We start from the raw sequence: 458,574 nt of genomic DNA, 5'->3' as shown, positions 1-458,574 counted from the left end.
ATCGCCACCAGGGTGCCGACCGCCGCGATGACGCCGATGCAAAAGATCGACACAAACGAATAGGTCGCCGCACCGAGTCCGCCGCCAGCCAGTGCTTCGGGGCTCAGACGCGCCATCATCAAGGTGTCGGTGAGAACCATCAACATGTGCGCCAACTGCGAGGCAATCAACGGCCCCGCCAGCCGCAGGATGGCCCAGAGTTCAATACGCGCTGGATGCTGCATGGTCATCACGCTCGAGGGTCAAAGAGAACAGGAAAGCGTCGATTCTCGGCGCTCTGCAGGGTTTGCACAAAGGGATAAAAAGGATGGATGGCATGATTAAAACTCATCTTGGGGAGTTTCTGATAAGTTGACGAAATTGCGCTATAGGAGCTTTCCGAATGTCCCGTCGTCTTCCTCCCTTGTATGCCCTTCGCGCATTTGAAGCGGCGGCGCGACATAGCTCGTTTACCCGTGCGGCTGAAGAGCTGTCGATTACACAGAGTGCGGTCAGTCGACACATTCGTACGCTCGAAGAGCATTTCGCCTGTCGGCTGTTTCACCGCAGCGGGCGCAACCTGCAACTGACCGAGTCGGCTCGGCTGATCCTGCCCGGCATCCGCGAAGGCTTCACGGCACTCGAACGCGCCTGCAATACCTTGCGCGCCGAAGATGACATCCTGCGCATGAAAGCGCCGTCCACCCTGACCATGCGCTGGTTACTGGCGCGGCTCAGCCGATTCCGCCATCTGCAGCCGGGCAACGAGGTGCAACTGACCAGCGCCTGGATGGACGTTGATTCGGTGGACTTCAACCATGAGCCGTTCGACTGCGCCGTGATCCTCAGCAACGGGCATTTTCCGCCAGACTGGGAGGCGAGTTTCCTGTTCCCCGAAGAGCTGATTCCAGTAGGCGCACCGAATCTTCTGAAGGACCAACCGTGGGATGTCGAACGCTTGGCCAATGCCGAACTGCTGCACCCGACACCGGACCGGCGTGACTGGCGCAACTGGCTGGAGCGCATGGGGCTGACGGATCAGGTGTCGCTCAAGGGCGGACAGGTGTTCGATACGCTTGAACTGGGGATGATTGCTGCCGCCCGGGGTTATGGTGTGTCGATGGGTGATCTTTTGATGGTGGCCGAGGATGTGGCGCAGGGACGTCTGAGCTTGCCGTGGCCGACTGCCGTCGCCAGTGGTGAGAATTATTACCTCGTCTGGCCGAAAACACGCCCCGGAGGTGAACGTTTGCGCCGTCTCAGCGATTTCCTCCAAGGCGAAGCCCTGGCGATGAAATTGCCGGATGTCGTGCACTTGAGCTGAATCGATAGAGCGGTCCAGATAGAGGCTTTGAGCCATATCCCGGCTAATCACTCAAGTATTCAGGTTTGCCGCCGAAAATCTGCAGATGGAACCTTCGTGCAGGTTCGACGCAATTCCCATTATTAGAAAATTTGCTGAGCAGCCGATCAATGAAGATCCGGTCACTTGGCCAGGAGCTGTCATGTCTCAACCTCGTGCCCGGATTGCCTCACAGCTTGGTCTTGCGCTCGCCGTTATTCTGGCGATTGTCATCAGCGGCAGCACCGTCTTCGCCCTGCGTTCGCTGGACACGGCCAACCTCGCCACCCGCGAAGAGCACCTGGCCAGCGAAGCCCGCTTGCTGGCCGACCAGCTGACTACGTTTCACGGCACGTTGCGTGAAAGTACCCAACGCCTGGCCGGCCTGTTCGAGAAGCGCTTCAGCGCAGGTCTGAGCGTGCATCCGGACGAACCGGTGACCGTGGCGGGCGCGCAGACCCCGGGCCTGCACCTGGGCAGTGAAGTGCTGAACAACAACTTCAAGGAAGTGGACGAGTTCAAGCAAATGACCGCGGGCGTTGCGACGGTGTTCGTGCGCAGCGGTGATGAGTTCATTCGAGTCAGTACGAACGTCACTAAACAGGACGGCAGCCGCGCCATCGGCACCTTGCTCGATCATGCGAACCCGGCTTATGCACGTTTGCTGGCGGGGCAGAATTATGTAGGTCGGGCTTTGCTGTTCGAGCGCTTCTACATGTCGCAGTACACCCCCGTGCGCGATGGCAGCGGTAAGGTCATTGCCGTGTTGTATGTAGGATTCGATTACACCGACGCGCAGAACGCACAGTTCGCCAACCTCACACGCTTCCGTATCGGGCAGACCGGTTCTTTGGCATTGCTCGATGAGCAGAACAAATGGCTGGTGCCAATCGCGGGTGTGCAAGCACCGGAGCAAGCGGTCAAGACGATCAACAGCCTGGTCAAGACGCCGGGTAAAGGTGAGTTCTGGAGCGACAAGTCCGAAGACTTCTACAGCATTGCCGTGCCATTTGAAGGCGGGCCGTGGTCGGTCGTGGCGAGCATGCCGAAAAGTGAAATCCGTGCGGTCACCTGGGCGGTTGGCATCCAATTGGCGATTGGCAGCCTGCTGGCGATGTTGATCGCCGTGGGCTCCGCGGTCTGGTTGCTGCGCAGCAAGCTCGCACCGCTGGGAGACCTCGTTCGGCAGGCCGAAGCCTTGGGCGCCGGTGATCTGAGCGTGCGCCTGAGCGTGTCGAGCAACGACGAAATCGGTCAGTTGGCCCGCGCCTTCAACCAGATGAGCCAAGCGCTGTCGACGATGGTCGAGCACATCCGCAAGGCCTCGCAAGAGGTCAACAGCCGCGCTCAGGCGCTGTCTGGCCTGTCGGGTGGTGCCTATGAAGGCATGGAGCAGCAATCGGGTGAAATCACCAGCATGGCCGGTGCCGTGGAAGAATTCAGCGCCACCTCGCTGAACATTGCCGACAACATGGGTAGCACTCAACGTCTGGCGCAGGAAAACGCACAACAAACCCAGATCGGTCGTACATCGATGGACGAAGCATCCTCGTCCCTGGAGCAAATTGCCGGCGCACTGAACAGCACCGCCACGGTGATCAACACCTTGGGTCAGCGCTCTCAGGAAATCGGCGGGATTGTCGGGGTGATCACTTCGATTGCCGAACAGACCAACTTGCTGGCGCTCAACGCGGCCATCGAAGCGGCGCGTGCCGGTGAGCAGGGTCGTGGATTTGCGGTGGTGGCTGACGAGGTGCGCAACCTGGCATCGCGTACTCGCCAGGCCACCGACGAGATTTCCGGAATGATTCAAAGCATTCAGCAGGAAACCGGCAACGCCATCAGCACCATGGAGCAAGGCAATGTGCTGATGCAGGAAGGCCTGTCGCGTAACGCCAACGTCGCTTCGGCCCTGGCGCGGATCGATGAGCAAAGTCGCTCGGCTGGCCAACAGTTCGCGGCGATCACCACGGCGACCCAGGAGCAGAGCAGCACGGCGACCTTGCTGAGCAGCAATCTGCAAAGCATTGCCTTGGCCAACAGCGAGCAGCGGGAAGTGGTGTCGAACCTGGCCATCACCGCTAAAGAGCTGGAAAGCCTGGCGGCGGATTTGCGCCAAGAGGTTGACCGCTTCCGTTGAGGTGTCTTTGAAATAGCCTTCGCGAGCAAGCCCGCTTCCACATCAGCACTGCGGTGTTCACAAATATTGTGTTCGCCTCAGATCTAATGTGGGAGCTGGCTTGCTCGCGAAGGGATCGACCCTATATTCGATTTGCCACACATTCGCGGATCAATCATCCCCAGGTTGTCTTCTTGGCTTTGCCTCATTTTTTAACTTGATGAAACGTTTCAGCAAGTCTATAAAAATGCCACAACTCCAATAAAGGCTCCCGCCATGACTCCGCTCAAACTCATCGTCGCCCTCAGCGCGTTCTCCGCCGCGTCCCATGCGATGGCCTGGGATTACGTCCTTCTCGACACCGACAAGGCTGCCCAGAACTGGCAAATCACCAGCCAGCAACTCGGGGTGAAAACCGACAAACCCTTTTCCGTAACCCTGCGAACCCTGCACGGTGGGCGGCAGGAGGGCGTCAGCATTGTCGACATCGATAACGGCACGATGAAACTCTCAGTGGTGCCGACTCGCGGGATGAACGTCCTGCAGGCCTCGGTCGGTAATGTGCGCATGGGCTGGGATTCGCCGGTCAAGGAAGTGGTCAACCCATCCTTCATCGAACTCAACGGTCGTGGTGGATTGGGCTGGCTGGAAGGCTTCAACGAGCTGGTCACCCGCTGCGGCTACGAGTGGGTCGGCCACCCCGGCATGGACAACGGCGAATTACTGACCCTGCATGGTCGCGCTGCCAACATCCCTGCAAGCAAAGTCACCCTGCATATCGACGAAAAACCGCCGTATGCCATCAGCCTGCGCGGCGAGTTGAAAGAGCAGGCGTTCAAGAAAGTCGACTTCTCTGTCGCGACCGAACTGGTCACCGAACCTGGCAGTGCGAGCTTCAGCCTCAATGACACCCTGACCAACAACGGCGACTACCCGAAGGAATACCAGGCGTTGTACCACAGTAACTTCAGCACCCCGTTTCTCGAGCAGGGCGCCCGCTTCGCCGCGCCGGTGAAACAGGTGTCACCGTTCAACGACAAAGCGAAATCGGAACTGCCGGACTGGCAAACCTACCGCGCGCCAACCAAGGATTACGACGAGACGGTGTACAACGTCGTGCCGTATGCCGACGCCAAGGGCGATACGCTGACGGTACTGCACAACAAGGCGGGCAGCCTGGGCGTTTCGGTCGGCTTCAACACTCAAACGCTGCCCGTGTTTTCCTTGTGGAAAAACACCGATACACAAGGCCAGGGCTATGTCACCGGGCTGGAACCAGGGACAAGTTTTTCCTACAACCGTCGATATCAGCGCCCACTCGGTTTAGTGCCGACGATTGCGCCGAAAGAACACAGGCAATTCCAGATCAACTACAGCTTGCTGGCGGACAAGAGCGCTGTGGATAACGCATTGAAGCGTGTTACCGAGATTCAGGGTGGTCGGGAGACTGAGGTGAGGCAGGCGCCGTTAGTGGATCTCAGCAAAGAGTAAAGCCATCAGTTGGTGGCTGGCCGGTACTGCAGCGCTTCAGCCAGATGTTCACGGGTGATGCGATCGACGTTTTCAAGATCCGCCAGGGTGCGCGCAACCTTGAGCAATCGATGGGCTGACCTCAGCGACAAGGTCAGCCGTTCACACGCGGTCTCCAGCCAGGTTTCGTCGGTTGTGGATAACTTGCAATGCATGCGCAGCCCAGGCAGGTCGAGAAATGCATTGGCACAGCCCTGGCGTTTGTGTTGCCGCTCTCTTGCATCTGCAACCAGAGCGGCGGCTGTTGCGGTGTCGTCGCCGGGTTTGGCGACTGGATTCAAAGCCGTGGCTTCGCGGGCAACGGTCAGGTGCAGATCGATGCGATCCAGCAACGGACCTGAGAGTTTGTTGCGGTAGCGCTGGACCATGTCCGGTGTACAACTACATTTGCCGCTGGGCTCGCCAAGATATCCACAAGGGCAGGGGTTCATCGCTGCGACCAGTTGAAAGCGGGCCGGAAAACGCACGCGATCTTTCGCCCGGGAAATCACGATGTGCCCGGATTCCAGCGGCTCTCTCAAGACCTCCAGCACCTTGCGATCAAACTCCGGAAGTTCATCAAGAAAGAGCACGCCATGGTGGGCGAGGGTGATCTCGCCAGGTTGCGGTTTCGAGCCGCCACCGACCAATGCAGGCCCGGAAGCGGAGTGGTGAGGCTGGCGAAAAGGGCGTTGCGGCCAATGACTCAGCGGCGCGCCACTGGTGACGGACTGAATCGCCGCGACTTCCAATGCCTCACTTTCCACCAGTGGCGGCAACAGCCCCGGCAATCGACTCGCCAGTAGCGTTTTCCCAGTCCCCGGCGGGCCGCTGAACAGCAAGTTATGAGCCCCGGCCGCTGCAATCAGCAAAGCGCGCTTGGCTGAGAGTTGGCCTTGCACTTCATTCAAGTCGGGGTAGGGTTTGCTGGCGTAGAGCAGACCATTGGAAGCGTAGGGCTCAACCGGCGTGTGGCCATTGAAGTGCGCCACTGCTTCCAGCAAGTGATCCACGGCGATGACTTTCAGCCCCGACGCCAGGCAGGCTTCCTCCGCATTCGCTCGCGGCACCATCAGCGAGCGCCCGGCCTTGCGGGCGGCCAGCGCTGCCGGCAACACGCCCCTCACGGCACGCACCGCGCCCGACAGCGCCAACTCTCCCAAACATTCCACGTCGTCCAGCGTCAATGTCGGCACCTGCACGCTGGCTGAAAGAATCCCCAAGGCAATCGCCAGATCGAACCGCCCGCCGTCCTTGGGCAAATCCGCAGGCGCCAGATTCAACGTGATGCGCCGTGCCGGAAACTGCAGGCCTGAATTGATGATCGCGCTACGTACTCGATCCTTGCTTTCCTTCACTGCGGCTTCGGGCAGACCGACCATGGTCAGTGATGGCAAACCGTTAGCCAGATGAACTTCGACGGTGACGGCGGGCGCATCCACGCCAATCTGGGCGCGGCTGTGGACGATGGAGAGGGACATGGTCGTTCCTTGAGCTTTACGGGGTCCGCTTCCTGCGGGTTTTTGAAGGGTAGTCGGGGGCGCGTGATGGCGCAGGTGCCAAATATTCGCAGGATGTTGCGAGTGTCTTTCTGATGGGTGAAGCGTAAGGGAGTGGGGATCTGCGACGTAATCAGTCGCGGGATGAGGTTGTTGTAGCACGTTGCCTGGATCTATGAAGGACTGCGGCGAAAGCTGAATCGAAGGCGATAAAAAACCGCCTTGAGGAAGCGGTTTTTTGTGTGGTTTCGGGGAGGCTAGGGCCTGCGTCCTTAGTGAATACACTCACGGTGCTGAGGTTGTTCACCTTTTGTTGTCGAATTAGCCGTAGCGGGTGCTCTGTAACCGGCGAGCCAGCCGCTTGGTTCCAACTCTTTACCGCGAGCCGCAGCAACCTCAAAAAAGCGGCGTTGAGTGGCAGATACGTTCCCAGCCAGCCGGAGTGCCTCCGCATGATATCCAGCGATGAGTCGCAGTTTGTCTTTTCGTTTTCCGGGTTTCATAGCGATCTCTTTTGGATTTGCAGATGGTTTTACAGGTCGATCAGCTTAAGAGGAGAACGCGGTAGTGATGCAATGAGAATTGGTGCTCCTTTTTGTAGGAAGCGTCTTGGTTTGGAAGGAGTTCTGAAGGCCCTTGGTAGTCCTTTTCCTAAAGCTTTGAAGGGATGGCCAAGAGTCGCATTGGCGCATTTGCATAAGTGAATTCAGGTTATACACTTAAGATTAATGCATAACGTTAAGCTTTAAATTATGATCGTTAGCTTTAAGTGTTCTGAGACCGAGTACCTGTTTCGCAACGGTAAGACCCGTATGTGGTCAGCCATTCTGAGTGTCGTGGAACGAAAGCTGACGATGCTTGATGCTGCTGCCGTACTGATTGACCTTCGATCCCCGCCGGGAAATCGCTTGGAGGCATTGGGGGGAAACCGAAAAGGTCAGCACAGCATCCGTATCAACGCTCAATGGCGAATTTGCTTTGTTTGGGGTCTTAACGGGCCAGAGAATGTCGAAATCGTCGATTATCACTGAGGTGAGTAATGACTAAGAATGGTATGCGCCCGGTTCACCCCGGCGAGATCCTCAAAGAGGAATACCTGGAGCCTCTGAGCCTTACGGCGGCAGCCTTGGCTAGAGCATTGAGCGTTTCGACACCTACGGTGAACGACATCGTGCTCCAGCGTCGGGGTGTCAGCGCTGATATGGCTCTAAGGCTATCTATCTGTCTGGACACGACCCCGGAATTTTGGCTGAGCCTGCAATCGACTTACGATTTGCGCAAAGCCGAGATTGAGCGAGGGGCAGCGATCCGGGATCAGGTTGAGCGGCTTCCGCACTGCGCCTGATCCTCAATTCCTGAACGAACCCCACGCTATAACGTGGGGTTTTTTTGTCGTTCAGAATGCCTGGAGTATTCGGGAAGCACGCTTCCACCATGGTGTATTGCTCGAGCGCTGCGTCCGTTCACCATCCGCCAGCATCTGCGGAACATCCTGCAACCGAATCCACGGCTGGTTATTCCAGTGCAGCAAACTCAGTGACATCTCCGGCCAGTTCAACAGGCTCAGGACCGGCATCTCTGAGGGCTGGCACTACGTCGTGGGTCAGCCATTCGCGCAGTCCTCGGTATTCGGGGCAGTAGTGGTAGACGAGCAGGGCGTAGACGCCGGATTCGCTGATCAGCAGGGTGTTTTCGATGCTGCCGTGTATGAGCATTCGCGCGGTTTGGTGTTGGTCGGGGTCGAGTTTGCGGACGGTGCGTTCTTCGATGTAGAGGCGCAGGAGGCGGCCGAGGTCGCGGGCGCAGAACCAGGGTTGGTTTTCGAGGAGGAGGGCGTGGAGGTGGAGTTTGTGGCGGGTGAAGATGTGAGGGATTAGATAATTTTCGTCCATCGAGCAGTACCCAAATTTCGCTTGGTAGATGACTGCCACTTATCGTCGCCAAACAATAAGGGTGGCAGCTGCGTGCGGGTTGGCGAACCGGCCAAGCGAATTCCGGCAGACCCTAAGGTCTCCCACACACAGCCGCCATAATTCGAAATCGGGTAAGAAATACCTGATATCGAACGATGTGCGCTGCATTGCTTGGTTCCGGGTCGCCAAACCCAGTGCTGAACATTCAGCATTGGATGAGCTTAGGAACCGGGGCATTGCGGCGCAATCGGACGGCGGTGGTTTTGTTGTAGGAAGGTGCCGCGATTTTTGCGGGGCTGAAGATCAAAAGATCACAGCCTGCGGCAGCTCCTACAGGGGTGGCCTGTCCAGTGGGGGATGGCTGGTAGACCGAGGCGACCCATTCGCGGGCAAGCCCGCTCCCACAGGGATCGCGTTTTACAGAAGTGTTATTCGGCCGGCGGATTCAGCTTTGCTTCCAGCTCCGCGACCTTCGTTTCAAGCGCTTCCAGCCGTGCCCGGGTGCGTGCCAGCACGACCATCTGGCTATCAAACTCTTCCCGACTCACCAGATCCAGCTTGCTGAAGCCGCTCTGCAGCAACGCCTTGAACTGGCTTTCGATTTCGCTTTTCGGCAGCGGGGTGTCGCCACTGAAGAGGCGGGAGGCGGTGCCGGTCAGGGCGTCGAGGAAGTCTTTGGGCGCGAGCATGGGAAATGTCCTGAAAACAATGGCGGGCAGTGTATCACGCAGTGTCTATAGTCAATCCCGACCGCAGGGATGCACGCTTTTCGCGCATGCGGACGGACGGCTCCGCACTGTTGTTGTGCGTTACGCATCGGGCATTCAGGCGCAGCCGCTCGCCGTTGCAGGCAAGCGCTTGATATCAGGGGCTTTTGGCGAGATGGCAAGCTTTCTGCTTAGTCAGTCGTAACCCATGCACTGATGCAGTCGCTGTGACGAATGCAGTGCGCCAAGCGGAACGGGGAAGTGTTTCGTGCGGAGCGGTTAGCTGGCGTCGGACGGGCAGGTAAGGCCGACGATGCGTTACAAAGCCAGGCACTGCGCTTAGACTTGAGTCGGGTTTGTTTTCCTGGGGCAAGTCCACCAATTCGGGAGAGAGTTTTCATGAAGCTAGTCACTGCCATCATCAAGCCGTTCAAATTGGACGACGTGCGCGAGTCGTTGTCCGAGATCGGCGTGCAGGGCATTACCGTTACTGAAGTCAAAGGCTTCGGTCGGCAGAAGGGTCACACCGAGCTGTATCGCGGCGCGGAATACGTGGTCGATTTCCTGCCTAAGGTGAAGATCGATGTCGCCATTGACGACAAGGATCTGGACCGGGTTATCGAGGCGATAACCAAGGCGGCCAACACCGGCAAGATCGGTGACGGCAAGATCTTCGTGGTCAATCTGGAACAGGCGATTCGCATCCGTACCGGCGAAACCGATACCGACGCAATCTAAGCCGCCACAAACCCAACGCCCCAGGAGAAAACAATATGACTCTGCGTAAATTCGCAGGGCTAGGAGCCCTGTTGTCCATCGTAATGCCCAGCCTTGCTTTGGCGGCAGACGAAGTGGCGGCCCCAGTCCTCAATTCCGGCGATACCGCCTGGATGCTGACCTCTACAGCCCTCGTGCTGTTCATGACCATTCCCGGCCTCGCGCTGTTCTACGGCGGCATGGTTCGCTCCAAAAACATTCTTTCCGTGATGATGCAGTGCTTCGCCATTACCGGTCTGATCAGCATCCTGTGGGTCATTTATGGCTACAGCATCGCGTTCGACACCACGGGCATGGAGCAGGGCGTCGTCAACTTCAACTCGTTCTTCGGCGGCATGGGCAAGGCGTTCCTCGCCGGTGTCACGCCATCGAGCCTGACCGGTCCTGCGGCGCTGTTCCCTGAGGCGGTGTTCATCACCTTCCAGATGACCTTCGCCATCATCACCCCTGCGCTGATCGTCGGTGCTTTCGCCGAGCGGATGAAATTCTCCGCGATGCTGATCTTCATGGGCATCTGGTTCACCCTGGTGTATGCACCGATCGCGCACATGGTCTGGTCCGGCAACGGCGGCCTGATGTGGGATTGGGGCGTTCTCGACTTCGCCGGCGGCACCGTGGTGCACATCAACGCCGGTGTGGCCGGTCTGGTGGCGTGCATCGTGCTCGGCAAGCGTAAAGGCTTCCCGACCACCCCGATGGCGCCGCACAACCTCGGTTACACCCTGATGGGCGCTGCGATGCTGTGGGTGGGCTGGTTCGGTTTCAACGCCGGTTCCGCTGCAGCGGCCAACGGCACCGCCGGTATGGCGATGCTGGTGACTCAGATCGCAACGGCTGCCGCCGCACTGGGCTGGATGTTCGCCGAGTGGGTCACCCACGGTAAACCAAGTGCACTGGGTATCGCGTCGGGTGTGGTGGCCGGTCTGGTCGCCATCACGCCAGCCGCTGGCACCGTGGGCCCGATGGGCGCGCTGGTGATCGGTCTGGCAGCGGGCGTAGTGTGTTTCTTCTGCGCCACCACCCTGAAACGCAAACTCGGTTATGACGACTCCCTGGACGCCTTCGGTGTGCACGGCATCGGCGGTATCCTCGGCGCGATCCTGACCGGTGTGTTCGCTGCACCGTCGCTGGGTGGCTTCGGCACCGTCACCGACATCGCCGCACAAGTCTGGATTCAGTGCAAAGGTGTGGGCTTCACGGTGATCTACACCGCGATCGTCACCTACATCATTCTCAAGGTACTGGACGCCGTCATGGGCTTGCGTATCACTGAAGAAGAAGAGGCCGTCGGTATCGATCTGGCACTCCACAACGAACGCGGCTACAACTTGTAAGCACGCGCATAAAAATTTGCCCGGCTTGCCGGGCATTTTTTTGTCTGGAATTTGTCAGTGAAGGAACTGCTGAAAGGTTTTTTCGTACACGTTCAGGGGCGTTTACGACGGGCGTTTTTCTGCGGCCAATGGCTTACATGATTGAAGGAATATTAGGGCCTTTGTTTTTTCCCAGAGCGCGCTAGAATGCGCCCCGAACGTGCGGAGAACTGTATGTGGCAACAGACTCTGATTACCCTGCGGGCGAGGCCCCGGGGCTTTCATCTGGTAACGGACGAGTTACTCGCCGGCCTGCCTGAAATCAAGGCGTGTCGGGTCGGTCTGTTGCATTTGTGGCTGCAGCATACCTCGGCGTCGTTGACCATCAACGAGAACGCCGATCCGGCGGTACGTCGCGACTTCGAACGATTTTTCAATCGTCTGATCCCACAAGGAACAGACGGCTATGAGCATAACGACGAAGGCCTGGACGACCTCCCGGCGCATTTCAAGGCCAGCGTGCTTGGCTGTCAGCTCAGTTTGCCGGTTTCGGCAGGCCGACTGGCGTTGGGGACCTGGCAAGGCGTTTATCTGGGCGAGCACCGTGATCATGGCGGTGCCCGTAAAGTCCTTGCCACCTTGCACGGTGAAGAGGCATGAACCGCTGGTCACCAGTGGTTATTGAATTTTTCCGGCGGCTGTCGACAGACGGTGAAGCTGGGCTATAACTAATCTGCTTTTCGCAAGTCATGAGGTAGAACATGAGCGACGATGATCTGGAAAACGACGACCTCGAAGTAGGCGACGACGACGAAACCGAAGAAGGCCTGGAAGCAGCGACGGACGACGTCGTTGAAGACGACGGCGGCGAAGCGCCCGTTCCGACGGCTAAAGGCAAGGCCAAGGCTGCGGTATCGGTCGATGAGCTGCCGAGCGTCGAAGCAAAAAACAAGGAACGCGATGCCTTGGCCAAGGCCATGGAAGAGTTCCTGGCCAAGGGCGGCAAGGTGCAGGAAGTGGAGGCCAATGTGGTCGCCGATCCTCCCAAGAAGCCTGACAACAAGTACGGCAGCCGGCCTATCTAAGCGCTTGCTTCCTGCTTGCTGAAAAAGCCCGCCGTCGCTGCGGGCTTTTTCATGGGTGATGAAGCAGGAAGACCGCGTTATCGTTCTTCGCGGGCAAGCCTCGCTCCTACAGGGTTTGTGTCGTACACCAACGATGTGAGCGACACAAACCCTGTAGGCGCGAGGCTTGCCCGCGAAGGCAATTCCGAAGGCGCTACGAAGCCGAATTCCACCGCGCCAGCAACGCCGGCAATTCGGTCAGGCTGCGAATCTCGGCATCCGGCGATCGCTGCGCCTCCCACAATTTACCCTGCGGGTTAAACCAGATTGCCCGCAAACCGGCCTGCTGCGCGCCGGCAATGTCATCACCCGGATGATCGCCGATATGCACCGCCGTCTCGGCGATCGCGCCGCCACGCTGCAGGGCTTCATGAAACAGTCGCGCATCCGGTTTGGCGATGCCGATGTCTTCGGCGCACAACGCAAACTTGAAGTAATCCGCCAGCCCTAACCGGCGCACATCGGCGTTGCCGTTGGTGACCACGCCCAGCGCGTAGTGCTTGGCCAGAACCTCCAGAGTCGGCTCGACGTCGGGAAATACTTCGAGCTGATGCCGCGCATGCAGGAATACTTCAAAACTCTGGTCAGCCAGGTCGGACGCCTGACCATGGTCGTAACCGGCCTCTTCCAGCGCATGAAAAAGTACCCGCCGACGCAACGCACTGATCCGGTGTTTGAGCCCCGGTTCGCTGCTCAGAATACGCTCGCGAATCGCCCACAAATGCTCCACCGGCACTGCGCCTAGATTCGGTGCATGTTCGGTCAGCCATTCGCGCAGTACGGCTTCGGCGCTGACGATGACCGGGGCGGTGTCCCACAGGGTGTCGTCGAGGTCGAAGGTGATCAATTGGATGGTCATGAATCATCGCCCTTAATGCGTTTGGCCCGTGGATGGGCGCTGTCGTAGACCGTCGCCAGGTGCTGGAAGTCCAGATGGGTGTAGATCTGGGTGGTCTTGATGTCCGAGTGGCCGAGCAGTTCTTGCACGGCGCGCAGGTCTTGCGAAGACTCCAGCAGATGGCTGGCGAAGGAGTGACGCAACATGTGCGGATGGAGGTTTTGCCCCAGTTCGCGTTCGCCAGCCGCCTTGACCCGCACCTGAATCGCCCGGGGACCGAGGCGCCGGCCTTGCTGGCTGACGAACACCGCGTCGTCCGTCGGGTTGGTCATGGCCCGCAATGGCAACCACAACTCCAGTGCTTCGCGGGCCTTTTTGCCCACTGGCAATAACCGGGTCTTGCTGCCTTTGCCGAGCACCTGGACCATGCCGTCGGCCAGGTCCAGTTGATCGAGATTGAGCCCTGTCAGCTCCGACAGGCGCAAGCCTGAGGAGTAGAACAGCTCAAGAATCGCCTGATCCCGGCGCGCCAGAAAATCATCCTCGACCGCACCCTCAAGCAGTTGCAGCGCGCGGTCGGTGTCGAGGGTTTTCGGCAGCCGTCGTTCGCCTTTCGGCGGCGCCAGACCGTTGGCCGGGTCGTGGTCGCAAAGGCCTTCGCGGTTCAGATAATGGTAGAGCCCGCGCACAGCCGAGAGCAGCCGCGCCAGACTGCGGGACGATTGACCCTGGGAATGCAGGCGAGCGATCAGGCTGCGCAGACGCTGGATGTCCAGCGCGGCCCAGCTGTCGATGTTCTGTTTGACGCACCAGCCCAGTACTTTGTCGAGGTCGCGGCGGTAGGCGTACAGCGTGTGGGGCGACACCTGTCGCTCACTGCGCAGGTGTTCGCAGTAAGCGTCCAGTTGCCGTTCCACGATCAGCGTACCGAGCGCAGCGAGCTGTTGACCCGTGGCAGCACGCGGCCCATGACTTCGGCGATGTAGCTCAGGAACAATGTGCCCACCGAGCTTTTGTAGTGCTGCGGGTCACGGCTGGCAATCGCCAGGATGCCGTGGATGCCTTGATGGCTGATGGCAACGACGGCGGTGGAACCGATCTGCTTGCGCTGCTCTTCGCCGAACAGAAAGTCCAGCTCATGCTCGCGCAGGCTGCCGCTGACGCTTTTGTCTTCCGAGAGCAAACCGCCAATGGCCGTTTGCGCGTCGGCGTGGGTCACCCAGCGTCCGACTGGCATCGGGTTGTCGCCCAGCAGGATCAGGCTGACAAAAGGCACCTGAAAGTCCTGGCGCAGACTGTCTTCAACGCTGATCACCACGTCTTCCAGGCTGGTGGCATCCATCAAGGCGAGAATCAGGCGGCGGGTCTTGTCGAAGAGGCGGTCGTTGTCGCGGGCCACGTCCATCAAGTGCGAGAGACGATGCCGCAATTCGATGTTACGGTCGCGCAGGATGGTCATCTGGCGCTCGACCAGCGAGATGGTGTCGCCACGCTGGTGCGGAATGCGCATCGCCGGGAGTAATTCTTCGTGCTCGACGAAGAAGTCCGGATGAGCCTCCAGGTACGCGGCAATCGCCGCCGCCTCAAGGCTTTCGGAAGGAGATTCGTCGGGCTGTCGGGCGGGAACCTGGGGCTTGTCGGTCATGGGTTTGACTCACTCAAAGACGTACTTGTCCTTCGTAAACACGGACTGCCGGGCCGGTCATCAAGACCGGTTGGCCTGGGCCTGCCCATTCAATGGACAGACGCCCGCCGGGCAGGTCGATCAATAGCGGCGAATCCATCCACCCCTGGCTGATCGCGGCCACTGCAGCTGCGCAAGCGCCGGTGCCGCAGGCCTGGGTTTCCCCGGCACCACGTTCCCAGACGCGCAGTTGCGCGCGGTTCCGGTCGATGACCTGGAGAAAACCGACATTGACCCGCGCAGGGAAGCGCGGGTGATGTTCGATTTTCGGCCCCAGTTCATGCACCGGTGCGTTGTTGATATCCGTGACGCGCAACACCGCATGCGGGTTGCCCATCGACACGGCGGCCAGTTCAACTGCTGCGCCGTCGACGTCGAGCGAGTAGCTCAGCGCCTGACTGTCAGCAACGAACGGGATGTCGGCCGGCACCAGGCGCGGTGCGCCCATGTCGACGCTGATCTGGCCGTCGCTGCGGATATCCAGCTCGATAATGCCACTTTTGGTTTCGACGCGAATCTGCCGTTTTGCGGTCAGGCGCTTGTCGAGCACAAAACGGGCGAAACAGCGCGCGCCGTTGCCGCACTGTTCCACTTCGGAGCCGTCGGAGTTGAAGATCCGATAACGGAAATCCACGTCCGGGTTGCTCGGCGCTTCGACGATCAGCAACTGGTCGAAACCGATGCCGGTGTGCCGGTCGCCCCATTGCTTGGCGTGCTTGGGTAGTATGTGCGCGTGCTGGCTGACCAGGTCGAGGACCATGAAGTCATTGCCCAGGCCGTGCATCTTGGTAAAACGCAGCAGCATGGTTTTACTCCGGCAGCAGGCTTTCGCCAGCAAACAACTCGGCTACCGTCTCACGGCGACGCACTTCAACTGCCTGATCACCGTCCACCAACACTTCAGCGGCACGGCCGCGGGTGTTGTAGTTGGAACTCATGACAAACCCATAGGCGCCGGCCGAATGCACGGCCAGCAGGTCGCCTTCTTCCAGGGCCAGTTCACGGTCCTTGGCCAGGAAATCGCCGGTCTCGCAGATCGGCCCGACGATGTCGTAGGCGCGAGCAGCGGTAGTGCGCGGGCGCACGGCGGTGACGTCCATCCAGGCTTGATACAGTGCCGGACGGATCAGGTCGTTCATGGCCGCATCGACGATGGCGAAGTCTTTGTGTTCGGTGTGCTTGAGGTATTCGACCTGAGTCAGCAGCACGCCGGCGTTGGCGACGATGAAGCGGCCCGGCTCGAACACCAGCGCCAGGTCACGACCGTCGAGACGCTCGCGCACGGCCTTGATGTAGTCGGCAGCCAGTGGCGGCTCTTCATCGCGATAACGCACGCCCAAACCACCACCGAGATCGATGTGACGCAGGTAGATGCCGCAATCGCCGAGGCGGTCGACCAGGCCCAGCAGGCGGTCGAGGGCGTCAATGAACGGAGGCAGAGTGGTCAATTGCGAGCCGATGTGGCAATCGACGCCGACCACTTCCAGGTTCGGTAGCTGCGCGGCGCGGATGTACACGTCTTCGGCGTCGGCGATGGCGATGCCGAACTTGTTCTCTTTGAGACCGGTGGAAATGTACGGGTGCGTGCCGGCATCGACGTCCGGGTTCACGCGCAGCGAGATCGGCGCGCGAACGCCCAGCTCGGCGGCGACCACTTGCAGGCGCTCCAGCTCGTCGGTGGATTCGACGTTGAAGCAGTGCACGCCGACTTCCAGGGCACGGCGCATGTCGTCACGGGTCTTGCCGACACCGGAGAACACGATCTTGTCGGGGCTGCCGCCGGCGGCCAGAACGCGTTCCAGCTCGCCACGGGAGACGATGTCGAAACCGGCACCCAGACGCGCCAGGACATTCAGTACACCCAGGTTGGAGTTGGCCTTGACCGCGAAGCAGACCAGGTGCGGCATGCCGGCCAGCGCATCGGCGTAAGCCAGGTACTGGGCTTCGATGTGGGCGCGGGAATAGACGTAGGTCGGTGTGCCAAAGCGTTCGGCGATGGCGGACAGGGCAACCCCTTCCGCGAACAGCTCACCGTCACGGTAGTTAAAAGCGTCCATGGCAGTTCCCTTATTGGTAGACGTCGTGCTTGTGTGCCTTCGACGGCTGCTTTTGCGAGGACTTCGCCTGCTCGGCCGGGTCCTGGTTTTCGTCGGGCAGGTACAGCGGGCCCTTTTGACCACAGGCCGACACAAGACAGGCAACCGCGACGAGCGCAGCAAGGGAAGAGATCAGGCGCTTCATGGCGAAATCCTTGAAAATGCGTTAATTGCGCCGGAGTATACCGGCCACCCGGCAGCTTGCCTATGCGACCGGGCTCCCGTCCGGCGGGGCTTGGCCAGTTAGGTGCAATCCCTGGGGGAGCTAGCCTTTGTGGTGAGGGGATTTTTCCCCGTTGGGTTGCGCAGCAGCCCCAGCAGTTCGCTAATCGGGAGTGCTTGCGACTGCTGCGCAGTCGAACGGGGATAAATCCCCTCACCACAGGCCCGCTCCCACAGGGGCTGTGTTTGATGTACCTAAATCGGTGCTGGGTCGTTATCCTTTGCAATCACCGGGGCTCGCCCGTATCTTGCGGCGCTTGAGCGTGAACTGACACTTTTTGAGGTTGCCGTAATGAGTTTGACCGAAGCCCGTTTCCACGATCTGGTCGATGCCACCCAGCAATCGCTGGAGGATATTTTCGATGAGAGCGACCTGGATATCGACCTGGAGAGCTCGGCCGGTGTGCTCACCGTCAAGTTCGAAAACGGCAGCCAGTTGATCTTCAGCCGCCAGGAACCCCTGCGTCAGCTGTGGCTGGCGGCGGTGTCGGGTGGCTTCCACTTCGACTACGACGAAGAGAGCGAGCGCTGGATGTGCGACAAGAGCGAAGAGCAGCTCGGCGAGATGCTAGAGCGCATCGTCAAGCAACAGGCCGGCGCTGAATTCGATTTCGAAGGTCTGTGAGATCGTGACCCAGCCTGCCCCTGTTCGTCCGCCCAAGCCGCTTTACAGCAATGTCAGCCCGGCGGTGCCTTCGCCGTGCAGCGGCGTGTGTCGGCTGGATGAGCAGAAAGTCTGCCTGGGGTGTTTTCGCCATGTCGAAGACATCCGCGAATGGCGCTCGGCGGATGATGATCGCCGGCGTGTCATCTGTGCCCAGGCTATCCAGCGCAAAACCTTGGCCTGATACACAAACCTGTAGGAGCAGAGCTTGCTCGCGAAGGCGGCGTGTCAGTCGATACCCATATGGACTTACACACCGCCTTCGCGAGCAAGCTCTGCTCCTGCAGGTTTCATCGGCGTTACTGAAAATCGGGTCCGTCGCCCCCGGCTTGTATATTTTTTGAGCTGTGATAGTGTCCAGAAACGCCTCAACCCATCGAGGCTCGTGAAAACCCCGCCTTTTTCTGGCGGGGTTTTGCTTTTTCTGTGCAGAAGAAAGGAGTCTGCCTCTATCATGACCGCACCTTCCATCACCCTTACTCGTCTGGACGTTCAGCGTCTGGAACGCCTGATCGACAGCCTGGACGACACGCTGCCGGGCGTTATCGCGCTGCAAACCGAACTGGATCGCGCCGATACGCTGGTCGGTCACGATGAAGTGCCCGCCGATGTCGTGACCATGAATTCCCGTGTGCATTGCCGTGAAGAAAGCAGTGGCAAGGATTATCACCTGACCCTGGTCTATCCCAAGGATGCCAACGCCGACGAAGGCAAGATTTCCATTCTGGCGCCTGTCGGCAGTGCGCTGCTGGGCTTGAAGGTTGGCCAGCACATCGACTGGCCGGCACCCGGTGGCAAGACCCTGAAACTGACCCTGCTGGCAGTTGAATCGCAGCCTGCCCATGGCGGCGACTTCCCGGAATAACCCTCCTCAGACCAGCTCGAGCGCGTCGTTCAATGCGCGCTCCAGGTCAGCCTTGTAGCGCAAATACAGATTGCTTGAACTCTGACCATCACCGAGCAGGCCCGAGAGATCCAGGTCGGTGATGTAGCAGCGATAGCGTTCGGTCTCGCGGCGTTGCTCGACGATTTCCCGGGCAACCACGCTGAACAGTTGCTCGCCATGCTCCAGCTCTGAAAACTCCCGCTGATTGCAATACAACGTGACTTGCACTTCGCCCGGTGCGGCTTTACCGACGATCGCCTGCACGTCGTAGAACGGTTTGTTGACCGGGGTTCGCGGCGCGCTACGGGCTTCGACCCGACGGGCTCGCCCAGGGCCGGATGGCAACAGTTGGTAATACAACGTTTCCAGACTCTGTGGCTGGGCAGCGTCCATCGGCAGCAAGGCATCGCGCCGGTACTGGATCGATTGCAGGAAGCGTTGCAACGGCACCAGCAGGCTTTGTTCGTCGTGATAGGGCAAACGCTGCTGCCATAGGGCGTTGAATTCATCCATCACGTACAGATCGGCCTGGTCGTCGTGAACCCGGTAGAACACCTGAATGCAGTCTGGCTGGCCCATGGGCAGAATCAGTGCCAGGTCCTGATCTTCCAGCGCCATCGGGTCCAGGTGCAGCGGGCTGTAGCTCGCCAGCTCTTCGCCCAGGTAGTCGAACAGCGCCGGGAGGGTGGCGAGGGCGACGTGATTGACCTGCCCCGGCACCAGTTCCAGCACGTGGTAATGCTGCTGAACCTGAATCAGGTAGCGGTGATTGAGTCTGCTCAGCAGCAGGTTCTGCGCGGTGTCGATCACTTCTTCAACCCGCTGCGCGATAAATTGCGCGCGGTTATGGCAGAAGCAACGCACGCGCAATTTGGGCTGTCGCGGCCCGTTCGGCAGGTTGTTCAGGTAATCGCGCAGACAGTCGAGCAGGGCGTGAGGGCCGTCGAAGCGATTGACCAGCACTTCGTTCCAGCTGTTGAGCGTGACCTGATCGAGGGTCAGTACCAGATTTTCCCGGACTCCGGCGTAACTCAGGGAGTCGGTGCGCTCGGTGGTCATCAAAATGTTCAGGTCGCGGTGATGCTTGAGCGGATCGACACCGACGTTCACCAGAATCAGCACTTCACTCGGCACGCTGGCGCGCAGCAACGGTTCTTCGGCGACGGTGGTCAATGGCAGGGCGATGCTTTGTTGCAGGCTGCCGAGCAGGTTGAACAGTTCGAACTCGCTCAGGTCACTCTCGCCGGGATGCAAGGCCAGACGGGTGCTGCTGTCGATGACGCCGTTGCGATGGCACCAGGTCAGCAGTTCCAGCAATTGCCGGCTGCGCTTGATCGGCGCGAAGTGCTCCCACTCCAGCGCCGTCAGGCTGCCGTTGTACAAGCCCCACTGGGTTTGCCCGGATTCTTTCTTGTTGGGCGCATGCACCAGGGTCAGGGTGTCTTCGGCCAGATCCGGGGCAATGCCCGGGTTGATGAACTCGACCTTGTCCGCCTTACGCTCGAACGCCGCATACAAGCGTCGTCCCAGCACGTTGAGATCGCGCTTGTTGATCAGGCTGACGGTCTGTTCGCTGCGGGCGAACTCGGTCAGGAAGCGGTAGCTGTAATTCAGCTCGTTGACCAACGCCCGGCGCTCAGAGCTGACCTGGCGGACTTTCCACTGACTGCGGCTGTCGAGCAGGGCCAGTTGACGATGGTCCCAGTGCCATTCGTGGGTCAGGCGCTCAAGCAACGAGCGCTGCCAGCTCTGGGTGCGACTGTTGCTGCCGGTGAGTTTGCGATTGACCTTCAGGTACAGCGCGCGCCGTACCAGCTCCAGACGCTCCGGTTCGCCGCGCGCGGTGAGGTATTCCTCAATGCGCCGATAAACCACGACGTAAGGATCCAGTTCGTCGAGGTCGAGCCGATTGGCAAATACGGCTTGTTTGAAACGCAAACTCAGGCACTGAACCCTGGGGTGTTCGCTGGCGTAGACCTCGATCAGCAGCAGTTTGAGTACCGACTTGTAGGGGGACTCGATGCCCTTGAACAGCTGCCAGAGTCCGGCACCGATGAATTCGCCGGGCGGGATGTACGCCATGTGGCCCAGATCAAGGGTTTCGTCAGCGCGAATGAAGCGTTTGGACAGCAACGCGTGGGTGTAGCGGTCGTAGGCGGCCTCTTCGTAAACCGGCACCAGCCACCAGATCGGCGTGCGCCCGGCCAGCCAGATGGCGGTGCGATAGAACTCATCCAGCAGCAGATAATGCTGGGTGGTGCCGCAGTCTTCCGAACTCAGTTGATTGTCCCGTTCGCCGAGCACGAAGCGCGCCGGGTCGATCAGGAAAAAATGTGCCTCGGCGCCTTGGCTCGCGGCCCAGGTTTCCAGCAACTGGCACTTTTTACGCAGCTCGTTGAGTTCGCTTTCGCTCAAGTCCGGTGCGTGACAGACCCAGACATCCATGTCGCTCTGATCGGCCTGAGCGAGGGTGCCGAGGCTGCCCATCAGGAACAGGCCGTGAATCGGTCGCGGCGGATTGCTGCCGTGGCGCGGCTTATAGGAAAACGATCGGGTCAGGCGTTGGGCTTCGGCGAGGGCATTGGCGTCAGGCTCGAAGTTCGATAGCCCGGCGGGCGTGCTGCCCGAGACATAACCCGGCAACAACGGATGATTGACGTGGAAAAACAGCGGCAGCAGGGTCAACACCCCTTGCTGGCGGGTCGACAGCCCTTCCATGGCGCGGGCCATGCGGCCCTCGTTGAGTTTCAAAAAGCGTGCGCGCAGCTGGCTGAGAACCTTGCGGTCGATCCCCTCGTCCAGATCAGGGCGGATTTCATGGGTGCGGGTCATGTCAGCTCAAACCGGCTCGCGGGGCTCGGACGTCGAAGGTCTCAGAATGAAGGGCAGTTTAGCGTCTTGGTCGCGGGACGTTTAAGCGGATTTTGTTTTTTGACGTCAGATTTCTATCGCTGTGCAACGAAGTGTGCCCGCGGAAATCCCGTAGCAGGGGTTTCCGTGGGCGATGCGGTGATGCTCAGGCGGTTTCCTGGACGCTCAGAATGGTCAGGACGGTTTGTATATTTTGCGCGGCGTCACGACCCAGGCTGGTCAGATAGCCGCCATCGGGCTGGTCGATCAGTTCTTTTTCGTACAGGCGTTGAGCGGCAGCAATGGCTTTCGGGGCAGCGGTCTGATGAATTTTCAAACCTTCCTGGGAACTGTCCAGGTTGAAGAGTGCGAGGATTTCCAGTTCGGCAACCAACTCAGGGGTAAGCGACATAAGGACTCCAGACTTTCTAGGAATTGGACGACAGCGCCCCTAAGGTGATCCCACTCGTGCGGCATGTCCAGTGCCCGCGACAGGGTTTTTTCACCATGGGAAGCATTACCCGGCGGGTGGTGCGGCAGCGGGGTGCGTACCAGTGTAGTCAGGGGCTGGGGGAAGGCAGGAATGATGGGTGACAAATTGTGTGGGGCGTTTGCTGAGCGGGTTTTGTGGCGAGGGGATTTATCGGAATGCCGCACCGCCCCGTTGGGGCGCGCAGAGGACCTAAAACCAGTGATCGCGGTATTTCTAATAAACCGCGTTCATAGGTTTTGCGACTGCTGCGCAGCCGAACGGGGCGGTGCGACGTTTCGATAAATCCCCTAGCCACAGGAGCGCTCGCCACAGGTGTCGGGTTACTTCTTTTCGGGCGGCAACTCTGGCAGGGCGCGCAATGCCGTTTCATACCATTCGGTGTTGAACGCGCGGTCTTCTTCGAGGATCGCGTCGATTTCCACCGCTAATACATGAGCCATCAGGTTGAGGATTTCCTCACGCTCGTAACCCACCAGGGTCAGCTTGTTGAAGGTCGCCTTGGCCGCTGGCGGGTTATCGCTTTCGATCTGGTTCTCGATCGCTTCGATCAGCGTCGTTTCGGTGAACTCTTCTTCGTCGTTGTCGATATCGTTTGGCTCGCTCATGGCAGGCTCCTCAAGGAAAGGCGGCCAGTTTACCTGCATTCAGCGCCGTGATGCTGCTGGCAAGAAATGCCCTGAAGTTCTATAACTGGCGCAGCCAACCCCGCACGGCCTCGGAGGCTTTGTAATGCTCAAGCTTTATGGTTTTTCCGTCAGTAACTACTACAACATGGTGAAACTGGCGTTGCTGGAGAAAGGACTGCCGTTCGAAGAAGTGCCGTTTTATGCGGGCACGAGCCCCGAGGCATTGGCAATCAGTCCGCGCGGCAAGGTCCCGGTGCTGGGTGTCGAGCAAGGTTTCGTCAATGAAACCGCGGTGATTCTCGAATACATCGAGCAGAGCCAGAAAGGTACGTCGCTGTTGCCGAGCGACCCTTTCGAGAGGGCGCAGGTCCTGGCGCTGGCCAAGGAAATCGAGCTGTACATCGAGTTGCCGGGGCGCGCCTGTTACGGCGAAGCATTCTTCGGCATGAAGGTGCCGGACGCGATCAAGGACAAGACCAAGGCCGAGCTGCTGCTGGGTTTTGCCTCGCTTGGACGGCACGGCAAGTTTGCCCCTTATGTCGCGGGCGACAGCCTGAGCATTGCGGATCTGTATTTCCTGTACAGCGTGCCGCTGGCCTGTGCGGTAGCGAAGAAGCTGTTCGATCTGGATTTGTTGGCTGAGATGTCAGCGGCCAAGGCACTGCTTGAGCGTTTGGAGCAGAACCCGAACGTGCAGCGGATTGCGGCGGACAAGGAAGCGGCGATGCCAGCGTTCATGGCGATGGTCGCGTCCAAGAAATAGATTTGTAGCGTCCTTCAGGTCGCTTTCGCGAGCAAGCCCGCTCCCACACTGGATTGATGGTGAACACATACTTTGTGAACACCAGCGACCCAGTGTGGGAGCGGGCTTGCTCGCGAAGCTTTTGGCGGCTTAACGGCTGGCGAGCAACGCCTGACCGCGAGCCACAGCCTTCTTGACCTGCGCCGGCGCAGTCCCGCCGATATGGTCACGGGCGTTCACCGAACCTTCCAGGGTCAGCACGGCGAACACGTCCTGATCGATCTGATCGCTGAATTTACGCAGCTCTTCCAGGCTCATCTCTGCCAGGTCCTTGCCGCTTTCCACGCCGTACTTCACGGCATGGCCAACGATTTCGTGGCAGTCACGGAACGGCAGGCCACGACGCACCAGATAGTCAGCCAGGTCGGTGGCGGTGGAGAAACCGCGCAGGGCCGCTTCGCGCATCATCGCGTGCTTGGGCTTGATCGCCGGGATCATGTCGGCGAAGGCTCGCAGTGAATCGCGCAAGGTGTCGGCGGCGTCGAACAGCGGCTCTTTATCTTCCTGGTTGTCCTTGTTGTAGGCCAGCGGCTGGCCTTTCATCAGGGTCAGCAGGCCCATCAGCGCGCCGAAGACACGGCCGGTCTTGCCACGCACCAGCTCTGGCACGTCCGGGTTTTTCTTTTGCGGCATGATCGAGCTGCCAGTGCAGAAACGGTCCGGCAGATCGATGAACTGGAACTGCGCGCTGGTCCACAGCACCAGCTCTTCGGAGAAACGCGACAAGTGCATCATCGCGATGCTCGCGGCCGAGCAGAACTCGATAGCGAAGTCACGATCGGACACGTTGTCCAGCGAGTTGCCGCCCACGGCATCGAAGCCCAGCAGTTGTGCGGTGTACTCGCGGTCGATCGGGTAAGTGGTGCCCGCCAGCGCGGCGCTGCCCAGGGGCATGCGGTTAGTGCGCTTGCGGCAGTCGACCAGACGCTCGTAGTCGCGGCTGAGCATCTCGAACCAGGCCAGCATGTGGTGACCGAACGTCACCGGCTGCGCGGTCTGCAGGTGGGTGAAGCCCGGCATGATGCTGCCGGCTTCGCGCTCGGCCTGTTCCAGCAAGCCTTTTTGCAGGCGGGTGATTTCCGCCAGGATCAGGTCGATCTCGTCACGCAGCCACAGACGGATGTCGGTGGCGACCTGGTCGTTACGGCTACGGCCGGTGTGCAGCTTTTTACCGGTCACGCCGATGCGGTCGGTCAGGCGCGCCTCAATGTTCATGTGCACGTCTTCGAGGTCGATGCGCCAGTCGAACTGGCCGGCCTCGATTTCACCCTGGATGGTCTTCAGGCCATCGGTGATGCTGTCGCGCTCGGCATCGGTCAGCACGCCGACCTTGGCCAGCATGGTGGCGTGGGCGATCGAGCCCATGATGTCGTGGCGATACAGGCGCTGGTCGAAGGTGACGGAGGCGGTGAAGCGGGCGACGAAGGCGTCGACGGGTTCACTGAAGCGGCCGCCCCAGGACTGATTGGTCTTGTCAGTGCTCATGAATTCGCTCGTATCGGCTGAAGAAAGATGGCGTTGAAAGCTGTCGCGGATAATAACAGGGTTGCCAATCCTGTCGCTGACACTGGTCGACACGTTTTTTTCTCATGTCCCGGCCTATGCTCGAAGCCAGCCTGGCCTGAAATGCGCAACGATATTTTTCAATTGAGTAATAACGTCCCGGCAACCGTCTACAGTTGGACAGTAGGATCAGCGCACTTTCTCGGCGCTGCAGCGGACTATAAGAAGAGGGGGTGTTCATATTGTGTATCAGCAAACCCTACGGCGATGCCTCGCCAACCGCCGATTGCCCGGCAAATAAAAATTTAGCGGTCGGACGGGCGGCACTTTTTGGCCCTCGCGCTAGTCTTAGCGTGGATCGCGGTGACGGACGTCACTCCACTTGTCTACGCTATCCTTGTGCGAGACTCACGCAGGAATCCAGCGCAATATGAATGTCCTGATCGTTGATGACGAACCCCTTGCCCGCGAGCGCCTGAGCCGAATGGTCGGCGAACTCGAGGGATACAGTGTCCTGGAGCCCAGCGCCACGAACGGCGAAGAAGCGTTGGCACTGATCGACAGCCACAAGCCGGATATCGTGTTGCTCGATATCCGCATGCCAGGCCTCGACGGCCTGCAAGTGGCTGCACGGTTATGCGAACGCGAAACCCCGCCAGCCGTGGTGTTTTGCACAGGGCCCGATGAATTTGCCGTGGAAGCCTTACAGGCCAGCGCCGTAGGCTATCTGGTGAAACCTGTGCGTACAGAACAATTGCATGAAGCGTTGAAAAAAGCCGAGCGGCCCAATCGTGTCCAGCTTGCGGCTTTGACCCGTCCCGCCGCCGAGACCGGCAGCGGCCCGCGCAGCCATATCAGTGCGCGTACCCGTAAAGGTATTGAACTGATCCCGTTGGGTCAGGTGGTCTACTTTATCGCCGACCATAAATACGTGACCTTGCGCCATGAAGGCGGCGAAGTGCTGCTGGATGAACCGCTCAAGGCTCTTGAAGATGAATTCGGCGACCGATTCGTGCGCATCCACCGCAACGCCCTGGTCGCCCGCGAACGCATCGAGCGCCTGCAACGCACGCCTCTGGGACATTTTCAGCTGTTCCTCAAGGGCCTGAACGGCGATGCCCTGATCGTCAGCCGGCGGCATGTGGCGGGTGTGCGCAAAATGATGCAACAGCTTTAATTCGCTATCCGCAGGCGAATTTCTCACCCGATTGCCGGACATCCGGGGCCAGGGAGGCCAGGCAATACCTGATACAAGTCAAAGTGGAATTGACTGAGCTGTTATTATCCGCCGTATCTATTCAGTACGGATTGATCCATGTCCTCTCGCGAAATCCGCATCGCCACCCGCAAAAGTGCTCTCGCCCTGTGGCAGGCCGAATACGTCAAAGCCCGTCTTGAAGCGGCCCATCCGGGTCTGCTCGTGACGCTGGTACCCATGGTCAGTCGGGGCGACAAGCTGCTGGACTCACCGCTGTCGAAAATCGGCGGCAAGGGTTTGTTCGTCAAGGAGCTGGAAACCGCGCTGCTGGAAAACGAAGCCGACATCGCCGTGCATTCGATGAAAGACGTGCCGATGGACTTCCCCGAAGGTCTCGGCCTGTTCTGCATCTGCGAGCGAGAAGACCCGCGTGATGCATTCGTCTCCAATACCTACGCCAGCTTGGATGAACTGCCGCAAGGCAGCATCGTCGGCACCTCCAGCCTGCGCCGTCAGGCCCAGTTGTTGACCCGCCGTCCAGACCTGGAAATCCGCTTCCTGCGCGGCAACGTCAACACGCGGCTGGCCAAGCTGGATGCCGGCGAATACGACGCTATCATCCTCGCGGCCGCCGGCCTGATTCGTCTTGGCTTTGAAGATCGAATCACTTCAGCCATCAGCGTCGACGACAGTCTGCCGGCCGGTGGCCAGGGTGCGGTCGGTATCGAATGCCGCACCGCCGACACTGAAATCCACGCCTTGCTGGCACCGCTACACCATCAGGACACCGCCACCCGTGTCACTGCCGAACGTGCGCTCAACAAACATTTGAATGGCGGATGCCAAGTGCCGATCGCCTGTTACGCCGTGCTCGAAGGCGAGCAGATCTGGTTACGCGGTCTGGTGGGCGATCCGAGCGGCGGCCTGCTGCTCAGCGCCGAGGCCCGTGCGCCGCGCAGCGATGCCGAAGCCCTGGGTGTGCAAGTGGCCGAAGACCTGCTGAACCAGGGCGCCAATGACATTCTGAAAGCAGTCTACGGCGAGGCAGGTCACGAGTGACGGGCTGGCGCCTGCTGCTGACGCGTCCCGCAGATGAGTCGGCGGCGCTGAGCGAGGTTTTGGCTGAAGCGGGGATTTTCAGCAGCAGCTTGCCGCTTTTGGAAATTGAACCGATCCCGGCCTCTGACACAATGCGCGAGGTGATTCAGCATCTGGATCGGTACTGCGCGGTGATTGTGGTCAGCAAGCCGGCCGCCAGAATCGCGGTGGATCTGGTCAGTCAGTATTGGCCGCAACCTCCGCGCCTGAAGTGGTTCAGCGTGGGCGCCGCGACCGCGCAGATTCTTGATGATCACGGGTTGGACGTGAGTTTTCCGGCCGAGGGTGACGACAGCGAAGCCTTGCTGGAACTTGCGTCGTTGCGTGAGGCTGTCGCACGGCCTGATCCGCGGGTGTTGATCATGCGGGGAGAGGGCGGGCGCGAGTTGCTCGCTGAGCGTTTGCGCGAGCTTGGTGCTAGTGTCGACTATCTGGAGCTGTACCGCCGCGATCTGCCGCAATACCCGCCAGCAGCACTGCCAGAGCGGATCAAGGCGGAACGCTTGAACGGGCTGGTGGTCAGCAGTGGACAGGGTTTTGAGCACCTGCATCAATTGGCCGGCGCTGCCTGGCCGCAATTGGCGCGGTTGCCGTTGTTTGTTCCAAGCCCCAGGGTCGCCGAGCTGGCAAGTGCCGCCGGGGCCCAAACAGTTGTGGATTGTCGTGGCGCCAGTGCCGCGGCTTTGCTGACGGCGTTACGGGAGCATCCCGAACCCGTTCTCTAATGCAAAGGATGGATACGTGAACGAAACAGCCTTGCCTAAAGATGACGTGAAGCCAGTGCTTGATGCGCCGGTTGAAGCTCCGGTTGAAACTGCGCCACCTGCTGCCGAGCAGCGCCGAGGCAATGGGCTGGCGATAGTCGCGTTGCTGTTGGGCGCCGCCGGTGTGGCGGTGGGCGGTTGGGGCGTCTGGCAGGTGCGTCACCTGCAAGCCAATACGCAGCAGCAGTTGAGCCAGGTACAGGCGTTGAACGATCAGGCGCAAAGTCTGAAGCTCAACGAACAGCGCCTGAGTGCGCGCCTTGAGCAAATGCCCGCTGCTGAAGAGCTGGATGCTCGCAGCCGTCTGGTGATTCAACTGCAAGGCGATCAGCAGCGTTTGAATCAACGTCTGGAAACCGTCCTCGGCGCGAGCCGCAAGGACTGGCGTCTGGCCGAAGCCGAACACTTGCTGCGTCTGGCCAGCCTGCGGCTTTCGGCGTTGCAGGACATCAACAGCGCCCAGGCGCTGGTGCAGGGCGCCGACGAAATTCTTCGCGAACAGAACGATCCGGGTTCCTTTGCCGCTCGCGAACAAGTGGCGAAAACCCTGGTCGCCTTGCGCAGCACTGAGCAGCCGGATCGCACCGGTCTTTTCCTGCGACTGGGTGCGCTGCGCGATCAAGTGATCAGCCTCACCGAGCTCGCTCCCGAGTACAAGGACCGTGGCGAATCCCTGCTGGGCCTGACCGCCGATGGCGACGGCGCCAGTCGCTGGGCGCAATGGTGGGATCAGATCTCGCGTTACATCCGCATCGATTTCAACGCCGACAAAAATGTACGTCCGTTGCTGGCAGGGCAGAGCCTGAGCCAGGTGCGTCTGGCCCTGAGCCTGGCGCTGGAACAGGCGCAATGGGCGGCACTCAACGGTCAGGCCGCGGTTTACACCCAGGCGCTGGCCGAGGCGCGGGACGTGCTCAAAGGCAACTTCAATCCGGACAATCCGCAGAGCAAAGTGATGCTTGAGCAGGTCGGCGAGCTGAGCAAGCAGCCGGTCACTGTCGTCACGCCGGACCTGACCGGCACGCTGAGCGCGGTTCAGGGTTATCTCGAGCGTCGTAACGTCAACGCCGAGGACTCGATCAAACCCATGGCCAAGCCTGCCGCAAGCACCCTGCCGGAGGCCACGCCATGAAGCGACTCTATGTGATCGTGTTTTTGGCCATCGCCGCTGCCGCCGCTTTGGGGTTGGCGATTGCCGAGCATTCTGGCTACGTGCTGATCGCTTACAAGAGCTTCCGTTTCGAATCGAGCCTGTGGGCAACCCTGGCCCTGGTGGCGGTGTTGTGGCTGGTGTTCTGGGGTATCAAGGCACTGGTCGAATTGGTCACGACCTCCAGTGGCGTGGTCAATCCCTGGTCGCGGCGCAATCGCAGTCGCCGGGTGCAAGTGGCGATTGAGCACGGTCAGCTGGACCTGGCCGAAGGTCGCTGGGCGAGTGCGCAGCGTCATTTGCATCGCGCCGCCGAAGCCGAGCGCCAGCCGCTGCTTTACTACCTCGGCGCTGCTCGCGCCGCGAACGAGCAAGGCCACTACGAGGAAAGCGACAACTTGCTGGAGCGTGCACTGGAGCGCCAGCCCCAGGCCGAGTTGGCGATCGCCTTGAGCCACGCTCAACTGCAGACCGATCGCGGCGACACCGACGGCGCCCTGGTGACCTTGCAGGCGATGCATGAGCGTCACCCTCATAACGTCCAGACCTTGCGCCAGTTGCAGCGTTTGCATCAACAGCGCGGTGACTGGTCGGCGGTGATTCGCCTGCTGCCGGAGCTGCGCAAGGACAAGGTCCTGCCACCGGCCGAGCTGGCAGAACTGGAGCGCCGGGCCTGGGGGGAAAACCTGTCCCTGGCCGCGCACCAGGAAGAAGACGGAACCGTCGGATTGCAATCGCTCAACCGCGCCTGGCAGCAACTCACCTCGGCTCAGCGCCAGGAACCGCAACTGGTGTTGGCGTATGCCGAGCAGCTTCGGCAAATCGGCGCCCAGGTCGAGGCCGAAGAGGTGCTGCGAACGGCGCTCAAGCGCAACTACGACAGCCATCTGGCGCGCCTTTACGGACTGGTTCGCGGCAGTGATCCGGCCCGACAGCTACAGACCGCCGAGGGCTGGCTGAAGAACCATCCGACCGACCCGAGCCTGTTGCTGACCCTGGGTCGTCTATGTTTGCAAAACAGTCTGTGGGGTAAGGCCCGGGATTATCTGGAGAGCAGCCTGCGCGTGCAGCGCAATCCGGAAGCCTGCGCGGAGCTGGCGCGATTGCTGGCGCAACTGGGCGACACCGAGCGCAGTAACCAGCTGTTCCAGGAAGGCCTTGGTCTCCTGGATGAACGTTTGTTGGCGGCGCCGTTGCCGGTGCCGGCAACCGTCTAAACGTTAACGGCTGGTGAGACCTGTGGCGAGGGAGCTTGCTCCCGCCGGGTTGCAAAGCAACCTCTTGATTTGCGACTGCTGCGCAATCGAACGGGAGCAAGCTCCCTCGCCACAAAGACGTTAATTCTTACAGTCGTGGTCAGTTGGTGACAAATTCCTACAGACGACTACATCTGATCCTCTCGACTCTGTCGGGAATTCCCTACACTTCTGTTGAAGTGTCTCTGCCGACCTGTCTTGTAAGGCTGGCGCGCTTTCCTCTACCGTAACCACTTGTCTCTACTGGTACGGAAAAGCCATGTCGTTGGCCTGCTCACGCTCCTTGTTTTTCATGGTTTTCGTTGCCGGCGCCCTGGCCTTGGGCGTGTCCTATTACCTGGAATATGCGGTAGGCCTCCAGCCGTGCGGCATGTGCGAGCTGCAGCGGATGTGTCTGGCATTGTTCACGGGTGTCTGCCTGATGGCTTCGGTGCATGGTCCCGGCCGATTCGGTTCTTTCCTGTATTGGCTGCTGGGATTGCTGTGCAGCCTGGCGGGAACAGTCACAGCGTGGCGCCAGGTGTTGTTGCAAGGCGACCCGCTGCAACAGGTGTCCACGTGCTCGCCCCATATGGCCGATCTGTTCGCCAGCAACCCTTGGGCGTACGTTGTGCAGCAAATGTTCAACGGCACGGCCGACTGCACAAGGATCTCATGGACGCTGTTCGACCTGAGCCTGCCGGAGTGGAGCCTGTTGTTCTTTGTCGCGATGACAACTCTCGGTGTTCAGCAGCTGCTGCGCGTTGTCTGGATCGCCTGTCGGCGACCGCTCAGCGGCGAGTCGTCGCACCCTGCGCTGGCGGGCGATTAAACACTTGTATGAACTTTATCTCCTGCGTACCTTGAAGCCACCGTCGCGCGGGCATAATCTGGCCCGCACGTGTCATTGGAATTATGTTGCTCGAATGACGCTCTGCCTGGCCGATCCTTGATCTTCAAGTGTGCGACAGGTGTAGGGCAGCATGACCCACAAGGGAAGAGAGATCACCATGCTCGAAAGTTGTCAGAATGCTCAGGAACGCTGGGGTGGAGTGCATCTGCTGATCGATCGCTGGTTGCAGGAGCGTCACGAACTGGTTCGGGCCTATGATGCTCTCGGCGCCAAGCCTGAGGCTCTGGGGGAGAATCGCAAGCCATTGCAGGAATTCTGCGGCGTGCTGGTCGATTACGTATCTGCGGGGCACTTCGAAATCTACGAACAGCTGACGGGCGAAGCCAAGGCATTTGGCGACACTCGCGGTCTCGAATTGGCCGAGACGATCTACCCGCGTATCGACGTCATCACCGAGAAGCTGCTCGCGTTCAACGACCTGTGCGATGCAGGCAAGTGCGTGGCAGAGAAATTCAAGGAGCTGGGTGGCCTGTTGCACGAACGCTTCGAACTGGAAGACTGCCTGATCGAAGTGCTGCACACCGCTCACAAGGAAGAGGATTCGGTTCAAGCCTGAACCCCATCCTGCAACACCCTCAAAAAAAACGGTGCGCTTATGCGCGCCGTTTTTCGTTTGCGCTGTTCAGCCGGTGGCGCCGCGCAATTCGACTTCGAACACCAGTGGCGTGAATGGCTCGATCAAGTCGCCGGCACCGTCGGCGCCATAGGCCTGCGCCGATGGAATCACCAGCCGCCACTTCGCACCGACCGGCATGTTTTGCAGAGCGCTGCGCCACCCACTGATCACACTGTCGAGACTGAACCACTGCGGCTGAGTGTTCTGATCGAACACGGTGCCGTCGGGAAGGCGACCGATGTACAGGACCTGGACCTTGCCATTCGGACCGGCTTTCGCACCGGTGCCAGGCACCAGCTCCGTCAGCAACACACCATCGGCCAGTTCACGAACCCCGGGTCTGGCTTTTTCCCCCGCGAGAAAACGTTTCTCTTTTTCGAGGGCGACTTCGCTCTGCGGTGCGCTCTGTTGCAAGGCAACCTGCGCTTCATGCTCGGCCAGAATCTGTTCGATCTGCTCATCTTTCAGGGCCAGCGGCTTGCCTCGATAGGCTTGCTGCAACCCTTCGACCAATGCCTGAAGTTGCAGATCGGGAACCTCCTGACGCAGACGTTCACCGAGGCTTGCGCCCAGGCTGTACGCGAGATCGTGAGCTTCATTTTCCGTGGTTTTTTCGGCGGCCTGGGCCACGGAAAAAAATACGCACAGCGATAAAAAAAGGTAGCGCGACATCGGCACTCTCCGACCTGAGATGCGGCAGATTATGCCAGTGTGAATGCGTGCGACAGTGAACTTGTTTTACGCAAGCCAGGAAGATTTTCGATTCGTTGCAACGCAGCGCTTTCGATACTGTCAACATGCCCTAGCGGCGGTAGCAGCAGAGGTCTAGTATGAGCCGCACCCACGTCAGCCAGGAGGTAAACCATGTCGGCCACCAAGAAGCCTGTAAATACCCCGTTGCACTTACTCCAACAACTCTCGGGCAGCCTGCTCGAGCATTTGGAAACCGCTTGTTCCCAAGCCTTGGCTGATGCTGAAAAACTGCTCGCCAAACTGGAAAAACAGCGCGGAAAAGCGCAGGAGAAATTGCACAAATCCCGTACCAAATTGCAGGATGCTGCGGCGGCCGGCAAGGCCAAGGCACAAGCCAAGGCGAAGGACGGAGTGAAGCAACTCGAAGACTTGCTCGACTCCCTCAAGGATCGCCAGTCCGAGACCCGTACCTACATTCTGCAACTCAAGCGCGATGCTCAAGAAAGCCTGAAACTGGCCCAGGGCGTCGGTCGTGTACAAGAGGCTGTCGGCAAGGCGTTGTCCCTGCGTTCGGCTAAGCCTGCTGCGGCCCCGGCCAAGAAAGCCGCTGCCAAACCGGCTGCTGCAAAAGCATCGGCCAAGCCTGCTGCCAAGGCTCCGGTGAAAGCCGCAGCTAAACCTGCTGCGAAAAAACCGGTCGCTGCCAGCGCTGCGAAACCGGCTGCGAAAACAGCCGCTGCCAAACCTGCCGCCAAGCCAGCCGCTGCGAAAACAGCCGCCGCTAAACCGGCAGCAAGAACCGCTGCTGCGAAACCTGCTGCGGCGAAAACTGCGGCCGCTAAGCCGGCTGCAAAAACCGCTGCTGCCAAGCCTGCTGCGGCGAAAACTGCGGCCGCTAAGCCAGCAGCAAGAACCGCTGCTGCCAAGCCTGCTGCGGCGAAAGCTGCGGCCGCTAAACCGGCTGCAAGAACCGCTGCTGCCAAACCTGCTGCGGCAAAAACTGCAGCTGCCAAACCAGCCGCTAAAACCGCCGCTGCGAAACCGGCTGCCAAGACTGTCGCAAAACCAGCCGCGGCAAAAATCGCTGCCAAGCCGGCCGCGAAACCAGCTGCTAAACCCGCTGCAAAAACTGCTGCTGCCAAGCCAGTCGCCGCCAAACCAGCGACAGCTGCAAAACCCGCTGCAGCCAAACCAGCCGTGAAAAAACCGGCCGCCGTTGCCAAGCCAACCCCGGCTCCTGCTGCCAAACCAGCGACGCCAGCGCCATCCGCGTCGGCCGCTCCTGCACCGGCGGCTTCCACCTCGACAGCCACCACGGCGCCAACGCCGGTCGCACCGTCGAGCACCAGCACCACCCCAACCAGCGCTTCCTAAGTGCCGGTTGCCGCGACGCGCAGCTGATGCAGCGCGTCGCGGTCCAGGTGGGCGGCACCCGCCGCCACACCTTCCAGCCAGGCCGATAAATCGGTCGCCTCATCCTGCGGCCAACTCTGCGCCGATCGCTCCAGTCGCAACAACAGATGCCGTTCGGCTTCCAGCTCCAGCGCTTTCACTTGTTCGCGTAACGCATTCAGTTCGGCATCTTCAGTCGCGATGATTTTCCATTGCATGCGCACATCACGCAGCGGTCGAACGACATCCGCGTCCCAGGGTTCGGCCACGTTGCGAAGCTGCTGCAATCGTTGCTCGTTGCAGGCGACTCCTCGCTGCCCCAGCCACAGCCCACACAACAACAGGCACACATTCACTCCCGCCGACTGCAAGGTCAGGCACGCGGCTTCAACGCCGGGACGGGCGTAAGTGCCAAGGGAAAAGCTCCACAGGTCAGAGGACATAGTGCTACTCGCGCCAGTTGCGAGCGAAGCTGGTAGACTCCGCCGCCATTATGATTCGACTTCAGAACCTGACTTTACAGCGTGGCCCGCAACGTCTGCTAGAAGACGCCGAGCTGACCCTGCACGCCGGCCACAAAGCCGGCCTCATCGGTGCCAACGGCGCCGGCAAATCGAGCCTGTTCGCCTTGATTCGGGGCGAGCTGCACCCGGACTCGGGTGACTGCTTCCTGCCGGCCGACTGGCGCATCGCCCACATGCGCCAGGAAATCGAGACGCTCGAACGCCTGGCGGTCGACTACGTGCTCGATGGCGACCTGCGCCTGCGCGAGGTGCAACGTGACCTCGCCGCCGCCGAAGCGGCCCATGACGGTGCCGCTCAGGCCCGCCTGCACTCGGAACTCGACAGCGCCGACGGTTACACGGCCGACGCCCGTGCCCGCAAGCTGCTGGCCGGCCTGGGGTTCACCAACGAACAGATGGATCGCCAGGTAGGAGATTTCTCTGGTGGCTGGCGGATGCGTCTGAACCTGGCGCAGGCATTGATGTGCCCCTCTGACCTGTTGCTGCTCGACGAACCGACCAACCACTTGGACCTCGACGCCATCATCTGGCTCGAAGAGTGGCTCAAAAGCTACCCCGGCACCTTGTTGCTGATTTCCCACGACCGGGATTTCCTCGATGCCGTGGTCGATCATGTGGCCCATGTCGATCAGCGCAAGATCACCCTGTATCGCGGTGGCTACAGCGCTTTCGAACGCGCCCGTGCCGAACGTCTGGCCCAGCAGCAACAGGCCTACGAGAAGCAGCAGGCGCAACGCGCGCACATGGAAAGCTACATCGCCCGCTTCAAGGCCCAGGCGACCAAGGCCCGTCAGGCCCAGAGCCGGATCAAGGCGCTGGAGCGGATGGAAGAGTTGTCCGCTGCCCACGTCGATTCACCGTTCGACTTTGTCTTCCGCGAGTCGACGAAGATTTCCAGCCCTTTGATCGACCTGTCCGACGCCCGTTTGGGCTACGGCGACAAAGCCGTGCTGGAGAAGGTCAAGCTGCAACTGACCCCCGGCGCGCGCATCGGTTTGCTGGGGCCCAACGGCGCCGGTAAATCGACCCTGATCAAAAACCTTGCCGGTGAACTCTCGCCGCTGGCCGGTCGACTGACCCGTGGCGAAAACACCGTCGTCGGTTACTTCGCCCAGCATCAGCTTGACTCCCTGGACTCGAAGGCCAGCCCGCTGCTGCACTTGCAACGTCTGGCGCCGACCGAACGCGAGCAGACCCTGCGTGATTTCCTCGGCGGTTTCGACTTCCGCGGTGCGCGTATCGACGAGCCTGTGCTGAATTTCTCCGGTGGTGAGAAAGCTCGCCTGGCCCTGGCGTTGATCGCCTGGGAACGACCGAACCTGCTGCTGCTCGACGAACCCACCAACCACCTGGACCTGGAAATGCGCCTGGCGCTGACCATGGCCCTGCAGGAATTCAGTGGTGCAGTGCTGGTGGTCTCCCACGATCGTCATTTGCTCAAGAGCACCACTGACAATTTCTATCTGGTGGCGGACGGCAAGGTCGAGGAGTTTGACGGTGACCTGGAAGACTACGCCCGTTGGCTGGTCGACTACCGTCAGCGCAATGCCCCGGTCAGCAACACGCCGGTCAATCCGGACAAGACCGACAAAAAGGCTCAGCGTCAGGCCGCCGCCGCATTGCGTCAGCAACTGGCGCCGCACAAGCGCGAGGCTGACAAGCTCGAAGCCGAGTTGGGCAAGCTGCACGAGAAACTGGCGAAGATCGACACCGGCCTTGGCGACAGCGATATCTACGAGCCGGCACGCAAGAACGATTTGCGTGATCTGCTGGCCGAACAAGCCAGGCTGAAGGTGCGTGAAGCCGAGCTGGAAGAAGCCTGGATGGAAGCCCTGGAATTGCTCGAAAGCATGCAGGCGGAGTTGGAGGCGCTGTCCTGATGGAAGCCTTCAAGCTACCGTTGCCGGCAATGTGGGTCGAGCCGATCTGGCTGGTCGTGCAAATTCTGCTGATCCTGCTGGCCGGTTATATCGCTCAGCGCGTCGTCGCTAAATGCCTGACTCGATTGGGCGAGCGCTATCCGTTTCCGCCGCAGTTCCTGATGCCGCTGCGCGGCGGTCTGCGCTGGCTGATCATGGGCAGTGCGCTGATTTTCGTGCTGGAACGCCTCGGTGTATCGGCCACGGTGCTCTGGACCGCGTTGTCCGGTTTCGTTGCGGTGGCCGCGGTGGCGTTTTTCGCCATGTGGAGCGTGCTCTCCAATCTGCTCTGCGCGATCCTGATCTTTACTGTCGGCCCGTTCCGTATCGGTGACGTGGTCGAGTTGGTGGACACCACTGACAAGCCTGGCGTCAAAGGCCGGGTGGTGGCGATCAATCTGCTGTACACCACGTTGATCGAGGCTGAAGAGCTTGGGACCGGCAGCGCGATGGTGCAGGTGCCCAACAGTTTGTTCTTCCAGCGCTCGGTTCGACGCTGGCGGGGTACGGATGTGTTCTCGTCCGGCGGGTTTGAGAAGTAAACCTTCCGTTGCCTGACATACCGCTTTCGCGAGCAAGCCCGCTCCCACATTGGATCTTTAGTGAACACAAAATTTGTGAACAACACTGATCAAATGTGGGAGCGGGCTTGCTCGCGAAGGGGCCCTCGAGTCATAAAACGCTGGTCGGCCGCCGCAATATCCTGCAAAAAATCGGTAGTCATCGGCCCCAAGCCGCATTAGCTTAGACGTCTGTCACGAGTCTGAGTCGAGGTGTGCGATGGAGCTTCAAACATGGCTGGCGTTTTTTGCCGCCTGCTGGGTGATCAGCCTGTCTCCCGGTGCCGGCGCCATTGCGTCGATGTCCAGCGGTCTGCAATACGGTTTCTGGCGCGGTTACTGGAACGCCCTGGGCCTGCAATTGGGCCTGGCGGTGCAGATTGCGATTGTCGGCGCCGGTGTTGGCGCGATTCTCACCGCATCAGCCTCCGCGTTCTATGCGATCAAATGGTTCGGCGTGGCGTACCTGGTTTACCTGGCGGTCAAGCAATGGCGTGCGCTGCCCAGCGACATGAGCGACGACGCCGCCGTGCGCCAGATCGGCAAACCGTTGGCCCTGGTGTTCCGCGGTTTCCTGGTCAACATCAGCAACCCCAAGGCCCTGGTGTTCATGCTCGCGGTGTTGCCGCAGTTCATCGACCCGCATGCGCCGCTATTGGCTCAATACCTGATCATTGGCGTGACCATGGTCTGTGTTGATCTGATTGTCATGGCCGGTTACACCGGGTTGGCGTCCAAGGTACTGCGCATGTTGCGTACGCCCAAGCAGCAAAAACGCATGAACCGGACCTTTGCCGGATTGTTCATTGGCGCGGCGGCGTTTATGGCGACGCTGCGTAAAGCTGCGGTGTAAAACTCGCAGCCACAAAAAAGGCGACCCTGGGGGTCGCCTTTTTCATTTGTGATGCGGATGCTCTCGTGGTGAGGGTTTTTGTGGCGAGGGGATTTATCCCCGTTGGGTCGCGAAGCGGCCCCAAAGATGGGACTGCTGCGCAGTCCAACGGGGATAAATCCCCTCGCCACAAAGGCACTCACCACAGGGTTAGAGCAAGCCCTGGATCAGCGCAAAATGACCGGCGCCGTATCCGGTGGCAGGTTGTTGCGTAATGGGGCTTGCCCTGGCTGCTGGTAACTACCGCCACCGAGCTGTTGGCTCAACTGCGCGGCCACGTCTTCACCCAGCGCCTTGGACACGTCACGAACCACCCGCGGACGGTTCAGCGAAACCTTGATGTCCCGGCCATTCACCAGTTTGGTGTCCTGACCTTCGCCCATCGCTGTGAAAGCCGAGGTGATTTCATACGTCCGGGTGTTGATCAGGCTGAAGTCCGCCACCAGGGTCAGGCCCAACACGGCGGAATGGCTGTCGGTGTTGGCCAGTTCGGTTACGTCGCGGGTGAAATCAATGTCCGACACGGTGCCGAACAGCACATAGTCGGCACCCTTGAAGTTGCCGGCCTTGATCCGCTTGATCACGTCATAGATGTCGCCCTTGGACGCGGCGGTGTACGGCGTGCCTTGCACCAGCTGGAACATGCCGGTGCGCAGTATCTCGCCCTTGATGTCGCCGGTGAATTTGCGCAGCTCAGCTTGCTCGATGTAGCTGGTGGTGGCTTCGAATTCGTTGTAGCTCGAAGAACCACTGGCGCTGTAGTAACCCTCGCGATAATTGTTCTTGGCCGAAACGATGTGGATGTACTGCTCCACTCGCTCCTGATACGCCAGGTCGGTCACCGCGACTTTCGGGGCCGCCTGCGCGCTTAACGCGCAAGCCAGGGCCATCATGCCAATCCATGCACGCATTGATTAACGCTCCGTGGTCTTGCGGATCTCTTTCTCGTCCATCCACTCGGCCAGACCGCTTTCAACGTCGATCAATTGCAGGCTGAATTTGTAGAAGACGTCCTTGTAGTCGCTGCTGCGCTTGACGATCGAGCTGATCGAACCTTCAAGACGGTATTTGGCGGCGATCATGTTGCCGGTCTTGGCCACGGTGGCTTTCTTGTACAGGCCGCTCTGGTTTTGCAGCTTGAGCTGGTCGACCTGGCTTTGCATGGCAGTGTTGTCGCTGGCGAAGCGGGCGGTGCCGGACTTCATCAGCTGGGTCTTGATGCTGGTGGTTATTTCGCGAGTGTCGATGTATTCGCTGGTCTTGTTCTTCACGTCGTAGACCTGAACCACCGGACGGCCTTGCAGAATGCCGGACTGGGCGAGGGAGCGGGTCATGGACTCGGCAATCATCTGCAGGTCGGTGGAGCCGAACTCGTTGGTCACGGTTTCCACGGCCTTGGTGTCGCCGTAGCTGATGTTCTTGCTGCCCAGAACAGGCGAGGTATTGGCGCAACCGCTGGCCAGCAGGGCGATAACGGCGATGAACGAAAAACGTGCAAACATGGGAATGCTCTCTAAAACTGAACGAATAGGGTGTTAAGGCGTTTTGATTTCGAGGCGGAAATCCACGGCTTTGGCGGTGGGCGCGATGGCCTGGATGAAACTGGTCTGCTCGCCGTACATCATCTGGCTTTTCCAGGTTTCTTCTTCGGCAATCGGGAAGCCTTCAGGGCCGAGCCAGGCAAAGCGGTAGTAGAAGGTCTTGTTGTTGAAGCTGGTGTTGCTCAGCTGCACATTGACCGTCATGAAGCCGTTTTCCCGGGCGACGCGCATGGCGCCCACCACAATGTTCTTCAGCTTGCCCATGGCCACGACTTTGCTGGCGGCGCTGCCTGGCTCCGGTGGCGGCGGTGTGGCGCAACCGGCCAGCAAGGCCAGGGCGACGACAGCGATGAGTTTGAAACGCATGTAAAGACTCCGTTCTTAAGGTTGTTTGAGGCTGGCCACGGCCGTTGGGCTGCTGCTTGGGACGACGTGAGCCGCCAGGCCGCTGGCGAACACCTGGCTGCCCACGGCACGCAGGCTGATGACCTGATAGCGTTGATCGACAGTAATCTTGACTACCGAACCACCGACCGCACTTGGCAGCGTGACCTGGTGCTCGCCTTTCTTCAGGCGCAGGCGCACCACCTGGGTGTTGTCCGGCAGGGTGCGCCACGTACGGGTATCGGCACCTTCGAGCACGGCTGAAGTGATACCGACCGCCAGGCCCGCCAGCGGGTTGGTTTCGTTGATCTGCTTCTGCGCCACGCCACGGGTCACGGCGCGAACGGTGGTGCGCACAATGATGCCCGGCATGTCGTCACGCAGCGCGCGGCGGGACATGGCGGTGATGCTGTTGAGTTGCGTCAGGTTGACCTGCTGGCCGTCCACGCCGATCTGGGCGAGCGTGGCGGTGGAGGTATCAGGCTTGATGATCGGGAACGACAGCGGGGTGATCACCACATTGCCGCTGATGGGCAGAGGCAGGGGTACGCGGATCGAATCCCGGGCCGGCGCCAGGCCGCTTTGCACGACGATCAGGATGTCGCTGTCCTCGTCCTTGGCGTTTTTCTTGTCGAGGTCCTTCAGTGCCTGTTCCAGCAGCGGGGTGTTCGGGCGCAGTTCGGCCGCTTTGCGATAACCCGGCGCGGCCAGGTCTTTTTCACCCAGGGCTTCGTAGACGAAGCCGGCCAGGTAATGGCTGAACGCACTCTGGTAGCTGTTTTTCAGGCCGACCACTTCCGGCGCATCGAGGCTGGCGACCGGGTAACCCTGCAGGTCTTTGTATTCGGTCTTGACGCCTTCTTTCTCGGCTTCCTCTTCGCTCTTGAGGTATTCCTTGTCGCGCAGGTCGGCGATCACGGCTTCACGTTCGTGGGTTTTCTTGATCGCGGTGCGCGCGCCGTCGAAGTCGTTCACGGCCAGCAGGTTCAGGGCCATTTGCGTGGTCAGCATGACTTTTTCGTAGTCGTAGCCTTCGTAGCGACGGACCTTGTCGTTCACCAGGAAGCTGCCGAACTGAGCGACGTACTTGGCGGTATCGAGCTTGACCGCGTCTTCCCACTTGCCGACCACCGCATCGGCGCTGGTCCAGGCGTTCTGGCTGCCGGACAAGTCGCCCTTGGCGCGCAGCAGTTCACCTTTCTCGAAGTAATACAGCAGGTCTTTGTCTTCGCCGGTGTTGTTCTTTTCCAGCAGGGTCAGCGCGGCGTCGACGTTGCCGGCAGCCAGTTGCTGGTTGGTCTGTGCGAGTTCCGAATCGTAGTTGCGAAAGGCCGAACAGCCGGAGAGCAAGGTGACAGCGCTGAGCGCGATCAAGGTTAGGGCGCGGGAGGCCATAGTACTTCTTCCCTGAGTGTAAGCAGCCGCGCTTGCTGGTCGGGCTGTTAAGACCTATCGGCGCAGACTGGCGTCCTGCCAATTCCTCCTGGGTGGAGGAGCTTGAATGCCATGTCGCTCTATTGCAGGCGGGGCATTATAAACAGGGATAGTGGCGACGTAATGGCTTTTTGGTTGCATTTTTTTGAAAGTGCCATCACCCGACGAAAGCGCAAACCGGAGCGCCATGCTGCGTTTCACACAACAAAGCTTGAGCGAAACTCATTCGAAGTGAACAATGTGTTACTTCGTATTTCCAATTGAGATTCATTCATGACTGCCCCGTCCCGTTTCCTGGCCTGGCTGGTATTGCCGCTGTTTGCCTTGTGCAGTTCCAACCTGCTGGCCGACACCGTGGAAGGCGCGCCGCAGGCGCTGCATTTGCTCGATTACATCGGCGCCGACTACCCGGAGTCTGTGCAAGCGGGCAAGGTCATCAATGAATCCGAATACCGCGAGCAGCTGGAATTTACCAAGGCGTTGCAAGGCTTGATCGCCGCCATGCCGGAGAAGCCGGAAAAGGCCGGATTGGAGCAGGGCGTCAGCACGCTGCGCAAAGCCATCGCGGCCCGGCAGGACGGTGCGGACGTCGCCCGTCAGGCTCGGCAGCTCGGTGCGAAGCTGGCTGTGACCTATGAAGTCAGTCAGGCGCCGATCATTACGCCGGATCCGACCCGGGGAGCGCCGCTGTACGCCCAGCATTGTTCGGTTTGCCATGGCGATGCGGGAGCCGGCGATGGCCCGGCCGGTGTCGGTCTGACGCCGCCGCCCGCCAATCTGCGCGATGCCGCGCGCCAGGACCGATTGAGCCTCTACGCGATCTACAACACCTTGGGGATGGGCGTGGAAGGCACCGACATGCCGGCCTTCGCCGATCAGCTGGATGACCGTCAGCGTTGGGATCTCGCCACTTACATCGCCAGTTTCAGTGCTGACCCGGCCGCGGCAAAATCCGAAAAAACCTACAACATCGCCGACCTCGCCCGTCAGACCCCGGCCGAAGTGCTGGCCGCTGAAGGCCCGCAAGCGGCAGCGACCTTCCGCGCCCAGCGTTCTCAGCCGCCGCAGGTCAAGCGTGGCCCGGCGCAACTGCTCGACTACACCGCTGCAACCCTGGACAAGAGCGTCGCGGCCTATCGCGCCGGCGATCACGATCAGGCCTATGACCTGTCGGTGGCGGCGTACCTGGAAGGTTTCGAACTGGTCGAAAGCTCCCTGGACAACGTCGACGCCAACGTGCGCAAAGACACTGAAAAATCCCTGATGGCTTACCGTCAGTCGTTGCAGGATGGCTTGCCGGTGGCCGAGGTCCAGCAGCGTCTGGATGCGGCCAAAACCAGGTTGAAGGAATCCGCCGGCCTGCTTGGCAGTGATGGCCTGAGCTGGTCGCTGAGCTACATCTCCGGTCTGTTGATTCTGCTGCGCGAAGGTCTCGAAGCGATCCTGGTGCTGGCGGCGATCCTCGCGTTCCTGCGCAACACCGGCCAGCAATCGGCGGTGCGCAGTGTCAACGTCGGTTGGGGCCTGGCACTGGTGGCCGGTCTGGCGACCTGGGCGCTGGCGGCTTATGTGATCGATGTCAGCGGTTCGCAACGTGAATTGCTCGAGGGCGCGACGGCGTTGTTCGCCGCGGTCATGGTGCTCTGGCTCGGCGTGTGGATGCACGACCGTCGCCACGCGGCGGCCTGGCAGGATTACATCAAGAGCAGCCTGGTGGGCGGCGGCGGGCGTTTCGGCTTTGCGACGCTGGCGTTTTTCTCGGTGTATCGCGAGCTGTTTGAAGTGATTCTGTTCTACGAAACCTTGTGGCTGCAGGCCGGGCCAGCGGGGCACAACGCGGTATTGGCCGGCGGTGCCACGGCGCTGGTGCTGCTGGTGGGTCTGGCGTGGGTGATTCTGCGTGGTTCGGCGAAACTGCCGCTGTCGTTGTTCTTCAGTATCAACGCCGCTCTGTTGTGCGCGTTGTCGGTGGTGTTTGCCGGACACGGCGTGAAAGCCTTGCAGGAAGCCGGGATCTTCGGCACGCGGCCGGTGCCGTTCTTTGAGTTCGACTGGCTGGGCATTCACGCGGATGCGTATTCGCTGAGTGCTCAGGCGGTGGCGATCCTTGCGATTATTGTGTTGTATGGGCGTAGCTGGATGGCGGAGAAACGGCGGGTTTCGGTTTCCTGAAAAGCATTCGCTGCGCTCATATTCGCGGGCAAGCCTCGCTCCCACAGGATTGTGTATAACCTGTAGGAGCGAGGCTTGCCCGCGAAGCTTTTCAAAGGGAGGAAAACCCAATGCGTGTGTGGATCGATGCCGACGCCTGTCCTCGGGCGGCCAAGGATCTGGTGGTGAAGTTCGCCCTCAAGCGCCAGTTCGAAGTGGTGTTGGTGGCCGGGCAGCCGCAGATCAAGCCGGGGTTGGCGTTGGTGAAGCTGATCGTGGTGCCCAGTGGCCCGGATGCGGCGGACGATTATCTGGTCGAGCACGCGGTGCCCGGTGAACTGGTGATCTGCAGCGACGTACCGCTCGCGGATCGACTGGTCAAGAAAGGTGTGGCAGCGCTGGACCCTCGGGGGAAGGAGTTTGATGCACAGAACATGGGCGACCGGCTGGCGGTGCGCAATCTGTTCACCGACCTGCGCGAGCAGGGGCAGATGAGCGGCGGCCCGGCACCGTTTGGTGATCGCGAGAAGCAGGCGTTTGCCAATGCGCTGGACCGGATTCTTACCCGACTAACCCGAAAATCCTGAACCTCACTCGGACCAATGTGGGAGCGGGCTTGCTCGCGAAGGGGCCCTGACATTCAACATTGATGTCGACTGACACAATGCCTTCGCGAGCAAGCCCGCTCCCACATTTTGACCGCGTTAAGCGTCGTTTTCGTGGGTGAGTTCGAGGACGCGGTCGACCAGTTTGTTGATGCCCGACGCTGCTTCGCTGATGCTCTGCGCCAGCATGTACGCCGGAGTGCTCACCAGTTTTCGCGCCTTGTCTTCGACGATGTCTGTCACCGCGCAGTCCGCATGGGTCGCGCCCATCTTGTTCATGGCCGCTGCAGTGTCAGCATCGTTGCCGATGGTGCATTTGACACCCGGCCCATAAATCTTCGCGGCCAGCGCCGGGGAGATGCAGATCAGCCCGACCGGTTTGCCCGCTTCAGCGAACGCTTCAGCCAGCGCCAGGACCTCCGGTTGCACCGTGCAGCCAGCGCCTTCGATCGCGAAGTTCGACAGGTTCTTCGCCGCGCCAAAACCACCCGGCACGATCAGCGCGTCGAAATCCTCGACGTCGGCCTCGCGGATATCCTTGATGTTGCCCCGGGCGATCCGCGCCGATTCGACCAGCACATTGCGTGACTCGGGCATTTCTTCACCGGTCAGGTGGTTGATCACATGCAACTGCGCGATGTTGGGGGCAAAGCACTGCACCTGAGCGCCACGCTGGTCCAGGCGCAGCAGGGTGATCACACTTTCGTGGATCTCGGCGCCGTCGTAGACGCCACAGCCGGAAAGGATCACTGCAATTTTTTTGCTCATGGGTTTTTCTCCAGATTCATGGCGTTAAATGTCCACTAATTTGTCACTCGTTGCCATAGGGTTAATTCGCGGCTAAACATAGGATCTGTCCTCAAGATTCCGATCAGGGCGCGTCATGGACTTCATTCTGTATGCGGTGCCGTTCTTCTTTGTGCTGATTGCCGTCGAACTGCTGGCCGACCGTTGGCGCGGGGTGAGCAATTATCGGCTGGCCGACGCGATCAACAGCATCAGCACCGGCGTGCTCTCCACCACCACGGGCCTGTTGACCAAGGGTGTGGGGCTGGTGACCTACGCATTTGCCCTCAAGCACCTGGCGCTGTTCGAGCTCTCGGCCGACAGCGTCTGGGTCTGGGTATTTGCCTTCGTCCTCTATGACTTCTGCTACTACTGGCTGCATCGCATGGGCCATGAACGCAACATCCTCTGGGCGGCGCATTCGGTGCATCACCAGAGCGAGGACTACAACCTCTCCACGGCGTTGCGCCAGACCAGTACCGGGTTTCTGTTGAGCTGGATTTTCTACCTGCCGATGGCCGTGCTCGGTGTGCCGCTGCTGGTGTTCATCAGCGTCGCGGCGCTTAACCTGCTGTATCAATTCTGGGTGCATACGCGGCACATTCCCAAGCTTGGCTGGTTCGAGTGGTTCTTCGTCACGCCGTCCAATCATCGGGCCCACCATGCACAGAACGCTCTCTACATGGATCGCAACTACGGCGGGGTGTTCATTATTTGGGACCGTCTGTTTGGCTCGTTCCAGGAAGAAGACGACAACGAACCGGTGATTTTCGGCGTGACCACGCCGCTGGCGAGCTGGAATCCGTTGTGGGCAAACGTGCAGTTTTACGCGCAGCTGTGGGATGACGCGCGACGGGCTGAAAGCACGTGGGACAAGCTGCGGATCTGGTTCATGCGCACCGGCTGGCGTCCGGCGGATGTGGCCGCGAAGTACCCGATGAACAAGCCGGACCTGAGCCAGTTCCGCAAATTCGAAGTGCCGCTGGACGGGCGTCAGCAGATTTACGTCCTGCTGCAGTTCTGCGTCTACATCGCGCTTGGCAGTTACTTGATGAACTTCGAGCCGCAGCTGCCGACCGCCGCGTTGGTGCTCGGCTGGAGTGCGGTGGCATTAGGTTTGTTTACGTTGGGCGTGGCCCTGGAGAATCGCCCGTGGGCGTTGAAGCTGGAGCTGCTGCGCCTGGCATCGAATGTGCCGCTGGTGTGGCTCGCGCCGATGGTCGGGCTGTGGCCGGCCAGCGCGGTGGGCTGGGTCGGCCTGCTGAGTTACAGCCTGCTCAGCGGAATCGGTCTCTACTGTTGCAGAAACCGCTTCACTCGGTTGGCGTCTTGACCTCGGCGGCCTTGGCCTGTTCGGCTTTCAAGGCCTGCTCGTCGGCGTAGACCTGCTTCGCCAGGCGGGCATTCTTGAAGCGACGACGCAGCCACAGCACGACGCCCAGCACCAGCAGGGCGCCGAGCACCCACAGCTCGTACTTCTTGACGCTGCCCAGCATGCCTTCGAGTACCGCGCCGAAGTGATAAGCGGCGGCGGCCAGGGCGCTTGCCCAGATCGCTGCACCAATCCCGTTCAGCAGCAAGTAGCGTCCTGGCGGATAGCCTGACAGGCCGATCGCCACCGGCATCACCGTGCGCAAGCCGTAGACAAAGCGGAAGCTCAGCACCCAGATGTCCGGGTGTCTGCGGATATGTTCCAGTGCCCGGTCGCCCATCATCTGCCAGCGTGGCTTGCGCGCCAGCAACTTGCGGCCGTGCTTGCGTCCCAGGAAGTACCACAGCTGATCGCCGGCATAACTGCCGAAAAAAGCCACGACCACCACCATGTTGATGTCCATGTATCCACGGAACGCGAGGAAGCCCGCGAGCACCAGAATGGTTTCGCCTTCGAAGAACGTGCCGAGAAAAAGGGCAAAGTAGCCGAAGTCATGCAGAAATTGTTGGAGCATTGTCTGGGTGCTGGCGAAATGAACGCGCAGCCTAACCCTTCGTGCACATTCATGAAAGTGTCCAAATGTGTCTCGACGTGAACATTTCCTACACGGAGAATGGAATGCGACTACCTGTCACAGGGTGCACATAACTGTCATACAGTCGTCATAATGGCCGCTTATAACTGTCACGCTCGCCCGTTAGCGCGGGCTCAGGAGTCTGCCGTGAGCTTTACCCCCGCCAACCGTTTGTTTCCTGCAACCCGCCTGCGTCGTAACCGACGTGATGATTTCTCGCGTCGACTGGTTCGTGAAAACGTCCTGACCGTCGATGACCTGATCCTGCCGGTGTTCGTGCTGGACGGTGAAAACCGTCGTGAAGCGGTGGCTTCGATGCCTGGCGTTGAACGCCTGACCATCGACCTGTTGCTGGAAGAAGCGGCCAAGTGGGTCGAGCTGGGCATTCCGGCTGTGGCGCTGTTCCCGGTCACGCCGCCCGAACTCAAGTCGCTGGACGCCGCGCAAGCGTGGAACCCTGAAGGCATTGCCCAGCGCGCCACCCGCGCCCTGCGTGCGCAGTTTCCTGAGCTGGGCGTGATCACCGACGTCGCGCTGGACCCGTTCACCACCCACGGTCAGGACGGCATCCTCGACGAAGAAGGCTATGTGCAGAACGACATCACCGTCGATGCGCTGGTCAAGCAGGCCCTGTCCCACGCCGCAGCCGGCGCTCAGGTGGTGGCCCCGTCGGACATGATGGACGGTCGTATTCAGGCGATCCGCGAAGCCCTTGAACTGGCCGATCACGTCAACGTGCGGATCATGGCCTATTCGGCGAAGTACGCCAGCGCCTATTACGGCCCGTTCCGCGATGCGGTGGGTTCGGCGCTGAACCTGGGCAAGGCCAACAAGGCCTCCTATCAGATGGACCCGGCCAACAGCAACGAAGCCCTGCACGAAGTGGCGGCGGACTTGTCAGAAGGCGCGGACATGGTCATGGTCAAGCCAGGCATGCCGTACCTGGATATCCTTTACCGGGTCAAGGAAGAATTCAAAGTGCCGACCTTTGTCTATCAGGTCAGCGGTGAATACGCCATGCACATGGCGGCGATCCAGAATGGCTGGTTGAGCGAAGGGGTTATCCTCGAATCCCTGACCGCTTTTAAACGTGCAGGCGCTGATGGCATCCTGACTTACTTTGCCGTACGTGCTGCTCAACTGTTACGAGAGCAAAAATAGCCCTCCCAGGAACATTCGATGAATACCGAAGGACTCACTGAAGTTGCAGTACAAGAGGCTCAACCTGTGGTGGAGCAAATCGACGAAACCCCACCGGTGCTGGAGCCTGCTCCACCCGCGGTAGTGGTCGAAACCGCGCCGGCGGCGCCAGCGATTGTCGTTCCGGGCCTGGATGACAGCAGCCTGTACATCCATCGCGAGCTCTCGCAACTGCAGTTCAATATCCGCGTGCTGGAACAGGCGCTGGACGAGTCCTACCCGTTGCTGGAGCGGCTGAAGTTCCTGCTGATTTTCTCCAGCAACCTGGATGAGTTCTTCGAAATTCGTGTGGCCGGCCTCAAGAAACAGATCACCTTCGCCCGTGAACAGGCCGGCGCCGATGGTCTGCAGCCGCACCAGGCCCTGGCCCGGATCAGCGAACTGGTGCACGGTTACGTCGACCGCCAGTACGCGATCCTCAACGACATTCTGTTGCCGGAACTGGAGAAACATCAGGTCCGCTTCATCCGTCGCCGTTACTGGACCACCAAGCTCAAGACCTGGGTCCGCCGTTATTTCCGCGACGAGATCGCCCCGATCATCACCCCGATCGGCCTCGATCCGACGCACCCGTTCCCGTTGCTGGTGAACAAGAGCCTGAACTTCATCGTCGAGCTCGAAGGCATCGACGCCTTCGGTCGCGATTCCGGCCTGGCGATCATCCCGGCACCGCGTCTGTTGCCGCGCGTTATCAAGGTGCCGGAAGAAGTCGGCGGCCCTGGCGACAACTATGTATTCCTGTCGTCGATGATCCACGCGCACGCCGATGACCTGTTCCAGGGCATGAAGGTCAAGGGCTGCTACCAGTTCCGTCTGACCCGGAACGCCGACCTTGCCGTCGACACCGAAGACGTCGAAGACCTGGCCCGCGCCCTGCGCGGTGAGTTGTTCTCCCGTCGCTACGGTGACGCGGTGCGTCTGGAAGTGGCCGATACCTGCCCGAAACACCTGTCCGATTACTTGCTCAAGCAATTCAACCTGCACGAGACCGAGTTGTACCAGGTCAACGGTCCGGTCAACCTGACCCGCCTGTTCAGCATCACCGGCCTCGACAGCCAGCGCGAGTTGCAATACCTGCCGTTCACCCCGCAGATCCCGAAATTGCTGCAGAACAGCGAGAACATTTTCAGCGTGATCAGCAAGCAGGACATCCTGCTGCTGCACCCGTTCGAGTCGTTTACGCCGGTCGTCGATTTGCTGCGCCAGGCTGCCAAGGACCCGCATGTACTGGCGGTCCGGCAGACCCTGTACCGCTCCGGCGCCAACTCGGAAATCGTTGATGCGCTGGTCGACGCGGCGCGTAACGGCAAGGAAGTCACCGCGGTGATCGAATTGCGCGCGCGGTTCGACGAAGAGTCCAACCTGCAACTGGCCAGCCGTCTGCAAGCGGCCGGTGCGGTGGTGATCTACGGCGTGGTCGGCTTCAAGACCCACGCCAAGATGATGCTGATCCTGCGTCGTGAAGCCGGCGAGATCGTGCGTTACGCGCATTTGGGTACGGGTAACTACCACGCGGCCAACGCCCGTCTGTACACCGACTACAGCTTGCTGACCTCGGACGACGCCTTGTGCGAAGACGTCGGCAAACTGTTCAGCCAGCTGATCGGCATGGGTAAAACCCTGCGCATGAAGAAGCTGCTGCACGCGCCGTTCACGCTGAAGAAGGGCATGCTCGACATGATTGCCCGCGAGACTCAGTTCGCCCTCGACGGCAAACCGGCGCACATCATCGCCAAGTTCAACTCGCTGACCGATCCGAAGATCATCCGCGCGCTGTACAAGGCCAGTCAGTCCGGGGTGCGCATCGATCTGGTGGTGCGTGGCATGTGCTGCCTGCGTCCGGGCATCGCCGGGGTTTCGCACAACATTCATGTGCGCTCGATCATCGGTCGCTTCCTGGAACACACGCGGGTCTTCTACTTCCTCAATGGCGGTGACGAGCAGATGTTCCTGTCCAGCGCCGACTGGATGGAGCGCAACCTCGACAAACGCGTCGAGACTTGCTTCCCGGTGGAAGGCAAGAAGCTGATCATGCGGGTCAAGAAAGAGCTGGAGCTTTACCTGACCGACAACACCCACAGCTGGAGCCTGCAGGCGGACGGTCGTTACATCCGCAACACGCCGACCGGCAACCAGAACCCGCGCAGCGCGCAGGCCACGTTGCTGGAGCGGTTGGGCAGTCCGATTCTGGCTGTGCGCTAGCCCGTACGCTGCATAAAAAAATGGCGATCCCTGCGGATCGCCATTTTTTTTTAGCTGGATACCTGTGGTGAGGGGGTTCTGTGGCGAGGGGATTTATCCCCGTTGGGCTGCGAAGCGGCCCCCAAAACTGCCACAGTGGTACATCAGGCAGACCGCATTCACCGACTTCACGACTGCTTCGCAGCCGAACGGGGATAAATCCCCTCGCCACAGAACCCCCTCACCACAGAGTGGGCGTTAGCGGACGTTCAGCGTGAAGCCCACCCGCGTCAGCCACTCCGCTTCGAGCGCGAAGTCAGCCTGGGTCAGCTGGTTTTCGTCCAGCCAGTTTTCCGGGAACAGCACATCCAGGCTGTGGCCGTTGGCCCGCAGCACCACCTGAGGCATTTCCTGGGTGCCGCGGATGTGATGGAACAGGATCGCAAAGCGCAGCAGCACGCACAGGCGAATCAGCTTGATGCCGTCGTCGCCGAAATCGGCAAACCGGTCCTTGGGAATATTGCGCCGGTGACCACGCACCAGTAGCGCGAGCATCAGCTGGTCTTCGCGGGAGAATCCGGCAAGGTCCGAATGCTCGATCAGGTACGAACCGTGTTTGTGATACTGATAGTGAGCGATGTCCAGGCCTACCTCATGGACCTTGGCGGCCCAACCCAGCAACTCGCGCCAGACGCCGTCATCCAGCTCCCAGTCCTCGGCCACCTGATCGAACGCATGCAGCGCCTTGCGCTCGACCCGCGCCGCTTGTTCCAGATCGACGTGATAGCGCTCCATCAGCGAGCTGAGCGTGCGCTCACGGACGTCTTCGTGATGATGACGGCCCAGCAGGTCATAGAGCACGCCTTCACGCAGGGCGCCTTCACAGTGGTCCATGCGCTGGAGTTCGAGGGCATCGAAGATCGCTTCGAGGATTGCCAGGCCGGCCGGGAAAATCGCCCGGCGGTCAGGCTTGATGCCTTCGAAGTCGATTTTCTCGACGTCGCCGAGTTTGATCAGCTTGCGCTTGAGCCAGGCCAGGCCTGGGGCGTTGACCTCGCCCGAGCCATGACCGCCGGCCTTCAGGGCCAGGCCAATGGCGCGGATGGTACCCGAGGAGCCGATGGCTTCATCCCAGGTCAGGCGGTGCAGGGCGTGTTCGATGCTCATGATCTCCAGCCGCGCCGCCGTATACGCCTGGGCGTAGCGGGCCGGGGTGATCTTGCCGTCCTTGAAATAGCGCTGGGTGTAGCTGACGCAGCCCATTTGCAGGCTTTCGCGCAGCAGCGGTTCAAAGCGCTGGCCGATGATGAATTCGGTACTGCCGCCGCCGATGTCGGCCACCAGGCGCTTGCCCGGGGTGTCGGCGAGGGTGTGGGACACGCCGAGGTAGATCAGGCGCGCTTCTTCACGACCGGAGATGACTTCCACCGGGTGGCCGAGAATTTCTTCGGCGCGGCGGATGAATTCGTTGCGGTTGCGGGCTTCACGCAGGGCGTTGGTGCCGACGATCCGCACGGCGCCCGGGGGCATACCGTTGATCAGTTGGGCAAAGCGCTTAAGGCAATCGAGCCCGCGCTGCATGGATTCTTCGCTGAGCTTGCGCTCATCGTCGATGCCGGCGGCCAGCTGAACCTTCTCCCCGAGACGCTCGAGAATACGGATTTCGCCGTTCTGGGCCTTGGCCACGACCATGTGAAAGCTGTTGGAGCCCAGGTCGATTGCGGCGATCAGGGACAGATTCTTGGCTTGGGATTGCGGCATGGTCAGGGGGTCTCGGTCGATAACCCTGACATCGTGCCACGATCAAACGCTGACGCCAACGCGCAGTGTTCAAACCCTTGATCCTGCGCAGTAATGCCAGTGACCGCTGCGCGGTCAATCGCGGGCAAGCCCGCTCCCACAGGTTTTGCGTCGAACGCACCATCCTGTTTCAACATAGAACCCTGTGGGAGCGGGCTTGCCCGCGATGAGGCCATCACAGGCCCTCAAGAACCTTCAGGCTGTCGCTTCCACCGTACCGATGAAGTTCGCCAACTCCGCCGTCTGGGGATTTGCGAACAAAACCTTCGGATCCCCCACCTCATGCACCTTGCCCAGATGCATGAACACCAACTTATCCCCTACCTCCCGGGCAAAACGCATCTCATGGGTCACCATGATCAGTGTCATACCCTCTTTGGCCAGTTGCCGAACCACGCTCAGCACTTCATTGACCAACTCCGGGTCCAGCGCCGAGGTGATCTCGTCGCACAGCAACACCTTGGGTGACATCGCCAGCGCCCGGGCAATCGCTACCCGCTGTTGCTGCCCGCCGGACAATCGATCCGGGAAAGCATCAAACTTCTCCCCCAGCCCGACCCGTTCCAGCATCTCCCGCGCCAGCTCCGCCGCTCTGGCCTTGGGCACTTTCTGCACCACCTGCGGCGCGAGCATCACGTTTTCGCCCACGGTCAGGTGCGGGAACAGGTTGAACTGCTGGAACACCATCCCGACCTTCTGCCGCAGGCTGCGCAAATCGGCACGGGCGGCGTCGAGGTATTCGCCATCGACCTCGATCACCCCGTCGTTGATCGACTCCAGACCGTTCAGCGTGCGCAACAACGTCGATTTGCCCGAGCCGCTGCGGCCGATGATCGCCACCACCTGGCCTTCCTCGACGCTCAGGTCGATGCCTTTGAGCACATGGTGGTCGCCGTAATATTTATGCAGGGCGGAAATTCTAAGCAGAGGCATGCAGTCTCCTTTCCAGATAGCGCGCACTGAGGGACAAGGGGTAGCAGAGCAGGAAGTAACCGAGGGCCACGAGGCCGTAGACCATGAACGGTTCGAAGGTCGCGTTGGCGAGCATGCCGCCGGTCTTGGTCAGTTCGGTGAAGCCTATGATCGAGGTGACGGCGGTGCCTTTGACCACTTGCACCGAGAACCCCACGGTCGGTGCCACCGCAATACGCAGCGCTTGCGGCAGGATCACGTAGCGCAGTTGCTCCAGCGGGTTGAGTGCCAGGCTCGACGAGGCCTCCCACTGGCCGTGGGGGATCGACTCGACGCAACCGCGCCAGATCTCCGCCAGGTAAGCGCTGGTGAACAGCGTCAAGGCAATCGCCGCCGCCATCCACGGCGAAATCTCCACGCCGGCCAGCGCCACGCCGAAGAACACCAGAAACAGCTGCATCAGCAGTGGCGTGCCCTGGAACAGCTCGATGTAGGTGCGGGCGAAACTGCGCGGCAGGGATTTTTTCGAAATGCGCATGACCATGATCAGCAAGCCGATCAACCCGCCGCCGATAAACGCCACCAGCGACAGCGCCAGCGTCCATTGCAGGCCTGTGAGCAGGTTGCGCACGACGTCCCAGAAGGTGAAATCGCTCATTGGCTGCTCCTTGCAATGAATCGGCGACCGATCCAGTTCAGCAGCTGCCGGATCAGCAGCGCCATGCACAGATAGAGCAACGTGGTCAGGGCGTAGGTTTCAAAGGCGCGGAAGTTGCGCGACTGAATGAAGTTGGCGGCAAAACTCAGCTCTTCGGTGGCGATCTGCGAACAGACCGCCGAGCCGAGCATGACGATGATGATCTGGCTGCTCAGCGCCGGCCACACTTTGCCCAGCGCCGGCAGCAGGATTACGTGACGGAAGGCTTCGAACCGGGTCATCGCCAACGCAGCCGCGGCTTCCAGTTGGCCGCGAGGAATCGCTTGAATGCCGGCGCGAATGATTTCCGTGGAATAAGCCCCGAGGTTGATCACCATCGCCAGCACCGCGGCCTGCCATTCGGAAATCTGCACACCCAGCGATGGCAAACCGAAGAAGATGAAAAACAGCTGCACCAGAAACGGTGTGTTGCGGATCAACTCGACGTAGACACCGAAAATCGCCGAGAACGGGCGGATGTTCCACGCCCGCACCAGCGCCCCGACGATACCCAGGCCCACGCCGAGTACCGCGCCGATGGCCGTCAGCTCAAGGGTGAACAGCGCACCGCGCAACAGCAGGTCGGTGTTTTGCACCACCGGTATGAAGTCGAACTGATAAGCCATATCAAGTCTCCCGGGCGACGATCAGAGATCGGCCGGCAGCGGCTCTTTGAGCCAGGTCTGTGAATTCTTTTCCAGCGCGCCGTCGGTCTTGGCGGTGGCGAGGATCTGGTTGACCTTGCCCAGCAAGGCCGGCTCGTTCTTGTTTACGCCAACGTAGACCGGTGAGTCCTTGAGCTTCACTTTCAATGCCGGCACGCGTTTCGGGTTTTTCTCGCTGATCGCCACCATCACTACGTTGCCGCTGGCGATCAGGTCGACTTGCCCTGCGAGGTAAGCGGCGATGGTCGAGTTGTTGTCCTCGAAACGCTTGATGGTCACGCCTTCGGGGGCAACCTTGGTCAGCTCGATGTCTTCAATGGCGCCACGGGTGACGCTGATGGTTTTGCCCTTGAGGTCGTCCAGGCCTTTGATATCGGCATCAGGCGGACCGAACACTGCCAGGTAGAACGGCGCGTAGGCGCTGGAGAAGTCGATGACTTTCTCGCGTTCGGGGTTCTTGCCGAGGCTGGAAATCACCAGATCCACTTTGCCGGTGGTGAGGAAAGGGATGCGGTTGGTGCTGTTGACCGGCGTCAGTTCAAGTTTGACCTTGAGCTGGTCGGCCAGCAGTTTCGCGGTGTCGATATCGAGGCCGCGGGGTTTCATGTCCGGGCCGACCGAGCCGAACGGCGGGAAGTCCTGAGGCACGGCCACCTTGAGGGTGCCGCGTTTGACCACGTCTTCCAGGCCGTCGGCGTGGGCGGGAGCCTGACTCAGCAGCAGGCTGGCAAACAGGGAAGCGAGGAGGGCGCTGTAACGCAGGGTCATGGCAAAACTCCGGATCGGCGAGGAATGATTTCTGCGGATCGACAGAGCACGGGGCATGCCAACATCAGGGTTTAACGGTCCGAAGCCACGGTTTTACTGGCGTTGCTCGGTCTTACTGGTCTGAACAGTCGGGCGGCGTTTCGCACTTTGATAGCGCATCTTGGGTCATCGCCGAACCCTGGTGGGGCACGACTTGCCGGGCGCCGCGAATAGCTTTAAAACTAGCCGCTCATTCGCCTGGTTCGTCTGAAAAACCATGAATTCGATCTCCCGAGCGGTACCGGAAGTGGCGCTGCAAGCCATCCGTCAATTGATCAACGAGCAAGGCTTCGGGCCGGGGGATGCCTTGCCTTCGCAACGGGATCTGGCGGTTCAACTGGGGGTCAGTCGCGCGTCGTTGCGGGAGGCGTTGTCGTCATTGAGTGCGTTGGGTGTGATCAGCATTCAGCCGGGCAAGGGCGTATTCGTGCAGGCCCCCGTGGACCTGCCTCGATCCGATGCCGCGCCGGGCTGGCCATTCGCAACCCAGGCGTCGCCGCTGGATATCTTCCAGTTGCGCTACGCCCTTGAAGGTTTTGCCGCCGGGCTGGCTACCGTGACGTTGAGCACCGATGAGCTCGATGCCTTGGAGGACAACGTCGCCGCGATGCGCAATGAATTGAAGGCGGGTGATTTCGAGGCGGCGGCGCGGCTGGACTTCGAATTTCACCGATGCATCCTGCGGGCCAGCGGCAATCAGGCGATGCTGAGCATCTTGAGCGCCAGTGCCGACCTCTTTCTGGAGAGCCAGAAGCTACCGTTCATCCGGGTAGAGCGGGCCATGGAAACCTGGCAGGAGCACCGCAAAATCCTCCGCGCGCTGGCTCGGCGCTCGTCTGCGGCGGCGCAGAAGGCCATGCACGAGCATGTGCGCAACGCCGCCCTGCGCACCGGGATTGCCTTCGTCGCTCCCGCCACGTCCTGACTTGAGCTATACCCAAACTCATGCACCACCATAGCGAGACTCAATCATCTGCACCTTCCTGAACGAGGGAAGGGCGGCTATGATGGGCCACGTTTTTTTGCTTACAACCTGGAGACTTCCATGAGCAGCGATCTTATCAAACACGTTAGCGACGCTAGCTTCGAGGCCGACGTACTCAAGGCCGAAGGCGCTGTACTGGTCGACTACTGGGCTGAATGGTGCGGCCCTTGCAAAATGATCGCTCCTGTTCTGGACGAGATTGCTGAAACCTACAAAGGCAAGCTGACCGTTGCCAAACTGAACATCGACGAAAACCAGGAAACCCCGGCCAAGCATGGCGTGCGTGGTATCCCGACCCTGATGCTGTTCAAGAACGGCAACGTTGAAGCGACCAAGGTCGGCGCACTGTCGAAGTCGCAACTGGCTGCTTTCCTCGACGCCAACATCTAAGCGTCGCTGTAAAGTGTCCGAAAAAAGGCCCCGCATATTGCGGGGCTTTTTCGTTATTGAGGGCTAGACGCTCCGAAACTCAGGTGGTACATTCGGCCCCGCACTGGTTTCTCCATTGCCCCCTGCTAGCCGTCGCCGACGCACTCCTTTTCGAATAAGTACGCGATCCTGTCGCCTTCTCTGCGGCGCGGCCTCATTAAGCCAAAAGCTTAATTTCCCCCCCTCCATAAATGATTACGTCATTCCTATATGAATCTGACTGAACTCAAGCAAAAGCCGATTACCGAACTGCTCGAATTGGCCGAACAGATGGGCATAGAAAATATGGCCCGTTCGCGCAAGCAGGACGTGATTTTCTCCCTGCTCAAGAAGCACGCGAAAAGCGGCGAGGAAATCTCCGGTGATGGCGTGCTGGAGATTCTCCAGGACGGCTTCGGCTTCCTGCGCTCCGCTGACGCTTCCTATCTCGCCGGCCCGGACGATATCTACGTCTCGCCGAGCCAGATCCGCCGTTTCAACTTGCGCACCGGTGACACCATCGTTGGCAAGATCCGCCCTCCGAAGGAAGGCGAGCGTTATTTCGCGCTGCTCAAGGTCGACACGATCAACTACGATCGTCCCGAGAACGCGAAAAACAAGATTCTCTTCGAGAACCTGACCCCGCTGTTCCCGACGGTGCGCATGAAGATGGAAGCCGGCAACGGTTCCACCGAAGACTTGACCGGTCGTGTCATCGACCTGTGCGCCCCGATCGGCAAAGGCCAGCGCGGTCTGATCGTTGCACCGCCGAAAGCCGGTAAAACGATCATGCTGCAGAACATTGCAGCGAACATCGCACGTAACAATCCTGAAGTTCACCTGATCGTATTGCTGATCGACGAGCGCCCGGAAGAAGTGACCGAAATGCAGCGCACCGTGCGCGGCGAAGTGGTTGCCTCGACGTTCGACGAGCCGCCGACCCGCCACGTGCAGGTTGCCGAAATGGTGATCGAGAAGGCCAAGCGCCTGGTCGAACACAAGAAAGACGTGGTGATCCTGCTCGACTCCATCACCCGTCTGGCTCGCGCCTACAACACCGTGATCCCGAGCTCCGGCAAAGTGCTCACCGGTGGTGTCGATGCCCACGCCCTGGAGAAACCGAAACGTTTCTTCGGCGCCGCGCGGAACATCGAAGAAGGCGGTTCGCTGACCATCATCGCCACCGCGCTGGTTGAAACCGGCTCGAAGATGGACGAAGTGATCTACGAAGAATTCAAAGGCACGGGCAACATGGAACTGCCGCTGGATCGTCGTATCGCTGAAAAACGCGTCTTCCCGGCCATCAACATCAACCGTTCCGGCACCCGCCGCGAAGAGTTGCTGACGGCCGACGACGAGTTGCAGCGCATGTGGATCCTGCGCAAGCTGCTGCACCCGATGGACGAAATCGCCGCCATCGAGTTCCTGGTCGACAAGCTGAAAACGACCAAGACCAACGACGAGTTCTTCCTGTCGATGAAACGCAAGTAACACGCAGTCCGCTGCAAAAAAGGCGCCCCTAACCGGGCGCTTTTTTTTGTGCATGAGATTTGTGTCTTGATTGATAACTTTCATGGCGCCACGATGTCCCTTTCGGATCGTTTTTGTATCGGATACGACAAGGGACGTTATGCATACATTTGGCAGTCGCCGTGACATTGACGGATTGCGGGCTCTGGCCGTTATTCCGGTCGTACTCTTTCATTTTGGTTTCAACACGTTCAGCGGTGGTTTCGTCGGTGTCGATGTTTTCTTTGTCATTTCCGGATTCCTGATTACCAGCATCCTGTTTCGCGACATCAGTGCGCAGCGTTTCAGCTTCGTCGATTTCTGGGCGCGCCGTGCACGACGCATCATTCCGGCGCTGAGCGTGGTGCTGTTGGTCACGTTGGCACTGGGCTGGTTGCTGCTGACGGCCAAGGACTTCTCCGAGTTGGGAAGGACGGTTCGTTATCAGTCGCTGTTCATTTCAAACATTCTGTTCATGCATGAAGACGGCTATTTTCAGCCGGCGTCGGACTTGAAACCGTTACTTCATACCTGGTCCCTGGCCGTTGAAGAGCAGTACTACATCTTCTTTCCGCTGTTGATGGTGTTGTTGATGCGCCATGTTCGCCATTGGCGCTGGATGCTGTTTGCCGTGCTGCTGGTGTCTTTCGGGCTGAACATCGCTTACATCGATCGCAAACCCGACTTGGCGTTCTTCTCGCTGCCGACACGGGCCTGGGAGTTGTTGTGCGGCGCCATGCTGGCGGTCTTGCCAGCGCGCAAACACGCGGCTCGGCCTTGGCTCGCTCAGTCTGTTGGTGCGGCCGGATTGGTGGCTGTGCTGGTGGCGGTTTTCACCTTTGACCGAACCACGGTGTTCCCGGGTTGGGCGGCTTTGCTGCCGGTGCTCGGTGCCACTGCGCTGATCTGGTCGGGCGGGCAGGGTTCGACCTGGGCCGGCCAGCTGTTGAGTGCTCGCGGGTTCGTCTGGATCGGCTTGCTCTCCTATTCCTTCTATCTGTGGCATTGGCCGGTCTACGTCTATGCCAATGCCATTTCGATCGACGGCATTCAGCCCTGGGAAGCGGCTGGCTGGATATTGTTGGCGCTGGGCCTGGCGTGGTTGAGCTGGCGCTTCGTCGAGCTGCCGTTCCGTGAAAAACGCCTGCTGGCCGGTCGCAAGCCCGTGCTGGTTGGCGGCTTGATGGCGATGGCGGTCCTCGCGGTGACGGGTACCGTCGTACGTTCGCAGGACGGTTTCCCGCAACGCCTGACCGGCAAAGCGCTGGAATACGCGCAGGCTAGGGAATGGCGCGCCGGGCAGATGAAATGCATGCTGGTGACCAAGAACAAGAAGTTCGACAAGGCCTGTCTGCTCGGTGGCAACCAGGAGGTCCCGGCGACCCGAATGATTTGGGGCGACAGCCACGCCGCGGCCCTGATGCCCGCGATCGAAAATGGTGCCAAGCGTGAGGGGCGCCCGGTGTGGCTTTACAGCATGAGCGCCTGTCCGCCGATCCTCAGTGACGACCCGCGCCAGCGCTGCAAGGACTTCAACGAACAAACCATGGAGCAGGTGCGCCGCCTGCAGATCAAGGATGTGGTGCTGGCATCCAACTGGAGTCTTTACGTTTACGGGCGCGAGGACGGCGACAAAAAGGTCTTGCTCAACCCGCACGACAACACCGCCCAGGCCGAGGCGCGCATGTCAGCAGCGCTCAAGGCACGGGTGGCGGCGATCAGGGAGGCGGGCGCGCAAGTCTGGCTGTTCAAGGAAGTACCGCTGCAGCGCAAGGGCACCATCAGCCGATTGACCAGCCTCGCCCGGGTCGGGCGTTCGGCCGAGGGTCTGGGGCGTCCGCTCGAAGAGCACCTGGCTCGCCAGCATTTTCTCAGCAGCCTGTTTGACTCGATGAGCGCCGCCGACCCCGGCGTGCATGTCATCGATCCTGCGCCGCTGATGTGTGCGGACCGGGTCTGCAGCATCGAGGTCAATGGCCATTCGCAGTACAAGGACGAGGATCATCTATCGGACACCGGCAGTGCCCGGCTGAGTCCGTTGTTTGCTCCGGTGTTGCTGGGCGCAAATCACAATTGATCGCTGCTGCGCACTGACGGACTGCTGTTTGGCCGTCAGAGCAGGTAGGATGTACGCCTATTTTCGGGGTGGCATCTTCAATGAAATTCAAGGACCTTCGGGATTTCGTGCAGCAACTTGAGCAGCGCGGAGAGTTGAAACGCATCCAGATTCCCGTCTCTCCAGTGCTGGAGATGACGGAAGTCTGCGACCGCACGCTACGGGCCAAAGGCCCGGCGTTATTGTTCGAGAACCCCACCGGCTACGACATCCCGGTTCTGGGCAACCTGTTCGGCACCCCGGAGCGGGTGGCCATGGGCATGGGCGCCGAAGCGGTCAGCGAATTGCGCGAGATCGGCAAGCTGCTGGCGTTCCTCAAGGAACCCGAGCCACCGAAAGGGTTGAAGGACGCCTGGTCGAAGCTGCCGATCTTCCGCAAGATCATCGCCATGGCGCCCAAGGTCGTCAAAGACGCGGTCTGCCAGGAAGTGGTCATCGAGGGCGACGACGTCGACCTCGCGATGCTGCCGGTGCAGACCTGCTGGCCGGGCGACGTTGCCCCGCTGATCACCTGGGGCCTGACCGTTACCAAAGGTCCGAACAAGGACCGCCAGAACCTCGGCATCTACCGTCAGCAAGTGATCGGTCGCAACAAGGTCATCATGCGTTGGCTGAGCCACCGTGGCGGCGCGCTGGATTATCGCGAGTGGTGCGAGAAGCATCCGGGCCAGCCGTTCCCGGTGTCCGTGGCGCTCGGTGCCGACCCGGCGACCATTCTTGGCGCCGTGACGCCGGTGCCGGACAGCCTTTCCGAATACGCGTTCGCCGGCCTGCTGCGCGGTAACCGCACCGAACTGGTGAAGTGCCGCGGCAACGACCTGCAGGTGCCGGCCACCGCCGAAATCATCCTCGAAGGCGTGATCCACCCGGGCGAAATGGCGGACGAAGGTCCGTACGGCGACCACACCGGTTACTACAACGAAGTCGACAGCTTCCCGGTGTTTACCGTCGAGCGCATTACCCATCGGATCAAGCCGATCTACCACAGCACCTACACCGGCCGTCCGCCGGATGAGCCGGCGATCCTCGGCGTGGCGCTGAACGAAGTGTTCGTGCCGATCCTGCAGAAGCAGTTCCCGGAGATCACCGACTTCTACCTGCCTCCCGAGGGTTGCTCGTACCGCATGGCCATCGTGACCATGAAGAAGTCGTATCCCGGCCATGCCAAGCGGGTAATGCTCGGTGTCTGGTCGTTTTTGCGACAGTTCATGTACACCAAGTTCGTTATTGTCACGGACGACGATATCAACGCACGTGACTGGAACGACGTGATCTGGGCCATCACCACGCGCATGGACCCCAAGCGCGACACGGTGATGATCGACAACACGCCGATCGACTACCTCGACTTCGCTTCACCGGTCTCCGGCCTGGGTTCGAAAATGGGGCTCGATGCCACGCATAAATGGCCGGGCGAAACCACCCGCGAGTGGGGCCGGGTGATCGTCAAGGATGATGCCGTAACCCAGCGGATCGATGCCATCTGGAACCAGTTAGGAATAGATTGATGCGTGTAACCTTGCAGCCCTCCGGAGCAGTGCTTGAGATTCTGCCCGGCGAGCGGATTCTCGATGGCGCACGGCGTCTGGGTTATGAATGCCCGCAAAGCTGCCGCAACGGCAATTGCCACGTGTGCGCCGCGCTGCTGGTGGAAGGACGGGTCGAGCAGGCCGGCAATGTGCGCGACCACGGCGAGTTCTACACTTGCATAGCAGAGCCGCTGGAAGACTGCATCGTGCTGTGGGATGGCGTGCTCGCGCTGGGAGAATTGCCGGTGCGCAGCTTGTCATGTCAGGTCATTGAGTGCAGGGACGTCGGCGGCGATACCTGGCGCGTGCGTCTGCGAGCACCGGCGGGCAAGCCGCCGCGTTATCACGCCGGTCAGTATTTGCTGATCGAGCGGGAAAACGGCGAGAAATCCGCCTTCTCCCTGGCCTCGGCGCCCCACAGCGGCCGCGATCTGGAAATCCACGTGCTGGCGCGCGAAAGCAGTGCGTTGGGCCTGATTGAGCAACTTCAGCGCAATTCCATGGTGCGGATCGAGATGCCGTTCGGTGATACCCACCTGGCGGAATTGCCGGACGGGCCGTTGGTGTTGATCGCTGCGGGCACCGGTATGGGCCAGATCCACAGCCTGATCGAACATTGCCGGGCCTCGGGCTTCAAACATCCGGTGCATCTGTATTGGGGCGTGCGCCGTCCTGAAGACTTTTATGAGATCGAACATTGGGATGAATGGCTGAAACTGCCCAATCTGTTCCTGCATAAAGTCGTCAGTGATCAATGTAACTGGCAGGGACGCTGCGGGATGCTGCATGAGGCGGTGTGTGAAGATTTCCCGGATCTGAAAGCGCTGCATGTCTACGCCAGCGGTTCTCCGGCGATGGTCTACGGCACGCTGGATGCCTTGGTCGAAGCCGGTATGGATGCTCATCAGATGCGCGCGGATGTGTTTGCGTACGCGCCGCGCTCTTGAGCCTCGATCTGGAATCACGCGCTCAATCGTTATAACTCCATATATAGCCGATCGGTATTTATAAAATAATATAAATACCGGTAGGTTATATGTCATTCAGGCAATTATCTAAAACTGTGCCATGGCACTTAAATTGCCTTAAAACATATGTGCCTTATTGTTACAGCGGTGCGTTCTATTAAGTAATTGATTACCCGCGGGGAGCTGAACGCTATTCGCCATGAGCGCCATTGAATCTGCTTTTTTGAATCTGCCTTACCCTCCGCGGCTCGATCTGGGGCCGCAGCTTACGCACGAGCAATTGCTCAGTTCGATGCAGTCGACCATGGCGCGTCACAAGGGTGGGCCGGTCTGGCTATTCGCTTATGGCTCGCTGATCTGGCGCCCTGAGTGCGCGGCGGTTGAACGCGTTCGCGGCCGGGTGCACGGCTATCATCGCGGTTTGTATCTGTGGTCCCACGAACATCGCGGCACGCCGGAAGTACCGGGGCTGGTGTTTGGCCTGGATCGCGGCGGTTCTTGCAGCGGCTTCGCTTACCGTTTGCCCGAAGAACAACTCGAAGCTTCGCTGTATGCCTTGTGGCAGCGCGAAATGCCATTTCCGTCTTATCGCCCACATTGGCTCAACTGCCGTCTCGAAGACGGAAGCCAGGTTCAGGCGTTGGGATTCGTGTTGGAGCGACACCTGCCCAGCTATGCCGGCAACTTGCCGGATCATGTGCTGAGCCATGTGTTCGAAAACGCTTGCGGGCGTTACGGCACCACTCGCGATTATGTCGAGCAGACCGCCAACGCCCTGCGTAGCCACGCCATGCCAGACCGGAATCTGGAGGCGCGGCTCAAGCGCTGCAAATCAAAAGCCGATCAGGCGATGGCTTCGCGGGTCTGACTGGCGACTTGCTTGTGCCACAAGGTTGGCGCAAGGAACGCCATCGCCAGCAGGCACGCACCGATCAGCAAGATGAAACCGCCGTCCCAGCCGAAATGGTCCACGGTGTAGCCCATGGCTGCACTGGCCGCGACCGAACCACCCAGGTATCCGAACAGGCCGGTGAAGCCCGCAGCCGTACCGGCGGCTTTCTTCGGTGCCAGTTCCAGCGCTTGCAAGCCGATCAGCATCACCGGACCGTAGATCAGGAAGCCAATCGAGATCAGCGCGATCATGTCGACCGTCGGGTTGCCGGCCGGGTTGAGCCAATAGACCAGCGTCGCCACGGTGACCAGCGCCATGAACACCATGCCGGTCAGGCCACGGTTGCCACGGAAAATCTTGTCCGACATCCAGCCGCACAACAGTGTCCCGGGAATACCTGCCCACTCGTAGAGGAAATAGGCCCACGAGGTTTTGTCCACGCTGAAGCCCTTGGCTTCCTTGAGGTAGGTCGGTGCCCAGTCCAGCACGCCGTAGCGCAGCAGGTAGACAAAGACGTTAGCCATGGCGATGTACCAGAGCATTTTGTTGCGCAGCACGTATTTGACGAAGATTTCCTTGGCGCTGAATTCTTCTTCGTGACTGGCGTCGTAGCCTTCCGGGTAGTCGTTCTTGTACTTCTCGATCGGCGGCAGGCCGACCGATTGCGGGGTGTCACGCATGGTGGCGAAAGCAAACACCGCGACGCCCATGGCCACTGCAGCCGGCACATAGAACGCTGCGTGCCAGTCATTGAACAGGCCCATACCCAGCAGGAACAGCGGGCCGATCAGGCCACCGCCCACGTTATGCGCCACGTTCCACAACGACACCACGCCACCGCGTTCCTTCTGCGACCACCAGTGCACCATGGTCCGTCCGCTCGGCGGCCAACCCATGCCCTGAGCCCAGCCATTGATAAACAGCAGGATGAACATGATGGTCACGCTGGACGTGGCCCAGGGCGCGAAGCCGAAAATGAACATCACGCCGGCCGACACCAGCAAGCCGAATGGCAGGAAGAAGCGCGGATTGGAACGGTCGGAGACAATGCCCATCAGGAACTTGGACAAGCCGTAAGCGATAGCAATGGCCGACAACGCCAGGCCCAGCTCACCGCGGGTATAACCCTCTTCGATCAGATAGGGCATGGCCAGCGAGAAGTTTTTGCGCAGCAGGTAGTAACCCGCGTAACCGATGAATATGCCGGCGAAGATTTGCCAGCGATGGCGTCGGTAGGCGCTGTCTATTTTTTCTTCAGGCAATGGAGCCTGATGTGCGGCAGGACGAAAGAAAGCAAACATTCAAGAGCTCCAGATTTCTTGTTTTGACTGCGGATGCGAATGTTACAGTTTCATTACCGAAAATAGCACCGGTTCGCATCGACCAAACAGCGGAAATGTTGGAGATCGCATGTTCTTTTACGAACATGTCGCTCAGGTATAAATGAAGGACGCTGTGGGAATTGTTACCTGACGATCCTTGATGACGCGGTTCTGTCCGAAGTAGGGCGGGGCTTTGGGAAATGTCCTTCGTTTGAATGGGAAGTCGCGGCGTTATGTAAAAAGTGATCGGGCTTTAACCTTTGTGCTGTTGCCAGGTCTGGCTTTTCAGTCGCGAAGGAGTGGGGTGTATGCGGTGGTTTGTGTTGGCGGTTTTGCTGGTTTCGTCCATCGAAGTCAGGGCTGGCGAGGTGTTTCTGATTCCGGAGAACAATCCCAAGCCGGTTTACCCGGTGGCACTTTATCGGGCCGGTATTACGGGTATGGTGCGTGTCAATTTCACCGCCCATGCCGACGGGTCGGTCAGTCATGTGGTGGCTTCAAAAGATGCGGATCCCGACTTTGTCGAAGCCTCCCGAATGGCGGTGAGCCAATGGCGATACAAACCCTGGGAAATTTCCCCTGAGCGGCCTGCAGAAATCCAGGTGGTCGCGCCAATGGTTTTCAGACTGGACGACAATCTGCCGATTCACGCCAACGAGGAGTTGAAGCAGTTGAGTTGTGGTGATGTCGCCAAAGGAGCGCTGCAGCTCGCAGATTTCTCGTGGGTGGACATGCCGGTGTTCAACTGGACCCGCAGCTATCTGACGCACTCCCTTTCGCCTACGCAGTTACCGGAGGCGGAACGTCTGGCGCTCATCGCCAAGCTCAACAAAAGCGTGCCTTCCATTGTGCAGCGTTGTAATACGCATCAGGCAACCCGGTACGTGCGTTTTCTACCGAAGGAAATTCAAGAGTTGCTTTAACTGAAAACCAGGAGCGCTGTCTGTTTTCCAGTCACATATCGAAAAAGGCCAGAACAACCTCATCAGTTGTTCTGGCCTTTTTTGTATCAGCGACGGCTCAGCGAACCTGAACCACGACTTTCCCGACCGCCTTGCGCTGGCCAAGATCATTGATTGCCTGCGCCGCGTTGCTCAGCGGATACACCTGCGACACCAGCGGCTTCAACTTGCCCTCGGCGAACCAGCCAAACAGCTGCTGGAAGTTCGCCGCATTGTCCTGCGGCTGGCGTTGAGCAAACGAACCCCAGAACACTCCGACCACTGCGGCGCCCTTGAGCAGTGCAAGGTTGACCGGAAATTCCGGAATACGTCCGCTGGCGAAGCCGACCACCAGTAACCGGCCGTTCCAGGCAATGGCGCGGATGGCCTGGTCGAACAGGTCGCCACCGACCGGGTCGTAGATCACGTCGGCGCCCTGGCCGTCGGTCAGGCGTTTGATTTCGTCCTTGAGGTTGGTTTCGCTGTAGTTGATCAGTTCATCGGCGCCGGCAGCCTTGGCCACGGCCAGTTTATCGGCGCTGCTGGCGGCGGCGATCACGCGGGCGCCCATGGCTTTGCCGATTTCCACGGCGGCCAGGCCGACACCGCCGGATGCGCCCAGCACCAGCAGGGTTTCACCCGGTTGCAGGTTGCCGCGTTGCTTGAGCGCGTGCATCGAGGTGCCGTAAGTCATGCTGAAAGCAGCGGCGGTGTTGAAGTCCATGGACGGCGGGATCGGCAGCACGTTGTAACCCGGAACGGCGACCTGTTCGGCGAAACTGCCCCAGCCGGTCAGGGCCATGACCCGGTCGCCGACTTTCAGGTGGCTGACTTTCTCGCCCACGGCACTGACCACGCCGGCCGCTTCGCCACCCGGGGAAAACGGGAAGGGTGGCTTGAACTGGTATTTGCCCTCGATGATCAGCGTGTCCGGGAAATTCACCCCGGCGGCGTGCACGTCCAGCAGGATTTCATTCTTCTTCGCGACAGGGCTGGCGACGTCTTCCAGCACCAGCGATTCGGCAGGGCCGAAGGCTTTGCACAGCACGGCTTTCATCAGGGCTATTCCTTTGGGAGTGATGGCCGATAAGTGTAGGTGTGTGAGTCGACGGGTCAACGAGCATGCCCCGCCCTGATAGTCAGCCATAAGCTTGTGCTTGCGCGGCGGGTCGTTATGCTAGGCCGCAAACCGGATAAGGAGCGAATTGTGAAAGCGTGGATCATGTTGTTGCTGGCCCTGTCTCTGCCTGTGGCAGCAGTGGCTGAAGAAGCCAAAGAAGGTGCAGCCCCGAAGGTTAACTACATCACCTTGAGCCCACCGTTCGTGGGTAACTATGGGCTGGACGGCACGCCGAAGCTCAAGGTTTACAAGGCTGATGTGGCGTTGCGGGTGACCGGCGACGAGGCGACCAAACTGGTGAAAGCCAACGAGCCGCTGATTCGCAATCAGTTGGTGGCGCTGTTTGCCCAGCAGACGACCGAGGCGATGAACAACGTCGAGGCCAAGGAAAAGCTGCGTCAGGAAGCGTTGAAGCAGACCCAGCAGATCATGAATGACGAAACGGGCAAGCCGGTGGTTGAGGATTTGTTGTTCAACAACCTGATCATCCAATAAGAAATTTGTTGTTCGGGCCGGCCTCTTCGCGAGCAAGCCCGCTCCCACATTTGATCGCAGTCTAATGTGGGAACGGGCTTGCTCGCGAAGGCATTCTTTCAGGCAATAAATCAATCAAGGTCTTAAAGCAATTACCGCCGCCCATTGCTCCGCCGTTACCGGCATCACCGACAGCCGCGAGCCTTTCTGCACCAGCGGCATCTCTGCCAGCGCTGTCTGCTGCTTCAAATAATCCAGCTTCAACACCCTGGAAAACGTCTCGACATGCGCGACATCAATCGCGCTCCAGGCGTTTTTCTCGGCGGTGGCCTTCGGATCGTAATAATGACTCTCCGGCTCCAGCGCGGTCGGGTCCGGATAGGCCGCTTCGATAATCTTTCCGATCCCGGCAATCCCGGGTTCAGGGCAGCTGGAGTGATAGAAGAAGAACTCGTCGCCGACGGCCATAGCCCTTAGAAAATTCCGCGCCTGGTAGTTGCGAACCCCGTCCCAGCGCGCTTTGCCAAGCTTCTCCAGACCTTTGATCGAGAGTTCGTCGGGCTCGGATTTCATCAGCCAATAGGCCATGGTTTTTGCTCCTTGCGAATCAGGTGGGCAAGTTGTCCGGCAATTTTATGACAAACCGACAGTCGGTTGACGCCAGCGTTTGCGTGTCGGTTCACGTTGTCGCAAAATGCCGGCCTTCTAAGCTTGACGCTGCTGCACGGCCTACACCTACAACGGAAACCGCTGCTGTCATCGTGTTGATGTGCCTTTGGGGGGCAATCGATGAAACGCAAACCGGATTTACTATGGATATTGGTTATTTTGTTCGGCCTTGGCGTCGTGACCACTGGCTATGCCCAAAGCCTGTGGAACAACAAGACCGATGCGCCGGTTGAAATCGCGCAGCAACAACAGCCGTCAGCCTTCAAGCGCTGAACCTGCTTTTCGACGCCGCTGATTCCAGTGGCGTCTAGCCTGCGTAATACCAGGCCTTGTCCGTCACCGTTCCTTGCAGCGGCACATCCCAGCTCGCTTGAGCCAATCGTTCGACCTTCTGACATTCATGGGCCAGCCCCAACAGCGTCGGCTTGCGCCAGTTTTTCCGTCGCGCCAGGTACGCCAGGCTGCGGTCGTAGAAACCACCGCCCATGCCGAGTCGGCCGCCGACGTCGTCGAAGCCCACCAACGGCAACAGCACCAGGTCGAGCGCCCAGACTTTGCGTTGCCGGGCGAGGTTGTGCCGGGGTTCGAGAATACGAAAACGGTTGGGCTTGAGTTTTTCGCCAGGACGAATCCGCTGGAACACCATTTTGGTTCGCGGCCAGGCGCTGAGCACCGGCAAATAAGTCGCCTTGCCTCGACGTTGCGCGGCACGCAGCAACAGACGCGGGTCGATTTCACCGTCGGTGGGCAGGTACAGGGAGATATGTTTGGCACGGCGGAACAACGGCTGCTGGGCCAGTTGCTTGTACAGCCCGCGAGCGGCCTGGCGTTGCTGACTGGGTGTCAGTGCGCGGCGGGCCTTGCGCAGCATGCGTCGAAGTTGCGGGCGGGGCAGCAGCGCAGGTTCGGTCATGGATTCGGGCTTCAGAAGGGTCGGGTACACAAAGCGTACCCGTAAAAAAGCCGATGCCGGTATCTAAACCGGCATCGGACTGGAATCAGGCTCCCCGGATGAACCGCTGCTGACTTAGCCCTTGAACCCGAAAGTTCAAGGTGGAAGATGCAGTAGGCTTTAAGGCTTTCCGTCTAGCGGACATGCACACCAGCCCAACGTGCAGCCTCCAGGGTAGTGCGAATCGGCTCAGGGACGTGGTCAACTGGCAAGCACCCCAGGGAGTGTTGCGAGTATAACCCAAGCGGTTCGGCGAATCAGCCCTTGGTGACGTCCGGATCGGTGGCGAGCACCAGATCGACGCGATCCAGCAGGTCGCGAACCTGCTCGCGGGTCGAACCGCTGGCCTGCACATCCGGGCGTTCTTCTTTATGCAGAAGGTCGTGCGTGATGTTCAGCGCAGCCATCACCGCGATGCGATCGGCGCCAATGACTTTGCCGCTGCTGCGGATTTCACGCATCTTGCCGTCCAGGTAACGGGCAGCGCTCACCAGATTGCTGCGCTCTTCCTGGGGGCAGATGATCGAATATTCTTTGTCGAGGATCTGCACGGTAACGCTATTGCTTGAACTCATGAGTCTTGCTCCAGGGCCTTGAGGCGCGAAATCATCGATTCGACCTTACGCCGCGCGATTTCGTTTTTTTCAATGAGATGAGCGCGTTCCTCGCGCCAGGTCTTTTCCTGAGCTAATAGGAGTCCATTTTGACTCTTAAGTTGCTCGACTCGATTAATCAGCAGTTCGAGTCTGGCCATCAGCGCTTGCAGGTCGGTGTCTTCCATTGTCTTCACTGTCTGATGGGTGTCGGACCGTAGGAGCGAGCTTGCTCGCGATGAACCCGAGAACGCCGCGGGGTATCAGGTACCCAGCGTTATCGTTGGCGACCATCGCGAGCAAGCTCGCTCCTACAGAGGAGTCGATGTAGGATACAAGGCCTTCATTCTAGACATAGCGCCGTCTGGCGCCTAGCTGCCCATGCCCATTCAGAATTCTCCGTACCAAGCCTTCGCCACACTGCTGACTTCCAGCGGTCATAACGTCTCGCCTGCCGAACTGCATGGCTTGCTGCTCGGCCGCAGTTGCGCCGGTGCCGGCTTCGATGCCGAAGGTTGGCTGGTTGATGCCGCCGAGCTGCTCGAAGGCGAGCCGCAAGACAACGTTCGCAATGCCTTGATCGGCCTGCAAGAGATGGTCAAGGGCGAGCTCACCGGCGACGACGTGACCGTCGTTCTGCTGCTGCCGACCGATGACGAGCCGCTGGCTGACCGAGCCGCCGCACTGGGCCAATGGTGCCAGGGCTTCCTCAGCGGTTTCGGCCTGAACTGCCGTGACAGCAGCATGCTGAGCACCGAGGCCACCGAAGTGTTGCAGGATCTGGCGGCCATCGCCCAGGTGCAAGACGCGCTGGAAGAATCCGACGACGGCGAAAGCGACTACATGGAAGTGATGGAATACCTGCGTGTCGCGCCGCTGTTGCTGTTCTCCGAAACCAAAAAGCCGGACGCTCCCGCTGCCGCCAAACCGTCGTTGCATTAATCGCGAGCCAGGAAAAGCCATCTGCCCATGATTCATATCCCGAAATCGGAATACAGCCGTCGCCGCAAGGCCTTGATGGCGCAGATGGAACCCAACAGCATCGCCATTTTGCCCGCCGCCGCGGTTGCCATCCGCAATCGCGATGTCGAGCACGTTTACCGCCAGGACAGCGACTTCCAGTACCTCAGCGGTTTCCCCGAGCCGCAAGCCGTCATCGTGCTGATGCCCGGTCGTGAGCATGGCGAATACCTGCTGTTCTGCCGGGAGCGCAATGCCGAGCGAGAACTCTGGGACGGCCTGCGCGCCGGTCAGGAAGGCGCGATCCGCGACTTCGGTGCCGACGACGCTTTCCCCATTACCGACATCGACGACATCCTGCCGGGCCTGATCGAAGGCCGCGACCGGGTGTATTCGGCCATGGGCAGCAACCCGGAATTCGACCGACACCTGATGGACTGGATCAACGTGATCCGCTCCAAGGCGCACCTCGGCGCCCAGCCGCCGAACGAATTCGTTGCGCTGGATCATCTGCTTCACGACATGCGTCTGTATAAATCGGCGGCAGAAGTGAAGGTGATGCGCGAAGCCGCGCGGATTTCCGCCCAGGCGCATATCCGCGCGATGCAGGCCAGCCGGGCCGGGTTGCATGAGTTCAGTCTGGAAGCCGAGCTCGATTACGAGTTCCGCAAGGGCGGGGCGAAGATGCCGGCTTACGGCTCGATCGTCGCGGCGGGGCGCAACAGCTGCATCCTGCATTACCAGCAGAACGACGCGCTGCTCAAGGACGGTGATCTGGTGCTGATCGACGCCGGCTGTGAAATCGACTGCTACGCCAGCGACATCACCCGCACCTGGCCGGTCAACGGCAAGTATTCCGCGGAACAGAAGGCGATCTACGAGCTGGTGCTGGCTTCGCAAGAAGCGGCATTCGCCGAAATCGCCCCGAACAAACACTGGAACCAGGCGCACGAAGCCACGGTTAAAGTCATCACTGCCGGGCTGGTGAAACTGGGCCTGCTGCAAGGCGACGTCGACGAGCTGATCGCCAGCGAAGCCTATAAAGCGTTTTACATGCACCGCGCCGGCCACTGGCTGGGCATGGATGTGCATGACGTCGGCGAGTACAAGGTCGGCGGTGAATGGCGGGTGCTGGAAGTCGGCATGGCGCTGACCGTGGAACCGGGCATCTACATTGCTCCGGACAACCAGAACGTCGCGAAGAAATGGCGCGGCATTGGTGTGCGTATCGAGGACGACGTAGTGGTGACCAAAAACGGCTGTGAAATCCTGACCAGCGGCGTACCGAAAACGGTCGCCGAGATCGAGGCCTTGATGGCTGAAGCGCGGACAAAAGCGGCATGAGTCGAACCAATCTGGCAATCATCGGTGGCGGCCTGGTCGGCGCCAGCCTGGCATTGGCGCTGCAAGCCGGGGCCAAGGCACGCGGCTGGAAGATCGTGCTGATCGAACCGTTTGCCCCCGGCGACACGTACCAGCCGAGCTATGACGCCCGTTCTTCGGCGCTGTCTTACGGCGCCAAACAGATTTATCAACGGTTGGGCGTATGGCAGGAAATCTCCCGCCGCGCCGAGCCGATCAAGCAGATCCATGTGTCCGACCGCGGGCGCTTCTCCACGGCGCGCCTGTCGGCGATGGAAGAGGGCGTGCCGGCGCTGGGTTATGTGGTGGAAAATGCCTGGCTCGGCCAATGCCTGTGGCAAGGCCTGGACAAGGACGTGGTCACCTGGCGTTGCCCGGCGGAAGTCACGCGCATGGAGCCGCTGACCGACGGCTATCGCCTGACCCTCAATGATGAAACCACCGTGGAATGCGATCTCGCCGTGCTGGCGGATGGCGGCCGTTCCGGCCTGCGCGAGCAACTGGGGATCGGCATCAAGAAACGCCCGTACAACCAGAGTGCGCTGATCGCCAACATCACCCCGAGCGAAGCGCACAACGGCATGGCGTTCGAGCGTTTCACCGACGACGGCCCGATGGCGTTGTTGCCGCTGCCGGAAAACCGCTGCGCCCTGGTCTGGACCCGTCTGGGCATGGATGCGCAACGGTTGGCGGCCCTTGATGAGCGCAGTTTTCTCAGCGAATTGCAGGGTGTGTTCGGTTATCGCCTCGGCACCTTGAAACAGGTCGGCGCGCGGCATCTTTATCCGCTGACGTTGATCGAGGCCGAAGAACAGGTGCGCCCGCATCTGGCGATTCTCGGCAACGCCGCCCACAGCCTGCACCCGATTGCCGGCCAGGGTTTCAATCTTTCCCTGCGTGATGCGCAGGCGTTGGCAGATGCGCTGCTGGCGAGCGAGACAGCGCCCGGCGACTTTGCGACCTTGCAGGCTTACCGCGAGCGCCAGCGTCTGGATCAGAACCTGACCGTGGGGTTCTCCGATCAGGTCACGCGATTGTTCGGCAGCACCCAACCGCTGGTTTCCCTGGGGCGCAACCTTGGCCTGCTCGGCCTCGATCTGCTCCCGCCCGCCAAGCGCTGGTTCGCCCGACAGGCCATGGGCCTGGGTACGCGTCCCGATGCTTGAGGGGCTGACTGAAGCACACTGCCTGGCGCCATTGCAGGTCGATATTCATGACGGCACCGGCACCTTGGTGGTGCGGGTCCGGAAAACCCTTTACGAGCGGCTCAAGCCGCAAGCGAGACAGGCTTAAAGCATGGAAATGCGCGCAGATCTGCTGATTGTCGGGGCCGGAATGGTCGGCAGCGCCCTGGCGCTGGCGTTGCAGGACAGCGGGCTGGAAGTCCTGCTGCTGGACGGCAGCCCGATGACCGTCAAACCCTTTGACGGGCAGGCGCCGTTTGAGCCGCGAGTGAGTGCCCTGTCGGCGGCCAGTCAGCGGATTCTTGAACGCCTCGGTGTCTGGGATGGCATTGCCAGCCGGCGCAGCAGCCCTTACATCGACATGCACGTCTGGGACGGCAGCGGCACCGGGCAGATCCACTTCTCGGCCACCAGTGTTCACGCCGACGTGCTCGGACATATCGTCGAGAACCGTGTGGTTCAGGACGCCTTGCTCGACCGCTTGCACGACTGCGACCTGGGATTGCTGGCCAATGCGCGCCTGGAGCAGATGCGCCGCTCCGGCGACGACTGGCTGCTGACCCTGGCCGATGGCCGCACCTTGCGTGCGCCATTGGTGATCGCGGCGGACGGTGCCAACTCGGCGGTGCGACGCCTGACCGGTGTGGCCACGCGCGAGTGGGACTATCTGCACCACGCCATCGTCACCAGCGTGCGCAGTTCACAACCGCACCAAATGACGGCCTGGCAGCGGTTTACCGATCAGGGTCCATTGGCGTTTCTGCCGCTGGAGCGGGACGGTCAGCAGGATTGGTGCTCGATCGTCTGGTCGACCACGCCGAGTGAAGCCGAACGTTTGATGGCGCTGGATGACGAAAGCTTCTGTCGCGAGCTGGAGCGGGCCTTTGAGGGTCGTTTGGGTTCGGTGCTCAGCGCCGATCCGCGTCTTTGTGTGCCGCTGCGTCAGCGTCATGCGAAGCGCTACGTGGCAGAAGGCCTGGCACTGATCGGGGATGCGGCACACACCATTCACCCGTTGGCTGGGCAGGGCGTGAACCTTGGTTTCCTCGATGCCGCCGTGCTCGCCGAAGTGTTATTGCAGGCAGCTGAGCGTGGCGAGCGGCTGGCGGATGTGAAAGTGCTGAGCCGTTACGAGCGCCGGCGCATGCCGCACAACCTCGCGTTGATGGCGGCGATGGAAGGTTTCGAGCGGTTGTTCCAGGCCGATCCATTGCCGGTGCGCTGGTTGCGCAATGCCGGGTTGAAGATGGTGGATCAGATGCCTGAGGCCAAGGCGTTGTTTGTGCGTGAGGCGTTGGGGTTGATCGGGGATTTGCCGGCGCTGGCCAAGGCCTGACAGCTTTATTGAGGCTGATGGCCTCTTCGCGGGCAAGCCTCGCTCCTACAGGATTTACAGGTGCCTTGACCTGTAGGAGCGTGGCTGCCCGCGAAGGCGTCGGTACATCCACAACACATTCCAACCCGTGCAACATCTGGTAACTCCTCCGCAAACTGATCGATTGAGAACCTAAATGTGAGTCCTTATCATTTGGCCTCAATTTTCAAATCGAGATACCGCTCCCATGTTGGCACCGAAGCGTCTACTGACCGCACTCGCCCTGACCCTGATCGGCAGCACCGCTGCCCAGGCCGCTGACGAGGTGGTGGTTTACTCCTCGCGTATCGACGAGCTGATCAAGCCGGTCTTCGATGCGTACACCGCGAAAACCGGTGTGCAGGTGAAGTTCATCACCGACAAGGAAGCGCCGTTGATGCAGCGCATCAAGGCCGAGGGCGAGAACGCCACCGCCGACCTGCTGCTGACTGTCGATGCCGGCAACCTGTGGCAAGCGGAGCAGATGGGCATCCTGCAACCGTTCACCTCGAAAACCATCGACGCCAACATTCCGCTGCAGTACCGCGCGGCTTCTCATGCCTGGACCGGCCTGAGCCTGCGGGCGCGGACCATCGCTTACTCCACGGACCGGGTGAAGCCGGGCGAGTTGACCACCTACGAAGGTCTGGCCGACAAGAATTGGGAAGGCCGCCTGTGCCTGCGCACGGCGAAGAAGGTCTACAACCAGTCGCTGACGGCGACCATGATCGAAGTACATGGCGCCGACAAGACCGAGAAGATCCTCAAGGGCTGGGTCAACAACCTCTCCACCGACGTGTTCTCCGATGATGTCGCGGTGCTGGAAGCCATCAACGCCGGCCAATGCGACGTCGGCATCGTCAACACTTACTACTATGGCCGTCTGCACAAGCAGAAGCCCGATCTGGCGGTGAAGCTGTTCTGGCCGAATCAGAGCGATCGTGGCGTGCATGTGAACCTGTCGGGCATCGGCCTCACCAAGCACGCGCCGCACCCGGAAGCCGCCAAGGCCCTGGTGGAGTGGATGACCACGCCTGAGGCGCAGAAGATCTTTGCCGACGTGAACCAGGAATTCCCGGCCAACCCCGCGGTGTCGCCGTCCGCGGAAGTCGCCGCCTGGGGCAAGTTCGTTGCCGATACGTTGCCTGTTGAAGTCGCCGGCAAACGTCAGGCTGAAGCGATTCGCTTGATGGATCGGGCTGGCTGGAACTGAGTCCACTGTTACTGTAGTGAGGGGCTTACCTGTGGCGAGGGGGTTTATCGAAACGTCGCACCGCCCCGTTGGGCTGCGAAGCAGCCCTAATATCAGCTACTTCATTTTTTCAGCAAAAATGCGTCAGGCAAATTTACGACCGCTTCGCGCTCGAACGGGGGTAAACCCCCTCGCCACAGAGTAAAATCGCTGGCTTCCCGGCCAGTGGCCCGCATTGACTAGAGAACTTCCTTGGCCCACCCCGCCCAACGCCGCTGGTATCCCCTGGTCTTCGCCATCGCCGCGCTGGTCCTGCTACCCCTCAGCGTTTTGCTGCTCTCCTGGCAAACCATCGATCATCAAATCTGGTCGCACCTCTGGGACACGCAGATGCCGCGGCTACTGGGCAACACGCTGATCTTGGTACTCGGCGTGGGTGTCGGTGTCACGCTGCTGGGCGTCAGTCTCGCCTGGCTCACCAGCCTCTGCGAATTTCCCGGCCGGCGTTGGCTGGATTGGGCACTGATGCTGCCGTTCGCTATTCCCGCCTATGTGTTGGCTTTCGTTTTCGTCGGCCTGCTGGATTTCGCCGGCCCCGTGCAAACCCTGATGCGCGAATGGTTCGGCAGCGGCCTACGGTTACCGCGAGTGCGTTCCACGGGCGGTGTCATCCTCGTTCTGGTGCTGGTCTTTTATCCCTACGTTTACCTGTTGGCACGTACCGCCTTCCTGGCGCAGGGCAAAGGGCTGATGGAAGCGGCGCGAGTCCTGGGGCAGTCGCCGTGGCAGGCGTTCTGGCGAGTCGCCCTGCCGATGGCGCGCCCGGCCATTGGTGCCGGCGTGGCGTTGGCGCTGATGGAAACCCTGGCGGATTTCGGTGCCGTGTCGGTGTTCAATTTCGACACGTTCACAACCGCCATCTACAAAACCTGGTATGGCTTCTTCAGCCTTTCCACCGCCACCCAACTGGCCAGTCTGTTGCTGTTGGTGGTGATGGTCGTGCTGTACGGCGAACGCCGTGCCCGTGGTGCCAATCGGGCGAGCAATGAGCGGCCGCGGGTCAAGGCGTTGTACCACCTGCGCGGCTTCAAGGCGTTGGCGGCGATGAGTTGGTGCGGGCTGGTGTTTGCCTGCGCCTTCGTCATTCCGGTGCTGCAACTGGTGGTGTGGTTCTGGCAGCGCGGGCGTTTCGATCTGGATGAGCGGTACGCCGGGCTCATTGTTCATACGCTGTACCTGGGCGGCATGGCGGCGTTGATCACCGTCAGCGTTGCCCTGGTGCTGGCGTTTGCCCGGCGCCTGGCGCCGACCCGGGCGATTCGTTCCGGTGTCAGCCTGGCCAACCTCGGTTATGCATTGCCGGGTTCGGTACTGGCGGTGTCGATCATGCTGGCCTTCAGTTATCTGGATCGCGAGCTGGTGATTCCGATGTCAGGGTGGTTGGGCGGCGCCGGAAAACCGTTGCTGTTGGGCAGTCTGTCGGCGTTGTTGCTGGCCTATCTGGTGCGTTTCATCGCGGTGGCTTATGGACCGCTGGAAAGTAGTCTGGCGCGAATACGGCCATCTTTGCCCGAAGCGGCACGTAGCCTTGGAGTCAGTGGGCCACGACTGTTTTTCAAAGTGTATCTGCCGTTACTGCTGCCCGGCTCATTGAGTGCAGCGCTGCTGGTGTTCGTCGACGTGCTCAAGGAAATGCCCGCGACCCTGCTGATGCGCCCGTTTGGCTGGGACACGCTGGCCGTGCGCATCTTTGAAATGACCAGCGAAGGTGAGTGGGCGAGGGCGTCATTGCCGGCGTTGACGTTGGTTCTGGTGGGGTTATTACCGGTCATCGGATTGATTCGACGTTCGGCGCATCGAAACACCTAGGTGCCAGTCCTACACCTTGAGGCTACAATGCGCGGCATTCGGTGCGGTCCGTCCTACAGACCCGGTAGCTGAAATCGGCTGAAAGCCTTCTATTTCAAGGCTTTCACCCCGTGCAGCACCGGCCGCACCCTCGCCACGCCCGGAAGGAGAAACCCATGGGACAGCGTACGCCTCTGTATGACCTTCATCTCGCCCTCGGCGCGAAGATGGTCGATTTTGGCGGTTGGGATATGCCTTTGCATTACGGCTCGCAGGTCGAGGAACACCATCAGGTGCGCCGCGATTGCGGGGTTTTCGATGTATCCCACATGACCGTGATCGATGTCAGCGGCGCCCAGGCCAAGGCCTGGCTCCAGCATTTGCTGGCCAATGACGTCGAACGCCTGCACAGCCCCGGCCGTGCCTTGTACAGCACCATGCTCAATGAGCGCGGCGGTATCGTCGACGACATGATCGTCTACCGCCTCGACGATGGTTATCGCCTGGTGGTCAACGCTTCCACCCGCGATCAGGACATGGCGTGGATGCAGGCTCACCTTGCCGGCTTCGATGTGCAGCTCATCGAGCGCTCCGAGCTGGCGATGCTGGCCATACAAGGCCCTCATGCCCGACACAAAATCTCCGAACTGGTCACCCAGTCTCGCGGCAACCTGATCCAGCTACTCAAGCCGTTCGAAGGCCAGCCTGACGGTGACTGGTTCATCGCGCGCACCGGTTACACCGGTGAGGACGGTCTGGAAATCATTCTGCCGGCCGATCAGGCGCCGGGCTTCTTCAATGATCTGGTAGGCGCGGGCATTTCGCCGATCGGGCTCGGGGCGCGGGATACCTTGCGTGTCGAAGCCGGCATGAACCTCTACGGTCAGGACATTCATCAAGACGTCTCGCCGCTGGCCTCGAACATGGCCTGGAGCATTGCGTGGGAACCGGCCGCTCGTCAGTTCATCGGCCGCGCTGCCCTGGAAGCCGAACGCGCCGGCGGCGTACAGCACAAACTGGTAGGTCTGGTCCTTGAGGAACGCGGGGTTTTACGCGCTCATCAAGTGGTCCGCATCGCCAATGTTGGCGAAGGGGAGATCACCAGTGGTAGTTTCTCTCCTACGCTTAGCAAGTCGATTGCACTGGCGCGCGTGCCGATGGCGACTGCCGACCGCGCAGAAGTGGAAATCCGTGGCAAATGGTACCCGGTCCGAGTGGTCAAACCGACCTTCGTACGCCATGGCAAAACCTTGATCTAACCTTTTCTGGCGGGCAACGACCGCTGACAATTTTCTTGAGGACACAGAACATGAGCGATATCCCTGCCGACCTGCGTTTTGCCGAAAGTCATGAATGGGCCCGTCTGGAAGCTGATGGCACCGTTACCGTGGGCATTAGCGATCACGCTCAGGAAGCCTTGGGCGACGTGGTGTTTGTTGAGCTGACCGAAGTCGGAAAAGTCTTCGCCGCCGGTGATCAATCCGGTGTGGTGGAGTCGGTCAAAGCCGCTTCGGACATCTATTCCCCGATTGCCGGTGAAGTGATTGCGATCAACGAAGACCTGGGCGGTTCGCCTGAACTGCTCAACACCGACCCGTACGGTGCCTGGATCTTCAAACTGAAGCCAAGCAACACCGCTGACCTGGACAAGCTGCTCGATGCAGCAGGCTACAAGGCCGCCATCGGCGAGTAAGCCTTCAGCGTCACCCAAAGCCCCGACTAGTCGGGGCTTTTTATTGCCTGACGATAATCCTTGTAGGAGCGAGGCTTGCTCGCGAAGGCGGTGTGTCAGTCGATAGCTGATTGGCTGACGCACCGCCTTCGCGGGCAAGCCTCGCTCCTACAAAGGTTCGCTGTTGACGGTGGCTGCTATGCTGGTTTGACCGTGTTGCATCGACGCTGAGCGCCAGTCAAGAGAGAGCCCGTCATGTCCCAGTTGCCGTCCCTGAGCCAGTTACGCGACCCCAATGCCTTCCTTCGCCGCCACCTCGGGCCCGATGCCGCCGAGCAGCAGGCGATGCTCGACAGCCTCGGCGTCGGCAGCCGTGTCGAGCTGATCGAGCAGACAGTGCCGCCGGGAATTCGCCTGAATCGGGCGCTCGACCTGCCGCCCGCCCTCGACGAAGAAGCCGCACTGGCCAAGCTGCGCGGTTACGCCGAGCAGAACCAAGTCTGGACCAGCCTGATCGGCATGGGTTACCACGGCACGATCACGCCGGCCGTTATCCTGCGCAACGTGCTGGAAAATCCCGGTTGGTACACCGCTTACACGCCGTATCAACCAGAAATTGCCCAAGGCCGACTCGAAGCCTTGCTGAATTTCCAGCAACTGACCATCGACTTGACGGGCCTGGAGCTGGCCAATGCCTCGTTGCTGGATGAAGCCACGGCGGCGGCGGAAGCCATGGCCCTGGCCAAGCGTGTCGCCAAGTCCCGGAGCAATCTGTTTTTTGTGGATGAGCATTGTCATCCGCAGACCATTTCCGTGGTGCAGACCCGTGCCGAAGGTTTCGGTTTCGAGCTGGTCATCGACTCTGTGGATAACCTGAAACAGCACCAGGTGTTCGGCGCGCTGCTGCAATACCCCAATACCCATGGCGAGATTCGTGATCTGCGTCCGTTAATCGATCATCTGCACGCCCAGCAAGCCCTGGCCTGCGTCGCCACCGATCTGCTGAGCCTGTTGTTGCTGACGCCGCCGGGAGAGTTGGGTGCCGACGTGGTGTTCGGCTCGTCCCAGCGGTTTGGTGTGCCCATGGGTTACGGCGGGCCCCATGCGGCATTTTTTGCCAGTCGCGATGAATACAAACGGGCGATTCCCGGGCGGATTATCGGCGTCTCGAAAGACGCGCGCGGTAACACCGCTTTGCGCATGGCCCTGCAAACCCGCGAGCAACACATCCGCCGGGAGAAGGCCAATTCGAACATCTGCACCGCTCAGGTGCTGCTGGCCAACATCGCCAGTTTCTATGCGGTTTATCATGGGCCGGAAGGGCTCAAACGCATTGCCCAGCGGGTTCATCGACTGACGTGCATCCTCGCGGCGGGCCTTGAGCGCCACGGCATATCCCGCCTTAACCAACACTTTTTCGACACCCTGACGCTGGAGGTCGGCGGCACTCAGACGGCGATCCTCGAAAGCGCTCAGGCCGCGCAAATCAATTTGCGCATTCTGGGGCGCGGTCAGTTGGGGCTGAGCCTCGATGAAACGTCTGACGAATCCACCGTTGCCAGGCTATTCGATGTATTCCTCGGCGCCGATCATGGGCTCAACGTAGATGAACTGGACGCGGAAACCCCTCCTTCCGGCGTTCCCGACGGACTGCAACGATCCTCGCCATACCTGCGTCACCCGGTATTCAGTGCACATCACAGCGAAACCGAGATGCTGCGTTACCTCAAGCAACTCGAGAACAAGGACCTGGCCCTCAACCAGTCCATGATCCCGCTGGGCTCCTGCACCATGAAACTCAATGCCACCAGCGAGATGATCCCCATCACCTGGCCGCAGTTCGCCAACCTGCATCCGTTCGTGCCGAAAGAGCAGGCGGTCGGTTATGCCTTGATGATCGAAGAGCTGGAGCGCTGGCTCTGCGCGATCACCGGTTTCGATGCGATCTGCATGCAGCCCAATTCCGGCGCTCAAGGCGAATACGCCGGGTTGCTTGCGATCCGCAAATACCACGAGAGCCGTCATCAAGATGCGCGGGATATCTGTCTGATCCCGTCCTCGGCCCACGGCACCAACCCGGCCTCGGCGCAAATGGCCGGGATGCGCGTGGTCATCGTCGAGTGCGACGAGGCCGGCAACGTCGATCTGGAGGACCTGAAAGGCAAGGCTGCCGAGGCTGGCGACAAACTTGCCTGTTTGATGGCGACATACCCTTCGACCCATGGCGTGTACGAAGAAGGCATCAGCGAGATTTGTGAAGTTATCCACCACCATGGCGGCCAGGTGTACATGGATGGCGCCAACCTCAATGCGCAAGTCGGATTGGCGCGGCCGGCGGACATTGGTGCCGACGTCTCCCACATGAACCTGCACAAGACCTTCTGCATTCCCCACGGCGGTGGCGGGCCGGGCATGGGACCGATTGGCGTGCGGGCGCACCTGGCGCCGTTCGTGGCCAATCACCCGGTGGTGCCGATCGAAGGTCCGCTGCCGCAGAACGGCGCGGTCAGCGCAGCACCTTGGGGCAGCGCGAGCATTCTGCCGATCAGCTGGATGTACATCGCCATGATGGGCCCGCAACTGGCAGACGCCAGCGAGGTGGCGATCCTCGCGGCGAATTATCTGGCGCAGCATTTATCCGGTGCATTCCCGGTGCTCTACACCGGGCGCAACGAGCGGGTGGCTCACGAATGCATTCTCGACCTGCGGCCGCTCAAGGCACTGACCGGCATCAGCGAAGAGGACGTCGCCAAGCGCCTGATGGACTATGGCTTCCATGCGCCGACCATGTCGTTTCCGGTGCCTGGGACCTTGATGGTCGAGCCCACCGAAAGTGAATCAAAAGCCGAGCTCGACCGCTTTATCGGGGCGATGCTGAGCATTCGCGCGGAAATCACCGAAGTGCAGAACGGCAACTGGCCGGCGGAAGACAATCCGCTGAAACGCTCGCCGCACACACTGGCCGATATCACCGGCGTTTGGGAGCGGCCTTACAGTATTGAACAAGCGGTGACGCCGGACGCGCACACCAAGGCGCACAAGTATTGGCCGGTGGTGAACCGGGTGGATAACGTTTACGGGGATCGGAATCTGTTTTGCGCTTGCGTCCCGGTGGATGACTATCGCTGAAACACATGGCCCTGTAGGAGCGAGGCTTGCCCGCGAAAGCGGCTTAACATTCAACACTTTTGTGGACTGACCGACGCCTTCGCGGGCAAGCCTCGCTCCTACAAGGGGATTTGTGTCGGGCAAAAAAATGCCGCTCATGTTGAGCGGCATTTTTGTTCAGCCTTTAAAGCTTATTCCGAAGCGACGGCATTCTTCGCCAGGATCGCATTCGCCAGTTCCATGTCCGTGGCTTGCAGGCCAGGATTATCGGCGCGGACTTTCTGCATTGCCGCTTCCAGATACGGGCCGCGAATGCCGCCGTCACTGGCGACGAAGCTGCCGGCATCGTCCTGGGCGGCAATGATCAGCTTGTGATCCTTGAACGTCAGGTAGGTCGAACCGGTGGTCGCACCGGACGAGATGACGTTACGCCAAAAGCTGTCGGCCATTGCCGAACCGACTGGAAGGGACAACAGGGCGATGGTAGCGACAGCAAGTTTGAGACGCATAGGGGTGACTCCACTGGGTTATCTACGGGGTTGGATTGCCAAGTACCCAATCGAGTTCCATTGCCCGTCATTCAGCCGGTTCCACCAGCAAAATGGCCCCTTGCTGTCCGATCACCCGGACACGGCTACCGGTTACGGCATCCGGGCCACGGGCCATCCACACACCATCGGCCACTTTGATTTTTCCGCGGCCGTCGACAATCGATTCATGCACCACAAAGGTTTTGCCGATCAGTTCCTGACCCCGCAGGTTGAGGTTCGGCTCGTCACTCTGGCGCACTGCGCTGCGCTGGCGTCGCCACCAGTACAGGGCGGTGGCGATCGAGAGCAGGCCGAACAGCAGAAACTGCAGTTCCCAGGACATGTCCGGGGCGACAAACGTCAGCACGCCAACGGCGGCAGCCGCCATGCCGATCCACAGCAGATAGCCGCCAGCGCCAAACACTTCGAGAATCAGCAGCACCGTACCCAATGCCAGCCAGTCCCAGAACGATAAATGTTGCAGGAATGCCCACATAACGCGCCTCAGGCTTTCTTGTTATCGAACGTGGCCTTGACGATCTCGCCGATGCCGCCGACTGCGCCGATCATCGAACTGGCTTCCAGCGGCATCAGGATGACTTTGCTGTTGTTGGCCGAGGCCAATTTGCCCAGCGCATCGATGTACTTCTGCGCGACGAAATAGTTGACCGCCTGCACGTTGCCGCCGGCGATGGCTTCGGACACCACTTTGGTCGCCTGGGCTTCGGCTTCGGCCTGACGCTCACGGGCTTCGGCTTCGAGGAACGCGGCCTGACGTCCACCTTCGGCTTCAAGGATTTGCGCCTGTTTCTTGCCTTCGGCCGTCAGAATTGCGGCGGCACGCAGGCCTTCGGCTTCGAGAATTTGCGCACGCTTGATCCGCTCGGCTTTCATCTGGCCGGACATCGCCGCCATCAGGTCGGCGGGCGGGCTGATGTCCTTGATCTCGATCCGGGTGATCTTGATGCCCCACGGCGCCGTGGCTTCATCGACGGTGCGCAAAAGTTTCTCGTTGATCCCGTCACGCTGGCTGAGCATCGCGTCCAGTTCCATGGAGCCGAGCACGGTACGGATGTTGGTTTGCAGCAGGTTGCGGATGGCGTGTTCGAGGTTGTTCACCTCGTAGGCCGCCTGGGCGGTATTGACCACCTGGAAGAAGCACACGGCGTCGATCTGCACCGTGGCGTTGTCCGCGGTGATGACCTCTTGCGGCGGAATATCCAGCACGCTTTCCATGACGTTGATCTTGCGACCGATACGGTCCATCACTGGAATGATGATGTTCAAACCCGGTTTGAGGGTGTTGGTGTAACGGCCGAACCGTTCGACCGTCCATTGGTAACCCTGCGGCACCACCTTGAAGCCCATGAACAGAATGGCGACCACGAGGCCGACAAAAAGCAAAAGCACGCTACCGATCTGCATAACGATTCCCTGTTGATCATTGGAGTTGCGATCGCAGGAGTGTAACGGTGCGGCTCGGGGATAAGAACCGTTTGTCGGCCTTTGCATCATCAGGAGACATAAAAGGATTCATTTCTGCTCGCTCTGCGGCGTCACCCGCAGCACCTCCTCGATGGTCGTCAAACCCGCGGCGACTTTCTGCGCACCCGACAGCCGCAAACTGCGCATGCCTTCCTTGAACGCCTGGCGCCGGATCGCCGTTAGATCGGTGTCGGGGTTGATCAGCGCTTTGAGGCCGTCAGTCAGTTGCATGATTTCGTAGACCCCGGCGCGGCCGCGATAGCCGGTGTCGCGGCATTCCAGGCAACCGATGGCGCGCTGGGCATTGCCCGGCAGCGGTGCCTGCCAGGGTTTGGTCAGGGTTTGCCAGTCTTCTTCACCCAGTGTCAGCGGCGCCTTGCAGTGCGGGCACAACGTACGGACCAGACGTTGCGCCATGACGCCGAGCACCGTGGCCTTGATCAGGTAATGCGGCACGCCGAGTTCCAGCAGTCGACTGATGGCGCTGGGCGCGTCGTTGGTGTGCAGCGTCGAGAGCACCAGGTGACCGGTGAGCGCGGCCTGGATCGCCATTTCAGCGGTTTCGAGATCGCGGATCTCGCCGATCATGATGATGTCCGGGTCCTGCCGCATCAGTGCGCGCACGCCAGCGGCGAACGTGAGGTCGATGTTGTGCTGGACCTGCATCTGGTTGAAGGCCGGCTCGACCATCTCGATCGGGTCTTCGATGGTGCAGAGGTTGACCTCCGGCGTCGCGAGTTTCTTCAAGGTGGTATAGAGCGTGGTGGTCTTGCCCGAGCCGGTCGGACCGGTCACCAGGATGATGCCGTTGGGCTGGCCCGTCATGTCCTGCCAGCGGCGCAAATCATCGGCGGAGAAGCCCAGCTGATCGAAGTCCTTGAGCAGCACTTCCGGGTCGAAGATCCGCATCACCATTTTTTCGCCGAACGCCGTCGGCAACGTTGACAGCCGCAACTCGACTTCACCGCCGTCCGGCGTCTTGGTTTTCACCCGGCCGTCCTGGGGTTTGCGTTTTTCCGCGACGTTCATCCGGCCCAGGCTCTTCAGGCGACTGACGATGGCCATGGTCACCTGCGGCGGGAATTGATAGACGTTGTGCAGCACGCCGTCGATGCGAAAGCGCACCGTGCCTTGCTCGCGCCGGGGCTCGATGTGGATATCGCTGGCGCGTTGCTGGAAGGCGTACTGGAACAGCCAGTCGACGATGTTAACGATGTGTGCATCGTTGGCGTCCGGTTCCTGGTCGCTGGCGCCGAGGTTGAGCAGTTGCTCGAAGTTACCCAGGGTGCTGGTCTGTTGATCGTTGTTGGTCGCGCCACTGACCGATTTGGCCAGGCGGAAAAACTCCACGCTGAAACGCTGGATGTCCACCGGGTTGGCCACCACCCGTTTGATCGGCAGCTTCAGAACGTGGGTCAGGTCGGCTTCCCAGCCTTTGACGTAAGGCTGGGCACTGGCCACGGTCACGGCGTCGCGATCGATGGACACCGCGAGAATCTTGTGGCGTTGGGCGAAGGCATAGGACATCAGCGGCGTAATGGCCGCGACGTTGATTTTCAGCGGGTCGATGCGCAAGTAGGGCTGGCCGGCCTGCTGCGACAACCACAGGGTCAGGCTTTCCAGGTCAAGGTGTTTGCCGGGGCGACTGAGGTCGTCCAGCTGCTGGCTGGCGATGAACTCCAGCGGGTGCATCTGGCCATGGGCGGCGTGACGGCGGCGGGCGTTGAGCGCGTGCTCGGCCGAGTCCTGGCTGATAAAACCCTGGGCGACCAGTTCGCGCAGCAAATCATTGAGATCCAGCCAGCGGTCCTGAATGGCAAGTTGAACGGACATGCGGGCTCCTCGTGAACAACAGTTCGCAAAGGATAGTCGTGGACCCGCTGACCGTTGGGCCACTACCCGACGAAGCCGTATCGGGCTTTTTCAGCCCGTCGCCTGCGCCGCTTCAACCCAAGCAGAATCAGCCACTTGCAGTTCAACCGAACTGACGCTGATCAGGTTACGTAATTTTTCCGCAATCACTTGCGCCCGGTGCCAGCTCAGCCCGTCGATGACGATGTCGAGCGACAGCCAGTCATCCGTGCGCTGCACGTTGACCTGTTGCGGCGTCAGGCATTGCAGTGCGAACAGGTTGAGTGCACGGCACAGCAGGTCCGGTTCGGCTTCGGCGAGCAATTGATAGTGGACGCGGCAGTGGGCATTGCTGACGTTCCACACATCGGCGCGGGTGGGCGGGGTATTCACGGCTTCGAGGTGCGGCATGTCGGTCTCCAATATCACTGGAGGAATTTTTACATTCGATGCCGGGTATTTCTTATCTATGATGGGGCATATTGGCGATCTATCGAATCGTATGATTCAACAAAGTATCGATTAAAGGTTTTTCTATGCAAAGCGAACTGGATGGCTACGACCGCAAGATTCTCGCGTTGCTGCAAGAGGACGCTTCGCTCTCCAGCGCACAGATCGCCGAACAGGTAGGGCTCTCGCAATCGCCCTGCTGGCGACGGATTCAGCGGATGAAGGAGGAGGGGATCATTCGCGGTCAGGTGACGCTGCTGGACCGGAAGAAGATCGGGCTGAACACGCAGATTTTTGCCGAGGTGAAACTCAACGCCCATGGCCGTTCGAACTTCACCGAATTCACCGAGGCGATTCGCGGCTTTCCCGAGGTGCTGGAGTGTTATGTGCTGATGGGGTCGGTGGATTTCTTGCTGCGGATTGTGACGGCGGACATCGAGGCGTATGAGCGGTTTTTCTTCGAGAAGCTGTCGATGGTGCCGGGGATTCAGGAGGTGAACTCGATTGTGGCGTTGTCGGAGATCAAGTCGACCACCAGTTTGCCGGTCTAGGATATGTGGTGAATGTGCGGGCCTCTTCGCGAGCAAGCCCGCTCCCACATTTGATTTTCAGTGAACACAATATCTGTGTACGACAGAAATCAAATGTGGGAGCGGGCTTGCTCGCGAAGGCGGTATTACATGCGCAGCAACATCTTCCAGGCACGATTCTGATAAACCGCAATCGCCTGCTGCTTACGCGCATCCAGCGATTCATCGGTGATCGGCTCGTTGGCCAGTTGCGCCAGTTGCTTCAGCTCACCGTACAGGCGATCCATTTCCGGGATCTCCAGCACGTGACGGGCGTGGTGCAGCCAGGCCTGGATACGCTCGATGCGCGGCAGTTGCTCGGCCAGGTCTTCCGGCTGTTGCTGGTAACGCTGCAATTGCAACGAAGTGGCTTCTTCACCCAGCAAGCGCGGCAACCAGCTACCCAGCTGTGCTGCGCCCTGGCGATTGCCGCGAACATTGCGATCGGCGGCCCAGGTGCGGGCCAGCAACCAGCGCGAAGTGTTCAGCGAGAACTGACCCCAACGCGGGTCTTCGAGCTCTTCGAGAAATTGCTCCGGTGCGGCTTTACGCACGTCTTCGTCGTCCTGACCGGCCTGCACCAGTGGGCGCCAGTCTTCGAGCAACGCATCCAGCGCAAGGCGCAGATCGTGTGTCGACTGACGCGGGGCGGCCTGGCCCAGGCTGCTCAGTAATGCGCGCAATTCAGCGAGGTTTTCGACCCAGTCCTGCAACAGGCGCCAGTGGCCATTGAAGCGATATTGCTCGGCCAGACGCTGGCTGCTGCTCAGCAAGTGCCAGCTCAGCGCGGCGAACGCGTCGTCCAACGGTGTTTCGGCAGTGATTTGCGGCGCCGCCAGGCTCAGCGAGTAGCTGTTGGCGTCATACAAACGATAACCGCGCTCGGCCTTGCTGATGTCACACGGCATCAGGGCCAGGGTCGCGGCCAGTTCGGCGGCCAGTTCCAGCAGCGCGGCCGGTTCGCCTTCGCGCAGTTCGAGCTCCAGTTCGCAGATTTCTTCTTTCTGCTTGCCGACCACTACATGGCCCAGGTCCAGCGCGGCTTCGATCACCACTTTGGTCTTGCCGCGGCCCCAGGCGATTTCAGCGCGTTCACGCACGAAGTCGGTGGTGAAAATCGGCTTGAGGGTTTTCTTGTCCAGCTCGGCCAACTCTTCCGGCCAGCATTCGCCGTCGAGTTTCTTCACGTCGAGCTTAGCTTTGGGCAGGTTCCAGTCGTATTCGTTACGCTCGGACAAACCGGCAATACTCTGGCCACGGGTCTTGAGGGTCTGGATCACCTCTTCGCCATCGCGGCGCAGGCGCAGGGCAACCTTGGCGCGGGCCAGGTCACGCTCAGGCGTGTCGAAGTACTGGTTCATCAGTTCACGGCGTTCCCAGCCACTTTTGTTGCGTTTTTTCAGTAGCGGGTGCTCGCGCAGGGCGGCGAGGGTTTCGCGGCTGACGCGGAGTTTGATTTCGGTTTCTTTCTGCATGGCCGGAAAATCCAGGATCGGGAGCGCAGCCGGGGGAATGTGTGGCTGCCAAGGTCGTGCAGTGTACAGGACTCATCCGTCCTACGCGCCGCGACGGTTTATTCCTGTCGCCGGATGGTTCTATGATGGACTTCAATTCGCGAGTTGGAGTCAGCGATGCCTTTGCCGTCCATGAAAGATCAGTTCGCTGCGCTGATTGCCACGCCGTCGGTCAGTTGTACCCAGGCCAGCCTCGATCAATCCAACCGTCCAGTGATCGATTTGCTGGCGACGTGGCTCGGCGACCTGGGGTTTGCCTGCGATATCCAGCAGGTCAGCCCCGGCAAATTCAATCTGCTGGCCAGTTTCGGTTCCGGCCCCGGTGGTCTGGTGCTGGCGGGCCACAGTGACACCGTGCCGTTCGATGGCGCGTTGTGGCAGACCGATCCGCTGAAACTGACCGAAGTCGATGGCCGCTGGGTCGGTTTGGGCAGTTGCGACATGAAAGGCTTTTTCGCCCTGGCCATCGAAGCCGTCCTGCCCTTGCTCGATCAGCCGTTCAAGCAGCCGTTGCTGATTCTTGCCACCTGCGATGAAGAAAGCTCGATGTCCGGCGCCCGTGCCTTGGCCGAAGCAGGACGCCCGCTGGGTCGGGCGGCGGTGATCGGCGAGCCGACGGGCTTGAAGCCGATCCGCATGCACAAAGGCATCATGATGGAGCGCATCGACATCCTCGGTCAGAGCGGCCATTCCTCGGACCCACGCCTTGGCCATAGCGCCCTCGAAGCCATGCACGATGCCATCGGCGAGCTGCGCGGACTGCGCCTGTTGTGGCAGCGCGAGTACCGTAATCCGCAGTTCGGCGTGCCGGTGCCAACCATGAACTTCGGCTGCATCCATGGCGGGGATAACCCCAACCGCATCTGTGGTCAGTGCTCGCTGGAATTCGACCTGCGTCCGCTGCCGGGCATGGACCCCAAGGTGTTGCGCGCGGAGATTCTGAATAAACTCAACCCGGTTGCCGAGCGCCATCAGGTAAAGATCGATTACGCACCGCTGTTCCCCGAAGTGCCGCCCTTCGAGCAGTCCGAAGACGCCGAGCTGGTCCGCATCGCGGAAAAGCTCACCGGTCATCGCGCCGAAGCAGTGGCGTTCGGCACCGAAGCGCCTTATCTTCAGCGTCTTGGCTGCGAAACAGTGGTGCTCGGCCCGGGTGACATTGCCTGCGCGCACCAACCGGGGGAATACCTCGAAATGTCACGTTTGCAGCCTACCGTGCATCTATTACGACAACTGATCGAACATTACTGCCTGGCACCGGCTCAAGGTTAGGCGCCAATCATCAGTCGAGCGCCATCCATGTGGGAGCGGGCTTGCTCGCGAAGACGTAGTGTCAGTCGCATCTAACGTGTCTGACACACCGCCTTCGCGAGCAAGCCCGCTCCCACAGGGTCTGTGCTATGACAGACATGTCGGTTAAATTGCCAGTGCACCAACCCGTATTCATGAGGAGAGCGCGCGTGTCGCCAAGCCTGTTCCGACGATAACCATCAGCCCGCTGTGCGTTTTCTGTTTCGCCCATTTTTTGGCTGCTATTTATTACAGGCCCAGGTTCATGCCCGAATACGTTAATTGGCTTCGTCACGCTTCGCCTTACATCAACGCCCACCGCGATTGCACCTTCGTCGTCATGCTGCCCGGCGACGGTGTGGAGCATCCGAACTTCGGCAATATCGTCCACGACCTGGTGCTGTTGCACAGCCTTGGCGTGCGACTGGTGCTGGTGCATGGTTCCCGTCCGCAGATCGAAACCCGCCTGGCCGCGCGCGGCCTGACCCCGCATTACCACCACGGGATGCGCATCACCGATGCGGCGACCCTCGAGTGTGTGATCGATGCGGTCGGCCAGCTGCGCATTGCCATCGAAGCGCGGCTGTCGATGGACATGGCCTCATCACCCATGCAGGGCTCGCGCCTGCGGGTGGCCAGCGGCAATCTGGTGACCGCACGGCCTATCGGCGTGCTCGAAGGCGTCGACTATCACCACACGGGCGAAGTGCGCCGTGTAGACCGCAAGGGCATCAACCGCCTGTTGGACGAGCGCTCCATCGTGCTGTTGTCGCCCTTGGGCTACTCGCCGACCGGTGAGATTTTCAACCTCGCGTGTGAAGACGTGGCGACCCGCGCAGCCATCGATCTGGGGGCCGATAAACTGCTGCTGTTCGGAGCCGACCTGGGTTTGATCGATGAAAACGGTCGCCTGGTTCGTGAACTGCGTCCGCAGCAAGTGCCGGCGCATTTGCTGCGTCTGGGCAATAACTATCAGGGTGAATTGCTGGACGCCGCGGCTGAAGCTTGCCGTGGCGGCGTGGCGCGCAGTCATATCGTCAGTTACGCCGAAGACGGCGCATTGCTGACCGAGCTGTTCACCCGTGACGGTGGCGGCACGCTGGTGGCCCAGGAGCAATTCGAGGTCGTCCGCGAAGCCGCGATTGAAGACGTCGGCGGTCTGCTGGACCTGATCAGCCCGCTGGAAGAGCAGGGGATTCTGGTGCGTCGTTCCCGCGAAGTGCTGGAGCGCGAGATCGAGCAGTTCAGTGTGGTCGAGCGCGAAGGCATGATCATCGCGTGTGCGGCGCTGTATCAGATTGCCGATTCGGATGCGGGAGAGTTGGCGTGTCTGGCGGTGAACCCGGAGTACCGGCACGGTGGTCGTGGGGATGAGCTGTTGGAACGGATCGAAACCCGCGCTCGGGCTCAGGGGTTGAAGACGCTGTTCGTGCTTACCACCCGGACCGCGCACTGGTTCCGTGAGCGTGGTTTCGTGCCGAGCAGCGTCGAGCGCCTGCCGTCGGCGCGGGCGTCGCTGTACAACTATCAGCGTAATTCGAAGATCTTCGAAAAAGCCCTGTAACCGCAGGCTTTTGTGGAGAGGGGATTTATCCCCGTTGGGCTGCGAAGCGGCCCCAAAAGATGGGACTGCTGCGCAGTCCAACGGGGATAAATCCCCTCGCCACAGTGTTTAGCGTTTATTCCTGCACGTATTTCGCGCTGACATACGGCGAATAATCCGGCAGCACCGTCTCAACCTTGCCGTGCTCCTTCAGAAATTTCGCGGTCTCGCCAATGGCCTTCGCCGTGCCGCCGTCCAGCAGCGCGGTGGTCTGTTGTGCCTTGGCGTCCGGGAAAGCTGAACCGGCCAGCAGTCCTGGCACATCGGCGGCATTGGCACCGGTCAGTTTGGCGATTTTCTGCACCGGTACCGAATCAGCAGTCCAGCTGTCTTTATGCGCGGCGTAATCGGCGAAAGAGTCCAGGGTGACCTTGGCGAATTTCGCCACGACGTCCGGATGCTTCTCTGCGTAATCCTTGCGCGCGACCCAGACTTCGAAGGTCGGTGCACCCCACTGGCCGACCTGTGCGGCGTCGGTCAAGGTCTTGCCGGTCTTGCGAATTTCCCCCAGCGCAGGCGACCAGACGAACGCGCCATCAATATCGCCGCGCTTCCAGGCCGCAGCGATTTCCGCCGGTTGCAGGTTCACCACTTTGACTTTCGAGGCGTCCAGGCCCCAGTGCTTCAGCGCGCCAAGCAAACTGTAATGCGAGGTCGAAACGAACGGCGTGGCGATGGTCTTGCCGATCAGATCTTCCGGTTTGTCGATGCCGCTGCCGTTGCGCACCACCAAGGCTTCGGCCGCGTTGATCTGGGCGGAAACGATGAACGCGACAATCGGTAGATTGCGCGAAGCGGCCGCAGCCAGCGGGCTTGAACCGAGGTTGCCGATCTGCACGTCACCCGAAGCAATGGCCGTCACCACCTCGGGGCCGCTGTTGAAACGACGCCAATCGATTTTCTCGCCGATGGTCTTCTCGTAGAGGCCATCCGCTTGCGGGACTTTGCTGGGGTCGATGCCGGTTTGGTAGCCAACGGTAAGGCCGGCCGCGTGAGCACTCAAAGAAAATAATACCGATACACAAACTGTAACAATTGGGCTGGATAGTGCGCGCTTGGTCGTCATGGCGTTGCCTTCGATGAGATTTGACTGCGGATGCTTTAAATCTAATCGATCTAAAAAAATACGAATAAATACCTTTTCGGAATTAGCTTATGAAACGTTTTTTTCAGCGAGCCCATTCCAAAAGGGTATGAAAAAGAAGCACAGACTTCTTTTTAGGTTTAAGGCGCGGTCATAAACCTGCATGGACCAAATTGGCGGGGGTTAGACCATGGTCGTAGACACAGATAGTTACGATTGACTTGTGGGTCACGGTCTGGCGCTAATCGCAAACCCTAGGATCCCGGGCGTTTGACTCGGGGCCAGGACTACAAGAATTAGAAACGAGAGGAGCTTAACAATGAACAAGTCCACCTTGGCCTTGGCCGTGGCCGTAGGGGTTTTGGCGCAGCAGGCAGGCGCCGCCGGTTTCATCGAAGACAGCAAGGCTTCCGTCAGTTCTCGCACGATGTATTACAACGCCGATGCCCGTGAGGGTGCTTCTACTCCTGCGAACAATCAGCGAGAAACCGCTCAGGGCTTCAAGTTCGATTTCCTGTCTGGTTTCACCCAAGGCGTGGTGGGTTTCGGTTTTGACGCTCAAGCGCTGGTGGGCATCCATCTGGACGGTGGTCGTGGTCATCACCCGGATAGCAACACATTCTTCCCAAGCGACAGCGACGGCTCGGCATCCGACCCGTGGAGCCGCGTAGCGGGTAACGTCAAGGCGCGATTCTCGAAAACCGAGGCCCACCTGGGTGGCGCGCTGCAACCCAACATGCCGATCCTGGTAGCGAACGACAGCCGTCTGCTTCCACAGACCTTTGAAGGTGGCACCATCACCTCGAAGGAGATCGACAACTTCACCTTCAACCTCGGTCAACTTGAACATGCCGCGGGTCGTGCCTCGTCCAACTCCACGGGCCTGGCTGTCTCTACCATTGGCAATGCAAAGGAAAGCAACCAGTTCCGCTATGCCGGTGCAGACTGGAAGGTCACCAAAGACCTGACGCTGCAGTACTACCACGCGAATCTGGAAGATTATTACAAGCAAAACTTCTTCGGCCTCGTGCACGTCTTCCCGATCAGCAACAATCAGTCTTTCAAGACTGATCTGCGCTACTTCGACAGCAGTTCCGACGGCAAGAATGGTGATGCGGGTTATCGCTTCAATAACAACGGTGGTTACGCCAAGAACGTGGGCGAGGTTGATAACACGACCTGGAGCGCCATGTTCACTTACACATTGGGTGGCAACGCTTTCCTGGTCGGTCACCAGCGTGTGAGCGACGACGGCGGTTTCGTTTACCTGAACCAGGGCAACGTAGTCGACGGCAATGGTCGCAATGAAGGTGCTGGCGGCTCGAGCTTCTATCTGTTCACCGACGCAATGATCAACGGCTTCGTCCGTGCCGGCGAGAACACCACTTTCGGTCAGTACACTTATGACTTCGCCTCTCTCGGGGTTCCAGGCCTGAAGGCCTCGGCAGCCTATCTGCGCGGCGAGAACATCAAGGCCGCCAATGGCGTGGGTAAAGACCAGACCGAGTGGGAACGCGACCTGCGTCTGGATTACGTGATTCAAACGGGTGCATTGAAAGGATTCGGGACAACCCTGCGTCACGGTACTTACCGTGGTGACACTCCCAACATCAACGCCCAGGACCAGACCCGTGTGATCTTCAACTACACCTACAGCTTCATGTAACACGCTTCGCAAGAGAGCCTCGCCGGTTGGCGAGGCTTTTTTACGCATTTTTTTTCATATTCCAGTTAGGTATTGAATAGTAATTTATTATTCTTTTTAGCTTTTAAAATAAACCCCTAAAGTGCATCCCGCCGGGGCCGATACCTAGTGTCCCGCCGCGATTAAAATGCCGATCTTTATTCCCGGATGGCATGAAAAAGAATGAAATAAATTTTTTTACGTTTACCATGCCGGCCCATTCGCCGCGGTCAGAGCCTTGACCTAGACGTGCGGAGTGCGGTCAGCGGTACGCGCACATTTCAGGATCCAGAGCATTCGACTCAGGACCGAAAAAAATAGAAAACGAGGAGCGAAACAATGAACAAGTCCACTTTGGCCCTGGCTGTGGCCGTAGGGGTTTTGGCGCAGCAGGCAGGCGCCGCCGGTTTCATCGAAGACAGCAAGGCTACCTTGGGGCTGCGTAACTTCTATATCAACACCGATAACCGTGACCACGATGCCAATACCGCTGCCAACAAGCGCAATGGCGTTCAGAGCAAAAACGAAGAATGGGGCCAAGGTTTCGATCTGCGCTTCACCTCCGGCTATACACAAGGCACCGTCGGTTTCGGTATCGACGCGATCGGCCTGCTGGGCGTGCGTCTTGATTCGGGCGGCGGTACTAACGGCGCAACCGCAACTTCGTACGGCGGCACTGTTTTCCCAAGCAAGTCCAACGGCGAAGCGGTTGATAACTTCTCCAGCCTGGGCCTGACTGCCAAAGCCAAGATCTCCCAGACCGAACTGAAGCTGGGTACCCTGCAGCCAAAACTGCCGGTTATCGTGACCAACGACGGTCGTTTGCTGCCGCAAACCTTCCAGGGTGGTCAGATCACTACGAACGACATCAAGGACCTGACACTGGTTGGTGGTCAGATCGAGCACGCCAAGGGCCGTAACTCCAGCAACAACGAAGAGTTGTCGATTGCGGGTGCCAACGCTCACACCGCAGCCGGTCGTGACAGCAACAAGTTCATCTATGGTGGCGGCGACTACAAAATCACCAAAGACCTGACTGCCCAGTACTACTACGGCAACCTGGAAGATTTCTACAAGCAGCACTTCCTGGGTCTGGTTCACAACTGGGCAATCGGTCCGGGCGTGTTGAAGTCTGACTTCCGTTACTTCAACAGCTCCGATGACGGCGCCAACGGTCACGATTCGGCTTACTACACCACTGGTAATGACACGGGTTTCAACAGCGGTAAAGGCAAGGTCGACAACAACCTGTACAGCGGCCTGTTCCTGTACACCGTTGCCGGTCACACCTTCGGCGGCGGCTATCAGGCCAGCAACGGTAACAGCGATTTCCCTTGGTTGAACCAGGGCGACGGCTCGTCGGCTTACATCACTACCGACATGCAGATTGCCAAGTTCGCCCGTGCCGGTGAACGTACATGGCAAGCTCGCTACTCGTATGACTTCGCCAAAGTCGGCGTACCGGGCCTGACGGCCGGTGTGGTTTATCTGCGTGGTGACAACATCGACACAGTGGGTACCAACGGTCGCGAGAACGGTTCCGACAGTTCCGAGTGGGAACGCGACCTGACCATTGGTTACGTCGTACCGGAAGGTCCGCTGAAGAACCTGGGCCTGATGTGGAAAAACGCTTCGTGGCGCAACGACGTTCCAGGTCAACGTGACCAGGACGAAAACCGCCTGATCCTCAGCTACTCGATCCCGCTGTTGTAATAGCGCTCGCGTAACCGCTGAAAAAAAGCCCCGCCCGGCATCACGCCGGGCGGGGCTTTTGCGTTTTCAGGGCGGGGTCACCCCCGTAATCACGCCCTGATTTCCCTCTTTTGCAGCAACTCAAGGCCTTCTCGAACCTTGGAAGCGATAGTCGTCGCGATAGGTTGGCGGGTCCAGTGAACAGTTATTTAATATTCTTTTATGGTCTATTAATCGAGATATTTATTCTTTTTGTATGATCCCCAACACGAGCTACAGTTGAGTTCTACAACACACTCATCAGGAGCCCACCATGAGCATCAGACTCGGCGACATCGCCCCCGATTTCGAGCAGGATTCCAGCGCCGGCACCATCCGTTTCCATGAATGGCTGGGCGACAGTTGGGGCGTGCTGTTTTCCCACCCGGCGGACTTCACCCCGGTGTGCACCACCGAGCTGGGCTTCACCGCCAAGCTCAAGGATGAATTCGCCCAGCGTGGGGTCAAGGCCATCGCGTTGTCCGTGGACCCGGTGGACTCGCACCACAAGTGGATCGAGGACATCAACGAAACCCAGAATACCGTCGTCAATTTCCCGATCCTGGCCGACGCCGACCGCAAGGTCTCGGACCTGTACGACCTGATCCACCCCAACGCCAACGACACCCTGACCGTGCGCTCGCTGTTCGTGATCGACCCGAACAAAAAGGTTCGGCTGACCATTACTTACCCGGCGAGCACTGGCCGTAACTTCCATGAAATCCTGCGGGTGATCGATTCGCTGCAACTCACCGACAACTACAAGGTGGCCACCCCGGCCAACTGGAAAGACGGTGAAGAAGTGGTGATCGTGCCTTCGCTGCAGGACCCGGACGAAATCAAAAAGCGCTTTCCCAAGGGCTATCGCGCAGTGAAGCCGTACCTGCGTTTGACGCCACAGCCGAACAAGTAAGCCTTCAGCAAATGCGCTGCGGCTGATGGCGCTATCGCGGGCAAGCCCGCTCCCACAGGGTCTGTGTTAAACCCCAAAATTGTGATCGACACAAACACCTGTGGGAGCGGGCTTGCCCGCGATAGCAATAGATCTGTCAACGCAGAATTCAAGTTATCCAAAGAACAGGGGATTTCAGGCCGTTTCGACGGCCTTTTTTTATGCCTGGAAAACACGGTGTCTCATATCTCCATATCGCATAACCAAATGAATAAATATGATTTAAAGATATATAAATCACCTGTTAAGGTCTCTCCATCGAAGCGAGATCGCACACGGCGAATCGCCAACACCGTTCAAGGAATCATCTGAATGCTGGTCGTCTCACTCGGTGGCAGTCCCAGCCAACGCTCCCGTTCCGGGGTGCTGCTGGAACGCTCCCAACGCTGGTTGCAAGAGCAAGGTGTGGAGGTGGTGAGTTACCAGGTGCGGGACTTCCCGGCCGAGGATCTGCTGCACGCACGTTTCGACAGCCCGAAGGTGATCGACCTGCTTCAGCAAACTGAAAATGCCGACGGCCTGCTGATCGCGACGCCGGTGTACAAGGCGTCGTTCTCCGGCGCACTGAAGACTGTGCTGGACTTGCTGCCCGAACGCGCCCTGGCCCACAAAGTGGTCTTGCCGATGGCCACCGGCGGCAGCATCGCTCACATGCTGGCGGTGGATTACGCACTCAAACCGGTGCTGTCGGCGTTGAAAGCCCAGGAAATGCTCCACGGGATTTTCGCTGTGGACAGCCAGATCGCTTACGGCGAAGGCAGCGCACAAGCGCAGCTGGCGCCAGAACTTGAAGAACGACTGAACGAATCCCTGGAGCTGTTTTTCAGCGCCATGGCGCGACGGCCGAAGCCGCTCGATCCGAACCTGTTGAATGAACGCCTGTTGAGTGCGCGCTGGAGCATTTAAGCCTGCACTCAAACCACACCTGAATTCTGAAGTACTCACCTTACTCAGCCGTCAACGGCCAAGCAGGTGCAGCCATAACCCAACTGCAAAAAGGAGAGCGCTATGCGCACTGTCATTTTGCGTCGTGGTCTGGTCGCTCTGTTTGCTGCGGCTGTGTCCTTCGGCGCCATTACTCAAGCTCAAGCCGAAACTCTGCGAATCGGTTATCAGAAGTACGGCACGCTGGTGCTGCTCAAAGCCAAAGGCACCCTGGAAAAACGCCTCGCCGCCCAAGGCGTGGACGTGCAATGGACTGAATTCCCCGGCGGCCCGCAGCTGCTTGAAGGTTTGAACGTTGGCTCCATCGACTTCGGGGTCACCGGCGAAACGCCTCCGGTGTTCGCTCAGGCGGCGGGTGCCGATCTGCTCTACGTCGCCTACGAACCGCCAGCGCCGCACAGTGAAGCGATCCTGGTGCCGAAGGATTCGCCGATCAAATCGGTGAAGGACCTCAAGGGCAAGAAAGTCGTCCTGAACAAAGGCTCCAACGTGCACTACCTGCTGGTTCGCGCGCTTGAAGACGCCGGCCTCAAATACACCGACATCCAGACCGTTTTCCTGCCGCCAGCCGATGCCCGCGCTGCGTTCGAGCGTGGCAGCGTCGATGCCTGGGTCATCTGGGATCCGTACCAGGCCGCCGCCGAACAACAGCTGCAAGCGCACACCCTGCGCGATGGCCAAGGCATCGTCGACAACCATCAGTTCTACCTGGCGACCAAACCTTACGCACAGAAAAATCCTGAGGTGATCAAGACCCTCGTGGAAGAAGTGCGCGCCGTCGGTGAGTGGTCCAAGGCCAACCCGGAAGACGTGACCAAACAGGTTTCGCCACTGCTCGGCCTGCCGGCGGACATCACCCTGACTTCGGTGAAACGCCAGGGCTACGGCGCGCTGTTCCTCACCCCTGAAGTGGTCGCCGCCCAGCAGAAAATTGCCGACAGCTTCTTCCAGCTCAAGCTGATTCCGAAACAGCTGAGCATCAAAGACGTGATCTGGACGCCACCGGCAGCCGTTGCCAAAGCGCAGTAATTCGATTCCCCAAGGAGACCACTCCATGAGCCTCAATATCTTCTGGTTCCTGCCTACCCACGGCGACGGCCATTACCTTGGCACCGCCGAAGGCGCTCGCGCCGTCGACCACGGTTATCTGCAACAAGTCGCGCAAGCGGCGGATCGCCTGGGCTTCGGCGGGGTGTTGATTCCCACCGGCCGCTCTTGCGAAGACTCCTGGCTGGTGGCAGCGTCGCTGATCCCGGTGACCCAGCGTCTGAAATTCCTTGTCGCCCTGCGCCCCGGGATCATTTCCCCGACGGTGGCCGCGCGTCAGGCGGCGACACTGGATCGTCTGTCCGGCGGTCGTGCGTTGTTCAATCTGGTGACGGGTGGCGATCCGGAAGAATTGGCTGGCGACGGTTTGTTCCTGACGCACGAAGAACGCTATCAAGCCTCGGTGGAATTCACCCGCATCTGGCGCCGCGTGCTGGAAGGCGAAACCGTTGATTACGACGGTCAGCACATCAGCGTGAAGGGCGCCAAATTGCTTTATCCGCCGATCCAGCAACCGCGTCCGCCGCTGTACTTCGGCGGCTCTTCGGAAGCGGCGCAGGACCTCGCGGCAGAGCAAGTGGAAATGGTCCTGACCTGGGGCGAACCGCCAGCTGCCGTTGCCGAGAAAATCGAGCAGGTTCGCGCCAAAGCCGCGAAGCTCGGCCGCACGGTGCGCTTCGGGATTCGCCTGCATGTGATCGTTCGTGAAACCAATGCCGAAGCCTGGCAAGCGGCAGACCGACTGATCTCGCACCTGGACGACGACACCATTGCCCGTGCCCAGGCTTCACTGGCGCGCTTCGACTCCGTCGGTCAGCAACGCATGGCGGCATTGCATGGCGGTAGTCGCGACAATCTGGAAGTCAGCCCCAACCTGTGGGCCGGCGTCGGTCTGGTGCGTGGCGGTGCCGGCACCGCACTGGTTGGCGACGGTCCGACCGTGGCCGCCCGCGTGAAGGAATACGCGGACCTGGGCATCGACACCTTCATCTTCTCCGGTTATCCGCACCTTGAAGAGTCCTACCGCGTCGCCGAGTTGCTGTTCCCGCACCTCGACGTCGAGCGGCCGGAACTGCCCAAGGGTGCCAATTACGTCAGCCCGTTCGGTGAGATGGTCGCCAACGACATTCTCCCCAAAGCCGCGTCCCAGAGCTGAGGCGCGCCATGAAGAGAATCATCCACAACCTTGCGCCTTGGGCGTTGCCGATTTTGCTGTTGGCGGTGTGGCAGTTGTCAGTGTCGGCGGGTTGGTTATCGACACGGATTCTGCCGGCCCCCATCGCGGTCATCGAGGCTGGCGTGAGCCTGGTGCGCAGCGGTGAAATCTGGACGCACCTGGCGATCAGCGGCTGGCGTGCGGCGCTGGGCTTCACCATCGGCGGCGGCATCGGCCTGGCGTTGGGCTTCATTACCGGCCTGTCGAAATGGGGCGAACGCCTGCTCGACAGTTCGGTGCAAATGATCCGCAACGTGCCGCACCTGGCGCTGATTCCGCTGGTGATCCTGTGGTTCGGCATCGACGAGTCGGCGAAGATTTTTCTGGTGGCGCTGGGCACCTTGTTCCCGATCTACCTCAACACCTATCACGGCATCCGCAACGTCGACCCGGCGCTGGTGGAGATGGCGCGCAGTTATGGCCTGTCCGGTTTCAGCCTGTTCCGTCAGGTGATTTTGCCGGGGGCGTTGCCTTCGATTCTGGTCGGCGTGCGCTTTGCACTGGGCTTTATGTGGCTGACGCTGATCGTCGCTGAAACGATCTCGGCCAGTTCCGGCATCGGCTACCTGGCGATGAATGCCCGGGAGTTCTTGCAGACCGACGTGGTGGTGCTGGCGATTCTGATGTACGCGGTGCTCGGCAAACTGGCCGACCTCGCGGCCCGTGGACTTGAGCGCGTCTGGCTGCGCTGGCATCCGGCGTATCAGGTTGCCAAGGGAGGTGCGGCATGACGGCTCAACAACCTCCACGCCTGCTGCGCGGGATTCCGCTGGTGGTGCGCAAACTGCAAAAAACCTTCGGCTCGCGGCAGGTACTGCGTGAGATCGATCTGCACATTCCGGCCGGCCAGTTCGTCGCCGTGGTCGGTCGTAGCGGTTGCGGCAAAAGCACCTTGCTGCGCTTGCTCGCCGGGCTCGACAAACCCACCGGCGGGGAATTGCTGGCCGGTTCCGCGCCGCTGAGCGATGCGCGGGAAGACACTCGGCTGATGTTCCAGGAAGCGCGTTTGCTGCCTTGGAAAAAGGTGATCGACAACGTCGGCCTCGGGCTCAAGGGCAACTGGCGTCCGCAAGCCTTGGAAGCGTTGGAGTCAGTCGGCCTGGCGGACCGCGCCAATGAGTGGCCGGCGGCGCTGTCCGGTGGACAGAAGCAACGTGTGGCCCTGGCCCGCGCGCTGATCCATCAGCCGCGCCTGCTGTTGCTCGACGAACCGCTGGGGGCGCTGGATGCTCTGACCCGAATTGAAATGCAGCAACTGATCGAGCGGCTCTGGCAGAAGCACGGTTTTACCGTGTTGCTGGTGACCCACGATGTCAGCGAAGCGGTGGCGATTGCCGATCGGGTGATCCTGATCGAAGAAGGCGAAGTCGGCCTCGACCTGCACGTGGAACTGCCGCGCCCTCGGGTTCGGGGCTCCCATCGGCTGGCGGCGCTGGAAACCGAAGTCCTCAATCGCGTCCTCGCTCTGCCCGGCGAACCGCCGGAACCGGAACCTGTTTCACCCTTGCCTACGCAGTTGCGTTGGGCTCAATAACTCAAGCCTCATCCAACGACAGGAATCAACATCATGACTATCAAGGCCATCAACGTTCGCAACCAGTTCAAAGGCTCGATCAAGGAAATCGTCCTGGGTGACGTGCTGTCGGAAATCGACGTGCAGACCGCTTCCGGCATCGTCACTTCAGTGATCACCACTCGCTCGGTGAAAGAGCTGGAACTGGTGGTCGGCAGTGAAGTGATCGCGTTTGTGAAATCCACCGAGGTGTCGATCGCCAAGTTGTGATCGCGTGCATTTCGAGCAACCCCGGAGGGTGTGAGCCCTTCGGGGTTTTTTATGTGTGTGAATCAGTCAGTTCGGCGGTGTGTCCTTCGCGAGCAAGCCCGCTCCCACATTTGATCTTCAGTGAACACACGTTTTGTGTGAGACAGAAATCCAATGTGGGAGCGGGCTTGCTCGCGAAGAGTCCGGTGCAGCTAGCAAAGAATCAGACAGGAATAGCGCGCTTCGGCAGGTAGGGCGGCAAATACAATCCCAGATACGCATCGAACACCCGCATTCCTTCCTCGGCCATCCGCGGCGTGATCTGCCCATGCTGTTGCACCGAGCGCGCATACACCCGATCCCCCAACTCCATGGCCAGCGCAAACACATCAACGTCTGTCGGCAGCGTCGGCAGTTCGAAATGATGATCGAACAGCTTGTGCATCAGGTCGCCGAGCTCAATGTCGTGCTGACGGTCGGCCTGGGTGACTTCGGTCAGGCCGTGCTGGGCGAGGATCAACTGGCGGGCGGCGGCGTCTTCGTCGTAGATCTCGAGCATGCGCTGCTCCACCAGCCGCGACAGGTCGCGCCAGCCATTGAGCGCACCGTGGTCGATGGGCGCTTGCAGGCAGGCACGGAAAGCGGCGTGGACGTCGGCGGTCAAGGCTTCGAGCAGGGCCGGGACGCTGGCGAAGAAGTGATAGACGGAGGAGGGCGGAATCTCCGCGCGTTCGGCGACGCTGTAGATCGACAGGCTGGCCACACCTTCGGCAGCCAGCAGCGTGCGGGCGGCATCGAGTATCGAATCGATCCGGGCCTGGCTGCGGGCGCGGGGTTTGCGAATGGTGGCGGTGCGCGTCATTGGAGTCCTCCTGCGGGGCAGCGGGCATTGTACGAGTCGGGTTGTGTGTTGTCTTCCAGGACGCCATCGCTGGCAAGCCAGCTCCCACAAGGATCTGTTGTGGATGAAATATCCGTGTGCGACACATGACCCTGTGGGAGCTGGCTTGCCAGCGATCCGCCGAAGGCGGCCATAAAAAAACGCCGCAGACTGTGAGGCCGGCGGCGTTGTTTTTACTGCAACCACTTACACCGTATGCAGATACCAGTTGTACTCAAGGTCGGAGATGGAGTGTTCGAACTCCTCCAGCTCGCTTTCCTTACAGGCCACGAAGATATCGATGTATCAAGTTCGTCAGGAAGGCCTGCGATCAACACCGGTTGGTGCCGTCCCAAGGATGTGCTGTTTCATTCAGACCAAGGCTGTCAGTACACCAGCCATAAGTTCAGAAATGAGCTGATACAGCATGGGGCTGCGCCAAAGCATGAGTCGTAAAGGCGAGTGTTGGACAACGCTCCAATGCAGGGTTTATTGGTAGTTTGAAATCAGAGAGAATGCCCGAAGCAGGTTATAAATCGGTCCCGTTTCGCCTGCTTTCAGTTAAAATACGCATAGCTATAAGGTCAGTCGCCTCATTTTCAAAGCTCTTCCACAAAACATCATTGTTCAGGAGCTCTGTCTTGAGTTTACTCACTTTTTCAGGGTAGGTCATCGTTTGGCCCCCTATATGGTTGTCGAAGAACTCCTCCAAAATGAACTGAAATGGCGTCGGAATGTTATCAAGGTGGGTGGCAATACTTGCCCTGAATTCATAATAGGTTTTGTCGTAAATCCTGATCTGATTTTCAAGTGTGGGGTTGTTGGAGTTAAGGATGTTACTGTCTACACCTGTGTAGAGTGGATCATTAAATCCGGCAGAGTGTATTAATTCGTGAACCATGATATGTGTCAATAGAAGCGGGTAGCGGATCAGATTTTCCAAGTGGGTAGTAAATATTAATGGTGCTTGTGGGCTTTCTATCAAAGCAGACAGAGGTGCCGGATTCATTGCGTAAGTTAGTGGGCGATTTGCAGCCTTGTCCTTGTCTAATCCTGCCGCGCTTTGCTCCATTAGTACGTATTGGACGCATTGTCGAGAAAAACTATTTGCATGGCATGGGTTTTCTGCCAGTTCAATCAAGAAATCTATTAATGTTTGATTGCCGATATACGAATCTCTACTTTCAAAGTCTGCCCGACTGACATTCATTTCAGAGAGAAGGTTTGTGTATACGGTGTCGGTTGCGTGACCGCGTTCCGAGGAAGTTAAATTGGTTGTTGTTTCAAGCATCCATCCGATGAAACCTTTCAGGTATTCCCCCGATCCGCCTTCGCTCAATGGCGGCAAGGGGATGTCGCAATTTTCTATGCACTTATCCCGAAAGCTTTTCAAATAGAAAACCGCGTCTTTACGACCTTGCTCAATAGCATTGAATATCTCTGGAAATTTTGTTTGTATCTCGCTGTCACGGGCCACCTCATGCCCATCTATGTCTTCTATTCCAAGTTTGATAAAAAGCTCAGTAATAGACTCTCGAGTGACGTTCGACGCACCAGCTACATTAGTTTCTCGATCAAGCCAATTCATTAAATTGAACACTGGACTCATCCAGTCGTCATGATTGATCAGCGGTTCTGCCCTCGGAAAGTGAGCGAGATTGTTCTCGCGTATAGCTCCAGAGTTGGTTGTCCCTGAGCCATTTATATATCGGCTCCCGGCCACTATACCCAGAGCAGTAACTCCTATCCCCGCCACGACGCATGCCGCCTTGGCGCACGTTATCAACTTGCTCTTAAACGAGTTTTCAGCATTGCATTCGATTATAGACCCACGCACATTTTGAATGCCTTCTTGTCGAGAATTTCCCATCAGCGGCATCTCGATCACAATTGACGTGTTGCTGGCTCGTTTGAGTGAGGACGCAGTCTTTGAATGGGGGCTGCTGCTGTCTTCAATAATCTGGTAGTTACAACTTGACTGTGCTCGTGAGGTGGCTTCAATTGTCATGCTCGCCCCTTTATCCTATTATATAAAGAAATTCATTGAGTTACTTCACGGTAATTAGGTAACCGCCTACTGCGTAGATCAAGTGCCACGATGGCTTGCAACTTCACATGTGGGTGCGCTGTTGTCCAACAAGCGAACCTCTTCTTCGCTCGCGATGGACACCCTGCTTCAGGACTTTTTAGAATTCAGCTCTTGAAATCTAACGTCATGCTTTTGCGCGCAGCCAGCAGCAGGCTGTTCAATGCGACACCGAAGCCCTGAACAGCAGAAATAGCCGGAGAATTGTTCATTTTCACCAACATCAAATAACCATTCGTGCACTCCACAAGAGTACCGGCAGGCGAGTCATTATCTTTGCCCTTGATCAGACTGCCACTCCCAGTGGCACTCGCCGCACCAGCTTTTGAGTGTGACATCAATGCGATAACTATTTTTTCAAATTCCGCTCATCGAGAGGGGTTAACTTGCCGTTCCACTTCTTCAGGAGGGCCTGTCGCAACAACCGCTGGTTGGCAGCGTCAGCCTCGGCCGGCAGAACAATACGCATAAAAAAACGCCGCAGGCTGTGAGGCCGGCGGCGTTTGATTTTTCACTGCAACCGCTTAAACGGTATGCAGGTACCAGTTGTACTCAAGGTCGGAGATGGAGTGTTCGAACTCCTCCAGCTCGCTTTCCTTACAGGCCACGAAGATATCGATGTATTTCGGATCGATGTACTTGGCCATGACTTCGCTGTCGTCCAGCTCGCGCAAGGCATCGCGCAGGTTGTTCGGCAGGCTTTGCTCGTTCTGCTCGTAGGAGTTGCCTTCCACGGGAGCGCCCGGCTCGATCTTGTTGGTCAGGCCGTGGTGCACGCCTGCCAGGACCGAAGCCATCAACAGATACGGGTTGGCGTCGGCGCCGGCTACACGGTGCTCGATGCGCACGGCATCGGCAGAACCGGTCGGCACGCGGATCGCTACAGTACGGTTGTCCAGGCCCCAGCACGGCGAGTTCGGCACGTAGAACTGTGCACCGAAACGACGGTAGGAGTTGACGTTCGGGCAGAGGAAAGCCATCTGCGCCGGTAGGGTCTCGAGCACACCGCCGATCGCGTGACGCAGTGCGGCGTTCTGCTCGGGATCCTCGCTGGCAAAAATGTTTTTGCCTTCTTTATCAAGAATCGAAATGTGTACGTGCAGACCGTTGCCCGCCTGGCCCGGGTAAGGCTTGGCCATGAAGGTGGTGTCCATCTCATGGTCGTAGGCGATGTTCTTGATCAGACGCTTGAGCAGGACCGCGTAGTCGCACGCCTTGATCGGGTCGGCGACGTGGTGCAGGTTCACTTCGAACTGCGCCGGGGCACTTTCCTTGACGATGGCGTCGGCCGGGATGCCTTGCTCTTTCGCACCTTCCAGAATGTCCTGGAGGCAGTCGACGTATTCGTCGAGGTCGTCGATCAGGTAAACCTGAGTCGAATGCGGACGTTTGCCGGACACCGGCGAGCGTGGTGGTTGAGGGCGACCGTTCACGTTCTCCTGGTCGATCAGGTAGAACTCCAGTTCGAACGCGGCGCAGATGGTCAGGCCCATCTCGTCGAACTTGCGCACGACATTGGCCAGCACTTCGCGCGGATCGGCGAAGAATGGATCGCCTTCGAGTTCGTGCATGGTCATCAACAGTTGCGCGGTAGGGCGCTTCTGCCATGGCTCGTTGCACAGGGTGTTGGGGATTGGATAGCAGATTCGGTCAGCATCGCCGATGTCCAGGCCCAGTCCGGTGCTTTCCACCGTCGAACCATTGATATCCAGAGCAAATAGAGAGGCCGGCAGGTTGATGCCTTTCTCGTAAACCTTGTGGAGACTGGTGCGTTCAATGCGCTTGCCGCGCACCACACCATTCATATCCGCAATCAGAAGGTCAACGTACAGAACCTCAGGATGTTCCTTAAGGAACGCGTTCGCTTCGTTAAGCTGAACGGCACGCGGGGGTACCGACATGATGCAACACCTTTGTTGTTAAAAATATCAATCATTGATCTCTTCGGGTTTCAGTCAACCCGAACGGCATGCCGAAGTCAAGCGAGGCCTTTTTTGCCCTAAAAAAGCGCCCGTGAGGCTTTTTTGAGGCACTTTGGGGCGTTTTTATGCCATTGAGCGCTTTGGCGCCCGCGAGCTTGAGCGGGCCGTGTTGTATTTTTTACGGGGGTGTTGTGTAAAAAAATGAACAAGGCTAAGCTCGATTCAAACCCATAACAGCAATAATACCGGGGTGCTTCATGTCTCGCCTGCCGTTAATCGGCGTCACCGTCTGCTTCGGGCAGATCGGTCTGCATGCTTATCACATCAGTGGCGATCGTTACGTCCACGCCAGGGCTCGTGTTGCCAAAGGCGTGCCGTCGACTCTTCTTTCCCCGGCGAACCGGCTGGCTCCGTCCGATATTCTGGACGGTCCGCACGACATTCTCTTTACGGGTTGTCCTTCCAATATAGAACCGTTTTACCTTGGCAGCCCGACCAACGTGTCGGCCGCTGCTCATGATTCTGCACGCCCTGATCTTCCCTTGCTTGCCCCTGCCATTACCCGAGTGGGTAGTTGTGCGCGGCAATTGCAATGGCAATCTGTACCAAGCGACGCCCACGCGTCAAACAACGCCTGACTTATAAGAGTCAGGAAACTCAGCCTAAGAGGCATTTATGAGTCACAACCTCGACCAGCTCACCGATTGGTTGAAAGACCACAAGATCACAGAAGTCGAATGCATGATCGCCGACTTGACCGGGATTACCCGGGGCAAGATTTCGCCGACCAACAAGTTCATTGCTGAAAAAGGCATGCGCCTGCCCGAGAGCGTTCTGCTGCAGACCGTGACCGGCGACTATGTCGAAGACGACATCTATTACGAACTGCTCGACCCGGCGGACATCGACATGATCTGCCGCCCCGACCAGAACGCGGTTTACCTGGTGCCCTGGTCCATCGAGCCGACCGCCCAGGTGATCCACGACACCTACGACAAGCAAGGCAACCCGATCGAGCTGTCGCCGCGCAACGTGCTCAAGAAAGTGCTGAAACTCTATGCCGACAAGGGCTGGCAGCCGATCGTGGCGCCGGAAATGGAGTTCTACCTGACCAAGCGCAGCGACGACCCGGACTATCCGTTGCAACCGCCGATTGGCCGTTCCGGTCGCCCGGAAATCGGTCGTCAGTCGTTCTCGATCGAGGCGGCGAACGAATTCGATCCGCTGTTCGAAGACGTCTACGACTGGTGCGAACTGCAGGAGCTGGACCTCGACACGCTGATCCACGAGGACGGCACGGCGCAGATGGAAATCAACTTCCGTCACGGCGATGCCCTGTCCCTGGCCGACCAGATCCTGATCTTCAAGCGCACCATGCGCGAAGCGGCGCTCAAGCACGACGTGGCGGCCACGTTCATGGCCAAGCCCATGACCGGTGAGCCGGGCAGCGCGATGCACTTGCACCAGAGCATCATCGACATCGAAACCGGCAAGAACGTCTTCTCCAATGAAGACGGGACCATGAGCCAGTTGTTCCTGCACCACATCGGCGGCTTGCAGAAACTGATCCCCGAGTTGTTGCCACTGTTCGCGCCCAACGTGAACTCGTTCCGCCGCTTCCTGCCGGACACTTCGGCACCGGTGAACGTGGAGTGGGGCGAAGAGAACCGCACCGTGGGCCTGCGGGTTCCGGATGCGGGGCCACAAAACCGTCGGGTGGAAAACCGCCTGCCGGGCGCCGATGCCAACCCGTACCTGGCGATTGCCGCGAGCCTGCTCTGCGGTTACATCGGCATGGTCGAAGGCTTGAACCCGAGTGCGCCGGTGGTAGGGCGTGGCTATGAACGCCGCAACCTGCGCCTGCCACTGACCATCGAAGACGCGCTGGAACGCATGGAAAACAGCGCGACCATCGAGAAATACCTGGGCAAGAAATTCATCACTGGCTACGTCGCGGTCAAGCGGGCCGAGCATGAAAACTTCAAGCGCGTGATCAGTTCGTGGGAGCGGGAATTCCTGCTCTTCGCCGTCTGATGCGCCGGGCGCTGCTGCACTTGGCGGCGCCCTTTACTGGAATCTTAGGAGAATTCGCATGACCAGCAACAACCCGCAAACCCGTGAATGGCAAACCCTGAGCAACGATCACCACCTGGCCCCGTTCAGCGATTTCAAGCAGCTGAAAGAGAAAGGCCCGCGGATCATCACCAACGCCAAGGGCGTGTACCTGTGGGACAGCGAAGGCAACAAGATCCTCGACGGCATGGCCGGCCTGTGGTGCGTAGCGATCGGCTACGGTCGCGATGAACTGGCCGATGCCGCCAGCAAACAAATGCGCGAGTTGCCTTACTACAACCTGTTCTTCCAGACCGCTCACCCGCCGGTGCTGGAGCTGGCCAAGGCCATCGCCGACATCGCGCCGGAAGGCATGAACCACGTGTTCTTCACCGGTTCCGGTTCCGAAGGCAACGACACCATGCTGCGTATGGTCCGCCACTATTGGGCGATCAAGGGCCAACCGAAGAAGAAAGTCATCATCAGCCGCAAGAACGGTTATCACGGTTCCACCGTGGCCGGCGCGAGCCTGGGTGGCATGACTTATATGCACGAACAGGGCGACTTGCCGATTCCGGGCATCGTTCACATCGCCCAGCCGTACTGGTTCAGCGAAGGCGGCGACATGACACCGGAAGAGTTCGGTGTGTGGGCAGCCAATCAGCTGGAAGAGAAAGTTCTGGAAATCGGCGTGGACAACGTCGGTGCCTTTATTGCCGAGCCGATCCAGGGCGCCGGCGGCGTGATCATTCCGCCAGAGACCTACTGGCCGCGCATCAAGGAAATCCTCGCCAAGTACGACATCCTGTTCGTGGCGGACGAAGTGATCTGTGGTTTCGGCCGCACCGGTGAGTGGTTCGGTACCGATTTCTACGACCTCAAGCCCGACATGATGACCATCGCCAAAGGCCTGACGTCCGGCTACATCCCTATGGGTGGCCTGATCGTGCGTGACGAAGTGGTGGCGGTGCTCAACGAAGGCGGCGACTTCAACCACGGTTTCACCTACTCCGGTCACCCGGTGGCGGCGGCGGTGGCGCTGGAAAACATCCGCATTCTGCGCGAAGAAAAAATTATCGAGCGCGTTCATGCTGAAACGGCACCCTATTTGCAGAAACGTCTGCGGGAACTGAACGATCACCCGTTGGTGGGGGAAGTGCGCGGTGTCGGTCTGTTGGGGGCCATCGAACTGGTTCAGGACAAGGCCACTCGCAAACGTTACGAAGGCAAGGGCGTCGGCATGATCTGCCGCACGTTCTGCTTCGACAACGGCCTGATCATGCGTGCCGTGGGGGACACCATGATCATTGCTCCGCCGCTGGTGATTACCAAGGCTGAAATCGATGAGCTGGTGACCAAGGCGCGCAAGTGTCTGGACCTGACCCTGAGTGCGTTGCAGGGCTAAGTGCTAGGCTCTGAGCGGGAGTCATGAAACTTTCGCTCGGAGCAGTTCTAAACGGTGGCCTTTCCTTGAAAGACCGCCTCGGATCTTGCCAGACTAGCCGCGGTTCCAGTTGTCCGGGTTCGGCCGCTGAACAAAGTGGTTCAAAAAAGAAAAATTTGGAGCATTACGCATGAAGGCATTAGGAAAAAAGCTTGCTGGCAAGACACTCCTCGCCATGTCCCTGATGGGCATTATGGCGAGTGCGGTTCAGGCGGACGACAAGGTGTTGCACGTCTATAACTGGTCCGATTACATCGCTCCTGACACCATCAAGAAGTTCGAAACCGAGTCCGGCATCAAAGTCGTCTACGATGTTTTCGACAGTAACGAAACCCTGGAAGCCAAGTTGCTGGCAGGCAAGTCCGGCTACGACATCGTCGTACCGTCGAACAACTTCCTGGCCAAGCAGATCAAGGCCGGCGTTTACCAGAAGCTGGACAAGTCCAAGCTGCCTAACTGGAAGAACCTGAATACTGACCTGCTCAAAGCGGTATCGGTGAGCGACCCGGGCAACGAACACGCCTTCCCGTACATGTGGGGTTCGATCGGTATCGGCTTCAACGCCGAGAAGGTCAAGGCTGCACTGGGTGCCGATGCGCCAACCAATTCCTGGGACCTGCTGTTCAAACCTGAAAACGCCGCGAAGTTGAAATCGTGCGGTATCAGTTTCCTCGATTCGCCAACCGAAATGATTCCGGTGGCGTTGCACTACCTGGGCTATCCAACCGACAGCCAGGACAAAAAACAACTGGCCGAAGCCGAAGCACTGTTCCTGAAGATTCGTCCTTCGGTGGGCTACTTCCATTCGTCCAAGTACATCTCTGACCTGGCCAACGGCAACATCTGCGTAGCCGTCGGTTACTCGGGTGACATCTACCAGGCCAAGTCCCGCGCGGCAGAAGCCGGCGACAAGGTGAAAGTCAGCTACAACATTCCGAAAGAAGGTGCCGGCAGCTTCTACGACATGGTCGCCATCCCTAAAGATGCCGAAAACGTCGAAGGCGCCTACAAGTTCATGACCTTCCTGCAGAAGCCGGAAATCATGGCTGAAATCACCAACGCCGTGCGCTTCCCGAACGGTAACGCGGCCGCCACCCCATTGGTCGAAAAAGAAATCACCGATGACCCAGGCATCTACCCGCCAGCGGACGTGCTGGCCAAGCTGTACGCGATCGCCGACTTGCCGGCCGCGACCCAGCGGATCCTGACTCGCAGCTGGACCAAGATCAAATCGGGTAAATAAGCCGGTTTGAGGCAACAACCTGTTGTCGTCGCCTGCGCGGTGACGGCAGCAGGTGTAATTAAATGACAGAAAGTTTTGCTGGAACGGTTTTTCGAGGGTAAGTTGCGCGCCGGTTTTGTTGCTGGGCAGCTACGACTGTCATGTAACACGGGGCAACTTGGGCCCAACTAATTTTAGAGGACCTCCACTTGCCTATTTCTTCTTTGTTGCGCAATGCCCTGCTGGTTGGCGCCGGGCTGACATTCACTGTCAGCGCCCAGGCCGCCGGCACTGTGCATATTTATAACTGGTCGGATTACATCGGCGAGACCACCCTGGCCGACTTCCAGAAAGAGACCGGCATCAAGCCGGTTTATGACGTGTTCGACTCCAACGAAACCCTGGAAGGCAAGTTGCTCGCCGGGCGTACCGGTTATGACGTGGTCGTGCCGTCCAACCACTTCCTTGGCAAGCAGATCAAGGCGGGTGCGTTCCAGAAACTCGACAAGTCGAAGTTGCCGAACTACTCGAACCTCGACCCCGTATTGCTCAAACGCCTGGAGCAGAACGATCCGGGCAACCTGTACGCCGTGCCGTACCTGTGGGGCACCAACGGCATCGGTTACAACGTCGACAAGATCAAGGCTGTGCTGGGCGTCGACAAGATCGATTCCTGGGCGGCGGTATTCGAGCCGGAGAACATCAAGAAACTGCAAAGCTGCGGCGTGGCGTTCCTCGATTCCGCTGACGAAATGATGCCCACCGTCCTCAATTACATGGGCCTCGATGCCAACAGCACCAACCCCGAAGACTACAAGAAGGCTGAAGCCAAGTTGCTGGCAGTGCGGCCTTACGTGACCTACTTCCACTCCTCCAAATACATCGCGGACCTGGCCAACGGCGACATCTGTATCGCCATCGGCTTCTCCGGCGACATGTTCCAGGCCCGCAACCGTGCGGCTGAAGCGAAGAAAGGCGTGAACATCGCCTACTCGATTCCGAAGGAAGGCGGTGCGCTGTGGTTCGACATGCTGGCGATTCCAAAAGACTCGGCCAACGTCAAAGAGGCGCACGCGTTCATCAACTATTTGCTGAAACCTGAGGTGATCGCCCAGGTCAGTGATTACGTCGGCTATGCCAACCCTAATCCGGGGTCGGACAAACTGATGGAACAGTCCATTCGCACCGACGAAGCGGTTTATCCACCGCAAGCAGTCCTCGACAAGACTTACGTGTCGATCGAGCTGCCACCAAACATTCAACGTTTGATGACCCGCAGCTGGACCAAGGTCAAGTCGGGCAAATAGCTTCAAGGCTCAAACTATCCAAGGTTGGCTCACCTTGAGCGAACTGCACTCTTTTTTTCTGGGAGTTTCGTAAATGGCAGTTGCCTCCGGCGCCTATAAGAAAGCCCTCGAGGGCGACCAGTCACCTAAACAGGTGCTGGTCAAAATCGACCGGGTCACGAAGAAGTTCGACGAGACGATTGCCGTGGACGATGTGTCCCTGGAAATCAAGAAAGGCGAGATCTTCGCCCTGCTCGGCGGTTCGGGATCGGGCAAATCCACCTTGCTGCGTATGCTCGCAGGCTTCGAACGGCCCACGGAGGGGCGCATTTTCCTCGATGGCGTAGACATCACCGACATGCCGCCGTATGAGCGGCCGATCAACATGATGTTCCAGTCCTACGCCTTGTTCCCGCACATGACCGTGGCGCAGAACATCGCGTTCGGCCTCAAGCAGGACAAGCTTCCCGCCGCTGAAGTCGATGCACGCGTGGCGGACATGCTCAAGCTGGTTCAGATGAGCCAGTACGCCAAGCGCAAGCCGCATCAGTTATCCGGTGGCCAGCGTCAGCGTGTGGCCCTGGCGCGTTCCCTGGCCAAGCGACCGAAGCTGTTGCTGCTCGACGAACCGATGGGTGCGCTGGACAAGAAGCTGCGTTCGCAAATGCAGCTGGAGCTGGTCGAGATCATCGAGCGCGTCGGTGTAACCTGCGTGATGGTGACCCACGACCAGGAAGAGGCCATGACCATGGCCGAACGCATCGCGATCATGCACCTGGGCTGGATCGCCCAGATCGGCAGCCCGATCGACATCTACGAAACCCCGACCAGTCGCCTGGTCTGCGAGTTCATCGGCAACGTCAACATCTTCGACGGTGAAGTGATCGACGACGCCGAAGGCCACGCCATTATCACCTGCAAGGACCTGGACCGTCAGATCTACGTGGGCCACGGCATCAGCACCTCGGTGCAGGACAAATCCGTGACCTACGCGATCCGTCCGGAAAAACTGCTGGTGACCCCGACCATGCCGACCTGCGACTACAACTGGTCCAGCGGCAAGGTCCATGACATCGCCTACCTCGGCGGCCACTCGGTGTTCTACGTCGAACTGCCAAGCGGCAAGATCGTCCAGTCGTTCGTCGCCAACGCCGAGCGCCGCGGTCAGCGCCCGACCTGGGGTGACCAGGTCTACGTGTATTGGGAAGACGACAGCGGCGTGGTGCTTCGCTCATGAACATGCGCAAATTCAAACGCCGCCTCAACCGAATAATTCCCGGTGGCCGCCAGTTGGTCATCGGGGTTCCGTTCATCTGGCTGTTCCTGTTCTTCATGCTGCCGTTCTTCATCGTCCTGAAGATCAGCTTCGCCGAAGCCGACGTGGCCATTCCGCCGTACACCGAGATCTACAGTTTCATCGACCAGAAGCTCCAGGTGCTGCTTAACCTGGGCAACTACGCGATGCTCGGCGACGACGAGTTGTACATCGCCGCCTACCTCGGCTCGTTGAAGATGGCGCTGATCAGCACCATCCTCTGCCTGGTGATCGGTTACCCGATGGCCTACGCCATTGCCAGCGCCCGCAAAGAGCTGCAAACGGTGCTGGTGCTGCTGATCATGATGCCGACCTGGACCGCGATCCTGATCCGCGTCTACGCGTGGATGGGCATCCTCAGCAACAACGGTCTGCTCAACGGTTTCCTGATGACCATGGGCTGGATCGACGAACCGCTGCAGATCCTCAACACCAACCTCGCTGTGTACATCGGCGTGGTTTATTCGTACCTGCCGTTCATGATCCTGCCGCTCTACGCCAACCTGGTGAAGCACGACAACAGCCTGCTGGAAGCCGCATCCGATTTGGGTTCGAGCACTTTCAACAGCTTCTGGAAGATCACCATTCCGCTGTCCAAGAACGGCATCGTTGCCGGTTGCATGCTGGTGTTTATCCCGGTGGTGGGCGAGTTCGTGATCCCGGAACTGCTTGGCGGTCCGGAAACCCTGATGATCGGTAAAGTGCTGTGGCAAGAGTTCTTCAACAACCGTGACTGGCCGGTGGCCTCTGCCCTGGCGGTGGTGATGCTGCTGATCCTGATTGTGCCGATCATCCTGTTCAACCGTAGCCAGGCCAAAGAAATGGAGGGCAAGGAATGAAGCGCTTCCGTTTCTCGAGTTTCATGCTGATAGCCGGTTTGCTGTTCATCTACGCGCCGATGCTGATCCTGGTGATCTACTCGTTCAACGCCTCGAAACTGGTGACGGTGTGGGGCGGCTGGTCGATCAAGTGGTACGTCGGGTTGATGGACAACACCCAACTGATGGGCTCGGTGGTGCGCTCGCTGGAAATCGCCTGCTACACGGCGGTGGCAGCGGTGGCGCTGGGTACATTGGCGGCGTTCGTCCTGACCCGCATCACCCACTTCAAGGGCCGCACGCTGTTCGGTGGCCTGGTCACCGCGCCGCTGGTGATGCCGGAAGTGATCACCGGTCTGTCGCTGTTGCTGCTGTTCGTGGCCATGGCGCAGATGATCGGCTGGCCGCAGGAACGCGGCATCGTCACCATCTGGATCGCCCACACGACGTTCTGTGCGGCGTATGTGGCGGTGGTGGTGTCGGCGCGCTTGCGTGAGCTGGACCTGTCCATTGAAGAGGCGGCCATGGACCTTGGCGCGCGGCCGTGGAAGGTGTTCTTCCTGATCACCATCCCGATGATCGCGCCGTCGTTGGGCGCGGGCGGCATGATGTCGTTCGCCCTGTCGCTGGATGACCTGGTACTGGCGAGCTTCGTGTCGGGGCCGGGGTCGACGACCTTGCCGATGGAAGTGTTCTCGGCGGTGCGTCTGGGTGTGAAGCCTGAAATCAACGCCGTGGCCAGCCTGATTCTGCTGGCGGTGTCGCTGATGACCTTCCTGGTCTGGTTCTTCAGCCGTCGCGCTGAAGAAGCGCGTAAGCGTGCGATTCAGCAGGCCATCGAAGAAAGCGCTGCCGACTCCTGGAAACAGCCGGACGTGCGTCGCGCGCAACAGGCGCCGGAAGCGGCTTGAGCCTGATGGGTTGATCACACCTTTGTGGTCAACCCAAATCCAATGTGGGAGCGGCGGTGCGACGATTCGACTTGCTTGCGAAAGCGGTGTGTCGGTCGACATCTCTATCGACTGACACGGCCTCTTCGCGAGCAAGTCGAATCGTCGCACCGCCGCTCCCACATTTGCTTTAGGAAACCCAAGGCGACTTGCGGATGATCTCGACGAAGTTCATCGGCTTGAAGCCCGGCTCGCTGTCCACCAGCACGTCCGCATTCACCGTACCGAACGTGGTATCCGGCCTGTGTTTGAAGCCGTTGGCGAATGCACACAGGATGCACTCCTTGAACCCTTCACCCCGTGGATGCGCATGCACCACAGCTTCGCGCTGCACGGTGGGGAACGCCGCGTAGTCGATACCCAGCACGTCCATTTCAACCCCCGCGGTCACCAGTGCCACGTTGGGCCGCAGGTGTTGCGGCACGCCCGGTGTGGTGTGCAGGGCGATCGACAGCCACACTTGCTCGATGTCGTCATCGCTCAACCCGTAAGGCTTGAGGAACGCTTTGGCGGCGTTGGCGCTATCGACTTCGAAGCGTTCATCGTCCGTGCGATGGCCTTCCACCAGGCCCAAGTCATGGAACATCGCGCCGACGTACAACAGCTCGGGGTTGTAGGCCAGTTGCTTGCGTTCACCGCTTAGCGCGCCGAACAGAAACACCCGGCGTGAGTGGTGATAAAGCAGATCGGATTCGACGTCGCGAATGTATTCAGTGGTGGCCCGGGCCAACGCGCTGTCGGGGATTTTGATGCCGGCGATGGTGCTGCTCATGGTGCTGTCCTCGTGGGGAACGCCGTGGCGGCGCTGATGGAACAAGTCTGTTCCCCCCCAAAAAACCGGACAATCGATCCATGGCTGCGATCCTTGCCAATGAGCATGCATATCGCGCCAGCCTCGCTTGTTGGGCGTGGATTGGCTAACTTTGCTGCCGACGAATACGCTTTTGTGGCGAGGGGGCTTGCCCCCGTTGGGCTGCGGAGCAGCCCTAAATGGTCAGCTCAAATACATCGGGTGTTGCTGGATACTGGGAGTGCTGCGCACTCCAACGAGGGGCAAGCCCCCTCGCCACAGAGAGGCGTTCTGAACCATGAGTAAAACCGTTGCCATCGTGGTCTTCGCCGGCGTCCAGTCGCTGGACGTCACCGGTCCCATGGATGTGTTTTCCGAGGCCAATCGTTTCCTGGCACCGCAGGATCACTATCGGCTGGAGGTGATTGGCGTCGAGCGCGGGATGATGCCGTGTTCCAACGGGTTGTCGCTCAACGCCCACCGGCATTTCAGCGAGGCGCTGGAGGCGTACGACTTGTTGCTGGTGGCCGGAGGGCCGCAGTTGCCCTTCATGGATTTCGGCGCAGCCTTCGATGCGTGGTTGCGGGATGCCAGCGCATTAGCGCAACGTTTCGGCTCGATCTGCAACGGCGCGTTCATGTTGGCTCGCGCCGGGTTGCTCGAGGGTCGGACAGTGACGACGCATTGGGGCGATGCAGCGGCGCTCGCTGCCTTGTGTCCTTCGACTCAGGTCGAGGCGGATCGCCTGTACGTGCAGGACGGCGAGTTATACACCTCGGCCGGCGTCACGGCGGGGATCGATCTGTCGTTGTACCTGCTGGCCCGTGATCACGGGCCGGAAGTCGCGCTGAGTGTGGCCAAGCGGCTGGTGGTGTTCACCCAGCGTTCGGGCGGGCAGTCACAGTTCAGCCCGTTCCTCACGCCCCACGCCGAGCCGACGTCGGCGGTGGCGATGGTTCAGCATTACGTGCTGGCCAACCTGACCGGCGACCTGACCATTGCCGACCTGGCCAACTCGGCCAACATGAGCGCGCGCAATTTCTCCCGGGTGTTTGCCAAAGAGGCGAAAGTCACCCCGGCGGAATTTGTCGAGCGGGCGAGGGTGGACGCGGCACGGGTGATGCTGGAGAGCACCGCCGCACCGCTGAAAACCGTGGCGTACCAGTGCGGATTTCGCGATGCCCAGCATATGCGCAGTGTGTTCAATCGCCGGTTGGGCGTGACGCCGCAGCAGTTCAGGTTGAATTTTGCGGCGATGGTTTGAACAGGCATTTTTATAGTTGTTGAGGGCCTCTTCGCGAGCAAGCCCGCTCCCACATTAGACCGTGTCAGTCTGCACAACTCGGTCAACTGTGGGAGCGGGCTTGCTCGCGAAAGCGTCAGCCTGGCCAACAAAAATCTACCGCGCCGGCAACAGCTTCAACGTACTCCGCGTATTGGCCGTAACTTCTTCATCATTGAGATGCGCCTGGAAGTACACCCCTTCGACATACGCCTCAGCCTGATCTTCATAGTGCCGGTCAAACGGCACACCACTCTGGCCCACCGGGTTGACCGTCAGGCTGTGCGCCGGATCTGCAAAATCGATCAGGCGCCGGGTCGATGGCCCGTAAGTGACCGGCCATGGCGCCGGGCCGATTTTGGCCGAGAGGTTGTTCGGCACTTCATGGGTACCGGGCGCGGCGAACGGCCCGACATTGAAAATACGGTCCAGCGGCTTCTGCTGCCCCAGCGGGTGACCATGGGTCAGCGTGTGCGCCTTGCCCCACTGCCATTGCGTGAAATCCGTGCCCAGCGTGGTCTTGAGGTGAGCGATGCTCGCTTGCCACGCCACCTTCACCGTATCGGCGCGGGTTTCCTTGCCGAGGGTGTTGCGGTTGTCCCACCACGGCGAGTCAGCGTTCGCCGCCAGACGTGGCAGCGCGGCGTCGATCACCCGGGTCGAGAGCAAGGTTTCGAAAAAGTCATTGCCCAACTCATCGTGCATCGATGCATCGGCGAGGTTGAACAGGAACTGGTTGAACAGCGTGGCGCTGGTGGAGTCCAGCGGGTAATCACCTTTCCACTGAGCCAGTTGCTCCACCAGTTTGAGTTCGGTCGGGTCGCTCACTACTTCACGCAGGACCGGCAACAACGGCGCCAGCAAGCGCGGGCCGTAAGCGGTGGTGGTGCCCAGTTGCAGCTTCTGGCTGGCCTCCAGATCCCACTTGACGGATTTGTCACCAAGCTGGCGATTGAGCTGTTGACCCCGATCCGCGAGGTTGTAGTAACCGGGAATCTCCATGCCGGTCGGCGACACGGGCTGGAAATTGGCCGAGACGATGTAGCCCCGCGCCGGATTCTCTTCCTGCGGGTTCGCGCTGAACGGGTAGAAACCGTCCTTGTCCGCTTCGGCGCTGCTGCCGTCGAGGATGAACCACGGCCGCACACCCGCCGGGCGTTTCGGCAGCTGCGCCGCGGCCCACCAGCCGATGTCGCCCTTGGCATTGGCCCACACGATGTTCAGGCCCGGTGCCTGGACCTTGGCGGCGGCACTGCGCGCCTTGGCCAGGGTATCGGCGCGGTTGAGCTGGTAGAAACCTTCGAGGATCGGATTCTGGCTTTCGAGAAACCCCCACCACATGGCGATCGGCGTTTTGCCGACACTGTTGCCCAACGCATCGTTGACGATCGGCCCGTGGGGCGACTGACGCAGGACCAATGTCACTGGCGCCTGGCCCTTGACCGCGATCTGCTGCTCGCTGGTGACCAGGTCGACCCACTTGCCGCGGTACCAGACCTGGTTGGGGTTGTCCGGGTTGACCTTCTCGGCGATCAGGTCGAGGTCGTCGTTCTGGAACATGGTGATGCTCCAGCCGAAGTCGCGGTTCATCCCCAGCGAGGCGAACGGCATCAACGCCTGATAGTGACCATAGAGTTCGAAGCCCGGTGCCGAGAGCTGCGCTTCGTACCATACCGACGGCGCTGAGAAGCGGATATGCGGGTCACCCGCCAGCAGCGGCTTGCCACTTTTGGTGCGGTTGCCTGAAACGACCCAGGCATTGCTGCCCTCGAACTGCGGCAAGCCGTTGTCGGCCAGCGCCTGCTCACTCAGGCGGGCGAGGGCGTTGAGGTCTTTCCAGTCGGCACTGGCGAGGGGCGGCATGGCGCTGCCGGGGTTCTTCGCCAGCACGCCTTTGGGTTGCCAGTCGAGATCGAAGACGTTCAGGTAGTCGGCGCCCAACTGGTCACGCACGTACGTCAGTAACGGTTCGGTGCGAAACGCCGCGGCAAAACTGTAGGCCATGTAGCCGGCGATGCTGATGGTGTCCTGAGCGGTGAACGGGCGTTTCGAAATGCCCAGTGCATCGAACTCGACGGGTTTCGGATGGCTGTCCTGATACTGGTTGATGCCATCCAGATAGGCCTGCATGGCGATGAATGACGGGGACTGTTTGTCCAGGTTGGCGAGGTAGGTTTCGGCGCGTTCGCGAATGCGCAGGCTGCGCATCAGTTTGTCGGTGTCGAGCAGTTTCGGGCCCAGCACTTCGGCCAGTTCACCGCGTGCAAGACGACGCAGGACTTCCATCTGGAACAGTCGGTCCTGGGCATGCACATAGCCGAGGGCGCGGTACAGGTCAGTCTCGTTTTCAGCGCGGATGTGCGGGATGCCGCGCTCGTCGTAACGCACGGTGACGGAGCCTTGCAAGTGTTGCAGTTCAACCATGCCCTGGCGTGTCGGCTGCTTGCTGTAGACGTACCAGCCGGCGCCGGCGGCGAGCACGACAATCAGCAGGACCAGCGCAGTCAGGAGACGTTTCATGGCGATTCCTTGTTCTTGTTATGAGTGGCAGCAATTCCCTGGCGTCACTGTTTAACACGACCTGCCGAATCGGCCCATCACCCGTAGGAGGGATTCTTGTTGCCTTGCGTGTCGCTACTTCGTTGTATCGACAGGCCACGGGCAGTAACACCCGACCGCCAGTGTGTGGGTGGCATTCACCGCGCGGCCGGCGTTTAACGCTTGCAGGATCGGCTCGATAAAGCTGTTGCTCGAGTTGCAGGTCAGGCCCTCGCTGTAAGGACCGAAGTAGGCGAGTGTGCCGCTGCGATCCCAGATCGCTACGGCGGGGCTGGCCGGGATCTGTTCCGAGCCAGGGAGGACGGTGATGGTTTTCAGGCTGCTCAAGGTGCTGGGCAACTGGCCGTGGCTGCCGGGCTTTTGTACCGCATAGAATTCGACGCCCTGCGCAGCGTATTGCTCGACCAGCTCGCTCAGGTGCTGCTGATTGCCGACATTGCACGGGCAGGCCGGGTCCCAGAAATGCACGAGGCGGATGGCGCCGGGGCCGGCGAGGTTGTCGGGCAGGCGCAACGGGTCGCCGGAGAACACGGCGGTGTGTGAGCTGAACGCGCGCAGATAGCGTCCCTGAAACCAGTCGTAAGCCGCCCACAAAACTCCGGCACACACGAGGACGAGCAGGCTGGCAAGCAGTGTGGTGCGGTAGGGCGAACGCATGGGTGTCGATCCTCGAAGGTCGCCCAGCTTGCCATGCTTGCCGCGACAGATGAATATCGCAGGCTTATAAAGTCCGCTTCGTGCTCTGGAATCGCCAATGTCCGCCACTTTCGACCCTGATCATTTGCGTGCCGGCCTGCGGCCTTTGGCCGAGTGGCAGCCGCTGACCGTGGAGGCGCTGGCGTACCAGCGGTTCTACGGCCTGGATTTTCCGGGGCGTCAGCTACGCGGTGGCCTGGGGCGATTCGAGGTGGACGGTTATGAACTGGTCAGCCAGCTCTGGTGGCCGGAACGGGCGAAGGCGACGTTGTTTGTGTTTCATGGTTTCTACGATCACACCGGGCTTTACCGGCATGTGATCGAGTGGGCCCTGGACCAGGGCTTTGCGGTGATTGCCTGCGACTTGCCGGGGCACGGTCTGTCCAGTGGCGAACGGGCGAGCATCAAGGATTTCGCCGAGTATCAGGACACGCTGCAAGGGCTGTTCGCCGAGGCGAAGTCGCTTGATCTGCCGCAGCCGTGGCACCTGTGCGGGCAGAGTACCGGTGGCGCCATCGTGATCGACCATGTGCTGAATGAAGGCGCGAGCAGTCCGGCGCAGGGCCAGGTGATCCTGTTGTCACCCCTGGTGAGGCCTCGGGCCTGGGGGTGGTCGCAGCTCAGTTATTACCTGCTCAAGCCGTTCGTCAAAGCCATCGCCCGGCGCTTCAGCGAGAACTCCAACGACCCGGATTTCCTGCCCTTCCTGCAAGCCGATCCGTTGCAACCGCTGCGCCTGCCGACAGCCTGGGTCGGTGCGCTGGCGCGGTGGATCAAACGCATCGAGGCCGCGCCTGGCAGCCTGCGCCAGCCACTGATCGTGCAGGGGCAGGCGGATATGACGGTGGATTGGGAGCACAACCTTGAGGTGCTGAAAGCCAAGTTCGATCGGCCTCAGGTGTTGATGTTGCCTGAGGCTCGGCATCATTTGGCGAATGAGACGGTGGCGTTGCGCGGGGAGTATTTCGGGTTTTTGAGCAAGCGGATCAAGGGCCGGAATCTTTAGCGCCCGTCCCGGCCCCTTCGCGGGCAAGCCCGCTCCCACAGTAGACCGAGTTGTTGGGGAGAGCACAGTCCAATGTGGGAGCGGGCTTGCTCGCGAAGGGGCCCTTGCAGGCGCCGAAATTACTGGCTGAGGCTCGAAGGATTCTGCCCCACCGCCAACCCCGCCCGAATCGCCGCCAACGCCGCCTGGTAATACGCCTTGCCTTCAGCCGACTCGGCAAACGTGGCGAATTCCTCCAGCTCGTTATCCGACAGGTCGCGATAGACATACAGCAGCGTGTTGTTCAAATCGCTGCCGATCTGGTCCATCAAGCGCTGGCGCTGACCGTTCAACAGCCCTTGCGCCTGACCGCCGCCGAGCAGGCCGGGGATCATCGAGCTCAGGCTGTCGGCCGCGACGCCGGCAATCGCCAGGCTGACTTCCGCACCGGCCTCACGCGCGGGCAAGGCCTGGGCGAGGTGACCGATGATCAGCATGCGGCTGTCACTGGCTTGAATCTTCGGCAGGCCCTTGGCGTTCTTCGCCAACTGATCACGACGGGTCGCCAGCAGCTCGGCGGCCACGATTTTCTTGCCCAGCGGTGACTGGAAGAACGTCAGTGCCGGCTTCGGATCAGCGAGGGTCTTGCGCAATTGCGCTTCGGCGCGCTGGTCCACGGCCTGCGGGGCGAAGCGCTGATTGCTGTTATTCACCAGCGCCTGAAACACGGCGGGCGGCAGGCTGTTCTGGTAACGCTGTTGAGCGGCTGAGAGGGCATCGCTGAAATGCGCGCGTTGTTCTGGCCAGCCGGCGACCTTGTACAACTGGTCGTGGCCGTCTGCCCAGGCGGGCAAAACGCAGAACATCAGCAGTGAGAAAAGCAAACGGCGCATAGGGACTCCTGTCAGCAGGCGACTATTCTCCGTGCGGCATACGGACTTGTCGAGAATTCGTATCAAGCCGCTGCGCGGCTCTGTCGGATTTGCGGGCACAGGAATACTATGCGCGCCATGCAAATACCCTCTGATCACCCGCTGCTGTTACGTATCGTCGACGACCTGGCTGAACGCGGCTGGTCGCAGCAGAATATTTTCCTGCCTCTGGATCTGACTCGGGCGCTGGCCGCTGAGTGCCATAAACGTGCCGCCGAGGGTGAACTGGCCCCGGCCGCCGTGGGCCGTGGGCCGACATCGGAGATTCGCGAGGGGATTCGCGGCGACAAGATCCAGTGGATCGAGCCCGGTCAGGCGCTGGCGTGCGACAGCTATCTGCAGTTGATGGACAGCCTGCGCGAGGCCATGAATCGCGGTCTGTATCTGGGCCTGGAAGATTTCGAAAGCCATTTTGCGATGTACCCGCCCGGTGCTTTCTACCTCAAGCATGTCGACCGCTTCCGCGACGACGATCGGCGCATGGTCTCGGCGGTGGTCTACCTCAACGACGCCTGGTTGCCGGAGCACGGCGGTCAGTTGCGCATGTACCTCAAGGATGGCGTCGAATACGATGTGGTGCCTACCGGCGGATGCCTGGTGGTGTTCCTGTCGGGCGAGGTGCCCCACGAAGTCCTGCCCGCGACCCGCGATCGCCTGTCATTGACCGGCTGGTTCCAGCGCCGTGGCAACGAGCCGTTCTGATCATGCAGAAAATTCTGGTAAGTCGCTGTCTGCTCGGCCACCGCGTGCGTTATGACGGCGGGGCCAGCGGGCCGTTCGATCAGCTTCAGCAGTGGCTCGACGAAGGTCGCGTCGTGCCGTTGTGCCCTGAGGTCGCCGGCGGGTTGCCGACGCCACGGGCGGCGGCGGAGATTCCGGGCGGGCAGGGTGGTGATGTGCTGGAGGGTCAGGCGTTGGTCATCACCACTGAAGGTGAAGATGTCAGTGCGCAGTTTCTTTCAGGGGCTTATCAGGCGCTGGAGCTGGTGCAGAAACACGGCATCCGCATTGCCTTGCTCAAGGCCAACAGCCCGTCTTGCGGAAATCTGCTGACTTATGACGGGACGTTCAGTGGCGTGAAGGTCAGCGGTGAAGGCGTCACTGCTGCGTTGCTCAAGCGCCATGGTGTGCAAGTTTTCAGCGAACTGGAGTTGCCGCAAGCTGCGGCGGCGCTGACAACCCTGGACTAACGCCCAACACTAAACAAATGTGGGAGCGGCGGTGCGACGATTCGACTTGCTCGCACCGCCGCTCCCACAAGGTATTCATCAGCCTGAAATCAGGGTTTCAGCTCTACGCTCGCATCCGCCCCAAACCATTTCTTCTCCAGCGCCGCCATCCGCCCATCCGCCTTGATCCGCTGCAATGCGTTTTCCAGGCTGGCGTGGAACGCCGGGTTACCTTTCTGAAACGGAATCGCCAGGTTCACCGCCGGGGCGTCTTTCGGTTTTTCTTCCGTCAGCGATTGCACCAGCAGGATCGAACGCGGCTCTTCTTTCTGCGCGATCAAATGCGCATTGGTGTGAATGTAAGGTTCGCTGAAGTCGAAACGATCGTTGAGTTCCGGGGTCACTGCTATGTGATTGATGGCGACGTCGTACTTGCCGCTTTCGACGCCGGTCAACAGATCGCTGGAATCGGTGACGACAAAGTCGGCCCGCACATCCAGTTCATTGGCGAGCAGTTGACCCAACTCGACTTCGAAGCCACTGAGTTGGCCTTCGTCCTTGAAATTGAAGGGCGGTGTATTAGCCTCAAGGGCAATGCGCAACTCGCCACGGTCGTTTACGTCGTCAATCAATTCGGCATGAGCCAAAGGGCTCAGAAGGGGTAGCAGGCAGATCAGGCCAGGCAAAAAGCGCATGGTCACTCCTTTGAATACATTTATCGCGACGCGCTGGTTCAGGCTCGCTTTGCTATGGTTGTCGAGAGCCTTCGACAACGAATGGCCGTGAAGTTGTCATGGCCGCGCGGATTTTACGAAAAAACTGGAGAAGAGAATGAAAACCTTTATGTCACGAGCTGCTTTGGCTGGCCTGTTGATGGGCGTTTCAGTGCTGGCCAGTGCGGCTACGCCGGCACCCAAGGGGGCTGAAGTGTCCATCGTTTCTCCTAAAGATGGTGGGACTGTACCGCAAACTTTCAAAATCAAATTCGCTGTCGAGAACGTTGCGTTGGCGCCAGCGGGGGATGCCACCAAGAATACTGGTCACCACCATTTGCTGGTCGATGCCAAGGAAGTAGTTCCAGCAGGGGCAGTCATCCCGGCCGATGCCAATCACGTTCATTTCGGCAAGGCGCAGACAGAGACCGAGCTGACGCTGACACCTGGCAAGCACACCTTGCAGCTGGAGTTGGGCGACATGAACCATATGGCCTTCGATCCGCCGATCGTCTCCGAGAAGATCACCGTCAACGTTAAGTAACGTTAGTAGCGCCCATGAAAAAGGAGACCCGAAGGTCTCCTTTTTTTGTCACTCAAGTCGCGATTAGAACAACACGCGGCAACGAATGGTGCCGTTGATGTGCTGCAGCTTCTCTTGCGCCATTTCCGAGTACTCGGCGTCGACGTCGATCACCACGTAGCCGACTTTCTCGTTGGTCTGCAGGAACTGACCGGAGATGTTGATGCCGTTTTCGGCGAAGACCTTGTTGATCTCGCTCATCACACCCGGGATGTTCTCGTGGATGTGCAGCAGGCGGTGCTTGCCAGGGTGAGCCGGCAGGGCCACTTCCGGGAAGTTCACGGACGATACCGAAGTACCGTTGTCGCTGTACTTGACCAGTTTCTCTGCCACTTCCAGACCGATGTTGGCTTGCGCCTCAGCGGTGGAACCACCGATGTGCGGGGTCAGGATCACGTTGTCCAGGCCACGCAGCGGGCTTTCGAACTCTTCGTCGTTGGAGCGTGGCTCCACCGGGAACACGTCGATGGCCGCGCCGATCAGGTGCTTGTCCTTGATTGCGTCCGCCAGGGCTTGCAGCTCGACCACGGTGCCGCGCGCGGCGTTGATCAGGATGCCGCCCTTCTTGATGGCGCGGATTTCCTTCTCGCCGATCATCCACTGGGTCGCAGCGGTTTCCGGAACGTGCAGGGTGACGATGTCGGACATGCCCAGCAGCTCGTGCAGGTTGCCGACCTGGGTGGCGTTACCCAGTGGCAGCTTGGTCACGGTGTCGTAGAAGTACACCTGCATGCCCAGGCCTTCAGCCAGGACCGACAGTTGCGTACCGATCGAGCCGTAACCGACGATGCCCAGCTTCTTGCCGCGGATTTCGAAGGAGTTGGCCGCACTCTTGATCCAGCCGCCACGGTGGCAGGAAGCGTTCTTCTCAGGGATGCCACGCAGCAGCAGGATCGCTTCGGCCAGCACCAGCTCGGCAACGGAGCGAGTGTTGGAGTACGGAGCGTTGAACACCGCGATGCCGCGTTCGCGGGCAGCGTTCAGGTCAACCTGGTTGGTGCCGATGCAGAAACACCCTACAGCCACGAGCTTCTTCGCGTGATCGAAGATCTCTTCGGTCAGTTGAGTGCGGGAGCGAATGCCGATGAAGTGAGCATCGGCGATCTTTTCCTTCAGCTGGGCTTCCGGCAGAGAACCGGTGAGGTACTCGATGCTGGTGTAGCCCGCCGACTTGAGGACGTCGACAGCCGATTGGTGGACGCCTTCGAGAAGAAGGAACTTGATCTTGCTCTTATCGAGAGAAGTCTTGCTCATCTGCGTAAACCTGTATCCCGGAGAAAAATGGCAGGAAATGGTCAACAGATGCTGACCCGGACGGCAAGAAAGCCGTCGCCGCGGGACAGCCGTTGGGCACTATCCTGCGGGGTCGATATGCTAGCATAGGCGCCCCGCTAAACACTCATTCCTGCGACGTGAAGCGTTCTCAGGATGACCATGAATTGTTCGAGAGTTCTGTCGATGACCATTCCTGCGCTGATTGATGAGCTGAAGACCCTGGTTGAGCCTGGCAAGGTCCTGACCGATGCCGACTCCCTGAACGCTTACGGCAAGGATTGGACCAAGCATTTCGCTCCGGCCCCGACGGCCATCGTGTTTCCCAAGACCACCGAACAGGTCCAGGCCATCGTCCTTTGGGCCAATAAACACAAGGTGGCGCTGGTGCCGTCGGGCGGGCGTACCGGGCTGTCCGCCGCTGCGGTGGCCGCCAATGGCGAAGTCGTCGTGTCCTTCGACTACATGAACCAGATCCTCGACGTGAACCTGACCGACCGCACCGCGGTGTGCCAGCCGGGTGTGGTCACCGAACACCTGCAAAACGTCGCTGAAGAGAAAGGCCTCTATTACCCGGTGGATTTCGCTTCCGCAGGCTCCAGCCAGATTGGCGGCAATATCGGTACCAATGCCGGCGGGATCAAGGTCATTCGCTACGGGATGACCCGCAATTGGGTCGCCGGCATGAAAGTGGTCACCGGCAAGGGCGACCTGCTGGAACTGAACCGGGACCTGATCAAGAACGCCACCGGCTACGACCTGCGTCAGCTGTTCATCGGCGCGGAAGGCACTCTCGGTTTTGTGGTCGAAGCGACCATGCGTCTGGACCGTGCCCCGAAAAACCTTACGGCGATGGTGCTCGGCACCGCCGATTTCGATTCGATCATGCCGGTGTTGCACGCGTTCCAGAGCAAGCTCGACCTGACGGCCTTCGAGTTTTTCTCCGATAAAGCCCTGGCCAAAGTCTTGGGCCGGGGCGACGTACCCGCGCCATTCGAAACCGATTGCCCGTTCTACGCGCTGCTGGAATTCGAAGCGACCACTGAAGAAGTGGCCAACCACGCCCTGGAAACCTTCGAGCACTGCGTCGAGCAGGGTTGGGTGCTGGACGGCGTGATGAGCCAGAGCGAAACCCAGCTGCAGAACCTCTGGAAGCTGCGCGAGTACATCTCCGAAACCATTTCCCACTGGACGCCGTACAAGAACGACATTTCGGTCACTGTGTCGAAAGTCCCGGCGTTCCTGAAGGAAATCGATGCGATCGTCGGCGAACACTACCCGGACTTCGAAATCGTCTGGTTCGGCCACATCGGCGACGGCAACCTGCACTTGAACATCCTCAAGCCGGATAACCTGAGCAAGGACGAGTTCTTTGCCAAGTGCGCGACCGTCAACAAGTGGGTGTTCGAAACCGTCGAGAAGTACAACGGTTCGATTTCCGCCGAACACGGCGTGGGCATGACCAAACGTGACTACTTGACCTACAGCCGCTCACCGGTTGAGATCGAGTACATGAAAGCCGTCAAGGCGGTCTTCGACCCGAACGGCATCATGAACCCGGGCAAGATCTTCGCCGTTTGACGTTCAAACTAAAGTGCAACGAATCAGGAGTCGGTCAATGAGCTATCAGCACCAGTATGTCGACGGCACGCGTATTCACTTCCCGCTCGGGAAAGTGGTGTGCATCGGCCGCAACTACGCCGAACATGCCAAGGAACTGGACAACCCGGTGCCTACCGAGCCGCTGCTGTTCATCAAGCCGGGCAGTTGCGTCGTACCGCTGGAAGGCAGTTTCAGCATTCCGACCGAGCGCGGGTCGGTGCATTACGAAGCGGAAATCGCGGTGTTGATCGGCAAGCCGTTGTCGACCAAGCCGAGTCGCGAAGAAGTCCTCGACGCCATCTCGGGCTTCGCGCCGGCGCTGGACCTGACCTTGCGCGACAAGCAGGCCGAGCTGAAATCCAAAGGCCTGCCGTGGGAAATCGCCAAGTCCTTCGACGGTGCGGCAGTGATTGCGCCGTTCGTGGCCGGCAGCACCTTTGCTGACCTGACCGACATTGGCATCCGCCTGACCATCAACGGCGAAGTGCGCCAGGATGGCAACAGCAGCGCGATGCTCAACCCGATCGTGCCGATGATCCAGCACATGGCTGGCTGCTTCTCGTTGCAAGCCGGTGATGTGATCCTCACGGGTACGCCGGTTGGCGTTGGGCCGCTGAATGTTGGCGACGAACTGGTTATCGAACTGCCGGGCGCCAGCAGCTTCACCAGCAGCGTCCGCTAACCGTAACACCGCTAAACCCTGTGGGAGCGGGCTTGCTCGCGAAGGCGGTGTGTCAGTCGACATAAGTGTTGCCTGACACACCGCCTTCGCGAGCAAGCCCGCTCCCACAGTGGTTTTTGTGGTCGGCCGAAGAAGGGCAATCCCGCCATTTGCCGTTTTTTTCACATCTTGTCTGGATAATTCCAGGGTTTCTGGCGTCAGAGCCGGTCCCAATTGTGCTATTACCCTTAGCCTGAATTTCTGGAACGCATCCCCCGATGGCCATCCAATCGCTGCCTACGCTTAAAACTGCCCGTCGCCCGCGTTTTTTCATGCGTTGGTATTACTGGCTGTTGCTGGCCGTGGCGGCCGCCTATGGCCTCGCGTTTGCGATGCATTGGGATGACCGCGGTGTGCTTTGGGTGCTGGAGCGCTTTGAAAGCCCGGCCGAACGCCAGGAAAGTATCTGGCTCCCGGACTACCGGGCCGTGATCGATGCCAAGCCATTGCCGGGGATGGAAAAGGACGAAGCGTCCGACCTGGCCTACAACCCTCAAACCAAAACCCTGTTCTCGGTAATGGGCAAGAACCCGTTCCTGGTCGAGCTGACCTTGCAGGGCGACGTACTGCGCAAAATGCCGCTGGTGGGCTGGAGCAATCCGGAAGCGGTGACGGCCATGGGCAACGGTCTGCTGGCCATTGTCGATGAGCGCGAACACTTGCTGACCATCGTCAAGGTCGATGCGGATACCCGCGAACTGAACATCGCCAACTTCCCGAAGTACGACCTCGGCCCGTCGAAGGACCAGAACAAGGCATTCGAAGCAGTCGTCTGGGATGCGCGCAACCAGCAAATGCTGCTGGGCGAGGAGCGTCCAGCGGCGCTGTTCACCTGGAAAAGCACCGACGGCCTGACGCTCACCGGCGACAAGCAGAAACTGGCCAATGACGAGCTGGACATCCGCAACCTGTCGGCCCTGGCCATTGACCCGCGCACCCAACACAAACTGGCATTGTCCGCCGACTCCCATCTGTTGCTGGAGCTGGACGAGAAGGGCGAGCAGGTCAGTTTCATGACCTTGCTGGGCGGCTTCAATGGTCTGAAAAAGACCATTCCCCGTGCCGAAGGCGTGACCATGGACGATGCTGGCACGCTGTACATGGTGAGCGAACCGAACCTGTTCTATCGTTTCGAAAAGCAGCACTGACCCTCGATTTTGTAGGAAACGCGACGCTCAGTTGTAGGTCACGGCCACTGGCCATTAAGCTTCAATTCAGACTGCCGTGGTATTTCATCCGCCCGTCCTGATTCCGAGCTCGCCTCAATGCGCCGACTTGCCCGCCCCAAACCCCTGATGCTGATTCTCCTGGTGACTGCGCTGATCGTGCTGGTTGCGGTCGGCCAGTACCTGCGGCTGTTCGAGCGCACCTGGTTCAATCTGCACACGCTTTGGCAACCGGAGAGCGAACAGTCCATCGGCCTGGATCACTATCAGGTCACGGTCGAGGGGCGGGTCATTGAAGGCCTGGACGACGATGTGTCGGCGCTGACCTTCGATCCTGTGCGCAAAAGCCTGTTCACCGTGACCAACAAAAACTCCGAACTGATCGAGCTGTCGCTGGAGGGCCAGATCATTCGGCGTGTCGCGCTGGTCGGCTTCGGCGATCCAGAGGCGGTGGAATTCATCAGCGCCGACACCTATGTGATCACGGACGAGCGCCAGCAACGGCTGATCAAGATTCATCTGGAAAAGGACACCACGTTCCTCGATGCGGCGGAAGCCGAGCAGATGACACTGGGCGTGCACATGAGCGGCAACAAGGGCTTCGAAGGCCTGGCCTACGACTCGGTGGGCAAGCGCCTGTTTGTCGCCAAGGAACGCGACCCGATGCTGATCTACGAAGTGCAGGGCTTCCCGCACTACAACCCTGAGAAATCCTACGCGGTGCACGTGGTCAACAACCCCAAGCGCGATGCCGGGATGTTTGTCCGAGACTTGTCGAGTCTGCAATACGACGAGCGCAGCGGCCATTTGCTGGCGCTGTCCGACGAGTCGCGACTGATTCTGGAGCTGGATGTGGACGGGCGACCGCTGAGCACCATGTCACTGAACAAGGGGCGTCAGGGGTTGCAGAAGACCGTGCCGCAAGCGGAAGGGATTGCCATGGACGACGACGGCACGATGTACCTGGTGAGCGAGCCGAACCTGTTCTACGTCTTCAAGAAACCTGCACAACCCTGACAAACACCGCAAAACAACTGTGGGAGCGGGCTTGCTCGCGAAGGGGTGTGTCAGTCGATGAAGTATCTGCTGACACACCGCCTTCGCGAGCAAGCCCGCTCCCACAGATTTTGGTTTGTGTTTGGCCTACTTGGCGCGCAGGGTCTTCACACCTTCACTGGTGCCCAGCAACAGCAAGTCTGCCGGACGCGCCGCGAACAACCCATTGGTCACCACGCCGACGATCGCATTGATCTGCGACTCCAGCTCCACCGGGTTGGTGATCTGCATGTTGAACACATCCAGAATGATATTGCCGTTGTCGGTCAGCACGCCTTCACGGTAAACCGGGTCGCCGCCGAGCTTCACCAGCTCGCGGGCCACGTGGCTGCGGGCCATCGGGATCACTTCCACCGGCAGCGGGAACGCGCCGAGCACCGGCACCAGTTTGCTGGCGTCGGCGATGCAGATGAAGGTCTTGGCCACGGCCGCGACGATCTTCTCGCGGGTCAGCGCTGCGCCGCCACCCTTGATCAGGTTCAGGTGCTCGTCGCTTTCGTCGGCGCCGTCGACGTAGAACTCCAGGTCGCTGACGGTGTTCAGCTCATACACCGGAATGCCGTGGCCCTTGAGGCGCGCGGCGGTGGCTTCGGAGCTGGCGACGGCGCCATCGAACGCGCCTTTGTGCTGGGCCAAAGCGTCGATGAAGCAATTGGCAGTGGAGCCGGTGCCGACCCCGACGATGCTCTTGTCGTCGAGTTTCGGGAGGATGAAGTCGACGGCGGCCTGGGCCACTGCCTGTTTGAGTTGATCCTGGGTCATGCGGGCTCCGAGGTGCCGAAGAGGGAACGAAAGGCCGGCATTATAGGCTTCGGGGCGGGGAAGGTCATTGCCCGATTGGCAGGCTGTGACCGTTACTTTTGTGGCGAGGGGATTTATCCCCGTTGGAGTGCGAAGCACTCCCCAGCATTCTCCCAGATACACCGCGTCCTCAGCTTTTACGACGGCTGCGCCGCCGAACGGGGATAAATCCCCTCGCCACAATGGAACTGCACCGCCTAAAACCACCTGTTTAGTGTGGTCGCCCGGCCGAAAGCCGGGTTAGACTCCTTGACCCTGCCCAACCCGCTCAGTGATGCTTTCCGATGCTCGAACAGTACGTCAAAAAGATCCTCACCTCGCGCGTTTATGACGTTGCCGTAGAAACCCCATTGCAGACTGCCCGCCAGCTCTCCGAGCGGCTGGGCAACAGTATTTTGCTCAAGCGCGAAGACTTGCAGCCGGTGTTCTCGTTCAAGATTCGCGGCGCCTACAACAAGCTCACGCAGCTTTCCGATGAGGAGCGCGCTCGCGGCGTCGTGACCGCTTCGGCGGGCAACCACGCGCAGGGCCTGGCCCTGGCGGCGAAAGTGCTCGGCGTGAAAGCCACCATCGTCATGCCCAAGACCACCCCGGAAATAAAAGTCGAAGGCGTGCGCTCCCGTGGCGGCAAAGTGGTGCTGCACGGGGATTCGTTCCCGGAAGCCCTGGCCTATTCGCTGAAACTGGTCGACGAAAAAGGCTACGTCTACATTCACCCTTACGACGATCCTCACACCATTGCCGGGCAGGGCACGGTGGCCATGGAGATTTTGCGCCAGCACCCCGGGCGCCTGGATGCGATCTTCGTTCCGGTGGGCGGCGGCGGGTTGATCGCCGGCATCGCGGCGTACGTGAAATACCTGCGTCCGGAAATCAAGATCATCGGCGTCGAGCCGGACGATTCCAATTGCCTGCAAGCCGCGATGGCCGCCGGCGAGCGCGTGGTGCTGCCGACCGTGGGCCTCTTCGCCGACGGCGTCGCGGTCGCTCAGATCGGACAGCACACCTTCGACATCTGCAAAGACTATGTCGATGAAGTGATCACGGTCAGCACCGACGAGATCTGCGCGGCCATCAAGGATATCTACGACGATACCCGCTCGATCACTGAACCTGCCGGCGCCCTGGGCGTGGCGGGGATCAAGAAGTACGTCGAGCAGCACGCCGTCACAGGCCACACCTTTGTCGCCATCGATTCCGGCGCCAACGTCAACTTCGACCGCTTGCGTCACGTCGCCGAGCGCGCCGAACTGGGCGAGGGCCGCGAAGCCATCATCGCCGTGACCATCCCCGAGAAGCCGGGCAGCTTCAAGGCATTCTGCGAAGCCATCGGCAAGCGCCAGATCACCGAATTCAACTACCGCTACAACACCGGCAGCGAAGCGCACATCTTCGTTGGCGTGCAGACGCACCCGGAAAACGACCCGCGCAGTGCGCTGCTCGCCAGCCTGACCGGGCAGGGTTTCCCGGTGCTGGACCTCACCGACAACGAACTGGCCAAGCTGCACATCCGGCACATGGTCGGTGGCCGCGCGGCGCAGGTGGTTGATGAAGTGGTGTTGCGCTTTGAATTTCCGGAGCGACCGGGCGCGCTGTTCAACTTCCTCAGCAAGCTGGGCGGGCGCTGGAATATCTCGATGTTCCACTACCGCAACCACGGCGCGGCGGATGGCCGAGTGGTCGCGGGGCTGCAAGTGCCTCACGAGGAACGTCATCTGGTTCCCGCAGCACTTGAGGAAATCGGCTACCCGTATTGGGACGAAAGCGACAATCCGGCCTATCAGTTGTTTCTTGGCTGAGGGGCTACGCTGATGGGCAGGTCATAAGGAAATCGAACAATGGAAACGTTAACCGCCCTCAAAATGGCGCACACCGCGGCGACGGCAATATTGTTGGGCTGTGCACTGGGCCTGGGGATATGGGTTTGGCAAACGCGGCGCAATGGCGATGCGACGGCTGCGGCGCGCACGCTGCAGCGGCCACGAGTGTTCGTCTGGCTACTGATGGGCGTGGCGTTGCTGAGCATGCCATTTACCGGCTGGTGGATGGTGCACCTGGTGGGCTGGCCGTTGGGGCAGACGTGGTTGCTGGGCTCGAGTGTGCTTTACACCGTGGCGGCGTTGGCGTGGTTCTGGTTGTTGGTGCGGTTGAACAAGCTGCGTACTGCGCCGGGGGGCAGCGGCAAGTTTACCTTTGCCCTGGCTCTGTTCAGCTTTGTCTGTTTTATCGCGATAGCGGGATTGATGGGCGCCAAGCCGGTTTAGGGCAAGGGACCGAGTCGACCCCTTCGCGGGCAAGCCTCGCTCCTACAGGTCATGCGTCAATCATGAAAATGACTCAAATTCTGTAGGCGCGAGGCTTGCCCGCGAAGGCGATATCAATCGCGCAACGAAATCACCGGCCAGCCACGCTTCTCGGCCTCGGCGCGCAGATTCGGGTCCGGATCAACCGCCACCGGATTCGCCACCTGCTCCAGCAACGGCAAATCATTCATCGAGTCACTGTAGAAGTAACTGTCTTCCAGCGAATGCCCGGTCTCTTCCAGCCAGCGAGCCAGCCGCGTCACCTTGCCTTCACGGAAGCACGGGATGTCGGTGCTGCGGCCGGTATAACGGCCATCGACCATTTCGCACTCGGTGGCGATCAGGGTTTCGACGCCCAGGCGATGGGCAATCGGCCCGGTGACGAAGCGGTTGGTGGCCGTGATGATCACCAGTTTGTCGCCCGCCTCGCGGTGTTTGGCCAATAGCGCCATGGCCTTGGGCAGCACGATCGGCTCGATGCAGTCGCGCATGTAGTCCAGATGCCATTGATCCAGCGTGGCCATTTCGGTGCGGCCAAGGACTTCCAGGCAAAAGTTCAGGTAGGCGTCGTTATCCAGCTTGCCGGCCAGGTAGTCCTGATAGAACTCATCGTTGCGTGCCTTGTAGGCAACGGCGTCGAGGAAGCCGCGTTCGCACAGGTAATCGCCCCAGGCGTGGTCACTGTCGCCGCCCAGAAGGGTGTTGTCCAAGTCGAATAAAGCCAGCCGCATTGCAGTTACTCGCTGAAAAGTCTGTAGAAAGGCGTCCAGAATACGGACTTTTCACAAGAGTGCACATAAGGTAGGCCGGCTCGTTGCTGCCTTCACAACCTTTGTGGAACAATGCGGCGACATGCGTTTGCGAGGTTGTTGCCGTGATCGACCCCGATGGTTTCCGCCCCAATGTCGGGATCATTCTCACGAATGATGCCGGACAGGTGCTATGGGCTCGCCGTATCAATCAAGATGCCTGGCAGTTTCCGCAGGGTGGTATCAACCCCCAGGAGACGCCGGAAGACGCCTTGTACCGCGAGTTGAACGAAGAAGTGGGTCTGGAGCGCGAAGATGTTGAAATTCTCGCCTGCACCCGGGGCTGGTTGCGCTATCGTTTGCCGCAACGTCTGGTCCGTACCCACAGCCAACCGCTGTGCATCGGCCAGAAACAGAAATGGTTTCTCCTGCGCCTGATCTCCAACGAGCAGCGGGTGCGGATGGATTTGACCGGTAAACCGGAATTCGATGGCTGGCGCTGGGTCAGCTATTGGTATCCGTTGGGCCAGGTGGTGACATTCAAGCGCGAGGTGTATCGACGCGCTCTCAAAGAGCTTGCCCCGCGCCTTTTAGCGCGCGACTGACGACGGAGTTCGACCCCGAGCCATGCTCAATACGCTGCGCAAGATCGTCCAGGAAGTTAACTCCGCCAAGGATCTCAAGGCGGCGTTGGGGATTATTGTGTTGCGCGTCAAAGAGGCCATGGGCAGCCAGGTCTGCTCGGTCTACCTGCTTGACCCCGAGACCAACCGCTTCGTGCTGATGGCGACCGAGGGCTTGAACAAGCGCTCGATCGGCAAAGTCAGCATGGCACCCAACGAAGGTCTGGTCGGCCTGGTCGGCACGCGTGAAGAACCCCTGAACCTCGAAAACGCCGCGGATCACCCGCGCTACCGCTACTTCGCCGAGACCGGTGAAGAGCGCTACGCCTCATTCCTCGGGGCACCGATCATTCACCATCGCCGCGTCGTCGGCGTGTTGGTCATCCAGCAAAAAGAACGTCGTCAGTTCGACGAAGGTGAAGAAGCCTTCCTCGTGACCATGAGCGCGCAGCTCGCCGGCGTTATTGCCCACGCCGAGGCTACCGGTTCGATCCGGGGCCTGGGCCGTCAGGGCAAGGGCATCCAGGAAGCCAAGTTCATCGGCGTGCCGGGCTCGCCGGGTGCGGCGGTCGGTACGGCGGTGGTCATGTTGCCCCCGGCCGATCTGGACGTGGTGCCGGACAAGACCATCACCGACATCGAGGCCGAACTCGGGCTGTTCAAGACCGCCATCGAAGGCGTGCGCGCCGACATGCGTGCGTTGTCGGCCAAACTGGCCACGCAGTTGCGCCCCGAAGAGCGGGCCTTGTTCGACGTGTATCTGATGATGCTCGACGACGCCGCGCTGGGCAACGAAGTGACCACCGTGATCAAGACCGGTCAGTGGGCCCAGGGCGCGCTGCGCCAGGTGGTCACCGATCACGTCAACCGTTTCGAACTGATGGACGACGCCTACCTGCGTGAGCGCGCCTCGGACGTCAAGGACCTCGGCCGCCGCCTGCTTGCCTACTTGCAGGAAGAGCGTCAGCAGACCCTGGTCTACCCCGACAACACCATTCTGATCAGCGAAGAACTGACGCCGGCAATGCTCGGCGAGGTGCCGGAAGGCAAGCTGGCGGGTCTGGTGTCGGTGCTCGGTTCCGGCAACTCCCACGTGGCGATCCTCGCGCGTGCCATGGGCATCCCGACGGTGATGGGCCTGGTCGACCTGCCGTATTCCAAGGTCGACGGCATCCAGATGATCGTCGACGGCTATCACGGCGAGGTCTACACCAACCCGAGTGACGTGCTGCGCAAGCAGTTCGCCGAAGTGGTCGAGGAAGAGAAACAACTGGCACTCGGGCTGGATGCGTTGCGCGACTTGCCGTGCGTGACCGTCGATGGCCACCGCATGCCGCTGTGGGTCAACACCGGCCTGCTGGCGGACGTGGCGCGGGCGCAGAAGCGTGGCGCCGAGGGTGTCGGTCTGTACCGTACCGAAGTGCCGTTCATGATCAACCAGAGGTTCCCGAGCGAAAAGGAGCAGCTGGCGATCTACCGCGAGCAACTCGCCGCGTTCCACCCGCAACCGGTGACCATGCGCAGCCTGGACATCGGCGGTGACAAGTCGCTGTCGTACTTCCCGATCAAGGAAGACAACCCGTTCCTCGGCTGGCGCGGCATTCGCGTCACCCTCGACCACCCGGAAATCTTCCTGGTGCAGACCCGCGCGATGCTCAAGGCCAGCGAAGGCCTGAACAACCTGCGGATTCTGTTGCCGATGATCTCCGGCACCCATGAACTCGAAGAAGCCCTGCACCTGATTCACCGGGCCTGGGGTGAAGTCCGCGATGAAGGCTGCGACGTGCCTATGCCGCCGATCGGCGTGATGATCGAGATTCCGGCGGCGGTGTATCAGACCAAGGAACTGGCTCGGCAAGTGGATTTCCTGTCGGTCGGCTCCAACGACCTGACCCAGTACCTGCTGGCGGTGGACCGGAACAACCCGCGGGTAGCCGACCTCTATGACTACCTGCACCCGGCGGTGCTGCAAGCCCTTCAAAGCGTGGTGCGTGACGCTCATGCCGAAGGCAAACCGGTGAGCATCTGCGGCGAAATGGCCGGTGACCCGGCGGCGGCGGTGCTGTTGATGGCGATGGGCTTCGACAGTCTGTCGATGAACGCCACCAACTTGCCGAAGGTGAAGTGGATGCTGCGGCAGATCAACCTGAGCAAGGCCAAGGAATTGCTCGCGGAGTTGATGACCATCGACAACCCGCAAGTGATCCACAGTTCGCTGCAGTTGGCGCTGAAGAACCTTGGGTTGGCGCGGATGATCAATCCGGCGGCGATCAAACCTCTCTGAATCTGCGGCGCGCCCATCGCGGGCAAGCCCGCTCCTACAGGATCTCCAGTGAACACAGATTTTGTGAACACCACGGACCCTGTGGGAGCGGACTTGCCCGCGATAGCGTCCGCCCAGGCGTCGCCTAAATCAGAATTGCCACTTCCCCCAAATGCCCGCCATACGGCCCGAAACTCCGTTCAACCAGATGCCGAGTCCCGTCAGCCTGAACAATCAACGCCGTACTCGCCCGCGTCCCGTAACTCTGGCTGGCGATAAACACACTCGACAACAATGTCTCGGTCGCCAGACCCACCCCGGTATCCGGCAGTTCTGCAAACGGAGCCGTCTGCGCATCACTCAACAACGCCAGTAACGCCTCAGGCTGCGGATCCTCCAGAGCCGTCTCCAGCGCCGCCCGCGCCTTCAGCAACTTCGGCCACGGCGTGTCCAGTCCCGCATTCGACAATCCATAGACACCCGGCTGCAGCATCACCGCCTCAGTCGCCCGCGCGTTGTAATGCCAAAGCTCATTGGCATTGCCGATCAGCAGGTTAAACCCGGCATATTCCAGCGAACGTCCGACAACGTCGCCCAAGTAGTCATCAATCGGCATTTCGCCATTGAGAAATCGTGCAACCAGTTCGCCACGAGATTTTCGGGCGGGCGGTTGATGAGGATCACGGATATTGGTCAGCGCCGCGAAGCGCCCGTTGGCGCCGACACCGAGCCAGGTGCCGCCGGCCTCCAGGTCGCGACCGGCGTAGACCTGCGGTGCTTCGGGCCACTGCGCCAGGGGCAGGCTGGGCCGGGCATAGAATTCGTCGCGGTTGGCCGCCACGATCAGCGGTTGGGTGTGACCCGGGCGCCAGGCAAAGACAATCAGGCACATAAGGTGGTCCTTGTGTGTTTTTTGCCCACTCTACGCAGTCGTCGCTTGTCAATCCATCGCCTTGCACAGTGGAGCCCGAGCCCCTGCATCCGTTACCATGCCGCACTTATTTGGGGATACGGCCATGGAATTTCTGCTCTATCTGGCGCTGGGCGCCTGTGCAGGCGTGCTGGCCGGGCTGTTCGGCGTGGGCGGCGGGATCATCATCGTTCCGGTGCTGGTGTTCAGTTTCACCCTGCAGGGGTTCGATGCATCGATCCTGACGCACCTGGCGGTCGGCACTTCCCTGGCGACGATCATCTTCACCTCGGTCAATGCGGTGCGCGAGCACCATCGCCGCGGCGCCGTGCGTTGGCCGATTTTTGCCTGGATGACCGTCGGTATTCTGCTGGGTGCCGGTTTCGGCGCGTTGACCGCCGAAGCGATCTCCGGCCCGAACCTGCAGAAAATCATCGGCGTGTTCGCCCTGATCATCGCCGTGCAACTTATGCTGGACGTCAAACCCAAGGCCAGCCGAACGGTGCCGGGGAAAGTCGGTCTGACCCTGGCCGGCACTGTGATTGGCTGGGCCTCGGCGATTTTCGGGATTGGCGGCGGCTCGCTGACCGTGCCGTTCCTGACCTGGCGCAGTGTGCCGATGCAGCAAGCGGTGGCGACTTCGTCGGCCTGCGGTTTGCCGATCGCGCTGGCCAGCGCATTGAGTTTCATGATTCTGGGCTGGCACGATCCGTTGCTGCCGGCCCATAGTCTCGGTTTCATTTATCTACCGGCGCTGCTGGGGATTGCCCTGACCAGCATGGTTTTCGCCCGCCTCGGTGCACGACTGGCCCACAGGCTGTCGCCGAAGTTGCTGAAAAGACTGTTCGCCGCTTTGCTGTTCTGCGTGGGTCTGAGTTTTCTGATCTGACGCACCGCACAATCCTGGCTTAATCCTGAGGTGGCAGCGTCGCCCGGGAATTTTGAAGGTTTCAACTCTAACGAGGAGTCGCAATGCTGCCTTACCCGCAGATCGACCCGGTGGCCCTGGCCATCGGTCCGCTGAAAATCCACTGGTACGGCCTGATGTACCTGATCGGCATCGGCGGTGCGTGGCTGCTGGCGTCGCGCCGGCTCAACCGTTTCGACCCGACCTGGAGCAAAGAGAAACTCTCCGACATGGTCTTCTGGATGTCGATGGGCGTTATTGTCGGCGGCCGCCTGGGCTATGTGCTGTTTTACGATCTGAGTGCTTACCTGGCCAATCCGACGCTGATTTTCGAAGTGTGGAAGGGCGGCATGTCGTTCCACGGCGGCTTCATCGGCGTGATGCTGGCGGCGTTGTGGTTCGGCAAGAAGAACAACAAGTCGTTTTTCCAGCTGATGGACTTCGTTGCACCGATGGTGCCGATCGGCCTGGGCGCCGGGCGTATCGGCAACTTCATCAATGCCGAATTGTGGGGCAAGGCGACCGACGTGCCGTGGGCGATGGTCTTCCCGACCGACCCGGCGCAACTGGCGCGTCACCCCTCGCAGCTGTATCAGTTCGCCCTCGAAGGCGTGGCGCTGTTCCTGATCCTCTGGTTGTACTCGCGCAAGCCGCGGCCGACCATGGCGGTGTCGGGGATGTTCGCGCTGTTCTATGGCATCTTCCGTTTCATCGTCGAATTCGTCCGCGTCCCGGATGCGCAACTGGGCTATCTGGCCTGGAACTGGCTGACCATGGGCCAGGTGCTCTGCGTGCCGATGATCGTCGGCGGGCTGTTCCTGATCTGGCTGGCGTATCACCGCGCCCCGGCGACTCCAGCGGCGGCAGTATAAATTCGGACCCCGGGGCTTTTTGGCCCCGGGTTCAAGGACACAGGTAACTCATGAAGCAATATCTCGAACTGGTCGCCCACGTCATCAAGAACGGCACCAAGCAAGCCAACCGCACTGGTGTGAACACCATCAGTTTTCCCGGCGCGATGCTGCGGTATGACCTGAAAGAAGGTTTCCCGGCGATCACCACGCGCAAGATGGCCTTCAAATCGGCCATCGGCGAGATGTGCGGTTTTCTGCGTGGCGTTAACAACGCCGCCGAATTCCGTGCGTTGGGCTGCAAGGTCTGGGACCAGAACGCCAACGAAAACGCGCAGTGGCTGGCCAACCCGTTCCGTCAGGGCGAGGACGACCTCGGCGAGATCTATGGTGTGCAATGGCGCAAATGGCCGGCGTACAAGCAGATCCCGGTCAGCAATAAAGCGGCCATCGAGCAGACCTTGAGCCAAGGCTACCGTCAGATCGCTGAAGGCGAAGAAGACGGCCAGGCGTACGTGGTGTTGTACAAGGCGATCGACCAGATTCGCCAGTGCGTCGACACCATCATCAAGGACCCGGGCAGCCGTCGCATCCTGTTCCACGGCTGGAACGTTGCGCAGCTCGATGAAATGGCGCTGCCGCCGTGCCACCTGCTGTATCAGTTCCACCCGAATGTCGAGACCAAAGAGATTTCTCTGACGCTCTACATCCGCTCCAACGACCTGGGCCTGGGCACGCCGTTCAACCTCACCGAAGGCGCCGCGCTGCTGAGCCTGATCGGGCGACTGACCGGCTACACGCCGCGCTGGTTCACCTATTTCATCGGTGATGCCCACGTCTACGAAAACCACTTGGACATGCTGAACGAACAGCTCAAGCGCGAGCCGTTCCCGATGCCGAAACTGGTGATCAGCGAGCGTGTGCCGGAGTTTGCCAAGACCGGTGTTTATCAGCCGGAGTGGCTGGAGTTGATCGAACCGAGCGATTTTTCGCTTGAGGGTTATCAGCACCACGCGCCAATGACCGCGCCGATGGCGGTCTAAAACTTAACACCGACCAAATGTGGGAGCGGGCTTGCTCGCGAAGGCGTCGTGTCAGTCAGCGATAATGTCGACTGGGATACCGCTTTCGCGAGCAAGCCCGCTCCCGCATTTGATTTTCGGTGGTTTAGTGACCGTGGCTTCTCCCGACATGGGAGTGTTCCACCTCCGTCGCCACAACCCCGCCACTGACTTCCAGCCGCTGCAAAATCCCGCACTGATCAATATCCGGCCCTTCGCCACAACGTTGGCGCAGGTCGAGCAGTTGCGCCTGTAACGCCAACAGCCCGTCGATCCGTGCCTTGACGTGATGGATGTGTTCATCGATCAGCGCATTCACGCTCTCGCATTGATCCTGCGGACTGTCGCGCAAGGCCAGCAGGCTGCGGATTTCCTCGAGCGTCATGTCGAGGGTGCGGCAGTTGCGGATGAACGTCAGGCGTTCGGCGTGGGCCTGGGTGTAGACGCGGTAGTTGCCGTCGCTGCGGGCCGGCTCCGGCAGGAGGTTTTCGCGCTCGTAATAGCGGATGGTTTCCACCGCGCAGTCGGTGAGTTTCGCCAGTTCTCCGATCTTCATGACGGCAATCTCCAGATAGGTGCTTGACCCTATAGTGGCTACAGGGTCTTTACTTGGCAACAGGCACCTTTATGGATGAACGCAATGAGCGATTCCCTGCACACCCACAAACCCGAGGCTGATCACGATCACGATCACGATCACGATCACGATCACGATCACGATCACAGCCACAAGCTGCAGCCTGTGCAGAAGCATGACCATGGCGGCCACGGGGATTCCTGCTGTTCTTCGAAAACGGCGGCGCCGTCGCTGATCATGCTCAGTGAAGCGCCAACCGCCAACGCGCGGTTGAGCAGTTTTCGCATCGACGCGATGGACTGCCCGACCGAGCAGACGCTGATCCAGAACAAACTCGGCAAGCTCGCGGGTGTGCAGCAACTGGAATTCAACCTGATCAATCGCGTGCTGGGCGTCACTCATGACCTGCCGAGCACCGCGCCGATCATCGACGCGATCAAGTCCCTCGGCATGCTGGCCGAGCCGCTGGAGCAGGGCGTCGAAGCGCCAGCTCCCGCGCCCGAGAAAAAACCGTGGTGGCCATTGGCGCTGTCCGGCGTGACCGCGCTGGCCGCCGAAGTGATTCACTTCACCAACGCGGCGCCCACTTGGGTGGTGGCGATCATCGCGTTGATCTCGATCCTCAGCGGCGGTCTCGGCACTTACAAGAAGGGCTGGATCGCCCTGAAAAACCTCAACCTGAACATCAACGCATTGATGAGCATCGCGGTGACCGGTGCGATCCTGATCGGGCAGTGGCCGGAAGCGGCGATGGTGATGTTCCTGTTCACCGTGGCCGAGTTGATCGAAGCCAAGTCCCTGGACCGCGCACGTAACGCCATCAGCGGTTTGATGCAGATGACCCCCGAACAGGCCACGGTTCAGCAGGCCGACGGCAGCTGGATTTTGCAAGACGTGAAATCCATCGAGCTGGGCGCCCGAGTGCGGGTGCGGCCCGGCGAGCGAATTGGCCTGGACGGTGAAGTCGTGTCGGGCAGTTCGACCATCGATCAGGCACCGATCACCGGCGAAAGCCTGCCGGTTGAGAAAACCATCGGCGACAAGGTGTTCGCCGGCACCATCAACCAGGCCGGATCCCTGGAATATTCAGTGACCGCCGCCGCCAACAATTCGACCCTGGCGCGGATCATCCATGCCGTCGAACAGGCTCAAGGCGCGCGGGCGCCGACCCAGCGCTTTGTTGACCAGTTTTCGAAAATCTACACGCCCGCCGTGTTCATCTTCGCCCTCGCGGTGGCGGTGATTCCGCCGCTGTTCATGGGCGCAGTCTGGTTTGACTGGATCTACCGCGCGCTGGTGCTGCTGGTGGTCGCATGCCCTTGCGCATTGGTGATTTCCACTCCGGTGACCATCGTCAGCGGCCTCGCCGCGGCGGCGCGAAAAGGGATTCTGGTCAAGGGCGGCGTGTATCTGGAAGGGGGTTACAAACTCGACTATCTGGCGCTGGACAAGACCGGCACGATCACTCACGGCAAGCCGGTGCAGACGGATTATCTGTCGCTTGATCCCGCGGCCGATGCCTCGGCACCGGCCATTGCGGCGGCGTTGGCCGGACGCTCGGACCACCCGGTGTCGCTGGCCATCGCCAACGCGGCTGTGGATAAACAATACGCGCCGCTGATTGTGGATAATTTCGAAGCGCTGGCCGGTCGCGGTGTTCGCGGCGATATCAACGGTCAGACCTACCACTTGGGCAACCATCGTCTGGTGGAAGAGCTGAACCTGTGTTCGCCGGCGCTGGAAGAAAAGCTGTTCGCGCTGGAGAAACAGGGCAAGTCCGTGGTGCTGCTGCTCGACAAATCCGGCCCGCTGGCGCTGTTCGCCGTGGCCGATACGGTCAAGGAATCCAGCCGCGAGGCGATCCAGCAGTTGCACGATCTGGGGATCAAAACCCTGATGCTCACTGGCGACAATGTCCACACCGCCCAGGCGATTGCTGCGCAAGTCGGCATCGACGAAGCCAAGGGCGATCTGCTGCCGACCGATAAACTGCAAGCCATCGAAGCCCTTTATGCACAGGGCCATCAGGTCGGCATGGTGGGCGACGGCATCAACGATGCCCCGGCGCTGGCCCGGGCAGAAATCGGTTTTGCGATGGCTGCGGCCGGTACCGATACCGCCATCGAAACCGCCGATGTCGCCCTGATGGACGACGATCTGCGCAAGATCCCCGCGTTCATTCGCCTGTCGCGCCAGACGTCGAGCATCCTCAAACAGAACATCGCCCTCGCTTTGGTCATCAAGGCTATCTTTCTTGGGGTAACCTTCGCCGGGATCGCCACCATGTGGATGGCGGTGTTCGCCGACATGGGCGTGAGCCTGTTGGTGGTGTTCAACGGTTTGCGCCTGTTGCGCAAATAATCGATGAGGAGCGGGTGTGCTGAGTGCCGAGCTGAAGGCGTTTTACATGGTGGCCCGTTTGGGCAGCATTACCCTGGCGGCGAAAAAGCTCGGCCTGAGCCAGCCCACGGTGACGACGCAGATCCGCAATCTGGAAAGCCAGTACTCGGTTGAACTGTTCTACCGTGGCGGCCGCCGCCTCAGCGTCAGCGATGAAGGCGCGCGGTTGCTGCCGATGGTCAAGGCGCTGTTGCAGCAGGAAGCTGACATCGAGTTTTTCCTGCGCAACAGTGGCCAGGTCCAGGGCACGCTGCGCATCGCCGCCACCGCGCCGTATTACATCCTCGATCTGGTGAAGACTTTCCGTGAGCGCTTGCCGCAAGTGGAAGTGTCGGTGGAAATCGGCAACTCGCAGCAGGTGCTGGAAGCCTTGGAGGATTACCGGGTCGATGTCGCCGCTTCCTCGCAACTGCTCGACGACGCGCGGCTGATTCGCCGGGTGCTCGGCAGCGATCCGCTGGTGCTGGCGGTGCATCGTCATCATCCGTTGGCGGTGCACGATCATGTGCCGCTCAGCGCGTTGGCCGGGCATACCTTGTTGATGCGCGAGTCGGGTTCGACCACTCGGCGGTTGACCGAGGAGTTGCTGGCCGGCGCCGGGGTGAGTTTCGGGCCGTTGCTGGAGATTGGTAGCCGTGAATCGATCCGTGAGGCGGTGCTGCGCAACATCGGGATCAGCATCATTGCCCGGCAGGAAGTACCGCATGATCCGCAACTGCGCGTGTTGACCATCGAAAATGCGCCGCAGATTCCGGAGTATCTGTATTGCCTGAAGGAGCGCAAGGGCGCGCGGTTGCCGGCGGCGTTTCTCGGGTTGGCGCAGGAAATGGCCCCGGCCTGAGACTTGTATTGCCTGTGCTGGCCTCTTCGCGGGCAAGCCTCGCTCCTACAAGTTGATCGCATTCCCTTGTAGGAGCGAGGCTTGCCCGCGAAGGCGTCAGTCCAGACACGACCTGCCTGAAGGCTCAACCCAAATCCCCGAATACCACTATCAGCCGTTTTTGCCTCATTGCCACATGACGGACGCATTGCATCCCTAGGATGGCCCTCATCTGCTTGATGAGGCCTGTCCATGAACCACTCGATCGCAACTGCCCTGACCAACCCCGGCGCCCCGATGAGGGTGCGCGGCGTGCAGAAGCGCTTCGGCGCCTTCACCGCACTGGATAACGTTTCCCTCGACGTCGCGGCCGGTGAACTGGTGTGTCTGCTGGGCCCGTCGGGGTGTGGCAAAACCACCTTGCTGCGTTGCATCGCCGGTTTGGAGAAACAGGACAGCGGCGAGTTGTACCTCGGTGATCGCGACGTTTCCCACCTGGCACCGCAGGCTCGGGACTACGGCATTCTGTTTCAGTCCTACGCGCTGTTCCCCAATCTCACCGTCGAAGCGAACATTGCCTACGGCCTCGGCGGCAGCGGTCGCGATGAAGTGCGCAAGCGCGTCGGTCAGATGCTGGAGCTGGTCGGCCTGATCGGCAGTGAGAAAAAGTACCCCGGCCAATTGTCCGGCGGTCAGCAGCAACGTGTCGCACTGGCCCGCGCCCTGGCGCCGGCGCCGTCCTTGTTGTTGCTGGACGAACCGATGTCGGCCCTCGACGCCAGGGTCCGCGAGCACTTGTGCACCGAACTGCGCCAACTTCAACGCAGCCTCGGCATCACCACCCTGATGGTCACGCACAATCAGGACGAAGCCATGCTGATGGCCGACCGCATCGCCGTGATGAACAACGGCAAGGTCGAGCAGTACGCCACGCCGCAGGAAATCTACGATCGTCCGGCCACGCCGTTCGTGGCGGAGTTTGTCGGGCAAGGCAACTGGTTGCCGTTCCACCGCAGCAGCGACAGCCACGCCCAGGTCGGCGGGATGAGCCTGCGCCTGGCGGACGGCAGCGCAAAAACCGCGTCGGGCCGGTTGTTCTGTCGCCCCGAGGCGATCAACGTCAACCCGCTGGTGCACGAAGAAAACCTGTTCCCGGCCAAGGTCCGCGAAATCACCTTCCTCGGCAACCGTTGCCGCATGAGCTTCGAACTCGATCAACTGCCGGGTCACGCGCTGCTGGCGGAACTGGCCCCGGAAGCCATGCCGCGTCTTGGCGCCCAGCAAATCATGGTCGCCTTGCCGCCGCGCAGCCTGCAGGTGTTTGCCTGATGAGCGCGAACATCGCGCTGCCGATACCGCACAAGCAGGTTCGGCAGGCCTCCCGCGCCGAGATCGGCGACCGGGTGTTCGTGGTCGGCGGCAAAGTCCTTTTGCTGGTGTTGCTTGGCATCGCAGTGTTGATGCCGTTGCTGGCGATCTTCTGGCGTGGCTTCAGTTCGGAGGCCGGGCAGGGCGGTGGTTTGGTGGCTGCGCGGGAATTGGTCACCAGTGCGAATTTCCACTGGTTGCTCGGCAACAGCCTGAAAGTTTCTCTCAGCGTGGCGGCGATCGTCGTGCCGCTGGCCTACCTGTTCGCCTACGCGTTGCAACGCACGTTGATACCGGGCAAAGGCCTCTGGCGTGGCCTGTCGCTGTTGCCATTGATGGCGCCTTCGATGTTGCCGGGGATTGCACTGGTTTACCTGTTCGGCAACCAAGGCATGTTGCGTGGTTTGCTCTCGGACAATATCTACGGGTTCTGGGGCATCGTTCTGGGTGAGGTCATCTACACCTTCCCACACGCCTTGATGATTCTGCTGTCAGCCCTGTCCCTGGCGGATGCGCGACTGTTCGACGCCGCTTCCAGCATGGGCGCCAGTCCGGCCAAAGCCTTCCGCAGCATCACCTGGCCGGCGACGTGTCAGGCGGTGTTCGCAGCATTCTGCCTCGTCTTCACCCTGACCATCACCGACTTCGGTGTGCCCGTGGTGGTTGGCGGCGATTATCAGGTGCTGGCGCTGGAAGCCTACAAAGCCGTGGTCGGCCAGCAACAGTTCGGTCGCGGTGCGTTGATCGGCATGGTTCTGTTGCTGCCGGCGCTGTTCAGTTTCGCGGTCGATGCCTGGTTGCGTCGGCGTCACGGCGATTCCATGAGCGGGCGGGCGCAAGTGTTTCAACCGGCGCCGTCGAAGCTGCGCGACGGCTGTTACCTCGCGATCGTGCTGCTGATCTGCGCGGTGTTGTTGCTGGTGTTCGGCATGGCGGTGTTCTCGTCGCTGGTGAAGTTCTGGCCGTACAACCTGTCGCTGTCGCTCAACCATTACCAGTTCAATGACACGGCGGGCGGCGGCTGGCTGGCCTACGGCAACAGCGTGAAGATGGCGTTGTGCACGGCGTTGATCGGTAGCGTGTTGATCTTCACCGGCGCCTACCTGATGGAAAAAACCAAGGGCCAGCGCGGACTGAATCTGACATTGCGCATGCTCAGTTTCGTACCGATGGCGGTGCCGGGTCTGGTGCTCGGCCTGGGTTATGTTTTCTTCTTCAACCTCACCGACAACCCGTTGCACGTGCTCTACGGGACCATGACCCTGCTTGTGGTCTGCACCATTGCTCACTATTTGACCACCGCGCAAATGACCGCGACCACTGCGTTGCGTCAACTCGACGCCGAGTTCGAAGCCGCCGCGCTGTCGCTCAAGGCGCCGCTGTATCGGCATTACCTGCGGGTCACCGTGCCGATCTGCCTGCCGGCGCTGCTGGACATCGTGCGCTACCTGTTCGTCTCGGCGATGACCACCGTCTCGGCAGCGATCTTCCTCTACAGCCCCGACACCATCCTCGCTGCGGTGGCGGTGCTGAACATGGACGACGCCGGCAACGTCGGCGGCGCGGCGGCGATGTCGACCCTGATTCTGTTCACTTCGGCGGGCGTGTCCCTGCTGCTGGCCTGGGCTTCGCGCGGTTTGCTGCGTCGCTCACAAGCCTGGCGGCAGACCGCGCCTGGCAACTGATTCACACCCTCAACTCAAACAGGAAAAGATCATGTTCAAGCCCCTGGCCCTGGCCGCTGCTGTCCTCACCGCTTTCAGCCTGAACGCCTTCGCGGCGAAAACCGAGTTGACGGTGTACACCGCCCTCGAAGCCGAACAACTGAAGACCTACAAAGAAGCCTTCGAAAAAGCCAACCCGGACGTCGAGATCAAATGGGTACGCGACTCCACCGGCATCATCACCGCCAAACTGCTGGCCGAAAAAGCCCGCCCACAGGCTGACGCGGTCTGGGGCCTGGCCGCTTCGAGCCTGGCGATTCTCGATCAGCAAGGCATGCTGCAAAGCTATGCGCCGAAAGACCTGGGCAAGATCGGCGGCAACTACCGCGACGCCGCCAACCCGCCAGCCTGGGTCGGCATGGACGTCTGGGCCGCGACCATTTGCTTCAACACCGTCGAAGCCGAGAAGCAGGGTTTGACCAAGCCCGTGAGCTGGCAGGACCTGACCAAGCCTGAGTACAAAGGCAAGATCGTCATGCCTAACCCGGCGTCGTCCGGCACCGGTTTCCTCGACGTCAGCGCCTGGCTGCAAACCTTCGGCGAGAAGCAGGGCTGGCAGTACATGGACGACCTGCACCAGAACATCGGCCAGTACGTTCACTCCGGTTCCAAGCCTTGCAAACTGGCGGCCGCGGGTGAATTTCCGATTGGTATTTCCTTTGAATACCCGGCCGTTCAGTTGAAGCGCCAGGGCGCGCCGCTGGACATCATCCTGCCGAAAGAAGGCCTGGGCTGGGAGATCGAAGCGACGGCTGTGATCAAGGGCACGCCGCATGAAGACGCGGCGAAGAAACTGGCTGACTTCTCGGCCAGTCCGGCGGCGATGGAGCTTTATAAAGAGAACTTCGCGGTGCTTGCACAGCCGGGGATTGCCAAGCCGCAGACTGAATTGCCAGCGGATTACGAGCAGCGTCTGATCAAGAACGACTTTGCCTGGGCGTCGAAGAATCGCGACGAGATCCTGACCGAGTGGCGCAAGCGTTATGACGGCAAGTCCGAGAAAGTGGCTGCCAAGTAAGATCTTCATTGGCTGACAGGGCCTCTTCGCGAGCAAGCCCGCTCCCACATTTGGAATGCGTTCCCTTGTGGGAGCGGGCTTGCCCGCGAAGGCGGCTTCGAACTTTGGACAAAACTCCATGACACAACACAACGACATGCTGATCGTAGGCGCCGGCATCCTCGGCCTGTCCCACGCCTACGCTGCCGCCAGGCGCGGCCTCAAGGTCACGGTTTTCGAACGCAGCGAAATCCCGCTCGGCGCCTCGGTGCGTAATTTCGGCCAGGCCCTCGTCACCGGCCAGCCACCCGGCCCGATGCTCGAACTGGCCAAGGCCAGCCGCGAGATCTGGGGCCAATGGGCGCAACTGGCCGGCCTGCAGCTTAAACGCAACGGCTCATACCTGTTCGCCCGCACCGAAGCCGAAGAACACCTGCTGGAAGCGTTTTGCGCCGGACGAGCCGTGGAGCACGGTTACCGCGTCGACCTGCTGCGCGGTGCTGCCTTGCGCGATCTGTACGGCGGCCAGTTCCGCCATCACCGCGCCGCGTTGCACGGCATGGACGATCAACAACTGTATTCCCGCGAAGCGATCCCGGCGTTGATCGACTACCTGCGCCGTGAAATGAACGTCGAGTTCCACTTCTCCACCCTCGTGCGCGACATCGAACCGGGCCGCTTGCACAGCACCGCCGGCACCTTCAGCGCGGAGCAGATCATCGTCTGCTCCGGCCACGATTATCAGACTTTGCTGGCCGAGCCGATCGCCGCGCTTGGCCCGCAAATCTGTCGGCTGCAAATGCTTCGCGCCCGACCGCGGATCAACCTCAACCTGCAACACGCGTTGCTCACCGGTTTGAGTTGCGTGCATTACGGCGCCTTTGCCGATCTGCCGGAAGCGGCGGGGGTGCAGGCGCAAATACTGCGTGATGAACCGCACCTGCACGAAAACGGCATTCACTTGCTGATCAGCCCGACGCCTTACGGCGAACTGATCATCGGCGACTCCCATCACTATGGCCGCGACCCCTCGCCATTCAACGCCGAGCAAGTGGATGACTGGATGATCGAACTGGCCGAGCAGACGTTGGGCTGCAAGGTGCAAGTGGTCGAGCGCTGGCAGGGTGTCTATGGTTCCCGTGGGCCAGGACCGTTTTCATTCCTGCGGCCGATGCCGGGCGTGAGCGTGGCACTGATGCACACCGGCGTCGGCATGAGCGTCGGGCCGGCGATGGCCGAACGCAATGTCGCAACGGTATTGGGAGAGCTTTGATGGACCGCACTGCGCAAGTGATCGACGAGGTATTCGCACTGTACGAGCGTTTTGGCGACAGTGATTACATCGGTGAACCGGTGTCGCAGATCGAGCACATGTCCCAGGCCGCGCAACTGGCCATGGCGGAAGGCTTCGATGACGAAGTGGTGCTCGCCGCATTCTTCCACGACATCGGACACATCTGCGCCGAGAGCGCTGAGAACATGGGCGGTTTCGGCGTGGTCAGCCACGAGCGGCTGGGTGCTGATTATCTGCGCCGCGCAGGTTTCAGCGAACGCGTGGCGCGGCTGGTGGAATACCACGTGCAAGCCAAGCGTTATCTGACACTCAAGGAGCCCGGGTACTACGAGCGGTTGAGCGAAGCCAGTCGCCGCACCCTGGAATATCAGGGCGGCGTCATGACCGCTGAAGAGGCCGAGGCCTTCGAGCAGGATCCGTTGTGCGCCGTCAGTCTGCGCATGCGGCAGTGGGATGAGCTGGCCAAGGAGATGTGGGTGCCGGTGATTGATCTCGACGTGTTGAAGCGCAAGGCTGCGAACGTCTTGTCCGGCGAGGCGCGCTGAGTTGTCTCACAGGCAATGGTGAAACGGAGGATGGTTTGCCGTGCAGCGACGGGCCAGTCTGGACGTTTCCCAAGGAGACGCACGGATGCGTTATTTGAAAGTGATTGCGCAGGATCGAAGTGGGCAGGGTGCGGCAGATACCCTTCAGTTTGAGTTTTATGAAGATGACCGGTTGCAGCGCAAGGCAACGGAGGCGGATCGACAGCGGCTCAACGCTTTTGGCAACACCTATTTGAAGTGTGCCTGGTTCAACGGCGGTGACGGTGAGGAGCGGCACTTGCGCATCTTCTCGCAGAATCCATCGGCTGACGGAACGCCGGAAACGGTGCGCCTGCATTTTCATGAAGGGCCGGTGATTGCTTATAAAGCCGCCGCCCGTGATCTGGATAACGACGGGGTTTTCGAGCTGATCTTGAGCACGGATGTGGACAATGACGGGCGGGCGAACCGGACGGATCGAAGTCGTGTTGTGGCATTGGCGAAGCAGTTTTTGAAGGTTGGTTGGTAGCAATCACCTAAGAGACCGAGGCGCTGCCTTCGCGAGCAAGCCCGCTCCCACACTGGATCTGTGCTTGCCGCGCATCCAATGTGGGAGCGGGCTTGCTCGCGAAGGGGCCAGAACTAACACCGCAAATTCAGAGCTGCTGCGCCAACACCTCAACCTGCTCCTGCCGCTCCGCCTGACTCAACTTTGCATGCGGATTCAGCGATGACCACTGCGGATGCGCCCGGGCCTTGTACAGGGCCTCGGGCAGTTTGCCTTCGCGCCAGCTCTTGTCCTGGGGCGTGGCGACCTGGATGCTGTCCATCGCCGCATGCCCGCGGGCATTCAGCGCCTGCAGCAACTGCCGCTGACGCAACGCCAGCAACCGCAATACGCTGTCATCGACCGTCAACTCTCGCTGACCCTTGATCTTGCCCAGCAACCGGCTGCCATAACTGCGTGCGGTTTGCAGCGCGCCGCCGGCAATCGCGCCGGCCAGCGCCGCTGCGCCAAGGGTCAGGCCTCCAACCAGCAGATCGACGCCGGCCCCGGCCGCTGCGCCCGCCGCGATTCCGCCGCCGACCCTTACGCCCAGTTGCTTGAGGGTTTCCGGGTTGAACAGATCATCGCCCCAACGGCCGTCGAGCAGCGGCAGATCACTGGCCGCCGCGTCCTGCGGGCGGAAGGCATAGAGCTTGAGCAGGGCTTCGACGCAGCGCTGTTCACGTTGGCGAACGGCTTTGCGCAGCTCGCTGATCGCCTGCTGTTCCTGTTCAGCATCGCTGACCACGCTACGCCGGCAGGCCGCGCAATCGATCAGCAATTCGGCAATCAAGCGCGCCGCACTTTGCTGCCGGGCCAGGCGCTGGGCCTGCTGATCGGCGATCAGACGCTCCAGTTGCTCGCGGGAATTCTCCAGCAGCAGCGCGAGGCTTTCATAGAGTCGACGTTCGCCATCCTCCGGCGGCGCAACGCTGTCGAACCGCACCAGGGCGTGCAAGCCCAACCGTGCCAGCGCTTCGCGCCAATCCGGTTCGCGGTGGTGGGGGCTGCTGACGAAATTCAGTACCGGCAGCAGCGGTTTACCGCAGCTGGCCAGCACTTCCAGTTCGTCGCGGTACTTGGCCAACACCGGTTCGCGGGCGTCGATCACATAGAGGCCGGCGTCGCAGGTGAGCAGTTGCCGCAGCACTTTGGCTTCTTGCTCGAAACGCTGCCGTGCTTCGCTACCTTCAAGAAAACGTGCGAGTCGCGCCGGGCCGTCGAGGCGTTCGCCGGGACGCTCCAGGCGTTCGAGATAGTCGAGCAGGGCAATGGCGTCTTCGAGGCCGGGGGTGTCGAACAGGTCGAGCAAGGGTTCGCCATCCACCGACAGCCGCGCGCCTTCGACGTGTCGCGTGGTGCTGGGGCGATGGGAGACTTCGCCGAAACCGACATCACGGGTCAGGGTGCGCAGCAGTGAGGTTTTGCCGACGTTGGTGTGGCCGACCACGGCGAGCTTCAACGGCGCTTTCCACGGATTAGTCATGACCGGTCTCCAGCCAGTTCAGCGGCGCGCTGTCGGCGAACGTCAGCTCCAACTGTTGCAGCGCCACGTGCCAGTCGCCAAGGCGCTCGGCGTCCAGTGCTTCGCCGGGCGGCGCTTGCAGCAACCAGACGCGGGTGGCGCTGGCGCTGCGAGCCAGTTCGGCGATCAGCGCCAGGCTGCCGCGATCCGGCGAACGTCGTGGATCGCAGGCGATGGCCAGGCGGGCCGGAGGAAAACGGCTGAGCTGTTCAAGGAGTTTGTGACGCGATTCGCGACTGTCGAGGATGCCCGCATCGCTCACGTCTTTCGGCAGGGGCGGCGGCCATGGGCGTTGTCCGTCCAGTTCGATGGCCACCAACAGTGCGCCATCGCTTTGCAGGTCGCTGGCGCCGCTCTCCACGCGATGAAGCTGCGCAGGCGCTGCATCGCTGATGCCCAGGCGTTCGCTGGTGGGCATCAGGCGTTCGCGCAGCTGGGCGTAGCCGGGAAGATTCAGATCCAGGTGCAGGTTGGCGCGGCCGGTCTTCCAGCGCCACAGGCAGAACAGCGCCAGGAGCAGGCGCGGCACGATGCCGTAAACCACCAGCACACCGACCAGCCAGGTGGCCCAGGCCTGACGGGCGCTTTCGATGTTCAGCGCGGCATCGCCACTGGCGCGGATCATCTCCACCGTCGGAACATTGAAACCCGCCAGGGCTGGCAGCGCGCCCAGGGTCTGGGTCATGGCCACAAAGGTGTCGGCGCTGAGCAGGGTGGTTTCCCAGACGAAGCCATAACGCCGGGTCGCCATCAGCATCAGCAGAACTACCAGCGCGCTGAGCATCGCCAGCAACCACAAGCCATTGACCAGCACACCGAGGGCCCAGCGATTGAGTTTCTGTCGTTGCAGCAACAGCAGCAGGGCGGGCGCCAGTTGCGCGGCTTTGGCGTCGCGGGCGAACTTTTCGCTGAGCCACAACCACAAGCGTCCCAGCGTGGCGCCGTGCTCGCCGGCAAACACCAGGCCCAGCGCCCAGCTCAGCAGCAGAATCAGGTTCAGCCCGAGCAGGCTACCCAAGGCCCAGAACACATTCACCGGCGTCTGACCGTCACCCATCGCGGCAAACGCCAGCCCGGCGCCACTGACCACGGCCAGCCCGGCCATGACGATCAATGCCAGTCGTGCGCCTTGCAGCCAATGCCTGAGGGCTTCTGCCAGCCCATCGCGATCGGCCAGCCACACGGCGCGGCGCGCAATCCGTGTCGGCAGATCGCCGCCGGCGGTGCGGGCCAGTCTGTTGGCTTCCAGATCATCCAGAGGGCCGGCGTGTTCTTCACGCAAGCGGATGGCTTCTGTCAGCCAGAGGTTATTCAGTTCAGTCACGCGGCATCCCGTCGCTCAATTGAGCTGTGAGCATAACCGCTGTGGCGCTTATCGGGGTACGGGAGGCTCTGGTATCCTCGCCGGCATGACTAAATCACTCCCCCTCAGCCTGATCGCAGCCCTCGGTGAAAACCGTGTGATCGGCGTCGACAACAGCATGCCCTGGCACTTGCCGGGGGACTTCAAATACTTCAAGGCCACCACCTTGGGCAAGCCGATCATCATGGGGCGCAAGACCTGGGATTCCCTCGGTCGTCCGTTGCCGGGCCGGTTGAACATCGTGGTCAGCCGTCAGGCGGATCTGGTGCTGGAAGGCGCGGAGGTTTATCCGTCGCTGGAAGCCGCGGTGGTTCGCGCTGAAGAGTGGGCTCGGGAACAGGGCGTCGATGAGCTGATGCTGATTGGCGGGGCGCAGTTGTATGCGCAGGGAATGGCTCAAGCGGATCGGTTGTACCTGACACGCGTGGCGTTGAGCCCGGAAGGGGATGCGTGGTTTCCGGAGTTTGATTTGACGCAGTGGAAGCTGGTGTCGAATGTGCCGAATCCGGCCGAAGGCGACAAACCAGCCTACAACTTCGAGGTGTGGGAAAAAGTCTAAAAGCTTCGCGGGCAAGCCTCGCTCCTACAGGATTTGTGTCAACCGCGAAAATTGCGTACGGCACAAATCCTGTAGGAGCGAGGCTTGCCCGCGAAGAGGCCCGCTCAGACCATGAAAGTCTTAAGCGTGAGCCAACTCCGAATGCTCATCCGCATCCAGCAGCTCTTTATCCGTCTGCTGCATGATCTGGCTGGTAATCGCCCCGGCCGTGATCGAACCGCTCACGTTCAACGCCGTACGCCCCATATCAATCAGCGGCTCAACCGAAATCAGCAACGCCACCAGTGACACCGGCAAGCCCATCGCCGGCAACACGATCAGCGCCGCGAACGTTGCGCCACCGCCAACCCCTGCCACACCGGCCGAGCTCAGCGTCACAATCGCCACCAACGTTGCGATCCACAGCGGGTCCAGCGGGTTGATGCCCACGGTCGGCGCCACCATCACCGCCAGCATCGCCGGGTACAGACCGGCGCAGCCGTTCTGGCCAATGGTCGCGCCGAACGAAGCGGCGAAACTGGCGATGGACTGCGGAATCCCCAGGCGACTGGTCTGCGCTTCGATGCTCAGTGGAATGGTCGCTGCGCTCGAACGGCTGGTGAAAGCAAACGTCAGCACCGGCCAGATCTTGCGGAAGAAGCGCAGCGGGTTGATCCCGGCCGACGACACCAGCACGCCATGGACCACAAACATCAGGCCCAGGCCGATGTAGGACACCACCACAAAACTGCCGAGTTTGATGATGTCTTGCAGGTTGGAGCCGGCGACCACTTTGGTCATCAGCGCCAAAACGCCGTAAGGGGTCAGCTTCATCACCAGGCGTACCAGACGCATTACCCAGGCTTGCAGCGTGTCGATGGCGTTGATCACTTTCTGACCTTTCTCGACATCATCCTTCAGCAATTGCAGGGCGGCGACGCCGAGGAACGCAGCGAAAATCACCACGCTGATGATCGACGTCGGCTTGGCGCGGGCCAGGTCGGCGAACGGGTTTTGCGGGATGAACGACAGCAACAGCTGCGGCACATTCAGGTCGGCGACCTTGCCCGCGTAGTCGGTCTGAATGGTTTGCAGACGGGCCATTTCCTGCGTGCCCGCCACCAGGCCTTCAGCCGTGAGGCCGAACAGGTTGGTCAGGCCGATACCGATCAACGCTGCGATAGCGGTGGTGAACAGCAGCGTGCCGATGGTCAGGAAGCTGATCTTGCCCAGCGACGACGCATTGTGCAGACGCGCCACGGCGCTGAGGATCGAGGCGAACACCAGCGGGATCACGATCATTTGCAGCAATTGCACGTAACCGTTGCCCACCAGATCGAACCAGCCGATCGAGGCTTTCAGCACCGGGTTGCCGGCACCGTAAATCGTGTGCAGTGCGACACCGAACACAACGCCCAACACCAAAGCGAGCAGGACTTTTTTCGCCAGGCTCCACGTCGTGTGACGGGTTTGCGCCAGTGCGACGAGCAGGGCGAGGAACACCAGCAGGTTGAGAATCAGCGGCAGATTCATTGGAACTCCCATTAGACATGTGCCAACTGCCTTCCGGGGCAGCTGCGAACCGGCAAGCCTAACAGCTTGATTTACAATGATTTAATATCAAAAAAGTCTGATAACCGTCGTTTTTGGAATAAGCGCAGGTCGCTCTCGGGAATGCATCTGGCGCGATAGGTGCGTTGGCCGTCGCTGACAGACGAGGACTGTCACAGTTATTTGTTAGCGTCGATATCTTTGAATCAGGGAGAAATGCCGATGAAGCTTGCACCGAAATTTCTGGCTGCTGCGTTGGGATTGGGTTTGAGCCTTGGCCTTGCCGGCCAGGTCTTCGCCACGGATCTGAAACACTGGCCCGCCGACCAGGCCAAGGCGCTGGACGCAATGATCGCGACCAACGCCAACAAGGGTAACTACGCGGTGTTCGACATGGACAACACCAGTTACCGCTACGACCTCGAAGAGTCGTTGCTGCCGTTCATGGAGAACAAGGGCCTGATCACCCGCGAGAAACTCGACCCCTCCCTGAAACTGATGCCGTTCAAGGACACCGCCGACCACAAGGAAAGCCTGTTCAGCTACTACTACCGCCTCTGCGAAGTCGACGACATGGTTTGCTATCCATGGGTCGCCCAGGTGTTCTCCGGTTTCACGCTTAAAGAACTCAAAGGTTATGTCGACGAGTTGATGGCGTCCGGCAAACCGGTGCCTGCCACGTATTACGAAGGCGACGTGGTCAAGAACCTCGACGTCAATCCGCCGAAAATCTTCACCGGCCAGCAAGAGCTCTACAACAAGCTGATGGAGAACGGCATCGAGGTCTACGTGATGACCGCTGCCTCCGAAGAACTGGTGCGCATGGTCGCGGCCGATCCGAAGTACGGTTACAACGTCAAGCCACAGAACGTGATCGGCGTGAGCCTGCTGCTCAAGGATCAAAAGTCCGGCGAGCTGACCACGGCGCGCAAGCAGATCACGGCCGGCAAGTATGACGAGAAGGCCAACCTCGGCCTCGAACTGACCCCGTACCTGTGGACTCCGGCGACCTGGATGGCTGGCAAGCACGCGGCAATCCTGACCTACATCGACGAGTGGAAAAAACCGGTACTGGTGGGCGGCGATACGCCGACCAGCGATGGTTACATGCTGTTCCACGATGTCGACGTGGCCAAGGGTGGCATCCACTTGTGGGTCAACCGCAAGGACAAATACATGACCCAGATTAACGGCATGATGGCCAAACACGCTGCGGCTCAGGCCAAGGAAGGGTTGCCGGTGACGGCGGACAAGAACTGGGTGATCGTGACACCGGCGGAGATTCAGTAAGACCGAGTCGCTGCCATCGCGGGCTTGCCTCGCTCCTACAGGCAGCAAAGATCAAATGTGGGAGCAGGCTTGCTCGCGAAAGCGGAGTGTCATTCAGCTTTGATGTCGACTGACACACCGCTTTCGCGAGCAAGCCCGCTCCCACACTTGACCGAGTCGACTGCAAAAAAAATGCCCCGCACTTGGCGGGGCATTTTTCTGTCCGACGGTTAATTACAGCCCGTCAAGCATCGCCTTGTTACGCACAGCACCCTTGTCGGCGCTGGTCGCCAGCAGGGCGTAGGCCTTCAGTGCGGTGGTCACCTTGCGTGGACGTTTTTCAACAGGTTTCCAGCCTTTCTGATCCTGCTCGGCACGACGGCCAGCCATTTCTTCGTCGCTGATCAACAGGTTGATCGAGCGGTTCGGAATGTCGATCAGCACTTTGTCGCCATCCTGCACCAGGCCAATCGCGCCGCCCGCCGCCGCTTCCGGGGAAGCGTGGCCGATGGACAGGCCCGAGGTGCCGCCGGAGAAGCGACCGTCGGTGAGCAGGGCGCAGGCTTTGCCCAGGCCTTTGGATTTCAGGTACGACGTCGGGTACAGCATTTCCTGCATGCCCGGGCCGCCTTTCGGGCCTTCGTAACGGATGATCACGATGTCGCCGGCCTTCACTTCGTCCGCGAGGATGCCGCGTACGGCGCTGTCCTGGCTTTCGAAGATCTTCGCGTTGCCTTCGAACACGTGGATCGACTCGTCGACGCCCGCTGTCTTCACCACGCAGCCATCGAGCGCGATGTTGCCGTAGAGAACGGCCAGGCCGCCTTCTTTCGAGTAAGCGTGTTCGACACTGCGGATGCAGCCGTTTTCACGGTCGTCGTCCAGGGTTTCCCAACGGGTCGACTGGCTGAACGCGGTTTGCGTCGGGATGCCCGCCGGGCCGGCCTTGAAGAAGTGATGCACCGCTTCGTCGTCGGTCTGGGTGATGTCCCACTTGGCGATGCCTTCAGCCAGGGACTTGCTGTGCACGGTCGGCAGGTCGGTGTGCAGCAGGCCGCCACGGGCCAGCGAGCCGAGGATGCTGAAGATCCCGCCGGCGCGGTGCACGTCTTCCATGTGGTACTTCTGGATGTTCGGCGCGACTTTGCACAGTTGCGGCACGTGGCGGGAGAGACGGTCGATGTCGCGCAGGTCGAAATCGATCTCGGCTTCCTGGGCGGCGGCCAGCAAGTGCAGGATGGTGTTGGTGGACCCGCCCATGGCGATGTCCAGGGTCATGGCGTTTTCGAACGCCTTGAAGTTGGCGATGTTGCGCGGCAATACCGACTCGTCGTTCTCGGTGTAGTAACGCTTGCACAGCTCGACGATGGTGCGGCCAGCCTGCAGGAACAACTGCTCGCGATCACTGTGGGTGGCCAGGGTCGAACCGTTGCCCGGCAATGCCAGGCCCAGGGCTTCGACCAGGCAGTTCATCGAGTTGGCGGTGAACATGCCGGAGCACGAACCGCAGGTCGGGCAGGCGCTACGCTCGTACTCAGCGACTTTCTCGTCAGAAGCGCTGGAGTCGGCGGCGATCACCATGGCGTCGACGAGGTCGAGACCGTGGCTGGCCAGTTTGGTCTTGCCGGCTTCCATCGGGCCGCCGGAAACGAAGATCACCGGGATGTTCAGGCGCAGGGCAGCCATCAGCATGCCAGGGGTGATCTTGTCGCAGTTGGAGATGCAGACGATGGCGTCGGCGCAGTGGGCGTTGACCATGTACTCGACGGAGTCGGCGATGATCTCGCGGCTCGGCAGCGAATACAGCATGCCGTCGTGGCCCATGGCGATGCCGTCGTCGACAGCGATGGTGTTGAATTCTTTCGCTACACCGCCGGCGCGTTCGATTTCGCGGGCGACCAGTTGGCCCAGGTCCTTGAGGTGGACGTGGCCCGGTACGAACTGGGTGAAGGAGTTGGCAATGGCGATGATCGGCTTTTTGAAGTCGTCATCTTTCATCCCCGTGGCGCGCCACAATGCGCGGGCGCCGGCCATATTGCGGCCGTGGGTGGATGTTTTCGAGCGGTAATCAGGCATGAAGCACTCCGGGCGGCTAATCAGGTATCAAAAGGGAAGTGAGCTTCTATTGACGTCTGGAACACTCAGAAATGGCCGCGTGTCCGGAAGTTGCCGATAACTTTGCGGGATCGCCGCGCGCTTCAGCTTGAGCTCATAAACCCGCCGGGGGATGACTGGCGATGAATGTTCGCGATTCTACACGGCTGGCGGCAGGAGGGAATGGCTGCGAGCGTGCAGAGCGCCCTCACGAGACGTGCGGCCTACACCGTCGTGGTTATTTTGCTACTGCTTAGCGCACGCCGACTGATCAACGCGTTCAATCCCAGCCCTACCGCGCTCAGGGTCAAAAAGCACAAGCCCAGCGCGGTGGTCAGGTGTTCGCTGGCCAGATTGATCACGGCGCTGATCAGCCCGCCGCACATGAAAATCATCAGGCTGCCGGCAGAGGTCGAGGTGCCAGCGTGTTGCGGGTAAAGACTCATCGCCCTGGAGTTGGCGATGGGCCGGGAAACGGTGGTGCCCGCGGTACAGATCAGCATGGGGATCAGCACGGTGGCAGCCGACAGGCCGAACTGCCAGGCCAGCCACAGCATCACCAGCCCCGACAGGGCGATCAGACCCAGGCCGATGATTATTTGTGTGCCGCCTTCCAGATAGCGATGCAGGATGCTGGCAACAATCCCGCCGACCACATAGGCCGCACCATAGAGCAACAGCGCCCAGGCGAACTGGTAGGCGGAAAGGTCCAGATGCTCCATGAAAATGATCGGTGAGATGACGAGAAACGAGAAATGGCAGGCGAAGGCGAGGGCGGAAATCAGCCAGTAACCGGTAAAACGGATGTCCGAAAGGAGCAGCCAGTAAGCGCCGAAAAATCGCCGTGGCGCCCGCTCGCTGCTGCGGCTCTCTCTCAGCAGAAACCAGGATCTCAACCAGACGATGATCGCCAGGCTGATGAAGACATAGAAGCTGCCCTGCCAGCCCAGATGCAACTGCAGCCAGGTGCCCATCAGCGGCGAACTGGAGATGAAAATCCCGCCGGCGGTGGTCATCCAGATCCGCAGGCGTTCCAGCTCCCTGCCGGCGAAGAGATCCTGGACCAGCGCCTGAGACAACGCAAACGACCCGCAACCCACTGCCTGAATCACGCGAAATACCAGAAACCAAGTGAAATCACTGGCGAACAGGCAGCCCGTTGCACCCACTGCTGCGAGTGCTACTCCTCCCAGCAAGAGCTTCTTACGCCCGAACATATCCGACAGCGGCCCGATCAACAGCAGCGAAAACGCCAGGCCGATGGCAAAGATGCTGACGGACAAGGCGATATCGGAAGGGGATGTGCGGAAGTGCTCGGAAAGGGCGGGAAACGAGGGCAGAACCACGTCGAGAGGGAAAACGGCGAGGAGCGTCATGGTCATCAACAACAGGATGAACGACGATTTTTCTTTGGCGTGAATGGCAGGAGTCATCAAACAACGCTCTCGATCCGTGAGGGGGGAGGCGAGGATTGATTTGATGAGGGGGACAAGTCAATGCAGCAGGTGTAGGACTGTTCTGAAACTGTTGCGGGAGCGAGCTGACTCGCTCCCGCAATCAGACAGCGGTTTAGCTGTTTGGCAGCAACCGGCAGGTGATGCTTTTGATGTAGCGGGTTTCAGCGATCGCCGGGTGCACCGGATGATCCGGGCCCTGGCCGCCGCGTTCCAGCATCTGGATGTTGCGGTCCAGGTGACGGGCGCTGGTCAGCAGGATGTTCTGCAGGTCGTCTTCCGGCAGGTGCATCGAGCACGAGGCGCTTACGAGGATGCCGTCCTTGCTGAGCAGGCGCATGGCTTGCTCGTTCAAGCGACGGTAGGCGCCTTCGCCGTTTTTCATGTCTTTCTTGCGTTTGATGAATGCTGGCGGGTCGGCCACGATGACGTCGAAGCGCTCTTCGCTGGCTTTCAGCTCTTTCAGGGCTTCGAAGACGTCGCCTTCGATGCAGGTCATCTTCTCGGCAAAACCGTTCAGCGCGGCGTTGCGTTCCACACCGTCGAGGGCGAAGGCCGATGCGTCGACGCAGAACACTTCACTGGCGCCGAATGCGGCTGCTTGCACACCCCAGCCACCGATGTAGCTGTAGAGGTCGAGTACGCGTTTGCCTTTGGCATATGGGGCCAGACGGGCGCGGTTCATACGGTGGTCGTAGAACCAGCCGGTTTTCTGACCCTGGATGACCGGGGCTTCGAATTTAACGCCGTTCTCTTCCAGCGCGACCCACTCCGGCACCAGGCCGAACACGGTTTCGACGTAGCGGTTGAGGCCTTCGGCGTCACGGGCGGCGGAGTCGTTCTTGAACAGAATGCCGCTTGGCTTGAGCACTTGGGTCAGCGCTGCGATCACGTCGTCTTTATGGGCTTCCATGGTCGCCGAAGCGATCTGCACCACCAGGATGTCGCCGAAACGGTCGACCACCAGGCCTGGCAGCAGGTCGGAGTCACCGTAGACCAGGCGGTAGAACGGCTTGTCGAACAGGCGATCACGCAAGGACAGGGCGACGTTCAGGCGATGCACCAGCAGCGACTTGTCCAGCGGCAACTTGATGTCGCGCGACAGCAGGCGGGCGCAGATCAGGTTGTTCGGGCTCATGGCAACGATGCCCAGCGGCTTGCCGCCGGCGGCTTCGAGGATCGCCTGGTCGCCGGCCTTGAAGCCGTGCAACGGGGTGGCGGCTACATCGATTTCGTTGCTGTAGACCCACAAGTGGCCGTTTCGCAGGCGACGGTCGGCGTTGGCTTTGAGGCGCAGGCTAGGCAGGGACATGACGTCGCTCCGGAAAAAAGAGCGGGAGTATAGCGTGTTGAGGCTTGGGGCGGGCTGGGTGGGCGATGAAACGCTGATGGCCTCTTCGCGGGCAAGCCTCGCTCCCACAGGTTCGTATAGACCTGTAGGAGCGAGGCTTGCCCGCGAAAGCGATTTCGAACGCTACGCCGATATGAAACTTCGTCCGAAAGGCCGGCCATGGTGTCGGATCCAACTTTATAAAGGTTAGAATCGCCACCTGTCCCAGAGTGTGTACTTATGTCCCAAGAGCTGACCACCGAACAGATCCAACAGTCCCTGCAAGGCATCAGTGTGCCGGCCCAGCCGCAGATCATGGTGGATTTGCAGATGGAGCAGTACATGCCCGATCCGGACCTGGAAGTGATCGCCAAGCTGATCTCCCAGGACCCGGGCCTCTCTGGCGCCTTGCTGAAGATCGTCAACTCGCCGTATTACGGCTTGAGTAACAAGATCGCCTCGATCCAGCGTGCGGTGAATCTGCTGGGCAGCCGTTCGATCATCAACCTGATCAACGCGCAGTCGATCAAGGGCGAAATGAACGATGACACCATCGTCACCCTGAACCGTTTCTGGGACACCGCTCAGGACGTGGCGATGACCTGCCTGAGCCTGGCCAAGCGCATCGGCGTCCAGGCGGGCGATGAAGCGTACGCCCTGGGCCTGTTCCACGATTGCGGCGTGCCGCTGATGTTGCAGCGCTTCCCCAACTACATGACCGTTCTGGAAGAAGCCTACGCCAGCGCCAGTGCTGAATGCCGCATCGTCGACACCGAAAACCGGGTGTTCAATACCAACCATGCGGTGGTCGGTTACTACACAGCCAAATCCTGGCGCCTGCCGGAGCACGTGAGCACGGCGATCGCCAATCACCACAATGCACTGGCGATTTTCAGCGATGAGTCTTCGCGCAACAGTCAGCTGAAAAACCTGCTGGCCATCCTGAAGATGGCCGAGCACATCTGTGCGTCCTACCGGGTACTGGGCAACCAGACCGAGGACCATGAATGGAACAGCATCGCGCCGCTAGTGCTCGATTACGTGGGCCTCTCGGACTACGACTTCGACACCCTCAAACAAACCATTCGCGACCTCGGCACTCACCGCTGAGTGGGGGTGTGCGCCTGATTCGAGAGCACCATGCCTGAACTGCCGGAAGTCGAAACCACCCGCCGCGGAATTGCGCCGCACCTGGAAGGCCAGCGCGTCAGCCGGGTGATCGTGCGTGATCGTCGCCTGCGCTGGCCGATCCCTGAAGACCTGGATGTGCGGCTCTCCGGCCAGCGCATCGTGCTGGTGGAGCGGCGCGCCAAGTACTTGCTGATCAATGCCGAAGTGGGCACGTTGATCAGTCATTTGGGGATGTCGGGCAATCTGCGTCTGGTGGAAGTCGGCATGCCGGCCGCCAAGCATGAGCATGTGGATATCGAGTTGGAGTCGGGCCTGGCCCTGCGTTACACCGACCCGCGACGGTTCGGCGCGATGCTCTGGAGCCTCGACCCGCTCAACCACGAATTGCTGATTCGCCTGGGGCCGGAGCCGTTGACCGACCTGTTCGACGGCGAGCGCCTGTTCCAGCAGTCCCGCGGGCGTTCGATGGCGGTCAAGCCGTTCATCATGGACAACGCGGTGGTGGTCGGCGTCGGCAATATCTACGCGACTGAAGCGTTGTTCGCGGCCGGTATCGACCCGCGTCGTGAGGCCAAGAGCATTTCCCGGGCGCGCTATTTGAAATTGGCGATCGAGATCAAACGCATTCTGGCCGCCGCCATCGAGCGCGGCGGTACGACGTTGCGCGACTTTATCGGCGGCGACGGCCAGCCAGGTTATTTCCAGCAGGAATTGTTCGTGTACGGCCGTGGCAGTCAGCCGTGCAAGGTCTGCGGGACGGAGCTGCGGGAAGTCAAACTCGGGCAACGCGCCAGCGTCTTTTGCCCGCGCTGCCAGAGCTGATATGTCCTACGGTCTATAGTCAGTGTTCCCACTGTTATAGGACCAAGCCATGAACCTGCTTCGAACCGCTGCCGTCGTCGTGCTGCTGAGCGTCGGCGCGCCCGTGCTGGCGGCCAACACCGGCAGCGGCGATCCGCGCTACACCATCCAGAATCCCCCAGCGTACGCCATGCTCGGCGATTTGCTGATTGCCCGACCCTTGCTGGTCGCGGCAACGGTGATCGGTGCGGGGGCGTTTGTGGTGTCGTTGCCGTTTACCGCGCTGGGCGGCAATGTCGGCGATGCGGGGCAGGCGCTGGTGGTTGATCCGGCGAAGGCGGCGTTTGTGCGGTGTCTGGGGTGTATCGGGGAGGGGTTTGAACAGCGGGAGTGAAACCAGTTAGATCTTCGGTGTAGTGGATGGCCTCATCGCGGGCAAGCCCGCTCCCACAAGGTTTTGAGTTGACCACAATTTTTGTGTACACCCATTACCCTGTGGGAGCGGGCTTGCCCGCGATGGCGTCAGGACAGACACCGCAAATTCAAGCCTTGCCGGTAATGACCCGGTACTTCGCCATCAACTGCTCTTCAGTCTCCGGATGCGCCTCGTCCAGCGGAATGCAATCCACCGGGCAGACCTGCTGGCACTGAGGTTCGTCGTAATGGCCGACACACTGTGTGCACAGGTTCGGGTCGATCACGTAGATCTCTTCGCCTTGGGAAATGGCAGCGTTCGGGCACTCGGGTTCGCAGACGTCGCAGTTGATGCAATCGTCGGTGATGATCAGGGACATGCTAACTCCAGCCGGGGCGCAAGGCCCGGGCGCAATAAACCAATGCGCGCAATTGTGCCGCATTGGCGGGCGCAGTGCACGCGGGCCGCGATAAAGTGAAAAGATCGCAGCCTGCGGCAGCTCCTACTTCTTGAACCGCTGGGTCAGGGCGTCCGCCACCGCAGGGTGAACGAACTTGGTGATATCGCCGCCCAGGGCCGCGATTTCACGGACCAGCGTCGATGAGATGAACGAATAACGCTCGGACGGCGTAAGAAACAGGCTTTCCACGTCCGGCGCCAGTTGACGGTTCATGTTGGCGAGCTGAAATTCGTACTCGAAGTCCGACACTGCGCGCAAACCACGCAGGAACACGTTCGCATTCTTCTCTTTGGCGAAGTGCGCCAACAGCGTCGAGAAGCCGACGACTTCAACGTTCGGCAGATGTTTAGTGACCTCGCGGGCCAGCTCCACACGCTGTTCCAGGGGAAACAACGGGTTTTTCTTCGGGCTGGCAGCAACGGCAATGATCACATGATCGAACAGGCGCGCGGCGCGTTCGACCAAGTCGCCATGGCCCTTGGTAATAGGGTCGAAGGTACCTGGGTACAACACTCGGTTCATCGCGTCGTCCTGGCGGGAGTCCGTTGGGGAGTCGGATGGTATCGCAGCCTTCCCGGTCGGCCAAGTCGCCTTTTGGGTAAGAAAGCACTATAGACGGTGGGAATATTCGCTCTTTTCACGGGTTTTTCAAACGTTCGACGAGCGAAGTCGCCAATTGCGCTGTCAGCCCGTAGACCGACAATTGCGGGTTTGCGCCAATGCTGGTGGGGAACAGCGAGCCGTCGTGGATCGACAGGTTGCTGAGTTGATGATGCCGGCCAAGGCTGTCGGCCACGGCGTTTTTCGGGTCTTCGCCCATGGCGCAACCGCCCATCACATGGGCACTGCCCAGGCGTGTGCGATACAGCTCAAGGCTCAAACCGTCGATCAGCGTGCGCGCTTCGGCCAGGGTTTTCACGTAACGCGCGTCGGCGTGCATCGGCATGACGGCGTTGGCACCGCCGGCGAACTGGATCTCGGCCATGCTGTGGAACGCCCGGCGCAAACCGTCCCAGGCATAGGCTGAAACCTGATAGTCGAGCACTGGCGTGTTGTCACCGCGCAACTCGACGCTGCCGCCGGGGCTGTCCGGGTGAAAACCATCGCGCAGCAGCGCCAGCATGGCGTGGGTATGGGGCAGGTTTTCCATGTGCTGTGCGTTTTCCTTGCCGAAACCGCCGAGCAGAGTGGCCGCCAGCGCCGGGTGCAGCGGTGGCACTTCGAGTTTGTAAGCCATCTTGCCGGTCGTACCGTCCTGCCATTGAAAATGGTCGGAGTAGATCGACTGCGGCGCGCCGTAGAACGGGTTGATCACCTCGTCGAACAGCCCGGCGGACATGTTCACCAAATGCAAAAACGTTCGTTTGCCCAGCCGCTCGTGCGGGTCTGGCGCCTCTGATCTCAACAGCAGCGCGGGGCTGTTGATCCCACCGCCGGCCAGCACGTAATGCCGCGCCTTGACCGTGATCGTCTTGCCCGTGGGGGCGACGCAACGGTCGTCCATGGCCACGCATTGCAGGCCCGTGACTTTGCCGTCCTTGATCGATAATTTTTCAGCGCGGGCGAGGTAAATCAGTTCGCCACCCTTTTCCAGGGTCGCCGGAATCGTCGTGACCATCATCGATTGCTTGGCGTTGGTCGGGCAGCCCATGCCGCAATAACCGAGGTTCCAGCAACCGCGCACGTTGCGCGGGATGACGTGCCAGGTGTAACCGAGCTTCTCGCAGCCCTTGCGGATCACGTCGTTGTTGGCGTTCGGCGGGACCATCCACGGCGCGACACCTAGACGCTGTTCCATTTTCTCGAACCAGGGCGCCATCTCCGCGGGGCTGTGGCCTTTGACGTCGTGCTCCCTGGCCCAGTGTTCGAGGGTCGGGTCCGGGGTACGAAAGCTCGATGTCCAGTTGATCAGCGTGGTGCCGCCCACCGCCCGGCCTTGAAGGATGGTGATCGCGCCGTCCTTGCTCATGCGGCCGATGCCTTCCTGATAGAGGCTGGTGTAGGCCTGGTCTTCGAGCAGCTTGAAATCGCTGCTGGTCTTGAGCGGGCCTTCTTCGATCAGCAACACCTTGTAGCCAGCGGCGCTGAGGATTTCGGCGGTGGTGCCGCCCCCCGCGCCGCTGCCGATGATCGCCACGTCCGCTTCAAGGGTCAGGTCTTCGGTCAGTTGCGAGCTGTTGTGGGTTTTCCAGCCGCGGGCCATGCCTTCGCGGAACGGGTCGGGTACGGGCATGTTTGTGTTCTCTTGTTATTTTTGGATTCTGTGGTGATGCGGCTGGCGCCTTCGCGGGCAAGCCTCGCTCCTACAAGGTCTACGCGCTTCTGTAGGAGCGAGGCTTGCCCGCGAAGGGGACGCCTCGGTCTCAAACGGTCGGAGGCCCGGGATACCCGCAATGCGCCCACGATTCAGCCCGGCTGTACCACGCCATCATCACCATTTGCTGCAACGAGCTGTGCCCCATGCGCAACAGGCTGAACGAGCTGTTTTCCCAACGATCAAGAAAATGCCGGATCTCGTCGGCGCTGGCGTTTTCCCAACTGCCCCAGATCCCGGTCAGCGGTCCGCGAGTCACGGCCATCCCCAGCACATCGAACAATTGTCGGGTCAGCTTGAGCATTTCCGGCGACAGGTGATTCAGGCCGTTATCCAGGCAAAGTAAGGTCTGGTCGACCGCCGCCGGCATTTTCCCGGCGACCACGGCACCCTCGAGCATCACCGGAATCAGCGCTCGCAAAAACAGCAGGTCGCCGCTGCGCAGCATCGCGAAACCGCTGGCCGGGATGCTCGACGAACAACCGCTGAGGCTCGCGCCCAATCCGACCGTGGCCAGAAAAGCACTCGCGCCGAGGCTGAATTGAAGAAAGCCGCGCCGAGACAGCGCGGGTGTATCGGACAGGCCTGGGCTCATTATTGTTATTTCCCGGAAAAGAGTACCGTTAGCGGATAAACAGCTTCTGGATCAGTTTCTGGATGGATTTGCCGTACGGCGGGTAAATCAGCTTCGCCGCGTTGAAACGTTGTTTGATCAGCACGCCTTTGGCCTTGCTGAACGTCAGGAAACCTTCATGGCCGTGGTAATGGCCCATGCCGGAAGCGCCGATGCCGCCGAACGGCATGTCGTCCTGGGCAACATGCAGCAACGTGTCGTTCAGGCACACGCCGCCGGAGTGAGTCTCGTGCAGGACGCGGTTTTGTTCGCGCTTGTCGTAGCCGAAGTAATACAGCGCCAGCGGACGAGGTCGCTGGCTGATGTAGGCAAACGCTTCATCCAGGTCCTTGTACGGAACGATCGGCAGCAGCGGACCGAAGATTTCGTCCTGCATCACCATCATGTCGTCAGTGACGTTGAGCAGCAGGCTATGGCTCATGCGGCGCCCCTGGCCCTGGTCGAACAACGGGATCAGCAGCGCGCCTTTGCTGGTGGCATCGCTGATGTAGCCGTTGAGCCGGGCCAGTTGTCGGTCATTGATGATCGCGGTGTAGTCCGGGTTGTCGGCGAGGGTCGGATAAAATCCGCGAACTGCCTGACGATAGGCTTCGATGAAAGAACCTACGCGGTCTTCCGGCACCAGCACGTAGTCCGGGGCGACGCAGGTTTGTCCGGCGTTGAGCGTCTTGCCGAAGGCGATGCGTTCGGCGGCATCTTTCAATGGCACATCCCGGGAAACGATGGCCGGGGATTTTCCGCCCAGTTCCAGCGTCACCGGCGTCAGGTTCTCGGCGGCCGCGCGCATCACATGTTTGCCGATGCTGGTGGCGCCGGTGAACAACAGGTGGTCGAAACGCAGGCGGGAGAACGCCACGCCGATATCGGCCTCGCCGAGCACCACGCACACCAGGTCTTCGGGAAAGATCCGGCCCAGCAATGCCTTGAGCAGCAGGCCGGTGGCGGGGGTCGACTCGCTCAGTTTGAGCATCACCCGATTGCCCGCCGACAACGCACCCACCAAAGGGCCGATGGCCAGATACAGCGGGTAGTTCCAGGGCACGATCACCCCGACCACGCCCAGCGGCTGATAAACGACTTTGGCCGAGGCGGGCTGAAAGGCCACGCCGACTTTGCGCCGTGACGGCTTCATCCAGCCTTTGAGGTGCTGACTGGCATAGTGAATGCCGTGCAGGCTCGGCATCAGTTCGGCGAGCAGGGTTTCATCGGCGCTGCGGTGGCTGAAGTCCTGGCTGATGGCGTCGATCAGCGCCTGGCGTTCCGTGCTCAACAAATCCCGCAGGGCTTTGAGCCATTGCTGGCGCTGCGCCGCGGGCGGCATCGGGTTGGCGGCATAGGCTGCGCGCTGGGCGTCGAACAGGGTCTGGAGTTCTTCCAATGGCTGCTGCAAGTTCTGAAGGTAGGCAATTTCAGCAGACATGGTCATCTCCGGGCTTATTGTTGTGAAGAGCTTTTTAGAGTCTATGCTCTAGAAAGTCAAATGACATCCTGGCACAGCCTAGTTTTATCCACGGGCGGTTAGGTCGTAAGATGCCCGTCAACGCCCTCTGAATTAAAGCTCAAGCCATGGCCCCACGGATCAAAACCAGCGAGCGCATCGTGCAGAACAGCCTGGAGCTGTTCAATCAGCAGGGCGAGCGCAGCATCAGCACCAACCACATTGCTGCCCACATGGAAATTTCCCCGGGCAACCTGTACTACCACTTCCCCAACAAGCAGGCGATCATCGCCGTGTTGTTCAGTGAGTACGAAAGCCTGGTGGACAGCTTCCTGCGCCCGCCCCAGGGGCGCGCCGCGACGGTGGAGGACAAGCGTTACTACCTCCAGGAGTTGCTGGCGGCCATGTGGCGCTACCGGTTTTTGCACCGCGACCTCGAGCATTTGCTCGACAGCGATCCGGAACTGGCCGCCCGTTACCGACGTTTTTCCCAGCGCTGCGTGATCCAAGGCACGGCGATCTACAAAGGGTTCGTCGAGGCCGGCATCCTGGAGATGGATCGCGTGCAGATCGAATCCCTGACGCTCAACGCCTGGATCATCCTGACGTCATGGGTGCGTTTCCTGTGCACCACGCGGGAAAACTCCAATCACCTGAGCGAACAGGCGATCAAACGTGGGGTGTACCAGGTGCTGGTGCTGGAGGCCGGGTTCGTCACGGACCAATCCCGTGATGCGGTCAACGCCTTGTTCGAGGAGTTTTACGTGCCGTTGGCGCAAGCCCTGGAAGAAGTACAGTAGGATCAGACATCGCCTAATCACTGGAGCCCGTTATGCCCATTGCGCAATTGATCAGCCCGCAAGCACTGGACCTGAAAAAGGAGCAGCCGGGTCTGGTGATTCTGGATTGTCGTTTTGCCCTCGAAGACCCGGATTACGGCCAGCGCAGCTATGCCGAAGGGCATATTGCCGGGTCGAGTTTTGCCGATCTTGAACGCGACTTGAGCGGGACGGTCATCAAGGGTGTGACCGGGCGCCATCCGTTGCCCGAGCCTGAAGACTTGATCGAGCGTTTGCAGGCCTGGGGCATCGATGCCGACAGCGAAGTGGTTTTGTATGACGACGGCCCCGGCGCCTATGCGGCGCGGGCCTGGTGGTTGCTGGCCTGGCTGGGCAAGCGCGACGGTGTGTTCATCCTCGATGGCGGGCTCAAGGCCTGGCATGCGGCGGGTTTGCCCCTGAGTCTCGATGCTCCCGGTGGTGAGCGTGGCACCTTTAACGGTACGCCGGACAATGCGCTGATCCTGAACGCCGATCAGCTCCAGCAACGCCTCGGCCAACCCGAATTGACCCTGCTCGATGCTCGCGCCTTGCCGCGTTTCAAGGGCGAAGTGGAACCGATCGACCCGATCGCCGGACACATTCCCGGCGCGCAGTGCGCGGCGTTCACCGACAACCTGGGCAGCGACGGGCATTTCCTCCCGGCCGATCAGCTCAAGCAGCGGTTTGCCGCCAAACTGGGCAATCGCTCACCGAGTGATCTGGTGGCTTACTGCGGCTCTGGTGTGACGGCTTGCCATAATCTGTTTGCGTTGTGCCTTGCGGGATATCCGTTGGGATCGTTGTATGCCGGGTCGTGGAGCGAGTGGATCAACGAGCCTGCGCGGGGCGTCGCCGTCGGCGAATAAACACAAATCAAATGTGGGAAGGGCCGGGCGACGTTCCCACATTAGGGATGTGTCGTCAGCAACTGCCGCGCATTTCGATACGCCCCCGGCCCAACCCCGTAAACCTGCTTGAACTGCCGATTCAGGTGGCTCTGATCGGCAAATCCCAATTGCGTGGCCACTTCCAGCGGCAAGCATCCACCCTGCAATAACCCCCGTGCCCGGGCGATGCGCTGCTGTATCAGCCAGGTGTGCGGTGGCATGCCAGTGGCGCGGCGGAATACCCGGGCGAAGTGGAACGGCGACAGGTTCACCGCGGCCGCGAGTTCTTCCAGCGACGGCGGTGCCGCCAATTGCGCCTGCAGCAGTTCCTTGGCCAGGGTCACCGCTCGATGTTCCTTGCCGGGCTTGCCCGCGTCCGGGACAGCAGCGTGACGTTGCAGCAGCGACAGCATCAATTCCCGCCATGCCGTCTGCTGCTGCAGAGCGGTTGACGGTGTTTCCAGCAGTCGATGCAGTTGGCAGAAACCCTTCACCAGATCGGGATCGCGATAGAGCGTCGCGCCAAACGCCGGCAAGGTGTGGGTCGGCAGTTCCAGCTCGGTCAGCAGCGACAGAATCTGCTCGCTGTCGGGATAAAACGCCCGGTACAGCCAACCATCTTCCGTGCCCTTGTGGCCGGTGTGCAGTTCATCCGGATTGATCAGTACCAGCGTGCCGCTGCCCGCCAGGTGTTCGGCGCCGCGATAGCGATAACGCTGAGCGCCGGCCATGATCATGCCGATCACGTAACCGTCATGCACATGCGGGGCAAAACGGTGTTCGATGTAGCGCGCGGACAACAACTCGACCCCGGCCAACGGCGCCGTTTGCCAGAAACGGATCGACTCGCCCTGATCGGTAGCCATCGATCTACTCGCGACCCACGGCGGTCAGCCACTGCGGGATGCGCCGTTCCAGGTAGTAACCCGGTTGCCGGAGCGAGCCATCGACGAAGCCGACATGCCCGCCCTTGGCTTGCAGCTCGAGCTGGGTGCTGGCGGACAATTCCTTGGCTTGCGGCAGGCTGTGAGGAAACACAAACGGGTCGTCTGCCGCCTGAATGATCAGCGTTGGCGTGCGAATCTCGCCCAGGAAATAGCGGCTCGAGGCACGGCGATAATAATCCTGTGCATCGCTGAAACCATGCAGCGGCGCGGTGACCCGGCCATCGAAATCCCAGAACGTGCGCATGTTTTCCAGCGAGCCCAGGGCAGCCAGTTTCGCCAGGCCATCCTCGCGTCCGTCATGCTGGAACTGCCGTTGCTTGTTCTTGATGTAGGCGACCATCTCGCGCATGAAGTGCGCCTGATACACCTTCGAGAAACCCTGGCCGATACGGTCGGCGCACTGATCGAGCCGAAAGGGCACCGACACTGCCACGGCGCCGAGCACGCCACTGTCGCTGCCGGTCTCGCCCAAGTGTTTGAGCAAAACGTTGCCGCCGAGGGAATAACCGACCGCGTACAGCGGCGCGAGCGGCCGTTTGGCCCGCAGGTGTCTGATGGCTTCGGCAAGGTCTTCGCTGGCGCCGGAGTGGTAGCTGCGTGGCAACAGATTCGGTTCGCCCGAGCAGCCGCGCCAGTTCAGTGCAACACTGGCCCAGCCCTGGGCACCCAGCGCCTTCTGCACGCCGGCCACGTAAGGCGAATTGGAAGAACCGGTCAGGCCGTGCAAAACCAGCACCAGCGGCGTATCGGCGCTGTGCGGACCGTGCCAGTCCAGGTCAAGAAAGTCGCCATCCTCGAGCCACAAGCGTTCGCGCTCGCGTTCGATGTGCGTGGTTTTGCGCCAGAGCGGTCCCCACAAGGTCTGCAAGTGCGGGTTGCCCAGGCCGAAGGCGGGGATGAAGCGTTCTGACGGAAAGGACACGATTGCTCTCGATGCAGCGGTGCGCAACCTGTGCGCACCTTTTCAGGCCGGTCGGTTAACCGGCGATCTCTGCCATACGTTGCCACAACGAGTAGTAGACGCGCCCGGATTTCTGCTCGCGGTGCAGTCGCCAGTTCGCCGGCAAACCGAGCGTCGACGGTGCCGTTTCACTTTCGGTGTACACCCAGGCATCGTCCGCCAGCCATTGGCGCTCTTCGAGCAGGGTGCACACGGACGGCAACAGGTTCTGGTTGAAGGGCGGGTCGAGGAACACCAGGTCGTAAGCCACTGCTGGCTGGGTTTCCAGGTAGCGCAGGGCATCGGCCGTCTGAATCTGGCCGGTGGTGCAGCGCAGTGTGCCCAGATGTTCCTTGATGCTCGAGACCGCGATGTTGCTGGCGTCCAGCGCCTGGCCCATCGCCGCGCCACGGGACAGTGCCTCGAGGAACAACGCGCCGCTGCCGGCGAACGGGTCAAAGACCTTGGCCCCGGCGACATATGGTGCGAGCCAGTTGAACAATGTTTCACGCACTCGGTCTGGCGTCGGGCGCAGGCCCGGTGCATCGGGGAAGCTCAGCTTTCGGCTGCCCCATTCACCGCCGATGATGCGCAGTTGGTTCACGCCGTTGTGCACGTTGTGAACAGGTTTTTTAGGACGAGTGGCCATTAATGCTCCGGAACCCCGAGCGGCTGCTCGGCAGGTTTATCAGTAGGGGCCGGTAACGGCTTTTGCGGCACGGTCGGGCCAGCGCTGACGATGACCATTTTATCCGTGCTCAGGTGTTTGTTCAGTGCGGTTCTGACTTGCTCGACCGTCAGGCTCTGGGACTGCTGCATGAAGTCTTCCAGATAGCTCAGCGGCAGGTTGTAGAAACCCATCGCGCCGAGCTGGCCGACGATATCCGCGTTGCTGGCGGTGGACAGCGGGAAGCTGCCGGCCAGTTCACGCTTGGCGTCGTCGAGTTCTTTTTCGGTCGGCCCGGTTTTAAGGTAGTCGGCGAGTACGTCCTGCACCAGTTTCAGCGTGCCTTCACTCATCTCGGCGCGGGTTTGCAGGTTGATCATGAACGGGCCGCGCGCCTGCATCGGGGTGAAGCCCGAATACACGCCGTAGGTCAGACCGCGCTTCTCGCGCACTTCGCTCATCAAACGGGTGCCGAAGCCACCGCCGCCAAGGATCTGGTTGCCCATGGACAGGGCGGCGTAGTCCGGGTCGTCACGGTCGATGCCCAGTTGCGCGAGCATCAGGTTGGTCTGCTTGGACGGGAACTCGATGTGGCCGATGCTGGCTTTCGGCTCGACCGGTTGCGGCAGCTTCGCCAGCGCAGGGCCTTTTGGCAGCGCGCCGGAGACTTGCGCAGCAATCGCCTCGGCCTCGGCACGGGAAAGGTCGCCCACCAGCGCGATCACCACGTTGCCGGCGGCGTAGGCTTTCTCATGGAACGCCTTCAATTGGGCCAGGGTAATCGCCGGAACGGTTTTCGCCGTGCCGTCACTGGTATGCGCATACGGGTGATCGCCGTACAAGCGGTTCATCAGCTCGATGCTGGCCAGTTTGCCGGGGTTCTGTTTCTGGTATTCGAAGCCGGCGAGCATCTGGTTCTTGATCCGCGCAAAGGAATCGGCGGGGAAGGTCGGTTTGCCGACGACTTCGGAGAACAGCTTCAGTGCGGGCTCGCGTTTGTCCGCGGCGCTAAGGCTGCGCAACGAGGCCAGTGCCATGTCCTTGAACGCGCCGTTGCCGAAGTCGGCACCCAGGCCTTCGAAGCCCTGGGCAATGGCGCCAACATCTTTGCCGGCCACGCCTTCGTTGAGCATCGCGTTGGTCAGCACGGCCAGACCCGGCGCATCGCCGTCCTGGCTACTGCCCGCGGCGAAGATCAGGCGCATGTCGAACATCGGCAACTCGCGGGCTTCGACGAACAGCACCTTGGCGCCTTCGGCCGTGTTCCAGGTCTGCACGTCCAGCGTGCGGCGACTCGGTGCCTTGCCGTCGAGTTCGGCCAGCGATTGCAGTTTCTGGCTGGACTTGGCCTTGTCGAGGGCTTCGCTCGCGTTGGACTCGTCGGTCTTCAGGAAATAGAAAGCCGCCGATCCGATCAGCGCGACAGCGATCAGACCGATCAAGGCCAGATGTGGTTTTTTATGCTCACTCATGAGTCGTCTCCAGTGGCAGGACATGGGCGACGCTGAGACGTTCGCGGGTGAAATACAGCTTGGCGGCTTTCTGGATGTCTTCTGGCGTGACGCTTTCCAGTTCGGCCAGTTCGGTGTCCATCAGTTTCCACGACAGACCGACGGTTTCCAGTTGGCCGATGGCGGTTGCCTGGCTGGTGATCGAGTCTCGCTCGTAAACCAGGCCGGCAATCACCTGGGCCCGCACGCGCTCCAGCTCTTCAGCCGATGGCGCAGTGGTTTTCAGCTGTTCGAGCAGCTTCCACAAGCCGGCTTCGGCCTGGGCCATGGTTTTGTTCTTCTGGGTGTTCGGCGTTGCCGAAAGCGTGAACAGGCTGTCGCCTCGGGTATAGGCGTCGTAGCTCGACGATCCGCCGGACACCAGCTCTTCGCCGCGCTCCAGTTGTGTCGGGATGCGCCCGCTGTAGCCGCCGTCGAGCAGGGCCGAGATCAGGCGCAAGGCATGCACCGAACGCTTGTCTTCAGCGGTGGCGAGGCTGGGTACGTTGAAAGCCAGCATCAGGCTCGGCAATTGCGTCTGCACGTGCAGCGTGATCTGGCGTTCGCCGGGCTCAGCCAGTTCCATCGGGATCTTCGCCGGCGGCACATCACGCTTGGCAATCGGACCGAAATAGCGCTGGGCCAGGGTTTTGACTTCATCCGGGGTCACGTCGCCGACCACCACCAGCGTGGCGTTGTTCGGCACGTACCAGGATTGGTACCAGTGGCGCAGCTCTTCAACCTTCATGCGGTCGAGGTCAGCCATCCAGCCGATGGTCGGCGTGTGGTAACCGCTGGCCGGGTAAGCCATGGCCTTGAAGCGTTCGTAGGCCTTGGACATCGGCTTGTCGTCGGTGCGCAGACGGCGTTCTTCTTTAATGACTTCGATTTCGCGGGCGAACTCGTCAGCGGGCAGGCGCAGGCTGGCCATGCGGTCCGCTTCAAGTTCGAAGGCCACGCCCAGGCGGTCGCGGGCCAGTACTTGGTAATAAGCGGTGAAGTCGTCGCTGGTGAAGGCGTTCTCTTCGGCGCCGAGGTCGCGCAGGATCAGCGAAGCTTCACCGGGGCCGACTTTCTCGCTGCCCTTGAACATCATGTGTTCCAGGGCGTGGGACAAACCGGTCTGCCCCGGCGTCTCGTAGCTGGAGCCGACCTTGTACCAGACTTGGGAAACCACCACCGGCGCGCGATGGTCTTCACGCACGATGACCTTCAGGCCGTTGTCGAGGGTGAATTCGTGGGTGGGTTGCGGGTCGGCAGCGAGGGCTGAAAGTGGCAGACAAACTGTGCTGAGCAGCAGGCCTGCAGCGCGGCGGGCTAGAGCATTCATTCGTTTTTAAACCTTTGGGGCTGCCCGCTTGTTCTTAGCGTCAGCGGGCGAGAGGGTGCTAGGATACTGGTCCGTTTTACTGGCGGCCACGCCTATCAGGCCTTTGATCGGCCGGAAGGTTGCATGGGTTACCTGCGGAAGCTTTGAGTTTGTCAGCTAAACTCTGCGTTTTCGCCGACGATGCCGTTCCAGTCCTTCGTATTAGTCGACCTTTGAGGGGCTGTTTGCACCTCTACAAAATGTTGCGCGTGAACAAGCTGGGTCAATCGCAGTCTGTTCTGCATCGAATATTTATTTGCCGGGGCGCCCTTTGGCGCGTCGCTACCGTGAGATAGCCGTCCTCCATGTTTGGTTCCAACGACGACAAGAAAGCCCCAGCTGCGGCTGGCGAGAAGAAAAGCCTGTTCGGATGGCTGCGCAAAAAGCCGCAGGAAACCGTCGTCGAACAGCCACAACCCATTTCTGAGCCACAGCCTGCACCGGTAATAGATGAAGCGCCGGCGCCGGTTGTCCTGCCGATCGCCGAGCCGGTGCTGCAACCGGTGGTTGAGGCGCAAACCGAAGTCGTGGCCGAACAGCCGCCGACCCCCGTCGCCGAACCGTGGCTGACATTGCCGGTGGCGGAAGAACCGGTGGCATTGGTCGAAGACGAACTGGCGCCGCATATTACGCCACCGATTCCAGCGCCGACTGCGTTCACGCCTGAGCCGATCCAGGCGACGGTTGTTGAGCTGACTGTTGAACCGGTTGTTGTGGCCGAGCCTGTGCCGGTTGTTCCAGAACCTGTGATTCCAGCCTTCGTTGCTCCGGCCGCTCCGGTTGCTCCGGTTGCTCCAGCTGCTCCGGTTGTTCCAGCGCCAGAGCCTGCACCGGTCGTCACTCCCGTGGCCGCCGCGCCCGTCGTACCCGTCGAAACACCCGCCGAGCCTGCGCGCACTGAGGAAACCAAAGCCGGTTTCTTCGCCCGCCTCAAGCAAGGCCTGTCCAAGACCAGCGCCAGCATCGGCGAAGGCATGGCCAGCCTGTTCCTGGGCAAGAAAATCATCGATGACGAGCTGCTCGAAGACATCGAAACCCGTTTGCTGACGGCCGACGTTGGCGTCGAAGCCACTTCCGTGATCATCCAGCGCCTGACCCAAAAGGTTGCCCGTAAAGAGCTGGCCGATGCCGACGCGCTGTACAAATCCCTGCAGGCTGAACTGGCGGCGATGCTCAAGCCGGTCGAACAGCCGCTGAAAATCTCCTCGCAGAACAAGCCGTTCGTGATTCTGGTCGTCGGCGTCAACGGCGCCGGCAAGACCACCACCATCGGCAAACTGGCGAAAAAACTGCAACTCGAAGGCAAGAAAGTCATGCTCGCGGCGGGTGATACCTTCCGTGCCGCGGCAGTCGAGCAATTGCAGGTGTGGGGCGAGCGCAACAAGATTCCGGTGATCGCCCAGCACACCGGCGCTGACTCGGCTTCGGTTATCTTCGATGCCGTGCAAGCGGCCAAGGCCCGCGGCATTGACGTGTTGATCGCCGATACCGCCGGTCGTCTGCACACCAAAGACAATTTGATGGAAGAGCTGAAGAAGGTTCGCCGGGTGATCAGCAAGCTCGACGCCGATGCACCGCACGAAGTGCTGCTGGTGCTCGATGCCGGCACCGGTCAGAACGCGATCAGCCAGGCCAAGCAATTCAACCAGACCGTCGAACTGACGGGCCTGGCGCTGACCAAGCTCGATGGCACCGCCAAAGGCGGAGTGATTTTCGCCCTGGCCAAGCAGTTTGGCTTGCCGATTCGCTACATCGGCGTCGGTGAAGGCATCGATGACTTGCGTACTTTTGAAGCAGAACCCTTTGTCCAGGCACTCTTTGCCGAGCGGGAGCGTTCATGATTCGTTTCGAACAGGTCGGTAAACGCTACCCGAACGGTCACGTCGGCTTGCATGAGCTGAGCTTTCGAGTCCGTCGGGGCGAATTCTTGTTTGTGACCGGCCACTCCGGCGCCGGTAAAAGCACCCTGCTGCGCCTGCTGCTGGCGATGGAACGTCCGACCACCGGCAAGTTGCTGCTGGCCGGCCAGGACCTCGGCACCATCAGCAATGCGCAAATTCCTTTTCTGCGTCGGCAGATTGGCGTGGTGTTCCAGAACCACCAGTTGCTGTTCGATCGCACGGTGTTCAATAACGTTGCGCTGCCCCTGCAGATCCTCGGTCTTTCCAAGGCCGAGATCGCCAAACGTGTGGATTCGGCCCTGGAGCGCGTGGCGCTGTCGGATAAAACCGATCTGTACCCCGGCGACCTGTCCACCGGCCAGCAACAACGCGTCGGCATTGCCCGCGCCATCGTTCACCGTCCGGCGTTGCTGCTGGCGGATGAGCCGACGGGTAACCTCGATCCACGCCTGGCCGCCGAGATCATGGGGGTGTTCGAAGACATCAACCGCCTGGGCACCAGCGTGCTGATCGCCAGCCACGACCTGGCCCTGATCGCTCGCATGCGTCATCGCATGCTGACCCTGCAACGCGGCCGACTGATCGGTGACGGGGAGGCGGGCGTATGAGTGCGACACGCAGCCCTAAAGTCTCCGAGCGCGTGGCGCCGAAAGCCGCCGATCCGCAGCCGCAGAAGAAAAAACGCGACGATGACGACGGCCCGGACTTCGCCACACTGTTCCGCGCCTGGGTCGAAAGCCATCGCGCCAGTCTGCTGGACAGTTTGCGTCGCCTGGGCAAGCAGCCCATCGGCAGCTTCTTTACCTGCATGGTGATGGCGGTGGCCCTGAGTTTGCCCATGGGCCTGTCACTTTTGCTAAGTAACGTCGAGCGTCTGGGCGGTTCCTGGCAGCGTGCGGCGCAGATCTCCCTGTACCTGCAACTCGAGGCCAGCCCGGCGGAAGGCGAGTCGTTGCGCGAGCAGATCAAAGCCATTCCCGGCGTCGCCGAGGCTGAATATGTCGGCCGCGATCAGGCGCTGGAAGAGTTTCAGCAGCAGTCCGGCCTGGGCGATGCGCTGAAGGAATTGCCGGAAAACCCGCTGCCAGGCGTGGTGCTGGTGACCCCGAACGAAGTCGACAAGCCCGCGCTTGAAGCATTACGACAAAAACTTTCCGAGTTGCCGAAGGTACAACAGGCACAACTTGATCTAGTCTGGGTCGAGCGTCTGGCAGCCATCCTCAAGCTGGGTGACCGTTTTGTCTTCGGTCTAACCGTGCTTCTGGTTTCTGCATTACTTTTGGTGATAGGCAATACCATTCGTCTTCATATTGAAAACCGCCGCACAGAGATAGAAGTGATTAAACTCGTCGGTGGCACTGACAGCTATGTGCGCAGGCCTTTTCTTTATATGGGCGCGTTGTATGGCTTCGGTGCGGGGATTCTTTCCTGGGGCGTATTGGCGTTTGGCCTGAACTGGCTGAACGAGGCTGTGGTCGGACTGGCCGGTTTGTATGGCAGTGATTTCGCACTGGCCGGGGTACCGGTTGCCGACGGTCTGCCGCTCTTGCTTGGCGCGGTGCTGTTGGGGTATATCGGTGCATGGATTGCAGTCGCACGCCACCTGCGGGAGCTTGCGCCAAAGTAATATCATTTTGCTCGTATTGACCTTTCAGCTTTTATGGGTTTAGGGAACTTGTTCTTCGGTTTCCGGTCAATTTTCGCAGTGCTGAACTGCACGAGTTTGAAAGTCGGAGGTTTTTTCGTATGACCAATTCTTTGCAACCTGCATATGCTCTGGTCCCGGGTGCGAACCTGGAGGCCTATGTGCACACCGTCAACAGCATTCCATTGCTGACGCCGGAGCAGGAGCGTGAACTGGCCGAGAGTCTCTATTATGAGCAGGATTTGGGGGCGGCTCGGCAGATGGTGCTCGCCCACCTGCGTTTTGTCGTACATATCGCCCGTAGCTATTCCGGCTACGGCCTGGCTCAGGCTGACCTGATCCAGGAAGGCAACGTCGGCCTGATGAAGGCTGTGAAGCGTTTCAACCCGGAAATGGGCGTGCGCCTGGTTTCGTTCGCTGTGCACTGGATCAAGGCGGAGATTCACGAGTTCATCCTGCGCAACTGGCGCATCGTGAAAGTCGCGACCACCAAGGCCCAGCGCAAGCTGTTCTTCAACCTGCGCAGCCAGAAAAAGCGTCTGGCCTGGCTGAACAACGAGGAAGTCCACCGCGTGGCGGAAAGCCTCGGCGTAGAGCCGCGGGAAGTGCGCGAGATGGAAAGTCGCCTGACCGGCCATGACATGGCTTTCGACCCGGCCGCAGAAGCGGACGACGACAGCGCTTTCCAGTCGCCAGCCAACTATCTGGAAGACCACCGGTACGACCCGGCCCGTCAACTGGAAGACGCTGACTGGAGCGACAACTCCAATCACAACCTGCACGAAGCGCTGGAAGTGCTGGACGACCGCAGCCGTGACATCCTCTATCAGCGCTGGTTGGCTGAAGAGAAAGCCACGCTGCACGACCTGGCGCAGAAGTACAACGTGTCGGCCGAGCGTATTCGTCAGCTTGAGAAGAGCGCGATGAACAAGCTCAAGTTGTCGATCGCCGCTTAACCTGCGCGCCCGGCAATAAAAAACGCCCCGATCATTGATCGGGGCGTTTTTGTTTGTGCGAATTATTCCCGCATCACCTAGACCCCTTGTAGGAGCGAGGCTTGCCCGCGAAGGCGGTGTGTCAGCCGATGAAGATGGTGGCCTGATACATCGCCTTCGCGGGCAATCCTCGCTCCTACAGGATTTGCGTTAGTTCATTGAGCCCAAGGCGCCCGGCGTGAATCGTTGAGGCCAGCCAGATAGCTGTCGCCTCCCAACTGACTCATCTGCTGCCGAATCCAGCCGGCACGCCGTGCGACGTAATTGGTCGGATGGCTCGCACTCCACACCCGTGGGTTGGGCAAAACCGCCGCCAGCAAGCTCGATTGCTGGCGGCTGAGGCTTTTAGCGCCAACACCAAAGTGATGCCTGGCCGCCGCTTCCGCACCAAACACGCCTTCATCCCATTCGACACTGTTGAGGTACACCTCAAGAATCCGCTGCTTGGGCCAAAGCACCTCGATCAGCCCGGTAAACCAGGCTTCCAGGCCTTTGCGCAACCAGCTGCGCCCCGACCACAGGAACAGGTTCTTCGAGACTTGCTGGCTCAGTGTACTGGCGCCGCGCACCGAACCGCCCAGCTCGTTGTGGGCCAGCGCGGCCTTGATTGCACCGAGGTCAAAACCCCAATGCTCCGGAAATTTCTGATCTTCGCCGGCGATCACTGCGACTTTGAGGTCGTCGGAGATTTCATCCCAGGGTTTCCAGGTGCGTTGCAGGTCAATCGGTTCGCCGTCGAACCAGGATTCGATCTTGCGCTCGACCATCAGCGCCGTGCCCGGTGGCGGTACCACGCGAAAAATCAGCACCAGCAATACGCTGCCACCCGCGAACCAGAGCAGGGCTTTCGTGAATCGTCGCAAAAATAAACGCAGCATAGAGATGGCTTGGCCGAACCCGTTGAGCGGGCCATTATACAGACCCTGTTGATCGAGTCTGACTGGAGTTCTTCATGCTGCGTGGCTTTCTGATGCTGGCCGCTTTCTTCGGCTTCACCGGTGTTGCCCTTGGCGCGTTCGCCGCCCATGGTCTGAAAAACCGGCTGACACCCGAATACCTGGCGATCTTCCACACCGGCGTCACCTACCAATTGGTGCACACCTTGGCATTGCTGGGCGTAGCGCTGCTTGCCACACAGCTTCCCGGTCGGCTGATCACCTGGGCTGGCGCCTCGTTTGCGATCGGCATCCTGCTGTTTTCCGGCAGTCTGTACGTGTTGACCCTGACCGGCGTCAGCAAGCTCGGAATCATCACGCCCTTCGGTGGCCTGGCGTTTCTGGTGGGTTGGTTCTGCCTGGGCCTTGCCGCCTGGCGGTTGAGCTGACCGGGCAGTCCATTTCATGACGAATGGCTTGGGTCGCCAAGACTGATCGGGCTAGAATGCCAGCCCCTAAAAATGATGGCGGCATTCGGTATGCGCATTCAGTTGAACGGCGAATCCCTTGAACTGCCCGACGGTGAAACCGTTGCGGCCCTGCTGACCCGTCTGGAACTGACCGGACGCCGGGTGGCGGTCGAACTCAATCTGGATATCGTCCCGCGCAGCCAGCACGCCGAAACCACATTGAACGACGGTGATTCGGTCGAAGTGGTACACGCCATCGGCGGCGGCTAGTCGCCCGGCCCGCAAGGGCACAGAATTCTGCAAGAACCTCACCCCTACAGAGGATTTCCCATGAGCATCGTTCGTAGCGACAAGCCCTTCGTCCTGGCCGGTCGTACTTACCAGTCGCGTTTGCTGGTAGGCACCGGCAAATACCGCGACATGGAAGAAACCCGCTTGGCCATCGAAGCCTCGGGTGCCGAGATCGTCACCTTCGCCGTGCGCCGTACCAACCTCGGCCAGAACCCGGGCGAACCGAACCTGCTCGAAGTCCTGTCGCCGGATCGCTACACCTTCCTGCCCAACACCGCCGGTTGCTTCGACGCGACCGAGGCTGTGCGCACCTGCCGTCTGGCCCGTGAGCTGCTCGGTGGCCACAACCTGGTGAAGCTGGAAGTGCTGGCGGACCAGAAAACCCTGTTCCCCAACGTGATCGAAACCCTCAAGGCCGCCGAAGTGCTGGTCAAGGAAGGCTTCGACGTGATGGTCTACACCAGCGATGACCCGATCATTGCCCGTCAACTGGCGGAAATCGGCGTTATCGCGGTCATGCCGCTGGCCGGTCTGATCGGTACAGGCCTGGGGATCTGCAACCCGTACAACCTGCAGATCATCCTCGAAGAAGCCAAGATTCCGGTGCTGGTGGATGCCGGTGTCGGTACGGCTTCCGACGCCACCATCGCCATGGAGCTGGGTTGTGAAGCGGTGCTGATGAACTCGGCCATCGCCCATGCCCAGCAGCCGATCATGATGGCTGAAGCCATGAAACACGCCATCGTCGCGGGCCGCCTGGCCTACCTCGCCGGCCGTATGCCGAAAAAACTTTATGCCAGCGCTTCCTCGCCGCTGGATGGTCTGATCAAGTAAGAGCCATTGATGACTGAATCAAACGACACGCCAATCCAGACGGAAGAAGGCGACGAGCGCCAACACCGCCGCATCAAGAGTTTCGTGATGCGCGCCGGGCGCATGACCGAAGGCCAGCAAAAAGGCCTGGATCAAGGCACGCCGCTGTTCGTGCTGCCATTGGCCGACGCGCCTGTGGATTACGATCAAGTGTTCGGCCGCTCGGCACCGCGCTCGCTGGAAATCGGCTTTGGCATGGGCCATTCGCTGCTGGAAATGGCCGCGGCTTCGCCGGAACAGGATTTCATTGGCGTTGAAGTGCACCGCCCGGGTGTCGGCGCGCTGCTCAACGGGGTGCTGACTCAAGGCCTGACCAACCTGCGGGTCTACGATTGCGATGCGATCGAAGTGCTCAACCGGTGCATCGCTGACAACAGCCTCGATCGCCTGATGCTGTTTTTCCCGGACCCGTGGCACAAGAGCCGTCACCACAAGCGCCGTATCGTTCAGGCGTCGTTCGCTGAACTGGTGCGCAGCAAGTTGAAGGTCGGCGGGATTCTGCACATGGCCACCGACTGGGAACCGTACGCCGAGTACATGCTGGAAGTGATGAGCGTCGCCCCGGGTTATCGCAACCTGGCTGAAGACGGCAAGTGCGTTCCGCGCCCGGCTGAGCGCCCGATCACCAAGTTCGAACGCCGTGGCGAACGTCTTGGGCATGGCGTTTGGGACCTGAAGTTCGAAAAGCAGTCCTAAGCCCTACGCAATACAAACTGTGGGAGTGGGCTTGCTCGCGAAGGCGTCGTGTCAGTCAACATCAATGTTGAATGATCAACCGCATTCGCGAGCAAGCCCGCTCCCACATTTGTTTTGTGTTGGCTTTGAGGTCAGCGGCGGTCGGCGACGACGCCGATGAGTACCAGCACCACCAGCAACACCGGCGCCAGGCTGTAGTTGTTGAACTGGCTCAGGCCTTTGATGATCCACGGTGTGGCGTAGATCAGCGCGAGGCCGCTGCCGATCATGCATACCAGCGCGAGCAGCGGGACGCGCAAGGCGCCGGCGATGCTGCCCAGACGCTGATCGACCCAGCCTTTGATGTCCGCGCCGAACAGCACCAGCAAACAACCCACCAGCGCCAGCGAGATTTCCGACAGGTTGCTGCGGCTCCAACGGGAGACGGTGGCGAGCAGGTCGAGTATCAAATCCATTCGTTTTCCCTTAAGGCTGAAATCAGCTCAGAAATTTTTGCAGCAAGTCATTGAGGAACAGTTGCCCGCGCTCGGTGGCCGCCAGGCGTGACGGTTCGACCTGCAACAAGCCGCTTTGTTCGGCCTCGAGGCGGCCTTCGGCGAAGCTTTCCAGGCTCAGACCGGTGCGCTCCGGGTACAGCCGCGATTCGACACCCTCGGTCAGGCGCAAGGCGTTCATCAGGAACTCGAACGGCAGTTCATCATTGGTCAGAGCCTTCTCGCCAGCCTTGAAGCTTTTCGCCGGGTTCAGGTAATCCTTTGGCAGTCGCGTCTTCCAGGTACGCACAATGCGGCCGTCCGGGTGGCTGAGCTTGCCATGGGCGCCAGCGCCGATGCCGATGAAGTCGCCAAAACTCCAATAGTTGAGGTTATGCCGCGCGGGGCGACCGGGCAGGGCATAGGCGGAGACTTCGTATTGCGCGTAACCGTGCTCGGCGAGCAGCGCCTGACCCGCTTCCTGAATGTCCCACAGCGTGTCGTCTTCCGGCAGCGTCGGCGGCTGGTTCCAGAACACCGTGTTCGGCTCCAGCGTCAGTTGATACCAGGACAAGTGCGTCGGTTTCAGGGCGATGGCCTGGCGCAAATCGCTCAGGGCATCGTCCAGCGACTGATCGGGCAAACCGTGCATCAAGTCCAGGTTGAAGTTATCGAACCCGGCCTGACGGGCCATGCCGGCGGCGCGTACCGCTTCGTCACCGTTGTGAATCCGCCCCAAGGCCTTGAGTTTCTCTTCCTGAAAGCTCTGGATGCCGATCGACAGGCGATTGATGCCCAATGCGCGGTAAGCGACAAACTTCTCTTGCTCGAACGTCCCCGGATTGGCTTCCAGGGTGATTTCGATGTCGCTGGCAAACGGAATGCGTTGCTCGACGCCTTTGAGCAAGCGGCCCAAGGCTTCGGCGCTGAACAGGCTCGGCGTGCCGCCACCAAAGAAGATCGAGCTCAACTCGCGACCGTAGACGGCGTGCAGGTCCTGATCGAGATCAGCCAGCAGGGCGTCCACATACTCTTCTTCCGGCAGCACCGGGCTGGCAGTGTGGGAGTTGAAGTCGCAATAAGGGCATTTACGCACACACCACGGGATGTGGATGTACAGCGCCAGGGGCGGCAGCGTTGGCAACGCGGCCCGTGGCGATTGTGCGGCACCGCCGAAAATCAGCGGTGACGCGGATGATTCATGGGTCATATCAGGCCTAGACGCTGGCGCAGCAGATCCATTGCACGGGCGCGGTGGCTGATCAGGTTTTTCTCGCTCGGGCTCAGTTCGGCGCTGGAGCAATCGCGCGACGGCACCCAGAACAGCGGGTCGTAGCCAAACCCGTGTTCTCCGCTGGCCTGGGTCAGGATGCGCCCGTGCCACAGGCCTTCGCAGAGGATCGGCAATGGATCGTCGGCGTGACGCACCAGCGCCAGAACGCAGACGAACTGCGCGCCGCGCTCGGTTTCCGGCACGTCTTTCAAGGCGTCGAGCAGTTTGGCGTTGTTCGCCGCATCGCCCTGGCCATCGGCGTAACGAGCCGAGTAGATCCCCGGCGCACCGCCGAGGAAATCAACCGCCAGCCCGGAATCGTCGGCCAGTGCCGGCAGGCCGGAAATGCGCGCGGCATTGCGGGCCTTGAGGATGGCGTTTTCGACGAACGACAGGCCGGTTTCTTCAGGCTCGACGCTGCTGAACTCGCCGATCGAGCGCAGTTGCACCGAGCCGCCGAGCATGGCCTGGAGTTCCTTGAGTTTGCCGGCGTTATGGCTGGCCAGTACGAGTTGCGTGAAGTTCATCATTCGCCGGGGAAAAGCTCTTGGTTGAAATTGATGGTGTTGATTTTGTCACCGTTCTGCACCTTGATCTCGAAAGTGCGAATTTCCTGCTGGTCGACCGGGAACTGGGCGATGTAGTAAATCGCGCCCTGTTCGGTGATCTGTTTGAATTTCAACGGTACGCTCTGGCTGGTCAGGTCTTTGACCGTACCGCTGACTTGAGCCATCAGCGGTTTGCCTTCCTTGATCACCGAAACGTTGATCACGCCTTGATTCTTGCTGCGGGTGAGCTCCGCGGCTTTGGCGATGTCGGGTGTCAGGAAGGTGGAGTTGAAGGTGTTGTAATGCACCGTCACATCGCCGAATTTTTCCTGACGGTCTCCTTTGATGGCATCAGCGGCCATGGCGGTGACGCTCAGGCATGCAGTAATTACAAACAGCGCTAGACGACCCATGATCGTTCTCCTTGGAATGTCGTGGTTCAGACCGCGACCTTGTGATCCTGCAGCCCTGGACTGCTGACGCGGTAAATACCGATCTCACCTAACAGATTAGGCCATAGCTTACTGGCCCACCCGTGCCGATGCTGTTGATCCACGGCAAGCCGATCAATGACCTTGGCTTCACGTTCGCGACATAACGCTTCAAAGTCTTCGAAGGTGCAGAAGTGGATGTTCGGCGTGTTGTACCAGGTGTACGGCAGAAACTCGGACACGGGCATCCGGCCCTTGCTCGCCAGGTACCAGCGGCAGCGCCAGTGACCGAAGTTGGGGAAGGTGATGATGCACTGGCGACCGACGCGCAGCATTTCGTCGAGGATCTTGTCCGGGTAGTGCACCGCCTGCAGCGCCTGGGTCATGACCACGATGTCGAAGCTGTTACTGGCAAAGTTGCCCAGGCCCTTGTCCAGGTCCTGCTCGATGACGTTGATGCCCTTGGCCACGCAATCGGCGATGTTGTCCGGGTCGTTTTCCAGGCCGTAGCCGGTGACTTGCTTGTTGTCCCGCAGCCACGTCAGCAGCTCGCCGTCACCGCAGCCGAGGTCGAGCACGCGGCTGCCGGCGGGGATCCATTCCTGGATGATTTCCAGATCAGCTCTCATGGCTTTCTCACAACGTAATGCGGTTCATGTAATTGCTGAACGCCTGCAGGTAGCGCGGGATCGGAATCAGGAAGGCGTCGTGGCCTTGCGGAGCGTCGATCTCGAGGTAGCAGACGTCTTTCTTGGCCGCCATCAGCGCGTCCACCAGTTCCCGCGAGCGGGCAGGGGAGAAGCGCCAGTCGGTGGTGAAGGACATCACGCAGAACTTGGCCGAGGCGCCGGCGAAGGTTTTCGCCAGGTCATCGTTGAAGTTCGCCGCCGGGTCGAAGTAGTCCAGCGCCTTGGTCATCAGCAGGTAGGTGTTGGCGTCGAAACGCCCGGAAAACTCTTCACCCTGATAACGCAGGTAGCTTTCCACCTGGAACTCGACGCTGTGGAAGTCGTAGTTGAGCTTTTCGCTCTTGAGGCCACGGCCGAATTTCTCGCCCATGGAATCGTCGGACAGGTAAGTGATGTGCCCGACCATCCGCGCCAGCATCAAGCCGCGCTTGGGGATCACGCCTGCTTCCTGGAACGAACCGCCGTGGAATTCGGGGTCGGTGAGGATCGCCTGGCGTGCGACTTCGTTGAACGCGATGTTCTGCGCCGACAGTTTCGGTGCCGAGGCGATGGCCAGGCAGTGACGAATGCGATCGGGGTACGTGATGCTCCACTGCATGGCCTGCATGCCACCGAGGCTGCCGCCAATCACGGCGGCCCATTGGCTGATGCCGATCCGGTCGGCCAGGCGCGCCTGGCTGTGCACCCAGTCTTCCACGGTCAGCACCGGGAAATCGGCGCCGAACGGCTTGCCGGTTTCCGGGTTGATGCTGCTCGGGCCGGTGGAACCGTTGCAACCGCCGAGGTTGTTCAGGCTGACCACGAAGAACTTGTTGGTGTCGATCGGCTTGCCGGGACCGATGCAGCTGTCCCACCAACCGGGTTTGCGGTCGTCGGGGCTGTGGAAACCGGCCGCGTGGTGGTGCCCGGACAAGGCGTGGCAGATCAGCACGGCGTTGCTCGCCGTGGCGTTCAGCGTGCCGTAGGTTTCGTAGATCAGGTCATACGCCGGAAGCGAACGGCCGCAGGCCAGGGCCAGGGGTTCGCTGAAGTGCGCCACTTGCGGCGTCACCAGACCAACAGAATCGGGGGGAAAGGCAGTTGGCATCGACCCTGCTCTCGTTGAAATGAGGCGTAAGTCTAAAGACCGGTGGGGTTAGCGGCAAGCAAAGGCCGGGCCTCAATTCATTCAGTTAGACCGAGGCGCGCCCATCGCGGGCAAGCCCGCTCCCACAGGTATTGTGCGATTCCTGTGGGAGCGGGCTTGCCCGCGATGAACGATGACTCGGTTTAACAGGTCATCGCCGGCTTCAGATCAGGCCAAGCAGCCCCTGCGGCATCAGGGCAAAGTACGCCAGGCGCGGAATCAGCCAGCTTTGCAGCAGCTGGATCACGATAAACGCGAAGATCGGCGAAATATCGAGGCCGCCCAGGTTCGGAATGATCCGGCGGAACGGGGCCAGTACCGGTTCAGTAATCTGAGCGACCAGCTCGGCACCCGGATTGTGGCTCCCCGGCGCGACCCAGGACAGAATCACGCTGATGATCATTGCGTAGAACAGGATGTTCAAAAACAGCGAGAACAGCGCAATCAGTGCCCAAGGCACCAGCAGTAGCCAGTCGACCATGAAGCCTTTGAGCGACACGATGACCGCGATCAGCAGCATCTGCACGATCAGCGCCAGCACCAGCGACGACATGTCCAGCCCGAACATGCTCGGGATGACCCGGCGTAGTGGCTTGAGCAGCGGCTGGGTGGCCTTGACGATGAACTGGCAGAGCGGGTTGTAGAAGTTCGCCCGGACCAGTTGCAGGATGAAGCGCAACAGCACGATCAGCAGGTACAGGCTGCCCAGGGTTTTGATGATGAAAATGGCAGCGTCATTGAGTCCGAGCATTATTGATTCCTTTGTAAGAGCTGATTAGCGGCCAAGTTGTTCGGCCATCTCGGCCGATCGGTGCGCAGCGGCGCCAAGTGCTTTTTCCACCAGGGCTTCGAAGCCGCCAGCCTGGAACGATTTGATTGCAGCTTCTGTAGTGCCCGCAGGCGAGGTCACGCGGCGACGCAGTTCAGCGGCGTCGACATCGCTGGCAACTGCCATGTGCGCGGCGCCCAGCGCGGTTTGCAAAGTCAGCTGGGCAGCAACGTCCGCCGGCAGACCCAGTTTCACACCCGCGGCGGTCATGGCTTCGATCAACAGGAAGAAGTACGCAGGGCCCGAGCCGGACACGGCAGTGACGGCGTCCAGTTGCTGTTCTTCGTTCAACCACAAGGCGATGCCGACGGCCGACAACAGCTCTTGCGCCTGTTGGCGTTGTTCTGCGGTCACCTCGGCGGTAGCGAACAAACCGCTCACGCCCTGACGCAGCAGCGCCGGCGTGTTGGGCATGCAGCGCACGATCGGCTGGGCGCCGAGCCAGTTGTTCATGCTGGCGCAAGTGATGCCTGCCGCGATCGACACCACCAGTTGATTCGGTTTCAAGCTGGGGCGAATCGCTTCGCACACGGCTTTCATCGCCTGGGGTTTGACCGCCAGTACGACCACGTCCGCGCCTTGAATGGCTTCGGCGTTGTCGGCGAATACGTCGATGCCGTGTTCGGCGTTCACTTTGGCGCGGGTTTCAGCGCCCGGATCGCTGGCGCGGATCTGCGCGGCGTCCAGACCTTTGGCCCGCAGGCCGCCGATCAGGCTGGCGGCCATGTTGCCGGCACCGATAAAGGCAATACGAGTCTTGCTCATGTCAGGTCCTTATCAAGAGAGGTGTCAGCCATTGTTCAAGGCTGACCATAGTCGCGGGCGCCAAACAGGGCCGTACCGATGCGGACCCAGGTGGCGCCCATGGCGATGGCCGACTCTAGGTCGTGGCTCATGCCCATGGAAAGTGTGTCGAGCGGCAGGTTCAGGCTGGCTTGCAGGCTTTGTACGGCAGCAAAAGCGGCGTCCTGGGCGGCGCGATCTTCAGTCGGCTCGGGAATTGCCATCAGCCCGCGCAGCTTGAGGCGCGGCAATTCGCTGATGGCGTGGGCCAGGGCCGGCAGGTCGGCCGGGGTGCAGCCGGATTTGCTGGCTTCACCGCTGACGTTGACCTGGATGCAGATGTTCAGTGGCGGCAGATCGGCAGGACGTTGTTCGGACAGGCGTTGTGCGATTTTCAAACGATCCACGGAATGCACCCAGGCGAAGTGCTCGGCGATAGCGCGAGTCTTGTTCGATTGAATGGGGCCGATGAAGTGCCAGATCAAGGGCAGGTCGGTCAATTCGAGCTGTTTGCCCAGGGCTTCCTGCAGGTAGTTCTCGCCAAAGTCGCGCAGGCCGGCGGCGTGGGCTTCACGCACGGCGTCAGCGGGCTTGGTTTTGCTCACGGCCAATAGCTGGACGCTGTGCTCGTCGCGGTGGGCGGCAAGGGCGGCAGCCCGGATGCGTGAACTAACCAGGGCAATGTTGTCTGCTATCGTGGACATTCAAGAGGCGCCAGCGGGTCTGAGGTTGGCGGCATTCTACTGGAATTGAGGAGTGCTATGGATATCACTGAACTGCTGGCGTTCAGCGCCAAACAAGGAGCGTCCGACTTGCACCTGTCGGCGGGCCTGCCGCCGATGATTCGCGTCGACGGCGATGTGCGGCGCATCAACCTGCCGGCTCTGGACCACAAGGAGGTTCACGAGCTGATCTACGACATCATGAACGACATCCAGCGGGTGGAATTCGAGAAGCATCTGGAAACCGACTTTTCCTTTGAAGTGCCCGGTGTGGCGCGTTTTCGGGTCAACGCCTTCAACCAGAATCGTGGTGCGGGCGCCGTATTCCGGACCATTCCATCCAAGGTCCTGAGCATGGAGGACCTGGGCATGGGGGAAGTGTTTCGCAAGATTACCGAGGCACCCCGGGGCCTGGTGCTGGTGACCGGCCCGACCGGCTCCGGCAAGTCCACCACCCTGGCGGCGATGATCGATCACCTGAACGGTAATCGCCATCACCACATCCTGACCATCGAAGACCCGATCGAATTCGTCCACGAATCGCGCAAATGCCTGATCAACCAGCGCGAAGTCCATCGCGATACCCGCAGTTTCGCCACTGCCTTGCGTTCGGCGCTGCGGGAAGACCCGGATGTGATTCTGGTGGGGGAGATGCGGGATCTGGAGACCATTCGTCTGGCGCTGACCGCTGCCGAGACCGGTCACCTGGTGTTCGGCACGCTGCACACCACGTCGGCGGCGAAAACCATCGACCGGGTGGTGGATGTGTTTCCGGGGGACGAGAAGTCGATGGTGCGCTCGATGCTGTCCGAATCATTGCTGGCGGTGGTTTCCCAAACGCTGGTAAAGAAGATCGGCGGTGGGCGCATCGCGGCGCACGAGATCATGCTGGGGACCTCGGCGATCCGTAACCTGATCCGCGAAGACAAGGTCGCGCAGATGTACTCGTCGATTCAGACCGGCGGGAATCTGGGGATGCAGACGCTGGATATGTGCTTGAAGGATCTGGTGACCAAAGGCTTGATCAGTCGCGAGCATGCGCGGGAGAAGGCGCGGTCGCCGGATAATTTCTGAGTGTCCAGAAACGCCTTCGCGGGCAAGCCTCGCTCCTACAGGGATCGCACAAATCCTGTAGGAGCGAGGCTTGCCCGCGAAGGGGACTTCAAATCAGCGCTGAACGACCTGAATGGCATTCTTCTCTTTCGGCAGAACCCGCTTGGCAACCACGTAGTGGCTTTCCCAGTACGGTTTCTTCAAGGTGTCGATGGTCACCGACTTGCCACGACGCGGTGCGTGGATAAAGCGGTCGTTGCCCAGGTAGATGGCAACGTGATTGACCCGGCGGCTCTTGATGTTGAAGAAAATCAGGTCGCCCGGCTTCAGATCCTTGCGATCGACTTTCTCGCCATGACCGCTGGCCATGGCGTTCGAAGTGCGTGGCAGATCGAAGGTGGCGTCGTTGAACGCGTATTTCACCAGGCCGCTGCAATCGAAGCCTTTGCTTGGGCTGCTGCCGCCCCAACGGTAAGGTGTACCGAGGACATTCACGGCGCGGCTCAGCACGTTACTGCTTTCCTTGGTCGCCATCGGCGGAACAAGGCTGCTTTTACTGGCCAGCTGCGGGGCGCGTTTGACGGCTTGTTTGTTTTTGCTCGAAGGAGCAGAAACATGGGATTTGGGGGTGTAACCATTAACGTTAGGAAGACGTTGCTCACGATTGGTGGCGTGGGCGGCCAGTGGCATCAAAAGGCAAATGGTTAGCCATGTCTTGAAAAATGGACGCATTAGGCAAGGCTCATATAGGTTAGCGCGCAACTTTATAACAGCTTTTTTGACCCTTCCGAGGCCGTTTGTCGATTCAAACGGCGGGCAATGGAACCAAATAAGCGTTAAATGGACGCAATTGTCGGACAGAACTCAGTCGCTACAAGGGTTTGACGGCAGACAAGGTAGTGCCTGCCATACGTCGGCTACTCGTAAAAAAGTCACAAAGATTTAAAGAATATTTATCTATCGTGTGAATTGAGGTCATCCATGAACACCTATCAACACCCCGTTCCACATCAGGACACCCACAGCAAAGTGATCGGTTATCTGCTGTGGATTTTCGGTTTTACCGGGGCGCACCGCTTCTATTACGGCAAGCCGGTGACCGGGACGATCTGGTTTTTCACCTTCGGTTTGCTGGGCATTGGCTGGCTGATCGACCTCTTCCTGATCCCGTCGATGGACCGGGAAGCAGACCTGCGTTTCACCGCGGGGCCGATCGAATACAACGTTGCGTGGATTCTGCTGACGTTTCTCGGGGTATTCGGCGTACACCGGATGTATCAGGGGAAGTGGATCAGCGGGTTGCTGTATCTGGTGACGGGCGGGTTGTTCTTTCTGGGGGTTTTGTATGACTTCTGGACGCTGAATGATCAGGTGTCGGTGCGTAACGCGCAGAATCGCGGCACTTTCCAGTAAGTCATCGCGAGCTAGCCCGCTCCCACATGTGATCTCCGGTGAACGCAAATGCTGTGTACACCCCAGAACTAATGTGGGAGCGGGCTTGCTCGCGAATGCAGGCGACGCGGTGTTACGCCTGGTGGCTGATCCGCCCATCCACCAGGGTGTAACGGACGACGCCCGGCAGGGTATGCCCAATGAACGGGCAGTTCTCACCCTTGGACAACCAGGTTTCACCGGCCACGGTCGAAGCCGCAGGGTCGAACAGAACGATATCCGCCGCTCCACCCACTGCCAGTTTCCCCGCCGGCAAGCGCAAGGCTTCGGCCGGTCCGGCACTCAAGCGCGCCAGCAACGTCGGCAGATCCAGCAAACCATCCTCCACCAGCGTCATCGCCAGCGGCAACAGCAGTTCGACACTGCTGATCCCCGGCTCGGTCGCACCGAACGGTGCCAGTTTGGCGTCCCGCTCATGTGGCTGGTGATGGCTGGAAATAGCCGAAACCACCCCCGACTTCACCGCTTCACGCAAGCCATCGCGGTCGGCGCGGGTGCGCAATGGCGGCTGCACGTGATAGAGGCTGCTGAAATCGATCAGCGCTTCATCGGTCAGGATCAGCTGATACAACGCGACATCGGCCGTCACCGGCAATCCACGGGCCTGAGCCTGAGCGATCAGGGCCACGCCGCGAGCACTGGTCAGCTGGCTGAAGTGCGCGCGCACGCCGCTTTGCTCGACCAGCAGCAGGTCCCGGGCCAATGCCACGGTTTCGGCGGTTTCCGGAATGCCCGGCAAACCGAGGAAACTGGCGGTCGGGCCTTCATGCGCCAAGCCACCTTCGGCCAGATCATGGTCCTGGGAGTTGAAAATCACCGTCAGGTCGAAGGTCGCCGCGTACTCCAGCGCACGGCACAGCGTGCGGGTGTTGCGGAAGCTTTCCAGGCCGTTGCCGAAGGCCACGCAACCAGCGTCGCGCAAGGCAACCAGCTCTGCCAGTTGCTCGCCGTCCAGACCTTTGCTCAGTGCGCCGATCGGGAAGACTTTGGTGTTGCCGGCCTCGCGGGCGCGGTCGAGGATCAGTTCGGCCACGGCCGAGGTGTCCAGCACCGGTTTGGTTTTCGGCGGGCAGCACAGGCTGGTCACACCGCCGGCCGCGGCCGCGCGGGTTTCGCTGACGATCGACCCTTTGCGGCTGTAACCCGGCTCGCGCAGGGCGACGTTCAGGTCAACCAGGCCAGGGGCGGCCACCAGGCCTTGGGCGTCGAGGGTGTCGACGGCGACGAAACCGGCCGGAGCGGCGCCAATGGCGACGATCTTGCAGGCTTCGATGTGGATATCAGTCACTTGATCCAGCCCGCTGACTGGATCGATCACGCGGGCGCCGAGAATGCTGAGCTTCACTGGGCGTTCTCCTGCTCGAATTGGCGCTGGGCAGTCTGCCCGCTCATGGCCATGGACAACACGGCCATACGAATGGCGATGCCGTAGGTCACCTGGTTGAGGATCACCGAGTGCGGGCCGTCGGCCACCGCCGACTCGATTTCCACGCCGCGGTTGATCGGGCCCGGGTGCATGACGATGCAGTCCGGCTTGGCGCCAGCCAGGCGCGCGGTGGTCAGGCCGAACAGGCGGTAGAACTCGCCTTCGCTCGGCAGCAGGCCGCCGGTCATGCGTTCACGTTGCAGGCGCAGCATGATCACCACATCGACGTCTTTCAGGCCTGCGGCCATGTCGGTGTAGACCTTCACGCCGTATTGCTCGATGCCGATCGGCAGCAGGGTTTTCGGTGCGATGACGCGGATGTCCGGGCAGCCGAGGGTTTTCAGCGCCAGCATGTTCGAGCGCGCGACCCGCGAGTGCAGGATGTCGCCGACGATGGCCACCGAAAGGTTTTCGAAACCGCCCTTGTGCCGGCGGATGGTCAGCATGTCGAGCATGCCCTGCGTCGGGTGGGCGTGACGGCCGTCGCCGCCGTTGATGATCGCCACTTGCGGGCACACGTGTTCGGCGATGAAGTGCGCGGCGCCGGAATCACCGTGACGCACGACGAACATGTCGGCGGCCATGGCTTCGAGGTTGCGCAGGGTGTCGAGCAGGGTTTCGCCCTTGCTCGCCGACGAGGTGGACACGTTCAGAGTGATCACGTCCGCCGACAGCCGCTGCGCCGCCAGTTCGAAGGTGGTGCGGGTGCGGGTGGAGTTCTCGAAAAACACGTTGCACACGGTCTTGCCGCGCAGCAACGGGACTTTCTTCACGGCCCGGGCGCCGACTTCGAGGAACGAGTCGGCGGTGTCGAGGATTTCCGTCAGCAGCTCGCGGCGCAAACCGTCGAGCGAGAGGAAGTGGCGCAGCTGGCCCTGATCATTGAGCTGCAGCGGGCGCTTGGTTTCTAGAGGCGTCATCGCGAGGGGGACTCTCAATAGGGCGAATTAAAGGGCGAGGTCTTGCAGTTCGAGTTTGAGTTCCGGGCCGGACAGCTTCACGCGTTCGTGAGCGGCGAGGGCCAGCGTCGCACCGACGACGTTCGGGCGGATCGGCAGTTCGCCGGCGTCCAGGTCCAGCAGGCACACCAGCGTCACGCTGGCCGGGCGGCCGTAGTCGAAGAGTTCGTTCATCGCGGCGCGGATGGTGCGGCCGCTCATCAGCACGTCGTCGATCAGCACCAGGTCCTGGCCTTCGATCTCGAACGGCAGCGCCGAGGGACGCACTTGCGGGTGCAGGCCGTTCTGGCTGAAATCGTCGCGGTAGAAGGACACGTCCAGCGTGCCGAGCGGCGCATCGCTGCCCAATTCTTCGAGCAATGCCTGGGCGACCCAGACGCCACCGGTACGAATGCCGATGTAACGCGGTTCGCTGATGCCACGGTGTTCCAGGTGTGCCTTGAGACGGATCGCCATCTGGCTGATCAGTTCGGCGGGATTGGGCAGGCTCATGGTTGCTCCTTCTTGGGCCCGAGCCGGGTGGTGCTGGAGGTGGCTCGGGTTGTCGCTATAGAGAGTCGCTTGTTACGGCTCTTCAGGATTCGAACAGTGCGGTGTTTTCGTCGAGCCAGCCTTGCAGCAGCAGGGCGGCGGCGATGGCGTCGACCGGGTTGTCGCGGTAACTGCCCTTTTGTCCGCCACGATCACGCCGTTCACCCTTGGCTTCGAAGGTGGTCAGGCGTTCATCGTGGGTATAGAAGGGCAGGTTGTAGCGGCCGTTCAGGCGTCGGGCGAACTTCTCGGCGCGCAGGCACATGTCGCTCGGCGTGCCGTCCATGTTCAGCGGCAGGCCGACGACGACTGCGTCGGGTTTCCACTCTTTGATGAGGGCTTCGACCTGGTTCCAGTCGGGAATACCGTTTTGCGCCTTCAAGGTGCACAGCTCGCGTGCCTGGCCGGTAATCACCTGGCCGACCGCTACGCCGATCTGTTTGGTGCCGTAGTCAAACCCCAGGATCAGGCGCAGGGCCATCAGGCGTGCCCCGCCTGGCTGGTGAGCAGGCTGAGGTTGACGCCGAGGTGTTTGGCCGCCGCATCGAGGCGCAGTTCGCTGCTGGTGTTGAACAGGATGTCGGCGTCGAACGGGCAGGTAAGCCAGGCGTTCTGCGCCAGTTCGGCCTCAAGCTGCCCGGCTTCCCAGCCGGCATAACCCAGGGTGATCACACTCTTGGCCGGGCCGACGCCATCGGCGATGGCGAACAGCACATCCTGGGACGTGGACAGGGACAGGTCGCCTTCCAGATCAACGGTTGCCTGAAACTTCTTGCCTGACGGGTGCAGAACAAAACCGCGATCAGTCTGCACCGGGCCACCGATGAAAATCGGCACATGCTGGCAGAGGAGCGGCGGTTCGATATCGGGGCGCAATTGCTCGAGGATATCGGCCAGGTTCAGGTCTTGCGGACGGTTGACCACCAGCCCCATGGCACCATTGGCCGTGTGCTCGACGATGTAGGTCAAGGTGTGCGCAAAGTTCGGGTCGGCCATGTGAGGCATGGCGATCAGGAAGTGATGCTTGAGGTAGCTGGGGCTGACGTTCTTCATGTGCGCTAGTGTGGCGTTGGAGGGGCGAACTGACAAGCTGGGGATGCACAGGAAATACCCTGAAATCCTGCAAACAACCGGATACCTGTGGGAGCGGGCTTGCCCGCGATGACGGCGGTCCATTCAACATTCATGTGTCAGACAGATCGCTATCGCGGGCAAGCCCGCTCCCACAGGGTTCTGTGTTGTGGTTAATTACTGGACAACCGGTCCCCGCGCGCAAACTTCCACGTCCGAATGATTTCCAGCCGGTCGATGTCCGACAAATCCCCGGTAAACGGTGAGAACGGCGCCGCCAGCCTGACGATCCGCTGCGCCGCCTGATCCAGCAGCGGTTGCCCGGACGACTCCAGCACCAGCACTTCATACAACGAACCGTCGCGGTTGATCGAGACCATCAGGCGCAGATTGCCGTAGATCTGTTTGCGCCGCGCTTCGTCGGGGTAATTGAGGTTGCCGATGCGCTCGACCTTCTTGCGCCATTCGTCCTTGTACCAGGCGCCCTTGTCTTTCATGGTCGAGGCGGCGCTCAGGCGGTGGATACGCGGGCGCTTGGCGTACAGCTGTTGTTCGTTGGCCAGTTCCGCTTCAAGGCTGGCGATGTCGCTGGACAGCTGTTCACTGTCGAACGTCGGCGCAGCGACAGCGGGCTTGGTCACGGGCTTGGGTTCTTCGGTCTTGGCCGCGGCTTTTTTCGGTTTCGGTGCGACGGTGGTCACGGCAGCCTTGGGCGGCGCTTCCCGAACTTCAGGCTTGGCGGCCGGTGGTGGCGTGACTTTCTGCACCTTGTTGTCCTGGAACGGCGCGACCTCGGTGGTCTTGGGAATCGCCTTTTTATCCAGGGTGCCGCTGCCTTCCTGATTTTCCTGGGCGAGGAAATCAGCCTTCGTCGGCTTCTTTTCACTCTTGAAGGTGGCGAGGGTGATTTCCAGGGTTTTGCTGATTTGCTTGGGTTCGACCATCGTGAAGCCGACGCCCAACAACAAGGCCAGGTGAATCAGCGCCGCGAGAAACAGGGTAAATCCGAGGCGATCGGCCGGGCGCACGCCGCGGTGGGCGAGTTCTGCGGGCAGATCGGACGGAAGTGTCATGACAAGAAAACCAACATCGCGTTTTTCACAGGCCGCGCATGATAACGCAATGTTGGTTCGATCTTGGCTGTTCTATATCAACGGGCCTTGAGCTTCTGATCGATGGCATCCATCAGCATCCCGCCGATGTCGGTTCCGAACGCATTATCAATCTCGCGAATGCAGGTCGGGCTGGTGACGTTGATTTCTGTCAGATGCTCACCAATCACGTCCAGGCCTACGAACAGCAGGCCTTTCTCACGCAGGGTCGGGCCGACTTGCGCGGCGATCCAGCGGTCTTTCTCGGTCAGCGGACGGGCTTCGCCACGACCACCGGCCGCGAGGTTGCCACGGGTTTCGCCGGCTGCCGGAATCCGCGCCAGGCAGTAATCCACCGGTTCGCCATCGATCATCAGGATGCGCTTGTCACCGTCCTTGATCGCCGGCAGGTAGGCCTGGCCCATGATCTGCTGGGTGCCCAGCGCGGTCAGGGTTTCCAGAATCACCGAGAGGTTCGGATCGCCTGCGCGATGACGGAAGATCGAGGTGCCGCCCATGCCGTCCAGCGGCTTGAGGATCACATCACCGTGCTTGGCGGCGAATTCACGCAGCACGTCGGCGCGGCGGCTGACCACGGTCGGCGGCGTGCACTGCGGGAACAGCGTGGCGAACAGTTTCTCGTTGCAGTCGCGCAAGCTCTGCGGCTTGTTGACCACCAGCACGCCGGCGCGTTCGGCCTGCTCCAGCAGGTAAGTGGAGTAGACGAATTCCATGTCGAACGGCGGATCCTTGCGCATCAGGATCACGTCCAGATCGCTCAGCAGCGCGTCGGTCTCGGCTTCCAGTTCGAACCATTTTTCCGGGTTGGCGAAGACTTTCAACGGCCGCATCCGCGCCCGCGCTTCACCTTCGGCCTGGTACAAGTCGCGCTGTTCCATATAGAACAATTCCCAGCCGCGCTTCTGTGCGGCCAGCAGCATGGCCAGCGAGCTATCCTTTTTATAGGAGATGCTGGCAATAGGATCCATGACAATCCCGACGCGAACGCTCATGGGTTTTTCCTCGAAATGGGGTGGTCCGAAAGGACACGAAAAAGTGGCGTCAGAGTGGCGCCGAGTGTGTTCCCGGTCAAGGAAAAACCACCGCGCCAGTCCCCGGATAGATTGCATTTGGAGACTGTGCTAAAAAGGCTGCCATATCGTTCTGGCCCTTAAACATCAAGGGTTTCGGGCCTCCGGTTATCGGAAACGGACAAATTGATTCGCAAAGGCGACGGTAGAGCATTTATGGACCAGCATTCCAGCGCCTTGAAGGTCATGGTGATCGACGATTCGAAGACGATTCGCCGCACCGCCGAAACGCTGCTGAAGAACGTGGGGTGTGAGGTCATCACGGCCATCGACGGTTTCGATGCGCTGGCCAAGATTGCCGACAATCATCCCGGCATCATCTTCGTCGACATCATGATGCCGCGTCTGGATGGCTATCAGACCTGCGCCTTGATCAAGAACAACAGTGCGTTCAAGTCCACGCCAGTGATCATGCTGTCGTCCAAGGACGGGCTGTTCGACAAGGCCAAGGGGCGCATCGTCGGTTCCGACCAGTTTTTGACCAAGCCCTTCAGCAAGGAAGAACTGCTGAACGCGATCCAGGCTCATGTACCGGGCTTCGCCGCCGTTTTGCCGCAGTAGGACACGCACAGTGACGCTCGGCCAGCGGGCCCGGCGTCGACAAGAAGAATGGGGAAAACCATGGCACGTATTCTGATCGTCGATGATTCGCCGACTGAAATGTACAAACTGACCGGCATGCTGGAAAAGCACGGTCATGAAGTATTGAAAGCCGAAAACGGCGCCGACGGCGTGGCGCTTGCCCGCCAGGAAAAACCCGACGCCGTGCTGATGGACATCGTCATGCCCGGCCTCAACGGTTTCCAGGCGACCCGCCAGTTGACCAAAGACCCGGAAACCGGGCACATCCCGGTGATCATCATCACCACCAAGGATCAGGAAACCGACAAGGTCTGGGGCACGCGCCAGGGCGCCAAGGATTACCTGACCAAGCCGGTCGACGAAGAAACCCTGATCAAGACCCTGAACAACGTGCTGGCCGGTTGATCGTCCGGCCATGACCGAGTCGCTGACGGCTTTCGAACTGCTGCTGCAGATCGACCAGCGCTGTCGTCTGCTGGCGGCGGACCTGCCCTCCCAGCCGACCCGGCAGGACAGTTGGAGCGGTATCGGTTTTCGCCTGGGCGAGCATTGGTATGTCGCGCCCATGGGCGAGGTCAGCGAAGTCCTGCATGAACCCCGGTTCACGCAGCTGCCGGGGGTCAAGCCCTGGGTCAAGGGCGTGGCCAACCTGCGCGGGCGCTTGCTGCCGATGATGGATTTGTGCGCTTTCTTTTCAGATAAAGAACCAGGCCACGAGTTGTCGGCCGTGCGCAAACAGCGGCGGGTGCTGGTGGTGGAGCATAACGATGTGTTTGCCGGGTTGATGGTCGATGAAGTGTTCGGCCTTCAGCACTTTGCCCAGGACAGCCTGGAGCCGGCAGAGGCGTTGAATGGCCCGATTGCGCCGTTCATCAAAGGGCGGTTTCAGCGCGAGCAGAGCTGGCAGGTGTTCAGCCCGTTTGCGTTGGCGCGATCGCAAAGTTTCATGCATGTAGCGCTATAAACACGGTAACGCCGATCCTGTGGGAGCGAGGCTTGCCCGCGAAGAACGATAACGTGGTTTTTCTGCAGGACCGCAGCGCCTGCTTCGCGGGCAAGCCTCGCTCCTACAGGGGTGTGGGTGAATTGGGCTGGATAGGCGAGGACCGATGATAAAAGCAAAAACAGGCAAGCCAGAAGGATCGCGCAGCCGCTCGCAGATCATCGCGTTGTTCATCGCGTTGATTGTTTTCATCATGCTGCTGTTCGCCAACTTCGCTTACCTCAACACCCAAGCCACGTACGATAAACAGTACATCGGCCACGCCGGCGAGCTGCGCGTGCTGTCTCAACGCATCGCCAAGAACGCCACGGAAGCCGCCGCCGGCAAGGCTGCCGCGTTCAAGCTCCTGAGCGATGCGCGCAACGATTTCGCTCAGCGTTGGGGTTATCTGAAAAAAGGCGACCCTTCCACCGGCCTGCCGCCAGCGCCTTCCACCGTGCGCCCGGAAATGCGCGCCGTGCAGATGGATTGGGAACGCCTGCTGAAAAACACCGATGCCATTCTGTCCAGCGAACAGACGGTTTTGTCGCTGCATCAGGTCGCCGCCACGCTCGCCGAAACCGTGCCGCAATTGCAGGTCGAGTACGAAAAAGTCGTCGAAATCCTCCTGCAACGGGGTGCGCCAGCCGCCCAGGTGGCGATGGCCCAGCGTCAGACGCTGCTGGCCGAACGTATTCTCGGCGCGGTGAACACGGTGTTGTCCGGTGACGAAAGTTCGCAACAGGCTGCCGACGCATTCGGTCGCGACGCGACGCGTTTCGGCCAGGTGCTCGCCGGCATGCTCCAGGGCAATCCGGCGCTGAAGGTCAGCCAGGTCGAAGACCGCGATGCCCGCGCCCGTTTGACCGAAATTTCCGAGCTGTTTGAATTCGTCTCCGGTTCGGTGGATGAAATCCTCGAAACCTCGCCGGAACTGTTCAAGGTCCGCGAATCGGCGACCAACATTTTCACCTTGTCACAAACCCTGCTGGACGAAGCGTCGCACCTGGCCGGCGGTTTCGAAAACCTCGCCGGCGGGCGTAACACCGACGAAATCGGCGGCTACGTGCTGGGTCTGCTAGCGTTGATGTCGATCATCCTCATCGGTCTGGTAATGGTTCGCGAAACCAACCGTCAGCTGCGTGAAACCGCCGAGAAGAACGAGCGCAACCAGAACGCGATCATGCGCCTGCTCGATGAAATCGAAGACCTGGCCGACGGCGACCTGACCGTGACGGCGTCGGTGACCGAAGACTTCACCGGGACCATCGCCGACTCGATCAACTATTCCGTGGATCAGCTGCGCGATCTGGTGGCAACGATCAACCTCACCGCCGGCCAGGTCGCCGCCGCCGTGCAGGAAACCCAGGCCACTGCCATGCACTTGGCACAAGCCTCGGAGCATCAGGCGCAACAGATCAGCGAAGCCTCCACCGCGATCAACGACATGGCGCAGTCCATCGACCAGGTCTCGGCCAACGCCGCCGAATCCTCGGCGGTGGCCGAGCGTTCCGTGGAAATCGCCAACAAGGGCAACGAGGTGGTGCACAACACCATCCACGGAATGGACAACATTCGCGAGCAGATTCAGGACACTGCCAAGCGCATCAAGCGTCTCGGCGAGTCTTCGCAGGAAATCGGCGATATTGTCAGCCTGATTGATGACATTGCCGACCAGACCAACATCCTCGCGCTCAACGCCGCAATTCAGGCCTCCATGGCCGGTGATGCCGGGCGCGGTTTTGCGGTGGTGGCGGACGAAGTCCAACGGCTGGCCGAGCGCTCGTCCGCGGCAACCCGACAGATCGAAACCCTGGTGCGGGCGATCCAGGCCGACACCAACGAAGCAGTGATTTCCATGGAGCAGACCACCACCGAAGTGGTGCGTGGCGCGCGTCTGGCGCAGGATGCCGGTGTGGCCCTGGAAGAAATCGAAGGCGTCTCGAAAACCCTCGCGGCGCTGATCCAGAGCATCTCCAACGCGGCCCAGCAACAGACGTCTTCGGCCGGGCAGATTTCCCTGACGATGAACGTGATCCAGCAGATCACCACGCAGACATCGTCCGGTTCTACGGCCACTGCCGAGAGCATCGGCAACCTGGCGAAAATGGCCAGCCAGCTGCGGCGTTCGGTGTCCGGTTTCACCTTGCCGGCCGCCAAGGCGCAAACTGCGGATAAAGTGTGAAGCTTCAACGGGCGTTCGAACGATGAACGGAGCAGTTATGGGTGATCGGCACGACTATGTGGCCCTGGAGTGGGTCAAAGGCGAGATTGCCGAAACGCTGAAAGTGGCTCACCAGGCGATTGAAACGTTGCTTGATGACCCCCAGGCGACGCACGCCCTCAGTGAATGCCTGGCGTGCATCCATCAGGTTCACGGCAGTTTGCAGATGGTCGAATTCTACGGCGCGGCCCTGCTCGCCGAAGAAATGGAACAACTGACCGCTGCCTTGCAGCAGGACCGCGTCAGCCATCGCGACGAAGCCATTCACCTGTTGCTGCAAGCGATCGGTCAGTTGCCGGTCTACCTCGACCGCGTACAAGGCGCACGCCGCGACTTGCCGCTGGTGGTGTTGCCGTTGATCAACGATCTGCGCAGCGCCCGTGGCGAAAGCCTGTTGTCGGAAACCAGCCTGTTCACCCCGCAGTTGCCGGACCTTCCACCGCTGGATGAAGAATCACTGGCGCTGCTCGAACCGGCGGACCTGCCGAACGTGCTGCGCAAATTGCGTCAGATGTTGCAGATGGCCCTGGTCGGGTTGCTGCGCGAGCAGGATGACGACACTCACCTCGGCTACCTGACCAAGGTGTTCTCCCGCCTCGAAGGGCTGTGTGGCAACGCGCCCCTCAGCCCGTTGTGGCAAGTCGCATCGGCGCTGGTCGAAGGCATGCGCGGCGGTTCGATCGCCAACAGCCCGGCCCTGCGCAGCCTGTTCAAAGACGCCGACAAAGAGCTCAAGCGCCTGCTCGAACAGGGCATGTCCGCGATCAATCAGCCGGCGCCGCCGGAGTTGCTCAAGAGTTTGCTGTTCTACATTGCCAAGGCCGAACATCCCACCGGGCAGATGCTGACCATGAAAGATCGCTACGGATTGGACGACGCGCTGCCTGACAGCGCGATGGTCGACGAAGAACGGGCGCGGCTGGCCGGCCCTGACCGCGATGCCATGCGCTCGGTGCTGGCAGCGCTCTGCGAAGAGCTGGTGCGGGTCAAGGAACGCCTGGACCTGTTCGTGCGCAGCGACCGCCAGCACACCTCGGACCTCGAAAGCCTGCTCGCGCCGCTGCGACAGATCGCCGACACCCTGGCGGTGCTCGGTTTCGGCCAGCCGCGCAAGGTCATCATCGATCAACTGGCGGTGGTGCTGAGTCTCGCCCAGGGCCAGCGCGAACCCAACGACGCGATCCTCATGGACGTTGCCGGGGCCTTGCTCTACGTCGAAGCGACGCTGGCCGGCATGGTCGGCACCGTCGAGCCGGAAAGCCAGGAAGACAGCCGCCTGCCGACCACCGACCTGACGCAGATCCACCAGATCGTGATCAAGGAAGCGCGCATCTGCCTGCAACAGGCCAAGGACATGATTGTCGATTACATCGACGCCGACTGGGACCGCCAGCACTTGCAACCCTTGCCGGCCTTGCTGACCCAGGTGCGCGGTGCGCTGGCGATGATTCCGCTGAGCCGGGCCGCGAGCCTGATCGACGCCTGCAACCATTTCATCCGCGAGCATTTGCTGCTGGACCCGGACCAGCCTGGCTGGCAGGAACTGGACAGCCTGGCCGACGTCATCACCAGCATCGAGTATTACCTTGAGCGTCTGAGCGACGATCCCGAAGCGGCCGGCGAACAGTTGCTCGACGTCGCGGAAAAAAGCCTGGCGTCACTCGGCTTTTTCCCCAGCGAACACAATGTGCCGGTGCTTGAGGACGTGCTCAGCCCGAGTGAAGCGCAGGTCATGCAGGATCAGCAGGAACTGGCCGATCCGGAAGTCGTCCAGACCCTGGCCGATGTACTGGCCAATCCGGTCTCGGCCGTTAACCCGCCAGCGCTGAACACACCGGGCAGCCTGTTGCCACCGCCGGCGGACGAAGCGCCGGTGGATGACGAGCTGCGCGAAGTCTTCCTTGAAGAAACCGATGAAGTCCTGGACATCCTGCGGGAATACCAGCCGCGCTGGTTGGCCTATCCCGACAACACGGCGGCCTTGAGCGAATTGCGCCGGGCTTTCCACACGCTCAAGGGCAGCGGCCGAATGGTTCGCGCCTTGGTGCTGGGTGAATTGGCGTGGGCCGTGGAAAACCTGCTCAACCGCGTGCTGGAGCACAGCGTTGAGCCGGGCCCGGCCGTGCAACAACTGCTCGACGACGTGCTCAACCTGCTGCCGGAGCTGGTGGCTGAATTTGCCGACAATGCCCAGCGTCAGCGCAACGATGTCGACCAGTTGGCCGCCCGCGCCCATGCCCTCGCCAAGGGTGACCAGCCGTTGGCCGATGAGGACGTGCAGGATGTCGCGGCCCTCGATCCGCTGTTGCTGGAGATCTTCCGCAACGAAGCCGAAACCCATCTGGCCAGCCTCAACCGCTTCCTCGAACAGGCCGCCGAGCATGTGCCGTTGCAGGCCAGCGACGAATTGCAGCGGGCGCTGCACACCCTCAAGGGCAGCGCCTCGATGGCCGGCGTCTTGCCGATCGCCGAGCTGGCGACACCTCTGGATCACCTGGCCCGTGAGTACAAGGCGCACCTGATCGCGCTGGACCTCGACGAGGTTGAACTGTTGCTGGAAGCCGAAGGCGTGTTCCGCCTCGGGTTGCGTCAGCTCAAGACCGATCCGTTGGCGGAGATTCCTGGCGCCCGTTCATTGATCAAGAGAACCCAGGCGCTGCTGGCCGAGCGTCTGGAAGCGCTGTTGAGCACGCCGAGCACGGCGCTTCGAACCAAGCGCGATCCGCAGTTGATCAACAACTTCCTGGCCCAGGGCATGGACATTCTGCTGGACGCCGAAAGCCTGTTGCAGCGCTGGCAGCAACACCCCGGCGAACGTCAGGAACTCAGTGCGCTGCTGGACGAATTGACCACTCTTGGCGAAGGTGCGCACCTGGCGGATCTGCATCCGGTGGATGAGTTGTGCGAAGCCTTGCTGGACCTCTACGGTGCCGTGGAAGAAAGCAGCCTGGCGGTCAGCGACCGGTTTTTCCACGAGGCGCAAAGTGCTCACGAAGCGCTGATCAACATGCTCGACGAACTGGCTGCCGGTCAGGAAGTCAGCCCGCAACCGGAGCGCATCCGGGCCTTGCGCGGCTTGCTCGACGAGAGCCTCGACCCGGCGGCCATGGGCCTGATTCGCAGTGACGGCAGCCGCACCCTGAGCATTCGCGAACTGGGCGACGCCACCGCCGAACTTGAACGCACGCTACCCCCTGTAGGAGCGAGCTTGCTCGCGAAGAACCCACAGGCGTCACGTTTGTCTGATGAGCACGCGTCATCGTTAACGTCCATCGCGAGCAAGCTCGCTCCTACAGAGGACCGCGCTGTTGAGCTCGACGATGAAATCGTGTCGATCTTCCTCGAAGAGGCGGTGGATATCCTCGAAAGCGCTGGCCAGGCCTTGCAGCGTTGGCTGAATGACCCGGAAAACGGCGCGCCGCTGTTGTCGTTGCAGCGGGATTTGCACACGCTCAAGGGTGGTGCGCGGATGGCCGAGGTCGAGCCGGTCGGTGACCTGGCCCATGAACTGGAAAGCCTTTACGAAGGTCTTGTCGATCGCCGCTATAGCCACAGCGACGGGTTGGCGCACCTGCTGCAACAAAGCCATGACCGACTGGCTCAGTTGCTTGAGCAATTACAGCACCAGAAACCGCTGGGTGATCCGGGTGAGCTGATCGAGGCCATTCGCGAGTTCCGCCAAGGCAATGCCAATGCGCCCGAAGCCGTCGACGCTGCACGGGCCGAGGATTCGCCCGGGCATGATCCGGAGCTGCTGGAAATCTTTCTCGAGGAAGGTTTCGACATCATCGAAAACTCCGGCGCGGCGCTGGTGCGCTGGCAGGCCGAACCTTCCAATCGTCAGGAAATGGAAACCCTGCTGCGCGACCTGCACACCCTCAAGGGTGGCGCGCGGATGGTGGAAATCGGGCCGATCGGCGACCTCGCCCATGAACTGGAATTTCTCTACGAAGGCTTGACCGCCGGGACGCTGAAACCGACGGCAGCGCTGTTCGGACTGTTGCAAAGCAGCCATGACCGACTGGCGCAAATGCTCGACGCCACCCGCGCCGGTCAACCGTTGCCGCCAGCCGATCAACTGATCGATGCGATCCGCAATTTCAGCCACCCGGAGGTGCTGGAAGCCTCGGTGGCCGCACCGGTTGCACCCAAGGTCGAACCGCTTGCACCCCAAGTCGATGCCGGTGCCGACATGGTCAAGGTCTCGGCAGAACTGCTCGACGATCTGGTCAACCTGGCGGGCGAAACCTCGATCTTCCGTGGCCGTATCGAACAGCAGGTCAACGATGCGCGTGTGGCGTTGAACGAGATGGAAACCACCATCGAGCGCATGCGCGATCAGTTGCGCCGGCTCGATACCGAAACCCAGGGGCGGATTCTCAGCCGCCAGCAAGTCGATGCCGAACGCTCGGGCTATGAAGAATTCGACCCGCTGGAGATGGACCGCCACTCGCAGTTGCAGCAACTGTCGCGGGCGTTGTTCGAATCCGCCTCCGACCTGCTCGATCTCAAGGAAACCCTCGACCGGCGCAACCAGGACGCGGAGAACCTGCTGCAACAGCAGGGCCGCATCAACACCGAGTTGCAGGAAGGCTTGATGCGTACGCGCATGGTGCCGTTCGAGCGGATGTTGCCACGCTTGAAACGCATCGTTCGCCAGGTCTCCAGCGAACTGGGCAAGGACGTGGAATTCATCGTCGGCAACGCCGAGGGCGAGATGGATCGCAACGTCCTCGAACGCATGGCCGCGCCGCTGGAGCACATGCTGCGCAACGCCGTCGACCACGGCCTGGAATCCACGGAGGCGCGCATAGCGGCCGGTAAACCGGCGCAAGGGCGAATCACCCTCGACCTGTCCCGCGAGGGCGGCGACATCATTTTCGACATCCGCGACGACGGCGCCGGTGTGCCGCTGGACGCGGTACGGCGCAAAGCGATCAAGCGCGGATTACTCGCCCCGGACAGCGATATCAGTGACCGCGACGTGCTGCAATTCATCCTGCAACCGGGGTTCTCCACGGCCGAAAAAATCACCCAGATTTCCGGGCGCGGCGTCGGCATGGACGTGGTCCATGAAGAGGTGCGACAGCTGGGCGGCAGCATGAGCATCGACTCGGTGCCGGGGCAGGGCGTGCATTTCCGCATTCGGCTGCCGTTCACCGTGTCGGTCAACCGGGCGCTGATGGTGCAGTGCGGTGAGGACCAATATGCAATTCCGTTGAACACCATCGACGGTATCGTGCGTGTGCTGCCCAACGAACTCGAAGGGCATTACCGGCTCGATCCGCCGACCTACAAATACGCCGGGCAGCACTATGAACTGTGCTACCTCGGCGAGCTGCTGAAAACCAGCACCCGCCCGAAACTGCTGGGCCAGAGCCTGCCGTTGCCGGTGTTGCTGGTGCAATGCAACGAACGGCACATCGCGGTGCAGGTCGATGCCATGGCTGGCACCCGGGAGATCGTGGTGAAAAGCCTCGGCCCGCAGTTTGCGGCGGTGCAGGGCTTGTCCGGGGCGACGATCCTCGGCGATGGTCGGGTGGTGCTGATTCTCGATCTGTTGGCGCCGATCCGTGCGATGCAGGCGCGGGTGCCGCAACAACCGCTGATCCAGGACGCAGAATCCGAACCGCACAAGCCGTTGCTGGTATTGGTGGTCGACGACTCGGTCACCGTGCGCAAGGTCACCAGCCGTTTGCTCGAGCGCCACGGCATGAACGTGCTGACCGCCAAGGACGGCGTCGATGCCATGTTGCTGCTCGAAGATCACCTGCCGGACCTGATGCTGCTGGACATTGAAATGCCGCGCATGGACGGTTTCGAAGTGGCGACGCAAGTGCGTGCGGATGAGCGTTTGCAGCATCTGCCGATCATCATGATCACCTCCCGCACCGGCCAGAAACACCGCGACCGCGCCATGGCCATCGGCGTCAACGACTACCTCGGCAAGCCGTACCAGGAATCGGTGCTGCTTGAAAGCATCGCGCTGTGGAGCAAAACCCATGCTTGAACACCGCACCAGCAACCTTACCGGGCTGCTGCTGCCCTTGGCCGACCGTAATCTGATCTTGCCCAACGTCGCAGTTGCGGAGCTTATTGATTACCAACCCAGCGCCTTCGACCTCGACACGCCGCCGTGGTACCTGGGGCGGGTAACGTGGCGAGACCGGCAGATTCCGTTGCTGAGCTTCGAGTCGGCCTGTGGGCAGAAAATCGTCATCGGCGAACGGGCGCGGATTGTGATTCTCAATGCGCTGGGCGGGCGGCCGGAGCTGAAATTCATCGCGCTGCTGGTGCAGGGGATCCCTCGCTCTTACAAGCTTGATAGCCAGCTGAGCTATGTGGATGTGCCGTTGTGTGCGCTGGAAAAGGCCGCGGTGCAGGTGGGGGATCAAGTGGCGAAGGTGCCGGATTTGTTGGCGCTGGAGGAATTGTTGGTGAGTGCCGGGTTAGTCTGACACGCCCCCTTCGCGGGCAAGCCTCGCTCCTGCATTGGATCTGCGGCGTGCACAAAACCGTGTAGGAGCGAGGCTTGCCCGCGAAGGCGGCCTTCAACTTACCAAAGACCTCACTGTTAAACCCCGGGCCGAGCCTTCATCTGCAACACCTCATGGTGATCCAGCGCCCGCTCCACCAACAACTGCACCCCATCGGCCATTCGGCTGAGGGCCAAAGCTATAGAGCGGCATGAGCCTTCCACATCGTCCGCCAGTTCGGCAGCAATGGCGCTGATGGACAGCAGGTCTTCGGAGGCATTGGTCAGAAGGGCTTCGGTATCGATATCGGGGGAGACGGTGAAGAGCTTGGATTTACGGCGCTTGGCCGGTCGTTCGTGGAGTGACGGGAAGTAGTGGGGGAAGGCGCGGTCGGCGGCTTCCTTGAGTTTTTCGGCTTCGAGGGATGCATCGGAACCGGTGTCGGTTTCCGGCGGGTTGGGAGTTGGTTTGAACATAGTGAATCTCCGCTTATGTTTTGGAGCTGGCCCTTTCGGTTTCCGAACGAAGGGGTGGCAGCTGTACGCAGGCTGGAAACCCGGGAAACGGCAACCCGGTTGACCCGAAGGTCTCCCGCGCACAGCCGCCATAACGGAGTGCACACTTTAAGGTGCGCAAGCATACGTCATGAGTGGCGCTTTCACGCCGTTTACTCGTCGGGGTTTCCAATCCCGGTCGCTGAATTGGCAGCGACACACAAACGATAAAGATCAACGCAAAACCGCACCAGTCGGCGGGTTCCGGCATTGCTGTAGGCAGCGACGCCAGACTGCGTAGCCTCACACCGTTCCTGCGGACAAACTTTTAAACACAAAACCTCAGTCTGTCGGACCCTGTGGCGAGGGGGCTTGCCCCCGTTGGGTTGCGAAGCAGCCCCAATACCTGCAACCGAGGTGTATCAGGTACACCGAGCACAATGTTTTACGACTGCTGCGCGGCCGAACGGGGTGATGCGGCATTCCGACAAGCCCCCTCGCCACAAAGGTTTCTGCGCTGGCCTGAAGATTCCCGAGAAGGGACCGATCGGTCCTATTTTGGGACTTATCGATCATTGCACTCCGGCATTGAAATCGGCGGGGATTGTTCTGGCCCCATCGCGAGCAGGCTCGCTCCCACAGGGGTGTGTACGCCGCAAATCCAATGTGCGAGCCTGCTCGCGATGGCGGCGGCCGGTTCAACCATTACCCTGACCGTAACGATCCGTCGCTCTGCTTGATTGATGCCCCCACCCAACACTCCTAAGGTGACCCCCACGACAGCGAACCCGTGGAGTGGTCATGACAACAACAATATCCCCCGACTCGCGATGGACGCGGCGGCGCAGCGAAAAGCAGCGGCGTCTCGAGTTGGTCAAAGGCCTTGCCGACGGTGTGGTCCTGCCCACCGACAACATTGTCGCGGCGCTCGAAGCCTTGATCCTGCCCGGCGACCGTGTGGTGCTGGAGGGCAATAACCAGAAACAGGCGGATTTCCTTTCCCGCTCACTGGCAAAAGCCGATCCGGCAAAGCTGCATGACTTGCACATGATCATGCCCAGCGTCGGACGCTCCGAACACCTGGACCTGTTTGAACGCGGCATCGCCCGCAAGCTCGACTTTTCCTTCGCCGGCACCCAAAGCCTGCGCATCAGCCAATTGCTTGAAGACGGCCTGCTGGAAATCGGCGCGATCCACACCTACATCGAGCTCTATGCGCGACTGGTGGTGGACCTGATTCCCAACGTCGTGCTCTCGGCTGGTTTCATGGCCGACCGCGCCGGCAATATCTACACCGGCGCCAGCACGGAAGACACGCCGGCGCTGATCGAACCGGCGGCTTTCAGCGACGGCATTGTCATCGTTCAGGTCAACCAACTGGTGGACGACGTTACTGACCTGCCACGCGTCGACATCCCCGCCTCCTGGGTCGATTTCGTTGTAGTGGCGGACAAGCCGTTCTACATCGAACCGCTGTTCACCCGCGACCCACGCCACATCAAGCCTGTGCACGTGCTGATGGCGATGATGGCGATCCGCGGGATCTACGAAAAACACAACGTCCAGTCGCTGAACCACGGCATCGGTTTCAACACCGCGGCCATCGAACTGATCCTGCCGACCTACGGCGAATCCCTCGGTCTCAAAGGCAAGATCTGCCGCAACTGGACGCTCAACCCGCACCCGACTTTGATCCCGGCCATCGAAAGCGGCTGGGTCGAAAGCGTGCATTGCTTCGGCACCGAACTGGGCATGGAAAACTACATCGCCGCGCGGCCGGACGTGTTCTTCACCGGGCGCGACGGCTCGCTGCGCTCCAACCGAATGTTCAGCCAACTGGCCGGGCAATACGCGGTCGACCTGTTCATCGGTGCGACCCTGCAAGTCGATGGCGACGGCCATTCCTCCACCGTGACCCGCGGGCGCCTGGCCGGTTTCGGTGGCGCGCCGAACATGGGCCACGACCCGCGCGGTCGTCGCCACGGCACCCCGGCCTGGCTCGACATGCGCCACACCGACGTGCCCGAGCCAATGCTGGAACGCGGCAAAAAACTCGTGGTGCAAATGGTCGAGACTTTCCAGGAGGGCGGCAAACCGACCTTCGTCGAAACCCTCGACGCGATTGAAGTGGCGAAGAAAAGCGGCATGCCGCTGGCGCCGATCATGATCTACGGCGACGACGTCACCCACCTGCTGACTGAAGAAGGCATCGCCTACCTGTACAAGGCGCGTTCGCTGGAAGAACGCCAGGCGATGATCGCCGCCGTCGCCGGCGTGACCGTGATCGGCCTGCGCCACAACCCGAAAGACACCGCGCGCATGCGTCGCGAAGGGTTGATCGCCTTGCCCGAAGACCTCGGCATTCGTCGCACCGACGCCACCCGCGAATTGCTCGCCGCCAAAAGCGTGGCGGATCTGGTCGAGTGGTCCGGTGGCCTCTACAACCCGCCCGCCAAATTCAGGAGCTGGTAATGCACGCCTTCAACCTGCAACCGAAAACGTTAACCCTGGCCGAACGGCTGGCGGACCTGACGGTGGACGCGCTGATCGACGAAGCGGACCTGTCGCCGAAACCGGCGCTGGTCGATCGTCGTGGCAACGGCGCGCACACTGATTTGCACCTTGGGCTGATGCACGCTTCGGCGTTGTCGTTGTGGCCGGCGTTCAAGGAAATGGCAGAAGCGGCCATTGAGTTTGGCGAAGTGGGTTTGCCGCTGCGCGAAGCCGTCGGGCGTATTGGTCGGGAAGGGGAGCAAGCGATGCTCACCACGACTGGCGGCGTGAACACCCATCGTGGGGCGATCTGGGCCTTGGGGCTTTTGGTCACTGCCTGCGCGCTTGAACCTGAATCTACTGCAGCAGGCGCCATCGCTTTGCGAGCTGCAAGCCTCGCGTTACTTGAAGACCGATACGCGCCACGTCCACTCAGCCACGGCGCCCAGGTCGCCCAACGCTACGGCGTGCGGGGTGCCCGCGAAGAAGCTCAACTGGGCTTTCCATCGGTGTTGCAACGGGCGCTGCCACAACTCAAACGCAGCCGTGCCGTTGGCCATGGAGAGCAGAACGCCCGGCTCGATGCCTTGCTGGCGATCATGACCAATCTGGCCGACACCTGCGTGCTGTACCGCGCTGGCGAACAGGGCCTGCACACCATGCAACTCGGTGCCCAGGCCGTACTCGATGCCGGCGGCAGTGCCAGCCTCGCCGGTCGCCGTCGTCTGCACGAATTGGACGAACAATTAATCGCATTGAATGCGTCGCCCGGTGGTGCAGCGGATTTACTCGCCGCCTGCCTGTTTATCGACCGCATCGAGTCCGGAGCTTTCTGATGGAAACCTTATCCTTTGAATTCCCCGCCGGGCAGCCGCCACGCGGTCGCACGCTGGTGGGTTGTGTCGGCTCGGGCGATCTGGAAGTGCTGATCGAACCGGGTCAGGCCGGCAAGCTGACCATCAAGGTGCAGACCTCGGTCAATGGCGCCGAACAACGCTGGCAGCATCTATTTTCGCGGATGTTCGATGGCCAGACTCCGCCAGCGATGGCCATCGATATCCACGACTTCGGTGCGACGCCCGGCGTGGTGCGTTTGCGTCTGGAACAAGGCTTCGAGGAGATCGGCCATGACTGATCTCCTCCAGCCATACCTACAAAGACGCAGCTTCATCGAACTCGGCGCGCGGCAACGGGCGAGAGTCTTGCTCGATGCCGACACTTTCCGTGAACTGCTCGATCCGTTTCAACGGGTCATGTCGCCGTGGCTGTCGCGCCAGGGCGTGGTGCCGCAAGCCGATGACGGCGTGGTGATTGCCAAAGGCAGCATCGGCGGTTTGCCGGTGGTCATCGCGGCCATCGAAGGCGCGTTTCAGGGCGGCAGCCTCGGCGAAGTCGGCGGGGCAAAGATTGCCGGCGCACTGGAGCTGGCCGCTGAGGACAACCGCAACGGCACTCCGACCCGCGCCGTGTTGCTGCTGGAAACCGGCGGCGTGCGGTTGCAGGAAGCCAACCTCGGGCTGGCGGCGATTGCCGATATTCATGCGGCGATTGTCGATTTGCGCCAATACCAACCGGTGGTCGGTGTCGTCGCCGGAAGCGTGGGTTGCTTTGGCGGGATGTCGATTGCCGCCGGGTTATGCAGCTATTTGCTGGTGACCCAGGAAGCGCGCCTTGGCCTGAACGGCCCGCAAGTGATCGAACAGGAAGCCGGGCTTGAGGAATACGACTCCCGCGACCGTCCTTTCATCTGGAGCCTGACCGGTGGCGAGCAGCGTTTTGCCAGTGGCTTGGTGGACTGTTTTGTCGCTGACGACGTGGCACAGATTCAGCAGCAGGTCAGCGGGTTGCTGCAACAGGGCTTGCCGGCGCAACAACGCAGTCGTCAGGCCGATCTGTTCCTGCAACGGCTGGCCCGTCTGGACGCCGCGCCGCAAATTGAACCGTCAGTGGTTCGCGATCTGTATCGAGGAGAGCGCTCATGAGTTCGTATTCCCTGAGAGGTTTGAGCTGGTTCAACGCCTTGAGTGCGGGCGGAAAAACGGTCGAAGGTTTGCCCGCTTCATTGAAGGTGGCCGACGGCGTATTGGGTGATCAGCCTGTCCGGTTTATTGCGGTGGTGGCTGATCCGGACAACCGGTTTGTCCGCGCTCGCAACGGTGAAGTCGGTTTGCTGGAAGGCTGGGGCCTGGCCAAGGCTGTGGATGAGGTCATCACGGCCGACGTTGGTAAACCGCGCAAGCGCGCCTTGATCGCGATCATTGATGTGCCGAGTCAGGCCTATGGTCGGCGCGAAGAAGCACTTGGTATTCATCAGGCTTTGGCGGGTGCGGCGGACAGTTACGCTCGCGCCCGACTGGCCGGCCACGCCGTGATTGGTTTGCTGGTGGGCAAGGCGATGTCCGGGGCATTCCTGGCCCATGGTTATCAGGCCAATCGGCTGATCGCGCTGCGTGATCCCGGTGTCATGGTGCATGCGATGGGCAAGGCTTCGGCGGCGCGGGTGACCTTGCGCAGCGTCGAAGAGCTGGAAGCGCTGGCCGCCAGTGTGCCGCCGATGGCGTATGACATCGACAGTTATGCGAGCCTTGGATTGCTTTGGGAAACCTTGTCGGTTGAGCAGATCGAGCAGCCGACGGCCGCCGATCTGACGCGGGTCACTGAATGCCTGAACCAGGCGATTGGCGATGTTGCCGCAAGCGGGCGTGACCTGAGCAGCCGCTTGGGTGCGAGCAATCGCGCGGCATCCAGCAAGGTTCGCCAACTGCTGAGAGAACAGTGGTGAATACCTTTCTGGCCCACGACCTGCTCTGGGGCATGACCCCGGAGCAGCTGCCGGTGGACGCACCTGCCTGGGTGATCGAGTCGATCCACGCGGGACAGCCAGTGGTGGTTCGGCGTGCGCTGAGTGCGCCGGATCACATCGCGGTCGGGGTGCGTGGGCGATTGCGTGAGCAGCGTTTTGCAACGGTGATGTCGGTCGATGCGGTTTCGCGTCGCGTCAGTCCGGAAGAACTTTCTCACGTCTCGATCGACCGGGATCTTCCGGCAGTGCGCACCCTCAATCAACTGCGGCCGATGCTCGATGGCTGCGGTTGGGTGTGGGGTGTCAGTGGTAGCGCCGGGTTTGAATTGGCCTGCGGTGTCCACGCCTTGCACGAAGGCAGCGATCTCGACTTGATCCTGCGCACACCGCAACCGTTGGATCGCTTGAAGGCGCAGGCACTGCTGAAGATTCTGGACACGTCTGAGTGCCAGGTAGACATGCAATTGCAGACGCCTTTCGGCGCCGTCGCCCTGCGTGAATGGGCTGGTGGTGCACGCCGGGTACTGCTGAAAAATGCCAGTGAAGCCTGTCTGGTGATGGATCCGTGGAACCCGCAGGAGCAAGCAGCTTGAGCAGTCTGCTGGTGTTCCCAGGGCAAGGCGCGCAGCAGCCGGGCATGCTCCATCGTTTGCCTGGCGAAACGGTGAACGAGGCGAGTGACGTGCTCGGTGAAGACGCGTTGTTGCTGGATTCTGCCGAAGCGTTGAAGTCGACACGGGCGGTTCAGCTTTGCCTGTTGATCGCCGGTGTCGCCGCGTCGCGCCAGCTATCCATGGCGCCGGATTACGTAGCGGGATTGTCCATCGGCGCCTATCCGGCGGCAGTGGTAGCGGGTGCGTTGAGTTTCAGCGATGCGCTGCATCTGGTCAGCCTGCGCGGTGAGCTGATGCAGCAGGCTTATCCACAGGGCTACGGCATGACCGCGATCATCGGTCTCGATTTGTCGACAGTGGAAAGCTTGCTGGCACAGGTTCACAGCGTCGATACGCCGGTTTACCTGGCCAACATCAATGCCGATAACCAGGTGGTGATTGCCGGCAGCGACGGCGCGATGAAAGCCGTCGCCGAGTTGGCGAAAGGTCGCGGTGCAGGCCTGGCCAAGCGACTCGCCGTCAGTGTGCCGTCGCACTGTCCGCTGCTGGATGCGCCGGCTAAAACCCTGGCCGATGCATTCGCCAGGGTGCCGCTGAAAACGCCGACCCTGGGTTACCTCAGCGGCAGTCGCGCCCGGCCAGTCATCAATGCCGAAGCCTTGCGCGACGACCTCGCCTTCAACATGTGCCGCGTCGTCGATTGGCGCGGCACCGTGCAAAGCGCCTACGAGCGCGGCGTACGTCTACAGATCGAACTGCCGCCCGGTGCGGTGCTGACCGGGCTGGCGCGCCGGGTGTTCGAGCAGGGCACCGTGATTGCCTTCGACGGGGCGCGGCTCGATACCTTGCAGGCGCTGTTGCGTGAGGAGGGAAGCCGCCAACCCTAGACCACCGACTCAGGCCTTCGAACAACAAAAACAACATTCGACGATGCACTTTGAGGACTACAACAATGATTATTTATGGTGTGGCGCTGTTGGCGATCTGTACGCTGGCAGGGGTGATCATGGGTGACATGCTTGGCGTGATGCTGGGCGTCAAATCCAACGTTGGCGGTGTCGGGATCGCGATGATCCTGTTGATCTGCGCGCGGCTGTGGATGCAAAAGCGCGGCGGCATGACCAAGGATTGCGAGATGGGCGTCGGCTTCTGGGGCGCGATGTACATTCCGGTGGTGGTGGCGATGGCGGCGCAACAAAACGTCGTGACCGCGCTGCATGGCGGCCCGGTGGCGGTGCTCGCGGCGATCGGTTCAGTGGTCCTCTGCGGTTGCACCATTGCGCTGATCAGTCGGACTCACAAAGGCGAACCGTTGCCCGATGAACCCGAGGAAATAAGCCCCGTCGCCACTCCCGTAGGAGGTCGCTGACATGTGGGATCTCATCGAGAAAGGTCTGGAACATAACGGTCTGGTCACGGCGTTCGCGTTTGTCGGCGTGATCATGTGGGTGTCGGTGGTGCTGTCCAAACGCCTGACGTTCGGACGGATTCATGGCTCGGCGATTGCCATCGTCATTGGCCTGGTACTGGCCTGGGTTGGCGGGACCATGACCGGCGGGCAAAAAGGCCTGGCGGACCTGACGCTGTTTTCCGGCATCGGTTTGATGGGCGGTGCGATGTTGCGGGATTTCGCCATCGTCGCCACGGCGTTCGAAGTGCAAGCCACCGAAGCGAAAAAGGCCGGGCTGATCGGCGTGATCGCACTGCTGTTGGGCACGGTGCTGCCGTTCGTTGTCGGGGCGAGCATCGCCTGGGCGTTTGGCTACCGCGATGCGGTGAGCATGACCACCATTGGCGCGGGCGCGGTGACGTACATCGTCGGGCCGGTGACCGGGGCGGCAATTGGCGCCAGTTCCGATGTGGTGGCGTTGTCAATTGCCACCGGGTTGATCAAGGCGATTCTGGTGATGGTCGGCACGCCGATGGCAGCGCGCTGGATGGGGCTGGATAATCCGCGTTCGGCGATGGTGTTTGGTGGGTTGGCCGGGACGGTGAGCGGTGTGACGGCCGGGTTGGCGGCGACGGATCGGCGGTTGGTGCCTTATGGCGCGTTGACCGCGACGTTTCATACCGGGCTTGGGTGCTTGCTGGGGCCTTCGTTGTTGTACTTCATTGTTCGGGGGATTGTCGGCTAAACCGCTGGGTCTTCGCTGACTGTTCCGGCGCTTTCGCGAGCAAGCCCGCTCCACAGGGGAACGCATTCCAATGTGGGAGCGGGCTTGCTCGCGAAGGGGGCGACGCGGTCTGTCAGGTTTGCCGGTTGGCATACATCCGACACTCCGCCAGCAACGCCAGTAAATTCGGGTCGCGCTCCTTGGCCTTCAGGAACACCACACCGATGTGCTGCTGCAGCCGGTACTTTTCCTGCAACGGGATCAGCTTCACCCGGTTCTCATACACCGCCGCGATCCGCCCCGGCAGCAACGCATAACCCACCCCCGAGCTGACCATGCTCAGCAGGGTGAAGATGTCGTTGACCTGCATTGCCACCTTCGGTTCGAACCCTGCCTGCCTGAACACCCGATTGCCATCCTGGTGCGTGGCGAAGCCTTGGGTCAGGGTGATGAACGTCTCGTCGCGGACTTCGGCCAGATCCACTTCCGCGCGTTGGGCGAACTTTGAATCCGCCGGGGTGGCCAGGAAGATGTCATCGGAAAACAGCGGAATCTGCTCGCAGTCGGGGTCGTTCACACTGTCGTCCAAAGACACCAGGATCGCATCGACTTCCATGTTCTTGAGTTTGTACAACAGATCGAAATTCGAACCGAGGATCAGGTCGATGTTGAGTTCGCTGCGGCGGATTTTCAGGCCCATGATCAGTTGCGGCACGGTCTTCACCGTCAGCGAATACAACGAGCCCAGCTTGAAGCGCTCAGCGGAGAAACCGGCGGCTTCGCGGGTCAGGCGCACTGTTTCGACCACATCCTGAATCAGCTTCTGCGCGCGTTCTTCCAGCACATAGGCGCTTTCCAGTGGCGTCAGGTTGCGGCCTTCATGTTTGAACAGCGGACAATGCAGGGCGCTCTCCAGGGAATGAATGGCGCGGTGCACGCTGACGTTGCTGGTTTGCAACTCGGCGGCAGCCCGAGCCAGGTTACCGGTGCGCATGAAGGCGAGGAACACCTCGAGTTTTTTCAGGGTCAACTCTTCGTCGATCAGCATGGGCCGGACTCTTATTCGAATGGCTCGATTGTGCACGTATGTGGGTTCTTGGGGGATTTGTGTTTTGAAACATTGCGCTTTTAACCTTCAGGCGTGAGCCTTACGCGAAGTTGCAACGAATCTTGAGGTGAGCAACACATGTATCACGGGGAAAGATTGAACGCCTGGACGCATCTGGTCGGGGCGGTGGCAGCAGTTGTCGGGGCGGTGTGGATGCTGGTGATTGCCGGCATGGACGGCAGCCCGTGGAAGATTGTCAGCGTGGCGATCTACGGTTTCACGTTGATGGTGCTCTACAGCGCATCGACCGTTTACCACAGCGTGCGCGGGCGCAAGAAAGCGATCATGCAGAAGGTCGATCACTTTTCGATCTATCTGTTGATCGCCGGCAGTTACACGCCGTTCTGTCTGGTAACCCTGCGCGGGCCGTGGGGCTGGACGTTGTTCGGGATTGTCTGGGGGCTGGCGTTGATCGGCATCCTGCAGGAGATCAAGCCGCGTTCGGAAGCGCGGATTCTGTCGATCGTGATCTATGCGGTGATGGGCTGGATCGTACTTGTGGCGGTCAAACCGTTATTGGCGGCATTGGGCAGTACAGGTTTCGCCTGGCTGGCGTCGGGCGGCGTGCTGTACACCGTGGGCATTATCTTTTTTGCGCTGGATAGTCGTTTGCGCCATGCCCACGGGATCTGGCATCTGTTCGTGATCGCCGGGAGCTTGCTGCACTTCGTGGCGATTCTGTTTTATGTCCTTTGAGTCTGCTAAGGGATCAAGCGATCCAGTTGTGCCTGCGCCCGTCGGCTGAACACCTGCAACAAGTCGCTCAAGGTATGGGGCGGTGGTTCGTCGGCGCGAGTCACCGCATACAACGTGATCGGTAACGCGGGTGCCAGAGGTCGAATCGCCGTGGTGGCGGGGGATGCGCCTAGCGCGGTAAACGGATCGATCACCGCCAGCCCGGCACCGGATTCAACCATCGCCCGCGCCAGCGAATAGGTCTGCACGGCGATACGAACCCGTGGCGGCGGATCGACCGCCTCAAGGTAGCTGTCGAGCCTGGCCGCCAGCGGGTCGGCGCTGGACAGGCCAATCAGCGGCGCACCGGCCAGTTCGATCAATGGCAACGGTTGGCCCAAGGCGTCGTCGGTCCAATAGCCCAACGGCGCCAGTGCCACCAAAACCCCGCAGGCCAAGGCCTGCGCTTTCAGGCCCGGATGATCCGGCGGCTGCAAGGTCAGCGCGACATCCACTTCGCGCATCAACAAATTCTGCATCAGCTCACGGCTGTGGGCGCTGGACAGTTCGCAGACAATGTCCGGGTAGCGTTGCGTCCACTCGTTGATGGCTGGCGGCAGCAGCGACAGGGCCAGCGCCGGGATCGCGCCGATCCGTACGCTGTGACCCGGCTCGCGCCGCAGGCTCTGGGCCAGACGTCGCACGCCCTGCAGGCTTTCGGTGACCTTGTCGACCTCGCGCTCAAGCTCCAGCGCTTCCGGCGTAGCCTGCAATTTACCGCGCACCCGCAGGAACAACGGAAAGCCCAGTTGCTGCTCGGCGTGTTGCAGCACTTTGCTCACCGCCGGTTGCGATACGTGCAGCAACTGCGCGGCGCCACTGACCGAACCGGTCTGGCGAATGGCCTGGAAAATCTCGATGTGTCGCAGTCGCATGGCAAGTCCATAACCTTTGTTTATGGGTCAGGCATCTTTAAGCATTGTTCAAGGTCTGTCACCTGGTCCTAACCTGAAGCCTGTTTCAACAACGGCTAAGGACAGACATGGCTCAGCGGGTTTGCATCATCGGTGGTGGCGTCATCGGGCTGACGACAGCGTACGCACTGGTTCGCGAGGGCATCGACGTGACGCTGATCGAGGCCCGGGATTCGCTGGGCAGCGAGACCAGTTTCGCCAACGGCGGCCAGTTGTCCTACCGTTACGTCGCGCCACTGGCCGATGCCGGCGTCCCATTGCAGGCGCTTGGCTGGATGCTGCGCGGTGACTCGCCGTTAAAGCTGCGTCCGCGCCTGGACCCGGCGCAATGGCGCTGGATGGCGTCTTTCCTGGCGGCCTGCCGTCGTTCGGTGAATCAGCGCAACGGCGCGCACCTGCTGCGTCTGGCGCTGCTGAGCCAGTCCACGCTGCAAGGCTGGCGCGAAGAAGACCGCCTCGACGGTTTCGACTGGCGACGCAACGGCAAACTGGTGACGTTTCGTGAAGCCGTGAGTTTCGAGCATGCGAGCCACCGTCTGGTGGCTGATCCGCAACAGCAGCACGTGCTGTCGCGGGCCGAATGCGCGCAACTGGAGCCTGCACTCGCCGAGGCGCCGTTTGTGGGCGCGATTTATACGCCTGACGAAGAAGTCGCCGATTGCCATGCTTTCTGCCAGCAACTGCTGGCTCGACTCCAGGCGTCGGGGCGTTGCGAGTTTTTGCTCGGTCGCAAGGTCACCGGCATTCGTCATGCGGACGGCACGGTGCAGGCCGTCGAAATGGGTTCGCAGGTGCTGCCGGTCGATCAACTGGTGATTGCCGCCGGACATCGCAGTCCGGCGCTGGCGTTGCCGGGTATGAACCTGCCGCTGTATCCGCTCAAGGGCTACAGCCTGACCTTGCCGATCCGCGCCGAACATCGTGCGCCGGAGCTGAGCATCACCGATTACAACCGCAAGATCGTTTTCGCCCGCATCGGTGAACAATTGCGCGTGGCGGCGATGGTCGACATTGTCGGTTTCGACCCGGCGCTCGACCCCAAACGTCTGGCGCTGATCAAGCGCCAGGCGCAGGAAACCTTTCCAAATGCTGGCGATTACGACGCCGCCGTCGAATGGGCCGGCATGCGCCCGGCCACCCCCAGCGGCGTGCCATTGATCGGGGCCACGGCGTACCGCAACCTGTGGCTCAACCTCGGCCATGGCGCCCTGGGTTTTACCCTGGCCTGTGGCAGCGGCCGGTTGCTCAGCGAGTTGATCGCCCGGCGCACACCTTCAATCGAAATGCAGGGCCTCGCCCCCCGCGTCGCCTGACTTGAAAAGGAAAAACCGATGAACATCAACCGTATCAACAGCAACAGCCGACTCTCTGGCGCGGTGACCTTTGGCGATCTGGTGTTTCTCTCGGGTCAGGTTCCGGGTGACAGCACCGACGTCACCAGCCAAACCGCCGAGGTGCTGGCGAAGATCGACGCGTTGCTGGCCGAAGCTGGCAGCGACAAGGATCATCTGCTCAACGCGACCATTTACCTGAACGACATTGGCCGCGATTTCGCCGCCATGAACGAGGTCTGGTCGCAGTGGCTGTCACCGGGCAAAGCGCCGACCCGCACCACCTTGCAGGCGCAACTGGCCCGTCCAGAGGTGCTGGTGGAAATCACCGTGATCGCCGCCCGCCGCTAATCGCTTAATCCACAACGGAGAATAACAATGCAAAAAATCACGTTGATCGGCTGCACCCTCGGCCTGCTGCTAGCCAGTCAGGTCCAGGCCAACGAAGCGCCGCTGACCGGCACGCTGAGCAAAGTCGCCAATGCCAAGAGCATCACGCTGGGCTATCGCGACGCGTCGGTGCCGTTCTCCTACGTAGGTGATCACACGGGGCAGCCGATGGGCTATTCGGTGGACCTGGCGAGCAAGATTGTCGAGCGCATCAAGCAAAAGCTTGAACTGCCGGGTCTGCAGGTGAAGTACAACCTGGTGACCTCGCAGACGCGCATTCCGCTCGTGCAGAACGGCACGGTCGACCTTGAGTGCGGTTCCACCGGCGTGACCGCCGAGCGCATGCAGCAAGTGGCGTTTTCCTACGGGTTTATCTACGTGAAGGGTCAGCTGCTCACGGCGAAAGACAGCGGCATCAAAAGCTTCGCCGACCTGCGCGGCAAGAACGTCGTGACCACCGCGGGCACCACCAATGAGCGGTTTCTGAAGAGCTACAACATCGATCACAAGATCGATATGTTCGTGATCAGCGCCAAGGACCATGGCGAAGCCTTCCAGATGTTGCAGTCAGGTCGGGCGGCGGCGTTCTACATGGATGACGCGCTGCTTTACGGCGAACGCGCCAAGGCTCGCGATCCGCATAACTGGGTTGTGGTGGGTGAGGAGCAGTCGCGGGAAATCTACAGCTGCATGGTCCGCAAGGATGATCCGCAGTTTCTTGCGTTGGTGAATTCGACCCTTGCCGATCTGTACAGCTCGGGCGAGATCAACGGTATCTACAACCGCTGGTTCCAGCAGCCGATTCCGCCCAAAGGCCTGAACCTGGAATTCCCGATGACCAGCGAGCTGAAAGCAATCATCGCCAAACCGGTGAGTGATCCGGTGCAATAGCTGCTGAATGATCGTTCCCACGCGCGTGGGAACGATCAGTACGCGGTCTCCTGTGGGAGCGGGCTTGCCCGCGAAGAGGGGTTAGAAGTCGCCCCACAACTGCTGGGCCACCGCCAACGCCACCACCGGCGCGGTTTCGGTGCGCAGCACGCGAGGGCCGAGGCGGGCGGCGTGAAAACCGCCAGCCTTGGCCTGCTCGACTTCAGCGTCGGACAACCCGCCTTCCGGGCCGATCAAAAACGCCAGCGTCGCCGGTTTCGCATGGCTCACCAGCGGCTCGGCCACCGGATGCAGCACCAACTTCAATTCTGCCTGGGTCTGCTTCAACCAGTCCGCCAACAACAGCGGCGGATGAATCACCGGCACCCGTGACCGCCCGCACTGCTCGCACGCGCTGATTGCCACCTGACGCCAATGCAGCAGGCGTTTGTCGGCGCGTTCGTCCTTCAGCCGGACCTCGCAGCGGTCGCTGAAGATCGGGGTGATTTCAGTCACGCCCAGTTCAGTGGCTTTCTGAATCGCCCAATCCATCCGCTCGCCACGGGACAAGCCCTGGCCGAGATGAATCTGCAGCGGTGATTCGACCTGACCGGCGAAGCTTTCATCGATCTGCACCACGACGCGCTTCTTGCCGACCTCCACCAGCGATGCGCGAAACTCATGGCCCGAGCCGTCGAACAATTGCAACGCATCGCCCTCGGCCATGCGCAGCACGCGGCTGATGTAATGGGCCTGGGCCTCGGGCAACTCGTGCTCGCCGGTGCTCAGGGGGGCGTCGATAAAGAAGCGGGACAGTCTCATGCTGGGTCTCTAAAAATTGGATCGAAGTTGCTTTTGTGGCTGCTGACTCTTTGTGGCGAGGGGATTTATCCCCGTTGGGCTGCGAAGCGGCCCCAAAAATGGCACTGCTGCGCAGTCCAACGGGGATAAATCCCCTCGCCACAGATAAATCTCCCTCACCACAGGATTTGCATCAGGCTTTAGCCTGGATCACGGAAGTCGGGGTGGAAGTCTTTTGGCACCGACACGCTGACGCTATTGCGAGTCGCAATGTCGATCCCCTCACTGGCCACTTCCGCGAGGAAGTCGATCTGCTCCGGCGTGATCACGTACGGCGGCAGGAAATACACCACGCTGCCCAGCGGTCGAAGTAAAGCACCGCGCTCCAACGCATGCTGGAACACCTTCAAGCCACGACGTTCCTGCCACGGATAAGCTTCCTTGGTCGCCTTGTCCTTGACCATCTCGATGGCCAGCACCATGCCGGTCTGACGCACTTCCGAGACGTTCGGGTGATCGGCCAAATGTGCGGTAGACGAGGCCATGCGCTGCGCCAACGCCTTGTTGTTCTCGATGACGTTGTCTTCTTCGAAGATATCCAGCGTCGCCAATGCCGCCGCGCACGCCAGCGGGTTGCCGGTGTAGCTGTGCGAATGCAGGAAGGCGCGCAGGGTCGGGTAGTCGTCGTAGAACGCGCTGTAGACGTCTTCAGTCGTCACACAGGCCGCCAGCGGCAGATAACCGCCGGTGAGGGCCTTGGACAGGCAGAGGAAGTCCGGGCGGATGCCGGCCTGCTCACAGGCAAACATGGTCCCGGTGCGGCCGAAGCCGACGGCGATTTCGTCGTGGATCAGGTGCACGCCATAACGGTCGCAAGCTTCACGCAGCAGCTTCAAATAAACCGGGTGATACATGCGCATGCCACCGGCGCCCTGAATCAGCGGCTCGACGATCACCGCCGCGACGGTGTCGTGGTTCTCTGCGAGCGTCTGTTCCATCGCGGCGAACATGTTGCGTGAATGCTCTTCCCAGCTCATGCCGTCGGGGCGCAGGTAGCAATCCGGGCTCGGCACCTTGATGGTGTCCAGCAGCAACGCCTTGTAGGTCTCGGTAAACAGCGGCACGTCGCCCACCGACATCGCCGCCATGGTCTCGCCGTGGTAGCTGTTGGTCAGGGTGACAAAACGCTTTTTGTTCGGCTGGCCGCGGTTGAGCCAGTAGTGAAAGCTCATTTTCAGCGCGACTTCGATGCAGGACGACCCGTTATCGGCGTAGAAGCATCGGGTCAGGCCTTCCGGCGTCATCTTCACCAGGCGCTCGGACAACTCGATCACGGGCTGGTGGCTGAAACCGGCGAGGATCACGTGTTCCAGCTGATCGACCTGATCCTTGATGCGCTGGTTGATGCGCGGGTTGGCGTGGCCAAACACGTTGACCCACCAGGAGCTGACCGCGTCGAGGTAGCGTTTGCCTTCGAAGTCTTCCAGCCACACGCCTTCACCGCGCTTGATCGGGATCAGCGGCAGTTGTTCGTGGTCTTTCATCTGGGTGCAGGGATGCCACAGCACCGCAAGATCGCGTTGCATCCACTGATTATTCAGGCCCATGTTCAGTCTCCTCGAGGCGTTACGTGACATGCGCGGACATACAATCGCGCAAGCCTATGCAATGCATCGCGCAGGAACAACCCATTGTGTCGATTGAGCTACTTTGTATAGGGCGATAGACGTCGCTGGCGGCCCAATGATGGCTAACGTATTCTTCGCGGTTCTTTGAGTCGTCTGACTCGCAAAACTGTTTTTCCTACGTGTATTTCCGGAGTTCGCTGAATGTCTGCTGGTTGGCTGCGCGCCTGTGCGCTGGTGATGTTGGGGCTGTTCAGCGTGTCTGCGCTGGCCAAGGATAAGACGGCAATCGTGATCGGCGGCGGGCTCTCGGGCCTGACGGCGGCATACGAACTGCAGAACAAAGGCTGGCAGGTCACTTTGCTGGAAGCCAAACCAAGCCTGGGCGGCCGTTCCGGGATGGCCACCAGCGAGTGGATCGGCAACGACAAGACCCAGCCAGTGCTGAACAAATACGTCTCGACGTTCAAGCTGAGCACCACGCCAGCGCCTGAATTCGTTCGTACCCCGAGCTACCTGATCGACGGCGTGTATTACACCGCGGCCGACCTGGCGACCAAGGAGCCGGCCACCGCCGATGCCCTCAAGCGCTACGAAAAGACTCTCGACGATCTGGCTCGCTCCATTGAAGACCCGCAGAACCCCGCGGCGAACAGCACGCTGCATGCCCTGGATCAGATCAACGTCTCCAACTGGCTCGATCGACTGACGTTGCCGGCCACGGCCCGTCAATTGATCAATCAGCAAATTCGTACCCGTTATGACGAACCTTCGCGCCTGTCGCTGCTGTACTACGCACAACAGAGCCGGGTTTATCGCGGTGTCTCCGACCGTGACCTGCGCGCCTCGCGCCTGCTCGGCGGCAGCCCGGTACTGGCACAAGCCTTCGTCAAACAACTGAAAACCATCAAGACCAGCTCCCCGGTGTCGGCCATTACCCAAGACAAGGATGGCGTGACCGTCAAAGTCGGCAGCGTCGGCTATCAGGCTGACTACGTCGTGGTCGCCGTGCCATTGCGCGCCCTGAACAAGATCCAGATGACCCCGGCGCTGGATGCCCAGCACATGGGCGCCATCAAAGGCACCAACTACGGTTGGCGCGACCAGATCATGCTGAAGTTCAAGACGCCGGTATGGGAAAGCAAGGCGCGCATGTCCGGCGAGATCTACAGCAACACCGGCCTGGGCATGTTGTGGGTCGAGCCTGCCTTGAAGGGCGGCGCCAACGTGGTGATCAACCTGTCCGGCGACAACGCGCGCGTGATGCAAGCGTTTGGCGACAAGCAAATGGCCGATCAGGTGCTGATTCGTCTGCACGCGTTTTATCCACAGGCGCGCGGTTCGTTCACCGGTTATGAAATCCGTCGCTACAGCACCGACCCGTCGATGGGCGGCGCTTACCTGGCCTTCGGCCCGGGCCAGATCAGTAAGTACTGGCGCCTGTGGGAGCGCCCGCTGCAGCGCGTAGCGTTCGCTGGCGAACACACCGACACCTTGTACCCAGGCACGCTGGAAGGCGCGTTGCGCACGGGTCAGCGGGCGGCCAGTCAGGTTGAAGACCTGGCGGCGGGCAAGTCGTTTGAACCGGCGAAGGTTGTTCCGGCAGCGACGGCTGTAGCGGCCGGCGCGGTGGCGGCGAAGAAGGGCAACTTCTTCAGCAATCTGTTTGGTGGTTCCTCCGATGAGGACAAGAAGCCGGAACCGGTCAAGGCTCCCGAGCCGGTAGCACCGCCAGCACCGGCGCCAGCTCCAGTGGCCACCCCGGCGCCTGCGCCAGTGGAAGCGCCGAAGCCTGCAGCACCGGTGAAAGCCGAGCCTGCCAAGAAGGCTCCGGCCAAAGCACCGGCGAAAAAGCCTGCTGCCAAAACCGAAGCCAAAAAAGCCCCGGCCAAAGCCCCGGCGAAAAAAGTTGAAGCGGCGAAGAAGCCAGCGGCCAAGCCTGCTGTGGCCGATACCAAAGCGCAGTAAGCTTTGGGATTAAAGAAACGCGGCAGAAATGCCGCGTTTTTTTATGCCTGAAGAAAGAACGAATAAATCTCACAGCGCAGGTGTTCTTGATTTGGACGTCATCTTTTTTCACACATTGGTCTTTAATCTTTCCTTAACTCACCCATTTCAGACTCTTGATCGTATTTCTCGATATTTCAAAGCGAAATTTTCCGCTTTAAATCGATAGATAACTCGATAGTCTTGGTCGCAGTTCTCACAGGATTTGGGCATGCAGCTACGTAACTCTTCTTCCCGCTACGGTTGGGTCAGCGTTTTCATGCACTGGGGCGTGGCGCTGGCGGTCTTCGGTCTGTTCGCACTGGGCTTGTGGATGGTCGGTCTCGACTACTACAGCACCTGGCGCAAAGACGCGCCGGACCTGCACAAGAGCATTGGCCTGGTGCTGTTTGCGGTGATGTTGCTGCGGGTGCTGTGGCGCTATGTCAGTCCGCCCCCGCCGACACTCGACAGCTACAGTCGACTGACGCGCATCGGCGCGAAGTTTGGCCATTCGTTCCTGTACCTTGGCCTGTTTGCTGTGATGATTGCCGGTTACCTGATTTCCACCGCAGACGGTGTCGGGATTCCGGTGTTTGGCCTGTTTGAAGTTCCTGCGCTGGTGTCCGGACTACCGGACCAGGCAGACACCGCCGGTGTGATTCATCTGTATCTGGCGTGGGTGCTGGTAATTTTTTCCGGTCTCCATGCGTTGGCAGCATTGAAGCACCACTTTATCGATCGTGATGCGACCCTCACTCGTATGCTGGGCCGCAAAGCCTGAAGTTCAACCTCGACTCCAAAGGAATAGAAAGCATGTTGAAAAAGACCCTCGCCGCTCTGGCAATCGGTTCTGCCCTGCTGTCCGCCAACGTGATGGCAGCTGACTACGTCGTCGACAAGGAAGGCCAGCACGCCTTCGTTGACTTCAAGATCAGCCACCTGGGCTACAGCTTCATCACCGGTACCTTCAAGGACATCGACGGCAAGTTCAGCTTCGACGCTGCCAAGCCTGAAGCCAGCAAGATCGAGTTCAACGTGAACACCGCCAGCGTGTTCACCAACCATGCCGAGCGCGACAAGCACATCGCCAGCGGTGATTTCCTGAATGCGAGCAAGTTCGCCAAAGCCACGTTCGTGTCCACCAGCGTCAAATCCACCGGCAAAAACGCCGCGGGTAAAGACACTGCGGACGTGACCGGTGACCTGACCCTGCTGGGTGTGACCAAGCCAGTCGTGGTCAAGGCCACTTTCCTGGGTGAAGGCAAGGATCCATGGGGCGGCTACCGTGCCGGCTTCGAGGGCACCACCAGCATCAAGCGTTCCGATTTCGGCAAGCAGAAAGACCTGGGCCCACAGTCCGACGCGGTCGAGCTGTACGTTTCGTTTGAAGGTGTGAAAGCGAAGTAACTTTCGCCGCTAAAACAAAAACGCCCCCGATCTCACGATTGGGGGCGTTTTTTATTGCCTGCCAAAAAACGGCATGACCACCACAAATCCACTGTGGGAGCGGGCTTGCTCGCGAATGCGGTTGAACATTCAATATTGATGTCGACTGATCCGCCGCCTTCGCGGGCAAGCCCGCTTCCACTGGGTTTTCATTTGTCCAAAAAAATGCCCCGGTTCTGGCGAACCGGGGCATTTTTATGGCTGGGAAAACCTCAGCGATTGCGAGTCAGCAATGCTGGCTTCTCACCACGCGGACGGCCTGGCAGTTGATCAAGTTGCTCAGGAGTCGGGAAACGATCGGTTTTCGACTCCTTGTGAATGATCTTCGGTGCCGGACCGCGCGGGTTTTGCACGGCTGGTTCCGAACGCGGCTGGTCGTCACGGGCCGGGCGGCGGTTGCGGCCTTCTTCGCGACGGGCCTGACCGTCACGCGGGGCGCCGTTGCGCGGACCACTGCGCTTGGCCGGCGGGGTGCCGGTGGTGGCGCCGTCGCTGCTGCGCGGGCCACTTTGACGACCCTGCGGTTTGCCACCGGTGCGCGGAGCACCTGCACCAGCGGTCGTGCCTTGGGCCGGAGCACCCGGACGACGACCACGGCCCTGAGCCGGTTTGGCTTGAGGCACGTAGTCGACGCGGTTACCGAAGTTATCGATATCGTCGTCCAGGAACTCGTCCGGAGCACGGTCAGCGGCAGCGCGTGGCGCCGGACGCTGTTGCTCGCGAGCCGGCGTGCCTTCGCGTGGTTTCTGCTCACGGGCCGGACGATCGCCACGGCCAGTGGCTGCAGGTTTTTCCTTGCCGCCCTTGTCCTTGCCTTTGTCTTTACGACCGCCGCCACCGCCGCTGCCGTTCGGACCGTCGCCGCGCGGGCCACGTGGGTTGCGCGGGTTACGCACATCCGGACGCTCGCGGACTTCCGGTTTCTCGGCTTCTACAGCGCTGGAATCGAAGCCCATCAGGTCGCCGTCGGCGATTTTCTGCTTGGTCATGCGTTCGATGCTTTTCAGCAGCTTTTCTTCGTCCGGAGCGACCAGCGAGATGGCCTCGCCCGAACGACCGGCACGGCCGGTACGGCCAATGCGGTGAACGTAATCTTCGTCGACGTTCGGCAGTTCGAAGTTGACCACGTGTGGCAACTGGTCGATGTCGAGACCGCGCGCGGCGATGTCGGTGGCAACCAGGATGCGCACTTCACCGGCCTTGAAGTCGGCCAGGGCTTTGGTGCGCGCGTTCTGGCTCTTGTTACCGTGGATCGCGACGGCGGTGAGGCCGTGTTTGTCCAGGTATTCGGCCAGACGGTTGGCGCCGTGCTTGGTGCGGGTGAACACCAGCACCTGTTCCCAGGCGCCTGCGGTGATCAGGTGCGCCAGCAGCGAACGCTTGTGGTTGGCCGGCAGGCGGAATACGCGCTGTTCGATGCGCTCGACCGTGGTGTTCGGCGGCGTGACTTCGATGCGTTCCGGGTTGTGCAGCAGCTTGCCGGCGAGGTCGGTGATGTCCTTGGAGAACGTCGCCGAGAACAGCAGGTTCTGACGCTTGCTCGGCAGGCGAGCCAGGACCTTCTTCACGTCATGGACGAAGCCCATGTCGAGCATGCGGTCGGCTTCGTCCAGCACGAGGATTTCCACGTGGGACAGATCGACGCTGCCTTGGCCGGCGAGATCGAGCAAGCGGCCAGGGCAGGCCACCAGCACGTCAACACCACGGGACATGGCCTGAACCTGAGGGTTCATGCCGACGCCGCCGAAGATGCAGGCGCTGACGAACTTCAGGTCACGGGCGTAGACCTTGAAGCTCTCGTGGACTTGAGCCGCGAGTTCGCGAGTCGGGGTCAGGACCAGTACGCGCGGTTGGCGCGGGCCGTGACGCTGGGATTTGTCCGGGTGACCGCCTGGAAACAACCGTTCCAGAATCGGAAGGGCGAAGCCGCCGGTTTTACCAGTACCTGTCTGAGCCGCAACCATCAGGTCGCGACCTTGCAACACGGCGGGAATGGCCCGCTGTTGCACCGGAGTAGGCTCGGTATAGCCCGCTGCCTCGATGGCGCGGACTAAAGCCTCGGAGAGACCGAGGGAAGCAAAGGACATGAGTAATCCTGTTTTAGTTAGGGCTTGGCCCAATGGGAGTCTTGCCTGGCGCGAATGGCGTTTAAGAGGAACGCAATCCCGTCCGGTCCTGCTGGGGCTTGAAAGCTCGTCTGGAGCGCTCGCGCGGGCTGAAAAGCTGCGCCGTAGCGGGGTCGAGATGCCTTGAACAAGTCCGAGCGTCCGGGCGTGAGCCTGGCGGGAAGGCCGGAGTATAACAGAGCAATCACTGCGCGCCGCTTTCCTGCTGCTCAACGGTTTTTCCGCGGATGGCGGTGGCCGCGGCGGCTTTCGTGCTGACTGCCGGATCGGCGCCATAGCGGGCACTCAGTTCGGCGTAGGCGGGCTCGCGCTTGAATCGCTTGAGTTCGGCGCCGAAGCGTTGCACCAGCAAGTCCATGCCCGCATTGCGGCGCACGGCCAGGAACTGGCTTTGTTGGCTGATGACCGTGGGGTTTTCGCTGATCTGGTCGCGGATGTTCAATTCGTCGAGCAAATGCTGGCCGACCCGGCGATCGGTGATCAGCAGGTCGATCCGTCCGCGCACCAGTTTGCCGAAATTGGCTTCATGGGTGGGCGCCGGTTCGCGAGTGAACAGGGTCGATTCGCGAAAGTCCGTGCTGTACAGATAGCCCGGCGAGGTGCCGATGGTCAGGCCTTTCAGGTCCTCGAGGGTGCGAAACGGATGAGGTCGTTCGTTGGCGTAAAACATCACGAACTCGACTTCCGAGAGCGGTTCGCTGGGGTAGAGCAGGGTGGCGTCACGCTCTGCGCTGTGAAAAATATCCAGCGCGCCATCGGCCTGGCCGGTTTCGAGCATCGACAGGCAGCGTTTCCACGGCAGGAACTGCCATTCGACTTCGATCCCCAGCCGCTTGAAGACGATGGCCGTGGTTTCGTAATCCAGGCCCAGTGATTTGCCGTTTTCCTCGTAGACGTAAGGCGCCCACGGTTCCGTGACAATGCGAAGCTTCTCGCCCCGAGCGGCGAAGCTCAGGCAAGTGAAAACCAGCACGGCGATTAACTGCGGGATCAGAGGCATGGGCCTGAGATTACGACGAGAAACGGGAAAGAGCCAGAAACCGGCTGCAGATGCTCTATCTCCGTGTGTTGCATCACAATAAAAGCGCGCTGAACGCAAAAGATCGCAGCCTTCGGCAGTTCCTACAGGGATTACACATTCCCATGCAGGAGCTGTCGCAGGCTGCGATCTTTTGATCTTGCTTGTAACGGTGTTTAGCGCGGCAACTTCAGGTTGTTCCACACCGCCAGACTCGCTTCAGCCTGGTTCAGTGTGTAGAAGTGCAGCCCTGGAGCGCCACCTTGCAGCAGGCGTTCACACATCTCGGTGATGACTTGTTCACCAAAGCGTTGAATGCTTTGGATGTCGTCGCCGTAGGCTTCCAGTTGCTTGCGGATCCAGCGCGGGATTTCCGCACCGCAGGCATCGGAGAAGCGCGCGAGCTTGCTGTAGTTGGTGATTGGCATGATCCCCGGCACGATCGGGATGTTCACGCCCAGCGCCCGTACACGCTCGACGAAATAGAAGTAGCTGTCGGCGTTGAAGAAATACTGAGTGATCGCACTGTCGGCGCCAGCGTTAGCCTTGCGCACGAAGTTGGCGATATCGTCCTCGAAATTGCGCGCTTGCGGATGCATTTCCGGGTAAGCGGCAACTTCGATGTGGAAATGATCGCCGGTCTCTTCACGAATGAATTCAACCAGGTCATTGGCGTGGCGCATTTCACCGCTGGCCATGCCCATGCCCGAAGGCAGGTCACCGCGCAGGGCAACGATACGCTTGATGCCGGCTGCCTTGTATTGCGCCAGCAGGCCGCGCAGGTCGTCCTTGCTGTCGCCTACGCAAGACAGATGCGGTGCGGCAGGAACTTTGACTTCGCTTTCAAGCTGCAACACGGTGTTGAGGGTTCGATCACGGGTCGAACCGCCAGCGCCATAGGTGCAGGAGAAGAAATCGGGGTTGTACGTGGCCAGCTGACGAGCAGTGGCGAGCAGCTTTTCATGCCCAGCGTCGGTCTTCGTAGGGAAGAACTCGAAGCTGTAGCGACGGTCTTGGGACATGGGAATACCCTTGAAAACGCGTAAGCCTGTGAGGCGTGCACATCCCATGTGGGAGCGGGCTTGCTCGCGAAAGCGGCGGGTCAGTCAGCAATAATGTTGAATGATCAACCGCCTTCGCGAGCAAGCCCGCTCCCACAAGGGAGAGCAGGCAGCAGTTCCAATCAGTAGCGGTAAGCGTGCGGCTTGAACGGACCTTCAACCGTCACGCCGATGTAGTCGGCCTGGGTCTTGGTCAGTTGAGTCACAACACCGCCGAAACCGCGGACCATTTCCAGGGCCACTTCTTCGTCGAGTTTCTTCGGCAGTACTTCAACGGTCAGGCGCTCGGCTTTCTGGGCTGGCGACAGGTCGGCGTACTTCTGGCCGAACAGGAAGATCTGCGCCAGAACCTGGTTGGCGAACGAACCGTCCATGATGCGGCTTGGGTGACCGGTGGCGTTACCCAGGTTAACCAGACGGCCTTCGGCCAACAGGATCAGGTAGTCGTCGTTCTGGGCATCGAATGCGCCAGGACCGGTACGGTGGATCTTGTGAACCTGTGGCTTCACTTCTTCCCATGCCCAGTTCTTGCGCATGAAAGCGGTGTCGATTTCGTTGTCGAAGTGGCCGATGTTGCAGACAACAGCGCGTTTCTTCAGGGCTTTGAGCATGTTTGCATCGCAAACATTGACGTTGCCGGTGGTGGTCACGATCAGGTCGATCTTGCCCAGCAGGGCTTTGTCGATGCTGGCTTCGGTGCCGTTGTTGATACCGTCGATGAACGGCGAAACCAGTTCGAAACCGTCCATGCACGCTTGCATGGCGCAGATCGGGTCGACTTCGGAAACCTTGACGATCATGCCTTCCTGACGCAGGGACTGAGCGGAGCCCTTGCCCACGTCACCGTAACCGATGACCAGCGCTTGCTTGCCGGACAGCAGGTGGTCGGTACCGCGCTTGATCGCGTCGTTCAGGCTGTGACGGCAGCCGTACTTGTTGTCGTTCTTGCTCTTGGTCACCGAGTCGTTGACGTTGATGGCCGGGATTTTCAGCTCGCCCTTGGCCAGCATGTCCAGCAGGCGGTGAACGCCGGTGGTGGTTTCTTCGGTGACGCCGTGGACGCGGTCCAGGATCGCCGGGTATTTCTTGTGCAGCAGCTCGGTCAGGTCGCCGCCGTCGTCGAGGATCATGTTGGCATCCCAAGGCGCGCCATCTTTCAGGATGGTTTGCTCCAGGCACCACTCGTACTCTTCTTCAGTCTCGCCTTTCCAGGCGAAAACCGGGATACCGGCAGCAGCGATGGCGGCAGCGGCCTGGTCCTGAGTCGAGAAAATGTTGCAGGACGACCAGCGCACTTCGGCACCCAGGGCAACCAGGGTTTCGATCAGCACGGCAGTCTGAATGGTCATGTGGATGCAGCCGAGGATTTTCGCGCCTTTGAGCGGTTGCTCGGCGGAGTACTTGCGGCGCAGACCCATCAGGGCTGGCATTTCGGATTCAGCGATGATGGTTTCGCGACGGCCCCAGGCAGCCAGGGACATGTCGGCGACTTTGTAATCGTTAAAATCTGCAGGCGTGATAACAGCGCTCATGATGAGCCTCCATTCGTAATGTATGCGAATGGGCGCCGTTGTGCGTTTAGTGTCTGGCCGTGGCCAGGCAACGCCCCATCCGAGCCTGACAGGTCGAACCTGCTGCAGCGCCCCTCGGACAGGTGGCGGGAAAACGGTATCAATGGAACGTTACCGTTTTGAAACGGGGGCGATTATAGCGGGCTATGCTGATCTTCCAAAGCCTTTCTGCAGGTCAATGTCCGAACGGTAATCGAGACCATAGTCGATGCTTAATAGAGCTCTAGTCCGGGCTCTGCCATGATGGACGGCATCAATCGGCAAGACGGTCAGGAGTGAATATGAATTTCCACACCCGCAAATGGGTAAAACCCGAAGACCTCAACCCCAACGGCACGCTGTTCGGCGGCAGCCTGTTGCGCTGGATCGACGAAGAAGCGGCGATCTACGCCATCGTCCAGCTGGGCAATCAGCGCGTGGTCACCAAGTACATTTCCGAAATCAATTTTGTCAGCGCCTCGCGCCAGGGCGACATCATCGAACTGGGCATCACCGCCACCGAGTTCGGCCGTACGTCGATCACCCTGACCTGCGAAGTGCGCAACAAGATCACCCGCAAGAGCATCCTGACGGTGGAGAAGATGGTCTTCGTCAACCTCGGTGAAGACGGCCTGCCCGCGCCCCATGGCCGGACCGAGATCAAGTACGTCAAAGATCAGTTTCAGGATGATGGCATCCGCGAGTAATGCTGGCTCCTACAGAACGCTCCCGGCCCCCACGTGTCGTACCTACAAGACACGCCAAGGTTCAGGAGCTTCAATGGACACGCAAAAAGAAGGCAAGACCCCCGACCTCTCGGCGAAAGAGCAGCACGAAGTCGACAAGAATCAGCCTCCGCGCGCGGCGGTCCTGCATGAAATCATCCGCACTCAGGGCGATCAGGAGCTTGAACGCAGCATCGCCGCGCTCTGGTGGTCGGCCCTCGCCGCCGGCCTGACCATGGGACTCTCGCTGATGGCCATGGGATTGCTCAATTCCCGCCTGCCCGACGCCGAAGGTTTCAAGGTCATCGCCAGTTTCGGCTATTGCGCCGGTTTTCTCGCGGTGATCCTCGCCCGCCAGCAACTGTTCACCGAAAACACCCTGACGGCCGTACTGCCGATCATGAGCAAGCCGACTCTGGGTAACTTCGGCCGGTTACTGCGATTGTGGTCGGTGGTGTTGGTGGGCAACCTCTGCGGCACCTTGCTGGTGGCGTATGTGATGCTGCATCTGCCGATTTTCGACAGCAAGACCGACCTGGCCTTCCTCGACATCGGCCGCAAGGTCATGGAAAACGATGCCAGCCAGATGTTCGCCAAGGGCATCGTCTCGGGCTGGATGATCGCGACCATGGTCTGGATGATCCCGTCCATGGAGAGCGCCAAGATGTGGATCATCATCCTTATCACCTACTTCATGGCGCTGGGGGACTTCACCCACATCGTGGTCGGTTCGGCCGAGGTTTCGTATCTGGTGTTTGCCGGGGAACTGCCGTGGAAGGACTTCTGGCTGGTGTTCGCCGGGCCGACGCTGGTGGGGAATATCATCGGCGGCAGTTTTATTTTTGCGCTGATCAGCCATGCGCAGATTCGCAGTGAAAGCGGCGCGCCGAAAGAGAAGGGAAGCGAAGCCAGGCCGACCGCTGACGAGGACGTCAGGCGATAAGGCCGAGGCGAGGTATCAATTCGCTCGGCCTGCCGGTGCCATGCGGTTATTTTTCAGGGATCAACGCAGCGGTACTGCGCCGTTGCAGATAGATGAAAAACAACGCCGCCAGCACCGTCAAACCACTGACCAGCGCGCCGGTCCACGGCAAGTCCGCCAGGTCCGCGCCGCTGGCGACTACAAGCCCGCCAATCCACGCACCCGCCGCGTTGCCGAGGTTGAATGCACTCTGGTTCAACGTCGAACCCAGATTCGGCGCTTCATGGGCCTGATCAATAATCAGCAGCTGCAGGATCGGGCACAGCGCAAAGGCAAAAATCCCCCACAGCACCAACGTAATCGCCGCCGGGATGACCGAGTGACTGGTCTGCGTGAACGCGGCCAGCACCAGCACCACGGCCAGTGCCATGCCCACCAGCGAAGGCAGCAAGCGGCTGTCTGCCAATCGACCACCGAGCATGCTGCCCGCCGTCAAGCCCACGCCAAACAACAGCAACATGAGGGTCACGCCATGGGGGCTGACGCCGGTGATGTCCTGCAGGATCGGCGCGATGTAGGTGAACACGCTGAACAGACTGGTCGATGCCAATACGCTCATGCCCAGGGCCAGCAGCACATTGACCTTGCCCAGCACTTTGAACTCGCTGGCCAGGTTGGCCTTGTCCATGGCGATGTCTTTCGGCAACCAGACCCATTGAGCAATGGCGGCAATCACACCGATCACCGACACCGCCCAGAACGTCGAACGCCAACCGGCGTATTGCCCGAGCGCGGTGCCCAACGGCACGCCCAGCACGTTGGCCAGCGTGAGACCGGTGAACATCATGGCAATCGCCTGGGCTCGTTTGTTCGGGGCCACCAGGCCGGCAGCAACCACTGAACCAATGCCGAAAAATGCGCCGTGACACAGTGCGGTAATCACTCGCGCGGCCATCAACGTGGCGTAGTTCGGCGCGAGGGCGCAGAGGATGTTGCCGAGGATAAACATCAGCGTCATGCCCAACAGCGTGGCTTTGCGCGGCATATTGGCGGTGCCGACCGCGAGGATCGGTGCGCCGAACACCACGCCCAGGGCGTAGCCGGTGATCAGCAGGCCGGCGTCGGGAATGCTCACGGCAAGGTCGCGAGCGACGTCGGGCAGCAGGCCCATGATGACGAATTCAGTGGTGCCGATGCCGAACGCGGCAACAGCGAGGGCAAGCAAAGCGAGTGGCATGCGCAAGGTCTCTGTCGGTAGTCTTGACGCTGTGATCAGGCATACGCATGCCGAAGACCGTTCTCGAGGAGAACGGACAGAGGCAGAAATTATTGGAATTAGTCTGTGCGCAACTGAGTGCGGCGTGGTCGCTTGCAGTATAAACAGCTGCTGACATATGGCGAATCAATTATCCCTCCCGTCCCTGTAGGAGTACGGCTTGCCGGCGAAGGCGTTCTTGAAATCGCCTTCGCCGGCAAGCCGTGCTCCTGCAAGGTGATGATGACGAACAAAAGGAGCGTGCCGTGCTTGCGACGGCTTTGGTGTTGGTGGCGGCGCTGTTGCACGCGGCGTGGAATACGCTGATCAAATTCAGTGCGGAACGGTTGTTGGTCGTGGCCTGCATGGACAGCGTGGCGATGTTGTTTGTCGCCCTGATGCTGCCGTTCGTGGCGTTGCCGCCGATTGAAATCTGGCCGTGGATCCTGGCGTCGGCGGCCTTCGAGTTGCTCTATCGCTATTTGCTGATTCAGGCCTATCGGGTCGGCGATCTGGGGCTGGTCTACCCATTGATGCGCGGACTGTCGCCGCTGGTGGTGCTGGCCCTGACGCTGATCTTTGCCGGAGAAGTGCTGACCCATCAGCAGATCTTCGGCATTCTGCTGATCCCGTTCGGCATGCTGTGCTTGCTGTGGCAGGGCGGTGGCGGCGCACGTTTGCCGTGGTCGATGCTGCCGGTGGTGGCGCTGATCGGGCTGTGCATCGGCTGCTACACCTTTATCGACGGCCAGGCACTGCGGCGCTGGTCGCATCCGCTGGATTATCTGGTCTGGGTGACGTTGCTCAGTGCCTGGCCCTTTCCGTTACTGGCACTGGTGCGCAAGCGGCCGGCGTTCATGCTGTTCTGGCGTGAGCAGTGGCGGCTGGGATTGGCGGTCGGATTTTGTGTTTTGTTCAGCTACGCTCTGGTGCTGTGGGCGATGCAGCTGGGGTCGATCGCCGAGGCGGCGGCATTGCGCGAGATCAGCGTGATTCTGGTGGTGTTGTTTGGCATGCGCTACCTGAAAGAACCTTTCGGCCGACCACGGCTCCTGGCCTGCGGGCTGGTGTTGATCGGCATGTTGGTGATGAAGTTTTGACTGGCTCACCGTCGACGAAAACTCGACGCATGAAACTTGAAGAAGGGATGACTTTATGACGGTTGCTTTGTGGTGCATTTTGATCGCGATTTTCCTGCCTTACCTGTGCACGGCCGTGGCCAAGATCGTTGGCGGTTACAGGCTGGAAGACAACCATGATCCCCGGGACTTTCTCGATTCGCTGGAGGGTTTGGGCAGGCGCGCGCATGCAGCGCAACTGAACAGTTTTGAAATCACCCCGGCGTTCGCTGCGGCGGTGATCGTGGCGCACCTGGCTGGCAATGCCGAGCTGGTGACCATCAATGTGTTGTCGGTTTTGTTTATCACCAGCCGGTTGCTGTACATCATTTGCTACCTGGCGGACTGGCATATCTTGCGGTCGTTGTTGTGGTTTGTGGGGTTGGGGTTGATCGTCAGTTTCTTTGTGGTTTCTGTCTGACGGATCTGCAGTGTTTGTATTGGCACCTTCGCGAGCAAGCCCGCACCCGCATTGGATTTGCGTCGTTCACAAATCAATGTGGGAGCGGGCTTGCTCGCGAAAGCTATCTATCAGCCGCAGCAGAACTCAAGGATTGGCTTTAACCGCATCTGCCACCTGAGGCACTTGCGGCAATGCCGCACCTTTGGGCCATAACATCCAGATCTGCCCCTGCTGTTTCATGTCGCCGGCCAGTTGCCCGGCCGCTTCCCCGGTTCCCCAGAACAGATCCGCCCGAACTTCACCGGCAATCGCGCCACCGGTGTCCTGGGCCGCCACCGGGCGAACCAAAGCCGTGCCGTCGGGCCGCGTCGTGGATAACCACATCAGACTGCCCAGCGGAATCACTTTGCGGTCCACGGCGGCGCTATAGCCTGCGGTCAAAGGAACATTCAGCGAGCCACGAGGACCTTCGTTGCTGTCGGGGTTGCGGGTGAAGAACACATAGCTGGGATTGCTGCCGAGCAGTTCTGGAATGCGCGTCGGATTGGCCTTGGCCCAGTTGCTGATCGCACCCATGGTCACGTCTTCTTTTTTCAGCTCGCCTTGTTCCACCAGCCAACGACCGATCGGTCGATAGGGGTGGCCATTCTGGTCGGCATACGCGATGCGCAACTGGCGGCCGTCATTGAGCTGGATGCGTCCCGAGCCCTGGATTTGCAGGAATTGCAGGTTCATCGGGTCGGTCAACCACGCTACCACCGGCGCCTTTACCCCCTTGGTTTCAATTGTTGCCGCATCGTCGTAAGGCTTGAGCACACGACCTTCGAGTCGTCCGCGCAGGCGTTTGCCTTTGAGCTCCGGGTAAATACTGTCCAGGGAGACGATGATCATGTCTTCGGGCACGCCATACACCGGAATATTCGCGGCTGCAGTCTGGGTCAGGCTGCCGGGGTAGACCGGCTCGTAGTAACCGGTGATCAACCCGTTGGGATTGTCGTTGGCGGCGCGCAGGCCATAGACGTCGAGGTTCTGTTTGAGGAAGCCACGAATGTCGTTGGCGGTTTGCGGCACGTTGGCGGCAGCGGCGCAGGTCGGGCCCCAGACCGGATCGGCCTTGAGTCGGGTGCAGGCGCTACGCCACGATCCGAAACCGGCGACCAGATCGGTATCGGACACTGCTGGCAGTGCTTCCCAGGTGGCGCTGGAATACGTCGCCAGCGCGTGGGTTTTCGGTTTGTTGTTGTCACCGCCAGTGCAGCCTGCGAGCACGGCCACTATCGGGAGGGTCCAGGCGAGGCGATGACGCCATGCCTTGAAAAGGCTGTTCATGGAGTAATTCCTTTGCCGGTTGCGCGAGGGCTCCATGCGCTCGAACAACCCGTATTGATAATAGGGCTATTGGTCTTTGTCGGTGACGCGAGGATACTGGCCGCCGTTTCCAGTGACCTGAAGCCACCATGACTTTCAAAAGACTTTCCGTTGTACTGCTGGCCTGCCTGACGTTGTCTGCGTGTGGCGGTGTCGACCCGAACTCGCCACTGGGTCAGCGCAAGGCGATCTTCAAGCAAATGCTCAAGACCGGCGAAGACCTGGGCGGCATGTTGCGCGGCCGCATTCCGTTCGACGGTCCGAAGTTCGCTGACGGCGCGGTGAAGCTCGATGCGCTGTCCCATGAGCCGTGGAAACATTTCCCGCAAGTGCGCGAAGAAGATCACACCAGTGCCAAGAGCGATGTCTGGCAGAAGCAGGCACGCTTTCAGGAAATGGCTCGTACCCTTGAAGCCAGTACCGGTGAATTGGTGATTGCCAGCAAGGTCCAGCCTTACAAAGCCAGTAACCTCGGGCCGGCGGTGCAGAAAGTCGAAGATGCCTGCAGTGCCTGTCATAAAGAGTTTCGGGATCACTAGCTGGAAACCTGATATCTGTGGTGAGGGGATTAAGCGAAACGTCGCACCGCTCCGTTGGGCTGCGAAGCGGCCCCAAACACGGTTAGTCAGACAGACCGCAATTGCCTGTTCTACGACGGCTACGCCGCCGAGCGGGGGTAAACCCCCTCGCCACAAAAGTTCTTTATCCCCGGATTACTTATCCAGCTCATCCAGCGCGTCCTGCAACTCCTTGCGGGACTCGGCGAGTTTGTCTTTGCGTTTGTTGATCCTCTCGGGATCGCCTTTCTTCATGGCTTTGTCCAGGTCTGCCTGACGCTGGCTGACTTCATGCTTGGCGTCGAGGACCTTGTTTTCCCGTTCCTTCTTCAGTGAAGCATCGGTGCAATGAGCGGTGACTTCACTCAGGGCCGTTTCCAGGCCCGCCTGCTGATCGGCGTTGCCGTGGGACTTGGCCAGTTCGATCTGGTTGATGATGCCCTGTTTCTTGGCGGCGCAACCGGTCAGCCCCGGGGCCTCTTCGGCGGCCATCAGCGGAGCGGCCATCACACCGCAAAGCGTCAGCAGGGCGAGTGGTGAAAGAAATTTCATAGAAGCTCCATGTGCAAATGCAGTCGGGTCGTTGTGACGATGGGCGTTTGAGCTCGTCGGCACCTTTGGGTTCCCAGGTGGGCGAGCATGGGCGGTCGCTAAAAACCGTCGATCCCCGCCGCACGTAATGTGTCGCTCAAGGCCAGGACCTGCGGGTCGCGGAAGAATGCGCTCAATTGCGCCGCGCGTCCTGGGCCGATGCCGGCTTCGGCCTGCCATTGTTCGGTGTCGCGTAGTGCCAGTTCCTGCCATGAATCGGCAAGCTGCGCCTGACCGGTCGGTGGTAGTCCCAGGGCTTTGAGCCAGCGAACAAAAGGGCGTTCGCGGGCGCTGTTGAAGCTGTTTAAAAGACGAGTCGTGCTTCGCTCGCCGAAGCCGTCAATGTTAGCAAGCTCTTGAGCATCGAGGGTCAACCAATCCAGCAGGCCGTTCAAGCGGCCTGTTTCGAGAAGTTTCTCCCACGTGCCGGGACCGACATGAGGCAAGGCCAGTCCTTGCTTGCCACTGAGCCAGGCCAGTCGCGCGAGGAATTGGCTTTCGCAGCCTGGCGTCGGCTGCCAGCAACTCAAAGGATGGAAGTCTGCCGCCAACGGTATGTTTAATTTGGCGCGTTCGGCGGCGCGCAGAACCACGCCGTCGAGCCTGGGAATGGTCAGTCCCGCCAGGCTGATGGACACCTGATCGCCGGGGCGGATATCCAGTTTCTCCCAGCGTTGAAGGGAGCTGACGCTCACGCGTTTGATCTGCCGGTCATCGAGCGTCACCGGTTTCAGCTCCAGCACCGGCGTGATCCGTCCGGTACGACCGACCTTGAAATCGACTGTTCTCACCTCGGCCAGCGCTTGGGCAAAAGGGTATTTCCAGGCGACGGCCCAGTAGGGCGTTTTTGCCTGCCAGTGCTCGGCCGAGGGGCGTCGACTCTGGCGCAGGACGACACCGTCGCTGGCAAAGGGTAACGGCGAGCGGTACCAGTGATCGCGCCAACGTTCGGCATCGGCGAACGTCTGGACCGACTGGCTGTAAGGCGCGGTGCTCGGCAGCCCCAGTTCCTCCAGCGCCGCGACACGGGCGGGCGGGCTGGCCGGGCCTTGCGGCCAATCCCAGATAAACAGCCCGATGCCAGCCGCTTGCTCAGGGGTGAGTTCCTTGCGGGCCATCAAGCCGGCTACCGTAGAACGGGCATTGAGGCTGCCGGCCTTGGCTTGTACATGGTCGATCAGGCGCCAGTAGAGTTCGCCCTGCACAAGCAAATCCACGGGTTGCGCCAGTTGTCGGGGGATAAAGGGGATCAGGCGTGCCGAGGCAGTCCAGTCCTGTCCGTTCATGCCATCTCCGCGACTGATCGCCTGATGCAACACGCCGTTGCGATAGACCAGCGTCACGGCCACGCCGTCGACCTTGGGTTGTATCCAGATGTCCTTGCGATCGCGCAGCCAGTGCTCGACCGCGCGACCATCACGGAGTTTTTCCAGGCCCGTGTGGGCAATGGGGTGGGTAATCTTGCCGCCAGCCGTGCGCAAAGGCTCGGATGCCGGGCCTGCGTTAAAGCACTTGCGCCAATCGGTCAGCTGGGTACGAGACTGATCGTAGAGTTCGTCGGTGACCAATGAGTGGCCACGGCTGTGATAGCTGTCGTCCCAAAGGTCGATTTGTTTTTGCAGGGTTTTGATCTCGTCCGCCGCACGGGCTGGCGACCAGTCTGGACACTCGGCAGCGTTCGAACCCAGGCTGATCAAAGCCAGACAGACAGCGGAAAACAGGCGCAGAAGCATCGTGAGCATCCTTGCTCAATTGGAATGCTTGAAGGCTAGTCAGTATTTTCCGGGGAGAAGTATGGGAGTTTTGCCTGTTGTTTCTGATGGCCCCAAGCGAAAGCCAATAAAAAGCCCCGCACGGCGAACCGTGCGGGGCTTTTGGTACCGCCGGGGAAGTCTTACAGACCGGCAGCCGAACGCAGGTCGTCGGCGCGGTCGGTTTTTTCCCAGGTGAACGTGGTGAAGGTGTCTTCGCCAACAGTCTTGGTCGCCGGGGTGCGACCGAAGTGGCCGTACGCAGCGGTTTCCTGGTACATCGGGTGCAGCAGGTCGAGCATGGTGGTGATTGCGTATGGGCGCAGGTCGAACACTTCGCGAACCAGTTTGACGATTTTGTCGTCGCTGATTTTGCCGGTGCCGAAGGTGTTCAACGAGATCGAAGTCGGCTGGGCAACACCGATCGCGTAGGAAACCTGAATCTCGCAGCGCTCGGCCAGGCCGGCAGCAACGATGTTCTTGGCGACGTAACGACCGGCGTAGGCCGCCGAACGGTCAACCTTCGATGGATCTTTACCGGAGAACGCGCCGCCGCCGTGACGGGCCATGCCGCCGTAGCTGTCGACGATGATCTTGCGACCGGTCAGACCGCAGTCGCCTACCGGGCCACCGATGATGAACTGGCCGGTCGGGTTGATGTGGAACTGGGTGTCTTTGGTCAGCAGTTCGGCAGGCAACACGTGCTTGACGATCAGCTCCATCACGCCTTCGCGCAGGTCTTTGTACGACACTTCAGGGTTGTGCTGGGTCGACAGTACAACGGCGTCGATACCGACAACCTTGCCGCCTTCGTAACGGCAAGTCACTTGCGACTTGGCGTCCGGGCGCAGCCAAGGCAGCAGGCCGGATTTACGGGCTTCGGCCTGGCGCTGAACCAGTTGGTGCGAGAAGGTGATCGGTGCTGGCATCAGCACGTCGGTTTCGTTGCTGGCGTAGCCGAACATCAGGCCCTGGTCGCCGGCGCCCTGATCTTCAGGCTTGGCACGGTCGACGCCCTGGTTGATGTCAGGGGACTGCTTGCCGATGATGTTCATCACGCCGCAAGTGGCGCCGTCGAAGCCGACATCGGAGCTGTTGTAGCCGATGTCCAGAATGACGTTACGCACGATTTCTTCCAGGTCGACCCAGGCCGACGTGGTGACTTCACCTGCGATGATTGCCACGCCGGTTTTTACCAGCGTCTCGCACGCCACACGGGCGAACTTGTCTTCAGCAATGATGGCGTCCAGCACCGCATCGGAAATCTGGTCGGCGATTTTGTCCGGATGCCCTTCGGACACGGACTCGGAGGTGAAGAGGGAGTATTCGCTCATCTCGATTTTTTCCTGAATTTACCGATGGTGAGTGTCGCCAGCTGGCCGCTGAAAGTGGCGGACCTGAATCTGGAAACCATTACGTAAGCCTACATAGAGGCTTTCCCCGGGAACGAGTCCCGCAGCGGTGGCCCAACGGGCCAGATCGTCCTGTTCAAACCCCAACCAGAGATCACCGCAGGCCTCCCTGGCCCAACTCTGGTTGTGGCTACATAACTCTGTCACGAGCAGGCTACCGCCCGGTTGCAGCAAGTCGGCCATGTGCTTGAGCGCATCGGCCGGTGCGGCAAAGTGGTGCAGCACCATGTTCAGTACAACGCAGTCGGCCTTGAGGCTGACACCGTTCAATGCATCGGCCAGTTGCAGGCTGACGTTAGCCAGCGCTTCACGTTCGCAGACCTGGCGCGCCAGTTCGAGCATCGCCGCGCTGTTGTCCAGCGCCGTGACATGCGTGAAACGGCGCGCCAGTTCCGGCAGAAAAGCGCCGTCCCCAGGGCCGACTTCAATGGCCGTGGCCCCTTCACTGAAGCTCAGTTTGTCGAGCAACGCCACCACGCTTTCGCGGTACTGCGGCAGGCCGGCAATCAAGTCCTGCTGAGCGCGAAACTTCTCCGCGACCCGTGAGAAAAAATCCTGGCTGGCCGCCGCCCGTTGCCCGTGGACCTGACCGATCCGCGACTGCACATCGGCAGGCAGGGTCAGGTTGTCCACTTCTTCGAGCAATGCGGCATGCAGCTTGCCGCCCAGCAGGTCGGTGTGGGGCAGGGCGCGACGGTAGAAAATCGCATTGCCTTCACGACGGGTCGCCACCAGGTCGGCCTGGGCCAGCACCTTGAGGTGATGGCTCATGCCCGACTGGCCGATGCCGAAGATCTGCGCCAGTTCCAGTACGCCGAACGAATCGTTGGCCAGCGCGCGCAATACATTCAGCCGCAGAGGATCGCCGCCGGCCTTGCACAGGGCCGCCAGCTCATCGCACTCGTCATGTTGAATGGAAGGCACGCGTAAATTCATAGGGCCAGCAGTCTAGTGATGGTCAGAAATCCCCGCAAGAGCAATATCAAAAAGTTTTGATATTGCTCGATAGATGGCACTTCTCGGGGAAAGGGTCACTCTACAAATCGTCAGCGGAAAGGTTTCACCAGGCGAATGCGACTTTATCCACCGGAAAAACGCCTTCAGATGACTATCTGTCATTGCCCCGAGGCGGGTCGGTGAGGGAAAATGCTCGCCTTTTTTCCGTTTCGTTTTATTCACTCTCGATTCAATATCCGCAGGAGAACAGCGATGCCCAGCCGTCGTGAGCGTGCCAACGCCATTCGTGCCCTCAGCATGGATGCCGTGCAAAAAGCCAACAGCGGCCATCCCGGTGCCCCTATGGGTATGGCGGATATCGCCGAAGTACTTTGGCGTGACTACCTGAAGCACAACCCGAGCAATCCATCGTTCGCCGACCGTGACCGCTTCGTGCTGTCCAACGGTCACGGTTCGATGCTGATCTACTCGCTGCTGCACCTGACCGGTTATGACCTGTCGATCGATGACCTGAAAAACTTCCGCCAGCTGCACAGCCGCACCCCGGGCCACCCGGAATTCGGCTACACCCCTGGCGTCGAAACCACCACCGGTCCACTGGGTCAGGGCCTGGCCAACGCCGTGGGTTTCGCCCTGGCAGAAAAAGTCCTGGCGGCGCAGTTCAACCGTCCGGGCCACAACGTTGTCGATCACCACACCTACGTGTTCCTGGGTGATGGCTGCATGATGGAAGGCATTTCCCATGAAGTCGGCTCCCTGGCCGGTACTTTGGGCCTGGGTAAACTGATCGCCTTCTACGATGACAACGGCATCTCCATCGACGGCGAAGTCGAAGGCTGGTTCACCGATGACACCCCTAAGCGTTTCGAAGCCTACAACTGGCAGGTGATCCGCAACGTCGACGGTCATGATCCGGAAGAGATCAAGATCGCCATCGACACTGCACGCAAAAGCGCGCAGCCAACCCTGATCTGCTGCAAGACCACCATCGGTTTCGGTTCGCCGAACAAGCAAGGTAAAGAAGACTGCCACGGCGCCCCGTTGGGTGACGCGGAAATCGCGCTGACCCGCACTGCGTTGAAGTGGAACCACGGTCCGTTCGAAATCCCGGCCGACATCTACGCCGAGTGGGACGCCAAGGAAGCCGGTCGCGCCGTTGAAGCCGAGTGGGATCAGCGTTTCGCTGCTTACTCCGCAGCATTCCCTGAGCTGGCCAACGAGCTGATCCGTCGTCTGAGCGGCGAGCTGCCGGCCGACTTCGCTGAAAAAGCGTCTGCTTATATTGCTGAAGTCGCGGCCAAGGGCGAAACCATCGCCAGCCGTAAAGCCAGCCAGAACGCCCTGAATGCCTACGGCCCGATGCTGCCGGAATTCCTCGGCGGCTCCGCTGACCTGGCCGGTTCCAACCTGACCCTGTGGAAAGGTTGCAAAGGTGTTACCGCCGAAGACGCCAGCGGCAACTACGTGTACTACGGCGTTCGCGAGTTCGGCATGAGCGCGATCATGAACGGCGTGGCTTTGCACGGCGGTCTGGTGCCTTACGGCGCGACGTTCCTGATGTTTATGGAATACGCCCGCAACGCCGTGCGCATGGCCTCGCTGATGAAGAAGCGCGTGCTGTTCGTCTACACCCACGACTCCATCGGTCTGGGCGAAGACGGCCCGACTCACCAGCCGATCGAGCAACTGACCAGCCTGCGCAGCACGCCGAACCTCGACACCTGGCGTCCAGCCGATGCCGTTGAATCAGCAGTGGCCTGGAAGTTCGCCCTGGAGCGCAACGACGGTCCTTCGGCCCTGATTTTCTCGCGTCAGAACCTGCAGCACCAAACCCGCAATGCGATCCAGATCGAAGAGATCTCCCGTGGCGGTTACGTGCTGAAGGATTGCGCAGGTGAGCCTGAGCTGATCCTGATCGCCACCGGTTCGGAAGTGGGTCTGGCGGTTCAGGCTTACGACAAGCTGACCGAGCAGGGTCGCAAGGTGCGCGTTGTCTCGATGCCTTGCACCAGCGTGTTCGATGCCCAGGACGCTGGCTACAAGCAAGCGGTTCTGCCGTTGCAGGTCAGCGCCCGTATCGCCATCGAAGCCGCTCACGCGGACTACTGGTACAAGTACGTGGGCCTGGAAGGCCGCGTCATCGGCATGACCACCTACGGTGAGTCGGCGCCTGCGCCAGCCTTGTTCGAAGAGTTCGGCTTCACCCTGGAAAACATCCTGGGTCAGGCTGAAGAGCTGCTGGAAGACTGATCCAGAAGTTGCGTCGTCCGGACTGCCGCCTTCGCGAGCAAGCCCGCTCCCACATTGGAATGCATTCCCCTGTGGGAGCGGGCTTGCTCGCGAAGACGGTGGTTCGGTCAACGTTGCAATAACGGATTCACCACGGTAATCGAGAACCCCATGCCTCAACCGCGTCCCTACAAAGTTGCACTCAACGGCTACGGCCGGATTGGTCGTTGCGTCTTGCGTGCGTTGTTCGAGCGAGGCGAGAAGGCCGGGTTTGAGATTGTCGCGATCAACGATCTGGCCGACATGGCCAGCATCGAATACCTGACACGCTTCGACTCCACGCACGGGCGTTTTCCCGGCGAAGTGAGAGTCGAGGGCGATTGTCTGCATATTAATGGCGACTGCGTGAAGGTCCTGCGCAGTGCCACCCCCGAAGGCATCGATTGGGCGTCGCTCGGCGTCGATCTGGTGCTGGAGTGCTCCGGCGCTTACCACACCCGCGAAGATGGCCAGCGTTTCCTCGACGCCGGCGCCCCGCGCGTGCTGTTTTCCCAGCCGATGGCCAGCGAGGCGGATGTCGACGCCACCATCGTTTACGGCGTGAACCAGGATTGCCTGACCGGCGAAGAACTGCTGGTGTCCAACGCCTCCTGCACCACCAATTGCGGTGTGCCGCTGTTGCGCCTGCTGGATCAGGCCATTGGTCTGGAATACGTGTCGATCACCACCATCCACTCGGCGATGAACGATCAGCCCGTCATAGACGCCTATCATCACGAAGACCTGCGCCGCACCCGTTCGGCGTTTCAGTCGGTGATCCCGGTGTCCACTGGTCTGGCGCGCGGCATCGAACGCCTGTTGCCGGAACTTGCCGGGCGAATTCAGGCCAAAGCCGTGCGGGTGCCGACGGTGAACGTGTCTTGCCTCGACATTACGATGCAGACCGTCAGCGACACCGACGCCACCGAGGTCAACCGGATTCTGCGCGAGGCTGCCACCAGCGGCCCGCTCAAAGGCCTGCTGGCCTACACCGAGTTGCCTCACGCCAGTTGTGATTTCAACCATGACCCACATTCGGCCATCGTCGATGCCAGTCAGACCCGAGTTTCCGGCCCACGGCTGGTGAACATCCTGGCCTGGTTCGACAACGAATGGGGTTTTGCCAACCGAATGCTGGATGTTGCAGAACACTATCTGCAAACAGCGACTTCAAAAAAACCGTAGGAAGTGCGACCCATGACCGTGTTGAAGATGTCCGACCTCGATCTGCAAGGTAAGCGCGTATTGATCCGCGAAGACCTCAACGTCCCAGTCAAGGACGGTGTAGTCACCAGCGATGCGCGAATCCTGGCTTCGCTGCCGACCATCAAGCTGGCCCTGGAAAAAGGCGCGGCCGTGATGGTCTGCTCGCACCTTGGCCGTCCGACCGAAGGCGAGTTCTCGGCCGAGAACAGCCTCAAGCCTGTCGCCGACTACCTGAGCAAGGCCTTGGGTCGCGAAGTGCCGCTAGTGGCTGACTACCTGAACGGCGTTGACGTGAAGGCCGGCGATATCGTGCTGTTCGAAAACGTGCGCTTCAACAAGGGCGAGAAAAAGAACGCTGACGAACTGGCCCAGCAATACGCCGCCCTGTGCGACGTGTTCGTGATGGACGCCTTCGGCACCGCTCACCGCGCCGAGGGTTCGACCCACGGCGTGGCCAAGTTCGCCAAAGTCGCTGCCGCTGGCCCGCTGCTGGCCGCTGAACTCGACGCACTGGGCAAAGCCCTCGGCGCTCCGGCACAGCCAATGGCGGCCATCGTCGCTGGCTCCAAGGTGTCGACGAAACTCGACGTGCTCAACAGCCTCAGCCAGATCTGCAACCAGCTGATCGTCGGCGGCGGCATTGCCAACACCTTCCTGGCCGCTGCCGGTCACCCGGTCGGCAAGTCCCTGTACGAACCTGATCTGCTGGACACCGCTCGTGAAATCGCCGCCAAGGTCAGCGTGCCTCTGCCGGTCGATGTGGTCGTGGCCAAGGAATTCGCCGAAAGCGCCACCGCCACCGTCAAGCTGATCGCCGATGTGGCGGCAGACGACATGATCCTGGACATCGGCCCACAGACCGCGGCGAATTTCGCCGAGCTGTTGAAGTCGTCCAAGACCATTCTGTGGAACGGCCCGGTGGGCGTGTTTGAATTCGACCAGTTCGGTAACGGCACCAAGGTGCTGGCCCAGGCCATCGCGGAGAGCTCGGCGTTTTCGATCGCGGGCGGCGGCGACACTCTGGCGGCCATCGACAAATATGGCGTTGCCGATCAGATCTCCTACATTTCTACCGGTGGCGGCGCGTTCCTTGAATTCGTCGAAGGCAAGGTTCTGCCGGCCGTTGAAGTCCTGGAAAGCCGTGCCAAGGCCTGAGGTCACCCATTTGACCAGGCAAAGGAGTGTTCAGATGGTCAAGGCATTAGCGCTGTTGATCGCTGCGGGTATGCTGGTGGCTTGCGGGAGTAACCCGAAAGCCAAGCCGGACCCCGCGCCGCAATCGGTGGAAAAAGGCTGCTACCAGGCGGACTGGCAAGCCGAAACCAACCCGGTGATCAACAAGCGTTCCGGGCCTGATGGCCTGGACAAATACGAGGCACAGACACCCGCCAAGGAACATGGCTGCCCTTGACGGGTCTGACTCTTTACTCAGGGCTGACGGCGTGCGCCGTCAGTCGAGGAACACGGATGAAAGGTTTTATCGCCATTACGGCGCTGGCACTGCTGGCAGGTTGCTCGAATTTCAACCTGTTCAAGCCTGCCGAATCGACGGACAGCTGGACCACCTGGACCTGCGATAGCCAGGCCAAAGTGGTTTGGCGCTACACCGACGACAGCCGCAAGGCCGTCGACGTTCGCCTCGGCGGGGCCGATCAGGTCTATCGCCTGAAGCTTGAGCCGGGCGCCGAAGGTTCGCTGTACAGCAACGACATGTTGGCGTTTCACGTAAAAGGTGAGGAAGGCCTGGTGTACTGGGTCGCCACCAACGATTTGATCGGCCGCGGCTGCAATGCGCAGTAATTGAAGGCTTGTGCGAAACCTGTAGGAGCGAAGCTTGCTCGCGAAGTCATCACATTCAACACATGTGCTGCCAGTTAAACCGCTTTCGCGAGCAAGCTTCGCTCCTACAGGAATTCGATGGCTTGTAGAGATTTAGGCGATACCGAATGAGCGGACCGGACCAACCCCCGATCTGCAAAAACTTGAATAGCCGCCGCCGCTCCGGCAGGCTGGCACGATTAACGACCCAAACCGGGAGAGACACACACAATGGCACTTATCAGCATGCGCCAGATGCTGGACCACGCAGCCGAGTTCGGCTACGGCGTTCCAGCCTTCAACGTCAACAACCTTGAGCAGATGCGCGCCATCATGGAAGCCGCTGACAAGACTGACTCCCCGGTGATCGTCCAGGCTTCGGCCGGTGCTCGCAAATACGCCGGTGCACCGTTCCTGCGTCACTTGATCCTGGCGGCAATCGAAGAATTCCCGCACATCCCGGTGTGCATGCACCAGGACCACGGCACCAGCCCTGACGTCTGCCAGCGTTCGATCCAGCTGGGCTTCAGCTCGGTAATGATGGACGGTTCCCTCGGCGAAGACGGCAAGACCCCGACCGACTACGACTACAACGTCCGCGTTACCCAACAAACCGTAGCCATGGCTCACGCCTGCGGCGTTTCGGTAGAAGGCGAGCTGGGCTGCCTGGGTTCGCTGGAAACCGGCATGGCCGGTGAAGAAGACGGCATCGGCGCCGAAGGCGTTCTGGATCACAGCCAGATGCTGACCGACCCGGAAGAAGCCGCTGACTTCGTCAAGCGCACCCAGGTCGACGCCCTGGCCATTGCCATCGGCACCAGCCACGGCGCGTACAAGTTCACCAAGCCGCCTACCGGCGACGTGCTGGCGATCGACCGCATCAAGGAAATCCACAAACGCATCCCTAACACCCACCTGGTGATGCACGGTTCGTCTTCGGTTCCGCAAGAGTGGCTGGCGATCATCAACCAGTACGGCGGCGACATCAAAGAAACCTACGGCGTACCGGTTGAAGAGATCGTTGAAGGCATCAAGCACGGCGTGCGCAAGGTCAACATCGACACCGACCTGCGTCTGGCGTCCACCGGTGCGATGCGTCGCCTGATGGCTACCAATCCTAGCGAGTTCGATCCGCGTAAGTTCTTCGGCGCGACTGTGACGGCGATGCGTGATGTGTGTATCGCTCGTTATGAAGCGTTCGGCACTGCCGGCAACGCTTCGAAGATCAAGCCGATCTCGTTGGAAGCGATGTATCAGCGTTATCTGAAGGGTGAGTTGAACGCCAAGGTTAACTAAGACTTCAGCGTTTTATTTGCACAAAAAAACCCGCAGAAATGCGGGTTTTTTTATCGCAAAAAAGTATTAAAACCTGTCAATTATTACAGGTGATTTAGCCTTGTCATCTGAATAGAGTTGTCTTGGTAGTCGAAGCAAAGTGGGCACTCGAAGCACACACTGGGGGAAGCTAGTGCAGGCCGTCAGATGCAGGGCGCTGTGGCGAGGGGGCTTGCCCCCGTTCGGCGGCGCAGCCGTCGTAAATCGGGCGGTGAGGTGTGTCAGCGAGAATGCGGTGGCAGGGTTTGGGGCTGCTGCGCAGCCCAACGGGGATAAATCCCCTCGCCACAATTGTCGGTGCAGGCACTTAACTGAACAGTATTAGCTGCATGGGGGCTGCAGGTTGAGGTTGGCTATTTGTCGTGATCAATATCCAGCTTGCTGAACGTCACTTTCCCACCTTCACTGGTGTACCCGGTGTTGTCCTGCACATAAACGCCGGCCTTGAAGTACAACGGTTTGACGCGCCACGTGGCGCTGATGTTGGTGTCCCATTGATAACCCGCGGCACTGATGCCCAGCGCACCGCCGGGGCTCAGATGGATGAGGTAGGAGAACTCGTGATCCAGCTTCACGCCGGTGGCGATGGTGATCACGCGGCCTTCGCCATCATCAGGGTGCATGCGCACTTTGGCGACGATGTTGCCGGTCTTGCTGCTGGTCTTGTACTGGTATTCGACCTTGACCATGGGCTTCTGGCTTTCATAGGCGTGGATCTGGCCGATTACGATTTTGCCCGAGCTCGGTACCTGGTTCACCGCCAGGGTGGCACGCAGGGAGTTGTCGGCGTCCGGGTAGTACCAGTTTTTCAGGGTGCCGTTGCTGTAGGTTTCCCTCAGTTCGGTGCGCGGATATTTCGCGTTTTCGGTTTTCGTGCCGGTCACCGGGGACCAGAAAAACAGGGTGCCGGTGTCGGAATGGAAGTATTGATCCTTGAAACCCTTCACCAGTTTGGCTGTTTCAACGGTGTACGGCGGGTTACCAACGGGAACGCTGAGGTTCCAGGATGCGAGATCGATCATAAGCAAAGCTTCCACGAATTTTGCAGCACGGACGTACCAGAAGCTCTAGCACGCGCCTTGGAGGGCGGTCTTTATAAGCGCAGAAGGCCATTTTGTTAACGCCTGTCTGACAGATGGATGACGTCAAAATCCTGTTAAAAGGCCATCTTTCCCGGTTTCAGGGGCCTGTAGCGATGACCGTTAGTCGGCAAATGAACCCTTTAGTTAAATGATGGCGTACTGATATCTTCTGCTTTAGCGAATCCCGGTCTAGAGTGAAGGCTTGTTATTTGTCCGGTTTTCACGAGAAACCGGCTTGACGCCCCGACAAGAGAAGCAGCATGGAATGCGCGCAACCCCCGCCAGCCGAAGGCAGCTCAACCCTTTTAATCGTCGATGATTACCCTGAAAACCTGATCAGCATGCGCGCGTTGCTGCAGCGCCAGGATTGGCAGGTCATGACGGCCGCGTCCGGTTTTGAAGCCCTCAGTCTTCTACTCGAGCACGATATCGACCTGGTGCTGCTGGATGTGCAGATGCCGGGCATGGACGGTTTTGAAGTGGCGCGCCTGATGCGGGGCAGCCAGCGTACCCGCCTGACGCCGATCATTTTCCTCACCGCCAATGAACAGTCCCAGGACGCCGTGATCAAGGGCTATGCCAGCGGAGCGGTGGATTACCTGTTCAAACCGTTCGACCCGCAGATTCTAAAGCCCAAAGTCCAGGCACTGCTCGAGCATCAGCGCAATCGCCGGGCGTTGCAGCGCCTGAGCCACGATCTGGAGGTCGCGCGCGCCTTTAATGCGTCGGTGCTGGACAACGCCGCCGAAGGCATCCTGGTGGTCGGCGAGGACGGTCTGATCCGCTTTGCCAACCCGGCGATGTCGCGGCTGCTCAATGCCACGCTGCAAGACCTGCAAGGCAAAGAGTTTCTGGATTACCTGCAAAAGCCGCACATTCCGGTCTGGGCCGATTCCGAGCTGTTGGCCGGTTACAAGCGCGGCGAGACCTTGCGTCTGCATGACGCGTTGTTGCGTACGGCGCCCGGCCAGCAAGTGCCTGTGGCGCTGTCTTGCGCGCCGTTGCCCTCCGAGCAACGCGCCATGGTGGTAACGGTGCTGGACATGTCCGTGGTGCGCCACCTGCATCAGCAACTGGAATTCCAGGCGGTGACCGACCCGTTGACCGGGCTGCTCAATCGTCGCGGCTTTTATCAGACGGTGGAAAACCTGCTGCTGCGGGGCGAACGCTCCGACAGCGCGTGGGTGTTGCTTTACCTCGATCTGGACGGGTTCAAGCGGGTCAATGATTCCCTCGGTCACGATGCCGGCGACCGGGTGTTGCGCTGGGTCTCCGAGCAGTTGAAGGCGTGCTTGCGGCCGTTCGACATTCTGGCGCGCATGGGCGGCGATGAGTTCACGGCGCTGCTGGACCTGGAATTCCCCGAGCAAGCGGCGAAGATTGCCGAGAAACTCATCGAGCGGGTGTCAATCTGTCAGCAGATCGATGGCCTGGATATCGCGCTGGGCGCCAGCATCGGCATCGCCACGTACCCGGATTGCGGGGCCAATCTCGATGGCTTGCTGCGCGCGTCGGACATCGCCATGTACGAGGCCAAGCGCGCCGGCCGTCAGCAGTATCGCTTCTATGACCATGACATGAATGGTCGGGCGCGCTCACGGCTGATGCTCGAAGAAAGCGTGCGCGCCGCCATTGAAAACCGTGATTTCAATCTGGTGTATCAGCCGCAGGTGGCCATCGACGGTGGACAGATTCGCGGGTTCGAAGCGCTGCTGCGCTGGCAGCACCCGAGTGTTGGCGATGTGCCGCCCGGTCTGTTTTTGCCGTTGCTGGAAGAAGCGCGGTTGATCAGTCGACTGGGCAGCTGGATCTATCATCGCGGCGCCGAGCAACGCAAAGCCTGGGAAACCCTGTTTGCCGAGGACCTGGTGCTGGGCGTCAGTTTGAGCAGTACGCAGTTCGGAATGCCGAACCTGGTCACCGAGTTGCGCCAGGTGCTGGAACGGTATGGCTTGCAGGCGCGTCATCTGGAAGTCGAGGTCACTGAAGAGGCCTTGATGCACAACCCCGAGGAAACCCGCAAACAGCTGCGCCTGCTGCATAACCTGGGCGTGCGGGTGGCGTTGGATGACTTCGGTTCGGGGCCGTGTTCGCTGTCCCATCTGCGTGATCTGGAGCTGGACACGCTCAAGCTCGACCGGCATCTGATCGCTCGCTTGCCAGCGTCTACACGGGATGCAGCGCTGGTGCGCAATGTGATCGACCTGTGCAAACAATACGGAATGCTGGTGATCGCCGAAGGGGTGGAAACCGTCGCGCAATATGAATGGCTGCAAACCAATGGTTGCGAGTACGTGCAAGGTTTCCTGGTGGCGCGCCCGATGGTGGCCGAAGATGTCGGCGACTTTGCGCAGCCGTTCGACTGGAGCGCGCTGACGGACTGAATTCGCTACACTGGCGACCTTTCCGTAATCGATGTTGCCGCCCCGATGACTGCCTTGAAATTCCTCCAGGCCTATCCTGCTGCATTGCAGGACCAGGTGCGCCGGCTGATCACCGAAGGTCGGCTGGGCGATTACCTGAGCCAGCGTTACCCGCAAATGCACGACGTGCAGAGCGACAAGGCGTTGTACACCTATGCGCTGGACCTGAAACAGGAATACCTGCGCAACGCCCCGGCCATCGACAAGGTGTTGTTCGACAACCGTCTGGACCTGACCCACCGTGCCCTCGGCCTGCACACCACGATCTCACGGGTGCAGGGCGGCAAGCTCAAGGCCAAGAAAGAAATCCGGGTGGCCTCGTTGTTCAAGGAAGCCCCCGCCGAATTTCTGAAGATGATCGTGGTGCATGAGTTGGCGCACTTCAAGGAATCGGATCACAACAAGGCGTTCTACAAGCTGTGCGAGCACATGTTGCCGGGGTATCACCAGGTCGAGTTCGATTTGCGGGTGTACCTGACGTGGCGGGAAATGCAGTAGCCAAGGAGTGTGTGGATGGACGTGAGCAAGACCAAGAGCAGCTTCTATCGCCGCTTGTACGTGGCGTACCTGATCGACAGCGGGCTGGCCAGCAGCGTCCCGGCCCTGACCGAGGTGACCGGCATGCCGCGGCGCACGGCCCAGGACACCATTGCGGCGTTGGCGGATCTGGACATCGTTTGTGAATTCGAGCAGGAAGAGGGCGCGCGCAACCATGCCGGGCGTTATCGGATTCGCGAGTGGGGGGCGATTGATCGGGGGTGGATCGAGCGCAATTTGCGGCAGATCAAGGCGGTGTTGGAGTATCCCTGAATTCTGCGGTGTCAGTTATGCCGCCATCGCGGGCAAGCCCGCTCCCACAATGTTCTTTGTTGTTCACAAATATTGTATTCACAGAAGATCCCTGTGGGAGCGGGCTTGCCCGCGATAGGGCCCTTAAGGGCGACGCATCCCGATATGCGGAATGTCATCCTCCAGATATTCCTCACCCGCCACGACAAACCCGTACCGCCCGTAATACCCCTGCAAATGCGCCTGGGCCGACAGATAGACCGGCACTTCAGGCCAGCGCTTTTCCGCTTGCTTCAACGCTTGTGCGATCAGCTCATGACCCAGGCCCTTGCCGCGATAATCCGGCGCGGTAATCACCCGCCCGATCACCACATCGCCGCCCTGTAGTTCAGGGTCGAGCAACCGCAGGTACGCCACCAGTCGATCCCCGTCCCAGGCCATCAGATGGCAGGTGTCACCTTCCAGATCCTGGCCGTCGACGTCTTGATAAACACATTTCTGCTCCACGACGAACACCTCGGCGCGCAGCTGCAGAACGGCGTACAGCTGCTCCTTGCCCAGATCGCTGTGGTGTTTGCAGATCCAATCGATTGTCATCTTCCAATTCCTTGAGCAACGTCGTTCCGATACTAAGCGCCCGCACGAAAGTTGTCTGTATGGCGGAGAAATCTGTGACAAAGGCCAAAATGCCATCATTCATTTCGCGCGGCGTTGTCTTCTTTGTGTAATCTGGGGTGAAGCGATGTGCAGTGGCTTCGATGAGCTAATGTTAGTACCTGGGTTTCGCCGGTACGGGGCCTTGGAGTTTTGGCTGAAAACGTCGGGCAATCGCCCGCTAAGGATTTTCGAGCATGCCGCGATTGCATCGAGCTTTGGCCTTGATCGGATTGCTGTTGCTGACTCACAGCGTGGCAGCGGAAAAGCTGCGACTGGTTGCCGATTCATGGCCGCCCTTTACCGACTCCACGCTGATCAACGGCGGGTTGGCTACCGATATCGTCAGTACCGCGCTGGCCCGGGCCGGCTATGCCAGCGATTTTGAACAGGTGCCCTGGGCGCGCGCGCTGCTGGGTGTAGGCGAAGGACGTTACGACGTGCTGGTGAACGCCTGGTACACCGATGAGCGCACCAAGCTTGGCCAGTTTTCCGGCGAGTACCTGCTCAACCGCGTGCGCTTTCTCAAGCGCAAGGACGCGCCGATCGAATTCAATAATCTGCAGCAATTGCACACGTATCCGATTGCGGTCGTACGCGGTTATGCCTATTCGCCGGCGTTCGATGAAGACGCCTCGCTGCAGAAAATCCCGGTGCACAGCTTCGCCATGGCCGTGCGCATGGTCGCTGCCGATCGGGTCAAGTTGACCCTGGAGGATGAATACGTCGCGCGTTACTACCTGTCCCGGGAATCAGCCAAGGTGCGCAATTCCGTGGAATTCCTGCCCAAGCCGTTGAGCGAGAACAGCCTGCATATTCTGGTCAGCCTGAAAAACCCGCAGCATGAACAGATCGTGGCGGGTTTTGATCGGGAGATTGCCGAGATGAAGGCGGATGGCAGTTACGAGCGGTTGATGAAGGAGCATGGGATGTGAGTGAGCTGATCCGGATTTTGCGCTGTTGCTGATGGCCTCATCGCGGGCAAGCCCGCTCCCACAGGTTTAGCGGTGTACCTGGATTTTATGTTCTTCACAAATCCCCTGTGGGAGCGGCGGTGCGACGATTCGACTTGCCCGCGATGAGGCCCGCCCAGTCACCATAGATATCAGGCTTCTCTGGTGTCTTTGATGAGATGCGCCGCCAACGTCCGCAACGGCCCCAACTGGCGGCAGATCAACGCCAACTGCGTCTGCACCAACCGCTGTCCTTCATCGATTTCATCCGGCATCTGTTCCAGCTCGTTGGCCAGCGCCTCTTCCTCATCGCTTTGAATCGCAATCGGCAGTTTGCTCGCCAGGCCTTGGGCGATCTCATCGATGCTCATCGCCAGTTTCACGCCGGCCCCTTCGATCAAATGCTCGCGCACGTCCTGCGGCAGCTGGGTTTCACGGTGTGCGCCCAATCCTGACAAATAGCTGAGCAAGGTGTGCGACAACACCAGGAAGCGGAACCCGACATCCGCTTCCTTACGGAAATGCCCGGGCTCCATCAACATGTTAGCCAGCGTCGTCGACAGTGCCGCATCGGCGTTGTGCGCGTTGCGCCGGGCCAGGCGATAAGCCAGGTCGTCGCTCTTGCCGGCGGCGTATTGCTGCATGATCTGGCGCAGGTAAATGCTGTTGCAGGTCAGGGTGTTGGCCAGCACTTTGTTCAGGCGTCGCCCCTGCCAGTCCGGCAGGAACAGGAACACCGCGAGCCCGGCGATCAGGCTGCCGAGCAAGGTATCGAACAGGCGCGGCAGGAACAGACCATAACCGTCGCCGACCTGGTTGAAGCAGAACAGCACCATCAAGGTGATCGCCGCCGTCGCCAGGGTGTAGCGCGTGGTGCGGTTGGTGAAGAACACCACCCCGGCGGCAATCGCGAAGCACGACTGGATCAGCGGGTTCGGGAACAGATCGAACAGTGCCCAGGCCAGGGTCAGGCCGATGGCCGTGCCGATGATCCGCTGACCCAGCTTGCGGCGTGTGGCGCCGTAGTTCGGTTGGCAGACGAAGAGCGTGGTGAGGATGATCCAGTAACCTTGCGACGGGTGAATCAGATGCACCATGCCGTAGCCGATGCACAACGCGAGGGGCAATCGCAGGGCGTGGCGGAACAGCAGCGAGGTCGGTGTCAGCTGGGTGCGCAAGCGCATCCACACATCCTTGAGGCTGCGTGGCGAACGGTCGAGCAGGCTGCTGTCGGTGGCGTCTGCGAGGGCGTCGGGGTTGCTCGCATCGCTGAGCAAGCGGTCGAGGGTGCCGAGGTTGGCGGCCAGTGCACGCAAGGATCGCAGCAGCCCGCGCCAGGCCGGGTTGCTTTGGATGCGCAAGTGTTCGAGGGAAGCGTGCAGGTCGCTCAGGGCTTCGGCGAAGCTGGCGTCGTAGATGAACGGCTGGCGCATCTGGATCGATTCCGCCAGCGCCCGGCAGGCCTTGCCTTGCTGGCGCAGCAGGCGCTGACAGCGGAACAGCACGTCGCTGTGGAAGAAGGCGTCGGCCAGCGCGTTATATGGATAGTGCGAGGAGCTGGCACGCTCGTGGATGTCCTGGGCGAGGAAGTAGAGTTTCAGGTAGCGGCTGACTTTCGAGCCCGGCCGACCGTTGCCGACCCGGTGCAGGATGATTTCCTTGGCGGCGTTCAGTGCCGCGACGACCCGGCCGTTCTGCTGGGCCAGTTCCAGTCGGCGCGCCTCGACGTCCATCTGCCGGATCGGTTCGAACAGCGACGATTTCAGCTTCAGGTAAAAGCCCAGTTCACGGAACAACCGCGCAAGGCTCTGCTGCACCGGTTGGTTGGAAAACATCGCCTGCCACAACACCGAGAGCAAGCCGTACCACGCCGCGCCGGCCACCAGCAACACCGGCTCGTGCCAGAAATCGGTCACGGCGCCGCCGCGCTGGTCCACAGCGATCATGGTGTAGACCGACAGAATCAACGTCGCCGAGGCAATCGCACCATAGCGTTCACCCAGTGCGCCGAGCATGGTCAGGCAGAAGGCGGCCAGTGCGAAGGCGATGATAAAGAGGATGGGGTAGGGGAACAGCAGTTCGACCGACAGGGCGGCGACGATGAAACACACCAGCGTCACGGCCAGCGAATTGAGACGGCCCTGCCAACTGTCGTCGGTCTCGGCGAGGGCGCTGGCGATGATCCCCAGGAACAGCGGGATCAGCAGCCCCATTTCATCCTGATACCAACACAGCGCCATGCTGCCGGTCAGGGCGATGAACACCCGCACGCTGTAACTGAATTTATCCAGCGCCCAGAGGCGACGCAGAGACTGACGAAAAGGGGTCGATGGCATGAAGTGCGAGGGCCTTCCGAGGCAATGACGCTAAATTGAGCCAGTAATGACGCCGACGCAATGGCGCCGATCACATCTGACAGCAAAATCTGTTCCTTGATTGTTCTGTGTTGTCTGTTCGAACGCTTTTGCGGGCAAGCCTCGCTCCTACGGGTTTGTGTCGTTCGCACTATTGCGTATGGCACGAACCCGTAGGAGCGAGTCTTGCCCGCGAAGAACGATAACTCGGTCGATCAGACGAATTGCGCAGCCGCGTAACCGGAGGCCCAGGCCCACTGGAAGTTGAAGCCGCCCAGGTGTCCGGTGACATCCAGCACTTCACCAATGAAATACAACCCAGGGCTTTTCAGCGATTCCATGGTCTTGGACGAGACTTCATGGGTATCGACGCCGCCCAGGGTCACTTCCGCCGTGCGATACCCCTCGGTGCCGGCCGGCACGACTTTCCAGCTCGCCAGTTTTTCGGCGATGTCGGCGATTTCCGCGTGGGTGTACTGCTTCATCGGTTTGGAGACGAACCAGTCGTCCGCCAGCAGGTTGGCCATCTTCTTGGTGAAGATCTCGCCAAGCAGGGTTTTCAGTTCGCTGTTCGGGCGCTCGGCTTGCTGCTGTTGCAGCCAGCTCGGCACGTCGTGGTCCGGCATCAGGTTGATTTCAACCGTGTCGCCCGATTCCCAGAACGAGGAAATCTGCAAGATCGCGGGACCGCTGAGGCCGCGATGGGTGAACAGAATATTCTCGCGGAAACTTTGATCGTTGCAGCTCACCAGGCAATCGACCGACGTGCCGGACAGCTCGGTGCACAGCTCCTTGAGCTGATCGGTGATGGTGAACGGCACCAGGCCGGCGCGGGTCGGCAACAGGTCGTGGCCAAACTGTTTCGCGACCTGATAACCGAAACCGGTAGCGCCCAAGGTCGGAATCGACAGGCCGCCGGTGGCGATCACCAGGGATTCACAGGTGATCTGGCCCAGCGTGGTGTCCAGCAAGTAACCGCTTTCAAGCTTCTCGATGGTCTGGATCGAAGTGTCCAGGTGCAGGCTGACGCCGACCTGATCGCATTCGTTGAGCAGCATCTCGAGGATGTCGCTGGATTTGTTATCGCAGAACAGCTGGCCGAGTTTTTTCTCGTGATAGGGCACGCCATGTTTGGCGACCATCCCGATGAAATCCCATTGGGTGTAGCGCGCCAGGGCGGATTTGCAGAAGTGTTCGTTTTGCGAAAGGAAATTGCCGGGTTCGGTGTACATGTTGGTGAAATTACAGCGGCCACCGCCCGACATCAGGATTTTCTTGCCGGCCTTGTTCGCATGGTCAAGCAACACCACCTTGCGCCCGCGCCCGGCGGCGGTCAGCGCACACATCAACCCTGCGGCGCCAGCGCCAATGATCACGACTTCGGTAGAGCGCAAAACGGTGTCCTCACACAAAACTCAGATTCACCGACAAACCAATGTGGGAGCGGCGGTGCGACGATTCGACTTGCTCGCGAAGGGGCCAGCACATTCAACATAGATGTTGTCTGTCAGTCCGCCTTCGCGAGCAAGTCGAATCGTCGCACCGCCGCTCCCACATTTGATCTCTGTCGGCCAGATGATCTTTTACAAAATACGCACGCGCAGCGAGCGGCCTTTGATCTTGCCGTCATTCAAGCGCTGCAAGGCCTGCTTGGCGATCCCGCGTTCAACAGCCACATACGCCTGGAAGTCGAAAATCGCAATCTTGCCAACCTGCGCGCCCGGAATACCGGCATCGCCAGTCAACGCGCCTAGAATGTCACCCGGACGAACTTTGTCTTTACGGCCCGCGCCGATGACCAGCGTACTCATCACCGGCAGCAACGGTCCGCCGCCCTGGGATTTGAGGTTGTCCAGCTGATCCCAGCTCAACGGCGACTTCTGCAGTTGCTCGATGGCTTGCGCGCGGTGCGCTTCCGACGGGGCGACCAGGCTGATCGCAATACCTTTCTCACCCGCACGACCGGTACGGCCAACACGGTGAATGTGGATTTCCGAATCACGGGCCAGTTCGACGTTGATCACCATGTCCAGCGCATCGATGTCCAGACCGCGCGCGGCGACATCAGTGGCAACCAGTACCGAGGTACTGCGGTTGGCGAACATCGCCAGCACCTGGTCGCGATCACGCTGTTCCAGATCGCCATGCAAACCGACGGCGGAGATGCCTTTGGCGGTCAGGTGATCAACGGTTTCCTGAACCTGCTGCTTGGTGAAGCAGAAGGCCACGCAGGACGCCGGACGGTGATGCGCGAGGACTTTGACCACGGCATCCATGCGCTCTTCCGGGGAAATCTCGTAGAAGCGCTGCTCGATTTGCGTGTCGTCGTGGAACGCTTCGGCTTTCACTTGCTGCGGATTGCGCATGAACTTCGAAGCCAGTTGCTTGATGCCCACTGGATACGTGGCGGAGAACAGCAGGGTCTGGCGACGCTCAGGGCACTGGGCGATGATTTCTTCGATGGAATCGTAGAAACCCATGTCGAGCATGCGGTCGGCTTCGTCGAGGATCAGCGTGTTCAGACCATGAAGGATCAGCGAACCCTTGCGCAGGTGCTGCTGGATGCGACCCGGGGTGCCGACGATGATGTGCGCGCCATGCTCCAGCGAACCGATCTGCGGGCCAAACGCTACGCCGCCGCACAGGGTCAGGATCTTGATGTTGTCTTCGGCGCGGGCCAGACGACGGAGTTCCTTGGCAACCTGGTCCGCCAGCTCGCGAGTCGGGCAGATGACCAGTGCCTGGCAACCGAAGAAGCGCGGATTGATCGGGTTCAGCAGGCCGATACCGAAGGCGGCGGTCTTGCCGCTGCCGGTCTTGGCCTGGGCGATCAGGTCCATCCCTTTCAGGATCACCGGCAAGCTTTGCGCCTGGATCGGCGTCATCTGGGCATAACCGAGGGAGTCGAGGTTAGCCAGCATGGCGGCGGACAGCGGCAAAGTATTAAAAGCGGTGGCGATGGTGGTCACGGGACTGGCCTGCAAAACAAAATGTCGCGCAGTGTATCAGTCTCTGGTCACTTACCTCGAAAGTTCTGGACGAACGCAAAACCTGTGGCGAGGAGATTTATCTGTGGTGAGGGGATAAATCCCCGTTGGGGTGCGGAGCGCCCCTAGATCTACCGCCTCGGTGGTTCAAATTGATTGCATTCAACCTTCTCGGGGGGCGCTGCGCACCCCAACGGGGATAAATCCCCTCGCCACAGATAAATCCTTCAACGCTAGTACCCGGCTCAATGTTCGATGTGTTCTTCCGGACGCTTGACGCGCCGTCCGTCTTCCTTTGAAAGCTGCGAGAAGATCGTCGCGGCCAGCATTGCCATGATTCCGACGGTCACAAACGTCAGTTGGAACGCGCCCAGTACCGTGTTCACACCGTCATTGCCGACCTCCGCCGTAAACCCGCCGAGCAGGGCGCCGGCACACGCAACGCCGAGGCTCAGGGACAATTGTGCGACCACCGACAGCAGGCTGTTGCCGCTGCTGGCGCTGGCGTCGTCGAGGTCGATCAGGGTCACGGTGTTCATCGCGGTGAACTGCAAGGAGTTGATCGCACCGAGGATCGCCAGCATGCCCAGCAGCAGCCAGTACGGCGTCTGCTCGCTGACCAGGCCCATGCTCGCCAGCATCAGCCCCAGTGCCAGCGTGTTGCCGGTGAGCACGATGCGATAGCCCAGACGTTCGATCAGCGGCCGCGCCACCGACTTGGCGACCATCGCCGCTGCGGCCAGCGGCAACATGCTCATCCCGGCCTGGGACGGCGAGTAACCCAGCGCCACTTGCAGCAGCAACGGCACGAGGAACGGCAACGCGCCGCTGCCCAGGCGGGCGAACAGGTTGCCGAGGATCCCCACGGCAAACGTTCGGGTTTTGAACAGCGACGGCGCGAACAGCGGATTCTCGATGTGCCCGGCCCGCAGCCAGTACGCCGCCAGACAGGCCATGCCGCCGAACAACAGCAACATCACGCGCAAGTGTGGCAGGTGCAGTTCGCCGAGGCCCTCCATGGCGACGGTGATCAGCACCATCGCCGCGCCAAACAGCAAGAAACCGAGGCTGTCGAAACGCGTGCGTTCGCTGCCGCGCAGGTCGGGAATGAATTTCCACACCGCATAGCAACCGATGGCGCCGACGGGCAGGTTGATCAGGAAGATCCAGTGCCAGGTCAGGTATTCGACCATCCAGCCGCCCATGGTCGGGCCGATCAACGGGCCGAGCAGGCCGGGAATGGTGATGAAACCCATGATCCGCACCAGTTCCGAGCGGGGGTAGGCGCGCAGCACCACCAGCCGCCCGACCGGGAGCATCAGCGCACCGCCCAGGCCCTGAATCACTCGGGCGCCGATCAGCATGCTCAAGGTGCTCGACAGGGCGCAGAGCAGAGAGCCGAGACTGAACAGCAGGATCGCGCCGAAGAAGATTTTCTTGGTGCCGAAGCGATCGGCGATCCAGCCCGAGGCGGGGATCAGCAGGGCGACGGTGAGCATGTAGGCGATGATCACGCCCTGCATGCGCAGCGGATCTTCCGCCAGGTCGCGGGCCATCGCCGGCAGGGCGGTGTTGAGGATGGTTCCGTCGAGGGACTGCATGAAGAAAGCGATGGCAACGACCCATGGAACCCAGCGGGCGGTGACGGCGTCGAGAGGCGGGCGGTTGGGCATGGGACCTCTTGTGAGTCGAAGTTAATGCAAGGTCATGGCTGGCACTGACTCTGTGGCGAGGGGATTTATCCCCGTTGGGCTGCGCAGCGGCCCCAAATTGGCAAACGCGGTTTGACAGACAGACCGCATTAGCCGGATTTACGACTGCTTCGCAGCCGAACGGGGATAAATCCCCTCGCCACAGGACCCCTGTGTACAGGGGGGTTGTGTTTACAGAGTTAAGGTCAGCCGGCTGACGAGCGCACCCGGCAACAACGCCGAAGCCGTGGCCCGCTGACTGTAAGTGCTCGCCGACAGCAACAACTCGCGCTCTTCGGTCAGCGCTTCCAGCTGTGAACCCAGCAAACTGTAGGCGCTGTCATCGAAACGCATGGTGCTGACCGGCGCCTGTATCTCGCCATTCTCGACCCAGAACGTCGCAAACCGCGTCATGCCGGTCATGCGCGCCCCCGGTTGGTCCGAGTAGTTCAAGTACCACAGATTGCTGATGTACAGCCCCGTGCCCAGTTGCTTGAGAATCTCCGCATCAGGCAACGCCCCGGCTGCCATGTTCAATGCACTGGGCATTTCACCGCCGCTGGCGCCGTTGGCGGTCAGGCCGTATTCGGCGGCACTGCGCGAGCTGACCATTTGCGCGCCGGCCTTGCCCTCGACAATCAGCTTGAGATCGCTGCGCGGATAACCCTCGCCGGAGAACGCCGGGCTCAACGAACCGCTAACCTTTTCATCGACGGACACGAGCGGGCTGAACGAACTGTCGCCCGCGTATAGCTTCTGCAGCGGGCTGTTTTTACTGGCGATCGACTGCGCCGAAAAACCGCCCCAGCCGAGGATGTCCATGATTTCGCCCATGGCGGCCGGTGCCAGATAGGCGCGGTACTGACCGGGCGGCAGAGTGCGTTGCGGCCTGCCGAGAAAAGCCAACTGCTCGCGTGCCTGGGCAAAGCGTTTGGCAAACCCTTCGCTGCTCCAGTCATGCCCGGCGTAGCTGGCTTTCACCGCTTGTCCGTTGTCATGAAACAGGCTGAAGTCAAAGTTGAAGCTGTTGGCCTGATGCCAGCCAAACGCGCCCGAGGAACTGGCGAAACCACGACTGATCGGACCTGCCGCATAGAAACCCACCAGGTCCAGCCCTTCGGCAGCCTGAGTGATTTCGGCAACCACCTGCTCGGTATCCGGCAGCGGATGCACCTGCACGTTCTTGCTCTGCCAGCCATTGTGGTTGAGCAGCAGATACGGATCTTTCGGCAGCAACGGCAAGGTGTCGCGCAACTGTTGCAGACCTTCGGCCAGCCGTTGGAGGTCGACTTCGGCCTCGCCTGACAGCGTAATGTCGAGGTCCGCATGCCGGCCCTCGTTGATCAGTTTGAAGCCGACACTGGCTTGCTGAACCTGACCGGCCTGACGCACCTTCGCATGGTTGAAACGCACGAAGGCCGACGACTCGGCGGCGTAGCTGAGGGTGAATTGCTCCGGCTCGCGAATCGCGTCGCGCAGCCAGTTGACCAGGGTCTTGAACCCATCGGCCTGATTGTTGGACGTACTCATCAGGCGTCTCCCCCAAACACATCCACATTGCTGAACACACAGGCCGGCGACGCATGGCCGACGCGGATCACCTGATTCGGTTCGCCCTTGCCACAGTTCGGCGTGCCGAGGACCTTGAAGGTGCTGGCATCGCCGACGGCGCTGAGGCTTTTCCAGAATTGCGCGGAAATCGCCCGGTAGTTCGGGTTTTTCACCACGCCCTTGAGTTCGCCGTTTTCGATCAGCTGAGCCCATTCGCAACCGAACTGGAATTTGTTGCGCGCATCGTCGATCGACCACGAGCGGTTGGTGCTCATCAAGATACCGTGCTCGATGTTGCCGATCAGTTGCTCGAGCGGCTGATCGCCAGGTTCGATGTTCAGGTTGGCCATGCGGTCGATCGGCGGGCGGTTCCAGCCGCAGGCGCGGCTGTTGGCGACGCCGTCCATGCCGGCACGGAACTGCGACAGCGCACCGCCCAGTGGACGCAGCAGCAAGCCTTCCTTGATCAGAAACTGTTTGCTGGCCGCGGTGCCGTCGTCGTCATGGCCGTAGCTGGCGAGCTGCTCAGGGATGTCCGGGTCGAAGGTCACGTTGAGCAGTTTCGAACCGTATTGCAGATGACCGAAGTCTTCTGCCTTGACGAAACTGGTGCCGGCGTAATTGCGCTCGTCGCCCAGGATGCGGTCCAGTTCCAGCGGGTGACCGATGGATTCGTGGATCTGCAGCATCATCTGGTCGGGCATCAGCAGCAGGTCGCGCGGGCCTTGCGGGGTGTTCGGGGCCAGCAGCAATTGCAGCGCCTGATCGGCGATTTTCGGGCCGGCACCCACCAGGCCGCAGCGACTGATCACATCAAAGCCGCCTTGTTGGCCGAAGTTTTCGCGGCCGAGGGTGCGGGTCTGGCTGTCGCTGCCGTCGTAGGCGGTGACTTCCAGGCTCGGGTAGATGAAACGCTGAGCCTGACGCAGTTCAGCGCCGGCGCTGCTGAGGTAGATCTGTTCGACGTTGGTGATGCCGATGCTCACCTGCCAGTTCACCAGTCGCTCGTCCTTGGGCACGGATGCGGATTCGGCGCCGAGCAGCTGATAGCAGTCGCTCAGGGACGGGAAAGGCTGGTCGAAGTTGGGTGAAAAGTAATCGGCGCGGTCGCTGGAAACAGCATGGTCACGCAGGTCGAGCAGGGCGTGGGGCTTGAGCCGACGGGCTTGCTGCTCGGCTTTTTCCAGCGCGGCTTGCAGGCCGGATTGCGACAGGTCGTTGGTCGCCGCGTAGGCTTCGACGCCGTTGACGCGCACGGTCAGCATCGCGCCTTCGTCACGACTCAGGCTTGGAGGTTCGGCAACGTTCTTGCGCACCGACAGGTATTGGCCGGACTCGCGCACATAACGCAGCGAAAAGAATTCAGCGCCCGTGCGCAACGCAGCGAAGCGCTGCTTGAGCTGGGGGTGGAAATCGAACATTCGTGAACCTCCTTGGTATGGAGTGGCGGTGCAGCGGTGTTGCGAAGGGGGGTGAAACGTTTGCGTGGCGCTAGATTAGGCCTGGGCGGGGAGCGATATCAAGGGCGGGGCGGTGTAGGAAGTGCCGGGGTGTGTCAGGCAGGGATGCGTTGTCTGGTCGAACCCCATCGCGGGCAAGCCCGCTCCCACAGGGGGCTTGGGTGAATCACAAATGTGTAATCCAACCCGGAACCTGGGGGAGCGGGCTTGCCCGCGATGAGCCACGCCGAGGCGTAACAGTCTTACTGAGCAGTCAGGCTCACATCCCGCAACGGCTTGCCACGCACCGGTGCATCACCGGCCACGTAGTAATCGGCCTTGCTGCGCGGTAACGGCTGGCGACCACGGATCTTGTCGGCGATTTTCTCGGCGATCATGATCGTTGGCGCGTTCAGGTTGCCGGTGGTGATGATCGGCATGATCGAGGCATCGACTACACGCAGGGCTTGCATGCCATGCACACGACCTTCGGCATCGACCACGGCCATTTCGTCGGTGCCCATCTTGCACGAGCAGGACGGGTGGAACGCGGTTTCGGCGTGCTCGCGGATGAACTTGTCGAGCTGCTCATCGGTTTGCACTTCAATGCCCGGGCTGATTTCGCGGCCACGGAAGGCGTCCAGTGCAGGCTGTTGCATGATTTCACGGGTCAGGCGGATGCCGTCGCGGAATTCCTGCCAGTCCTGCTCGGTGGCCATGTAGTTGAACAGGATGCTCGGGTACTCGCGCGGATCCTTGGACTTGGCCTGGATGCGACCGCGGCTCGGCGAACGCATGGAACCCATGTGCGCCTGGAAGCCGTGCTCTTTCACGCCGTTGCTGCCGTTGTAGTTAATCGCCACCGGCAAGAAGTGGTACTGGATGTTCGGCCAATCGAATTCTTCACGGGTACGGATGAAACCGCCGGCTTCGAACTGGTTGCTGGCGCCGATGCCGGTGCCGTTGAACAGCCATTCGGCACCGATGGCCGGCTGGTTGTACCAGAGCAGCGATGGGTACAGCGAGACGGGTTGGGTGCAGGCGTATTGCAGGTACAGCTCGAGGTGATCCTGCAGGTTTTCGCCGACGCCTGGCAGGTCGTGGACCACCGGGATGTCGAGCTTGTTCAGCAGTTCGGCCGGGCCGACGCCGGAGCGTTGCAGAATCTGCGGCGAAGCGATGGCGCCGGAGCACAGCAACACTTCTTTGCGGGCGCGGGCTTCAACGCGTTCTTCAGCCGCGCCGATCAGGTAACGCACGCCGACCGCACGCTTGCCTTCGAACAGGATCTTGTCGGTCAGGGCGTGGGTGACGATGGTCAGGGTCGAGCGCTTCTTGGCGACGTCCAGGTAACCGCGCGCGGTGCTGGCGCGACGGCCGTTCGGCGTCACGGTACGGTCCATCGGGCCGAAACCTTCCTGTTGGTAACCGTTCAGGTCTTCGGTGCGCGGGTAACCGGCTTGCACGCCGGCTTCAACCATCGCGTGGAACAGCGGGTTGTTGCCGGCCTTCGGCGTGGTCACGCTGACCGGACCGTCGCCACCGTGGTAGTCGTTCGGGCCGATGTCGCGGGTTTCAGCCTTGCGGAAATACGGCAGGCAGTTCAGGTAGTCCCAGTCTTCAAGACCTGGCAGCTTGGCCCAGTTGTCGTAATCCATCGCGTTGCCGCGGATGTAGCACATGCCGTTGATCAGCGAAGAACCACCCAGGCCCTTGCCGCGCCCGCATTCCATCCGGCGACCGTCCATGTGCGGCTCTGGATCGGTTTCGTAGGCCCAGTTGTAGCGACGACCTTGCAGCGGGAACGCCAGGGCGGCCGGCATTTGCGTGCGGAAGTCCAGACGATAGTCCGGGCCGCCGGCTTCGAGCAGCAGGACGGTGACGCCTTCGTCTTCAGTCAGACGGGTCGCCAGGGTGTTACCGGCGGAGCCGGCACCGATGATGATGTAATCGAATTCTTGGGACATTGAAATGCACCCTCTTTGAAGTTGGTTCAGGTCGCGGGTCGCCTGGACGCCGCGCAACCTTGTGGCGAGGGGATTTATCCCCGTCCGGCTGCGCAGCAGTCGTAAACTCAGCGACTGGTTCTATCTGAAGAGACGCGGTGTCTGGATAGGGCCGCTACGCAGCCCAACGGGGATAAATCCCCTCGCCACAATGGCGTTCGCTCCAGATTTCGCGCAGATCAGAACACCGAGGCGTAATCGCCCAGCTCAACCTGTACCGATTTGATGCGTGTGAAGTTGTTCAGCGAGCTGATGCCGTTCTCACGACCAACACCCGACTGCTTGTAGCCGCCGACCGGCATCTTCGCGTCGGACTCGCCCCAGGCGTTGATCCAGCAGATACCGGCTTCCAGTTGATGAATCACGCGGTGAGCGCGGTTCAGGTCCTTGGTGACGACGCCAGCGGCCAGGCCGAAGTCGGTGTCGTTGGCACGACGGATCACTTCTTCTTCGGTTTCGTAGGTGAGGATCGCCATGACCGGGCCGAAGATTTCTTCGCGCACGATGGTCATCTCGTCGGTGCAGTCGGTGAACACGGTCGGTGCCACGAACGCGCCTTTGGCGAACTCGCCTTCGGTCAGACGGCTGCCGCCGCACAGCACGCGAGCGCCTTCTTCCTTACCTTTGGCGATGTAACCCAGCACACTTTCCATGTGGGCGAAGCTGACCAGCGGGCCGAAGTTGGTGTTTTCGTCTTCCGGATTGCCGATGCGGATGCGCGCAACGCGCTCAGCGATCTTGGCTTCGAAAGCCGCTTTCAGGTGGCTCGGTACGAACACGCGAGTACCGTTGGTGCAGACCTGACCGGAGCTGTAGAAGTTGGCCATCATCGCGGTGTCGGCGGCGCGATCGAGGTCGGCGTCGTCGAAAATGATCAGCGGGGATTTGCCGCCCAGTTCCATGGTCACGTCTTTCAGCGACGAGGCGGAGGCGCTGGCCATAACCTTCTTGCCGGTGTCGGTGCCGCCGGTGAAGGAGATTTTTTCGATGCGCGGGTGCTCGGTCAGCCAGGTGCCGACTTCGCGGCCGCTGCCGGTCAGGACGTTGAACACGCCAGCTGGCAGGCCTGCTTCGGTGTAGATCTCGGCCAGCTTCAGCGTGGTCAGGGAAGTGACTTCGCTTGGCTTGAAGATCATCGCGTTACCGGCCGCCAGGGCTGGTGCGGATTTCCACAGGGCGATCTGGATCGGGTAGTTCCACGCGCCGATACCGGCCACAACGCCCAGCGGCTCGCGACGGGTGTAGACGAACGACGTGGTACGCAGCGGAATCTGCTCGCCTTCGATGGCCGGAACCAGGCCAGCGTAGTACTCCAGCACGTCAGCGCCGGTGACGATGTCGACATACTTGGTTTCGGAGAACGATTTACCGGTGTCCAGGGTTTCCAGGGCAGCCAGTTCATCGTTGCGCTCGCGCAGGATGTCGACGGCGCGACGCAGGATGCGCGAACGCTCCATGGCAGTCATCGCGGCCCAGATTTTCTGGCCCTTTTCGGCGCTGACCACCGCGCGCTCGACGTCTTCCTTGGTCGCGCGTTGTACTTTTGCGAGGACTTCACCGTTAGCCGGGTTGATGGCTTCGAAAGTGGCGTCGCTGCTGGCGTCACTGTAGCCGCCATCGATGTAGAGTTTTTGCAGTTCGAAACGGGCCATAAAGTCCTCGCAAGTGCATAAGTGGTTGGCGTTAACCACCGGGTGTGCCGTGAAGCAGTTGGCATCACATCGGTAGCGTTCAGGGGTTGAGCGTTTTATGTGTGCTCTAACTCACCCGCTTGGCCAGTTGGAAATCCATGTATTCGTAAGCGATCCGGTGCGCCTGCTCGGTGTCGAAAGCATCTCCCGACAGCGCGCCGCGCAACCACAAACCGTCAATGAGGGCTGCCAGGCCCCGGGCTGCACTGCGCGCATCATCGAGCGGCAATACGCGGCGGAACTGGCAGCACAGGTTGGAATACAGACGGTGATCGTTGATCCGCTGCAACCTGTGCAAAGACGGGTGGTGCATGCTGGTGGCCCAGAAGGCCAGCCAGGTTTTCATTGCCGGGCCATTAACCTGGCTGGCGTCGAAGTTGCCTTCGATGATCACCTGCAGATGCGCCCTGGGGCTTGCATCTGTCAGCGCCTGACGGCGCGCGGTGACGTTCTCGCTCAGGACACTCATCAGGTACTGCGCCGTGGCAGCGATCAGGCCGTTCTTGTCCTGAAAATAATGACTGATGATGCCATTAGAGACACCGGCCAAACGGGCGATCAGCGCAATGCTGGCGTCCCCCATCCCGACCTGATCAACGGCCTGCAATGTGGCTTCGATCAACTGCTGGCGGCGGATGGGTTGCATACCGACCTTGGGCATCTTGCACATCTCCTTAGGCCTTCCGGCAGACGCAAAACGTCTATCGGACTGAGGGCCAGTCTATTTTGTTTTGATTGAACGTTCAATCAACAAAGAATAAGATCTGCGACAAATCGTCGCTGCTTACAGATTTTTCCTACGTGTAAATGGCGATAAACCGACATCCAAAACGGCTCGAAACCTATACGCAATGGCGTCTGAAGGCTTCGGGCTTTTTTCGGGGTGTCTTTATATCACCCGCCGGTCGGCTGCCAACTAACCGATTGGTCGGGTATCGCGTTGCCTTGTGTTCTTCTCTCGCACTGCCGGAGCATCTGTGCCATGAGTTTTGCCTCTCTTATAAAGACCCCGCCCGAGAAGGTGACGGTCAACGGTTGGGTGTTCTACACCTCTACCGCGCTGATCCTGCTGTTGACCGCCATTCTGATCATCGCCCCGCAAGAGGCCGGCAGATTGCTCGGTATTGCCCAGGCCTGGTTGTCCCGCAGCTTCGGTTGGTACTACATGGTGGTGATCGCCGCCTACCTGGTTTTCGTGGTCGGCCTGGCGTTTTCGTCCTACGGCAAGCTCAAGCTGGGCAGCAAGGATGACACCCCGGACTTCAGTTATGGCGCCTGGGCGGGGATGCTGTTTTCCTCGGGGATCGGCATCTCGCTGTTGTACTTCGGTGCTTCCGAGCCGCTGGACCACTACTTCAACCCGCCGGAAGGCGTGGCCGGCAGCAACATGGCCGCGCGTCAGGCAGTGCAGCTGACTTTCCTGCACTGGGGCCTGCACGGCTGGGCGATCTACGCATTGGTCGGCCTGGCCGTGGCGTATTTTGCCTACCGCCATAACCAACCGCTGGCGTTGCGTTCGGCGCTGTATCCGCTGGTGGGCGAGCGTTGGGTCAAAGGCGCGGCCGGTCACGCGGTGGACGGCTTCGGCATGTTCGTGACCCTGCTGGGGCTGGTGACGAACCTGGGGATTGGTTCGCTGCAAGTGTCTTCCGGGCTGGAAAACCTGTTCGGCATGGAACACAGCAACACCAACCTGCTGATCGTGATCATCGTGATGAGCACCGTGGCGACCATCGCTGCCGTGTCTGGCGTGGAAAACGGCATTCGTCGTCTGTCCAACCTGAACATCGTGCTGTTCAGCGGCCTGCTGATTTTCGTGCTGCTGTTCGGCCCGACCCTGCACCTGCTCAACGGCTTCGTGCAAAACGTCGGTGACTACCTGAACGGCGTGGTGCTGAAGACCTTCGACCTCTACGTGTACGAAGGCGACAGCGAGAAATCCGATCGTTGGTTGGGCTTGTGGACCCTGTTCTACTGGGCGTGGTGGATTTCCTGGGCGCCATTCGTGGGCATGTTCATCGCGCGTATTTCCCGTGGTCGCACGGTGCGTGAACTGGTCGCTGGCGTACTGCTGATTCCGCTGGGTTTCACCCTGGCGTGGCTGTCGATCTTCGGTAACTCGGCCCTGGACCTGGTGATGAACCATGGGGCGGTGGAGCTCGGGAAGACGGCGCTGGAACAGCCGTCGATGGCGATCTACCAGTTGCTGGAGCATTACCCGGCGTCGAAAGTGGTGATCGGTGTATCGATTTTCGTTGGTTTCGTGCTGTTCCTGACCCCGGCGGATTCCGGCGCGGTGATGATGGCCAACCTTTCGTGCAAGGGCGGCAATGTCGACGAAGACGCGCCGCACTGGCTGCGGATCTTCTGGTCCGTCGTCATCACCCTGGTGACCATCGGCCTGCTGTTCGCCGGTAACTTCGAAGCCATGCAGACCATGGTGGTGCTGGCCGGTCTGCCGTTCTCGGTGGTGCTGGTGTTCTTCATGTTCGGCTTGCACAAGGCCATGCGCCAGGACGTGCAGATCGAACAGGAGCAAGCGGAACTGGCTGCACGCGGTCGTCGTGGTTTCAGCGAGCGTCTGAGTCAGCTGGACCTGCAACCGAACCAGTCGATCGTTCAGCGTTTCATGGACAAGCAAGTCAGCCCGGCCCTGGAAGAGGCCGTGGTGCAATTGCGCGGCAAAGGCCTGGACGTGCAAACGTTGCTGGGCAAGGCCAAGCGTTGCATGGGCCTGCGGATCGAGATGGAAGAGGGCAACCCTTTCGTCTATGAAGTGAGCCTGGATGGCTATCTGGCTGCGGCGAGCGACACGGTGTCGGCTGAAAGTGCTGATGAACCGCGTGCGCGCTATTACCGTGCCGAGGTGTACCTGCACAATGGCAGCCAGGATTATGACCTGATGGGTTTCACTCAGGATCAGATCACCCGTGACGTGCTCGATCAGTTTGAAAGCCATCGGCAACTCCTTGGCCGGGTTTATAGCTGAGTTGTGAGTGACGCGGTGTTTCGGTCTGAAGCACCGCGTCGCATTCTTCGCGAGCAAGCCCGCACCCACACTTGATCTCTAGTGGTCACCAATTCTGTGTTCACTGCAGACCTAATGTGGGAGCGGGCTTGCTCGCGAAGGGGCCGTCAGCCGCAAAGCTGATTGACCCGATATCCCATAAACAAAAACGCCGCGATCCTCTCGCGGCGTTTTTGTGTCTGCTGCCTTACCCCAGGTTCTTGCCGAGCAGCGCGTGATAGAGCTCGCTGTCGCCGAGAATCCCGACCACCTTGTTGTTGTCGTGCAGCACCAGTTTGTTGCCGGTCTGATAACGAATCTGCAACGCGTCGCGCATGCCGATGTTCGAATCCACCAGCGTCGGCCGGCGACCCAGCCCTTCAACCGCTTGCCCTGGAATCCAGTTCTGCAGGTCCAGGCTGGCGCCGTTCTGGCGGGCACCCTTGATGGTGTTGCCTTCGGCCAGGTCCAGCCACGAATCGCCGCCCGGATCGAGGCAGACCGAACCGTTGATGCGTTTGCAGTTGTCGAGGGTGCGCATCAGGCTGCGGCCGCACAACACGTTCAGCGGGTTGGTGTGCGCGACGAAGGTCCGCACGTAGTCGTCCGCCGGGTTCAACACGATTTCTTCAGGCTTGCTGTACTGAATGATCCGGCCGTCTTTCATGATCGCGATGCGGCTGCCCAGCTTCAGGGCTTCATCGAGGTCGTGGCTCACGAAGACGATGGTTTTGCTGAGCTTGCGTTGCAGCTCCAGCAGTTCGTCTTGCAGGCCTTGGCGGATCAGCGGGTCGAGGGCCGAGAACGGTTCGTCCATCAGCAGGATGTCGGCGTCCATCGCCAGCGCACGGGCCAGGCCCACGCGTTGTTGCATGCCACCGGACAGCTCGTTGGGTTTCTTGTTGCGCCATTGGGTCAGGCCCACCAGCTCAAGCTTCTCGTCGACCAGTTTGCGGCGTTCTTTCTCAGGGCGACCCTGCATTTCCAGACCGAAACTGATGTTCTCGCGCACCGTCAACCAAGGCATCAGGGCGAACTTCTGGAACACCATCGCAATGCGCTTGGTGCGCATCATTTTCAGTTCTGCCGGGGTGCAGGAAGCGATGTCGATCTGCTTGCCTTCGTGCTCGACAAACAGCTTGCCGCGGCTGACGGTGTTGAGGCCGTTGATGCAGCGCAGCAGACTGGACTTGCCGGAGCCGGACAGGCCCATCAGTACGCAGATTTCACCTTTTTCGACGTCCAGGCTGGCCTTTTCGACCCCGACGATCTGCCCGGTCTTTTTCAGGATCTCGTTACGGGTCATGCCCTGATCCAGCAGCTTGAGTGCCTCGCGTGGATCCTTGGAGAAGATTACGTCGACGTTTTCGAAGCGAATAATGCTCATGCGTCACCCCCTACTTTGGCGTCGGGTTGTTTGCAGATACGGTCGAGCATGATCGCCAGCAGTACGATCGCCAGGCCCGCTTCGAAGCCCAGGGCGATATCAGCAGTGTTCAGTGCGTTGACCACGGGTTTGCCCAGGCCGTCGGCGCCCACCAGTGCCGCGATCACCACCATCGACAGCGACAGCATGATGCACTGGGTGATACCGGCCGCGATGCTTGGCATGGCGTGGGGCAATTCAATTCGTGAGAGCAGCTGACGTCGCGAGCAGCCAAAGGCTTTGCCAGCGTCCATCAATTCTTCCGGGACATCGCGAATGCCCAGGTAGGTCAGGCGGATGGGCGCGGCAATCGCGAACACCACCGTGGAGATCAGACCCGGGACCACACCCAGACCGAAGAGGGTCAGGGTAGGAATGAGGTAAACGAAGGTCGGTACGGTCTGCATCAGATCGAGTACCGGACGCATCACGGTGTAGAACATCGGTTTGTGCGCGGCGACGATGCCCAGCGGCACGCCGATGACCACGCAGACCAGGGTGGCGAACAACACCTGGGCGAGGGTTTCCATGGTTTCCTGCCAGTACCCCAGATTGAGGATCAGCAGGAAGGAGGCAATGACGAAAACGGTCAGCCCCCACTTTCGTTGAATGAAGTGTGCCAGTAGCGCGATGAGGCCGATCAATGCCAGCGGGTTGAACCAGGTCAGCGCAAAAGTCACGCCGTGGATCATCGTTTCCAGTGACACGGCGATTGCGTCGAAGGTGTTGGCGCCGTGTTGCGTCAACCATTCAACGAAGCCCGCGATGTACTGGCCTAGAGGTATTTTCTGATCAATCAGCATGGTAGTGAACGTCCGCATGCAAGGAAATAAACAGCCCGGGCGAGCGAACCCGCCCGGCGTAAGCGATTACTGCGCGAGCTTGGCTTTCACGGCCTCCAGGCCTGGTTTACCGTCAATGGTGGTCACGCCAGCGAGCCAGGTATCGAGGACCTGTGGATTCTTTTTCAGCCAGGCCTTGGCGGCCGCGTCAGGCTTCATTTTGTCGTCCAGGACGTTGCCCATCAGCGTGCTTTCCATGTCCAGGGTGAACACCAGGTTTTTCAGCAACTGACCCACGTTGCCGCATTCCTGTGCGTAGCCCTTGCGGGTGTTGGTGAAGATGGTTGCCTGACCGAAGTTCGGGCCGAAAAACTCGTCGCCGCCGGTCAGGTACTTCATCTTGAAGCGCGTGTTCATCGGGTGTGGTTCCCAGCCCAGGAACACCACGGCGGTGTTGCGGCGCTGGGCGCGATCGACTTGCGAGAGCATGCCTGCCTCGCTGGACTCGACTACCTTGAAGCCGGCGTCTTTCAGGCCGAAGGCATTCTTGTCGATCATGCTCTGGATCAGGCGGTTGCCGTCGTTGCCTGGTTCGATGCCGTAGATCTTGCCGTCGAGTTCTTTCTTGAACTTGGCGATGTCGGCGAAATCTTTCAGACCCTTGTTATACAACTCTTCGGGCACGGCGAGTGTGTATTTTGCGTTTTCGAGGTTGGCGCGCAGGGTGTCCACGGTGCCGGCATCGCGGTAGGCCTTGATGTCGTTTTCCATGGTCGGCATCCAGTTCCCCAGGAAGACGTCCATGTTCTTGCCGTCGGCCAGGGACTTGTAGGTCACCGGCACGGAAATCATCGTGGTTTTGGTCTTGTAGCCCAAGGCATCGAGAACGACGCTGGTGGTGGCGGTGGTGACGGTAATGTCAGTCCAGCCGACATCGGAGAAGTTTACGGTACTGCACTGAGCGGGTTCTGCGGCTTGAGCCAGTAACGGCAGACTCAGCATGGCGGCCAACAACAACGACGGGGAACCTTTCATGGATGGACTCCTTGGTGTTTTTTTTGGCAGTGTTCCGACTGGACCACCGCACTTATAGGTTGCGGTTGGATGGCGTTTTGGAGACAGCTCTACCACGGCGCCTTGCAATCGAGTCGATACGATCATGTACCAGTGAAAATCTGACGCCTACAGGGTGCGTCGTATCCAGTACAGGGATGGTCGCATCCAGTGTCGGTGACGTCGTTTACAGATTTTTTCAGCCCCTTTTGCCCGCCTGGACCGCAAAAAAACGGCGAAAACGCTGCGTAAAACCTGCGCGGCGTTGTTGGACAAGAGTGCGTCGGTGTGAGACGTCGAACGACACGGCAAAAGCCTGATGATGCAGCCATACCGGCGGATTGCAGCTTGAGCGTAGCAGCTCCGTCACCGGGCGCTTCTGCGCCTGGAGTTGGCACATCCAGGAGTTCGGCAGTAATGGCTATCAGCGTTTTCGACCTGTTCAAAATCGGCATCGGCCCTTCCAGTTCGCACACCGTGGGGCCGATGCGCGCCGCCGCGCTGTTCGTGCAAGGTTTGCGTGAGCAGGGTCTTTTGGAACAAGTGCGGCGCGTCGAAGTTCAGCTTTATGGTTCGTTGTCGGCCACCGGCATCGGTCACGGCAGCGACAACGCGGTGATCATGGGCCTGATGGGCGAGTGGCCGGACGCGATCGATCCGTCGCAAATCGGCATCCGCATTGAAACCCTGCGCGAAACCCACACGCTGCTGCTCGACGGCCGTTTATCGGTGCCGTTCATCTGGGCCCGGGACATGCGCCTGATCGACGAAAACCTGCCGTTCCACCCCAACGCCATGACCCTGATTGCCGAAGGCGATGACGGCGAGCTGCATCGCGACACCTACTATTCCATCGGTGGCGGATTTGTCGTTGATGAAGCGCAAGCCTCCAGCGGCGTGGTGGATCTGGATCGCACCGAGTTGCCGTACGATTTCTCCAGCGCCGTCGAGCTGCTCAGCCTCTGCAAGCAGCACAACCTGCGCGTCGCTGAACTGATGATGGCCAACGAGAAGGTCTGGCGCAGCGAAGACGAAATCCGCGCCGGGCTGATGAAGCTCTGGCGAGCCATGCAGGATTGCGTCGAGCAAGGTCTCAAGCACGAAGGCATCCTGCCCGGTGGCCTGAACGTACGTCGTCGTGCGGCCAAATTGCACCGTAGCCTGCAGGAGCTGAACAAGCCCAACGTGATCGGCTCGACCTTGAGCGCAATGGAATGGGTCAACCTGTTCGCCCTTGCGGTCAACGAAGAAAACGCCGCCGGCGGGCGCATGGTCACGGCACCGACCAACGGCGCGGCGGGGATCATTCCGGCGGTGTTGCACTACTTCATGAAGTTCAGCGAAGCGGTGACTGACGCCAACGTGGTCGACTATTTCCTCAGTGCCGCAGCGGTAGGGATTCTGTGCAAGAAGAATGCGTCGATTTCCGGTGCGGAAGTCGGTTGCCAGGGTGAAGTCGGTTCGGCGTGCGCCATGGCGGCGGCGGGCTTGGCGGAGATCCTTGGCGCCACGCCGGAGCAATTGTGCAATGCGGCGGAAATCGGTCTGGAGCATAACCTCGGCCTGACCTGCGACCCGGTCGGCGGGCTGGTGCAAGTGCCGTGCATCGAGCGCAATGCGATTGCCGCGGTGAAAGCGATCAACGCTGCACAGATGGCGTTGCGTGGGGATGGCCAGCACTTTATTTCGCTGGACCGGGTGATCCGCACCATGCGTGATACCGGTGCGGATATGCATGACAAATATAAAGAGACATCGCGGGGTGGGTTGGCGGTTAGCGCGGTGGAGTGCTGATACCCGGTCGACCTTGTGGCGAGGGGATTTATCCCCGTTGGGTCGCGAAGCGGCCCCAAAATCTTTACGACTGCTGCGCAGCCGAACGGGGATAAATCCCCTCGCCACAACAGACCTCACCACGCACCACCAGACCAGTCAAAACTGCGCGCTAAGTGAACACGGAAATCGAAACGCGCCACCTTTTGGCGCGTCGCTTACAGATAAGCCACTTGTATCAACCCAGGGATCCAAACCGGCCCTGACCTTTCGTCCCCTGTGCTTGCGGTGACACTCTTTCCAAAGTCGCCGCAAGCCTGTTCCCACAAGTGCTACCGATTTGCTCACACGCAACGGAGCAGAGCACTTGCTGCCCTTCCTGATACTTATAACCCCCACTCGCGACGCGGCTTATATAGACACGCCGCGACGTCGTTTTCAGGAGTTATTGAACGCGCATTCAATTTTAGGCATGGCAATTGCTCTGTCATTACAAAGCCCGTCTCCCACGCGAGAACGATGGCAATAACAAGAGCCTCCGCCTGAGGCCATCACCCGCTTTGTGTGAGGAGATACCGCGATGACGACGTTCAACTCCGGGGCTCAACCCCAGAACCGTGCGCCTCAATCCATCGGCTTTCTGCTGCTGGACAATTTCACGCTTATTTCTCTGGCCTCCGCCGTAGAACCCCTGCGCATGGCCAACCAATTGTCCGGTCGCGAGCTGTATCGCTGGACCACGCTCACCGTCGATGGCGGTCAGGTCTGGGCCAGTGATGGTCTGCAGATCACCCCCGACGCCTCCATGCACAAAGCACCTTCCATGGACACCATCATTGTCTGCGGCGGTATCGGCATTCAGCGCACCGTAACCCGCGAACACGTGTCGTGGCTGCAAAGCCAGGCGCGCCAGTCCAAGCGCCTCGGTGCGGTCTGCACCGGCAGCTGGGCCCTGGCTTGCGCGGGTCTGCTGGACGGTTTCGATTGCAGCGTGCACTGGGAATGCCTGGCCTCGATGCAGGAAGCCTTCCCGCGCGTGGCTATGAGTACCCGTTTGTTCACCCTCGACCGTAACCGTTTCACCAGCTCCGGCGGCACCGCGCCGCTGGACATGATGCTGCACCTGATCAGCCGCGATCACGGCCGCGAACTGTCGGCCGCGATCTCGGAAATGTTCGTCTACGAGCGTATCCGCAACGAACAGGATCACCAGCGCGTGCCGCTCAAGCACATGCTCGGCACCAACCAGCCGAAGTTGCAGGAAATCGTCGCGCTGATGGAGGCCAACCTCGAAGAACCGATCGACCTCGACGAACTGGCGGTGTACGTCGCCGTGTCCCGTCGTCAGCTCGAGCGGTTGTTCCAGAAGTACCTGCACTGCTCGCCATCGCGTTACTACCTGAAACTGCGCTTGATCCGCGCCCGGCAGCTGCTCAAGCAAACGCCGATGTCGATCATCGAAGTGGCGTCGGTGTGCGGCTTCGTGTCCACGCCGCACTTCTCCAAGTGCTACCGCGAATACTTCGGTATTCCGCCGCGTGACGAACGCGTCGGTTCCAACACCACGCAACAGGTAGCGATGATGCCGCTGCCGCAAGCATTGGTGCTGTCGCCGTTGTCCGGGCCGTTGTCGGCGTTGAGTCAGGCGCGTAATGAGTCGACGTTTGCCAGCGTAAGGCTTTAAACCTTGTGGCGAGGGGGCTTGCCCCCGTTGGGTCGCGCAGCGGCCCCAAGATTTTACGACTGCTGCGCAGCCGAACGGGGGGCAAGCCCCCTCGCCACAGGTCAGGCGCTACGGCTTTGTTGGTACTCCGCCAACGCCGGCAGCAATTGCCTGTCGATGGCCTGGCGCACGGCCGGCAGGATGGTCGCGCTGCTGGTGTACATCTGCTTGACCATGGTGCGCAGCACTATCGCCCGCTCATCGTTCAAACCCCTCACCGCACACTCGCAAGCCTGCTCGGCCGTGGAGCCGTTCGGTACTTGAAACCCTAATGATTTCAGCTGGCCCAGCAGGTCTTCCTGGTCAATCAAATCGGCGTGCATCATGACGCAATCCTTCTTCAGGGAACGGTGTCGTGGTTCGATTCTCGTAGGGGGGCGGGGTGGCGGCAAGGACGATTTGTCGCAATGGCCGCAATACCTATGAACAGGTCGTTTTCGGCTAACTTGCGAGAGGGGAGAGTGGGCACACTGGATTCAGCTGGCTTCACGAAGGTTTGGTCACCCTCGCGCAACGGCTCCTCAACAGTAACTTCTGCCCCGATCCTGTCACGGCTTGATCGGGGCTTTTTTTGCCTGTGAATCAGGAGGAGTTGTGGTGTCTGGGCTGACGCCTTCGCGGGCAAGCCTCGCTCCTACAGGATCGGGGTCACCACCGGTTAGGCGAACGCCGCGAAACCTGTAGGAGCGAGGCTTGCCCGCGAAGAACGATGACGCGGTTTAACGCTGTAAAACGAGGATCCGCGACAACAACTCATCCCGATCGACATAGCACCCTTGAAAATGCCGGGCGCCACTGGCGGGGTCGAAGGCGTTGCGGGCGTGGAGGGTGCGGCGGTTATCGAAGCACCACAATTCGCCGGGATTGAGCCGTTGCATCAACCTGAACCGCGCTTCGCGGGTCATCGCAATAAACCGCCGATAAGCGCGGTATAGCTTGGGCATGTCTTCGATGGACGCATCGAACGGCCCACGCAAAAAGTTCGCCATACGAATTTCCGACACCTGCCCCAACGCATCCAGAGCAATGATCGGCGCGAGGCAGCGGTAGTCGCTGTGACGGTCCTTGTTGCGAAACTCCACGGGGATTTCACACAAGGCCTTGAAAGACTCGGGATCTTCCTCGCGCAGCGCGTGGGCAATCGCAAAACCGTCGACAAAAATACTCTCGCCGCCGTCCGCGTCGTTGACCAGGCAATGCAGGAATTGCAGGCCCGGTTGCAGCTCCCGGGTTGGCAGGTCGCTGTGCAACGGCAGGTTGAAAGCGGTGTAGGCATTGCTGTCGGCATCGGCCTTGGATTGCACGTTGAACAGCACGCCGAAATTGCTCTCGCGAATGAAGGAAATCCGCTGGGCAATCAACTTCAGTGACCCCGGTTCGGTGGGCACGCCGCGCACTTGAGTCAGGCCGGTATCGCGCACCGCCAGCAGCCACTGCAACAGGGCATCGTTATCGTTGATCAACGCCTGGTAGTCGAACACCGGTAGCTGCACATCACTTTTCCACAGCCTGGATTTCGGCTTGCCGGCCCGGCGTTCGGCGCGGGATTCGTCATCATAGGCGTGAGCCCGCAACCAGCCCGGATCAAAGCGACTCTGGTGGCCGTCCTGCCAATCGACACACAGGCAGCCTTCAGCATCGACCCGGGTATTGGCCGCGGTCAGGTTTTCTGCGACATCGACGATTTCCAGCACCTGCTCGCGGGTCACGGTGTAGACGCATTGCGGGCACGGGCAGTTGTCCCGCAGCCATTGATGATGGAAGGGGCTGACACGGGTATCGGCCCATGTCACAAGAACGCGATCCGCCAAGGCCTGCACGCCACTCAGCGCGCTGATCAACGGATAAGTACGAAAGTCGGCAAACGCAGCAGCGGTGTTCATGGCGATCTCCTTGTTATTTTTTTGCAGGTAGAGCGATCACTCGGCCAATGCAGGCGGGGGCAGGCAGGTCGGTTTGCTCGGCCACGATGGCTTGCAGCTTGCCCAGCGTCTCTTCGCTGAACGGCGCAGAACGCGGCCCGGCGAGGTCGACGTGGAGCAGCATTTGTTCGTTGCCCGCCAGCTCCTTGTCATCGCCGACCAGGTGCAGGCTGTGATAGAGGTGCAGGCGTTTGCTGTCGTGCGCGATGATCTGGGTGTGCACTTCAACCTCGGCGTCGAGCTTCACTTCGTGCAAGTAATTGAGGTGCAGTTCGAGGGTGAACAGCGAATTGCCGCTGGCTTCGCGGTTGTTGCTGTCCATGCCCAGGCGATCCATCAGAGCGTCGGTGGCGTAGCTGAAAATCAGCAGATAGAAGGCGTCGCGCAGGTGGCCGTTGTAGTCGACCCAGTCGGGGATGATTGTGGTTTGGTAGGTGGTGAGGGTGGGCATGTCGTCACATCCGAAAATGGTTGAAACCTGTAGGAGCGAGGCTTGCCCGCGAAGGCGGTATTCCTGCCGCAAGAAATCCGTCGGATGTACCGGCCTCTTCGCGGGCAAGCCTCGCTCCTGCAAGTGGGTGGCGATGGTTAGTCGGCGAAGGCCATCCCATGCTTCTCTTTGGTGGTCTTCACCGCCTCAAGCACCGCCAGCAGGCAATCATCACGATAGCGCTCCAGCGCCGAAATGCTGTGCGTGCCCAGCTGGTCACTGGTGCCATCCACCACATCATCAATCAATTTGTCGGTCAGTTCCGGTGCCGGCAGATAAGTCCACGGCAGCTGCAATGCGGGTCCGAACTGCGCCATGAAGTGGCGCATCCCCGCATCGCCACCGGCCAGGGTGTAAGTCAAGAAGGTGCCCATGAACGACCAGCGCAGACCCGCGCCAAAACGGATCGCGTCGTCGATTTCACCGGTGGTCGCGACACCGTCGTTCACCAGGTGCAGTGCCTCACGCCACAACGCCTCGAGCAAGCGGTCGGCGATAAACCCCGGCACTTCCTTGCGCACATGCAGCGGACGCATGCCCAAGGATTCGTAGACTTTCATGGCCGCTTGAACGGCTTCCGGCGCGGTGTTCTTGCCACCTACCACTTCCACCAATGGCAGCAGATAAACCGGGTTGAACGGGTGGCCGACCACGCAGCGTTCCGGGTGCGTCGAGCTCTCGTAGAACTCGCTCGGCAACAGGCCCGAGGTGCTGGAGCCGATCAGTGCATTCGGCTTGGCCGCCGCGCTGATTTTGCTGTGCAGTTCCAGTTTCAGATCGAGGCGCTCCGGGGCGCTTTCCTGAATGAAATCGGCATCGCGAACACACTCTTCAATGGTCGCGACAAAGCGCAGGCGATCTTGCGAAGCGCCGGGCGCCAGTCCTTGCTTCTCCAGCGCGCCCCAGGCATTGGCGACGCGTTTGCGCAGGGCCGCTTCGGCACCGGGCGCCGGGTCCCAGGCCACCACGTCGAGGCCGTGGGCGAGGGCGCGGGAGACCCAGCCGCTGCCAATGACACCGCTGCCCAGGGCAGCGAAGGTTTTGATATCAGTGATGAAGGTCATGGCAACTTCCTAAAAGAATTCGGTGATCCGCTGTAGGAGCGGGCTTGTGTGGCGAGGGGATTTATCCCCGTTGGGTCGCGAAGCGGCCCCAAATCTGTGAGTGCGGTTTCTCAGAGAGACCGCAGTCACCGGTTTTGCGACTGCTTCGCAGTCGAACGGGGATAAATCCCCTCGCCACACAAGCCCGCTCCCACAGGTGATGTGTGGTTCGGCTCAACCGCGCTTGGTCAGGCCCATTTTTGCCCGGCCTTCCGCCGGGGTCAGAACCCGCGCGCCGAGGCGGCTGAGGATTTCCGAGGCGCGTTCGACCAGCTGGCCGTTGGTCGCCAGTACGCCTTTGTCCAGCCAGATGTTGTCCTCCAGACCGACCCGCACGTTGCCGCCGAGCAGCACCGCTTGCGCGGCCATCGGCATCTGCATGCGACCGATACCGAAACCGGCCCACACCGCGTTGGCTGGCAGGTTGTCGACCATGGCTTTCATGGTGGTGGTATCCGCCGGCGCGCCCCACGGGATGCCCAGGCACAGCTGGAACAGCGGGTCGTCGAGCAAGCCTTCCTTGATCAACTGTTTGGCGAACCACAGGTGACCGGTGTCGAAAATTTCCAGCTCGGCCTTTACGCCCAGCTCTTGAATGCGTTTGGCGCCAGCTCGCAGCTGCGCCGGGGTGGACACGTAAATGGTGTCGCCATCGCCGAAGTTCAGGGTGCCGCAATCGAGGGTGCAGATTTCCGGCAGCAGTTCTTCGACGTGGGCCAGGCGGGTCAGCGGGCCGACCAGATCGGTGTTCGGACCGAACTCCATCGGGTTCTCGCCAGCGCCGATTTCCAGGTCGCCGCCCATGCCGGCGGTGAGGTTGACGATGATGTCGACGTCGGCCTCGCGGATGCGCTCCATGACTTCGCGGTACAACGCCACGTCACGGCTGAACTTGCCGGTTTCGGGGTTGCGCACATGGCAGTGGACGACCGTGGCGCCCGCTTTGGCTGCCTCTACGGCGGCAGCGGCGATTTGTTTCGGGGTGACCGGCACGTGCGGGCTTTTGCTGGTCGTGTCGCCAGCACCGGTGAGTGCGCAGGTGATGATGACGTCGTGGTTCATGAGGCGGGTTCCTTGCAGGCGTGATGATTCCGTTCGCAGCCCCGTAGGGCTGCGAGTCGGTGGTTCAATCGGGGTTTATTTGCTGGTCAGTTTCAAATTGTCAGCCGCCGGTTTGCCATCGAAGGTGGTCACACCTTCCAGCCAGCGTTGCTTGTCTTGCGGGTGATCTTTCAGCCATTGCCTGGCTGATTCGAAGGCGTCCTTGTGATCCAGCAGCGGCTGCATCATCCGGCTCTCGTCTTCGGCGGTGTAGGTCAGGTTGCTCAGCAACTTGCCGATGTTCGGGCACTGTTGCGCGTAGTTCGGCGCGGTGACGGTCCAGACGGTGGCCATGCCTTCGTTCGGGCCCAGCGCGTCGTCGCTGCCGGTGAGGTAAGTCATCTGCACGTTGACGTTCATCGGGTGCGGCGCCCAGCCGAAGAACACCACGGCTTCCTTGCGGCGCACGGCACGATCCACCGCCGCGAGCATGCCGGCCTCGCTGGACTCGACCAACTGGAACTTGCCAAGGCCAAACTGGTTCTTGGCGATCATCGCCTTGATCTGGGTGTTGGCGCCCGAGCCTGGCTCGATGCCGTAGATCTTGCCGCCCAGCTCTTTTTCGAACTTGGCGATGTCGGCAAAGGTTTTCAGGCCCTTGTCGGCGAGATAAGTCGGTACGGCGAGGGTGGCGCGGGCGTCTTTCAGGCTTGGAGCTTCAAGGACCTTGACCTGATTGGCGTCGACGAACGGCGTGATGGTCTGGGTCATCAGCGGGTTCCAGTAGCCCAGGAACAAGTCCAGGCGCTGGTCGCGGATCCCGGCGAAAATGATTTGCTGGGAAGCGCTGGTTTGTTTGGTGTTGTAGCCGAGGCCGTCAAGCAATACCTGGGTCATGGCGCTGGTGGCGATGACGTCGGTCCAGTTCACGACGCCCATGCGCACGTTCTGGCAAGAAGCGGGTTCGGCCGCCATGACGCTGGCGCTCAGGAAAGCGGTACCGCTGAGTGCAAGAACACAGCTGCTGATCAGTCGTTTCATCTCAGGTTTCCTCGGCAGACGTTATTGTGGGTTCCGGCATCTTCGTGCGCCGGTGATGACCAAGTTACGCACCAATGCCCCCGTTAAAACGCACTACGGCGACCAGCTCTTGCACTGCAGCGACCTGACCTCTTGAATGCCACTCGCAAGTGGCGTATCAACGTCCACACGCTACCCGTCAACCGAGTGCGCTCCATGTCCCAGGATTTCTACTTCATGTTGATGCCGGGTTTCTCGGCCATCGGTTTTATCTCGGCGATCGAACCGCTGCGGGTCGCCAATCGCTTTCGCGGCGAGCTGTATCGCTGGCATGTGCTGAGCGCAGACGGCGGGGCGGTACTGGCCAGCAACGGCATGTCGGTCAACGCCGACGCGGCGCTGGAACCGTTGAAGAAAGGCGCGACACTCTTGGTGATAGCCGGCTTCGAACCGCTGAAGTTCGCCACCCCGGCACTGGAGCACTGGCTGCGCCGACTGGACAACGAAGGCGTGAAACTCGGCGCCATCGACACCGGCAGTTTCGTCCTCGCCGAAGCCGGTCTGCTCGACGGCCATCGCCTGACCCTGCACTGGGAAGCCATCGACGCGTTCAAGGAGTCTTATCCACAGCTCAGCGTCACCCAGGAGCTGTTCGAGATCGATCGTCGGCGCATCACCTCCGCTGGCGGCACCGCGTCCATCGACCTGATGCTCGACCTCATCGCCCAGGCCCACGGCCCGGAACTGGCGATCCAGGTCAGCGAACAATTCGTACTCGGCCGCATCCGCCCGCGCAAAGACCACCAGCGCATGGAAGTCGCCACGCGGTATGGCATCAGCAACAAGAAACTCGTTCACGTTATTGGCGAGATGGAACAGCACAGTGAGCCGCCGCTGACCACGCTGGAGCTGGCCGAATCGATCAAAGTGACGCGGCGGCAGCTGGAGCGGTTGTTTCGGTTGCACCTGAACGACACACCGAGCAATTTTTATCTGCGGTTAAGGCTGGAGAAGGCGCGGCAGTTGTTGCGGCAGACGGACATGAGTGTGCTGGAGGTGAGTATCGCGTGCGGGTTTGAATCGCCGTCGTATTTCACCCGGAGCTATCGGGCGCGGTTTGAGCGGTGTCCACGGGAAGACCGGCGCACCGCGAAAGCATGAACAGCAGCGAAACCTGTGGGAGCCGGGCTTGCCCGCGATGAGGCCGGCACTTTCAACATTGATGTTGACTGACACACCGCAATCGCGGGCAAGCCCGGCTCCCACAGGTTCTCTGTGTTGGTAGAAGATTGAGTTACTTTTTCATCAATGCCGAACACGCCGCTTTGAACGCCTCATGCTGATACTTGTTCAGCGTCCCCGGCAGCTCAAAATCAAATTTCTTGTTCTGCGCATTGATCGTCTGCGGTGACAGCAGCGTCACCTCGCAACTCTCCAGCAACTGGAAAACGCCCTCGATCTTGAACGTCGTCGGCCCACCCGCAAATTCGCCTTTTTTGCTGCGCTTCTTGATCGCGATCCGGTCGATGGAATTCTCACGAACAAACGACGCGACTTGCGCGGCAAAGACCTTGACGTTGGCGGCCTCGTCGTCATCCTCAAGGGCGATTTTCTTGGTCGCCAGGGCGGCGTGGCTCAGCGCCTGACCGTCGAGAGAGGCCACGGCGATGATCGCCTCACTGCCTTTGATTTCGATACCGCAGATTTTCATTTCGATCCCTTTACTGGCTGAAGTAAGCAGCTTTACCGCTCTAGTTGGCCGAAGTTTGCATCACTCCTGCCCAATCGACTCCAAAAACTCCGACCGCTCATCGCTCATACGCGCCACGCAATCATTTTGCGCGATGGTGAACGCCTTGCTGCCACTGGTCGCCGGAAATGCTTCAACCGCGCAATCCGCATCCCGGGTCTTCAGCCATTGTTGCTGGGCGGCCTTGATCTTGGCGGTGATGTCGGCCAGTTGCGTCGGGCTCTTGCCGTAGAGGGTTTGCATGCGCTCGGTCAGGCTTTGGTAGTTTTCCTTGAGCAGGTCTTCTGCGGTGGTTCGGCTGTAGACCGAGCATTCCAGGGTCTGGACGTCGTTTTCGACCGCATCGCAGGGGTTGTTTTCGGACTCTTCAGCCGCCTGTACGCCGGTCGCTATCAGTGCCAAAGCCAGGAAGATCGATTTCATTGCTTTACCCCAAATACGTAGTGCCGCGAATTCTGGCCCATGCGCAAGTCCTTGAACAGGTGGCCTGCGACGTTCAACGACGACCCTTTGTCGCGGATTGACGCTTTCGGCAAACCCCCTGTCGTTTTTGCACCCGGCTGCACCGGTCCTCAGGCATATGCTGGCCCCAAAGCGCCGGCACACGATTCGGCGCATGAATCGCTAATAGGGGACAGCCTGATGAGCCCAGCCGAATTGCACGCCGACAGCATCGTTATCGACGGGCTGATTATTGCCAAGTGGAACCGCGAGCTGTTTGAAGACATGCGCAAAGGCGGTCTGACCGCGGCCAACTGCACCGTGTCGGTGTGGGAGGGCTTTCAGGCCACCGTCAACAACATTGCCGCCAGCCAGAAGCTTATCCGCGAGAACAGCGACCTGGTGATTCCGGTGCGCACCACCGCCGACATCCGTAAAGCCAAGGAGCAGGGCAAGACCGGCATCCTCTTCGGTTTCCAGAATGCTCACGCGTTTGAAGACCAGATCGGCTATGTCGAGGTGTTCAAGCAGCTCGGCGTCGGTATCGTGCAGATGTGCTACAACACCCAGAACCTGGTCGGCACCGGTTGCTACGAGCGCGATGGCGGGCTGTCGGGCTTCGGTCGTGAAATCGTTGCCGAGATGAACCGCGTTGGCGTCATGTGCGACCTGTCCCACGTCGGTTCGAAGACTTCCGAAGAAGTCATCCTCGAATCCAAGAAGCCGGTCTGCTACTCCCACTGCCTGCCGTCGGGCCTGAAAATTCACCCGCGCAACAAATCCGATGAAGAACTGAAGTTCATCGCCGATCACGGCGGTTTCGTCGGTGTGACCATGTTCGCGCCGTTCCTGGCCAAGGGCATCGATTCGACTATCGACGACTACGCCGAAGCCATCGAATACACCATGAACATCGTCGGCGAAGACGCCATCGGTATCGGCACCGACTTCACCCAGGGCCATGGCCAGGACTTCTTCGAATACCTGACCCACGACAAGGGCTATGCCCGCCGTCTGACCAGCTTCGGCAAGATCATCAACCCGCTGGGCATCCGCACCGTGGGCGAGTTCCCGAACCTGACCGAAACCCTGCTCAAGCGCGGCCATTCCGAGCGTGTGGTGCGCAAGATCATGGGCGAGAACTGGGTCAACGTCCTCAAGGACGTCTGGGGCGAGTAAGCCGCCGCACCTCTGAATCCTTTCCCCCGGCCGTCCGCGCCGGGGGCAACACCAAAATTTTTCTGGAGTTAAGTTTCCATGGCCAAGATCGCCCCGCAATTGCCAATCGAAGTCGACAGCGAAACCGGTGTCTGGACCTCCGACGCCCTGCCGATGCTGTACGTACCGCGTCATTTCTTCGTCAACAACCACATGGGCATCGAGGAAGTGCTGGGCGCCGAAGCCTACGCCGAGATCCTCTACAAGGCCGGCTACAAGTCCGCCTGGCACTGGTGTGAAAAAGAAGCCGAATGCCACGGCCTGGAAGGCGTCGCGGTGTTCGAGCACTACATGAAGCGTCTGTCGCAACGCGGCTGGGGCCTGTTCAAGATCCAGGACATCGACCTCGACAAAGGCACTGCCAGCGTCAAGCTCGAACACTCGGCGTTCGTCTACGTGTACGGCAAGGTCGGGCGCAAGGTCGACTACATGTTCACTGGCTGGTTTGCCGGTGCCATGGACCAGATTCTGCAAGCCCGCGGCAGCAAGATTCGCACGGTTGCCGAGCAAGTCTACGGTGGCTCCGAAGAAGGCCACGACGACGGTTTGTTCACCGTCAAGCCGTTGTAAGTCGAGGACCCCGCCATGGCTTTCGAAGCAATGTTCCAGCCGATCCAGATCGGCAAACTGACCATCCGCAACCGCGTGCTCAGCACCGCGCACGCCGAGGTCTACGCGACCGACGGCGGCATGACCACCGACCGGTACGTCAAGTATTACGAAGAGAAAGCCAAGGGCGGGATCGGCCTGGCGATTTGCGGCGGTTCCTCCAGCGTGGCCATCGACAGCCCGCAAGGCTGGTGGAAGTCGGTCAACCTGGCCGACGACCGGATCATTCCGCACTTCCAGAACCTGGCCGACGCCATGCACAAGCATGGCGCCAAGATCATGATCCAGATTACCCACATGGGCCGTCGTTCCCGTTGGGACGGCGAGCACTGGCCAACCCTGCTGTCGCCGTCGGGCATCCGTGAACCGGTGCACCGTGCGACCTGCAAAACCATCGAGCCGGAAGAAATCTGGCGGGTGATCGGCAACTACGCCAGCGCCGCCGCGCGAGCCAAGGCCGGTGGCCTGGACGGCGTCGAACTGTCCGCCGTGCACCAGCACATGATCGACCAGTTCTGGAGCCCGCGCGTCAACAAGCGTACTGACGAATGGGGCGGCAGCTTCGAGAACCGCATGCGTTTCGGCCTGGAAGTGATCAAGGCTGTGCGGGCTGAAGTCGGCCCGGACTTCTGCGTCGGCATCCGTCTGTGCGGTGATGAATTCCACCCGGACGGCTTGTCCCACGAGGACATGAAGCAGATCGCCAAGTACTACGACGACACCGGCATGATCGACTTCATCGGCGTGGTGGGTTCGGGTTGCGACACCCACAACACCCTGGCCAACGTGATTCCGAACATGAGTTATCCACCGGAGCCGTTCCTGCATTTGGCGGCCGGTATCAAGGAAGTGGTGAAGGCGCCGGTTCTGCACGCGCAGAACATCAAGGACCCGAACCAGGCGACCCGTATTCTGGAAGGCGGTTACGTCGACATGGTCGGCATGACCCGCGCCCACATCGCCGACCCGCACCTGATCGCCAAGATCAAGATGGGTCAGGTTGACCAGATCAAGCAATGCGTCGGCGCCAACTACTGCATCGACCGTCAGTACCAAGGCCTGGACGTGTTGTGCATCCAGAACGCCGCGACCTCCCGTGAATACATGGGCGTGCCGCACATCATCGAGAAATCGACCGGTGTGAAGCGCAAAGTCGTGGTGGTCGGTGCCGGCCCTGCCGGGATGGAAGCGGCGCGCGTGTCCGCCGAACGTGGCCACGACGTGACCCTGTTCGAGAAGAAAGAATTTATCGGCGGGCAGATCACCACCGCATCGAAAGCCCCACAACGGGACCAGATCGCCGGTATCACCCGCTGGTTCCAACTGGAGCTGGCGCGTCTGAAAGTCGACCTGCGCCTGGGCGTGGCCGCCGATGCAGCGACCATTCTCGACCTGCGTCCGGACGTGGTGGTGCTCGCCGTTGGCGGTCATCCATTCCTCGAGCAGAACGAACACTGGGGCGCGGCTGAAGGCCTGGTGGTCAGCAGCTGGGACATCCTTGACGGCAAAGTGGCGCCGGGCAAGAACGTGCTGGTCTACGACACCATTTGCGAGTTCACCGGGATGTCGGCTGCCGACTTCCTCGCCGACAAGGGCAGCCAGGTCGAGATCGTCACTGACGACATCAAGCCGGGCGTGGCGATTGGCGGCACCTCGTTCCCGACGTACTACCGCAGCATGTACCCGAAAGAAGTGATCATGACCGGGGACATGATGCTGGAGAAGGTCTACCGCGAAGGCGACAAGCTGGTGGCGGTGCTGGAAAACGAATACACCGGCGCCAAGGAGGAGCGGGTGGTGGACCAGGTCGTCGTCGAAAACGGCGTGCGTCCGGACGAAGAAATCTACTACGCCATGAAGGAAGGCTCGCGCAACAAAGGCCAGATGGACATCGAAGCCCTGTTCGCGATCAAGCCACAACCTTCGTTGAGCCAGGCGGGCGACGGCTACTTGCTGTTCCGCATCGGCGATTGCGTGGCGCAGCGCAACACCCACGCGGCGATCTACGACGCGTTGCGGTTGTGCAAGGATTTCTAAGAGCTTGTGGATAACCCTGTGGGAGCGGGCTTGCTCGCGAAGGCGGACTGACATTTAACATTGATGTCGACTGACCCACCGCTTTCGCGAGCAAGCCCGCTCCCACAGGAATCGGGCAAGGCATCCAGGTAGTTTGGCCTGCAAGACCCTGCGGTCTTTGGGAGCTCCACCATGTTGAACACCCTTCTTCCAATCCTGTTGTTCGCAGCCCTGGGCCTCGCTGTCCTCGGCGCGTTGCGGCGGGTGGCCATGTGGCGACGGGGCCGGGCTTCGAAAGTCGACCTGATCGGCGGCCTGTTCGCCATGCCCAAGCGCTACATGGTCGACTTGCACCACGTCGTCGCGCGGGACAAATACATCGCCAACACCCACGTGGCCACGGCCGGTGGCGCGGTGGCGTCGGCGGTGCTGGCGATTCTGGTGCACGGTTTCGGCCTGCATAATCGCTATCTCGGTTATGCGCTGTTGCTGATGACGGCCGTGATGTTCGTCGGTGCGATCTTTATGTACCTGCGTCGGCGCAACCCACCGGCCCGTTTGTCCAAAGGCCCGTGGATGCGTCTGCCGAAAAGCCTGCTGGCGTTTTCGGCGTCGTTCTTCCTGGTGACCCTGCCGGTAGCCGGCATCCTTCCGGAAGACTTCGGTGGCTGGATCCTGGCCGTGATCCTCGGGATCGGCGTGCTGTGGGGCGTCTCGGAATTGTTCTTCGGCATGACCTGGGGCGGCCCGATGAAGCACGCCTTCGCCGGTGCTTTGCACCTGGCCTGGCACCGTCGCGCCGAACGCTTTGGCGGCGGCCGTTCCACCGGTTTGAAACCGCTGGATCTGAACGATCCAACCGCACCATTGGGCGTGGAAAAACCCAAGGATTTCACCTGGAACCAATTGCTCGGCTTCGACGCCTGCGTGCAGTGCGGCAAGTGCGAAGCTGCGTGCCCGGCGTTCGCCGCCGGCCAGCCGTTGAACCCGAAAAAACTGATTCAGGACATGGTGGTCGGCCTGGCTGGCGGCACCGATGCCAAATTCGCTGGCAGTCCGTACCCTGGCAAAGAAGTCGGTCTACACGCCGGCAATCCGCATCAGCCGATCGTCAACGGTCTGGTGGACGCCGAAACCCTGTGGTCCTGCACCACGTGCCGTGCCTGCGTCGAGGAATGCCCGATGATGATCGAGCACGTCGACGCCATCGTCGACATGCGCCGCCATCTGACCCTGGAAAAAGGCGCGACCCCGAACAAGGGCGCCGAAGTCCTGGAAAACCTGATCGCCACCGACAACCCGGGCGGTTTCGCGCCGGGCGGGCGGATGAACTGGGCGGCGGATTTGAACCTCACTCTGATGAGCGAAAAGAAATCCGTCGACGTGCTGTTCTGGGTCGGCGACGGTGCGTTCGACATGCGCAACCAGCGCACCCTGCGCGCCTTCGTCAAAGTGCTGAAAGCGGCCAAGGTCGACTTCGCGGTACTCGGTTTGGAAGAGCGCGACAGCGGTGACGTGGCCCGGCGTCTGGGCGACGAAGCGACGTTCCAACTGTTGGCTAAACGCAACATCCAGACCCTGGCCAAATACAGCTTCAACCGCATCGTCACCTGCGACCCGCACAGCTTCCACGTGCTGAAAAATGAGTACGGCGCCTTCGACGGCAACTACCTGGTGCAGCACCACAGCACCTACATGGCCGAAATCATTGGCGCTGGCGCCCTCAATCTCGGCCAGCACAAAGGCAGCAGCGTGACCTATCACGACCCATGCTACCTCGGTCGCTACAACGGCGAGTACGAGGCGCCGCGTGAAGTGCTGCGCGCCCTCGGGATTGAAGTCAAAGAGATGCAACGCTCCGGTTTCCGCTCGCGCTGCTGCGGCGGCGGTGGCGGTGCGCCGATCACGGACATTCCGGGCAAGCAGCGGATCCCCGACATGCGCATGGAAGACATCCGCGAAACCGGCGCCGAATTGGTAGCCGTGGGTTGCCCACAGTGCACCGCGATGCTCGAAGGCGTGGTTGAACCACGTCCGCTGATCAAGGACATCGCCGAACTGGTGGCGGACGCATTGCTTGAAGACGCAGCCCCAAGCAAACCGTCCACACCGGCCCAACGTGAACCTGCGGAGGCCCACTGATGAGCGACATTATCCGCCGCGACCCCCGCGCCGAATGGATTGCCCGTAACCGCCTGCACCCGCTGCACGCGGCCATGCGACCGGCGCAACACAGCTGGATGGGGCCCAATGGCGTCATCCGCAAGAATCTCCATGGCATAGGTTTCATCGGCCCGAACGGCATCAAGCGGATCGACCGCAGCGGTGCTCAGCAGGGCGGGGCGACCAAACGCTCGGCCGCCATTGAAGTGCAATTGCCGCTGCATCAAGTGCCTGCACCGGCGTTTTACATCAGCGTGGTACCGGACATGGTCGGCGGCCGCTTGAGCAGCCACGACCGCGACTTGCTCGGCCTGGCGCATCAATTGGCCGGCAAGGACGGCGCGGTGTTGGCCGTGGTCTTCGGCGAACACAAGGAAAACGCCTTCGCCACTGCTGGCGTCGATCGTTTGCTCGTACTCGAAGGCGACGAATTCAGCGGTTATGCACCGGAACAACGGGTCCAGGGCCTGCGGGCTGTGGATAACCAGTTCAGCCCGCGTCACTGGTTGCTGCCGGACAGCCGCAGCGGTGGCGGTGAACTCGGTCGACGTTTTGCCGCCGCACTGGGCGAACGCCCGGCCACGCGGGTCTGGCAGGTCAAGGAACAGGAATGCATCGGCCGCGCCGGTGCGGGCTTACAAGACCTTGCGCGTCCCGTCGCACGCCTGATTCTGGCCGCTGCCGAATGTGCCGAACCGGTCAGCGAAACCCGACATGAAGCCTTGCCGGTGGAGTTATCCACAGCCGTTGCGCGAAGCTTGTCGCGCATTGAAGATCTGGGCGCAGTGGCGGTGGACCCGGCGGCGATTCCGATGGCCGAAGCCGAGTTCATCTTCTCCGGCGGCAACGGCGTCAAGGACTGGGAGCTTTTCCACAGGACTGCCGAAGCGCTCGGCGCCACCGAAGGCGCGTCCCGGGTGGCCGTGGACGATGGTTTCATGGCGCGTGATCGGCAGGTCGGCGCGTCCGGTACCTGGGTCACGGCGCGGGTTTACGTGGCGGTGGGCATTTCCGGGGCGATCCAGCACCTGCAAGGCATCGGCGCCTGCGACAAGGTGGTGGCGATCAACCTCGACCCTGGCTGCGACATGATCAAACGGGCCGACTTGTCGGTGATCGGCGAGAGCGCCGAGATTCTTCAAGCCTTGATCGCGGCGGTAGAGGCTTACCGCAACGAAGCCAAGCGCGATGCGGCTTAAGGGAAGGAAAGGGTTATGAGCACGAAAATCATCAGCCTGGTGTCCATCGGCGCCCACCCGACCTCCGGTCGGCCACGTCGCGCGGAGCAGGATGCGCGGGCGGTGGAGCTGGGTCTGCAACTGGCTGGGGATAACCTGCAAGTGCTGCATGCCGGCGACGTCGCGGAACCGGCATTGCGCGCTTATCTGGGCATGGGCCTGGAACAGTTGCATGTGCTGGAACAACCGCAGGGCGCCGATGCATTGCCGGCGTTGACCGCCTATCTGCGCGATGCCGGGGCCCAGGTCGTGCTGACCGGCAGCCAGGCAGAAACCGGTGAAGGCTCGGGCATGCTGCCGTTTCTGCTGGCGGAAAGCCTAGGCTGGCCGCTGGTGGTCGGGCTGGCTCAGGTGGAATCCATCGACGGCAGTACGGCGCTGGTGCTGCAAGCCTTGCCCCGTGGCCAGCGTCGTCGCTTGAAGGTACGGCTGCCGTTTCTCGCAACCGTGGATAACGCCGCGCCGAAGCCTCGGCAGAGCGCCTACGGCCCGGCACGGCGTGGGGTGTTGCAGGCGGATGAAGTCGAAGTGATCGACGATGAGCTGCTGGCGGTTGCCACGTTGCAACCCGCCAAACCGCGACCTAAACGCTTGAAAGTGATCAAGGCGAAAAGCGGCGCAGACCGGATGAAAGCCGCAACGGCCAAGGCCAGTGGCGGCGGTGGACAGGTGCTGAAAGGCGTGACTGCGCAAGCGGGTGCCGAGGCGATTCTCAAGTTGCTGATCGAAGAAGGCGTGGTTCGCTGACTCTCGCTCAAACTGAATCAAAAATGTGGGCTTGCTGTACTTCCAGTCAGTAGAAGTTGAACAAGCGACGAATAAATTGTGGCGAGGAGATTTATCCCCGTTGGACTACGCAGCAGTCCCATTTTTTGGGGCCGCTTCGCAGCCCAACGGGGATAAATCCCCTCGCCACAGGTTTGTTTTTCACAGGGGAAAAACAATGACCGTTGAATTTCGTTCGGCCCAGCGCGCGGATGCGCGGGAGATTGCTCGTCTGTTCCAGATTTCGTCAGAGGGCGCTGCGGATTATATCTGGAGCCAACTGGCCGAGCCCGGCCAGGATCTATTGGACGTGGGCGCCAGTCGTTATGCCCGCGACGATGTGGATTTTTCTTATCAGAACTGCCTGATTGCCGAAGCCGACGGGCAGGTCGTCGGCATGATGCACAGCTACACAATGCGTCACGATCCCCTGGCCGAACCCACCACCGACCCGGTGCTGGCGCCGTATGCCGACATGGAAATCCCCGACACGCTTTACATCTCCAGCCTGGCGCTGCACGAAGGCTGGCGCAATCGGGGCCTGGGCCAACAGTTTCTCGCCCACGCTCACGAACGCGCCCAGCAGTTGGGCCTCAAGGGGTTGAGCCTGATCGACTACGCCGTCAACACCGGTGCCCGTCGATTCTACGAACGCCATGGCTTTCGCATCGTCGATACCTGCCAGATCACGCCTCACCCGATGATTAGAGTGACCGGTGACGCCTACCTCATGCAGTGGCCCTAGTGAGCTATATTTCTCCATGAGCCGTCCGGTTGGGCAGCAGCGCTAATTCAAACAGCGGGTTTTCAGGCACGGGTTGATCATGAACGCGGTCAGTCTGCGTGTGACATGTCTGATCTGTGCCGTGATGGTTTTTCTGGTTGTATCCACGCGTTTGACGGCTGATGACGAAGCGCCGGATTTCTACACATGGGTCGAGTCCAGACAGGGGCGCAGCGCTTCCCTGGCGCAGATGAAGCAGCAGTGCGACAACGTGCGCGATGCCGAGAAAAACCTGCAATGCTCAGTGTCCGTTCTCGCCAGAATGTTCGAGGCCAAAGCCGCCAACCAGCTGCCTGACTACTACCTGGCGATCAAGCGCAGTCACGCCCGGGCCATCGCGAATGACCCTGAGCTCAAACTGATGTTCTCCATGTTCGGCAACGAATCGATCGCGACCTTGCGCAGGGTCGCCGATTTCTCGGTGAGCAGGACGAAGCATCACGAAGTACTGCCGATCCATCCTTACCCCGGTGACGGGCACGCGACCGATGCAGTGCTGCCCTACGTCGATGTCAAAGCGGCCAATGGTGTTTCGGCGCGGTTCATTTTCGACACGGGCGCCCCTCAAACCCGGGTCAACACTGCAACCGCGAAGCTGATGGGCGTCACCTTGTTAACCGACTCCCATTACGGCTACAGCACGTTTTACGGTGAGCGAGACCTGTCAGCCCAGCTGGGAGTCCTGGAATCCCTGAAGATTGGCACAAGCGAATTCAGGAATGTCCTGGTGTTTGTCAGTGACCGGGATAACTTGTTGGGGCTTGATCTGATTGGTAAATCAGGGCGTTTGAAAGTCACGAAAAAGACCTTGGAAATTAACGCTGCAGCGCCCACACGCTGTGACTCGCCCATTACCTATGTGCGCATGGACATCAATCAAAGGCTGACGATTGCCGCGCGGCTGGATCGCCGGGCGACACTGGCGATTATCGACACCGGCAATGTGGATTACCTGACCTCGTCCTCACCTGGTCATGCGCCCGACAACGTCACCGTCACGCCGAGCCACCGGACCTACCGGGGCGAGTTGAGCCTGGCCGGGCGCATCCAGTCGATCACCTATAAATATTACCCGGACTATACGATTCCGCCGTCCCTGCTGCTCGGGCAGTACGTGCCTTCGATCCTGCTCGGGTGGGGTGCTTTCGATGATTATGAGCTGAATCTGGATATCGCCTCGGGCTTGTCTTGTTTCAACAGGCTTTGACGACTGTTACCCACAATCCCTGTTAGCGCTTCTGTGGATAACATGTTCGCCCTTCGCTGCGCGCCGTGAAAATCAAGCCCTGCAAGCCTTCGTACAAAAAATAATCAGCCTAACTTGCGGTTTTTACGGGCTTTTTCTCGTGGATAAGTTTAAGCGAGCGGCAATACTTGCCCCCAATCTCTGTTGGCGCTTCTGTGGATAAGATGTTCGCTGTCCGCTACAGGCTCTATAAACCGGGCCTTTCAGGTGTCTGGTTAAAAAACAACCAGATTGCAGCTTTACAGTGATAAACCTCTCGGAAACACCGATTTATGGCGGCTTTCGGAGGTTTTCCACAGAAGCGCCAAAGTTGCCCCCAAAGTCTGTTGGCGCTTCTGTGGATAAGGTGTTCGCCATCCTCTACAGGCCTTGTAAACCGTGCTGTGCAAGCGCTCGGTCAAAAAACAACCAATCGCTGCGGAAAACCCTGCTTCTGGATAAGTCACGGATTTTCTTCGGTTTCTGTGGAGAAAGTTTAGTGTAAAACCACACTTGTCCCCATTAGCTGTGGGTGGAGGTGTGGATAACTTGTTTGTGGAAGGCTGGAAGCCACGTTCGGTATAGGCCTGAACGTAATAGATCATATTTCGTACAGTTCTAGGTTGCGGGAGTATCTGGGGAGATGTGCGGTGAATGGGAGGGCGCTTTCGCGGGCAAGTCGAATCGTCGCACCGCCGCTCCCACAAGGATCAGTGGTGTACACAACGTTTGTGGACACCCTAAACACTGTGGGAGCGGCGGTGCGACGATTCGACTTGCTCGCGAAGCTTTTGACTTAACCGCTTACAGGAACACCTTTGAGGTACGGCGCAGGCTCGGCCCCCAGGTTGTTCAACAGACGTTCGCTGTACCAGTCCACAAAGTTCACCACACCAAACTCATAAGTCTTCGAGTAAGGCCCAGGCTGGTACGCGGTGGAGTTGATCCCGCGCTGGTTCTCTTCCGCCAGGCGACGGTCCTGGTCGTTGGTGGCGTCCCAGACCTGGCGCATGCGGTCCACGTCGTAGTCCACGCCTTCGACCGCGTCCTTGTGAACGATCCACTTGGTGGTGACCATGGTTTCCTGCGCGCTGATCGGCCACACCGTGAAGACGATGATGTGGTCGCCCATGCAGTGGTTCCACGAGTGCGGCAGGTGCAGGATGCGCATCGAGCCCAGGTCCGGGTTCTTGATGCGGCCCATGAGTTTGGCGCAGCCCTGTTTGCCGTCCAGGGTCATCGACACGGTGCCCTTGAGCAGCGGCATGCGCACGATGCGGTTACGCAGGCCGAAACTGGCGTGGGCGTAAGGAATCTTCTCGGCTTCCCAGGCCGCGGCGGAGGCCGCGACATGGTCCTTGAACGCCTGGTCGGCGCGCGGGTCGGTGACGTCGTCCCATTCCAGCAGGGTTTTCAGCAGTTCCGGGTGCGACGCGTTGCAGTGGTAGCACTCGCGGTTGTTTTCCAGCACCAGTTTCCAGTTGGCTTTTTCGAACAAGGTGGTCTGAATCGCCACCTTGGTGTTCTCCATGTCGTACGGTTCCATGTAATGGTTCAGCGTCGACAGGAAGTCATCAATGGCCGGCGGATTCTCCGACAGGCTGATGAAGATGTAGCCGCCGGCGGTCTTCACGTTCACCGGTTTGAGGCCGTACTGCTTCATGTCGAAGTCGGCGCCCATCTCGGTGCCGGCGAACAGCAGGCGACCGTCGAGTTCGTAGGTCCACTGGTGGTAATGGCAGACCAGCTTGGCGACCTTGCCTTTTTCACTGGTGCACAGCCGCGAACCGCGGTGACGGCAGACGTTGTGGAACGCATGCACCACGCCTTCGGCACCGCGAATCACGATGATCGGGTTCTTGCCGACTTGCAGGGTCAGGTAGTTGCCCTTGGTCGGGATTTCGCAGGCCATGCCGGCGATCAACCACTCTTTCTGGAAGATTTCCTGCATGTCGATATCAAACAGCCGCTCGTCAGAGTAAAACGGCTGCGGCAGCGAGAACGTACGCTCGCGCTCTTGCAGCATCTGCGCGGTGGCCTTGCGTGCGGGTTCCAGTGGATCGCCCAGGCTCAGGGTAGTAGTGACGTCCATCATTTAATCCTCAAGGCCATTCTGTGTGGCCGGCGAAAGTGGCTAATCAGGTTTGCTACGCAAGGTGTAAAGAATGTGTCTTGGTATGGGGCGAGTGTGGGGCCGGCGTTGTCCGGAACCTTATCCATGGGCGACATGGCCCAATCTGTTCCCGACGCGCAACCCCCGGTAGTTGGGGGCTGGTCGCGATAAGTATGTGAATGTCGCAGATAGGTAAATGGGTGGCTCGCGCTATACGCAGAATCGCCAACATAAGGCCGACCATCGGCGGTGGAGAACAGCATGTCCAACAGCTTCCTGAATCCGGTAACCACCCAGACCTGGGCCAATGGTCGACACATCGTCCGTTGCGTCAAAGTCATCCAGGAAACCTGGGATGTGCGCACCTTCTGCTTTATGGCCGACCAGCCGATCCTGTTCTTTTTCAAGCCGGGGCAGTTCGTCACCCTGGAGCTGGAAATCGAAGGCGTGCCGATCATGCGCTCCTACACCATTTCCAGCTCGCCGTCGGTGCCGTACAGCTTCTCGGTGACCATCAAGCGCGTACCGGGCGGCAAGGTGTCGAACTGGTTGCATGACACCTTGCACGAAGGTCAGGAACTGGCGGTACACGGGCCGGTCGGGCTGTTCAACGCCATGGATTTCACCGCGCCGAAAGTGCTCTACCTCAGCGGCGGTGTCGGCATTACGCCGGTGATGTCGATGACGCGCTGGTTCTACGACACCAACGGCAACGTCGACATGGTGTTTATCCACAGCGCCCGTTCGCCAAAAGACATCATTTACCACCGCGAGCTGGAACACATGGCGTCGCGGATCGACAACTTCAGCCTGCACCTGATCTGCGAGAAGCATGGTCTGGGCGAGCCATGGGCCGGTTATCGCGGATACCTGAATCACAAGATGCTGGAGCTGATGGCACCGGACTTCCTTGAGCGCGAAGTGTTCTGCTGCGGCCCGACGCCGTACATGAACGCGGTGAAACGCATGCTCGAAACCGCCGGTTTCGACATGTCGCGTTATCACGAAGAGTCCTTCGGTGCTACGCCACCGGAAGCCCGGGCCGATGCGGTGGAGCAAGCCGAAATTGCAGCCGACGCACCGGACATCGATGTGGCGGATCTGCACCAAGTGGAATTCACCGCGTCCGGCAAGAGCATTCGCGTTGCGCCGGGAGAAACGGTCCACGCCGCGGCTGCCAAGTTGGGTTTGCTGATTCCAAAGGCTTGCGGGATGGGGATCTGCGGGACGTGCAAGGTGATGAAGCTGGGAGGCGAGGTCGAAATGGACCACAACGGCGGGATCACCGAAGAAGACGAAGCCGAAGGGTTCATCCTGTCGTGCTGCAGCGTGCCGAAGGGCGATGTGCGCATCGAGTTTTAACTCAAGAGCGTGACTGGCTTTTTCTTTCGGATCAAATACATCCCTCTCGCTATGCAGAGAGGGATGTAGAGTGAGTGTTTCTAGTGTTCGCGAGTTGTTTGTAAAAAGATGTTCTGGAGCGGAAATTAAAACTTCTCTAGTTTGCCGGTCAAATCTTCAGCAAAAAATCTCTGCACCGTCGTTTTTCCTTGCGCCTTCAGGGCTGGTTCTTCCTTTACAATCCAAGTACTCGTTTCAAATTGCTTGCTTTGAAAAAACGGGTCGCTACTTGGAATTGCGTGAATGACACGAACAATGCCTTCCGCTTGATTGGAGAAATTAGCAGATGCTACATCCCACAAGGTACCAGCGACTGAGCTTTCGTGCTTTCCCAGTTCGGCAATAGGCGCAACATCATCATGGCCTGCTGCCTTTGCACCTTTGGCCATCAATTCGCCTCGTAAGTTGTGAGGTTCGTTCGGCTTCGCAGACTCCAAGTACTGGAAGCGTGTATTAATTTTCTGATAACTTGATTCACCTTGATAGTTGTGTAGTTGTTGACCTCCGTGAGTCATTTCGATGGTACGTCCGCCCGAAGATTTTGCGAGGCTTTGAGCTGTGAGCATTGCGCTATATTCAGGGTTGTTGTTTGCGTCTTTACTGTTTCCGCACCAAAAATAGGTATTGTCTTTCGGCGTGTCGAAGTTTGCTGTATGGATAAAGCCACTGAGATTTTTCAGCTCTTGGTTTCGTGCGACTACTACTGAGGTGGCGAGTTTAAATTTCTCAGGCGAGCCTTTTATTTTCTCTAGCGCGGAATCTGCAGCGGCGCTATTTCTTTTTGCACATGCTAATGAGTCTAAAGCGAGTGGGTTGCTCGTGTTAGTAGTGGATGCCAAGGTTTGTGCTGTGGGTGTTGTCGTATTGTTGATGGAGGGTGAGCTTGAGTTGGAGTTCGTAGTGGCGTGGCTTGGAGACTTAGTAATAAGGGACATAAATCGAGGGGCTCTTGTCTTAAGGGTTGTTTCTGTTGCCCTGTTATGAGGCGTGACTGATATTACGGCTTTGTACGCTGAAATAAATCGATATTGAATGTTTAATAATGATTTGGCTGATTTTTAGGAAAGTCAACGCAGCATAAGTGGCGGTGAGTTGGTGTTTTGTTGGAAGATTGTGTAGGAAGTGTTGCAGGCGTGGTGTAGGAGTTTTTACGCGCGCGATTTCATATTTGAAGAGGGAAGTTGAATATATATTCGTGGGGTCATTGAAAGTTATCGGATGGGTTTTTGGCTGATCGGCGAAGGGTTGAGCACTACTGAAGTAACCTTGTTGAAGCGGCGAACTATATAAGTCCGCCTGTTGATACGACTGTCCGCAAGATTTGTCAGTGAGCTATGAGGTGTTGGCTCTTTCTAAAAGCGTTTCACTTAATCAATAAACAGATCCGGCATCAGCGGGTCGGTTGTGTCCGGCGCGAACCGATACCCTTCAAAATCCGTCACCCCGTTTTCCCGCAGAATCTCCTCATCAATCAGCAACCGCCCAGTAATGCTGCGACCGCTGCTGTCCAGGATCGCATGGGCCGCATCGGCCATGATCGCCGGCGTACGCGCATGCTTGAATGACTCCCGTGACCCCAGCTGAAATTCGATGGCGGCAGTGGCGATCATCGTCTGCGGCCACAATGAATTGACGCTAATACCGTAATTCTTGAATTCCTCACTCATCCCCAATGTGAGCATGCTCATGCCGTACTTGGTCACGGTGTACGGGCTGTATTGGGCGAACCATTGGGTGGCCAGGTTGAGCGGCGGCGACAGGTTGAGGATATGGCCGCTGCTTTTTTTCAAATAGGGCAGGGCCGCCTGGCTGCACAGCAACACGGCACGGGTGTTGATCTGATGCATCAGGTCGAAGCGCTTGAGTTCGATGTGCTGCACGCCTGTCAGCTTGATTGCGCCGGCATTGTTGATCAGCGCATCAATGCCGCCGAAATGTTCGTTGGCTCGGGCCAGTGCTTCACGCACCGCGACTTCATCACGCACATCCACCTGCAAGGCCAGGGCCTTGCCGCCTGCGTCCTCGACCTCCTTCGCCACACTGAAAATCGTGCCCGGCAGTTTGGGGTGCGGCTCGGCGCTTTTGGCCGCAATCACAATGTTGGCCCCATCTCGCGCCGCCCGCAGCGCGATCTCTCGACCGATCCCGCGACTGGCGCCGGTAATGAACAGGGTTTTGCCTTGTAAGGACATGCGTACGCTCCTGATTATTGTTATCTGAGCTGAGGGCTCGACAAACAATGTAGACGATGGAGCTGGCGCAGGCGGGAAGTGGAGGAGCGAACCTTGTGGCGAGGGGATTTATCCCCGTTGGGCCGCGAAGCGGCCCCAAAACCATTCACCGCGATCTGTCAGATGGAATGAGGTCGCAGATTTTACGACGGCTGCGCCGCCGAACGGGGTGGTGCGGCATTCCGATAAATCCCCTCGCCACAGGGGATCCGGTTGCTGCTTAGCGAGACATGACTTCGCGGATATCCGCCGCCAGTTCACGCACGCGCTCTTCCTCGGTGTCCCACGAGCACATGAAGCGTGCGCCGCCGTTGCCGATGAAGGTGTAGAAGCGCCAGCCCTTGGCGGTCAGCGCGGCGATGGCCGGTTCCGAGAGTTGCAGGAACACGCCGTTGGCCTGCACCGGGAACATCAGTTCAACGCCTTGAATGTCGCTGACCAGTTCGGCCAGCAACTGCGCGCAGTGGTTGGCGTGGCGGGCGTATTTGAGCCAGGCGTCGTTTTCCAGAATCCCGACCCACGGTGCCGAGAGGAAGCGCATCTTGGACGCCAGCTGACCGGCCTGTTTGCAGCGATAGTCAAAGTCTTCGGCCAGTTTGTGGTTGAAGAACAGAATCGCTTCACCCACGGCCATGCCGTTTTTCGTGCCGCCGAAGCACAACACATCGACGCCGGCCTTCCAGGTCAGATCGGCCGGAGAGCAGCCAAGAAATGCGCAGGCGTTGGAGAAGCGCGCGCCGTCCATGTGCAGGTTCAGGCCCAGTTCTTTGCAGGTGGCGCTGATGGCGCGGATTTCTTCCGGGGTGTAGATGCTGCCGACTTCGGTGGCCTGGGTCAGGGTCACGACGCGCGGTTTCGGGTAGTGGATGTCCTGGCGCTTGAGGGCCACTTCGCGGATCGATTCCGGCGTCAGCTTGCCGTTTTCGGTGCGAGCGACCAGCAGCTTGGAGCCGTTGGAGAAGAATTCCGGCGCGCCGCATTCGTCGGTTTCGACGTGGGCGGTTTCCGAGCAGATCACGCTGTGGTAACTCTGGCATAGCGACGAAAGGGCCAATGAGTTGGCCGCAGTGCCGTTGAACGCGAAGAACACTTCGCAGTCGGTTTCGAACAATTTGCGGAATTGATCGGACGCGCGGGCGGTCCATTCATCGTCGCCGTAAGCGCGCTGGTGGCCGTGGTTGGCCTGTTCCATGGCAGCCCAGGCTTCAGGGCAGATACCGGAATAGTTGTCGCTGGCGAATTGTTGGCTCTTATCGGTCATGGCCCTGCTTTCCGTGGTCGAGACGCTTATGGTGAAGCGTCTCGTGGTCAATGATGGTGCGCACTTTACCGAAGATCATCCGGGGAGCACACGGGTTGCGTCTGACAGAACATTACGGAGACGACGGGCAATTATGCACATGACGCAACGGGATGGGGCACTGGATCTGCTGAAGTGGCTGGCGCTGCTGAGCATGGTGCTCGATCACCTGCGATATGTCGGCTATTCCGTCGATATTCTGTATGTGCCAGGCCGGTTGGCATTTCCGTGGTTCTGCCTGGCGATGGCGGTGAATGTTTCGCGGGGACGGGAAGTCACACATCCGTGGCGGTATCTGGGATGGTTGTTGCTGTTCAGTGCCATCAGTGAAATCCCCTACAGGATGTTCATTCCTGATCCCAACACCTTGAACGTGTTGCCGACGCTGGCGCTCGGGCTGTTGGTCGCCCGCGGTTGGCAGCAGGAAACGCTGCAATCGCGACTGCTTGCGGTTGGCGCTCTGACGCTGGCGGCGCTGTTCTCGGAACGTCTGATGTTCGGCTTCTTTGGTGTTCTGCTGCCGCTGGCGATGTTGCTGGTGATCAGGCGGCCCTGGTATTTCAGCCTGTTTCCGGGATTGGTTTGCATGGCAGCCAATCAATGGCATGTGCTGTATGCCTCGGCCCGGTTCGGCAGTAGTGCCGCGATCCTTGGCATCGCCGCTTGTCTGATAGCGCCATTGCTCGGGTTGTTCTTGTTGCGACATGCCGGTCGTTTCAAGCCACCGCCGATGCGGCGTTGGGCGTATGCGCTCTATCCCGCGCATTTCCTCGTGCTTCTGGCCTTGCGCCAACTCCTGGCCTGACCCCGCCCTTGTGGCGAGGGGATTTATCCCCGTTGGGCCGCGAAGCGGCCCCCTGCATTCTTTCAGGGATACCCCGCGAGCAAGTATTGCGACGGCTTCGCCGTCGAACGGGGCGGTGCGACGTCTCGCTAAATCCCCTCGCCACCAAAGGCTTCCTTTCCCACCCATTTCCGCCCATGTCGTAAACGCACCTTTGCGTGGCGTCCGTAGGCATTTGACCTGTCTGCGCCGGTCATACCATCGCATTCAAAGGGCACTGCCGAAAGGTACGTGCCTCACCGAGACGAAAGGCGCAGAAGCCGCCGCTGGGAGAGACGCGATGTTCAGCAAGCAAGACCAGATCAAGGGTTACGACGATGCACTGCTGGCGGCGATGAATGCCGAGGAGCAACGCCAGGAAGATCACATCGAGCTGATCGCGTCAGAGAACTACACCAGCAAACGCGTCATGGAAGCGCAAGGCAGTGGCCTGACCAACAAATACGCCGAAGGATATCCGGGCAAGCGCTACTACGGTGGCTGCGAGCACGTGGACAAGGTTGAAGCCCTGGCCATCGAACGCGCCAAGCAACTGTTCGGCGCCGATTACGCGAACGTCCAGCCGCACTCCGGTTCTTCCGCGAACAGCGCCGTTTACCTGGCCCTGATCCAGGCGGGCGACACCATTCTGGGCATGAGCCTGGCCCACGGTGGTCACCTGACCCACGGCGCCAAAGTGTCGTCCTCGGGCAAGCTGTACAACGCCGTGCAGTACGGTATCGACACCAAAACCGGCCTGATCGACTACGACGAAGTCGAGCGCCTGGCCGTCGAATGCAAGCCGAAAATGATCGTTGCCGGCTTCTCGGCTTACTCCAAGACCCTCGACTTCCCACGCTTCCGCCAGATCGCCGACAAGGTCGGTGCGCTGCTGTTCGTCGACATGGCTCACGTCGCCGGTCTGGTCGCTGCCGGCCTGTACCCGAACCCGCTGCCTTACGCCGACGTGGTCACCACCACCACCCACAAGACCCTGCGCGGTCCGCGTGGCGGCCTGATCCTGTGCAAGGCCAACGAAGAAATCGAGAAGAAGCTCAACGCGGCAGTCTTCCCGGGTGCCCAGGGTGGCCCGCTGATGCACGTGATTGCCGGTAAGGCTGTGTGCTTCAAGGAAGCACTGGAACCTGGCTTCAAGGCTTACCAACAACAAGTGATCGATAACGCCCAAGCCATGGCCGGCGTATTTATCAAACGCGGCTACGATGTAGTGTCCGGCGGTACCGATAACCACCTGTTCCTGGTCAGCCTGATCCGTCAGGGCCTCACCGGCAAAGAGGCGGACGCAGCACTCGGTCGCGCCCACATCACCGTGAACAAGAACGCTGTCCCGAATGATCCACAGTCGCCGTTCGTGACCTCCGGCCTGCGCATCGGCACCCCGGCGGTGACCACGCGCGGCTTCAAGGTGACCCAGTGCGTCACGCTGGCCGGCTGGATCTGCGACATCCTCGACAACCTCGGCGACGCCGATGTCGAGGCCAATGTCGCGCAGCAAGTGTCGGCACTGTGCGCGGACTTCCCGGTTTATCGCTGAGCGCGGTTTTGGAGTAAATGACTATGCAACGCTACTCGGGCTTCGGCCTCTTCAAACACTCCCTCAGCCATCACGAAAACTGGCAGAAAATGTGGCGCACGCCGACCCCTAAAAAGGTCTATGACGTGGTCATCGTCGGCGGTGGCGGGCATGGTCTCGCCACGGCTTACTACCTCGCGAAAGAGCACGGCATCACCAACGTGGCCGTGGTCGAGAAAGGCTGGCTGGGCGGCGGTAACACCGCGCGCAACACCACCATCGTTCGCTCCAACTACCTGTGGGACGAGTCGGCGCATCTGTACGAACACGCGATGAAACTGTGGGAAGGCCTGTCCCAGGACCTGAACTACAACGTGATGTTCTCCCAGCGTGGCGTCTACAACCTGTGCCACACCCTGCAGGACATTCGTGATTCCGAGCGTCGGGTCAGCGCCAACCGCCTCAACGGCGTGGACGGTGAACTGCTCGATGCCAAGCAAGTGGCCGACGAGATTCCGTACCTCGACTGCTCGAAGAACACTCGCTACCCGGTGATGGGCGCCACCGTCCAGCGTCGCGGCGGCGTGGCCCGTCACGATGCCGTGGCGTGGGGCTTTGCGCGTGCCGCCGACGCCTTGGGCGTGGACCTGATCCAGCAGACCGAAGTGATCGGTTTCCGCAAGGAAAACGGCGTGTGCATCGGTGTTGAAACCAACAAGGGTTTCATCGGCGCCAAGCGCGTCGGCGTGGTCACGGCCGGTAACTCCGGGCACATGGCCAAACTGGCCGGTTTCCGTCTGCCGATCGAATCCCACCCGCTGCAAGCGCTGGTGTCCGAGCCGATCAAGCCGATTATCGACAGCGTGATCATGTCCAACGCCGTGCACGGCTACATCAGCCAGTCCGACAAGGGCGACCTGGTGATCGGCGCCGGTATCGACGGCTACAACGGCTACGGCCAGCGTGGTTCGTACCCGGTCATCGAACACACCATCCAGGCCATCGTCGAGATGTTCCCGGTGCTGTCCCGCGTACGCATGAACCGTCAGTGGGGCGGCATCGTCGACACCACGCCGGATGCGTGCCCGATCATCTCGAAAACCCCGGTACCGAACATGTTCTTCAACTGCGGTTGGGGCACCGGTGGCTTCAAGGCAACACCTGGCTCGGGCAACGTATTTGCCGCAAGCCTGGCCAAGGGTGAAATGCACCCATTGGCCGCACCTTTCTCCATCGACCGTTTCCACAACGGTGCGTTGATCGACGAACACGGCGCTGCTGCGGTTGCCCACTAACAGGAGAAATCCCCATGTTGCATATCTTCTGTCCTCACTGCGGCGAGCTGCGCTCCGAAGAGGAATTTCACGCATCCGGCCAGGCGCACATCCCGCGTCCACTGGATCCGAACACCTGCACCGACGAGGAGTGGGGCGACTACATGTTCTTCCGCGATAACCCTCGCGGTCTGCACCACGAATTGTGGATTCACGCCGCCGGTTGCCGTCAGTACTTCAACGCCACCCGCGACACCGTGACCTACGAGATTCTGGAAACCTACAAGATCGGCACCAAGCCACAATTCACCGACAAGACCGACAGCCCGAAAGCGGCCGCCACGGCTCTGGGAGAGAAGGTATGAGCCAGATCAATCGCCTGTCCAACGGCGGACGGATCGACCGCAACAAAGTGCTGAGCTTCACCTTCAACGGCCAGGTCTACAAAGGCTTTGAAGGCGACTCCCTGGCCGCTGCCCTGCTGGCCAACGGTGTCGACATCATCGGTCGCAGCTTCAAGTATTCCCGTCCGCGCGGCATCTTCGCTGCCGGTGCCGAAGAGCCGAACGCCGTGCTGCAGATCGGCGCGACCGAAGCCACGCAAATCCCGAACGTACGCGCCACGCAACAAGCGCTGTACCAAGGCCTGGTTGCCACCAGCACCAACGGCTGGCCGAGCGTGAACAACGACATGATGGGGATTCTCGGCAAGGTCGGCGGCAAGCTGATGCCACCGGGTTTCTACTACAAAACCTTCATGTACCCGCAATCGTTCTGGATGACTTACGAGAAGTACATCCGTAAGGCTGCCGGCCTTGGCCGCTCGCCGACCGAGAACGATCCGGACACCTACGACTACATGAACCAGCACTGCGACGTGCTGATCGTCGGCGGTGGCCCGGCTGGCCTGGCCGCCGCACTGGCAGCAGCTCGCAGTGGTGCTCGCGTAATCCTCGCCGATGAACAGGAAGAGTTCGGCGGCAGCCTGCTCGATTCCCGCGAAAGCCTCGACGGCAAACCGGCCACCGAATGGGTCGCCAGCGTCATCGCCGAACTGAAAGACACTCCGGACGTGCTGCTGTTGCCGCGCGCCACGGTCAACGGCTACCACGACCATAACTTCCTGACCATTCACGAGCGCCTGACCGATCACCTCGGCGACCGCGCCCCGATTGGCCAGGTGCGTCAGCGCATTCACCGGGTTCGCGCCAAGCGCGTGGTCCTGGCGACCGGCGCTCACGAGCGTCCACTGGTCTACGGCAACAACGACGTGCCGGGCAACATGCTCGCCGGCGCTGTCTCGACTTACGTGCGCCGTTACGGCGTGGCACCGGGCAAGAAACTGGTGCTGTCGACCAACAACGATCACGCCTACCGCGTTGCGCTGGATTGGCTCGACGCCAGTCTGCAAGTGGTGGCCATCGCTGACGCCCGCAGCAACCCGCGTGGTGCGCTGGTGGAAGAAGCCCGCGCCAAAGGCATTCGCATCCTGACCGGCAGCGCCGTGATCGAGGCCCGTGGCAGCAAGCACGTGACCGCCGCTCGCGTCGCCGCGATCGATGTAAAAGCCCACGCCGTGACCAGTCCTGGCGAGTGGCTCGATTGCGATTTGATCGCCAGTTCCGGCGGCTACAGCCCAGTGGTTCACCTGGCTTCGCACCTGGGTGGCAAGCCGATCTGGCGTGAAGACATCCTCGGTTTCGTACCGGGCGAAGCACCGCAGAAACGGGTGTGTGTCGGTGGCATCAATGGCGTCTACGGCCTCGGCGATTCGCTGGCCGATGGTTTTGAAGGTGGGGCCCGCGCCGCCAGCGAAGCCGGTTTTAGCGTGGTCGAAGGCACCTTGCCGAAAGCCCTGAGCCGTCTGGAAGAGCCTACGTTGGCGCTGTTCCAGGTGCCGCACGAAAAGAACACGGCACGGGCGCCGAAGCAATTCGTCGACCTGCAAAACGACGTCACCGCCGCCGCCATCGAGCTGGCGACCCGCGAGGGTTTCGAGTCGGTCGAGCACGTCAAACGCTACACCGCACTGGGCTTCGGTACTGACCAGGGCAAGCTCGGCAACGTCAACGGCCTGGCCATCGCCGCCCGTTCGCTGAACGTGACCATCCCGCAGATGGGCACCACGATGTTCCGTCCGAACTACACGCCGGTGACCTTCGGCGCCGTGGCCGGCCGTCACTGCGGGCACATCTTCGAACCTGTCCGCTTCACTGCGCTGCATCATTGGCACGTGAAGAATGGCGCCGAGTTCGAAGACGTGGGTCAGTGGAAACGTCCGTGGTACTTCCCGAAAAACGGTGAAGACATTCACGCAGCTGTAAAACGCGAATGCAAAGCCGTGCGCGACAGCGTCGGCCTGCTGGACGCGTCGACCCTGGGCAAGATCGACATTCAAGGCCCGGATGCGCGTGAATTCCTCAACCGCATCTACACCAACGCCTGGACCAAGCTCGACGTGGGCAAGGCCCGTTACGGCCTGATGTGCAAAGAAGACGGCATGGTCTTCGACGACGGCGTTACCGCTTGCCTCGCCGACAACCATTTCGTGATGACCACCACCACTGGCGGCGCCGCACGCGTGCTGCAATGGCTGGAAATCTACCAGCAGACCGAATGGCCAGACCTGAAGGTGTACTTCACTTCCGTGACGGATCACTGGGCAACCATGACCCTGTCCGGGCCGAACAGCCGCAAGCTGCTCAGCGAAGTCACCGACATCGACCTGAGTAACGAAGCCTTCCCGTTCATGACCTGGAAAGAAGGCCTGGTCGGCGGTGTGCCGGCGCGGGTGTTCCGGATTTCGTTTACCGGTGAGCTGTCGTACGAAGTCAACGTGCAAGCCGACTACGCCATGGGCGTGCTCGAGAAAATCGTCGAGGCCGGCAAGCAGTACAACCTGACGCCGTATGGCACCGAAACCATGCACATCCTGCGGGCCGAGAAGGGCTTCATCATCGTCGGTCAGGACACCGACGGCTCGATGACCCCGGATGACCTGAACATGGGCTGGTGTGTCGGTCGCACCAAACCGTTCTCGTGGATCGGCTGGCGTGGCATGAACCGCGAAGACTGCGTGCGTGATCAACGTAAACAGCTGGTGGGCCTGAAGCCGATCGATCCGACCAAATGGCTGCCGGAAGGGGCGCAACTGGTGTTCAACACCAAGCAGACGATCCCGATGACGATGGTCGGTCACGTCACTTCCAGCTACCTGCACAACTCCCTCGGTTATTCGTTTGCCATGGGCGTGGTCAAGGGCGGCTTGAAGCGCATCGGCGAGCGCGTGTTCGCACCGCTGGCCGATGGCAGCGTGATCGAGGCGGAAATCGTTTCTTCGGTGTTCTTCGATCCGAAAGGTGATCGCCAGAACATCTAGTGGCTCTTGAGCTTGCGGGTGGGCAATGACACCGAGTCGGCCCGTTCGCGAGCAAGCCCGCTCCCACAGGGGAACGCGGTCGAATGTGGGAGCGGGCTTGCTCGCGAAGGCGGCAGAACAGCCACCACAAGGACCGCAACCAACAGAATTCAGGAAAGGTGCTTTATGACCGCAGCCAATGTTTACCAACAACGCCCAACCACCGGGGCCAAGGCCGAGTCGTCGCTGCATCACGCCGACCTCGCCAGCCTGGTGGGCAAGGGTCGCAAAAACGCCGGCGTGATCGTGCGTGAGAAAAAACTCCTCGGCCACCTGACCATTCGTGGCGATGGCCACGAAGCTGCGTTTGCCGCGGGCGTGCACAAGGCGCTGGGCATCGAATTGCCGGGCGCACTGAGCGTCATCGTCAAAGGCGAAACCAGCCTGCAATGGGTGGGGCCGGATGAATGGCTGCTGATCGTGCCAACCGGCGAAGAGTTCGCCGCGGAGCAGAAACTGCGTGAAGCGCTGGGCGACCTGCACATTCAGATCGTCAACGTCAGCGGCGGCCAGCAGATCCTCGAACTGAGCGGTCCGAACGTGCGCCAGGTGCTGATGAAATCCACCAGCTACGACGTGCACCCGAACAGCTTTCCGGTGGGCAAGGCCGTGGGCACCGTGTTCGCCAAGTCGCAACTGGTGATCCGCCACACCGCCGAAGACACCTGGGAACTGCTGATCCGCCGCAGCTTCTCGGATTATTGGTGGTTGTGGTTACAGGATGCGGCAGCCGAGTACGGGCTTAGCGTTCAGGCTTAATGATCGTTTGTGGCTAGGGGTTTTTGTGGGGAGGGGCCTTTGTGGCGAGGGGATTTATCCCCGTTGGGCTGCGCAGCAGCCCTGAAACCTCACAACGCGGTATCCCAGCCAAATTGAGTTGACTGGTTTTACGACTGCTTCGCAGCCGAACGGGGATAAATCCCCTCGCCACAGGGGTCTCTGCGACCACCTAATTTGCAGCAGGAGTCACCGCACTATGAGCCGCGCCCCAGACACATGGATTCTGACCGCCGACTGCCCCAGCGTCCTCGGCACCGTGGACGCGGTGACCCGCTTTCTGTTCGAGCAGGGCTGCTACGTCACCGAGCACCACTCCTTCGATGACCGGCTCTCGGGCCGTTTCTTCATTCGCGTGGAATTCCGCCAGCCCGACGGTTTCGATGAACAAGCCTTCCGCGCGGGTTTGGCGGAACGCGGTCAAGCCTTCGGCATGGTCTTCGAGCTGACCGAGCCGAACTACCGGCCAAAAGTGGTGATCATGGTTTCCAAGGCCGATCACTGCCTCAACGATCTGCTCTACCGCCAGCGCATCGGCCAGTTGTCGATGGACGTCGCCGCCGTGGTCTCCAACCACCCGGACCTCAAGCCGCTGGCCGACTGGCACCAGATTCCGTATTACCACTTCCCGCTGGACCCGAACGACAAGCCGTCGCAGGAGCGTCAGGTGTGGCAGGTGATCGAGGAGTCCGGCGCCGAACTGGTGATCCTTGCCCGTTACATGCAGGTTCTGTCGCCGGAGCTATGCCGCAAACTCGACGGCAAGGCAATCAATATCCATCACTCCTTGCTGCCGGGGTTCAAGGGCGCGAAGCCTTACCACCAGGCGTACAACAAGGGCGTGAAACTGGTAGGCGCCACGGCGCACTACATCAACAACGACCTGGACGAAGGACCGATCATCGCCCAGGGCGTGGAGGCTGTGGACCACAGTCATTACCCGGAAGATCTGATCGCCAAGGGGCGGGATATTGAAGGGTTGACCCTGGCTCGTGCCGTTGGATATCACATCGAGCGAAGGGTGTTTCTCAACGCGAACAGAACCGTCGTTCTTTAGATCGCCTTCGCGGGCAAGCCCGCTCCCACAGGGATTTGTGTCTGCCCACAAATCTCAGTCACACCGAAGATCCAATGTGGGAGCGGGCTTGCTCGCGAAGAGGCCCTCATGAACAACGCAAAAAGACACAGGCAACAACCCGAGCAATCAACGCGCCGCCGCTCCATGGCGACGCGACCGCTACATAAAAACAACAGCGAGGTGAAAGCATGTCTGGCAATCGTGGTGTGGTGTATCTCGGCAATGGCAAAGTCGAAATACAGAAAATCGACTATCCGAAAATGCAGGACCCGCGCGGCAGGAAGATCAACCACGCTGTCATCCTGCGTGTGGTTTCCACCAACATCTGTGGTTCCGACCAGCACATGGTGCGCGGCCGTACCACTGCTCAGACCGGTCTGGTGCTGGGCCACGAGATCACTGGTGAAGTGATCGAGAAGGGCAGCGACGTCGAAAACCTGCAAATCGGCGACCTGGTGTCCGTACCGTTCAACGTGGCTTGCGGGCGCTGCCGTTCCTGCAAGGAAATGCACACCGGTGTCTGCCTCAGTGTTAACCCGGCGCGTCCGGGCGGTGCTTACGGTTACGTCGACATGGGCGACTGGACCGGCGGCCAGGCTGAATACGCGATGGTGCCGTACGCCGACTTCAACCTGCTGAAACTGCCTGATCGTGATCGCGCGATGGAAAAAATCCGCGACCTGACCTGCCTCTCCGACATCCTGCCGACCGGTTATCACGGCGCAGTGACGGCCGGCGTTGGCCCAGGCAGCACCGTATACATCGCCGGTGCCGGTCCGGTCGGCCTGGCCGCTGCCGCTTCCGCTCGCCTGCTGGGCGCGGCGGTGGTGATCATCGGTGACGTCAACACTGTCCGCCTGGCGCACGCCAAGGCTCAGGGTTTCGAAATTGCCGACCTGTCCCTGGATACTCCGCTGCACGAACAGATCGCTGCGCTGCTGGGCGAGCCAGAAGTGGACTGCGCCGTCGACGCCGTAGGCTTCGAAGCGCGCGGTCACGGCCATGACGGGGTGAAACACGAGGCTCCGGCCACCGTGCTCAACTCGCTGATGGGCGTGGTTCGGGTCGCCGGCAAAATCGGTATCCCTGGCCTGTACGTGACCGAAGATCCGGGTGCTGTGGACGCCGCCGCGAAAATGGGCAGCCTGAGCATCCGCTTCGGTCTGGGCTGGGCCAAGTCCCACAGCTTCCACACCGGCCAGACCCCGGTGATGAAGTACAACCGCCAGCTGATGCAGGCGATCATGTGGGATCGTATCCATATCGCCGACATCGTTGGCGTGGAAGTCATCAGCCTGGATGACGCGCCACGTGGTTATGGCGAGTTCGATGCGGGCGTGCCGAAGAAGTTTGTGATCGATCCGCACAAGTTGTTCAGCGCGGCGTAAATTGCACGGATGAAAAAGGGCAACCCATGGGTTGCCCTTTTTTCATTTATTTTTCCATTTTTTTGCTCGGAATGCGCATTTGCTGGCGTCACCGTTAGCGGTTACACAATCATCTATATTCCAGTTGCTTCCAGTGCCTTCAACCGCGGTACCGTTCCTGTAGCCGACCGAGGCGCCGAGGTCGCCCTTGCCGTCATACCGGCAGATGACAACCGAATCGGGAGTGTCTTTGTCTTTAAGGCGTGCCGAGGTGAAGGTCAGTTCTTCGCCGCCTTGAGAGTGGCTCATCGAGAGCGTCGGGCAAGTTGCTGCATAGGCGGTGCTCATCATCAGGCTAACCAGGATACCAGTGGCAATTTTCAGCTTCATCATTTGTACTCCGTTACAGGGTGGGAGCAGATGTTCGCTTTGCTAATGAATGCTGCCTACTGTCAGATCTGACAGGTATCTAGTTCAATTTGAAATGCTTATTACCGTCAACTGGTAGAAAGTGATCTAAAAAATCGCCGCCTTCGGCAGCGGGACTCGGGCTGTTGTTCACAGGCTCGTTCAGCGACAGCGGTTGTGCCAGTCATCGCGGGGCATCCGGGTTTCACGTTTGATATACGTGGTGATGGTGAAAATGGATGCGCAGGCGAGGAACATGCCGACAGATACCCGGTCAAACCGGCAGTTTCTCCGCCCCATTGACGGGTGGTTTTCACAGCGCAAGAGGATGTCTGGATGAAGATTTCACGCGGTTTTGCACTGGCATCGCTCATGACCCTGGCGGCCAGCCCGGTCTTTGCTCAGTTCAGCCTGAGCGATGCGGCCAATGCCATTTCCGGCATGAAGGGCGAGAACGCCGCCACAGCCGCAGCGCCGACGTCTGAAACGGCCGGTCTGCTGGGGGCGCTCAGCCAATTGAATGTGACACCGCAACAAGCCGTCGGTGGCACCGGGGCAATGTTGGGGTTGGCGAAGAACCAGTTGAGTTCGACCGACTATTCGGAACTGGCTAAAAACGTACCGGGCATCGACCAGTTGTCGGGCGGTGGTGAACTGGGTGCGCTCGCCGGTTTGCTCGGTTCGAGTGGCAAGGCAGCCGGTCTGGATAACGCGCTGGGCAACGTCAAGGACACCAACGACCTGAACAACGCGTTCAGCGCGCTGGGCATGGACAGCGGCATGATCGGCCAGTTCGCCCCGGTGATTCTGCAATACCTCGGTCAGCAGGGCGTGGGCGGTTCGCTGCTGCAGAGCCTGGGCGGAATCTGGGGCGCCGGCAGCTGATTCAGGGGCGTTCGGCGCGCAAGGCGTCGATGCGCCGGTCCTTCTCGATCCAGAGCTGGTTGACCCAATTCTGGACCGTCTCGCGAAACACCGCATCATTCTCGTAATCACCCTGCCACAGTGCCGGGTCGAGTTCGCGGGTGTTGATGTCGATGATGACCCTCGGCACGTTGCCGCTGATCAAATCCCAGAACCCCGGAATCTTCCGCTGCGGATACACCACCGTCACATCGAGAATGGCGTCCAGCTGTTCACCCATCGCTGCCAGCACAAACGCGACACCGCCCGCCTTGGGTTTGAGCAGATGGGTGAACGGTGACTGTTGCTGAGTGCTTTTCGCCGAGGTGTAGCGGGTGCCTTCGAGGTAATTAACCACCGTCACCGGCTGGCGCTTGAACAGTTCGCACGCCGCTTTGGTGATCTCCAGGTCCTTGCCCGCCAGCGTCGGGTTTTTCGCCAGGAAGGCCTTGGTGTAGCGCTTCATGAACGGGTAATCCAGCGCCCACCACGCCAGGCCCAGGAACGGTACCCAGATCAGTTCTTTCTTGAGGAAGAATTTGAAAAACGGCGTGCGCCGGTTGAGTGTCTGGATCAGCGCCGGGATATCGACCCAGGATTGATGGTTGCTGATCACCAGATAAGAGGTATCGCGACGCAAGTCATCGCCGCCGCGAATGTCCCACTGCGTGGGGATGCACAGGTGGAAGATCAGCTTGTCGATCTCGGCCCAGGTCTCGGCGATCCACATCACCGCTGTTGATGCGTAATCACGCCAGCGGCCGGGCAGGACCAGTTTGAGCAGGGCAAACACCATCAGCGGCCCGAACAGGACCAGGGTGTTGAGTAACAGCAGCAGCGTAACGAAACAGCCGGTGAGCAGGCGGCGCATAAGTAACTCTTGAAAGCGTTTGGGCGCGCCATGATAAGCAGCTTCGGGCGACAGGCCAAATCGGTGGTGACGAATGTTTCACCTTTGTTTCGGTATATTTGATGCCATTCGGATCAAATTGCTCCAGTGACTGTTCTGGTCCCTTCGCGGCAAGCCCGCTCCCACAGGTTTTTGTATCGCTCACGGGGTTACGGTGTGACACAAAACCCTGTGGGAGCGGGCTTGCCCGCGATGCGATCTCAAGAACGAACGAATTGCTCACTGACGGTCTAAAATTCCGCTGCCCATCTCCCAAGGACATCCATCACGTGAAATCCCTCCTCGCACTGCTTTCCCTCGTGGCCCTGCCGGTCCTGGCCGCCGAGCCGACCCTGTATGGGCGCTACGAATACATTGCGCTGCCGGAAATCGGCGGCGAAGTCCTCAAGGCCAAAATGGACACCGGCGCCCTGACCGCGTCGCTGTCGGCCAAGGACATCGAAACCTTCACCCGCGACGGCGATGAGTGGGTGCGCTTCCGCCTCGCTACCAAAGATGCGAGCAACAAGGTCTACGAGCACAAGGTCGCGCGGATCAGCAAGATCAAGACCCGCTCCGAAGAAGACGAGGATGAAGATGCAGCGGCGCCCACCAAGCGTCCGGTGGTCGATCTGGAACTGTGCCTGGGCAACGTCAAGCGCACCGTCGAGGTCAACCTGACCGACCGCAGCAGCTTCAACTACCCGCTGCTGATCGGCGCCAAAGCCCTGCGTGAATTCGGCGCGGCCGTGAACCCGGCGCGGCGTTTCACCGCCGACAAGCCCGACTGCTGATTTCAAGTGGTCTCATTGACGTGAGGTGAGGCTTGGGGCACCGTTCGCCCACTCAACTGCCGGGCTCGGACGCCATGCCTCATATCCTGATTGTCGAAGACGAAGCGGCGATTGCCGACACCCTGATTTTCGCCTTGCAGGGCGAGGGGTTCACCACTACGTGGCTGAGCCTGGGCGCCGCCGCGCTGGATTTTCAACGGCAGACACCCGCCGACCTGATCATTCTCGACATCGGTCTGCCCGACATCAGTGGCTTCGAAACCTGCAAGCAACTGCGGCGTTTCAGCGACGTGCCGGTGATTTTCCTCAGTGCTCGCGATGCGGAAATCGATCGGGTCGTGGGCCTGGAAATCGGCGCCGACGATTACGTGGTCAAGCCGTTCAGCCCACGGGAAGTGGCAGCGCGCGTTCGGGCCATCCTCAAGCGCATGGTGCCGCGTGCGGTGGCCGAGGTCGCATCGACACTGTTTCGCATCGACAGTGAGCGCGTGCAGATCAGCTATCGCGGCCAGTTGCTGACCCTGACGCGCCACGAATTCCGTCTGCTGCAATGCCTGCTCGAACAACCTGAACGCGTCTTCAGCCGCGAGCAATTGCTCGATTCGCTGGGCGTCGCCGCCGATGCCGGGTACGAGCGCAGCATCGACAGCCACATCAAGAGCGTGCGCGCCAAGTTGCGCCTGGTGAAGGCCGACGCCGAGCCGATTCAGACCCATCGCGGCCTCGGCTACAGCTACAGCCCGGGACACAGCTGATGCCATTGGGGATCCGGATTTTTCTGGTCTATGTGCTGTTCATCGGCCTGACGGGTTACTTCGTGCTCAGCACCGTGATGGAAGAAATCCGCCCAGGCGTGCGTCAGTCCACCGAAGAAACCCTGGTCGACACTGCCAACCTGATGGCCGAAATCCTGCGCGACGACTTCAAGGCCGGCACGCTCAACCAGAACCGCTGGCCGGAACTGCTCAGGGCCTACGGCGAGCGTCAGCCAAAGGCCAATATCTGGGGGCTGCCGAAGAATCAGGTCAACCACCGGATCTACGTCACTGACGCGAAGGGCATCGTCGTCCTTGACTCCAGCGGCATGGCGGTGGGCCAGGATTACTCGCGCTGGAACGATGTTTTGCTGACCCTGCGCGGCGAGTACGGCGCCCGCTCCAGTCGCAGCGATCCGAACGATGCCAGCTCCTCGGTGATGCACGTCGGCGCACCGATCCGCGACAACGGCCAGATCATTGGCGTGGTCACGGTCGCCAAACCCAACAGCTCATTACAGCCTTACGTCGATCGCACCGAGCGTCGATTGCTCGCGTATGGCGCCGGACTGATCGGCCTCGGCTTGCTGTTCGGCGCGCTGCTGTCGTGGTGGCTCAGCGCGGCGCTGCGGCGCTTGACCGCTTATGCGAAAGCCGTGAGTGAAGGCCGGCGGGTCGAGGTTCCGCATTATCGCGGCGGCGAGATGGAGCAACTGGCGACCGCGGTGGAACAGATGCGCACACAGCTGGAAGGCAAGGCTTACGTCGAGCGTTATGTGCACACGCTGACCCATGAACTGAAGAGCCCGCTGGCGGCGATTCGCGGCGCGGCGGAGTTGCTGCAGGGTGAGATGCCGCTGGCTCAACAGCAGCGTTTCGTCAGCAACATCGACAGCGAAAGCGTGCGGATGCAGCAGTTGATCGAGCGACTGCTGAATCTGGCTCAGGTCGAGCAGCGCCAGGGCCTGGAAGAGCGGGTGGCCGTGCCGTTGGCGAGTCTGGTCGATGAGTTGCTGAATGCGCAGGCCGCGCGCATCGAAGGCAAGCAGTTGCGGGTGGAGCAGGCGATTCCGGCGGATCTGGCGCTGATCGGTGAACCCTTTCTGTTGCGTCAGGCGCTGGGAAATCTGCTGGAAAATGCCTTGGATTTCACGCCGGCCAAGGGCGTGCTGCGATTCAGCGCCGCGAAGGTCGGGGAGCAGATTGAATTCAAACTGTTCAACCAGGCCGAGGCCATTCCCGACTACGCGTTGCCGCGATTGAGTGAGCGCTTTTATTCCTTGCCGCGTCCGGACAGCGGGCGCAAAAGCACGGGGTTGGGGCTTAACTTTGTGGAAGAAGTGGTGAAGTTGCATGGTGGGACATTGAGTATCGGCAATGTTGAGGGTGGGGTTGAAGTGACGTTGCGGCTGGCTTAGGACCGAGTTGCGGCATTCGCGAGCAAGCCCGCTCCCACATTTGATCTCGGCCGTACACAAAATCCATGTTCGCTGAAGATCGAATGTGGGAGCGGGCTTGCTCGCGAAGAGGCCGGTCCAGTCTCCACACACTCTCCATATTCCCTCCATAAACCCCTCACACTCCGCTCCCAGACTCTCCCCATCCAAACAGGGAGAGTCCCATGAACCGAAATCTGACTATAAAACTCGGGGCGATTGCCCTGCTGATTCTGTTGTTGCTGATCCCGTTGCTGATGATCGACGGCGTGATCCAGGACCGTCAGCAACTGCGCGACGGTGTGCTTGAAGACATCGCGCGCAGCTCCAGCTACAGCCAGCGACTGAGCGGACCGTTGATGGTGGTGCCGTATCGCAAAGTGGTGCGCACCTGGAAACTCAACGAAAAAACCAACGAGCGCTATCAGGAAGTCGGCGAAGAACGCGGTCGTTTGTATTTCCTGCCGGAGCGTTTCGAGCTCGAGGGACAGGTCCAGACTGAACTGCGTTCCCGGGGCATCTACGAGGCGCGGCTGTTCCACGCCGACAACCACATCAGCGGGCACTTCTCGGTCCCGGCACAACTGGGCATCAAGGAAGACTTTGCGGATTACCAGTTCGACCTGCCGTTTCTCGCGGTCGGGATCAGCGACATCCGTGGCATCGAGAATGCCTTGAAACTGGAACTCAATGACCAGCGCCTGGACTTCATTCCCGGCAGTCAGGTGGGCTGGTTGGGCGAGGGTGTGCACGTAACGCTGCCCGCACTGAACACTACGCAAGCCACAGAGCTGGCTTTCGGTTTCGACCTGCGCTTGCAAGGCACCGGCCAATTGCAAATCCTTCCGGTGGGCAAGTCCAGCAAAGTCTCGCTGGCCGCCAACTGGCCGCATCCGAGCTTCATCGGCAACTACCTGCCGGCCCAGCGCGAAGTCTCCGATCAAGGCTTCACGGCCAACTGGCAGACGACGTTTTTCTCCACCAACCTGCAAGAAGCCCTGAGCAGCTGCGTTTCCGGCAACGACTGTGACGCGTTCAACGGGCGCAGCTTTGGCGTGAGCTTCATCGACCCCGTGGACCAGTACCTGAAAAGCGATCGGGCGATCAAATATGCACTGCTGTTCATCGTCCTGACCTTTGCCGGTTTCTTCCTCTTCGAAGTCCTGAAAAGCCTGGCCGTGCACCCGGTGCAATACGCGTTGGTGGGCGTGGCGCTGGCGTTCTTCTACTTGTTGTTGCTGTCGTTGTCCGAACACATCGGTTTTGCCCTGGCCTATCTGTTGTCGGCGAGCGGTTGTGTGTTGTTGATCGGCTTTTATGTTTGCCACGTGCTGCGCAGCGTGCGCCACGGCTTGAGTTTTTCGGCGGGATTGGCGGCGTTGTATGGCTTGCTCTACGGCTTGTTGAGTGCCGAGGATTACGCGCTGCTGATGGGCTCGTTGCTGCTGTTCGGGTTGCTGGGCGTGTTCATGGTGCTGACCCGCAAACTGGACTGGTACGGGATCGGGCAGAAAGCCGCCAAGCCGCTGGAATTCAATATAGGGGTGGTGGAATGAGCCGGTCGTTGGGGTTGCGTGAGGATCAGCGGGAAGGAGCAGACTTGGCCGCGCGAATTGCCGGATTGTTCCCGGAATCCGGCGAACCGCGGCAGGTTGATCTAACCTCGAATGATTGCGCATCGAGAGTCTGGACATGGAATCCGGTCATACCTTGCATCGAAATACACCGAAGCTGGAAGTGGTCGACCCTCGTGGGTTGGCCGTCGCCTCTGTTGCCTACTACCTCAAGACAAGCGCTGATGTGCGGCCCGAGTCGCGTGTGACGCGTGAAACGTTTGATGTGGCGGGACGATCCGTTGCTCATTGGGACCCCCGATTGGGCTCGGGAAGTAACCCGATATCGTCGCTGACAGTCGTACCGGATTTGTCCGGTCAGTCGTTGTTGACAGTCAGTGTCGATGCGGGATGGCGATTGGTCTTGCAGGACGAAGCCGGACAGGTCCACCAGAACTGGGATGGCGCAGGCAATACAACGTGCTTTGGGTACGACTTGATGGGCAGGCCATCAAGTATCGAACAAGCGTCCGCCAATGCTGCTTTGCACTCTGTGGAGCGCGTGTATTACGGAGCATCCGAACCTAACGTCATCGCTCGGAACCAATGCGGTCGATTGATTCGTCACGCCGATACAGCGGGTGTACGGGAGGTGGCTGATTACAGCCTTCAAGGGAAGCCGATTTCCGAGTCGCGGCGCTTTCTGGCGGAGCTTGATCATCCAGGATGGCCGGAAGACGAGCATCAACAGAGTATTTTGTTAGAGCAGGGGGCGGAAAAAACCTACCGCACTTCTTGGCGCTACGATGCATCGGGCGAAATACTGGAACAGGTCGATGCGGCCAGACATGCCCGGCGCTATTCCTATACCCTCCAAGGGCAGTTGCAGAGCACTTGGCTGACTGTTATGGGCAAATCCGAGCAGTGTCTGGTCAGCAACATTGCCTATAACGCGTTCGGTCAGATCGAGCGTGAAACAGCGAGCAATGGCGTCACCAGCTCCCGGGTTTACGATCCTGCCGATGGCAGGTTGCAGCAGTTGCTTACTGTCAAAGGTCAGCGACGCCTGCAGGATTTGCGCTACGACTATGATGCGGTGGGCAACATCCTCGAGATGACGGATGAATCGCAACCCGTCACCTGGTTTGCCAATCAACGTATCGATCCGATCAGTCGCTATGGTTACGACACGTTGTATCGATTGATCAACGCCACGGGGCGTGAAGTGGCATCAGCCGTCAATGGGCCGGGGTTGCCCGATCTGATCTCACCTGTAGATCCCGCTCGGCTGCAAAACTACAGCCAGAGCTGGTGTTATGACGAGGGCGACAATCGGCTCGAACAGCGTCACAGCGATAAGCCGACCCATTTCATGGACATCGATAATCGCAGCAATCGAGGGCTGTCTCACGTTGAAGGGCAAGTCCCCGACTTCGAGGCGAGTTTTGATCGAAACGGCAATCTCAAGGTTTTGGCGCCAGGACAGCCGTTGCGCTGGACGGCTCGCAACCAATTGGAAGAAGTGGTCCTGGTCCAGCGGTCAAGGGCAGAGAACGACAGCGAACGATACGTCTACGACAGCGCAGGCATGCGGGTTCGCAAACTTCGCACTTCGCTGGCGGGAGGTGTGACCCGACAGTCGCAGGTACGGTATTTGCCCGGTCTGGAAATTCGCACGGAAGGCGCCGATAGCAATGACGAAGTGTTGCATGTCATCACAACGCATACCGGACTCTGTTCTGTTCGCCTATTACATTGGAAAGAGGGTCGGCCCTCTGGAATTGCCAAAGATCAACTTCGTTATAGTTTCGATGATCTGTTGGGTAGTAGTACGCTGGAGTTGGATGAAGAGGCTGATTTGATCAGCTATGAAGGATATTATCCATATGGAGGAAGTGCCTGGTGGATGGGGCGCTCTCAAGTAGACGTTGAATATAAGTTTGTGCGTTATTCTGGTAAGGAGCGAGATGCTACCGGGCTTCATTATTATGGTTATCGCTATTATGCGTCGTGGTTAGGGCGGTGGATTAATCCTGATCCTGCATGGGCTATAGATGGGTTGAATTTTTATCGGATGGTGCATAACAACCCTATGAGTCATGGAGATAAAGATGGGCTCTATACCGGTACGGGTGATGTGCATGAGCGCGGTGTGGAAATAAGTCATAAGATTCTCGGTCGTGGTCGCGGCGGACAAACGGTTCAAACCAATGCTCTACTTGATCGCGGGTTTGAGGTGGCTCATGGTGCGCTGAATAAAACTATTGAAGAGTTGGAGAGTGGAACAGGAATGGATTCTAGGCTGAATGAAGTGTACGGCCCAGGAGAAGGTGTACGACTTAAATCGTCTTTATTGACATGGTTTAAAACTCTCAAAAAGGATTTTATCTCGTACAAGGAGGGGCGGAAAAAAGATCAGTTTGTATTTGTTGAGGCAAGAAAAGCAGGGCATGAACGGAGCGCGTTTATATCTCCTAGGGATGAGCATCGGCGTATTTTTATTGATTTGAGGTCTGTCGCGGATGCAGGAGGAGTACTGATGTTCGCTATGACATTGATTCATGAGGTTTCACACCATGCACTAGGAACGCATGATTTTTATTATTATAGGCGTGATCCGTTTCTGAAACAAAATACTAATGATTTTATGAGGGGGTTGAAGTTTGAGGCTGAAGTTGCTAGCGAGGGCCGGCTGAACAGTAGTGATGAAGTGGTAAATAATATTACTGATCTTTTTGAAAAAAATAAACTAAGTGCTGATGAGCTAAAAAGTATGTTTGGTACTAGTGCTTTAAGTGCGGTCAGTCAAGGTATTAGAAATAATGTTCATTATCGATCCCGGGCGTTGTTCTATAATGCAGACTCTTTTGCGCTGACTGCGATGCTCAGCGGAGGCGCATCAATCAGTGCGTCCTCTCAAAACGTCAGAAAATCCGTTTTTGAGCCAGAGCCGGACTATTAGTTCCCTCGGTCACGAGAGTGACCAGGGAATTGGTTTTTGCTAATTAGTATTCAATTCGGCGGCTGGGTCTGCACCATCGAAGGCCGCTGACTCACCTCGAAATACCACGCGGCCAACTGCGGATTCGACTCGCGCCATTCCAGATCCGGATGGCGCAAATCCAGGTAACCCAACGCACACGCCACACTGATCGCCGCCACATCGAAATGGCTGGTCAGCTCGGCAATCGCGTCTTTTTCCAGCAACGCCAAAGCGCGGCGGATCTTGTCGCGCTGACCATCGAGCCATTGGTCCCAATGTTTCTCCGGGGCGCGCAGGGCGACTTCGTAACGCACCAGCACCGCAGCGTCCATGATCCCGTCGGCCAGGGAGGCCAGGGTCAGACGCCGCCATCGTGCCGAGCCTTCACGTGGGATCAGCGGGTTGCCGACGTGCTGGTGGTCGAGGTAATCGAGGATCACCCGACTGTCGTGAATGACGTTGCCGTCCGCCAGGCGCAGGGCCGGGATTTTGCTCAGCGGGTTGTCGTCGATCAGGGGCAGGTCCGGGTCGACCGGCGTCAGTACGCAGTTTTGCAGGGCGACGCGGTCTTGCTGACCGGTTTCGTGCAGCAGCACCATGACTTTGCGAACGAAGGGCGACAACGGGTTGTGGTAGAGGGTCATGCTCGGGGCGGACATGGCAGCATCTCGGTCGGCGGACAGTGTCGGGAGCATAACGCGTGGATCATGCAACTTGTAGGAGCGAAGCTTGCTCGCGAAGGGATCGACTCGGTCATTTAGACACACCGCGGTGATCCCTTCGCGAGCAAGCTTCGCTCCTACAGGTCAGGTGTTGTCAGCGGCGTTGCAGGAGGCCGCGCAGGGCGAGGATTGCGGGAACGCCCAGACCGAGCCAACTCAGGGCGTCCCACACGCCATCGCCCAGCAATGCCGCGAACAACCCGGCGGCACTGAGCAGGGCGATGACGGTGGGCGTGCCGAAGACCTTCCAGAAGTTCGACTGCCGAGGTTTCATACCACGCTCTCCGCTTTCTCCAGTACGGGTTTCGCGGCTTTGCGCCGCACCACCCAGAGGTAAACCCCGCTGCCGAGCACGATGATGGTCAGCACATCGAGGGTCGCCCAGAGGATTTGCATCGGCATGCCGCCGTAATCGCCGAAGTGCAGCGGCTGCGACATGCCCATGGCGTCCATGTACCACGGTCTTTCCGCCACGGCGGTGACTTGCAGGGTGCTGGCGTCGATCAACACCGGCGTCAGCAAATGCGAGGTCAGGTGCGTGCTGCCCTTCATGAACACCGCGTAATGGTGTTCGCTGGAAAACCGCGTGCCGGGAAAGGCGATGAAGTCGGGCTGCATGCCGGGCGCGACTTCCTTGGCGATGTCGAGCAGGCGGGTGGCCGGCGCCAGTTGCGTCAGGGGTGGTGCGTCGCGGTACGGCGCAACCATCGCGCTCAGGCTGTCGTTGCGCCACGCGGCGATCAACAGATCGGCGCAAGCACTGATGACGCCGGTGACGCCGACCACCAGCGCCCAGGTCAGGGTGACCACACCGATCAGGTTGTGCAGGTCGAGCCAGCGCAGGCGAGTGGATTTGTCCTGGCGCACGGTGGCGAATTTCAGCCGGCGCATGAACGGCAGGTACAGCACCGTTCCGGAAATAATGGCCACGACAAACATCAACCCCATGAACGCCAGCAGGAGCTTGCCCGGCAGGCCGGCAAACATGTCCACATGCAGGCGCAGCATGACCATCATGAAACCGCCGTTGGCCGACGGCATTTCCAGCGCCTCGCCGGTGCGGGCGTCGAGCATGAAGGTGTGGGACGAATTCGGTTCGGTGCCGGCGGTGGCCGCCATGATCGCGATCGCGGCATTGGGTTCGTCTTCGTCGAAGCCGAAATACTGCATGACTTCGCCGGGCCTATGTTTCTCCGCGGCCTGCACCAACTGCTGCAGATTCAGCTGTGGGGTGTCGGCCGGCATTGACTTCAACTCGGCGGCATCGCCCAGCAAGTGGTCGATCTCGTGATGGAAGATCAACGGCAAACCGGTGAGCGCCAGCATCAGCAGGAACACTGTGCAGATCAGGCTGGTCCAGGTGTGGACGAAGGACCAGCGGCGAATTGTTTTGCTTTTCATTTCTCAGCCTTCAGAAATACCAAAGCCGTCCTCGAAGGACGGCCTGGTTACAGGGCGTATCAGATCAAGCGTTTACCACTTGTACGTTGCACTGGCGACGACACTGCGCAGGTCACCGTAATAGCAGTAGAAGCCGTCACAGGTGGAAATGTAATCCTTGTTGAGCAGGTTGGTCGCGTTCACCGCCAGCGAGGCACCTTTCAAGCTGTTGTCCAGGCGGCCCAGGTCGTAATGAACCGCGGCGTCGAACACGGTATAGGCGTCAGCCTTGCCCAGCGTGGTGTTGCCCTGGTCGCCGTAAGTATTGCCGGTGTAACGCGCGCCGGCGCCAATGCCGAAGCCATCCAGCACGCCGTTGTGCCAGGTGTAATCGGTCCACAGCGAAGCCTGCTGGTTGGGCATCAGTTGCAGGCGGTTGCCTTTGAAGTCGCCTTTCTGCACTTCGGATTTGGCCAGGGTGTAGGCGGCGATGATTTTCAGGTTGTCGGTGACGTCGGAAACCGCTTCCAGCTCCAGGCCTTTGACTTTCACTTCACCGGTCTGGCTGGTGATCGGCACGTTGCCGACGGTGGTGGTGACGGAGACGTTTTTCTGGGTCAGGTCATACACCGCTGCGCTGAGCAAGGTATTGCTGCCCGGTGGCTGGTACTTGATGCCCAGTTCCCATTGCTGGCCCTCGGTCGGCTTGAACGACTCGGTAGGCGATGCGGTGGCGTTGCTGGTCGGCTGGAACGACTCGGCATAAGACAGATAAGGCACGATGCCGTTGTCGAATACATAGCTGATCGCCGCGTTGCCGCTGAATTTCTTGTCGCGTTCGGTGTTGGTGGCATCTACCTTGAAGAACTTGGTGCCGGTGTGGACCCAGTCCTCGCGACCGCCCAACGTCAGGCGCCATTGGTCCAGGGCCATCTGGTCCTGGACGTACAAACCGGTTTGATAGGTCTTCTGGTCCTGGTCATAGAACGCATCGGCACGTGGCGGACGAGTGATCGGCAAGCCGTATTGCGGAGTGTTGACGTTAATGTTCGGCGCGGTCCCGAAGATCGACAAGTAGTTGGTGTTGTTGCGCTGGTGATCCAGCCCGATCAGCAGGGTGTGGCGGACATCACCCGTGGAAAAGTCGCCCTGGAAGTTGTTGTCCACTGCGAATTGGCTGATGTCTTCTTCCACATTGGTGGTACCGCGCCCTGTGTTGCCCTGGTCGTCGACGACAAAACCGAACGCGGCAAACGCCGGGTTGTAGGCGTTGACGGTAATGGCCTGGAACGACAGGTCGGACTTGGTGTAACGCAGGTTCTGGCGGAACTGCCACACATCGTTCAGGCGATGTTCGAAGGCGTAGCCCAGCGCGTAGTAGGTGCGGTCGTAGTACTCGTAGTTCGGATCTCCCAGGTTCTTGTGGTGAGAGATATCGCCGAACGGCATGTCGATCCTGGTGCCCTGGATCGAGTGGAACTGGCTGGTGATGCCGGTATCGTCACGGGTGAACTGCGTGAGCAGGGTGAATTTGGTGTCGTCGTCAATGTTCCAGGTCAGGCTCGGCGCAATGTTGTAGCGCTTGTTGTCGATGTGGTCGATCTGCGTGCCGCTGTCGCGAACCACGCCGCTCACGCCGTAGAGGAACTGGCCTTCGTCGTCGATCTTGCCGGTGCTGGCGAAGTTGATCTGGCGGTGATTGTCACTGCCGTATTGCACCTGGATTTCGTTGCTCGACTCGGCGCTGGGACGACGGCTGACCATGTCCAGCAAACCGCCCGGCGGGGTCTGGCCATAGACCGACGAAGCCGGGCCGCGCAGCAGGGCGAGGCGGTCGAGGTTCCAGGTTTCCGGTTTCGGGTTGGCGTACACGCCTTTCGGCAGCGGCAAGCCGTCAAGGAACTGCGTCGGTTCAAAGCCACGTACTCGCAGCCAGTCGGTGCGGGTGTCGCTGCCGAAGCTGCTGGCGGTGATGCCGGGCATGTAGCGCACGGCGTCATCGAGGCTGTGCACGCTGCGGTCGTCCATTTGTTCGCGGGTGGCGATCGAAATCGAACGCGGTGCTTCGACCAGTGCGGTGTCGGTCTTGGTCCCTGCGGCGGTACGCTTGGCCAGGTAACCTTCCACCGGACCCCAAGCGCTTTCCGTGTTTTCCACGCCGATGATGGCGGTTTCCGGCAAGGCCATCACGCCTTCAGGCACGGCGACCAGGCTGTAGGTGCCGGTGCTGCTCTGTTCCAGTTGCAGACCGGTGCCGCGCAAGGCTGCCCGCAAGGCACCGGCTGCATCGTACTGGCCATTGACCGGTGCCGACGTCTTGCCCGCCGCCAATGCCGGATTCAGCGACAACGCCAGGCCGGACTGGCTGGCGATCTGGTTCAAGGTGCTGGCCAATGGAGCGGCCGGCAGGTTGTAAGCACGAACGCTGGACGCCTGTTCCGCAGCGATCAGTTGGCTGCTGGCCAGAGGAGTGCAAAGGGCAATGGCGACCGCCAGCAAACTGGGGCGCAACAAGGTGTCTAGCGAACGGGACATACGGCGGCTCCTGAAAGGGAATACTTCTCAATTGCCTAGGTGCCGAACGAAAAACCAAAAGTGATAGGGCTGGATGAAAATAATTTCGATTCAGCAATTGTGTTGAGGCTTGCCCGCGAAGGCGTCGGTTCATACACCGGAAATCTCAAGGCTTGGCTTCAGCCTTCGCCACCGTCACCCACCATTGCGTGTGCTGCTCGATCTGCACCGGCAAGGTCGGCAACAGGGCACTCAACGCCAGGTCGGTGTCGTGCAACGGGAAACTGCCGGTGATCCGCAGGTCGGCAACCTCTGGCGCAACACCAAGATGCCCACGCCGATAGCGCCCGAGTTCGTGGACCAGATCTTCCAGGCGCGCGTTGTCCACCACCAGCATGCCGCGGGTCCAGGCATCGGCGCCGAGGTTGAGCGCGATGATCGGCCCGAGGCCGTTGTTGCGCATCAGCACTTGCTGGCCTTCGCGCAGAATCTGTTCTTCAGCGCTCGACTCGGGATGAGCGGCCACGGCGGACTGCAGCACGCTCAGGCGCGTGCCTTCTTCCTCGCGCTTGACGAGGAATCTCGTGCCCAGTGCGCGCATGCTGCCTTCGCGGGTTTCGACGATAAACGGCCGGGCATCGCCATGGCCGGTTTCGACGAGGATTTCCCCGTCCTGAAGAATCACCCGGCGCTGCTTCTCATCAAAACGCACGTCCACGGCACTGTGGGTATTGAGGCTGATCACGGTGCCATCGCTCAGGCGCAAGGTGCGTTGCTCGCCGGTGGCAGTGCGCTGATCCGCCAGCCAGTAGTCGACCGGCAGATAACGCTCACCGGCGAACAGCGCCAGACCGATCACCGCGACAATGCTCGCCACGCCACTGCCCAGCTTGCGCACACGTCGGCGAATGCTTTCACGCGATTGCAGCAACGCGGTGCGGGCCGGGCCGCTGGCCACGCTGAAACGCTGATCGAGCATGCCCAACTGACGCCAGGCGCGGGCGTGCTCTTCGTGGGCGGCGTGCCACTTGGCGAACTCTTCGCGCTCCACCGGGTTGCCGGAGTCCAGCGACAATTGCCAGGCAATCGCCGCGTCCAGCACCTGCGCCGAAACCGGCTTGGAACTGACCGGGCTCATACCGGCTCACCGTACAGCGCGATGTAGCACTGACGAATGCCCTGGGCCAGATATTGACGCACCCGCGGCACCGACACCCCCAGACGCTGGGCGATTTCCGCGTGGCCGAGGCCGTCGAGCCGGTTGTAGAGAAACGCTGCCCGGGCCTTGCTCGAGAGCTGGCCGAGGAGGCGATCGATGTTTTTCAGGTCTTCGAGGATCAGTTGCTGTTCCTCCACCGACGGTTGTTCGCCTTCGGGGATCAGCATCAGTTCGGTGAGATAAGCCTGTTCCAGCGCGGCGCGGCGGAAGTAGTCGAACAGCAGGCCCTTGGCGATCGCCACCAGAAACGCCCGAGGTTCGCGCGGTTCGTTCAGTTGATCACGGCCCAGCAACCGCACGAAGGTGTCCTGACTCAGGTCTTCGGCCCGTTGCGGGCAAGCGACATTGCGTCGAAGCCAGGCCAATAGCCAACTGCGATGGTCGCGATATAACGCACCGACGAGCTCACTGTGGGGGCTTTGGACTGACGACACGCAGCATCACCGATTGGGAAGTGTTAACTAACGAGAATTGTTCGCGATTGTGGCAGAGGCGGGGGAGGTAAGCAATTGGCCACTGGTCAGGTGGGTAGTGGGCAGTTAGACCGCGTTATCGTTCTTCGCGGGCAAGCCACGCTCCCACAGGGTTTTGTGTCGTTCACCTGTTTTGCGAACGACACAACACCTGTAGGAGCGAGGCTTGCCCGCGAAGGCGTCAGAACAGACACCACAAATTCAGAAAGAAGGCGCGCGCTGCCTGCGTTTCCACTGACTCACCCGCTGCTGCAAATTCAACGGACTGTGAATCTGCTGCTGCCGCGCCCGGCTGAACAGGATCAACGCCAGTTCCGCCGTCGCCAGCGCATCGGCACTGGCGTTGTGACGCTCGAACACTTCGAGCTTGAACCAGTCGATCCACTCATCCAGCCCCGCTTCGCGAATATGCGCCTGAGGGCACAACAGCGGCGCGATATCCGCCACATCCAGAAACGGATGCTGCAGCTTGTAACCCAGATGATCCTTCAATGCGCGCCCGAGCATGTGCTGATCGAACGGCGCATGGAACGCCAGCACCGGGCTGTCACCCACAAACTCCATGAACTCGAGCAGGGCCTGCGCCGGATCACTGCCGGCGGCAATCGCACTCGGCCCCAAGCCATGGATCAACACGCTGGGCGCCAATTTCATGTCCGTGCATTGAAGGGTGCGTTCGAACTGCTGGCTGAAGTCGATCGCTCCGTCTTCAATCACCACCGCGCCGATGGACAGCACGCGATCCTTGTTCATATTCAACCCGGTGGTTTCCAGGTCCAGCACCACCCAGCGCTGTTCGCGCAGGCTGCATTCGCTCAGCTCGGCGCCCGCCGGCAAGGCTCTCAGACGTTGCTGCAATTCGCCGGTCAACATCGGCCCCGCCGGGCGCAACCACGAAAACAGGCTCATAGCTGATACCGCAGCGTCAGGCTGCTTTGCAGGCGCTGGGCCTGGCGCAGGGATTCGCGCAGTATCCTGCGGTCCAGATGATTGAGACTGTCGGGATCGACCCGGTTGGAGTAGGGCAAATTCTCCCGGGTCTGTAGCTGATGTTGCTGCATGCGGGTTTGCTGGATGAAGTGATACGCCTCTTCGTAGGCCGCACCGTCCAGCCGTTCGATGACTTCTTTTTCGACCAGTTGGCGAAAGCGCTCCAGCGTATTGTTGGCCTCGATGCCGTGGGCCAGTGCGAGCAATCGGGCGCCGTCGACAAAGGGCGTCAGGCCCTGGACTTTCAGGTCCAGCGTCGCTTTCTCGCCGTTCTTGCGCGCCAATACGAACTCGCGGAAACGGCCTACGGGCGGACGGTTGCGCAGGGCGTTCTCGGCCATCATCCGCTGGAACAGCCGGTTGTCGGCGACCTGATCGAGAATCCCGCGGCGCAACTGCTCGCAACTTTGCTCATCGCCCCAGACCACGCGCAGGTCGAAATAGATGCTCGAACCGAGCAGGTTCTCCGGCGTCGCTTCACGAATGAACGCCGCAAAACGCCGCGCCCATTCAGCTCGGGACAAACACAGCTCGGGGTTGCCGGCCATGATGTTGCCTTTGCACAGGGTAAAGCCGCAGAGCGCCAGGCTCTGGTTGATGTGTTGAGCGATGGGCAGCAGCTTGCCGCGAATTTCGGCGGCATGCGCGGCGTCCCGCGCTTCGAACAGAATGCCGTTGTCCTGATCGGTGTGCAGCGTTTGCTCGCGGCGGCCTTCGCTGCCGAAACACAGCCAACTGAACGGCACGCCGGGGTCGCCTTTCTCGGCGAGGGTCAGTTCGATCACCCGGCACACGGTGTGGTCGTTGAGCAGGGTGATGATGTGGGTGATCTGGGTCGAAGACGCACCGTGGGCCAGCATGCGCTCCACCAGTTGGCCGATTTCGCCGCGCATCGCCACCAGGTTTTCCACGCGCTGGGCGCTGCGGATGGTGCGCGCCAGATGCACCAGATCGACCCGTTGCAACGAAAACAGGTCACGCTCCGAGACCACGCCGCACAGGCGCTGATCCTTGACCAGGCAAACGTGGGCGATATGCCGCTCGGTCATGGCAATCGCTGCATCGAAGGCGCTGTGGTCCGGCGTCAGGAAAAACGGCGCCCGGGTCATGTGCGATTCGATGGCTTCGTTGAAGTCGTTGGTGCCTTCGGCCACGACGTGGCGCAGGTCACGCAGGGTGAAAATGCCCAGCGGCGCCTTGTGTTCATCGACCACCACAATGCTGCCGACCTGCTGCTCGTGCATCAGCGTCACCGCTTCACGCAAAGGCGTTGCGGGGCTGCACGTCACCGGATGGCGCATGGCCAATTCGCCAAGGCGCGTATTCAGGGAATATTGAGTGCCGAGGGTTTCCACGGCTTTTTGCTGGACTTGCTGGTTGACCTGATCCAGCAAACTGCTGACGCCGCGTAGGGCAAAGTCGCGAAACGCGTTGGAAAGCGCGAACAGTTTGATGAACGCCAGCTTGTTCAGCTGTAGGCAAAAGGTGTCTTCGGCGGCCAGATGTTCGGTGCGCGTTGCACGTTCACCCAGCAGCGCGGCGAGGGGAAAGCACTCGCCGGTGGTGATTTCGAAGGTGGTTTCGGTGCCGCCCTTGGCCGTGTGGGGGCGTTCACCCACCACGCGCCCCTGTTTGACGATGTAGAAATGCTCAACCGGGCCATCGGCGGGCTTGATGATGCTCTCGCCGGGCGCATAAAAACGCAGCTGACATTGTTCCACCAGGTACGCCAGGTGCGCGTGTTCCATTTGATTGAAGGGCGGGAAACGCTGAAGGAATTGCAATGTGCCCTGGATGTTCTGCAACACCGCGGTTTTCCCTGCCTGTGTGAAGGCGTCCGCTTTACTCATAACCATTACCGCAGTCTTTTTTCGAATTGTTGTTGTCGGATGACTTAGCCATGGTCGGCCCCGAAACGCGGAGTGCCCATTGGACGTAAGTCTAGGTCGGGCCTTTCGCTGATGAAATTTCGGAAATTCCTTACGCAATTGTGGGAAGAATCTATCCTTTCTCCTATAGGAAATAAATCCGACGAAGTGCACATTCAAGGTCTGCTTAGCGATGTCTCACCACTGTGCTAGGGAATGAAATTGAATATTTAGAGAAAGCTATGTCCGACCACGATATTTTGAGTGACGCCGAGCGCGAGGCGCTGAGTGCCGTCATGCTGGAACCCGACCTGCCGCCGCAACGGGTGCTGATCGTTGATGACGATAAAGATGCGCGTGAGCTGTTGTCGGAAATCCTGGGTCTGGATGGCATTCGTTGCATGACTGCGGCCAGCGGCGAGACCGCCCTCAAGATGTTGAGCGAGAAACCCTCCATTGGCCTGGTGATTACTGACCTGCGCATGGGGCACATCGATGGTCTGGACCTGATCCGTCAGGTTCGAGAGTCGGTTCGGGCGGCCATGCCGATCATCATCGTTTCCGGGGATGCCGACGTGAAGGACGCGATTGCCGCCATGCATCTGAGCGTGGTGGATTTTCTGCTCAAGCCCATCGATACCGTCAAATTGTTGGGGTTGGTCAAGCATGAGTTGGGGATGGAGCCCTGATCCAGGTTATAGGTTGCCTGTTTGATCGCCTTCGCTGGCAAGCCAGCTCCCACAGGGTTTTGTGTCGTATTCAGAATTTCCATTCGACACAAAACCCTGTGGGAGCGTGGCTTGCCCGCGAAGGCCGCACTGCCGATATCAAGTGAACAAAAAAGGCCCTGATCCGAAGATCAGGGCCTTTTTTTGTCCAGCATCACCGCTCAGTTACAGGCCATTCGCAGCCTTGAACTCGCGACGACGACGGTGCAGCACCGGCTCGGTGTAGCCGTTCGGCTGTTTGGTGCCTTCGACCACCAGTTCGACCGCCGCCTGGAAGGCGATGTTGCTGTCGAAATCCGGTGCCAGCGGGCGGTACAGCGCGTCGTTGGCGTTCTGACGGTCAACCACCGGCGCCATGCGCTTGAGGCTTTCCATCACTTGGTCTTCAGTGACGATACCGTGGCGCAGCCAGTTGGCGATGTGCTGGCTGGAAATCCGCAGCGTGGCACGGTCTTCCATCAGGCCGACGTCGTTGATGTCCGGCACTTTCGAGCAGCCAACACCCTGGTCGATCCAGCGCACTACATAACCGAGAATGCCCTGGGCGTTGTTGTCCAGTTCGTTCTTGATCTGTTCCGCCGTCCACTGCGGGTTCACCGCCAGGGGGATGGTCAGGATGTCGTCCACCGAAGCGCGCGCACGTTTGGCCAGTTCGGCCTGGCGGGCGAACACATCGACCTTGTGGTAATGCAATGCGTGCAACGCCGCGGCGGTTGGTGATGGAACCCAGGCCGTGTTGGCGCCGGCCAGCGGGTGAGCGATTTTCTGCTCCAGCATCGCCGCCATCAGGTCGGGCATCGCCCACATGCCTTTACCGATCTGCGCGCGACCTTGCAGGCCGGTGCTCAAACCGATATCGACGTTCCAGTTCTCGTAGGCGCCGATCCACTTCTCAGCCTTCATGTCGGCCTTGCGCACCATCGGGCCGGCTTCCATGGAGGTGTGGATTTCATCGCCGGTACGGTCGAGGAAGCCGGTGTTGATGAACACCACGCGCTCGCTGGCGGCCTTGATGCACGCCTTGAGGTTGACCGTGGTGCGGCGCTCCTCGTCCATGATCCCGACTTTCAGGGTGTTGCGCGGCAGACCGAGCACTTCTTCGACACGGCCAAACAGCTCGTTGGTGAACGCGGCTTCTTCCGGGCCGTGCATCTTCGGCTTCACGATGTAGACCGAGCCGGTACGGCTGTTCTTGCGCGAGTTGTTGCCGTTGAGGCTGTGGGTCGCTGCGAGGCTGGTCACCAGGCCATCAAGAATGCCTTCCGGCACTTCGTTGCCGTCTTTATCGAGAATCGCATCGATGGTCATCAGGTGACCCACGTTGCGCACGAACAACAGCGAACGACCGTGCAGGCTCAGTTCCTTGCCATCGACACCGGTGTAGGTGCGGTCGGCGTTCATGGTGCGGGTAAAGGTCTGACCGCCCTTGGAGACTTCTTCCGACAGATCGCCCTTCATCAGGCCGAGCCAGTTGCGGTAGATCACCACTTTGTCATCGGCATCGACGGCGGCGACGGAGTCTTCGCAGTCCATGATGGTGGTCAGTGCAGCTTCCATCAGGATGTCTTTGACGCCGGCCGCGTCGGTCTGGCCGACCGGGGTGCTGGCGTCGACCTGGATTTCGAAGTGCAGGCCGTTGTTCTTCAACAGGATCGCGGTCGGTGCCGCTGCATCGCCATGGAAGCCGATCAGTTGGGCATCATTGCGCAGGCCGCTGTTGCTGCCGCCTTTAAGGGCGACCACCAGTTTGCCGTCAACGATCTTGTAGCCGGTGGAGTCGACGTGGGAGCCAGCAGCCAATGGCGCGGCTTCGTCGAGGAAGGCACGGGCGAAGGCGATGACCTTGTCGCCGCGAACCTTGTTGTAGCCTTTGCCTTTTTCCGCGCCGTCAGCTTCGCTGATGGCGTCGGTGCCGTAGAGCGCGTCGTACAGCGAACCCCAGCGGGCATTCGAAGCGTTGAGCGCGAAGCGGGCGTTCATCACCGGCACCACGAGCTGTGGACCGGCCATGCGGGCGATTTCTTCATCGACGTTTTGCGTCGTTGCCTGGAAATCGGCCGCTTCTGGCAGCAGATAACCGATGTCTTGCAGGAAGGCTTTATAGGCCACGGCATCGTGCGCCTGACCGGCACGCGCTTGGTGCCAGCCATCGATACGAGCCTGGAAATCATCGCGTTTGGCGAGTAGGGCTTTGTTCTTCGGCGCCAGGTCGTGAATGACCTTGTCGGCACCGGCCCAGAATTTGTCGGCGGTGAGGCCGGTTCCGGGAATGGCTTCGTTGTTCACGAAGTCGAACAGGACTTTGGCGACCTGCAGGCCACCGACTTGAACGTGTTCAGTCATTGCTTGCCTCACTCTGCTCAGCTATTTCGCTTTTCAGCTCTTCAAATTAACAATGAAGCCTTGGCTATTTAAACCACAAACCCCTTCCACCAGTACATGCCATTTCGGGCGGCTGGGATGGAACCGATCAACGGCGTTGAGGCCTTGCTGATAGGGCTTTCAGGGCTGCGACCGCGCCTGTGGCAGACATCGATCCAACGTTATGTAGTGCGCGCTGCGGCATACTACATGATCAATTGCGGTTGTGAAAATTAGACTAATTACGTCGTTCTGCGACCCCGTGACGCATTGCAGTCACGCCGGGGATAGGGATGTTCTCAAAAAAGTATGAGATTGTTCCAGTTAAATATAAGAAGTTGTACACGATTTGTTTTTTCAGATAGATCGGCGGTGTCCCATTCGCGGGCAAGCCCGCTCCCACAGGGATCGCGCAGGACCTTGTGGGAGCGGGCTTGCCCACGATGAGGCCAGTCCGGACGACATTGAGTCCGGGTCTGCCCAAAGCATCGGTCAACCCTTGCCTATACTTGCCTTTCTATAACAAAAGTCATGACCAGAGGGCTGCGCCATGGACCACCTCGTACTCACTGTTTTCGCACCGGACAAACCTGGGCAGGTCGAGCGCATCGCCCAGTGCATTGCCGAGCACGGCGGCAACTGGCTGGAAAGCCGCATGTCACGCATGGCCGGGCAGTTCGCCGGGATTCTTCGGGTGGGCGTGCCGGCCGAGGCCTACGAGAAATTGGTCGATGCCCTGCAGGCGTTGTCGGCCCATGGCATTCGCGTGCTGATTGCCGAAAGCGGCATCGAACAATCCTGCACCTGGAAACCGATTGCCATGGAACTGGTAGGCAATGATCGCCCCGGGATCGTGCGCGACATCACGCGTCTGTTGAGTGAGCAGGGGGTCAATCTGGAACGGCTGGTCACCGAAGTACGCCCGGCGCCGATGAGCAGCGAGCCGCTGTTCCACGCCGAAGCGATCCTCGCCGTGCCGCTGACCCTGTCTTTGGATGTGTTGCAGTCGCGCCTGGAAACCCTGGCGGATGATTTGATGGTGGAGTTGGTCTTGCGCAGCGAACCCTGACAGGGTTATCCAAGTTATACGTGCACCTGCCTGTGGATAACCTGTAGAGACAGCCCGCCAGCCCACGCCGGCTGGGCTTCTTCAGCAACTGATCAAAAAACCATCAGATTCAACAAGTTGCGCACAAACGCCGGGGATCACGCTGTGGATAACCTTGGGAAGGATCGATGCAGGCCACGAACTACGTGGCCTGTAGAGGTTCGTACGATTTTTGATCAGCTACGACGGCGCAGACTTATCCACGCATCGACGCTGTAGACCGCCAGCCCGGTCCAGATAAAGATAAACGCCACCAGTGTGCTGGACGACAAGTGTTCGCCAAACAGCAGCACGGCTTGCAACAGCACCAATGTCGGCGCCAGGTACTGGAGAAATCCCAACGTGGTGTAGGGCAAATGCCGTGCGGCGGCGTTGAAACACACCAGCGGCACCAGCGTCACCGGTCCGGCGGCAACCAGCCACCAGGCTTCGGTAGTCGTCCAGAACTCGGGCTGAGCGCTCATGGCCGTCTGATTGAATAGCAGCCAGGCCACGGCAATCGGCACCAACATCCAGGTTTCCACCACCAGTCCCGGTAGCGCCTTGACCGGCGCCTGCTTGCGGATCAGACCATAGAAGCCAAACGTCAGCGCCAGCATCAGCGATACCCATGGCAGGCTGCCGACTTGCCACACCTGCTGCGCCACACCGACCGCGGCCAGACCCACGGCGATCCACTGCATGCGCCGCAGCCGTTCGCCGAGGATCAACATGCCCAGCAACACGTTCACCAGCGGGTTGATGTAGTAGCCGAGGCTGGCTTCGAGCATGCGCCCGTTGTTCACCGACCAGACATACGTCAACCAGTTGGCCGCGATCAGCGTGCCGCTCAGCGCGAGGATCGCCAGCCGTTTCGGGTTGTCACGCAACTCGCGCCACCAGCCCGGATGCTTCCACACCATCAGCAGCAAGGCACCGAACAGCGCAGACCAGAGCACGCGGTGGATGATGATCTCCACGGCGGGCACGTTGGCGATGGCTTTGAAGTAGATCGGGAACAGACCCCAGATGATGTAGGCACTCAGGCCCAGGATGTACCCGCGACGCGGGTTGGCGGCTTGCATGCAGAATCCTTGCTTAGGCAGCTAACTAAAAAGGGGATTGTAAGGATATTTCTTGCTATGTGCTGATCCCTTGTAGGCGCGAGGCTTGCCCGCGAAGAACGATAACGCGGTGTATCAGGCTGACCGCGTTATCGTTCTTCGCGGGCAAGCCTCGCTCCTACAGGGGATAGCGGTGGTCAGAAGAGTTTGAGGGGTTCTTCGTTGAGCGCAGCCAGTTGCTCACGCAACGCCAACACCTGATCCCCCCAGTACCGCTCGGTCCCGAACCACGGAAAACTGTGCGGGAACGCCGGGTCGTCCCAGCGGCGGGCGAGCCAGGCGCTGTAGTGCATCAGGCGCAATGCGCGCAGCGGCTCGATCAGCGCCAGTTCCCGCGGGTCGAAGTCGTGAAATTCGTTATAGCCGTCCATCAATTCCGACAGTTGGCCCAGACATTCCTGACGATCGCCGGCGAGCATCATCCAGATGTCCTGCACCGCCGGGCCCATGCGGCAGTCGTCGAGGTCGACGATGTGGAACATTTCGTCGCGGCACATCATGTTGCCGGGATGGCAATCACCGTGCATGCGGATGTTCTGGTGCGGCGTGACGTTGTAGACGTCTTCCACACGCTTGAGCAGGTCGCGGGCCACGGACTCGTAGGCCGGCAGCAGGCTTTTGGGAATGAAATTGCCTTCGAGCAGCGTCGTCAGCGAATCGTGACCGAAGTTCTTCACGCCCAGCGCTTCGCGGTGCTCGAAGGGTTTTGTCGAGCCCACGGCATGCAGGCGGCCGAGCAGTTGGCCAAGGCGATACAGCTGATCGAGATTTCCCGGCTCCGGCGCGCGGCCGCCGCGGCGAGGGAACAGGGTGAAACGGAAACCGTTGTGTTCGTGCAGGCTGGCACCGTTGTGAATCATCGGCGCCACCACCGGTACGTCGCACTCGGCGAGTTCAAAGGTGAACTGATGCTCTTCGAGAATCGCTTCGTTGGTCCAGCGCTGCGGGCGGTAGAACTTGGCGATCAGCGGCTCGGAGTCTTCGATGCCGACCTGATAGACGCGGTTTTCGTAGCTGTTGAGCGCCAGGATGCGCGCGTCGCTGAGAAAGCCGATGCTTTCGACGGCATCGAGCACGAGGTCTGGGGTGAGGGTTGCAAACGGGTGGGCCATGCTGACTCCTGCGCGCAGCAGGCTGCCGCGTCCGGCCAAGCATGGTAGCGCAGACGGGGCTTCTATAGTGGTTGGGCTTGAGATGAGTGTTGTTTGAGCTGACGTCTTCGCGGGCAAGCCTCGCTCCTACAGGATGTATGCAGATTCCTTGTAGGAGCGAGGCTTGCCCGCGAAGAGGCCCTATCAGGCGCCGACGATCCCGCCATCCTCACGGGAAATCGTCATCACCGAAGACCGCGGCTTGCCATTCGGCAAATGCTCTGGGAACGTCGACCCACCGTTTTCCCCCGGATGCTGAATCCCGACAAACAGCGTCTTCTGATCCGGCGAGAAGCTGATTCCCGTCACCTCGCAACCAATCGGCCCGACCATGAAGCGGCGGATCTCTCCGGTCACCGGGTCGGCGCAGAGCATCTGGTTATTGCCCATGCCGGCAAAATCACCGGCGTTGCTCGAGTCGCCATCGGTCAGAATCCACAACCGTCCGGCCTTGTCGAAACCCAGGCCGTCCGGGCTGTTGAACATGTTCTGTGGCGTGATGTTCGACGAGCCACCTTTTGGCGTGCCCGCGTGGACGCCCGGGTTGCCGGCGACCACAAACAAATCCCAGGCAAAGCTTTTCGAACCGTGATCATCACGGTCGGTGCGCCAACGCAGAATCTGCCCGTACACGTTCTTCTCGCGAGGGTTGGGCCCGCCCACCGGTTGACCGTCTTCACCGCGCTTGGCGTTGTTGGTCAGCGTGCAATAGACCTGGCCATCCTTGGGGCTGACGACGATCCATTCCGGACGGTCCATGCGCGTGGCTTTCACCACCGTGGCCGCGAGGCGCGCGTGAATCAGCACTTCAGCCTGACTGGCAAAACCGCTGCTGGCGTCGATGCCGTTTTTACCGTGGGTCAGTTCGATCCACTCGCCCTGGCCTTTCGGGTGATCGCCGTTGCCGTCGCCCGCGTCAAAACGCGCCACGTACAAGGTGCCGTGGTCCAGCAGGTCGCGATTGGCTTTCGGGTTTTTGTGGTTGATCTTGTCGCGGCTGACGAATTTGTAGATGAATTCACCGCGCTCATCGTCGCCCATGTACACCACGGCGTGGCCGTCGTGGGTCTCGGCCAGGGCCGCGTTTTCATGTTTGAAACGGCCTAGCGCGGTGCGCTTGACCGGGGTCGACTGCGGATCGAACGGGTCGATTTCCACCACCCAGCCGTGACGGTTGAGTTCGTTGGGGTTTTTCGCCAGGTCGAAACGCTCGTCGTGCGGGTGCCAGTTGATCTCTTTGCTGGCCGCGACCACACCGTAGCGCTTCTGCGCGGCGTCAAACTTCTGTTCGGCATTGCTGCTGCCGAAGCAGTCGGTGAAGTTCTCTTCGCAGGTCAGGTAGGTGCCCCACGGCGTCTTGCCGTTGGCGCAGTTCTGGAAGGTGCCGAGCACGTTCTTGCCGTGTGGGTCGGCGCTGGTTTTCAACAGGTCATGGCCGGCCGCGGGACCGCTGAGGCTGATCGGCGCGTTACCGTGAATGCGGCGGTTGTAGCGCGAACCCTGGACGAACTGCCAATGGCCGTTCTTGCGCTGCACTTCGATCACCGACACGCCTTCGCAGGCCAATGCCTTGCGCACTTCTTCCTTCGATTGCGGCATGCCGCCGTGCGGGTAGAGGTAGCGGTAGTTGGTGTATTCGTTGTTGATCGCCATCAGCGCGCGATCTTTTTCACCCGGAAACTCGAACAGGCTCATGCCGTCGTTGTTGTCGCCGAATTGCACTTCCTGCTGCTCGGCACTGCCATTACCGCTCGGGTCGAACGCCGGACCGTTCTTTTGCAACGGCTGGCCCCAGCTGATCAGCACCGAAGACTTGTAGCCCGGCGGCAGGGTAATGGCGTCGCTGGTGGCGGCGGGGATGCTGTCAAAACCCAACAGTTTGCTGTTGCCAGCGCTGACGCTGGCCGCGAGCACGCTGCGGCTCAACAGGTTACCGCCGAGGAACATCGCTGCACCGCACAGGGCGCCCGCGCTGATGAAGCCACGACGGCTGAGGCCGACCATGTTCTCGAGGTCGGTGTTTTGGTTGTCTTCTAATAGGCTCACATCAGGCTCCCTGCGGGTTTTTGCAGTCACCTTAATGCGCGTTAATGACGCTTGTGTTTCAGAGCGGTGTACCGAGCAACACGTTGGAGGGCGCAAATTGCACCCGCACCGGTTTATCGGTAGCGAGGCCGAGCGTTTTCAGGTGCAGCGGCTCGGCCAGCGCGCACAGCGTCTGGCCATTGGGCAGGCCGATGCGCACTTCACTGGGACCGTCTTCGGCGTCGAGGACTTCTTCGATGATCCCGGTCAGGTCATTGTGTCCGGGCGTTGCAGTGTCTTCGATGGCCAGCAGGTCGAGCCAGCCAGCCTTGATCAGGGCGACGACTTCGGTGCCGGGCTCCAGCTCCAGGCGCACGGTGCTGTCGTGGGTGATCTGCACATCGAGGGTCAGGTCTTCGGCCAGTTCAAGACGAATCAGGTCGTTGCGCCCCTGAGCTTCAATCGCCAAGACCTTGCCGTGCAATTGATTGCGCGCACTGGTTCTGAGCATCAGGCGGCCGAGCAGGTCCAGGTCGCTGGCGTCTTCGGCGGCCTCCAGCACCTGAGCCTGCAGCGTTTGCAGCTTTTGATACAGGCGCAACACGCGTTCTCCTTCGCTGGACAGCTTCGCGCCACCACCGCCCTTGCCGCCGACACTGCGCTCCACCAGCGGTTTCTGCGCCAGGTTGTTCAACTCGTCGATGGCGTCCCACGCGGCTTTGTAACTCAGCCCCGCACTTTTCGCGGCGCGGGTGATCGAGCCCTGCTCGGCGATGTGCTGCAGCAACGCGATGCGCTGCGGGCGACGGACGATGTGCTGGGATAACAACGTGGGCAGGGACATGACGGGACGCTTTGGCTGGTGACGATGGTGAGGACGTTGGCGGCTAGGGCGGCGGGAGTCAAGTCATGTGCAATCCCTGTGGGAGCGGGCTTGCTCGCGAAGGCGTCAGCTCAGTCGAGATATTTGTTGAATGCCAGTCCGCATTCGCGAGCAAGCCCGCTCCCACAGGTTTGTGCCTGGCTTAAGTCAAGTGTTGTCACCGGGTTTGGGCGTGCGCGCCAGGCAATAGACATCGACCCGCGAGGCGCCGGCACCCATCAACAGGCGCGCCAGGGCCTGGGCGGTGGCGCCGGTGGTCAGCACGTCGTCGACCAGCGCCAGGTGACGCCCCTTGATCGACGCATCGGGTGTCAGGGCGAAGGCGTCACGCAGGTTCTTTTTACGGGCATCGGCCTTCAGGTCCTGTTGCGCGCTGGTGTCCTGAATTCTCTTGAGCAGGTGTTCGTCGCAGGGAATATCCAGGCTGATGCTCAACCAGCGGGCCAGCATCGCAGCCTGGTTGAAACCCCGTTGACGCAAACGCTTGGTCGCGAGTGGAACCGGGACCAGCGCGTCGGGCCGTTCCAGCGCTTCATCGAAGCGATGTTGCAGGGATTGAGTGAGAAGTTCGGCCAGCAGGCGACCAAACGGCCATTTCGCGCTGTGCTTGAAGCGGGTGATCAGACTGTCGAGCGGAAAACTGTAGGTCCACGGAGCGATCACTTGTTCGAAGGACGGCGGCGCCTTCAAACATTGGCCGCAGGTCATGCCCGCCGTGGGCAAGGGCAGGGCGCAGGTCCGGCATTGATCGCCGAGCCAGGGCAGTTCGGTTTCACACGCCGTGCAGATCGGCGTCGCTTCATCCGCCATCTCGCCGCAGAGCAGACAGGATTGTTTGTTTTTTAACCAGATGTAAACCGGTCCTTTGTATCGTGGTTGACAGCGCATCGCTCTTCCTTAAATATGCCGAACATCCGTGTCGCGTCTGTGGGTATTCCATTCCCCAGCCGCTTGCCAAGCATAATCAAGGAAACGCCCATGAGCGCCAGCACCTCTGCAACCCTGCGTCATGACTGGTCTTTGGCCGAAGTCAAAGCACTCTTCGTTCAGCCATTCAACGACCTGCTGTTCCAGGCGCAGACCGTGCACCGTGCGCATTTCGACGCCAACCGGGTACAAGTTTCGACGCTGCTCTCGATCAAAACCGGCGCCTGCCCGGAAGATTGCAAATATTGTCCGCAGTCCGGTCACTACAACACCGGCCTGGAAAAAGAAAAACTGATGGAAGTGCAGAAGGTCCTCGAAGAGGCCGCTCGCGCCAAGGCCATCGGTTCGACCCGTTTCTGCATGGGCGCGGCGTGGAAACACCCGTCGGCCAAAGACATGCCGTACGTCCTTGAGATGGTCAAGGGCGTGAAAGCCATGGGCCTGGAAACCTGCATGACCCTCGGTCGCCTGGATCAGGACCAGACCGAAGCGCTGGCCAAGGCCGGCCTCGACTACTACAACCACAACCTCGATACGTCGCCCGAGTTCTACGGCAGCATCATCACCACCCGCACCTACGGCGAGCGCCTGCAAACCCTGGCCTACGTGCGTGATTCGGGGATGAAAATCTGCTCCGGCGGCATCCTCGGCATGGGCGAGTCCCTCGATGACCGTGCCAACCTGCTGATCCAGCTGGCCAACCTGCCGGAACACCCGGAATCGGTGCCGATCAACATGCTGGTGAAAGTGGCCGGTACGCCGCTGGAAAACGCCGAAGACATCGACCCGTTCGACTTCATCCGCATGCTCGCCGTCGCGCGCATCCTGATGCCGCAATCCCACGTGCGCCTGTCCGCCGGCCGCGAAGCGATGAACGAGCAGATGCAGGCCCTGGCGTTCTTCGCCGGTGCGAACTCGATTTTCTATGGCGACAAACTGCTGACCACGGCCAACCCGCAGGCTGACAAGGACATGCAACTGTTCGGGCGCCTGGGAATTCTGCCGGAAGCGCGGGAAGAGCATGCGGATGAAGTGCATCAGGCGGCTATCGAGCAGGCGCTGGTGGAGCAGAAGAGCAGCGAGATGTTCTATAACGCGGCTGTTTGATCACCGCTGAACCCTGTAGGAGCGAGGCTTGCCCGCGAAGAAGTCACAGCGGTCGTTCAGTTAGACCGCGGCGCTCCCTTCGCGGGCAAGCCTCGCTCCTACAGGTGGTGCATGTTTTTCCTACTCCCGAGGCCTGCATGTCTTTCGATCTCGCCGCACGCCTGGCTGCCCGTCGTGCTGAAAATCTCTACCGCCAACGCCCATTGCTCCAAAGCCCTCAAGGCCCGGAAGTGGTGGTCGATGGCCAGCCGTTGCTGGCGTTCTGCAACAACGATTACCTGGGCCTGGCCAATCACCCGCAAGTGATCGAAGCCTGGCGCGCCGGGGCGTCCCGTTGGGGTGTCGGCGGCGGCGCTTCGCACTTGGTCATTGGCCACAGCACGCCACATCATGAGCTGGAAGAAGCGTTGGCTGAGCTGACTGGCCGCCCGCGTGCGTTGCTGTTCACCACCGGTTACATGGCCAACCTCGGCGCGGTCACCGCGCTGGTCGGGCAGGGCGATACGGTGATCGAAGACCGCCTCAATCACGCCTCGTTACTCGATGCCGGGCTGTTGTCCGGCGCGCGTTTCAATCGTTATCTGCACAACGATGCGGCGAGTCTGGCCAATCGTCTCGAGAAGGCCACCGGCAATACGCTGGTGGTCACCGACGGCGTGTTCAGCATGGACGGCGACATCGCCGACCTGCCAGCGCTGGCCCGGGAAGCGAAGGCCAAAGGCGCGTGGCTGATGGTCGACGACGCGCACGGTTTTGGCCCGCTGGGCGCCAACGGTGGCGGGATCGTCGAACATTTCGGCCTGAGCCAGGAAGACGTGCCGGTGCTGGTGGGCACCCTCGGCAAGGCGTTCGGTACAGCCGGTGCTTTTGTGGCGGGCAGCGAAGAGTTGATTGAGAGCCTGATCCAGTTTGCCCGCCCCTACATTTACACCACCAGCCAACCGCCGGCGCTGGCCTGTGCAACGCTGAAAAGCCTGGCGCTGCTGCGCAGCGAGCACTGGCGTCGTGAGCATCTGAACATCCTGATTCGTCAGTTCCGACAAGGCGCCGAGCAGATCGGCCTGGAGCTGATGGACAGCTTCACGCCGATCCAGCCGATCATGATCGGTGATGCCGGGCGTGCGGTGCAGCTCTCGCGCATGCTGCGCGAACGCGGATTGATGGTCACCGCGATCCGCCCACCGACCGTGCCTGCCGGCAGCGCCCGACTGCGTGTGACCCTGACCGCTGCGCACAGCGAAGCGCAGGTGCAGCTATTGTTAAATGGACTGGCCGATTGTTTTGCACAACTGGGACCGGAGCCAAGCCATGCGTGATCGTCTGATTCTGCTACCTGGCTGGGGCCTCGGGATATCACCGCTGGAGCCCTTGGCGGCCGCGTTGCAAGGGCTGGACGAGCACCTGCGCGTCGAGATCGAGCCGCTGCCGGAGCTGGAATCCAGCGACCTTGAAGAATGGCTGGATGAACTGGATTCGACGATCCCGCAAGACGCCTGGCTCGGCGGCTGGTCCCTCGGCGGCATGCTCGCTTCCGGGTTGGCGGCCCGGCGCGGCGATCGTTGTTGCGGCTTGCTGACGTTGGCGAGCAACCCTTCGTTTGTCGCCCATGAGCAATGGCCGAGCGCGATGCCCGGCGAGACCTTCGACGCCTTTCTGGCTGGATGCAGCGCCGATCCGCGCATGACGCTGAAGCGCTTTTCGCTGCTCTGCGCCCAAGGCGCCGAAGACCCGCGGGGATTGTCGCGGTTATTACTCGGTGGCGCGCCCCACAGCTCTGCTGCGGTATTGATGAACGGCCTGGAGCTGCTTGCACAACTGGATAACCGTCAGGCGTTGCAAGCGTTCCGCGGCCCGCAATTGCATCTGTTCGCCGGCCTCGACGGGCTGGTGCCTGCCGAAGCGGCGGGTGATTTACTGGCGCTGCTGCCGGACGTCGAAATCGGTCTGATTGAACAGGCCAGCCACGCGTTTCTTCTGGAAGACCCGCACGGTTTGGCGGGGGCGATCCAGGCCTTTTTGCATGAGTCCGGTGATGACTGATTTATCCCTTCCGCTTCCCCCTCCAAAGCAGTCCGGCGGCTTGCCGGACAAGCGCCAGGTGGCGGCGTCCTTTTCCCGCGCAGCGGCCAGCTATGACAGCGTCGCCGAATTGCAGCGTGACGTCGGAAGCCAGTTGTTGAGCTGTTTGCCGGGTGATTTCGTGCCGGGTCGATGGCTCGATCTGGGGTGTGGCACGGGGCATTTCAGTCGTGTGCTGAGTGAGCGTTTTCCTGCCGGTCACGGCGTGGCGCTGGACATCGCCGAAGGCATGCTCAACCACGCGCGTCCGTTGGGTGGGGCCACGCATTTCATCGCCGGCGATGCGGAACGACTGCCATTGCAGGATTCGACCTGTGACCTGATCTTCTCCAGCCTGGCGGTGCAGTGGTGCGCGGATTTCGCTTCGGTGCTCAGTGAAGCCCATCGCGTGCTGAAACCCGGTGGAATGTTCGCATTTGCTAGTCTGTGCGTAGGCACGCTATTTGAGCTGCGAGACAGCTGGCGGCAAGTGGATGGCATGGTGCACGTCAACCGCTTCCGCGAGTTCGGGGTTTATCAACAGCTGTGCGCGGCGAGCGGCTTGAAAGTCGCGAGTCTGCAAACCCGTCCTCACGTGCTGCATTACCCGGATGTGCGCAGCCTCACTCACGAACTCAAGGCGCTGGGTGCGCACAACCTGAATCCCGGGCGGCCTGGCGGTTTGACCGGCAGGGCGCGGATTCTCGGCCTGGTCGAGGCTTACGAACAGTTTCGTCAGGCCGAAGGCCTGCCGGCGACTTATCAAGTGGTGTATGCCGTTATGGAGAAACCCTTATGAGCGCAGCGTATTTCATCACCGGTACTGACACCGATGTCGGCAAGACCACGGTGGCTGCGGGCTTGCTGCATGCTGCGCGGTCGGCGGGCCTGAGTACGGCGGCGGGGAAACCGGTTGCTTCGGGTTGCGACGTGACGCCCAAGGGTTTGCGCAACGCCGATGCGTTGGCGTTGCTGGCGGAATGCTCGATACCGCTGACGTATGCACAGGTCAATCCGGTCGCGTTCGAACCGGCCATCGCTCCACATCTGGCGGCGCGGGAGGCTGGTGTGGCGTTGACGGTGCAATCCTTGCTGGCACCGATGCAGAAGATTCTGGAGATGCAGGCGGATTTCACCCTGATCGAAGGCGCGGGCGGTTGGCGCGTGCCGTTGGCGGATCAGGACAACCTGTCGGACTTGGCCATGGCGCTGGATCTGCCGGTGATTCTGGTGGTCGGCGTGCGGTTGGGCTGCATCAACCATGCGTTGCTGACAGCCGAGGCGATTGCCCAGGACGGTTTGCAACTGGCGGGTTGGGTGGCCAACATCATTGATGCAAAAACGGCGCGTCTTGAAGAAAACCTTGCGACGCTAGCCGAGCGAATCCCCGCGCCGTGTCTGGGGCGAGTGCCGAAACTCAAGCTGGTGACAGCGGAGGCGGTGGCAGAACACCTGCAGCTGGATTTGCTCGACTGAAGGCTCGAGCAATGGTTTTAGCTATGACAAGGCACTGTGCCATTAGTGTTTTTGTCGGGTGTTTTGCGCGGGCGTCTGCTTCAATGGCCGCTGTTGATCCTTTGTAGGACGAGTTCTCCCATGGAAATCTCAGGAAGTACCGCTTTTTATGCCGGTCTGAGCACGATTCAGACAGGGCAGAACCGTGTCGATCAGGCTTCCGGGCAGATCGCCAACACTACAATCGAACGCTCGGTGACCAGTCAGTCTTCCGAGGTTCAGGTCGATCGCCTGCGTTCGGTCGATCGCAGTCAGCAGTCTGACCTCGCCAGCAACATGGTCGAGATGGCGCAGGGCAAGTTTCAGGTCGAGGCGGGCGTGGCAGTCGCCAAGGCTTCCGATGAAATGCTCGGTACGTTGATCGATACCTTCGCCTGATCATCCGCTGAATCAGCACGTCCAACGCCGCGACCTTTCGCGGCGTTTTTGTGTGTAAGTCCTTCTCCCCTAACTAAACTTTTTTATACCGCGTGTTGCCTGGGCAACGGCGCAGGGTTGCCGTGCGTCCGGGATTTGCGCAGAGCGAAGACGAACGGCAAAAGATCGACGCTTGACAAGATTTGGGCGTAAACGTATGTTTCAAACAACTGTTTGACCGTTACAACAAATCACCACGGTCGTTCATTCCCGGTTACATCAGCAGAGGTTTATCGCTATGCCTGACTACAAGGCCCCCTTGCGTGATATTCGCTTCGTTCGTGACGAACTGCTCGGCTACGAAGCGCACTATCAGAGCCTTCCGGCTTGTGCAGACGCAACTCCGGACATGGTTGACGCCATTCTCGAAGAAGGCGCCAAGTTTTGTGAGCAGGTGCTGGCTCCGCTGAACCGCGTGGGTGACACCGAAGGCTGCACCTGGAGCGAGTCCGGCGTTAAAACCCCGACCGGCTTCAAAGAAGCCTACAAGCAATTCGTTGAAGGCGGCTGGCCAAGCCTGGCCCACGACGTAGAGCACGGCGGCCAAGGCCTGCCGGAGTCTCTAGGTCTGGCGGTCAGCGAAATGGTCGGCGAAGCCAACTGGTCGTGGGGCATGTACCCAGGCCTGTCCCATGGCGCGATGAACACCATCTCCGAGCACGGCACGCCTGAGCAGCAAGAGGCTTACCTGACCAAGCTGGTATCCGGCGAGTGGACCGGCACCATGTGCCTGACCGAACCGCACTGCGGCACCGACCTGGGCATGTTGCGCACCAAGGCCGAGCCTCAGGCTGATGGTTCCTACAAAGTCTCCGGCACCAAGATCTTCATCTCGGCCGGCGAACACGACATGGCCGACAACATCGTCCACATCGTTCTGGCCCGCCTGCCGGATGCACCGGCCGGCACCAAAGGCATCTCGCTGTTCATCGTTCCAAAGTTCCTGCCGAACGAAGACGGTACGATCGGTGCGCGTAACGCCGTGTCCTGTGGTTCCCTGGAACACAAGATGGGCATCCACGGTAACGCCACTTGCGTGATGAACTTCGACGCGGCCACCGGTTTCCTGATCGGCCCGGCGAACAAAGGCCTGAACTGCATGTTCACCTTCATGAACACCGCACGCCTGGGCACCGCGCTGCAAGGTCTGGCCCACGCCGAGATCGGCTTCCAGGGCGGCCTGAAATACGCTCGCGATCGCCTGCAAATGCGTTCGCTGACTGGCCCGAAAGCGCCGGAAAAAGCCGCTGACCCGATCATCGTTCACCCTGACGTACGCCGCATGCTGTTGACCATGAAGGCATTCGCCGAAGGCAACCGCGCGATGGTTTACTTCACCGCCAAGCAAGTCGACATCGTCAAGTACGGCGTGGATGAAGAAGAGAAGAAGAAAGCTGACGCGCTGCTCGCGTTCATGACGCCAATCGCTAAGGCCTTCATGACCGAAGTCGGTTTCGAATCCGCCAACCACGGCGTGCAAATCTACGGCGGCCACGGCTTCATCGCCGAGTGGGGCATGGAGCAGAACGTTCGCGACAGCCGCATTTCGATGCTGTACGAAGGCACCACCGGCATTCAGGCACTCGACCTGCTGGGCCGTAAAGTGCTGATGACTCAAGGCGAGGCCCTGAAAGGCTTCACCAAGATCGTCCACAAGTTCTGCCAGACCAACGAAGGCAACGAAGCGGTTCAAGAGTTCGTCACACCGCTGGCTGCACTGAACAAGGAATGGGGCGAGCTGACCATGAAGGTCGGTATGGCCGCCATGAAAGATCGCGAAGAAGTCGGCGCGGCGTCCGTGGACTACCTGATGTACTCCGGTTACGCCTGCCTGGCCTACTTCTGGGCTGACATGGCGCGTCTGGCTGCTGAAAAACTGGCATCCGGCACCACCGAAACAGCGTTCTACACCGCCAAGCTGCAGACCGCGCGCTTCTACTTCCAGCGCATTCTGCCGCGTACCCGCACTCACGTCGCAACCATGCTGTCGGGCGCCAACAACCTGATGGACATGAAAGAAGAAGACTTCGCACTGGGCTACTAAGTCCCGGGCTGTCGCTTCACGAAGCCGCTGTTCCCCTCAGGAACAGCGGCTTTTTTATGCGCGATTTCCACGCATAAATATTCCTGACTAAAACGCTAAGAAGAACGACGTTGCTGCCGTTAAAGAGGATGGCGATGTGACATGTCGCTCAGTGAGCGGGCACAATGCCATCTCAGTTTGCCGGGTCGGAGCTTTACCCTTGCCGCGTTCTTCCGTTGTACGTTTCAGTCATTTCCTACCGTCACTTCTGCTGTTGATTGCGGGGCTGGCGGCTGCCTACGTCAAGGATCTGAACGTCTTCTTCACGTCGCTGTTCAACGTGTTGCCGACCCTCGTTTTGTTGCTCGGCGGCGCTTACTGCGCGGTTTACCGACGTCAGCGCGAGCTGTTTCTGATGGTCACGGTGTACATCGCCTACTACCTGCTCGACACGCAGACCGACTACTACCGCGACAACGGCAAGGTGCGCGAAGACGCCGCTGTGGTTTTCCACCTGTGTTGCTTGCTGCTTCCGCTGCTGTTTGGAGTGTTCGCCGCGTGGCAGGAGCGCACCCATCTGTTCCAGGACATGGTCGCGCGTTTTGCGGTGTTGCTGGCGGTTGGCAGTGTGGCGTTGGGGCTGGAGCAAAGTTACCCACAGGCACTGCTGATGTGGCTGTCGGAAATCCGCTGGCCCGCCTTGCATGGCGCGTGGATGAGCCTGATCCAGTTGTCCTATCCGGTGTTCATCGCTTCGTTCCTGCTGCTGAGCTGGCAATACTGGCGTAACCCGAGACCGTTGCACGCCGCACAACTGGTGGGTTTGCTCGGGTTGTTCTGGGCATTGCCCAAGACTTTCATCCTGCCGTTCACCCTCAACATCATGTGCAGCCAGGTGATGTTGATGATTGCCGCAGCGGTCGCCCATGAAGCCTATCAAATGGCCTTTCGTGACGAGCTGACCGGTCTGCCGGGGCGCCGCGCCTTGAACGAGCGCATGCAGCGTCTGGGGCGCAATTACGTATTGGCGATGAGCGACGTCGACCACTTCAAGAAATTCAACGACACCCACGGCCACGATGTCGGCGATCAGGTGCTGCGCCTGGTGGCCAGCAAGCTGTCGAAAATCGGCGGTGGCGGTAGGGCTTATCGCTATGGCGGTGAGGAATTTGCACTGGTGTTTGCAGGCAAGACGCTCGAGGAGTGTATGCCGCACCTGGAAGTCATCCGCGAATCCATTGCGACCTACAACATTCAACTGCGTAACCAGGACAATCGTCCTCAGGATGATCAACAAGGTCGTCAGCGTCGTTCCGGATCAGGGGCTTCGAGTGTGTCGGTTACCGTCAGCATCGGCGTCGCCGAACGTGTGGAGCAACGCAACCCGGAAAAAGTGCTCAAGTCCGCAGACGAGGCGCTCTACGCCGCCAAAGGTGCCGGGCGAAACTGCGTGGTGGCTTACGGTCAGAACCGTCGTGGTGCGGTGCGCGAGGCGGCTGCGGGTTGAGTGATGATGGCGCATTCAGCGTCTGGACTGTGATTGTGAGGCGGGGTCGGCGGCAGTACGTTTAAGGCATCTGCTGCCGGAGAAATGACCATGCCCGAGTACAAAGCTCCCCTGCGCGACATGCGCTTTCTGATCGACCACGTCTTCGATTTTCACAGCAACTACGCGGCGCTGGGTGCTACCGACGCCAGCCCGGACATGGTCAATGCGATCCTCGAAGAAGGTGCGAAATTCTGCGAGAACGTGCTCGCGCCACTCAATCGCAGCGGCGACGAAGAAGGCTGCCATTTCGACAACGGCGTGGTGACTACGCCTACAGGCTTCAAACAAGCCTTCGCACAATACGTTGAAGGCGGCTGGCATGGTCTGGCGGCTGATCCCGCTTACGGCGGCCAGGGCTTGCCGAGTTCTCTGGGTCTGGTCATCAGCGAGATGGTTGCGTCCAGCAACACGTCCTGGGGCATGTACCCCGGTCTGACCCACGGTGCGATGTCGGCCATTCACGCCCACGGCACCGACGAACAGAAAAACACCTACCTGAGCAAACTCACCGCTGGTCAGTGGACCGGCACCATGTGCCTGACCGAGTCCCATTGCGGCACCGACCTGGGCATCATCAAGACCCGCGCCGTGCCTGCGGCAGACGGCAGTTACGCGATCTCCGGCAGCAAGATCTTCATCTCCGCCGGCGAGCACGACATGAGCGACAACATCATTCACCTGGTGTTGGCGAAATTGCCTGATGCGCCAGCAGGAACCAAGGGCATTTCGTTGTTCATCGTTCCCAAATTCCTACCCAATGCAGAAGGCGAAGCGGGTGAGCGCAACGGCGTTACCTGCGGCTCGATCGAGCACAAGATGGGGATCAAGGCGTCGGCCACCTGCGTGCTGAACTTCGACGAGGCCAGGGGCTTCCTGATCGGAGAGCCGAACAAGGGCCTGAACTGCATGTTCACCATGATGAACCATGCGCGCCTCGGCACCGGGATGCAGGGTTTGTGTCTGGGGGAAGCGAGCTTCCAGGGGGCGATCAAGTACGCCAACGACCGTCTGCAGATGCGCTCGCTGACCGGCCCGAAAGCGCCGGAAAAAGTCGCCGACCCGATCATCGTTCACCCTGATGTGCGTCGGATGTTGCTGACCATGAAAGCCTTCAACGAAGGCAATCGCGCGCTGACGTACTTCACCGCGCAATTGCTGGACGTTGCGCACCTGAGCCCGGATGAAACCACACGACAGGACGCCGAAGACCTGTTGGCCTTCCTGACCCCGATCTGCAAAGCCTTCATGACCGACACCGGGCTGGAAGTGACGAACCTCGGCATGCAAGTGTTTGGTGGCCACGGGTTCATTCGTGAGTGGGGCATGGAGCAACTGGTTCGCGATTGCCGGATCGCACCGATCTACGAAGGCACCAACGGCATTCAGGCGCTGGATCTGCTGGGGCGCAAAGTGCTCGGCAGCCAGGGCAAACTGCTGCGTGGCTTTACCAAAATCGTTCACACGTTTTGCGCGGCGAACGCCGGGCATCCGCAACTCGCCAGTTATGTGGCGCAACTCAATGGGTTGAATCAGCAGTGGGGCGAGTTGACCACCCAGGTTGGCATGGCCGCGATGAAAAATCCTGACGAAGTGGGCGCCGCGTCAGTGGATTACCTGATGTACAGCGGTTACATCATCCTTGGCTATTTGTGGTTGCGCATGGCGCTGGTGGCCCAGTCACAGCTGGATGCGGGCAGCGGCGACGGCGATTACTGCCGGGCCAAACTGGCGACCAGCGAGTTTTACTTCAAACGCTTGCTGCCGCGCACCGCCGCTCATCGCTCGGCCATCGAAGCGGGCAGCGATTGCCTGATGAACCTGCCGGCGGAGTTGTTTGCGCTGTAACGGTTACGTTTGAAAAGCTTCGCGGGCAAGCCTCGCTCCTACTGGATTTACGCCATTTCAAATTCGGCGCATGACCTGTAGGAGCGAGGCTTGCCCGCGAACGCGTTTTCGCAGGCATAAAATTCAATGACTAAAAATTACAAAAGGGTCACTAGCTGACCCTATGTGTCGCAAAAGTTGTTGGGTTACACTCGGACCCAACGAAAACTATCTTCCTACGAATCACCTGTAAAGTTCCTGCGAGGTTTGCCATGGCTGACTACAAAGCGCCCCTGCGCGATATGCGCTTCGTCCTCAATGAAGTATTCGAGGTCGCCAAACTCTGGGCCGAGTTGCCTGCGCTGGCCGAGACCGTCGATGCGGAAACCGTTGAAGCCATTCTTGAAGAGGCCGGCAAGGTCACCAGCAAAAGCATCGCGCCCCTGAGCCGTGCGGCTGACGAAGAAGGTTGCCATTGGGCGGACGGTGCTGTCACCACGCCGGCAGGTTTCACACAGTCTTATCAGACTTATGCCGAAGGCGGTTGGGTTGGCGTCGGTGGCGATCCGGCCTACGGCGGCATGGGCATGCCCAAGGCGGTGTCGGCCCAGGTCGAAGAAATGGTCAACTCCGCGAGCCTGTCGTTCGGTCTGTACCCGATGCTGACCGCCGGCGCCTGTCTGTCGATCAACGCCCACGCCAGCGAAGAACTGAAAGCCGCGTACCTGCCGAACATGTACGCCGGTGTCTGGGCCGGTTCGATGTGCCTGACCGAGCCGCACGCCGGCACAGACCTGGGGATCATCCGCACCAAGGCCGAACCTCAGGCCGACGGTTCCTACAAAGTCAGCGGCACCAAGATTTTCATCACCGGCGGCGAACACGACCTGACCGAAAACATCATCCACCTGGTGCTGGCGAAACTGCCGGATGCGCCAGCGGGGCCGAAAGGCATTTCGCTGTTCCTGGTGCCGAAGTTCATGGTCAATGCCGATGGCAGCCTGGGTGCGCGCAACCCGGCGACCTGCGGTTCGATCGAACACAAGATGGGCATTCAGGCGTCCGCGACCTGCGTGATGAACTTTGACGAAGCCGTGGGTTATCTGGTCGGCGAGCCGAACAAAGGCCTGGCGGCGATGTTCACGATGATGAACTACGAACGTCTGGGCGTCGGTATCCAGGGCCTGGCGTCGGGCGAACGCTCTTACCAGAACGCCATCGAATACGCCCGCGACCGTCTGCAAAGCCGTTCACCGACGGGCGCGCAGAACAAGGACAAAGTGGCTGACCCGATCATCGTCCACCCGGACGTGCGTCGCATGCTGCTGACCATGAAAGCCTCGAACGAAGGCGGCCGTGCGTTCTCGACCTACGTGGCCATGCAACTGGACACCGCCAAGTTCAGCGAAGACCCGACCACCCGCAAACGCGCGGAAGACCTGGTGGCGCTGCTGACTCCGGTGGCCAAGGCGTTCCTGACGGACCTCGGTCTGGAAACCACCATTCACGGTCAGCAGGTGTTCGGCGGCCACGGTTACATTCGTGAATGGGGCCAGGAGCAACTGGTACGCGACGTGCGCATCACCCAGATTTACGAAGGCACCAACGGCATTCAGGCGCTGGACCTGGTAGGACGCAAAATCGTTGGCAGCGGCGGGGCGTTCTACAACCTGTTCGCCGACGAAATTCGTCACTTCACCGCCACGGCCAGCGCTGATCTGGCCGAGTTCACCAAGCCGTTGAACGATGCCGTGACCACCCTCGACGAATTGACCGCGTGGTTGCTGGACCGGGCAAAAAACAACCCGAACGAGATCGGTGCGGCCTCGGTCGAGTACTTGCAAACCTTCGGTTACGTGGCCTACGCCTACATGTGGGCACTGATGGCCAAGGCGGCCTTGGGCAAAGAAGCGCAGGACGATTTCTACGCGAGCAAACTGGGTACGGCGCGGTTCTATTTCGCCCGCCTGCTGCCGCGTATTCACTCGTTGAGCGCGTCGGTGAAGGCCGGTAGCGAGTCGCTGTTCCTGCTGGATGCAGCGCAGTTTTGACAATGCAACGTCATGTAAGCATTCGCTTACATGACGTGCTGCTTTTCTCCCATAGATGCAGATTGGATCCACAGCTAATCTACTTCTCATGGACGTCGCGCAGGAAGCGCAAAGCAACAACACGGACACGTAGGATTCTGCCAGGACGGCGGAGTGAAATGGATGTCAGGGAAACAGTCTGCAAAGCCCCGCTTCGGCGGGGTTTTCTTTTGTCCGCAGAAAAGTGGTCAGCTCAGCCCAGCCAGGGTTGCCGAGCGCTCATCCGGTGTGTTCATCACTTCCTCCAGCAAGGTTCGCAACAAGGCCAGCGAGGCTTGCTGCCGCTGGACATCCCGACACACCAACCCGACTTTCAGCGGCACCCGCGGTTCGGTCAGTGGTTTCCAGAGCAGTTCACGGTTGCCGAGTGCTTTCTGCGAGCGGCCCGGAAGCACGGTCACCAGCCGGGTGTGCGGCAGACTGTCGAGAATCCCCGCCATATTGTTCAGTTCCGCCTGCACCTGCGGGCGTCGGCCCAGATTGGCCAGTTGCGTCTGCCAGATCTGCCGTACCTGAAACTCTTCGCCCAGCAGCAACATCGGCAACTCCGCGGCCTGGCTCATGGAGACTTTCTTGAATTCGCGCAGCGGGTGATCCGCCGGGATGACGAGCGTCAGTTCATCTTCGTACAGCATCACGCCGTGCAGCCCCGGCTGTCGGGGCGGCAGGTAACTGATGCCGATGTCCAGAGCGCCATTGAGCAGCCGCCGCTCGATCTCCAATCCGGTCAGTTCATAGATCTGCACCACCAGGTGCGGCTGAGCCTTTCGCACGCGTTCGAGCATTTGCGGCACGAGACTGGTGTGGACGGTTTGCAACACACCAATGGCCAGCGTGCGCAGCGCTTGCCCCTTGAAGTTGCCCAGCGCTTCACGTGCCCGTTGCAAACCATCCAGCAAGGGCAGGGCATGGTTGTACAACGTGTGAGCGGCCAGGGTAGGCAGCAGGCGTTTACTGCTGCGTTCGAACAGACTGACATCAAGGTTTTGTTCGAGGTGGCGGATCTGTTGGGACAGTGCTGGCTGAGAAATCGACAGCCGCTCGGCGGCCCGGCCGACATGGCCCTCCTCGTACACCGCGACGAAATAACGCAGTTGTTTGAAATCCATAAGATTTACTTATCGAAAATGCTGAAAAATCGAAATGGCTCGAGGCCCGCTCTGCGCCTAGTCTAACCGCATTCACAAGGCTTACAGGGCCATAGAGCGCGATGAATACCGTTTACGCCGAGGTTGTTTACATAGGTATGGCAAAAAACCTCAAGCGAGGTTTTTTCGGATGAACCTGTTCAATTTACGGCGTAGCGCTCCCAGCCTTGATGACCTGAACGCGGACAGTTTTCTGCCGGCCAGAAGTGACAACCTTTCCAGCGAGCACCTGATGCCCAGTGTCGAGCGGCCGAAACAGATTTTTGTGCGCGGCCAGGGCTCCTGGTTGTGGGACAGCGACGACCGTGCCTATCTGGATTTTTCCCAAGGTGGCGGAGCCAATAGCCTCGGGCATAGCCCTTCTGTATTGGTCAATGCCATTACGGCGCAGGCTCAATCGCTGATCAACCCCGGTTTCGGCCTGCACAACCGCGGCATGCTCAACCTTACCGAGCGGCTCTGTGTCAGCACCGGCAGTGATCAGGCGTACCTGCTCAACAGTGGCAGCGAAGCCTGTGAGGCGGCGATCAAACTGGCGCGCAAGTGGGGTCAGCGGCATCGCGGCGGTGCTTCGCGGATCATCGTGGCCAGCAAAGGTTGTCATGGCCGTAGTCTCGGGACGATTCCGGCGTCGGACAGTTCCAGTCTGGTCAATCGCTTCGAACCGCAACTGCCCGGCTTCAGCCACGTGCCGTTCAACGATCTCGCTGCATTGCATGCAGCAGTGGATGCCCGGACGGTGGCAATCATGCTCGAACCGATCCAGAGCGAAGCCGGGGTCATTCCCGCCGCCGAGCATTACCTCAAGGGGGTCGAACGCCTGTGTCGTGAACTCGGGATTTTGTTGATCTTCGACGAAGTGCAAACCGGTATCGGTCGGCTAGGCACATTGCTCGCGGAACAATCCTACGGCGTGCGCGCAGATATCGTCGTCCTCGGTAAGGGGCTGGGCGGTGGCGTGCCTCTGGCGGCGTTGCTGGCGCGGGGCAAGGCTTGCTGTTTCGACATCGGCGAACTGACGGGCACCCATCATGGCAACGCGCTGATGACCGCTGCCGGCCTTGCGGTACTCGACAGCGTGCAGGACAAGGGATTTCTCGAGCATGTCCGGGAAAACGGCCAGCACCTGCGCGAAGGCCTGGCCCGTCTGGCTCATCGCTATGGACACGGTGAATTACGCGGGCAGGGGCTGCTCTGGGGTCTTACCCTGTCCGAGGATTCGGCTGACGCCGTCGTTAAATCCGCGATGTACGAAGGGCTGCTGCTCGACGCCCCGCAAGCCGATTGTCTGCGTTTTACCCCGGCACTCACCGTCAGCAAGGCCAATATCGACGAAATGCTCCTGCGCCTGGCCCGAGCCTTTTCCCGCGTACGCACCGCACAGCTGCAATGCCGAAAAGGCATTGCCGTCTGATCAGACCTGCCCTGCACGAATTCCCGAACCGTCTCGCGGTATAACGCATCGCCCCACGTTTGATTCTTTTGACGTGGGGTGTTTTTTTGTCTGCGAATTCATTTGGATACCGGCATCCGGCGAAGATTTGCACTGAACCCTGACGAACAGCGCGGGTCGATTGGTTGTGTGGCTCACACGAGCCCACTTCACATCAGGAGCTGACCCATGGACTTCATTCGTATCATCATCGCCATTCTGTTGCCGCCACTGGGTGTGTTTCTGCAAGTCGGTTTTGCCGGCGCGTTCTGGCTGAATATTCTGCTGACGCTGTGCGGTTATATTCCGGGGATCGTGCACGCGGTGTACATCATCGCCAAGCGCTGATATTCGCGGCGCCAGACAGATCGCTTTCGCGGGCAAGCCTCACTTCTACACGAGCAGCGTTATAACCGTAGGAGCGAGGCTTGCCCGCGAAGGGGACGCCACGGTATCAGTCCGCGAGCGCCATCACCCGCCGATAAAACAACCACTCCTGCTCCAGCGCATGGGCCTGGTTGCCAGCCTTGCGGAAGCCGTGACGTTCATCCGCGTAGTAATGCGCTTCAACCAGAATGCCGTTTTTCTGCAGCGCCTCGACCATGTCGCGGGTTTGCTGCGGTACAACCACGGCGTCCAGTTCGCCCTGAAAGAAAATCACCGGCACGCTGATGTTGCTCGCATGCAGCAGGGGTGTTCGTGCAGCGTAGCGCTCGGCGTCTGTGACAGGGTCGCCGATCAGCCAATCCAGGTAATCGCCTTCGAACTTGTGCGTCGCCCGACCCAGGGCCACGGGATCGCTGACTCCGTAAAGGCTGGCGCCCGCGCGAAAGACTTTCTTGAACGCCAATGCGCACAGCGTTGTGTACCCACCGGCGCTGCCGCCGCGAATAAACGCCTTGTCGCCATCGATCAACCCGCGCTCGGCGAGATGGGTGACCACCGCGCAGGCATCCTCCACATCCACGTCCCCCCAACTCAAATGCAGCGCCTGGCGATAGGCCCGGCCATAACCGCTGCTGCCCCGGTAGTTGAGGTCGGCCACGGCGAAACCGCGTTGCGCCCAGTACTGGATGCGCGGATCGAGCATCGGGTAGCACGCCGATGTCGGGCCACCGTGGATGAACACCACCAGCGGCGGCTTCGTGTCGCCAGTCATCGCCGGGTAGAAGAAACCGTGAGCCTCGCCTGCACCGCTCGGGTAGCGCAGGGTTTGCGGAACGCTGATTTGCTCGGCAGGTAGCGGCGCCACGCCACCGGCCAATACCCTGACCGCTCGGGTTTTTCGGTCGATGGCGATCACGGCGGACGAACTGACCGGCGAGGCGGCGATGCAGTAGATGAATTGTTCATCCAGTGCGAGATGTCGGAAACGGCTGTAGTCCACGGTGAAATCTTCTGGGGTTTCACCGCAAAGTCCCAGTCGGCCGAATCCGTCTTCCGTCCAACTCGCCAGGTAAGTGCTCTCACTGAGGGGCAGCCAGGTGCAACCGCCCAACTGCCAGGGCGCTGGCCCATGGTCTGCGGCGGCGCTGGGTAAAGGGCCCAGCCCTTCTGAAGATTCCACCCACGGCTGCCAGTAGCCGCCACGATCCGTCAGACAATACAGGCGACCACTGTCATCGAATCGCGGCTGCTGCAGCGACTCCTGAACACCATCGCCCACCACGCAACGGGCTTGAGCGAAATGGCGGTCGTCCTGACGGTCTGCAACCATCAGACGCGTCGCGGTCCATGGCTGGTCGGGGCGGCTCCATTCGATCCAGGCCAATCGTTGAGCGTCGGGGCTCAACGTCGGCGCGGCATAAAAGTCCGCACCTTCAGCCAGCAGATGACGCGCGCCGTCCGCCAGATCGATGGCCACCAGACGATGCCGGTCTCGATGCTCTTCAACCGCCAACACCTGCCCGTGAGCAAACTGCAGGTCGCCATAGCGGCATTCGCCGGATGTCAGTACCTCGGGCGTTTGGTCTTTCAGCGATTGGCGATACAGCTGCTGATCCGCCTCATTGACGAAAACCACCCCGTCATCTGTCAGGCAAAACGCCCCTCCGCCATATTCGTACACTCGACTGCGCACACTGAAACCCGCTGGCGTCAGGCAATGTGCCTGGCCGTCCCGCCAATGCCAGATGCGGCAAGCGGCGTCCTCGGGGCGGTATTCGTTCCAGAACAGGCCATGCTGGCCAACCTGCAATTCGGCAAAGTCGATACCGGCAGCGACGGCCTTGGCCGCGCTGAAGGGTTCAGCTTTTGGCGATGAGTCGTGAGTTTCGTTCATTGCGAAAGGCCAGTTGTTCGATGGTCTGGGTCGCGTGCTCGGCTTCTTCGCGGGCCTTGAGAATCACGCCGTGATGTTCCGACTTGCTGCACACCGGGTCGGCGTTGCTCGCGTCACCCGTGAGCATGAACGCCTGGCAGCGACAGCCGCCGAAGTCCTTTTCTTTCTCGTCGCAGGAGCGGCACGGCTCGGGCATCCAGTCGTAGCCGCGAAAGCGGTTGAAACCGAAGGAGTCGTACCAGATGTGTTGCATGCTGTGGTCGCGTACGTTGGGAAATTGCACCGGCATCTGTCGGGCACCGTGACAGGGCAGGGCGGTTCCGTCCGGAGTCACTGTCAGAAAAATACTGCCCCAGCCATTCATGCAGGCTTTCGGGCGTTCTTCGTAGTAGTCCGGCGTGACGAAAATCAGCTTGCACGGATGCCCTTCGGCTTCGAGTTTGGCGCGGTATTCGTTGGTAATGCGTTCGGCGCGGACCAGTTGCTCTTTGGTTGGCAGCAGGCCGACACGATTGAGCTGCGCCCAACCGTAAAACTGGCAGGTGGCGAGCTCGACGAAGTCCGCCTCAAGGGCGATACACAGCTCGATGATCCGGTCGATCTTGTCGATGTTGTGCCGGTGGGTGACGAAATTCAGCACCATCGGATAGCCGTGAGCCTTTACTGCGCGCGCCATTTCCAGCTTCTGCGCGAAGGCCTTTTTCGAGCCGGCCAGCAAGTTGTTCACCTGCTCGTCGCTGGCCTGGAAGCTGATCTGGATATGGTCCAGGCCGGCCTTCTTGAAGTCGCTGATTTTCTGCTCGGTGAGGCCGATGCCGGAGGTGATCAGGTTGGTGTAGAAACCCAGCTTGCGCGCTTCGGCAATCAGTTCGGCGAGGTCCTGGCGCACCAGCGGTTCGCCGCCTGAAAAACCCAATTGCGCCGCGCCCATTTCCCGCGCTTCGCGAAATACCTTGATCCACTGCTCGGTGCTCAACTCTTTGCCCTGTTCGGCAAAGTCCAATGGATTGGAGCAGTACGGGCATTGCAACGGGCAGCGATAGGTCAGTTCGGCCAGCAGCCACAGCGGCAGACCGATTTCGGGTTTGGGCGGTAACTTGCCTGACACGGAATCAGGTAAGTTCGATCCAGTGCTGAGCACGGGCGACCTCCATGAATTGCTCGATGTCATCACCGAGTTCCGGCACGCCGGGGAACTGTGCGTCCAGTTCGGCGATGATCGCCGCTACGTCACGTTCGCCATCGATCAAACCGCCGATCAGCGCAGCGCTTTCATTGAGTTTGATCATGCCTTCCGGGTAGAGCAGCACATGGCCTTTCTGCGCCGGTTCGTACTGAAAGCGGTAGCCGGGGCGCCAGGTCGGGGTCTTGCTGCGATCGAAACTCATAAGGTGATTCCTTTGTGCCAGACCCGTTGCTCGGTCACGCTGTGATACGGCGGGCGTTTCAGTTCATAGGCCATGCTCATGGCATCGAGCATGCTCCAAAGAATGTCCAGTTTGAACTGGAGAATTTCCAGCATGCGCTCTTGGCCTTCCCGCGTCGTGTAGTGCTGCAACGTGATCGCCAGACCGTGTTCCACATCGCGCCGCGCCTGACCCAGTCGGGTGCGGAAATATTCATAACCGGTCGGGTCGATCCACGGGTAATGCTGCGGCCAGCTGTCGAGGCGCGATTGGTGGATCTGCGGCGCGAACAGCTCGGTCAGCGAGCTGCTGGCGGCTTCCTGCCAATTGGCCCGGCGGGCGAAGTTGACGTAGGCGTCCACGGCGAAACGTACGCCGGGCAGCACCAGTTCCTGGGAGCGCAGCTGATCCGGGTCGAGGCCGACGGCCTGGCCCAGACGCAGCCAGGCTTCAATGCCGCCGTCTTCACCGGGGGCGCCGTCATGGTCCAGCAGACGTTGAATCCACTCGCGGCGGATCTCGCGGTCCGGGCAATTGGCCAGGATGGCGGCGTCCTTCAGGGGAATGTTCACCTGATAGTAAAACCGGTTGGCAACCCAGCCCTGGATCTGCTCGCGGGTCGCCCGGCCTTCATACATCGCCACGTGGTACGGGTGATGGATGTGGTAGTAGGCGCCTTTGGCGCGCAGGGCCGCTTCGAATTCGGCGGGGGACAGTGGGGTGTCAGTCATGTCTGTTCTCCGGGAACAACCATTGGATTCTGTGGTGTCTGGTCGACGTCATCGCTGGCAAGCCAGCTCCCACAGTGGTCGCGTAACCCTGTGAGAGCGTGGCTTGCCCGCGATGGGGCCATTCGCTACAACACAATACTCATGCCGTCATACGCCACTTCAACCTCACGCCGAACCAGCTCGGCACGCTCCGGCGAATCCTCATCGAGGATCGGGTTGGTGTTGTTGATGTGGATGAGCACTTTGCGCTGTTTGGGCAGTTGCTCCAGCACTTCCAGCATGCCCCCGGGGCCGTTTTGCGCCAGGTGACCCATTTCCCGGCCGGTGCGGGTGCCGACGCCACGGCGCTGCATTTCGTCGTCGTCCCACATCGTGCCGTCCACCAGCAGGCAGTCGCTGCCGGCCATGATGTCCAGCAGCGGCGCGTCGACCTTGCCCAGGCCAGGCGCGTAGAACAGCTTGCCGCCGGTGTTCAGGTCTTCAATGATCAGTCCGATATTGTCGCCCGGGTGCGGGTCGAAGCGGTGCGGCGAGTACGGCGGCGCAGCGCTGCGCAGCGGCAACGGGGTGAAACGCAGGCTCGGGCATGCGGGGATGGTGAAGCTCTGGTCGAGTTCGATGCGGTTCCAGTTCAGGCCGCCGTTCCAGTGGGTCAGCATGGTGAACAACGGGAAACCGGTGCTCAGGTCTTCATGGACCATGTCGGTGCACCAGACATTGTGCGGGCAACCTTCGCGCAGGCTGAGCAGGCCGGTGGTGTGGTCGATCTGGCTGTCCATCAGGATGATCGCGCTGATGCCGGTATCGCGCAGGGCGCGGCCCGGTTGCATCGGGGGGTAACTCTGGAGTTGGGCACGGATGTCCGGCGAGGCGTTGCAGAGCACCCAGTTCACGCCGTCATCGGAAATCGCGATGGACGACTGGGTCCGCGCCTTGGCGTTCAGGCTCCCGTCGCGAAAACCTGCGCAGTTCACGCAGTTGCAATTCCACTGGGGGAAACCGCCGCCGGCGGCGGAACCTAGAATCTGGACAAACATGGGCGCTCCATCATTTCAACGCTGAAAATAAAAACGCCTCGGCAAAACCGAGGCGCTGAACGGCAGGACAAACTTAGCGGCTTGCGAAGTACATGGTGACTTCAAAGCCGATACGCAGGTCGGTGTAAGCAGGTTTGGACCAGGACATGGGAGCGCTCCTTCAGGTGATGGGACAGTTGAGATCTATACATATAGTCCACCTCCAGTCGGAGATGTTCAGATAGTTAGGTGGCTATGTTACTCAAAATTACAGAGTGAAAGGCCTGCATTCTCGGAAAAAGCTAATTGCACCAGCGGTAATGATCATTTTGTCACTTGCCAAGGCGCCTCTGGTTCCGAACTGCTGGCCAGGCAGCGCCAGCCACCTTCGGCGTTGTTCAGTCGATGGGCTGCGGCTATCAGGGCGGAGCGGTCGATGGCCAGAATCGACAAGGTCAGTTGCGTCAGGTAATCCGACGAGTGGCCGGCCAGCTTGCCTTGCCAGAGCAGTTCGGCCGCCTGCGTGGCGGGCAGCGAAGCGTTGTCGAATTGATTGGCCAACGCTTGGCGCTGGGCAATGAAAGCCGCCTCGTCGATCCCCTCGATCATTCCGGGCAGGTCATTCAGGAAGCACTCAATGTGTTCCAGTAACTGCAAGGGCGCAGTGCCCGGAGACTGCACGCCAAACAGGATTCCGGTCTGCCCATGGATCTGACGCAGCGCGCTGAACACCGCATACCCCAGTTGCAGCTCAACCCGCAGGCGCTGGTAGAACGGCGTCTGACAGACATGGGCCAGCAAGCGCCAGGCGGCTTCGTCGGAGATGTCCCGGGTAGGCGTCGGACAGAACAGCAACAACGCGTGTTCGCTGGACTCGGTGTCGAGTGTTGTCCACAGGCGCTGTGAGTTGATCGAGGGCAGCGGGGACGGTTGGGTGTCCGCTACGCCGGGCACCCGGCTCAGGGCCAGACCCAACGCCGCTTGAGTCTGTGCCGACAGGCCGGTGGCCAGGCCTTCCCAGCGCGCACTCGACCCTAGCTGCTGCAAATCATCTGAGACACCGGCGTGCAAAAGGCAATGATCGGGCAGCGCCTTGAGCAGTTGTTTTATCGGGATCAGCGCAGTGCTTTTCGGTGCTTCCTGTGAGAAACCGTTAGCAGGTTTTGTCAGCTCTTTCAGCGCATGTTCGAGAACGGTCGGCATCGACTCCTGCAGTCCCGTCACCTTCAACAGCCATTCATTTCCCGATGCGCTGAAGGAAAAGTCGACGCCCGCCTGACGCGCATCCTCGCGCAATGGCTGCAAGCTGTTTTCCAGGCGCTGTTGAAGGCGGGGATGAGGTGCAGCCTCGAGCCGCCAGCGCAAATAAATTGCGCCTTCAGCGGTGTTATCCGGCAAGGCCTGGCTGAATTGCATCGGCGAGTTTTCCCGACGGCTGCGCGAACGATCCTGGGCAAATGTGCGCAGGCCGCGGTGCTTGCTGGTTTGCCCGCGAATCAGTCCGGCGTTTTGCGGCGGCGCCTCTGCGCGCAAGAACGGATTCGGTGCCGGCAGTTGCCATTCTCCGCTGAAGTTATCCACAGCACCGATTGCCTTCAGGATGTCTTTGAGCGCTACAACGCCTTGCTCGGATAAGCCGGTTTCAAGCTGTTCGCTGTCGAATCGGGCCATTTGCAAAGCACTGCTGACCTGATGCTGGCGCTGAAGCAGGGCCGCGTACTCTTCTCGCAGAGCGGTCCAATTCTGCTGAGCAGCAAAAAAGCCCAGCCAATCCTGGAGCTGCTCGCGCAGGACGCTCGCCGGTTCCTCCGTTGTGAACTCAATGTGCAGCACGGCTTGTCCGGCAAACTGATACAGCGTGTCTGCTTTCAAATGCTCAGCCAAACCGCGTGCGCGCAATTCACTCAACAACCCACCGGGTTTCGCGGCGTTCATCCAATGGCACAGAAACGCCAATGCTGCGGTCGACGAAGCGGGCAGTGATTCGAAGGCAAACAGCAGATCAAGCCGTCGCTCGCTCACCTGTTGATAACTAGCTTCCGAAGACTCCATCAGCGGCACGGGCGCCTGTTGGGGAGCGTTTTCTCCGACGGGAATCGCCGCGGCGAAACTCAGCGCCATTTGCTTCAGCTCTTCGATACTTTGCGGGCCGGCCAGGCTCAGCGTCATCTGCCCGGTCTGATAAAACCGCTGATGGAACTCCTTCAGCGCCTGCTGAAAGTCCGGTTGTGCCAGCGGCAGGCTGTCGCGGTTGCCGGCATGAAACCCGCGCAATGGATGAGTCGGCGAAAGCCCATCGAACAACGCCAGCTGCTGTTGCGCCGTCGCGTCTTGCGACCAGGCCACAAACTCTGCCTGCAACACTTCCCGTTCCCGCTGCTGATCGTCCGGATTCATACGCGGGTGAGCGAGCATGTCTGACAGACGCTCCAGCCCACCGCTGAATGCCTGCGGCGGCAGTTCGAAAAAGAAGTCTGTGGTGCGTTCGCTGGTCCGTGCATTCACTTGCCCGCCGTGACCTTGCATGTAGGCCATCAGCCCTTGTTGCGCAGGAAAACGCTCGGTGCCGAGAAACAACAGGTGTTCAAGAAAGTGCGCCAGGCCGGGCCATGCCAATGGCACGTCATGACTGCCCGCAGCGACCCGCAACGCCGCCGCACAACGCTTCAAATTCGGGGCATGACGCAGCGTTACCCGCAGGCCGTTGGCCAGGGTTTCAGTGTGGGGGCGAGGTTGATTCAACGCAGGCATGAGCACTTCCAGAACAGAGAAGCGCTAATGCTAGCGGATTACGGGTGATCAGCGCTTGTTCAGCTCGCCGTAAAGCTCCGGGCGGCGATCGAGCAAGTAGCGATTGGCGGCGCGGGAATCGACCATCAATTGACGATCCAGCTCACCAACAATCAGCGCTTCATCGAGACCGGCCTGGGCGATGCGGCTGCCATCCGGTGCGGCGATGCTGCTTTGGCCGCAGTACTGGATTTCGCCTTCGCTGCCGCAGTAATTGGCGTAAGCCACGTAGCACTGGTTTTCGAAGGCGCGGGCGCGGACGGTGACATCGGCGACGAAGTCGTAAGGAATCATGTTCGCTGTCGGCACCAGAATCAGCTCGGCGCCGGCCAGGGCCAGACGCCGCGCGTTTTCCGGAAACTCCATGTCGTAGCAGATCAGGAAACCGAGCTTCCAGCCATTGAGCTCCACCAGCGGGAAATCATCCTGCCCGGCGCTGAACATCGAGTGATCGAGGTCGCCGTACAAGTGAGTCTTGCGGTAGTTGCACAGGCGCTCGCCATTGCCGTCGATCAACTGCACAGCGTTGTAGATCTGCCCATCCTCGGTACGCTCGGGGTAGCCATACAAAATGGCGATCCCCGCGGTTTTGGCAATGCGCGCAATCTGCTGCGCCGATTCACCGTTGTGCACTTCCGCCAGTACGCTGACGGCATCGACGCCGATGTTGTAGCCAGTCAGGAACATCTCCGGCAGCACCAGCAAATCGGCGCCTTTGGCCTCCATCGCCAGTTGATGCAGGCGTTGCAGATTGCCGGCGACATCCAGGGGCAGCGGCGGACATTGGTAAAGGGCTACGCGCATTTAGGATTCCTCTTACTCGGGCAGGGCGATCGGGCCGATTTCGTTGAACACATCTCCTGGACCCGGGTTCTCGGCGTGAGTTTCACCGCCGAAGTGTTTCATGATGCCCCACACCGCATTGAGCGAGGTCTGCACCGCACCTTCAACCCACGCCGGCGTCCACGAAACGTCGTCACCCGCGATGAAAATCCCGCGTTGTTCAGCCGGCATCTCGTCCTGCATGAAATGCGCGTACATGCGCTGGTTGTAGCGATAGTGGCCGGGCAATGCACCTTTGAACGCGCCGAGGAAATGCGGGTCGGCTTCCCACGACACGGTGATCGGGTCGCCGATGATCCGCGCGGCGATGTCGACTTTCGGGTAGATCTTCTTCAACGAATCCAGCGCTAGTTTCACGCGCTTTTCCACCGGGTGCGGGAGCATTTTCAGCGCATCGCTCATCCATGAGTACGACAGGCAAATCACCCCAGGCTTGTCGTCGCCGTTGTCGAACAGGTAAGTGCCACGGGTCAGGCGATCGGTGAGGGTCATGCTCATCAGGTCGCGGCCGGTTTCCGGGTCCTTGTCCTTCCAGAACGGGCGGTCGACCATCACGAAGGTTTTCGACGATTGCATGTAGCGAGTGCGGTCCAGGGCCATCCACATCTTTTGCGAGAACAGGGTTTCGTCGCATTCGATCTGGGTGGTCAGCAGCCAGCTCTGGCAGGTGGTCAGTACCGCCGCGTACTCGCGGGTGTCGCCGTTGTTGTCGGTGACCGCAAAACGGCCGTCCGGGGCGTGAGCGATTTTTTTAACCCCGGAACGTGGCGCGCCCCTGTGCAGCGACTTGAGGCTGGTGCCTTCGGGCCAGTGCACACAACGTTCCGGCACATGACGCCAGATGCCTTGCGGCACTTGTTCAACGCCACCGACGACCAGATGTTGGTGATCGTCGCAGTTGGTCATCACGACGCGGAAGATTTCCAGCATTGAGTTCGGGAAGTCCGAGTCCCAGCCGCCGGTGCCGAAACCGACCTGGCCGAACACTTCGCGGTGATGGAATGAGAGCTTGGCGAAGGCTTCGGAGGTGGCGACGAAGTCGTAGAAAGTGCGGTCGTCCCACAGCGGAACCAGGGTGTTCCACAGTTCTTTGAGGCGCGGCACGTCACGGTCGCGGATCGCTTGCTGGATATCGGAGAACTGCGACCCGGCCTCCAGGGCGTCGGCCCAGGCGTCAGCCACTTCCTGGAACAATGCAGGAAGATCCGCCAGCTTCTGTGCGTAGTGGGTTTTGCCTTCCAGGTCGATCACGGTGCTGCCAGAGGCAGGCGTCAAAGGGTTCGGGAAGGGTTTGGTCTCGAGACCGAGCTTGTCGACATAGTGGTAAAACGCCGTGGACGACACCGGGAAGCGCATGCCGCCCAGTTCGGCGACGATGCCATCGGTCCCGTTGAACGCCTGGGAGCGCAGACGACCGCCCATCTTCGAGGCTTCGTAGACGACAGGCTTGAGGCCCAGTTTCATCAGTTCATAGGCAGCCACCAATCCAGCGATGCCTGCGCCGACAATCGCCACTTCGGCACCGTGGTTGTGCGCAGGAATGCTGCCGAGGCCAGCCGGGTGCTCGATCCAGTCGTCGAAGGCGAACGGAAAGTCCGGGCCGAAAATAGTGACTGGCTTTTTACCGTCTGCAGGATGGCGATTGTTCTTGTTCATGGCTGACCTTGCTGGCGACCGGACGCGGGATGCGCGTCTGAGTATAGGAAAAGATGGCAGCCATTCTAGAGAGCGTAGAACACGTTAATAAGACGCAATGTGTCGTCGTTTTGCTAATTTGTTGATCAAAGTGACGATCAGTGACTACACACTGGTTAATGTGGGAGCGGGCTTGCTCGCGAATGCGGTGGACCAGTCGACAGCAATGCCGGCTGATACACCCCTTCGCGAGCAAGCCCGTTCCCACAGGGAATCGCGTCTAAACCGGCTGCCCGCGATCAATCTTGCTGCTGAGAATGATCGACGTAGTCGTCTTCTCCACCCCATCCACACTCCCGATCTGATCCAGCAACTGATCCAGCTGCTCTGGCGAATCAGTCCTCAACCACGCCACATAATCAAATTCGCCACTGACCGCACACAACTGCTGCACCTGGGCCATCGCACTCAACCGCCGTAACACTTCCTTGCCGGAACGTGGTTGCACCGTGATCCCAACGTATGCCTGCAAGCCGCCGTCCACCACCCGTTGACCCAACCGCACGCCATACCCGGTGATGACCCTGGCCTTTTCCAGCCGCGCCAACCGCGAAGTCACAGTGGTGCGCGCGATACCCAATTGCCGGGCAAGCATGGCCACGCTTTCGCGGGCATTGATCTGCAGGGCGGCGATCAATTGGCGGTCGATTTCGTCAAGAACGGGCGGGCGGATGTCGGGCAAGGGTGGTCTCCAGCGATACAGATCAATGGTTCAGCATGTTACAGGCACAGCTCGAACTCCGGATGCCTGATCTAGGCTCAGTACCGCTCATGCCATTTTTGCGTGCGACAATTTGCCATAAGTAACCAGTTCGTACATTATTCCGCGCTTGTCACAAATGGGGAATATTTCCGACATGAATACTTCTGGGGCTGCTGGCGGCAGCAAATGGTTGCTGCGTGGGCTGGGTGTCCTGATTGCATTGATCGGGCTTGGACTGGCCGGCGGTGGTGGTTATCTCGTGTCGCTCGGCGGCAGTTGGTATTTCCTGCTGATGGGCCTGGCGATGCTGGTGTCCGGGCTGATGATCGCCCGTCGTATGCCGCTAGGCGCGCGGTTGTATGGTGTAGCGCTGATCCTTACTGCGATTTGGGCGGTGTGGGACACCGGCTTCGAATACTGGCCACTGGTTTCGCGCGTACTGACGTTTGCCGTGATCGGTCTGGTTGTCGCGCTGATCTACCCGACGCTCGTGCGCGCTTCAGGCGCGACGGCGGGTCGGGGTGCTTATGGCCTGGCCGGTATTCTGGGCGTCGGCGTCGTTGCAACGATGGCCTACATGTTCGTGCCGACCCACGTGGTCAAGGCCAGCGCTGAACCGGCTGTTACGCCTGTCGCACCGGGCACCGAGCAGAAAGACTGGGCCCACTGGGGCAATACCACTGCCGGCAACCGTTTTGCCGCACTGGACCAGATCAACAAGGGCAACATCGACAAGTTGCAGGTCGCGTGGACCTTCCGCACCGGCGACATCCCGCAAAGCACCGGCGCCGGCGCTGAAGACCAGAACACCCCGCTGCAAATCGGCGACACGGTCTACACCTGCACGGCCTACGGCAAGGTTTTCGCCCTCGACGCCGACACCGGCGCCCAACGCTGGAAATTCGACCCGCAAGGCACGGCGCCGAACTGGCAGCGGTGCCGTGGGCTGGGTTATTCCGAAGCCCCTGCGTCTTCGGGCAATCAGCCTACAGCCTGTACGAAACGTCTGTTTCTACCGACCGGCGATGCCCGTCTGATCGCGATCAATGCCGACACCGGCAAACCGTGTGAAGAGTTCGGCAACAAAGGCACGGTCGACCTGACCACCGACATGGGCGAAGTAAAACCGGGTTACTACCAGCAAACCTCGACGCCACTGGTCGCAGGTGACGTGGTGATCGTCGGTGGCCGCGTGGCCGACAACTATTCCACCGGCGAACCGCCAGGCGTCGTCCGCGCTTATGACGTGCGCAACGGTGAATTGGTGTGGGCGTGGGATCCGGGCAATCCGAACACCACCAAGCGCCCACCGGCCGGTGAGACGTATACCCGAGGCACACCGAACGTGTGGTCGGCGATGTCCTACGACGCCAGGCTCGGTCTGGTTTACCTGCCCACCGGCAACGCCACGCCAGACTTCTTCGGCGGCCAGCGCACGGCATTCGATGACAAATGGAACTCGTCCATCGTCGCCATCGACGTGAAGACCGGCCAGGTGCGCTGGCACTTCCAGACAACTCACCATGACCTGTGGGACTTCGACCTGCCCGCGCAACCGCTGCTGTACGACGTGCCGGACGACAAGGGCGGCCTGCAGCCGGCCTTGGCCCAAGTGACCAAACAGGGCGAGATCTTCCTGCTCAACCGTGAAACCGGCGTGCCGATCGCCCGTGTCGAAGAGCGCCCGGTGCCGCAAGGCAATGTGCCCGGCGAGCGCTACTCGCCGACCCAGCCGTTCTCGGTGGACATGCCGTCTATCGGCAACAAGACCCTGACGGAAGCGGACATGTGGGGCGCCACCCCGTTCGATCAGTTGATGTGCCGCATCCAGTTCAAAGGCATGCGCCACGAAGGCGTCTACACCCCGCCGGGCATGGACCGCGCCCTGCAATTCCCGGGCTCGCTGGGTGGCATGAACTGGGGCAGCGTCTCGGTTGATCCAAACACGAACTACATGTTCGTCAACGACATGCGCCTGGGACTCGCCAACTACATGATCCCACGCAGCAAGATCGCCGCCGGAGCCAGTGGCATCGAGATGGGCGTAGTGCCGCAGGAAGGCACACCGTTCGGTGCCATGCGCGAACGCTTCCTCTCGGCGGCCGGTATTCCGTGCCAGAAACCGCCGTTCGGCACGATGTCCGCCATCGACCTCAAAAACCACAAACTGATGTGGCAGGTCCCCGTCGGCACCGTGCAAGACACCGGTCCGCTGGGCATCCGCATGCACCTGCCAATGCCGATCGGCATGCCGACCCTCGGTGCGTCCCTGGCCACTCAGTCCGGCCTGTTGTTCTTCGCCGGTACTCAGGATTTCTACCTGCGTGCTTTCGATACCGGCAACGGGAATGAGATCTGGAAGGCGCGTTTGCCAGTCGGCAGTCAGTCCGGCCCGATGACTTACGTTTCACCGAAAACCGGCAAGCAGTACATCCTGTTGACGGTGGGTGGTGCGCGTCAGTCGACCGATCGTGGCGACTATGTGATTGCGTATGCGTTGCCTGAGTAAAGGCTGAATCGCAGGGACGAGAAAGCCGCGCAGATGCGCGGCTTTTTTGGCTGAGCGGACAGGATGGACAGCGATCGTCAATCGTAGTCGAATGCGGAATCTGGGGATGCGGGGCGATGAAATGACCAGGAACATGCCTGCAGCTGTGCGGAATCACGCATTACAGATTGCCCATCACGAAATGGGCCACTACGTCGTGGCCCGCGCGTTGGGGTTTGCAACAGGCGGCGTGACCCTGTCGGTGACCATGGACTTGCGACATCAAGGGGGCGCTTCCATCACGTTGGCGCGGCCGATTTCGACGATGGAAGCAATGAAAGCGCATTTGGAGGCCCGGATGATGGTCCTGTTGGCCGGCGCTATGGGGCAGACATTGTCTTCATCCGGGAAACGCGTCGACAAGTCGAAAGCGGTAGCCATCCTGAAAGGCGCGCAGGGGGCGGAGCAGGATTACGCCAAAGTAAAAGAGTTGCAGCATTTGCTGCGCAATATCACCTGTCACGATACGGACCCTGCGTCATCTGAGCGAATTGCGGATGAGCTCCAAGCGATGACTGATCGCGTATGGGTTCGGGTTCAAACAATCGTCGAGGACCTGGCCGATACGATCACTGGATTGGGAAGCGTGCTGGTCGACGGCATGGTCATCGTGGAGCAGTGGGGCAGGGCGGCGGATACGTATGAGGTCGTTTTTACCCGTGAAATGCTTGAGCGGTTGGGGCCAGTGCAGGCCATTCCAGCGTTAGGTGTTTGGGCGTAACGATTGTGTTCAATCGTCCTTATGGGCGCCCATTTGCCTTCGTAGTCACTATTTCGAAACCCCGAGTAACCAGCGTATTTCAAGGGGTAGCGTTTCGCGTGAGACTACTGAGCGTAATTCTGCGCGAAGGCAGCGATTGCCTGGGTCGCCTGGAAGTCGACCAACTGCAAGCCGCTCTCCTGGATGCTCGTCTTGGCGACCTGTACCGCTTTCCGGTGGCGAGGCGATTGACTTTCAGCTGGAGTGGTTACGGGGATCAGGACGTTTTTCAACTGAATGATTCCTTCCTTTTCAGCCCGTACAAATTTCATCAGCCACTGGTCGCAGTGGTCGAGTATCGCGCTTGGCTCAGTCTGATCAAAAGCCAAAGGTTTGATCGCGGCCACCACTTCGTTTCGATGAACCAACGGCAGGTGCAATTTGGTCAGTTCGCCAGTCAGAGTGTCATCCCGGAAATTGCGGATCGATGCTTCTAAGAACATCGTCCGAATATCTCGAACCATTAATTCTTCGGGACGATCACGTCCTACGCCTAGGCGCTCGATATAGCGGCTATACAGCGTTGCAAGTGTTGCGTCGAAGTTTTCCACCAAAATCGAGCGCATGGGACTGAAGCGAACTATTGATTCCTTCGGCTCGGTCAAGAAGCGGAAGTGGTTAACGATCTGCGATTCCTGGGCTTCTGCAGTCATGAGGCGCACGCTATCCAATTCATTCTGGGCTATTTCCATGGCCTTGGCGAATAGGTTGCTGCACTCGAAAAAATGGTTGACCCGTTTCAGATTTCTACGGGCGAGCCTGTACTCCATGCGTCCTATGGCTGGTGCCGAGAGAACGATGCCAACATTGGCAAACTCTTCGGTTTCGGCGAAAGGCGCGAAGCGCACGATGCTGTAAAGGCAGGTGTATTTCATTGCAGGACGCTCCAGAACTCGTCCGATTGGCAGAGCATCAGATTGCTTTCAATTTCTTCGAGCAGAATATCGAACCCAGGTTTGCCGATGGATTCACACCATTCATCGGGGATATCCAAGCATAGGTCACGAAATCGCTTTGCAGTGTCGTGCATCCGTTGGCCGTATTCAACTTTGTCGACCATATCCAGTTGCCATGTACGATTGTTCGGGCCAAACACGTGGCTTTCCGAGAACTTTTGGGCATCCATGGGCCATTGAAATGCCTGGTTGTGGTCTATCAGCTGGAGCTGGTTATCGAATCCAGACATCAGTAGGTTGGGCCGCCCGCCCAGTGGCCCTAACTGGCGATCAGCGTTGCCTACCCAATAGTCGAAGATAAATACGGCTTTTTGCAGATTGCTAGGAACCTGCTGCGCTTGTGAATACAAAAGGTCTGCTGCATCGGCGACATACGCCAAGGCATAACTGTCACCCGGCCCTAGATCGTTACGTGCTTCCAAGTTGTAGCGCAATAGGGCGGGATCAATGTAGATATAGCCATGTTCGGGAATCGGTAGGCCGAATTGAGCTGCGAGACGGGCACAAAGTAGTTCTGCAATGCGCTCGTTTGGCGGCAATTCCAATCCCTTGGCCACATAATGCTTGTCATTACTGGCACGGCACAGAAAGGGACGTGTAATGCCTCCCTCCAGTCGCCGGATAATCTCAACCGCTTCTATGTAATTGCCCACGGCCATTTCCGGCGTCCTTAAAAATCAGCTTGCCAGACGATACTGGTCTACGCGCTGCTGCACCATGCCCTGCAATGATTTTTTAGGTCCATCGTATAAGCAAAATCCCAACTGAAATTCATAGCCCACTCGGGATACTCTGCTGCGCTAAATAATCGGTAGTTGCGCGGTTGCTTCTTTTCGATGCAAAAGTTATTTTCGCCTCGTCAGCACAGACCGGAGCCTTCGACGCAAGGGGTGTTGATTTCGGTGGCGCAAGCCACTCCTAGCCAGTGAGCGGGATAAGCGGGAAACCGTGAAAGGAGAGACCGATATTGAGATTTACAAGAAGCCCTGATGCGGAAGCATCGGGGCTTTTTGCTGTCTATCAAACGGTATCCGTTACTATTCGGACTTCGTATCGGTGCGATCAGGCCCGCGTTCCAGCACCTTCATCACATCATCGACCACAGCCTTGCTCATCGCCGTCAGGTAATGTGCGGCCCAGATATGGCGGTCGGTATCGCGGTTAAAGGCAGCGTCTCTGGTCAGTTCCTTGGAAAGGAACAGAAAATCGGAGGCCATGGCTAACGCATCACTGAGGGGAACGTCTCGCGTGACATGGAACAGCGGTTGGTTCGAGCAGTAGATGAAGGGGGTGAGGCCGATGGTTTTCAGTTCTGAGGATGCTGAAGGGTTCGCTTTTGTCATTGTGTAGCTCCTAATTTGGGAGGCTGTCACATTCGTTTCCAAGCGAATGGGTGACAGCTGTGCGCAGGTTGGAAAACCGGGAAATTAGGAAACCGGCACGTCCGAAGACGTCCCGCGCACAGCCGCCATAACTCAAGAGCTCAAGCCAGGAAAGCCTTTGCAATCGTGAAGAGGCGCTGTTGCGAATAATTTCGACGGGTTTCCAAGCCCGATCGCTGAATGGTCAGCGACGTCCCGAGACTATCCCGTCGAAGAAAAGCGCAACAAGGCATCAAAGTGCCCAAAAAGGACGATTCGGAGTTTGCCTACAACGTCTGCGGACGTCATCCGATATTCCGACACCAGAAGTAAACAAAACCAAACGCCAGACGCGAACACCCAGCTCCAGCGAGCAACCACCGTTAACAATTTCATTGGCAACCCGAGTGGTCGCTCGGCCGCTAACGCCTAGAGTTATTCCCTTGAGATCATATTCCTTGGGTGACATATTGGTATGGGTTGGGAAGTGGAATACACCGATGAATTTGAAGGCTGGTGGGATCGCCTCAACGAAGCAGAGCAGGACTCCGTACAGGCAACAGTGATGTTGCTAGGTGATGAGGGACCGCAGTTGGGTTTTCCTTACACCAGCGATATCAAGGGCTCCCGGCATGGCAACCTCCGAGAGTTGAGGGTGCAACATGCTGGCAGACCCTACCGTGTGCTGTATGCCTTTGATCCTCGGAGATGCGCGATCCTGTTGATCGGCGGTGATAAAACCGGCCACGATCGTTGGTATCTGAAGCACGTGCCGCTAGCCGAACGTCTGTACGACGAGCATTTGGAAACTTTGAAGAACGAGGGCTATGACAATGGCTAAAAAATTCGCTGATTTAGTGGCAGGGCGCTCGCCTGAGGCTCAGGATCGTGTCGACGCGCTGGTTCGAAAGATGCGAGCGGAAATGCCGTTGCACGAGTTGCGACAGGCTCAGGCATTGAGCCAGGAAACGTTGGCCAAAACCCTGCATGTCAATCAGGCGGCGATTTCGAGGATGGAGCGACGCACCGACATGTACATCAGCACGTTGCGCAACTACATACGCGCAATGGGCGGCGAACTGGAAATCATCGCGACCTTTCCTGAGGGGCAGGTAAAGATCGAAAACTTTGCAAGCTGAGCGACTTAAAAACCAGTTCTAAAAAAACCAGTCATTCAGACACGAAAAAGCCGCGCATTCAGCGCGGCTTTTTTGTTTGGTGGGCCCACACGGACTTGAACCGTGGACCAAAGGATTATGAGTCCTCTGCTCTAACCAACTGAGCTATAGGCCCTCAGTAGGCCGCGGATTATAGCGACGGTTTCTCGGCTGTGCTATCCGAAAAATCCGATACGGCTATACGAAGAAACGTCGCGGCGAATTCGTCCGCCGGCAAGGGCAGGCTGACGATGTAGCCCTGAATCTGTTCGCAGCCTTCCTCCGCGAGGAATTGCTGCTGCGCGAACGTCTCGACGCCCTCGGCTATGACGGTGAATTGCATGCTGCGCCCCAGCGCGATGATCGCGCGAACAATGGCTGCGTCATGGGGATCATCCGGCAGGCCGCGGACGAACGACTGGTCGATCTTGAGGATATCCAGCGGCAGGCGCTTGAGGTAACTCAGGGATGAATAGCCGGTGCCGAAGTCATCGATGGCCAGTTGTACGCCCAGGTGTTTGAGTTGATGCAGCACCGCCAGCGCTTCCTCGGCCTGGCTCATGATGAAGTTTTCGGTAATTTCCAGTTGCAATAGTCCTGGCTGAAGACCGTTGTCCTTGAGCAGTTGTTCGATCCGGCCGAGCAGGTTGGGCTGGCGCAGTTGCGCGCCGGCGAGGTTGACTGACAATGGACCGAGGCATTCATAAGTCCGGTTCCATTCGTACATCTGCCGGCACGCGGTCTCGAGTACCCAGTCGCCGATCTGCAGAATCATCCCGTTCTCTTCGGCCAGGGGAATGAAGTGCTCGGGCGGCACGGCGCCGAAGGTCGGGTGATGCCAGCGGATGAGGGCTTCAGCCCCCACCAGGCGATTGTCGTCCAGGCTGATTTTCGGCTGGTAGTGCAGCAACAATTCATTGCGCTCGATGGCGCGGCGCAGTTCGTGTTCCAGTGCGACGCGCTCGCTGGCCTGAGCGGTCAAGTCGCGGGTATAGCTCTCGACTCGGTTGCGGCCCTTGGCCTTGGAGCGGTACATCGCTGCATCGGCGTTCTTGACCAGTGTGGCGACGTCGCAGCCGTCCTTGGGGTAGAGGCTGGTGCCAATGCTGGCACTGATGAAGAACTCATGCTCGCCCGCCTGGAATGGCGCAGAGAAGCAGTTGAGCAACTTGGTCGCGATGTTGTCGGCATCGCTGGATTGCTGCAGGCCCGGCAAGAGGATGATGAACTCGTCACCGCCGAGGCGCGCCACGGTGTCGATGTCGCGCAACTGGTCCTTGAGGCGCACGGCGATGCCCTTGAGCAGCAGGTCGCCGACCGGGTGGCCAAGGCTGTCGTTGATGTGCTTGAAGCGGTCAAGGTCGAGGAATAACACGGCGCCCTGGCCACCGTTTTCCTGCTGGTTATTGAGTGCGGTCAGCAGTCGGCTCTCGAACAGTGTGCGGTTCGGCAAGCCCGTCAGCGGGTCGTGGTGCGCCTGGTAATCGAGTTTGGCCTGCGCGTGCTTGAGGCTGGAAATGTCCGCGAACACCGCGACAAAGTGGGTGATGAACTTGTCGCGGTTGCGCACGGCGCTGATGGTCAGCCAGCTCGGATAGAGTTCTCCGTTCTTGCGCCGGTTGGAAATCTCGCCCTGCCAATGACCTTCAGCTGTCAGTTGATGCCACATGGCCGCGTAGAAAGCGCTGTCATGCAGGCCCGAGGCGAGCAGGCGAGGGGTGTGGCCCAGTGCCTCGCTTTCGCTGTAGCCGGTGATTTCGGTAAACGCGCGGTTGACCGCGCTGATGTGTTGCTGGGTGTCGGTGATCAACACGCCCTCGGCGGTGCTCTCGAACACGGTCGCCGCCTGTTGCAGTTTTTCCTGCATCAGGTGGCGCTCGGTGATGTCCCGGGCGATGGTCAGCATGCAGTCTTCGTCGCCGATCGGCAGCGGACGGCTCGACACTTCACAGAGGCGGATCTGCCCGTCGCTGCGGCGAATATGGCAACTGAAGTCGCGGACGAAACCGTCCCGATGCAGCAGGTCGAGCATCTGTTTACGTTCGTTGAGATTGACCCAGATCCCCAACTCCAGCGCCGAGCGATCCACGGACATCGCGCTGTTGAAACCGGTAATACGGCTGAAACCCTCGTTGACCTCCAGCAGCAAGCCGTCACTCTGCCGGGACAGCAACAAGCCATCGGGCGAAGCATGGAAGGCCTTGGCGAACTTTTCTTCGGAGGTTTGCAGCTGTTGCTGGGTTTCCTTGAGCTGGCTGATATCCCGCACGACCACCACCAGCGCCGGGGTGGTGTCGAGGTCGAAGGGTTCGGCGGAGATCAGGCCGGTAAACACCTGGCCATTGTTGCGGCGAAAGGGCATCTCCAGGTTACGAATGCTGCCGGCCTGCAAGCGCTGCAGCAAACCCGGGCCGACGCCGGGAATGCCCCAGATATTCAGGTCGGTGGCGGTCTGGCCGATGACGTCTTCAGCCTTGAGGCCGATCTGTTCTTCGAACGCTTCGTTGACCTCCAGCAAGCAACCGTCGGAGAGTCGCGCGATGACCAGGATGTCCGGGCATTGCTGGAAGACCGAGGCGAACTTCTGTTCCGACAGGCGCAGTGCTTCTTCGGTGCGCTTGGCCTCGCTGATGTCGATCATCAGGCCGCGCATCACCGGTTCGTGACCGTGCTCGATCAGACTGACGATGTCGCGTACCCATATGCAGCGGCCGTCGGCGGTGATGACCCGGTAATCGAGGCTGTGATCGCGCCCGGCCAGGACTTCGTGATCACAGAAGGTCTGGGCACGGGTCAGGTCGGCGGGATGGATGATGTTGCGCCAGAAGCCTGGAATCAGCCAATGGGCCAAGGGGTAACCGAGCAATTCTTCGGCGTGGGGCGACACGTAGCTGTAGGTGAAATCGGTGATCCGCGCCTCCCAGGCAATGGCCGAAAGACTCTCCACCAGCCCGCGGTAATGGTATTCGCTGCTGCGCAATTCCTGTTCGAGGTCGACGCGGCGGGCGATTTCCGAACTCAGGCGGCGGTTGATCCGAATGACGACCGCCAGCACCGTCATCAGCAGCAGCAATCCCGGCAGGCCGTACACCAGCAGATCGGACCAGAATGTTCGATGATCGAGAACGTTGCCGACCCAATGCTCCTGAATGGAGCTGATTTCGGCCGGGGTCATGTCCGCCAGGACTTTGTCGAGGATGCCGACCAGAATCTTGTTTTCCCTGGGCACACCCATGGCCAGTTGATAGCGATAGGGTGTTTCGCCGCTGACATACAGCCCGTCGAGCTTGAGCTGTCGCAGGCTCCAGACGCTGGAGGCCAGATCGCCGACCACTGCGTCCACTTCATCGGTCGCCAGTGCCTGCAAGGCAGAGCTGACATTGGGCAGCCCCACCAGATTCAAGTCGGGATGGTGGGTACGCAGCAGTTCATGGGGCGCGTAGTTTTCCACCACTGCGATTTTCAGGCCGTACAGGTCTTCGAGTTTGCGCGGTTGCGCGCCGCCGACGTGGGCAAGTATGACAATTGGAAAGTCGAGGTAGGGGCGCGTAAATGACAGGTAGGTCTGGCGCTCCGGGGTCGACATGATGCCCGGTAACAGGTCCAGTTGGGCGTGTTTGGCCTGTTCGAGAACAACCGTCCAGCTCACGGGTTCGATGGGCGTGAGCTTGATGGCCAGGCGTTGGCGGATCAGGTCGATGTAGTCCGCCGCAAGGCCCTGATAGCGGCCCTGATCGTCGCGAAACTCGAAGGGAGGCCATGACGCATCGACACCCAGGCGCAGGTCCGGGTGGGCCGTCAGCCAGCTACGTTCTTCGTCGGTCAGAGTCAGCGCGCCAGCCGTTGCGGTCCAGGTCATCAGCGACAGCAAAAAAAGCACGGTCGGCAGTCTGGGCATAACGGTCTCGTTATGGCTCGGGGAATGCTTCGAGTGTAGACGCGCTATTCGGCGGGAGGGAAGTGCGGGGGATTTTATCTGCACAAAGCAAAACCCCCGGCCTGGGCCGGGGGTTCTGTGATCACTCGTCGAGGAAGGAGCGCAAATGCTCACTTCTCGTCGGGTGGCGCAGCTTGCGCAGCGCCTTGGCTTCGATCTGACGAATCCGTTCACGGGTCACGTCGAACTGCTTACCAACCTCCTCGAGGGTGTGGTCGGTATTCATGTCGATACCGAAGCGCATGCGCAGAACCTTGGCTTCACGGGCAGTGAGGCCGGAGAGAACTTCGCGAGTCGCTTCTTTAAGGCTCTCAACGGTAGCGACATCGATTGGCGACTGCATGGTCGAGTCTTCGATGAAGTCACCCAGGTGGGAGTCTTCGTCATCACCGATCGGGGTTTCCATGGAGATCGGCTCTTTAGCGATCTTCAATACCTTGCGGATCTTGTCCTCAGGCATTTCCATGCGTTCGCCCAGCTCTTCCGGGGTCGGTTCGCGACCCATTTCCTGCAACATCTGCCGGGAAATACGGTTGAGCTTGTTGATCGTCTCGATCATGTGCACCGGAATACGGATGGTGCGGGCCTGGTCGGCGATCGAGCGAGTGATCGCCTGACGGATCCACCAGGTGGCATAAGTCGAGAATTTGTAGCCGCGGCGGTATTCGAACTTGTCTACCGCTTTCATCAGACCGATGTTGCCTTCCTGGATCAGATCGAGGAATTGCAGGCCACGGTTGGTGTACTTCTTGGCGATGGAGATCACCAGACGCAAGTTCGCTTCAACCATCTCTTTCTTCGCGCGGCGGGCCTTGGCCTCACCGATCGACATGCGACGGTTGATGTCCTTGATCTCGGCGATCGTCAAACCGGTTTCGGTTTCCAGCGCGGTCAGCTTCTGCTGGCAACGAATGATGTCCGGTTGCAGGCGACCAATGGCTTCAGCGTATTTGCTTTTGCCTTTGGCCAGTGCATCGGTCCAGCTTTCGTCGACTTCATTGCCCGGGAACTGGCGCAGGAAATCGGCACGCGGCATGCGGGCATCACGAACGCACAGTTGCATGATCGCGCGCTCTTGCTGACGCAGACGATCCAGGGCACTGCGAACACGCTCGACCAGGCCTTCGAATTGCTTCGGCACCAGTTTGATCGGCATGAACAGCTCAGCCAGGGCCAACAGTTCGGCGATTGCCAGCTTGTTGCCACGACCGTGCTTTTTCAGCGCCTTGCGGGTGATTTCCATCTGATCGGAGACAGCGCCAAAACGCTGTGCCGCGATAACCGGATCCGGACCGCTTTCGGCTTCTTCTTCGTCATCCGTTGCTTCGGCGTCATCGTCGTCGGTGTCGTCGTCCGCTTTCACGGCTTTCGGGTCGACTGGCGGTGGCACTTCTGCAGCAGGCGGCGCAATGCCGTCGTCCGGGTCGATATAACCGCTCAGGACGTCGGACAGGCGGCCACCTTCGGTGGTGACGCGAGTGTACTCGGAGAGAATATGGTCAACCGTGCCAGGGAAGTGCGCGATTGCGCCCATCACTTCGCGGATGCCCTCTTCAATACGTTTGGCGATTTCGATTTCGCCTTCACGTGTGAGGAGCTCTACCGTACCCATTTCACGCATGTACATGCGCACTGGGTCGGTGGTGCGACCAATGTCGGTCTCGACCGCTGCCAACGCTGCTGCTGCCTCTTCGGCCGCGGCTTCGTCGGTATCGGCGTCGGCCAGCATAAGGGAATCCTTATCTGGCGCAACCTCGAATACGTTGATCCCCATGTCATTGATCATGCGGATGATGTCTTCCACCTGTTCCGGATCTGAAATATCCTCCGGCAGGTGGTCGTTGACCTCCGCGTAAGTCAGGTAACCCTGCTCACGACCAAGTGTGATCAACTCTTTGATACGAGACTGCTGTTGCGCTTTTCCGGACATAACACCCTATCCACTGAAGGTCTTGGCGGGCAAAAAACAAGCCGAGGATTATACCTGAGCTATGACCTCACGCGCCAGTTGAGGTCGGGTTTGGTGTTGCCATATTGCGTTTTAATAGGTCGCGCATCTGATTTGCGATCTGATTTGCTTCCTCTGGGGTCAATCCCGGTTGCCTTGCTTTTCTGATAAGTGCTTCCAGGCTATCGGTGTGTTGACCGGCTGATAGCCTAGTAATGGTGTCTAAAAACTGTTGTTCAAGGTTGTCGCCTTTAATCAGCCATTCCTTTTCTGCCAATGCCTTGAGAAGGCGACCCTGTTCGGTCCCGTGCCATCGGGCCATCAACTGAATTGAGTTTAGCTTAGGATTTTTTTGCACGGCCTCGATCAGGGCCACCAACAGTTGAGCGTAAGTGTTGCTCTCGTTGGCGAAGTGATCGGCGGTTTCTACCTTGCCGGCGAGCTCCGGGTGATGAATGAGCGTGCGAAGCGCGATCAGCGTCGGGGCCTCCACGGCAATCGGAGTGCGCGGTGCGCTCGGTTGATCGCGATCACCGCCGCGCTTGCCGTTCTTGTCCCACGGTTTCTTGTCCCATTTCTTGCCGCCGGCGCCAGGTTTCTTCGGCGTCCACTCCTGCTGCGGCACGTACATCTCTTGTGCCTGCGGCTGATGGTAGTCGCTGTAGTCCGGCATGGCGTCGTAATCGACGCCCGGATCGTAGGCCGGTGGCGCGTCTTGAGGCGCGCTTTGCACCAGTTGGCTCACGGCTTCACCGCTGAGTCCGGTGATTTCGGTCAGGCGCTGGCGCATCAGGATGCGCAGGTTGGCCCCCGGGACTTTATCAATCAGCGGTGCGGCGAGGGTGGCCATGTGGGCCTTGCCTTCGAGCGAGCGCGGATCGGATTCCTCGGTCAGTTGCTGAAAGAAATAATCTGCCAGCGGCTGTGCGTGCTGGTTAATTCGCGCGCGGAATGCGTCGGTGCCCTCGGAGCGGACCAGCGTATCCGGGTCTTCGCCCTCGGGGAGAAACAGGAAGCGCGCCCGTCGCCCGTCTTGCAGGCAGGGCAGTGTGGCTTCCAGCGCTCGCCATGCGGCGTTGCGGCCCGCCTGGTCGCCGTCAAAGCAGAACAGCACGTTGGGCACGACGCGAAACAGTCGTTTCAAGTGCTCTTCGCTGGTGGCGGTGCCCAGTGTGGCGACGGCATTGCGCAGGCCTTGCTGGGCGAGGGCGATGACGTCCATGTAGCCTTCGACGACGATGATTTCGTCGAGGTTGCGGTTGTTTTTGCGTGCTTCATAAAGGCCGTAGAGTTCCTGGCCCTTATGGAATACCGGGGTTTCCGGTGAGTTGAGATATTTCGGTTTGTCATCGCCCAATACCCGACCGCCGAAGGCGATGATTCGCCCGCGGCTGTCGCGGATCGGAAACATCACGCGATCGCGGAAGCGGTCATAGCGTTTGCCTGTTTCGGCGTTCTCGATCAGCAGGCCGGCATCGACCATGGCTTTCTGTTGCAGGGTGTCGCTGCTCAAGTGCTTGAACAGGTTGTCCCAGCCGGGCGGCGCAAAACCGAGGCCGAAGTCCCTGGCAATCTCGCCGGTCAACCCGCGACCCTTCAAGTAATCCACAGCGGCTTTGCGCGATGGATGGCTTTTCAGTGCCTGGCGGTAGAAATCGGCCGCGGCGGTGAGCAGCGGGTACAGCGGCGAATCGGTCGGTTGTCGCGGTTTGTGCGGCCGGCCGCTTTCTTCGCGGGGAATTTCCATGCCGGCGGCTTTGGCCAGTTCTTCGACAGCCTGGATGAAGTCCAGGTTGTCGTGGTCCATCATGAAGCCGAGGGCGTTTCCGCCAGCACCGCAGCCGAAGCAGTAATAGAACTGCTTGTCGGGACTGACACTGAAAGAGGGGGTTTTTTCTTTGTGAAACGGGCAGCAGGCGGTGTAGTTCTTGCCGGCCTTTTTCAGTTGCAGGCGCGAGCTGACCACATCGACGATGTCGGTGCGGTTCAGAAGGTCGTCAATGAAGCTCTGGGGAATTAGCCCGGCCATGGCGTTCTCGTCATCTGCGCTGAAATGGAACCGAAACGAAGTGCGGCCGAACGCGGGTCGTTGTTTGAGGCGCGCAAAATGTGCGGCTCGACCAGTGTCGTCTGCGTAATCGCTGTCGGGAAGTGTATCTGCCGAAAATCCACTGACGTTAATACCAATCAGTATTCGACTATTTGAAAGTGTTTCGCTGAATCCGCTGCGGCCAGTCGAGGGCCCCGGAAAGCTCATAAGCGGGCACGCAAGAAGGTGCCTTGGGCTGATCGTCGTGAGAGGAATCAGTGGGTGTGCTCGTCAGTAGCCTTGGAAGGCTCGTCAGAAAAGACGTGCACCGCTGGCAAAAGAGCCAGGTCTGACGCTGTGAAGCAGGGTTGTCTCGGTCGCATGTGCGGCTTTGACGGTGAAGCATCAAGCGTTTTCCGCAAATGCCATTAGCCCGGCTGAGGGCCGGGCTTGGCAGAAGCTTGCTACGATCGTCTGTGTATTAGTACAGACGAACGGCGCGGCGCTGTTCGCGCTGAACTTTCTTGGCGTGACGCTTAACAGCGGCTGCTGCTTTGCGCTTACGCTCAGAAGTTGGCTTCTCGTAAAATTCGCGGCTACGAACTTCAGCCAGTACACCGGCTTTTTCGCAGGAGCGCTTGAAACGACGCAGAGCTACGTCGAAGGGTTCGTTCTCTTTTACTTTGACGGCTGGCATCCAGAGCTACCTTCATTCATTACCGGGGTCAACATCCTCGCGGCAAAAGAGCACTTGAAGACGTCGGTTTTTAAGGGTTGCGGATGTTAACCCCTCATCGCTCGGAATGCAAAGCCTCTGATCGAAAACCGCTAGTCGGGGCATCGCATGGCGACTATTATGCGCGCCTTCGAATTCAGCCTAAACAAGGCGCAAACCCATGCTAGTACTGGGATTAGAAACCTCCTGCGACGAAACCGGTGTCGCATTATACGACAGTGAACGCGGCCTGCTGGCCGACGCGCTGTTCAGCCAGATCGACCTGCACCGCGCCTATGGCGGTGTGGTGCCGGAGCTGGCCTCGCGCGACCACGTCAAACGCATGCTGCCCTTGATTCGTCAGGTGTTGGCCGAGGCCGGCTGCGTGCCGACCGAGATCGATGCGATCGCCTACACCGCAGGTCCCGGGCTGGTCGGTGCGTTGTTGGTGGGTGCTTCCTGCGCTCAGGCGCTGGCCTTTGCCTGGGGCATTCCGGCCCTTGGCGTGCACCACATGGAAGGCCATTTGCTGGCGCCGATGCTGGAGGCGAAACCGCCAGAATTCCCGTTCGTCGCTTTGTTGGTGTCCGGCGGCCATACGCAGCTGGTTCAGGTCGACGGGATCGGTCAATACACGCTCCTGGGCGAAACTCTTGACGATGCGGCCGGTGAAGCGTTCGACAAGACGGCCAAGATGATGGGGCTGAATTATCCCGGCGGTCCGGAAATCGCTCGTCTGGCGGAGCAGGGCGTTGCAGGGCGTTTCACCTTCCCGCGTCCGATGTGCGACCGTCCGGGACTGGCTTTCAGCTTCAGCGGCCTGAAGACATTTGCCCTGAACACCTGGCAACAGAGCGTCAGCGCCGGGGACGACAGCGAGCAAGCCCGTTGCGACATCGCGCTGGCGTTCCAGCAGGCCGTGGTGGAGACTTTGACCATCAAGTGCAAGCGTGCCCTGAAACAGGCGGGCATGAAGCGTCTGGTGATCGCTGGCGGCGTCAGCGCGAACAAGGCGTTGCGAACATCCTTGGAGAAAATGCTCGGCGACCTGAAGGGCGATGTGTTTTACGCCCGTCCGGAGTTCTGCACCGACAATGGCGCGATGATCGCGTTTGCCGGTTGCCAGCGTTTGCAGGCCGGTCAGCATGAAAGCCTGGCGATCAGTGTTCAGGCGCGCTGGCCGATGGAGCAATTGTCGGGGCTGTGATGAGCGACGCTCACGTGCGGTCTCTAAAAATGCCGTTCGCGCCCGGCAAACAGGTCGCGTAGATTGCCGCGATGACGCCAGACGATCAGCCCCGTGAGCGCGCTCATGGGCAGCAACGCCGCTGGTTCTTGCCAGGCCAGCAGCGGCAGGGTCAGCGGTGTAGCGATCAGGGCGGCGAGTGAGCTGGTGCGGGTCAGGAAGAACGTCAGCAGCCACGCGCAGACCGCCAGCAGGGCAGCAGGCGGGTAAAGACCCAGCAACATGCCAGCGGCCGTGGCGACACCCTTGCCGCCGCGAAAGCGAAAGTACAGAGGGAACAGGTGACCGATGACGGCGCAAACGCCGATCCAGGCCTGTTCTTGCAGCGAAAGGCCCGCAATGCCTGCGATCAACACCGGCAGCAGGCCTTTGCAGAGGTCGCCGATGAGGGTCAGGATGGCGAGCTTCTTGCCGGCCAGGCGTAACATGTTGGTGGCGCCGGCATTGCCCGAGCCACTCATTCGCGGATCCGGGTTACCGGTCAGGCGGCTGAGCAAAATGGCGAAGGACAGAGAGCCGAGCAGGTAGGCGAAGGTCGCCAGTAACCAAAACATGCTAACTATTCCGGGCGAGGACGCCCTGATTCTAACGGCGCATTGCGCCCTTGTCGTGCAGTGGAGAAGAGTGCTTGGACAGAGTGTTTATCGAGGGCCTGGAAGTCGACACCGTGATTGGTGCCTACGACTGGGAGCGAGGCATCCGACAGTGCCTGCGTCTGGATCTGAGCTTCGCCTGGGATAATCGCCCGGCCGCCGCCGGTGACGACCTGACCCTGGCGCTCGATTACGCGAGCGTTTCGTCGCGCATCCAGACCTTTGCCGAGCAGGCGCAGTTCCAGCTGGTCGAAACCTTTGCCGAGCGTCTGGTTGAAGTACTGATGAGCGAATTCAGCATTACCTGGATGCGCCTCAAGTTGACCAAGCCAGGCGCCGTCCCGGCGGCCACCGGTGGTGTGGGCGTGGAGATCGAGCGCGGATGTCGCTGACTCAGGTGTATCTCGGGCTCGGTAGCAATATCGAGCGCGAAACCCATTTGCAGGCTGGCCTGGAAGCCCTGGCGGGTTTTTTGGTGGATATACGCTGCTCGGCGGTGTTCGAAAGCCAGCCTGTGGGAATCAAGAGCGGGCCGTTTTTCAATTTCGTGGTGTCGGCTTACACCGATCTGCCGCTGATGGAGCTGGACCGCCGGTTGAAATTCATTGAGGCGGACAATGGCCGCTATGCGCCGGACCGCAAGGGTTTGCCGCTGGATATCGACGTTTTGCTGTTCGGCGACCTTGTGGGCAACTTCGATGGCCTGATTCTGCCAAGGGCTGAAATTCTCAAAAATGCCTTTGTGTTGTGGCCGTTGTCGCTGATTGCGCCGGATCGTGTGCATCCGGGTGTGGGCAAAAGCTTTGCGACGTTGTGGGCCGAAGCGCAGATTGATCAGGTGTTGGCGCCGGTGGCGTTTGAGTGGCGAGGCGTGCAGCTGACCTCTTCGAATTTGTTGTGAGGCGGATGACGCCTTCGCGGGCAAGTCTCGCTCCTACAGGTGATCGCGTACCCCTGTAGGAGCGAGGCTTGCCCGCGAAGCTTTTCAGGCAGACGCCGCTTCCTTGTAGGCCTTCAACGCCTTGAGCCGTTCCCGCTTGATCGCCTCACCCAACTCCGGCCCCGTGAATCCCTTCTCCAGCAACGGCTGAACCGCCACGCTCCGCGCCGCAGTCGCCGCCCCGCGCAAATAGTCCGCTTGTGGATAACTTCTTTGTTCCAACCCTTTGCGCCCACGCGCGTCCATTTCGCACGCGGCAATAAACTCTTCGAACCGCTGCGGCCGACGGTACACGTCAAAGCTCTGCAGCAACTCTAGCAACGTTGAAGGCTTCAGCTCCAGGGCGCGATGGCCGTGGGTGTGATACTGGCCCACCAACAGCGCCAATTCCTGGCAGTCCTTCGGCGCCTTGAAGCGTTCATTGACCGCTTTGATCAGCTTCAGGCCTTTGTGCTCATGAGCAATGTGCCGGGGCCATTCTTCTTCCGGCGTCAGTCCTTTGCCCAGGTCATGCAGCAGGCAAGCCCAGCGCACAGTCAGCGGTTGTTTGTGCAGTGCGGCCTGTTCGAGCACGCTCAAGGTGTGCACGCCCGTGTCGATTTCCGGATGGTGGGCTTCCGGCTGGGGGACTCCAAACAGTGCGTCGACTTCCGGCATCAACACCTTCAGCGCTGTGCAGTCGCGCAGCACCTGGATGAACACTTGTGGCTGATCTTCCATCAGTGCGCGGGAAATTTCCTTCCAGCTGCGTTCGGCGGTCAATGCTTCCAGTTCACCCGACTCGCTGAGTTGGCGCATCAAGTCCAGCGTTTCAGGTGCGACGGTGAAACCCAGTTCCGCATAACGAGCAGCAAAGCGCGCAACACGCAGCACACGGAGCGGATCTTCGGCGAAGGCGGGGGAAACGTGACGGAGAATGCGAGATTCGAGATCGCGCTGCCCATGGTAAGGGTCAGTTAGATTCTGTTGATCGTCTTCGGCCATCGCGTTGATCGTCAGGTCACGACGGATCAGGTCTTCTTCGAGCGTCACTTCGGGGCTGGCGTGAAAGGTGAAGCCGCCATAGCCGCGTCCGCTTTTGCGTTCGGTCCGGGCGAGGGCGTATTCCTCACCGCTTTTCGGGTGAAGAAACACCGGGAAGTCAGCCCCTACCGGGCGAAAGCCCTTGGCGAGCATTTCTTCAGTGGTGGCCCCGACCACGACCCAGTCGATATCAGTGACAGGTTTGCCCAGCAGCCGATCACGAACCGCGCCGCCGACTTTATAGATCTGCATAAAAAACCTCCGTTAGCTCGACAGAATAACCGTTGCGTCGAACTTCCGGAGGCTGAAAAAGGGTCAAAGATGGATAACGGCCAGGTCCAACCGGCCGTAATCGCCTTCGCTGTGCTCGCTTCTGGGCGGAACATGATGGGTTTTCATCACCTGATCCCCTTGCAGGGTTTCCAGGTGAATGTCGAAGCCCCAGAGTCGGTGCAAGTGCTTGAGCACTTCCTCGGTAGACTCGCCCAGCGGTTTGCGGTCGTGTTGCTGGTGACGAAGGGTCAGCGATCGGTCGCCACGGCGGTCGATGCTGTAGATCTGGATGTTGGGTTCGCGATTGCCCAGGTTGTACTGCGCAGCAAGGGTTTCACGAATGGTGCGGTAGCCATCTTCGTCATGAATGGCCGGCACCAGCAGATCGTCCTTCTGATCGTCATCAAGAATGCTGAACAGCTTCAGGTCACGGATCACCTGGGGTGACAGGTACTGCAGGATGAAGCTTTCATCCTTGAAACTGCTCATGGCGAACTTGATGCTCGACAGCCAGTCGGTACCGGCAATCTCAGGGAACCAGCGGTAGTCCTCTTCGGTAGGATGTTCACACATGCGCCGGATGTCCCGGTACATGGCAAACCCCAAGGTGTAGGGATTGATTCCGTTGTAGTACGGGCTGTCGAAACCCGGCTGAAAGACCACGCTGGTGTGGGACGTCAGGAACTCCATCATGAAACCGTCGGTGACCAGCCCTTCGTCGTACAGGTCGTTCATCAGGGTGTAATGCCAGAACGTCGCCCAGCCTTCGTTCATCACCTGAGTCTGGCGTTGTGGGTAAAAGTACTGCGCGATTTTGCGCACGATGCGCACGATCTCGCGCTGCCACGGTTCCAGCAGCGGCGCATGTTTTTCGATGAAGTACAGGATGTTTTCCTGGGGTTCGGCGGGGAAACGAGCGTTGTCCTTGTCGCTGTACTTGTCCGCGCCTTTTGGAATGGTGCGCCACAGATCGTTGATCTGCTTCTGCAAATGCTCTTCCCGATCCTTTTGCCGACGACGTTCCTCTTCAGCGGAAATCGGGTAAGGGCGTTTGTAGCGGTCAACCCCGTAGTTCATCAGTGCATGGCAGGAGTCCAGCAGGTCCTCGACCGCATCGATGCCGTGGCGCTCTTCGCACTGCATGATGTACTGCTTGGCGAACACCAGATAATCGATGATCGAGCTCGCGTCGGTCCAGGTGCGGAACAGGTAATTGCCTTTGAAGAAGCTGTTGTGCCCGTAGCAGGCGTGGGCCACCACGAGGGCCTGCATGCAGATGGTGTTTTCTTCCATCAGATAGGCAATGCACGGGTCTGAATTGATCACGATCTCGTAGGCCAGCCCCATCTGACCGCGAGAGTAGGATTTTTCGGTACTGAGGAAGTGTTTGCCGTAGGACCAATGGTGATACCCCAGCGGCATGCCGACGGAGGCATAGGCGTCCATCATCTGCTCGGCCGTGATCACTTCGATCTGGTTGGGGTAGGTATCGAGTGCATAGCGAGCCGCGATACGGCTGATTTCGCGGTCGTAGGCCTGGATCAGCTCGAACGTCCATTCGGAGCCGGTGGAAATGGGTTGGCGCTTCTGCTCTTTGGCGGTCATGTCACTAACCTGCGCTGGAAGAGTTCACGGAAGACCGGATAGATATCCCCGGCCGAGACCAGTTGTTGCTGGGCAAAAGTGTCAGAAAAGGCTTCGGCGATACGCTCGTATTCGAACCATAAGGCCTGGTGTTCGCGGGGGGTGATCTCAACGTAAGTGTAGTACTGCACAAACGGCATGATCTGGTTGATCAGGATATCGCGGCAGATCGGCGAGTCGTCATTCCAGTTGTCGCCGTCGGAGGCCTGGGCGGCATAGATGTTCCACTCGTTGCTCGGATAGCGTTCGGCCATGATCTCCTGCATCAGTTTCAACGCGCTGGAAACGATGGTGCCGCCGGTCTCGCGGGAGTAGAAAAACTCTTCCTCATCCACTTCCCGGGCGCTGGTGTGGTGCCGGATGAACACGACGTCGATCTTGTCGTAGTTACGCTTGAGGAACAGATACAGCAGGATAAAGAAGCGCTTGGCAATGTCCTTGGTTGCCTGGGTCATGGAGCCGGATACGTCCATCAGGCAGAACATCACGGCCTTGGAGCTGGGGTTGGGTTGCTTGATCAGCAGGTTATATTTGAGGTCGAAGGTATCGAGAAACGGCACGCGGTGAATGCGCGCGCTGAGCTTTTCGATTTCGGCCTCGATTTCCTGAATATCGCCGAAGTTGTCAGGTTCATCCCGCTTAAGTCGCAGGAGTTCTTCTTTGGCTTCGCGCAATTTCGCCCGGCTGCTGCCGGACAGGGCGATGCGCCGTGCATGGGCCGAACGCAAGGTGCGGATGATATTGATCCGCGACGGGTTGCCTTCGTTACTGATCCCTGCGCGTACGGTCTTGAAGGTATCGGTGCCGGTCAGGTTGCGCTTGACCAGGTTTGGCAGCTCAAGGTCCTCGAACATGAACTCGAGGAATTCTTCCTGGGTGATCTGGAAGACGAATTCGTCCATCCCTTCACCCGAGTTGCCGGCCTTGCCCGGGCCTCTGCCGCCACCACCTCCGGGCGGACGGGCAATGTGCTCGCCACTGGTGAATTCCTTGTTACCCGGATGCACGACAGTCTGCTTGCCGCCACGACCGTGGTGAAGCACCGGCTCGTCGATGTCGCGGCCGGGAATGCTGATCTGTTCGCCGTGTTCCATATCGGTAATGGAGCGCCGGCTGACCGCCTCTTCGACAGCCTTTTTGATGTGATCACGGTAGCGCCGCAGAAACCGCTGACGGTTTACCGTGCTCTTGTTCTTGCCATTGAGACGTCGGTCGATCACATAGCTCATGACTGCTCCTTAGAAGCTGTCCTGAAAGGGGCGAGCGGTGATGCAGCATCGGACCGGGAGCCAAGGGATATTCAACGCTCCCCCAAGCGCTTTGGATGCTGCCTGAACTCGCTACCGACTTTCGAACACCTTCCAGAGGCCTGTGTAACAGAAAATGCGTACACAGGTCTCTGGCTGACGACAACCGGTCTGACCGGCAGCGGGTTATTGTGATTTTCTGACCCGCAGGTACCACTCGGACAGCAGTCGTACCTGTTTGTCGGTGTAACCCCGCTCGACCATCCGTGTGACGAAGTCGTTGTGCTTCTGCTGGTCCTCTTTGCTGGCCTTGGCGTTGAAGCTGATGACCGGCAGGAGGTCCTCGGTGTTGGAGAACATTTTCTTCTCGATGACCACCCGCAGTTTTTCGTAGCTGAGCCAGGTTGGATTCTTGCCGTTGTTGTTGGCCCGGGCGCGCAACACGAAGTTGACGATTTCGTTGCGGAAATCCTTCGGATTGCTGATGCCGGCCGGTTTTTCGATTTTCTCCAGTTCTTCGTTCAGTGCCACGCGGTTGAGGATCTCGCCGGTTTCCGGGTCGCGGTATTCCTGGTCCTGGATCCAGAAGTCTGCATACAGCACGTAGCGATCGAAGATGTTCTGGCCGTACTCGCTGTAAGACTCGAGGTAGGCCGTCTGGATTTCCTTGCCGATGAATTCGATATAACGCGGCGCCAGGTACTCCTTGAGGAAGCGCAGATAGCGTTCGCGGGTTTCGGCCTGGAATTGCTCCTGTTCGATCTGTTGTTCCAGCACGTACAGCAAGTGCACCGGGTTGGCGGCGATTTCGTGCGGATCGAAGTTGAAGACTTTCGACAGGATCTTGAACGCGAAGCGGGTCGACAGACCGTTCATGCCTTCGTCGACACCCGCGTTGTCGCGGTATTCCTGGATCGACTTGGCCTTCGGATCGGTGTCCTTGAGGTTTTCACCGTCATACACGCGCATCTTGGAGTAGATGTTGGAGTTTTCCGGCTCCTTGAGGCGTGAGAGCACAGTGAACTGGGCGAGCATCTTCAGTGTGTCGGGTGCGCAGTGAGCCTTCGCCAGCGAACTGTTGAACAACAGCTTGTCGTAGATCTTCACTTCGTCGCTGACCCGCAGGCAGTACGGCACTTTGACGATGTAGATCCGGTCGATGAAGGCTTCGTTGTTCTTGTTGTTGCGGAAGGTGTGCCATTCCGATTCGTTGGAGTGGGCCAGCAGGATCCCGGTAAACGGAATCGCCCCCAGACCTTCGGTACTGTTGTAGTTGCCTTCCTGAGTAGCGGTCAGCAATGGGTGCAGCACCTTGATCGGCGCCTTGAACATTTCGACGAATTCCATCAGGCCCTGGTTGGCCCGGCACAGCGCGCCCGAGTAGCTGTAGGCGTCGGCGTCGTTCTGCGGAAACTCTTCCAGTTTGCGGATATCGACCTTGCCCACCAGTGCCGAGATGTCCTGGTTGTTTTCATCTCCCGGCTCGGTTTTGGCCACGGCGATCTGGTTGAGGATCGACGGGTAGAGTTTCACCACGCGGAACTGGCTGATGTCGCCGCCAAATTCGGCCAGGCGTTTGGTGGCCCATGGCGACATGATGGTATTGAGATAGCGCCGCGGAATGCCGAAATCTTCCTCGAGGATCGCGCCATCTTCAGTGGCGTTGAACAGACCCAGGGGTGATTCGAAAACCGGGGAGCCTTTGATCGCGTAGAACGGCACCTTCTCGATCAGCTGCTTCAGCTTCTCGGCCAGGGACGATTTACCGCCACCGACAGGGCCGAGCAGATAGAGGATTTGTTTCTTCTCTTCCAGGCCCTGAGCGGCATGGCGGAAATACGACACGATCTGGTCGATGCATTCTTCCATCCCGTGGAAGTCTTCAAAGGCCGGATAGCGGCGGATCACCTTGTTGGAAAAGATTCGCGAAAGCCTCGAGTTGGTCGAGGTGTCGAGCAGCTCCGGTTCTCCGATGGCCAGCAAGAGACGCTCGGCGGCGGAAACGTAGGCGCTGCGGTCCTTTTTGCACAACTCCAGGTACTCTTGCAGCGAGAGTTCTTCCTGGCGTGTGGACTCGAAGCGTTGTTGGAAGTGGCTAAAGATACTCATGACGTCACCTCGCTCGATACGTGGAGCCGACGCCGGATCATTCAGTCGATGCTGGCAGCAACCGAACAGGCGGTCGCTGTTTACCCCCCAGAACTCTTTCGGAACTGACGACTCCGAAAGCTACTCCCGATGATCCGCGCGCCGGTGTACCGGCTCTCCCCTGTTTTGGATGGCCTGCGCTTAAGGATAGTTGGGAATTCAGGAGGTAAAGGGCGGATACGTAATTAGTTGTGGCTGACCGTTCGTCTGCCACCGCGCTAGCCCGCGGGAGCCGGGGGCTTGCGCGTTACAAAAATATTATTCGGAAGTGCCTTGCGCAGTTTCCGAAGGATAAGTCGTACGCCACAGCTCAAAACCGCCATCCATGCTGTAGACGTCGGAGAAACCCTGGCTGATCAGGTAGGCCGCGGCGCCCTGGCTGGAATTGCCGTGATAGCAGACCACGACCGTCGGGGCATCCAGGTCGGCGCCCTGGATGAAAGCGTGCAGGGAATGATTGTCCAGATGCTTCGAGCCGGCGATATGCAGCGCGGCAAATGTTGCAGGATCTCGAACATCGACCACCACTGCGCCTTGCTCGCGCAAGGCCTGGGCCTGTTCTGGGGGGATGCGTTTGAATTCGCTCATGGCGGGCTCCTGTGGCTCGGCTGAAAGCGCAGTCTAGCGCTGGGCGCTGACTGACGTTTGTTCGGGAATAGGGGAGGCGACTGGCGGCACGGCATGGCCATGCTCGTCGCATTTGCACTGCAGGCGCTCAAGGGTGTCGACGTTCATCAGGGTCATCGACCCGCCCCAGACGCAACCGGTGTCGAGGGCGAAGATGCCCGGCTCGTTGCACTGGCCTTCGAGCGCTGCCCAGTGACCGAAAATGATTTTCACGCCCTTGGTCTTGCGTTCCTTGAACTGGAACCAGGGTTTGTAACCCGCCGGTGCGCTGTCGAGCCCTTCCTTGCTCTTGAGGTCGAGCTTGCCTTCGCTGGTGCAGAACCGCATGCGGGTGAAATAGTTGGTGATCACGCGCAGGCGGGTCACGCCTTTGAGGTCGCTGTCCCACTTCAGCGGCTCGTTGCCGTACATGCCATCGAGGTAAGGAGCAAAACGGTTGTCGTCGCGCAGGGCCTCTTCGACCTCGGCGGCGCACTTCAATGCTTTGCGCAGCGACCATTGTGGCGGTATGCCGGCGTGGACCAGGGCGATGTTGCGCTGTTCGTCATAATGCATGAGCTTTTGCTGGCGCACCCACTCCAGCAGTTCCGCGCTATCTGGTGCTTCAAGAATCTCACGCAGGGTGTCGGCTTTCTTCAGGCGTTCAATGTTATGCCCGGCGGCCAGCAAATGCAGGTCGTGGTTGCCGAGGACGCAGACCAGTGATTCGCGAATGCTATAGAGGAAGCGCAAGGTTTCCAGGGACTGCGGGCCACGGTTGACCAGATCGCCGACCAGCCACAGCTTGTCCTTGGCAGGGTCGAAGGCGACTTGCTTGAGCAGGCATTGCAACGCTTGAAGGCAACCTTGCAGATCGCCGACGGCATACGTCGCCATCAGTGCAAGGCTCCGGGCACCGCCAGCCGGAAGGGCGCAATGACAGCGTCGAAGTGCTTGCCGTCATTGGCAACCATTTCATAGGTGCCCTGCATCGTACCGACCTTGGAAGTCATGACGGTACCGCTGCTGTAGGTGTGGCTGTCGCCCGCATCGATCAACGGTTGCTGACCAACAACGCCGGCACCGCGAACCTCTTCGACATGTCCGTCTCCATCGGTGATCACCCAGTGCCGCGACAACAGCTTGGCGGGTAATTCGCCATTGTTGTGCACGGTGATGGTATAGGCGAAGGCAAAGCGGTTTTGCTCGGGTTGCGATTGTTCTGCCAGATAGCGGGTGACGACGCTGACGTCGACCTGATAACGAGGATCGGACATGCAAGAGGCCTTAAAAACGAAGCGGGACGCGGGGCGTAGCTGATGTTAATCAGTCTAGGCCAAGTATCGGGTAGTAAACCAGACATGGGGGCTGGTGTCCTACCCGATAACGCTTGTTGCCTGTCAGTCGGCGGCGGGTTTCTGTAGGACTTGTTCGCTTAGCTTGTCGGCCAGGCGCACAAAGGCAGCCAGATCGAGCTGTTCTGGACGCAGGCTGCCGTCGACACCGGCGGCGGTGATCTCGTCATTGCTCAGCAGCAGTTTGAGGGTGTTGCGCAGGGTCTTGCGACGCTGGTTGAAGGCTTCGCGCACGACGCGCTCCAGCAGCCGGTGATCCTTGGCGGGGTGTGGCAGTACCGCGTGTGGCACCAGGCGCACGATGGCCGAATCGACTTTCGGCGGCGGGTTGAACGCGCCCGGGCCAACGTTGAACAGGTGCTCTACGCGGCAGTGGTACTGAACCATGATCGACAGGCGACCCCAGTCACCGCCGCCAGGGCCTGCGGCCAGACGCTCGACCACTTCTTTCTGCAGCATGAAGTGCATGTCGCGAATGATGCCCGCGTTGTTCAGCAGGTGGAAAATCAGCGGCGTAGAGATGTTGTACGGCAGGTTGCCGACCACTCGCAGGCTGTTCGGTGCGGCATTCAGGCTGTTGAAGTCGAACTTCAGCGCGTCACCCTGATGCAGGTTGAAGTTGCTCTTGCCGGCGAACTGCTGGTTGAGGATCGGGATCAGGTCCTTGTCCAGCTCGACCACGTCCAGCTGGGCGCCGCTGTTCAGCAGGCCTTGAGTCAGCGCACCCTGGCCCGGACCGATTTCCAGCAGGCGGTCTTCGGGTTTGGCGTGGATGGAGCGCAGGATGCGGTCGATAACGCCGGCATCGTGGAGGAAGTTCTGGCCGAAACGCTTGCGCGCCCGGTGTTGGTAATGCTCGGTCATAAACGGGTCTCGGCCATCTGGTAGGCGGTTTCCAGGGCGACTTGCAGGCTGCCGGTGTCGATTTTGCCGCTGCCGGCCAGGTCCAGGGCTGTGCCGTGGTCGACCGAGGTGCGGATGATCGGCAAGCCGAGGGTCACGTTGACTGCCGCGCCGAAGCCTTTGTATTTCAGCACGGGCAGGCCCTGGTCATGGTACATCGCCAGCACCGCGTCGCAGTGCTCCAGATATTTGGGGGTAAACAGAGTGTCGGCGGGCAGGGGGCCGCGAAGGTCCATGCCCTCGCCGCGCAGGCGCTCTAATGTAGGTTCGATGATGTCGATTTCTTCATGGCCCAGGTGTCCGCCTTCACCGGCGTGCGGGTTGAGCCCGCAGACCAGGATGCGTGGCCGGGCGATGCCGAATTTTTCTTGCAGGTCCGCGTGCAGAATACGCGTGACCCGTTCCAGACGCTCCGGCGTGATTGCATCGGCAATCTCGCGAAGGGGCAGGTGAGTGGTGACCAGCGCTACGCGCAAACCGCGAGTCGCGAGCATCATCACGACTTGCGCGGTATGCGTCAGGTCAGCGAGAAATTCCGTGTGGCCGGAAAAGGCGATGCCTGATTCATTGATCACACCCTTGTGCACAGGGGCGGTGATCATCCCGGCAAAATGCCCGTCCAGGCAGCCTTGACCCGCGCGGGTCAGGGTTTCCAGAACGAAAGCAGCATTGGCTTTGTCGAGTTGACCGGTAATGACTGGCGCACTGAGCGGCGTATCCCAGACATACAGGCTGTTGGCTGGCGCGGGTTCATCCGGCCAGTTGTCCGGTGTGACCGCCAGCAAATCGACAACCACACCCAGCTGCGCGGCCCGCTCAATGAGCAGGTCGCGGCTGGTAATGGCAATCAGGGGGTGTGGCTGGGCTTGCGAGGCGAGCAGCAGGCACAGGTCGGGACCTATGCCGGCCGGTTCACCGGGTGTCAGCGCGAAACGCTTGGGTTTCACTGCGCTGCCTGGTCTGCACCAGGGAGTTTGATCTCTACGTACGCTTCGTCACGGATCTGACGCAGCCAGGTTTGCAGTTCTTCGTCGTATTTGCGGTTACGCAGTACGGTCATGGCTTGCTGCTCACGGGCCTGGGTGGTGCTGTCAGTGGCGCGACGGCCAAGGACTTCCAGAACGTGCCAGCCATATTGAGTCTGGAACGGCTTGGACAGCTGACCTTGCGGGGTACTGGCCATCACTTCGCGGAACTCCGGCACCAGTGCATTCGGGTCGATCCAGTTCAGGTCGCCGCCGTTGAGGGCGGAACCCGGATCTTCCGAGAAGCTCTTCGCCAGCTCGCCGAAATCTTCACCCGCTTCGATTCGGGTGTAGAGCGACTGAGCCAGTGCCTTGGTTTTTGCTTCGTCGCGGATCGGACTCGGTTTGACCAGGATATGACGAACGTGCACTTCGTCACGCGTCTGGGTCTCGCCGCCACGCTTGTCGAGGATCTTCAGGATGATAAAGCCGCCCGGCGTGCGCATTGGCTGGGTAACGTCGCCAACCGTCATGGTGCTCAGCATGCGATCGAACGGAGGTGGCAATTGAGCGGCTTTACGCCAGCCCATGTCGCCGCCTTCCAGTGCGGTTTCGCTGGCGGATTTGGCGATTGCCAACTGACCGAAGTCAGCGCCTTGCTTGAGCTGCTGGTAAACCGCGTCTGCCTGTTTGGCTGCATTCTGAATCGCGTCGGAGTTAGCGCTTTCCGGCGTAGGAATCAGGATGTTGGCCAGACGGAATTCTTCGGACAGCTGCATTTTGCCAAGGTCGGAGGCGAGGAAGTTCTTCACTTCCTGTTCGGACACCTGGATGCGTTCGGCCACGCGGCGTTGACGCACACGGCTGATGACCATTTCGCGGCGAATCTGCTCGCGGGCGTCGTCATAAGACAGACCGTCGCGAGTCAGGGCGGCACGGAATTGTTCAAGCGACATGTTATTGCGCTGGGCAATGGTGCCGACGGCCTGGTTCAGCTCTTCATCGGTAATGCGAATGCCGGAGCGTTCGCCGATCTGCAGTTGCAGGTTCTCGACGATCAGACGCTCAAGCACCTGCTGGTCCAGCACGCTGGCCGGCGGCGCGGAAGCGCCGCGTTTGGCGATGGTTTGCTGAACTTCGTGAACACGCTGGTCCAGTTGGCTCTGCATGACCACATCGTTATCGACAATGGCCACCACTTTATCGATGGACTGTACCGCGGCATTCGCCGCAGTACCCAGGAACAGCGCGCCCAGCACTAGCGGGCGCAGACAATCAGAAAGCTTGGTCTTCACGTTCACGATAACCTTGGATGCCTTTGTCGAGGAAGCTCTCTACTTTGGCGCCGGTGAGGCCGCCGAGACCTTTCAGAACGATTTGTAGGAAGATGCCATGGTCGCCTTTTTCGTTTTCCGGGGCGTTCTGACTGAACTCGTCATACGACACCCAGTACCGATTGATCAGGCGCAGTTTCCAGCAGCAGTTGTCGTACTCGAAGCCACCGAAGGCTTCCAGGGTACGGTTGCGGTTGTAGTCATACTGCCAGCGACTGATGGCGTTCCACTGCGGCACGATCGGCCAGATCACCGAGAAATCGTGCTGCTGGATCTTGTAGTAGTCCTTCACGTAGCCCGGGGTGCCCGGAGTGCCGTAGTCACCACCGCCCACCGACCACTTGCCGGTGTTCTGGTCGTAACGGACCTGGTCATTACGATAGCGATAGCCGGCGTTGATGACCTTGTTCGGGTTGTCTTCTGGCTGGTAGTGGAACATCGCGCTGCCCGAGCGAGGGCTGCGGCTGTCCGGGTCCCAGTTGTAATCGGCGGTTGTGCGCCAATCGCGGTTCCAGCGGTATTCGTATTCCAGCGCATACGGTGAAACATTGGCACTCGCATCGTCGCGGGTTTTTGCATCGATACCCGGCAACTGGACTTCGCGATCCTTGAAGTACAAGGCCTGGCCGACGCTGATGCGTTGGCGTTCGAAGCCGTCTTCTTCGATCCAGCGGTTGGTCACGCCCAGCGACAGCTTGTTCTCGTCGCCGACACGGTCGGCACCTGAGAAACGGTTGTCGCGGAACAGAGACGCATAGTTGAAGGTGTATTCGCCAGTGTCGAAGACCGGGATGTCCTTCTGGTCTTCCTCAGGGACATAGAGGTAGAACAGGCGAGGTTCCAGGGTCTGGCGATAGTTTTTACCGAACCAGGTGGTGTCGCGGTCGAAATACAGGCCGCTGTCAATGCTAGCGATCGGGACGCCACGGTTTTGCGAACTGCTGAACGACTCGCCGAGGGCCGAAGCGTTATTGCGATTCGTCAGGAGATCGTTTTTGCCGGTGCCATCAAGATCAAGGTCGTACTGAGTGTATTGATACTTGAGCGATGGCTTCACGAAACCATACGTCCAGTCCAGCGGCAGGCTCACGCCTGGCTTGAGGTTCAGACGATTACCGTTGGCACGTGCCAGGCCGGTCACGTTGGTGTCCAGGCGCGGCGACAGGACGCCGTTTTCATCGGAGAACTGACCTGTTTCCAGGTCCCGCTCAAACCGCACGACTTCTGTTTCGTAGTCGAAATTCAAGCCTTGCGGATGCACCGGCAGCTGACCGTTGAAAGTGAGCTGCGGCAAGCGATCATACGGCGTGATGTTCGAAACGGTTGCAAGCTGATACGCCTGGGCGTTCAAGCGAGCGGTGTAGCTGTCGCCACGGTAGGTGACGGAACCCTGCTGGTTGACGTAATCCTCGCTTTTCACGCCAATCTGATCGGTCTGCAGATCCTGGAAGTAATACGGATCGCTGATCTTGGTGTAATCGACCTGGGTGAAAACGCGAGAGTCAAGACCACCCTTGTGCTGCCAGTTGTACATGTAGCGGGTTTTTTCGTAGTCGGTCTGCTGACTGCGCTCTGTATCGTCATCGTTGAGGTACGCGGCGCCGAACTGACCTTCGCTGGACTTGGTCAGATAACGGAATTCGCCTTCCATCAACAGGCCGCGCTTGCTCATGTAGCGCGGGTACAACGTGGCGTCGTAGTTCGGCGCCAGGTTGAAGTAGTACGGCGTGACGAGCAGGAAGCCGGTATCGCTGCCGGTGCCGATGGTCGGCGGCAGGAAGCCGGACTGACGACGATCGTCGATCGGGAAATAGATGTACGGCGTGTACAGAACCGGAATGTCCTTGACCCGCAGCGTCACGTTGGTCGCGGTACCGAAACCGGTAGCCGGGTTCAAGGTGATGTTGTTGCCCTTGAGCTGCCAGGCGTTGCTGTTCGGTTCGCACGTGGTGTACGTACCATCCTTGAGGCGGATGATCGCGTTCTCGGCACGTTTGGCGTACAGCGCGTTACCGCGGATACGGGATTTGTGCATCACGTATTCGGCGTTGTCGACCTTGGCTTCCCCGGTGTCGAGCTGCACTTCGGCGTGGTCGCCGACGATCAGCGCGCCGTTGTCGCGAATGCGCACGTTGCCGTCCAGTTCGCCACGGCTCTCGGCCTGGTAGAGGTTCGCCTCGTCGGCTTCAGCCTGCATGCTGCCCTGACGCAAGACCACGTCGCCCGCGAGGGTAGCGATCTGCTCGTCCTGCTTATAGCGGGAGGCCTTGGCGCCGACAAAGGTCGGAGCGTCACTTTTATTCGTCTTGTCATTCATGCCAGGACGAATCGGTTCGATATAGGAACCAGAGCAGTAAGGACCGGTTTCGGCCAATTGCGCTGCAGTGAGCTTCTCGCGCGGAACCCAGTCGAGGTGACTGTAGTCTTCGCTACGTGACTTGAGGCCGCGACCTTTGGCTTCGGTGACCAGCGCAGTCTTGGGGCCAGTGTCTTCACTGGCGCCGCTTTCGGCTGGTGCTTCGCCGGTTGCGGAAACTGCGCTGCCGTCATGGACGGGACGCGGTGGCAATGCAGCCGCCGGCGTCTTTGGCGCACAGTTCCAGGCACCCGAAGCAGAGACTGAGCAGTCATACTGTTCCGCGGCGACCACGAACGAAGTGGCTAGAGGTTGCAGGGCCAGCAGACTGCCGGTAACCAACAACGGAAATTTTTTACGAAACGCGGGGGATTTCAATGCCATCTTATTAGTCCGGGCTTCCTGCGTGCCATCTGCCCGCGGTGTGGGCCGCACGCCTCTCGATGGTCTGAAAAAGATGCTGGATAATAAAGCATGACCCGCTTGACGGCTAGCGCCGTCGGAGACCCTTGCAATGCCTGACCAAGATGTACGTTTGCAACACCTGAAAGTTTGGCTCGATGAGCAGTTGGCGACCCTCTTTGCAGAGCAAGGTTGGGGCGCTGTACCCCCGGCCACGTTGACCGCGGCCAGTAGTGATGCGAGTTTTCGGCGCTATTTCCGCTGGGAAGGCGCAGGCAGAAGTTTCGTCGTGATGGACGCGCCACCGCCCCAGGAAAACTGCAAACCCTTCGTGGACATCGCTTTTTTGCTGGCGAAATCCGGAATAAATGTGCCGAAAATTTATGCCGAAGACCTCGAACGCGGTTTTCTTTTGCTGAACGACCTGGGCAACAAGACCTATCTGGACGTCATCGACAGCGAAAACGCCGACGATTTGTTCAAGGATGCCCTGCAGGCACTGCTGGCTTTTCAGCAATTGCCGATGGTTGCACCGCTGCCGAGTTACGACGTGGCGCTGTTGCGCCGCGAGCTGGAATTGTTCCCGGAGTGGTACGTGAAGCGTGAGTTGGGCATCGAGTTCGACGCTGCGCAGCAAATGCTCTGGCAGAACGTGACAGAGCTGTTGATCGACAGCGCGCTGGCGCAGCCGAAAGTGCTGGTGCATCGCGACTACATGCCGCGCAACCTGATGCTCAGCGAGCCGAACCCCGGCGTGCTGGATTTCCAGGACGCGGTCTACGGCCCGGTGACCTACGACGTGACCTGCCTGTTCAAGGACGCTTTCCTGAGCTGGCCCGAGGCGCGTGTGCGCGGTTGGCTGGAAGATTACTGGCAGCAAGCGGGCGCCCTGGACATTCCGGTTCAGCCGGACTTCGAAGACTTCCTGCGTGCCAGTGACCTGATGGGCGTGCAGCGTCACCTGAAAGTCATCGGCATCTTTGCGCGAATTTGCCATCGCGACGGCAAGCCGCGTTACCTCGCCGACGTGCCGCGTTTCTTTGCCTATATAGACGCCGTGATCGCCCGCCGTCCTGAACTGGCCGAGCTGGATGTGTTGCTCCTCAGTCTGCGTGCTGGAGCGACGGCATGAAGGCAATGATTCTGGCAGCGGGCAAGGGCGAGCGCATGCGCCCGTTGACCCTGACGACCCCCAAACCGCTGGTTCGTGCCGGCGGCGTGCCGTTGATCGAGTACCACTTGCGGGCGCTGGCCGCCGCCGGGTTTACCGACATCGTGATCAACCATGCGTGGCTGGGTCAGCAGATCGAAGACTATCTGGGCGATGGTTCATCGTATGGCGTGAGCATTCAGTATTCGCCAGAAGGTGAACCACTGGAAACCGGCGGCGGGATACTCCGCGCGTTGCCGTTGTTGGGTGATGAGGCGTTTGTGGTGGTCAACGGTGATATCTGGACCGACTACGACTTCAGCGTGTTGCATCAACCCATCAACGGCTTGGCTCATCTGGTGCTGGCGGATAACCCGAACCACAACCCGGCGGGCGATTTCGCTCTGGTCGACGGTCAAGTGCACGATGGCCAGCCTGATGCGCCGACCCTGACTTACAGCGGCATCGCCGTGTTGCATCCGCAGTTGTTCGACGGCTGCGAGTCCGGGGCTTTCAAGCTGGCACCGCTGCTGCGCAAAGCCATGGCTGACGGGCAAGTGACGGGAGAGCGGCTGCACGGTCGTTGGGTGGATGTCGGTACTCACGAGCGTCTGGCTGAAGTCGAAACGCTGATTGAAGCGAGTCGCTGAGATGCTGTGGCCAGGGACTCTGATTGGAGCCGGAGCGGGCTATGCCATCGCCAGCATTCCGGGGGCCATGCTCGGCGCCTTGTTGGGGCAAGCGCTGGATCGGCGTTTGAAACTGCAGAGCTGGGCGCATTTACGCGAAGCGCTCGGTGGTCGTCCGGTGCTGCGCAACGATGAACTGCTTTTCGTGTTGCTGGGGCGGTTGGCCAAGTGTGACGGGCGGGTAGTGGATGGCCACATCCAGCAGGCGCGTCAGGAAATGCAGGCGCTGGAAATGACCGAGTCGGCAAAACGCCGGGCGATCGCGGCGTTTAACCGCGGCAAGTCGGGGCATGACCGGTTACGCGGCTATCTGCGACGCTTGAGTGCTCAGCCCCATGCGGCGGAAGGCGTGTTGCGCGCCTGCTGGCGAATGATCTGGGCCGACGGCCGCGCCGGTCATGCCGAGCGCGAGTTGATTGCCCAATGGGGCAAATGGCTCGGCTGGACGTCGTATCAGGTTCAGGCGCTGGCGGCGGACTACGAACCGTCGAGGCGATCGGTCGTCAGCGGTGCTGTCACTTATCAGGAAGCGTTGCGGCTGTTGGGCGTTTCCGCCACCACCGAACCGGAGCAGATCAAGCGCGCTTATCGACGTCTGCTGAGTCGCCATCATCCGGACAAGATTGCGGGCAGCGGGGCAACGGCGTTGCAGGTGCGTGAAGCGACTGACAAGACGCGCGAATTGCATACCGCCTATACGTTGATCCGACAGCGGCGGGATTTTCGCTAGCCGGTGAGTTATGTATCGACAGCGCCGACGCCTTCGCGGGCAAGCCCGCTCCCACAGGTTTTATGTCGTACGCAATTTATGTGATCGACATAAAACCTGTGGGAGCGCGCGGTGCAGCGATCCGACTTGCCCGCGAAGGGAACAACTCGGTCTATCAGTTCGCCTCTGACTTGGGATTCAACCAACCCCGCACCCGGCGCACCAACTGCTCCTGCTCAGCCTTGCTATCCCCCGGCAAGGCCTTGAGCGATACCTGACTGAACGCCGAAGCCTTCAAACGCTTGCTGGCCTGCAAGCGTTCCAGCGCCGCGTTGCGGTCCAGCGGCTTGTCCATGTAGAAGATGTCGGCCGTCGGCAATTTAAGGGTCGGTGTCAGTTCGGCCAGTTCAGGCTTCACCGTAACGGGCGTCTGGGCGGCGACCATCGCGAATTTCTCGACCTGCGAGGGCTGCTTCTCGCTCAGGTAACGTGCGGCCCAATACGCGCCGGTGCCATGGCCGAGCACCACAATGCGGCGAGCGCTCTGTTGTTCGGCGTAGGCAATGGCCGCATCGATGCGTGCGAAGATTCGCTCGGCGTCGGCTTTGGCCTGCTCGTCGCTGGTTTCGACGATGGCCTTGTCGACGACTTCCGCTTCACCGCCCGCCGCTTGCTCGATGGGTGCGGCGGTAGTCGAGTCCTTGCTGCCTACGTCAGGCGTCTTCGGCGTTGGGGGCACTTCGACGACACGTGGCGCAATGGCATCGCTTTGCCGGTCGGGCAAGGTGATACTCAGGCTGCTCCACTCGGCGTCGGGCAGTTTGCGTCGCAGGGGACCGATTGCTTGCGGCCAGTCAACGGTTTCACCGGCGCCCGGGATGATAATCACCGCGCCTTTGGGATCCGCCGAATTGGCCGGTTTCCACAAGGCCAGAAAGGTATCGCTGCCCGCTTGCAGTTGTTGCTGTTCCTGAACAGGGATTTTTCGCTCAAGTGCTGTCGCTTCTTCCTGACTACGCTCAAGCAGCGGCTGACGTTCGACCGGTTTTTCGTCTGCGGATTTTTCCGCGGCGGCGGGTGCGGGATCAGCGGCCTGGACGGAAAAGGCGCAAGGCAGGATCAGCGACAGGCACAATGCTGGCAGTGCCAGGCGGTAGACAGGGGGCATCGGATATTCCAGGCCAGAAGATATTCCGGCAGCCTAATGGGTTGGTCAGTATTTGTCAGTGTGTGAGACTTCGATGAAGCGTTTTCGCTGCCTGTGGGTTATCGGCTGTTTGTGGTTTCCCTTGATGGGCTGGGCGGCGCCTGCGCCACCGGCGCACGTCGCACAACTGTCCGCACGTCAGCAGGAATGGCTGGCGCAGCACGGTGAATTGCGTGTCGGGCTGGTGTTGCAAGTGCCCTATGCGCAATACGATCGCCGCTTGCAGCGATTGTCCGGGGTCAACGTCGAGTTGATGAAGTGGCTGGCCAAATCGCTCAAGGTCGAGCTCAGCTGGCGCAATTTTCCCGACCTCGCGCAGCTGGAGGCCGCCGCCCGCGAAGGTGAAATCGACCTCGCGCCGGGGTTGACGCAAACCCCCGGTGGCCTGCGCCTTTGGCAGTTTTCCGACCCGTACATGCGGGTGCCGCAACTGGTGGTCAGCGACCAGAAGGCAGCCGGTGGAGTGGAGCTGGAAAAACTCGACAGCCAGACCCGCGTTGCCGTGCGCATGCCCAGCGCCACCGCCGATTACCTGCGCAGTAATTATCCGCATCTGAACCTCCAGGGCGTACCGATGGAGCGCCAGGCCTTGCAACTGTTGCTGAGTCAGCAGGCCAGTTACGCCGTGGTCGACGAAGCACAGTTGGGGCGTCTGTCTGTCGAGCCGGAGTTCGCCGGGTTGGTGGTGGTCGGCGACATCGGTCTGCCGCAACTGCTGCGCGTGGCCACGCGCCGGGACTGGCCGGAACTCGCCGGCATTGTCGAAAGCGCGCTGCGAGCGATCCCGGCCAAGGATCTGGAACAACTGCACAATCAATGGCTGCAACCCAAGTACCCGCGACTGACAGAATCGCCGGGTTTTTGGCAGAACCTCAGTCTGCTGTTGGCGGTGTTGATGCTGAGCTGCATGGCGATCGTGTTCTGGCAACGTCGGCAGCAACACAGCCTGGAGCATCGTCTGTTGGCGGCGCGGGAAGACATTGCCTTGCGAGCCGCCAGTGAAGAAGCGTTACGCCTCACCCAGTTTTCCATCGATCAGAGCACCGTCGGCATTCTCTGGGTGAACTGGGACAGCCATGTGCGCTACGCCAACCGGGCCGCCGAAACCATGCTCGGCTATCCGGCGGGCGGCATCATCGACCGGCCGCTGATCGACTTCGAGCCCGGCCTGCACATGGACCGCTGGCTGAACCTGTGGAAACGCGCCCGCGCCAGCGAAGAAGGGCCGCAAAGTTTCGAAACCAATTGCCTGCGGGCCGATGGCAGCCTTTTGCCGACGGATGTTTCGTTGAGCTTTTTGCGGTTTCGCGATGGCGAATACCTGGTGGTCTACCTCAATGACGTTACCGAGCGCCGTCGTGCCCTGGCTGCGTTGCAGGAAAGTGAGGCGCGCCTGCAAGGGATCGCCGCCAACGTGCCGGGATTGGTCTTTCGCCTGGAGCGGGCGCCGGTGACGGGGCAGATCGACTTTGCCTACATCAGCGAAGGCAGCGAGAGCCTGGTGGGTTATTCGCCGGCGACCCTAGCCCATCGCGACAAAGGTCTGCGCAGTCTGGTGCACCCGGACGACAAGGCCAGCTACCACCGGACGCAGGATCACGCGCTGGACACCGACAGCGACTGGTCGTGGCAGGGGCGGATCCTCACGCGTCAGGGCGAGCAGCGCTGGGCCGAGATCAAAGCCATCACTCGACGTCTCGAAGATGGCGCCTATGTCTGGGACGGCATTGTCTGGGACATCAGCGAGAGCAAGCGTATCGAGCTGGAACTGGCCAGCTCCCGTGAGCAGTTGCGTGAGTTGTCGGCGCACCTGGAGAGCGTGCGGGAAGAGGAAAAGGCCCGTATCGCCCGGGAAGTCCACGACGAGCTGGGTCAGATGTTGACCGTGTTGAAGCTGGAAACGTCCATGTGCGAATTGGCCTACGCCCAGCTCGATCCTGGCCTGAATGAACGCTTGAACAGCATGAAGCGGCTGATCGCTCAGTTGTTCCAGTTGGTGCGCGATGTGGCGACGGCGCTGCGGCCACCGATTCTCGATGCCGGGATCGCCTCGGCGATCGAATGGCAGGCCCGGCGTTTCGAGGCGCGCACGCAGATTCCGTGCCTGGTGCAGGTGCCGGACAACTTGCCGGTGCTCAGTGATGCCAAGGCGATTGGCTTGTTCCGGATCCTTCAGGAGGCGCTGACCAATGTCATGCGGCATGCCCAGGCGCATACTGTCGAACTGACGCTGGCGCTTGAAGGTGACGAGTTGTGTCTGACGGTTAGCGATGATGGCGTAGGATTTATCGCCACTACCGGCAGGCCGACTTCCTTTGGGGTTGTCGGCATGCGCGAGCGGGTGTTGATCATGGGCGGGCAGCTATCGCTTGAAAGTGAACCGGGGGAGGGTACGACCCTGAGTGTGCGTGTGCCGTTGGATGAAGTCTGAGAGTTTGTGGTGTTTGAGCTAACGCCTTCGCGAGCAAGCCCGCTCCCACACTAGTCCGCATTCGCACAAAACAAACCCGATCAACTGTGGGAGCGGGCTTGCTCCGGCGGCGTTCCGACGATAGATCTTGAATCTGGAGAAGCTTGTGATCCGTGTACTGGTAGCCGAAGACCACACCATCGTTCGCGAAGGCATCAAGCAATTGATCGGCCTGGCAAAGGACTTGCTGGTGGTGGGGGAGGCGAGTAATGGCGAGCAGTTGCTCGAAACCCTGCGGCACGTGCCCTGCGAGGTGGTGTTGCTGGACATTTCCATGCCCGGAGTCAATGGCCTCGAGGCGATCCCGCGGATTCGTGCACTGAACAATCCGCCGGCGATCCTGGTGCTGTCGATGCATGACGAAGCGCAAATGGCTGCCCGCGCATTGAAGGTGGGTGCTGCCGGCTACGCGACCAAGGACAGCGACCCGGCGCTGCTGCTGACGGCGATCCGCAAAGTAGCGGCGGGCGGGCGTTACATCGACCCGGACCTGGCCGACCGCATGGTCTTCGAAGTCGGCCTGACCGATTCGCGGCCCCTGCATTCATTGCTCTCGGAGCGTGAATTCTCGGTGTTCGAGCGCCTGGCCCAAGGCGCCAACGTCAACGACATCGCCCAGCAACTGGCCCTGAGTAGCAAGACCATCAGCACCCACAAGGCGCGGCTGATGCAGAAACTCAACATCACCTCGCTGGCCGAACTGGTGAAGTACGCGATGGAGCACAAGCTCCTCTAAACCGCACGCAATCCCTGTAGGAGCGAGGCTTGCCCGCGAAGCCTTTAGCGCCTGTGAGGACGCCTTCGCGGGCAAGCCTCGCTCCTACAGGAATCTCGTTGTCATATCCATTTGCGACACGCCTGCAAACCCGCTTTTGCCCGGTCTTGCGGCTCGCAGCTTGAAACTTGCCACTGCCCCTATCCAATCCCGCCATCCTTGTAGGGCAATCCCTACCCCCAATCTTCCATCCGGCTGAGGCGATTCTCTCCTGCGCCCCGATTTGCGTGCTCCCCAGCGTCCACTAGGCTTAGCCCACAGCAGTCATCAATAACAAAGGTGTGGGTATGAGCCAGGTCGATTCAAACGCAGGGGCCAGCGACATTCTGGTCAGCTTTCGTGGAGTGCAGAAGAGCTACGACGGCGAGAACCTGATCGTCAAAGACCTCAACCTGGACATTCGCAAAGGCGAGTTCCTCACCTTGCTCGGGCCGTCCGGTTCGGGCAAGACCACCAGCCTGATGATGCTCGCCGGTTTCGAAACGCCGACCGCCGGCGAAATCCTCCTGGCCGGGCGCGCCATCAACAACGTGCCGCCGCACAAGCGCGACATCGGCATGGTGTTCCAGAACTATGCACTGTTCCCGCACATGACCGTCGCCGAGAACCTCGCGTTTCCGCTGACCGTGCGCGGCTTGAACAAGAGCGATGTCAGTGACCGGGTCAAACGTGTCTTGAGCATGGTTCAGCTCGACAGCTTCGCCCAGCGCTATCCGGCGCAACTGTCCGGCGGTCAGCAACAGCGTGTGGCGTTGGCCCGCGCGTTGGTGTTCGAACCGCAACTGGTACTGATGGACGAGCCCCTGGGTGCGCTCGACAAACAACTGCGTGAACACATGCAGATGGAAATCAAACACCTGCACCAGCGCCTCGGCGTGACCGTGGTCTACGTGACCCATGACCAAGGCGAAGCCTTGACCATGTCCGACCGCGTGGCCGTGTTCCATCAGGGCGAAATCCAGCAGATCGCTCCGCCGCGCAGCCTCTACGAAGAACCGAAGAACACCTTTGTCGCCAACTTCATCGGCGAGAACAACCGTCTCAACGGCCGTTTGCACAGCCACACCGGCGACCGTTGCGTCGTCGAACTCGGTCGCGGTGAAAAGGTTGAAGCCCTGGCGGTCAACGTCGGCAAGACCGGCGAACCCGTCACGCTGTCGATTCGTCCGGAACGCGTGAGCCTCAATGGTTCGAGCGAGTCCTGCGTCAACCGCTTCTCAGGGAGGGTGGCGGAATTCATCTATCTGGGCGACCACGTCCGGGTTCGCCTGGAAGTCTGCGGCAAGACCGACTTCTTTGTGAAACAACCGATTGCCGAGCTCGATCCCGCGCTCGCTGTCGGCGACGTGGTACCGCTTGGCTGGCAGGTCGAACACGTTCGCGCGCTCGACCCACTTCTAGAGGCGAACTGATCGCCCCCTGCTTCAACCAACCCTGCACGTGGAGAGAACAATAAATGTTGAGATCCCTGAAATTCACCGCCCTGGTCATGGGCATGATCGGTGCGGCACACGCGATGGCGGCGGGCCCGGACCTGACCGTGGTGTCCTTTGGCGGGGCGAACAAGGCCGCGCAGGTCAAAGCCTTCTACGCACCGTGGGAAGCGGCGGGTAACGGCAAGATCGTCGCTGGCGAGTACAACGGCGAGATGGCCAAGGTCAAGGCCATGGTCGACACCAAGAGCGTGTCCTGGGACCTGGTGGAGGTTGAATCGCCAGAACTGTCCCGTGGTTGCGACGAAGACATGTTCGAGCAACTCGACCCGGCGCTGTTCGGCAAGTCCGAAGATTACGTCAAAGGCGCTATCCAGCCCTGCGGCGTGGGCTTCTTCGTGTGGTCGACCGTGCTGGCCTACAACGCCGACAAGCTGAAAACCGCGCCGACCAGCTGGGTGGATTTCTGGGACACCAAGAAATTCCCGGGCAAGCGTGGCCTGCGCAAAGGCGCCAAGTACACCCTGGAATTCGCACTGATGGCCGACGGCGTTGCGCCGAAAGACGTCTACAAAGTGCTGGCCGGCAAAGACGGTCAGGACCGCGCATTCAAGAAGCTCGATGAGCTGAAACCAAGCATTCAGTGGTGGGAAGCCGGCGCGCAACCGCCGCAATACCTCGCTTCGGGTGACGTGGTCATGAGCTCGGCCTACAACGGCCGGATCGCAGCGGTACAGAAAGAAAGCAATCTGAAAGTCGTGTGGAACGGCGGCATCTACGACTTCGACGCCTGGGCGATTCCAAAAGGTCTCGACAAGGCACGTGCTGAAGCGGCGAAGAAATTCATCGCGTTCTCGGTGATGCCGCAACAGCAGAAGACCTACTCGGAAAACATCGCCTACGGTCCAGCCAACACTCAGGCCGTACCGTTGCTGGCCAAGGATGTCCTGAAAGACATGCCGACCACCCCGGAAAACATCGCCAACCAGGTGCAGATCGACGTCAGCTTCTGGGCTGACAACGGCGAGCAACTGGAACAGCGCTTCAATTCCTGGGCTGCCAAATAAGACCACCCCGTGGGCTTATCCACTCTTGTAGGAGCAAGGCTTGCCCGCGAAGAGGTCAGCACATTCAACATCAATGTTGACTGACTCGTCGCCTTCGCGGGTAAGCCTCGCTCCTACAGGGGTGATGCATAGTTATCAAGAACAGAGGCGGCCTCGCGGTCAAAGGATGCCGCCTCTGTAACGATCAAAGATTTCCGGAGTACGCCATGGCCACCGCCATTCCCCTGAACGCGGGCACTGACCCCACCTTGAAGCAGCGGCTCAAGCACGCCGAGCGGATCAACCGCTGGAAGGCCCAGGCCTTGATCGCGCCGCTGGTGCTGTTTCTGTTGCTGGTGTTCCTGGTGCCGATCGTGGCGCTGCTCTACAAAAGCGTGGGTAACCCGGAAGTGGTCGGCGGCATGCCACGCACCGTGGCGGCCATTGCCGGTTGGGACGGTCGCGGCCTGCCCGCTGAACCGGTGTACAAAGCGGCCAGCGAAGACCTCGCTGAAGCGCGCAAGAATCAGACCTTGGGCGACCTGTCCAAGCGCTTGAACATGGAGTTGGCCGGCTACCGCAGCCTGCTGACCAAAACCGCCCGCGCCTTGCCGTTCGCCACCGAACCGACCTCTTATAAAGAAGCACTGGAAGGGCTCGACGAACGCTGGGGTGATCCGGCCTATTGGCAAGCGGTCCGGCGCAACACCAGCAACATCACGCCTTACTATTTGCTGGCGGCGGTGGATCATCGCATCGACGACCTCGGCGAAATCGCCCCGGCCACGCCGGATCAGGCGATCTACCTCGACATCTTCGCCCGCACCTTCTGGATGGGCCTGATCATCACCGCCATTTGCCTGGTGCTGGCCTATCCGTTGGCCTACTTGCTGGCGAACCTGCCATCGCGCCAAAGCAACCTGCTGATGATTCTGGTGCTGCTGCCGTTCTGGACCTCGATCCTGGTCCGGGTCGCCGCGTGGATCGTGTTGCTGCAATCAGGTGGCTTGATCAACAGCGGCCTGATGGCCATGGGCATCATCGATAAACCGCTGGAACTGGTGTTCAACCGCACCGGGGTCTACATCTCGATGGTGCACATCCTGCTGCCGTTCATGATTCTGCCGATCTACAGCGTAATGAAAGGCATCTCGCCGACCTACATGCGCGCCGCGATTTCCCTCGGCTGCCACCCGTTCGCCAGTTTCTGGCGGGTGTACTTCCCGCAGACCTACGCCGGTGTCGGCGCCGGTTGCCTGTTGGTGTTCATCCTCGCCATCGGCTACTACATCACCCCGGCGTTGCTGGGCAGCCCGAACGATCAGATGGTCAGCTATTTCGTCGCCTTCTACACCAACACCAGTATCAACTGGGGTATGGCGACCGCACTCGGTGGGCTGCTGCTGTTGGCGACCGTGGTGCTTTATCTGATTTACAGCTGGCTGGTAGGCGCCAGTCGCTTGCGCCTGAGCTAAGGGGAGAATGAAATGCTGAGTCCTTATATGTCGCCCATCGAACGGGTGTGGTTCTACAGCTTGCGGATCCTCTGCGGCTTGATCCTGTTGTTCCTGATTCTGCCGGTGCTGGTGATCATTCCGCTGTCGTTCAACTCGGGCAGTTTCCTGGTGTATCCGCTGCAGGGTTTCTCGCTGCACTGGTACCAGGACTTCTTCGCCTCGGCGGAATGGATGCGCGCACTGAAGAACAGCATCATCGTCGCCCCGGCGGCGACCGTGCTGGCGATGATCTTCGGTACGCTGGCGGCGATTGGTCTGACCCGCGGCGATTTCCCCGGCAAGCCGCTGGTGATGGCGCTGGTGATTTCGCCGATGGTGGTGCCGGTGGTGATCATTGGTGTGGCGAGCTATCTGTTCTTCGCCCCGCTGGGCCTGGGCAACAGCTTCTTTTCGCTGATTGTGGTGCACGCGGTACTGGGCGTGCCGTTCGTCATCATTACCGTGTCGGCGACGTTGCAAGGGTTTAACCACAATCTGGTGCGTGCGGCTGCCAGCCTCGGTGCTTCGCCGCTGACCGCGTTCCGCCGCGTGACCTTGCCGCTGATTGCTCCCGGCGTGATCTCCGGGGCGCTGTTTGCCTTCGCGACCTCGTTCGATGAAGTGGTGGTGACGCTGTTCCTCGCCGGTCCCGAGCAAGCGACCTTGCCACGGCAGATGTTCAGCGGTATCCGCGAAAACCTCAGCCCGACCATTGCCGCCGCCGCGACGCTGCTGATTGCCTTCTCGGTGATCCTGTTGCTGACCCTGGAATGGCTGCGTGGCCGCAGCGAAAAACTGCGTACCGCCCAGGTCTAAAGCTACACACGGTAAAAATGGGGGAGCGGGCTTGCTCGCGAAGGCGGTAGAAGACTCGATATATGAGTCGACTGACACTGCGCTTTCGCGAGCAAGCCCGCTCCCACATTTGATTTGTATCGATCCCGCCAGGCATGTTCAGTCATTCACACCCTGAATAGCAGACAAACCCCAATCCCCAGCTACTATTGTGCCCAGCTCCCCTATCTATAAGAGGCTGCGCACGATGAGTCTTTCCTCTTTCAAAATCGCTCACAAACTGATCACCGGCGCAGGGGCCATCGAGCAACTGGCCGCCGAACTCACGCGCCTGGACATCGACAACCCGCTGATCGTCACCGACGCCGCGCTGGTCAAGTCCGGCACGGTCGAGCTGGCACTCGCGCAGCTGGGTGACCGCAGCTACGAGATTTTCGACCGTGTATTGCCGGACCCGGAAATCGCCATCGTCGAAGACTGCATGCGCGTTTACCGCGAAGGCGGGCACGACGGGCTGATCGGTCTGGGCGGCGGCAGCGCGATCGACATTGCCAAAAGTGTTGCAGCCTATGCCGGTTACCACGGAGAGCTGGAGGATCTGTTCGGCATCGACCAGGTGCCGCGCAAAGGCCCGCCGCTGATCGCCATCCCGACCACCGCCGGGACTGGCTCGGAAGTGACCAACGTCGCCATCCTCTCCGACAAGGTCGCGCAGCTGAAAAAGGGCATCGTCAGCGACTATCTGCTGCCGGACGTGGCGCTGGTCAGCCCGCAAATGACCCTGACGTGCCCGCGCAGCGTCACCGCCGCCAGTGGCGTCGATGCGCTGGTGCACGCCATCGAGTCTTATTTGTCCCTCAATGCGTCAGCGATTACCGACGCGCTGGCCATCGGTGCGATCAAGTTGATCACCAAAGCGTTACCCAAGGCCTACGCGAATCCTTCCAACCTGCAGGCTCGCGAAGACATGGCCACCGCCAGCCTCATGGCCGGCATGGCTTTCGGCAATGCTGGCGTCGGCGCGGTGCATGCGCTGGCGTATCCGCTGGGCGGTCGTTTCAACATCGCCCACGGTGTCAGTAACGCCTTGTTGCTGCCGTACGTCATGACCTGGAACAAGATGGCCTGCGTCGAGCGCATGCAGGATATTGCCGAAGCCATGGGGGTGCAGACCGCTCATCTGAGCGCCAATGACGCCGCGGACAAAGCCGTCGAAGCGATGACGGCGTTGTGCGCAGCCGTGGAAATCCCGCCGGGCCTGCGCAGTTTCGGCGTTCCCGAGGATGCGATCCCGGCAATGGCCGTGGAAGCTGCGGGGATCGAGCGTCTGATGCGCAACAATCCGCGAAAATTGAGCGCGATTGATATCGAGAAGATCTACCGCGCGGCTTACTGATTATCGCGTCACGGTGCGCGCGCCAAAGCATGAGGTATACAATGCGCGCCATCGTGATTCTGCTCAGAAAAGGTGCGTCATGCAGCCCTTCGTAATTGCTCCGTCGATTCTCTCCGCCGACTTCGCCCGCCTGGGTGAAGAAGTGGACAACGTTCTCGCCGCTGGCGCCGACTTCGTGCACTTCGATGTCATGGACAACCACTACGTGCCGAACCTGACCATCGGCCCGATGGTCTGCGCCGCGCTGCGCAAGTACGGCGTGACCGCGCCGATCGACGCACACCTGATGGTCAGCCCGGTGGACCGCATCGTCGGTGACTTCATCGAAGCCGGCGCGACCTACATCACCTTCCACCCGGAAGCCACGCAGCACGTTGACCGTTCCCTGCAACTGATCCGCGAAGGCGGCTGCAAGTCGGGCCTGGTGTTCAACCCGGCGACCCCGCTGGACGTGCTCAAGTACGTGATGGACAAGGTCGACATGATCCTGCTGATGAGCGTCAACCCGGGCTTTGGCGGGCAGAAGTTCATCCCCGGCACCCTCGACAAGCTGCGTGAAGCTCGCGCGCTGATCGATGCCTCGGGCCGTGACATTCGCCTGGAAATCGACGGCGGCGTGAACGTGAACAACATTCGTGAAATCGCCGCCGCTGGCGCCGACACCTTCGTGGCCGGCTCGGCGATCTTCAATGCGCCGAACTACCAGGAAGTGATCGAGAAGATGCGCTCCGAACTGGCGCTGGCCCGCCCATGAGTGGCTTTGAGCAGCTGTTCCCGGGGCGTCTGCCACGGCTGGTGATGTTCGACCTGGACGGCACGCTGGTCGATTCGGTCCCGGACCTCGCCGCGGCGGTGGATAACATGCTGCTCAATCTCGGGCGCAAGCCTGTCGGCATCGAATCGGTGCGTGACTGGGTTGGAAACGGCGTGCACATGCTGGTGCGCCGGGCCCTGGCCAATCACATCGACGGCGAGGGTGTCGATGAGGTCGAGGCCGAGCACGCGCTGGAATTGTTCAACGGCTTTTATGCGGACGGTCACGACCTGACGGTGGTTTACCCCGGCGTGCGTGACACCCTCAAATGGTTGAACAAGCAAGGCGTGGAAATGGCGCTGATCACCAACAAGCCGGAACGCTTCGTCGCGCCGCTGCTGGATCAGATGAAGATCGGCCGTTACTTCAAATGGATCATCGGCGGAGACACCCTGCCACAAAAAAAACCCGATCCGGCCGCGCTGTTTTTCGTGATGAAAATGGCCAACATTCCGGCGTCGCAGTCGTTGTTCGTCGGTGACTCGCGCAGCGATGTGCTGGCGGCGAAAGCGGCCGGGGTCAAATGCGTGGCCCTCAGTTATGGCTACAACCATGGCCGGCCGATTGCCGAAGAGTCGCCGGCGCTGGTCATCGATGATTTGCGGAAACTAATTCCCGGTTGCCTGGATCCGGCCGCTGAGATAACGTTGGCCGACGCTGTTCAACCCCCTTCTGGAAACGCCATCGTGGTGGTCACTCGCAAACTCTGGATGAAAGTCATCAAGGCCCTGGCCCGCTGGCGTTGGCGCGCCTGACTTGTTCCTGGCCGGTCTCCCGGCGCGTTTGCATACCTGACTGTTAGCACCTCAAGCCACGAGGCTACCCCATGATTCGCGAAGAATTCCTGCGTTTGGCCGCTGCCGGCTACAACCGCATCCCGCTTGCCTGCGAAACCCTGGCCGACTTCGACACGCCGCTGTCGATCTACCTGAAACTGGCCGACGAACCCAATTCCTACCTGCTCGAATCGGTGCAGGGCGGGGAAAAGTGGGGCCGTTACTCGATCATCGGCCTGCCGTGCCGCACCGTGCTGCGGGTTCATGACCATCACGTCAGCGTGACTCATGACGGCGTCGAGATCGAAAGCCACGAAGCGGAAGATCCGCTGGCCTTCGTCGAAGCCTTCAAGGCCCGCTACAACGTACCGACCATCCCCGGCCTGCCGCGCTTCAACGGTGGCCTGGTAGGTTATTTCGGCTACGACTGCGTGCGTTATGTGGAGAAGCGTCTGGGCAAATGCCCGAACCCGGATCCGCTGGGCGTGCCGGACATTCTGCTGATGGTGTCCGATGCGGTGGTGGTGTTCGACAACCTCGCCGGCAAGATGCACGCGATTGTCCTGGCCGACCCGTCGCAGGAAGGCGCCTTCGAGCAAGGTCAGGCGCGCCTGGAAGAGCTGCTGGAAAAACTCCGCCAGCCGATCACCCCGCGCCGTGGCCTGGATTTCAGCAAGCAGCAATCGGCTGATCCAGTGTTCCGCTCCAGTTTCACTCAGGACGATTACGAAAAAGCCGTCGACACCATCAAGGAATATATCCTGGCTGGTGACTGCATGCAGGTCGTGCCGTCCCAGCGCATGTCGATCGACTTCAAGGCTGCGCCGATTGATCTGTACCGGGCGCTGCGCTGCTTCAACCCGACGCCTTACATGTACTTCTTCAACTTCGGCGACTTCCACGTCGTCGGCAGTTCGCCGGAAGTGCTGGTGCGGGTCGAAGACAACCTGATCACCGTGCGCCCGATTGCCGGCACTCGCCCGCGTGGGGCCACCGAAGAAGCGGACCTGGCGCTGGAAAAAGACCTGCTGTCCGACGACAAGGAAATCGCCGAGCATTTGATGCTGATCGACCTGGGCCGTAACGACACCGGTCGCGTCTCGGAAGTCGGTTCGGTGAAGCTCACCGAGAAAATGGTCATCGAGCGTTATTCCAACGTGATGCACATTGTTTCCAACGTCACCGGGCAACTGAAGGCAGGGCTGACGGCGATGGATGCGCTGCGGGCGATTCTGCCGGCGGGCACCTTGTCCGGCGCGCCGAAGATTCGCGCGATGGAAATCATCGACGAACTGGAACCGGTCAAGCGTGGCGTCTACGGCGGCGCGGTCGGTTATTTCGCCTGGAACGGCAACATGGACACCGCGATTGCCATTCGCACCGCGGTGATCAAGAACGGCGAGCTGCATGTGCAGGCCGGTGGCGGCATCGTTGCCGACTCGGTGCCGGCGCTGGAATGGGAAGAAACCCTGAACAAGCGTCGCGCCATGTTCCGTGCAGTCGCCCTGGCTGAACAAACCCCGGAAAGCTGACCGATGAACGTGACCCGTATGCCATGTCGCTTTGCCTGACAAAGCGCTGCGGGTCACTCATTCGAAGGCAGTCTTTATAGTCAGTGAATTCAAGAGGTTCTCACGCCATGTTGCTGATGATCGATAACTACGACTCTTTTACTTACAACGTTGTGCAATACCTGGGTGAGCTCGGCTCCGAGGTCAAAGTCGTGCGCAACGATGAGCTCACCATCGCCGAAATCGAAGCCCTCAACCCTGAGCGGATCGTCGTGTCTCCCGGTCCCTGCACTCCGAACGAAGCCGGCGTCTCGATTGATGTGATCAAACACTTCGGCGGCAAATTGCCGATCCTGGGTGTCTGCCTGGGCCATCAGTCCATCGGCCAGGCCTTTGGTGGCGACGTGGTCCGCGCCCGTCAGGTGATGCACGGCAAGACCAGCCCGGTGTTTCACGAGGACAAAGGTGTCTTCGCCGGCCTGAACAATCCGTTGACGGTTACCCGTTATCACTCCTTGATCGTCAAGCGCGAAACCCTGCCGGATTGTCTGGAACTGACTGCATGGACCCGGCATGAAGACGGCTCGGTCGACGAGATCATGGGCCTGCGCCACAAGACGTTGAACATCGAAGGTGTGCAGTTCCACCCTGAGTCTATCCTGACTGAACAGGGCCACGAGCTGTTCGCCAACTTCCTCAAACAAACCGGCGGCACGCGCTAAGGACTTTCCATGAATATCAAGACAGCCCTGAGCCGTATCGTCGATCACCTCGACCTCAGCACCGAAGAGATGCGCGATGTCATGCGCGAGATCATGACCGGGCAGTGCACGGACGCGCAGATCGGCGCGTTCATGATGGCCATGCGCATGAAGAGCGAAAGCATCGATGAGATCGTCGGCGCCGTGTCGGTCATGCGCGAGCTGGCGGACAAGGTCGAACTCAAGACCCTCGACGGCGTCGTCGATGTGGTCGGCACCGGCGGTGACGGGGCCAATATTTTCAACGTCTCGACGGCGTCTTCCTTCGTAGTGGCAGCGGCGGGTTGCACCGTCGCCAAGCACGGCAACCGTGCAGTGTCGGGCAAAAGTGGCAGCGCCGATCTCCTCGAAGCGGCAGGCATTTACCTGAACCTGACCCCGGTTCAGGTGGCGCGTTGCATCGACAACGTCGGCATCGGTTTCATGTTTGCCCAGACTCATCACAGAGCCATGAAGTACGCCGCCGGCCCGCGCAAGGAGCTTGGTTTGCGTACCCTGTTCAATATGCTCGGCCCGCTTACGAATCCGGCCGGTGTGAAACATCAGGTGGTGGGCGTGTTCAGCCAGGCGCTGTGCCGGCCTTTGGCCGAAGTCTTGCAACGTCTGGGCAGCAAGCACGTGCTGGTGGTGCACTCGAAGGATGGCCTGGACGAATTCAGCCTGGCCGCGCCGACCTACGTGGCGGAATTGAAAAATGACCAGATCACCGAGTATTGGGTCGAACCGGAAGATTTGGGCATGAAAAGTCAGAGCCTGCACGGCCTGGCGGTGGAAAGCCCGGCCGCTTCGCTCGAGCTGATTCGCGATGCCCTCGGCAAGCGCAAGACCGAGAGCGGTCAAAAGGCCGCCGAGATGATCGTGCTCAATGCCGGAGCCGCGTTGTACGCTGCCGACCTGGCGACCAGTTTGAAAGAAGGCGTTGCCCTGGCGCACGATGCGCTGCACACAGGCCTCGCTCGGGAAAAACTTGAGGAGTTGGGTGCATTTACCGCGGTATTCAAAGTGGAGAATGAGGGATGAGTGTACCGACGGTTCTGGAAAACATTCTGGCGCGCAAGGTCCAGGAAGTCGCCGAGCGTAGCGCTCGCGTGAGCCTGGCAGAGCTGGATATTCTGGCCAAGGCGGCCGATGCACCCCGTGGTTTTGCCAAGGCACTGATCGCTCAGGCCAAGTTGAAACAGCCGGCGGTCATTGCTGAAATCAAGAAAGCCTCGCCAAGCAAAGGCGTGATTCGCGAGAACTTCGTTCCTGCCGACATCGCCAAAAGCTACGAGAAGGGCGGGGCGACCTGCCTGTCGGTGCTCACCGACATCGATTACTTCCAGGGCGCCGATGCATACCTGCAACAGGCCCGGGCGGCGTGCAAACTGCCGGTGATCCGCAAGGATTTCATGATCGATCCGTACCAGATCGTCGAAGCCCGTGCATTGGGCGCTGACTGCGTGCTGTTGATCGTTTCCGCGCTGGACGACGTGAAAATGGCCGAGCTGGCTGCCGTTGCGAAAAGCGTCGGCCTCGATGTGCTGGTCGAAGTCCACGACGGCGACGAGCTGGAGCGGGCCTTGAAAACCCTCGACACACCGCTGGTCGGCGTGAACAACCGCAACCTGCATACCTTCGATGTCAGCCTGGAAACCACCCTTGATCTGTTGCCGCGTATTCCGCGCGATCGTCTGGTGATTACAGAAAGCGGCATTCTCAATCGGGCCGATGTCGAGTTGATGGAAATCAGCGACGTGTATGCGTTTCTGGTGGGCGAAGCGTTCATGCGCGCCGAAAGCCCTGGCACCGAGCTGCAACGTCTGTTCTTCCCTGAACGTGGCGTTGCCGTCAGCGGCTCGACCCTCGACTGAGTTCAGTCAGACAAACCGCGGTGCCCCTTTCGCGAGCAAGCCCGCTCCCACATTAGACCGCGCTGGTACAGACAACGCCGTTCTAATGTGGGAGCGGGCTTGCTCGCGAAAGGGGCCTAAAATTCCCCAAGACTTCATGTCTTAAGGAGTTGTTCATGTTCAAACCGACTTCACTGACTGTCGAGGCTGGTCTCCTGGCCGAACAGGATTTGCTGGCCTCAATCTGCACCGGCGATTCAGAGTTTGGTCTGCTGTTCTGGCAACCCAGTGATCAAGCCTTGGTCATGCCGCGCCGCTTGAATCGCCTGCCTGGTTTCGAGGCTGCATGCGAAGTCTCTGCCGCCGCAGGCTGGCCGGTACTGTTGCGCGAAACCGGCGGCGAGCCCGTGCCGCAATCGGCAACAACCATCAACATCGCGCTGGTCTACGCGCCGCCACGCAGCGAGGGCGACCAGAACCGCATCGAAACCGCTTATCGCCGACTCTGCGACCCGATCTGTGAATTGCTCGATGAACTGGGCGGCGTTTCGTCTTTGGGCGAAGTGGATGGCGCGTTCTGCGATGGCCGTTTCAACGTCAATCTCGACGGACGCAAATTGGTCGGCACCGCTCAGCGCTGGCGCCAGAGCAAGGGTGGTTCGCGTCCGGTCGGGTTGGTGCACGGTGCTTTGTTGCTGGATAACGAGCGTGAATCGATGGTTGCGGCCGTCAATCGTTTCAACGAGGCGTGCGGTCTGGAGCAGCGGGTTCGCGCCGAGAGCCACATCGCCTTGCATGAAAAGTTTGCGGCGCCCGATGCACTGGAGCGGCTCGACGCGCTCTATCGCCAGTTGCTGGCAGACATGTTCAAGGTTTAGCGCGTACCGAAGACCACCATGGTCTTGCCTTTGACGTCCACCAGGTTGCGTTCCTCCAGATCCTTGAGGACGCGGCCGACCATCTCCCGGGAACACCCGACAATCCGCCCGATTTCCTGACGGGTCACCTTGATCTGCATGCCATCGGGGTGGGTCATGGCGTCTGGCTGTTTGCACAGTTCCAGCAAGCAACGAGCGACTCGACCGGTGACGTCGAAGAACGCCAGGTCACCCACCTTGCGAGTGGTGTTGCGCAGGCGTTGTGCGATTTGTCCGCTCAATACGTAAAGAATGTCTGGATCTTGCAGGGACAGCTCGCGGAATTTCGCGTAGCTGATTTCCGCGACTTCGCACTCGATCTTGGCACGAACCCAGGCGCTGCGTTCCTGTTCCAGGCCCGCCTGTTCAAACAGACCCAGCTCACCGAAAAAGTCCCCGGAATTGAGGTAGGCGATGATCATTTCACGGCCGTCGTCATCCTCGATGAGGATGGTGACCGAGCCCTTGATGATGAAGAACAGCGTCTCCGAGCGGTCGCCGGCACTAATGATGTTGCTCTTGGCCGTATAACGACGGCGCTGGCAATGCATCAACAACTTGTCGAGGTTCTTGATTTTGGGTGTAGGGGCAATAGCAACCATGGTTGTATCCCGAAAAGATTGCACGGTATGTTTGGTTTTTTTATGAGGCACTGGGGTTGCTGCGCAGCTGGCTATGCGCCAGCGAATTGGCGCCAGCTTAACAGACACTTCCTGCAATATTCGAGAATTTACCTACGAAGCAGATGGTTATGTCTTAGGAAGGCGAGCGCTGTCAATCCGGGGCCCTGTGCTAAGCTGGCGACCCTTTTTTAGACAGTGGAGTCTTGGCGATGAAGGCACGCATCCAATGGGCTGGCGAAGCCATGTTCCTCGGCGAATCCGGCAGCGGTCATGTCGTGGTCATGGACGGTCCGCCCGATGCCGGTGGTCGTAACCTGGGTGTCCGGCCGATGGAAATGCTCCTGCTGGGTGTGGGCGGTTGCAGCAATTTCGATGTGGTCAGCATCCTCAAGAAGTCCCGTCAGGCTGTTGAAAGCTGCGAAGCCTTCCTCGAAGCCGAGCGCGCGACCGAGGACCCGAAGGTCTTCACCAAGATCCACATGCATTTCGTGGTCAAGGGCCGCGGGCTGAAAGAAGCCCAGGTCAAGCGCGCCATCGAGCTGTCTGCCGAGAAGTATTGCTCGGCGTCGATCATGCTCGGCGCGGCCGGCGTTGAGATTACCCACGACTACGAAATCATCGAACTCGGTTGAATCGACATTCAACTATCATAAAAGCAGTGCAGACTCTGGCGATCCCAAGCTGACGTCTGCATAATGCGCCACTTTTTTCAGGGGAGTGGTCCGTCAGCCGACAGGCCGCTCGCCCGAACAGACAACCAAAATCGCCATCGCGAAGAGGTGTTAACCGTCCTACGCAGGTGCGTCGTTCGCATCTGACGGGCATGCTTGATCACGCGGCCCGGGCCGCAATACATAGAGAGTTTTTAACGGTGAAAAGCAAACTCAAGCTCCACGGGTTCAATAACCTGACAAAGACCTTGAGCTTCAACATCTATGACATCTGCTACGCGGAAACCCCGCAAGACCAGCAGGCTTACGTCGAGTACATCAATGAAGAGTACAACGCGAAACGCCTGACGCAGATCCTCACAGAAGTTGTCGATATCATTGGTGCCAACATCCTGAACATCGCCAGTCAGGACTACGACCCACAGGGCGCCAGCGTCACGATTCTGATCTCGGAAGAGCCGGTGACCCCGACCGACAGCCAGATCGAAGAGTCCCCGGGCCCGTTGCCCGAGATCATCCTGGCCCACCTCGACAAGAGTCACATCACGGTGCATACCTACCCGGAAATCCATCCGGACGCCGGTATTGCGACCTTCCGTGTGGACATTGACGTGTCGACCTGTGGCGTCATTTCACCGCTTAAAGCGCTCAACTTCCTGATTCACCAGTTCGATTCGGACATCGTGACCGTGGATTATCGTGTGCGCGGTTTCACCCGTGACGTCGAAGGCAACAAGCACTTCATCGATCACGAGATCAACTCGATTCAGAACTACCTCTCCGACGACACCCGCGACGCGTACCAGATGACCGACGTGAACGTGTACCAGGAAAACCTGTTCCACACCAAAATGCTGTTGAAGAACTTCGAACTGGATAACTACCTGTTCGGTGATGCGACCAACAACCTGTCCCCTGAGCAACGTGCTCAAGTGACCGACCGTGTGAAACACGAAATGCTCGAAATCTTCTACGCGCGCAACATGCCGACCTAAGATTTCGCAGGCACAAAAAAGGCGACTCCCTCACGGCAGTCGCCTTTTTCATGTCTATCGCAAAAAAAACCTGTAGGAGCGAGGCTTGCCCGCGAAGAGGCCCTGTCTAACAACGCTAATCTCAGATCCGATAGGTACTCTTGGTCATCACCTTGGCCATCAGACTCATCCCGAACTTCACCGGCGCTGGAAAACGAAAGCCCCCGGCCTCCAATGCACTTTCGGCATGGTGCTCTTCATCAATGCGCATCTGCTCAAGAATCGCCCGGGACTTTTCGTCCTCGGCCGGCAGCTGCTCAAGGTGCTCATTCAGATGCTTGCACACCTGATGCTCGGTAGCCGCAACGAACCCCAGGCTGACTTTGTCGCTGATCAACCCGGCCACCGCGCCAATGCCGAACGACATGCCGTAGAACAGCGGATTGAGAATGCTGGTGTGGCTGCCCAGCTGTTTGATGCGTTGTTCGCACCAGACCAGATGGTCGATTTCTTCTTCGGCAGCATGCTCCATGGCCGCGCGCACCTGCGGCAGCTTGGCGGTCAGGGCCTGGCCCTGATACAGCGCCTGGGCGCAGACTTCGCCGGTGTGGTTGATACGCATCAAACCGGCAACGTGCCGGGTGTCTTCGTCGCTCATTTGCGTTTCCGGCTGCACGATCGCAGGGGACGGACGGTACGGCTGGCCACTGAAGGGCAGCAGGGTACGCATCGCGGCATCGGCTTGCAGCAGAAGACGGTCAATCGGCGAGTAGTGACGTTGGGTAGTCATGCTGACCTCCGGGAAGAATCTCGGCGGCCAGTTTAACCCAATCGGCCAGGGAAGGTTTGCGCTGGGTCATGTGGATGTCGCCGTGATCTGTAGGAGCGAGGCTTGCCCGCGAAAGCGATCTGACAGTCACCATTGATGTCGCCTGATAAACCGCCTTCGCGGGCAAGCCTCGCTCCTACAAAGGAGTGCGGTGCATCAGCCCGGCGGCCAGTGCATCTGGCGCTGCCCCAGTACGTGCATATGAATGTGATAGACGGTCTGCCCACCTTCTTCATTGCAGTTCATGACCACACGAAAGCCCTTCTCGCAGCCCAGCTCCAGTGCCAGACGTTGCGCAGTGAACAGAATATGCCCGGCCAATGCCTTATCGTCCTCGGTGAGGTCGTTGAGGGTGCGCACCGGTTTCTTCGGGATCACCAGAAAATGCACCGGTGCCTGTGGGGCGATGTCGTGGAAGGCCAGTACCTGGTCGTCCTCGTAAATGATCTTCGCCGGGATTTCCCGGTTGATGATTTTGGTGAACAGAGTATCCACAGCTGTTTTCTCCGTTATTTGGGCTGGCCTGAGTGTACTCATCGGCTATCGCCGAGCCCAGCCTTTTGCCTTGAAGGTTGATCAGCGCGGGCAGTAGGCCTTGTTGACCATGCCCGCGATTGTCCGGGTCAGCCAGCGTGAGCCAAGCCGTGGCAGGAAGGCGAGCCAGCGGTTCAGGCGACCCGGAATGATAATGGCGCGATTTTTATCCAGCGCCCGCACGGTATAAAGCGCGACTTCCTCCGGGCTCATCAGCAGTTTGCTGTCGACCAGTTTGTCGGTGTCCAGTTGTGCTGTGCGGAAAAACGCCGTGCGAGTAGGACCGGGACAGAGTACCGACACCTTGACTGCGCATTTCTTCAGCTCGACGCGCAACCCTTCGGAAAAGTGCAGCACATAGGCCTTGCTGGCGTAGTAAGTGCTCATCCAGGGGCCGGGATGGAAGGCCGCGACCGAGGCGACATTCAGGATCTGCCCGCCCCCTTGCAACGCCATGCTGTTACCGATGGCGTGACACAGGCGGGTCAGGGCCAGGATGTTCACTTCGATCAGGTCTTGTTCGGTCATCCAGTCCTGCGCCAGGAACGGGCCGCAGGTGCCGATGCCGGCGCAGTTCACCAGCAAGTCGATCTGCCGGTCACCTTCCTCCAGTTCCAGCAGAAACCCGGACAACCGCAGCGGCTCGCCGAGGTCGCAGGCACGGAACAACACTTCCACACCAAAACGTTGAGTCAGTTCAATCGCAATACTTTCCAGCTGATCACGCTGTCGGGCCACCAGAATCAGGCTGCGGCCACGGCGGGCCAGCGCTTCGGCCATCGCCAGGCCGATGCCGCTGGAAGCGCCAGTGATCAGAGCGTAACGGGTCATGCAGTTCTCCATCGCAACAGCTCCGCGCCGGCGACGCAGGTGTCACGGGCGGGGAGCGCTGTTCATTCTTTCGCAGAGTCTACAGGGGCCGGGGCTTCTTCGGCTTCCTCGTCTGCGGAATCGGGTGCTGCTTCGGCCTCCGCGGCAGGCTCGACTTCCACTTCGTCGGTGGTCACCGAACCGCTGTCATAGCTGGTTTCGGCAGCGCTTTCGTACTCTTGCTGGATTGCACTGAAGCCTCCAGCCAACAAACCAACAAAGCCAAGAGCAATCACCACGACCCACAGCGAAGACAGCACTTTGACGGCCGTGGTATTCGGCGGTGGTGGAGGGCCGTAGCGATTGGCGATGTTGGTACCCGGCACGCACATGATCACGAACGGAAAGAAACTGCCCACGAACGGCACAAGATTCAGCAGCCAGAGCCAGCCGGACCAGCCAATGTCGTGCAGGCGCTGAACGCTGATCTGAATGCTGACCACCGCGATGGCGATGCACAGGAAAAATGCCACCAGGCCTCCGACAATCAGGCCGGCGGTCGAGTCGCTACTGATCAGGGCGATGGCGAAAATCGCCACGACCGATCCGATGCCGAGCATGACCAGCGTCAGGACCATGGTCCAGGCCAGGTAACGCAAACGACCAATGCGTCCTTCGACGCCAAAAGGCTTGAGCGTGGCGAACTGCGGCAGGTTTTCGCCAACAGTGGCCCGGGGCGGTGCGTAGGGAGATTCAGGGTCTGCGAATACCGGTGGGCTGCTTGCGGCGGAGTGGTGTTGAACATCGTCCAGGTTCAGTTCAATCGAAGGTTCGGCTTCGATACGGGCATCGATGCCGGTTTTCGTCAGCGCCTGAAGGTAGGTATGCGCCTCTGTCTGCGACAGATTTTGCTTGAGTGTCACGGTCTGCCCGGTGAACAGCCGTTCGATGGCCGCCACATCGCTTTTATACAATCCGGCCAGATTGAGTTTGGCAGTGGTGATGTCGACCCCCGGCAGCAGAGCGCCGTCGAATACGATCTTGAAACGGTTGTCGCTCATTGCGAGGCATCCTTGTCGCGAGTGTTTGAATAGTCAGAGTGTTGCGAGCATGGAGTGTAAGGCCAGCCGAGGATGGCTGGCCAAATTTTCCCATCAGCGCGGCCAGCGTTTCGGCAGTTGTGCTGCCAGTTCCAGCGCCTTGCGGTATTCAGCGTCCAGTCGGGCGACCAATTGGTCCACGCTCGGCAGATCATCGATCTCACCGACGCCCTGGCCGGCGGACCACACGGTTTTCCAGGCCTTGGCTTCATCGCTCAATGGCTTGAGCTTGGAGCCGAAATTGACCTCGCCCTTATTTTGCAGCGCCGCCATGTCGAAACCGGCCGCTTCCAGGCTCTGACGCATAAAGCTCGCCGGTACGCCCGACACCGCTGGCGTATGGATGATGTCTGCCGCTCTGGACGTCAGCAGCATCTCTTTGTAGGCGTCAGGCGCATGACTTTCAGCGGTGCCGATAAATCGCGTACCGAAGTAGGCCAGATCCGCACCGAGCAATTGTGCCGCGAGTATCTCGTGGCCGTGGTTGAGGCATCCGGCCAACAGCAGCGTCTTGTCGAAGAATTGGCGGATTTCGGCAATCAGGGAAAACGGGCTCCAGGTACCCGCGTGTCCACCGGCACCGGCGGCCACGGCAATCAAGCCATCGACGCCCGCTTCGGCGGCTTTCTCGGCATGTCGACGAGTCGTCACGTCATGGAAAACCAGGCCGCCATAACTGTGAACGGCATCGACCAGTTCTTTCACGGCGCCGAGGCTGGTGATCACGATCGGCACCTTGTGCTCGATGCAGATGTCCAGGTCCGCCTGCAGCCGCGGGTTGCTGTTGTGGACGATCAGGTTCACGGCATAAGGCGCGGGGTTGTCCAGTGTCGCCAGGCCCGCTTCGATCTCTTCCAGCCAGGCCTTGAAGCCGCTGCTCTCACGCTGGTTCAGCGCGGGAAAGCTGCCCACTACGCCATTACGGCAGCAGGCGAGCACCAATTGTGGATCGGAAATCAGGAACATCGGCGCTGCCACGACGGGCAGGCGCAAACGTTGTTCAAGCAAAGCAGGCAGCGACATTGGAAGTACCCCGGTGAGTGGTGCCGATTGAAGTTAGAACGGCCGAACGACGACCAGAATTACGATAGCCAGCAATATCAGAACCGGCACTTCATTGAACCAGCGATAAAAGACATGGCTGCGGGTGTTCTCGCCACGGGCAAAACGTTTCACCTGCGCGCCACACATGTGGTGGTAGCCGATCAGGATCACCACCAGCGTCAGCTTGGCGTGAATCCACGCGCCCTGGCTGAATATGCTGGGGTTCAACGCGATCAGGGCAATGCCGAAAATCAGCGTGGCGATCATCGCCGGGCCCATGATGCCGCGGTACAGCTTGCGCTCCATGATGCTGAAGCGTTCCTTGCTGACGGTGTCCTCGCTTTGGGCGTGATAGACGAACAGGCGCGGCAGGTAGAACAGGCCGGCAAACCAGCAGACCATGCTGATGATGTGAAGCGCTTTGAGCCACAGATAAAGCATTTTTAGTTATTCCCAGGTTCACGGTGGCAAAGATAGTAGAGGGTAGAGCGTCCGCACGTCACCTTGCCGGTTGTCGCAGGACGATACGGGCCCTATTATCGACGGCTTTCCAGTGGGTTCGTTGAGGGCAGGTTTATGGTCAAGGTCGGTATCGTCGGCGGCACGGGTTACACCGGTGTCGAACTGCTGCGTCTGTTGGCGCAGCATCCGCAGGCAGAAGTGGTCGTGATCACTTCCCGATCCGAGGCCGGTCTGGCCGTGGCTGATATGTACCCGAACCTGCGCGGTCATTACGATGGCCTGGCGTTCAGCGTTCCGGACATCAAGACCCTGGGCCCCTGCGACGTGGTGTTCTTCGCCACGCCTCACGGTGTCGCCCACGCATTGGCCGGTGAACTGCTGGCGGCCGGGACCAAGGTCATCGACCTGTCGGCGGACTTCCGCCTGCAAGACGCTGACGAATGGGCCAAGTGGTACGGCCAGCCGCACGGTGCGCCAGAGCTGCTGGAGGAAGCGGTCTACGGCTTGCCGGAAGTCAATCGCGAGCAGATCAAACAGGCGCGCCTGATCGCCGTACCGGGTTGCTACCCGACGGCCACGCAATTGGGTTTCCTGCCGTTGCTCGAAGCCGGTCTGGCCGATACCACCCGCTTGATCGCTGACTGCAAGTCCGGCGTAAGCGGTGCCGGTCGTGGTGCTTCCGTTGGTTCGCTGTACTCCGAAACCTCGGAAAGCATGAAGGCCTACGCCGTCAAAGGTCACCGCCACTTGCCGGAAATCCGTCAGGGGCTGCGTCGTGCAGCGGGCAAGGACGTCGGTCTGACCTTCGTTCCGCACCTGACCCCGATGATTCGCGGCATTCATTCGACGCTCTACGCGACGGTCGTGGATCGCTCGGTGGATCTACAGGCGTTGTTTGAAAAACGCTATGCCAACGAACCGTTCGTTGATGTGATGCCAGCCGGCAGTCACCCGGAAACCCGTAGCGTGCGCGGCGCCAACGTCTGCCGTATCGCCGTGCATCGTCCGCAGGACGGTGATCTGGTGGTGGTGTTGTCGGTGATCGATAACCTGGTCAAAGGCGCGTCGGGTCAGGCAGTGCAGAACCTGAACATCCTGTTTGGGCTGGATGAGCGTCTGGGCCTGTCCCACGCCGGCATGCTGCCGTAAGGTTTATCCCGCTCAGCAAAAAGGCCCGTCATTCGGGCCTTTTTGCATTTCCTGCCGGCAATCGGGTTTATTGATATACCGTAACAATAGTTGACCGATTTTCTAGGAGAAGCGGATAATGCGCGTCATCACGCATTATGGCGGCGTAACGCCGGGAGATAGTCAGCATGAGCGTCGAATCCTTCACCCCCACGGCTTTGCAATTCACCCACGGTGCCGCGCACAAGGTGAAGAGTCTGGTCGATGAAGAGGGGAATGATCGCTTGAAGCTGCGCGTATTCGTTACGGGCGGCGGTTGTTCAGGTTTTCAGTACGGCTTTACATTTGATGAAGAAGTGGCCGATGACGACACCATCGTCGAGCGCGAGGGTGTGAGTCTGGTCGTGGATCCGATGAGCTTCCAGTACCTGGCGGGCGCCGAGGTGGATTATCAGGAAGGTCTGGAAGGTTCGCGTTTCGTCATCAAGAATCCGAACGCCTCCACCACGTGTGGCTGCGGCTCTTCGTTCTCGATCTGATCGCGCATCACGGCATTGCAAGCGCCGCATGACCTCAGGGTTCTGCGGCGTTTTGCTGTCTGGGCTTTGGAAAATCAGGCGGGATAGATGGCGCCGAGTACGCGCAGGCCGCGGGCACCAGTGACGCTTGGTCGGTTGGCGGCGATGCCTTCGAGGCAACAGTGGGCCAGCCACGCGAAGGCCATGGCTTCTACCCAATCGGGGTCAACGCCATGAGTGGCTGTGCTGCTGACTGTCGCGCCGGGCAGCAGGTTGGCCAGTCGCTTCATCAATGTGGCGTTGTGCGCGCCGCCGCCGCAAACCAGCAACTCCCGGGTGTCCGATTGAGCGCTTTGCAGCGATTCGATGATGGTCAGTGCGGTCAATTCAAGCAGCGTTGCTTGTACGTCTTCGGCGGCGAAGGTCGGCAGTTTTGACAGATGCTGTGTCAGCCATGCCAGGTTGAACACTTCGCGACCAGTGCTTTTAGGGCCTTTGGTCACGAAGAACGGATCGTCGAGTAGCGCTTTCAACAGGGCAGGTTCGACCTTGCCGCTGGCCGCCCAGTGCCCATCACGATCAAAGTTCTCGCCGCGTTGCTGATGAATCCAGGCGTCCAGCAACACATTGCCCGGGCCGCAGTCGAAGCCCGCAACGGGTTTGCCGGGCTCGATCAGGCTGAGGTTGCTGAAGCCGCCAACATTCAGTACCGCGCGGTTGCCGGCCTGTTCTGCAAACAAGGCTTCGTGGAAGGCTGGAACCAGCGGCGCACCTTGACCGCCGGCGGCCACATCGCGGCTGCGGAAATCGCTGACCACGGTGATGCCGGTCAATTCGGTCAGCAGGGCAGGATTGCCGATCTGCACCGTGAAGCCGCGGGCCGGTTCGTGTCGAATGGTCTGGCCGTGGCTGCCAATCGCGCGAATGTCTTCGGGTTTCAGGTCTTGTTGAGCAAGCAGGGTATGAATGCCCTGCGCCGCCAGTTTGACCCAGTTCTGCTGGGCAATGGCTGAGCGGGCTATTTCGTCCGGGCCGCTGGAGCACAAGCCAAGCAGCTCGGTGCGCAGGGCGTCAGGCATAGGAATGTAGTGCGTGGCGATCAGCTTGATCGCCGGTGCCAGTTCGATCAGCGCGATGTCCAGGCCATCGAGGCTGGTCCCGGACATCACACCTATATAGAAGGTCATGGCTTAGCGCTTGCTCGAAGCCAGTTGGGTGGACTTCTCTTGGTCCATGCGCGCCATCAGCGGCTGACTCTGCGCGAGGAAACGAGCGCGTTCCGCTTTGGAAATCGGATCGGCCATCGCCACCTTTTGACCCAGCGGATCGACGTGAACACCATTGACCTGGAACTCGTAGTGCAGGTGCGGGCCAGTAGACAGGCCGGTGGTGCCGATATAGCCAATCACTTGCCCCTGCTTGACGGAGCTGCCGGTCTGGACGCCTTTGGCAAATCCCTGCATGTGGCCATACAGCGTGCGATAGGTGTTGCCGTGCTGAATGATCACGGTATTGCCGTAGCCGCCGCGGCGACCTGCCAGCAACACTTTGCCGTCGCCGGCCGCCTTGATTGGCGTACCGCGTGGCGCAGCGTAGTCGACGCCTTTGTGGGCGCGGATCTTGTTCAGGATCGGGTGTTTGCGGCCCATGGAGAATTTCGAGCTGATGCGGGCGAAATCCACGGGTGTACGGATAAACGCCTTGCGCATGCTGTTGCCGTCAGCCGTGTAGTAGCTGCTGTTGCCTTGTTTGTTGGTGTAACGCACGGCGGTGTAGGTCTTGCCGCGGTTGGTGAAGCGCGCAGAGAGGATCGGGCCGTTGCCGACGGCCTTGCCGTTGACGACTTTCTGTTCGTAGATCACGTCGAACTCGTCGCCCTGGCGAATATCCTGGGCGAAGTCGACGTCGTAGCCAAACACGCTGGCCATGTCCATCGTCAGGCTGTGGGACAGGCCGGCGCGAGCGGCGGATTGCGACAGCGAACTGTTGATCACACCATGAACGTAGGCAGAGCGCACGGTAGGCTTGGCGGTGATTTTGTTGAAGACATAACCCTTGTCATTCTTGGTCAGCGTGATGCTTTCGAGGTCGCTGATCTTGCTGTGCAGGTTGGTCAGCTGGCCTTCAGGGTTCAGTTCAAATTCGAGTTTCTGGCCGTGCTTGAGTTGGCTGAATTGCTTGGCCTGCTTGTCGCTGGCCAGTACTTCATGCACCGAAGCGGCTGGCAGACCGACTTTCTCGAACAGGGTAGAGAGCGTATCGCCCTTGGCGACAATCACTTCCCTGTGGTTGGGTGCCTTCTTTTCTTCGACAACCGGCGCAGGGGCGGCCTGAGCGGTTTCCGGGGTGTCTTCGGCGCTGTTTTCAATCTGCGCGAAAGGGGAAGTTGCCGGCTCATTTGTGGCTTGGACCGCTTCAGCGGCGTCTTGATCTTGTGTCAGTTGTTCAGCAGGGCTTTCCAGCTCAAGACTCAGGGTCGTCTTTTTGGCTTCTACATCACTGGAAGGGAATACCAGAAGCGCCAGGCTCAGAAGGGCGGCGATGCCACTTGCTGCGAGCAGGTGGGTCTTCGGGTAAAGCGGAGGCGCTTTAGACGATTCTTTGGTCATAGGTAATTTTGACTTTGAAAAAGATGAATTGGAAAAGATGAATGACATGATGAAGATGAAATAACTGTATAAAATATAACCAAATCATCTCTGAAGCAAGTCCGTGGTCACTCTGCCAGCGGATTGGCGTCATTGCGCCGGCCAAACTTTGTATTTGACGCGTGATCTTGTATGGTTGGTTCCCTTTGAATTCGAGCCTTGCGGGTCTGTTATGAAGTCGGTTGAAGAGCAGCTAGCGCTGATCAAACGTGGTGCGGAAGAACTGTTGGTCGAGTCCGAGCTGATCGAAAAGCTCAAGCGTGGCCAGCCGCTACGTATTAAGGCAGGCTTCGATCCGACTGCGCCGGATCTGCACCTGGGTCACACCGTGCTTATTAATAAGCTGCGTCAGTTCCAGGAGCTGGGGCATCAGGTGATCTTCCTTATAGGTGACTTCACCGGGATGATCGGTGATCCGAGCGGCAAAAGTGCAACACGTCCACCGCTTACCCGTGAGCAGGTTCTCGAGAATGCCGAGACCTACAAGACCCAAGTCTTCAAGATTCTTGATCCGGCGAAAACCGAAGTGGCGTTCAACTCCACCTGGATGGACCAGATGGGGCCGGCCGACTTCATTCGCCTGACATCGCAGTACACCGTTGCGCGCATGCTTGAGCGTGACGACTTCGACAAGCGCTACACGACCAATCAGCCAATCGCCATTCACGAGTTCCTCTATCCGCTGGTTCAGGGTTACGACTCGGTCGCCTTGCGCGCGGATATCGAACTGGGCGGCACCGACCAGAAGTTCAACCTGCTGATGGGGCGTGAACTGCAACGCGGTTATGGTCAGGAGCCTCAGTGCATTCTGACCATGCCGTTGCTCGAGGGGCTGGATGGCGTGAAGAAGATGTCCAAATCGCTGGGCAACTACGTCGGTATCCAGGAAGCGCCGGGGGTGATGTACAGCAAGCTGGTTTCCATTCCGGATGCGCTGATGTGGCGTTACTTCGAATTGCTCAGCTTCCGCTCCATGGATGAGATCAATGCATTCCGTGCTGATGTCGAGGCGGGCGCGAATCCGCGTGACATCAAGATCAAGCTGGCCGAAGAAATCGTTGCGCGCTTCCATGGTGAGGAGGCTGCGGCCAATGCTCACCGTGCAGCGGGTAATCGCATGAAGGATGGTGAGCTTCCGGACGATTTGCCGGAAATCGAATTGACCGCTACCGAAGATATGCCGATCGCTGCTGTCCTTAATAAGGCCGGTCTCGTGAAGAACTCGGCAGTGGCGCGTGACCTCCTGAATTCTGGCGGTGTTCGTATAGATGGTGAGGTTGTCGATCGCACCTTTATATACGTACTGGGCGCGACCCATGTTTGCCAGGCTGGGAAGAAGGCATTTGCGCGTATTTCGCTTAAATCCGAATAAAGCTGAAATCAGGGGTTGACGGCAGATTCTGGAAGTCTATAATTCGCCCCACTTCCGGCGCAGTCGAAACGTAAAACTCCTTGGTAAACAAAGAGTTACGCAGTTTTCGACGGCGAGTTGCTTCAGATCATCGAAGCCCAGAAGGAGTTGATCAGGTCGTGTGTTTTCGCCTGATTGACGGTTCGATCTTCTCGGTCGAGAGCGGAGAAAAAGAGGTGTTGACAGCAGCGAGTAACGCTGTAGAATTCGCCTCCCGCTAACGAGAGATCGGAAGCGCAAGTGGTTGAAGTTGCAAAGGAAACTTTGAAAACTTCTGAAAATAACCGCTTGACAGATACAGAGGGCGCTGTAGAATGCGCGCCTCGGTTGAGACGAAAGATCTTAACCAACCGCTCTTTAACAACTGAATCAAGCAATTCGTGTGGGTGCTTGTGGAGTCAGACTGATAGTCAACAAGATTATCAGCATCACAAGTTACTCCGCGAGAAATCAAAGATGTAACCAACGATTGCTGAGCCAAGTTTAGGGTTTCTTAAAAACCCAAAGATGTTTGAACTGAAGAGTTTGATCATGGCTCAGATTGAACGCTGGCGGCAGGCCTAACACATGCAAGTCGAGCGGTAGAGAGAAGCTTGCTTCTCTTGAGAGCGGCGGACGGGTGAGTAATGCCTAGGAATCTGCCTGGTAGTGGGGGATAACGCTCGGAAACGGACGCTAATACCGCATACGTCCTACGGGAGAAAGCAGGGGACCTTCGGGCCTTGCGCTATCAGATGAGCCTAGGTCGGATTAGCTAGTTGGTGAGGTAATGGCTCACCAAGGCGACGATCCGTAACTGGTCTGAGAGGATGATCAGTCACACTGGAACTGAGACACGGTCCAGACTCCTACGGGAGGCAGCAGTGGGGAATATTGGACAATGGGCGAAAGCCTGATCCAGCCATGCCGCGTGTGTGAAGAAGGTCTTCGGATTGTAAAGCACTTTAAGTTGGGAGGAAGGGCATTAACCTAATACGTTGGTGTCTTGACGTTACCGACAGAATAAGCACCGGCTAACTCTGTGCCAGCAGCCGCGGTAATACAGAGGGTGCAAGCGTTAATCGGAATTACTGGGCGTAAAGCGCGCGTAGGTGGTTTGTTAAGTTGGATGTGAAATCCCCGGGCTCAACCTGGGAACTGCATTCAAAACTGACAAGCTAGAGTATGGTAGAGGGTGGTGGAATTTCCTGTGTAGCGGTGAAATGCGTAGATATAGGAAGGAACACCAGTGGCGAAGGCGACCACCTGGACTGATACTGACACTGAGGTGCGAAAGCGTGGGGAGCAAACAGGATTAGATACCCTGGTAGTCCACGCCGTAAACGATGTCAACTAGCCGTTGGGAGCCTTGAGCTCTTAGTGGCGCAGCTAACGCATTAAGTTGACCGCCTGGGGAGTACGGCCGCAAGGTTAAAACTCAAATGAATTGACGGGGGCCCGCACAAGCGGTGGAGCATGTGGTTTAATTCGAAGCAACGCGAAGAACCTTACCAGGCCTTGACATCCAATGAACTTTCCAGAGATGGATTGGTGCCTTCGGGAACATTGAGACAGGTGCTGCATGGCTGTCGTCAGCTCGTGTCGTGAGATGTTGGGTTAAGTCCCGTAACGAGCGCAACCCTTGTCCTTAGTTACCAGCACGTAATGGTGGGCACTCTAAGGAGACTGCCGGTGACAAACCGGAGGAAGGTGGGGATGACGTCAAGTCATCATGGCCCTTACGGCCTGGGCTACACACGTGCTACAATGGTCGGTACAGAGGGTTGCCAAGCCGCGAGGTGGAGCTAATCCCACAAAACCGATCGTAGTCCGGATCGCAGTCTGCAACTCGACTGCGTGAAGTCGGAATCGCTAGTAATCGCGAATCAGAATGTCGCGGTGAATACGTTCCCGGGCCTTGTACACACCGCCCGTCACACCATGGGAGTGGGTTGCACCAGAAGTAGCTAGTCTAACCTTCGGGAGGACGGTTACCACGGTGTGATTCATGACTGGGGTGAAGTCGTAACAAGGTAGCCGTAGGGGAACCTGCGGCTGGATCACCTCCTTAATCGACGACATCAGCTGCTCCATAAGTTCCCACACGAATTGCTTGATTCATTGAAGAAGACGATAAGAAGCAGCCCGAAATTGGGTCTGTAGCTCAGTTGGTTAGAGCGCACCCCTGATAAGGGTGAGGTCGGCAGTTCGAATCTGCCCAGACCCACCAATTTTTGTGTGGGATCCTGTAGCAATACGGGGCCATAGCTCAGCTGGGAGAGCGCCTGCCTTGCACGCAGGAGGTCAACGGTTCGATCCCGTTTGGCTCCACCACTACTGCTTCTGTTTGTTGAAAGCTTAGAAATGAGCATTCCATCGTGATGATGGTGAATGTTGATTTCTAGTCTTTGGCTAGATCGTTCTTTAAAAATTTGGGTATGTGATAGAAAGATAGACTGGACGTTACTTTCACTGGTAACGGATCAGGCTAAGGTAAAATTTGTGAGTTTAATCGCGAATTTTCGGCGAATGTCGTCTTCACAGTATAACCAGATTGCTTGGGGTTATATGGTCAAGTGAAGAAGCGCATACGGTGGATGCCTTGGCAGTCAGAGGCGATGAAAGACGTGGTAGCCTGCGAAAAGCTTCGGGGAGTCGGCAAACAGACTTTGATCCGGAGATGTCTGAATGGGGGAACCCACCTAACATAAGTTAGGTATCTTAAGCTGAATACATAGGCTTAAGAAGCGAACCAGGGGAACTGAAACATCTAAGTACCCTGAGGAAAAGAAATCAACCGAGATTCCCTTAGTAGTGGCGAGCGAACGGGGACTAGCCCTTAAGTGGCTTTGAGATTAGCGGAACGCTCTGGAAAGTGCGGCCATAGTGGGTGATAGCCCTGTACGCGAAAATCTCTTAGTCATGAAATCGAGTAGGACGGAGCACGAGAAACTTTGTCTGAATATGGGGGGACCATCCTCCAAGGCTAAATACTACTGACTGACCGATAGTGAACTAGTACCGTGAGGGAAAGGCGAAAAGAACCCCGGAGAGGGGAGTGAAATAGATCCTGAAACCGTATGCGTACAAGCAGTGGGAGCCCACTTTGTTGGGTGACTGCGTACCTTTTGTATAATGGGTCAGCGACTTATTTTCAGTGGCGAGCTTAACCGAATAGGGGAGGCGTAGCGAAAGCGAGTCTTAATAGGGCGTCTAGTCGCTGGGAATAGACCCGAAACCGGGCGATCTATCCATGGGCAGGTTGAAGGTTGGGTAACACTAACTGGAGGACCGAACCGACTACCGTTGAAAAGTTAGCGGATGACCTGTGGATCGGAGTGAAAGGCTAATCAAGCTCGGAGATAGCTGGTTCTCCTCGAAAGCTATTTAGGTAGCGCCTCATGTATCACTGTAGGGGGTAGAGCACTGTTTCGGCTAGGGGGTCATCCCGACTTACCAAACCGATGCAAACTCCGAATACCTACAAGTGCCGAGCATGGGAGACACACGGCGGGTGCTAACGTCCGTCGTGAAAAGGGAAACAACCCAGACCGTCAGCTAAGGTCCCAAAGTTATGGTTAAGTGGGAAACGATGTGGGAAGGCTTAGACAGCTAGGAGGTTGGCTTAGAAGCAGCCACCCTTTAAAGAAAGCGTAATAGCTCACTAGTCGAGTCGGCCTGCGCGGAAGATGTAACGGGGCTCAAACCATACACCGAAGCTACGGGTATCACTTAGGTGATGCGGTAGAGGAGCGTTCTGTAAGCCTGTGAAGGTGAGTTGAGAAGCTTGCTGGAGGTATCAGAAGTGCGAATGCTGACATGAGTAACGACAATGGGTGTGAAAAACACCCACGCCGAAAGACCAAGGTTTCCTGCGCAACGTTAATCGACGCAGGGTTAGTCGGTCCCTAAGGCGAGGCTGAAAAGCGTAGTCGATGGAAAACAGGTTAATATTCCTGTACTTCTGGTTATTGCGATGGAGGGACGGAGAAGGCTAGGCCAGCTTGGCGTTGGTTGTCCAAGTTTAAGGTGGTAGGCTGGAATCTTAGGTAAATCCGGGATTCTAAGGCCGAGAGCTGATGACGAGTTATCTTTTAGATGACGAAGTGGTTGATGCCATGCTTCCAAGAAAAGCTTCTAAGCTTCAGGTAACCAGGAACCGTACCCCAAACCGACACAGGTGGTTGGGTAGAGAATACCAAGGCGCTTGAGAGAACTCGGGTGAAGGAACTAGGCAAAATGGCACCGTAACTTCGGGAGAAGGTGCGCCGGTGAGGGTGAAGCATTTACTGCGTAAGCCCATGCCGGTCGAAGATACCAGGCCGCTGCGACTGTTTATTAAAAACACAGCACTCTGCAAACACGAAAGTGGACGTATAGGGTGTGACGCCTGCCCGGTGCCGGAAGGTTAATTGATGGGGTTAGCTAACGCGAAGCTCTTGATCGAAGCCCCGGTAAACGGCGGCCGTAACTATAACGGTCCTAAGGTAGCGAAATTCCTTGTCGGGTAAGTTCCGACCTGCACGAATGGCGTAACGATGGCGGCGCTGTCTCCACCCGAGACTCAGTGAAATTGAAATCGCTGTGAAGATGCAGTGTATCCGCGGCTAGACGGAAAGACCCCGTGAACCTTTACTATAGCTTTGCACTGGACTTTGAATTTGCTTGTGTAGGATAGGTGGGAGGCTTTGAAGCGTGGACGCCAGTTCGCGTGGAGCCAACCTTGAAATACCACCCTGGCAACTTTGAGGTTCTAACTCAGGTCCGTTATCCGGATCGAGGACAGTGTATGGTGGGTAGTTTGACTGGGGCGGTCTCCTCCTAAAGAGTAACGGAGGAGTACGAAGGTGCGCTCAGACCGGTCGGAAATCGGTCGTAGAGTATAAAGGCAAAAGCGCGCTTGACTGCGAGACAGACACGTCGAGCAGGTACGAAAGTAGGTCTTAGTGATCCGGTGGTTCTGTATGGAAGGGCCATCGCTCAACGGATAAAAGGTACTCCGGGGATAACAGGCTGATACCGCCCAAGAGTTCATATCGACGGCGGTGTTTGGCACCTCGATGTCGGCTCATCACATCCTGGGGCTGAAGCCGGTCCCAAGGGTATGGCTGTTCGCCATTTAAAGTGGTACGCGAGCTGGGTTTAGAACGTCGTGAGACAGTTCGGTCCCTATCTGCCGTGGACGTTTGAGATTTGAGAGGGGCTGCTCCTAGTACGAGAGGACCGGAGTGGACGAACCTCTGGTGTTCCGGTTGTCACGCCAGTGGCATTGCCGGGTAGCTATGTTCGGAATAGATAACCGCTGAAAGCATCTAAGCGGGAAACTAGCCTCAAGATGAGATCTCACTGGGACCTTGAGTCCCCTGAAGGGCCGTCGAAGACTACGACGTTGATAGGTTGGGTGTGTAAGCGCTGTGAGGCGTTGAGCTAACCAATACTAATTGCCCGTGAGGCTTGACCATATAACACCCAAGCAATCTGTGAACTCGAGAGAGGCCAGATTGCGGTGTGTGAAGACGAAACGAACCGAAAGTTCGGATACAAACACACAAACTATCGCATACCCATTCGCTGGAGCGTGATCTCGCAAGAGAAAACGAGCCGGCTACCGAATTTCTTGACGACCATAGAGCGTTGGAACCACCTGATCCCATCCCGAACTCAGCAGTGAAACGATGCATCGCCGATGGTAGTGTGGGGTTTCCCCATGTGAGAGTAGGTCATCGTCAAGATTAAATTCCGAAACCCCAATTGCGAAAGCAGTTGGGGTTTTGTTTTGCCCGCAGGAAAATCTGTCCGGTACGGTTTCTATGCAACAACTCAAGGCGTAGCTATCATGCGGGCCTCATGGTGAGGCGGGACTTGCATGCTGACATTGTTAAAGCTTCTGAAAGATGGCCGATTCCATTCGGGTCAGGACCTGGGCGCCGCCTTGGGTGTCAGTCGTAGTGCTGTCTGGAAACAGCTTCAGCTTTTAGAGGCTGAACTTGGCTTGTCTATCCACAAGGTGCGAGGGCGCGGTTATCAACTGGCTTCGCCGTTGACGCTGCTTGATTCTGTCGCGATTGCCGAGCAGGCCCCTTCTTGTGATTGGCCCATTCTAATTTTCGATTCAATTGACTCCACTAATGCTGAGGCATTGCGTGCAATTGATCGTGGCCAGGCAGCACCATTCCTTGTGCTCGCCGAGCGGCAGACGTCTGGTCGCGGGCGCCGTGGGCGTAAGTGGGTGAGTCCTTTCGCGGAAAACATCTATTACAGTCTGGTGCTGCGTATTGATGGTGGTATGCGCCAGCTCGAAGGTTTGAGTCTTGTTGTAGGACTTGCCGTCATGCAAGGCTTGAGAGCGCTGGGTGTTTCAGATGCGGGCTTGAAGTGGCCGAACGATGTTCTGGTGGGTCAGAAAAAAATCGCAGGAATATTGCTCGAGTTGGTCGGAGATCCTGCTGATGTGTGCCACGTGGTGCTGGGTGTTGGAATTAATGTGAATATGCAGATGGCCGATGAGGTTGATCAGCAGTGGACGTCCATGCGGCTCGAGTCGGGGCGGGCCTTTGATCGCAATCATCTGGTCGCTCGGTTGAGCGAGAAGCTCCAGGTATATTTGGAGCGGCATCAGCTCGGCGGATTTCCCGCTATCCAGGCTGAGTGGGAGCAAAATCATCTATGGCAGGGGCGGGTGGTGTCGTTGATCGCTGGTGTTAACCAAATAGATGGCGAAGTGCTGGGTATTGATAGTCAGGGTGCTCTGCGCTTGAAGGTGGGTGGTGTGGAAAAAGTCTTTAGTGGCGGTGAGCTCAGTTTGAGGTTGCGTGATGATTCTTGAGCTCGACTGCGGAAACAGTTTCATCAAATGGCGAGTACTTGGCGCGGATGTGCGCAAGACGGTCGGTGAAGGAGTCGTCGATTCGAATCTCGCATTGCTGGAGAGTTTGAGTGCGCTCGAGGGGCTTGCTCTCAAGTTCTGTCGGTTGGTCAGTGTCAGAACGAGTGAGGAAACCGGCGCATTGGTTTCTCTGCTGACAGAGGCTTTTGGCGTGTCGGTTGCTTGTGCGACACCCGCTCGCGAAATGCTGGGGGTGCGCAATGGCTACGAAGAGTTCGAGCGCCTGGGGCTAGATCGCTGGTTGGCGATGCTTGGAGGATTCCACCTGGCATCGCGTGCTTGCCTGGTGCTGGATTTCGGTACTGCTGTCACTGCGGATTACGTCGCTGGTGATGGAGAGCATCTCGGAGGATTTATTTGTCCGGGGATGCCGTTGATGCGGAATCAGTTGCGTACCCACACCCGTAAAATTCGTTATGGAGATCTCGCTGCCGAGCGCGCTCTGGAAAGTCTCGTTCCGGGTCGGACCACCGTCGAAGCGGTTGAGCGGGGCTGCTCGCTGATGCTCAGAGGGTTTGTTCTGACTCAGTTAGAGCTCGCGCGTAGTTACTGGGGGGCCGATTTTACCGTATTCCTCACTGGGGGAGATGCGGGACTGGTTTCCGAGATCGTACCTGAGGCCAGAGTGGTTCCAGATCTGGTGTTTGTGGGTTTGGCTATGGCATGTCCTTTGTCCTGAGGTTCATATGCGTTGGTTGTTCCTGCTGCTGCTTGTTCTCAACGTGTTCTATTACATCTGGCACCAACAGGAGGCTCCTCTTCGCGCGAAGGATGTCACTCCTTTGAGTTTGTACCGCGGGGCTCAGCAGGATATTCGCTTGTTGAGCGAGACGACTGATGCGTCCCGGGATAAAGGAAAAGCTACCCGGCCGGACAATAGCTGTTTGTACCTGGGTGGCTTCGTTCGTCCAGAAGCCGTTCAGGCTGTTGAGCGACGCTTGAATGGCATGGAGATCAAATATCAGTCCTTGCCAAAAGATCTCCCAGAGTTTGCTGGTTACTGGGTGCGCGTGGCTCCAGAAAGCCGGCGCTGGCTGGATGATGTGCAGCTGCAAAACCTTTCCAGAGAATTCAATGAGTTAAAACATAAAATAATGCCGTGCGAGGGGGTTGCACCCGCTGAATAGTTTGCATAGAATGGCGCCCGCTTCGCAGTGAAGACCTTTAAAGGTCGACGGTGCAAAGCGAGGTCAACGCAGCTAACCTCAGGTTTTTAATGAGAAAATGCTTGACAGAAGGCTGGCATGATATAGAATGCCGGCTCGCTTAGGAGGGGTTCCCGAGCGGCCAAAGGGATCAGACTGTAAATCTGACGTCTACGACTTCGAAGGTTCGAATCCTTCCCCCTCCACCATTTTTAGCGAGAGCTGCAAGCTCCGCGGGTATAGTTTAGTGGTAGAACCTCAGCCTTCCAAGCTGATGATGCGGGTTCGATTCCCGCTACCCGCTCCAAGTTTGCAGATCCTGCAAAGTGTTGCGCTCTTGTAGCTCAGTTGGTAGAGCACACCCTTGGTAAGGGTGAGGTCAGCGGTTCAAATCCGCTCAAGAGCTCCATATAACAAGGCAGATATGAAAATATCTGCCTTTGTTTTAATGGCTTGTTTGACTTGCTCAATTCTTCTCCTAGGGGTGATTTTGATGGCTAAGGAAAAGTTCGAACGTAATAAGCCGCACGTCAACGTAGGTACCATTGGTCACGTTGACCACGGCAAAACTACTTTGACTGCTGCCTTGACCCGTGTCTGCTCCGAAGTTTTCGGTTCGGCAAAGGTTGACTTCGACAAGATCGATAGCGCCCCTGAAGAAAAAGCTCGTGGTATTACCATCAACACCGCTCACGTTGAATACGATTCGGCCGTGCGTCACTACGCACACGTTGACTGCCCTGGTCACGCCGACTACGTAAAAAACATGATCACCGGTGCTGCTCAGATGGATGGTGCGATTCTGGTTTGCTCGGCCGCTGATGGTCCGATGCCGCAAACCCGTGAGCACATCCTGCTGTCCCGCCAGGTTGGCGTTCCGTACATCGTTGTCTTCCTGAACAAGGCTGACATGGTTGACGATGCTGAGCTGCTGGAGCTGGTTGAGATGGAAGTGCGCGATCTGCTGAGCACTTACGATTTCCCAGGTGATGACACTCCGATCATCATTGGTTCTGCGCTGATGGCGTTGAACGGTCAGGACGACAACGAGATGGGTACCACTGCCGTCAAGAAGTTGGTTGAGACTCTGGATAGCTACATTCCGCAGCCTGAACGTGCTATTGACAAGCCGTTCCTGATGCCGATCGAGGACGTGTTCTCGATCTCCGGTCGCGGTACTGTTGTGACTGGTCGTGTTGAGCGTGGCATTGTTCGCATCCAGGAAGAAGTTGAGATTGTTGGTCTTCGTGACACCGTCAAAACTACTTGCACGGGTGTTGAGATGTTCCGCAAGCTGCTCGACGAAGGTCGTGCTGGCGAGAACTGCGGCGTTTTGCTGCGCGGTACCAAGCGTGATGATGTTGAGCGTGGCCAGGTTTTGGTCAAGCCAGGCACCGTCAAGCCGCATACCAAGTTCACTGCTGAGGTTTACGTTCTGAGCAAGGAAGAGGGTGGTCGTCATACGCCATTCTTCAAGGGTTACCGTCCACAGTTCTACTTCCGTACGACTGACGTGACTGGTAATTGCGAGCTGCCAGAAGGTGTTGAAATGGTGATGCCGGGTGATAACGTTCAGATGACCGTTACCCTGATCAAAACCATCGCGATGGAAGATGGTCTGCGATTCGCAATCCGTGAAGGCGGTCGTACCGTCGGCGCTGGTGTCGTAGCCAAAGTCATCGAGTAAGTTGTTGTAATGTCTTTTTCGGGCCGGCATAATGGTCGGCCTGATTTTGTTTTAGGTCAGTAGCTCAATTGGCAGAGCGACGGTCTCCAAAACCGTAGGTTGGGGGTTCGATTCCCTCCTGACCTGCCAGATTCACTTGGTGTGTCTGGCTTTCTTTTCACAGGATCTTCATAGATGACTCCTAAAGCTGAAGCTCAAGGCTCTCGCTTCGATCTGCTCAAGTGGCTAGTAGTAGTCGCTTTGGTGGTTGTTGGCGTTGTTGGCAATCAGTATTACTCTGCTTCGCCGATCCTGTACCGCGTACTTGCATTGCTTGCCATTGCTGCTGTAGCTGCCTTTGTAGGCCTGCAGACAGTCAAGGGCAAGTCTTTCTTTGTGCTGGTGAAGGAAGCTCGCACCGAGATTCGTAAAGTCGTATGGCCAACTCGCCAAGAAACCACGCAGACCACGTTGATTGTTGTGGCTGTTGTTCTGGTTATGGCGTTGCTGTTGTGGGGGCTTGATTCCCTGCTCGGCTGGCTTGTTTCCTTGATTGTCGGCTAAGGGTGTCCCGTGGCTAAGCGTTGGTACGTTGTGCATGCTTACTCCGGTTACGAGAAGCATGTCATGCGCTCGTTGGTAGAGCGCGTAAAGCTGGCTGGCATGGAAGATGGCTTTGGCGAAATTCTGGTTCCCACTGAAGAAGTGGTTGAAATGCGTAATGGCCAGAAACGCAAAAGCGAGCGCAAGTTCTTCCCAGGTTATGTGCTGGTTCAGATGGACATGAACGAGGGTACTTGGCACTTGGTCAAGGATACTCCTCGGGTGATGGGTTTCATCGGCGGTACTGCTGATAAGCCTGCACCGATTACAGATAAAGAGGCAGAAGCGATTCTGCGTCGCGTTGCTGATGGTAGCGATAAGCCGAAGCCGAAGACGTTGTTCGAGCCAGGCGAGTCGGTACGTGTCAATGACGGGCCGTTTGCCGATTTTACCGGTACGGTTGAAGAAGTTAACTACGAAAAGAGCCGGATCCAAGTGGCAGTGCTCATTTTCGGTCGCTCTACTCCGGTAGAGCTCGAGTTCAGCCAGGTCGAAAAGGTCTAGCTGAGCAAGCATCCCAACCCCGCAGCCCTAGGCTGTGGGGTTTTGTCGTCACTGGGATAAACGCGCAAGTAACCGGGGAGCCTTTCGAGGCGTTCGAACCCGTAATTGGAGTGCCTCATGGCCAAGAAGATTACCGCTTACATCAAGCTGCAAGTGAAGGCCGCTCAGGCTAACCCAAGCCCACCTGTTGGTCCTGCTTTGGGTCAGCACGGCGTGAACATCATGGAATTCTGCAAGGCTTTCAACGCCCGTACTCAGGGTATTGAACCAGGCCTGCCGACTCCAGTGATCATCACTGTCTACAGCGACCGTAGCTTCACTTTCGAAACCAAATCCACCCCTGCTTCGGTTCTGCTGAAGAAGGCGGCCGGTCTGACTAGCGGTTCCGCTCGTCCGAACACCGTTAAGGTTGGCACCGTGACTCGTGCTCAGCTGGAAGATATCGCGAAAGTTAAAAACGCGGATCTGACTGCAGCTGATATGGAAGCAGCCGTGCGTACCATCGCCGGTTCTGCTCGTAGCATGGGCCTTAACGTGGAGGGTGTGTAATGGCTAAGTTGACCAAGCGTCAAAAGGCTATCGCCGACAAAATCGAAGCAGGCAAGTCCTACAACTTTGTAGACGCTGCTGCTCTGCTGGCTGAGCTGTCGACTGTCAAGTTCAGCGAGTCGTTCGACGTTGCTGTGAACCTGGGTGTTGACCCGCGTAAATCCGACCAGGTCGTTCGTAGCGCTACTGTGCTGCCACACGGCACTGGCAAGACTGTTCGCGTTGCCGTGTTCACCCAGGGTCCAGCTGCTGAGGCCGCTCTGGCTGCCGGCGCTGACCGTGTAGGCATGGACGACCTGGCTGCCGAAATGAAAGGCGGCGACCTGAACTATGACGTAGTTATCGCATCCCCGGATGCAATGCGCGTTGTAGGTCAGTTGGGTCAGATCCTCGGTCCACGTGGCCTGATGCCTAACCCTAAAGTCGGCACCGTAACCCCAGACGTAGCTACCGCGGTTAAGAACGCCAAGGCTGGTCAGGTTCGTTATCGCACCGACAAAAACGGCATCATCCACACTTCCGTTGGCAAGATCGGCTTTGACGCCGTCAAGCTGAAGGAAAACGTTGAAGCCCTGATCGCTGATCTGAAGCGTATCAAGCCAGCTTCCTCGAAAGGCATTTACGTCAAGCGCGTTACCCTGAGCACCACTATGGGCCCAGGTCTGGTCATCGACCAAAGCTCGCTCGACGCGTAAGACACAAGTTGGCGCAAGCGATTGCGCTAATTGAAAGATTGGGGTCCCTGCCTGGCGGGGGCTATCCAAGACCGTAGGCGACGCAAGTCTTAAACCTCAAGCCTACGCAGATGGTGCTCCCGGTTCCTTACCGAATCAGACACCAAAACGACATCTGGCCTCGGTTGGATGAAACGGTAACAAGCAGGAGTTTTTCCCGTGGCAATTAAACTTGAAGACAAGAAGGCCATCGTCGCTGAAGTCAACAAGGCTGCCCAAGTTGCTCTGTCCGCTGTCGTGGCTGATGCCCGTGGCGTAACAGTAGGCGCTATGACCGGACTCCGTAAAGAGGCTCGTGAAGCTGGCGTTTACGTACGTGTTGTACGTAACACCCTGCTCAAGCGCGCCGTTGCTGGCACTCAATATGACGTGCTCAACGACGTGTTCACTGGCCCGACCTTGATTGCATTCTCCAAAGAACATCCGGGCGCTGCTGCCCGTATCTTCAAAGAGTTCGCAAAAGGTCAGGATAAGTTCGAGATCAAGGCAGCTGCGTTCGAGGGCAAGTTCCTCGCGGCTAATCAGATCGACGTACTGGCAAGCCTGCCGACCCGTGACGAAGCAATTTCTCAGCTGATGAGCGTGATTCAAGGCGCAACCAGCAAATTGGCTCGTACTCTGGCGGCTCTTCGCGACCAGAAAGAAGCTGCTGCAGCCTAAGGCTGAGCGTCTCCTTTCAGCGTTTATTGTTTATTTCGATGGCCGCGTAGGCTGTCACCCCAATACAGGAATTTATAGTCATGTCTCTGACTAACGACCAAATCATCGAAGCAATCGGCGAAAAATCCGTTCTGGAAATCGTTGAGCTGATCAAGGCCATGGAAGAGAAGTTCGGCGTTTCCGCTGCTGCTGCTTCCGCTGGTCCAGCTGCTGTTGCTGCCGTTGTTGAAGAACAAACTGAATTCAACGTCATGCTGACCGAAGCTGGCGAGAAGAAAGTTAACGTGATCAAGGCAGTACGTGAACTGACCGGTCTGGGCCTGAAAGAAGCCAAGGCTGTAGTTGACGGCGCTCCTGCCATGGTTCTGGAAGCTGTTTCGAAAGACGCAGCTGACAAAGCCAAAGCTACTCTGGAAGAAGCAGGCGCTAAAGTCGAGCTGAAGTAAGCATCGACTTTGCTCCTCCAGCCCGAGCGTTAAGCGAAAGGCTGATGGCTGGTGGCTCTTGCCACCGGCCTTTTTCCGTTATTGGCAACCGACTGGGTCGGTGCTGGTAACGAGCTGTAACCACCCGATGCGGTGGCGCAAACCATGGGGTTTGCACGATTTTCTGGCTGCTCCCGTCGGGAGGGGCCAAACAAGCAGGTGACCAAGCTGGGGAACGCTGATGGCTTACTCATATACTGAGAAAAAACGTATCCGCAAGGACTTTAGCAAGTTGCCGGACGTCATGGATGTGCCGTATCTCCTGGCAATCCAGCTGGATTCGTATCGTGAATTCTTGCAGGCGGGAGCGACTAAAGATCAGTTCCGCGACGTGGGCCTGCATGCGGCCTTCAAATCCGTTTTCCCGATCATCAGCTACTCCGGCAATGCTGCGCTGGAGTACGTCGGTTATCGCCTGGGCGAACCGGCATTTGATGTCAAAGAATGCGTATTGCGCGGTGTAACTTACGCCGTACCTTTGCGGGTAAAAGTGCGCCTGATCATTTTCGACAAAGAATCGTCGAACAAAGCGATCAAGGACATCAAAGAGCAAGAAGTCTACATGGGTGAAATCCCCCTGATGACTGAGAACGGTACCTTCGTAATCAACGGTACCGAGCGTGTAATCGTTTCCCAGCTGCACCGTTCCCCGGGCGTGTTCTTCGACCACGACCGTGGCAAGACGCACAGCTCCGGCAAACTGCTGTACTCCGCGCGTATCATTCCTTACCGCGGTTCGTGGCTGGACTTCGAGTTCGACCCGAAAGACTGCGTGTTCGTGCGTATCGACCGTCGTCGCAAGCTGCCTGCATCGGTACTGCTGCGCGCGCTCGGCTATACCACTGAAGAAGTGCTCGACGCGTTCTACACCACCAACGTCTTCCACGTGCAAGGTGAAAACCTCAGCCTGGAACTGGTGCCTCAGCGCCTGCGTGGTGAAATTGCTGTCCTGGATATCCTGGATGACAAAGGCAAGGTTATTGTCGAGCAAGGTCGTCGTATCACCGCTCGCCACATCAACCAGCTGGAAAAAGCCGGGATCAAAGAGCTGCAAGTGCCTCTGGACTACGTCCTGGGTCGCACTACCGCCAAGGTCATCGTGCATCCGGCAACCGGCGAAATCCTGGCAGAGTGCAACACCGAGCTGAACACCGAGATCCTGGCGAAAATCGCCAAGGCTCAAGTTGTTCGCATCGAAACTCTGTACACCAACGATATCGACTGCGGTCCGTTCGTCTCCGACACTCTGAAGATCGACTCCACCAGCAACCAATTGGAAGCGCTGGTAGAGATCTATCGCATGATGCGTCCAGGCGAGCCGCCAACCAAAGACGCTGCCGAGACTCTGTTCAACAACCTGTTCTTCAGCCCTGAGCGCTACGACCTGTCTGCGGTCGGCCGGATGAAGTTCAACCGTCGTATCGGTCGTACCGAGATCGAAGGTTCGGGCGTGTTGTGCAAAGAAGACATCGTTGCGGTTCTGAAGACTCTGGTCGACATCCGTAACGGTAAAGGCATTGTCGATGACATCGACCACCTGGGTAACCGTCGTGTTCGCTGCGTAGGCGAAATGGCTGAGAACCAGTTCCGCGTTGGCCTGGTACGTGTTGAGCGTGCGGTCAAAGAGCGTCTGTCGATGGCTGAAAGCGAAGGCCTGATGCCGCAAGACCTGATCAACGCCAAGCCAGTGGCTGCCGCGGTGAAAGAGTTCTTCGGTTCCAGCCAGCTGTCCCAGTTCATGGACCAGAACAACCCGCTGTCCGAGATCACCCACAAGCGTCGTGTTTCTGCACTCGGCCCTGGCGGTCTGACTCGTGAGCGTGCTGGCTTTGAAGTCCGTGACGTACACCCGACGCACTACGGTCGTGTTTGCCCGATTGAAACGCCGGAAGGTCCGAACATCGGTCTGATCAACTCCCTGGCTGCCTATGCGCGCACCAACCAGTACGGCTTCCTCGAGAGCCCGTACCGTGTGGTGAAAGACGCTCTGGTCACCGACGAGATCGTATTCCTGTCCGCCATCGAAGAAGCTGATCACGTGATCGCTCAGGCTTCGGCCACGATGAATGACAAGAAAGTCCTGATCGACGAACTGGTAGCTGTTCGTCACTTGAACGAGTTCACCGTCAAGGCGCCGGAAGACGTCACCTTGATGGACGTATCGCCGAAGCAGGTAGTTTCGGTTGCAGCGTCGCTGATCCCGTTCCTCGAGCACGACGACGCCAACCGTGCGTTGATGGGTTCGAACATGCAGCGTCAAGCTGTACCAACCCTGCGCGCTGACAAGCCGCTGGTCGGTACCGGCATGGAGCGTAACGTAGCTCGTGACTCCGGCGTTTGCGTCGTGGCTCGTCGTGGTGGCGTTATCGATTCCGTTGACGCCAGCCGTATCGTGGTTCGTGTTGCTGATGACGAAGTTGAAACCGGCGAAGCTGGTGTCGACATCTACAACCTGACCAAGTACACCCGCTCCAACCAGAACACCTGCATCAACCAGCGTCCGCTGGTGCGTAAAGGTGATCGGGTTCAGCGTAGCGACATCATGGCCGACGGTCCGTCCACCGACATGGGTGAACTGGCACTGGGTCAGAACATGCGCATCGCGTTCATGGCATGGAACGGCTTCAACTTCGAAGACTCCATCTGCCTGTCCGAGCGTGTGGTTCAGGAAGATCGCTTCACCACGATCCACATTCAGGAACTGACCTGTGTGGCGCGTGACACCAAGCTTGGGCCAGAGGAAATCACTGCAGACATCCCTAACGTGGGTGAAGCTGCACTGAACAAACTGGACGAAGCCGGTATCGTTTACGTAGGTGCTGAAGTCGGCGCAGGCGACATTCTGGTAGGTAAGGTCACTCCGAAAGGCGAGACCCAACTGACTCCGGAAGAGAAGCTGCTGCGTGCCATTTTCGGTGAAAAAGCCAGCGACGTTAAAGACACCTCCCTGCGTGTGCCTACCGGCACCAAGGGTACCGTCATCGACGTACAGGTCTTCACTCGCGACGGCGTTGAGCGTGATGCTCGTGCACTGTCGATCGAGAAGACTCAACTCGACGAGATCCGCAAGGACCTGAACGAAGAGTTCCGTATCGTTGAAGGCGCCACTTTCGAACGTCTGCGTTCCGCTCTGGTCGGCCACAAAGCCGAAGGCGGCGCCGGCCTGAAGAAAGGTCAGGACATCACCGACGAAGTTCTCGACGGTCTTGAGCATGGTCAGTGGTTCAAACTGCGCATGGCTGAAGATGCTCTGAACGAGCAACTCGAGAAGGCTCAGGCCTATATCGTTGATCGCCGCCGTCTGCTGGACGACAAGTTCGAAGACAAGAAGCGCAAACTGCAGCAGGGCGATGACCTGGCTCCAGGCGTGCTGAAAATCGTCAAGGTTTACCTGGCAATCCGTCGCCGCATCCAGCCGGGCGACAAGATGGCCGGTCGTCACGGTAACAAAGGTGTGGTCTCTGTGATCATGCCGGTTGAAGACATGCCGCACGATGCCAATGGCACCCCGGTCGACGTTGTCCTCAACCCGTTGGGCGTTCCTTCGCGTATGAACGTTGGTCAGATCCTTGAAACCCACCTCGGCCTCGCGGCCAAAGGTCTGGGCGAGAAGATCAACCGGATGATCGAAGAGCAGCGCAAAGTTGCTGAGCTTCGTAAATTCCTCGACGAGATCTACAACCAGATCGGCGGTCGTAACGAAGATCTGGATAGCTTCTCCGATCAGGAAATCCTGGATCTGGCGAAGAACCTGCGTGGCGGCGTTCCAATGGCCACTCCAGTGTTCGACGGTGCCAAGGAAAGCGAAATCAAGGCCATGCTGAAACTGGCAGACCTGCCAGAAAGCGGCCAGATGCAGCTGACCGACGGCCGTACCGGCAACAAGTTCGAGCGCCCGGTTACTGTTGGCTACATGTACATGCTGAAGCTGAACCACTTGGTAGACGACAAGATGCATGCTCGTTCTACTGGTTCGTACAGCCTGGTTACCCAGCAGCCGCTGGGTGGTAAGGCGCAGTTCGGTGGTCAGCGTTTCGGGGAGATGGAGGTCTGGGCACTGGAAGCATACGGTGCTGCTTACACTCTGCAAGAAATGCTCACAGTGAAGTCGGACGATGTGAACGGCCGTACCAAGATGTACAAAAACATCGTGGATGGCGATCACCGTATGGAGCCGGGCATGCCCGAGTCCTTCAACGTGTTGATCAAGGAAATTCGTTCCCTCGGCATCGATATCGATCTGGAAACCGAATAACACGTGACGCGAATCGAGAGCGGGGCAGGATTGCCCGCTTTCTGCTCCGCCAGGAGGAAAGGCCTTGAAAGACCTACTGAATTTGCTGAAAAACCAGGGTCAAGTCGAAGAGTTCGACGCCATCCGTATTGGATTGGCATCGCCTGAGATGATCCGTTCGTGGTCGTTCGGTGAAGTTAAAAAGCCGGAAACCATTAACTACCGTACGTTCAAACCTGAGCGTGACGGCCTGTTCTGCGCCAAGATCTTTGGCCCGGTAAAGGATTACGAGTGCCTGTGCGGTAAGTACAAGCGCTTGAAGCACCGTGGTGTGATCTGCGAGAAGTGCGGCGTTGAAGTCGCGCTGGCCAAAGTTCGTCGTGAGCGCATGGCGCACATCGAACTGGCCTCGCCAGTTGCCCACATCTGGTTCCTGAAATCGTTGCCGTCCCGTATCGGCTTGCTGATGGACATGACCCTGCGTGATATCGAACGTGTTCTCTACTTCGAGAGCTATGTCGTTATCGATCCAGGCATGACCACCCTTGAAAAGGGTCAGCTGCTGAACGACGAGCAGTACTTCGAAGCGCTGGAAGAGTTCGGCGACGATTTCGATGCCCGCATGGGTGCCGAAGCTGTCCGTGAACTGCTGCACGCTATCGATCTGGAACACGAGATTGGCCGTCTGCGTGAAGAGATTCCGCAAACCAACTCCGAAACCAAAATCAAGAAGCTGTCCAAGCGTCTGAAGTTGATGGAAGCCTTCCAGGGTTCCGGCAACCTTCCAGAATGGATGGTGCTGACCGTTCTGCCGGTTCTGCCGCCAGATCTGCGTCCACTGGTCCCGCTGGATGGCGGTCGCTTCGCGACTTCCGACCTCAACGATCTGTATCGTCGAGTGATCAACCGTAACAACCGCTTGAAGCGCCTGCTCGATCTGTCCGCTCCGGACATCATCGTGCGCAACGAAAAGCGTATGTTGCAGGAAGCTGTCGATGCACTGCTCGACAACGGTCGTCGTGGTCGTGCTATCACCGGTTCCAACAAGCGTCCTCTGAAATCCCTGGCTGACATGATCAAGGGTAAGCAGGGTCGTTTCCGTCAGAACTTGCTCGGTAAGCGTGTTGACTACTCCGGTCGTTCGGTAATTACCGTAGGTCCGACCCTGCGTCTGCACCAGTGCGGTCTGCCGAAGAAAATGGCTCTCGAGCTGTTCAAGCCGTTCATTTTCGGCAAGCTGGAAATGCGTGGTCTCGCTACCACCATCAAAGCTGCCAAGAAGATGGTCGAGCGCGAGCTGCCAGAGGTTTGGGACGTTCTCGCTGAAGTGATCCGTGAACACCCGGTTCTCCTCAACCGTGCACCGACCCTTCACCGTCTGGGTATCCAGGCGTTTGAACCGGTACTGATCGAAGGTAAGGCTATCCAGCTGCACCCGTTGGTCTGTGCTGCGTACAACGCCGACTTCGACGGCGACCAAATGGCCGTGCACGTACCGCTGACGCTGGAAGCCCAGCTGGAAGCGCGTGCGTTGATGATGTCGA

General features: G+C 59.9%; 410 protein-coding genes, 7 tRNA genes, 3 rRNA genes, 1 other RNA gene, 6 pseudogenes and 1 riboswitch (2 of these 428 cut by a window edge). Of the genes and pseudogenes, 239 read left to right on the top strand and 188 right to left on the bottom strand.

The window, feature by feature from the left end; all coding sequences use genetic code 11:
- Positions 1-224, bottom strand: the start of a protein-coding gene (locus J2Y86_RS17020) for a NorM family multidrug efflux MATE transporter (RefSeq protein ID WP_253433700.1). 1,171 nt of this gene lie to the left of the window's left edge; 224 of the gene's 1,395 nt are visible here — the first part of the coding sequence; it begins with the start codon at positions 222-224; its stop codon lies off the left edge, out of view.
- Positions 225-382: 158 nt separating this feature from the next.
- On the opposite strand from J2Y86_RS17020, the gene J2Y86_RS17015 reads away from it, so the two are divergent.
- The 3 genes from J2Y86_RS17015 (at position 383) to J2Y86_RS17005 (ending at position 4,931) form a co-directional block, all read left to right on the top strand.
- Complete coding sequence (locus tag J2Y86_RS17015) at positions 383-1,303, top strand: LysR substrate-binding domain-containing protein (protein ID WP_253433697.1); 921 nt, start codon at positions 383-385, stop codon at positions 1,301-1,303.
- Positions 1,304-1,484: 181 nt separating this feature from the next.
- A complete protein-coding gene (locus J2Y86_RS17010; RefSeq protein WP_253433693.1) occupies positions 1,485-3,461 on the top strand; it encodes a methyl-accepting chemotaxis protein in 1,977 nt (658 codons plus the stop codon).
- 255 nt (positions 3,462-3,716) lie between these two features.
- The gene (locus tag J2Y86_RS17005) at positions 3,717-4,931 is read left to right on the top strand and encodes an aldose 1-epimerase family protein (RefSeq protein ID WP_253433690.1); all 1,215 of its coding nucleotides are present in this window, start codon (positions 3,717-3,719) and stop codon (positions 4,929-4,931) included.
- Positions 4,932-4,936: 5 nt separating this feature from the next.
- On the opposite strand, the gene J2Y86_RS17000 is transcribed toward J2Y86_RS17005, so the two are convergent.
- Positions 4,937-6,430 (bottom strand): YifB family Mg chelatase-like AAA ATPase, encoded by a 1,494-nt coding sequence (locus J2Y86_RS17000; protein WP_253433687.1) that lies wholly within the window; start codon positions 6,428-6,430, stop codon positions 4,937-4,939.
- A gap of 770 nt (positions 6,431-7,200) precedes the next feature.
- On the opposite strand from J2Y86_RS17000, the gene J2Y86_RS16995 reads away from it, so the two are divergent.
- Complete coding sequence (locus J2Y86_RS16995; protein ID WP_150631401.1) at positions 7,201-7,479, top strand: type II toxin-antitoxin system RelE/ParE family toxin; 279 nt, start codon at positions 7,201-7,203, stop codon at positions 7,477-7,479.
- Between the two features lie 8 nt (positions 7,480-7,487).
- Positions 7,488-7,793 carry a HigA family addiction module antitoxin gene (locus J2Y86_RS16990; protein ID WP_253433684.1) on the top strand — a complete coding sequence of 102 codons (306 nt, stop codon included), beginning with the start codon at positions 7,488-7,490 and terminating at the stop codon, positions 7,791-7,793.
- 51 nt (positions 7,794-7,844) lie between these two features.
- Here the strand turns inward: J2Y86_RS16990 and J2Y86_RS16985 are convergent.
- Positions 7,845-8,340 (bottom strand): annotated as a pseudogene (locus J2Y86_RS16985) (BRO-N domain-containing protein).
- 449 nt (positions 8,341-8,789) lie between these two features.
- Positions 8,790-9,050 (bottom strand): accessory factor UbiK family protein, encoded by a 261-nt coding sequence (locus tag J2Y86_RS16980; RefSeq protein WP_047535037.1) that lies wholly within the window; start codon positions 9,048-9,050, stop codon positions 8,790-8,792.
- A 417-nt stretch (positions 9,051-9,467) separates the two neighbouring features.
- Between J2Y86_RS16980 and glnK the strand changes: the two genes are divergently transcribed.
- From glnK to sutA, 4 genes are all read left to right on the top strand, one after another.
- Positions 9,468-9,806, top strand: a complete 339-nt coding sequence (gene glnK, locus J2Y86_RS16975) for a P-II family nitrogen regulator (RefSeq protein ID WP_002555808.1) — start codon at positions 9,468-9,470, stop codon at positions 9,804-9,806.
- Positions 9,807-9,841: 35 nt separating this feature from the next.
- Entirely contained in the window at positions 9,842-11,179 is a 1,338-nt protein-coding gene (locus tag J2Y86_RS16970; RefSeq protein ID WP_253433681.1) for an ammonium transporter, read from the top strand.
- Between the two features lie 213 nt (positions 11,180-11,392).
- A complete protein-coding gene (locus J2Y86_RS16965; RefSeq protein WP_253433678.1) occupies positions 11,393-11,818 on the top strand; it encodes a secondary thiamine-phosphate synthase enzyme YjbQ in 426 nt (141 codons plus the stop codon).
- 101 nt (positions 11,819-11,919) lie between these two features.
- A complete protein-coding gene (gene sutA / locus J2Y86_RS16960; protein WP_253433675.1) occupies positions 11,920-12,243 on the top strand; it encodes a transcriptional regulator SutA in 324 nt (107 codons plus the stop codon).
- A 193-nt stretch (positions 12,244-12,436) separates the two neighbouring features.
- Here sutA and J2Y86_RS16955 read toward each other — a convergent pair whose 3' ends face one another.
- The 6 genes from J2Y86_RS16955 to lptM are packed head-to-tail and all read right to left on the bottom strand — an operon-like array spanning position 12,437 to position 17,045.
- A complete protein-coding gene (locus J2Y86_RS16955) occupies positions 12,437-13,141 on the bottom strand; it encodes an HAD family hydrolase (RefSeq protein ID WP_253433672.1) in 705 nt (234 codons plus the stop codon).
- Positions 13,138-14,037, bottom strand: coding sequence for a tyrosine recombinase XerC (xerC, locus tag J2Y86_RS16950; protein ID WP_253433669.1), 900 nt, complete (start codon positions 14,035-14,037; stop codon positions 13,138-13,140). The genes J2Y86_RS16955 and xerC overlap by 4 nt, the downstream gene beginning before the upstream one ends.
- A 2-nt stretch (positions 14,038-14,039) precedes the next feature.
- Entirely contained in the window at positions 14,040-14,765 is a 726-nt protein-coding gene (locus J2Y86_RS16945; protein WP_253433667.1) for a DUF484 family protein, read from the bottom strand.
- 13 nt (positions 14,766-14,778) lie between these two features.
- The gene (gene dapF, locus J2Y86_RS16940; RefSeq protein ID WP_017341442.1) at positions 14,779-15,609 is read right to left on the bottom strand and encodes a diaminopimelate epimerase; all 831 of its coding nucleotides are present in this window, start codon (positions 15,607-15,609) and stop codon (positions 14,779-14,781) included.
- A gap of 4 nt (positions 15,610-15,613) precedes the next feature.
- Positions 15,614-16,861, bottom strand: a complete 1,248-nt coding sequence (lysA, locus tag J2Y86_RS16935) for a diaminopimelate decarboxylase (RefSeq protein ID WP_253433664.1) — start codon at positions 16,859-16,861, stop codon at positions 15,614-15,616.
- 10 nt (positions 16,862-16,871) lie between these two features.
- A complete protein-coding gene (gene lptM, locus J2Y86_RS16930; RefSeq protein WP_253433661.1) occupies positions 16,872-17,045 on the bottom strand; it encodes an LPS translocon maturation chaperone LptM in 174 nt (57 codons plus the stop codon).
- 369 nt (positions 17,046-17,414) lie between these two features.
- Between lptM and cyaY the strand changes: the two genes are divergently transcribed.
- The 3 genes from cyaY to rnk all read left to right on the top strand — a co-directional run bounded on the left by cyaY (position 17,415) and on the right by rnk (position 18,651).
- Positions 17,415-17,747 carry an iron donor protein CyaY gene (gene cyaY, locus J2Y86_RS16925; protein WP_017341439.1) on the top strand — a complete coding sequence of 111 codons (333 nt, stop codon included), beginning with the start codon at positions 17,415-17,417 and terminating at the stop codon, positions 17,745-17,747.
- Positions 17,748-17,751: 4 nt separating this feature from the next.
- Positions 17,752-17,970, top strand: coding sequence for a DUF1289 domain-containing protein (locus J2Y86_RS16920; protein WP_253433658.1), 219 nt, complete (start codon positions 17,752-17,754; stop codon positions 17,968-17,970).
- 270 nt (positions 17,971-18,240) lie between these two features.
- Positions 18,241-18,651, top strand: a complete 411-nt coding sequence (gene rnk / locus J2Y86_RS16915; protein ID WP_017341437.1) for a nucleoside diphosphate kinase regulator — start codon at positions 18,241-18,243, stop codon at positions 18,649-18,651.
- Between the two features lie 6 nt (positions 18,652-18,657).
- On the opposite strand, the gene J2Y86_RS16910 is transcribed toward rnk, so the two are convergent.
- From J2Y86_RS16910 to J2Y86_RS16900, 3 genes are all read right to left on the bottom strand, one after another.
- Positions 18,658-21,504 carry a class I adenylate cyclase gene (locus J2Y86_RS16910; protein ID WP_253433655.1) on the bottom strand — a complete coding sequence of 949 codons (2,847 nt, stop codon included), beginning with the start codon at positions 21,502-21,504 and terminating at the stop codon, positions 18,658-18,660.
- 184 nt (positions 21,505-21,688) lie between these two features.
- Positions 21,689-21,934 (bottom strand): TIGR02647 family protein, encoded by a 246-nt coding sequence (locus tag J2Y86_RS16905; RefSeq protein WP_210641984.1) that lies wholly within the window; start codon positions 21,932-21,934, stop codon positions 21,689-21,691.
- Positions 21,935-22,335: 401 nt separating this feature from the next.
- Positions 22,336-22,620, bottom strand: coding sequence for a hypothetical protein (locus tag J2Y86_RS16900; protein WP_038980785.1), 285 nt, complete (start codon positions 22,618-22,620; stop codon positions 22,336-22,338).
- 124 nt (positions 22,621-22,744) lie between these two features.
- On the opposite strand from J2Y86_RS16900, the gene J2Y86_RS16895 reads away from it, so the two are divergent.
- On the top strand, positions 22,745-23,404 hold the full coding sequence (locus J2Y86_RS16895; RefSeq protein WP_253433652.1) for a glutathione S-transferase family protein: 660 nt from the start codon (positions 22,745-22,747) through the stop codon (positions 23,402-23,404).
- A gap of 129 nt (positions 23,405-23,533) precedes the next feature.
- Here the strand turns inward: J2Y86_RS16895 and argH are convergent, their stop codons facing one another.
- Positions 23,534-24,928, bottom strand: coding sequence for an argininosuccinate lyase (argH, locus tag J2Y86_RS16890; protein WP_017341432.1), 1,395 nt, complete (start codon positions 24,926-24,928; stop codon positions 23,534-23,536).
- Between the two features lie 242 nt (positions 24,929-25,170).
- Between argH and J2Y86_RS30470 the strand changes: the two are divergent.
- From J2Y86_RS30470 to J2Y86_RS16855, 8 genes and pseudogenes are all read left to right on the top strand, one after another.
- Positions 25,171-25,380 (top strand): annotated as a pseudogene (locus tag J2Y86_RS30470) (sensor histidine kinase); the annotation flags it as partial.
- Complete coding sequence (locus tag J2Y86_RS16885) at positions 25,377-26,123, top strand: LytR/AlgR family response regulator transcription factor (RefSeq protein WP_017341431.1); 747 nt, start codon at positions 25,377-25,379, stop codon at positions 26,121-26,123. The pseudogene J2Y86_RS30470 and the gene J2Y86_RS16885, both read left to right, overlap by 4 nt.
- A gap of 138 nt (positions 26,124-26,261) precedes the next feature.
- A complete protein-coding gene (hemC, locus tag J2Y86_RS16880) occupies positions 26,262-27,203 on the top strand; it encodes a hydroxymethylbilane synthase (protein ID WP_253433649.1) in 942 nt (313 codons plus the stop codon).
- Positions 27,200-27,967, top strand: a complete 768-nt coding sequence (locus J2Y86_RS16875; RefSeq protein WP_253433646.1) for a uroporphyrinogen-III synthase — start codon at positions 27,200-27,202, stop codon at positions 27,965-27,967. The genes hemC and J2Y86_RS16875 overlap by 4 nt, the downstream gene beginning before the upstream one ends.
- A gap of 16 nt (positions 27,968-27,983) precedes the next feature.
- Entirely contained in the window at positions 27,984-29,138 is a 1,155-nt protein-coding gene (locus J2Y86_RS16870; RefSeq protein WP_253433642.1) for a uroporphyrinogen-III C-methyltransferase, read from the top strand.
- Positions 29,135-30,373, top strand: a complete 1,239-nt coding sequence (locus J2Y86_RS16865; protein WP_253433639.1) for a heme biosynthesis protein HemY — start codon at positions 29,135-29,137, stop codon at positions 30,371-30,373. The genes J2Y86_RS16870 and J2Y86_RS16865 overlap by 4 nt, the downstream gene beginning before the upstream one ends.
- Before the next feature lie 298 nt (positions 30,374-30,671).
- Positions 30,672-31,223 (top strand): disulfide bond formation protein B, encoded by a 552-nt coding sequence (locus J2Y86_RS16860; protein WP_253433636.1) that lies wholly within the window; start codon positions 30,672-30,674, stop codon positions 31,221-31,223.
- A gap of 178 nt (positions 31,224-31,401) precedes the next feature.
- Positions 31,402-31,860, top strand: coding sequence for an Rsd/AlgQ family anti-sigma factor (locus tag J2Y86_RS16855; protein ID WP_007899333.1), 459 nt, complete (start codon positions 31,402-31,404; stop codon positions 31,858-31,860).
- Positions 31,861-31,926: 66 nt separating this feature from the next.
- Here J2Y86_RS16855 and J2Y86_RS16850 read toward each other — a convergent pair whose 3' ends face one another.
- Positions 31,927-32,592 (bottom strand): FKBP-type peptidyl-prolyl cis-trans isomerase, encoded by a 666-nt coding sequence (locus J2Y86_RS16850; protein WP_253433633.1) that lies wholly within the window; start codon positions 32,590-32,592, stop codon positions 31,927-31,929.
- A 192-nt stretch (positions 32,593-32,784) separates the two neighbouring features.
- Between J2Y86_RS16850 and J2Y86_RS16845 the strand changes: the two genes are divergently transcribed.
- Positions 32,785-33,987 (top strand): AlgP family protein, encoded by a 1,203-nt coding sequence (locus tag J2Y86_RS16845; protein WP_253433630.1) that lies wholly within the window; start codon positions 32,785-32,787, stop codon positions 33,985-33,987.
- Here the strand turns inward: J2Y86_RS16845 and J2Y86_RS16840 are convergent.
- Complete coding sequence (locus J2Y86_RS16840) at positions 33,984-34,448, bottom strand: TIGR02444 family protein (RefSeq protein ID WP_253433627.1); 465 nt, start codon at positions 34,446-34,448, stop codon at positions 33,984-33,986. The genes J2Y86_RS16845 and J2Y86_RS16840 overlap by 4 nt on opposite strands.
- 50 nt (positions 34,449-34,498) lie before the next feature.
- On the opposite strand from J2Y86_RS16840, the gene J2Y86_RS16835 reads away from it, so the two are divergent.
- The 3 genes from J2Y86_RS16835 to J2Y86_RS16825 all read left to right on the top strand — a co-directional run bounded on the left by J2Y86_RS16835 (position 34,499) and on the right by J2Y86_RS16825 (position 37,861).
- Positions 34,499-36,409: an ATP-binding cassette domain-containing protein gene (locus tag J2Y86_RS16835; protein WP_253433624.1), complete on the top strand. Its 1,911-nt coding sequence runs from the start codon at positions 34,499-34,501 to the stop codon at positions 36,407-36,409.
- Positions 36,409-36,990, top strand: coding sequence for a mechanosensitive ion channel family protein (locus J2Y86_RS16830; RefSeq protein ID WP_017341421.1), 582 nt, complete (start codon positions 36,409-36,411; stop codon positions 36,988-36,990). Before J2Y86_RS16835 ends, J2Y86_RS16830 begins: the two co-directional genes overlap by 1 nt.
- Before the next feature lie 238 nt (positions 36,991-37,228).
- A complete protein-coding gene (locus J2Y86_RS16825) occupies positions 37,229-37,861 on the top strand; it encodes a LysE family transporter (protein ID WP_253433620.1) in 633 nt (210 codons plus the stop codon).
- 206 nt (positions 37,862-38,067) lie between these two features.
- Here the strand turns inward: J2Y86_RS16825 and J2Y86_RS16820 are convergent, their stop codons facing one another.
- From J2Y86_RS16820 to J2Y86_RS16805, 4 genes are read right to left on the bottom strand one after another with little or no spacing between them, the layout of a single operon-like run.
- Entirely contained in the window at positions 38,068-38,811 is a 744-nt protein-coding gene (locus J2Y86_RS16820; protein ID WP_253433617.1) for a penicillin-binding protein activator LpoB, read from the bottom strand.
- 3 nt (positions 38,812-38,814) lie between these two features.
- Positions 38,815-39,402 (bottom strand): penicillin-binding protein activator LpoB, encoded by a 588-nt coding sequence (gene lpoB / locus J2Y86_RS16815; RefSeq protein ID WP_214379726.1) that lies wholly within the window; start codon positions 39,400-39,402, stop codon positions 38,815-38,817.
- Positions 39,403-39,435: 33 nt separating this feature from the next.
- Complete coding sequence (locus J2Y86_RS16810; RefSeq protein WP_017341417.1) at positions 39,436-39,807, bottom strand: YcfL family protein; 372 nt, start codon at positions 39,805-39,807, stop codon at positions 39,436-39,438.
- Between the two features lie 15 nt (positions 39,808-39,822).
- Positions 39,823-41,220: a COG3014 family protein gene (locus J2Y86_RS16805; RefSeq protein ID WP_253433614.1), complete on the bottom strand. Its 1,398-nt coding sequence runs from the start codon at positions 41,218-41,220 to the stop codon at positions 39,823-39,825.
- Between the two features lie 312 nt (positions 41,221-41,532).
- Between J2Y86_RS16805 and J2Y86_RS16800 the strand changes: the two genes are divergently transcribed.
- On the top strand, positions 41,533-43,431 hold the full coding sequence (locus J2Y86_RS16800) for an FTR1 family protein (protein WP_253433610.1): 1,899 nt from the start codon (positions 41,533-41,535) through the stop codon (positions 43,429-43,431).
- 110 nt (positions 43,432-43,541) lie between these two features.
- Positions 43,542-43,997 carry a YaiI/YqxD family protein gene (locus J2Y86_RS16795; RefSeq protein WP_253433606.1) on the top strand — a complete coding sequence of 152 codons (456 nt, stop codon included), beginning with the start codon at positions 43,542-43,544 and terminating at the stop codon, positions 43,995-43,997.
- A 117-nt stretch (positions 43,998-44,114) separates the two neighbouring features.
- Here J2Y86_RS16795 and elbB read toward each other — a convergent pair whose 3' ends face one another.
- Entirely contained in the window at positions 44,115-44,783 is a 669-nt protein-coding gene (gene elbB, locus J2Y86_RS16790; protein ID WP_253433602.1) for an isoprenoid biosynthesis glyoxalase ElbB, read from the bottom strand.
- Between the two features lie 115 nt (positions 44,784-44,898).
- Here elbB and J2Y86_RS16785 point away from each other — a divergent pair, with 115 nt between their 5' ends.
- Positions 44,899-46,134 carry a sterol desaturase family protein gene (locus J2Y86_RS16785; RefSeq protein ID WP_253433599.1) on the top strand — a complete coding sequence of 412 codons (1,236 nt, stop codon included), beginning with the start codon at positions 44,899-44,901 and terminating at the stop codon, positions 46,132-46,134.
- Here the strand turns inward: J2Y86_RS16785 and J2Y86_RS16780 are convergent.
- Positions 46,115-46,747 carry a DedA family protein gene (locus J2Y86_RS16780; RefSeq protein WP_253433595.1) on the bottom strand — a complete coding sequence of 211 codons (633 nt, stop codon included), beginning with the start codon at positions 46,745-46,747 and terminating at the stop codon, positions 46,115-46,117. The two genes, J2Y86_RS16785 and J2Y86_RS16780, sit on opposite strands and share 20 nt — an antisense overlap.
- Before the next feature lie 207 nt (positions 46,748-46,954).
- On the opposite strand from J2Y86_RS16780, the gene hemB reads away from it, so the two are divergent.
- Together hemB and ppk1 are read left to right on the top strand one after the other, a co-directional pair.
- Entirely contained in the window at positions 46,955-47,968 is a 1,014-nt protein-coding gene (gene hemB, locus J2Y86_RS16775) for a porphobilinogen synthase (RefSeq protein ID WP_253433593.1), read from the top strand.
- An 18-nt stretch (positions 47,969-47,986) separates the two neighbouring features.
- Positions 47,987-50,209 carry a polyphosphate kinase 1 gene (gene ppk1, locus J2Y86_RS16770; RefSeq protein ID WP_253433590.1) on the top strand — a complete coding sequence of 741 codons (2,223 nt, stop codon included), beginning with the start codon at positions 47,987-47,989 and terminating at the stop codon, positions 50,207-50,209.
- Between the two features lie 237 nt (positions 50,210-50,446).
- Here the strand turns inward: ppk1 and ppx are convergent, their stop codons facing one another.
- The 5 genes from ppx to J2Y86_RS16745 all read right to left on the bottom strand — a co-directional run bounded on the left by ppx (position 50,447) and on the right by J2Y86_RS16745 (position 55,030).
- Positions 50,447-51,949 (bottom strand): exopolyphosphatase, encoded by a 1,503-nt coding sequence (gene ppx, locus J2Y86_RS16765; protein WP_253433587.1) that lies wholly within the window; start codon positions 51,947-51,949, stop codon positions 50,447-50,449.
- Between the two features lie 234 nt (positions 51,950-52,183).
- A complete protein-coding gene (locus J2Y86_RS16760; RefSeq protein ID WP_253433583.1) occupies positions 52,184-52,921 on the bottom strand; it encodes an amino acid ABC transporter ATP-binding protein in 738 nt (245 codons plus the stop codon).
- Positions 52,908-53,558 carry an amino acid ABC transporter permease gene (locus J2Y86_RS16755; RefSeq protein ID WP_253433579.1) on the bottom strand — a complete coding sequence of 217 codons (651 nt, stop codon included), beginning with the start codon at positions 53,556-53,558 and terminating at the stop codon, positions 52,908-52,910. Before J2Y86_RS16755 ends, J2Y86_RS16760 begins: the two co-directional genes overlap by 14 nt.
- Positions 53,555-54,223 carry an amino acid ABC transporter permease gene (locus J2Y86_RS16750; RefSeq protein ID WP_253433576.1) on the bottom strand — a complete coding sequence of 223 codons (669 nt, stop codon included), beginning with the start codon at positions 54,221-54,223 and terminating at the stop codon, positions 53,555-53,557. Before J2Y86_RS16750 ends, J2Y86_RS16755 begins: the two co-directional genes overlap by 4 nt.
- 21 nt (positions 54,224-54,244) lie before the next feature.
- Entirely contained in the window at positions 54,245-55,030 is a 786-nt protein-coding gene (locus tag J2Y86_RS16745) for a transporter substrate-binding domain-containing protein (protein ID WP_253433572.1), read from the bottom strand.
- A 256-nt stretch (positions 55,031-55,286) separates the two neighbouring features.
- Here J2Y86_RS16745 and J2Y86_RS16740 point away from each other — a divergent pair, with 256 nt between their 5' ends.
- From J2Y86_RS16740 to J2Y86_RS16710, 7 genes are all read left to right on the top strand, one after another.
- The gene (locus J2Y86_RS16740; protein WP_253433569.1) at positions 55,287-55,994 is read left to right on the top strand and encodes a FadR/GntR family transcriptional regulator; all 708 of its coding nucleotides are present in this window, start codon (positions 55,287-55,289) and stop codon (positions 55,992-55,994) included.
- Positions 55,995-56,114: 120 nt separating this feature from the next.
- Positions 56,115-56,444, top strand: coding sequence for a thioredoxin TrxA (gene trxA / locus J2Y86_RS16735; protein ID WP_003206727.1), 330 nt, complete (start codon positions 56,115-56,117; stop codon positions 56,442-56,444).
- 249 nt (positions 56,445-56,693) lie between these two features.
- Positions 56,694-57,953, top strand: a complete 1,260-nt coding sequence (rho, locus tag J2Y86_RS16730) for a transcription termination factor Rho (RefSeq protein WP_007942421.1) — start codon at positions 56,694-56,696, stop codon at positions 57,951-57,953.
- Positions 57,954-58,092: 139 nt separating this feature from the next.
- On the top strand, positions 58,093-60,048 hold the full coding sequence (locus J2Y86_RS16725) for an acyltransferase family protein (protein ID WP_253433566.1): 1,956 nt from the start codon (positions 58,093-58,095) through the stop codon (positions 60,046-60,048).
- Positions 60,049-60,128: 80 nt separating this feature from the next.
- On the top strand, positions 60,129-61,595 hold the full coding sequence (gene ubiD, locus J2Y86_RS16720) for a 4-hydroxy-3-polyprenylbenzoate decarboxylase (protein ID WP_084320292.1): 1,467 nt from the start codon (positions 60,129-60,131) through the stop codon (positions 61,593-61,595).
- Positions 61,595-62,563, top strand: a complete 969-nt coding sequence (locus J2Y86_RS16715) for a CDP-6-deoxy-delta-3,4-glucoseen reductase (protein WP_253433564.1) — start codon at positions 61,595-61,597, stop codon at positions 62,561-62,563. The genes ubiD and J2Y86_RS16715 overlap by 1 nt, the downstream gene beginning before the upstream one ends.
- Before the next feature lie 220 nt (positions 62,564-62,783).
- Positions 62,784-63,452, top strand: coding sequence for a gamma-glutamylcyclotransferase (locus J2Y86_RS16710; RefSeq protein WP_253433561.1), 669 nt, complete (start codon positions 62,784-62,786; stop codon positions 63,450-63,452).
- Here the strand turns inward: J2Y86_RS16710 and glpT are convergent.
- A complete protein-coding gene (gene glpT, locus J2Y86_RS16705; RefSeq protein WP_253433558.1) occupies positions 63,428-64,777 on the bottom strand; it encodes a glycerol-3-phosphate transporter in 1,350 nt (449 codons plus the stop codon). The two genes, J2Y86_RS16710 and glpT, sit on opposite strands and share 25 nt — an antisense overlap.
- A 329-nt stretch (positions 64,778-65,106) precedes the next feature.
- Here glpT and J2Y86_RS16700 point away from each other — a divergent pair, with 329 nt between their 5' ends.
- Complete coding sequence (locus tag J2Y86_RS16700) at positions 65,107-65,721, top strand: TonB family protein (protein WP_253433555.1); 615 nt, start codon at positions 65,107-65,109, stop codon at positions 65,719-65,721.
- 97 nt (positions 65,722-65,818) lie between these two features.
- Here the strand turns inward: J2Y86_RS16700 and J2Y86_RS16695 are convergent, their stop codons facing one another.
- Complete coding sequence (locus J2Y86_RS16695; protein ID WP_253433552.1) at positions 65,819-66,796, bottom strand: NADPH:quinone oxidoreductase family protein; 978 nt, start codon at positions 66,794-66,796, stop codon at positions 65,819-65,821.
- A gap of 150 nt (positions 66,797-66,946) precedes the next feature.
- Here J2Y86_RS16695 and J2Y86_RS16690 point away from each other — a divergent pair, with 150 nt between their 5' ends.
- Positions 66,947-67,354, top strand: coding sequence for a flagellar basal body-associated protein FliL (locus tag J2Y86_RS16690; RefSeq protein ID WP_253433549.1), 408 nt, complete (start codon positions 66,947-66,949; stop codon positions 67,352-67,354).
- 114 nt (positions 67,355-67,468) lie between these two features.
- Here the strand turns inward: J2Y86_RS16690 and J2Y86_RS16685 are convergent, their stop codons facing one another.
- Complete coding sequence (locus J2Y86_RS16685) at positions 67,469-67,921, bottom strand: EVE domain-containing protein (protein ID WP_253433546.1); 453 nt, start codon at positions 67,919-67,921, stop codon at positions 67,469-67,471.
- A 201-nt stretch (positions 67,922-68,122) separates the two neighbouring features.
- Here J2Y86_RS16685 and J2Y86_RS16680 point away from each other — a divergent pair, with 201 nt between their 5' ends.
- Positions 68,123-68,275 (top strand): hypothetical protein, encoded by a 153-nt coding sequence (locus J2Y86_RS16680; protein ID WP_017341390.1) that lies wholly within the window; start codon positions 68,123-68,125, stop codon positions 68,273-68,275.
- A gap of 34 nt (positions 68,276-68,309) precedes the next feature.
- Here the strand turns inward: J2Y86_RS16680 and J2Y86_RS16675 are convergent, their stop codons facing one another.
- The 4 genes from J2Y86_RS16675 to J2Y86_RS16660 form a co-directional block, all read right to left on the bottom strand.
- A complete protein-coding gene (locus J2Y86_RS16675; RefSeq protein ID WP_253433541.1) occupies positions 68,310-68,915 on the bottom strand; it encodes a 5-formyltetrahydrofolate cyclo-ligase in 606 nt (201 codons plus the stop codon).
- 87 nt (positions 68,916-69,002) lie between these two features.
- A non-coding RNA gene (gene ssrS / locus J2Y86_RS16670) (6S RNA) lies at positions 69,003-69,181 on the bottom strand.
- 30 nt (positions 69,182-69,211) lie between these two features.
- Complete coding sequence (locus tag J2Y86_RS16665; RefSeq protein WP_007942435.1) at positions 69,212-69,529, bottom strand: cell division protein ZapA; 318 nt, start codon at positions 69,527-69,529, stop codon at positions 69,212-69,214.
- On the bottom strand, positions 69,526-69,735 hold the full coding sequence (locus J2Y86_RS16660) for a TIGR02449 family protein (RefSeq protein ID WP_003213954.1): 210 nt from the start codon (positions 69,733-69,735) through the stop codon (positions 69,526-69,528). The genes J2Y86_RS16665 and J2Y86_RS16660 overlap by 4 nt, the downstream gene beginning before the upstream one ends.
- Before the next feature lie 193 nt (positions 69,736-69,928).
- Here J2Y86_RS16660 and J2Y86_RS16655 point away from each other — a divergent pair, with 193 nt between their 5' ends.
- The 10 genes and pseudogenes from J2Y86_RS16655 (at position 69,929) to gcvP (ending at position 82,248) form a co-directional block, all read left to right on the top strand.
- Positions 69,929-70,489 carry a YecA family protein gene (locus J2Y86_RS16655; RefSeq protein WP_253433538.1) on the top strand — a complete coding sequence of 187 codons (561 nt, stop codon included), beginning with the start codon at positions 69,929-69,931 and terminating at the stop codon, positions 70,487-70,489.
- A gap of 27 nt (positions 70,490-70,516) precedes the next feature.
- Positions 70,517-71,851, top strand: coding sequence for a Xaa-Pro aminopeptidase (gene pepP / locus J2Y86_RS16650; protein ID WP_253433535.1), 1,335 nt, complete (start codon positions 70,517-70,519; stop codon positions 71,849-71,851).
- Positions 71,848-73,035, top strand: coding sequence for a 2-octaprenyl-6-methoxyphenyl hydroxylase (ubiH, locus tag J2Y86_RS16645; protein ID WP_253433531.1), 1,188 nt, complete (start codon positions 71,848-71,850; stop codon positions 73,033-73,035). The genes pepP and ubiH overlap by 4 nt, the downstream gene beginning before the upstream one ends.
- 22 nt (positions 73,036-73,057) lie before the next feature.
- Positions 73,058-73,162, top strand: a pseudogene (locus J2Y86_RS16640) (tetrameric acyl-CoA thioesterase); the annotation flags it as partial.
- A 9-nt stretch (positions 73,163-73,171) separates the two neighbouring features.
- A complete protein-coding gene (locus J2Y86_RS16635) occupies positions 73,172-74,389 on the top strand; it encodes a 2-octaprenyl-3-methyl-6-methoxy-1,4-benzoquinol hydroxylase (RefSeq protein ID WP_253440338.1) in 1,218 nt (405 codons plus the stop codon).
- Positions 74,390-74,615: 226 nt separating this feature from the next.
- Positions 74,616-75,620: an extracellular solute-binding protein gene (locus J2Y86_RS16630; RefSeq protein WP_253433528.1), complete on the top strand. Its 1,005-nt coding sequence runs from the start codon at positions 74,616-74,618 to the stop codon at positions 75,618-75,620.
- 231 nt (positions 75,621-75,851) lie between these two features.
- Positions 75,852-77,468 (top strand): ABC transporter permease, encoded by a 1,617-nt coding sequence (locus J2Y86_RS16625; RefSeq protein WP_253433524.1) that lies wholly within the window; start codon positions 75,852-75,854, stop codon positions 77,466-77,468.
- A 155-nt stretch (positions 77,469-77,623) separates the two neighbouring features.
- Positions 77,624-78,706, top strand: coding sequence for a glycine cleavage system aminomethyltransferase GcvT (gcvT, locus tag J2Y86_RS16620; protein WP_253433520.1), 1,083 nt, complete (start codon positions 77,624-77,626; stop codon positions 78,704-78,706).
- Positions 78,707-78,756: 50 nt separating this feature from the next.
- Positions 78,757-79,140, top strand: a complete 384-nt coding sequence (gcvH, locus tag J2Y86_RS16615) for a glycine cleavage system protein GcvH (protein ID WP_253433517.1) — start codon at positions 78,757-78,759, stop codon at positions 79,138-79,140.
- A 234-nt stretch (positions 79,141-79,374) separates the two neighbouring features.
- On the top strand, positions 79,375-82,248 hold the full coding sequence (gcvP, locus tag J2Y86_RS16610; protein ID WP_253433514.1) for an aminomethyl-transferring glycine dehydrogenase: 2,874 nt from the start codon (positions 79,375-79,377) through the stop codon (positions 82,246-82,248).
- A gap of 170 nt (positions 82,249-82,418) precedes the next feature.
- On the opposite strand, the gene J2Y86_RS16605 is transcribed toward gcvP, so the two are convergent.
- The 5 genes from J2Y86_RS16605 to J2Y86_RS16585 all read right to left on the bottom strand — a co-directional run bounded on the left by J2Y86_RS16605 (position 82,419) and on the right by J2Y86_RS16585 (position 86,504).
- Positions 82,419-82,736: a DUF2388 domain-containing protein gene (locus J2Y86_RS16605; protein WP_134420813.1), complete on the bottom strand. Its 318-nt coding sequence runs from the start codon at positions 82,734-82,736 to the stop codon at positions 82,419-82,421.
- Between the two features lie 67 nt (positions 82,737-82,803).
- Complete coding sequence (locus tag J2Y86_RS16600) at positions 82,804-83,253, bottom strand: NfeD family protein (protein WP_253433511.1); 450 nt, start codon at positions 83,251-83,253, stop codon at positions 82,804-82,806.
- An 8-nt stretch (positions 83,254-83,261) separates the two neighbouring features.
- Entirely contained in the window at positions 83,262-84,182 is a 921-nt protein-coding gene (locus J2Y86_RS16595) for an SPFH domain-containing protein (protein ID WP_008150402.1), read from the bottom strand.
- 108 nt (positions 84,183-84,290) lie between these two features.
- On the bottom strand, positions 84,291-86,075 hold the full coding sequence (locus J2Y86_RS16590) for a GspE/PulE family protein (protein WP_253433508.1): 1,785 nt from the start codon (positions 86,073-86,075) through the stop codon (positions 84,291-84,293).
- A 90-nt stretch (positions 86,076-86,165) separates the two neighbouring features.
- Entirely contained in the window at positions 86,166-86,504 is a 339-nt protein-coding gene (locus J2Y86_RS16585; RefSeq protein WP_253433505.1) for a hypothetical protein, read from the bottom strand.
- A 125-nt stretch (positions 86,505-86,629) separates the two neighbouring features.
- Here J2Y86_RS16585 and J2Y86_RS16580 point away from each other — a divergent pair, with 125 nt between their 5' ends.
- Positions 86,630-87,094: an Lrp/AsnC family transcriptional regulator gene (locus J2Y86_RS16580; RefSeq protein WP_008024235.1), complete on the top strand. Its 465-nt coding sequence runs from the start codon at positions 86,630-86,632 to the stop codon at positions 87,092-87,094.
- A gap of 125 nt (positions 87,095-87,219) precedes the next feature.
- Here J2Y86_RS16580 and J2Y86_RS16575 read toward each other — a convergent pair whose 3' ends face one another.
- Positions 87,220-88,587, bottom strand: coding sequence for a CYTH domain-containing protein (locus tag J2Y86_RS16575; RefSeq protein ID WP_253433502.1), 1,368 nt, complete (start codon positions 88,585-88,587; stop codon positions 87,220-87,222).
- Between the two features lie 156 nt (positions 88,588-88,743).
- On the opposite strand from J2Y86_RS16575, the gene argE reads away from it, so the two are divergent.
- Together argE and argA are read left to right on the top strand one after the other, a co-directional pair.
- On the top strand, positions 88,744-89,898 hold the full coding sequence (gene argE, locus J2Y86_RS16570; protein ID WP_253433498.1) for an acetylornithine deacetylase: 1,155 nt from the start codon (positions 88,744-88,746) through the stop codon (positions 89,896-89,898).
- A gap of 283 nt (positions 89,899-90,181) precedes the next feature.
- A complete protein-coding gene (gene argA / locus J2Y86_RS16565; RefSeq protein WP_253433494.1) occupies positions 90,182-91,480 on the top strand; it encodes an amino-acid N-acetyltransferase in 1,299 nt (432 codons plus the stop codon).
- A 115-nt stretch (positions 91,481-91,595) separates the two neighbouring features.
- Here the strand turns inward: argA and tauA are convergent, their stop codons facing one another.
- The gene (gene tauA, locus J2Y86_RS16560) at positions 91,596-92,585 is read right to left on the bottom strand and encodes a taurine ABC transporter substrate-binding protein (RefSeq protein WP_253433490.1); all 990 of its coding nucleotides are present in this window, start codon (positions 92,583-92,585) and stop codon (positions 91,596-91,598) included.
- 337 nt (positions 92,586-92,922) lie between these two features.
- On the opposite strand from tauA, the gene J2Y86_RS16555 reads away from it, so the two are divergent.
- From J2Y86_RS16555 to J2Y86_RS16515, 9 genes are all read left to right on the top strand, one after another.
- The gene (locus J2Y86_RS16555; RefSeq protein WP_253433487.1) at positions 92,923-94,269 is read left to right on the top strand and encodes an OprD family porin; all 1,347 of its coding nucleotides are present in this window, start codon (positions 92,923-92,925) and stop codon (positions 94,267-94,269) included.
- 357 nt (positions 94,270-94,626) lie between these two features.
- Positions 94,627-96,000 (top strand): OprD family porin, encoded by a 1,374-nt coding sequence (locus tag J2Y86_RS16550; protein WP_253433484.1) that lies wholly within the window; start codon positions 94,627-94,629, stop codon positions 95,998-96,000.
- A 292-nt stretch (positions 96,001-96,292) separates the two neighbouring features.
- Complete coding sequence (locus J2Y86_RS16545) at positions 96,293-96,931, top strand: peroxiredoxin (RefSeq protein ID WP_253433480.1); 639 nt, start codon at positions 96,293-96,295, stop codon at positions 96,929-96,931.
- A 351-nt stretch (positions 96,932-97,282) separates the two neighbouring features.
- The gene (gene ssuE / locus J2Y86_RS16540) at positions 97,283-97,876 is read left to right on the top strand and encodes an NADPH-dependent FMN reductase (RefSeq protein WP_253433476.1); all 594 of its coding nucleotides are present in this window, start codon (positions 97,283-97,285) and stop codon (positions 97,874-97,876) included.
- Between the two features lie 102 nt (positions 97,877-97,978).
- Complete coding sequence (locus J2Y86_RS16535; protein WP_253433473.1) at positions 97,979-98,944, top strand: sulfonate ABC transporter substrate-binding protein; 966 nt, start codon at positions 97,979-97,981, stop codon at positions 98,942-98,944.
- Positions 98,945-98,969: 25 nt separating this feature from the next.
- Positions 98,970-100,118, top strand: coding sequence for an FMNH2-dependent alkanesulfonate monooxygenase (ssuD, locus tag J2Y86_RS16530; RefSeq protein ID WP_253433470.1), 1,149 nt, complete (start codon positions 98,970-98,972; stop codon positions 100,116-100,118).
- An 8-nt stretch (positions 100,119-100,126) separates the two neighbouring features.
- Complete coding sequence (gene ssuC, locus J2Y86_RS16525) at positions 100,127-100,909, top strand: aliphatic sulfonate ABC transporter permease SsuC (RefSeq protein WP_192227512.1); 783 nt, start codon at positions 100,127-100,129, stop codon at positions 100,907-100,909.
- Complete coding sequence (gene ssuB / locus J2Y86_RS16520; RefSeq protein ID WP_253433467.1) at positions 100,906-101,712, top strand: aliphatic sulfonates ABC transporter ATP-binding protein; 807 nt, start codon at positions 100,906-100,908, stop codon at positions 101,710-101,712. The genes ssuC and ssuB overlap by 4 nt, the downstream gene beginning before the upstream one ends.
- Before the next feature lie 33 nt (positions 101,713-101,745).
- Positions 101,746-101,961: a TOBE domain-containing protein gene (locus J2Y86_RS16515; protein ID WP_003229256.1), complete on the top strand. Its 216-nt coding sequence runs from the start codon at positions 101,746-101,748 to the stop codon at positions 101,959-101,961.
- A 202-nt stretch (positions 101,962-102,163) separates the two neighbouring features.
- Here J2Y86_RS16515 and J2Y86_RS16510 read toward each other — a convergent pair whose 3' ends face one another.
- The 5 genes and pseudogenes from J2Y86_RS16510 to J2Y86_RS16495 form a co-directional block, all read right to left on the bottom strand.
- The gene (locus tag J2Y86_RS16510; RefSeq protein WP_253433464.1) at positions 102,164-102,802 is read right to left on the bottom strand and encodes a TetR/AcrR family transcriptional regulator; all 639 of its coding nucleotides are present in this window, start codon (positions 102,800-102,802) and stop codon (positions 102,164-102,166) included.
- A 225-nt stretch (positions 102,803-103,027) separates the two neighbouring features.
- Positions 103,028-103,126: pseudogene (locus J2Y86_RS30465) on the bottom strand (glutamine synthetase); the annotation flags it as partial.
- A 223-nt stretch (positions 103,127-103,349) separates the two neighbouring features.
- Entirely contained in the window at positions 103,350-104,828 is a 1,479-nt protein-coding gene (locus tag J2Y86_RS16505; protein WP_253433461.1) for a hypothetical protein, read from the bottom strand.
- A 197-nt stretch (positions 104,829-105,025) separates the two neighbouring features.
- Positions 105,026-105,212, bottom strand: a pseudogene (locus J2Y86_RS16500) (IS30 family transposase); the annotation flags it as partial.
- A 218-nt stretch (positions 105,213-105,430) separates the two neighbouring features.
- Complete coding sequence (locus J2Y86_RS16495) at positions 105,431-106,807, bottom strand: glutamine synthetase family protein (RefSeq protein WP_253433457.1); 1,377 nt, start codon at positions 106,805-106,807, stop codon at positions 105,431-105,433.
- Between the two features lie 278 nt (positions 106,808-107,085).
- Here J2Y86_RS16495 and J2Y86_RS16490 point away from each other — a divergent pair.
- The 8 genes and pseudogenes from J2Y86_RS16490 to J2Y86_RS16455 form a co-directional block, all read left to right on the top strand.
- Positions 107,086-107,388: pseudogene (locus J2Y86_RS16490) on the top strand (gamma-glutamyl-gamma-aminobutyrate hydrolase family protein); the annotation flags it as partial.
- Positions 107,389-107,503: 115 nt separating this feature from the next.
- Positions 107,504-108,862 (top strand): glutamine synthetase family protein, encoded by a 1,359-nt coding sequence (locus J2Y86_RS16485; RefSeq protein ID WP_253433452.1) that lies wholly within the window; start codon positions 107,504-107,506, stop codon positions 108,860-108,862.
- A 58-nt stretch (positions 108,863-108,920) separates the two neighbouring features.
- Positions 108,921-110,285 (top strand): aspartate aminotransferase family protein, encoded by a 1,365-nt coding sequence (locus tag J2Y86_RS16480; RefSeq protein ID WP_253433450.1) that lies wholly within the window; start codon positions 108,921-108,923, stop codon positions 110,283-110,285.
- A gap of 169 nt (positions 110,286-110,454) precedes the next feature.
- Positions 110,455-111,567 carry a polyamine ABC transporter substrate-binding protein gene (locus J2Y86_RS16475; protein ID WP_150632126.1) on the top strand — a complete coding sequence of 371 codons (1,113 nt, stop codon included), beginning with the start codon at positions 110,455-110,457 and terminating at the stop codon, positions 111,565-111,567.
- A 188-nt stretch (positions 111,568-111,755) separates the two neighbouring features.
- Positions 111,756-112,853 (top strand): polyamine ABC transporter substrate-binding protein, encoded by a 1,098-nt coding sequence (locus J2Y86_RS16470; protein ID WP_301308756.1) that lies wholly within the window; start codon positions 111,756-111,758, stop codon positions 112,851-112,853.
- 73 nt (positions 112,854-112,926) lie between these two features.
- On the top strand, positions 112,927-114,069 hold the full coding sequence (locus J2Y86_RS16465; RefSeq protein ID WP_253433447.1) for an ABC transporter ATP-binding protein: 1,143 nt from the start codon (positions 112,927-112,929) through the stop codon (positions 114,067-114,069).
- A gap of 35 nt (positions 114,070-114,104) precedes the next feature.
- Positions 114,105-114,986: an ABC transporter permease subunit gene (locus J2Y86_RS16460; RefSeq protein ID WP_253440331.1), complete on the top strand. Its 882-nt coding sequence runs from the start codon at positions 114,105-114,107 to the stop codon at positions 114,984-114,986.
- Positions 114,983-115,876, top strand: coding sequence for an ABC transporter permease subunit (locus J2Y86_RS16455; protein ID WP_010466694.1), 894 nt, complete (start codon positions 114,983-114,985; stop codon positions 115,874-115,876). Before J2Y86_RS16460 ends, J2Y86_RS16455 begins: the two co-directional genes overlap by 4 nt.
- 169 nt (positions 115,877-116,045) lie before the next feature.
- Here J2Y86_RS16455 and J2Y86_RS16450 read toward each other — a convergent pair whose 3' ends face one another.
- Entirely contained in the window at positions 116,046-116,687 is a 642-nt protein-coding gene (locus J2Y86_RS16450) for an HD domain-containing protein (RefSeq protein ID WP_253433444.1), read from the bottom strand.
- 316 nt (positions 116,688-117,003) lie between these two features.
- Here J2Y86_RS16450 and J2Y86_RS16445 point away from each other — a divergent pair, with 316 nt between their 5' ends.
- A complete protein-coding gene (locus J2Y86_RS16445) occupies positions 117,004-117,969 on the top strand; it encodes a GlxA family transcriptional regulator (protein WP_253433440.1) in 966 nt (321 codons plus the stop codon).
- A 135-nt stretch (positions 117,970-118,104) separates the two neighbouring features.
- On the opposite strand, the gene J2Y86_RS16440 is transcribed toward J2Y86_RS16445, so the two are convergent.
- Both J2Y86_RS16440 and J2Y86_RS16435 read right to left on the bottom strand, forming a co-directional pair.
- Positions 118,105-120,507 (bottom strand): penicillin acylase family protein, encoded by a 2,403-nt coding sequence (locus J2Y86_RS16440; RefSeq protein WP_253433437.1) that lies wholly within the window; start codon positions 120,505-120,507, stop codon positions 118,105-118,107.
- 114 nt (positions 120,508-120,621) lie between these two features.
- Positions 120,622-121,203: a DUF6436 domain-containing protein gene (locus J2Y86_RS16435; protein ID WP_253433434.1), complete on the bottom strand. Its 582-nt coding sequence runs from the start codon at positions 121,201-121,203 to the stop codon at positions 120,622-120,624.
- A gap of 97 nt (positions 121,204-121,300) precedes the next feature.
- Between J2Y86_RS16435 and J2Y86_RS16430 the strand changes: the two genes are divergently transcribed.
- A complete protein-coding gene (locus tag J2Y86_RS16430; protein WP_253433431.1) occupies positions 121,301-122,248 on the top strand; it encodes an alpha/beta hydrolase in 948 nt (315 codons plus the stop codon).
- A 119-nt stretch (positions 122,249-122,367) separates the two neighbouring features.
- Here the strand turns inward: J2Y86_RS16430 and J2Y86_RS16425 are convergent, their stop codons facing one another.
- The gene (locus J2Y86_RS16425; protein ID WP_253433428.1) at positions 122,368-123,120 is read right to left on the bottom strand and encodes a DUF2059 domain-containing protein; all 753 of its coding nucleotides are present in this window, start codon (positions 123,118-123,120) and stop codon (positions 122,368-122,370) included.
- A 108-nt stretch (positions 123,121-123,228) separates the two neighbouring features.
- Here J2Y86_RS16425 and J2Y86_RS16420 point away from each other — a divergent pair, with 108 nt between their 5' ends.
- Positions 123,229-123,861 (top strand): 2OG-Fe(II) oxygenase, encoded by a 633-nt coding sequence (locus J2Y86_RS16420; protein WP_253433425.1) that lies wholly within the window; start codon positions 123,229-123,231, stop codon positions 123,859-123,861.
- 2 nt (positions 123,862-123,863) lie between these two features.
- On the top strand, positions 123,864-124,349 hold the full coding sequence (locus J2Y86_RS16415; RefSeq protein WP_253433422.1) for a DUF523 domain-containing protein: 486 nt from the start codon (positions 123,864-123,866) through the stop codon (positions 124,347-124,349).
- A gap of 89 nt (positions 124,350-124,438) precedes the next feature.
- On the opposite strand, the gene J2Y86_RS16410 is transcribed toward J2Y86_RS16415, so the two are convergent.
- A complete protein-coding gene (locus J2Y86_RS16410; RefSeq protein ID WP_253433419.1) occupies positions 124,439-125,023 on the bottom strand; it encodes a transporter substrate-binding domain-containing protein in 585 nt (194 codons plus the stop codon).
- Positions 125,024-125,159: 136 nt separating this feature from the next.
- Between J2Y86_RS16410 and J2Y86_RS16405 the strand changes: the two genes are divergently transcribed.
- A complete protein-coding gene (locus tag J2Y86_RS16405; protein ID WP_253433415.1) occupies positions 125,160-125,585 on the top strand; it encodes a DUF4399 domain-containing protein in 426 nt (141 codons plus the stop codon).
- Positions 125,586-125,648: 63 nt separating this feature from the next.
- On the opposite strand, the gene serA is transcribed toward J2Y86_RS16405, so the two are convergent.
- On the bottom strand, positions 125,649-126,878 hold the full coding sequence (gene serA, locus J2Y86_RS16400) for a phosphoglycerate dehydrogenase (RefSeq protein ID WP_253433412.1): 1,230 nt from the start codon (positions 126,876-126,878) through the stop codon (positions 125,649-125,651).
- Between the two features lie 204 nt (positions 126,879-127,082).
- Between serA and J2Y86_RS16395 the strand changes: the two genes are divergently transcribed.
- The 4 genes from J2Y86_RS16395 to J2Y86_RS16380 all read left to right on the top strand — a co-directional run bounded on the left by J2Y86_RS16395 (position 127,083) and on the right by J2Y86_RS16380 (position 131,402).
- Positions 127,083-128,477, top strand: a complete 1,395-nt coding sequence (locus tag J2Y86_RS16395) for an FAD-binding oxidoreductase (protein WP_253440328.1) — start codon at positions 127,083-127,085, stop codon at positions 128,475-128,477.
- Between the two features lie 37 nt (positions 128,478-128,514).
- Positions 128,515-129,180 (top strand): fumarylacetoacetate hydrolase family protein, encoded by a 666-nt coding sequence (locus tag J2Y86_RS16390; protein ID WP_253433409.1) that lies wholly within the window; start codon positions 128,515-128,517, stop codon positions 129,178-129,180.
- Positions 129,181-129,437: 257 nt separating this feature from the next.
- Complete coding sequence (locus J2Y86_RS16385; protein ID WP_253433406.1) at positions 129,438-130,367, top strand: SdiA-regulated domain-containing protein; 930 nt, start codon at positions 129,438-129,440, stop codon at positions 130,365-130,367.
- A gap of 117 nt (positions 130,368-130,484) precedes the next feature.
- On the top strand, positions 130,485-131,402 hold the full coding sequence (locus J2Y86_RS16380; protein WP_253433403.1) for an SdiA-regulated domain-containing protein: 918 nt from the start codon (positions 130,485-130,487) through the stop codon (positions 131,400-131,402).
- A 126-nt stretch (positions 131,403-131,528) separates the two neighbouring features.
- On the opposite strand, the gene rpiA is transcribed toward J2Y86_RS16380, so the two are convergent.
- Positions 131,529-132,203 carry a ribose-5-phosphate isomerase RpiA gene (gene rpiA, locus J2Y86_RS16375; RefSeq protein ID WP_253433401.1) on the bottom strand — a complete coding sequence of 225 codons (675 nt, stop codon included), beginning with the start codon at positions 132,201-132,203 and terminating at the stop codon, positions 131,529-131,531.
- A 323-nt stretch (positions 132,204-132,526) separates the two neighbouring features.
- Between rpiA and ilvA the strand changes: the two genes are divergently transcribed.
- Positions 132,527-134,041, top strand: coding sequence for a threonine ammonia-lyase, biosynthetic (ilvA, locus tag J2Y86_RS16370; protein WP_253433397.1), 1,515 nt, complete (start codon positions 132,527-132,529; stop codon positions 134,039-134,041).
- A 39-nt stretch (positions 134,042-134,080) separates the two neighbouring features.
- The gene (locus J2Y86_RS16365) at positions 134,081-134,506 is read left to right on the top strand and encodes a DUF2269 domain-containing protein (RefSeq protein ID WP_253433395.1); all 426 of its coding nucleotides are present in this window, start codon (positions 134,081-134,083) and stop codon (positions 134,504-134,506) included.
- 113 nt (positions 134,507-134,619) lie between these two features.
- Here J2Y86_RS16365 and J2Y86_RS16360 read toward each other — a convergent pair whose 3' ends face one another.
- Positions 134,620-135,276 carry an HAD family hydrolase gene (locus tag J2Y86_RS16360; protein WP_253433392.1) on the bottom strand — a complete coding sequence of 219 codons (657 nt, stop codon included), beginning with the start codon at positions 135,274-135,276 and terminating at the stop codon, positions 134,620-134,622.
- Between the two features lie 143 nt (positions 135,277-135,419).
- Here J2Y86_RS16360 and J2Y86_RS16355 point away from each other — a divergent pair, with 143 nt between their 5' ends.
- Both J2Y86_RS16355 and ptsP read left to right on the top strand, forming a co-directional pair.
- Positions 135,420-135,899 (top strand): RNA pyrophosphohydrolase, encoded by a 480-nt coding sequence (locus tag J2Y86_RS16355; RefSeq protein WP_007897732.1) that lies wholly within the window; start codon positions 135,420-135,422, stop codon positions 135,897-135,899.
- 22 nt (positions 135,900-135,921) lie between these two features.
- Entirely contained in the window at positions 135,922-138,201 is a 2,280-nt protein-coding gene (gene ptsP, locus J2Y86_RS16350) for a phosphoenolpyruvate--protein phosphotransferase (RefSeq protein ID WP_253433389.1), read from the top strand.
- Between the two features lie 124 nt (positions 138,202-138,325).
- On the opposite strand, the gene J2Y86_RS16345 is transcribed toward ptsP, so the two are convergent.
- Positions 138,326-139,072, bottom strand: coding sequence for an NRDE family protein (locus J2Y86_RS16345; RefSeq protein ID WP_253433386.1), 747 nt, complete (start codon positions 139,070-139,072; stop codon positions 138,326-138,328).
- A gap of 124 nt (positions 139,073-139,196) precedes the next feature.
- Here J2Y86_RS16345 and J2Y86_RS16340 point away from each other — a divergent pair, with 124 nt between their 5' ends.
- The 3 genes from J2Y86_RS16340 to J2Y86_RS16330 all read left to right on the top strand — a co-directional run bounded on the left by J2Y86_RS16340 (position 139,197) and on the right by J2Y86_RS16330 (position 141,891).
- Positions 139,197-139,979 (top strand): sulfite exporter TauE/SafE family protein, encoded by a 783-nt coding sequence (locus tag J2Y86_RS16340; RefSeq protein ID WP_253433382.1) that lies wholly within the window; start codon positions 139,197-139,199, stop codon positions 139,977-139,979.
- Positions 139,980-140,062: 83 nt separating this feature from the next.
- Positions 140,063-140,869, top strand: a complete 807-nt coding sequence (lgt, locus tag J2Y86_RS16335) for a prolipoprotein diacylglyceryl transferase (protein WP_253433379.1) — start codon at positions 140,063-140,065, stop codon at positions 140,867-140,869.
- Between the two features lie 50 nt (positions 140,870-140,919).
- Positions 140,920-141,891: a thymidylate synthase gene (locus tag J2Y86_RS16330; RefSeq protein WP_253433376.1), complete on the top strand. Its 972-nt coding sequence runs from the start codon at positions 140,920-140,922 to the stop codon at positions 141,889-141,891.
- 124 nt (positions 141,892-142,015) lie between these two features.
- On the opposite strand, the gene cadR is transcribed toward J2Y86_RS16330, so the two are convergent.
- Positions 142,016-142,465 carry a Cd(II)/Pb(II)-responsive transcriptional regulator gene (cadR, locus tag J2Y86_RS16325; RefSeq protein WP_090466519.1) on the bottom strand — a complete coding sequence of 150 codons (450 nt, stop codon included), beginning with the start codon at positions 142,463-142,465 and terminating at the stop codon, positions 142,016-142,018.
- 84 nt (positions 142,466-142,549) lie between these two features.
- Here cadR and J2Y86_RS16320 point away from each other — a divergent pair, with 84 nt between their 5' ends.
- From J2Y86_RS16320 to J2Y86_RS16285, 8 genes are all read left to right on the top strand, one after another.
- Positions 142,550-144,847 (top strand): heavy metal translocating P-type ATPase, encoded by a 2,298-nt coding sequence (locus J2Y86_RS16320; RefSeq protein ID WP_253433372.1) that lies wholly within the window; start codon positions 142,550-142,552, stop codon positions 144,845-144,847.
- 16 nt (positions 144,848-144,863) lie between these two features.
- The gene (locus tag J2Y86_RS16315) at positions 144,864-145,727 is read left to right on the top strand and encodes a LysR family transcriptional regulator (RefSeq protein ID WP_253433368.1); all 864 of its coding nucleotides are present in this window, start codon (positions 144,864-144,866) and stop codon (positions 145,725-145,727) included.
- Between the two features lie 231 nt (positions 145,728-145,958).
- A complete protein-coding gene (locus J2Y86_RS16310) occupies positions 145,959-147,035 on the top strand; it encodes a putative 2-aminoethylphosphonate ABC transporter ATP-binding protein (RefSeq protein ID WP_253433365.1) in 1,077 nt (358 codons plus the stop codon).
- Positions 147,035-148,759 carry a putative 2-aminoethylphosphonate ABC transporter permease subunit gene (locus tag J2Y86_RS16305; protein WP_253433361.1) on the top strand — a complete coding sequence of 575 codons (1,725 nt, stop codon included), beginning with the start codon at positions 147,035-147,037 and terminating at the stop codon, positions 148,757-148,759. Before J2Y86_RS16310 ends, J2Y86_RS16305 begins: the two co-directional genes overlap by 1 nt.
- A gap of 31 nt (positions 148,760-148,790) precedes the next feature.
- The gene (locus J2Y86_RS16300; RefSeq protein WP_008040773.1) at positions 148,791-149,816 is read left to right on the top strand and encodes a putative 2-aminoethylphosphonate ABC transporter substrate-binding protein; all 1,026 of its coding nucleotides are present in this window, start codon (positions 148,791-148,793) and stop codon (positions 149,814-149,816) included.
- A gap of 118 nt (positions 149,817-149,934) precedes the next feature.
- Complete coding sequence (locus tag J2Y86_RS16295; RefSeq protein WP_253433356.1) at positions 149,935-151,068, top strand: TIGR03364 family FAD-dependent oxidoreductase; 1,134 nt, start codon at positions 149,935-149,937, stop codon at positions 151,066-151,068.
- On the top strand, positions 151,068-151,634 hold the full coding sequence (locus J2Y86_RS16290; RefSeq protein ID WP_253433353.1) for a phosphonate degradation HD-domain oxygenase: 567 nt from the start codon (positions 151,068-151,070) through the stop codon (positions 151,632-151,634). The genes J2Y86_RS16295 and J2Y86_RS16290 overlap by 1 nt, the downstream gene beginning before the upstream one ends.
- Before the next feature lie 85 nt (positions 151,635-151,719).
- The gene (locus J2Y86_RS16285; protein WP_253433350.1) at positions 151,720-152,142 is read left to right on the top strand and encodes a hypothetical protein; all 423 of its coding nucleotides are present in this window, start codon (positions 151,720-151,722) and stop codon (positions 152,140-152,142) included.
- A gap of 127 nt (positions 152,143-152,269) precedes the next feature.
- On the opposite strand, the gene J2Y86_RS16280 is transcribed toward J2Y86_RS16285, so the two are convergent.
- Positions 152,270-153,646: a GTPase/DUF3482 domain-containing protein gene (locus J2Y86_RS16280; RefSeq protein WP_253433346.1), complete on the bottom strand. Its 1,377-nt coding sequence runs from the start codon at positions 153,644-153,646 to the stop codon at positions 152,270-152,272.
- Positions 153,639-155,009 (bottom strand): DUF2868 domain-containing protein, encoded by a 1,371-nt coding sequence (locus J2Y86_RS16275; RefSeq protein WP_253433343.1) that lies wholly within the window; start codon positions 155,007-155,009, stop codon positions 153,639-153,641. The genes J2Y86_RS16280 and J2Y86_RS16275 overlap by 8 nt, the downstream gene beginning before the upstream one ends.
- 85 nt (positions 155,010-155,094) lie before the next feature.
- Here J2Y86_RS16275 and J2Y86_RS16270 point away from each other — a divergent pair, with 85 nt between their 5' ends.
- Positions 155,095-155,607, top strand: a complete 513-nt coding sequence (locus J2Y86_RS16270; RefSeq protein ID WP_253433340.1) for a dihydrofolate reductase — start codon at positions 155,095-155,097, stop codon at positions 155,605-155,607.
- Positions 155,608-155,727: 120 nt separating this feature from the next.
- Here the strand turns inward: J2Y86_RS16270 and J2Y86_RS16265 are convergent, their stop codons facing one another.
- Positions 155,728-157,119 (bottom strand): L-cystine transporter, encoded by a 1,392-nt coding sequence (locus tag J2Y86_RS16265; protein WP_253433337.1) that lies wholly within the window; start codon positions 157,117-157,119, stop codon positions 155,728-155,730.
- A 240-nt stretch (positions 157,120-157,359) separates the two neighbouring features.
- Between J2Y86_RS16265 and J2Y86_RS16260 the strand changes: the two genes are divergently transcribed.
- Entirely contained in the window at positions 157,360-158,427 is a 1,068-nt protein-coding gene (locus tag J2Y86_RS16260; RefSeq protein WP_437180664.1) for a haloacid dehalogenase-like hydrolase, read from the top strand.
- Positions 158,428-158,640: 213 nt separating this feature from the next.
- On the opposite strand, the gene ilvD is transcribed toward J2Y86_RS16260, so the two are convergent.
- The 3 genes from ilvD to J2Y86_RS16245 all read right to left on the bottom strand — a co-directional run bounded on the left by ilvD (position 158,641) and on the right by J2Y86_RS16245 (position 163,266).
- Positions 158,641-160,482, bottom strand: coding sequence for a dihydroxy-acid dehydratase (gene ilvD / locus J2Y86_RS16255; RefSeq protein WP_253433333.1), 1,842 nt, complete (start codon positions 160,480-160,482; stop codon positions 158,641-158,643).
- A gap of 242 nt (positions 160,483-160,724) precedes the next feature.
- Positions 160,725-161,933 (bottom strand): MFS transporter, encoded by a 1,209-nt coding sequence (locus J2Y86_RS16250; protein WP_253433330.1) that lies wholly within the window; start codon positions 161,931-161,933, stop codon positions 160,725-160,727.
- Positions 161,934-162,069: 136 nt separating this feature from the next.
- Positions 162,070-163,266: a class I SAM-dependent rRNA methyltransferase gene (locus J2Y86_RS16245; RefSeq protein ID WP_017341306.1), complete on the bottom strand. Its 1,197-nt coding sequence runs from the start codon at positions 163,264-163,266 to the stop codon at positions 162,070-162,072.
- Between the two features lie 312 nt (positions 163,267-163,578).
- Between J2Y86_RS16245 and J2Y86_RS16240 the strand changes: the two genes are divergently transcribed.
- Genes J2Y86_RS16240 through J2Y86_RS16230 form a run of 3 tightly spaced genes read left to right on the top strand, consistent with a single transcriptional unit; the run spans position 163,579 to position 165,610 of the window.
- Positions 163,579-164,394 carry an HDOD domain-containing protein gene (locus tag J2Y86_RS16240; RefSeq protein ID WP_253440322.1) on the top strand — a complete coding sequence of 272 codons (816 nt, stop codon included), beginning with the start codon at positions 163,579-163,581 and terminating at the stop codon, positions 164,392-164,394.
- A 30-nt stretch (positions 164,395-164,424) separates the two neighbouring features.
- A complete protein-coding gene (mutM, locus tag J2Y86_RS16235; protein WP_017341303.1) occupies positions 164,425-165,237 on the top strand; it encodes a bifunctional DNA-formamidopyrimidine glycosylase/DNA-(apurinic or apyrimidinic site) lyase in 813 nt (270 codons plus the stop codon).
- A gap of 49 nt (positions 165,238-165,286) precedes the next feature.
- Positions 165,287-165,610 (top strand): multidrug transporter, encoded by a 324-nt coding sequence (locus tag J2Y86_RS16230; RefSeq protein ID WP_253433327.1) that lies wholly within the window; start codon positions 165,287-165,289, stop codon positions 165,608-165,610.
- Positions 165,611-165,758: 148 nt separating this feature from the next.
- On the opposite strand, the gene J2Y86_RS16225 is transcribed toward J2Y86_RS16230, so the two are convergent.
- The 5 genes from J2Y86_RS16225 to J2Y86_RS16205 form a co-directional block, all read right to left on the bottom strand.
- On the bottom strand, positions 165,759-166,010 hold the full coding sequence (locus J2Y86_RS16225; RefSeq protein ID WP_048722619.1) for a YfhL family 4Fe-4S dicluster ferredoxin: 252 nt from the start codon (positions 166,008-166,010) through the stop codon (positions 165,759-165,761).
- Between the two features lie 123 nt (positions 166,011-166,133).
- Positions 166,134-166,613, bottom strand: a complete 480-nt coding sequence (gene coaD, locus J2Y86_RS16220; protein WP_123509806.1) for a pantetheine-phosphate adenylyltransferase — start codon at positions 166,611-166,613, stop codon at positions 166,134-166,136.
- A gap of 115 nt (positions 166,614-166,728) precedes the next feature.
- On the bottom strand, positions 166,729-168,324 hold the full coding sequence (locus J2Y86_RS16215) for a GMC family oxidoreductase (RefSeq protein ID WP_253433324.1): 1,596 nt from the start codon (positions 168,322-168,324) through the stop codon (positions 166,729-166,731).
- 130 nt (positions 168,325-168,454) lie between these two features.
- The gene (locus tag J2Y86_RS16210) at positions 168,455-169,000 is read right to left on the bottom strand and encodes a twin-arginine translocation pathway signal protein (protein ID WP_253433321.1); all 546 of its coding nucleotides are present in this window, start codon (positions 168,998-169,000) and stop codon (positions 168,455-168,457) included.
- Positions 169,001-169,028: 28 nt separating this feature from the next.
- Positions 169,029-170,459, bottom strand: a complete 1,431-nt coding sequence (locus tag J2Y86_RS16205) for a coniferyl aldehyde dehydrogenase (RefSeq protein ID WP_253433318.1) — start codon at positions 170,457-170,459, stop codon at positions 169,029-169,031.
- Between the two features lie 146 nt (positions 170,460-170,605).
- Here J2Y86_RS16205 and J2Y86_RS16200 point away from each other — a divergent pair, with 146 nt between their 5' ends.
- Together J2Y86_RS16200 and J2Y86_RS16195 are read left to right on the top strand one after the other, a co-directional pair.
- The gene (locus J2Y86_RS16200; RefSeq protein ID WP_253433315.1) at positions 170,606-171,277 is read left to right on the top strand and encodes a TetR/AcrR family transcriptional regulator; all 672 of its coding nucleotides are present in this window, start codon (positions 170,606-170,608) and stop codon (positions 171,275-171,277) included.
- A 32-nt stretch (positions 171,278-171,309) separates the two neighbouring features.
- Complete coding sequence (locus J2Y86_RS16195) at positions 171,310-172,164, top strand: sulfurtransferase (protein WP_253433312.1); 855 nt, start codon at positions 171,310-171,312, stop codon at positions 172,162-172,164.
- A gap of 41 nt (positions 172,165-172,205) precedes the next feature.
- On the opposite strand, the gene J2Y86_RS16190 is transcribed toward J2Y86_RS16195, so the two are convergent.
- From J2Y86_RS16190 to J2Y86_RS16170, 5 genes are read right to left on the bottom strand one after another with little or no spacing between them, the layout of a single operon-like run.
- Positions 172,206-173,051, bottom strand: coding sequence for an AraC family transcriptional regulator (locus J2Y86_RS16190; RefSeq protein ID WP_253433309.1), 846 nt, complete (start codon positions 173,049-173,051; stop codon positions 172,206-172,208).
- A gap of 4 nt (positions 173,052-173,055) precedes the next feature.
- Positions 173,056-174,054 (bottom strand): hydrolase, encoded by a 999-nt coding sequence (locus tag J2Y86_RS16185; protein ID WP_253433306.1) that lies wholly within the window; start codon positions 174,052-174,054, stop codon positions 173,056-173,058.
- Between the two features lie 55 nt (positions 174,055-174,109).
- Positions 174,110-174,721, bottom strand: a complete 612-nt coding sequence (rsmD, locus tag J2Y86_RS16180) for a 16S rRNA (guanine(966)-N(2))-methyltransferase RsmD (protein WP_253433302.1) — start codon at positions 174,719-174,721, stop codon at positions 174,110-174,112.
- Entirely contained in the window at positions 174,721-176,211 is a 1,491-nt protein-coding gene (locus J2Y86_RS16175) for a M16 family metallopeptidase (RefSeq protein ID WP_253433299.1), read from the bottom strand. The genes rsmD and J2Y86_RS16175 overlap by 1 nt, the downstream gene beginning before the upstream one ends.
- The gene (locus tag J2Y86_RS16170; protein ID WP_253433296.1) at positions 176,204-177,559 is read right to left on the bottom strand and encodes a M16 family metallopeptidase; all 1,356 of its coding nucleotides are present in this window, start codon (positions 177,557-177,559) and stop codon (positions 176,204-176,206) included. Before J2Y86_RS16170 ends, J2Y86_RS16175 begins: the two co-directional genes overlap by 8 nt.
- A gap of 344 nt (positions 177,560-177,903) precedes the next feature.
- On the opposite strand from J2Y86_RS16170, the gene ftsY reads away from it, so the two are divergent.
- From ftsY to rpoH, 4 genes are all read left to right on the top strand, one after another.
- A complete protein-coding gene (gene ftsY, locus J2Y86_RS16165; protein ID WP_253433293.1) occupies positions 177,904-179,439 on the top strand; it encodes a signal recognition particle-docking protein FtsY in 1,536 nt (511 codons plus the stop codon).
- Positions 179,436-180,107 carry a cell division ATP-binding protein FtsE gene (ftsE, locus tag J2Y86_RS16160; RefSeq protein WP_017341290.1) on the top strand — a complete coding sequence of 224 codons (672 nt, stop codon included), beginning with the start codon at positions 179,436-179,438 and terminating at the stop codon, positions 180,105-180,107. The genes ftsY and ftsE overlap by 4 nt, the downstream gene beginning before the upstream one ends.
- Positions 180,104-181,126, top strand: coding sequence for a permease-like cell division protein FtsX (ftsX, locus tag J2Y86_RS16155; protein WP_253433289.1), 1,023 nt, complete (start codon positions 180,104-180,106; stop codon positions 181,124-181,126). Before ftsE ends, ftsX begins: the two co-directional genes overlap by 4 nt.
- Positions 181,127-181,245: 119 nt before the next feature.
- On the top strand, positions 181,246-182,100 hold the full coding sequence (gene rpoH / locus J2Y86_RS16150; protein ID WP_007897890.1) for an RNA polymerase sigma factor RpoH: 855 nt from the start codon (positions 181,246-181,248) through the stop codon (positions 182,098-182,100).
- 194 nt (positions 182,101-182,294) lie between these two features.
- Here rpoH and mtgA read toward each other — a convergent pair whose 3' ends face one another.
- The gene (gene mtgA / locus J2Y86_RS16145) at positions 182,295-183,017 is read right to left on the bottom strand and encodes a monofunctional biosynthetic peptidoglycan transglycosylase (protein WP_253433286.1); all 723 of its coding nucleotides are present in this window, start codon (positions 183,015-183,017) and stop codon (positions 182,295-182,297) included.
- A 74-nt stretch (positions 183,018-183,091) separates the two neighbouring features.
- Here mtgA and J2Y86_RS16140 point away from each other — a divergent pair, with 74 nt between their 5' ends.
- From J2Y86_RS16140 to trmB, 4 genes are all read left to right on the top strand, one after another.
- Positions 183,092-183,463 (top strand): DUF423 domain-containing protein, encoded by a 372-nt coding sequence (locus J2Y86_RS16140; protein WP_253433283.1) that lies wholly within the window; start codon positions 183,092-183,094, stop codon positions 183,461-183,463.
- A gap of 90 nt (positions 183,464-183,553) precedes the next feature.
- Positions 183,554-183,754: a sulfur carrier protein ThiS gene (gene thiS, locus J2Y86_RS16135; protein ID WP_007897898.1), complete on the top strand. Its 201-nt coding sequence runs from the start codon at positions 183,554-183,556 to the stop codon at positions 183,752-183,754.
- A 60-nt stretch (positions 183,755-183,814) separates the two neighbouring features.
- On the top strand, positions 183,815-184,609 hold the full coding sequence (locus J2Y86_RS16130) for a thiazole synthase (protein ID WP_008068101.1): 795 nt from the start codon (positions 183,815-183,817) through the stop codon (positions 184,607-184,609).
- A 9-nt stretch (positions 184,610-184,618) separates the two neighbouring features.
- On the top strand, positions 184,619-185,344 hold the full coding sequence (trmB, locus tag J2Y86_RS16125) for a tRNA (guanosine(46)-N7)-methyltransferase TrmB (protein ID WP_017341284.1): 726 nt from the start codon (positions 184,619-184,621) through the stop codon (positions 185,342-185,344).
- Positions 185,345-185,475: 131 nt separating this feature from the next.
- Here the strand turns inward: trmB and J2Y86_RS16115 are convergent, their stop codons facing one another.
- The 9 genes from J2Y86_RS16115 to J2Y86_RS16075 form a co-directional block, all read right to left on the bottom strand.
- A complete protein-coding gene (locus J2Y86_RS16115; protein WP_253433280.1) occupies positions 185,476-185,799 on the bottom strand; it encodes a DUF3392 domain-containing protein in 324 nt (107 codons plus the stop codon).
- Between the two features lie 22 nt (positions 185,800-185,821).
- Complete coding sequence (gene hemW, locus J2Y86_RS16110) at positions 185,822-187,027, bottom strand: radical SAM family heme chaperone HemW (RefSeq protein ID WP_253433277.1); 1,206 nt, start codon at positions 187,025-187,027, stop codon at positions 185,822-185,824.
- A complete protein-coding gene (gene rdgB, locus J2Y86_RS16105) occupies positions 187,024-187,620 on the bottom strand; it encodes an RdgB/HAM1 family non-canonical purine NTP pyrophosphatase (RefSeq protein WP_253433272.1) in 597 nt (198 codons plus the stop codon). Before rdgB ends, hemW begins: the two co-directional genes overlap by 4 nt.
- Positions 187,617-188,051: a DUF4426 domain-containing protein gene (locus tag J2Y86_RS16100; protein WP_253433268.1), complete on the bottom strand. Its 435-nt coding sequence runs from the start codon at positions 188,049-188,051 to the stop codon at positions 187,617-187,619. Before J2Y86_RS16100 ends, rdgB begins: the two co-directional genes overlap by 4 nt.
- Before the next feature lie 26 nt (positions 188,052-188,077).
- Positions 188,078-188,698: a methionine biosynthesis protein MetW gene (gene metW / locus J2Y86_RS16095; RefSeq protein ID WP_253433265.1), complete on the bottom strand. Its 621-nt coding sequence runs from the start codon at positions 188,696-188,698 to the stop codon at positions 188,078-188,080.
- A gap of 7 nt (positions 188,699-188,705) precedes the next feature.
- Positions 188,706-189,845 (bottom strand): homoserine O-succinyltransferase MetX, encoded by a 1,140-nt coding sequence (gene metX, locus J2Y86_RS16090; RefSeq protein WP_253433262.1) that lies wholly within the window; start codon positions 189,843-189,845, stop codon positions 188,706-188,708.
- A 202-nt stretch (positions 189,846-190,047) separates the two neighbouring features.
- Positions 190,048-190,635 carry a YggT family protein gene (locus J2Y86_RS16085; protein WP_253433259.1) on the bottom strand — a complete coding sequence of 196 codons (588 nt, stop codon included), beginning with the start codon at positions 190,633-190,635 and terminating at the stop codon, positions 190,048-190,050.
- A 24-nt stretch (positions 190,636-190,659) separates the two neighbouring features.
- Positions 190,660-191,478: a pyrroline-5-carboxylate reductase gene (gene proC / locus J2Y86_RS16080; protein WP_253433256.1), complete on the bottom strand. Its 819-nt coding sequence runs from the start codon at positions 191,476-191,478 to the stop codon at positions 190,660-190,662.
- Positions 191,479-191,513: 35 nt separating this feature from the next.
- Complete coding sequence (locus J2Y86_RS16075) at positions 191,514-192,200, bottom strand: YggS family pyridoxal phosphate-dependent enzyme (protein WP_253433253.1); 687 nt, start codon at positions 192,198-192,200, stop codon at positions 191,514-191,516.
- Positions 192,201-192,257: 57 nt separating this feature from the next.
- On the opposite strand from J2Y86_RS16075, the gene J2Y86_RS16070 reads away from it, so the two are divergent.
- Positions 192,258-193,292, top strand: coding sequence for a type IV pilus twitching motility protein PilT (locus tag J2Y86_RS16070; RefSeq protein WP_253433251.1), 1,035 nt, complete (start codon positions 192,258-192,260; stop codon positions 193,290-193,292).
- A gap of 93 nt (positions 193,293-193,385) precedes the next feature.
- Here J2Y86_RS16070 and J2Y86_RS16065 read toward each other — a convergent pair whose 3' ends face one another.
- Positions 193,386-194,003, bottom strand: a complete 618-nt coding sequence (locus J2Y86_RS16065) for a C40 family peptidase (protein WP_253433248.1) — start codon at positions 194,001-194,003, stop codon at positions 193,386-193,388.
- A gap of 249 nt (positions 194,004-194,252) precedes the next feature.
- Here J2Y86_RS16065 and J2Y86_RS16060 point away from each other — a divergent pair, with 249 nt between their 5' ends.
- Complete coding sequence (locus tag J2Y86_RS16060; protein ID WP_253433245.1) at positions 194,253-194,684, top strand: NINE protein; 432 nt, start codon at positions 194,253-194,255, stop codon at positions 194,682-194,684.
- A 112-nt stretch (positions 194,685-194,796) separates the two neighbouring features.
- Here J2Y86_RS16060 and J2Y86_RS16055 read toward each other — a convergent pair whose 3' ends face one another.
- From J2Y86_RS16055 to gshB, 7 genes are all read right to left on the bottom strand, one after another.
- A complete protein-coding gene (locus tag J2Y86_RS16055) occupies positions 194,797-196,068 on the bottom strand; it encodes a dihydroorotase (protein ID WP_084322409.1) in 1,272 nt (423 codons plus the stop codon).
- Positions 196,065-197,069 carry an aspartate carbamoyltransferase catalytic subunit gene (locus tag J2Y86_RS16050; RefSeq protein ID WP_253433241.1) on the bottom strand — a complete coding sequence of 335 codons (1,005 nt, stop codon included), beginning with the start codon at positions 197,067-197,069 and terminating at the stop codon, positions 196,065-196,067. The genes J2Y86_RS16055 and J2Y86_RS16050 overlap by 4 nt, the downstream gene beginning before the upstream one ends.
- Before the next feature lie 27 nt (positions 197,070-197,096).
- Positions 197,097-197,600, bottom strand: coding sequence for a bifunctional pyr operon transcriptional regulator/uracil phosphoribosyltransferase PyrR (gene pyrR / locus J2Y86_RS16045; RefSeq protein ID WP_084322407.1), 504 nt, complete (start codon positions 197,598-197,600; stop codon positions 197,097-197,099).
- An 82-nt stretch (positions 197,601-197,682) separates the two neighbouring features.
- On the bottom strand, positions 197,683-198,120 hold the full coding sequence (ruvX, locus tag J2Y86_RS16040) for a Holliday junction resolvase RuvX (protein ID WP_005792259.1): 438 nt from the start codon (positions 198,118-198,120) through the stop codon (positions 197,683-197,685).
- A complete protein-coding gene (locus J2Y86_RS16035; protein ID WP_253433238.1) occupies positions 198,120-198,692 on the bottom strand; it encodes a YqgE/AlgH family protein in 573 nt (190 codons plus the stop codon). Before J2Y86_RS16035 ends, ruvX begins: the two co-directional genes overlap by 1 nt.
- 191 nt (positions 198,693-198,883) lie before the next feature.
- Complete coding sequence (locus tag J2Y86_RS16030; protein ID WP_253433235.1) at positions 198,884-199,783, bottom strand: energy transducer TonB; 900 nt, start codon at positions 199,781-199,783, stop codon at positions 198,884-198,886.
- Positions 199,784-199,860: 77 nt separating this feature from the next.
- On the bottom strand, positions 199,861-200,814 hold the full coding sequence (gshB, locus tag J2Y86_RS16025; protein ID WP_253433232.1) for a glutathione synthase: 954 nt from the start codon (positions 200,812-200,814) through the stop codon (positions 199,861-199,863).
- Between the two features lie 234 nt (positions 200,815-201,048).
- Between gshB and pilG the strand changes: the two genes are divergently transcribed.
- The 6 genes from pilG (at position 201,049) to J2Y86_RS15995 (ending at position 211,138) form a co-directional block, all read left to right on the top strand.
- Positions 201,049-201,453 carry a twitching motility response regulator PilG gene (pilG, locus tag J2Y86_RS16020; protein WP_027926573.1) on the top strand — a complete coding sequence of 135 codons (405 nt, stop codon included), beginning with the start codon at positions 201,049-201,051 and terminating at the stop codon, positions 201,451-201,453.
- Positions 201,454-201,513: 60 nt separating this feature from the next.
- Positions 201,514-201,879, top strand: a complete 366-nt coding sequence (gene pilH / locus J2Y86_RS16015) for a twitching motility response regulator PilH (protein WP_008068134.1) — start codon at positions 201,514-201,516, stop codon at positions 201,877-201,879.
- 10 nt (positions 201,880-201,889) lie between these two features.
- Positions 201,890-202,438, top strand: a complete 549-nt coding sequence (locus J2Y86_RS16010) for a chemotaxis protein CheW (protein ID WP_253433229.1) — start codon at positions 201,890-201,892, stop codon at positions 202,436-202,438.
- A gap of 145 nt (positions 202,439-202,583) precedes the next feature.
- On the top strand, positions 202,584-204,641 hold the full coding sequence (locus tag J2Y86_RS16005; RefSeq protein WP_253433225.1) for a methyl-accepting chemotaxis protein: 2,058 nt from the start codon (positions 202,584-202,586) through the stop codon (positions 204,639-204,641).
- Between the two features lie 37 nt (positions 204,642-204,678).
- Positions 204,679-210,690: an Hpt domain-containing protein gene (locus tag J2Y86_RS16000; RefSeq protein WP_253433222.1), complete on the top strand. Its 6,012-nt coding sequence runs from the start codon at positions 204,679-204,681 to the stop codon at positions 210,688-210,690.
- Positions 210,683-211,138 (top strand): chemotaxis protein CheW, encoded by a 456-nt coding sequence (locus tag J2Y86_RS15995; protein ID WP_253433217.1) that lies wholly within the window; start codon positions 210,683-210,685, stop codon positions 211,136-211,138. Before J2Y86_RS16000 ends, J2Y86_RS15995 begins: the two co-directional genes overlap by 8 nt.
- 116 nt (positions 211,139-211,254) lie before the next feature.
- Here the strand turns inward: J2Y86_RS15995 and J2Y86_RS15990 are convergent, their stop codons facing one another.
- The gene (locus J2Y86_RS15990) at positions 211,255-211,632 is read right to left on the bottom strand and encodes a DUF6124 family protein (protein WP_253433215.1); all 378 of its coding nucleotides are present in this window, start codon (positions 211,630-211,632) and stop codon (positions 211,255-211,257) included.
- A gap of 819 nt (positions 211,633-212,451) precedes the next feature.
- Between J2Y86_RS15990 and mdcA the strand changes: the two genes are divergently transcribed.
- The 9 genes from mdcA (at position 212,452) to madM (ending at position 219,695) form a co-directional block, all read left to right on the top strand.
- A complete protein-coding gene (gene mdcA, locus J2Y86_RS15985; protein ID WP_253433212.1) occupies positions 212,452-214,122 on the top strand; it encodes a malonate decarboxylase subunit alpha in 1,671 nt (556 codons plus the stop codon).
- Positions 214,122-214,979, top strand: coding sequence for a triphosphoribosyl-dephospho-CoA synthase (locus tag J2Y86_RS15980; protein ID WP_253433209.1), 858 nt, complete (start codon positions 214,122-214,124; stop codon positions 214,977-214,979). Before mdcA ends, J2Y86_RS15980 begins: the two co-directional genes overlap by 1 nt.
- A complete protein-coding gene (locus J2Y86_RS15975; protein ID WP_253433206.1) occupies positions 214,979-215,278 on the top strand; it encodes a malonate decarboxylase subunit delta in 300 nt (99 codons plus the stop codon). The genes J2Y86_RS15980 and J2Y86_RS15975 overlap by 1 nt, the downstream gene beginning before the upstream one ends.
- Positions 215,271-216,125, top strand: a complete 855-nt coding sequence (locus J2Y86_RS15970) for a biotin-independent malonate decarboxylase subunit beta (protein WP_253433203.1) — start codon at positions 215,271-215,273, stop codon at positions 216,123-216,125. Before J2Y86_RS15975 ends, J2Y86_RS15970 begins: the two co-directional genes overlap by 8 nt.
- Entirely contained in the window at positions 216,122-216,925 is an 804-nt protein-coding gene (mdcE, locus tag J2Y86_RS15965) for a biotin-independent malonate decarboxylase subunit gamma (RefSeq protein WP_253433199.1), read from the top strand. The genes J2Y86_RS15970 and mdcE overlap by 4 nt, the downstream gene beginning before the upstream one ends.
- Positions 216,919-217,539, top strand: coding sequence for a malonate decarboxylase holo-ACP synthase (locus J2Y86_RS15960; protein WP_253433196.1), 621 nt, complete (start codon positions 216,919-216,921; stop codon positions 217,537-217,539). Before mdcE ends, J2Y86_RS15960 begins: the two co-directional genes overlap by 7 nt.
- The gene (gene mdcH / locus J2Y86_RS15955) at positions 217,536-218,447 is read left to right on the top strand and encodes a malonate decarboxylase subunit epsilon (RefSeq protein WP_253433193.1); all 912 of its coding nucleotides are present in this window, start codon (positions 217,536-217,538) and stop codon (positions 218,445-218,447) included. Before J2Y86_RS15960 ends, mdcH begins: the two co-directional genes overlap by 4 nt.
- A 65-nt stretch (positions 218,448-218,512) precedes the next feature.
- Positions 218,513-218,929, top strand: coding sequence for a malonate transporter subunit MadL (madL, locus tag J2Y86_RS15950; protein ID WP_253433190.1), 417 nt, complete (start codon positions 218,513-218,515; stop codon positions 218,927-218,929).
- Position 218,930: 1 nt separating this feature from the next.
- Positions 218,931-219,695 carry a malonate transporter subunit MadM gene (madM, locus tag J2Y86_RS15945; RefSeq protein ID WP_253433187.1) on the top strand — a complete coding sequence of 255 codons (765 nt, stop codon included), beginning with the start codon at positions 218,931-218,933 and terminating at the stop codon, positions 219,693-219,695.
- Between the two features lie 112 nt (positions 219,696-219,807).
- Here madM and J2Y86_RS15940 read toward each other — a convergent pair whose 3' ends face one another.
- Positions 219,808-220,722 (bottom strand): LysR family transcriptional regulator, encoded by a 915-nt coding sequence (locus tag J2Y86_RS15940; RefSeq protein WP_253433184.1) that lies wholly within the window; start codon positions 220,720-220,722, stop codon positions 219,808-219,810.
- Positions 220,723-220,860: 138 nt separating this feature from the next.
- Here J2Y86_RS15940 and trhA point away from each other — a divergent pair, with 138 nt between their 5' ends.
- The gene (gene trhA / locus J2Y86_RS15935; protein WP_253433180.1) at positions 220,861-221,478 is read left to right on the top strand and encodes a PAQR family membrane homeostasis protein TrhA; all 618 of its coding nucleotides are present in this window, start codon (positions 220,861-220,863) and stop codon (positions 221,476-221,478) included.
- 5 nt (positions 221,479-221,483) lie between these two features.
- Here the strand turns inward: trhA and J2Y86_RS15930 are convergent, their stop codons facing one another.
- Positions 221,484-222,392, bottom strand: coding sequence for a LysR family transcriptional regulator (locus J2Y86_RS15930; protein ID WP_253433177.1), 909 nt, complete (start codon positions 222,390-222,392; stop codon positions 221,484-221,486).
- Between the two features lie 107 nt (positions 222,393-222,499).
- Here J2Y86_RS15930 and J2Y86_RS15925 point away from each other — a divergent pair, with 107 nt between their 5' ends.
- Genes J2Y86_RS15925 through J2Y86_RS15915 form a run of 3 tightly spaced genes read left to right on the top strand, consistent with a single transcriptional unit; the run spans position 222,500 to position 225,043 of the window.
- Entirely contained in the window at positions 222,500-223,744 is a 1,245-nt protein-coding gene (locus J2Y86_RS15925; protein ID WP_253433174.1) for a D-amino acid dehydrogenase, read from the top strand.
- An 18-nt stretch (positions 223,745-223,762) separates the two neighbouring features.
- Positions 223,763-224,113, top strand: a complete 351-nt coding sequence (locus J2Y86_RS15920; protein WP_253433171.1) for a RidA family protein — start codon at positions 223,763-223,765, stop codon at positions 224,111-224,113.
- Between the two features lie 27 nt (positions 224,114-224,140).
- Positions 224,141-225,043 (top strand): transporter substrate-binding domain-containing protein, encoded by a 903-nt coding sequence (locus J2Y86_RS15915; protein ID WP_253433167.1) that lies wholly within the window; start codon positions 224,141-224,143, stop codon positions 225,041-225,043.
- 81 nt (positions 225,044-225,124) lie between these two features.
- On the opposite strand, the gene J2Y86_RS15910 is transcribed toward J2Y86_RS15915, so the two are convergent.
- Together J2Y86_RS15910 and J2Y86_RS15905 are read right to left on the bottom strand one after the other, a co-directional pair.
- Positions 225,125-225,844, bottom strand: a complete 720-nt coding sequence (locus tag J2Y86_RS15910; protein ID WP_253433164.1) for a 16S rRNA (uracil(1498)-N(3))-methyltransferase — start codon at positions 225,842-225,844, stop codon at positions 225,125-225,127.
- Positions 225,845-226,023: 179 nt separating this feature from the next.
- Complete coding sequence (locus tag J2Y86_RS15905) at positions 226,024-227,430, bottom strand: adenosylmethionine--8-amino-7-oxononanoate transaminase (RefSeq protein WP_253433161.1); 1,407 nt, start codon at positions 227,428-227,430, stop codon at positions 226,024-226,026.
- Between the two features lie 222 nt (positions 227,431-227,652).
- On the opposite strand from J2Y86_RS15905, the gene J2Y86_RS15900 reads away from it, so the two are divergent.
- The 3 genes from J2Y86_RS15900 (at position 227,653) to J2Y86_RS15890 (ending at position 230,844) form a co-directional block, all read left to right on the top strand.
- Positions 227,653-229,416 carry a flavin monoamine oxidase family protein gene (locus J2Y86_RS15900; RefSeq protein ID WP_253433158.1) on the top strand — a complete coding sequence of 588 codons (1,764 nt, stop codon included), beginning with the start codon at positions 227,653-227,655 and terminating at the stop codon, positions 229,414-229,416.
- A 250-nt stretch (positions 229,417-229,666) separates the two neighbouring features.
- Positions 229,667-230,218, top strand: a complete 552-nt coding sequence (locus J2Y86_RS15895) for a cytochrome b (RefSeq protein WP_253433155.1) — start codon at positions 229,667-229,669, stop codon at positions 230,216-230,218.
- A gap of 32 nt (positions 230,219-230,250) precedes the next feature.
- Positions 230,251-230,844 carry a YceI family protein gene (locus J2Y86_RS15890; RefSeq protein ID WP_133835621.1) on the top strand — a complete coding sequence of 198 codons (594 nt, stop codon included), beginning with the start codon at positions 230,251-230,253 and terminating at the stop codon, positions 230,842-230,844.
- A 251-nt stretch (positions 230,845-231,095) separates the two neighbouring features.
- On the opposite strand, the gene J2Y86_RS15885 is transcribed toward J2Y86_RS15890, so the two are convergent.
- The 4 genes from J2Y86_RS15885 to ahcY all read right to left on the bottom strand — a co-directional run bounded on the left by J2Y86_RS15885 (position 231,096) and on the right by ahcY (position 236,620).
- Positions 231,096-232,970 (bottom strand): DEAD/DEAH box helicase, encoded by a 1,875-nt coding sequence (locus tag J2Y86_RS15885; protein WP_253433152.1) that lies wholly within the window; start codon positions 232,968-232,970, stop codon positions 231,096-231,098.
- 223 nt (positions 232,971-233,193) lie between these two features.
- The gene (locus J2Y86_RS15880; protein ID WP_253433149.1) at positions 233,194-234,009 is read right to left on the bottom strand and encodes a substrate-binding periplasmic protein; all 816 of its coding nucleotides are present in this window, start codon (positions 234,007-234,009) and stop codon (positions 233,194-233,196) included.
- Positions 234,010-234,203: 194 nt separating this feature from the next.
- Positions 234,204-235,049, bottom strand: a complete 846-nt coding sequence (gene metF, locus J2Y86_RS15875; protein WP_253433146.1) for a methylenetetrahydrofolate reductase [NAD(P)H] — start codon at positions 235,047-235,049, stop codon at positions 234,204-234,206.
- A 161-nt stretch (positions 235,050-235,210) separates the two neighbouring features.
- The gene (gene ahcY, locus J2Y86_RS15870; protein ID WP_253433143.1) at positions 235,211-236,620 is read right to left on the bottom strand and encodes an adenosylhomocysteinase; all 1,410 of its coding nucleotides are present in this window, start codon (positions 236,618-236,620) and stop codon (positions 235,211-235,213) included.
- Positions 236,621-236,643: 23 nt separating this feature from the next.
- Positions 236,644-236,742: riboswitch (S-adenosyl-L-homocysteine riboswitch) on the bottom strand.
- Between the two features lie 198 nt (positions 236,743-236,940).
- On the opposite strand from ahcY, the gene J2Y86_RS15865 reads away from it, so the two are divergent.
- The gene (locus tag J2Y86_RS15865; protein WP_065938148.1) at positions 236,941-237,345 is read left to right on the top strand and encodes an acyl-CoA thioesterase; all 405 of its coding nucleotides are present in this window, start codon (positions 236,941-236,943) and stop codon (positions 237,343-237,345) included.
- Between the two features lie 73 nt (positions 237,346-237,418).
- Positions 237,419-238,306, top strand: coding sequence for a formate/nitrite transporter family protein (locus tag J2Y86_RS15860; RefSeq protein ID WP_253433140.1), 888 nt, complete (start codon positions 237,419-237,421; stop codon positions 238,304-238,306).
- A 46-nt stretch (positions 238,307-238,352) separates the two neighbouring features.
- Here J2Y86_RS15860 and J2Y86_RS15855 read toward each other — a convergent pair whose 3' ends face one another.
- Positions 238,353-239,522 (bottom strand): MFS transporter, encoded by a 1,170-nt coding sequence (locus tag J2Y86_RS15855; RefSeq protein ID WP_253433137.1) that lies wholly within the window; start codon positions 239,520-239,522, stop codon positions 238,353-238,355.
- 284 nt (positions 239,523-239,806) lie between these two features.
- On the opposite strand from J2Y86_RS15855, the gene J2Y86_RS15850 reads away from it, so the two are divergent.
- Both J2Y86_RS15850 and J2Y86_RS15845 read left to right on the top strand, forming a co-directional pair.
- Positions 239,807-240,640, top strand: coding sequence for an EamA family transporter (locus J2Y86_RS15850; RefSeq protein ID WP_253433134.1), 834 nt, complete (start codon positions 239,807-239,809; stop codon positions 240,638-240,640).
- Between the two features lie 55 nt (positions 240,641-240,695).
- Positions 240,696-241,079, top strand: coding sequence for an MAPEG family protein (locus J2Y86_RS15845; RefSeq protein ID WP_253433131.1), 384 nt, complete (start codon positions 240,696-240,698; stop codon positions 241,077-241,079).
- A 126-nt stretch (positions 241,080-241,205) separates the two neighbouring features.
- On the opposite strand, the gene mltA is transcribed toward J2Y86_RS15845, so the two are convergent.
- A complete protein-coding gene (gene mltA, locus J2Y86_RS15840) occupies positions 241,206-242,390 on the bottom strand; it encodes a murein transglycosylase A (RefSeq protein WP_253433127.1) in 1,185 nt (394 codons plus the stop codon).
- A gap of 128 nt (positions 242,391-242,518) precedes the next feature.
- Between mltA and J2Y86_RS15835 the strand changes: the two genes are divergently transcribed.
- Positions 242,519-242,968, top strand: coding sequence for a c-type cytochrome (locus tag J2Y86_RS15835; protein ID WP_253433124.1), 450 nt, complete (start codon positions 242,519-242,521; stop codon positions 242,966-242,968).
- Positions 242,969-243,142: 174 nt separating this feature from the next.
- On the opposite strand, the gene J2Y86_RS15830 is transcribed toward J2Y86_RS15835, so the two are convergent.
- The 4 genes from J2Y86_RS15830 to J2Y86_RS15815 form a co-directional block, all read right to left on the bottom strand.
- Positions 243,143-243,538: a DUF1090 domain-containing protein gene (locus J2Y86_RS15830; protein ID WP_253433121.1), complete on the bottom strand. Its 396-nt coding sequence runs from the start codon at positions 243,536-243,538 to the stop codon at positions 243,143-243,145.
- Between the two features lie 98 nt (positions 243,539-243,636).
- On the bottom strand, positions 243,637-245,310 hold the full coding sequence (gene ligB / locus J2Y86_RS15825; protein ID WP_253433119.1) for an NAD-dependent DNA ligase LigB: 1,674 nt from the start codon (positions 245,308-245,310) through the stop codon (positions 243,637-243,639).
- A gap of 161 nt (positions 245,311-245,471) precedes the next feature.
- Positions 245,472-246,662: a methionine adenosyltransferase gene (gene metK, locus J2Y86_RS15820; protein ID WP_008033298.1), complete on the bottom strand. Its 1,191-nt coding sequence runs from the start codon at positions 246,660-246,662 to the stop codon at positions 245,472-245,474.
- Positions 246,663-246,680: 18 nt separating this feature from the next.
- Positions 246,681-247,676 (bottom strand): ArsR/SmtB family transcription factor, encoded by a 996-nt coding sequence (locus J2Y86_RS15815; protein WP_253433116.1) that lies wholly within the window; start codon positions 247,674-247,676, stop codon positions 246,681-246,683.
- Positions 247,677-247,949: 273 nt separating this feature from the next.
- Here J2Y86_RS15815 and tkt point away from each other — a divergent pair, with 273 nt between their 5' ends.
- From tkt to fba, 6 genes are all read left to right on the top strand, one after another.
- The gene (tkt, locus tag J2Y86_RS15810) at positions 247,950-249,947 is read left to right on the top strand and encodes a transketolase (RefSeq protein WP_253433112.1); all 1,998 of its coding nucleotides are present in this window, start codon (positions 247,950-247,952) and stop codon (positions 249,945-249,947) included.
- 150 nt (positions 249,948-250,097) lie between these two features.
- Positions 250,098-251,150, top strand: a complete 1,053-nt coding sequence (gene epd, locus J2Y86_RS15805; protein ID WP_214379415.1) for an erythrose-4-phosphate dehydrogenase — start codon at positions 250,098-250,100, stop codon at positions 251,148-251,150.
- Between the two features lie 12 nt (positions 251,151-251,162).
- Positions 251,163-252,326 (top strand): phosphoglycerate kinase, encoded by a 1,164-nt coding sequence (locus J2Y86_RS15800; RefSeq protein WP_253433108.1) that lies wholly within the window; start codon positions 251,163-251,165, stop codon positions 252,324-252,326.
- A gap of 34 nt (positions 252,327-252,360) precedes the next feature.
- Positions 252,361-252,582 (top strand): hypothetical protein, encoded by a 222-nt coding sequence (locus J2Y86_RS15795; RefSeq protein WP_253433105.1) that lies wholly within the window; start codon positions 252,361-252,363, stop codon positions 252,580-252,582.
- A 56-nt stretch (positions 252,583-252,638) separates the two neighbouring features.
- Positions 252,639-252,971, top strand: coding sequence for an MliC family protein (locus tag J2Y86_RS15790; RefSeq protein WP_253433102.1), 333 nt, complete (start codon positions 252,639-252,641; stop codon positions 252,969-252,971).
- Between the two features lie 249 nt (positions 252,972-253,220).
- Positions 253,221-254,285, top strand: coding sequence for a class II fructose-bisphosphate aldolase (gene fba / locus J2Y86_RS15785; protein WP_008081027.1), 1,065 nt, complete (start codon positions 253,221-253,223; stop codon positions 254,283-254,285).
- A gap of 392 nt (positions 254,286-254,677) precedes the next feature.
- Here the strand turns inward: fba and J2Y86_RS15780 are convergent, their stop codons facing one another.
- Entirely contained in the window at positions 254,678-255,346 is a 669-nt protein-coding gene (locus J2Y86_RS15780) for a polysaccharide lyase family 7 protein (protein ID WP_253433099.1), read from the bottom strand.
- Between the two features lie 320 nt (positions 255,347-255,666).
- Here J2Y86_RS15780 and J2Y86_RS15775 point away from each other — a divergent pair, with 320 nt between their 5' ends.
- The 3 genes from J2Y86_RS15775 to J2Y86_RS15765 are packed head-to-tail and all read left to right on the top strand — an operon-like array spanning position 255,667 to position 258,639.
- On the top strand, positions 255,667-257,790 hold the full coding sequence (locus J2Y86_RS15775) for a putative bifunctional diguanylate cyclase/phosphodiesterase (RefSeq protein WP_253433096.1): 2,124 nt from the start codon (positions 255,667-255,669) through the stop codon (positions 257,788-257,790).
- A gap of 45 nt (positions 257,791-257,835) precedes the next feature.
- On the top strand, positions 257,836-258,327 hold the full coding sequence (locus tag J2Y86_RS15770) for a M48 metallopeptidase family protein (RefSeq protein WP_253433093.1): 492 nt from the start codon (positions 257,836-257,838) through the stop codon (positions 258,325-258,327).
- Positions 258,328-258,342: 15 nt separating this feature from the next.
- Positions 258,343-258,639: a winged helix-turn-helix domain-containing protein gene (locus J2Y86_RS15765; protein ID WP_007894945.1), complete on the top strand. Its 297-nt coding sequence runs from the start codon at positions 258,343-258,345 to the stop codon at positions 258,637-258,639.
- Positions 258,640-258,762: 123 nt separating this feature from the next.
- Here the strand turns inward: J2Y86_RS15765 and J2Y86_RS15760 are convergent, their stop codons facing one another.
- Positions 258,763-259,215, bottom strand: a complete 453-nt coding sequence (locus J2Y86_RS15760; protein ID WP_253433090.1) for a GNAT family N-acetyltransferase — start codon at positions 259,213-259,215, stop codon at positions 258,763-258,765.
- 254 nt (positions 259,216-259,469) lie between these two features.
- Between J2Y86_RS15760 and J2Y86_RS15755 the strand changes: the two genes are divergently transcribed.
- Entirely contained in the window at positions 259,470-260,207 is a 738-nt protein-coding gene (locus J2Y86_RS15755; protein ID WP_253433086.1) for a substrate-binding periplasmic protein, read from the top strand.
- Positions 260,208-260,377: 170 nt separating this feature from the next.
- On the opposite strand, the gene yccS is transcribed toward J2Y86_RS15755, so the two are convergent.
- The 9 genes from yccS to betI all read right to left on the bottom strand — a co-directional run bounded on the left by yccS (position 260,378) and on the right by betI (position 274,605).
- Positions 260,378-262,561, bottom strand: coding sequence for a YccS family putative transporter (gene yccS, locus J2Y86_RS15750; protein ID WP_253433083.1), 2,184 nt, complete (start codon positions 262,559-262,561; stop codon positions 260,378-260,380).
- 233 nt (positions 262,562-262,794) lie between these two features.
- Positions 262,795-263,973 (bottom strand): NAD(P)/FAD-dependent oxidoreductase, encoded by a 1,179-nt coding sequence (locus J2Y86_RS15745; RefSeq protein WP_253433080.1) that lies wholly within the window; start codon positions 263,971-263,973, stop codon positions 262,795-262,797.
- A 189-nt stretch (positions 263,974-264,162) separates the two neighbouring features.
- Positions 264,163-265,500: an ATP-dependent RNA helicase DbpA gene (dbpA, locus tag J2Y86_RS15740; protein ID WP_250548323.1), complete on the bottom strand. Its 1,338-nt coding sequence runs from the start codon at positions 265,498-265,500 to the stop codon at positions 264,163-264,165.
- A 311-nt stretch (positions 265,501-265,811) separates the two neighbouring features.
- The gene (gene mdtD, locus J2Y86_RS15735; protein ID WP_253433077.1) at positions 265,812-267,239 is read right to left on the bottom strand and encodes a multidrug transporter subunit MdtD; all 1,428 of its coding nucleotides are present in this window, start codon (positions 267,237-267,239) and stop codon (positions 265,812-265,814) included.
- Between the two features lie 210 nt (positions 267,240-267,449).
- Positions 267,450-268,787, bottom strand: a complete 1,338-nt coding sequence (locus tag J2Y86_RS15730; RefSeq protein ID WP_253433073.1) for a TldD/PmbA family protein — start codon at positions 268,785-268,787, stop codon at positions 267,450-267,452.
- A complete protein-coding gene (locus J2Y86_RS15725) occupies positions 268,787-270,229 on the bottom strand; it encodes a TldD/PmbA family protein (protein ID WP_253433070.1) in 1,443 nt (480 codons plus the stop codon). Before J2Y86_RS15725 ends, J2Y86_RS15730 begins: the two co-directional genes overlap by 1 nt.
- Positions 270,230-270,510: 281 nt before the next feature.
- Positions 270,511-272,214, bottom strand: a complete 1,704-nt coding sequence (gene betA, locus J2Y86_RS15720; RefSeq protein WP_253433067.1) for a choline dehydrogenase — start codon at positions 272,212-272,214, stop codon at positions 270,511-270,513.
- Positions 272,215-272,432: 218 nt separating this feature from the next.
- Positions 272,433-273,905 (bottom strand): betaine-aldehyde dehydrogenase, encoded by a 1,473-nt coding sequence (betB, locus tag J2Y86_RS15715; RefSeq protein ID WP_253433064.1) that lies wholly within the window; start codon positions 273,903-273,905, stop codon positions 272,433-272,435.
- A 106-nt stretch (positions 273,906-274,011) separates the two neighbouring features.
- Positions 274,012-274,605, bottom strand: coding sequence for a transcriptional regulator BetI (gene betI, locus J2Y86_RS15710; RefSeq protein ID WP_253433062.1), 594 nt, complete (start codon positions 274,603-274,605; stop codon positions 274,012-274,014).
- Between the two features lie 378 nt (positions 274,606-274,983).
- On the opposite strand from betI, the gene J2Y86_RS15705 reads away from it, so the two are divergent.
- Complete coding sequence (locus tag J2Y86_RS15705; RefSeq protein ID WP_253440319.1) at positions 274,984-276,933, top strand: BCCT family transporter; 1,950 nt, start codon at positions 274,984-274,986, stop codon at positions 276,931-276,933.
- 226 nt (positions 276,934-277,159) lie between these two features.
- On the opposite strand, the gene choV is transcribed toward J2Y86_RS15705, so the two are convergent.
- From choV to J2Y86_RS15690, 3 genes are all read right to left on the bottom strand, one after another.
- Positions 277,160-278,338, bottom strand: coding sequence for a choline ABC transporter ATP-binding protein (choV, locus tag J2Y86_RS15700; RefSeq protein ID WP_095127144.1), 1,179 nt, complete (start codon positions 278,336-278,338; stop codon positions 277,160-277,162).
- Positions 278,335-279,180: a choline ABC transporter permease subunit gene (gene choW, locus J2Y86_RS15695; protein ID WP_253433057.1), complete on the bottom strand. Its 846-nt coding sequence runs from the start codon at positions 279,178-279,180 to the stop codon at positions 278,335-278,337. Before choW ends, choV begins: the two co-directional genes overlap by 4 nt.
- 66 nt (positions 279,181-279,246) lie before the next feature.
- Positions 279,247-280,194 (bottom strand): choline ABC transporter substrate-binding protein, encoded by a 948-nt coding sequence (locus J2Y86_RS15690; RefSeq protein ID WP_253433054.1) that lies wholly within the window; start codon positions 280,192-280,194, stop codon positions 279,247-279,249.
- A 435-nt stretch (positions 280,195-280,629) separates the two neighbouring features.
- Between J2Y86_RS15690 and J2Y86_RS15685 the strand changes: the two genes are divergently transcribed.
- Both J2Y86_RS15685 and J2Y86_RS15680 read left to right on the top strand, forming a co-directional pair.
- On the top strand, positions 280,630-282,006 hold the full coding sequence (locus J2Y86_RS15685) for an L-serine ammonia-lyase (protein WP_253433051.1): 1,377 nt from the start codon (positions 280,630-280,632) through the stop codon (positions 282,004-282,006).
- A 559-nt stretch (positions 282,007-282,565) separates the two neighbouring features.
- A complete protein-coding gene (locus tag J2Y86_RS15680; RefSeq protein ID WP_008033265.1) occupies positions 282,566-283,669 on the top strand; it encodes a GlxA family transcriptional regulator in 1,104 nt (367 codons plus the stop codon).
- A 101-nt stretch (positions 283,670-283,770) separates the two neighbouring features.
- Here J2Y86_RS15680 and J2Y86_RS15675 read toward each other — a convergent pair whose 3' ends face one another.
- The 6 genes from J2Y86_RS15675 to J2Y86_RS15650 form a co-directional block, all read right to left on the bottom strand.
- The gene (locus J2Y86_RS15675) at positions 283,771-284,034 is read right to left on the bottom strand and encodes a hypothetical protein (protein ID WP_150765250.1); all 264 of its coding nucleotides are present in this window, start codon (positions 284,032-284,034) and stop codon (positions 283,771-283,773) included.
- A 393-nt stretch (positions 284,035-284,427) separates the two neighbouring features.
- The gene (locus tag J2Y86_RS15670; protein WP_253433048.1) at positions 284,428-285,591 is read right to left on the bottom strand and encodes a gamma-butyrobetaine dioxygenase; all 1,164 of its coding nucleotides are present in this window, start codon (positions 285,589-285,591) and stop codon (positions 284,428-284,430) included.
- 13 nt (positions 285,592-285,604) lie between these two features.
- The gene (locus J2Y86_RS15665) at positions 285,605-286,081 is read right to left on the bottom strand and encodes a thioesterase family protein (protein ID WP_253433045.1); all 477 of its coding nucleotides are present in this window, start codon (positions 286,079-286,081) and stop codon (positions 285,605-285,607) included.
- A gap of 137 nt (positions 286,082-286,218) precedes the next feature.
- Complete coding sequence (locus J2Y86_RS15660) at positions 286,219-287,184, bottom strand: L-carnitine dehydrogenase (RefSeq protein WP_253433041.1); 966 nt, start codon at positions 287,182-287,184, stop codon at positions 286,219-286,221.
- 213 nt (positions 287,185-287,397) lie between these two features.
- The gene (locus J2Y86_RS15655) at positions 287,398-288,285 is read right to left on the bottom strand and encodes a 3-keto-5-aminohexanoate cleavage protein (protein WP_017341199.1); all 888 of its coding nucleotides are present in this window, start codon (positions 288,283-288,285) and stop codon (positions 287,398-287,400) included.
- 75 nt (positions 288,286-288,360) lie between these two features.
- On the bottom strand, positions 288,361-289,305 hold the full coding sequence (locus tag J2Y86_RS15650) for a choline ABC transporter substrate-binding protein (RefSeq protein WP_253433038.1): 945 nt from the start codon (positions 289,303-289,305) through the stop codon (positions 288,361-288,363).
- A gap of 195 nt (positions 289,306-289,500) precedes the next feature.
- Here J2Y86_RS15650 and J2Y86_RS15645 point away from each other — a divergent pair, with 195 nt between their 5' ends.
- Positions 289,501-290,445, top strand: a complete 945-nt coding sequence (locus J2Y86_RS15645; RefSeq protein ID WP_253433035.1) for a GlxA family transcriptional regulator — start codon at positions 289,501-289,503, stop codon at positions 290,443-290,445.
- Between the two features lie 133 nt (positions 290,446-290,578).
- On the opposite strand, the gene J2Y86_RS15640 is transcribed toward J2Y86_RS15645, so the two are convergent.
- Positions 290,579-290,995, bottom strand: a complete 417-nt coding sequence (locus J2Y86_RS15640) for a DUF3010 family protein (protein WP_253433032.1) — start codon at positions 290,993-290,995, stop codon at positions 290,579-290,581.
- 60 nt (positions 290,996-291,055) lie between these two features.
- The gene (locus tag J2Y86_RS15635; RefSeq protein ID WP_253433028.1) at positions 291,056-291,457 is read right to left on the bottom strand and encodes a lysozyme inhibitor LprI family protein; all 402 of its coding nucleotides are present in this window, start codon (positions 291,455-291,457) and stop codon (positions 291,056-291,058) included.
- Positions 291,458-291,676: 219 nt separating this feature from the next.
- Between J2Y86_RS15635 and J2Y86_RS15630 the strand changes: the two genes are divergently transcribed.
- From J2Y86_RS15630 to J2Y86_RS15595, 8 genes are all read left to right on the top strand, one after another.
- A complete protein-coding gene (locus J2Y86_RS15630) occupies positions 291,677-292,654 on the top strand; it encodes a dipeptidase (protein ID WP_008033250.1) in 978 nt (325 codons plus the stop codon).
- Between the two features lie 78 nt (positions 292,655-292,732).
- Complete coding sequence (locus tag J2Y86_RS15625; protein ID WP_007947752.1) at positions 292,733-293,263, top strand: DUF5943 domain-containing protein; 531 nt, start codon at positions 292,733-292,735, stop codon at positions 293,261-293,263.
- A gap of 15 nt (positions 293,264-293,278) precedes the next feature.
- Entirely contained in the window at positions 293,279-295,339 is a 2,061-nt protein-coding gene (gene dgcA, locus J2Y86_RS15620) for a dimethylglycine demethylation protein DgcA (protein ID WP_253433025.1), read from the top strand.
- Between the two features lie 171 nt (positions 295,340-295,510).
- Complete coding sequence (gene dgcB / locus J2Y86_RS15615; protein ID WP_253433022.1) at positions 295,511-297,460, top strand: dimethylglycine demethylation protein DgcB; 1,950 nt, start codon at positions 295,511-295,513, stop codon at positions 297,458-297,460.
- Entirely contained in the window at positions 297,460-298,680 is a 1,221-nt protein-coding gene (gene etfA, locus J2Y86_RS15610; protein ID WP_253433019.1) for an electron transfer flavoprotein subunit alpha, read from the top strand. The genes dgcB and etfA overlap by 1 nt, the downstream gene beginning before the upstream one ends.
- A 15-nt stretch (positions 298,681-298,695) precedes the next feature.
- Positions 298,696-299,466: an electron transfer flavoprotein subunit beta gene (gene etfB / locus J2Y86_RS15605; protein WP_150653987.1), complete on the top strand. Its 771-nt coding sequence runs from the start codon at positions 298,696-298,698 to the stop codon at positions 299,464-299,466.
- Between the two features lie 196 nt (positions 299,467-299,662).
- Positions 299,663-300,229, top strand: coding sequence for a GNAT family N-acetyltransferase (locus J2Y86_RS15600; protein ID WP_253433016.1), 567 nt, complete (start codon positions 299,663-299,665; stop codon positions 300,227-300,229).
- Between the two features lie 79 nt (positions 300,230-300,308).
- Entirely contained in the window at positions 300,309-301,475 is a 1,167-nt protein-coding gene (locus J2Y86_RS15595; RefSeq protein ID WP_253433013.1) for a retropepsin-like aspartic protease, read from the top strand.
- Between the two features lie 814 nt (positions 301,476-302,289).
- Here J2Y86_RS15595 and gbcA read toward each other — a convergent pair.
- Positions 302,290-303,585, bottom strand: coding sequence for a glycine-betaine demethylase subunit GbcA (gene gbcA, locus J2Y86_RS15590; protein ID WP_253440317.1), 1,296 nt, complete (start codon positions 303,583-303,585; stop codon positions 302,290-302,292).
- A 282-nt stretch (positions 303,586-303,867) separates the two neighbouring features.
- Here gbcA and gbcB point away from each other — a divergent pair, with 282 nt between their 5' ends.
- Positions 303,868-304,968 carry a glycine-betaine demethylase subunit GbcB gene (gene gbcB / locus J2Y86_RS15585; protein WP_253433009.1) on the top strand — a complete coding sequence of 367 codons (1,101 nt, stop codon included), beginning with the start codon at positions 303,868-303,870 and terminating at the stop codon, positions 304,966-304,968.
- A 125-nt stretch (positions 304,969-305,093) separates the two neighbouring features.
- Here the strand turns inward: gbcB and J2Y86_RS15580 are convergent, their stop codons facing one another.
- From J2Y86_RS15580 to J2Y86_RS15570, 3 genes are all read right to left on the bottom strand, one after another.
- A complete protein-coding gene (locus J2Y86_RS15580; RefSeq protein ID WP_253433006.1) occupies positions 305,094-305,942 on the bottom strand; it encodes a hypothetical protein in 849 nt (282 codons plus the stop codon).
- Between the two features lie 432 nt (positions 305,943-306,374).
- Entirely contained in the window at positions 306,375-307,199 is an 825-nt protein-coding gene (locus J2Y86_RS15575; RefSeq protein ID WP_253433002.1) for an SDR family oxidoreductase, read from the bottom strand.
- Between the two features lie 259 nt (positions 307,200-307,458).
- Entirely contained in the window at positions 307,459-308,499 is a 1,041-nt protein-coding gene (locus J2Y86_RS15570) for a threonine aldolase family protein (RefSeq protein WP_017341185.1), read from the bottom strand.
- Positions 308,500-308,632: 133 nt separating this feature from the next.
- Here J2Y86_RS15570 and J2Y86_RS15565 point away from each other — a divergent pair, with 133 nt between their 5' ends.
- From J2Y86_RS15565 to fdhA, 8 genes are all read left to right on the top strand, one after another.
- A complete protein-coding gene (locus tag J2Y86_RS15565; protein WP_253440315.1) occupies positions 308,633-309,343 on the top strand; it encodes a TraX family protein in 711 nt (236 codons plus the stop codon).
- Positions 309,344-309,662: 319 nt separating this feature from the next.
- Positions 309,663-310,916: a serine hydroxymethyltransferase gene (glyA, locus tag J2Y86_RS15560; protein ID WP_150634431.1), complete on the top strand. Its 1,254-nt coding sequence runs from the start codon at positions 309,663-309,665 to the stop codon at positions 310,914-310,916.
- Positions 310,917-310,939: 23 nt separating this feature from the next.
- Positions 310,940-312,190, top strand: a complete 1,251-nt coding sequence (locus J2Y86_RS15555; protein ID WP_007947735.1) for a sarcosine oxidase subunit beta — start codon at positions 310,940-310,942, stop codon at positions 312,188-312,190.
- A gap of 14 nt (positions 312,191-312,204) precedes the next feature.
- A complete protein-coding gene (locus J2Y86_RS15550) occupies positions 312,205-312,534 on the top strand; it encodes a sarcosine oxidase subunit delta (protein ID WP_253432999.1) in 330 nt (109 codons plus the stop codon).
- Positions 312,531-315,548 carry a sarcosine oxidase subunit alpha gene (locus J2Y86_RS15545; RefSeq protein ID WP_017341181.1) on the top strand — a complete coding sequence of 1,006 codons (3,018 nt, stop codon included), beginning with the start codon at positions 312,531-312,533 and terminating at the stop codon, positions 315,546-315,548. The genes J2Y86_RS15550 and J2Y86_RS15545 overlap by 4 nt, the downstream gene beginning before the upstream one ends.
- Before the next feature lie 165 nt (positions 315,549-315,713).
- Positions 315,714-316,346, top strand: a complete 633-nt coding sequence (locus J2Y86_RS15540) for a sarcosine oxidase subunit gamma (protein WP_253432996.1) — start codon at positions 315,714-315,716, stop codon at positions 316,344-316,346.
- A gap of 217 nt (positions 316,347-316,563) precedes the next feature.
- Positions 316,564-317,421, top strand: a complete 858-nt coding sequence (gene purU / locus J2Y86_RS15535; RefSeq protein ID WP_109635419.1) for a formyltetrahydrofolate deformylase — start codon at positions 316,564-316,566, stop codon at positions 317,419-317,421.
- A 209-nt stretch (positions 317,422-317,630) separates the two neighbouring features.
- Positions 317,631-318,830: a formaldehyde dehydrogenase, glutathione-independent gene (gene fdhA, locus J2Y86_RS15530; protein ID WP_007947729.1), complete on the top strand. Its 1,200-nt coding sequence runs from the start codon at positions 317,631-317,633 to the stop codon at positions 318,828-318,830.
- Between the two features lie 42 nt (positions 318,831-318,872).
- Here the strand turns inward: fdhA and J2Y86_RS15525 are convergent, their stop codons facing one another.
- A complete protein-coding gene (locus tag J2Y86_RS15525) occupies positions 318,873-319,202 on the bottom strand; it encodes a hypothetical protein (protein WP_253432993.1) in 330 nt (109 codons plus the stop codon).
- A gap of 351 nt (positions 319,203-319,553) precedes the next feature.
- Here J2Y86_RS15525 and J2Y86_RS15520 point away from each other — a divergent pair, with 351 nt between their 5' ends.
- On the top strand, positions 319,554-320,102 hold the full coding sequence (locus tag J2Y86_RS15520; RefSeq protein WP_253432990.1) for a DUF2780 domain-containing protein: 549 nt from the start codon (positions 319,554-319,556) through the stop codon (positions 320,100-320,102).
- Between the two features lies 1 nt (position 320,103).
- On the opposite strand, the gene J2Y86_RS15515 is transcribed toward J2Y86_RS15520, so the two are convergent.
- Positions 320,104-320,991, bottom strand: coding sequence for an acyltransferase (locus tag J2Y86_RS15515; RefSeq protein ID WP_253432987.1), 888 nt, complete (start codon positions 320,989-320,991; stop codon positions 320,104-320,106).
- A 308-nt stretch (positions 320,992-321,299) separates the two neighbouring features.
- Between J2Y86_RS15515 and J2Y86_RS15510 the strand changes: the two genes are divergently transcribed.
- From J2Y86_RS15510 to J2Y86_RS15490, 5 genes are all read left to right on the top strand, one after another.
- Positions 321,300-321,803, top strand: a complete 504-nt coding sequence (locus tag J2Y86_RS15510; RefSeq protein WP_017341175.1) for an ATP-dependent zinc protease family protein — start codon at positions 321,300-321,302, stop codon at positions 321,801-321,803.
- A 74-nt stretch (positions 321,804-321,877) separates the two neighbouring features.
- Positions 321,878-322,558, top strand: coding sequence for a two-component system response regulator CreB (gene creB, locus J2Y86_RS15505; protein ID WP_253432985.1), 681 nt, complete (start codon positions 321,878-321,880; stop codon positions 322,556-322,558).
- Positions 322,558-323,976 (top strand): two-component system sensor histidine kinase CreC, encoded by a 1,419-nt coding sequence (gene creC / locus J2Y86_RS15500; RefSeq protein ID WP_253432982.1) that lies wholly within the window; start codon positions 322,558-322,560, stop codon positions 323,974-323,976. The genes creB and creC overlap by 1 nt, the downstream gene beginning before the upstream one ends.
- A gap of 203 nt (positions 323,977-324,179) precedes the next feature.
- A complete protein-coding gene (gene creD, locus J2Y86_RS15495) occupies positions 324,180-325,550 on the top strand; it encodes a cell envelope integrity protein CreD (RefSeq protein WP_253432977.1) in 1,371 nt (456 codons plus the stop codon).
- A 136-nt stretch (positions 325,551-325,686) separates the two neighbouring features.
- A complete protein-coding gene (locus J2Y86_RS15490; RefSeq protein WP_253432974.1) occupies positions 325,687-328,509 on the top strand; it encodes an RHS repeat domain-containing protein in 2,823 nt (940 codons plus the stop codon).
- Between the two features lie 50 nt (positions 328,510-328,559).
- Here the strand turns inward: J2Y86_RS15490 and J2Y86_RS15485 are convergent, their stop codons facing one another.
- From J2Y86_RS15485 to J2Y86_RS15450, 8 genes are all read right to left on the bottom strand, one after another.
- Positions 328,560-329,189, bottom strand: a complete 630-nt coding sequence (locus J2Y86_RS15485) for a glutathione S-transferase (RefSeq protein WP_253432971.1) — start codon at positions 329,187-329,189, stop codon at positions 328,560-328,562.
- 157 nt (positions 329,190-329,346) lie between these two features.
- Complete coding sequence (locus J2Y86_RS15480; RefSeq protein ID WP_253432968.1) at positions 329,347-329,526, bottom strand: hypothetical protein; 180 nt, start codon at positions 329,524-329,526, stop codon at positions 329,347-329,349.
- A complete protein-coding gene (locus J2Y86_RS15475) occupies positions 329,523-330,653 on the bottom strand; it encodes a PepSY-associated TM helix domain-containing protein (protein WP_253432965.1) in 1,131 nt (376 codons plus the stop codon). The genes J2Y86_RS15480 and J2Y86_RS15475 overlap by 4 nt, the downstream gene beginning before the upstream one ends.
- Positions 330,654-330,725: 72 nt before the next feature.
- On the bottom strand, positions 330,726-333,167 hold the full coding sequence (locus J2Y86_RS15470; protein WP_253432962.1) for a TonB-dependent siderophore receptor: 2,442 nt from the start codon (positions 333,165-333,167) through the stop codon (positions 330,726-330,728).
- Positions 333,168-333,312: 145 nt separating this feature from the next.
- A complete protein-coding gene (locus J2Y86_RS15465; protein WP_253432958.1) occupies positions 333,313-334,284 on the bottom strand; it encodes a FecR domain-containing protein in 972 nt (323 codons plus the stop codon).
- A complete protein-coding gene (locus J2Y86_RS15460; RefSeq protein WP_253432955.1) occupies positions 334,281-334,799 on the bottom strand; it encodes an RNA polymerase sigma factor in 519 nt (172 codons plus the stop codon). The genes J2Y86_RS15465 and J2Y86_RS15460 overlap by 4 nt, the downstream gene beginning before the upstream one ends.
- Positions 334,800-335,039: 240 nt before the next feature.
- Positions 335,040-335,747: a 3'-5' exonuclease gene (locus J2Y86_RS15455; RefSeq protein WP_253432951.1), complete on the bottom strand. Its 708-nt coding sequence runs from the start codon at positions 335,745-335,747 to the stop codon at positions 335,040-335,042.
- Positions 335,744-337,684 (bottom strand): putative nucleotidyltransferase substrate binding domain-containing protein, encoded by a 1,941-nt coding sequence (locus tag J2Y86_RS15450; RefSeq protein WP_253432948.1) that lies wholly within the window; start codon positions 337,682-337,684, stop codon positions 335,744-335,746. The genes J2Y86_RS15455 and J2Y86_RS15450 overlap by 4 nt, the downstream gene beginning before the upstream one ends.
- 254 nt (positions 337,685-337,938) lie before the next feature.
- Here J2Y86_RS15450 and J2Y86_RS15445 point away from each other — a divergent pair, with 254 nt between their 5' ends.
- Positions 337,939-338,385, top strand: a complete 447-nt coding sequence (locus J2Y86_RS15445) for a response regulator (protein ID WP_253432945.1) — start codon at positions 337,939-337,941, stop codon at positions 338,383-338,385.
- A 204-nt stretch (positions 338,386-338,589) separates the two neighbouring features.
- Here the strand turns inward: J2Y86_RS15445 and J2Y86_RS15440 are convergent, their stop codons facing one another.
- Positions 338,590-340,767, bottom strand: coding sequence for a malate synthase G (locus J2Y86_RS15440; protein ID WP_253432942.1), 2,178 nt, complete (start codon positions 340,765-340,767; stop codon positions 338,590-338,592).
- A gap of 568 nt (positions 340,768-341,335) precedes the next feature.
- Between J2Y86_RS15440 and J2Y86_RS15435 the strand changes: the two genes are divergently transcribed.
- Positions 341,336-341,854, top strand: coding sequence for a glycine cleavage system protein R (locus tag J2Y86_RS15435; RefSeq protein WP_017341159.1), 519 nt, complete (start codon positions 341,336-341,338; stop codon positions 341,852-341,854).
- Positions 341,855-342,069: 215 nt separating this feature from the next.
- Here the strand turns inward: J2Y86_RS15435 and rarD are convergent, their stop codons facing one another.
- The 5 genes from rarD to J2Y86_RS15410 form a co-directional block, all read right to left on the bottom strand.
- Positions 342,070-342,957: an EamA family transporter RarD gene (rarD, locus tag J2Y86_RS15430; RefSeq protein WP_253432939.1), complete on the bottom strand. Its 888-nt coding sequence runs from the start codon at positions 342,955-342,957 to the stop codon at positions 342,070-342,072.
- 176 nt (positions 342,958-343,133) lie between these two features.
- Positions 343,134-344,108, bottom strand: a complete 975-nt coding sequence (locus tag J2Y86_RS15425; protein WP_253432936.1) for a serine/threonine protein kinase — start codon at positions 344,106-344,108, stop codon at positions 343,134-343,136.
- 183 nt (positions 344,109-344,291) lie between these two features.
- The gene (locus J2Y86_RS15420) at positions 344,292-346,193 is read right to left on the bottom strand and encodes a PhoX family protein (RefSeq protein ID WP_253432933.1); all 1,902 of its coding nucleotides are present in this window, start codon (positions 346,191-346,193) and stop codon (positions 344,292-344,294) included.
- 58 nt (positions 346,194-346,251) lie between these two features.
- On the bottom strand, positions 346,252-347,016 hold the full coding sequence (locus tag J2Y86_RS15415) for a TOBE domain-containing protein (protein ID WP_253432931.1): 765 nt from the start codon (positions 347,014-347,016) through the stop codon (positions 346,252-346,254).
- Between the two features lie 186 nt (positions 347,017-347,202).
- Positions 347,203-347,943 (bottom strand): ComF family protein, encoded by a 741-nt coding sequence (locus J2Y86_RS15410; RefSeq protein ID WP_253432928.1) that lies wholly within the window; start codon positions 347,941-347,943, stop codon positions 347,203-347,205.
- 90 nt (positions 347,944-348,033) lie between these two features.
- Here J2Y86_RS15410 and bioB point away from each other — a divergent pair, with 90 nt between their 5' ends.
- The 10 genes from bioB to J2Y86_RS15360 all read left to right on the top strand — a co-directional run bounded on the left by bioB (position 348,034) and on the right by J2Y86_RS15360 (position 360,526).
- Positions 348,034-349,089 (top strand): biotin synthase BioB, encoded by a 1,056-nt coding sequence (bioB, locus tag J2Y86_RS15405; protein WP_253432924.1) that lies wholly within the window; start codon positions 348,034-348,036, stop codon positions 349,087-349,089.
- A gap of 137 nt (positions 349,090-349,226) precedes the next feature.
- Positions 349,227-350,405 carry an 8-amino-7-oxononanoate synthase gene (gene bioF / locus J2Y86_RS15400; protein WP_253432921.1) on the top strand — a complete coding sequence of 393 codons (1,179 nt, stop codon included), beginning with the start codon at positions 349,227-349,229 and terminating at the stop codon, positions 350,403-350,405.
- On the top strand, positions 350,398-351,129 hold the full coding sequence (locus tag J2Y86_RS15395; protein WP_253432917.1) for an alpha/beta fold hydrolase: 732 nt from the start codon (positions 350,398-350,400) through the stop codon (positions 351,127-351,129). The genes bioF and J2Y86_RS15395 overlap by 8 nt, the downstream gene beginning before the upstream one ends.
- Complete coding sequence (gene bioC / locus J2Y86_RS15390; RefSeq protein WP_253432913.1) at positions 351,122-351,946, top strand: malonyl-ACP O-methyltransferase BioC; 825 nt, start codon at positions 351,122-351,124, stop codon at positions 351,944-351,946. Before J2Y86_RS15395 ends, bioC begins: the two co-directional genes overlap by 8 nt.
- A complete protein-coding gene (bioD, locus tag J2Y86_RS15385; RefSeq protein WP_253432910.1) occupies positions 351,943-352,623 on the top strand; it encodes a dethiobiotin synthase in 681 nt (226 codons plus the stop codon). Before bioC ends, bioD begins: the two co-directional genes overlap by 4 nt.
- Positions 352,624-352,743: 120 nt before the next feature.
- Positions 352,744-353,040, top strand: coding sequence for a pyrroloquinoline quinone biosynthesis protein PqqE (locus J2Y86_RS15380; protein ID WP_253432907.1), 297 nt, complete (start codon positions 352,744-352,746; stop codon positions 353,038-353,040).
- A gap of 277 nt (positions 353,041-353,317) precedes the next feature.
- Positions 353,318-355,123: a phenylacyl-CoA dehydrogenase gene (locus J2Y86_RS15375; RefSeq protein ID WP_253432904.1), complete on the top strand. Its 1,806-nt coding sequence runs from the start codon at positions 353,318-353,320 to the stop codon at positions 355,121-355,123.
- Between the two features lie 199 nt (positions 355,124-355,322).
- A complete protein-coding gene (locus tag J2Y86_RS15370; protein WP_253432901.1) occupies positions 355,323-356,609 on the top strand; it encodes a GGDEF domain-containing protein in 1,287 nt (428 codons plus the stop codon).
- Between the two features lie 90 nt (positions 356,610-356,699).
- Positions 356,700-358,496: an acyl-CoA dehydrogenase C-terminal domain-containing protein gene (locus J2Y86_RS15365; protein ID WP_253432898.1), complete on the top strand. Its 1,797-nt coding sequence runs from the start codon at positions 356,700-356,702 to the stop codon at positions 358,494-358,496.
- A gap of 251 nt (positions 358,497-358,747) precedes the next feature.
- Positions 358,748-360,526: an acyl-CoA dehydrogenase C-terminal domain-containing protein gene (locus tag J2Y86_RS15360; RefSeq protein WP_253432894.1), complete on the top strand. Its 1,779-nt coding sequence runs from the start codon at positions 358,748-358,750 to the stop codon at positions 360,524-360,526.
- Positions 360,527-360,753: 227 nt separating this feature from the next.
- Here J2Y86_RS15360 and J2Y86_RS15355 read toward each other — a convergent pair whose 3' ends face one another.
- Positions 360,754-361,674 (bottom strand): LysR family transcriptional regulator, encoded by a 921-nt coding sequence (locus J2Y86_RS15355; protein WP_253432889.1) that lies wholly within the window; start codon positions 361,672-361,674, stop codon positions 360,754-360,756.
- 169 nt (positions 361,675-361,843) lie between these two features.
- Between J2Y86_RS15355 and J2Y86_RS15350 the strand changes: the two genes are divergently transcribed.
- Positions 361,844-363,127 (top strand): aspartate aminotransferase family protein, encoded by a 1,284-nt coding sequence (locus J2Y86_RS15350; RefSeq protein ID WP_253432885.1) that lies wholly within the window; start codon positions 361,844-361,846, stop codon positions 363,125-363,127.
- A 207-nt stretch (positions 363,128-363,334) separates the two neighbouring features.
- Positions 363,335-363,493 carry a YqaE/Pmp3 family membrane protein gene (locus J2Y86_RS15345; RefSeq protein ID WP_007904205.1) on the top strand — a complete coding sequence of 53 codons (159 nt, stop codon included), beginning with the start codon at positions 363,335-363,337 and terminating at the stop codon, positions 363,491-363,493.
- A 106-nt stretch (positions 363,494-363,599) separates the two neighbouring features.
- Here J2Y86_RS15345 and J2Y86_RS15340 read toward each other — a convergent pair whose 3' ends face one another.
- The 10 genes from J2Y86_RS15340 to J2Y86_RS15295 form a co-directional block, all read right to left on the bottom strand.
- Complete coding sequence (locus tag J2Y86_RS15340) at positions 363,600-365,426, bottom strand: S9 family peptidase (RefSeq protein ID WP_253432882.1); 1,827 nt, start codon at positions 365,424-365,426, stop codon at positions 363,600-363,602.
- Positions 365,392-366,567: a pyrroloquinoline quinone biosynthesis protein PqqE gene (pqqE, locus tag J2Y86_RS15335; RefSeq protein WP_059407407.1), complete on the bottom strand. Its 1,176-nt coding sequence runs from the start codon at positions 366,565-366,567 to the stop codon at positions 365,392-365,394. The genes J2Y86_RS15340 and pqqE overlap by 35 nt, the downstream gene beginning before the upstream one ends.
- Entirely contained in the window at positions 366,539-366,814 is a 276-nt protein-coding gene (pqqD, locus tag J2Y86_RS15330) for a pyrroloquinoline quinone biosynthesis peptide chaperone PqqD (RefSeq protein WP_253432879.1), read from the bottom strand. The genes pqqE and pqqD overlap by 29 nt, the downstream gene beginning before the upstream one ends.
- Entirely contained in the window at positions 366,811-367,563 is a 753-nt protein-coding gene (gene pqqC / locus J2Y86_RS15325) for a pyrroloquinoline-quinone synthase PqqC (RefSeq protein ID WP_253432875.1), read from the bottom strand. The genes pqqD and pqqC overlap by 4 nt, the downstream gene beginning before the upstream one ends.
- 125 nt (positions 367,564-367,688) lie before the next feature.
- Entirely contained in the window at positions 367,689-368,600 is a 912-nt protein-coding gene (pqqB, locus tag J2Y86_RS15320) for a pyrroloquinoline quinone biosynthesis protein PqqB (RefSeq protein ID WP_253432872.1), read from the bottom strand.
- A gap of 73 nt (positions 368,601-368,673) precedes the next feature.
- Positions 368,674-368,748 (bottom strand): pyrroloquinoline quinone precursor peptide PqqA, encoded by a 75-nt coding sequence (gene pqqA, locus J2Y86_RS15315; protein ID WP_009045898.1) that lies wholly within the window; start codon positions 368,746-368,748, stop codon positions 368,674-368,676.
- A gap of 155 nt (positions 368,749-368,903) precedes the next feature.
- A complete protein-coding gene (gene pqqF / locus J2Y86_RS15310; RefSeq protein ID WP_253432869.1) occupies positions 368,904-371,330 on the bottom strand; it encodes a pyrroloquinoline quinone biosynthesis protein PqqF in 2,427 nt (808 codons plus the stop codon).
- Between the two features lie 48 nt (positions 371,331-371,378).
- Complete coding sequence (locus J2Y86_RS15305) at positions 371,379-372,173, bottom strand: carbon-nitrogen hydrolase family protein (protein WP_253432866.1); 795 nt, start codon at positions 372,171-372,173, stop codon at positions 371,379-371,381.
- A gap of 12 nt (positions 372,174-372,185) precedes the next feature.
- The gene (locus tag J2Y86_RS15300; RefSeq protein WP_253432863.1) at positions 372,186-373,868 is read right to left on the bottom strand and encodes a flavin monoamine oxidase family protein; all 1,683 of its coding nucleotides are present in this window, start codon (positions 373,866-373,868) and stop codon (positions 372,186-372,188) included.
- A gap of 259 nt (positions 373,869-374,127) precedes the next feature.
- On the bottom strand, positions 374,128-374,589 hold the full coding sequence (locus tag J2Y86_RS15295; protein ID WP_160388417.1) for an Lrp/AsnC family transcriptional regulator: 462 nt from the start codon (positions 374,587-374,589) through the stop codon (positions 374,128-374,130).
- A gap of 175 nt (positions 374,590-374,764) precedes the next feature.
- Between J2Y86_RS15295 and J2Y86_RS15290 the strand changes: the two genes are divergently transcribed.
- Both J2Y86_RS15290 and J2Y86_RS15285 read left to right on the top strand, forming a co-directional pair.
- Positions 374,765-377,119, top strand: coding sequence for a glucose/quinate/shikimate family membrane-bound PQQ-dependent dehydrogenase (locus J2Y86_RS15290; protein WP_253432860.1), 2,355 nt, complete (start codon positions 374,765-374,767; stop codon positions 377,117-377,119).
- A 121-nt stretch (positions 377,120-377,240) separates the two neighbouring features.
- The gene (locus J2Y86_RS15285) at positions 377,241-377,879 is read left to right on the top strand and encodes a peptidase M41 (protein ID WP_253440314.1); all 639 of its coding nucleotides are present in this window, start codon (positions 377,241-377,243) and stop codon (positions 377,877-377,879) included.
- 104 nt (positions 377,880-377,983) lie between these two features.
- Here J2Y86_RS15285 and J2Y86_RS15280 read toward each other — a convergent pair whose 3' ends face one another.
- The 3 genes from J2Y86_RS15280 to J2Y86_RS15270 form a co-directional block, all read right to left on the bottom strand.
- The gene (locus tag J2Y86_RS15280) at positions 377,984-378,793 is read right to left on the bottom strand and encodes a DUF3037 domain-containing protein (RefSeq protein ID WP_253432856.1); all 810 of its coding nucleotides are present in this window, start codon (positions 378,791-378,793) and stop codon (positions 377,984-377,986) included.
- Positions 378,790-379,533 carry a HipA family kinase gene (locus J2Y86_RS15275; RefSeq protein WP_253432853.1) on the bottom strand — a complete coding sequence of 248 codons (744 nt, stop codon included), beginning with the start codon at positions 379,531-379,533 and terminating at the stop codon, positions 378,790-378,792. The genes J2Y86_RS15280 and J2Y86_RS15275 overlap by 4 nt, the downstream gene beginning before the upstream one ends.
- A 378-nt stretch (positions 379,534-379,911) precedes the next feature.
- Complete coding sequence (locus J2Y86_RS15270) at positions 379,912-380,217, bottom strand: DUF3077 domain-containing protein (RefSeq protein WP_253432850.1); 306 nt, start codon at positions 380,215-380,217, stop codon at positions 379,912-379,914.
- A gap of 493 nt (positions 380,218-380,710) precedes the next feature.
- Between J2Y86_RS15270 and J2Y86_RS15265 the strand changes: the two genes are divergently transcribed.
- Both J2Y86_RS15265 and J2Y86_RS15260 read left to right on the top strand, forming a co-directional pair.
- Positions 380,711-381,076, top strand: a complete 366-nt coding sequence (locus J2Y86_RS15265) for a type II toxin-antitoxin system RelE/ParE family toxin (RefSeq protein ID WP_253432847.1) — start codon at positions 380,711-380,713, stop codon at positions 381,074-381,076.
- Positions 381,069-381,374 carry an XRE family transcriptional regulator gene (locus J2Y86_RS15260; RefSeq protein WP_253432843.1) on the top strand — a complete coding sequence of 102 codons (306 nt, stop codon included), beginning with the start codon at positions 381,069-381,071 and terminating at the stop codon, positions 381,372-381,374. The genes J2Y86_RS15265 and J2Y86_RS15260 overlap by 8 nt, the downstream gene beginning before the upstream one ends.
- A 77-nt stretch (positions 381,375-381,451) precedes the next feature.
- On the opposite strand, the gene J2Y86_RS15255 is transcribed toward J2Y86_RS15260, so the two are convergent.
- The 5 genes from J2Y86_RS15255 to rpsU all read right to left on the bottom strand — a co-directional run bounded on the left by J2Y86_RS15255 (position 381,452) and on the right by rpsU (position 390,003).
- Positions 381,452-381,528: transfer RNA gene (locus J2Y86_RS15255), tRNA-Ile, on the bottom strand.
- A 15-nt stretch (positions 381,529-381,543) separates the two neighbouring features.
- A complete protein-coding gene (locus J2Y86_RS15250; RefSeq protein ID WP_253432839.1) occupies positions 381,544-385,290 on the bottom strand; it encodes a bifunctional diguanylate cyclase/phosphodiesterase in 3,747 nt (1,248 codons plus the stop codon).
- A 121-nt stretch (positions 385,291-385,411) separates the two neighbouring features.
- Positions 385,412-387,259, bottom strand: coding sequence for an RNA polymerase sigma factor RpoD (gene rpoD, locus J2Y86_RS15245; RefSeq protein WP_253432836.1), 1,848 nt, complete (start codon positions 387,257-387,259; stop codon positions 385,412-385,414).
- A 67-nt stretch (positions 387,260-387,326) separates the two neighbouring features.
- Positions 387,327-389,306, bottom strand: coding sequence for a DNA primase (gene dnaG / locus J2Y86_RS15240; protein WP_253440312.1), 1,980 nt, complete (start codon positions 389,304-389,306; stop codon positions 387,327-387,329).
- Positions 389,307-389,787: 481 nt separating this feature from the next.
- Positions 389,788-390,003: a 30S ribosomal protein S21 gene (rpsU, locus tag J2Y86_RS15235; RefSeq protein WP_002551877.1), complete on the bottom strand. Its 216-nt coding sequence runs from the start codon at positions 390,001-390,003 to the stop codon at positions 389,788-389,790.
- Positions 390,004-390,202: 199 nt separating this feature from the next.
- On the opposite strand from rpsU, the gene tsaD reads away from it, so the two are divergent.
- Positions 390,203-391,228 (top strand): tRNA (adenosine(37)-N6)-threonylcarbamoyltransferase complex transferase subunit TsaD, encoded by a 1,026-nt coding sequence (tsaD, locus tag J2Y86_RS15230; RefSeq protein ID WP_253432833.1) that lies wholly within the window; start codon positions 390,203-390,205, stop codon positions 391,226-391,228.
- A 23-nt stretch (positions 391,229-391,251) separates the two neighbouring features.
- Here the strand turns inward: tsaD and plsY are convergent, their stop codons facing one another.
- Positions 391,252-391,821, bottom strand: coding sequence for a glycerol-3-phosphate 1-O-acyltransferase PlsY (gene plsY / locus J2Y86_RS15225; protein WP_017341125.1), 570 nt, complete (start codon positions 391,819-391,821; stop codon positions 391,252-391,254).
- A gap of 74 nt (positions 391,822-391,895) precedes the next feature.
- Here plsY and folB point away from each other — a divergent pair, with 74 nt between their 5' ends.
- Positions 391,896-392,252 (top strand): dihydroneopterin aldolase, encoded by a 357-nt coding sequence (folB, locus tag J2Y86_RS15220; RefSeq protein ID WP_253432829.1) that lies wholly within the window; start codon positions 391,896-391,898, stop codon positions 392,250-392,252.
- Entirely contained in the window at positions 392,243-392,761 is a 519-nt protein-coding gene (gene folK / locus J2Y86_RS15215) for a 2-amino-4-hydroxy-6-hydroxymethyldihydropteridine diphosphokinase (protein WP_253432824.1), read from the top strand. The genes folB and folK overlap by 10 nt, the downstream gene beginning before the upstream one ends.
- Positions 392,762-392,845: 84 nt before the next feature.
- Here the strand turns inward: folK and J2Y86_RS15210 are convergent, their stop codons facing one another.
- The 11 genes from J2Y86_RS15210 to J2Y86_RS15160 all read right to left on the bottom strand — a co-directional run bounded on the left by J2Y86_RS15210 (position 392,846) and on the right by J2Y86_RS15160 (position 407,038).
- Positions 392,846-394,075, bottom strand: coding sequence for a multifunctional CCA addition/repair protein (locus J2Y86_RS15210; RefSeq protein WP_253432820.1), 1,230 nt, complete (start codon positions 394,073-394,075; stop codon positions 392,846-392,848).
- Between the two features lie 63 nt (positions 394,076-394,138).
- Positions 394,139-395,701: a SpoVR family protein gene (locus J2Y86_RS15205; RefSeq protein ID WP_253432817.1), complete on the bottom strand. Its 1,563-nt coding sequence runs from the start codon at positions 395,699-395,701 to the stop codon at positions 394,139-394,141.
- Positions 395,698-396,969: a YeaH/YhbH family protein gene (locus J2Y86_RS15200; protein ID WP_010467159.1), complete on the bottom strand. Its 1,272-nt coding sequence runs from the start codon at positions 396,967-396,969 to the stop codon at positions 395,698-395,700. The genes J2Y86_RS15205 and J2Y86_RS15200 overlap by 4 nt, the downstream gene beginning before the upstream one ends.
- A 204-nt stretch (positions 396,970-397,173) precedes the next feature.
- Entirely contained in the window at positions 397,174-399,096 is a 1,923-nt protein-coding gene (locus J2Y86_RS15195) for a PrkA family serine protein kinase (protein ID WP_008027052.1), read from the bottom strand.
- 297 nt (positions 399,097-399,393) lie between these two features.
- Complete coding sequence (gene glpE, locus J2Y86_RS15190) at positions 399,394-399,723, bottom strand: thiosulfate sulfurtransferase GlpE (protein WP_030130002.1); 330 nt, start codon at positions 399,721-399,723, stop codon at positions 399,394-399,396.
- Positions 399,724-399,756: 33 nt separating this feature from the next.
- Positions 399,757-400,638, bottom strand: coding sequence for a symmetrical bis(5'-nucleosyl)-tetraphosphatase (locus J2Y86_RS15185; RefSeq protein ID WP_253432813.1), 882 nt, complete (start codon positions 400,636-400,638; stop codon positions 399,757-399,759).
- On the bottom strand, positions 400,638-401,018 hold the full coding sequence (gene apaG / locus J2Y86_RS15180; protein ID WP_253432810.1) for a Co2+/Mg2+ efflux protein ApaG: 381 nt from the start codon (positions 401,016-401,018) through the stop codon (positions 400,638-400,640). The genes J2Y86_RS15185 and apaG overlap by 1 nt, the downstream gene beginning before the upstream one ends.
- Positions 401,019-401,141: 123 nt before the next feature.
- Positions 401,142-401,960 carry a 16S rRNA (adenine(1518)-N(6)/adenine(1519)-N(6))-dimethyltransferase RsmA gene (gene rsmA / locus J2Y86_RS15175; RefSeq protein WP_017341115.1) on the bottom strand — a complete coding sequence of 273 codons (819 nt, stop codon included), beginning with the start codon at positions 401,958-401,960 and terminating at the stop codon, positions 401,142-401,144.
- On the bottom strand, positions 401,957-402,946 hold the full coding sequence (pdxA, locus tag J2Y86_RS15170; protein WP_253432807.1) for a 4-hydroxythreonine-4-phosphate dehydrogenase PdxA: 990 nt from the start codon (positions 402,944-402,946) through the stop codon (positions 401,957-401,959). The genes rsmA and pdxA overlap by 4 nt, the downstream gene beginning before the upstream one ends.
- Complete coding sequence (surA, locus tag J2Y86_RS15165; protein WP_253432803.1) at positions 402,943-404,259, bottom strand: peptidylprolyl isomerase SurA; 1,317 nt, start codon at positions 404,257-404,259, stop codon at positions 402,943-402,945. Before surA ends, pdxA begins: the two co-directional genes overlap by 4 nt.
- Complete coding sequence (locus tag J2Y86_RS15160; protein ID WP_253432800.1) at positions 404,240-407,038, bottom strand: LPS-assembly protein LptD; 2,799 nt, start codon at positions 407,036-407,038, stop codon at positions 404,240-404,242. The genes surA and J2Y86_RS15160 overlap by 20 nt, the downstream gene beginning before the upstream one ends.
- Before the next feature lie 130 nt (positions 407,039-407,168).
- Between J2Y86_RS15160 and J2Y86_RS15155 the strand changes: the two genes are divergently transcribed.
- The 3 genes from J2Y86_RS15155 to J2Y86_RS15145 are packed head-to-tail and all read left to right on the top strand — an operon-like array spanning position 407,169 to position 409,625.
- Positions 407,169-408,188 (top strand): aminoglycoside phosphotransferase family protein, encoded by a 1,020-nt coding sequence (locus J2Y86_RS15155; protein ID WP_253432796.1) that lies wholly within the window; start codon positions 407,169-407,171, stop codon positions 408,186-408,188.
- Entirely contained in the window at positions 408,185-408,856 is a 672-nt protein-coding gene (gene murU, locus J2Y86_RS15150) for an N-acetylmuramate alpha-1-phosphate uridylyltransferase MurU (RefSeq protein WP_253432793.1), read from the top strand. Before J2Y86_RS15155 ends, murU begins: the two co-directional genes overlap by 4 nt.
- 1 nt (position 408,857) lies before the next feature.
- Complete coding sequence (locus J2Y86_RS15145; protein ID WP_253432790.1) at positions 408,858-409,625, top strand: TerB family tellurite resistance protein; 768 nt, start codon at positions 408,858-408,860, stop codon at positions 409,623-409,625.
- 154 nt (positions 409,626-409,779) lie between these two features.
- On the opposite strand, the gene J2Y86_RS15140 is transcribed toward J2Y86_RS15145, so the two are convergent.
- Positions 409,780-410,772: an alpha/beta hydrolase family protein gene (locus J2Y86_RS15140; RefSeq protein WP_253432787.1), complete on the bottom strand. Its 993-nt coding sequence runs from the start codon at positions 410,770-410,772 to the stop codon at positions 409,780-409,782.
- Between the two features lie 73 nt (positions 410,773-410,845).
- Here J2Y86_RS15140 and J2Y86_RS15135 point away from each other — a divergent pair, with 73 nt between their 5' ends.
- The 14 genes from J2Y86_RS15135 (at position 410,846) to J2Y86_RS15070 (ending at position 426,794) form a co-directional block, all read left to right on the top strand.
- Positions 410,846-413,242, top strand: coding sequence for a PAS domain-containing sensor histidine kinase (locus tag J2Y86_RS15135; protein WP_253432783.1), 2,397 nt, complete (start codon positions 410,846-410,848; stop codon positions 413,240-413,242).
- 145 nt (positions 413,243-413,387) lie between these two features.
- Positions 413,388-414,017 carry a response regulator gene (locus J2Y86_RS15130; RefSeq protein ID WP_003210977.1) on the top strand — a complete coding sequence of 210 codons (630 nt, stop codon included), beginning with the start codon at positions 413,388-413,390 and terminating at the stop codon, positions 414,015-414,017.
- Positions 414,018-414,343: 326 nt separating this feature from the next.
- Positions 414,344-415,468 (top strand): ABC transporter ATP-binding protein, encoded by a 1,125-nt coding sequence (locus tag J2Y86_RS15125; RefSeq protein ID WP_253432780.1) that lies wholly within the window; start codon positions 414,344-414,346, stop codon positions 415,466-415,468.
- Between the two features lie 44 nt (positions 415,469-415,512).
- Positions 415,513-416,556, top strand: a complete 1,044-nt coding sequence (locus tag J2Y86_RS15120; RefSeq protein ID WP_253432777.1) for an ABC transporter substrate-binding protein — start codon at positions 415,513-415,515, stop codon at positions 416,554-416,556.
- A 206-nt stretch (positions 416,557-416,762) separates the two neighbouring features.
- Entirely contained in the window at positions 416,763-418,010 is a 1,248-nt protein-coding gene (locus J2Y86_RS15115) for an ABC transporter permease (RefSeq protein WP_253432774.1), read from the top strand.
- A gap of 12 nt (positions 418,011-418,022) precedes the next feature.
- Positions 418,023-418,847: an ABC transporter permease gene (locus tag J2Y86_RS15110; RefSeq protein ID WP_253432770.1), complete on the top strand. Its 825-nt coding sequence runs from the start codon at positions 418,023-418,025 to the stop codon at positions 418,845-418,847.
- Between the two features lie 226 nt (positions 418,848-419,073).
- Positions 419,074-420,222, top strand: a complete 1,149-nt coding sequence (locus J2Y86_RS15105; RefSeq protein WP_253432765.1) for an iron-containing alcohol dehydrogenase — start codon at positions 419,074-419,076, stop codon at positions 420,220-420,222.
- Positions 420,223-420,301: 79 nt separating this feature from the next.
- Positions 420,302-420,976, top strand: a complete 675-nt coding sequence (gene rpe / locus J2Y86_RS15100) for a ribulose-phosphate 3-epimerase (RefSeq protein ID WP_008035979.1) — start codon at positions 420,302-420,304, stop codon at positions 420,974-420,976.
- A complete protein-coding gene (locus tag J2Y86_RS15095; protein ID WP_253432760.1) occupies positions 420,973-421,791 on the top strand; it encodes a phosphoglycolate phosphatase in 819 nt (272 codons plus the stop codon). The genes rpe and J2Y86_RS15095 overlap by 4 nt, the downstream gene beginning before the upstream one ends.
- 71 nt (positions 421,792-421,862) lie before the next feature.
- Complete coding sequence (gene trpE / locus J2Y86_RS15090; RefSeq protein WP_253432756.1) at positions 421,863-423,344, top strand: anthranilate synthase component I; 1,482 nt, start codon at positions 421,863-421,865, stop codon at positions 423,342-423,344.
- Positions 423,345-423,451: 107 nt separating this feature from the next.
- A complete protein-coding gene (locus tag J2Y86_RS15085; protein ID WP_253432753.1) occupies positions 423,452-424,045 on the top strand; it encodes an aminodeoxychorismate/anthranilate synthase component II in 594 nt (197 codons plus the stop codon).
- A 9-nt stretch (positions 424,046-424,054) separates the two neighbouring features.
- Positions 424,055-425,104: an anthranilate phosphoribosyltransferase gene (gene trpD / locus J2Y86_RS15080; RefSeq protein WP_253432750.1), complete on the top strand. Its 1,050-nt coding sequence runs from the start codon at positions 424,055-424,057 to the stop codon at positions 425,102-425,104.
- A complete protein-coding gene (gene trpC, locus J2Y86_RS15075) occupies positions 425,101-425,937 on the top strand; it encodes an indole-3-glycerol phosphate synthase TrpC (protein WP_253432747.1) in 837 nt (278 codons plus the stop codon). Before trpD ends, trpC begins: the two co-directional genes overlap by 4 nt.
- A 155-nt stretch (positions 425,938-426,092) precedes the next feature.
- On the top strand, positions 426,093-426,794 hold the full coding sequence (locus tag J2Y86_RS15070; protein WP_253432744.1) for a lipoate--protein ligase family protein: 702 nt from the start codon (positions 426,093-426,095) through the stop codon (positions 426,792-426,794).
- On the opposite strand, the gene crp is transcribed toward J2Y86_RS15070, so the two are convergent.
- A complete protein-coding gene (gene crp / locus J2Y86_RS15065; protein ID WP_253432740.1) occupies positions 426,791-427,435 on the bottom strand; it encodes a cAMP-activated global transcriptional regulator CRP in 645 nt (214 codons plus the stop codon). The two genes, J2Y86_RS15070 and crp, sit on opposite strands and share 4 nt — an antisense overlap.
- Before the next feature lie 230 nt (positions 427,436-427,665).
- Between crp and J2Y86_RS15060 the strand changes: the two genes are divergently transcribed.
- Together J2Y86_RS15060 and speD are read left to right on the top strand one after the other, a co-directional pair.
- Positions 427,666-428,088: an OsmC family protein gene (locus tag J2Y86_RS15060; RefSeq protein ID WP_008061600.1), complete on the top strand. Its 423-nt coding sequence runs from the start codon at positions 427,666-427,668 to the stop codon at positions 428,086-428,088.
- A gap of 239 nt (positions 428,089-428,327) precedes the next feature.
- Entirely contained in the window at positions 428,328-429,122 is a 795-nt protein-coding gene (speD, locus tag J2Y86_RS15055) for an adenosylmethionine decarboxylase (RefSeq protein WP_214379193.1), read from the top strand.
- 121 nt (positions 429,123-429,243) lie between these two features.
- Here speD and coq7 read toward each other — a convergent pair whose 3' ends face one another.
- The 6 genes from coq7 to hemJ form a co-directional block, all read right to left on the bottom strand.
- Entirely contained in the window at positions 429,244-429,891 is a 648-nt protein-coding gene (gene coq7 / locus J2Y86_RS15050; protein ID WP_017341092.1) for a 2-polyprenyl-3-methyl-6-methoxy-1,4-benzoquinone monooxygenase, read from the bottom strand.
- Positions 429,892-430,086: 195 nt separating this feature from the next.
- Positions 430,087-430,425 (bottom strand): histidine triad nucleotide-binding protein, encoded by a 339-nt coding sequence (locus J2Y86_RS15045; protein WP_008027110.1) that lies wholly within the window; start codon positions 430,423-430,425, stop codon positions 430,087-430,089.
- An 81-nt stretch (positions 430,426-430,506) separates the two neighbouring features.
- Complete coding sequence (locus tag J2Y86_RS15040; protein ID WP_253432720.1) at positions 430,507-431,295, bottom strand: SDR family NAD(P)-dependent oxidoreductase; 789 nt, start codon at positions 431,293-431,295, stop codon at positions 430,507-430,509.
- Between the two features lie 62 nt (positions 431,296-431,357).
- Entirely contained in the window at positions 431,358-432,335 is a 978-nt protein-coding gene (locus tag J2Y86_RS15035) for a DUF805 domain-containing protein (protein ID WP_253432717.1), read from the bottom strand.
- 93 nt (positions 432,336-432,428) lie between these two features.
- Complete coding sequence (locus tag J2Y86_RS15030) at positions 432,429-433,397, bottom strand: NAD(P)H-dependent flavin oxidoreductase (RefSeq protein WP_253432714.1); 969 nt, start codon at positions 433,395-433,397, stop codon at positions 432,429-432,431.
- A gap of 33 nt (positions 433,398-433,430) precedes the next feature.
- Complete coding sequence (gene hemJ, locus J2Y86_RS15025) at positions 433,431-433,859, bottom strand: protoporphyrinogen oxidase HemJ (protein WP_253432710.1); 429 nt, start codon at positions 433,857-433,859, stop codon at positions 433,431-433,433.
- A gap of 135 nt (positions 433,860-433,994) precedes the next feature.
- Between hemJ and argC the strand changes: the two genes are divergently transcribed.
- Together argC and erpA are read left to right on the top strand one after the other, a co-directional pair.
- Positions 433,995-435,029, top strand: coding sequence for an N-acetyl-gamma-glutamyl-phosphate reductase (argC, locus tag J2Y86_RS15020; RefSeq protein WP_253432705.1), 1,035 nt, complete (start codon positions 433,995-433,997; stop codon positions 435,027-435,029).
- Between the two features lie 167 nt (positions 435,030-435,196).
- On the top strand, positions 435,197-435,547 hold the full coding sequence (erpA, locus tag J2Y86_RS15015) for an iron-sulfur cluster insertion protein ErpA (protein ID WP_007947969.1): 351 nt from the start codon (positions 435,197-435,199) through the stop codon (positions 435,545-435,547).
- Between the two features lie 74 nt (positions 435,548-435,621).
- Here erpA and J2Y86_RS15010 read toward each other — a convergent pair whose 3' ends face one another.
- Both J2Y86_RS15010 and J2Y86_RS15005 read right to left on the bottom strand, forming a co-directional pair.
- The gene (locus J2Y86_RS15010; protein WP_253432702.1) at positions 435,622-436,713 is read right to left on the bottom strand and encodes an anhydro-N-acetylmuramic acid kinase; all 1,092 of its coding nucleotides are present in this window, start codon (positions 436,711-436,713) and stop codon (positions 435,622-435,624) included.
- 3 nt (positions 436,714-436,716) lie between these two features.
- Positions 436,717-438,135 (bottom strand): peptidoglycan DD-metalloendopeptidase family protein, encoded by a 1,419-nt coding sequence (locus J2Y86_RS15005; protein ID WP_253432699.1) that lies wholly within the window; start codon positions 438,133-438,135, stop codon positions 436,717-436,719.
- Between the two features lie 211 nt (positions 438,136-438,346).
- On the opposite strand from J2Y86_RS15005, the gene tyrS reads away from it, so the two are divergent.
- The 22 genes from tyrS to rpoC all read left to right on the top strand — a co-directional run.
- On the top strand, positions 438,347-439,546 hold the full coding sequence (tyrS, locus tag J2Y86_RS15000; protein WP_253440310.1) for a tyrosine--tRNA ligase: 1,200 nt from the start codon (positions 438,347-438,349) through the stop codon (positions 439,544-439,546).
- 552 nt (positions 439,547-440,098) lie between these two features.
- Positions 440,099-441,635, top strand: a 16S ribosomal RNA gene (locus J2Y86_RS14995).
- Positions 441,636-441,717: 82 nt separating this feature from the next.
- A tRNA-Ile gene (locus J2Y86_RS14990) sits at positions 441,718-441,794 on the top strand.
- Between the two features lie 28 nt (positions 441,795-441,822).
- A tRNA-Ala gene (locus J2Y86_RS14985) sits at positions 441,823-441,898 on the top strand.
- A 236-nt stretch (positions 441,899-442,134) separates the two neighbouring features.
- Positions 442,135-445,026: ribosomal RNA gene (locus tag J2Y86_RS14980) — 23S ribosomal RNA — on the top strand.
- 154 nt (positions 445,027-445,180) lie between these two features.
- Positions 445,181-445,296, top strand: a 5S ribosomal RNA gene (gene rrf / locus J2Y86_RS14975).
- Together the 16S, 23S and 5S rRNA genes with 2 tRNA genes alongside form the textbook arrangement of a ribosomal RNA operon.
- 134 nt (positions 445,297-445,430) lie before the next feature.
- Positions 445,431-446,390, top strand: a complete 960-nt coding sequence (gene birA, locus J2Y86_RS14970) for a bifunctional biotin--[acetyl-CoA-carboxylase] ligase/biotin operon repressor BirA (RefSeq protein ID WP_253432696.1) — start codon at positions 445,431-445,433, stop codon at positions 446,388-446,390.
- Complete coding sequence (locus J2Y86_RS14965) at positions 446,380-447,129, top strand: pantothenate kinase (RefSeq protein ID WP_253432693.1); 750 nt, start codon at positions 446,380-446,382, stop codon at positions 447,127-447,129. Before birA ends, J2Y86_RS14965 begins: the two co-directional genes overlap by 11 nt.
- 7 nt (positions 447,130-447,136) lie before the next feature.
- The gene (locus tag J2Y86_RS14960; protein WP_253432690.1) at positions 447,137-447,577 is read left to right on the top strand and encodes a hypothetical protein; all 441 of its coding nucleotides are present in this window, start codon (positions 447,137-447,139) and stop codon (positions 447,575-447,577) included.
- A 142-nt stretch (positions 447,578-447,719) separates the two neighbouring features.
- Positions 447,720-447,804, top strand: a tRNA-Tyr gene (locus J2Y86_RS14955).
- 24 nt (positions 447,805-447,828) lie between these two features.
- Positions 447,829-447,902 (top strand) — tRNA-Gly (locus tag J2Y86_RS14950).
- A 26-nt stretch (positions 447,903-447,928) separates the two neighbouring features.
- Positions 447,929-448,004, top strand: a tRNA-Thr gene (locus J2Y86_RS14945).
- Positions 448,005-448,088: 84 nt separating this feature from the next.
- Positions 448,089-449,282, top strand: a complete 1,194-nt coding sequence (gene tuf, locus J2Y86_RS14940) for an elongation factor Tu (protein WP_007896619.1) — start codon at positions 448,089-448,091, stop codon at positions 449,280-449,282.
- A 53-nt stretch (positions 449,283-449,335) separates the two neighbouring features.
- A tRNA-Trp gene (locus J2Y86_RS14935) sits at positions 449,336-449,411 on the top strand.
- A 45-nt stretch (positions 449,412-449,456) separates the two neighbouring features.
- On the top strand, positions 449,457-449,825 hold the full coding sequence (secE, locus tag J2Y86_RS14930; protein ID WP_008145488.1) for a preprotein translocase subunit SecE: 369 nt from the start codon (positions 449,457-449,459) through the stop codon (positions 449,823-449,825).
- Between the two features lie 9 nt (positions 449,826-449,834).
- Entirely contained in the window at positions 449,835-450,368 is a 534-nt protein-coding gene (gene nusG, locus J2Y86_RS14925) for a transcription termination/antitermination protein NusG (RefSeq protein ID WP_007896622.1), read from the top strand.
- 117 nt (positions 450,369-450,485) lie between these two features.
- Positions 450,486-450,917: a 50S ribosomal protein L11 gene (gene rplK, locus J2Y86_RS14920; RefSeq protein WP_017341076.1), complete on the top strand. Its 432-nt coding sequence runs from the start codon at positions 450,486-450,488 to the stop codon at positions 450,915-450,917.
- On the top strand, positions 450,917-451,612 hold the full coding sequence (gene rplA / locus J2Y86_RS14915) for a 50S ribosomal protein L1 (protein ID WP_253432687.1): 696 nt from the start codon (positions 450,917-450,919) through the stop codon (positions 451,610-451,612). The genes rplK and rplA overlap by 1 nt, the downstream gene beginning before the upstream one ends.
- A 198-nt stretch (positions 451,613-451,810) precedes the next feature.
- Positions 451,811-452,311 (top strand): 50S ribosomal protein L10, encoded by a 501-nt coding sequence (gene rplJ, locus J2Y86_RS14910; RefSeq protein ID WP_010467255.1) that lies wholly within the window; start codon positions 451,811-451,813, stop codon positions 452,309-452,311.
- An 80-nt stretch (positions 452,312-452,391) separates the two neighbouring features.
- A complete protein-coding gene (gene rplL, locus J2Y86_RS14905) occupies positions 452,392-452,757 on the top strand; it encodes a 50S ribosomal protein L7/L12 (protein ID WP_008073881.1) in 366 nt (121 codons plus the stop codon).
- Positions 452,758-452,977: 220 nt separating this feature from the next.
- A complete protein-coding gene (gene rpoB, locus J2Y86_RS14900; RefSeq protein WP_253432684.1) occupies positions 452,978-457,051 on the top strand; it encodes a DNA-directed RNA polymerase subunit beta in 4,074 nt (1,357 codons plus the stop codon).
- A gap of 64 nt (positions 457,052-457,115) precedes the next feature.
- Positions 457,116-458,574: the 5' portion of a DNA-directed RNA polymerase subunit beta' gene (gene rpoC / locus J2Y86_RS14895; protein WP_017341073.1), read on the top strand. It continues 2,741 nt past the right edge of the window; only the first 1,459 of its 4,200 coding nucleotides appear in the window; the start codon lies at positions 457,116-457,118; its stop codon lies beyond the right edge, outside the window.

It is taken from the genome of Pseudomonas migulae (genome assembly GCF_024169315.1).
GTDB classification, from domain to species: Bacteria; Pseudomonadota; Gammaproteobacteria; order Pseudomonadales; family Pseudomonadaceae; genus Aquipseudomonas; species Aquipseudomonas migulae_B.
The sequence above is the reverse complement of the archived record's forward strand: the minus strand, read 5'-3'. Positions and strand labels throughout refer to the sequence as shown.

Bases quoted from the DNA above. Each gene is read 5' to 3' on its own strand.
- J2Y86_RS16195 (WP_253433312.1), top strand. From the start codon at position 171,310: ATGCCCATTGCGCAATTGATCAGCCCGCAAGCACTGGACCTGAAAAAG.
- J2Y86_RS15625 (WP_007947752.1), top strand. From the start codon at position 292,733: ATGGCCAAGATCGCCCCGCAATTGCCAATCGAAGTCGACAGCGAAACC.
- J2Y86_RS16030 (WP_253433235.1), bottom strand. From the start codon at position 199,783: ATGACACTTCCGTCCGATCTGCCCGCAGAACTCGCCCACCGCGGCGTG.
- ftsY (WP_253433293.1), top strand. From the start codon at position 177,904: ATGTTTGGTTCCAACGACGACAAGAAAGCCCCAGCTGCGGCTGGCGAG.
- J2Y86_RS15975 (WP_253433206.1), top strand. From the start codon at position 214,979: ATGGAAACCTTATCCTTTGAATTCCCCGCCGGGCAGCCGCCACGCGGT.
- tuf (WP_007896619.1), top strand. From the start codon at position 448,089: ATGGCTAAGGAAAAGTTCGAACGTAATAAGCCGCACGTCAACGTAGGT.
- J2Y86_RS15305 (WP_253432866.1), bottom strand. From the start codon at position 372,173: ATGCGCGTAGCCCTTTACCAATGTCCGCCGCTGCCCCTGGATGTCGCC.
- J2Y86_RS16085 (WP_253433259.1), bottom strand. From the start codon at position 190,635: ATGCTCGGACTCAATGACGCTGCCATTTTCATCATCAAAACCCTGGGC.
- J2Y86_RS15465 (WP_253432958.1), bottom strand. From the start codon at position 334,284: ATGAGCCCGGTCAGTTCCAAGCCGGTTTCGGCGCAGGTGCTGGACGCG.
- J2Y86_RS16605 (WP_134420813.1), bottom strand. From the start codon at position 82,736: ATGCGTCTCAAACTTGCTGTCGCTACCATCGCCCTGTTGTCCCTTCCA.
- J2Y86_RS16295 (WP_253433356.1), top strand. From the start codon at position 149,935: ATGACACAACACAACGACATGCTGATCGTAGGCGCCGGCATCCTCGGC.
- coaD (WP_123509806.1), bottom strand. From the start codon at position 166,613: ATGAACCGAGTGTTGTACCCAGGTACCTTCGACCCTATTACCAAGGGC.
- J2Y86_RS15925 (WP_253433174.1), top strand. From the start codon at position 222,500: ATGGCTCAGCGGGTTTGCATCATCGGTGGTGGCGTCATCGGGCTGACG.
- ppk1 (WP_253433590.1), top strand. From the start codon at position 47,987: ATGAATACCGAAGGACTCACTGAAGTTGCAGTACAAGAGGCTCAACCT.
- J2Y86_RS15575 (WP_253433002.1), bottom strand. From the start codon at position 307,199: ATGTCCTTACAAGGCAAAACCCTGTTCATTACCGGCGCCAGTCGCGGG.
- J2Y86_RS15565 (WP_253440315.1), top strand. From the start codon at position 308,633: ATGCACATGACGCAACGGGATGGGGCACTGGATCTGCTGAAGTGGCTG.
- bioB (WP_253432924.1), top strand. From the start codon at position 348,034: ATGAGCGCCAGCACCTCTGCAACCCTGCGTCATGACTGGTCTTTGGCC.
- rsmD (WP_253433302.1), bottom strand. From the start codon at position 174,721: ATGGCCACTCGTCCTAAAAAACCTGTTCACAACGTGCACAACGGCGTG.
- J2Y86_RS15655 (WP_017341199.1), bottom strand. From the start codon at position 288,285: ATGAACCACGACGTCATCATCACCTGCGCACTCACCGGTGCTGGCGAC.
- J2Y86_RS16075 (WP_253433253.1), bottom strand. From the start codon at position 192,200: ATGTCCACGATAGCAGACAACATTGCCCTGGTTAGTTCACGCATCCGG.
- J2Y86_RS15790 (WP_253433102.1), top strand. From the start codon at position 252,639: ATGAAAGGTTTTATCGCCATTACGGCGCTGGCACTGCTGGCAGGTTGC.
- gcvP (WP_253433514.1), top strand. From the start codon at position 79,375: ATGTCCCAGTTGCCGTCCCTGAGCCAGTTACGCGACCCCAATGCCTTC.
- dapF (WP_017341442.1), bottom strand. From the start codon at position 15,609: ATGCTGCTGCGTTTTACCAAGATGCACGGCCTGGGCAATGACTTCATG.
- J2Y86_RS15300 (WP_253432863.1), bottom strand. From the start codon at position 373,868: ATGAACAAGAACAATCGCCATCCTGCAGACGGTAAAAAGCCAGTCACT.
- ssuD (WP_253433470.1), top strand. From the start codon at position 98,970: ATGAGCCTCAATATCTTCTGGTTCCTGCCTACCCACGGCGACGGCCAT.
- J2Y86_RS15635 (WP_253433028.1), bottom strand. From the start codon at position 291,457: ATGAAATCGATCTTCCTGGCTTTGGCACTGATAGCGACCGGCGTACAG.
- J2Y86_RS15040 (WP_253432720.1), bottom strand. From the start codon at position 431,295: ATGACCCGTTACGCTCTGATCACTGGCGCTTCCAGCGGCATCGGCCTG.
- J2Y86_RS16485 (WP_253433452.1), top strand. From the start codon at position 107,504: ATGAGTCACAACCTCGACCAGCTCACCGATTGGTTGAAAGACCACAAG.
- dgcB (WP_253433022.1), top strand. From the start codon at position 295,511: ATGTTGAACACCCTTCTTCCAATCCTGTTGTTCGCAGCCCTGGGCCTC.
- thiS (WP_007897898.1), top strand. From the start codon at position 183,554: ATGCGCATTCAGTTGAACGGCGAATCCCTTGAACTGCCCGACGGTGAA.
- J2Y86_RS15035 (WP_253432717.1), bottom strand. From the start codon at position 432,335: ATGAGCGACAACCGTTTCAAGATCGTATTCGACGGCGCTCTGCTGCCG.
- madL (WP_253433190.1), top strand. From the start codon at position 218,513: ATGATTATTTATGGTGTGGCGCTGTTGGCGATCTGTACGCTGGCAGGG.
- J2Y86_RS16280 (WP_253433346.1), bottom strand. From the start codon at position 153,646: ATGACTAATCCGTGGAAAGCGCCGTTGAAGCTCGCCGTGGTCGGCCAC.
- J2Y86_RS16200 (WP_253433315.1), top strand. From the start codon at position 170,606: ATGGCCCCACGGATCAAAACCAGCGAGCGCATCGTGCAGAACAGCCTG.
- J2Y86_RS16865 (WP_253433639.1), top strand. From the start codon at position 29,135: ATGAAGCGACTCTATGTGATCGTGTTTTTGGCCATCGCCGCTGCCGCC.
- J2Y86_RS15435 (WP_017341159.1), top strand. From the start codon at position 341,336: ATGGACCACCTCGTACTCACTGTTTTCGCACCGGACAAACCTGGGCAG.
- J2Y86_RS16000 (WP_253433222.1), top strand. From the start codon at position 204,679: ATGGGTGATCGGCACGACTATGTGGCCCTGGAGTGGGTCAAAGGCGAG.
- J2Y86_RS15200 (WP_010467159.1), bottom strand. From the start codon at position 396,969: ATGAGCTATGTGATCGACCGACGTCTCAATGGCAAGAACAAGAGCACG.
- ssuC (WP_192227512.1), top strand. From the start codon at position 100,127: ATGAAGAGAATCATCCACAACCTTGCGCCTTGGGCGTTGCCGATTTTG.
- metW (WP_253433265.1), bottom strand. From the start codon at position 188,698: ATGAGAGCTGATCTGGAAATCATCCAGGAATGGATCCCCGCCGGCAGC.
- J2Y86_RS16225 (WP_048722619.1), bottom strand. From the start codon at position 166,010: ATGTCCCTGATCATCACCGACGATTGCATCAACTGCGACGTCTGCGAA.
- J2Y86_RS15860 (WP_253433140.1), top strand. From the start codon at position 237,419: ATGGACACGCAAAAAGAAGGCAAGACCCCCGACCTCTCGGCGAAAGAG.
- J2Y86_RS15895 (WP_253433155.1), top strand. From the start codon at position 229,667: ATGCAGCTACGTAACTCTTCTTCCCGCTACGGTTGGGTCAGCGTTTTC.
- hemC (WP_253433649.1), top strand. From the start codon at position 26,262: ATGTCCTCTCGCGAAATCCGCATCGCCACCCGCAAAAGTGCTCTCGCC.
- J2Y86_RS16655 (WP_253433538.1), top strand. From the start codon at position 69,929: ATGCCCATTCAGAATTCTCCGTACCAAGCCTTCGCCACACTGCTGACT.
- secE (WP_008145488.1), top strand. From the start codon at position 449,457: ATGACTCCTAAAGCTGAAGCTCAAGGCTCTCGCTTCGATCTGCTCAAG.
- hemJ (WP_253432710.1), bottom strand. From the start codon at position 433,859: ATGCTTTATCTGTGGCTCAAAGCGCTTCACATCATCAGCATGGTCTGC.
- J2Y86_RS15665 (WP_253433045.1), bottom strand. From the start codon at position 286,081: ATGCCCACCCTCACCACCTACCAAACCACAATCATCCCCGACTGGGTC.
- J2Y86_RS15685 (WP_253433051.1), top strand. From the start codon at position 280,630: ATGGCTATCAGCGTTTTCGACCTGTTCAAAATCGGCATCGGCCCTTCC.
- J2Y86_RS16725 (WP_253433566.1), top strand. From the start codon at position 58,093: ATGCATACATTTGGCAGTCGCCGTGACATTGACGGATTGCGGGCTCTG.
- J2Y86_RS16590 (WP_253433508.1), bottom strand. From the start codon at position 86,075: ATGTCCGTTCAACTTGCCATTCAGGACCGCTGGCTGGATCTCAATGAT.
- J2Y86_RS16805 (WP_253433614.1), bottom strand. From the start codon at position 41,220: ATGGCCTCCCGCGCCCTAACCTTGATCGCGCTCAGCGCTGTCACCTTG.
- tsaD (WP_253432833.1), top strand. From the start codon at position 390,203: ATGCTAGTACTGGGATTAGAAACCTCCTGCGACGAAACCGGTGTCGCA.
- etfB (WP_150653987.1), top strand. From the start codon at position 298,696: ATGAGCACGAAAATCATCAGCCTGGTGTCCATCGGCGCCCACCCGACC.
- J2Y86_RS16360 (WP_253433392.1), bottom strand. From the start codon at position 135,276: ATGCGGCTGGCTTTATTCGACTTGGACAACACCCTTCTGGGCGGCGAC.
- creB (WP_253432985.1), top strand. From the start codon at position 321,878: ATGCCTCATATCCTGATTGTCGAAGACGAAGCGGCGATTGCCGACACC.
- J2Y86_RS15765 (WP_007894945.1), top strand. From the start codon at position 258,343: ATGGACGTGAGCAAGACCAAGAGCAGCTTCTATCGCCGCTTGTACGTG.
- J2Y86_RS16810 (WP_017341417.1), bottom strand. From the start codon at position 39,807: ATGCGTTTCAAACTCATCGCTGTCGTCGCCCTGGCCTTGCTGGCCGGT.
- J2Y86_RS16700 (WP_253433555.1), top strand. From the start codon at position 65,107: ATGCGGTGGTTTGTGTTGGCGGTTTTGCTGGTTTCGTCCATCGAAGTC.
- J2Y86_RS15885 (WP_253433152.1), bottom strand. From the start codon at position 232,970: ATGTCCTTTGCTTCCCTCGGTCTCTCCGAGGCTTTAGTCCGCGCCATC.
- J2Y86_RS16425 (WP_253433428.1), bottom strand. From the start codon at position 123,120: ATGCGCCGTTTGCTTTTCTCACTGCTGATGTTCTGCGTTTTGCCCGCC.
- choW (WP_253433057.1), bottom strand. From the start codon at position 279,180: ATGCTGATTGATCAGAAAATACCTCTAGGCCAGTACATCGCGGGCTTC.
- J2Y86_RS17000 (WP_253433687.1), bottom strand. From the start codon at position 6,430: ATGTCCCTCTCCATCGTCCACAGCCGCGCCCAGATTGGCGTGGATGCG.
- J2Y86_RS15470 (WP_253432962.1), bottom strand. From the start codon at position 333,167: ATGTCCCGTTCGCTAGACACCTTGTTGCGCCCCAGTTTGCTGGCGGTC.
- trpE (WP_253432756.1), top strand. From the start codon at position 421,863: ATGATTCGCGAAGAATTCCTGCGTTTGGCCGCTGCCGGCTACAACCGC.
- J2Y86_RS15660 (WP_253433041.1), bottom strand. From the start codon at position 287,184: ATGACCTTCATCACTGATATCAAAACCTTCGCTGCCCTGGGCAGCGGT.
- J2Y86_RS16965 (WP_253433678.1), top strand. From the start codon at position 11,393: ATGTGGCAACAGACTCTGATTACCCTGCGGGCGAGGCCCCGGGGCTTT.
- bioD (WP_253432910.1), top strand. From the start codon at position 351,943: ATGAGCGCAGCGTATTTCATCACCGGTACTGACACCGATGTCGGCAAG.
- J2Y86_RS16825 (WP_253433620.1), top strand. From the start codon at position 37,229: ATGGAGCTTCAAACATGGCTGGCGTTTTTTGCCGCCTGCTGGGTGATC.
- rarD (WP_253432939.1), bottom strand. From the start codon at position 342,957: ATGCAAGCCGCCAACCCGCGTCGCGGGTACATCCTGGGCCTGAGTGCC.
- J2Y86_RS15095 (WP_253432760.1), top strand. From the start codon at position 420,973: ATGAGTGGCTTTGAGCAGCTGTTCCCGGGGCGTCTGCCACGGCTGGTG.
- choV (WP_095127144.1), bottom strand. From the start codon at position 278,338: ATGAGCATTATTCGCTTCGAAAACGTCGACGTAATCTTCTCCAAGGAT.
- gcvH (WP_253433517.1), top strand. From the start codon at position 78,757: ATGAGCGATATCCCTGCCGACCTGCGTTTTGCCGAAAGTCATGAATGG.
- J2Y86_RS16435 (WP_253433434.1), bottom strand. From the start codon at position 121,203: ATGCGTTCGCCCTACCGCACCACACTGCTTGCCAGCCTGCTCGTCCTC.
- J2Y86_RS15355 (WP_253432889.1), bottom strand. From the start codon at position 361,674: ATGGATTTCAAACAACTGCGTTATTTCGTCGCGGTGTACGAGGAGGGC.
- murU (WP_253432793.1), top strand. From the start codon at position 408,185: ATGAAGGCAATGATTCTGGCAGCGGGCAAGGGCGAGCGCATGCGCCCG.
- J2Y86_RS15260 (WP_253432843.1), top strand. From the start codon at position 381,069: ATGGCTAAAAAATTCGCTGATTTAGTGGCAGGGCGCTCGCCTGAGGCT.
- J2Y86_RS16190 (WP_253433309.1), bottom strand. From the start codon at position 173,051: ATGGCTACCGATCAGGGCGAGTCGATCCGTTTCTGGCAAACGGCGCCG.
- betB (WP_253433064.1), bottom strand. From the start codon at position 273,905: ATGGCCCGTTTCGAACTGCAAAAACTCTACATCGATGGCGGCTACAGT.
- J2Y86_RS16465 (WP_253433447.1), top strand. From the start codon at position 112,927: ATGGCAGTTGCCTCCGGCGCCTATAAGAAAGCCCTCGAGGGCGACCAG.
- gbcB (WP_253433009.1), top strand. From the start codon at position 303,868: ATGTCCAACAGCTTCCTGAATCCGGTAACCACCCAGACCTGGGCCAAT.
- J2Y86_RS16850 (WP_253433633.1), bottom strand. From the start codon at position 32,592: ATGTCGCGCTACCTTTTTTTATCGCTGTGCGTATTTTTTTCCGTGGCC.
- J2Y86_RS16130 (WP_008068101.1), top strand. From the start codon at position 183,815: ATGAGCATCGTTCGTAGCGACAAGCCCTTCGTCCTGGCCGGTCGTACT.
- pqqF (WP_253432869.1), bottom strand. From the start codon at position 371,330: ATGCCTGCGTTGAATCAACCTCGCCCCCACACTGAAACCCTGGCCAAC.
- J2Y86_RS15205 (WP_253432817.1), bottom strand. From the start codon at position 395,701: ATGACCGCCAAAGAGCAGAAGCGCCAACCCATTTCCACCGGCTCCGAA.
- J2Y86_RS17005 (WP_253433690.1), top strand. From the start codon at position 3,717: ATGACTCCGCTCAAACTCATCGTCGCCCTCAGCGCGTTCTCCGCCGCG.
- J2Y86_RS16780 (WP_253433595.1), bottom strand. From the start codon at position 46,747: ATGCTCCAACAATTTCTGCATGACTTCGGCTACTTTGCCCTTTTTCTC.
- J2Y86_RS16250 (WP_253433330.1), bottom strand. From the start codon at position 161,933: ATGACTCCTGCCATTCACGCCAAAGAAAAATCGTCGTTCATCCTGTTG.
- J2Y86_RS16050 (WP_253433241.1), bottom strand. From the start codon at position 197,069: ATGACGCCTCTAGAAACCAAGCGCCCGCTGCAGCTCAATGATCAGGGC.
- ubiH (WP_253433531.1), top strand. From the start codon at position 71,848: ATGAGTCGAACCAATCTGGCAATCATCGGTGGCGGCCTGGTCGGCGCC.
- trpD (WP_253432750.1), top strand. From the start codon at position 424,055: ATGAATATCAAGACAGCCCTGAGCCGTATCGTCGATCACCTCGACCTC.
- mltA (WP_253433127.1), bottom strand. From the start codon at position 242,390: ATGAACAGCCTTTTCAAGGCATGGCGTCATCGCCTCGCCTGGACCCTC.
- ftsX (WP_253433289.1), top strand. From the start codon at position 180,104: ATGAGTGCGACACGCAGCCCTAAAGTCTCCGAGCGCGTGGCGCCGAAA.
- J2Y86_RS15010 (WP_253432702.1), bottom strand. From the start codon at position 436,713: ATGACCTTCTATATAGGTGTGATGTCCGGGACCAGCCTCGATGGCCTG.
- J2Y86_RS16740 (WP_253433569.1), top strand. From the start codon at position 55,287: ATGAATTCGATCTCCCGAGCGGTACCGGAAGTGGCGCTGCAAGCCATC.
- J2Y86_RS15675 (WP_150765250.1), bottom strand. From the start codon at position 284,034: ATGATGCACGCCGATTTGATTGACCAGGAAGACCTGCTGGGCCAGCTG.
- J2Y86_RS16010 (WP_253433229.1), top strand. From the start codon at position 201,890: ATGACCGAGTCGCTGACGGCTTTCGAACTGCTGCTGCAGATCGACCAG.
- J2Y86_RS16955 (WP_253433672.1), bottom strand. From the start codon at position 13,141: ATGACCATCCAATTGATCACCTTCGACCTCGACGACACCCTGTGGGAC.
- J2Y86_RS16600 (WP_253433511.1), bottom strand. From the start codon at position 83,253: ATGTGGGCATTCCTGCAACATTTATCGTTCTGGGACTGGCTGGCATTG.
- trxA (WP_003206727.1), top strand. From the start codon at position 56,115: ATGAGCAGCGATCTTATCAAACACGTTAGCGACGCTAGCTTCGAGGCC.
- J2Y86_RS16065 (WP_253433248.1), bottom strand. From the start codon at position 194,003: ATGCGTCCATTTTTCAAGACATGGCTAACCATTTGCCTTTTGATGCCA.
- lgt (WP_253433379.1), top strand. From the start codon at position 140,063: ATGCTGCCTTACCCGCAGATCGACCCGGTGGCCCTGGCCATCGGTCCG.
- J2Y86_RS16585 (WP_253433505.1), bottom strand. From the start codon at position 86,504: ATGCCGCACCTCGAAGCCGTGAATACCCCGCCCACCCGCGCCGATGTG.
- J2Y86_RS16660 (WP_003213954.1), bottom strand. From the start codon at position 69,735: ATGGAAGACACCGACCTGCAAGCGCTGATGGCCAGACTCGAACTGCTG.
- J2Y86_RS15760 (WP_253433090.1), bottom strand. From the start codon at position 259,215: ATGACAATCGATTGGATCTGCAAACACCACAGCGATCTGGGCAAGGAG.
- J2Y86_RS15865 (WP_065938148.1), top strand. From the start codon at position 236,941: ATGAATTTCCACACCCGCAAATGGGTAAAACCCGAAGACCTCAACCCC.
- J2Y86_RS16270 (WP_253433340.1), top strand. From the start codon at position 155,095: ATGACTAAATCACTCCCCCTCAGCCTGATCGCAGCCCTCGGTGAAAAC.
- pqqC (WP_253432875.1), bottom strand. From the start codon at position 367,563: ATGACTGACACCCCACTGTCCCCCGCCGAATTCGAAGCGGCCCTGCGC.
- J2Y86_RS15115 (WP_253432774.1), top strand. From the start codon at position 416,763: ATGGCCACCGCCATTCCCCTGAACGCGGGCACTGACCCCACCTTGAAG.
- J2Y86_RS15340 (WP_253432882.1), bottom strand. From the start codon at position 365,426: ATGAACGAAACTCACGACTCATCGCCAAAAGCTGAACCCTTCAGCGCG.
- J2Y86_RS16830 (WP_017341421.1), top strand. From the start codon at position 36,409: ATGGAAGCCTTCAAGCTACCGTTGCCGGCAATGTGGGTCGAGCCGATC.
- J2Y86_RS15855 (WP_253433137.1), bottom strand. From the start codon at position 239,522: ATGCCACTCGCTTTGCTTGCCCTCGCTGTTGCCGCGTTCGGCATCGGC.
- J2Y86_RS16340 (WP_253433382.1), top strand. From the start codon at position 139,197: ATGGAATTTCTGCTCTATCTGGCGCTGGGCGCCTGTGCAGGCGTGCTG.
- J2Y86_RS16245 (WP_017341306.1), bottom strand. From the start codon at position 163,266: ATGTCCCTGCCTAGCCTGCGCCTCAAAGCCAACGCCGACCGTCGCCTG.
- J2Y86_RS17010 (WP_253433693.1), top strand. From the start codon at position 1,485: ATGTCTCAACCTCGTGCCCGGATTGCCTCACAGCTTGGTCTTGCGCTC.
- J2Y86_RS16990 (WP_253433684.1), top strand. From the start codon at position 7,488: ATGACTAAGAATGGTATGCGCCCGGTTCACCCCGGCGAGATCCTCAAA.
- J2Y86_RS15670 (WP_253433048.1), bottom strand. From the start codon at position 285,591: ATGAACACCGCTGCTGCGTTTGCCGACTTTCGTACTTATCCGTTGATC.
- J2Y86_RS16330 (WP_253433376.1), top strand. From the start codon at position 140,920: ATGAAGCAATATCTCGAACTGGTCGCCCACGTCATCAAGAACGGCACC.
- creD (WP_253432977.1), top strand. From the start codon at position 324,180: ATGAACCGAAATCTGACTATAAAACTCGGGGCGATTGCCCTGCTGATT.
- ssuE (WP_253433476.1), top strand. From the start codon at position 97,283: ATGCTGGTCGTCTCACTCGGTGGCAGTCCCAGCCAACGCTCCCGTTCC.
- J2Y86_RS15520 (WP_253432990.1), top strand. From the start codon at position 319,554: ATGAAGATTTCACGCGGTTTTGCACTGGCATCGCTCATGACCCTGGCG.
- J2Y86_RS15125 (WP_253432780.1), top strand. From the start codon at position 414,344: ATGAGCCAGGTCGATTCAAACGCAGGGGCCAGCGACATTCTGGTCAGC.
- J2Y86_RS16820 (WP_253433617.1), bottom strand. From the start codon at position 38,811: ATGCGTGCATGGATTGGCATGATGGCCCTGGCTTGCGCGTTAAGCGCG.
- J2Y86_RS16855 (WP_007899333.1), top strand. From the start codon at position 31,402: ATGCTCGAAAGTTGTCAGAATGCTCAGGAACGCTGGGGTGGAGTGCAT.
- J2Y86_RS15185 (WP_253432813.1), bottom strand. From the start codon at position 400,638: ATGGCGACGTATGCCGTCGGCGATCTGCAAGGTTGCCTTCAAGCGTTG.
- J2Y86_RS15195 (WP_008027052.1), bottom strand. From the start codon at position 399,096: ATGAGTATCTTTAGCCACTTCCAACAACGCTTCGAGTCCACACGCCAG.
- tauA (WP_253433490.1), bottom strand. From the start codon at position 92,585: ATGACGACCAAGCGCGCACTATCCAGCCCAATTGTTACAGTTTGTGTA.
- J2Y86_RS16415 (WP_253433422.1), top strand. From the start codon at position 123,864: ATGCAGAAAATTCTGGTAAGTCGCTGTCTGCTCGGCCACCGCGTGCGT.
- J2Y86_RS15480 (WP_253432968.1), bottom strand. From the start codon at position 329,526: ATGAAACCTCGGCAGTCGAACTTCTGGAAGGTCTTCGGCACGCCCACC.
- rho (WP_007942421.1), top strand. From the start codon at position 56,694: ATGAATCTGACTGAACTCAAGCAAAAGCCGATTACCGAACTGCTCGAA.
- purU (WP_109635419.1), top strand. From the start codon at position 316,564: ATGAGCCGCGCCCCAGACACATGGATTCTGACCGCCGACTGCCCCAGC.
- J2Y86_RS14960 (WP_253432690.1), top strand. From the start codon at position 447,137: ATGCGTTGGTTGTTCCTGCTGCTGCTTGTTCTCAACGTGTTCTATTAC.
- J2Y86_RS16230 (WP_253433327.1), top strand. From the start codon at position 165,287: ATGAACCTGCTTCGAACCGCTGCCGTCGTCGTGCTGCTGAGCGTCGGC.
- J2Y86_RS16680 (WP_017341390.1), top strand. From the start codon at position 68,123: ATGAAACGCAAACCGGATTTACTATGGATATTGGTTATTTTGTTCGGC.
- glpT (WP_253433558.1), bottom strand. From the start codon at position 64,777: ATGTTTGCTTTCTTTCGTCCTGCCGCACATCAGGCTCCATTGCCTGAA.
- J2Y86_RS16595 (WP_008150402.1), bottom strand. From the start codon at position 84,182: ATGCAGATCGGTAGCGTGCTTTTGCTTTTTGTCGGCCTCGTGGTCGCC.
- J2Y86_RS16510 (WP_253433464.1), bottom strand. From the start codon at position 102,802: ATGACGCGCACCGCCACCATTCGCAAACCCCGCGCCCGCAGCCAGGCC.
- J2Y86_RS15410 (WP_253432928.1), bottom strand. From the start codon at position 347,943: ATGCGCTGTCAACCACGATACAAAGGACCGGTTTACATCTGGTTAAAA.
- J2Y86_RS15145 (WP_253432790.1), top strand. From the start codon at position 408,858: ATGCTGTGGCCAGGGACTCTGATTGGAGCCGGAGCGGGCTATGCCATC.
- J2Y86_RS15815 (WP_253433116.1), bottom strand. From the start codon at position 247,676: ATGAATTTACGCGTGCCTTCCATTCAACATGACGAGTGCGATGAGCTG.
- rpoB (WP_253432684.1), top strand. From the start codon at position 452,978: ATGGCTTACTCATATACTGAGAAAAAACGTATCCGCAAGGACTTTAGC.
- dnaG (WP_253440312.1), bottom strand. From the start codon at position 389,306: ATGGCCGGGCTAATTCCCCAGAGCTTCATTGACGACCTTCTGAACCGC.
- J2Y86_RS16345 (WP_253433386.1), bottom strand. From the start codon at position 139,072: ATGTGCCTGATTGTCTTTGCCTGGCGCCCGGGTCACACCCAACCGCTG.
- J2Y86_RS17015 (WP_253433697.1), top strand. From the start codon at position 383: ATGTCCCGTCGTCTTCCTCCCTTGTATGCCCTTCGCGCATTTGAAGCG.
- J2Y86_RS16695 (WP_253433552.1), bottom strand. From the start codon at position 66,796: ATGAAAGCCGTGCTGTGCAAAGCCTTCGGCCCTGCCGAATCGCTGGTG.
- J2Y86_RS15475 (WP_253432965.1), bottom strand. From the start codon at position 330,653: ATGAAAAGCAAAACAATTCGCCGCTGGTCCTTCGTCCACACCTGGACC.
- J2Y86_RS15030 (WP_253432714.1), bottom strand. From the start codon at position 433,397: ATGTCGCTGCCTGCTTTGCTTGAACAACGTTTGCGCCTGCCCGTCGTG.
- J2Y86_RS15450 (WP_253432948.1), bottom strand. From the start codon at position 337,684: ATGGTTATGAGTAAAGCGGACGCCTTCACACAGGCAGGGAAAACCGCG.
- J2Y86_RS16265 (WP_253433337.1), bottom strand. From the start codon at position 157,119: ATGAATCTGCCGCTGATTCTCAACCTGCTGGTGTTCCTCGCCCTGCTC.
- lysA (WP_253433664.1), bottom strand. From the start codon at position 16,861: ATGGACGCTTTTAACTACCGTGACGGTGAGCTGTTCGCGGAAGGGGTT.
- J2Y86_RS15755 (WP_253433086.1), top strand. From the start codon at position 259,470: ATGCCGCGATTGCATCGAGCTTTGGCCTTGATCGGATTGCTGTTGCTG.
- bioC (WP_253432913.1), top strand. From the start codon at position 351,122: ATGACTGATTTATCCCTTCCGCTTCCCCCTCCAAAGCAGTCCGGCGGC.
- J2Y86_RS15970 (WP_253433203.1), top strand. From the start codon at position 215,271: ATGACTGATCTCCTCCAGCCATACCTACAAAGACGCAGCTTCATCGAA.
- J2Y86_RS16885 (WP_017341431.1), top strand. From the start codon at position 25,377: ATGAATGTCCTGATCGTTGATGACGAACCCCTTGCCCGCGAGCGCCTG.
- J2Y86_RS16630 (WP_253433528.1), top strand. From the start codon at position 74,616: ATGTTGGCACCGAAGCGTCTACTGACCGCACTCGCCCTGACCCTGATC.
- J2Y86_RS16060 (WP_253433245.1), top strand. From the start codon at position 194,253: ATGAACACCTATCAACACCCCGTTCCACATCAGGACACCCACAGCAAA.
- J2Y86_RS15940 (WP_253433184.1), bottom strand. From the start codon at position 220,722: ATGCTGATCGACGAAGAGTTGACCCTGAAAAAACTCGAGGTGTTCCTC.
- argC (WP_253432705.1), top strand. From the start codon at position 433,995: ATGGTCAAGGTCGGTATCGTCGGCGGCACGGGTTACACCGGTGTCGAA.
- tkt (WP_253433112.1), top strand. From the start codon at position 247,950: ATGCCCAGCCGTCGTGAGCGTGCCAACGCCATTCGTGCCCTCAGCATG.
- J2Y86_RS15770 (WP_253433093.1), top strand. From the start codon at position 257,836: ATGACTGCCTTGAAATTCCTCCAGGCCTATCCTGCTGCATTGCAGGAC.
- J2Y86_RS15995 (WP_253433217.1), top strand. From the start codon at position 210,683: ATGCTTGAACACCGCACCAGCAACCTTACCGGGCTGCTGCTGCCCTTG.
- erpA (WP_007947969.1), top strand. From the start codon at position 435,197: ATGAGCGTCGAATCCTTCACCCCCACGGCTTTGCAATTCACCCACGGT.
- J2Y86_RS15160 (WP_253432800.1), bottom strand. From the start codon at position 407,038: ATGGCATTGAAATCCCCCGCGTTTCGTAAAAAATTTCCGTTGTTGGTT.
- ptsP (WP_253433389.1), top strand. From the start codon at position 135,922: ATGCTCAATACGCTGCGCAAGATCGTCCAGGAAGTTAACTCCGCCAAG.
- J2Y86_RS16035 (WP_253433238.1), bottom strand. From the start codon at position 198,692: ATGAAGAACGTCAGCCCCAGCTACCTCAAGCATCACTTCCTGATCGCC.
- creC (WP_253432982.1), top strand. From the start codon at position 322,558: ATGCCATTGGGGATCCGGATTTTTCTGGTCTATGTGCTGTTCATCGGC.
- etfA (WP_253433019.1), top strand. From the start codon at position 297,460: ATGAGCGACATTATCCGCCGCGACCCCCGCGCCGAATGGATTGCCCGT.
- J2Y86_RS16310 (WP_253433365.1), top strand. From the start codon at position 145,959: ATGAACCACTCGATCGCAACTGCCCTGACCAACCCCGGCGCCCCGATG.
- J2Y86_RS16515 (WP_003229256.1), top strand. From the start codon at position 101,746: ATGACTATCAAGGCCATCAACGTTCGCAACCAGTTCAAAGGCTCGATC.
- lptM (WP_253433661.1), bottom strand. From the start codon at position 17,045: ATGAAGCGCCTGATCTCTTCCCTTGCTGCGCTCGTCGCGGTTGCCTGT.
- J2Y86_RS16860 (WP_253433636.1), top strand. From the start codon at position 30,672: ATGTCGTTGGCCTGCTCACGCTCCTTGTTTTTCATGGTTTTCGTTGCC.
- J2Y86_RS15350 (WP_253432885.1), top strand. From the start codon at position 361,844: ATGAACCTGTTCAATTTACGGCGTAGCGCTCCCAGCCTTGATGACCTG.
- J2Y86_RS16175 (WP_253433299.1), bottom strand. From the start codon at position 176,211: ATGAGTGAGCATAAAAAACCACATCTGGCCTTGATCGGTCTGATCGCT.
- J2Y86_RS16480 (WP_253433450.1), top strand. From the start codon at position 108,921: ATGACCAGCAACAACCCGCAAACCCGTGAATGGCAAACCCTGAGCAAC.
- J2Y86_RS16835 (WP_253433624.1), top strand. From the start codon at position 34,499: ATGATTCGACTTCAGAACCTGACTTTACAGCGTGGCCCGCAACGTCTG.
- epd (WP_214379415.1), top strand. From the start codon at position 250,098: ATGCCTCAACCGCGTCCCTACAAAGTTGCACTCAACGGCTACGGCCGG.
- J2Y86_RS15345 (WP_007904205.1), top strand. From the start codon at position 363,335: ATGGACTTCATTCGTATCATCATCGCCATTCTGTTGCCGCCACTGGGT.
- J2Y86_RS16475 (WP_150632126.1), top strand. From the start codon at position 110,455: ATGAAGGCATTAGGAAAAAAGCTTGCTGGCAAGACACTCCTCGCCATG.
- argA (WP_253433494.1), top strand. From the start codon at position 90,182: ATGCCCGAATACGTTAATTGGCTTCGTCACGCTTCGCCTTACATCAAC.
- J2Y86_RS15830 (WP_253433121.1), bottom strand. From the start codon at position 243,538: ATGAAATTTCTTTCACCACTCGCCCTGCTGACGCTTTGCGGTGTGATG.
- J2Y86_RS15375 (WP_253432904.1), top strand. From the start codon at position 353,318: ATGCCTGACTACAAGGCCCCCTTGCGTGATATTCGCTTCGTTCGTGAC.
- J2Y86_RS15415 (WP_253432931.1), bottom strand. From the start codon at position 347,016: ATGTCCCTGCCCACGTTGTTATCCCAGCACATCGTCCGTCGCCCGCAG.
- J2Y86_RS16305 (WP_253433361.1), top strand. From the start codon at position 147,035: ATGAGCGCGAACATCGCGCTGCCGATACCGCACAAGCAGGTTCGGCAG.
- bioF (WP_253432921.1), top strand. From the start codon at position 349,227: ATGTCTTTCGATCTCGCCGCACGCCTGGCTGCCCGTCGTGCTGAAAAT.
- J2Y86_RS16405 (WP_253433415.1), top strand. From the start codon at position 125,160: ATGAAAACCTTTATGTCACGAGCTGCTTTGGCTGGCCTGTTGATGGGC.
- J2Y86_RS15555 (WP_007947735.1), top strand. From the start codon at position 310,940: ATGCAACGCTACTCGGGCTTCGGCCTCTTCAAACACTCCCTCAGCCAT.
- J2Y86_RS16410 (WP_253433419.1), bottom strand. From the start codon at position 125,023: ATGCGCTTTTTGCCTGGCCTGATCTGCCTGCTACCCCTTCTGAGCCCT.
- J2Y86_RS15275 (WP_253432853.1), bottom strand. From the start codon at position 379,533: ATGGCCGTGGGCAATTACATAGAAGCGGTTGAGATTATCCGGCGACTG.
- J2Y86_RS16100 (WP_253433268.1), bottom strand. From the start codon at position 188,051: ATGGGTCGTCTAGCGCTGTTTGTAATTACTGCATGCCTGAGCGTCACC.
- argE (WP_253433498.1), top strand. From the start codon at position 88,744: ATGCCTTTGCCGTCCATGAAAGATCAGTTCGCTGCGCTGATTGCCACG.
- J2Y86_RS15845 (WP_253433131.1), top strand. From the start codon at position 240,696: ATGACGGTTGCTTTGTGGTGCATTTTGATCGCGATTTTCCTGCCTTAC.
- J2Y86_RS16505 (WP_253433461.1), bottom strand. From the start codon at position 104,828: ATGACAATTGAAGCCACCTCACGAGCACAGTCAAGTTGTAACTACCAG.
- ftsE (WP_017341290.1), top strand. From the start codon at position 179,436: ATGATTCGTTTCGAACAGGTCGGTAAACGCTACCCGAACGGTCACGTC.
- gshB (WP_253433232.1), bottom strand. From the start codon at position 200,814: ATGAGCGTTCGCGTCGGGATTGTCATGGATCCTATTGCCAGCATCTCC.
- madM (WP_253433187.1), top strand. From the start codon at position 218,931: ATGTGGGATCTCATCGAGAAAGGTCTGGAACATAACGGTCTGGTCACG.
- J2Y86_RS15105 (WP_253432765.1), top strand. From the start codon at position 419,074: ATGAGTCTTTCCTCTTTCAAAATCGCTCACAAACTGATCACCGGCGCA.
- J2Y86_RS16750 (WP_253433576.1), bottom strand. From the start codon at position 54,223: ATGGCTTATCAGTTCGACTTCATACCGGTGGTGCAAAACACCGACCTG.
- rsmA (WP_017341115.1), bottom strand. From the start codon at position 401,960: ATGACCGAGCATTACCAACACCGGGCGCGCAAGCGTTTCGGCCAGAAC.
- J2Y86_RS16800 (WP_253433610.1), top strand. From the start codon at position 41,533: ATGACTGCCCCGTCCCGTTTCCTGGCCTGGCTGGTATTGCCGCTGTTT.
- rpiA (WP_253433401.1), bottom strand. From the start codon at position 132,203: ATGACCCAGGATCAACTCAAACAGGCAGTGGCCCAGGCCGCCGTCGAC.
- glnK (WP_002555808.1), top strand. From the start codon at position 9,468: ATGAAGCTAGTCACTGCCATCATCAAGCCGTTCAAATTGGACGACGTG.
- ilvD (WP_253433333.1), bottom strand. From the start codon at position 160,482: ATGCCTGATTACCGCTCGAAAACATCCACCCACGGCCGCAATATGGCC.
- fba (WP_008081027.1), top strand. From the start codon at position 253,221: ATGGCACTTATCAGCATGCGCCAGATGCTGGACCACGCAGCCGAGTTC.
- J2Y86_RS15445 (WP_253432945.1), top strand. From the start codon at position 337,939: ATGTCCGACCACGATATTTTGAGTGACGCCGAGCGCGAGGCGCTGAGT.
- pqqB (WP_253432872.1), bottom strand. From the start codon at position 368,600: ATGTTTGTCCAGATTCTAGGTTCCGCCGCCGGCGGCGGTTTCCCCCAG.
- J2Y86_RS16005 (WP_253433225.1), top strand. From the start codon at position 202,584: ATGATAAAAGCAAAAACAGGCAAGCCAGAAGGATCGCGCAGCCGCTCG.
- coq7 (WP_017341092.1), bottom strand. From the start codon at position 429,891: ATGACTACCCAACGTCACTACTCGCCGATTGACCGTCTTCTGCTGCAA.
- J2Y86_RS16580 (WP_008024235.1), top strand. From the start codon at position 86,630: ATGCAAAGCGAACTGGATGGCTACGACCGCAAGATTCTCGCGTTGCTG.
- J2Y86_RS16140 (WP_253433283.1), top strand. From the start codon at position 183,092: ATGCTGCGTGGCTTTCTGATGCTGGCCGCTTTCTTCGGCTTCACCGGT.
- J2Y86_RS16710 (WP_253433561.1), top strand. From the start codon at position 62,784: ATGAGCGCCATTGAATCTGCTTTTTTGAATCTGCCTTACCCTCCGCGG.
- J2Y86_RS16970 (WP_253433681.1), top strand. From the start codon at position 9,842: ATGACTCTGCGTAAATTCGCAGGGCTAGGAGCCCTGTTGTCCATCGTA.
- J2Y86_RS16895 (WP_253433652.1), top strand. From the start codon at position 22,745: ATGCTCAAGCTTTATGGTTTTTCCGTCAGTAACTACTACAACATGGTG.
- J2Y86_RS16445 (WP_253433440.1), top strand. From the start codon at position 117,004: ATGAGTAAAACCGTTGCCATCGTGGTCTTCGCCGGCGTCCAGTCGCTG.
- J2Y86_RS15135 (WP_253432783.1), top strand. From the start codon at position 410,846: ATGAAGCGTTTTCGCTGCCTGTGGGTTATCGGCTGTTTGTGGTTTCCC.
- metK (WP_008033298.1), bottom strand. From the start codon at position 246,662: ATGAGCGAATACTCCCTCTTCACCTCCGAGTCCGTGTCCGAAGGGCAT.
- J2Y86_RS15110 (WP_253432770.1), top strand. From the start codon at position 418,023: ATGCTGAGTCCTTATATGTCGCCCATCGAACGGGTGTGGTTCTACAGC.
- J2Y86_RS15890 (WP_133835621.1), top strand. From the start codon at position 230,251: ATGTTGAAAAAGACCCTCGCCGCTCTGGCAATCGGTTCTGCCCTGCTG.
- yccS (WP_253433083.1), bottom strand. From the start codon at position 262,561: ATGCCATCGACCCCTTTTCGTCAGTCTCTGCGTCGCCTCTGGGCGCTG.
- hemW (WP_253433277.1), bottom strand. From the start codon at position 187,027: ATGACCCATGAATCATCCGCGTCACCGCTGATTTTCGGCGGTGCCGCA.
- ligB (WP_253433119.1), bottom strand. From the start codon at position 245,310: ATGCTTCTGCGCCTGTTTTCCGCTGTCTGTCTGGCTTTGATCAGCCTG.
- ahcY (WP_253433143.1), bottom strand. From the start codon at position 236,620: ATGAGCGCTGTTATCACGCCTGCAGATTTTAACGATTACAAAGTCGCC.
- J2Y86_RS15455 (WP_253432951.1), bottom strand. From the start codon at position 335,747: ATGAGCCTGTTTTCGTGGTTGCGCCCGGCGGGGCCGATGTTGACCGGC.
- J2Y86_RS15905 (WP_253433161.1), bottom strand. From the start codon at position 227,430: ATGGGCCTGAATAATCAGTGGATGCAACGCGATCTTGCGGTGCTGTGG.
- J2Y86_RS15425 (WP_253432936.1), bottom strand. From the start codon at position 344,108: ATGGCCCACCCGTTTGCAACCCTCACCCCAGACCTCGTGCTCGATGCC.
- J2Y86_RS16900 (WP_038980785.1), bottom strand. From the start codon at position 22,620: ATGAGCGAGCCAAACGATATCGACAACGACGAAGAAGAGTTCACCGAA.
- J2Y86_RS15780 (WP_253433099.1), bottom strand. From the start codon at position 255,346: ATGATCGATCTCGCATCCTGGAACCTCAGCGTTCCCGTTGGTAACCCG.
- J2Y86_RS15490 (WP_253432974.1), top strand. From the start codon at position 325,687: ATGGAATCCGGTCATACCTTGCATCGAAATACACCGAAGCTGGAAGTG.
- rplA (WP_253432687.1), top strand. From the start codon at position 450,917: ATGGCTAAGTTGACCAAGCGTCAAAAGGCTATCGCCGACAAAATCGAA.
- J2Y86_RS16665 (WP_007942435.1), bottom strand. From the start codon at position 69,529: ATGAGTTCAAGCAATAGCGTTACCGTGCAGATCCTCGACAAAGAATAT.
- trpC (WP_253432747.1), top strand. From the start codon at position 425,101: ATGAGTGTACCGACGGTTCTGGAAAACATTCTGGCGCGCAAGGTCCAG.
- J2Y86_RS16845 (WP_253433630.1), top strand. From the start codon at position 32,785: ATGTCGGCCACCAAGAAGCCTGTAAATACCCCGTTGCACTTACTCCAA.
- J2Y86_RS15645 (WP_253433035.1), top strand. From the start codon at position 289,501: ATGTCCCAGGATTTCTACTTCATGTTGATGCCGGGTTTCTCGGCCATC.
- J2Y86_RS16115 (WP_253433280.1), bottom strand. From the start codon at position 185,799: ATGGATTTGATACTCGACCTGCTCGCCACCGTCTCCCGTTGGAGCCGC.
- J2Y86_RS16575 (WP_253433502.1), bottom strand. From the start codon at position 88,587: ATGCAGAAAGAAACCGAAATCAAACTCCGCGTCAGCCGCGAAACCCTC.
- J2Y86_RS15440 (WP_253432942.1), bottom strand. From the start codon at position 340,767: ATGACTGAACACGTTCAAGTCGGTGGCCTGCAGGTCGCCAAAGTCCTG.
- J2Y86_RS16260 (WP_437180664.1), top strand. From the start codon at position 157,360: ATGAAGCTTGCACCGAAATTTCTGGCTGCTGCGTTGGGATTGGGTTTG.
- rplL (WP_008073881.1), top strand. From the start codon at position 452,392: ATGTCTCTGACTAACGACCAAATCATCGAAGCAATCGGCGAAAAATCC.
- J2Y86_RS16170 (WP_253433296.1), bottom strand. From the start codon at position 177,559: ATGAATGCTCTAGCCCGCCGCGCTGCAGGCCTGCTGCTCAGCACAGTT.
- J2Y86_RS15795 (WP_253433105.1), top strand. From the start codon at position 252,361: ATGGTCAAGGCATTAGCGCTGTTGATCGCTGCGGGTATGCTGGTGGCT.
- J2Y86_RS15290 (WP_253432860.1), top strand. From the start codon at position 374,765: ATGAATACTTCTGGGGCTGCTGGCGGCAGCAAATGGTTGCTGCGTGGG.
- gbcA (WP_253440317.1), bottom strand. From the start codon at position 303,585: ATGGACGTCACTACTACCCTGAGCCTGGGCGATCCACTGGAACCCGCA.
- J2Y86_RS16675 (WP_253433541.1), bottom strand. From the start codon at position 68,915: ATGACCGAACCTGCGCTGCTGCCCCGCCCGCAACTTCGACGCATGCTG.
- rpoH (WP_007897890.1), top strand. From the start codon at position 181,246: ATGACCAATTCTTTGCAACCTGCATATGCTCTGGTCCCGGGTGCGAAC.
- elbB (WP_253433602.1), bottom strand. From the start codon at position 44,783: ATGAGCAAAAAAATTGCAGTGATCCTTTCCGGCTGTGGCGTCTACGAC.
- ppx (WP_253433587.1), bottom strand. From the start codon at position 51,949: ATGCCGCAATCCCAAGCCAAGAATCTGTCCCTGATCGCCGCAATCGAC.
- birA (WP_253432696.1), top strand. From the start codon at position 445,431: ATGCTGACATTGTTAAAGCTTCTGAAAGATGGCCGATTCCATTCGGGT.
- J2Y86_RS15380 (WP_253432907.1), top strand. From the start codon at position 352,744: ATGGAAATCTCAGGAAGTACCGCTTTTTATGCCGGTCTGAGCACGATT.
- J2Y86_RS15365 (WP_253432898.1), top strand. From the start codon at position 356,700: ATGCCCGAGTACAAAGCTCCCCTGCGCGACATGCGCTTTCTGATCGAC.
- J2Y86_RS15775 (WP_253433096.1), top strand. From the start codon at position 255,667: ATGGAATGCGCGCAACCCCCGCCAGCCGAAGGCAGCTCAACCCTTTTA.
- J2Y86_RS16205 (WP_253433318.1), bottom strand. From the start codon at position 170,459: ATGTCTGCTGAAATTGCCTACCTTCAGAACTTGCAGCAGCCATTGGAA.
- J2Y86_RS15900 (WP_253433158.1), top strand. From the start codon at position 227,653: ATGTCTGCTGGTTGGCTGCGCGCCTGTGCGCTGGTGATGTTGGGGCTG.
- J2Y86_RS16285 (WP_253433350.1), top strand. From the start codon at position 151,720: ATGCGTTATTTGAAAGTGATTGCGCAGGATCGAAGTGGGCAGGGTGCG.
- J2Y86_RS16420 (WP_253433425.1), top strand. From the start codon at position 123,229: ATGCGCGCCATGCAAATACCCTCTGATCACCCGCTGCTGTTACGTATC.
- proC (WP_253433256.1), bottom strand. From the start codon at position 191,478: ATGAGCAAGACTCGTATTGCCTTTATCGGTGCCGGCAACATGGCCGCC.
- rdgB (WP_253433272.1), bottom strand. From the start codon at position 187,620: ATGATGAACTTCACGCAACTCGTACTGGCCAGCCATAACGCCGGCAAA.
- J2Y86_RS15005 (WP_253432699.1), bottom strand. From the start codon at position 438,135: ATGACCAAAGAATCGTCTAAAGCGCCTCCGCTTTACCCGAAGACCCAC.
- mtgA (WP_253433286.1), bottom strand. From the start codon at position 183,017: ATGCTGCGTTTATTTTTGCGACGATTCACGAAAGCCCTGCTCTGGTTC.
- dgcA (WP_253433025.1), top strand. From the start codon at position 293,279: ATGGCTTTCGAAGCAATGTTCCAGCCGATCCAGATCGGCAAACTGACC.
- folK (WP_253432824.1), top strand. From the start codon at position 392,243: ATGTCGCTGACTCAGGTGTATCTCGGGCTCGGTAGCAATATCGAGCGC.
- betI (WP_253433062.1), bottom strand. From the start codon at position 274,605: ATGCCCAAGGTCGGTATGCAACCCATCCGCCGCCAGCAGTTGATCGAA.
- J2Y86_RS16390 (WP_253433409.1), top strand. From the start codon at position 128,515: ATGAGCTATCAGCACCAGTATGTCGACGGCACGCGTATTCACTTCCCG.
- J2Y86_RS15725 (WP_253433070.1), bottom strand. From the start codon at position 270,229: ATGTTCGATTTCCACCCCCAGCTCAAGCAGCGCTTCGCTGCGTTGCGC.
- rpe (WP_008035979.1), top strand. From the start codon at position 420,302: ATGCAGCCCTTCGTAATTGCTCCGTCGATTCTCTCCGCCGACTTCGCC.
- ruvX (WP_005792259.1), bottom strand. From the start codon at position 198,120: ATGGCCCTGCGCCTGATCCTGGGGTTTGACTACGGCACCAAACAGATC.
- J2Y86_RS16945 (WP_253433667.1), bottom strand. From the start codon at position 14,765: ATGACCGACAAGCCCCAGGTTCCCGCCCGACAGCCCGACGAATCTCCT.
- J2Y86_RS15280 (WP_253432856.1), bottom strand. From the start codon at position 378,793: ATGAAATACACCTGCCTTTACAGCATCGTGCGCTTCGCGCCTTTCGCC.
- J2Y86_RS16840 (WP_253433627.1), bottom strand. From the start codon at position 34,448: ATGTCCTCTGACCTGTGGAGCTTTTCCCTTGGCACTTACGCCCGTCCC.
- pqqD (WP_253432879.1), bottom strand. From the start codon at position 366,814: ATGAGTTTCGATCGCAGCAAGACCCCGACCTGGCGCCCCGGCTACCGC.
- pilG (WP_027926573.1), top strand. From the start codon at position 201,049: ATGGACCAGCATTCCAGCGCCTTGAAGGTCATGGTGATCGACGATTCG.
- rpoD (WP_253432836.1), bottom strand. From the start codon at position 387,259: ATGTCCGGAAAAGCGCAACAGCAGTCTCGTATCAAAGAGTTGATCACA.
- J2Y86_RS16395 (WP_253440328.1), top strand. From the start codon at position 127,083: ATGACCATTCCTGCGCTGATTGATGAGCTGAAGACCCTGGTTGAGCCT.
- J2Y86_RS15140 (WP_253432787.1), bottom strand. From the start codon at position 410,772: ATGCCCCCTGTCTACCGCCTGGCACTGCCAGCATTGTGCCTGTCGCTG.
- J2Y86_RS15540 (WP_253432996.1), top strand. From the start codon at position 315,714: ATGACCGCAGCCAATGTTTACCAACAACGCCCAACCACCGGGGCCAAG.
- ssuB (WP_253433467.1), top strand. From the start codon at position 100,906: ATGACGGCTCAACAACCTCCACGCCTGCTGCGCGGGATTCCGCTGGTG.
- J2Y86_RS15690 (WP_253433054.1), bottom strand. From the start codon at position 280,194: ATGAAAGGTTCCCCGTCGTTGTTGTTGGCCGCCATGCTGAGTCTGCCG.
- glpE (WP_030130002.1), bottom strand. From the start codon at position 399,723: ATGAGCGAATTCAAACGCATCCCCCCAGAACAGGCCCAGGCCTTGCGC.
- J2Y86_RS16795 (WP_253433606.1), top strand. From the start codon at position 43,542: ATGCGTGTGTGGATCGATGCCGACGCCTGTCCTCGGGCGGCCAAGGAT.
- J2Y86_RS15915 (WP_253433167.1), top strand. From the start codon at position 224,141: ATGCAAAAAATCACGTTGATCGGCTGCACCCTCGGCCTGCTGCTAGCC.
- mdtD (WP_253433077.1), bottom strand. From the start codon at position 267,239: ATGCCCAACCGCCCGCCTCTCGACGCCGTCACCGCCCGCTGGGTTCCA.
- J2Y86_RS16715 (WP_253433564.1), top strand. From the start codon at position 61,595: ATGCGTGTAACCTTGCAGCCCTCCGGAGCAGTGCTTGAGATTCTGCCC.
- cyaY (WP_017341439.1), top strand. From the start codon at position 17,415: ATGAGTTTGACCGAAGCCCGTTTCCACGATCTGGTCGATGCCACCCAG.
- J2Y86_RS15070 (WP_253432744.1), top strand. From the start codon at position 426,093: ATGTTCAAACCGACTTCACTGACTGTCGAGGCTGGTCTCCTGGCCGAA.
- ilvA (WP_253433397.1), top strand. From the start codon at position 132,527: ATGCTCGAACAGTACGTCAAAAAGATCCTCACCTCGCGCGTTTATGAC.
- J2Y86_RS16290 (WP_253433353.1), top strand. From the start codon at position 151,068: ATGGACCGCACTGCGCAAGTGATCGACGAGGTATTCGCACTGTACGAG.
- J2Y86_RS15120 (WP_253432777.1), top strand. From the start codon at position 415,513: ATGTTGAGATCCCTGAAATTCACCGCCCTGGTCATGGGCATGATCGGT.
- J2Y86_RS15525 (WP_253432993.1), bottom strand. From the start codon at position 319,202: ATGATGAAGCTGAAAATTGCCACTGGTATCCTGGTTAGCCTGATGATG.
- rplK (WP_017341076.1), top strand. From the start codon at position 450,486: ATGGCCAAGAAGATTACCGCTTACATCAAGCTGCAAGTGAAGGCCGCT.
- J2Y86_RS16905 (WP_210641984.1), bottom strand. From the start codon at position 21,934: ATGTCGCTTACCCCTGAGTTGGTTGCCGAACTGGAAATCCTCGCACTC.
- J2Y86_RS16430 (WP_253433431.1), top strand. From the start codon at position 121,301: ATGTCCGCCACTTTCGACCCTGATCATTTGCGTGCCGGCCTGCGGCCT.
- J2Y86_RS16455 (WP_010466694.1), top strand. From the start codon at position 114,983: ATGAAGCGCTTCCGTTTCTCGAGTTTCATGCTGATAGCCGGTTTGCTG.
- J2Y86_RS16785 (WP_253433599.1), top strand. From the start codon at position 44,899: ATGGACTTCATTCTGTATGCGGTGCCGTTCTTCTTTGTGCTGATTGCC.
- dbpA (WP_250548323.1), bottom strand. From the start codon at position 265,500: ATGCTGGCTAACCTCGACTCCCTCGGTTATGCCCAGATGACGCCGATC.
- J2Y86_RS15570 (WP_017341185.1), bottom strand. From the start codon at position 308,499: ATGACCGATAAGAGCCAACAATTCGCCAGCGACAACTATTCCGGTATC.
- J2Y86_RS16320 (WP_253433372.1), top strand. From the start codon at position 142,550: ATGAGCGATTCCCTGCACACCCACAAACCCGAGGCTGATCACGATCAC.
- J2Y86_RS15990 (WP_253433215.1), bottom strand. From the start codon at position 211,632: ATGTTCAAACCAACTCCCAACCCGCCGGAAACCGACACCGGTTCCGAT.
- J2Y86_RS15265 (WP_253432847.1), top strand. From the start codon at position 380,711: ATGGGTTGGGAAGTGGAATACACCGATGAATTTGAAGGCTGGTGGGAT.
- J2Y86_RS15640 (WP_253433032.1), bottom strand. From the start codon at position 290,995: ATGAAAATCTGCGGTATCGAAATCAAAGGCAGTGAGGCGATCATCGCC.
- mdcE (WP_253433199.1), top strand. From the start codon at position 216,122: ATGAGTTCGTATTCCCTGAGAGGTTTGAGCTGGTTCAACGCCTTGAGT.
- gcvT (WP_253433520.1), top strand. From the start codon at position 77,624: ATGGGACAGCGTACGCCTCTGTATGACCTTCATCTCGCCCTCGGCGCG.
- crp (WP_253432740.1), bottom strand. From the start codon at position 427,435: ATGGTTGCTATTGCCCCTACACCCAAAATCAAGAACCTCGACAAGTTG.
- J2Y86_RS16385 (WP_253433406.1), top strand. From the start codon at position 129,438: ATGGCCATCCAATCGCTGCCTACGCTTAAAACTGCCCGTCGCCCGCGT.
- J2Y86_RS16555 (WP_253433487.1), top strand. From the start codon at position 92,923: ATGAACAAGTCCACCTTGGCCTTGGCCGTGGCCGTAGGGGTTTTGGCG.
- metX (WP_253433262.1), bottom strand. From the start codon at position 189,845: ATGCCAACTGCCTTTCCCCCCGATTCTGTTGGTCTGGTGACGCCGCAA.
- J2Y86_RS16635 (WP_253440338.1), top strand. From the start codon at position 73,172: ATGCGCGCAGATCTGCTGATTGTCGGGGCCGGAATGGTCGGCAGCGCC.
- J2Y86_RS15360 (WP_253432894.1), top strand. From the start codon at position 358,748: ATGGCTGACTACAAAGCGCCCCTGCGCGATATGCGCTTCGTCCTCAAT.
- betA (WP_253433067.1), bottom strand. From the start codon at position 272,214: ATGTCCCAAGAATTCGATTACATCATCATCGGTGCCGGCTCCGCCGGT.
- metF (WP_253433146.1), bottom strand. From the start codon at position 235,049: ATGTCCCAAGACCGTCGCTACAGCTTCGAGTTCTTCCCTACGAAGACC.
- J2Y86_RS16980 (WP_047535037.1), bottom strand. From the start codon at position 9,050: ATGCTCGCGCCCAAAGACTTCCTCGACGCCCTGACCGGCACCGCCTCC.
- J2Y86_RS15800 (WP_253433108.1), top strand. From the start codon at position 251,163: ATGACCGTGTTGAAGATGTCCGACCTCGATCTGCAAGGTAAGCGCGTA.
- J2Y86_RS15600 (WP_253433016.1), top strand. From the start codon at position 299,663: ATGACCGTTGAATTTCGTTCGGCCCAGCGCGCGGATGCGCGGGAGATT.
- J2Y86_RS16910 (WP_253433655.1), bottom strand. From the start codon at position 21,504: ATGACCCGCACCCATGAAATCCGCCCTGATCTGGACGAGGGGATCGAC.
- pepP (WP_253433535.1), top strand. From the start codon at position 70,517: ATGATTCATATCCCGAAATCGGAATACAGCCGTCGCCGCAAGGCCTTG.
- J2Y86_RS16215 (WP_253433324.1), bottom strand. From the start codon at position 168,324: ATGCCCGTACCCGACCCGTTCCGCGAAGGCATGGCCCGCGGCTGGAAA.
- J2Y86_RS15730 (WP_253433073.1), bottom strand. From the start codon at position 268,787: ATGAGTACGTCCAACAATCAGGCCGATGGGTTCAAGACCCTGGTCAAC.
- J2Y86_RS16745 (WP_253433572.1), bottom strand. From the start codon at position 55,030: ATGACCCTGCGTTACAGCGCCCTCCTCGCTTCCCTGTTTGCCAGCCTG.
- J2Y86_RS15920 (WP_253433171.1), top strand. From the start codon at position 223,763: ATGAACATCAACCGTATCAACAGCAACAGCCGACTCTCTGGCGCGGTG.
- trmB (WP_017341284.1), top strand. From the start codon at position 184,619: ATGACTGAATCAAACGACACGCCAATCCAGACGGAAGAAGGCGACGAG.
- J2Y86_RS15155 (WP_253432796.1), top strand. From the start codon at position 407,169: ATGCCTGACCAAGATGTACGTTTGCAACACCTGAAAGTTTGGCTCGAT.
- J2Y86_RS15285 (WP_253440314.1), top strand. From the start codon at position 377,241: ATGACCAGGAACATGCCTGCAGCTGTGCGGAATCACGCATTACAGATT.
- J2Y86_RS16450 (WP_253433444.1), bottom strand. From the start codon at position 116,687: ATGAGCAGCACCATCGCCGGCATCAAAATCCCCGACAGCGCGTTGGCC.
- J2Y86_RS16210 (WP_253433321.1), bottom strand. From the start codon at position 169,000: ATGAGCCCAGGCCTGTCCGATACACCCGCGCTGTCTCGGCGCGGCTTT.
- apaG (WP_253432810.1), bottom strand. From the start codon at position 401,018: ATGTCCGATCCTCGTTATCAGGTCGACGTCAGCGTCGTCACCCGCTAT.
- J2Y86_RS15485 (WP_253432971.1), bottom strand. From the start codon at position 329,189: ATGTCCGCCCCGAGCATGACCCTCTACCACAACCCGTTGTCGCCCTTC.
- serA (WP_253433412.1), bottom strand. From the start codon at position 126,878: ATGAGCAAGACTTCTCTCGATAAGAGCAAGATCAAGTTCCTTCTTCTC.
- J2Y86_RS15835 (WP_253433124.1), top strand. From the start codon at position 242,519: ATGACTTTCAAAAGACTTTCCGTTGTACTGCTGGCCTGCCTGACGTTG.
- J2Y86_RS15545 (WP_017341181.1), top strand. From the start codon at position 312,531: ATGAGCCAGATCAATCGCCTGTCCAACGGCGGACGGATCGACCGCAAC.
- glyA (WP_150634431.1), top strand. From the start codon at position 309,663: ATGTTCAGCAAGCAAGACCAGATCAAGGGTTACGACGATGCACTGCTG.
- J2Y86_RS15880 (WP_253433149.1), bottom strand. From the start codon at position 234,009: ATGCCTCTGATCCCGCAGTTAATCGCCGTGCTGGTTTTCACTTGCCTG.
- pyrR (WP_084322407.1), bottom strand. From the start codon at position 197,600: ATGAGCCTGCCCAATCCCGCCGAACTGATCAGCCAGATGGCGATCCGT.
- J2Y86_RS15650 (WP_253433038.1), bottom strand. From the start codon at position 289,305: ATGAAACGACTGATCAGCAGCTGTGTTCTTGCACTCAGCGGTACCGCT.
- J2Y86_RS16070 (WP_253433251.1), top strand. From the start codon at position 192,258: ATGGATATCACTGAACTGCTGGCGTTCAGCGCCAAACAAGGAGCGTCC.
- trhA (WP_253433180.1), top strand. From the start codon at position 220,861: ATGTATCACGGGGAAAGATTGAACGCCTGGACGCATCTGGTCGGGGCG.
- J2Y86_RS16365 (WP_253433395.1), top strand. From the start codon at position 134,081: ATGGAAACGTTAACCGCCCTCAAAATGGCGCACACCGCGGCGACGGCA.
- J2Y86_RS16550 (WP_253433484.1), top strand. From the start codon at position 94,627: ATGAACAAGTCCACTTTGGCCCTGGCTGTGGCCGTAGGGGTTTTGGCG.
- J2Y86_RS15210 (WP_253432820.1), bottom strand. From the start codon at position 394,075: ATGCAGATCTATAAAGTCGGCGGCGCGGTTCGTGATCGGCTGCTGGGC.
- J2Y86_RS16995 (WP_150631401.1), top strand. From the start codon at position 7,201: ATGATCGTTAGCTTTAAGTGTTCTGAGACCGAGTACCTGTTTCGCAAC.
- J2Y86_RS16685 (WP_253433546.1), bottom strand. From the start codon at position 67,921: ATGGCCTATTGGCTGATGAAATCCGAGCCCGACGAACTCTCGATCAAA.
- pilH (WP_008068134.1), top strand. From the start codon at position 201,514: ATGGCACGTATTCTGATCGTCGATGATTCGCCGACTGAAATGTACAAA.
- rpsU (WP_002551877.1), bottom strand. From the start codon at position 390,003: ATGCCAGCCGTCAAAGTAAAAGAGAACGAACCCTTCGACGTAGCTCTG.
- J2Y86_RS16545 (WP_253433480.1), top strand. From the start codon at position 96,293: ATGAGCATCAGACTCGGCGACATCGCCCCCGATTTCGAGCAGGATTCC.
- J2Y86_RS16535 (WP_253433473.1), top strand. From the start codon at position 97,979: ATGCGCACTGTCATTTTGCGTCGTGGTCTGGTCGCTCTGTTTGCTGCG.
- mutM (WP_017341303.1), top strand. From the start codon at position 164,425: ATGCCTGAACTGCCGGAAGTCGAAACCACCCGCCGCGGAATTGCGCCG.
- argH (WP_017341432.1), bottom strand. From the start codon at position 24,928: ATGAGCACTGACAAGACCAATCAGTCCTGGGGCGGCCGCTTCAGTGAA.
- J2Y86_RS15930 (WP_253433177.1), bottom strand. From the start codon at position 222,392: ATGCGACTGCGACACATCGAGATTTTCCAGGCCATTCGCCAGACCGGT.
- ubiD (WP_084320292.1), top strand. From the start codon at position 60,129: ATGAAATTCAAGGACCTTCGGGATTTCGTGCAGCAACTTGAGCAGCGC.
- rnk (WP_017341437.1), top strand. From the start codon at position 18,241: ATGACCGCACCTTCCATCACCCTTACTCGTCTGGACGTTCAGCGTCTG.
- J2Y86_RS16495 (WP_253433457.1), bottom strand. From the start codon at position 106,807: ATGTCGGTACCCCCGCGTGCCGTTCAGCTTAACGAAGCGAACGCGTTC.
- J2Y86_RS15395 (WP_253432917.1), top strand. From the start codon at position 350,398: ATGCGTGATCGTCTGATTCTGCTACCTGGCTGGGGCCTCGGGATATCA.
- plsY (WP_017341125.1), bottom strand. From the start codon at position 391,821: ATGTTTTGGTTACTGGCGACCTTCGCCTACCTGCTCGGCTCTCTGTCC.
- J2Y86_RS16755 (WP_253433579.1), bottom strand. From the start codon at position 53,558: ATGAGCGATTTCACCTTCTGGGACGTCGTGCGCAACCTGCTCACAGGC.
- J2Y86_RS15250 (WP_253432839.1), bottom strand. From the start codon at position 385,290: ATGCCCAGACTGCCGACCGTGCTTTTTTTGCTGTCGCTGATGACCTGG.
- mdcA (WP_253433212.1), top strand. From the start codon at position 212,452: ATGACAACAACAATATCCCCCGACTCGCGATGGACGCGGCGGCGCAGC.
- J2Y86_RS14965 (WP_253432693.1), top strand. From the start codon at position 446,380: ATGATTCTTGAGCTCGACTGCGGAAACAGTTTCATCAAATGGCGAGTA.
- fdhA (WP_007947729.1), top strand. From the start codon at position 317,631: ATGTCTGGCAATCGTGGTGTGGTGTATCTCGGCAATGGCAAAGTCGAA.
- J2Y86_RS15595 (WP_253433013.1), top strand. From the start codon at position 300,309: ATGAACGCGGTCAGTCTGCGTGTGACATGTCTGATCTGTGCCGTGATG.
- J2Y86_RS16300 (WP_008040773.1), top strand. From the start codon at position 148,791: ATGTTCAAGCCCCTGGCCCTGGCCGCTGCTGTCCTCACCGCTTTCAGC.
- J2Y86_RS15060 (WP_008061600.1), top strand. From the start codon at position 427,666: ATGAAGGCACGCATCCAATGGGCTGGCGAAGCCATGTTCCTCGGCGAA.
- J2Y86_RS15515 (WP_253432987.1), bottom strand. From the start codon at position 320,991: ATGCGCCGCCTGCTCACCGGCTGTTTCGTTACGCTGCTGCTGTTACTC.
- cadR (WP_090466519.1), bottom strand. From the start codon at position 142,465: ATGAAGATCGGAGAACTGGCGAAACTCACCGACTGCGCGGTGGAAACC.
- J2Y86_RS16440 (WP_253433437.1), bottom strand. From the start codon at position 120,507: ATGAAACGTCTCCTGACTGCGCTGGTCCTGCTGATTGTCGTGCTCGCC.
- J2Y86_RS16380 (WP_253433403.1), top strand. From the start codon at position 130,485: ATGCGCCGACTTGCCCGCCCCAAACCCCTGATGCTGATTCTCCTGGTG.
- lpoB (WP_214379726.1), bottom strand. From the start codon at position 39,402: ATGTTTGCACGTTTTTCGTTCATCGCCGTTATCGCCCTGCTGGCCAGC.
- J2Y86_RS15085 (WP_253432753.1), top strand. From the start codon at position 423,452: ATGTTGCTGATGATCGATAACTACGACTCTTTTACTTACAACGTTGTG.
- J2Y86_RS15270 (WP_253432850.1), bottom strand. From the start codon at position 380,217: ATGACAAAAGCGAACCCTTCAGCATCCTCAGAACTGAAAACCATCGGC.
- J2Y86_RS15680 (WP_008033265.1), top strand. From the start codon at position 282,566: ATGACGACGTTCAACTCCGGGGCTCAACCCCAGAACCGTGCGCCTCAA.
- J2Y86_RS15580 (WP_253433006.1), bottom strand. From the start codon at position 305,942: ATGTCCCTTATTACTAAGTCTCCAAGCCACGCCACTACGAACTCCAAC.
- J2Y86_RS15550 (WP_253432999.1), top strand. From the start codon at position 312,205: ATGTTGCATATCTTCTGTCCTCACTGCGGCGAGCTGCGCTCCGAAGAG.
- tyrS (WP_253440310.1), top strand. From the start codon at position 438,347: ATGAAGTCGGTTGAAGAGCAGCTAGCGCTGATCAAACGTGGTGCGGAA.
- J2Y86_RS15980 (WP_253433209.1), top strand. From the start codon at position 214,122: ATGCACGCCTTCAACCTGCAACCGAAAACGTTAACCCTGGCCGAACGG.
- J2Y86_RS15630 (WP_008033250.1), top strand. From the start codon at position 291,677: ATGAGCCCAGCCGAATTGCACGCCGACAGCATCGTTATCGACGGGCTG.
- sutA (WP_253433675.1), top strand. From the start codon at position 11,920: ATGAGCGACGATGATCTGGAAAACGACGACCTCGAAGTAGGCGACGAC.
- J2Y86_RS15910 (WP_253433164.1), bottom strand. From the start codon at position 225,844: ATGAGACTGTCCCGCTTCTTTATCGACGCCCCCCTGAGCACCGGCGAG.
- J2Y86_RS16760 (WP_253433583.1), bottom strand. From the start codon at position 52,921: ATGCCTCTGCTTAGAATTTCCGCCCTGCATAAATATTACGGCGACCAC.